This is a genomic window from Pseudomonas sp. LBUM1658, assembly GCF_059716055.1.
Genome location: NZ_CP166798.1, coordinates 6,299,217 through 6,758,135, shown reverse-complemented (window position 1 = coordinate 6,758,135; position 458,919 = coordinate 6,299,217). Strand labels below are relative to the sequence as shown.

Genomic DNA, 458,919 nt, shown 5'->3' with positions numbered 1-458,919 from the left:
CCTGGATCAATTCCCCGAGGTCAGCATCAATGCTTTGCTCGTCGACCGTGTGGTAAGCATGGTCGAGGAGGGGATCGACGTCGCGGTGCGCATCGGTGAACTGCCGGACAGCAATCAGCATGCGATCCTGGTGGGGGAAGTGCGGCGGGTGATCTGCGGCTCGCCCGGTTACTTGGCGAGCCATGGCCGGCCTCTGCATCCGGATGACCTGTGTCAGGCACGGATCGTCGCCCCATCGTCCATCGGACAGACCAGGAACTGGCAATTTCAGCAGGCGGGTACAGTGCTGAGCGTTCGTCCCGAGCCACGCCTGGTTGTCACCGCGAATCAGGCGGCGATTGCTGCGACCTGTCTGGGTTTGGGATTGACTCGGGTTCTGTCTTATCAGATCGCCAGCAAGGTCGCCGCCGGCGAGCTGGAAATCGTGCTGCAAAACTTCGAACTGCCGCCACTGCCCATTCATGTGGTGTATCAGGGCGGGCGCAAGGCGCCGGCGCGGGTACGCAGCTTTGTCGATTTCGCGGTGCAGTCGCTACGTGATCATCCTGCGCTGCAGGCCTGAAGCTTTATTGCACCTAATGAAATAATTGATTGTGTTTTCTGGTTATTCTGTTGTTTTCGTTGTGGGTGGAAGATAGCTTCCATCGACGCGGCTCTGTCCTGGAGTTCGCTATTGCCTGCGGAGTCCTTCATGTCCCAGCCAGCTATCAAACTCTATAATTTCCCGCGCTCCGGTCATGCCCACCGAGTCGAGCTGATGCTCTCGCTGCTCGGCCTGCCGACCGAACTGGTATTCGTCGACCTGACCAAGGGCGCGCATAAACAACCTGAGTTCCTCGCGTTGAACGCTTTTGGCCAGGTTCCGGTCATCGATGACCAAGGCGTGGTACTGGCCGACTCCAATGCGATTCTGGTGTACCTGGCGCAGAAATACGGCAAAGGCCGCTGGCTGCCGACGGATCCGGTTGGCGCTGCCAGGGTCCAGCGCTGGTTGTCGGTCGCGGCGGGGCAGATTGCCTCAGGCCCGGCCGCGGCTCGAATGATTACCGTGTTTGGCGCGCCGTATAACGCTGAAGAAGTGATCGCCCGTTCCCATAGCCTGCTCAAGGTTATCGATCAAGAATTGTCCAATACCCCCTACCTGGCGGGCGAAGAACCGACCATCGCCGATGTCGCCGCCTACAGCTACGTCGCCCATGCGCCAGAAGGCAATGTGTCACTGGCCGACTATGCCAATGTGCGTGCGTGGCTTGCCCGCATTGAAGCCTTGCCCGGGTTTGTCGCTATGCCGCGCACGGTAGCCGGCTTGCAAAAAACCGCCTGAGAACACCGAGCCCGGCCCAACCAGACTGCGCCGTCGGCGCAGGGGGAAACCGCGATGAATCTTAAATCTCCCTGGCATGCCGGCGAGAAGCAGCTGCAGGCGCACGTTGGTGTCGCTGAGCGCATGGAAGCATTCGGCCCCAAGGTCATCCGCAATTACCTGCCTGATCAGCATCGTCAGTTCTATGAGCAGCTGCCCTTCATGCTGTTCGGTGCGGTGGATGCCGACGGCAACCCGTGGGCCAGTATTCTCGAGGGGCAACCGGGTTTCGCCCGCTCTCCCGAGCCTGTGCTGTTGCAACTGGACAGTCTGCCGCGCCAGGACGATCCGGCTCAATTACAGGCCGGTGCGGCTATCGGCTTGCTGGGGATCGAGCTGCATACCCGGCGGCGCAACCGGATCAATGGGCGAGTCAGCGAGATGACCGCTAACGGCTTTACCGTGGTGGTGGAGCAGGCTTTCGGCAATTGCCCGCAGTACATTCAGTTGCGCCAGTTCGAATCGGTGCCTGTAGTAACTCCCTCGGCGCCTGTGGTGCAGCGTCTAAGCATGCTGGATGATAGGGCGAGCGCAATGATTCGTGAGGCCGACACCTTCTTTGTCGCCAGCTATCTCGACGTTGAGCACCAGCGTTCGGTGGATGTTTCGCATAGGGGCGGGCAGAGTGGGTTTGTTCAGGTTGATGGAAATTGCCTGACTATTCCCGATTTCGCCGGCAACCTGCATTTCAATACCTTGGGCAACCTGCTGCTCAATCCGCGGGCCGGTTTGTTGTTCATCGATTTCACCACGGGGGATCTGCTGCAGGTCAGTGGGCGTACCGAAATTATTCTTGAAGGGCCGCAGGTTGACGCCTTTCAAGGCGCCGAGCGGCTCTGGAAGCTGCAGGTGGAACAGGTTATCCGCCGGCCCGCGGCGCTGGGTTTGCGCTGGCGGTTCGAGGACTTCTCTCCCAACAGTCGGCTGACCGGCACTTGGGAGCAGGCTGGCGCACGTCTGCAAGCCGAGGCGCTGGGTAACAACTGGCGGCCGATGCGGGTCACCCGAATCGAAATGGAAAGCCGCAACATCCGTTCGATTTACCTGGAGTCAGCAGACGGTGCAGGCTTGCCGCTGTTTCAGGCCGGGCAGCATTTGCCAGTACGGTTCACCATTGATGGCCAGGTGCATATCCGCACCTACAGCCTGTCGAGCGCGCCGTCCGATGGGTTTTTCCGAATCAGCGTGAAGCGTGAGGGCATTGTGTCCTCTCATTTGCACCAACAGATTCATGTGGGTGATCTGCTTGAGGCACGTGCACCACAGGGGCATTTCACGGTGGCTGCTGCAGAGCGTCGGCCACTGGTGCTATTGGCGGCCGGCGTAGGTATCACGCCATTGTTATCGATGTTGCGCGAGGTGGTTTACCAGGGCCAGCGAACTCGTCACACCCGGCCCAGCTGGTTGATTCAGAGTTCGCGGAGCCTGGCCGACCAACCGTTTCGCGCTGAGCTGGACCAGTTACTGGAACAGGCCGGCGACGCGGTAAGGGTGGTGCGTCTGCTCAGTCAGCCAGAAAGTCAGACCCGTGAAGGCGAGGATTTCGATCTGACCGGACACCTTGATATCGCATTGCTCAAGGCTGTGCTCCAGATCGAAGACTATGACCAGGTGGATTTTGTCTTGTGTGGGCCCAGCAGCTTTACCCAGGGGCTTTACGACGGTTTGCGTGAACTGGATGTCCGTGATGAGCGGATTCATGCCGAGACGTTCGGTCCCTCGACCTTGCGCCGGCTGCCAGACCCCGAAGCGAGGCCTTTCGATCAACTGTCGGCGGCTACCACCTCGGTACCGGTGGTGTTTCATCGTTCGGCCAAGGAGGCCCGCTGGGAGCCTGCCGGTGGCAGCCTGCTGGAGTTGGCGGAGAGCCGCGGCTTGAGACCCGAGTTCAGCTGTCGGGGTGGCTCCTGCGGGACCTGCAGCACGCGCTTGATCAGTGGCCAGGTGCATTATCCACAGCCGCCAGCCGAGTTGCCCGGTGTCGGCGAGGTTCTGATCTGCTGCGCGGTCCCGGCCAGCGGACCCGAAGGTCAGCAGCCGCTGGTGCTTGATTTGTAGACGTAAGAGCAGTCTTTGGCGCTTTTTGCCAGGCTACAGAATTTACGCTTGCTGCACGAACGTCAGCCTCAGGGCGAAGCCGATCAACAGGCTGCCAAACAGCCATTGCTGCACCCGCTGTGCCGAGGGGCTGCGCTCAAGCCAGCGTCCGAGCCAGGCCCCGACCAGCGCGTAACAGCTGTCGAACAACAACCCGACGATCACCAGCACCATGCCCAACTCGATAAACTGCGTCGCCACCGGGCCGGCGTAGGGGTCGATGAATTGCGGCAGCAACACCGAGCAAAACAGCAATGCCTTGGGGTTGAGCAGGTTAGTTAGCAGCCCGCGCTGAATGGCTTCACGCCACAATAAGGTCTTTGTGGGCGCTTCGGCCGGGTTCAGGCTGGGCAGCATGTTGCAGCGCAGACACTGAACCCCTAGCCACAACAGGTACGCGGCACCGGCCAGGCGTACCACTTCAAAGGTCCAGGGCGCGGCCTTGAACAGGGTCGCCAGGCCCAACGCCGCTAATGCCACATGACAACCGCGAGCGATGGCCAACCCCACGGCGGTGGCCAACGCCGCGGCCTTGCCCTGACGCGCACCGGTTTGCAGCAACAGGATCATGTCCGGACCCGGCAGCAAGTACACCACCGCCAGGGCCAAAAAAAACATCCACAGCTCTGCCACTTTGCCACCCCATTCGTTAATCGATTCGGTGAGCAAAGTCTATGCCCGAAGGGCAGGGCAGGTGCTTGCGTAGTCAGCCACTCAAGCAGCTAGACTTGGCACAATCTGCCAATCCATCAATAAAAACAGTCTGGAACTGCCAAGAATGAAACTGGATGCCTACGACCGCCGAATACTCGCCGCCCTGCAACGGGACGGTCGCCTGAGCAACGTGCAACTCGCTGACGAGATCGGTCTGTCAGCCTCGCCCTGTTTGCGTCGGGTTCGCCTGCTGGAAGAGGCCGGAGTGATTCGCGGCTATCAGGCCAACCTCGATCGCGACGAAGTCGGCCTGGGTTTGACTGTATTTGTCGGGGTCAAGGTCGAACGGCACAACGACGCCGAAGCTGAAGCCTTCCGCCAGGCAGTGACGGCGTTGCCCGAGGTGATTTCAGCGTTTCTGGTGTCGGGCGAATCGGACTTTTTGCTGCAAGTGGTCGTGCCGGATCTGCGGGCGTATGAACGCTTCCTCACCGGCAGCCTGCTCAAATTGCCGGGAGTCAGCGATATCCGCAGCAACTTCGCCATCCAATCCGTAAAAACCCCAGGGCCGTTGCCGCTGGGGCATTTGCCGGATTGACTCGGGCATGCCCACTCTCACAATTGGATCTTCGGTGTGCACACCATCTGTGCCCCAAGCCGATCTAATGTGGAAGCGAGCTTGCTCGCGATAGCGGTGTAATTACCCACACCATTCTTGACCCGACACTCCCTACATCTGCGTCGCCATCCCCTCCACATTCATCGCCGCCTGACGCAGCGCTTCGGAGCGAGTCGGGTGGGGGTGGCAGGTCAGGGCGATGTCTTCGGCCGAGGCGGAAAACTCCATGGCCACGCAATACTCGCCAATCATTTCACTAACGCTTGGGCCCACCAGATGGACGCCCAGAATCTCGTCGGTACGTTCGTCCGCCAGCACTTTGGCGAAGCCTTCGGTTTCGTGATTGATTTTTGCCCGGCTGTTGGCGGTGAAGGGGAATTTGCCGACCTTATAAGCCCGACCTTCGACCGTGAGCTGCTCTTCGGTCTTGCCGACGCTGGCCAACTCGGGTTTGGTGTAAATCACGTTGGGGATCAGCTCGTAATTGACTTCACTGGCCTTGCCGACGATTTGCTCGATGCAGGCCATGGCTTCGTCTTCGGCCTTGTGGGCGAGCATCGGTCCGGAGGTGACATCCCCGATCACCCAAACCCCGGCGGCCTCGGTGCGGTGGCCGATGTTGGGCAGCATGCCGCGCTGGTCCGTCGCCAGGCCGACGTTTTCCAGGCCCAGCCCTTGGGTGTAAGGCCGGCGCCCAATGGCGACCAGCACATAGTCCGCTTCCAGCAGCTCGGCCACGCCACCCGCCGCCGGTTCGACCCTCAGCTGCACGCCGGTGGCCGAAGTGGTGGCGCTGGTGACTTTGGAACTCAATTTAAAGGTAATGCCCTGTTTTCCAAGTGACCGTTGCAAAGTTTTACCGGCCTCGCCATCCACCCCCGGGCAGATGCGATCAAGGTATTCGACCACCGTCACCCGGCTGCCCAAGCGCCGCCACACAGAGCCCAGCTCAAGTCCAATCACCCCCGCGCCGATGACCACCAGATGGTTGGGCACTTCACTGAGCGACAGCGCGCCGGTGGAGTCGAGAATGCGCTGATTGTCGATCTCCACACCCGGCAGTGGGGTAGGTTCGGAGCCGGTGGCGATGATGATGTTCTTGCCGTGCAGTTCGGTTTTGCCGCCTTGGCTATCGGTTACAGTGACTTTGCCCGGGCCGTCGATATGGCCCCAGCCGATGATCCAGTCGACCCCGTTTTTGCGAAACAAAAACTCGATGCCCTTGGTCAGCCCGGCAACGCTCTGGTCTTTCTGTTTCATCATCTGTGCGAGGTTGAGGGTCGGTTTGACCTCGATGCCAAGGTTGGCGAATTCGGCGCCCATCGCCGCGTCATAGAGTTCCGAGGCGTGCAGCAGCGCTTTGGAGGGCATGCAACCGACATTCAGGCAGGTCCCGCCCAGGGTCGCCCGGCCTTCGACGCACGCCGCCTTCAAACCCAGCTGACCTGCGCGGATGGCAGCATTATAGCCACCAGGGCCACCGCCCAGAATCACGACGTCGTAGGTACTCATGGCTGCTCTCCTGCAAGGGGAAGGAAACGTCTAACGGTAGACTGGGTAAAACATTATGATCGTAATATGAGTCGGTCGAGTGAGACGCGTCAAGGGGTCGCGGTCCGAGAAGAAACTGGAGTACTGCGCACTCTCAGGTCCACCAATAGCGCACCAGATGGAAGAAAATCGGCGCGGCAAAACATACCGAGTCCAGCCGATCAAGCATGCCGCCATGGCCTTCGATCATATGGCCCCAATCCTTCACGCCGCGGTCGCGCTTGATCGCCGACATGACGATGCCGCCGGCAAATCCCAGCAGGTTGATCAACAAGGCGATGAGGAATGACTGCCAAGGGTTGAACGGAGTGATCCACCACAGCGCAGCGCCGATCAGCGAGGCCAGCACAATGCCGCCGACAAAACCTTCGACAGTTTTCGATGGCGAGAGATTCGGCGCGATCTTGTGTTTGCCCAGCAGCTTGCCGCAGACGTACTGCAACACGTCCGACAGCTGCACCACCATCACCAGATAGGCAATCAGCAGCAGGTTGCGACCTTCGTAGCCGGGGATGTCGAGGGTCAGCAGCGCCGGCACGAACGACACGCAGAACACCGCGATCATCAGGCCCCATTGGACTTTCGAGGCGCGCTCGAGGAAGTGCGTGGTGTCGCCTCCCAGCGAAGCAAGAATCGGCAGCAGCAGGAACACGTAGACTGGGATAAAGATCGAAAACAGCCCGTACCAGTCGAAGTAGATCAGCAAGTACTGCAGAGGTAGTGCCAGGTAGAACGCCGCCACCAACGCCGGGTAATCGCTGCGGCGGGTCGGTGTCAGGGTGAGGAATTCCCGCAGGGCATAGAAGGACACCGCGTAGAACAGCAGGATGACTGCACTAGTACCGAGCCAGAAGGCGATACCGATAACCACCACCATCACCCACCAGGCGTTGATCCGCGCGTTGAGGTTATCGATCACCGGGTTTGGCGTGCCGCGGGTCCGCTGCTTGAGGATGAAACCGATCAGCGAGGCCAGCAGCAGGATCGCGCCGATCGCGCTGAACAACATCAGGGTTTGCCTATCCATCTCAGGAGTGCTCCGGGGCCAGGGCCAGCAGTGCATCGCGGCTGCGTTCAAGAAATTGCACTTTGCTCTCGCTCTCTTCGAGCACGAGCGGTACCCCGAAGCTGGTTGTGCATAACAAGGGTAGAGGCAGGACTCGACCTTTGGGCATAACCCGGTTGAGATTGGCGATCCACACCGGGATCAGCTCGACCTGTGGGTAACTTTTCGCCAGGTGATAAATCCCGCTTTTGAAGGGCAGCAGACCCTCTTCAAGATTGCGCGTGCCTTCCGGGAAAATGATCAGTGAGTCACCATTCTTCAGCGCTTCAAGCATGGGCTGCAAAGGGTTATCCACAGGGTCTTTGCGTTCGCGGTCGATCAGTACGCCGTTGAACACCCGATTGATGATGTAGCGACGCAACGGGCTTTTTTGCCAGTAATCCGCACCGGCCACCGGCCGCGTGACCTTGCGCAACACTGGCGGCAATGAAGCCCAGAGCAGCACGAAATCGCCGTGGCTGCTGTGGTTGGCAAAGTAGATGCGCTGCACCGGCTGCGGCGCGCAACCGAGCCACAGGCTGCGAGCGCCGGTGACTGTACGGGCTGCGGAGGTAATGAGCGTGGCGACCACGGGTTCGAACATGAGGATTCCTTATCCAGTGAAGGGCAGCCAAGGGCTGGCGAGGATAACCACGAGCGGTGGCAGCACTTGCCCGGCCAACAGCTGCACTTGCCGACGCAACAGTTTCAGTGCGCCGCGGCTGCGTTCAGCCCAGCTTCTAGCGGGGGGATCGTTTTTTTGCAGGTTAAAGCTCTGCAACGCCTGGTCCATGGCTTGAGTGCTTTGCATCAGTTGCTCGGTTTCGCAGGCCATCCGCTGAAACAGCTCGGCATCAAAAGCTACTCGCAGCGCCCAGTACTTCTGCAATAGCCCGAGCAGCACCATCCACGCACTGAGGATCAGGTAGACCGGGCTGTGGGTGGTCAATAATAGTTGCACCAGGCCGAACAACAAGCCCAGCAGGGTTATGCCTGTGGATAGCTGATCCAGCGCACGACCCCGGCGCAACAGGCTGGCGACGACTTCCAGGGAAAGGTCAGTGGCCATGGGCGATTCTCATTTGTTCCAGTGCCTGGCGATGGGCCAAGTGCAGTACGATCTCTGGCCGACTCTGTCGAATCTGTCTCACCGCAGCCTCGACGCTGGTGGCGCGACCGCTGTACAGCAACCACGCGGCGACGGCCGTGGCACTGCGTGAATAACCCAGCGCGCAGCAAACCAGCAGCGGCCCGTGCGGACGCAGTCGCTCAATGGCCTGCGCGGCTTCCAGGCATTGCCCGGCAGTAGGGGCGACCAGGTCGAGCACGGGCAGAGAGTGATAGTCCAGGCCGGTTGCGTGCAACGACAATTCAGCGCAGAGATCGAGTACCGCTCGGAACTGGCTGTCTTTCAATTCCGATGAACTCGGGATCCGCCCTAACCAAACGTTATCCACAACCCGGTCTGCCTGTGGATACTTTTGGAGCTGGCTGTCTTTCAATTCCGATGAACCTGGGATCTGTTCTAAACAAACGTTATCCACTTGTGGATATTTTTTTGTCCACAGCCTCGAATTGATCCAGGCTGCCCCCAGATAGGGTGCCAGCAACCAACGCACGGCCGGGCTCAGCCGGCCATCGGCGCCCTTCTGGAAGCCCGCCGAATCGAACAGCGCGTAGTTCAACGCCACCATCAACAAGGCCACGGCCGGCCAGAGCAACCACAGCCACCAGCCGCCAAACGCAAAGGTTGGAACGCCCAGAACTACGGCACCAAACGTATAACCCAGAGCCAATTTCCAGCGCTTGCGATCAGCTGCCAAGCGTGCAGCCTGTAGCGGGCTGGGCCGTTCCAGCGGCCACAACCAGACACACAACCAACCGGCCAGAACACCTGTGGGTAAGTCTATAAAGTGGTGTTGATAAGTACTGAGGACAGAAATCCCGATCAGCCCGAACCAGCCATGCATCAACCAACGCCAGGCGCCCTGTGTATATGTATAACGTTGGTAGCAAACCCAGAGCACCACCAGCAGGGCAATGTGCAGAGAAGGTGCTTGATTGAAGGGTTTGTCGAAGCCCGCCAGCACGTCGAACAACCAACCGAACACTCCCTCCATTTCCGGTCGCTGGAAAGTGAAGCGCAACGGCCAGAGCAGGAAGCAGCTGACGGCGATCGCCTGGGCCGTGAGCAGGCGCAAGGCATGGCGCCTCAGCTCGTGGTGGCTGGTCGGCAACAACAGCGACAGACCGTACAACAGGTCGATCGACCAGTAGGGCACGATGGTCCAGGCCAGGAACGGAATGTGCGACTCCCAGCCAAAGACCAGGCTGCCGACGTCATCTCGCTGAGCGGAAACCCAGGTGGCGAAACCGTAGGTGCTGAAAAACAACGGCGCCAGCAACAGCAACCAGAGCAGCGCCGATTTCAGTAGGCCTGGTTCGCGCAGGGGTGTCGCGACGCTGGTCATCATTGCACCCGTTGTGCCAGGGACACGCTGAAGATGCCCCACTCATCAATGCGCTGGGTGATCTTGCGAAACCCCGCCGCTTCGACCAACTGATCCATTTCTGCCTGACTGCGGCGGCGCATGATCCAGGCCTGACCCTGGCGGTGGCTGGTCAGGGCGCGAGCGATAAGTTCCAGTTGCGGGTGCCATGGCTGGCCGGTGTAGATCAGGTAACCGCCAGGCTCGACGGCGGCAGCCAACCCGGCCAGCGAACCACTGACCAGTTGATTGTCGGCGAATAACTCGTAAAGCCCAGAGACCACGGCCAATGTCGGTTTCGGTTGCAGCGCCGCGAGATCGGCCTGGTCGAAGGCGTCGCCTTTAATGAAGCTGGCAATCTCGCTCAAGCCTTTATCTGCAATCAGCGCGCTGCCTTCGCGCACATTGAGGTCGCTATAGTCGCGCAGCAGGATCGATTCGGGCAGCGGGCTGACGCCCTGCAAGGCTTCGAGAATGTAGCGCCCGTGGCCGGCGGCGATGTCGACGATGCGAACTTCGCGGTGCTGCTCGCGCAGCTGTTCCATCGCCAGGCGCAACAATTCCTCCAGATGCACTTTGCGTTGGCGAATGCCCCTCCAGCCGATGGAGTTCAGGTAGTTCTGATCGATCATCCGGCCCACGGCGGTGAGCCCGGTCGGCTGGTTGCGGTAGACGTAATCCAGGGTGCTGCCGGAGTCGAAACCGCTGTCGAAGCCGAGTTTGACCCCGGCCGACAATCGGCTACCCAGACGCATGCTGGCGCGGGTCAGGCGCCAGTACAGGTCACGTAGCGAGTTGCGTGGCAAGGGTGCCGCCAGCGCTTCGGATTCGGCGCAGCTCAGGCCGAGGCGGTCGGCGTCGAGCAGGGCAGGGCGGCTCGCCGGGCGTTCAAAGTTATGCAGGATAAAACGCCGGGCGCTACTCAGCGCGGTGGCGCGGTCTCGTTCGCCGAGGGTGTCGTGAAAGAACCCCGGAAGAATATGCTTTTCCTTCTGCAAACTGCCGAGGCGCTCAAAGAATTGCTCCTGGGGTTGGCGATGTACCACGAAGTCCGAACCGGAGATCAGCAGCTGAGTGGGCACCTGAATCGCCTGCGCATCGGCGACCACGCGATCCGCCGCTTCACACAGCCCGAGCAATACGTTCACCGAAATCGCTTTGGTGATCAGCGGGTCGCTGTCGTAGGAGGCCACCCGTTGCCGGTCATGGCTGAGCAGGCGCGCCTTGACGTAACTGTTGATGAAGAAGTTGCCGCGAAACTTGCGCATCAGCGCCAGGCCCGTCCTGGCGAAGGGCACGTAGAGTTTCACCTTGAACGCCGGCGAGGCCAGCACCAGCGCTCGGATACCCGGCGCATAGTCGTGGACCCAGGTGGCCGCGATCACCGCGCCGACGCTCTGGGCGATCACCGCCATGTTCTGCTGGTCAATCTGGTAGCTCGCACTCAGGTGGTCGCAGAAGCTCTGCACGTCGCGCACGCTGCTGGCAAAACTCGGGCTGTCGCCACGGGCTCCGGGGGATTGGCCGTGACCGCGAGCGTCCCAGGCGAAGAAATCGAATTGCGGCAGGTCCAGCTCATCCACCAGATGGGCGATGCGCCCGGAGTGCTCATGGCCGCGATGAAACAGCACTACCGCCTGGCGTAGCTCACCGGCAGGCAGCGCGCTGGCAGGCCAGCGGCGGTAAAACAACTGTACCCCGTCGTGGGTGCTGAAGGTCTGATCCTGGGCTTCGCGCATGCTGGTCTCCTTATGCCGTCGGGGCGTTGTTGCGGGCTTCTTTCAAGCCCTGACGGACCCGATTGACCAGGGTGTAGAGCAGCAGAGCCGCGACCACCAGCAGCAGGCCGTTGATCCAGCTTGCCGATAGCCAGCCCAGGGCGATACCGGTCGCCAGCACTCCGAGTACCAATGCCCGATCGCTTTTTCCCATCGGGCCGTCGTAACGTCGCGAGGCGCCGATCATTGGCCCGAGCACTCCCGTGTATTCACTGAACAGCGCCAGTAAGGTCACCAGCAATACGATCAGCAGATCCACTCCTGGGATCATTGCAAATGGCAGGATCAGCGCGCTGTCGGCGACGATGTCACAGAGCTCATTGAGGTAGGCCCCCAAGGGCGATTGCTGGCCGAATTCGCGCGCCAGCATGCCGTCGATGGCGTTCAGCGCCATGCGCAGAATCATCCACACTGGAATCAGTGCGAACACCCAGAGATGCTCGGCGAAACTGGCTACCGCGACCCCCACCAGCACTGATATCAGCCCTGCCAGCAAGGTGATTTGATTGGCGGTGGTGCCGTTATCGAACAGGCGTTGAACCAGTGGCCGCAGCAGATTCTGAAAGGCCGGTTTGAGCTGGTAGATGGAAGGCATGGAGGGGACAGTTCCTTGTCGAGGATGTTGTGTCTGGCCCTGAGCGTAGCTGCTGGCGAGGGAGCTTGCCCTGATGCCGGCCAGTCGAGTGCGCAACACCGTTAACCAAGAGTGTGCGGCATACGAAAATTTCACTACTATCGTTATATCGTAACGAAATAAAAATTCGCAACGGCCGGGGACTAATCCCCAGGCCCGGTTTTGGCAACGGCAAGCGCTGGGGTGGTATGCAAATCGATCTGGATGCGGATGGGGCGGATGTGGAAGGGCTGCCACGGTTTCAACAGGCGGCATTCCACGCGCGACGGTTGAAGCGCGTCGGCATAGGCCTGGCAGGACTGGCGGCGGTTGGGCTGGTGCTGGGGTTTTTTGTCGGCGTGTTTGCGCCGCAGTCGGTCTGGTCTGCGTTGCTGGCCAACCAGGGTGCGACGTTACTGGTTGTGCTTGCAGGTTTGCAATCGGCCTGGTGCGTGAGTCATTGGCGGCAGCAAGCATTGGGGACTCGCAAGCCGGCGACTGTTGCAACCGCCGCCCCCACTCCCGCCGAAACCCTTGGCTGGTACGAGCGATTGCTGGAACGCATCAGTCAGCGATGGTTCAAGCTGCTGGCACAGATTGGCGCACCGACCCTCTGGTTGGCCGGTTGGTCGCTGCTGACGCTGTTGAGTATCGAGCAGGTCTGGAACCTGTCGTTGCCCAGCGCAGTGTTGGGGCTGTCGGCCAGTGTCGGGGCGGCGCTTTCGTTGTTACTGGCCTTCGGCTTGTTGGTGTTCGAACGTCAGCTGGCCCAGGAAAACCCTGTCGAGTGGCCCGAAGCCGGGCAGCTTGGGCAATTGGTGCGCGTAGCGATCATTTGCCTGGTGTTGAGCGCGCTTTGTCTGTTGTTCAGCAGTGAGGCGTCAGTCTGGCCGGTGCGGCTGGCGGTATTGATCGGCCTGTTGCCGGGTTTGGTGGCGGCCGAGTTTCTGCTGCGCGCCTTGTTGTCGCTGTTCAGCCCGCGCCGTGAACAGCTTGAACCACGGTTGCTGGCGCAGAGTTTTGTTGCCGATATGCTGCGCTGGCCACCCCAGCCCTTGCTGGCATTGCAGCACGAATTGCACAACCGCTTCGGTATTGACCTCAGGCAGATCTGGGCCTTCAGCTACATGCGACGGGCATTTTTGCCGGTGCTGTTAGTGGTACTGGCGCTCGGCTGGTTGCTGACCGGGATTCACGAAGTTCCACTGCAAGGTCGGGGCATTTACGAGCGATTCGGCAAACCGGTGGAGGTTTTCGGGCCAGGACTGCACGCCGGCTTGCCTTGGCCGTTGGGTCGAGTGTTGAGCGTCGAGAATGGCGTGGTACATGAGTTGGCTACAAGTGGTGATGCGCCTGTCGCAACGCCGTCGGAACCTGCGGAAGGCCCTGCGCCGTTGATTGCCAATCGGCTGTGGGATGCCAGCCATGTGAATGACAAATCCCAGGTGATCGCCAGCAGTCGCGCCGACAAACAGAGCTTTCAGATCGTCAACATGGATGTGCGTTTTGTCTATCGCATAGGCCTGACCGATCAGGCGGCAATGGCGGCGACCTATAACAGCGCCGATGTGCCGAGCCTGATTCGCAGCACCGCCAGCCGGATTCTGGTTCACGATTTCGCTTCGCGGACCCTCGACGGATTGCTGGGGGAGGACCGTCAGGGGCTTGCCGAGGAGATCGGCCGCGCCGTGCAGGCTGACTTGCAGAAGCTCGACAGTGGCGTGGAAATTCTTGCCACTGTAATCGAAGCGATCCATCCACCGGCAGGTGCCGCAAACGCTTATCACGGTGTTCAGGCAGCGCAGATTGGCGCTCAGGCATTGATTTCCCGTGAGCGCGGATCGGCCAGTGAACAGACCAACCAGGCGCAATTGCAGGCCAGTATCGCCCACGATCAAGCCTTGGCCATCGCCCATGAAATCAGCGCCAGCGCCAAAGCGGCCGACCGGCGTTTCGCCGCCGAGCAAAAGGCTTATGCGGCTGCCGGCCAGGCTTTTGTGCTGGAACAATATTTGAGTCAGCTGACCTTCGGCCTGGCTAACGCCAGGCTGCTGGTTCTCGATCATCGACTCGGCGCCAACGGTGCGCCGACCATTGATCTACGCACTTTCACGCTACCGGCTGACCCTGCGGCGCCGCGTAATCCCGTTCAGCCAGGAGCCGCCCAATGAGCCAGCCGCATTCCCACGATGAGCATCAAGACCATTCCGGCCACGAGCACGGGCACCATCACGGCCACCATCATCACCATGGTGAGCCACAGGAGGCCGGGCCTTTTCCCTTGAGGCGCATGGCCTGGGCGGCGCTGCTGGTGTTGTTTGCCATTGCCGCGGCAAGCCTGGTGCAAGTGCGTTCCGGCGAAGCGACGGTGATTACCCGCTTCGGTAACCCGTCGCGGGTGCTGCTCGATCCTGGTCTCGGCTGGCGTTGGCCGGCACCGTTCGAAGCGGCGATCCCGGTTGATCTGCGATTGCGCACCACCTCCAGCGGTTTGCAGGACGTCGGTACCCGCGATGGTTTGCGGATCATTGTGCAGGCTTATGTGGCGTGGCAGGTGCAGGGCGACCCGGATAACGTGCAGCGCTTTATGCGCGCGGTGCAAAATCAGCCGGACGAAGCGGCGCGACAAATCCGCACCTTTGTAGGCTCGGCACTGGAAACCACGGCCAGTAGTTTCGACCTGGCCAATCTGGTGAATACCGATGCCAATCAGGTCCGCATCGCTGACTTCGAAGCACAGTTGCGCAAGCAGATTGATCAGCAACTACTCACTACCTACGGCGTACGTGTGCTGCAAGTTGGCATCGAACGGCTGACCCTGCCATCGGTGACCTTGACCGCTACCGTCGATCGAATGCGTGCCGAGCGTGAAACCATCGCCACTGAGCGCACGGCGATCGGCAAACGGGAAGCGGCGCAGATTCGTTCGGCTGCCGAGCGTGATGCGCGAATCATGCAAGCCGACGCCACGGTGAAAGCGGCCGATATCGAAGCGCAATCCCGAGTCGAAGCCGCACAGATTTACGGCCGCGCTTACGCGGGTTCGCCGCAGCTGTATAACTTGCTGCGCTCATTGGACACCTTGGGCACTGTGGTCACTCCGGGTACCAAACTGATTTTGCGTACCGATGCGGCGCCATTCCGGGTGTTGGTTGATGGGCCGCCGAGTCTCGGCAACAAGGCCGGGTCGCAACCATGAATAAGGTTCCACGTGGAACAAATGCAGTCGAAAGTCCGTGGATTCAGGCCGGTCGTTTGACCTTCCTTGCGTTGTACGCGGTAACGGTATTGGCGGCGCTGGCTTGGACGTTCTCCAACATACGACAAATCGATCCACAGAATCGTGCGGTGGTATTGCAGTTCGGCGCCCTGGATCGGATTCAGAATGCCGGATTGTTGTTGGCTTGGCCGCGCCCGTTTGAACAGGTGGTGTTGTTGCCGGCGGCAGATCGGGTGATCGAGCGTCGGGTGGAAAACCTGCTGCGCTCCGATGCTGCACTACAGAGCGATAGAGTGGCGAGCTTCGCCACGCCGTTAAGTGATGCCTTGGCCGGCTCCGGTTACTTGCTGACCGGTGATGCCGGCGTGGTGCAACTGGATGTGCGGGTCTTCTATAAGGTCACCGAGCCCTATGCCTTTGTACTGCAGGGCAAACATGTGCTGCCGGCACTGGATCGGCTGGTCACCCGCAGTGCCGTGGCGCTGACCGCCGCGCGAGATCTGGACACTATTCTGGTGGCGCGCCCCGAGCTGATCGGCGCCGACAATCAGGCTGCCGAGCGTCGCGAGCGACTGCGTGGCGACCTGATGCGCGGTATCAACCAACGCTTGGCCGAGTTGACCGCAACCGGACAGGGTTTGGGGATAGAGGTGGCGCGGGTCGACGTGCAATCAAGTTTGCCCGGCCCCGCGGTGAATGCCTTCAACGCCGTGCTGACCGCCAGCCAACAGGCTGATAAAAACGTGGCGAATGCGCGAACCGAAGCCGAAAAACTCACCCAGACTGCCAGCCAGCAAGCCGACCGTGCCCTGCAAGTTGCCCACGCCCAAGCCAGTGAACGCCTGGCCAAAGCCTCGGCCGACACCGCGACAGTACTGCGCCTGAGCCAAGCGCAGCAGGAGGGCGCCGACCCGGAAATGCTCCTGCGCATCTACCGCGAGCGCCTGCCGAAAATCCTCGGCCAGGCCGGGTCGGTAACCACGGTCGATCCTAAAGACGATTCTCGCCTGATCATCCAGGGAGCTGAACAATGACTGCCCAATCCGCTGCCGCAACACCTGCGGCGAGCATGCTGACTTCTGTCGAACAACGCAGTGCCGCTCGCCAATTGACTCTGGCCATGCTCGCCCTCGGCTTGCTTGGTCTGGGTCTGGTCTGGCGCTGGTGGGCGCCGGAGCAAAACGGCGTCAGCCAGTTGCTGCTGGGTTTCGCCTCGCTGCTGGTGGCCGTACCGGTGATGCGTTCGGCCTGGTACAGCCTGCGTTACCCAAGCCTGCACGGCATCACTGATCAATTGATCGCTTTGGCGATGATGGGCGCCTGGGCCACTGGAGATTTGCTGACCGCAGCCTTGCTGCCGATCATCATGATCTTCGGTCACGTGCTGGAAGAGCGCAGCGTGATCGGCTCCCAGGAAGCCATTAATGCCTTGGGCAAATTGACTCGCAGTCACGCCCGGCAAGTGCAAGCGGACGGCACGATTGTCGAAGTGGACAACAGCACACTCAAGACCGGAGACCAGGTGGAAGTGCGCGCCGGTGATCGGGTTCCGGCCGATGGCCAGGTGCTTTCCGGGCAAGCCAGCCTTGATACGGCGCCGATTACCGGAGAGTCGGTGCCGCTGGAGGCGAGTGTCGGCATGCAGGTGTTCGGCGGGGCGATCAACCTCGATGGCTTGCTGCGGATTGAAGTCACCCGCACCGGCACTGAATCGACATTGGGAAAAGTCATCGCGCTGATGCAAAGCGCCGAACGTTCGAAGCCACCGATTACTCGTTTGCTCGAACGTTATGCCGGCAGCTACATGGTGCTGGTCTTGCTGCTGGCGGCGGTCACCTGGTTTATCAGCAACGATCCCCAAGCGATGTTGGCGGTGTTGGTGGCGGCCTGTCCTTGCGCCCTGGTGTTGTCGGCGCCGGCCACGGCGATTGCCGGGATCGCCGTGGCGGCGCGTCACGGGATTCTGATTCGCAGCTCAGCGTTTCTCGAAGAGTTGGCGGACCTGACTTCGCTGGTGGTCGACAAGACGGGAACCCTGACCTTCGGCACCCTGCGTTTGCAGTCAATCGACAGCCCGATCGAAGATCGCAGCCCACTGCTGAGGCTGGCCGCCAGCCTTGGTTCTGCCAGCAGCCATCCGGTCAGCCGGGCGTTGGCCGGTTTAGTGACGCAGGAGCATTTTCTGTTGTTGTCGGATATTCGTGAGCGCCAGGGTTTGGGTGTGGTCGCGCAGACCGAGCAGGGTGAGGCGGCACTCGGTCGTCCGGAGTTGTTTGCTCAACTGCAGATTGCCACGTCGGTTGTGCCCGAACATGACGGACCTATCGCCGGCTTGGCGCTGGACGGGAAATTTCTCGGCTGGCTGTTACTGGCGGACAGCATCAAACCCGAGGCGCGCAATGCCCTGAGCGAGCTGCGTGAACTGGGCCTGGGGCGGCAGTTGCTGCTCACCGGTGATCGGCGAAGCGTGGCCCACAGCCTGGCTCGTGAAGTCGGGATAAGCGACGTCGAAGCCCAGGCCTTGCCCGAAGACAAGCTCAACCGGGTCCTGCAAGAAATCCGCAGTGGCTTCCGGCCGATGGTCGTGGGCGATGGGATCAACGACTCGCTGGCCCTCAAGGCAGGGGTAGTCGGTGTGGCCATGGGCGCGGGCGGCGCGGACATCGCGTTGGCCTCGGCCGATATCGTGCTGATCGGCAGCGACCTGCGACGCCTGGGCACCTGCGTACGCCTGAGTCGCCAGTGTCGGCAGACGCTGCAGGTCAACGTGATCATCGGTCTGGGCTGGACCCTGGCGATTGTCGCGTTTGCCGCATTCGGCTGGTTGGGGGCTGCGGGGGCAATGATTGCGGCAGTGCTGCACAACCTAAGCACTTTGTTGGTGTTGGGCAACGCGGGCCGGTTGCTGCGTTTTCAGGAGCCGTTGCTCAAGCTTAAGGAGGAGGTTTGATACTGTCGCATCAACACCATTTCACAGCCTGAAACCATTGAAGCGCAGGGCGGTTGTCAGGGGCCTGGAGCTTTTTCGAACTGTATAGCGAGTTGGTAGTCTCTTGTGAAGAGGGTGTGCCAAGACCGACTGTAACCCGGCTGAAACAGTTGAGTTAGGGCAGTCTGAGCAGACTCTCGGACCATAGAGAAAGGCTATGAGTTCGATAACCTGCTAATTTTTCTGGATGGTCTACCCTCACATCAGACGTTCTGAAACAAGGGGACTAGCCATGCTCGCGCATCTGCCAGCGGCCTTACAGAATCTGCAGTTACCGTTACGGCTCAGACTCTGGGATGGTCATGAGTTCAATCTGGGCCCAACACCCAGCGTCACCATTGTGGTCAAGGATCCACAGATGGTTGCCCAATTCACTCATCCCAACCTGAATCTGCTGGGCAGCGCTTTTGTTGAGGGCAAACTGGAACTCGAAGGCTCGATCAATGAAGTCATTCGGGTGTGCGATGCTCTGAGCCAGGCCCTTCTGGATGAGAGCGACGATCTTCAGCCGGTGCGCTCCGAGCACGACAAAGCCACCGATGCGGCGGCCATCTCCTACCACTACGACCTGTCCAATGCCTTCTATCAGCTCTGGCTTGATAGCGACATGGTCTATTCCTGTGCCTATTTCGAGACCGGCAGCGAGACGCTCGAGCAAGCCCAGCAAGCCAAGTTTCGCCATCTGTGCCGCAAACTGCGCCTGCAACCCGGCGAGTACCTGCTGGATGTCGGTTGCGGTTGGGGCGGGCTGGCGCGCTTCGCGGCCCGGGAGTTCAGCGCGAAGGTATTCGGCATCACCTTGAGCAAGGAACAATTGGACCTGGCTCGCGAGCGGGTGGCGGCCGAGGGCCTTGAAGATCAGGTCGAACTGCAGTTGCTCGATTACCGTGAGTTGCCCCAAGACGGCCGTTTCGACAAGGTGGTGAGTGTCGGCATGTTCGAGCATGTGGGCCACGCGAACCTGGCGCAGTACTGTAAGACCCTGTTCGGCGCGGTGCGCGAGGGCGGGCTGGTGATGAACCACGGGATCACCGCCAGGCACACCGACGGTCGGCCAGTCGGGCGGGGCTTCGGTGAATTCATTGGACGTTATGTATTCCCCAACGGCGAGCTGCCGCATCTGTCGATGATTTCGGCAGAGATCAGCGAAGCCGGGCTGGAAATTGTCGACGTCGAAAGCCTGCGTCTGCATTACGCGCGCACCCTGGACCATTGGAGTGAACGCCTGGAGGACAATCTGGACGCCGCCGCGAAACTGGTACCGGAACAAGCGCTACGCATCTGGCGGCTGTATCTGGCGGGGTGCGCTTACGCGTTCGCCAGGGGCTGGATCAATCTGCACCAGATCCTCGCGGTAAAGACCCACGCCGACGGCAGCCATGAACTGCCGTGGACTCGCGACGATATCTACAACCCTTAAAGGATCGGCGATATCAGCCGGGCGATCCGCATGCCCAGTTGTTGCAGGCGGTGGGTCTCCCGGCTTTCGCCTTTGGCAATCTCGTGTGCCAGGGCAAAGTCAGCGTTGAGCATGTGCTCAACCTCGGCGGCGAACTGGCTGTCGACGGTCAGCAGCATCACTTCGAAGTTGAGCCGGAATGAACGGTTGTCCAGATTCGCGCTGCCGATGGCGCTGATTTCGCTGTCGATCAGCACCACCTTTTGATGCACGAAACCGGGCTCATAACGGAACACCCGCACCCCGGCCCGCACCGCTTCGAAAGCAAAGAGACTGGAGGCCGCGTAGACGATGCGGTGATCTGGTCGCGAAGGCAGCAGAATCCGCACATCCACACCGCGCAATACCGCTAGCCGCAGCGCGGCGAACACTGCTTCGTCGGGAATGAAATACGGGCTGGTGATCCAGATCCGCTCGTTCGCCGAATGAATGGCTTCGACAAAAAACAGCGAACAGGTTTCATAAGAGTCGGCAGGACCGCTGGCCAGCAGTTGGCAGAGCACGCCGGCGTCTGGAAAGGTGTCCGGCAGGATCAACGGTGGCAACTGGCGTGCCGCCCAGAACCAGTCTTCGGCGAACGACTCCTGCATGCAGGCTACCACCGGTCCAGTGACTGCTATATGGGTGTCGCGCCAAGGTGCCAGGGGCGGTTTCTCTCCCATGTATTCGTCGCCGACGTTGTGCCCGCCAACAAATCCGAACAGGCCATCGACCACGACAATTTTACGGTGATTGCGAAAGTTGACCTGGAAGCGATTAAGCCACCCACTGCGGGTGGCAAAGGCTTTGACTTGCACGCCGGCATCACGCAGTGGCTGAACATAGCTGTGGGGCAGGGTGTGACTGCCAATGCGGTCGTAGAGCACGTAGATCGCCACGCCTTCGGCGGCTTTCTCCTTCAGCAAGGCCTGCAGGCGTCGACCGAGCTGGTCGTCGTGGATGATAAAGAACTGGATCAATACCGCTTGCCGAGCGTTACGGATGGCCTCGAAAATCGCCGTGAACGTGGCTTCGCCGTTGATCAGCAGGCGAACCTGATTATTCGCCAGGCACGGCATGCGCCCCAGTTTGGGCATGGCTCGTAGCGAGGCATAGGCCTTCGAGGCGCGGGCGGCCAGCGCTTCTTCGACCCAAGGGCGCCAGTTCAGATCGGCAATGGCTTTGCGCATCTCTTCGTTGGCCTGGCGCCTGGCCTTGATATAGGCATCGAAAGTACTGCGCCCGAAGACCAGATAGGGGATAAGTGTCAGATAAGGAATGAACAGCAGGGACATGGCCCAGGCAATCGCGCCTTGGGCGGTGCGGACGGTGAATACCGCATGGATGGCGGCGATCATGCCCAGCGAGTGAGTAATGGCGATCAGATAACCGAAAACATGCGGGCCAAAATAATCCATGGTGGCAGCCTGACTCCTGAAGATTCAATGCTTAACAGACCATGTTCCACGGCGAATGTCGCTATTTAATTCGCCATGCAACCCAAGTCAATTTTTGACGTCTAACGGCCACTATTCTCTAGGAGTTACTCGATGAACGTTCGTCTGCTGGGTTTGGCCATGGCTGTTGGTTTGTCGCTTCCTGTGGCCGCTCAGGCCCAGATGCTGCAGCCTGGCTTGTGGGAATTGACTTCGAGCAATATGAAAGTCGACGATCAGAATCTGCCGGATCTCCAGATGATCCTTGGCCAGGTGCAGAGCCAGATGACTCCGCAACAACGGGCCATGCTGGAGAAGCAGGGCATTACCATGGGCGGCAAAGGCATTCGGGTCTGCCTGACTCCTGAGCAGGTCAAGTCCGACACTATTCCGTTGCAGGACCCGCAATCGGGCTGCAAGCAGGAAGTCACCGAGCGTCTGGGTAACCAGTGGAAATTCCGCTTCAGCTGCCCGAAAGCCCAGGGTACGGGCGTGGCCAACTTCCTTAGCGATAGAGAGTTCACGACCAAGGTCAACGGCACCTTCAATGCCACCGGCATCCAACAAAAGGGCAGCCTGGATACCCGCGCGGTGTGGATGGGGCAGGATTGCGGGACAGTTAAACCAAGAGCCTAAGAGCTTCGCGGGCAAGCGAATGGCGCCCGGCCCTTCCCACAGCTCCTACGCGAACTCTGTGGGAGCGGGTTTGCCCGCGAAGATGTTAGAACACGCACCGCAGAAAACACCGAATAAAGTTGGCATCCAGCCGCAACCGCTCACACACCTATTCAACACCCATCTGTTCCAAATCCACCCATTGCGACCGCGACCTCACATACCCCCTCAGCCATTTCTAACGCATAAACCTCAGTGGCAAACCCCGGCAGCCGTCATAGAGACGATTGGCGTGCCAGGCAATTTGCCCCGAAACCAGCGTGGTGCTGACGCTGTGGCGAAAGCGCCGCTCGGCAAAGGGCGTCCAGCCGCACTGGGCGAGGATCGGTTGCCGGTCGACGGCCTTCCCATAGGGCTCCGCTTTGATCAGCACCAAATCGGCCCAATAACCTTCGCGCAGGTAACCGCGGTCGGGAATGGCGAACAGGTCGGCGACCCGATGGCTGGTTTTTGCCACCAGGGTGGTCAGCGGCAGAAGTTGATCGGCCACTAGTTCCAGCAGCGCGGGGAGGGCGTGTTGCACCAGAGGCAAGCCGGAAGGAGCCTGACAGTAGGGCTGTTGTTTTTCGGCCCAGGTGTGAGGAGCGTGGTCGCTGCCGATCACGTCCAGGCGGTTGCCCAGCAAAGCCTGGCGCAAGGCATCGCGATCGGCCTGGGCCTTGATCGCCGGGTTGCACTTGATCAGGTTGCCAAGGCTGTTGTAGTCGCGGTCATCGAACAGCAAGTGGTGCAGGCAGACTTCGGCGGTGATGTGTTTCTCGGCCAGCGGTTTGTCTTCGAACAGGGCCAGCTCGCGAGCGGTGGTCAGGTGCAAAACATGCAGTCGCGTGCCGTGACGCTTGGCCAAATCCACGGCCATCGAGGAAGAGCGAAAGCAGGCTTCGGCGTCGCGAATCAGTGGATGGGCTCCCGCTGGAATGGCCCCTCCGAACAGTTCCTGCAGATTGCGTTCGTTGGCTTGAATACTCGGAGTGTGCTCGCAATGGGCGAGCAGAATGGTTGGCACTTCGGCAAACAACCGCTCGAGAATCCGTGGATCATCCACCAGCATGTTGCCGGTGGAGGCGCCCATGAAGACTTTTACCCCGGCCACTGAACAGGGATCGAGGGCGGCGATGGTGTCGAGGTTGTCGTTGCTGACGCCGAAGTGAAAACCGTAGTTGGCCACCGAACTGATCGCCGCACGGCGCTTCTTGTCGGCCAGTGCGGCGAGGCTCAGAGTCGCTGGACGGGTGTTGGGCATGTCCATGAAGCTGGTAATGCCACCGGCCACGGCGGCCCGCGATTCGGTGTAAAAACTGCCCTTGTCCGGCGCTCCCGGATCGCGGAAATGCACCTGATCATCGATCATGCCTGGCAGCAGCCACTGGCCTTGGGCGTCGATTTCCGTGGCCGCGTTTTCGCCTTCGATGCTGGCGGCAATCTTCACGATGCGCCCGTGATCCACCAGTAGATCGCCTTCGAATTCCCGGCCTTCGTTAACCAACAGGGCGTTGCGGATCAGCACACTGTTCATGGTCAAAACTCGTTCTGCAGGGCTTTATAGCCGCGCACCAGATCGACGTTGGTCCGCGCCACATCCTCGGAAAATTCCGAAGCACTGATGCTGACGGGAGGGAACTGCGAGAGGTCGGTCTTGGGCCCGATGCGGGTGGTCGAGGGCACGTAGAAGTCTTCGGGCAAGTCCCTACCATCGACCACCGAGTTGTGCCGCACCACGCAACCGTCACCCACCGCGCAGTTGAACAGCACGCTGTTGAAACCGATGAACACCCGGTTGCCGACCTGACAGGGACCATGAACGATGGAGCGGTGGGCGATCGAGCTGAACTCGCCGATGGTCACTGCCGCCCCGGATTTGGAGTGGATCACCACCCCGTCCTGGATGTTTGAATTGGCACCGATGGTGATCGGTTCCATCTCGCCGCAGGCGTCGACTTCATCGGCGCGAATCACGGCGTAAGGGCCGACGAAGACGTTCTCGCCGATTACCACCTTACCGCAGATGATCGCGGTTTTATCCACATAGGCGGACTCGGCGATCACTGGCAGATCACCCGACGGGTTTTTACGAATCATGAGTTGGGCTCCTCTTCGGCAGCGCTGATGACCTGCACCGCGCCGTCACGAATGGCGTTGTAGAAACAGTTCGGCCGACCGGTGTGACAGGCCGGACCATGTTGGTCGACCAGCAGCAACACGGCGTCGCCGTCGCAGTCGAGGCGCGCTTCGATCAGCCGTTGGCGGTGGCCGGAGGTCTCGCCTTTGCGCCATAGTTGCTGGCGCGAGCGTGACCAGTAACAAACCTGATGGCTGGCCAGGGTTTCAGCCAGCGCCTTACGATTCATCCAGGCGAGCATCAGCACCTCACCGCTGTCGTGTTGCTGGGCGATGGCGGCGATCAATCCATCGTTGTTCCACGGCAACGCATCGAACACGCCAGTGAGGGGCCAGCGACTGCCAAGAGCGGCGCTTTCCAGGTCCTGCATCGACAGCCGCGGGCGCTCGATCATGGTTTGCTCAAGGCTCCGTAAAGGGTGTTGAGGTTATATTCGAACAACCCGATAAAGGTGCTGGCCGGACCTTCGGCGGCGAGGGCGTCGGAGTACAAGGTGCCGCCGATATGCGCGCCGCTCTCTTCGGCAATTTGCTTGAGCAGGCGCGCGTCCTTGATGTTTTCCATGAACAGCGCGTTGACGTTGGCCTGACGGATCTGGGTGATCAACGCAGCGACTTCGGCGGCCGAGGGTTCACGCTCGGTGGACAGACCTTGAGGCGCCATGAAGTCGATGCCGTAGGCCTGGCCGAGATAACCGAAAGCGTCGTGGGAGGTGACGATCTTGCGATTGCCCGGGGGCAGGGAACCGAGCTTGGCCTTGGCTTCGGCCAGCAGACGGTAGATCTGTTTCAGGTAGGCTTGGCTGTTACGTTCGTAGTCGGCCTTGTGCGCTGGATCAGCCGCGATCAACGCCTTGCTGATGTTGCTCACATAGAGCTCGCTGTTCGCCAGGTTGTGCCAGGCGTGCGGGTCGGGAATGCTGTCGCCGTCCTCATCCAGGGTTCGCGGGATTACTCCACGGCTGGCGCTGATTACTGGGGTTTTGGTCTCAGTGCTGGTGACCAGGCGATCCAGCCAAGGCTCGAAACCCAGACCATTTTTAATGATCAGCCTGGCCTTGAGCAACGCCTTGGCGTCGTCCGGGGTGGGCTCATAGGTGTGGGCGTCGGCGTCTGGCCCGACCAGGTTGGTGATCTGGATATGCTCGCCGCCGACCTGTCGGGTCATGTCGGCGAGGATGCTGAAACTGGTGACCACCTGCAGCTTCTCTGTGGCCGACAGCGACAACGGCAGCAGCAGACTGAACAGCACGAGTAGCGCGCGCATCGGGTAACACCTCATTGGGATGTGAGCAAAGGCGGGCGATGCAGCAAGCCGTGCACCGGACCGAACACCACGGACAACAAATACAACGCGCCAGCCACCAGCACGATGGCCGGCCCGCTGGGCAGCGAGTAGTAGAACGACAGCAACAGACCGAGCCATACCGAGAGGCAACCGAGCATCGCGGCGATGGCCATCAGCACCGGCAGGCGTCTGCTCCAGAAACGCGAAGCCGCTGCCGGCAACATCATCAAACCGACCACCATCAGCGCGCCGATGGCCTGGAAGCCGATCACCAGATTCAGCACTACCAGGGTTAGAAACAGCCCATGTGCCAGTGGTCCGAGGCGGCTGACTGTTTGCAGGAATAGCGGGTCGAGGGTGTCCAGTAGCAGTGGTTTGTATATCGCAGCCATGGCAATCAGACTGAAGGTCGAGACCCAGAGCATGCCGGTCAGAGTCGGTCCATCGACGGCGAGCGCTGAGCCGAATAGCAGATGCAACAAGTCCAGGCGCTTGCCGGCCATTCCGAGAATCAGCACACCGCAGGCCAGGGAAATCGGGTAGATCGCCGCGAGGCTGGCGTCTTCCCGCAGGCCAGTGCGACGGGTGATCCACGCTGCAAGTCCGGCCATGCTCAGGCCGGCACCGAGGCCGCCGAGGGTCAGCGCAGGCAGACTCAAACCAGCGAACCAGAAGCCCAGGGCGGCGCCGGGCAAGATCCCGTGAGCCACCGCATCGCCGATCAGGCTCATGCGCCGCAGAATCAAGAACACTCCGAGCGGTGCGGTGCTGCAGGCTAATACCAGACCGCCGAGCAAGGCCCGACGCATGAACAGGAACTCGTGGAACGGTTGCCAAAGTTGGGCGGCGGCGACCATCACGCCACCTGCATCAAAGGCTGTTGTGAGATCAGTTCGACACTGGGCGCGAGCACGCAGCCGCTGCATTTGATCAGCAGTGTTTGAGGGATGTGTCGGCGGACAGCCGCCAGGTCATGGCAAACGACGACTAGTGTCCGGCCTTCAGCATGCCAGGCGTGGATGTGTTTCCAGAGCAGTGCCTGGCCAAGTTCGTCGAGTGCAGCATGAGGTTCGTCGAGCAATAGCAGTGGCGCTCCGGTCAGGCTCAAACGGGCGAGCAGGGCGCGTTGCAATTCACCACCGGACAAAGCCATCAATGGACGATGTTCCAGGCCCCTCAAGCACCAGTCTTCCAGTACGGTTTGCAGGCGTTGGCTGCGGATCGGTGGTGCTGAATGGCTACCCCAGAGACCAGCGGCCACCAACTCTCGAAGATTGATGGGGAACTGTCGATCCAGATGCTGCTGTTGCGGTAGAAAAGACAGACTGCCGCGTCGTGGAACCTCCAGTTCGACTTTACCGGCCAAGGGCTTCTGCAAACCGGCAATGACTTTCAGCAGGCTGCTTTTGCCTGAACCATTGGCGCCAATTACTGCAGTCAGACTGCCGCTGGCCAGTTCGAAGGAAACCGGGGGAGTGAGCGGTTGGCCGGGCGCACCCCAACGCAAGCCTTCGCAACGGATCATAGTGCCTCCCAGTTCCAGCGGCTTTCGGCCACGGCGTCGTGGGCGTGCAGACTTTCGGCGTGGACGACTCGCAGGTAGAAGGCGCTGATGCCTGGCGATCTTTTCAGGGCCAGGTTCAGTCGTCGGGCGGCGTCTTCGCAGAACATCAGATTCTGACCATTGGCCAAGGCAAAGGCTTGTTCGTCGGCGCGTTTCACTGCGGTTTGAACGGCGGTGCCGAGGGCGGCTTCCGCGTCGTTGATCACGGCAATCAGTGGCAATCCTTCCAGAAAATCGTCCAAACGCAGCTGCAACTGCGCGCTGCTTCGCTGGCTATGGGGCGTCGCAACGATACCTTCCGAAGAGCCGAGCCAAGCCAGAACATCGGCGTGCTGCAACGCTTTGTTGGCAAAGTCCTCGACAAATTGCTGCTGAATCAGCTGTCTCGAAAGGGCAGCTGAGCAGGGGCAAGTTGAGGAATAACCCACCTCAATTTTTAGTTCCACGTGGAACATTTCGTTTTTTAGCCGCGCTTCAATGCTCACCGGATAGGTTTTCCACCCGGCCAAAGGGCTGACCAAGGCGGGTCGTTTGAGCAGCAGATCGGTGTGGATTCGCAGAGAGGCGCTGCTGGCCAACCCGTCATGACTGTCGAGAAAACGTTGCAGCACCTGACGCAAAAGCAGCGGTGTGAGGTTTTCCAGTTCGAGCATTTCCAGCGCCAGATACAGCCGTGACATATGAATCCCGCGAGCCTCGCCATCGTCGAGGCTGACGCCCGCATCCGCCTTGGCGCTGATTCGCTGGCCATCGATCAACGCCGGTAAAGCAATGCCGCACATGCCCACCCATTCGAGTGGCAAGGCTTGGCGTGAGGCCTGCGCGGCGATATCCGGCAGAGTCAGCGCGTTCATGGGCAGGTCCATCGTTGTAGGTGATTTATAATGTTATACTATAACATCAGCGAAAGCATTAAGAGCTGCGCGAACGCCATCAACGGACGTTTTGACCAGCCACATCTGATGAGGAATACCTGATGCCCAATCGCCTTCCCGTTACCGTGTTGTCCGGATTTCTCGGCGCCGGTAAAAGCACACTACTGAACTACGTTCTGCGCAATCGCGAGAACCTTCGAGTGGCGGTGATCGTCAACGATATGAGCGAAATCAACATCGACGGCAGTGAGGTTCAGCGCGATGTCACGCTCAATCGCGCCGAAGAAAAACTCGTTGAAATGAGCAACGGCTGCATTTGCTGCACCCTGCGCGAAGACTTGCTGGAGGAAGTCAGCAAGCTCGCCAGGGACGGTCGTTTCGATTACCTGTTGATCGAGTCCACCGGCATTTCCGAGCCGTTGCCGGTGGCGGAAACCTTCACCTTTCGTGATGAAGAAGGCCAGAGCCTGGCCGACATTGCCCGGCTCGACACTATGGTCACGGTGGTCGACGGCATGAACTTCCTGCTCGACTACCAGGCCGCCGAGAGCCTCGCTTCCCGCGGTGAAACCCTGGGCGAAGAGGACGAGCGTTCGATCACCGATCTGCTGATCGAGCAGATCGAATTCGCCGACGTGATCCTGATCAGCAAGATCGATTTGATCAGTAGCAGCGAACGCCAGGAGTTGATCGCTATCCTCGAACGGCTCAATTCCCAGGCTGAAATCATTCCCATGGTGATGGGTGAAGTGCCGTTGAAGAAGATCCTGAATACCGGGCGTTTCGACTTCGAGCGTGCCGCTCAGGCACCGGGCTGGCTGCAGGAACTACGCGGTGAGCATGTGCCGGAAACCGAGGAATACGGCATTGCCTCGACGGCCTATCGAGCGCGGCGACCCTTTCATCCCCAGCGTTTTTACCGCTTCATCGACCGCCCTTGGGTGAATGGCAAACTGTTGCGCTCCAAGGGCTTTTTCTGGCTGGCCAGCAAGCATCAGGAGGCAGGAAGCTGGTCCCAGGCCGGGGGGATGATGCGCCATGGTTTTGCCGGACGCTGGTGGCGATTCGTGCCGAAACCACAGTGGCCACAGGACCAGGAAAGCACCTCGGCGATCATGGAAAGCTGGACCGCGGCCACCGGTGATTGTCGTCAGGAACTGGTGTTCATTGGTCAGAACATCGACTTCGCCGGGCTTACCGAAGAGCTCGACAATTGTCTGCTGACCGATGACGAAATGGCCTTGGGCGTGGAAGGCTGGCGACTGATGATCGACCCTTTCGGCCCTTGGCATGACGAGGAGGCGGCTTGATGTTACGTCCGCTACAGAACCCTGTGGGAGCGGCGGTGCGGCGATCCGACTTGCCCGCGAAGACAATCCTGCTTCCGGTACAGCTCCAGCGGCAGATACCCCGTCAAATTCACGGTGAAACCCCCGAGGTCTTCACGCATATCCTTGAAGACGGCATAAACCTGGCGATCTGGAAGCGCCAGTTACCGCTTCACATCGCCGAATTCGGCGCCTTGCTGCTGTCTCTCGGCGAGCCCTTGGCAGAATCACTGTCACTGGAACTGGATACTGATGATGCGCAGCCCAATCTGCGCGGCCTGGCTTCGGGTTTCAGTGATCTTGAGGGCTACGAAGGCTTCATCGCCGACGTTTCCTGGCTGGTCAGCGCCTTCGCCTGCCTGCTGGGTGCCAGGTGCGTCGGTTTGCGTCTGCGGGTGCTGGACAAGGCCATGTGCCCGCGTTTCCATGTCGATCATGTGCCGGTGCGCCTGATCACCACCTACGCCGGCATCGGCAGCCAATGGCTGCGGGAAGGGGCGATGGATCGCCGGCAACTGGGCAAGGCCAGTGCCGAGCCCCAGGACAACTCACAGATTCAGCAAATCGCCTGCGGTGAAGTGGCCCTGCTCAAGGGTGAGAAATGGCACGGTAACGAAGGCTTCGGCCTGATCCACCGCTCGCCGCAACCGGCCCCGGGAGAGCGTCGGTTGATCCTGACCCTCGACTGGCTGAGCTAGGTGCGCTCAAGGTTTCAGCCATTTGCCCTGGCTCTGGCTTTCACAGAACGGCTGCAAGTACGCCGCATCGGAAGCCACGCCGTAATAGTGAATATCCTGCCGGTAAGGCATATTGGCCACTTGGGCGTTGCTGCAAACACCGAAGGCGCCGACAGGACATTGCTCGGTAAACGCAACTTCGACTTTCTGACCGGCCAGTTTTGGCTGGCAGAAGCCGTCGTTGAACAGTTTTTCCGGGATGTTGCGGTTCTGCTGGCAGACTTTGACGTCGAGCCGATCGGCCTGACTATGGACCACACAGGCCTGGGCCAGTACCTCGCCTGAGCCGAGTGCCAATAGCAGTGGCAAGTAAATCACCCGCATCCTTCACCTCCTTAGAAACCGTAGAACATGCTGCAGAACATTCCTACCCACGTCATTGCCGGGCCGCTCGGCGCCGGCAAGACCAGTCTGATCAAGCACCTGCTGGCGCAGCGGCCGGCCCATGAGCGTTGGGCGGTGCTGATCAATGAATTTGGTCAGATCGGCCTGGATGCCGCGTTGCTGACTCAGGATGCCGATGGTATCGCGCTGGGGGAAGTCGCTGGCGGTTGTTTGTGTTGTGTGAATGGCGCGCCGTTCCAGGTCGGGCTTGGGCGCTTGTTGCGTAAGGGGCGTCCGGACCGACTGTTTATCGAGCCTTCCGGGTTGGGGCATCCGGCACAGTTGCTCAAGCAATTGCGCGATGCGCCGTGGCACGGCGTGTTGGCGGTTCAGCCGTGTGTGCTGGTGCTCGATGCCCAGGCACTGGCGGCCGGAAAACCTCTGCCTGCGGCGCAGCAGGGGGCGTTGGCTAGCGCTGGTCTGTTATTGCTGAACAAGGACGAGCGGCTCAGTGATGTTGATCGCCAGCGGATCATCGAAAAGTTGCCGGATTGTCCTGTGTACTGGACGCAGCAGGCAGCTTTGCCGCTGGCAGAGTTGCCCGGCGTACAGTCTCAAGCAAATGCAGGTGTGGATAACTTTACCGCGCCCAAAGGCCTGGCGCAGATGCCAGCTGTATGGACTGATCCGACACTACCGATTTGCCTGAGCAAGCAACAGGAAGGTGGCTGGAGCATTGGTTGGCGTTGGCACCCCAGTCAGCAATTCCAGGCAAGGCAGCTACAGCAATGGCTTGAACGCCTCGACTGGCAAAGGGCCAAGCTGGTTATCCACAGCACGGACGGCTGGGTTTCTGCCAATGCAGTGGATAACTCTGATTTGCACTGGCAACCCAGCGAATGGCGACGTGATTCCCGAATCGAGCTGATATTCAACGAGCCGCAGGGCGCGGAGGGGCTACAAAAGGCCTTGGCAGCGTGCCGTGTAGCCCAGGCTTGATCTTGCCTTTGCTTCAACTACGCCACTTGTTATGTTCCTGGCGCCACTGGTTCAATTCGATCACTTCGGCACTCGGCGTCGGGGCTTTGGCCTCGAACGGGTAGGGCGCCAGCTCGATCTGCGCGCTGTGGGCACCGAACTGGGTGATGGTTCCACTGTGGCGCGTTTCGCCGGTCACGGTGAATTCGAAATTATAGATGCGGGCCAGGCGCCGACGACCGTTGGCATCCTTGACGAAGCCAATCCGCTTCAACGCCACATTACCGTCCAGCAGTTCGATATCGAGCTTGGCGCAATGCTGCTTGACCCGCTCCAGTGCCCGTTCTCGCAAGCCGTGGTTGTGCCACAGCCAGGCGCAGCCGGTGGCCAGCAACATCAGCACGAAGATATTTCCAAGGGTCAGCATGTACGAGCACTCCAACAAAGTAGTGTCAGCTTAACTGCGTCTTTGGTCTGTCGTACAGGCTGTGTTTAGTCGCATACTGCGCGGCTCGAATTTCAATCGGTTTACGGAAATCTCGCATGAAACGTACACCCCATCTGCTCGCCATCCAGTCCCATGTGGTCTTCGGCCATGCCGGCAACAGCGCCGCGGTGTTTCCAATGCAGCGCGTCGGGGTAAATGTCTGGCCGCTCAATACCGTTCAGTTCTCCAACCATACTCAATATGGTCAGTGGACGGGAGAGGTATTGGCACCGCAGCAGATTCCGGCGCTGGTGGAAGGTATCGCGGCGATTGGCGAACTGGGTAACTGCGATGCAGTACTGTCCGGCTATCTGGGCAGCGCGGCTCAGGGACGGGCGATCCTCACGGGGGTAGCACGGATCAAGGCGATCAATCCCAAGGCCTTGTACCTGTGTGATCCGGTGATGGGGCATTCGGAAAAAGGCTGTAGCGTGCCGGCCGAGGTCAGTGACTTCCTGCTGGAAGAAGCCGCGGCGATGGCTGACTTCATGTGCCCGAATCAACTGGAACTGGACAGCTTCTCCGGGCGCAAACCGAAGTCGTTGTTCGATTGCCTGGCCATGGCGCGAGCGTTGTTGGCCCGTGGCCCGAAGGCGGTGCTGGTCAAGCATCTGGATTATCCCGGCAAGCTGGCGGACTGCTTCGAGATGTTGCTGGTGACCGCCGAGGGTAGTTGGCATCTGCGTCGGCCGCTGCTGGCCTTTCCGCGCCAACCGGTGGGCGTCGGCGACCTGACGTCCGGCCTGTTCCTGGCTCGGGTGCTGTTGGGCGACAGCCTGCTGGCAGCCTTCGAGTTTGCCGCCGCGGCGGTGCACGAAGTGCTGCTGGAAACCCAGGCGTGTGCCAGCTACGAGCTGGAACTGGTACGCGCCCAGGACCGGATTGCCCATCCGCGAGTGCGGTTCGAGGCGATGGCGATTAGCCTGTAGGAGCTGCCGCAGGCTGCGATCTTGGCGATATCAGCAACGCCGCATTTCTTAAGGCGCATCCGCCTTGATGTCCTGATAGCGCTTTTCCAGCTCCTGGCGGATCTGCCGACGCTGCTTTGCCTGGATGAACCGGCGATGGTCTTCGCTGGTTACCGGTTGCAGTTGCGGCACGACCGCAGGTTTGCGCTGGTCATCGACCGCGACCATGGTGAAAAAGCAGCTATTGGTGTGGCGCACCGAGCGCTCGCGAATATTTTCCGTCACTACTTTGATCCCCACCTCCATCGAGGTGTTGCCGGTGTAGTTGACCGACGCGAGGAAGGTCACCAGTTCGCCGACATGGATCGGCTCACGGAAGATCACCTGATCCACCGACAGGGTGACCACATAGCGCCCCGCAAAGCGGCTGGCGCAGGCATAGGCGACTTCGTCGAGGTATTTGAGCAGGGTACCGCCGTGGACATTGCCAGAGAAGTTGGCCATGTCGGGGGTCATCAGTACCGTCATAGACAGCTGGGCGTTTCCGGGTTCCATAGCACACTCACGATTCTAGGCAGGATTGCGGGAGGCACCTCTGCGGGCGCTTGATGACTTTTTCGAAACCATCCTTAACGGGACGCTGCGCTTGTGGCGACCGTCACGTTCGGATCGATCTGTTTCCATATATTGCACCGCCTTACTGCTGGAAGTCGCGGTGTTACCCTTCAAAAGCCCGGATCAAAGGCATTTCCTACCGGGATAAGAGAATTGTATTTCGCTCACTCAGCCCTTTGCAGTCGCTCGGGTGATTGAGCGACAGCTTCAGCTCGCACCCCAAGGAGCCCCACCATGCATGCCATCAGTTTTATTCAGGATCTGGCAGTGATCATGCTGGTCGCGGGTGTGGTGACCATTCTTTTTCATCGGCTCAAACAACCGGTAGTGCTCGGTTACATTGTCGCCGGTTTCATCATCGGCCCGCACACTCCACCGTTCGGGTTTATCCACGATGAGCAGACCATCAAGACTCTGGCGGAGCTGGGGGTGATCTTCCTGATGTTCTCCCTGGGCCTGGAGTTCAGTCTGCGCAAGTTGTTCAAGGTCGGCGCCACGGCCTTTATCGCGGCCTTTCTCGAAATCGTGCTGATGATCTGGATCGGCTATGAAATCGGTCGCTGGTTCGACTGGAACACCATGGACTCGCTGTTCCTCGGCGCGATTCTGGCCATCTCCTCGACCACCATCATCGTCAAGGCGCTCAACGATCTGAAGATGAAGAACCAGCGCTTTGCGCAGCTGATCTTCGGCGTGTTGATCGTCGAAGACATTCTCGGTATCGGCATCATAGCGCTGCTGTCGAGCATCGCGGTCAGCGGTACGGTCAGTTCCGGTGAAGTGTTTTCCACGGTCGGCAAGCTCTCGTTGTTCATGATTGTCGCCCTGGTAATCGGCATTCTGCTGGTACCGCGGCTGCTGGCCTATGTGGCGAAATTCGAAAGCGACGAGATGCTGCTGATCACTGTGCTGGGCCTGTGTTTCGGCTTCTGCCTGCTGGTCGTCAAACTGGAATACAGCATGGTGCTGGGGGCATTCCTGATCGGCGCGATCATGGCCGAATCCCGGCAGCTGCTGAAAATAGAGCGGCTGATCGAGCCGGTTCGCGATTTGTTCAGCGCGATTTTCTTCGTCGCCATCGGCTTGATGCTCGACCCGCAGATCCTGCTGCAATACGCCTGGCCGATCGCGGTGATCACGGTCGCGGTGGTGCTGGGCAAAATATTGTCCTGCGGGCTGGGTGCCTTTATCGCCGGCAATGATGGACGTACCTCATTGCGGGTCGGCATGGGCCTTTCACAAATTGGGGAGTTTTCTTTCATTATCGCGGCTCTGGGCATGACCTTGCAGGTCACCAGTAACTTCCTCTATCCAGTGGCCGTGGCCGTGTCGGTGTTAACGACTTTGCTGACCCCCTACCTGATTCGCGCGGCCGACCCGTTGTCGCTGAAGCTTGCGGCGGTGATGCCACACAGTCTGGCTCGTGTATTGGGGATGTATGGAGAATGGCTGCGCAGCATCCAGCCCCATGGGCAGGGTGCGCTGCTGGCGAAAATGATTCGGCGGATCCTGCTACAGGTGGGGGTCAATCTCGCGCTGGTGATGGCGATCTTTTTGTCCTGCGGTTTTTTCGCCGTGCACCTTGGCGGTTATCTGCAAGGCTGGGTAAGTGACCCTGGTTGGCAGAAAGCATTGATCTGGGGTGGCGCGCTGCTGCTGTCGTTGCCGTTCTTAATCGCCGCGTATCGCAAGCTCAAGGCTTTGTCGATGCTGTTGGCAGAGATGGGGGTGAAAGCGGAAATGGCCGGGCGTCATACCCAACGCGTGCGGCGAGTGATTGCCGAGGTGATACCGATTCTATCGTTGCTGGTGATTTTCTTGCTGCTGGCGGCATTGTCGTCGAGCATTCTGCCGACCAACGAGCTGTTGATAGTGATTGTCGTTGTTGCGGCGGCGGTCGCGGCGCTGCTATGGCGCTGGTTTATTCGAGTGCATACGCGGATGCAGGTCGCTCTGCTGGAAACCCTGGATAACCACAAGGACTCAGGCGAGCATTGAAGCCCGCTCCAGCTCGACGCTGGAAGCGGGCTCGCGATATCAGCTTTCCAGCCAGACGTCTCGCGCCCAGTGCCACACCGATTCCCAGGTTTCTTCGGTGACCAGCTCTTCTTCGGCCGACCACAACACTACGGTGCCGTCTTCTTCGACGCAGTAGTAATCGTCACCGTCCTGGCAGATCGGGATCAACTCCCGGGGAACCCCAGCGTCCCAGGCGTTAGCGGCCACCTCGGGCAGGTAGGTATGGGACTGGGGGTCCGTAACGGTGACCGGCTCCAGGCTGCCGTAGACGACATCGCTGACGGTCAGCAGGAATTCCTTGAAGACAAAGGGAATGTCGATGAACAGCTGTTCTTCGATCTCCACCAGTAAATCGTCATCTGGCAGTTCCAACGGGACCGGCACAGGTTCATTTTTTTCACGCAGTTCTTCAATGACTTCTTCCACGACCTCAATCCTCTTGCTCTATGGCGCGGTTTGTATGGGGCGGTTTATACAGTAGCTCGGTATAAGTGCAACCGTGAAATAGAAAACCCCAGCCGAGGCTGGGGTTTTTGTTTCAACATACTCAACGCAGAGCTTGGGATCAGCCGTTCTGGCGGATACCTGCAACCAGCCATGGCTGGTTTTCGCCTTGTGGGCGTTCCATGTTCCAGCTTTCGTTGAAGACTTCGCCCTGGTCGAAGCGCGAGGTTTTCGACATACCACTGAACGTCAGGGTGGCGACAGTCTTGTCGGAGCGATCATCCACGCCGTCCAGCTGTACATTGAGATTATCAATGTAAGTGGACTGGAAGCCTTCGCCCAGTTCGGCACGTTCCTTTTTCAGGAACTCCAGCAGTTGTGGCGTGACGAATTCGGCAATCTTGTCCATTTCGTTGGCGTCCCAGTGCTGCTGCAGGGACTGGAAGTGGCTGCGTGCCGCTTCAATGAAGCGCTCTTCGTTGAACCAGGCCGGTGCGTTGATCACCGGACGAGCGGCTGCGGCAGGTGCTGCCGAACCACCGAAGATCGACCCTGGAGCCGGTTTCTGCTCGAACACTTCACGCTGCATTGGTGCGTGGCCAGCTGGAGCCATGTGCGCTTGCTGCTTGCGGCGACGAGCGGCGATGAAACGGAAGATCAGGAAGGCGATGACCGCCATGATCAGGATGTCGAAGATCTGCATGCCCTGGAACCCGCCGCCCATGAACATGGAGGCCAGCAGGCCACCGGCAGCGATGCCGGCCAGAGGGCCGAGCCAGCGCGAAGCACCGCCAGCCTTGGCGGCAGCGCCTGCGGCACCGGCCGCACCCGCAGTGGCGGCAGCACCGCCCGCGGCAGAAGAAGGAGCCATTTGGCTAGTCTGGTGCGTCGGCGCAGCGCCGGCGCTTTTGCCGCCACCAAAGCGCTTGGCGTTGGCGTCGAGGCTCATCGTCAGGCCGATGCACAACGCCATGGCGATGCTAAGAAAACGTTTCATAAAGGGAATTCCCATTTGTGGATGGCACGCGCGCCATGTTGCACAGCTGAAGTGTTACTGGCTAGCGGCAGAGTGTTTCGGGCTTTTGCTTGGCCATCTGTGAAGAAGCGCAGTTGGTGGCGTAAGGCCGGTAATGTTTGGGCCGTAGGCCGGTTGGATAAGTTCTGTAGGAATGTGATTGATATTGGTCCGTGGCGTACAAAATCAAGGCCAGGCTGACCAATATCAGCACGGGAGTCCATGTGCCGCACCTTTTTTATCAGGTCAACCTATGGGCGCGGGCTTGCTCGCGGATGGCAGCCGCGCGGTTTATCAGAAACACCGCGTCATCGTTCAACGCCGCCCGGAGCAAGCCCGCACACATAAGTCTTCAGGCAGTCTTTAGACGGCTTCCAGCTTGGCATAACCCATCATCAGCCACTTGCTGCCTTCACTGAAGTTCACCTGGACCCGTGCCTGAGCGCCAGCGCCTTCGAAGTTGAGGATCACCCCGTCGCCGAATACCGAGTGCCGCACCTGCTGGCCAAGGCTGAACGCGGTTTCCGGGATCTCGGTGCCGCTGAACATGCTGCTCGAACTTTGCTTCTGGCCGCCGCCGAACGGTCGGCTGACGCTATTGGACAGTCGCACTTCCTGAATCAGCCCTTTCGGTACCTCACGTACGAAGCGGGAAACCTTGTTGTAGGTTTCGCTGCCGTACAGGCGTCGGGTCTCGGCATAGGTCATCACCAGGTTTTGCATGGCCCGGGTGATGCCAACGTAGGCCAGGCGGCGTTCCTCTTCCAGGCGACCGGGTTCTTCCAGGCTCATCTTGTGCGGGAACAGACCTTCTTCCATGCCTACCAGGAACACGTAAGGGAATTCCAGGCCTTTGGCGCTGTGCAGCGTCATCAGCTGAATACTGTCTTCGTGTTCGTCGGCTTGGGTATCGCCGGCTTCCAGCGACGCATGGCCGAGGAAAGCCGCCAGCGGCGACAGGTCGGCGTCTTCTTCGGCGTTTTCGAAGTTGCGCGCGGCGCTGACCAACTCCTCAAGGTTTTCTACCCGAGCCTGGCCTTTCTCGCCTTTTTCCGCCTCGTGATAGGCAATCAGCCCGGACTGCTCGATGACCGTCTGGGTCATCAGGTGCAATGGCATGTCCACGGTTTTCGCCGCGAGGTTCTCGATCAGCTCGACAAACGCCCCCAGGGCACCGGCTGCGCGACCGGTCAGGCCTTTATTGGCCACCAGCAGGCGCATCGCTTCCCACATTGATACATCGCTGTGGCGCGCGTGCTCACGGATCGCTTCGACGGTTTTCTCGCCAATGCCCCGGGCAGGGACGTTGATCACCCGCTCCAGCGCTGCATCGTTGCCGCGACCTTCGAGTAAACGCAGGTAGGCCATGGCGTTCTTGATTTCGGCCCGTTCGAAGAAGCGCTGCCCGCCGTAGATCCGATATGGGATGCGTTCGCGCAGCAAGGCTTCTTCCAGCACCCGGGATTGGGCGTTGGAGCGATACAAAATGGCGATATCGCTGCGAGCCATACCGGTTTTCAGGGCGCTTTCGATGGTTTCCACCACGTAGCGCGCTTCATCGTGTTCGTTGAAGGCGGCGTACAGGTTGATCGCTTCGCCTTCACCGCCATCGGTCCACAGCTCTTTGCCCAGGCGCCCGGTATTGTTGGCGATCAAGGCGTTGGCGGCCTTGAGGATACCGGCGGTGGAGCGGTAGTTCTGTTCCAGACGAATGGTTTCGGCGTCCGGGAAGTCTTCGGAATATTGATGGATGTTTTCGATTTTCGCGCCACGCCAGCCGTAGATCGACTGGTCGTCATCGCCGACCACCATCAGGCTGTCGCCGCCCTTGGCCAGCAGCCGCAACCAGGCGTACTGCACGGCGTTGGTGTCCTGGAACTCGTCCACCAGCACATGACGGAAGCGTTTTTGATAGTGCGCCAGCAAGCCCGGGTGATCGCGCCACAGATCGAGGGCGCGCAACAGCAACTCGGAGAAGTCGATCACCCCGGCGCGCTGGCAAGCGGCCTCGTAGGCCTCATAGATGCTGCGCATGGTGGCCAGGAACAGATCGCCGCTGGCTTGAATGTGTTGCGGTCGCAGACCTTCGTCTTTCTGCCCATTGATAAACCACTGCGCCTGACGGGCCGGCCAGCGTTGCTCGTCCAGACCCAGCTCGCGGATCACTCGCTTGACCAGCCGTTGCTGGTCGTCGCTGTCGAGGATCTGGAAGGTCTGGCTGAGCCCCGCTTCCTGCCAGTGCGCCCGCAACAAGCGGTGCGCCAGGCCGTGGAAGGTGCCAACCCACATGCCGGCCGGGCTGATGCCCAGCAACTGCTCGATGCGATGACGCATCTCGGCAGCGGCCTTGTTGGTGAAGGTCACCGACAGAATCGAGTGTGACGAGGCTTGCTCGACCTGGATCAACCAGGCGATGCGGTGCACCAGCACACGGGTTTTACCGGAACCAGCACCGGCCAGGACCAACTGACGACCCACGGAGGCAGCTACGGCCTGGCGTTGGGCATCGTTGAGGGAGTTCAGCAGAAAGGAGAGATCATCGCGCATCGGAACATTCTAGGGTGCCGGACCGCACCGGGCAAACCGAGCTTTGGTTTAACCGATAAAAAGAAGCGCCGGGGACGACCGGTCAGTCATTCGCTGCAGGCATTGACGGGGCTCGCTCGAGCAGTCTGGCGCAGGTTCGAGGGGCTATTTCTTTTGTCGGTTTAATGATCTGGAACAGTTTGGTCCGGGCAGTTGCTTGTGTATGCTCGGTCGACGTTTCGGGCTCACCATTATAAGAATACTGCCTATGACATTCAGCACTAGCCTGACGGGCCCCTCTGTGGAGCCACGGGTTATACGCAAACATTACGCAATGGAAATGGCGGTCGAACGCACGCGACTGCTTTACCAGGGCTCGCTACTGCCCACGTTATTCATGTTACTCAATGGTCTGGTCTGCGCCTGGTTGCTCTGGAGCCCGCAGCGCTCTTTCCTGGTCAGTATTTGGCTGGTCTGGCTGCTGACACTGGTCGCAATGCGCGTGATCCAAGTCGCTGCGTTCGATTCGGCGATACCGGATCGCCAGGCGCAGCCGATCTGGCAGCGAATGTTCTTGCTTGGCTCGGCGGTGAGTGGCTTGACCCTGGCCGGCGCCGGCATTGCCCTGGTACCGACCGACAGTTTCCTGCAACAGGCCTGGGTCTTCGGCCTGATCGGTGCGGCGACGCTGTCGGCCAGTGTCGCCTATGCCGTCAGTCTGCCGGCATTCCTGTCCTTTACGTTGCCCTGTCTGTTACCGGCGATCGGCTATTTGTTCTGGGGCGGCGACGAACAGCAGCAAGGCTGGGGCTGGCTGGGACTGATTCTGCTGGGTTCCTTGAGCGTTGTTGCCTGGCAGGTCAATCGATTGATTCAACGCGGTTTGCTCAGGCGCTTCCAGAACCAGGCGTTGATCGAGCATTTGCAGCAGGCCCAAAGACGCAGCGAACAGCTCAACCAGGAACTCGCCCGGGAAATCGAGCAACGGCGCAGTGCCGAAGAGCAATTGCGTGAAGCTCAGGTTGGGCTGGAAAGCCGCGTGGCGCAGCGCAGCCGGGAGCTGGACGTGGCGAACCAGGCCTTGAGCAAAAGCGAAGCGCGTCTGGGCATGGCGTTAAAGGCCAGTGAGCTGGGGTTGTGGGACTGGAATCTGCAAACCGACGAGGTCCATCACACGCAACTCAAGGAGCTGTTCGGCCTGGAGCCTGAAGACGTAACGGCGATGCTCAGCCATCTCAAGCCGCGGTTGCATCCGCAGGACCTGCTGGCGCTCAAGCGCGCCCTGGTCGAGCACCTGAAAGGTCGTACCGAGGATTACCAGATCGAGTACCGAGTGCGCCATTGCGATGGCCACTGGGTGTGGATCGAGGACCGTGGGCGGGCCGTGGAGCGTAGCGAGAGCGGTCGGGTGATCCGTATGGTCGGCACTCGGCGTGACATCAGCAGCAGCAAGGAGTTGGAAGAGCAGCGTCGGCTGGCGGCCACGGTGTTCGAGGCAGCCAGTGAAGGCATTGTTATTTTCAATCCGAATTACGAATTGATCGCAGTCAATCAGGCATTCAGTCGGGTGACCGGTTACCAGATCGACGACATGCTCGGGCGCAACGTCGTCGACTTACCGTGCAGCCGGGATGCACGTCGACATTATTCGGTGATCCACCAGGCACTGGAGCAGCACGGCAGTTGGCAGGGTGAGCTGGTCGAGGCGCGCAAGAACGGCGAGCTTTATCCGCAATGGCTACAACTCAACGCGGTGCGCGATGTGCGGGGGCATGTGAGCCATATTGTCGGTTTCTTCGCCGATCTATCGGCCAGACGCGAATCCGAAGAGCGCATGCGTTACCTGACCCATTACGATGAACTCACCGGGCTGGCCAATCGCTCACTGTTCCGCGAACGGCTGCACGAGGCCCATCAACGGGTGCGCCAGGGCAGCCGTAGCCTGGCGTTGCTGCACATCAATCTGGACCGCTTCAAGTTGCTCAATGACAGCCTCGGGCATGAAGTCGCTGACCAACTGTTGCAGAAAATGTCGCGCCGGCTGGTCAATGCGCTACCGGAGGCCGACACCATCGCGCGTTTATCCGGCGATGAGTTTGCGGTGCTGTTCGACACCTACGGCAACCTGTCCAGCCTGGCGCGGGTAGCAACCCGACTGGCAACCAAGCTGCGTTTGCCATTGACGGTGGATGGGTATGAGTTGGTAGTCAGTGCATCGATGGGCATCAGCATGTTGCCGGACAACGCGCGGGAAATTTCGGCATTGCTCAGCCAGGCGAATATCGCCATGCAACATGCCAAACACCTGGGCGGCAACAACTTCCAGTTCTATACCGAGAGCCTGCAAGCCAGCACCCTGGAGCGCCTGCAGCTGGAAAACCAGCTGCGCAAGGCCATCGAAGAGCGGCAGTTGAAAGTGTTCTACCAACCCAAACTCTGTCTGGCCACCGGCCGTTTGAATGCCGCCGAGGCCCTGGTGCGCTGGGATCATCCGACCATGGGCCGGGTGCCGCCAGGCGACTTTATCGGCCTGGCCGAGGAAACCGGTCTGATCGGACCGATCGGCGAGTTCGTGCTGCGCCAGGCCTGCTGGCAAGCCTGCGAATGGCAACGCCAGGGGCTGGAACCGATCCGGGTATCGGTCAATCTGTCGGTGCATCAATTGCGTCAGGGCAAACTGGTCAGTCTGGTCCGCCAGGTGCTGGAGGAAACCGGGCTCGAGCCGCACTACCTCGAACTGGAGCTGACCGAGAGCCAGCTGCTGGACAGCGTCGAGCACATCATCGCGACCTTCCAGCAACTGCGTAATCTGGGAGTAAAACTGGCCATCGACGACTTCGGCACCGGGTATTCGTCGTTGAGTTACCTCAAGCGCATTCCGGTGGACTACGTAAAAATTGATCAAACCTTTATCCGTGGCCTGGCCGAAGGTAGCGCGGATGCGGCGATCACTCGGGCGGTCATCGCCATGGCTCATGGGTTGTCGCTCAAGGTGGTGGCTGAAGGGGTCGAGCGTCAGGAGCAGCTGGAATTTCTCAAGGCTGAGGGCTGTGATGAAGTGCAGGGGTATCTGATCAGCCGTCCGGTGGAGGCGGTCAAGCTTGCAAGCTTGTTAAGGGGCGAGTGCCCAGAGTAAGTTGTCGACACCCAGGAAAATTCCTGCCAGGTAATATGATGGCTGGCAGGAAAGCATTACGGGTGTTTTTTGTCTTAGTGGGTAATCAATACTTCTTGAATGTGATGCAATAATTTTCCTTCGAGGAAAATACTGACGCCGCTGACATTTGAGTTGCCTGGGTTCTTATAGGTGACAGCTTTTTCCGTCAAAACTTGTATTGTAATATCGCCAGAATCTTTAAGTTCCAGGTCAAGTCTCAGGTCGAAAGACTTGTCCTGCATTCGGCTCACCACCAATGTCGGTATAATCCCGGGGTGCGCCACTGTCACGGTTCCGTAGACCCGGAAGAAGAGGTCCCCTGGCATACGGTTGATTTGCGCGACCCAATCACTGTTTTTAATGCTCATAGTTGATAATTCCTTATTTAAAATTGAATGCTTCCTGCACGATCATTATTAGCGTGAAATATTTTTTTGTGGGGCGGTATATCTATTCAGTTTGTAAGTTTGTTCGCCATGTCGGGAGTAAGTTGAATGTTTTATTATTTGTTTATAGGGTGTTGGCGTTTTTTAAGGCTGATGTGCTGATGATTGCTGTTTCTGGCAGCGATAAAGGACTAACGAGCTTCAAAGGTCTTGAAAGTGAGGCCGGGGCTTTGCTGGGGTCAACGTGCGAAAATGGCTACATTGCGTGTGCACGGCCCAATCCTTGGGCCAAACGCTGGCATTGAGTTACGTATTTGGCGGGCAAAAAGCCGATTCATGTAGTATAACTACAAGCGCGCTACATCCCTGGCATCTGCCAATAACAACGAGTCCAGCCCTTTGAATCTGTTGCAGCACATCGCCCAGTCACGCCATTTGTTACGCAAGTCGGAGCTCAAGGTTGCCGATCATGTGCTGCTTGATCCTGCGGCTGTGATGCATAGTTCCATGGCCGATCTTGCCCACAATGTGGGTATCAGCGAACCGACCATCGTGCGCTTCTGCCGCGCCATCGGTTGTTCGGGTTTTCAGGACTTGAAGCTCAAGCTGGCGCAAAGCCTGGCGGCCGGCGCGAGCTTTGGACAGTTTGCGATCCATGAAGACGATTCGGTGGCCGACTACAGCCTGAAAATCTTCGACACCACCCTGCACACGTTGATGGAAGTGCGCGAGAATCTCGATCCGGTGGCCTTGCAGCGCGCAGTCACCGCCATGTCCCAGGCCCAGCGCGTCGAGTTCTACGGCTTTGGTGCGTCTGGCGCGGTGGCGGCGGATGCCCAGCACAAATTCTTTCGCTTGCTGCTGACTGCGGCGGCCTATTCCGACCCGCACATGCAGGCGATGTCGGCGGTCACGCTCAAGCCTACCGACGTGGCGATTTGTATTTCCCAGTCCGGGCGCTCCAAGGACCTGCTGATCACCGCCAATCTGGTCCGCGAAAGTGGCGCGACGCTGATCACTCTGTGCCCGAGCCAGACACCATTGGCTGAGTTGTCGACCGTCAACCTGGCGATTGACGTGCATGAAGACACCGAAATCTACACGCCGCTGACCTCGCGAATCGCCCACCTGGTGGTGATCGACGTGTTGGCCATGGGCGTGGCCATGGCCCGTGGTCCGAGCCTGGTCAATCACCTCAAGAGCGTCAAACGCAGCCTGCGTAGCTTGCGTTTGTCACCCAAGTCGGTCAAAGCGCTGGACGATTGATAAGAGCAAAAGATCGCAGCCTTCGGCAGCTCCTACGCCAACCTCTTACATACATACCATTGCGCGTGTATGCAAATCCCGTAGGAGCTGCCGCAGGCTGCGATCTTTTAGCCATCCCGCAGACCCCTCAAAACTCTCGCCACACGGCAACATTCACATCCCTGTAACCCCTGCGCCGCCAAACCGTCATCCCCGACGTCCATCGTGTAACTCCCGTAATCGTCTTGGGAGACTCGAAATGGCCCAGTCCTACGATCCACGCAATAGCGCCGTCAGAACCCGTCGTCAGCAAGAAGACCAGCGCCGTATGGAATTTCGCCGCGCGATCGAGCACCGTTGCGAGCAGCGTCAGTTGCTCGCCGAGATTGGCGACTTGTCCGACTCGGTGGAACTCAATTACTGGCAGGCGACACCGGCAGCTTCCCGTCGAAACGCTCAGCCAGCCCGCTGATCTGTACCCGTTCGCTGCGGATAAATCCCAGGAACGCATGCGCCACCGGTGACAGGCGCTTGGCTTTGGCCTGCACCAAGCACCAGCTGCGGTACAGCGGCAGCTCTTCCACGGGCAACTCCTTGAGCGTGCCGGTGGCCAACTCCAGGTTCAGAGCGTGGCGCGTCAGTAGCGCCACGCCCAGACCCGCCACCACGCATTCGCGCTGGGCCTCCGCCGAAGCGACCTCCAGGGTTTGCGAGAAATGCACGCGCTTTTCCTTGAAATACTCCTCACACGCGAGTCGCGTGCCTGAGCCTTGCTCACGCAACAGCAGGGTATAAGGCTCCAGATCCTGCAGGCGCAGCGGCCCCATATGGCACAGCGGATGGTCAGGCGGCGCCACGGCGATGATCGGGTTGTTGAGGAATGGCAGAAACTCCAGGCCCATGTCCTGCGGGACCATGGACATGATCACCAGGTCGTCACGATTGTCCGACAGGCGTCGAATGGCCTGGGCCCGGTTGATCACCATCAGGTGTAGATTGACCTCCGGATGCAGACGCTTGAAGGCGGCGAACAGGTGCGGTACGAAGTATTTGGCGCTGGATTCCACTGCCAGCTTCAGTTGCCCCTGCAACGAGCCCTGCATGTCCGACAACTGCATGTCGAGGTTTGCCAGGCGCCCGAAAATGTCCCGGCTGGCCCGTTGCAAGGCTTCGGCGGCTTCGGTCATGTAGAGTTTTTTGCCGACATAATCGAACAAAGGCTGACCAATAAGCTCTTCCAGCTGGCGAATTTGTAGGCTGACGGCCGGCTGCGTGAGAGACATTTCCTCGGCTGCACGGCTGTAGGAGCGTAAATCGCAGACCTCGTTGAAAATCTGCAGCTGGCGCAATGTCATACGCATCAAGGACTTACGCATTTTTTAAGACTCTCGCCGCGGGCTGATCAATCAACTATAAGTCTTTACTTATGGCCAACCCAATTATTATTGATTTTTGTTAATCCCTTCAGAGGACTAGTGTGGGTGTTGCGACTGACTTGAAACATTTGGTCACTCGTCGACCCGGTCTAGCGGGTCGTTGGTGCAATCGGCTCAAGGGAACCTCCAAGTGATAAAAAAGATCCTGATCGCCAACCGTGGGGAAATTGCCGTACGAATCGTACGTGCCTGCGCCGAGATGGGTATTCGCTCGGTCGCGGTCTATTCTGACGCCGATCGCCATGCCTTGCATGTGAAGCGCGCAGATGAGGCTCACAGTCTCGGTGCCGACCCTCTGGCCGGCTACCTGAACCCGCGCAAGCTGGTGAACCTGGCAGTGGAAACCGGTTGTGATGCACTGCATCCCGGTTATGGTTTCCTGTCGGAGAACGCCGAGCTGGCAGATATCTGCGCCGAACGCGGGATCAAGTTCATTGGGCCCTCGGCAGAAGTCATTCGCCGCATGGGTGACAAGACCGAAGCCCGTCGCAGCATGATCAAGGCCGGTGTGCCGGTGACCCCGGGCACCGAAGGCAACGTCGCGGACATCGCCGAAGCCCTGGTTGAAGGCGACCGCATCGGTTACCCGGTGATGCTCAAGGCCACTTCCGGTGGTGGCGGCCGCGGTATTCGCCGCTGCAACAGCCGTGAAGAACTGGAACAAGCCTTCCCTCGGGTGATTTCCGAAGCGACCAAAGCCTTTGGTTCGGCGGAAGTATTCCTGGAAAAATGCATCGTCAATCCCAAGCATATCGAAGCGCAGATCCTCGGCGACAGTTTTGGCAACGTGGTGCACCTGTTCGAGCGTGACTGCTCGATCCAGCGCCGCAACCAGAAGCTCATCGAAATCGCCCCGAGCCCGCAACTGACCCCGGAACAGCGCGCCTATATCGGCGACCTGTCGGTGCGTGCAGCCAAGGCCGTGGGTTACGAGAACGCCGGTACCGTGGAGTTCCTGCTCGCCGAGGGCGAGGTGTACTTCATGGAGATGAACACCCGGGTGCAGGTGGAACACACCATCACCGAAGAAATCACCGGCATCGACATCGTTCGCGAGCAGATCCGCATCGCCTCCGGTCTGCCGCTTTCGGTCAAGCAGGAAGACATTCAGCACCGCGGTTTCGCGCTGCAATTCCGGATCAACGCCGAAGACCCGAAAAACAACTTCCTGCCGAGCTTCGGCAAGATCACTCGTTACTACGCGCCCGGCGGCCCCGGCGTTCGTACCGACACGGCGATCTACACCGGCTACACCATTCCGCCGTACTACGATTCGATGTGCCTGAAACTGGTGGTGTGGGCGCTGACCTGGGAAGAAGCGATGGACCGTGGCTTGCGCGCCCTGGACGACATGCGTCTGCAAGGGGTCAAGACCACCGCCGCCTATTACCAGGAAATCCTGCGTAACCCGGAATTCCGTAGTGGTCAGTTCAACACCAGTTTCGTTGAAAGCCATCCGGAACTGACCAACTACTCGATCAAGCGCAAACCCGAAGAGCTGGCCCTGGCCATCGCCGCCGCCATTGCCGCCCACGCAGGCCTGTGAGGAATACAACAATGTCCAAGATCCATGTAACTGACACCATCCTGCGTGACGCCCACCAATCGCTGCTGGCGACCCGCATGCGCACCGACGACATGCTGCCGATCTGCGACAAGCTCGACAAAGTCGGCTACTGGTCGCTGGAAGTCTGGGGCGGCGCGACTTTCGATGCCTGCGTACGCTTCCTCAAGGAAGACCCGTGGGAGCGTCTGCGCAAACTGCGCGCCGCTTTGCCTAACACCCGTCTGCAAATGCTCTTGCGCGGGCAGAATTTGCTGGGCTACCGCCATTACAGCGACGACGTGGTCCGGGCTTTTGTTGCCAAGGCCGCGGTCAACGGTATCGACGTGTTCCGCATCTTCGATGCGATGAACGACGTGCGTAACCTGCGGGTGGCCATCGAAGCGGTGAAAGCCGCCGGCAAACACGCCCAGGGCACCATCGCTTACACCACCAGCCCGGTGCATACCATCGAGGCGTTCGTGGCCCAGGCCAAGCAAATGGAAGCCATGGGTTGCGACTCGGTGGCGATCAAGGACATGGCCGGTCTGCTGACCCCGTACGCCACTGGCGAGCTGGTCAAGGCACTGAAAAGCGAACAATCGCTGCCAGTGTTCATCCACTCCCATGACACCGCTGGACTGGCCTCGATGTGCCAGCTCAAGGCGATCGAGAACGGTGCCGACCATATCGACACGACGATCTCCAGCTTCGCCTGGGGCACTAGCCACCCGGGCACCGAGTCGATGGTCGCCGCGCTTAAAGGCAGCGAATACGACACCGGTCTGAGTCTGGAGCTGTTGCAGGAAATCGGCCTGTATTTCTACGCCGTGCGTAAGAAATATCACCAGTTCGAAAGCGAGTTCACCGCGGTCGATACCCGTGTGCAAGTCAACCAGGTACCGGGCGGGATGATTTCCAACTTGGCCAACCAGTTGAAAGAGCAGGGTGCACTGAACCGCATGGCCGAAGTGCTGGCGGAGATCCCGCGGGTCCGTAAAGACCTTGGCTACCCGCCGCTGGTCACCCCGACCTCGCAGATCGTCGGCACTCAGGCGTTCTTCAACGTGCTGGCCGGCGAGCGCTACAAGACCATCACCAACGAAGTGAAGCTCTACCTGCAAGGCGGTTATGGCAAGGCGCCGGGCCAGGTCGACGAGAAACTGCGTCGCCAGGCCATCGGCAGCGAAGACGTGATCGACGTGCGTCCGGCCGATCTGCTCAAGCCGGAAATGACCAAACTGCGTAACGACATCGGCGCGCTGGCCAAGTCCGAAGAGGACGTGCTGACTTATGCCATGTTCCCGGACATCGGCCGCAAGTTCCTCGAAGAGCGCGAAGCCGGCACCCTGACTCCGGAAGTGCTGTTGCCGATTCCAGAAGCCGGCGGCGCGACCGCGGCTGGTGGCGAAGGCGTACCGACCGAGTTCGTTATCGACGTCCACGGCGAAACCTACCGCGTCGACATCACCGGCGTTGGCGTCAAGGCTGAAGGCAAGCGTCACTTCTACCTGTCCATCGACGGCATGCCGGAAGAAGTGGTGTTCGAGCCGCTCAACGAATTCGTCAGCGGCGGTAGCAGCAAGCGCAAGCAAGCCACGGCACCGGGCCACGTCAGCACCAACATGCCGGGCAACATCGTCGATGTGCTGGTCAAGGAAGGCGACACCGTGAAAGCCGGCCAGTCCGTGCTGATCACCGAAGCGATGAAGATGGAAACAGAAGTTCAATCGGCCATCGCCGGCAAAGTCACCGCCATCCATGTGGCCAAGGGCGACCGGGTCAACCCGGGCGAAGTCCTGATCGAGATCGAAGGCTGATTTACAGCCTTTGACTGAAACGCTTTAAACCTCGGGGGAGCATGTGCTCCCCTTTTTTTCGCCTGGCTGAAACACCTGCCGGGCTGCCCAAATACCCTGTGGGAGCCGGACTTGCCCGCGAAGAACGATGACGCGGTCTGTCAGACAGGGGAAGGGAATCAGACGCTGAAATCACTGAATGCCGTGTTCCGGCCGTTCGGTTTGCAGATGGGGGTGGTGAGAATTCGCAGGAACATCAGCTGAGCGTGAGAACACTCAAATCCCGGGTCTTGCGCTCAATTGTGGCGAGGGAGCTTGCTCCCGCTCGGCTGCGCAGCAGTCGTAAATCCAGCCGATGCGTTCTCCCTGTCGCAATGCGGTGCCCGGCTTTTAGGGCCGCTGCGCGCCCCAGCGGGGGCAAGCTCCCTAGCCACAGGTGCGATGCTCGTCTCAAAATCCTTGACTTGACCGGCATTGGAGCTTGCCCGCGTTGGCGGCTTGTCAGGCGACGATAAACCGATGGTTTATCCGCGGCATTCCACCAGCGTTTTGACTTGGCCAGATCCGGCCTGATTCTCCTCGCTCAACCACTTTTCAAACCCCGCACCAATTGCCGGCCACTCCGAATCCAGAATCGAGTACCACGCCGTGTCACGGTTCTGACCCTTGACCACCATGTGCTGGCGGAACACCCCTTCAAAACTGAAGCCCAGGCGCTCAGCCGCGTATTTGGAACGGGCGTTGTCGTTGTTGCACTTCCATTCCAGGCGACGATAACCCAGGGCAAAAGACTCTTTGGCCAGCAGGTAAACCGCCTCGGTGCTTTTCGGCGAGCGTTGCATCGGCGCGCCGAAGGTGACGTGGCCGATTTCGATCCGGCCCTGGGCTGGCACGATCGACATCAGGCTGAGAATCCCCTGGACCTCGCCGCTGGCAGGGTCGATCACGCTGAAGAAATACGGGTCGCTATTGGCCGCGTGGTTGTTCAGCCAGTCATCGAACACAGCGCGCTCGGCGAACGGGCCATAAGGCAGATAGTCCCAGAGTTTCGGGTCGGCATTGGGCCCTTCAAGGGCTTGCCACAGGCTCTCGCCGTGACGTGCCGGGTCGAGTTTTTCCAGGCGGATGAATCGCCCTTCGATGAGTTTGACCGAGGGCGCCGGGACGCCTTTCCAATTGGCGAGTGAAGTCGACATGCTGTTCTCCTTGAACCTTAAAGAAGGCCTTTGCGAAACTGGATGAAGCCGGGGCGTTCGGCGATGCGCTCGTAGAGCTGGATGGCCGTGGCGTTGCTCTCATGGGTCAACCAATGGACCTTGGCGCAGCCGTCGTTGCGGGCGGTGTCGTAGACGAATTCGATCAGCTGCCGACCAACGCCGGTGCCGCGCATTTGCGGGACTACCAGCAGGTCTTGCAGGTAGCAGGAGTTCTCGATGCTCCAGTTGGAGCGGTGGTAGATGAAATGCACCATGCCCACGGCTTTTTCACCGTCCCAGGCCAGGGCCGCGTGGGTCGGTTCACTCGGGTCGAGAAAACGCTGCCAGGTGCTTTGGGTGATAGCGTCGGCCAGTTCGGTGTTGTAAAACCGCAGGTAGGCTTGCCACAACGGTAGCCAGGCGGCGTGGTCTTCGGCGGTGACTCGGCGGATTTCAATCTGGCTCATGGTCATTCCTTAACGCATCAAGTGGGCGAGGGCCTGGTCGTGCAGGTCGGGGCTGGCGGCCAACCCTTCGCGCACGCCGGTGATATCTGCGGTACTGCGGTTCTGGCTGAGCTTGCGTTTGCCTTCCAGGCGCTGGATTGGCAAGGCGAAGCCGACGATAGCCTTGAGCATACCGTCGATGTAGTGGGCGGGCGCGTCGTCGATCTTCCACGGCTGTGCGCGGCCGGCTTCATGGCGATCCGTCAGGGCGCTGACCAGGTCGCGCAAGCGCTGCGCATCGCTGAACACTTCGGCGCTGCCATAGGCATGCACGGCAAGGAAATTCCAGGTCGGCACGACTTTGCCGTGCTCGGCTTTGCTCGGATAGAACGACGGGCTGACGTAGGCGTCGGCACCGGCAAAAATCACCAGCGCTTCGGCGCCCGTCTCCAGTTCCCGCCACTGCGGATTGGCCCTGGCCAGGTGCCCGTAGAGGGTGCCATTGGGGCCTTGCTCGGGGCTTAGCAGCAACGGCAGGTGGCTGGCTTGCAGGCCTTGCTCGCTGTAGGTGACCAGCGTCGCCAAGCGAGTGTTGAGGATCTGCTGGTGCAGATGTGGCAGGTCTTGTTCGGCAAATGCGCTGGGTATGTACATGAGAATTTTCCTTGGCGAATGCCTGTATCCTAGGCAGGCTATTGGTCTGTTGTAAGAGCCATTAATGACCAATTTCACAGGTCCATTGCTAAAGGTCCATTGCGATGAGCAACCCGTTGCTGTCCTTGTCGTTCAACCCTGCGGGGATCGAGCTGGATCGTCGCCAGGGCTTGAGCCGTCAGCTGTATCAGGCGCTGCGGATGCGGGTGCTCGACGGGCGTCTGGCCAGCGGCACGCGTTTGCCGGCCAGCCGGGATCTGGCAGTGGCTTTGTCTATCTCTCGTAACAGCGTAGTTCGTGCCTACGATCAGCTGTACGCCGAAGGGTTTATTGAAGGCCGCGTGGGAGATGGCACTTATGTGGCGCAACTGCCTGAAACTGCGCTACCCGCGAAAAAACTATCCACAAAAGTATCCACAGGGTTTTCAACAGGTTTACCCACAGGGTTATCCACAAATTCGATCGATTTACCTGTCATTACATCCAGTAAAGTTATCCACGGCGGTGCACTCGATCGGGTGGAAAGGCATCATTTGCCCAAGCCACCCAGTGGTCCACCAAGGGCTTTTCGGGTCGGTGTACCGGCTTTTGATCTGTTCCCGTTCGAGGTCTGGGCCAAGCTGAATGCGGCTTTCTGGCGCAAGCCCGACCTGCAGCAACTGTGCTACGGCGCACCTGAGGGTGACGAGCGTTTGCGTGGGTTGATAGCGGCCTATTTGCGCAGCTCGCGAGGCATGCAGTGCAGTGCTGAACAAATAGTGATCACCAGTGGCGCGCAACAGGGAATTAGCCTTTGTGCACAGCTGCTGGTGGAGCCTGGCGATGGGGTGGCTGTGGAAAACCCTGGCTACCGTGCTGCCGGCCATGCCTTTGCCGTGGCGGGGGCAAAGTTGCGCGGCGTGACGGTGGACAGCGAGGGCATGGACTGCGCTGAACTGGAGACCTTCAGTGATTGCCGACTGGCCTATGTCACGCCGTCTCACCAGTACCCGACCGGGGTGATCATGAGTCTGGCCCGGCGCTTGGAATTGCTGGCCTGGGCCGAGCGCACCCAAGGCTGGATCGTCGAGGATGACTACGACGGCGAATACCGTTACAGCGGTGCACCGCTGGCACCCTTGGCCGCGCTGGATCGGCAGGGGCGAGTGTTGTATGTCGGGACCTTCGGCAAGGTTGCATTCCCGGCGCTGAGGCTCGGCTATCTGGTCTTGCCCATGGCGCTGGTGGAAGCCTTCTCCCAGCGGCGGGCAGTGGATGTTCGGCACTCGGAAGTCAGCACCCAAGTGGTCATGGCCGACTTCATTGCGGCCGGGCATTTTCAGCGGCATATCCGCCGCATGCGGCGGGCGGCGCTGAGTCGGCGGAACACCCTTATGGCCGGCTGGCCTGTGGATATCCCCGGAGTTGGCAGTTTGCCCAGTGTGGCGGCCGGGCTGCACCTGACGGTGCGGGTGGACAGCCTGGCTCGCGAACGCGAACTGCTCGAACAAGCTGCGAGTGTCGATGTGGAAATCAATGGATTGAGCAGTTACTGGCTGCCGGACTCTAGCGTTGCCGAAAATGAGCGTGCGGGCCTGGTCCTGGGATTCGCAGCGGTGCCGGAGGCGGCAATCGAGGCCGCCTTGGAACGGTTGCGCAAGGTTTGGTCCGGATGATGGATAAAAGGCGGGCGGCGTAACCAGGCGGCGAGGTTTCTCGTCACGGCGGAGCGAGGGCTTTGGTTGTGTTCATTACTCGCGGACTATTCTTTTATCACGAGGTTACAATCAAACCATTCTTCAGAATTGACGGTGTATGTCGAAGGGCATAAATATTTAGGTGGCCACTGATGAAGTGCTCATATCAACTAAAAGTGTCGGCCAGGTTGTCGGCTCTACATTGCCCATCAAGGAATATATAGATGAAACATTCACACGCAAAGTGCCTGAAAGCAGCGATCGAGGCGACCAAGTGTCAAGGCGCACAGCAGGCAGCGGGAGACTACTTTACTGCACTGATTGATGGCGTTTCCTTCACCGCGCAGGACATTCGCGGTTTTATAAGTTTTGGTGTAAGGATGGTGGTGGGGGTCATTTATGAGGGGAATAACCGTCGATATATATCAGTGGCCGCTGATGATGATCTTGGTGCTGGCGAATATGATGTCAGTCTCGATGGGAAAGTTACCATTGGTTATATAATTGAGAACGCAGGAGAGCCGTCTCAGGAATATCCCGCGGAACACGGCAAGGCGGGCATTGGTTGTGCCACCCATCGCGAGTTCTCTGGTTCGTTCAATGTGAAGCTGGTTGAAGGGTTACCTTACAAAAAAATAACTGAAGCCACTTTCAAGGTAAGCACCTTGCATCGATTGTCCTGACCTTAGACAACAAACCTCCTGTCAGTAACGACAGGAGGCTCTTAGGGTTTTACGTCCCCGATTTGATCTTGGTCCACGCCCGTGTCCGTGCCCGTTCTGCATCCCGTGGCAAGGGTTGCAAGGTGTAGAGCGTGCTCATCGCCGCTTCGGTCGGGTACAGGTTGGGGTTGTTGCGGATTGCCGGGTCGACCATCTCGGTGGCGTCCTTGTTCGGGTTCGGGTAGCCGACGAAGTCGCTGACCGGCGCGATCACCTGAGGTTGCAGCAGGTAGTTCATGAAGGTGTAGGCATCCTCCGGGTTCTTGGCACCTTTGGGGATTGCCAGCATGTCGAACCAGATCGGCGCGCCTTCCTTGGGCAGGCGCATGTCGACGATCACCCCGTTCTTGGCTTCCTTGGCGCGGTTGGCAGCCTGGGAGAAGCTGCCGGAGTAACCGACCGCGACGCAAATATCTCCGTTGGCGATATCGGCCATGTACTTGGAAGAGTGGAAGTAGGTGATGTACGGACGGATCTTCATCAGCAACGCTTCCGCCTTGGCGTAGTCCGCAGGCTTTTTGCTGTTGGGGTCCAGGCCGAGATATTGCAGAGCCAGTGGCAGAATTTCCGACGGCGAGTCGAGCAGGGCGACGCCGCACTGCTTGAGTTTGCTGATGTTCTCTTCCTTGAAGATCAAGTCCCAGCTGTCCACCGGCGCGTTGTCGCCCAGCGCGGCCTTGACCTTGTCCGGGTTGAAGCCGATCAGGATGGTTCCATACATGTACGGCACGGCGAATTTGTTGCCTGGATCGTTGGTTTCGAGCAGTTTCATCAGCTTGGGGTCGAGGTGGTTCCAGTTTGGCAGTTTGCTGCGGTCCAAAGGCTGGAACACGCCGGCTTCGATCTGCTTGGCCAGGAACACGTTGGACGGCACAACGACGTCATAGCCGGAGTTGCCGGTCAGCAGCTTGGCCTCAAGGGCTTCGTTGGTATCGAAGATGTCGTAGACCAGTTTCACCTGGGTGCTCTGAGCCTTGAAATCTTCCAGAGCCTTGGGGGTGATGTAGTCGAACCAGTTGTAGACCCGCAACGTGCGCTCTTCAGCCTGTACCGCGCCGGTGAGCAGGGGGGCGCACAGCGCTGTAGCGATAAAACTCTTGAGACTGTTCATTGTGCCGATTCCTCATTGGCGCTCTGGAAACCTTCGAGAACGTTCACCGCGTTGATGCCGATTTCCTCTACCGCGTAACCGCCTTCCATGACGAACAGTGTTGGCTTGCCCAGGCGCGCAATGCGCTCGCCCATGCTCAGGTAATCCGGGCTGTCGAGTTTGAACTGGGAGATTGGATCGTCCTTGAAGGTGTCGACGCCGAGGGAAACCACCACGACATCGGCGCCGTAGCCTTCAATCTCCTTGCAGGCCAGTTCCAGTGCGGCGCTCCAGGTGTCCCAGCCTGAGCCTGCGGCCAGAGGGTAGTTGAAGTTGAAACCCTCGCCAGCGCCTTCGCCGCGCTCGTCTTCGTAACCAAGGAAGAACGGAAATTCAGCTTCCGGGTGGCCGTGAATCGAGGCGAACAGCACGTCGCTACGCGCGTAGAAAATCGATTGGGTGCCGTTGCCGTGGTGATAGTCGACGTCGAGAATCGCGACCTTTTTATGGCCTTGATCGAGGAATGCCTGGGCGGCGATGGCGGCGTTGTTCAGGTAGCAATAACCGCCCATCAAATCACTGGCGGCGTGATGTCCCGGTGGTCGACACAGAAGCAAAGGCACTGCGAGCGCCTCGTTGGATGACAGCCTGGGCGGTGAGTGCAACTTGCGCTGCGCTATAGGCCGCTTGCCAGGTACCGGCGGTGATCGGTGCGCCGCCGTCGAAGCTGTAGTAGCCGAGCTGGCCATGGAGACTTTTCGGCATGACCGAGCGCAGGGTGCGGGCCGGCCAGGTGTAGGGCAGTAAGTCGCCCTCGCGACCGAACTCGGTCCAACGCTGCCAGGCGCCCTTGAAGAATTCCAGATACTCGCGGCTGTGTATCCGCGCGATCGGGTCGAGTCCAAAATCCTGTGGTGCCTCTACCGGACCTAGGTCGCGGAATTGAACCCGTTGTAGAACGTGATCGGCACGTGAAGGCATTTCGAAGCAGGGCATCAGTTGCCCATCCATCAATTCGCAGCGGCCGTGGTGCAGATGGTGGTCGTCCGAGTAAATCGTCAGCATTTCTTATTCTCCGCAGGCTGATTCGGTTGCTCACAGTCTTGCGGCGGGCGGCGTTTCGGGGAACGGCTGGAAAGGCCAAAAGGGGATCGATATGGCCAAAAAGTTTGACCGAAATTCGCCCCTTATTGGCGCGATTGATGCCCCCACACGGGGCGCGGTTTTGTTAGCGATTCCTTTGGTGTTCTTGAGGGCGCTATCGCGAGCAAGCTCGCTCCCACATTCGATCTTCAGCAGTTTGCGTATTTGTGTACGACGCAAAACCACTGTGGGAGCGAGCTTGCTCGCGATAACGGTATTCCAGACAAAGCATCACTCAAGGCCTGAACTGGCTAGGCGCCACACCGCTCCAGCGCACGAAGGCATGGCGGAAACTCGCGGTTTCGCTGAAGCCCAGGGCTTCGGCGATCTGGTAAATCGGTAGCTGATCCTCGCAAAGCATTTGCTTGGCCCGTTCGAAACGCAGTTCGTCGAGCAATTCCTGATAGCTGCAGCCGAGGTCCTTGAGGTGCCGCCGCAGGGTGCGCGACGAACAATTCATTTGCTCGGCCAGACCCTCAAGCCCGGGTGCGGCGTTGAGTTGCGCGGTGAGCAGCTGGCGTATTCGCCCGAGCCAGGCCTGACGCCCGGTGAACTCGGTATTCTGTTTGCGGCAGCGCTCAGCCATGGCCTGGTGGGTAATGGTGTCGGCCAGCGGCAACGGTCGATCGAGCCAGCGTTTGTCGAAGGCGAAGGCATTGGCCGCGGCGCCGAACTGCAAGGGGCAGTCAAAGTGCTCGGTGTAGCGGGGCTGGTAGTCCGGCGCGGAATATTCGAAGCGGGCGCCGAGTAATGGCAGTGGGTGACCCAGCAGGTCGTCACAGATGACTTTCATCGAGACCAGGCAGAATTCGATGTTGAACACCGCCAGCGCCGGGTTTTCCCGATAGTCGCCGGCCATGAGCCAGATGCACTCGCCATCCTCCTCCAGGCTCAGCTCGAAAAGTGTTCCCAACAGCGCCGGATAGCGCAGCGCCAGACGCAAAGCGTCACCTAAGGTGGCACTGGTGAGCAGGGCATAACCGAGTATGCCGTAGGAGGAAACATGCATGCGCCTGCCCAATTCCAGGCCGATGTCACGCTTGAGGGCGACTGCATTGGCGCAGACCTGCATTTCCTGGTTGGTGGTGATGCGCGTGTCCGCCCGGCTCAGATCCGCCGCGCTGATACCGCTTCCGGCCAACAGTGCTTCGTTGGAAAGGCCTTCGGCCTTGAAGGTGCTGAGGATTAGGGAGACTGCGTTGAGAGTGGTGAGGTGCGAGTGGAGCATGCTCGGTTCCAGCGTTGGGGTTGCTGGAAAGGAGCAAGTTGTGTGCCGCAGAAGCTGTTGGGTGGACCGCAATCTCTGTGGGAGCGGGCTTGCCCGCGAAGCAAACACCGCGTTTTTTCAAATTCACTGCGTTATCGTTCTTCGCGGGCAAGCCACGCTCCCACAGGTATTGCACCGCCCTTGTAGCAGCGTTGAGTCAGCTCAACTCACCACACAAATCCAGCTCAACCAACCGCCGAATCTCAGCCGTTTCCAGCCCGGCACCGATCAACGCATGCAACTTGCCGAATGCCGCCTCGCGAGTCATGCCGCCACCGGACAACACACCAGTGTCGCGCAAACGGCTGCCGGCTTCGTAGATGTCCAGCACCACCCCGCCTTCATGGCACTGAGTGATTGCTACGACCACTATGCCGTTGTCCCGCGCCCGTTGCAGGCTGGCAAGGAACTCGGGGTTGTTGCTTGGCCCTGTGCCGCTGCCGAAGCACTCGAGCACCAATCCCTGAATACCACTATTGAACAGAGCATCCAGTTGTTCGGCACCAACGCCAGGAAACAACGGCAATACACCAACCTGGGCCAGTTGCTTGCTCTGATGGTATTCCAGCTGAACGGGAACTGACGGCGCCTTGGCCACGCCACCGTTACGCTTCAATCTGGCAAACGGATGACGACCAGAGCTGCGAATTTTCGCACAGCGGGTCGGCACTAATAGTTCGCCGTGGAAGTACAAATGCACGCCTGGTGCCAGGCCTTGACCCAGCGCGACCAACGCGCCGCTGAGGTTTTCCCAGGCATCGCTATCGAGTACGCCGGCCGGCAGCATCGAGCCGGTAAACACCACTCGCGCATGCAGACCAAGCAGCTGGAAGCTCATGGCCGCGGCGCTGTAAGCGAGGGTGTCGGTGCCGTGGAGGATCAGCACACTATCGCAGCCCTGGACGTCGACGGCGTCGATGACTGCTTCACGCAAGCGCTGCCAATAGGCGGGGGTCATGTTGGCGCTGTCGATCAGCGGGGCCATTTCGCAGAAACGCCAGTCCGGTACCACCAGCTCTGGCTGGCTGTGCAGGTAGTCGCGCATCCGCGCTTCGAAACCGGACGCCGGGGCCAAGCCGTGGGCACTGGCTTGCATGCCGATGGTGCCGCCGGTGTAGAGCACCATGACGTGTTGCGCTGCGGGATAGTTTTCGGGGTTCATGTGGGAATCTCCTGGACGAGTACACCGTACGGTCGAGCATGACGCTGACCGCGCGGTGTGTCACGTCGGGCGCAACGGATTGCGCCCGGTTTTGGCGATCAGCGTTGCGCTGCGCTCACGACTGCAGGTGTGGCCTCGGTTTGAGTGATTGCTGCTGGCGGATTGGCGGGCCAGGCTTTCAGGTCGAGATCCAGGTCCGGGAACTTGCTGGAATCGAACACCGGTGTCTTGATGCCCGCCGCGCGCTGGTCGTCGTAGTCACGCAGAATGCGCATGCCGACCTTGAACAGCAGGAACAGCGCGATCAGGTTGACGAAGGCCAGCAGGGTCATGGTGATGTCGGCGAAGGCGAACACCGTGCCGAGGTTTTCGATGGCGCCCCAGAAGATCAATACCAGCACCAGCGCACGGTAACCGATCAGCGCCTTACGGTTGTCGCCGATCAAAAAGCGCAGATTGCTCTCGCCCAGGTAGTAGTTGTAGAGGATCGAGGTGAATACGAACAACGCCAGCGCGACGCTGATGAACATCCGGCCCCAGTCACCGACTACCGCCGCCAGGGAGTTCTGGGTCAGGGCAATGCCGTCGCCTTCGAAACCCGGGGTGTAGAAGCCCGAGAGGAGGATCAGCAACGCGGTGCAGGTGCAGATCACGAAGGTGTCGAGGAACACGCTGAATGCCTGAACCACGCCTTGTGCCACCGGGTGCTCGACCGAGGCCACGGCGGCAACGTTGGGCGCACTGCCCAGGCCGGCTTCGTTGGCGAACACGCCGCGTTTCACGCCCATGACGATGGCGCTGCCGATCAGCCCGCCGAAAGCCTGGTCCAGACCGAACGCGCTTTTGACGATGGTCATCAGCATCAAAGGTACATGGTCGAACTGAAGCACGATCACATAGATGGTCACGCCGATGTACACCAGGGTTTTCACCGGCACCAGCAGGTCAGCAACCTTGGCGATCCGCTTGATGCCACCGATGAACACCAGGCCCAGCAGTACCGCCAGGGCCAGGCCGGTGTAGGTGGTGTCGAGGCCGAAAGCGTTGTTCAGCGAGTGGGTCACAGCGTGGGATTGCAGACCGTTGAAGGCGAAGCCGAAGGTCACCAGCAGCAACACCGCCATGACCATGCCCAGCCAGCGTTTACCCAGGCCATGCTGGATGTAATAGGACGGGCCGCCACGGTACTGACCTTCGGAGTCGCAGCGCTTGTAGAGCTGGCCCAGGGAGCATTCGAAGAAGCTGCTGGACATGCCGACCAGCGCGGTCACCCACATCCAGAACACCGCACCGGGGCCACCCAGGGTCACGGCAATGCCGACACCCGCAATGTTGCCCGCACCCACCCGGCCGGCGAGGCTGAGCATCAGTGCCTGGAATGAGCTGAGCTGGCCGGCGCTGCTGCGCAGGCTATCGCCGAATACCGAAAACATGTGGAAAAAATGACGCAATTGTACGAAACGCGAGCGGATCGTGAAGTAGCTACCGAGCCCGACAATGAGCACGATCAGTACTTTTCCTGAGAGGAAGTCGTTGATGACTTCGAGCATGGAGTATTCCTCGCTGTTTTTTATGTAGGCAAATGCTGGCTGGTTCGAAACATCGTCTTACACCGGTCTGCGCACGGCAAAACAGGTGGGGCGAAGGTTCGTCCCGATTCCATATCGCGGGTTGTTGTTAGTTCGGGTTTCGCATGGGTTTGGGCCTCGTTACCGACGACCGCTCACGCGAAGAGGGGCGGCACTATACCTATGAGAGTGCCGTCCGTCTGCACGGGTTTGGTGCGAGCGATGTAACGAAGATCAAAAGATCGCAGCCTTCGGCAGCTCCTACGGGTGTACGTCAATCCCTGTAGGAGCTGCCGAAGGCTGCGATCTTGGAGGCATTGGACACACACAACATGTTGGGGAAATCCGTAAGAGGGTTAAAAAAAAAGGGCCTGGGGAGTAAATCCCCAAGCCCTCAAAAGGTGAGAGGTGTCTAGTCCCTCGACCTGGTGAGCGTGGCTCTTCGTTGAAAGAGCCGGCGTTCGGTTAAGCCTTCAAAGGCACCAGACGCGGAGCAATCATGTTTTCCGGGCGCAGGATGTCGGCGAGCATGGCATCGTCGAGCAAGCCTTCTTCGCGCACCAGTTCCAGCACGCCGCGACCGCTTTCAAGGGCGATACGAGCGATGCGGGTGGCGTTTTCATAGCCGATGTACGGGTTCAGCGCGGTGACCAGGCCGATCGAATGCTCGACCAGTTCGCGGCAACGTTCCTCGTTGGCGGTGATGCCGACGATGCAATGCTCGCGCAGCATGTCCATGGCCCGTTGCAGCAGGCGGATCGAGTCGAAGATCTTGAAGGCGATCAAAGGCTCCATCACGTTCAGTTGCAGCTGGCCGCCTTCGGCCGCGATGGTCAGCGCCAGGTCGTTGCCGATGATCTGGAATGCCACCTGGTTCACCGCTTCGGGGATAACCGGGTTGACCTTGCCGGGCATGATCGAGCTGCCTGGCTGACGCGCCGGCAGGTTGATTTCGTTGATGCCGGTGCGCGGACCGCTGGACAGCAGGCGCAGGTCGTTGCAGATCTTCGACAGCTTGACCGCGGTACGCTTGAGCATGCCGGAGAACAGTACGAAGGCGCCCATGTCGGACGTGGCTTCGATCAGGTCGGCGGCCGGTACCAGCGGTTGACCGCTGATGATTGCCAGACGCGATACGGCCAGGTGTTGGTAGCGCGGGTCGGCGTTGATGCCGGTGCCGATCGCGGTGCCGCCCAGGTTCACTTCGGTCAGCAACTCGGGAGCGAGGGTTTTCAGACGCGCGAGGTCTTCGCTCAAGGTCGTGGCGAAGGCGCGGAATTCTTGGCCCAGGGTCATCGGCACGGCGTCTTGCAGTTGGGTACGGCCCATCTTCAGGACGTGGCTGAACTCGGTGCCCTTGGCAGCGAAGGCCTGGATCAGGCTGTCGAGACTGGCGAGCAGGGCGTCGTGACCGAGCAGCAAGCCCAGGCGGATAGCCGTCGGGTAAGCGTCGTTGGTCGACTGCGCCATGTTCACGTCGTTGTTCGGGTGCAGGTACTGGTACTCGCCCTTGCTGTGGCCCATGGCCTCCAGCGCGATGTTGGCGATGACTTCATTGGCATTCATGTTGGTTGAAGTGCCAGCGCCGCCCTGAATCATGTCCACCACGAACTCTTCGTGGAAATCGCCGCGGATCAGACGGGCACAGGCTTCGCTGATGGCAGCGTGCTTGGCTTCGCTCAGATGACCCAGCTCGCGGTTGGCGTCAGCGGCGGCCTGTTTGACCATTGCCAGGCCGACAACCAACTTCGGGTAATGCGAAATCGGAACGCCGGAGAGACGGAAGTTGTTCACCGCTCGCAGGGTCTGGATGCCGTAATACGCTTGAGCAGGTACTTCGAGTACGCCAAGCAGGTCTTTTTCTGTGCGGAAAGATGCAGCGGAGGACATGATAGAAATCATCTCGATATGGACCCGGGCTATGCCGGAACACTGTCAATGCTAGGCTTGCGGGCAATTTAGGGCCAATGCTGTTAAACACTGGCCTATGCATAAACGGCATAATGTCGATGTGACGCCGCTTGGGCGTCGAGCGTATGACCTAAAATGGTGCGTGTTCGGGAGGACGTGATGAATCTGGAAAGCAAATGGCTCGAGGACTTTAGTGCTCTGGCCGCCACCCGCAGCTTCTCCCAGGCTGCCGAGCGACGTTTCGTCACCCAGCCGGCGTTCAGTCGGCGGATTCGCAGCCTTGAGGCCGCGCTGGGCCTGACTCTGGTCAACCGTTCGCGCACGCCGATCGAGCTGACGGCGGCGGGACAACTGTTTCTGGTGACCGCACGCACCGTGGTCGAGCAACTCGGCGAGGTGCTGCGGCATTTGCATCACCTGGAAGGCGGGCAGGGCGAAGTGATGCAGGTCGCCGCCGCGCACTCCCTGGCGCTGGGATTCTTCCCGCGCTGGATCGCGCAACTGCGCAATGAAGGCCTGAACATCGCCACGCGGCTGGTCGCGACCAACGTCGGCGATGCCGTGCACGCGCTGCGTGAAGGCGGCTGCGATCTGATGCTGGCCTTCTACGACCCCGATGCGGCCATGCAGATGGACCCGGAAATCTTTCCTTCGCTGCACCTTGGGCATACCGAAATGCTCCCGGTTTGTGCCGCCGACGCGGACGGCAAGCCGTTGTTCGATCTGGAAGGCGAAGCCAGTGTGCCGCTGCTGGCTTACAGCGCCGGCGCCTTTCTTGGGCGTTCGGTGAACTTGCTGCTGCGTCAGCGCGCCCTGCGGTTTACCACTGTTTATGAAACCGCCATGGCCGATAGCCTGAAAAGCATGGCGTTGGAGGGGCTGGGCATCGCTTGGGTCCCGCAACTGAGCGTGCGCGCCGAACTTGCCCGCGGCGAGCTGGTGGTCTGTGGCGGCCCGCAGTGGCATGTGCCGTTGGAGATTCGTCTGTATCGTTGCGCTCTGGTGCGCAAGGCGAACGTGCGGTTGCTCTGGCGCAAGCTGGAGGGTGGGGCGGCGCAGGGTACGTGAATTGCGGTGCAACCAAGATCAAAAGATCGCAGCCTGCGGCAGCTCCTACAAAATTTGCGTTCACATGCAATCGTGCGGCTGCTCTGGCTCGGCGTAGGAGCTGCCGCAGGCTGCGATCTTTTGATCTTGGCTGCTGACCTGAAAGTCAATAAACCCACTACTTTGCGTCGTATGACAGATGGTCGTAGAAGGGGCTGTTTATCTGCGTCATTACGGTATACTGCGCGGCCTTTGGCCGGTTCGACCGGCCTGAATTCGTACAACAAGCCACGCCGGTTCTCCCGCGTGGCTTGTTGTTTTTTGACGCGCCTGCGGGCGCCCAGAGAGAAGAGGCACGACGATGAGTGCACTGGTTGGCGTGATCATGGGCTCAAAGTCCGATTGGTCCACCCTTAGCCACACCGCCGATATGCTGGAAAAGCTCGGCATCCCTTACGAGGTGAAGGTGGTTTCCGCCCACCGCACTCCGGACCTGCTGTTCCAGTACGCCGAAGAGGCCGAGGAACGCGGCATCGAAGTGATCATCGCTGGCGCCGGCGGCGCGGCCCACTTGCCAGGCATGTGTGCGGCCAAGACCCACCTGCCGGTACTCGGCGTACCGGTGCAATCGTCGATGCTTTCCGGCGTCGATTCGCTGCTGTCCATCGTGCAGATGCCAGCGGGCATTCCGGTGGCGACCCTGGCGATTGGCAAGGCCGGCGCAATCAATGCTGCGTTGTTGTCCGCGAGCATCCTTGGCGCCAAGCACCCGCAATTCCATACGGTGCTGAAAAAATTCCGCGCTGAGCAGACAGACAGCGTCCTGGAAAATCCAGACCCACGCATCGCCTGAGGTTGTTGACGATGAAGATCGGTGTAATCGGTGGCGGCCAGTTGGGTCGCATGTTGGCTCTGGCGGGCACACCGCTGGGGATGAACTTCGCTTTTCTCGACCCTGCGCCGGATGCTTGCGCAGCGGCGTTGGGCGAACACCTGCGGGCCGATTACGGCGATCAGGATCACTTGCGTCAGTTGGCCGACGAAGTCGATCTGGTGACCTTCGAGTTCGAAAGCGTCCCGGCTGAAACCGTGGCGTTCCTGTCGCAGTTCGTGCCGGTCTACCCGAGCGCCGAGGCCCTGCGCATCGCCCGCGATCGCTGGTTCGAGAAGAGCATGTTCAAGGACCTGGGGATTCCTACTCCTGCGTTCGCCGACATTCAATCGCAAGCCGATCTGGATGCCGCCGTTGCTTCCATCGGCCTTCCTGCCGTGCTGAAAACCCGCACCCTGGGTTACGACGGCAAGGGTCAGAAAGTTCTGCGCACTCCGGCCGATGTGGTTGGCACCTTCGCCGAACTGGGCAGCGTTGCCTGTCTGCTGGAAGGCTTCGTGCCATTCACCGGGGAAGTTTCGCTGATCGCCGTACGGGCTCGCGATGGCGAAACCAGGTTCTATCCGCTGGTTCACAACACTCACGACAGCGGCATCCTCAAGCTGTCCGTGGCCAGCACCGAGCATCCGCTGCAAGCCCTGGCCGAAGACTATTCGAGCCGTGTGCTCAAGCAGCTGGAATACGTCGGCGTGATGGCGTTCGAATTCTTCGAAGTCGACGGTGGCCTCAAGGCCAACGAAATCGCCCCGCGGGTTCACAACTCCGGTCACTGGACCACCGAAGGCGCCGAATGCAGCCAGTTCGAAAACCACTTGCGGGCGGTTGCTGGTCTGCCGCTGGGCTCGACGGCCAAGGTCGGCGAGAGCGCGATGATCAACTTTATCGGCAAGGTGCCGGAGACCGAGAAGGTCCTGGCCATCGCCGACTGCCATCTGCACCACTATGGCAAAGCGTTCAAGGTCGGTCGCAAGGTCGGTCACGCCAACCTGCGCTGCGCCGACAAAACCACCCTTGAGCAACAGATTCTCAAGGTCGAAGCGCTGATCGCCGAGTAACAATCTCCATGGCAGGCGGGAACCTTCGTTCCTCGCCGTTCTCTGATGGCAGGATGCCAAAGTCTGTCTAGGCTTTGGCATAGCCAATTCATACAGAGGGAAATGTCATGGGCATTATCGGAACCATCTTTATCGGCTTGATCGTTGGTCTGCTGGCACGTTTCCTGAAACCCGGCGATGACAGCATGGGTTGGATCATGACCATTCTGCTCGGAATCGGCGGTTCGCTGGCGGCGACCTATGGCGGCCAGGCATTGGGCATCTATCAGGCGGGCCAGGGTGCGGGCTTCATCGGTGCATTGGTGGGCGCCGTGGTCTTGCTGGTGGTCTACGGCCTGCTCAGAAAGAACTGATCAGCGACAAAGCCCTCTCTGCGCCGCACGCTGAGAAGGGTGCCCTGTCTCGAAAATGGCTGTTCCGCATTTCCGAGACAGGGCACTAGAATACTCGGCGTTCCACCGTCTCCTCCTTGCCGAGTACCATCATGCGCCGTCTTCTATTGACTCTCCTCTTGCTGGGCAGTGGCCTGGCCCATGCTGCTGAACTGCCGGAAACCGACTGGCTCGACCTGATGCCCAAGTCGGACCAGAAAGCCCTCGAGAAAATGCCGGAAATCGATCATGACTCGCCTGAGGCCAACGGGACATTTACCGAAAAGGGTGGCTTGAAGCAGAGCAAAGGTCTGCCCGCGGTGATGTATTCGAGCAAAACCGTGCCGGCGATGAACGACAAGCACATTCGTATTGGTGGCTACCCGGTGCCGCTGGAGACCGATACCAAGGGCCGCAGCACCCTGTTCTTCCTGGTGCCTTACCCGGGCGCCTGCATCCACGTACCGCCGCCACCGCCCAATCAACTGGTGTTGGTGCGTTATCCGCAGGGGTTGAAGCTGGACGATATCTATACGCCGCTGTGGGTGACCGGCACGCTGAAGGTGGAGACGGTCAACAACGATCTGGCTGATGCGGCTTATGCGCTGGATGCGGCGAAGGTGAGGGTGGTGCAGGAGGCGGATTTGTAAGACGTAAGTTCGCCTGGCGCAGAACCTGTGGCGAGGGGGCTTGCCCCCGCTCGGGCGCGGAGCGGCCGTAAAGCCGATAGCTGAGGTGTGTCAGACAGAATACCGTTGCAGGCTTTGGGACTGCTGCGCAGTCCAGCGGGGGCAAGCCCCCTCGCCACAGCAAGCTCCCTCGCCACAAATTACCCGCGGTGCTTTATAGCGGCTTGCTGGCAACACTCACACCCAGGGTATGACTCGCCCCCGGCGCCAGTGTCACCACGTCATCCATCACATTCGCCGTTTCGATGCACAGCATGTGCTGCCAGCCGTCGTCGGCCATATCGCCGAAGCGTGCGGCGCGCTCGATCCAGGGGTTCCAGATCACCGCCGAGCGTGAACCGCGGCTGGTCAGCTGAATGCGCCGCTCCCATGCCGGGTCGACAATGCTCAGTTGTTCGGGCGTATCCAGATAGATGCGGTCGGTTTCTCCGGCAAAGCGCAGATCACCGGCTTGAGTGCAGGTCTTCCAGTCGTCCAGGGTCTCGATATAGCTCAACCCGTCCAGCCCTTCGACGTGCACGTTGCGCACATCGCTGACGGCGAAGTAACTGTGCAGAGCCTGGCTGATGCTTACGCTTTCAGTACCCAGGTTGTGGCTGGTGAGGCTGATGTGCAATTGCTCATGCAGGCGAATGTTCAGCTTCAACTCGACCTTGTGCGGCCAACCCGGCAAGCCCTCTTCAGGCTGTGGCAGAACGAACTCGACATTCAGGTTTTCGCCCTCGGCTTCTATTCCGGCCAGTTCCCAGTCTATCGCCCGTACCAAACCGTGGGCGGTGGCGGGTTCAGTGCTCTGGCGCATGTCCTGAACGCTTTGCGGATTGCGCGCCAGATTGCCGAACCACGGCCAGCACACTGGAACCCCGGCCCGAATGCTTTTGCCGGTGTTGAACACGGCCTCATCGTTGAGCCAGATCAGCGGCGGTTGCCCAGCCAGCTGATAGCTGAGGATGTGCGCACCTTGCTGGGCCACCAGCAATTCGGCCTGACCGTGGCGGATGCGCCAGCAGTTCAGCTCATCCAGTTTCACGGCTTCAACGTTGGGCATAGGCATGCTGCAATCTCACTCGGGAACATTCACTGCAATGGACCCGCAAAGGGCCCAGGAGTTTAACGCCGTGGCGGCACTGAGCGGGTGCGTCCGCTGCCATCGATGGCGACGAAGACAAATACGGCTTCAGTCACTTTACGCCATTCGCTGGACAGCGGATCGTCGCTCCAGACCTCGACCATCATTTGAATCGAGCTACGGCCGATTTCCAGCGCCTGGGTGTAAAACGACAGTTGCGCGCCGACCGCGACTGGCACCAGAAAGGCCATGCGGTCGATGGCAACGGTAGCTACGCGCCCACCGGCCACTTTGCTGGCCATTGCCGTACCGGCGAGGTCCATCTGCGCCACCAGCCAGCCACCGAAAATATCGCCAAAGCCGTTGGTTTCGCGAGGAAGCGCGGTGATTTGCAGGGCTAGATCGCCTTGCGGAATTGGATCTTCTTGTTCGAGCTCTATCATGCCGGGGGTGCCTCTGACCCGTGACTCTCTCTGGTACTTCAGGTGAATAGCCATCTTGGGAAAAACGATTCAGCCCGAACATACTACGTTCGTCGCGTTTTTCGTAAGGCGTACTAAAGGGAAACTCTGCGAAACCGGCTGGATGGTTCCAACTGCGTTTTCGCACAGCAACCCCTTACAAGTCGTTGCAGATTGCGAGTATATCGGTCGATAGACCCCGCGACGACCGTCCGGTTCTCATTTTGACCACCAATTACGCACATCTATGTGCTTTTTCGAACAATTTGCTATGGTGCCGATCCTGTAAGGCCTCAACCAGCGCTGTTGCGGCTTGCAGATCCGACTAATAAGAGAAGCCCTTGCCATGACCAGTGTGCCCTCGAGCATTGCGCAGCCAGCGCAACCCGCACGTCCGTTGACCCGTAACGACTACAAGACTTTGTCGCTGTCTGCCTTGGGTGGAGCGCTGGAGTTTTACGATTTCATTATCTTCGTGTTCTTCGCCACGGTGGTCGGCAAGTTGTTCTTCCCGGCGGACATGCCGGAATGGCTGCGCCTGATGCAGACCTTTGGGATTTTCGCTGCCGGTTATCTGGCTCGGCCGCTGGGCGGCATTGTCATGGCGCACTTTGGCGACCTGCTGGGGCGCAAGAAGATGTTCACCTTGAGCATCTTCATGATGGCCGTGCCAACGTTGATTATGGGGTTGTTGCCGACCTATGCGCAGATCGGCATGTGGGCGCCCATCCTCCTGCTGCTGATGCGGGTGATCCAGGGCGCGGCCATCGGCGGTGAAGTGCCTGGCGCCTGGGTATTCGTATCCGAGCATGTGCCGCAACGTCATATCGGTTATGCCTGCGGCACGCTGACCTGCGGCCTGACTGTCGGGATCTTGCTTGGCTCGCTGGTCGCCACCGCGATCAACAGCATTTACACCCCCGAGCAGGTCGCCGATTACGCCTGGCGTATCCCGTTCCTGCTGGGTGGAGTATTTGGCCTGTTTTCGGTCTACCTGCGTCGCTGGTTGCACGAAACCCCGGTGTTCGCCGAGCTGCAACTGCGCAAGGCCCTGGCCGAAGAAGTGCCGTTGCGTGCGGTGCTGCGCGACCATCGTGGGGCGATCTTGATCTCGATGCTGCTGACCTGGTTGCTCTCGGCAGGGATCATTGTGGTCATTCTGATGACTCCGACGGTGCTGCAGACCATTTATCACTTCTCGCCGACCATTGCGTTGCAGGCCAACAGCCTGGCGATTGTCTTCCTGAGCGTGGGCTGTGTGGCTTCGGGCGCGCTGGCTGACCGTTTCGGTGCCGGCCGGGTGTTCGTATTCGGTAGCGGGGCGCTGTTGCTGACCTCCTGGACCTTCTACCACAGCCTGTTCAACCACCCCGACTGGCTGTTCCCGCTGTATGCGCTGACGGGCCTGTTCGTCGGCACCATCGGCGCGGTGCCGTACGTGATGGTCAAGGCCTTCCCGGCAGTCGTGCGCTTCAGCGGCTTGTCGTTTTCCTACAACCTGGCTTACGCAATCTTCGGCGGCCTGACCCCGATGGTCGTCACCTGGATGCTCAAGGAAAGCCCGTTGGCCCCGGCCTACTATGTGGCGGTTATTTGCAGCATGGGGTTGTTGGTGGGTCTGTATCTGTGGAAAAAGGGGCGTTGATTTAGATATCGGTTGGCGCTAAAGACCTCAGCCACCCATCATCACCGCAATCGCGGAATCACCACCTGAAAGGCCAGCCTTCTAATCGAATGCTGGCCTTTCATCTAATTGTCACATTCCAGTCATAGAGTGTTCACACGGCCCAAAGATACTTGGCCCGACTTAACACACCTATCTGCTAGGAGTAAGGCATGAAACTGAAGCGTTTGATGGCGGCAATGACGTTTGTCGCTGCTGGCGTTGCAACTGCCAATGCGGTTGCCGCTGTTGACCCTGCTATCCCGAGCTACACCAAGACCACCGGTGTGTCGGGCAACTTGTCCAGCGTCGGTTCCGATACCCTGGCGAACCTGATGACCCTGTGGGCCGAGAACTACAAAAAAGAATACCCGAACGTCAACATCCAGATTCAGGCTGCCGGTTCCTCCACTGCGCCACCTGCGCTGACTGAAGGCACCGCTAACCTGGGCCCGATGAGCCGTAAGATGAAGGACAACGAGCTGCAAGCCTTCGAAACCAAATATGGTTACAAGCCGACCGCTATCCCGGTCGCTGTGGATGCCCTGGCCGTGTTTGTGCACAAGGACAACCCGATCAAGCACCTGACCATGGAACAAGTCGACGCGATCTTCTCCTCGACTCGTCTGTGCGGCGCCAAAGCTGACGTGAAAACCTGGGGTGACCTGGGTGTGACCGGCGACCTGGCCAACAAGCCAGTGCAACTGTTCGGTCGTAACTCGGTTTCCGGCACCTACGGCTACTTCAAAGAAGAAGCCCTGTGCAAAGGCGACTACAAGCCAAACGTCAACGAGCAACCAGGCTCGGCGTCGGTTGTGCAATCGATCAGCAGCTCGCTGAACGGCGTCGGTTACTCGGGCATCGGCTACAAGACCGCCAGTGTGAAAACTGTGGCCCTGGCCAAGAAAGGCAGCACTGAGTTCGTTGAAGACACCGAAGAAAACGCCCTCAACGGCAAGTACCCGCTGTCGCGTTTCCTCTACGTCTACGTCAACAAAGCCCCGAACAAGCCTCTGGCCCCGCTGGAAGCCGAGTTCGTGAAACTGATTCTGTCCAAGCAGGGTCAGGAAGTGGTAGTGAAAGACGGCTACATCCCGCTGCCAGCCAAGGTTGCTGCAAAAGCACTGGCTGACCTGGGTCTGCAGGAAGGCGCTGCAGTCGTAAAAAAGTAGCACCCTGAGTCCGGTTTAAATCCGGACTCCTGTGGGAGCGGCTTGCCCGCGAAGCTTTTAGCAGCTGAGATAGCCTGCTCCCACAGACCCCAATTTTCGGTCCGCCGCCAGCGTTGTTGAGCGGCGGATTTGTTGCGTCACTGCATTGTCATCTTTCTGTCATACAGAATCGCTAGGGTGTGCGCATGAATGATCTGGCCAATTCCACCATGACTAACAATCCCCCCAAGCGAATTGACTTCAATACGCCTGAGCTGCAACGCAAGCGCCGCATTCGCGCGCTTAAAGACCGCCTGACCCGCTGGTACGTGCTGATCGGCGGTCTTGCCGTCCTCGGCGCAATCACCCTGATTTTCTTCTTCCTTGGCTACGTGGTGATGCCGCTGTTCCAGGGCGCCGACCTGACCGCGAAAGACGCCATCACCCCGGCCTGGATGCAGGATGCCGGCAAGCCGCTGATGATTTCCCTGGAAGAACAGAACCAGGTCGCCATGCGGGTTTCCGACAAGGGCCAGGCGCTGTTCTTTGACATCGACAGTGGCGCCGAACTGCGCCGCGTCGACCTGCCGATCCCGGCCGGTGTCAGTGTTTCCTCCATCGGTGAAGATCAACCTGGCAGCCCGCTGGTGATTGTCGGCCTGTCTAATGGCCAGGCTCTGACGTTCCGTCATACCTATAAAGTCAGTTATCCAGACGGCAAGAAAACCATCTCCCCGGCCATTGAATACCCGTACGGTGAAACGCCGATCGCGCTCGATGAACAAAGCCGGCCTCTGGAACACGTCAGCCTCAATGCCACCGATTCGGCACTGGTGATTGCCGGGTCTACCGGTTCGCAACTGCACGTGCTGTCGCTGACCCAAGAAGAAAACATGATGACCGGTGAAGTCACCAGTGATCGGGTACGCATCGATTTGCCGCAAATGACCGAGCCGGTCAAAGCCATCTTCATCGACCCGCGCCAGCAATGGCTGTATGTGGTCAATGGGCGGGCTCAGGCCGACGTCTTCAGTCTGCGCGACAAGAGCCTCAACGGTCGCTACAAGCTGCTCGAAAACGGCGAAGCCGAAGTGACCGCCAGTACCCAGCTGGTGGGCGGTATCTCACTGATCATCGGTGATTCCAAGGGTGGCCTGGCCCAATGGTTCATGGCCCGCGACCCGGATGGCGAGCAGCGTCTGAAACAGATCCGCACCTTCCAGATGGGCACCACGCCGATCATCGAGATCACCGCCGAAGAGCGCCGCAAAGGCTTCGTTGCCCTGGACGCCTCGGGCAAGCTCGGCGTATTCCATAGCACCGCGCACCGTACCTTGCTGGTCGATCAAGTGGTCGAGGGCGCCGGGATCTTCGGTCTGTCGCCACGGGCCAACCGGGTGATCGTCGAAGAGGGCGGCAAACTGCAGCCGCTGCTGCTGGAAAACCCGCACCCGGAAGTGTCCTGGAGCGCCTTGTGGAACAAGGTCTGGTACGAGAACTACGACGAGCCTAAATACGTCTGGCAATCGACCGCCGCCAACACCGACTTCGAACCCAAGCTGAGCCTCTCGCCGCTGACGTTCGGTACGCTCAAGGCCGCGTTTTACGCCATGTTGCTGGCCGCCCCGCTGGCCGTTGCCGCCGCGATCTACACCGCTTACTTCATGGCCCCGGGCATGCGCCGCAAGGTCAAGCCGGTGATCGAGTTGATGGAAGCGATGCCGACGGTGATCCTCGGCTTCTTCGCCGGTCTATTCCTGGCGCCGTACGTGGAAGGGCATTTGCCGGGGATTTTCAGTCTGCTGCTGTTGATGCCAATTGGCATCCTGGTTGCCGGCTTCACCTTCAGTCGCCTGCCTGAGTCGCTGCGCCTGCGGGTACCGGACGGCTGGGAAAGCGCGATCCTGATCCCGGTGATCCTGTTCGTCGGCTGGCTCTCGCTGTACATGAGCCCGTACATGGAGACCTGGTTCTTCGGCGGTGACATGCGCATGTGGATCTCCCACGACCTGGGCATCACCTACGATCAGCGCAACGCTCTGGTGGTCGGTCTGGCCATGGGTTTCGCGGTGATTCCGAACATCTACTCGATTGCCGAAGACGCCGTGTTCAGCGTGCCGCGCGGCCTGACCCTGGGTTCGCTGGCACTCGGCGCCACACCATGGCAGACCATGACTCGCGTGGTAATCCTTACCGCCAGCCCGGGCATCTTCTCGGCCTTGATGATCGGCATGGGCCGCGCGGTGGGTGAAACAATGATCGTGCTGATGGCCACGGGTAACACCCCGGTCATGGAAATGAACCTGTTCGAAGGCCTGCGCACCTTGGCCGCCAACGTCGCGGTGGAAATGCCCGAATCGGAAGTCGGCGGCAGCCACTACCGCGTGCTGTTCCTCTCGGCGCTGGTGCTGCTGTTGTTCACCTTCGTCATGAACACCCTCGCCGAGCTGATCCGTCAGCGTCTGCGCAAGAAATACTCGTCGCTTTAAGAAAGGTAGAAGTCTGTGAAACAGAACTCCCTGAAAGGATGGTTCAAGAGCGGCGCCCCAGGCGTCTGGATCAGCGGTGGCGCGGTGTCCATCGCGGTCATCATGACCATCGGCCTGCTGGCCGTGATTGCCGTGCGCGGCTTGGGTCACTTCTGGCCGGCGGACCTGGTGCACGCCCACTACGACGTCCCTGGCCAGGCCAATCAGTTGGTCGTCGGCGAAGTGGTGCAGAAAGAACAAGTACCCCGTGAGCGCTTGAAAAGTGCTGGCCTGCCAGTACCCGATCAAGGCCCGGAGTTCATGACCCGCGAACTGATCAAGGTCGGCAACCGCGACCTGAACGGCACCGATTTTACCTGGATCGTCGGCGAGTGGCTGACCAACCAGACCACGCCACCGGAACTGATGGCCATCGAACGTCGTGAGTGGGGCAACTTCTACGGCTACCTGGTCAACGTCAAACAGGACGGTAAGGTCATCGCTGAAGGCGAAGCGGCCTGGCCGGAGCTGCAAGCCCGGGTCGAGCGAGTCAACCAGCTTGCCGCACAACTCAAAACTCTGGAGAAATCCGACATCGGCGCTATTAACGCCGGTCTCGAACGTGTGCGTCTGCATGCCCGCAAGCTGGAGTTGGCCGGCACGCTCGATGCTGCCGCTCAGGCTGACATGGATGGCGAACGTGCCGAGCTGAACAGCCGTTATCAGGCGATCGAAGCACAACTCAGCGACCTGCACGCCCAGTTCAATCGCGACAGCCTCACGGCCCGTGATGCCAATGGCAAAGAAGTGGAAATCAGCATCGGCAAAGTGGTGCACGCCTATCAGCCGAACGCCATGAGCACCCTGACCAAGGTCGGCTTCTACTTCAGCAAGGTCTGGGAGTTCCTCAGCGACGACCCGCGTGAAGCCAACACCGAAGGCGGGATCTTCCCGGCGATTTTCGGCACCGTGATGATGACCCTGATCATGGCGATGGTCGTCACCCCGTTCGGCGTACTGGCGGCGGTCTACTTGCGTGAATATGCCCGTCAGGGGCCGATGACCCGGCTGATCCGTATCGCCGTGAACAACCTCGCAGGCGTTCCGGCGATCGTTTACGGGGTGTTCGGTCTGGGATTCTTCGTCTACGTACTGGGCGGCTCGGTCGACCGGTTGTTCTTCCCTGAGGCGTTGCCGGCGCCGACCTTCGGTACTCCGGGCCTGCTTTGGGCATCTCTGACGTTGGCATTGCTGGCGGTGCCGGTGGTGATCGTCGCCACTGAAGAAGGCCTGGCGCGGATTCCTCGCACCGTGCGTGAAGGTTCGTTGGCGCTTGGCGCGACCAAGGCGGAAACGCTGTGGAAGATTGTCCTGCCTATGGCCAGCCCGGCGATGATGACTGGCATGATCCTGGCTGTGGCTCGCGCCGCCGGTGAAGTGGCGCCGTTGATGCTGGTAGGTGTGGTGAAACTGGCACCATCGCTGCCGCTGGATGGCAACTACCCGTACCTGCACCTGGACCAGAAAATCATGCACCTGGGCTTCCACATCTACGATGTCGGCTTCCAGAGCCCGAACGTCGAAGCCGCGCGGCCGCTGGTATACGCCACGGCACTGTTGCTGGTAATGGTGATCGCCACGCTCAACCTGTCGGCAGTGTGGATACGTAACCACCTGCGCGAGAAGTACAAAGCTTTGGATAGTTAACCCCTGTAGGAGCGAGCTTGCTCGCGATGGGATGTTCCAGGCGCAGACGATGCGTCGGTTGTCCGATCTTTTCGCGAGCAAGCTCGCTCCTACAGAAGAGCAGAACAATGATGTAGCCGCAGGCCCCGCGAGGGCGGCGGCCAACCGAAACGAATTTGTTAGCACAGGGAGCCTCCCATGCAGCACGAAGCACATAGCCACGGCATCAACATGTCCGCCCTGGGCCGCGACAAGCAAAGCCTGAGCCTGGCGCAAGAAACCGTCGCCATTGAAGTTCCGGGCCTGAGCCTGTACTACGGCGATAAACAAGCGCTGTTCGACGTCAGCCTGAACATTCCCAAGCAGCGCGTGACCGCCTTTATCGGCCCGTCCGGCTGTGGCAAGTCGACCCTGCTGCGCACGTTCAACCGGATGAACGATCTGGTCGATGGTTGCCGGGTAGAAGGCGAAATCAACCTCTACGGCCACAACATCTACCGCAAGGGCGAAGACGTCGCCGAGCTGCGTCGCCGGGTCGGGATGGTGTTCCAGAAGCCCAACCCGTTCCCGAAAACCATCTATGAAAACGTGGTCTATGGCCTGCGCATTCAAGGCATCAACAAGAAGCGTGTGCTCGACGAAGCGGTAGAGTGGGCGTTGAAGGGTGCGGCCCTGTGGGACGAAGTCAAAGACCGTCTGCACGAGTCGGCACTGGGTCTGTCCGGTGGTCAGCAACAACGTCTGGTGATTGCCCGCACCATCGCCGTGGAGCCGGAAGTCCTGCTGCTCGATGAACCCTGTTCGGCGCTGGACCCGATCTCGACGCTGAAAGTCGAAGAGCTGATCTACGAGCTGAAATCCAAGTTCACTATCGTCATCGTTACCCACAACATGCAACAGGCTGCACGGGTCTCCGACTACACAGCGTTCATGTACATGGGCAAACTGGTGGAATTCGGCGACACCGATACCCTGTTCACCAATCCGGCCAAAAAGCAGACCGAAGATTACATCACTGGCCGGTATGGCTAGGAAGCAGCGCCAAGCCGCAAGCTTCAAGCGGCAAGTAAAAGCGGTTCAGCGTAACGACACAGATAGCTTGCAGCTTGTAGCTTGCAGCTCACAGCTTTTGCGGAGCAAATCATGATTTCGAAGGAAGGCCTCACCCACCACATCTCCCAGCAGTTCAATGCCGAGCTCGAGGAGGTGCGCAGTCATCTTCTGGCCATGGGCGGTCTGGTAGAGAAACAGGTCAACGACTCGGTGACCGCGCTGATCGAAGCCGACTCGGGTCTGGCCCAACAAGTGCGGGAGATCGATGACCAGATCAACCAGATGGAGCGCAATATCGACGAAGAGTGCCTGCGCATTCTGGCCCGTCGTCAGCCTGCCGCGTCCGATTTGCGCTTGATCATCAGCATCTCCAAGTCGGTGATCGACCTGGAGCGCATCGGCGACGAAGCCACCAAGATTGCCCGGCGCGCCATCCAGCTGTGCGAAGAGGGTGAAGCCCCGCGCGGCTACGTCGAGGTCCGGCACATCGGTGACCAGGTGCGCAACATGGTCCGCGACGCCTTGGATGCGTTCGCCCGCTTCGACGCCGACCTGGCGTTGTCCGTGGCGCAGTACGACAAGATCATCGACCGCGAGTACAAGACCGCGTTGCGTGAGCTGGCCACCTACATGATGGAAGATCCGCGCTCTATCTCGCGGGTCTTGAGCATCATCTGGGTCCTGCGTTCGCTGGAGCGGATCGGCGATCACGCCCGCAATATCTCGGAAATGGTGATTTACCTGGTGCGCGGCACCGACGTCCGGCACCTGGGTCTCAAGCGCATGAAAGAAGAAGTTGAAGGCACAAGCGCCGAAAGCGCTAATGTTCCGGGCAAAGCTGACGATAAGTAGGATTGCCCGAGAAAAAAACGCCCGGCCTTGAGGTCGGGCGTTTTTGTTTGTGGTTTTCGAATTCATGGCACCCGCGAACAAAAAAAGTCCCGGAGTGATTGAAGAGTTTTGGCAAATTGCCATCAGCCAAGCATTATGCTTACCGGGATTTTTGAAGGGGTGGTCGATGAGTAAGGTTAGTGTGTTGGTGGTAGATGACGCTTCGTTCATTCGCGACCTGGTGAAGAAGTGCCTGCGCAACTACTTTCCGGGCATCAAGATCGAAGAGGCGGTCAACGGCAAAAAGGCTCAGACCTTGCTGGCGCGCGAAGCCTTCGACCTGGTCCTGTGCGACTGGGAAATGCCGGAATTGTCTGGCCTCGAACTGCTGACCTGGTGCCGCGAGCAGGACCACCTCAAAGCCATGCCGTTTGTCATGGTTACCAGCCGCGGCGATAAAGAGAACGTGGTCCAGGCGATTCAGGCCGGGGTTTCCGGTTATGTCAGCAAGCCCTTCACCAACGAGCAGTTGCTGAGCAAAGTCAGGCAGGCTCTGCACAAGGTTGGCAAACTCGAGGCGTTGCTCGCCAACACCACGACCAAAATGAACTCGGCGTTCGGCAACGATTCCCTCAGCGCCCTGACCGGCGGCAAGGCCGAAGTGGTCAAGCCCGTCGCGGCGCCTGCCGCACCTTCTCAGGGCCTGCTTAACAACCCGCCGGTCAAAAAAGCTGCGACGAGCGCGGCATCGTCTGTGGGTGGCCGGGGCCAAGGGCAACTGCGTCTGCCCAATGGCATTCAGCAGTGCGCGATCAAAGCCCTGAGCCTCAAGGAGGCGCTGTTGGTGGTCCGTCGAACTGAAAGCCTGCCGCAGGTACTCGACAGCGCCGTACTCGACCTGGAGCAGGGCGACAACGCCGAAGTGGCCCGCCTCAACGGTTACCTGCACGCGGTCGTGGCCTACGAACAGAAACCGGACAGCGACTGGCTGCAACTGACCTTTCGCTTCGTCGATCAGGATGCGCAGAAACTCGACTACATCTCCCGGTTGATTGCTCGTGGGACGGCGCAGAAGCATTTTGTGCCGGGGGCATAAGCGCCGCCTATAAAAGATCGCAGCCTGCGGCAGCTCCTACAGGGTGCACGACGTGCTTTTGTAGGAGTTGCCATAGGCTGCGATCTTTTGATCTTGCCCTCTTCGAATCTGGCCTATCACTTTCCGCTTTTGAAACATCTTGCGAGTACGTGGGTCCATTGCACCTGCTAGTCTGCCTTCCACGCTTCACTCGACAGATTCTTGCCCATGCTCGCGCGATCACTGCTTTTCTGTGGCCTTTTCATGGTCGCCACTTCGGCTGTGGCCATGACGATCTACAAATCCACCGATGCCAATGGCGTGGTCTCCTACAGTGACCGCCCCACAAGCGGTTCCCAAGTGTTCGTGTTTCGCGATCGGATGGTCGAGCAGTTGGATCACCAGGTTCGTCTCGATATCAAGAAACAGAAGGGCATGGACAGCGTCTTCGTGCGCAACGATTTGTATGCCCCGGTGGAGATCGAGCTGAGTTTCGCCGGGCTGGAGAATGTCAGCGGCGCGCCGAGCCGGCCGATCCGCCGGGTTTTGCCGGCGCGCAGCAACTTGCGCCTGGCGCTGCTCACGGCGACGCGGGCCGGCAAGCCGCTGGCCTATACCCCAAGCTTCCGTTATTCGCTGGGTGACCCTTCAGGGGCCGCAGAGGCCTATCGTTATCCGCTGCCCTGGCAAGGTGGGCCGTTTCGCCTGACGCAAGGTGCCAATGGTCAGTACAGCCACTTCGGGGTCAAGAGTCGTTACGCCATGGACATCGCCATGCCGGAAGGCACACCGATCATCGCGGCCCGTGGCGGGGTGGTGGTGAAGACCGAGAACGCGCAGACCGGGAGGGGGACCGACCCGTCTGGCAATTTCGTTCGGGTACTGCACGACGACGGCACCATGGGCGTCTATCTGCACCTCAAGCGAGGTTCAGTGAATGTCCGGGAAGGGCAGCGGGTGGCAGTGGGCAGCGCGCTGGCGCTGTCGGGCAATACCGGCAACAGCAGCGGCCCGCATCTGCACTTCGTGGTGCAGCGCAATACCGGGCTGGGGCTAGTGTCGATTCCGTACCAGTTCAATCAGCCGGTGGGCAACCTGCCGAATTTTGCATTGGGTAAGCAGTGATGTTGAAACGCAAAAGATCGCAGCCTGCGGCAGCTCCTACAGAGGCCGCGCTACACCCGTGATAAAGGTGAACGCGATCCCCCCCGTAGGAGCTGTCGAGCGAAGCGAGGCTGCGATCTTTTTCAATGCACATGCGGTCGCCCGCGTTGCGATCAATCCAGCATCAACACCTTGGCCAGCACGATTTTCGGGCCTTTCATCTTTTTGATGATGATTCGCAGGCCTTCGACTTCCAGCACTTCTTCTTCTTCCGGCACCCGTTTCAGGGTTTCGTAGATCAGTCCGGCGAGGGTTTCGGCTTCGATATGGTCCAGGTCGATGCCCAGCAGGCGTTCGACTTTGAATAGCGGCGTGTCGCCGCGCACCAGCAGCTTGCCTGGCTGGTAGGCGAGGATGCCGCGTTCGGCCTTGCGGTGTTCGTCCTGAATGTCGCCGACCAATACTTCCAGCACGTCTTCCATGGTCAGGTAGCCGATGATGTTGCCGTCGGCTTCTTCCACCAAGGCAAAGTGCGAACCGCCCTTGCGAAACTGCTCGAGCAATTGCGACAGCGGCATGTGCCGGGACACACGCTCCAGCGGCCGGGTCAGTTCGGCGAGGTTGAACGATTCGGGGATATGGTCCAGCGCCGCCAGTTCCAGCAGCAGGTCCTTGATGTGCAGCAGACCGACGAACTCATTGCGCTCGGTGTCGTAGACCGGGTAGCGGCTGAATTTGTGGCGGCGGAACTGCGCAAGAATTTCCTTGAGTGGAGCGTTGAACTCGATCGACACCAGGTCCTCACGGGAGTTGGCCCAGTCGACCACTTCCAGTTCGCCCATTTCCACGGCCGAGGCCAGTACCCGCATGCCCTGGTCGCTCGGGTCCTGGCCACGGCTGGAGTGCAGGATCAGTTTCAGCTCTTCACGGCTGTAGTGATGATCGTGATGCGGGCCGGGTTCGCCCTGTCCGGCGATCCGCAGGATGGTGTTGGCGCTGGCGTTGAGCAGGTAAATGGCCGGGTACATTGCCCAATAGAACAGGTACAGCGGCACTGCGGTCCACAGCGACAGCAGTTCGGGTTTGCGAATCGCCCAGGATTTGGGGGCCAGTTCACCGACCACAATGTGTAGGTAGGAAATGATGAAGAAGGCGGTAAAGAACGACACGCCTTTGACCACTTCAGCAGACTCTACGCCCACCGCACTGAGCAGCGGCGCCAGCAAGTGCGCGAACGCGGGTTCACCGACCCAGCCCAGGCCCAGGGAGGCGAGAGTGATGCCCAATTGGCAGGCGGACAGGTAGGCGTCGAGCTTGCTGTGTACGGTGCGCAGGATCTGCCCGCGCCAGCCATTTTTATGGGCAATGGCCTCGACCTTGGTCGAGCGCAGTTTGACCATGGCGAATTCGGCCGCAACGAAGAAGCCGTTGAGCAAAACCAGGATAAATGCAAAAAGGATCATGCCGAAGTCGGCGAAGATTGTCGCGAGGGTGAAACTAGGGGAAGGGTCCATGGTGGAGTTTTGCGGGTTCCGTATATTCGAAAAGAAAGTGGCCAGCTGTGCCTGAAAGGCAGGCCCAAGTCAGCCAATGTAGCGGCTGGCAGGGCGATTGCCTAGTGGCGAGTCACTGCCGGCGCTAGTCGGTCAGGCTGCCGGCCCTGGATTTCGTGACCTGGGTGGGCGCGAAATGGCAGGTGAAGGTGCTGCCATGGCCCAGCACGCTGCTGATCTCCATCCGTGCGCGGTGACGCAGCAGCACGTGTTTGACGATGGCCAGGCCCAGGCCGGTGCCGCCAGTGTTGGAGTTGCGGCTGGAGTCGACGCGATAAAAACGCTCGGTCAGACGCGGCAGGTGTTTGCTGTCGATGCCGATGCCGGAGTCCTGCACGCTGAGGTGTGCGCCTTGTTCGTCGCCCCACCAGCGAATGTGGATATTGCCTTCGGCCGGGGTGTACTTCACCGCGTTGAACACCAGATTGGAAAACGCACTGCGCAGTTCGGCCTCGCTACCCTTGAGCAAAATCGACGGGTCGGCTTCCAGTGTGATGCATTGATTGCGTTGCCCGGACAATGCCTGGGCATCGTTCTTGATCGATTGCAGCAGGCTGTCGATCGCCACTGGCTGGTTGTCTGACGGGTAGTCGGTGGCTTCCAGCTTGGCCAGCAGCAACAAGTCATTGAGCAGGGTCTGCATGCGTCCGCCTTGCTGCTGCATTTGCTGCAAGGCGCGGGTCCAGCGCGGGTTCACCTCTTCAACATTATCGAGCAAGGTTTCCAGGTAACCGCAAATCACTGTCAGCGGAGTACGCAGCTCATGGGAGACGTTGGCGATGAAGTCTTTGCGCATCTGTTCAAGCTGATGAATACGGGTGACATCGCGCACCAGCATCAAATGTTCGTTATTGCCGTAGCGGGTGATGTATAGCTGGATGCGCAGCCGATCGTTGATCGGCGAAGGGATTTCCAGTGGTTCGGCGTAGCTGTCCTGCTCGAAATATTCCTTGAAGCGCGGGTGACGAACCAGGTTAGTCACCGGCTGGCCGCTGTCTTGCGGGGTTTTCAGGCCGAGCAGGGTCTCTGCGGCGCGGTTCCACCATTCCAGGTTGCCGTCGCTGTCGAGCATGATCACGGCGTCTTTCAACGCAGCAGTGGACTCCTGAACCCGGTCGATAACCGCTTGCAGGCGCCCGCGCACTCGCTGGTCGCGGCGTTGCAGGTGGTAGATGCTGTCGAACACTTCGCCCCACAGGCCATAGCCATCGGGTGGTGCTTCGTCGGGTTTTTGCAGGCGTAGCCATTGATGCAGGCGCAGCAGCTGCTTGAGAGTCCAGGCCAGATAAATCGCCAGGCCAATGGCCAGGCTCAAGCCGTAGTAGCCGCTGATCAAGCCGACCAGCAAACAGCCGGTGATCAGGAGCAGCATGTGGCGGATCAGGGTGCCATGCCAGTTTTGATTCACTTAAACACGCGTCCTTGTCAGCTTGTCTGGCGGGTGAAAATCAGCTCAGCCTTTGGTGGAAAAGCGATAGCCGGTGCCGCGCACGGTTTGTACCAGATTCTCATATGCCTCGCCGAGGGCTTTGCGCAGACGACGGATATGCACGTCGACGGTGCGTTCCTCGACATACACATTGCCGCCCCAGACCTGATCGAGCAGTTGCCCGCGGGTGTAGGCGCGTTCCTGGTGAGTCATGAAAAATTGCAGCAAGCGGTATTCGGTCGGGCCCATCTCCGCGGGTGTGCCGTCGATGGTCACGCGGTGGCTGATCGGGTCGAGGAGCAGGCCGCCGACTTCGATCGGCGATTCGCCTTCGGTCGGGCCTGCGCGGCGCAGCACGGCCTTGAGACGGGCGACCAGTTCGCGCGGGGAAAAGGGTTTGGTGATGTAGTCATCGGCGCCGACTTCCAGGCCCTGGATCTTGTTGTCCTCTTCGCCCTTGGCGGTGAGCATGATGATCGGGATATCCCCGGTCAGCTCATCGCGCTTGAGGCGTCGGGCCAATTCGATGCCCGAGGTGCCGGGGAGCATCCAGTCGAGCAGAATCAGGTCGGGCTTGCGGTCGACGATGATGGCATGGGCCTGCTGGGAGTTTTCCGCCTCCATACAGTCGTAGCCGGCCATTTCCAACGCAACGGCGATCATCTCGCGGATGGGCGCTTCGTCGTCGACTATCAGAATGCTCCTGCCTACCATGCTCAGTCCTCTTGTCATTTAACTGTCTTGCGCCGCATTAGATAACGGAATTATTGCAGTCGTGTGACAGTATTTTAGTCCCACGGCGATCTGCGCGTTCCTGAACTAAGCTCTAAGTCCGAATCCTGACAACCACAAGAGGAAGGTTTCCATGACTTACAGCACTGTTTCCTGGAAAGCGCTATTGGTGACTGCTGCACTGGCCCTGCCGGGGCTGGCGTTTGCCGCAGAGCCGGCGATGATGAAAGGCGGCATGATGGTCGACCACAAAGGCATGACGGTGTACACGTTCGATAAGGACAGTGGTGGCAAGTCGATGTGTAACGATGATTGTGCCAAGAACTGGCCGCCGATGATGGCCCCGGCGGGCGCCAAAGCCGAAGGCAAGTGGTCGACCATCAAGCGTGATGACGGCAAGATGCAATGGGCTTATGACGGCAAGCCGTTGTACACCTTCATGAAGGACGAAAAACCGGGAGAAATGAAAGGCGACGGCATGAAGGACGTCTGGCACGTAATGCACGAGTCGCAGAAGTAGCCGACTCTAGCCATCTGTGGGAGCGGGCTGGCTCGCGAAGCGATTTTTCAGGTATTGCGCGTTATCGTTCTTCGCGAGCAAGTCGGATCGCCGCACCGCCGCTTCCACAGGTTTTTTATCCACCCGTCAGTGCACGGCGTAATCCAGCACGATCCCGACAAAAATCGCCAACCCTGCCCAATGGTTGTGCAAAAACGCCTTGAAGCAGCGCTGTGGATCTTTCCCGCGGGTGTACCAGAACTCCCAGACAAAACACGCCGCGGCCGCCACAAGCCCAAGGTGGAACCAGCCGCCCAACTCGAAGCGCGACCCTGCCAGCAACAGGCAGCCCAGTGCCAGCCCCTGCAAGGTGAGAATGATCGCCCGATCCGCATCGCCAAACAGAATCGCCGTGGATTTCACGCCGATCTTCAGGTCATCGTCGCGATCGGTCATGGCGTAATAAGTGTCGTAACCCACGGTCCACAGCAGGTTGGCGATATACAGCAGCCACGCGGCGGCCGGCAGGTCACCGGTCTCGGCGGTGAACGCCATCGGCATGCCCCAAGAGAATGCCGCGCCCAGCACAACTTGTGGGTAGTAGGTGTAACGCTTCATGAAGGGGTAGCAGGACGCCAGCGCCAGCCCGCCGAACGACAGCCAGATAGTCGTCGAATTGGTGCACAGCACCAGCAAAAAGCTCAGACTCATCAGCACGGCAAAGAACACCAGCGCCTCTTTGGAGCCGATCCTGCCGCTGACCAGCGGACGCTGCGCAGTGCGTTTGACGTGGCCGTCGACCTTGCGATCGGCCCAATCGTTGATCACGCAACCACCGGCACGGGTCAGCACTACGCCAAGGACGAAGATCACCACGTTGCTCAGCGATGGCGAACCCTTGCCGGCAATCCATAGCGCCCAGAGGGTCGGCCACAGCAGCAGGTAAATGCCGATTGGCTTGTCCATCCGGGTCAGTTGAATGAAGTCCCAGGCCCGTGGGTTAAGGCGATTCAGCGATTTGAGCAGGCTCAGGTACATCAACAGTTCTCCGGATGGGCGCTCGCGGCGAGCCAAAGGGTCGGGAGGAATATCTCGGCTACCAGTATGCTCAAGGCACCCCGGTCAAAACGCGAGCGCCGTCCCCAAAGCCCGGGAACCTGGGTCTCTGCAGGCAACCATTGTGGTGGATAGTGGCAGACCTCGATGGCGCGGCGCTGAAACGCCTGATCGCAGAACAACAATTCGCCCAGCGAACGGCTGCCGAGTTCATCCATATGCAACCCGCCATCCTGCAAGGCACTGCGCGCCGCCACGCTGCGGGCAAACACCCAGGCCTGGCCATGACCGCGCAAAAACACCTCGCGGACCCAACCCTCGCTCTTTTCGGGCAGGCCCAGCGCGGCGCATTCGTCCTCACGCAAAATTTGCCAGCCTTCAAGCAGCGGAGTAACACTGAAACTGTCATTCGACAGCCGAGTCAGGCGGCGGGTCAGTGAGCCTTCATCGAATAACCAGTCGAGAGTTCGCGCCTCGGGGAGGGGCGACAGCCGGCTTTGCGGCAACCAGGCAGGGGCAGAGGGGAGGGGTATTGAGTGCGGCACAGTGAGTCATTATTGGCAGCAAATGAGGCGGCGAGCTTACCATGTCGACGGGCGATTTAGCCTGATCGGCTGCGGCCCATGCATCGAACGAGCTTGCATCTGTCGATCCCGATCAGTACAAAACGCCCTGAGCCGGACGGCAACCCAAGTGTCATCGGTAATGACCCCATCGATCGTCCGCGCCAGCGATAGCCTGAGAATCTGAGGATACACCTAATGAAGAAGTGGCAATGTGTGGTCTGTGGCCTGATTTACAATGAGGCTGACGGTTGGCCAGACGACGGCATCGCGCCCGGTACCCTGTGGCAAGACGTCCCGGCAGACTGGCTGTGCCCGGACTGCGGCGTGGGTAAAATGGATTTCGAAATGATCGAAATCGGTTAATCGCAGCTTTCGAATCAATATAAAAAGGACAAAGGCATGAACGCACCTGTGGTGATCGTCGGCACTGGGCTGGCTGGCTACAACCTGGCCCGGGAGTTTCGCAAACTCGATGGCGAAACCCCGCTGCTGCTGATTACTGCAGATGATGGTCGTTCCTACTCCAAGCCGATGCTGTCCACCGGCTTTGGCAAAAACAAGGACGCCGACGGCCTGAGCATGGCCGAGCCCGGGGCCATGGCCGAGCAACTCAAGGCCGAGATCCGCACCCATACCCGCATCAGCGGCATTGACCCGGGCCACAAGCGCCTGTGGATCGGCGAAGAAGCGGTGATGTATCGCGACCTAATCTTCGCCTGGGGCGCGGAAACTGTGCGAGTGCCGGTGCAAGGCGATGCACCTGAGGCGATCTTCCCGATCAACGACCTCGAAGACTATGCCCGCTTTCGCGCCGCGACTATCGGCAAGCACCGGGTGCTGCTGCTCGGCGCCGGGTTGATCGGCTGTGAGTTCGCCAACGACCTGATTCTCGGCGGCTATGAAGTGCAACTGGTGGCACCCTGCGAGCAGGTGATGCCAACCTTGCTGCATCCGGCTGCCGCTGCGGCGGTCCAGGCCGGTCTGGAAAGTATCGGTGCGCGCTTCCATCTCGGCCCGGTGCTCAATAGCTTGCAGCGCACCGCAGACGGGCTTGAGGCCCACCTCTCCAACGGTCAGGTCATCTCCTGCGATGTGGTGGTGTCAGCCATCGGCCTGCGTCCGCGCATCGACCTGGCAGCCGCAGCTGGCCTGGTGGTCAATCGCGGTGTAGTGGTCGATCGTCATCTGCAGACCTCCCACGCCAATATCTACGCCCTGGGCGACTGCGCCGAAGTCGACGGGTTGAACCTGCTGTATGTCATGCCACTTATGAGCTGCGCCCGTGCGCTGGCCCAGACCTTGGCGGGCAACCCGACGATCGTCAACTATGGCCCCATGCCGATTACCGTGAAAACACCGGTCTGCCCACTGGTGGTTTCGCCACCGCCACGGGGTTCTGAGGGTATCTGGACGGTCGAAGGCGAGGGCGTCAATATCAAGGCGTTGTGCCGTGATGCCAGCGGTAAACTGCTGGGTTATGCCCTGACCGGCAGTGCCGTTATGGAAAAACTCGCTCTAAACAGGGAGCTTCCAGCACTGCTGGCATAAATGCCGGTCGTTCTGTCGGATACACCACGCTTTTGCCCCTACAAAGGTCGCGGGGAGACTGGCGCCACTGCTGTCGGCGTGCCATCCTCACTCCCGTCTGCCGCAGAGTAGAGCCTGCGGCGCTTTGGGCGCTGTTCCGGAAGAACAGCACGGACATAACAACAAAAAACCGTCAAAGAGGCTTCACTATGCGTAAACCAGATCTCGCAGCCGCCATTGCTGAAAAAGCTGATCTCACCAAAGAACAGGCCAATCGCGTTCTTAACGCCGTTCTCGAAGAAATCACCGGCGCTCTGCACCGTAAAGACAGCGTCACCCTGGTGGGCTTCGGCACCTTCCTGCAACGCCACCGCGGCGCCCGTACCGGCAAAAACCCGCAAACCGGCGAGCCTGTGAAAATCAAGGCAAGCAACACCGTTGCCTTCAAACCGGGCAAATCGCTGAAAGATAGCGTCAATCCGTAACGGATACGGACTCCCCGGATAGTGGGGAAGCAATATTTAAGATGGGCACGCCAACCAGATTGGGTGCCCATTTTTTGTGGGGGCGGGTTTGCTGGGCGGCGGTCTGTGCCCGAAAAACCTGTGGGAATGATGCCTTTGTGGCGAGGGACCTTGCTCCCGCGCCACAGGGGAACAGCGCACCCGTCTAGTGTCTGGTTGCACACACCAAAGCCCGCCGCTTATAGTTCGCCCGTCTGCTGACTCCGGTTAGCGACAGGGTTTCGCAGCCCGTACAGAAATGTTTTACCAGCACCGTCAAAAGACAACATGGGCAAATATTGCCTGCGTTTCGTTTTATGGCGGCTGTGCGTGGGAGACCTTCGGGTCTGCCGGGTTTATTCATTTCCTCGGTCTGCGAACCCGCGCACAGCTGCCACCCATTTTTGTTTCGCAGCGAAAGGTGGCATTTCATTAATTCGAAATGAGTTTTCACCTATGACCACCCAAAATCCGCCCGACCGCTTCATCCCCTTCACCAATATCGTCACCGACGAACCCGTCCTGATGATCGACAGCCAAGCCCCGCTAAGCGATCTGCACGCCTGCGTCAGCGAACGCCTGCACACCGTCCTCAATTACCTGACCCTGATGGCCTGCACCAATATCCCTGACTACGCGGAACGCGACATCAGCACCGTCGTCAATGTCGCCCGCCTGATGATTCAGGACATCACTGATGTGTTTGGGGTGATTGAGAGGCGAGGGATGGGGGAAGCCTGAGACTGGTGTTAGCGATCTGGAATAATACGCCCGCAGAGATGCGGGTTTTCAGAAAGAGGGCAGATTTGTTTTCTAGATCCCACTCGAGAGAAAGGCCGGTTTGATTAAGTTCTGAAACAAAAAACCCGCCAATTGAGGCGGGTTGATTGGTACTTTCATCTGTCCTCGGGGGGAGGCTTTCGCCCACGAATCCCGTGGCTAGTGAGCTAACTGTAAGGAAAACTGATGGTGTCGTCAATCACGGCTATAGGCGGGGTCGTCCGGAACGCTCTCTCCACTGCAAGAATGGGAACCTATGAAACCCTTGCAACTGCTGCCGGTCGAGATCTGGAGGGAGCGTTGGCTCTTTATGCATGGAACGCCCAGGTGTCTGGGCGCTCTTGCCGCCGCTCCATATCTGTGAGGTGGTGATCCGAAACGCTGTCGCGGATGCTCTTGAGGCGTTGTACGGTGCTCGGTGGCCATGGAGTGCGACCTTTGAGGGGAGTCTTCCAAAAACCAAAGGGCCTGTTTATAGCACCCTGGACGATCTGGTAAAGACTCGACAACGCTTCCGGACTACGGGACAAGTGATCGCCGAATTGAAGTTCGCGTTTTGGGGAACGCTTTTCACTGGTCGACATGACACTCGGATCTGGGATCCTCACCTGAGGCGTGTGCTGCCGAATTTAGACGCTAGTAAAACGGTCGCCCAACTGCGCCGCGAAATTAACAATGACTTGAACACCATCCGGCTTCTGAGGAATCGAATTGCGCATCATGAGCCGATTGTTTCTCGAAACCTGGTCGCTGAGTTCGGTTTGGCGCACCGACTGGTCGAGGCCCGTTGCACAGTGTCAGCGGGCTGGTTAATGGCTGAACAGCAGGCGCTTGCGGTCATTGCGGGACGGCCTTTCTAAGACTCGAGACAAGAAGTAAAAGGCTTATTTCGCCGACTTCTTTTTTCGCTATTGCGCGGCGCAGTTTCAACGCGTCAGGATGAACCTGCACCGCCCAACAAAGCCCTGAAACAGGGCTTCACCTCACTCAATACCCCAGCGACAACCCCGACCCACGCCGCGGATCGTTCGCGCCGTAGTAACGGTTTTTACCAACCGGTTTGCCGCCGAGCGACGGTGCTCCGACCAGAATCGCCGCGAGGTGGTTGGCGTCCTGCGGGCCGGTGAATTTCTGGCCCCAGCTTTCGAGGATTTTCTGGGTGTCGGGGCTGACGGCGAAGGTTTCGAGGTTGGTTTCTTCCGGCATCCACTGTTGATGGAATCGCGGGGCATCGACCGCTTCCTGGATGTTCATGCCATAGTCGATGACGTTGAGGATCGTCAGCAAGGTGGCGGTGATGATCCGGCTGCCGCCTGGGGTGCCGACGACCATCACGGTTTTGCCGTCCTTGGTGACGATGGTCGGGCTCATTGAGGACAGCGGCGCTTTGCCTGGGGCGATGGCGTTTGCTTCCCCTTGCACCAACCCGTACATGTTGGGCACGCCGACCTTGGCGGTGAAGTCGTCCATTTCGTCGTTGAGGATGACGCCGGTCTTGCTGGCCATGACCCCGGCGCCGAACCAATCGTTGAGGGTGTAGGTCACCGAAACCGCATTGCCCCATTTGTCGACGATCGAGTAGTGCGTGGTGTTACTGCCTTCGTGGGGCGCGACCCCGGGTTTGATCTCTTGGGATACGCCAGCTTTTTGCGGGTCGATGGCCGCGCGCAGCTTGGCCGCATAGTCCTTGTCCAGCAGGTGTGCTACCGGGTTTTTGACGAAGTCGGGGTCACCCAGGTAGCTGTTGCGGTCGACATAGGCATGGCGCATGGCCTCGATCTGATAGTGCAACCCCTGAGCCGAGTGATAGCCCAGGCTTGGCATTGGATAGCCTTCGAGGATGTTCATGATCTCGCAAATAATCACCCCGCCCGAGCTCGGCGGCGGAGCAGAAATGACGTGGTAGCCGCGGTAGTCGCATTCGATCGGCGCGAGTTCGCGGGTTTTATAGTTATCGAGGTCGGCTTGAGTGATGAGGCCTTTGCCGGCCTGGCTCGAGGCGACGATGGCCTCGGCCACCCAGCCCTTGTAGAAACCGTCAGCACCTTTGCTGGCAATTTCCCGCAGTGTCTTGGCCAGGTCTTTTTGCACCAGCTTCTGGCCGACTTGCAGCGGCTCACCGTTGCTCAGGAAGATCGAGCCCGAATCGTTCATGTCTTTCTTGAATACTTCAGTCGCGGTTCCGAGCAGGTCGACATCGCCCCGATCCAGCACGAAGCCGTCCTCGGCGTACTTGATGGCCGGCATGATGACGTGGCCCCGTTTCATCGTGCCGTATTTCTCCAGCGCCAGTTCCATGCCTGACACGGTCCCCGGAACGCCGACAGCCAAGTGCCCTTTGGTGCTCAAGTCCGGGACGACATTGCCATCCTTGTCGAGGTACATGTTCGCGGTGGCCGCCAGGGGAGCTTTCTCGCGGAAGTCGAGGAAAGTCTTGCGGCCATCGGCCAACTGGATCGTCATGAAACCGCCGCCGCCAAGGTTGCCTGCAGCGGGGTAGACCACCGCCAGCGCATAGCCGACCGCCACGGCGGCATCGATAGCGTTGCCGCCGTCCTTGAGGATGTCTACGCCGATGCGGGTGGCAATATGTTGCGCGGTGACTACCATGCCGTTTTCGGCAGCCACCGGAGCTTGCGAAGCCGCCTGCGCACAGGTGAAACCAAGGACGAATGCCGTCGCAATAAGCGATTTGGCAAGGGGTTCGAAGGTCATGGGTCGAGTCTCTTGTTTTAAGGTCGGGGGAGAGTCGTGTCAGATAGCCGACTGCCACTAGACTGTAGGACAGTTTTCGCTCGCCTGATCCGTTAAAACACAGCCAGCAGGCTTCTCACTGATCATTCGGCCACTGAGGGATCTGTGCTGCCATCACCCATGTCGGGTTGTTCCGCCGCGTTCCCATCGTCGGCAGGAACTTGCTCGTCAGTTCTTTCGTCCTGCACAGACTCCTGGCCAGGCAGAGGAACTTCTCGCGGTACCGGTCCGAATCGAACTGGCATTTCAATGGCTTTGCCGAGACTCCCTTCGATTTGCCCGGCCAGGTAAAGAACCGATGCCATGACCCCGGTGGTGGGACTCTTGACCAGCTTGAGCCACGCCTGGTCAAAGGCGGTGCCGAGGTTCTGCCGAACCTGCGCTTCCATTTCCGGCCGATCGCTCTCGTGGGCCATGGCGCGAATACCTGCGGCGCCCATGGAAATCATCATGCCCGCTACCCGGCCGGCCGCCGCTGCAGCGGCGCTGGCGATACCTCGGCTGGCGAATTGGGCCTCGAATTTTTCGCTGGTGCGTTTCGCCACTGTCGATATGGCCGCATCCGATGTATTGGCGCCGGTTTTGGCCGCGACAGCATGGATCTGATCGGTCAGGGCCACATAGGCCGGCAGCGTGGCGATCGGCGCGGTGTGGATTACTTGGTAGAGCGAAGCGTTGTTAGCGGGCGGAGGCGCCAAGGTGATCGCTGGAATGTCCTGGAGCCGGCGATTGAGTTGTTCCGCGGGGACACCATAGCGCCGGGCTATAGCCTGAAGTTGTGTGCTCATGAGTTGAACGTAGAATTCCGTCGCCTGCCCCATAATCGCATCGGGATCGATCTCTACGGCGACGGGGGCGAGCACTCGATCGTGGTATTGCTCCTGCAGATAGGCCGCCAATCGTTTTGTCGAACGGTCTTTCTCATCTTTTCCAGCGCTTATGGTGTACCAGGTCACCTTCATGGACAGCCATTCCTGGGTCCAGTAGTTGCTGAACCACGGAATGAAGTCTTCCTCGGTGCGCTGGTAGACGCGCAGTCTCCAGTGATCCATGGAGCCGCGGGTGTAGATCTTGGCCTGGCCTGTGGCGTCTTTGGAGGCGGCGACTATGTCCTGATCGACCCGCCGCCAGGTGTCTTCCGAGATCCGCACCTGCGGCCTCAGCTCGGGGGGACGCTCTTTCGTGGCGCACCCGACCAACGCCACCATCAAGGCGACGAGCAGGGCAACGATCAGGGAGCGCAGATTCAAGATCGCAGTCCCCCAAAAAATACCGAATGGAACGTCTGGCGCGTCCGACGACGCTGTCTTGAGTATAGGAGGGGAAAACGTGATCAGCGGTCATACGCAGACGCTGGGAGGCTGCTATTCCTTCCCATGGGTGAAGTCGTTTGTGGCCGGCCATGGGGCCAGCTGCAAGCAGACGCGTGGCCGTGGCCGCGGCGCCAGCCAGGTGCGCGAAAAGAACAACAGGTGCCCATTCCTCTGCGGAGGTGGCAGATGTTATTCATTGTCAGTTGGTCAATCAGTCCTGAGCGGCGTAATAGCGCGATCGAACGTTTTCTCAAAACCAGTGGAGCTCCACCAGCAGGTGTGAAGATGCTGGGACGCTGGCATGCGGTAGGACGCATGAGCGGCTTTGGTATCGCCGAGGCCAGTGATGTGGCTCTGATCCAGAAATGGGTGCTCGACTGGAGTGACCTCATGAGCATGGAGATTCACCCGGCGATGACCGATGAGCAGATAGGGCCGCTATTGGCAGCTGCGGTCGGCAAGTAATAGTCGGGAGCCCGAGTAGCGCTGAGGAAAAAGGGGCAGACTTATTCTCGCCGAATAATTCTGCTTCTTTTTCAAGACTCCAGACCTGGAAGGCGCCGACTGACTCCGCACCGTCAAGCAACTTCGGGAAAGGAGAGTGAGATGCAACTTTTCACTGTGAAAATCGATAAGCCGCTAGAGACGAATTTCATATTCGGTCAGACGCACTTCATCAAATCCGTCGAGGACATCCACGAAGCCTTGGTCGGTGCCGTGCCCGGTATCAAGTTTGGCGTGGCTTTCTGCGAAGCCTCGGGCAAATGCCTGGTGCGATGGTCTGGCACCGATAGCGCCATGATCGAACTGGCCCAGAAAAATGCCAAAGCCATTGGCGCCGGCCATAGCTTCATCATTTTTCTCGGGGACGGTTTTTATCCGTTGAACCTGCTGAACACCGTCAAAATGGTTCCAGAGGTCTGCCGGATCTTTTGTGCAACAGCCAACCCCACTGAAGTGATTCTGGCTGAGACCGCGCAGGGGCGGGCTGTGCTTGGCGTGGTGGATGGCTTGTGTGCCACTGATATTGAAGGCGACGAAGATATTTTGTGGCGTAAGAATTTCTTGCGACAGATCGGCTACAAGTTATGAATGAAGAGCAGGCGCTTGGGCGATGTTCGGAGTGAGTCTTACAGTTGGTTCAAAACGCCAACTTGGAACCAATGAAAATCAGCATTACAGCCAGGCAAGGACGCAATATTTCGTCAGAAACGCGGCCAGATAAATGACTGCCCATGTAAATCCCTGGCAGCGATCCTATAAGTAAGTAGCCTAATAAATGCCAATCCATATTGCCCATGCTCGCATGGCCCAAACCGGCGACCAGCGTCAGGGGCACTGCGTGGGCGATTTCTGTCCCCACCAAACGTTTGGTGGCAAGAAAAGGGTACAAGATAAAAAGCGCCACAGTACCCAATGCGCCGGCACCGATGGATGTCAACGCCACCATTGTGCCGAGTATCACGCCAGTGACTACAGTCAGCATGTTCAGGTTCGAGTCACTGAGGTGGTAATGGTCGCCTGCATGCTTCTGGGCGAATGCCAGCAGCTTTTTCTTGAAGAAAATGGCCAGCGCGGTCAGCAACAGAACGAAGCCCAGGCCCTGTTTGATAACTGCATTCATCGCTTGGGGGTCAGTATCCAGATTTTTCAAAAACCACAGTGTAAGCGCTACTGCCGGCACGCTGCCAAGCGTCAGCCAGCCAGTAATTTTCCAGTCAATGTTGTTGTTCTTTTTATGAACGAATACGCCACCAGACTTGGTGATAGCAGCATAGAGCAGGTCTGTCCCAATCGCAGTTGCTGGATTAATGCCAAACCATAAAAGAATGGGCGTCATTAAAGAACCACCCCCTACGCCGGTCATGCCGACAATGAACCCGACAATCAAGCCTGCAACGACAAAACCCAAATTACCGAAATCCATTATCAAGACCTGAAAATCACGCGTGACGACACAAATATCCGGCCGGCAGCATAGCGATATTTTTTATAACCACTTATATCGATATGGTCTGACTTTATAACCTTTTCGTGCGTAATGCTCTGGCAAGGTCCATACCAGAGATCCGCTGCCCTTGGCTTTTTTGGGGGCCGGCGCCTTGCCCGAACGTGTAAAGTCAGGTGGGTTTGTAGCAATTTGTAGCTATAACCGCTAAAAGCCGGCCGATCTCCTTCTAACGAAGGAGATCGGTGGCGTTCTACCGTTGAATCGTTAAACTCCCACGGCCATCCAATAACTCCACTGAGGCTGTGTGCATGAAATTTCGTTTTCTTCTCTGGATGCTGGGCCTGTTAATGGGCAAAGCCAGTCGTAACAACCCGGCGTTTCAGCAGCAGCTGGCTGATAAAGAACTGGTGTTCCAGTTGCAGACCCTCGACGGCAAGGTTGCCCGTCATTTCTTCGTCAAAGACCAGCGTATTACCAGCAGTTCGGGCGTTTACCCAACGCCGGCGTTTGCCATTGCCTTTAAAGATGCCGCATACGGCTTTGCCACGATGCAGGCGAAGAACAAGCAACTGGCGTTCATGACCGGGATTCAGGACAAATCGATCCAGATCAAGGGCAACCCGGCGCTGGTTATCTGGTTCCAGGGGTTGACCAAGTATTTGAAGCCGAAGAAAAAGCCGAAGGTTTGAGGCGAGTCAGTTCAACCGGGGTGATCCCATCGCGAGCAAGCCCGCTCCCACATCGCAGTCGTACACAAATGTAGTGTTCACTGAAAATCTAATGTGGGAGCGAGCTTGCTCGCGATAGCGGTATTACCGGCGGCGGATCAGTGCTGGCTGAACTGCGAAGCCAGTTCGCGCAGCATAACTTCGGCTTCGAGCACTTTGCTGACCACGTCTTCAGCCTTGTCGCGGGTTATGCCCAGGCGTTCGAGCAGGGCGTCGGGGATTTCTTCGTCGGGGCCGGAACCGATGCCGCGGCTGCGTAGCAGACGTACGGCCAGACACACCAGGTTCGGGTACGCGGCGTAGTCACCGTCGAAGCCAGGGTCGTGCTGGAAGCGCAAGGCGGTGGACAGTTCTTCCGGCATGTCCCAGTAGCGCATCAGCCAGGCACCGATCTGTTCACGGCTGATGCCCAGCAAGTGTTGCTCGACATAGCTGTGGCACAGGTGCGGATTGACCTCCAGGTGGCGGCAGATCAGCGAGAAGTGCGGCGGGAAGACGTGGGCCAGCAACAGATAGCCAAAGTTGTGCAGCAGGCCTGCCAGGTAGGTCAGGCCGGCTTCCGGGCGCTGGGCGCGGGGCATGGCGCGGGTCAGGCCTTCGATGACTGCGGCAGTGTAGATCGACTGCTGCCAGTAGGGCGTGGTGTGTTGCGGATGGTCCTTGGGCAGGCTCAGGGTTTTGCCCAGGGCCAGGCCCAGCGCCAGGTTGATCACCAGATCGAAACCCAGTACGCGAACGATCGCGTCTTCCACTGAACGAATCTTGCCCGGTGAGGCGTAGTACGGCGACGCCGCCCAGCTCACCACTTGGGCGGCGAGCGCCGGATCGGTCTCCACCACGCCGGTGATGTCGTCGATGGTGGCGTTGGGATCGACTCGCAGCTTGATGATTTTTTGCGCAGTTTCGGCCAGCGGCGGGATCTCGATGGTTTCTTCGAGGCGTTGCTGAATCCGTCTGGCAGTGAATGCCTGCACCGCCTGGGTGATTTCCTCGCGGTCATCGTGGGGGCGGTCGAGGTTCGGCCGGATTGCCTGCAGAGCCTCGCCGAAGGTCGCGGCGCTGGCTTTGTTCAGCATGCTTTTGAAGTCTTCCCTGGAAACTTCAAGCAGCCACTCCGGCTCGCCGGAGTTGATCAGCAGGCTCGGTTCGCACAGCAGGCTTTCTTCATAAAGACAGGGTGAGCTGGTGAGGCTCGGCAGACCGGGCAACAGGCTCAGATTGTTTTTGCCAAGCATGCGCTCCAGGCGCTCCACCGGCACAGCTGTCAGGCGTCGGCCGGTCAGCTCGGCGAGACGATTGAGATCGAGCAATTGGCTTTGTGGAAACAGCACCATCAGGGTGCCGACAGCGTCGTCCAGCAGGACTGCCTGAACCTTGCGCACGGCGGGAAGGCCGGGATGGTCGAGCACTTCGGTGTAGCTGATGGCGAGCTTGCCCAGCAGCAACCGGATAACAGACGGAGTGTGCGGGGTTGCTGGAGCGAGGGCAACTTCAGTCATGGCCTGTATCCGTTTTCGAACAAGTTCAAGAGTATAACCAGCTTGGTTACGCCATTGTTTCAAAAACTGAGACGTTGCTCACACTTGGCCGTATTGCTGCCCATGGCGTAGCCAGCGTTCCAGCAGTGGGCTCACGTGTTGCGGCCAGCGCTCGAGCAAGGCCTGCGCCGCGTCGCGCACTGCCGGCAGCAGGTCTGCGTCACGCATCAGGTCGGCGACCTTGAACTGCAGCAGGCCGGTTTGCCGGGTGCCGAGCATCTCACCGGGGCCACGCAGTTCGAGGTCTTTCTCGGCGATGATGAAGCCGTCGTTGGTCTCGCGCATGATGCCCAGGCGTTGGCGACCGATCTGCGACAGTGGCGGATGGTAGAGCAGCACGCAGTGGCTGGCGGCGCTGCCGCGACCGACTCGCCCGCGCAACTGATGCAGTTGGGCGAGCCCAAGGCGCTCGGGGTTTTCGATGATCATCAGGCTGGCGTTGGGCACGTCGACGCCGACTTCGATCACGGTGGTCGCCACCAGCAGTTGCAGGGCGCCGGCCTTGAACTCGGCCATGACCGCGGCCTTCTCGGCGGGTTTCATCCGCCCATGAATCAGTCCGACCCGCAATTCGCCAAGGGCGCTGGTCAGGTCTTCATAGGTAGTTTCGGCGGCCTGGCAGGTCAGCTCTTCGGATTCTTCGATCAGGGTGCACACCCAATACGCCTGACGACCCTCGGCGCAGGCAGCGCGCACGCGTTCGATGACTTCGATCCGCCGGGTATCGGTAATCAGCACGGTGTTCACCGGCGTTCGGCCGGGCGGCAGTTCGTCAAGGATCGAGGTGTCGAGGTCGGCGTAGGCGCTCATGGCCAGGGTGCGCGGAATCGGCGTGGCGGTCATGATCAGCTGATGCGGACACATCCGTCCGCCGACGCCTTTCTGGCGCAGGGCCAGACGTTGCTGCACGCCGAAGCGGTGCTGCTCGTCGATGATTGCCAGCGCCAGGTTCTTGAACTGCACTTCGTCCTGGAACAGCGCATGGGTGCCGACCACCATGGGTGTGCCGTTGGCTATCTGCTCCAAGGCCGCCACGCGGTTTTTACCTTTGAGCTTGCCAGCCAGCCAGGCAGTTTCGATACCCAGCGGCTCGAGCCAGCGCGTGAAGTTGATGAAGTGCTGTTCGGCGAGAATCTCGGTCGGCGCCATCAGTGCGACCTGATAGCCAGCCTCCAGCGCCTGTAGGGCGGCGAGGGCGGCGACCACGGTCTTGCCAGCGCCGACATCGCCCTGGATCAGTCGCAGCATTGGCTCGGGCTGACTGAGATCGTAGGCGATTTCGTTGCCTACCCGTTGCTGCGCGCCGGTCGGCGGGAAGCCCAGGTTGGCCAGGTATTTCGCGGGCAGTACTTTGGCTTTCGGCAAGGCCGGCGCGCGCTGGGAGCGCAGGCTCTCGCGCAGGCGCTGCTGAGACAGCTGATGGGTCAATAGCTCTTCGAACGCCAGGCGGTGCTGCGCCCAGTGATGACCCAGGGCGAGCTCGTCGACGTCGGCGTCGGCCGGTGGGTGGTGCAGGTAGCGAATGGCGTCATCCAACGGAGCCAACTGATAATCCCGCGCCAGTTCTTCCGGCAGCCAGTCGGGCAGACTGCGGGGGCCAAGCAGGGCCAGGGTTTGCTGGCACAGTTGGCGCAGGCGCTGCTGGGTCAGGCCTTCGGTAAGCGGGTAGATCGGCGTCAGGGTTTGATCCACCGGTGGTGGCTCGTCGCCGCTGATGGCGCGGTATTCCGGGTGATAGATTTCCAACCCTGACGCGCCGGGCCGGGCCTCGCCATAACAGCGCACGCGGGTGCCGCGTTTGAGGCCTTCCTTTTGCGCGTTGCTGAAGTGGTAGAAGCGCAGGCTGAGCCCGCCGGTACCGTCCTGCAGGCGCACCAGCAAGCTGCGACGTTTGCCCATGACCACGTCGGCGCCGCTGACGGTACCTTCGATCACTGCATCCTGACCCGGCCGCAGTTGGCCGATCGGCACCACGCGGGTGCGGTCCTGATAGCGCAGCGGCAGGTGAAACAGGACGTCCTGAAGATTCTCCAGGCCGACCTTGGCCAGTTTCTCGGCCATGGCTTCACCGACGCCCTTGAGCGCCGTGACCGGCACCTTCGACAGCTCAGTCATCGTGCTTGCTTAGGCCGCTGCTGGCGGCTTGGCCACCGAGCACAGGCGGATCGAGTCGGCGAGGATTTCAATGGCTTTTGGCCGTGGGAAGCTGGCGCGCCAGGCGATCGCCACGGTGCGGAATGGCACAGGTGGCGTCAGCGGGCGGACTTCGATCACCCCAGGGGCGTAGTGATGGCTGTCTACCGCCGAGAGCGGCAGGATCGAGATGCCGAGGCCGGAAGCGACCATGTGCCGGATGGTTTCCAGGGAGCTGGATTCGACCGTGGTGTGCTTGGCGCCGTCGCTGCCCTTCAGGGTCGGGCAGGCCTCGAGTACCTGATCGCGGAAGCAGTGACCTTCGCCGAGCAGCAGCAGGCTCTTGTCGTTGAGCAGGCTGGCGTCGATGGACTTCTTCTGGGTCCAGGGGTGCGAGCTGGGCATAAGCACGTAGAACGGTTCGTCGTAGAGCTGTAGGGTCAGCACGTCCGCTTCGTTGAAGGGCAGCGCGATGATGATCGCGTCCAGCTCGCCGTTGCGCAGTTTGTCGCGCAATACGTGGGTAAAGTTTTCTTCGATGTACAACGGCATTTGCGGGGCGACCCGGTGCAGTTGCGGAATCAGGTGCGGGAATAGGTATGGACCGACCGTGTAGATCGCGCCGACTTTCAGTGGCGCGGTGAGCTGGTTTTTGCCGGCCTGGGCCAGTTCGCGGATGCCTTGGGCCTGTTCAAGAACCTTCTGGGCCTGGGCGACGATGCCTTCGCCGACCGGCGTCAGGCGTACCGCGCTTTTGCTGCGCTCGAAAATCAGCACACCGAGTTCGTCTTCAAGCTTCTTCACGCCGACCGACAGGGTCGGCTGGCTGACGTGGCAACGCTCGGCCGCGTGGCCGAAGTGCTGCTCTTGGGCGAGGGTAACGATGTAGCGTAATTCTGTGAGAGTCATAGTGGCGTCCATGAGGTTGCGAGCCAAGCATACCGGCTGCAATCGATAGGCGCACGTTATCAGAGTGAGGGCGCAGAGCGACACTCTGCAATGCATGTTTGGCGGGGATAAAGGCACCTTTCGGTGCCTTTTATTGTGAACGCTGTCCCGGTGGCGAGGGAGCTTGCTCCCGCTGGGTCGCGCAGCGGCCCCAAACCCGGCAACCGCGGCCCATCAGAAATACTGCATTCACCGGTTTACGACTGCTGCGCCCGAGCGCGGACCGGCCGGCGGGAGCAAGCTCCCTCGCCACAGGGGGTTTATGTCCGGTTTTAGCGCCGGCGTTTTTCCAGGGAATAAACGAACGGCGCAACGATTTCGATCGAGCCATTGTTCAGCATGTCGGCCGGTGGCTTGGGCAGTGGCTGGGCGCGGCGAATCATTTCCAGGGTGGCCCGGTCCAGATCGGCATTGCCCGAACGTCCTACCAGCTCAAACGACAGTACATTGCCTTCAGCGTCGACCACGAAGCGCAGACGGTTCAAGCCTTCCTTGCCACGTGCTTGAGCTCCAGCCGGGTACTTCTTGTACTTTTGCAGATGCGCCAACAACGTGCCTTGCCAGCTTTCCTTGGCGGCCTTTTGCGCGGCTGTAGGGCCGGGTGCAGGCGCGGCGGATTTCTCCGGCGGTGCAGGGGTCGGCGGAGCGTCGCTAGGTTTTTCCTCGGAAGGTTTTTCCTTTGGCAGCTCCGGCTTTTTCTCCACCGGCTTGGGCGGTTGTGGCTTTGGCTTGGGTTTGACCGGCTTGGGCACGGAGATGGTCGGTTTCGGCGCTTCCGCGAGTTTTGGCAACGGCAGTTCTTCCACCGGTGCCGGTGGTTGCGGTGGCGTCACGACTTTTGGCGGTGCCGGTGGCGGTGGTGCCGGAAGCGGCGCCAGTTCGACCACCATCGCCAGCGGTGGCAGTTCGACCGGCTGTGGCGTGGACCAGTTGAGCGCGAGGAGAATCGCGACCGCGTGGACGCCCAGCACCACGGCCAGGCTACCGCTGTAACGCGTCAGCTTTTGGCGCGTCGTGATCATTTCTTGGCTGCCGTCTCAAGTCCGACCAGGCCGACTTTGAGGTAGCCGGCTGCCCGCAGGGCATCCATCACGCTCATCAAGTCACCGTAGTCCACGCCTTTATCGGCCTGGAAGAAGATCGTCGTGTCTTTCTTGCCCTGGGTTTTGGCGTCGAGGGTCGCGCCAAGGGTTTCGGCTTTGACTTCGTCTTCACCGAGGAACAGGCGCTGGTCCGCCTTGACACTGAGGAACACCGGTTTCTCTGGCCGCGGCGCCGGTTTGGCGGTCGAGGCAGGCAGGTCGACTTTAATGTCCACAGTTGCCAGCGGTGCGGCGACCATAAAGATGATCAGCAGCACCAGCATCACGTCGATAAACGGCGTGACGTTGATTTCGTGGTTCTCGGCGAGATCGTCGTCAGCGCCTTCTCTCAAATGCAGGCCCATGGCCGATTACCCCATTTTCACCATGTGCGGTTGCGAGCTGCGCTCGGTAGGCATGTGGTCGAGGTCGCGGCTGACCAGCAGCAGAACTTCGGCCGAAGCATCGGAAACCTGAGCCTTGTAACCGGCGATGGAGCGGGCGAAGACGTTGTAGATCACCACCGCCGGGATCGCCGCAACCAGGCCCAGTGCCGTTGCCAGCAAGGCCTCGGCAATGCCGGGAGCAACCACGGCGAGGTTGGTGGTCTGGGTTTTTGCGATACCGATGAAGCTGTTCATGATGCCCCACACGGTACCGAACAGGCCGACGAAGGGCGCGGTGGAACCGATGGTTGCCAGTACGCCGGTGCCGCTGCTCATGTTACGGCCGCAGGCCGCAACCAGACGCTCGAGGCGGAAGGCGACGCGTTCCTTGATGCCTTCTTTTTCACGGCTGTTGACCGACAGGCGCATTTCTTCCATTGCGTCGTGGACCAGCAGGTTGGCGAGGGTGCCTGCCTTGGTGGCGGTGGCGCTGGCTTCTTTAAGAGTGGTGGCTTTTTTCAAGTGGGCGATTTCACCGCGCAGACGACGCTTGGCGCCCAGCAGCTCAAAGCCCTTGGCGATCCAGATGGTCCAGGTGATGATCGAAGCGATGGCCAGGCCGATCATCACGACTTTCACGATGATGTCGGCATTTTGGTACATGCCCCAAGGCGACAGATCGTGGGCCATGCCCAGCGAGTTGTCCGCCTCGAGTACTTCAGGCTGGTCTTCGAGTGTTGCGTCTTCAGCGGCGAGGGTCGGGTCGGCGGCGATCGGGGTCACGACCGGAGCGGCAGGCTCGGCGCTGCCTTGAACGGCGGCCGCAGGCGGCGTGGCTGGCACGGGCTCGTCGGCGAAAGCGGCGGCGGGTGCCAGCAGCAGGCTGAACAGCAGCGCTGTTACCATGCGCCATGGGCCCGACGGGCTCGGAAGTTTGGTTGGCGAAGCGGGGAGTTGATTGCTTGTCATGCTGGCCGGACCTGAGAGAAAAAGAGGGTGGATGTCCTTCCAGGCCTCGCAGGGCCGAGAACAAAATGGGCAGGCATTATTGCAAGTAATTCTTGTTAACAAAAGTAATAGAGTATCTTTTTTTCTTTGATTGCCAGCCGCTCGTCCATTGTCGACGCCAGGCTGAGTGCTTCTGAAAGGAGTTTTGTGATGTCCACCCCAACTGTTTTGATCGCCGGCTGCGGTGATGTCGGCAGCCGTTTGGCCACGCAACTGTTGGTCGACAATTGGCGGGTTTACGGGCTGCGGCGCAACATTTCACGCCTGCCGAGTGGTGTCGAAGGGGTCGCGGGCGATCTGTTCAGTGAGCAGTGCCCGGCCGAGTGGCCGACTGAACAGGTGGATTACCTGGTGTATTGCGCGGCGGCCACCGAGCACGACGAAGCGGGCTATCGCGCGGCCTATGTCGAAGGCCTCCAGCATGTGCTGGGCTGGTTGAAACAGCATGGTCAGCAGCCTATGCGCCTGTTGTTTGTTTCCAGTAGTAGCGTCTATGGCCAGCAGACGGGCGAATGGGTCGACGAAAATTCGCCAACCGAGGCCGCGGGGTATTCCGGACGCTTGATGCTCGAGGCCGAGCAAGTGGCTTTACAGAGCGGCATACCGGCAAGTCTGGTGCGCTTGACCGGTATTTACGGGCCGGGCCGAGAGTGGCTGTTGACCCAAGTGCGCCGGGGCTATCGCGTGGCGATCGAGCCGCCGCTGTATGGCAACCGGATTCACGTCGATGACGCTGCAGGTCTGCTGGCGTTCCTGCTCCAGGCGGAGCATCGGGGCGCGGCGCTGCAGGACTGCTACATCGGAGTCGACGATGCGCCTGTGCCGCTGGCGGAAGTGCTCGACTGGTTGCGCGAATATCTGGGAGTCACCGAATGGGCGGCCGATGCCAGTGTCCGCCGCAACGGCAGCAAGCGTTGCAGTAATGCCCGGGCCCGGACGTTGGGCTGGGTGCCGCGTTATCCGAGTTTTCGTGAAGGTTATGCGGCGATTCTTGAAGGGCGCTGCTGACGGTCAATCACCGCGATACAAATGTGGGAGCGAGCTCCCACATTAATTTGGTGTTGGCATCACTGCTTTTCCAGCAGCCACTGACGATTACCCGGCGTGAACGAAGGCATCTCGTCCGCCTGAGCGGTATTGATCGTCTGGAATATCTCCAGCTGTTTGCCCTTGCGTGCAAAAATCCAGGTATTGCCCTGGCCGTTCTGTTGCAGCCAGATGTTGTCGTTGCCGCCGCTCATGGACGCGCAATCGCCGGCGAGGCACAGCGCGTAGCGATCAGCGCCAGGAAGTCCCTCTATCCGGCCATCGGCCTGGAACTGAACGGTGCTGCCTTCGCCTGGGCCGCTAAGCACTTTCCAGCCGCCGCCCATATAGGCGGAGTACAAGGCTCGTTCGAAGCTGGCGCCGATCGGTGCGCCTTCGGGAGTCGCCCCTGGTGCGCGAGCGAAAACCTGTTCCGGTTCGGAGTCGGTTGCCACTTGTTGCAGTTGTTTGCCGTCGCGGCTGAGCTCGCTGGCGGAACTGCCATAGAAGTCGACCTTCCAGGCGCCGGATTCTTCACCCAGCAGCTTGCCATCGACATTCTCGAAACCATTGGTGTATCGCGCCTGACCGGCTCTGGTGTTGATGTCCCATTCCAGGTTTGGACCATAGGCCTGGAGGGCTTCACGCAAGGGACCGCCTTTGGCAGCAGCATCGATTGCTGCCTGGTTGATCCAGGTGCCGCTGATGTCACGGTCGGCGGGGTCGCTGGCACAGCCACCGAGAAAAACGGCGAGCAACGAGAGAGCAAGCGCTTTGCGCATGACGGAATCCTTTCAGAACGAAAATGGCGCAGCACGATGGCTGCGCCAGAACCTGTGAGCAGAGTTATTCGATGACGAGAATGGCGTCCATTTCGACCTGCGAGCCTTTTGGCAGTGCTGCAACACCGATGGCGGCGCGGGCAGGGTAAGGCTGGTCGAAATACTTCCCCATGATCTCGTTGACCTTGGCGAAGTGGCTCAGGTCGGTGAGGAAGATGTTCAGTTTGACGATGTCCTTGAACGAACCACCGGCGGCTTCAGCCACGGCCTTGAGGTTCTCGAACACCTGGACGGTCTGGGCTTCGAAGCCTTCGACCAGTTCCATGGTTTTCGGGTCCAGCGGGATCTGGCCAGACATGTAAACGGTGTTGCCAGCCTTGATTGCCTGGGAATAAGTGCCGATGGCAGCAGGTGCCTTATCGCTGGTGATAACGGTTTTGGTCATGAATGACTCCTTGTAATGGGACGGCTACGCACGCATGCGAGTGATGCGGGTGACCCCGGTCAGGGCTCGCAGTTTCTTGATCACGCGGGCCAGGTGCACGCGGTCGTGCACGCTGACCACCAGTTGGACCACGCTAATGCGACCATCGCGTTCGTCCATGCTGATTTTTTCGATATTGCCGTCGGCGGCATTGACGCTGCTGGCCAGCAGGGCGATCAGGCCGCGCTGGTGTTCCAGCTCGACGCGCAGTTCGACGTTGAATTCGCCGGTGACATCCTTGGCCCAGGAAAGCTGGATGCATTTTTCCGGGTTATGGCGGATTTCGCTGATGTTGCGGCAGTTGTCCAGGTGCACCACCATCCCTTTGCCTGCGGACAGGTGGCCGACGATCGGGTCGCCAGGGATCGGTGTGCAACATTTGGCGTAGCTCAGAACCAGGCCTTCGGTGCCACGAATCGCCAGCGGACCTTCGGCGTTCGGCAGCTGTTCGCCTTCGCCGATCAGGCGGCGGGCGACGACATAGGCCATGCGATTGCCCAGGCCGATGTCTTCGAGCAGGTCTTCGATCAGCTCCAGTCGATATTCGTGGAGCATCAACTGGATGCGCTCGGCCGGAACTTTTTCCAGCGTACTGTTGAAACCATTGAGCACCTTGTTCAGCAGGCGTTCGCCGAGGCTGATGGACTCGGAGCGGCGTTGCAATTTCAGGGCATGACGAATATGCGTGCGGGCCTTGCCAGTGACCACGAAGTTGAGCCAGGCAGGGTTTGGTCGCGCGCCCGGAGCGCTGACGATTTCCACGGTCGAGCCGCTTTGCAGGGGTTCGGACAGCGGCGCCAGGCGACGGTTGATCCGGCAGGCGATGCAGCTGTTGCCAACGTCGGTGTGGACCGCGTAGGCGAAGTCGACCGCCGTGGAGCCTTTGGGCAGCTCCATGATCCGGCCTTTGGGCGTGAAGACGTAGACCTCGTCCGGGAACAGGTCGATCTTCACGCTTTCAATGAATTCGAGGGAGTTGCCGGCGCGTTGCTGCATTTCCAGCACGCCTTTGACCCACTGGCGGGCGCGGGCATGGGTGCCTTTGGGCTGCTCGTCGCCGGTGGATTTGTACAGCCAATGGGCAGCGATGCCGTTGTTGGCCATCTCCTCCATTTCGCGGGTGCGGATCTGAATCTCTATCGGTACGCCGTGCATGCCGAACAGCGTGGTATGCAGCGATTGATAGCCGTTGGCTTTAGGAATCGCGATGTAATCCTTGAAGCGTCCCGGTAGCGGCTTGTACAAATTATGTACAGCGCCGAGTACCCGGTAGCAGGTATCGACCTTGTCGACGATGATGCGGAACGCGTAGACGTCCATGATCTCGTTGAACGCCCGTCGCTTGCCGCGCATCTTCTGGTAGATGCCATAGATGTGTTTCTGCCGACCGCTGACCTCGCCCTGAATGCCGTCGATGGCCAGGCAGTGGCTGAGGGATTCTTCGATCTTGTTGACGATTTCCTTGCGGTTGCCCCGGGCGCGTTTGACCGCCTGGTAGATTCGCGCGGAACGCATCGGGTGCATGGCCTTGAAGCCGAGGTCTTCGAACTCTACGCGGATACTGTGCATGCCCAGGCGGTTGGCGATGGGTGCATAGATCTCCAGGGTTTCCTTGGCAATCCGTCGGCGTTTCTCGCCGGACAGCACTTCCAGGGTCCGCATGTTGTGCAGGCGGTCGGCCAGCTTGACCAGGATCACGCGAATATCGCGGGCCATGGCCATGGCCATTTTCTGGAAGTTTTCGGCTTGGGCTTCGGCCTTGGTCTCGAAGTTCATCTGGGTCAGTTTGCTGACCCCATCGACCAATTCGGCCACGGTTTCACCGAACTGCGCCGAGAGCGCTTCCTTGGCAATACCGGTGTCTTCGATCACGTCATGCAGCATGGCTGCCATCAGGCTCTGATGGTCCATATGCATGTCGGCAAGAATATTCGCCACCGCCAGCGGGTGCGTGACGTAGGCTTCACCGCTGCGCCGACGTTGCCCGTCGTGGGCTTGTTCGGCGTAGAAGTACGCTCGGCGAACCAGGTTGACCTGGTCCGTGCCGAGATAGGTCGATAAGCGATCGGCGAGGGCGTCTATGCTCGGCATGATGACTCCTGCCGATGGCTGTGACCCTGCGCCGTGCTACGTCGACCAGGCATAGGCTTAGACGGCCTCGTTGGACTCGTCCTCGAACGCCGCGAACAGCGGTTCGTCTTCAACGATTTCAGCTTCAGCGATAACTTCATAGCTCATCAGGCCAGCCGCGATTTCGCGCAACGCCATGACAGTAGGCTTATCGTTTTCCCAAGCCAGCTTTGGCTCTTTGCCGCCGGTCGCCAATTGACGAGCACGTTTGGTAGAGAGCATGACCAGCTCAAAGCGGTTAGCCACGTGATCTAGGCAGTCTTCAACGGTTACGCGGGCCATGGTATTCCTCGTAGCAAATGCAATATGCGCGCTGCCCGGATGGGCGAGCGGACTGAACAGTTTAAAAAATCACCAGCGTTTAGGGAAGCGCTGATTTTTCAACCGACTCTCCAACGCGCTACAAGTGCCAATGTAAAGCCCTTGCAGCGGTTTTGGGAAGTGCTCTTTAGCCCAACAGTTCAGCCAATAATTTGCCGAAACGCTGCTGCTGACGCTTTTGATGGAGCTGGTTGGTACGGAAAATCGCTTTCAGATCGTCCAGGGCAGTGGCGAAGTCATCGTTGATGATCAGGTAGTCGTAGTCGACGTAATGACTCATCTCGCTGACCGCTTCACGCATCCGCCCTTCGATGATTTCATCGCTGTCCTGGCCGCGATTGGTCAGGCGCTGGCGCAAGGCCTGCTGGGACGGCGGCAGAATAAAGATCGAGCGGGCCTGGGGCATCAACTTGCGTACTTGCTCGGCGCCTTGCCAGTCGATTTCCAGAATCAGGTCGTGGCCTTCATCCAGGGTCTGCTGCAAATGGCTTTGCGACGTGCCATAGAGGTTGCCGAAGACTTCGGCGCGCTCGAGGAAATCACCGTGCTCGATCATCCGCACGAACTCGGCGCGGTCGACAAAGTTGTAGTTCACGCCATTGACTTCACCCGGGCGCATGGCGCGGGTGGTGTGGGAAACCGATACGCGGATTTGCGGCTGCGCGTCGATCAGGGCCTTGACCAGGCTGGTCTTGCCCGCGCCCGAAGGGGCGGAAATGATGTAGAGGGTGCCGGTGCTGTGGGTCATGTCGGGGTAGCCTTACTCAATATTCTGCACTTGTTCGCGCATCTGCTCGATCAACACTTTGAGGTTGACCGCAGCCTGGGTGCTGCGCGGGTCGAAGGCTTTGGAGCCCAGTGTATTGGCTTCGCGGTTGAGCTCCTGCATCAGGAAGTCCAGACGCCGACCGGCAGCGCCGCCGGACTTGAGCACGCGGCGAACTTCAATGATGTGGGTGCTCAACCGGTCCAGCTCTTCGGCCACGTCGCTTTTTTGCGCGAGCATGACCATTTCCTGTTCCAGGCGCTGCGGGTCCATCTCGGCCTTCATGTCGGCGAAGCGGTCGAGGACTTTCTGGCGCTGGGTCGCGAGCATCTGCGGGACCAGTTCCCGCAGGATTACCACGTCTTCTTCGATGGAGCTCAGACGGTCGCTGATCAGCCGGGCCAGCTCCGCGCCTTCGCGCTCGCGGCCACTCTTGAGCTCCTTCAAACCCTGGTTGAACAGGTTCAAGGCTTCAGCGTTCAGCGCTTGCGGGTCGGTCGCATCGGCCACCAGTACGCCCGGCCAGGCCAGAACTTCCAGCGGGTTCAAGGCTGCCGGGTGCTTGATCAGGCTGGCCACGGTCTCCGCCGCAGCTACAAGCTGCGCGGCGCGCTCACGATCAACCTGCAACGGCTTGCCGGTGGTTTCTTCGGTAAAACGCAAGGTGCATTCGAGTTTTCCGCGGGACAAACCCTGGCGCAGCGCTTCGCGAACAGCACCTTCAAGGTCACGAAAAGACTCCGGCAGACGCAGGTGCGGTTCCAGGTAGCGGCTATTGACCGAGCGCAACTCCCAGCTCAGGGTGCCCTGGGCGCCGGCTTTTTCGACGCGGGCGAAGGCGGTCATGCTATGCACCATGGAGGTACCTCGCGATTCGGTCCCGCTATCAACCTCGAAAGGTTTGAGCGGACCTGATGGATAAATTAAAGCCGACAGGCTGCAAAGGCGCAGGATTGTAACGCAGTGCAGCGAATGCCCCCAGACCCAGCGTGTGACAAAGCGCTGCAGGCGCCCGGCGGTCAGTCCCAGGCCCTTGTTCAGAGCCTTCAGTCGGGACGCAGGATTTTTAGAAGTGCCCAGTCGGTGCTGCGGGCTCTATAATGCTCGGCAGATTTCCGTCCCCCGTACAGGTATTCCCTATGAAACGTCCAAGTGGTCGCGCTGCCGATCAGCTCCGCTCGATCCGCATCACCCGCAACTACACCAAACACGCCGAGGGTTCTGTACTGGTCGAGTTCGGTGACACCAAGGTGATTTGCACGGTCAGCGTCGAAAATGGCGTGCCGCGCTTCCTCAAGGGTCAGGGCCAGGGTTGGTTGACTGCTGAATACGGCATGCTGCCGCGCGCCACTGGCGAGCGTAACCAGCGTGAAGCGAGCCGTGGCAAACAAGGTGGTCGCACCCTGGAGATCCAGCGTTTGATCGGCCGTTCCCTGCGTGCCGCACTGGATATGTCCAAGCTGGGTGATATCACCCTGTACGTCGACTGCGATGTGATCCAGGCCGATGGCGGCACTCGCACTGCGTCGATCACCGGCGCCATGGTTGCCCTGATCGATGCCTTGAAAGTCATCAAGAAGCGTGGCGGCCTGAAAGGCGGTGACCCGCTCAAGCAAATGATTGCGGCTGTTTCGGTGGGTATGTACCAGGGCGAGCCTGTGCTTGATCTGGACTACCTGGAAGACTCGGCTGCCGAGACTGACCTCAACGTCGTGATGACCAGCACCGGTGGCTTCATTGAAGTTCAGGGTACTGCCGAAGGCGCTCCGTTCCAGCCTGAAGAGCTGAACGCAATGCTGGCATTGGCGAAGAAAGGCATGAACGAAATTTTCGAGCTGCAGAACGCTGCTCTGGCTGACTGATTGCCCGACTTCCAGCAAGGAGAGCGTTACCATGAGTGAGGACCAGCTTCCACTGCCTGCGCCGAGCCGTGAGGTTCGTCAGTGGGCGATGTTTTGTCACCTCTCCGCGCTGCTGGGGATCTGGATTCCATTCGGTACGCTGATCGGGCCGCTGATTCTCTGGCAGTGGAAGCGCGAAACGGACCCGTTCATCGATGCCCAGGGCAAGGAAGCGCTGAACTTTCAGCTCACCGTCGCCATTGCATCGGCGATCTGCTTCTTGCTGATGGTGATAGTGATCGGGTTCTTCCTGTTCGGGCTGGTGGCGATCGGTGCTTTGGTGCTGACGATCATTGCCGGGGTCAAGGCCAATGAAGGGCAGCCGTATCGCTATCCTTTCACCTGGCGCTTGATCAAATAGATCCCAGTAGCACTGAAGATCCCCTGTGGGAGATTGCTCGCGATGAGGCCATTACATCCAGCATCGATGTGACTGCCAGACCGCTATCGCGAGCAAGCTCGCTCCCACATTAGATTTCAGCGCCCACAAAAAAGCCGACATCGCTGTCGGCTTTTTTGTGGCCGCGAAAAGACGCTTAGATAGTCAGCGTCCAGTCGTAATCCACGATCAGCGGTGCATGCTGCGAGAAGCGCGGCTGACGAGGCAGGCGTGCGCTACGGACGAAACGACGCAGGCCCGGAGTCAGCAGCTGGTAGTCGAAACGCCAGCCCAGGTTGAGCATCTCGGCCTGTTCGTTGTCCGGCCACCAGCTGTACTGGTCGCCTTCACGGCTGACTTCACGCAGGGCGTCGACATAACCCATGTTGCCGACAATCTCGTCCATCCAGGCCCGTTCAGGCGCCAGGAAACCCGGAGATTGTTGGCTGTCACGCCAGTTCTTGATATCCAGCTTCTGTTGCGCCACGTAGAGCGAGCCACAATAAATGTACTCGCGCCGTTTGCGCCGCTGTTTATCCAGATAGCGAGCGAAGTCGTCCATAAGCTTGAATTTCTGGTTCAAGTCTTCATCACCATTCTGCCCTGATGGAAGCAGCAAGGTCGCGATGCTGACCTTGTCGAAATCGGCTTGCAGGTAGCGCCCGTAGCGGTCCGCCGTCTCAAAACCGAGACCGCTGATGACAGCCTTCGGTTGCAGCCGCGAATACAAAGCCACACCACCTTGGGCGGGGACTTCGGCTTCGCAGGCATAAAGGAAGTAGCCATCCAGTTGGAAGGCTGGGTCATCCAGTTCAAAGGCGGAGGCACGGGTGTCCTGCAAGCAGATGACGTCGGCATTCTGTGCTTGCAACCAACTGAGCAAACCACGCTCGACTGCAGCCTGAATACCATTGACGTTCACACTGATGATCCGCATAAGTGGCCCCAAAAATCGCGTGCGGGTATGATACCCGAGGTCTACCTAATTAGCTAAATCCGTGATATTGGGGCTTTTTTCATGCAGGCGTATCAGCGCGATTTCATTCGTTTTGCCATCGATCGCGGCGTTTTGCGCTTCGGTGAGTTCACCCTGAAGTCCGGACGTACCAGTCCTTACTTCTTCAATGCCGGTCTGTTCAACAGCGGTTCGGCCCTGGCGCAACTCGGTCGTTTCTACGCGGCAGCCATTGTTGAAAGCGGAATTTCTTTCGACGTGCTGTTCGGCCCGGCCTACAAAGGTATCCCGTTGGCGGCGACGACTGCTGTGGCATTGGCTGAGCATCATCAACTCGATCTGCCATGGTGCTTCAATCGCAAGGAAGCCAAGGCTCACGGTGAGGGTGGCAGCCTGGTCGGCGCGCCATTGACCGGCGACGTGCTGATCATTGACGACGTGATCACCGCGGGCACCGCCATCCGTGAAGTGATGCAGATCATTGCTTCCCAGGAAGGCGCCAAGGCGGCCGGTGTACTGATCGCCCTGAACCGTCAGGAGCGTGGCACCGGTGAATTGTCGGCAATCCAGGAAGTCGAACGTGACTTCGGCATTCCAGTGATCAGCATTGTTTCGCTGAACCAGGTGCTCGAATTCCTGGCTGACGATCCGCAGCTCAAGCAGCATTTGCCTGCGGTTGAAGCCTACCGCGCACAGTTCGGCGTCTGACATCACCGCAAATAAAAAAGCCCTCTGTAGGAGCGAGCTTGCTCGCGATGGACTCAAGGGCATCGCGTTTATCCAGGATAAACGCGTCACCGTTAACGTCCATCGCGAGCAAGCTCGCTCCTACAAGGGGTCTCTTTCAGCGATTAGTGACGCTTGCGATTGCTGATTAGTGTGCCCACGCCGGTGTCGGTGAAGATTTCCAGCAACACCGCGTTCGGTACACGGCCATCGATAATGTGCGAAGTGGTCACGCCGCCTTGCACTGCTTCCAGTGCGCAACGGATCTTCGGCAGCATGCCACCGTAGATGGTCCCGTCAGCGATCAGCTCGTTGACCTGCTCGGTAGTCAGGCCGGTCAGGACTTTGCCCTGCTTGTCCATCAGGCCGGCAATGTTGGTCAGCAGCATCAGCTTCTCGGCCTTGAGGGCTTCAGCGACCTTGCCGGCCACCAGGTCGGCATTGATGTTGTACGACTCGCCATTGGCGCCGACACCGATCGGTGCGATGACCGGGATGAAATCACCTTTGACCAGCAGGTTCAGCAGGTCGGTGTTGATCCCGACTACTTCACCAACGTGGCCGATGTCGATGATTTCCGGGGTGGTCATTTCCGGCGTCTGCCGGGTGACGGTGAGCTTTTTCGCGCGAATCAGCTCGGCGTCCTTGCCGGTCAGGCCGATGGCGCTGCCGCCGTGACGGTTGATCAGGTTGACGATGTCTTTGTTCACCTGGCCGCCGAGGACCATTTCCACCACGTCCATGGTCTGCGCATCGGTAACGCGCATGCCGTCGACGAAATGGCTCTCGATCGACAGCCGCTTGAGCAGATCACCGATTTGCGGACCGCCACCGTGAACGACCACCGGGTTGATGCCCACGGCCTTCATCAGCACGATATCGCGAGCAAAGCCGGTTTTCAGCTCGTCACTTTCCATAGCGTTGCCGCCATATTTGATCACCAGCGTCTTGCCGACGTAGCGGCGAATATAAGGCAGCGCTTCGGATAGAACCTTGGCGGTGTTGGCGGCGGCATCGCGTTCGAGGGTCATTCAGGGCTCCGGTGAAGCTATCTAGTCAATCAGAACGGTAGTTGTAGATCAGGGGCAACACGTTTCAGCTGGGCGTGGAACACGTCCTTGATACGCTGCAACTCGGCCTCGGAATCGGCTTCGAAACGCAGTACCAGCACCGGCGTGGTGTTGGAGGCGCGAACCAGGCCCCAGCCTTCTGCGTAGTCGACCCGCACACCATCAATGGTGGTCAGGTCGGCGCCTTCGCCCCACTGCGCGTCGTGCAGTGCATCAATGATGCTGAATTTGCTCTCTTCGGTCACATGGATATTGATTTCCGGCGTAGAAATATCGTTCGGGAAGGTCGCAAACAACTCCTCCGCAGTGGATTTTTCCTTGCTGAGGATCTCCAGCAGCCGCGCGGCGCTGTAGATGCCGTCGTCGAAACCGAACCAGCGCTCCTTGAAGAAGATATGCCCGCTCATTTCGCCGGCCAACAGAGCGCCAGTTTGCTTCATTTTCTTTTTGATCAACGAATGACCGGTCTTCCACATTAGCGGACGACCACCGTACTCCTTGATCAGCGGCGTCAAGCGACGGGTACATTTGACGTCGAAAATGATTTCTGCGTCCGGATTGCGCGCTACAACATCGCGAGCGAACAGCATCAGCAGGCGGTCCGGGAAGACAATGCTGCCGGTGTTGGTCACCACACCAACGCGGTCGCCGTCGCCGTCGAAGGCCAGGCCCAGGTCAGCGTTGGTTTCCTTGACCTTGGCGATCAGGTCCACCAGGTTTTCAGGCTTGCCCGGATCCGGGTGGTGGTTCGGGAAGTTGCCGTCGACTTCGCAGAACAGCGGAATGACTTCGCAGTTCAGGGCTTCGATCAATTGCGGGGCGATCACGCCGGCGGCGCCGTTGCCGCAATCGACTACCACTTTCAGGCGGCGAGCCAGTTTGATGTCCTGGACGATTTCGGTGTTGTAGCGCTCGAGTATCTCGACCTTGGTGATGCTGCCCTTGCCGCTGCTCAGGTTGTTGGTCTTGAGGCGTTCGTGCAGGGCCTGGATCTGTTCGTTCGCCAGAGTGTCACCGGCAATGACGATCTTGAAGCCGTTGTAGTTCGATGGGTTGTGGCTACCGGTAAGCATCACACCGGATTTGCCGGCCAATACGTTGGCGGCGTAATACAGCGCAGGCGTTGGCACCAGGCCGACATCGCTGACGTGGCAACCGCTGTCGGCCAGGCCCTGGATCAGTCGTTCCACCAGCTCTGGACCGGACAGACGGCCGTCGCGGCCAACGGAAACGTTTGGTTCGTCCTGAGCCAGGCTCTGGGAACCGATAGCGCGGCCGAGCCAGTAAGCGGTTTCGGCGTTCAAGAATTCCGGGACGGTGCCGCGGATGTCGTAGGCGCGGAAAATGCTGTCGGGGAACTTCGGTGCGACTTGACCTGGGGTGCTCATTTCTGGAAATGCTCCATCTCGAAAGTGGCTGGACCTGCCTGCGAAAAACTCGTCGGCAGTCTCAAACTGAAGGATATGACGGCGTATTCGGCAGAGAGTTCGTGGTGTGCAAAGGCCATGTCACCAGAATCCGCGACCGAATGGCCCGTCAATGCCTTGATTTTCGGCGGTAAAGGTTCCAATGAGGGCTGCGCAATTTTTTCGTCCCTGAAATACAAAGTGCGGGTTTCAGGCCGGGCAGGGCGCCTGGCCTTTCTATGATCAGTGGCTACCGGAGTGTCCGAAACCGCCGGTACCGCGCTGGGTTTCATCGAACTCTTCGACCAGCTCGAAGTGCGCTTGAACCACGGGCACCAGCACCAGCTGGGCCAGGCGTTCGCCAATCACGATGTTGAAATCGGTCTGGCCACGGTTCCAGCACGACACCATCAACGGGCCCTGGTAATCAGAGTCGATCAGGCCGACCAGATTGCCCAGCACGATGCCGTGCTTATGGCCCAGGCCTGAGCGCGGCAGAATCAGCGCCGCCAAACCCGGATCGCCGATGTAAACCGACAGGCCGGTAGGGATCAGCAGGGTTTCGCCTGGCTTGATGACAGTGTCTTTTTCCAGCATCGCGCGCAGGTCGAGGCCGGCGGAGCCTGGCGTGGCGTATTGCGGCAGCGGGAATTCGGTGCCAATGCGTGGGTCGAGGATCTTGGCTTGCAAAGCGTGCATGTAAATTAAACCTGGTTCAGACGTTCGGCGATAAAAGTGATCAGCTGGCGGGCAATCTTGCCCTTGCTGGTCTGGGCAAAGAGAGTTGCGTGCAACTCCCGGTCAATCACGCTGCAGGCGTTTTCCTCGCTGTTGAAGCCAATGCTCGGGTTGGCGACATCATTGGCAACGATCAGATCGAGGTTTTTGTCTTTCAATTTGCGTGCAGCGTAGTCGAGCAGATGTTCGGTTTCAGCCGCGAAGCCGACACTGAACGGACGGTCGGGACGGGTGGCGATGGAGGCCAGAATGTCTGGGTTGCGCACCATTTGCAGCAACAAGCCGTCACCGTTTGTAGGGTCTTTCTTGAGTTTCTGTGGGGCGACGACTTCGGGGCGGTAGTCAGCGACCGCCGCGGAGGCGATGAACAGGTCGCAGGGGATCGCGGCTTCGCAGGCGGCTAGCATATCCCGGGCGCTGACCACATCGATTCGGGTCACTCGATCCGGGGTCGGCAAATGCACCGGGCCGGTGATCAAGGTCACGCGGGCACCGGCCTCGACCGCCGCTTCCGCCAGGGCAAAGCCCATTTTTCCGGAGCTGTGGTTGGTGATGTAGCGTACCGGGTCGATGTTTTCCTGGGTCGGGCCGGCGGTGATCAGCACGTGCTTGCCGGTCAACGACTGGCGCTTGAAACACTCGGCGGCACAGAGCGCGAGGTCGTCGGCTTCGAGCATGCGGCCCATGCCGACGTCGCCGCAGGCCTGGCTCCCTGAAGCCGGGCCGAACACCCGCAGGCCACGGCTTTCGAGCAATTGGGTGTTGGCCTGGGTGGCCGGATCGCGCCACATGGCCTGGTTCATGGCCGGGGCAATAGCGACGGTGGCATCGGTGGCCAGGACCAGGGTGGTCAGCAGGTCATCGGCAATGCCCTGGGCCAGGCGGGCGATCAGATCCGCGGTGGCGGGGGCGATCAGCACCAGATCGGCCCATTTCGCCAGCTCGATATGGCCCATCGCGGCTTCGGCCGCCGGGTCGAGCAGGTCCATATGGACCGGGTTTCCCGATAGGGCCTGCATGGTCAGCGGGGTGATGAACTCGCTGCCGCCACGGGTCATGACCACGCGCACTTCGGCGCCCTGGTCGAGGAGTCGGCGAACCAGTTCGGCGCTCTTATAAGCGGCAATGCCGCCGCCGACGCCGAGAACAATGCGTTTCCGATACAGACGCTGCATAGGCTTGCCTTTCGTTCAGTGATGACTACGTGCGACGCCTCCTCCCCAGGTGAAATCGCACGCTAAAAAGATGGGCTAAGATAGCACAGCGACCGCCACGGAACAGCGGCGCCCACACACATGGAGGTGCTATGAGCATTCGCGATTGGCCTGCGGCGGAGCGTCCGCGGGAGAAACTTCTGGAGCAGGGTTCGGCCAGTCTTTCCGACGCCGAGTTGCTGGCGATCTTTCTACGAACCGGGGTCAGCGGCAAAAGTGCAGTCGATCTTGCGCGACACTTGCTGCTGCAATTTGGCAGCCTGCGGGCGTTACTGGAGGCGGATCAGCTGGCATTCAGCCGCCAGTTGGGGCTGGGTCCGGCGAAGTTCGCTCAATTGCAGGCGGTGCTGGAGATGGCCCGGCGACATCTGGCTGAAAGGCTGCGGCGGGATTCGGTGCTGGAAAGTCCGTTAGCCGTACGCGACTACCTCAAGGCCTTGCTTCGGCATGAGCCCCACGAAGTGTTTGGTTGTCTGTTTTTGGATACCAAGCATCGAGTGCTGGGGTTCGAGGCACTGTTCAGAGGCTCGATCGACACCACCAGCGTCTATCCCCGGCAGGTGGTCAAGCGTGCGTTGGCATACAACGCGGCGGCCTTGATCCTGTGTCACAACCACCCTTCGGGCATCGCCGAGCCGAGTCAGGCCGACCGCGTACTGACCAAGCGCCTGCAGAAGGCGCTGGCCTTGATCGATGTGCGGGTGCTCGACCATTTCATCATCGGTGAAGGCGACCCGCTGTCGATGTCCGAGTATGGGTGGATGTAGAGAGGCAGCGGCAAGCCTCAAGCTGCAAGCTGCAAGCGGCAAGACAGAGCGGTACGCGCTCTGAACTTGCGGCTGGCTACTTGATGCTGACCTTCGAGTAATCCTGGCGACCGAACGGGCTGACCTGGTAGCCCTGCACCTCCTTGCGCGTCAGGGCGAAGGCGGTCGGGTGCGCCAGTGGCAGCCAGAGCGCCTGTTGCTGGATCTGCGCCTGGGCCTGTTGGTAGAGCTTGCTGCGTACACCCTGCTCGCTGGTGGTTTTACCGGCGCTGATCAGTTTGTCCAGGCCCTGGTCGCAGTAACGGGCGAAGTTGGTCCCGGATTTCACCGCGGCGCAGGAAAACTGCGGGGTCAGGAAGTTATCCGGGTCGCCGTTATCGCCAGCCCAGCCCATGAATAGCAGGTCGTGTTCACCGGCTTTGGCCCGGCGAATCAGCTCGCCCCACTCGATGACCCGAATCTCGGCCTGAATACCGACCTCGGCCAGATCCGCCTGCAACAGCTGGGCGCCCAGGCTTGGGTTGGGGTTGAGCAGGCTGCCCGAGGGGCGGGTCCAGAGGGTGGTTTTGAAACCGTCCTTGAGCCCGGTCCTGGCCAGCAGCTCCCGCGCCTTGGCGACGTTATGGGAGTAGCCCGGCAGTTCCTTGGCGTAGCTCCAGGTGTTGGGTGGGTAAGGGCCATTGGCGGGTTCGGCGGTGTCTTCGAAGACGGCCTTGAGGTAGCTGGACTTATCGAAAGCGAGGTTGATTGCCTGGCGTACTTCAGGCTTGTCCAGCGGCGGGTGCTGGCTGTTGATGGCGACAAACGCGGTCATGAAGGCCGCGGTGCTCTCGACTTTAAGCGTCGATTCCTTGCTGGCGACTTGCACGTCCAGGGGTTTGGGCGACAGGGCGATCTGGCACTCGTTGCGCCGCAGTTTTTGCAGGCGCACGTTGGCGTCCGGGGTGATGGCGAACACCAGGGTGTCCACCGCAGGCTTGCCGCCGAAGTAATCGCGGTTGGCCTTGTAGCGAACCGCTGCGTCCTTCTGGAAACGCCCGAAGATGAATGGGCCGCTGCCGATCGGCTGGCTGTTGAGTTTCTCCGGGGTGCCGGCCTTGAGTAACTGGTCGGCATATTCTGCCGAATAGATCGAGGCGAAGCCCATGCTCAGGGTCGCAAGGAAAGTCGAATCCGGATGGTCGAGGGTGAACCGCACGGTCAGCGGGTCGAGTGCGTCGATCTTTTTGATCAGCGCCGGCAATTGCATCGATTGTGCATGGGGGAAACCGCTCTGGGCGACCTTATGCCATGGGTTGGCCGGGTCAAGCATCCGCTCGAAGCTGAACTTCACGTCTTCTGCGGTCAGCTCGCGGCTGGGGCTGAAGTATTCGGTGCGATGGAATTTCACCTGCGGATGCAGCTTGAAGACATACGTCAGGCCGTCAGTGGAAACTTCCCAGCTGTCAGCGAGGCTGGGTACCACTTTGCCGCTGGCGGTATCAAAGTCCACCAGGCGATTCATCAGCACGTCGGCGGACGCATTGGTGGTGGTCAGCGAGTTGTATTGCACCACGTCAAAACCTTCCGGGCTGGCCTCGGTGCAGACGCTCAGGGCGGCGGCATGGGCCAGCGGGCTCAGAAAGGGAGCGAGCAGTAGCGGTAGGGCTGCGAGGCGCATATTCGGTTTCCTTTGCAGATCGGAGGCCCATCTGCGAGTGCAGTCTGGAAAAGGCTTACCCTAGTGGTCTCTTTTGAAAATGACTATGCAATTTTTCAGTTTGGCGTTTCCTGCTTGTGGTCTTTTGAGGGGTAAATGGCCAGATGAGTGGTCTTTCTGACAAAATCAGAGCCATTTTTTCTGAAAAACAGCTCCATTGCCTCGTTTGATCAAGGTGATTTACAGGTAATCTGTATGGCTGAGTCGTGGGTAAAGGCAGCCAGGTGCAAATTCAGCGACGAGCGGTAACCTGCGCCGGCAGCCTTTGACTGAGGCGCCCGGAGCAAGAAACTCGGGCCTTTACGAAAGGCAGATCACATCGGCTGTTGTTGCAATGGGGTCTTTCTGGTATAAAGCAGCGCTCTTTTCTAGGGGCCCGGTTCCTTCGCTTGTAGGTGTAGCCGGTAAGACCCTTAAAGAAACGCGGCGCCTGGCGCCAAATGACTGAGAGATTAAGCGGCCAACCCATGCCGGGTTGGGCATGTGGTTTTAGAGGGCTGAGGCATGTCGAGAGTCTGTCAAGTTACCGGTAAGGGTCCGGTGACTGGGAATAACATTTCCCACGCAAACAACAAAACCCGTCGTCGTTTCCTGCCGAACCTGCAGCATCACCGCTTCTGGGTCGAGTCCGAGAAGCGTTTTGTGCGTCTGCGCGTATCTGCCAAAGGCATGCGTATCATCGACAAGCGTGGCATTGATGTCGTGCTGGTCGAAATTCGCCGCAATGGCGCTAAGGTCTAAGGGAGATAATCATGCGTGAATTGATCCGTTTGGTGTCGAGTGCCGGTACTGGCCACTTCTACACCACTGATAAGAACAAGCGCACCACTCCGGATAAAATCGAAATCAAAAAATTCGATCCGCGGGTTCGCAAGCACGTGATCTACAAAGAAGCCAAAATCAAGTAATTGGTTTTGTCTCTTAAGAAAAAGGCCCGTATCGCGAGATACGGGCCTTTTTCTTTGTGCCGAATTTTTACGACCTAAGCATCAGCCGCAGGTAATGCGCCTGATGATGTTGTCCGAGTCGGCTTCCAGGTTGATGCGATTTGGACGCAGGTCCATGGTTGATGCGTGCAGTGGGCCGGTGACGCGGACGGGCGCGCCATCTGCTTTGGCACGGACCTCCTCGAGTAATTCCGGGGTAAAACGCTTGCCAATGGTGTACTGGGCGACGCTTGTATTGCATTGATCAGAATTAGACATCATTTACTTCCTTGTTTGATGAATGTGCGGGCGGGCAATCAGCCCCAGCGCACGCTTGTATTGAATTTCTGGGTTAAAGACGCGTTCCATTTACGTGGTTTCGGCACTGTCCCAAGTGGTATACCTTCAGCTCTGCGAGGTCTGCGCCTCACTGGAGCTTGGTACGCATCCATGGATATTGCCTCTGTCGATATGTATCGCGGTATTAGCCAGGCAGGAGGGCCGCCAGCGAACGAAAAAAAGCCCCGCCAAAAAGGCAGGGCTTCGTGGAACCCTCTAATCAAAGGGTTTCAAGCTTTCTGTTCAAACACTACGTAAACTTTCCGACAGTGTTCGAGTACTTCCCAGGTACCTTTGAAACCTGCGGGGATGACAAAACGATCGCCCACGCGGAGTGTCTTTGCGTTGCCTTCTCCGTCCCGCAGAACGGAAACGCCCTGCACGATCTCGCAGTATTCGTGCTCGGTATAGTTGACTGTCCATTGGCCCACGGCGCCTTCCCACACGCCCGCGTTCATCTGGCCACAAGGGCTGTTGTAGTGGTTGTAGATGACTTGCTCGGGGTCGCCCTTGAGGACTTTTTCCTGGACCGGGCGAAAGCGCTCCGCCTGGGTATTGGCCTGGTTGAAGTCGACGATGTCCTGGATACTCATTGTTTTATCCCCCGTGATTGCGACGCGAGTGGCTGGTAAGCCCAAAGTCTATGTTTATTAAAATGAACATCGCAAGGCCGTTTTAGCGCCCTGTGTCAAATATATTGAAACTAGAGGTGCCGCTGGTTTAGGGTGATGGTTGCCTTGGGCCGAAGTGAAGGCTGGCCGGGCAGAATTCCTGAGGGTGCCTGCGTAGAACGCGTAGCACCTGTATTCAATAAGAGGAGGACATTCGTATGACCACCCTGACTCGTGCCGACTGGGAGCAACGCGCCCGTGATCTGAAGATCGAAGGCCGTGCTTACATCAATGGCGAATACACCGCTGCAGTCTCCAATGAGACGTTCGAGTGCATTAGCCCGGTCGATGGTCGCCTGCTGGGCAAGATCGCCAGCTGTGACGTCGCCGACGCCCAGCGTGCAGTTGAAAATGCCCGTACTACCTTCAATTCCGGTGTCTGGTCGCGGCTGGCGCCGAGCAAGCGCAAATCCACCATGATTCGTTTCGCCGGCTTGTTGAAAAAGCACGCCGAAGAACTGGCCCTGCTTGAAACCCTCGACATGGGCAAGCCGATCAGCGATTCCCTGGGCATCGATGTTCCGGGCGCAGCGCAAGCGCTGAGCTGGAGCGGCGAAGCTATCGACAAGATCTACGATGAAGTCGCTGCCACGCCGCATGATCAGTTGGGTCTGGTGACCCGCGAGCCCGTCGGTGTAGTGGCCGCCATCGTGCCGTGGAACTTTCCGTTGACGATGGCCTGCTGGAAACTCGGCCCGGCGTTGTCCACCGGTAACTCGGTGATCCTCAAACCGTCCGAAAAATCGCCGCTGACCGCCATCCGCATCGCCGCTCTGGCCGTTGAAGCTGGTATTCCGGCGGGTGTGTTGAACGTGCTGCCCGGTTACGGCCATACCGTCGGCAAGGCGCTGGCTTTGCACATTGACGTCGACACGCTGGTATTCACCGGCTCGTCGAAGATCGCCAAGCAGTTGCTGATCTACTCCGGCGAATCGAACATGAAGCGCGTCTGGCTCGAAGCCGGTGGCAAGAGCCCGAACATCGTGTTCGCCGATGCGCCGGACCTGCAAGCCGCCGCCGAAGCTGCGGCCGGTGCCATCGCATTCAACCAGGGCCAAGTCTGCACCGCCGGTTCGCGTCTGCTGGTCGAGCGTTCGATCAAGGACCGTTTCCTGCCGCTGGTGATCGAAGCCCTCAAAGGCTGGAAGCCTGGCAACCCACTGAACCCGGAGACCAACGTCGGTGCGATGGTGGATACCCAGCAGATGAACACCGTGCTGTCGTACATCGAATCCGGTCATAGCGATGGCGCCAAACTGGTGGCGGGTGGCAAGCGCATCCTCGAGGAAACCGGCGGTACCTACGTTGAGCCGACGATCTTCGATGGCGTGAGCAATGCGATGAAGATCGCCCAGGAAGAAATCTTTGGTCCGGTGCTTTCAGTCATTACCTTCGACACCGTGGAAGACGCCATTCAGATCGCCAACGACACGCCCTATGGCCTGGCCGCGGCGGTGTGGACGTCCAACATTTCCAAGGCGCACCTGACCGCCAAGGCATTGCGTGCCGGTAGTGTCTGGATCAACCAGTACAATGGCGGCGATATGACCGCGCCGTTTGGTGGCTTCAAGCAATCGGGCAATGGTCGCGACAAATCGCTGCACGCGTTCGACAAATACACTGAGCTGAAGGCGACCTGGATCAAGTTGTAACTCCCTGTGGGAGCGAGCTTGCTCCGGGCGGCGTTCCGACGATAGCGGTCTGACAGTCACAGTCCATCGCGAGTAATCCATCTCGCAGCCGGGCTTTCCTCCAGGAAGGTCCGGCTGTGTTGTTTCAGCCATCGAATAAAAGCCATCCACAGGAGCGTGGAAATGCGTTGGGCGACTTATTTCGCCGTATTGGCGTCTGTCCTGAGTGTCGGTCTGGCGCTGGGCGTCAGCATGCCGTTGGTGTCGTTGCGTCTGGAAGGCTGGGGTTATGGTTCGTTCGCTATTGGGGTAATGGCGGCGATGCCAGCAATGGGCGTACTCCTCGGCGCCAAGATCTCGAACCGTCTGGCGGCGCATTTCGGTACCGCGGGCTTGATGCGCTTGTGCCTGTGGTGCGGGGCGGTATCGATCGGCCTGCTGGCGCTGTTGCCGAGCTACCCGATCTGGCTGGTGTTGCGCCTGATGATCGGGGTCATCCTGACTATCGTCTTTATTCTCGGTGAAAGCTGGATCAACCAGTTAGTGGTGGAACAATGGCGCGGTCGTTTGGTGGCGCTGTACGGCAGCAGCTATGCCTTGAGCCAGCTGTCCGGGCCGCTGCTGCTGGGTGCTCTGGGAACCGAGGGTGATTACGGTTTCTGGGTCGGGGTCGGGCTGCTGGTGATCTCGCCGTTCCTGCTACTGGGGCGTAGCGGGGCGCCGACCAGCGAGGGACTTGGCGTGACCTTGGGCGATTTGCTGGGATTTTGCCGCGGGTTGCCGGCGATTGCCTGGGCGGTAGCGCTGTTCGCGGCGTTCGAAGCGATGATCCTGACCTTGCTGCCGGTCTATTGCTTGCGCCAGGGCTTCACCACCGAAATTGCCCTGGCGATGGTCAGCACCGTGGTGGTCGGCGATGCTTTGTTGCAACTACCGATTGGTGCGCTGGCCGATCGGCTGTCACGGCGCACACTGTTTACCGGTTGTGCAGTGATCCTGATGCTGTCGAGTCTGGCAATTCCGCTGCTGATCGATACCTTGCTGATCTGGCCGCTGTGGGTGCTGTTCGGGGCCAGTGCCGGCGGCTTGTTTACCCTGTCGTTGATTCTGATCGGCGAACGTTATCGCGACGATGCACTGGTCCGCGCCAATGCCCACGTCGCGCAGTTGTGGGGTATCGGCTGCCTGATCGGGCCGTTGGTGGCAGGGGCGGGCAGTCAGTGGATCAGCGGGCATGCCCTGCCATTGTTGATGGCGGCCGGGGCGTTCGGTCTGGTGATTCTGGTGTCGCGTCAGGGGGCTTTCGGGGTAGTTGCCGAAGCGGCCTAAAGTATCCGCTCCAGGCCAACGGTGGTGCTGAACCAGGCATTGAAGCGCCGCCACCAGCTTCCCGGCTCCCGGCGCAGGGTATGCAGTTGCTGATTGTCTTCGGTGACCCAGACTACCCGACCATTCTCCAGCTTGGCCTGATAACTCAGGGCCGGTGCCATGCCTTGCAGGGCCATGTCACGGACGTGTTCGGCCAGTTCAGGGCTGTCCACGATTACGCCGACTTCGGTGTTCCATAGCACCGAACGCGGGTCGAAATTGAACGAGCCGATAAAGGATTTTTTTCGGTCGAAGATGATCGCTTTGCTGTGCAGGCTGGAGTCGGATTCGCCATAAGATCCAGCCCGGAACATGTAGGGTCCGCTGCCGCCACGCTCCCCGGGTTGGCGCCGCAGTTCGAACAGCTGCACGCCATGTTCCAGCAAGGCTTTGCGGTAGGGCGCGTAACCGCCATGTACCGCTGGCACATCGGTGGCTTCGAGAGAGTTGGTCAGCAAGCTCACCGAGACCCCGGCGTCGGCGCGTCCGGTCAGGTACAGCAAGCCAGGCTGACCGGGAACGAAGTAGGCTGAGATCAAGATCAGTTCTTTGCTGACGCCCTCGAGTTCCGGCGCCAGTTGGGTGGTGAGCAGCAACTGCGGATCTGGCTCGCCATCGGCCAGCACCTTGCTCGGGGCATCCCACAATGCCTGGCTCCAGGCCCCGATCAACTCTTTGCGCCAGATGTCCATGCGCGGTTCGGTTCGAAAGGTCATCAGTTGTTGATACAACGCATGGTTCTGTTGCCGGGTTTCTGCCAGGGATTGCTCCAGCCTTGCCCGGGTGTTGGCCAGATCCTTGGCCGTCGGCTTGGTGGACATAAACTCGTCGATCGGCTTGCTCAGGGACTATTCCAGTATTGATCGAAGCTGTGCCCGAGTTGCTCGGCCACCGGACCCATACCGAGCAGGTCGATGTCAGTGAAATTCAGGTCGGGCTCGGCATCGAAATACTCATCCCCTAGATTGCGCCCGCCGACAATGGCCGCGCTGTTGTCCGCCAGCCACAGTTTGTTGTGCATGCGCCGATGTTGCAGCGACAGGTTGAGCAGTCGGCCCGCGGTCCGGGTCACGCCGGTACTGCGGCCCAGGTGCAGCGGGTTGAACACGCGAATCTGGATGTGCGGGTGGGCGGCGAGCGTGGCAATCACCTGATCCTGGCCGTCACTGGTCAAGTCATCGAGCAGTATGCGCACGCGCACGCCGCGATCGGCAGCCTTGAGCAACTCTTCCACCAACATCCGCGTGCTGATGCCGTCATGAACGATGTAGTACTGCAAGTCGAGGCTGCTTTGTGCGTTGCGGATCAGCTCGGCGCGGGCGGTGAAGGCTTCGCCACTGTCGGACAACAGACGAAAACCGGACTGCCCCTTGTAAGGCGCCGCCTGGGCCTTGATCGAGCGGCCAAACGCCGAGTCCGCCGCAGGTAAGGCTTGGCTCGGCTCGCGCGGAGCGTTGAACGTGGCGCAGCTGTTCAGGGTCAGGATGACCAGCAGAAGCAAGGGCAGAGCCCGTCTGGATCTCAAGTCGGATCGTCCCGATTGGCGGCGGTTGTCTGCATACGGACGCTGGTTTCCGAATAAAGGTCAGTCAATGGCAGCCTCGGTTTCGGCCAGCAGTTTGATCGCCGCCGCTCCCACCTTGCGCACGGCCTCTTCAATCTGTGCCGTTGGTTTGGCAGCGTAGTTCATCCGTAGACAATTGCGGTATTTGCCGGAAGCCGAAAAGATACTGCCGACGGCGATCTGTACGCCTTGATCGAGCAGGGCACGATTCAGTTTCAAGGTATCAAAGCCGTCCGGCAGTTCGACCCACAGCATGAAACTGCCTTGCGGACGGCTGGCACGTGTACCTGCGGGGAAATATCGGCTGACCCAGTCGATCATCAAGTCGCGGTTACGCTGGTACAGGCTGCGCATGCGGCGCAAGTGCGGCTCGAAATGCCCGGCCTTGAGGAATTCGGCGATGGCGATCTGTGGCTGCGGCGCGGTGGAGCCGGTGCTGATGTACTTCATGTGCAGCACCCGCTCCAGATAACGTCCCGGTGCTACCCAGCCGATACGCAGGCCTGGCGCCAGGGTTTTCGAGAACGAACTGCAGAGCAGGACTCGACCGTCTTCGTCGAAGGACTTGATGGTTCGTGGGCGCGGGTAGGTGTAGGCCAATTCGCCATACACATCATCCTCGATGATCGCCACGTCGAAGCGCTGTGCCAGGGTCAACAACGCCCGCTTGCGAGACTCCGGCATGATGTAACCCAGCGGGTTGTTGCAGTTGGGGGTCAACTGTATGGCCTTGATCGGCCACTGTTCCAAGGCCAGTTCGAGGGCATCGAGACTGATCCCGGTAAGCGGATCAGTGGGGATTTCCAGAGCCTTCATGCCCAGCCCCTTGAGGGTTTGCATGGCGCCGTGAAAGCTCGGCGAGTCCACGGCAACGATATCGCCTTGTTCGCAAGTGGCTCGAATGCTGGTGGACAGCGCCTCATGGCAGCCGGTGGTGACCACCAGGTCGTTGGCGTTCAACTGACAGCCGGAATCGAGCAGCAGGCGGGCAATCTGCTCGCGCAGTTCGAGGGTGCCGTAGATATTGTCGTAATACAGGCCGGGCATGTCTTGCCGACGGCTGATCCGGGCCAGGCCGCGCAGCAGGGGTTTGAGGGTGGGTGTGGTGATGTCCGGCATACCGCGACCCAGTTGGACCACGTCTTTGCGCGGTACCGCCCGGATTAATTCGAGAACCTGATCCCACTGGGAGATTTCCACCGGTCGTTGGGCGGGGCGCCCGACGGCGGGCAGCGCCGGCAGCTCGCGACCGACCGGGACGAAATAGCCGGATTTCGGTTTTGGCGTCGCGAGGCCGCTGTCTTCCAGCATCCGATAGGCCTGTTGCACGGTGCTCAGGCTGACCCCGTGTTCGACGCTCAAGGCCCGCACCGAAGGCAACCGGTCGCCGGGGCGATAGAAACCCTGTTCTATACGCGTGCCGAGCAGTTCGGCGAGATTGACGTAAAGGGTCATGGCGGGGCCTCGGCGGGAATTGATTCAGATAACCAGTACAGATGAAGCAAAAATACAGGATTCAGTGCTGCGATTGGAAACTCTGTATGGAGATAATACATCCGTTTTGAATCTGTAATGGTTTTGGGTGCCCGCGCATGATGTCTGCTCATGGCAACCCAAGTAAACAGGAGCTACAGACATGAACGGCTTGAGCGATGTGCGGCTTGCGTTACACAGTCAGGAACTGGCGGCAGGGCAGGAAAACGGGTCACGTGCGGCGACGGCCCGTAATGCCCCGTCCGGTCTGAGCCGTTGGGGCCTGCTGTGGCATCGCCTGCACACCCGCAAGGCCTTGCTTGATCTGACGGCCGAGCAACTGCGCGATATCGGCTTGAGCCGTGAGCAGGCGCGGGAGGAGGGGCTCAAACCGTTCTGGCGGCTCTAAGAGGCTTACCAGATGCCAGTTAAGGATCTTGAGATGAACATCGGCCCTGTGGTTGCGCCGCTGCACCTCACGCCAGCTCTTTAAGTCGATGCCACAACATCCCCAACGCCAGCAACGGCGAACGCAAATGTTTGCCACCCGGAAACGTGATGTGCGGCACCTTGGCGAACAGATCGAAACCGTCGCTTTGTTGGCCACTAATGGCTTCGGCCAACAGTTTGCCGGCCAGATGCGTGACGTTCAGACCATGACCTGAGTAGGCCTGGGCGTAATACACGTTGGGATGGTCCTTGAGACGACCAATCTGCGGCAAGCGATTGGCGCCGATGCCGATCATGCCGCCCCATTGATAGTCGATCTTCACCTCGCCCAGTTGCGGGAATACTTCCAGCATTTTTGGTCGCATATAAGCGCCGATGTCCTGCGGATCGCGCCCGGAATAGTGACAGGCACCACCAAACAGCAAGCGCCGGTCCGCCGAGAGGCGGTAGTAATCCAGTGCTACCCGTTGATCGCAGACCGCCATGTTCTGTGGCAACAAGGAATGGGCCAGGGCTTCGCTCAAGGGTTCGGTGGCGATGATGTAGCTGCCGGCGGGCAGCACCTTGCCACTGAGTTCCGGGTTGAGTTCGTTGAGATAGGCGTTGCAGCCCAGCACCAGGGTCTTGGCGCGAACTGAACCTTGAGCAGTGTGAACACGAACTTCAGGGCCGTAATCGATGCGGGTCACCGCCGATTGCTCGAACAGCTTCACGCCGAGTTGCTGCGCGGCGCCGGCTTCGCCCAGCGCGAGGTTCAACGGATGCAGATGCCCCGAGCCCATGTCGATCAAACCGCCAACGTAGCGATCAGAACCCACCACGCTGTGCATCTCATTGGCTTGCAGCAGACGGGTTGTGTGGCGATAACCGAGGCTGCGCAGCGCTTCGGCCTCTGCGGCGAACCCTTCAAGATCGCGGGGTTTGTTGGCCAGGTCACAGTAACCCCAGGTCAGGTCGCAGGGGATCTGGAAGCGTTCGACCCGCTGGCGGACCAGTTCCACGGCTTCCAGGCCCATCAGCTTCATCTGGCGCACGCCATCCGTGCCCAGCACATTGGCGAACTGATCGAGGCCATGCCCGACCCCACGGATCAACTGCCCGCCGTTGCGCCCGCTGGCACCCCAGCCGATCCTGCGAGCTTCCAACAGCACGACGCTGAGGCCGCGTTCAGCCAGTTCGATCGCCGTGTTCAACCCGGAGAAACCGCCGCCGACCACGCATACATCGGCCACTGACTCGCCTGTGAGCACCGGATGGTCGGGCTGCGGCAGGCTGCTGGCGGCATAGTAAGAGGCGGTGTGCTGGTTGCTCGGGACAGGTTGCTGAGCACGGGCGTTCATGTGCGTAATCCTGATTATTGTGTTTGAAAAACTTTACGGAGCATAAGCCGGACCTTTCAGTTTCGGCAACACCGGTCGGCCGGCGCTGTCTGGAATGTGGCTTTTAAGGCAAAATCCCAATCCATCTACTTTCCGGTAATCGCCTCGATGAGCTGCAACAGCCAGAAAATCCGTTTGCTTCGGCAGCAGATTCCCTCATTCGAGTGCGTACCTGGCTGCCATGACTGCTGTGGTCCGGTGACCACTTCGCCTGAAGAAATGTCCCGCTTGCCGCGCAAGACCGCCGCCGAGCAAGAGGCGGCGATGGATGAGCTGGACTGCGTCCACCTGGGCCCGAACGGCTGTACGGTGTACGACGAGCGGCCGCTGATCTGTCGCCTGTTCGGTACCACGCCGACCTTGCCATGCCCCAATGGCCGCCGCCCGGTGGAGATGATTCATCCGCGGGTCGAAAAGCAGATTCATGAGTACATGGCCAGTACGCGGCAGGTGTTGGTTTAAACGTTTGCCCCGAAAATCTTCAATCCGGAATCGGCAGATTCAGGCTCTCCTTCACCTCTTCCATCACGATATAGCTCTTGGATTCGCGCACATGGGGCAGTTTGAGCAGGATGTCGCCCAATAGCTTGCGGTACGAGGCCATCTCGGAAATCCGTGCCTTGACCAGGTAATCGAAATCCCCTGACACCAAATGGCACTCCAGCACATGGGGCAGTTTCAGCACGGCACGGCGGAACTCTTCGAAGGTATCGCCGGACTTGTAGTCGAGGCTAATCTCGACGAACACCAGCAGGTTGGCCTTCAAGTGCTGGGGGTTGAGCCGGGCGTTGTAGCCCATGATGATTCCTTCGCGCTCCAGGCGCCGCACTCGCTCGGTACAGGGCGTAGTCGACAGGCCGACCTTTTCCCCCAGTTCGGTGAAGGAAATACGCCCGTCCGCCTGCAGGATCCGCAGGATGTTACGGTCGATCTTGTCCAGCTCACGCTTGGTCTGGGTGTTGGTACGCATAGGGGATGCGCCTCCGTGAAAAGGGTTTTTGCCGAGAATTCTCGCCAAATATAGGCACTTATATAGTGAAAAGCACTGGCTAATGTTTTTTACACTGCGCATATCAATGCTCTGAACAACAAACGTCAGCGGTAATCCGCGATGAGGGATATGAAAATGCGCGTTCTGGTCTTGGGTAGCGGCGTCATCGGTACCGCCAGTGCCTACTATCTGGCTCGGGCCGGGTTCGAAGTAGTGGTGGTCGATCGTCAACCCGCCGCTGCCATGGAAACCAGTTTTGCCAATGCCGGGCAGGTCTCCCCAGGCTATGCCTCGCCGTGGGCCGCGCCAGGTGTGCCGCTCAAGGCCATCAAGTGGCTGTTGCAGCGCCACGCGCCGCTGGCGATCAAGGCGACCGCCGATATCGACCAATACCTGTGGATGGCGCAGATGCTGCGCAACTGCACCGCCAGCCGTTATGCGGTGAACAAGGAGCGCATGGTCCGTCTGTCCGAGTACAGCCGCGACTGCCTCGACGAACTGCGCGCCGAAACCGGCATTGCCTACGAAGGCCGCAGCCTGGGGACTACCCAGCTGTTCCGCACTCAAGCGCAACTTGACGGTGCGGCGAAAGACATCGCGGTCCTCAAAGAGTCCGGCGTACCTTTCGAGCTGCTTGACCGCGCCGGCATTGCCCGCGTCGAGCCAGCGCTGGCCAGCGTCACCGATATTCTTGCCGGTGCCTTGCGCCTGCCGAACGACCAGACCGGCGACTGCCAGATGTTCACCACCCGCCTGGCCGAAATGGCGGTGAAACTGGGCGTGGAGTTCCGCTTCGGTCAGGATATTCAACGCCTCGACTACGCTGGCGAGCGCATCAATGGCGTGTGGATCGATGGCAAGCTGGAAACCGCCGACCGCTACGTGATGGCGCTCGGCAGCTACTCGCCGCAGTTGCTCAAGCCGCTGGGGATCAAGGCACCGGTGTACCCGCTCAAGGGTTACTCGCTGACCGTGCCGATCACCAACCCGGCAATGGCCCCGACTTCGACTATCCTCGATGAGACTTTCAAGGTTGCGATCACCCGTTTCGACAACCGCATTCGGGTCGGTGGCATGGCCGAGATCGCCGGTTTTGACCTGTCGCTCAATCCACGTCGTCGCGAAACCCTGGAGATGATCGTCAACGACCTCTATCCTCAGGGCGGTGATCTGTCCCAGGCCGCTTTCTGGACCGGCCTGCGTCCGACCACTCCGGACGGCACACCGATTGTCGGTGCCACGCTGTTCCGCAATCTGTTCTTGAACACCGGTCACGGCACGCTCGGCTGGACCATGGCCTGCGGCTCTGGTCGCTTGCTGGCTGACCTGATGGCGAAGAAATCGCCACAGATCAGCGCCGAAGGCCTCGATATTTCTCGTTACGGTAATAGCCCCAAGGAGTCAGCTAAACATGTCAATCCAGCGCCAGCTCACCAATGAGCGCATGAGCCAGATCGTTGTTCATAACGGTACCGTGTATCTGGCAGGGCAAGTCGGCGACGATATGAACGCCGGGATTGAACAGCAGACCCGTGAAACCCTGGCCAATATCGAGCGTTTGCTGGATCTGGCGGGTACCGACAAGACCCGTTTGTTGTCGGTGACTATCTACATGAAAGACATCGACGCTGATTTCGTCGGCATGAACAGCGTGTGGGACAAGTGGCTGCCAAAAGGTGTGGCACCTGCCCGCGCTACAGTGGAGTCGAAACTCTGCGAACCGGAAATTCTGGTCGAGCTGTCGGTTGTGGCCGCTCTGCCTTAAGCATTAAAGGTCCCTCTCCCGGCGCTGTTAGCGGTTCACGCCGTCAGCCAGCGCCGGTTTTTCTTCCTCATGACCGCCTAGAAGTCTGCCGCCATGCGTCCTGCCCGTGCCCTGATCGATCTTCAAGCCCTGCGTCACAACTATCAATTGGCCCGCGAAGTGTCGGGAGGAGCCAAGGCTCTCGCCGTGATCAAGGCCGATGCCTATGGCCATGGCGCGGTGCGTTGCGCCCAGGCTCTGGAAGCCGAGGCGGACGGTTTTGCCGTCGCCTGCATTGAAGAGGCGCTGGAACTGCGCGCCGCTGGCATTCGTGCGCCGGTGCTGCTGCTCGAAGGCTTTTTCGAAGCCGATGAGCTGCCATTGATTGTCGAGCATGATTTCTGGTGTGTGGTGCACTCGTTATGGCAACTCGAGGCGATCGAGAAAGCCGCACTGGCCAAACCGCTGACCATCTGGCTCAAGCTCGATTCGGGCATGCACCGCGTCGGTTTGCATCCGGCGGATTACCAGGCGGCTTATCAACGCCTGCTGGCCAGCGGCAAAGTGGCGAAGATCGTCTTGATGAGCCACTTCGCCCGCGCCGACGAACTGCATTGCAGCCGCAGTGAGGAGCAGGTCGCGGTGTTCGAGGCGGCCCGCCAGGGTTTGTCGGCCCAGATCAGCCTGCGCAACTCGCCAGCCGTTCTCGGTTGGCCGAACATTCCCAGTGACTGGGTGCGTCCCGGCATCATGCTTTACGGCGCAACCCCGTTCGAGGAAGCCAATGCGCTGGCCGCGCGTCTGCAACCGGTGATGACCCTGGAATCGAAAGTGATCTGCGTACGTGAACTGCCGGCCGGCGAGCCGGTGGGCTACGGCGCGAAATTCATCACCGAGAAACCGATGCGCATCGGTGTGGTTGCCATGGGCTATGCCGACGGTTATCCGCGCCAGGCCCCTACAGGCACTCCCGTGTTGGTCGCGGGTCAACGCAGCCAGCTTCTCGGGCGGGTATCGATGGACATGTTGTGCGTCGATCTGACCGATGTGCCCCAGGCGGGCCTCGGTTCGACGGTCGAGTTGTGGGGAAAAAACATCCTCGCCAGTGACGTAGCGATGGCCGCCGAGACCATTCCCTATCAGATTTTCTGCAACCTGCGCCGAGTGCCACTGCTCTATTCCGGGAGCTGACAGGCAAAGGGCCGTACCGAAAGTCGCCTGGCCGAACAGGATTCAACCCGAAGTGTTGTAAATACTGAACGCTGTCGCCATGATAACGCTCAATATCCATACAACCTGAATCCTGGGAGGCTAATGCATTGGACGTCGGTGAACGACTGCAATCCATCCGTAAACTGAAAGGTCTTTCCCAGCGTGAACTCGCCAAGCGTGCGGGCGTCACCAATAGCACCATTTCGATGATCGAGAAAAACAGCGTCAGCCCCTCGATCAGTTCGCTGAGGAAGGTTCTTGGCGGTATCCCCATGTCCATGGTGGAATTCTTTTCCGAAGAAATCCTCCAGGAAAAACCGACTCAGATCGTCTATAAAGCCCACGAACTGATCGATATTTCCGATGGTGCAGTGACCATGAAGCTGGTCGGCAGGGCACACCCGAGCCGGGCGATTGCGTTTCTCAACGAGATTTACCCGCCAGGCGCCGATACCGGTGGCGAAATGCTCACCCATGAGGGCGAGGAAACCGGCATTCTCCTGGAAGGGCGACTGGAATTGGTGGTCGGGCTCGAGACATTCGTACTCGAAGCCGGTGACAGTTACTACTTTGAAAGCACCAAGCCGCACCGTTTCCGTAATCCGTTCGATGCGCCGGCGCGACTAATCAGCGCAGCCACACCCGCGAATTTCTGACAGAAGAGGCGTCCAGCAAGGTTTGCGGAGGCGCCCTGGTTACTTTCCTGCCACTACTAATACCCCTTCGACTTTAGGGTTGTTTCAGTGTGGCCGGCTAACCGTTATACTTGCGCCCGCCTGCGAACCGTGGCCGTGGGCGTGACTAGCCACCATTGAGGGTGTACGCGTGAACCTAATTATGAAAATGCTGGCTGCACCAGCAACCGTATTGGCCCTTTGGGCAGTCAGCGCTCAAGCTGCGACTACTGACGACATTGCCAAGCGACTTGAACCAGTCGGCCAGGTCTGTGTACAAGGTAAAGAGTGCAAGGGGATGGAAGTCGCGGCTTCGGCTGGCGGCGCTGGCGGCGCGAAAACGCCGAAAGACGTGATTGCCAAGCATTGCAATGCTTGCCATGGCACCGGCCTGTTGGGCGCGCCGAAAATCGGTGATAAAGCCGCCTGGAAAGAACGTGCCGACCACCAGGGTGGTCTCGACGGTATCCTCGCCAAAGCCATTACCGGTGTGAACGCGATGCCGCCAAAAGGCACCTGCGCAGATTGCTCGGATGACGACTTGAAAGGCGCAATCAAGGAGATGTCTGGCTTGTAACAAGCTCGATCTTCTAGAAAAAGCCGCTTACGAGCGGCTTTTTTGTGCCCGGTGATTCGTCCTGAGACTGTTCTTTGCGAGCCAGACCCGGCAAGCTCGGGCTAACCTTAATTCAAGGAAGGTCAGGGAGAGTCAGATGGTGCAGTCCTGTTCAATCGAGCATGCCGTCGATGACGTGCTCGCGCGTTTGCCGGCGCATATTCATATGGGCTTGCCACTCGGGCTGGGTAAACCCAATGCTTTTGTTAACGCGCTATACCAACGCATTGCGCAGTTGCCCGAGCGGCACTTGACGATCTACACCGCCTTGAGTCTCGGCCGCCCAGCGCTGGGCGATGGCTTGCAGCGGCGCTTTCTCGAACCTTTTATCGAGCGGGTATTCGGCGATTATCCTGAGTTGGACTTCCTCGCCGATCTGCACGGCAATAGCCTGCCAGCCAATATCCGGGTCGAACAGTTTTTCCTGCTGCCGGGCAGTCTGCTCAACAGTGCAGCCGCTCAGCAGGACTACGTCAGCAGCAACTACAGCCATGCCGCCCGGGACATCAACGCCGCTGGCTTGAACCTGGTCGCGCAACTGGTCGCGCGTGATTCATTACAGGCCGATCGCCTGAGTTTGAGCTGCAACCCGGACATTACACTCGACTTGCTGCCGATGATCGCCAAGCGCCGCGCCGCGGGAGAAACTATTCTGCTGCTCGGCCAGGTGCACCGCGACCTGCCCTACATGCCAGGCCATGCAGAAATCGGCAGTGACGCCTTCGATTTACTGATCGACGAGGAGGACCGCACCACGCTGTTTTCCACGCCGAATATGCCGGTGGGCCTGCAGGACCATTTCATCGGTCTGCATGCCAGCACGCTGGTGCGCGATGGCGGCACTTTGCAGATCGGCATCGGCTCCATGGGCGATGCACTGACGGCTGCGTTGTTGGCGCGGCAGGCGGACAACGATGGTTATCGTGCGCTGCTGGCGGATATCGATCTGACTCAATGGCAGCCCCTTATCGAACGTGAAGGCGGCATAGAGCCCTTCGCTGAAGGGCTCTACGGTTGCAGCGAAATGTTCGTCAACGGGTTGCTGGTTCTGGCCGACGCTGGGATCGTGCGCCGCAAGGTCTACCCGGATGTTGCGCAGCAAGAGCAGGCGAACGCCGGAACGCTTGATGAGGCGACGCAGCCTGGGGGCATTTCGGTGCATGGCGGGTTCTTCCTCGGGCCGCGCAGTTTCTATCAGCGCTTGCGCGAGTTGCCGCTGAGCAAACTGGCCGAGTTCAACATGACCGCCATCAGCTACATCAATGAGCTGTACGGCAACGAACAGCTCAAGCGTTTGCAGCGGCGCGATGCGCGCTTCATCAACAGCGCCTTCACCATGACCCTGCTGGGTGCCGGGGTGGCGGATCAACTGGAAGACGGGCGGGTAGTCAGCGGTGTCGGCGGGCAATACAACTTTGTCGTTCAGGGCCATGCGCTGGAGGGCGCGCGTTCGATTCTGATTTTGCGCAGTTGGCGAGAGGCGGGTGGCGAGGTCAGTTCAAATATTGTTTGGGAGTACGGGCACTGCACGATCCCGCGGCACCTGCGCGATATCGTGGTGACGGAATACGGCATCGCCGACCTGCGTGGCAAAACCGATGCGGCGGTGATTGAAGCATTGCTCAATATCAGTGACTCCCGCTTCCAGCAGGGCCTGATCGAGCAGGCGCAGAACATCGGCAAGTTACCCAAGGACTTCCGCCTCGATCCGCGCTTCGCCGACAACAACCCACAGCGTTTGCAGGAGATTCAGGCACGGCATCCGCAGCTGTTTCCGGAGTATCCGTTGGGGAGTGATTTCAGCCCTGAAGAGCGGGACTTACTGCGGGCGCTGAACTGGCTGAAGAGCAAGTTCAAGCTCACCGAAATTCTTGAGCTGGGCAAGGCGGCACTCGATGCGCCGGAGCCGTCGGAGTTTCCCGTGCATCTGGAGCGGATGCAGCTGACGAAACCTGAAGGCCTGCGCGAGGACCTGTATCAGCGGTTGCTGCTGACGGGGCTGAAGGCTACTGCGCCCTGACGATCGTCAAGATCGCAGCCTGCGGCAGCTCCTACAGAGGAATGCGGTCGGCGGAGCTGCCGAAGGCTGCGATCTTTTTGCGGCTACAGCCATCACTCGATAAAGGTCACGACACCACCGGCCAGGGATTTCACCCGGGCCAGGGATTCGACGCGATAGCCTTGGGAGTCCAGCTCCGCGCGGCCGCCCTGGAAAGACTTCTCGATCACGATACCCAGGCCCGCCACGGTGGCGCCGGCTTGCTTGATGATCGAGATCAGCGCCTGCGAAGCCTTACCGTTGGCCAGGAAGTCATCGATAATCAGCACCCGGTCGCTGCTGGTCAGGTGCCGTGGGGAAATCGCCACAGTGCTTTCGGTCTGCTTGGTGAACGAGTACACGGTTGCCGACAGCAGGTTTTCAGTCAGGGTCAGGGACTGATGCTTGCGGGCGAAAATCACCGGCACGCCGAGCTTCAGACCGGTCATGATCGCGGGTGCAATGCCCGAGGCTTCGATGGTGACGATCTTGGTGATGCCCGAATCGGCGAACAGCGTGGCGAACTCGTCACCGATCTGCTTCATCAGCTGTGGGTCGATCTGGTGGTTCAAAAAAGCGTCGACTTTCAGGACTTGATCAGAAAGTACGATGCCTTCTTCGCGAATTTTCTTGTGCAAAGCTTCCACGGAACGTCCTCTTTTAGCGCTTTGTGCGCCTAAGCTCTGATAAAAAGTGTTCGGTTAAAAAGTAGTCAATTCTAGCGCTTTAACATCGCGCGTATATCCGCCAATGCAGTGTTGCCACGAACGGCTTTGACTTCGGTCGGGATATCGTCGGTGCCTTCCCAGGCCAGGTCGTCCGGCGGCAGCTCATCGAGGAAGCGGCTGGGCGCGCAGTCGATGATCTCGCCGTATTGCTTACGCTTGGCAGCGAAGGTGAAGGCCAGGGTCTGACGGGCTCGGGTAATTCCGACGTAGGCCAGGCGGCGTTCTTCTTCGATGGTGTCGGCTTCGATACTGGAGCGGTGGGGGAGGATTTCCTCCTCCATGCCCATGATGAATACATAGGGGAATTCCAGGCCCTTGGAGGCGTGTAAGGTCATCATCTGCACGCCTTCGGCGCCGTCTTCCTCTTCCTGCTGGCGTTCCAGCATGTCGCGCAGGACGAGTTTGCCGATGGCGTCTTCGATGGTCATCTCGCCATCTTCGTCTTTTTCCAGGGTGTTCTTCAGCGCCTCGATCAGGAACCAGACGTTGCCCATGCGGTAGTCCGCGGCTTTGTCGCTGGAACTGTTGGTGCGCAGCCAGTTCTCATAATCGATGTCCATGACCATGCTGCGCAGGGCGGAAATCGGGTCTTCGCCCGCGCACTGTTCACGTACGCGGTCCATAAAGCGCTTGAAGCGCGCCAGACGATCCGTGAAGCGGCTGTCCAGATGCTCGCCGAGGCCGATTTCTTCGGTGGCGGCGTACATCGAGATTTTGCGTTCGGTGGCGTAGTTGCCAAGCTTTTCCAGGGTAGTCGAACCGATTTCCCGGCGTGGGACATTGATCACCCGCAAGAAGGCGTTGTCGTCGTCCGGATTGACCAACAGGCGGAAGTAGGCCATCAGGTCTTTGACTTCCTGACGTCCGAAAAAGCTGTTGCCGCCGGACAGGCGATAGGGAATCTGGTGATGCTGTAGCTTCAGCTCGATCAGCTTGGCCTGGTAGTTACCGCGATAAAGAATCGCGAAATCACTGTAGGGCCGATCGGTGCGCAGGTGCAGTGTGAGCAGTTCGACGGCCACGCGCTCGGCTTCAGCGTCTTCGTTGCGGCAGCGGATCACACGAATTTCGTCGCCGTGCCCCATCTCGCTCCATAGCTGTTTTTCGAACTCGTGGGGATTGTTCGAGATCAGCACGTTGGCGCAGCGCAGGATGCGGCTGGTGGAGCGGTAGTTCTGCTCCAGCATCACCACTTTCAGGGACGGATAGTCGTCCTTGAGCAGCATCAGGTTTTCCGGGCGGGCACCGCGCCAGGCGTAGATCGACTGGTCATCGTCGCCCACCACGGTGAACTGGTTACGCTTGCCGATCAGCAGCTTCACCAGCAGATACTGGCTGGCGTTAGTGTCCTGGTATTCGTCCACCAGCAGGTAGCGGACCTTGTTCTGCCACTTGTCGAGGATGTCGTCGTGTTCCTGGAACAGCTTTACCGGCAGCAGGATCAGGTCGTCGAAGTCCACCGCATTGAAGGCCTTGAGCGTGCGCTGGTAGTGGGTGTAGACGATGGCGGCGGTCTGTTCCTTCGGGTTGCGCGCGGTTTCCAGGGCTTCGGGCGGCAGGATCAGGTCGTTTTTCCACGAGCCGATCATATTCTTGATCTCGTCGACGCCGTCGTCGCCCGCGTATTCCTTCTGCATGATGTCGGTCATCAGGGCTTTGACGTCGGTCTCGTCGAAAATCGAGAAACCTGGCTTGTAGCCCAGCCGCGTATGCTCTTTGCGGATGATGTTCAGCCCCAGATTGTGGAACGTACACACGGTCAAACCACGGCCTTCGCCACCCTTGAGCAGCGTGCCGACTCGCTCCTTCATCTCCCGCGCGGCCTTGTTGGTAAAGGTCATGGCGACGATGTACTGGGCACGGATGCCGCAGCTCTGGATCAGATGGGCGATTTTGCGGGTGATTACGCTGGTCTTGCCGGAGCCAGCGCCGGCGAGCACCAAAAGAGGGCCGCCGACGTAGTTCACGGCTTCTTGCTGCCGGGGATTGAGTCGGGACATGACGGAATTGGGAGTCGCTTGCGAAATGGGCGGGCATTTTAACAGGCTGGAAAGATTCTGCTGCCTCTGTGCGACTTGTGACGTAGCACTCGATCTAAATTTGCCGGTTTTGATACTTTCCCGCAGGATGCGCGCTGATATTGCGTCTAATGTTCGTGCTTGAGTGGTACCACATCGTGTTTGATTATCAATAGCGTTGGTCATAGTTTATCTGCGCGGCATAATGCCCGCCGCCAACATCTATTGCAGAGTCTAGGGAGCTAGCTTGTCTACGCCTGTCGAACCCTTGCGTTTGCTGCTGCTGGCCGAAGAGCCGGCGTGGGCAGCGTTGTTGCGCGAGTGTCTGGCTCCTATGGGGAGCTCGGCTGTGCTGATCAGTGCGCCGACCTGGGAGTCGGTCAGTAGTGTGTTCGATGACGACCGCAGCGCGGTGTTATTGACCATTCCAGCCCTGCAACCCGCTCCGGGTCGCTGCAGTTTGCCAACGGTATTGCTGCTCGAACATGAACCGGTTGTTGCGCCCGACGGTGTCAGCGACTGGTTGGTCCGCGATACCCTGGATATCGCCACCTTGCGCCGCTGTCTGCGCCATGTTCGTGAACGGGGTGTGCTGGAAAACACCTTGCAACGCCTGGCCGAACAGGACCCGTTGACCGGCATCGCCAATCGCCAGGGGTTCCAGACCTTGCTGGCGACCCGTCTTGCCGAGAATGAAGGGCGTGGCCTCGCATTGGGCCATCTGGACCTCGATAATTTTCGCCATGCCAACGATGCTCTTGGGCACCAGGCCGGTGACCGGTTGATCCTGCAAGTGGTCTCGCGGCTTAAAAGCCAGCTGGAGGCCGGCGATCAACTGGCGCGCCTGGGCAGCGATGAGTTTGCCTTGCTGATCGACACCCGTCGGGCACCGCAGCGTGCCGAGTGGATGGCTGAGCGGATTATCGAGGCAATGTCCGAACCTTACTGGGTCGATGGCGAGAGCTTGCTGATCGGCTGTAGCCTGGGCATTGCCCACGCACGCGCCCAGGCCGGTGCCGATCCGTTGATGTGGCATGCGCATATCGCTATGCAACAGGCCAAAAGCACTCAGGGCTGCACCTTCCACATCTTCAACGAGCGCATCAATCGTAACGCCCGCAGCCTCGCCGATCTTGAAAGCGAGCTGCGCCGGGCCTTGCGTCGCGACGAGCTGGAATTGCATTACCAGCCGCGGCTGAACCTGGAAGACGGGCAGATTGTCGGCCTCGAGGCTCTGGTGCGCTGGCGACATAACGAGCGTGGGCTGTTACCGCCGAGTGAGTTCGTGCCGCTGGCCGAGCAGAGCGGCTTGATCGTGCCGCTCGGTTACTGGGTGATTTCCCGCGCCTTGCGCGATATGCAGGCCTTGCGTGAACGCGGCCTGCCGCCGTTGCACATGGCGGTCAACCTGTCGTTCCGACAGTTTCAGGACAGCCAGTTGCTCTCGACTTTGAGCCGACTGATTGCCGAGCGTGGCGTCGAGGCGCAATGGCTGGAGTTCGAACTGACGGAAACCGCGGTGATGCGCCGCAGTGATCTGGTCAAGCAGACCATGGACGCGCTGGGTCGTTTGGGCGTGCGTTTCTCGCTGGATGATTTCGGCACCGGTTTCTCCTCGTTCGTCCACCTCAATAGCCTGCCGATCGCGTTGCTGAAGATCGACAAAAGCTTCGTCGGTGGTATGGAACAGCGCGAAGAGAACCGCAAACTGGTGCACGCGATGATCAACCTGGCCCACAACCTCAATCTCGAAGTGGTGGCTGAAGGCGTCGAAACCCCGGAGCAGCTGGCGTTGCTGCGCGGGTTTGGCTGCGATCAGGTGCAGGGTTACCTGATCAGCAAGCCGTTGCCGTTGGCGGAACTGGTGGAATACCTGACCTTTGGCACCAGTCAGCACGCGGTGACCCAAGCATAAAGATCGCAGCCTGCGGCAGCTCCTACAGGATTGGGTTCGCATGCGGTCGGCGTAGGAGCTGCCGCAGCCTGCGATCTTTTATGGATTCACCACCGATCTAATCCGGCTGAGCCGCCGGAAATTGCAGCTGCTGTCCTGACGGCTCGCTTTTAATCATCCGCTTCATCCTCCATTCAAACGCCAGCGTCAGGCTCACCGCCGCGCAGGCCAGGCCCAGCGCCAGCCCCCACCAGACACCCGTCGGCCCCCAATCGAGGGTAAAGGCCATCAGCCACGCGGCCGGCGCGCCGATCAGCCAATAGCAGCCCAGCCCCACCAGAAAAGTGGTCTTGGCATCCTTGAGCCCGCGAATCGCGCCCATGGCGATGGTTTGCGTGCCGTCGAACAACTCGAACCAGGCCGCTACCGCCAGCAGGCTCACAGCCAGATTGATCACCTCGCGAAAGGCCGGGTCGTTGTGGTCGAGGAACAGCCCCACCAGCTGGTTTGGCAGCAGCCAGAACACCATGGCGAAACCGAGCATCGCCGCTCCACCAAAGGCAATCCCGACCCGACCGGCCAGGCGCGCATCGAGCAACTGCCCGGCGCCGTAATGCTGACCGATACGCATGGTGATCGCGTAGGAAATACCCGCTGGAACCATGAACGCCACCGAGACAATCTGCAGGGCGATCTGGTGTGCCCCCAGTTGCGTGCTGCCCATGGTGCCCATGCACAGCGCAGCGAAGGCAAACAGGCCGACTTCTACCGCATAGGTGCCACCGATCGGCAGGCCCAGACGCCACAGCTCGCGCAGGTACTGGCGGTTGAGCCGCGACAGACCCTGACGCAGCGGATAAGCGTCGTAAGCCGGATGCCGGCGAATATGCCAGGCCAGCGCCAGGGCCATGCAGTTGGCGACGATTGCCGTGACCAACCCAATCCCGATCAGCCCCAGCTTCGGCAAGCCGAACATACCGGTGATCAACGCATAGTTGAGCAGAAAGTTGGCGACGGTGCCGCCGAGGCTGATGACCATCACCGGAGTCGCGCGGCCAATGGCGCTGGTGAACCCGCGCAAGGCCATGAAACTCAGATAGCCGGGCAGGGCGAACGGCAGGATCAGCAAGAACTGGCCGGCCGCGTGAACGTTGCTTTCAGTCTGGCCGAACAGCAGCAGCACCGGCTTGAGATTCCACAGCAGCAAACCGGCCACCAGCGCCATCAGCCAGGCCAGCCAGAGCCCGGCCTGGGTCAGGCGGGCGGCACCTTCGATGTCGCCGGCGCCCTGGCGAATGGCAACCAGGGTGCCTACCGCGGCAATCACGCCAATGCAGAAAATCGACACGAACGAATAACTGGCCGCGCCCAAACCACCACCGGCGAGGGCTTCGGGGCTGAGCTTGGCCATCATCAGAGTGTCGGTGAGCACCATCAGCATGTGCGCCAACTGCGAGGCGATCAGCGGCCCGGCCAGCCGCAGGATGGCCCAGAGTTCGATACGTGCTGGATGCTGCATGATCATCAGACTCGATTATTCAAAGTGAACTGGAAGGGTTGATTCTCGGCGCTTGCAGCGATTCGCACAAAGGGATAAAAACGATCGGTGACATGATTAAAACTCATGCTTGAGAGTTTCTGCTGAGGTTTCCACATTGCGCTATAGGAGCTTTCCTGATGTCCCGTCGTCTTCCTCCTCTTTACGCCTTGCGCGCTTTTGAAGCGGCGTCGCGACACAGTTCGTTTACTCGAGCGGCCGAGGAGCTGTCGATCACCCAGAGCGCGGTCAGCCGACACATTCGCACCCTGGAAGATCACTTCGCCTGCCGCCTGTTTCAACGCAGTGGCCGTAATCTGCAATTGACCGAAGCCGCGCGCCTGTTGCTGCCCGGGATCCGTGAAGGCTTCTCGGCACTGGAGCGGGCCTGCAATACTTTGCGCGCCGAGGATGACATCCTGCGCATGAAGGCTCCATCGACCTTGACCATGCGCTGGCTGCTGGCGCGCCTCAGCCGTTTCCGGCATTTGCAGCCGGGAAACGAAGTGCAACTGACCAGCGCCTGGATGGATGTCGACTCGGTCGATTTCAACCAGGAGCCTTTCGACTGCGCGGTGCTGCTCAGCAATGGACACTTTCCGCCGGATTGGGAGGCCAGCTATCTGTTTCCCGAACTGTTGATCCCAGTAGGCGCGCCGAACCTGTTGAGCGATCAGCCATGGGACGCCGCACGGCTAGCCAGCGCCGAACTGCTGCACCCGACACCGGATCGTCGTGACTGGCGCAACTGGCTGGAGCGCATGGGCCTGTCCGGGCAGGTGTCGCTCAAGGGTGGGCAGGTCTTCGACACCCTGGAGCTGGGCATGATCGCCGCCGCCCGAGGTTATGGGGTGTCCATGGGCGACCTGCTGATGGTCGCCGAAGACGTCGCCCAAGGGCGCTTGAGCCTGCCGTGGCCGACGGCGGTGGCCAGTGGCGAGAACTATTACCTGGTCTGGCCGAAAACCCGCCCCGGCGGCGAACGACTGCGCCGGCTCAGCGATTTTCTCCAGAGCGAAGTCCAGGCAATGGTGTTGCCGGAGGTCGAGTGCTTGAGCTGAAACGATCACGCCTCGTGATTGCGAGCGTATAAACCCTGTGGGAGCGGGCTTGCCCGCGAAGACGTCAGCACAAGCACCTCAAATTCCCGAAATCCGCGCCGTGGCGAATCCGCTGCCAAAGCTCGATTGGCGTTCAACTGTGGGTTTTTATACTTGCTGAATCGTTTCATCAGCGCTATAAAAATTGCACAACTCCAAGAAAGGCTTTCCCATGACCCCGTTCAAATTGATGCTTGCCCTCAGCACACTGACTGTTGCCTCTCACGCCATGGCTTGGGACTACGTACTGCTCGATACCGACAAAGCCGCGCAAAATTTCCAGATCACCAGCGAACAATTGGGAGTAAAAACCGCCCAGCCATTCTCCGTGACCCTGCGCACACTGCATGGCGGTCGCCAGGAGGGCGTCAGCATCGTCGACATCGACAACGGCGTGATGAAATTGTCGGTAGTGCCGACCCGCGGCATGAACGTGCTGCAGGCGTCGGTGGGCGATGTGCGCATGGGCTGGGATTCGCCGGTCAAGGAAGTGGTCAATCCAGCGTTCATTGAACTCAACGGTCGGGGCGGACTGGGCTGGCTGGAAGGCTTCAACGAACTGGTCGCCCGCTGCGGCTACGAATGGGTCGGTCACCCCGGCATGGACAACGGCGAACTGCTGACCCTGCATGGCCGCGCCGCAAACATCCCGGCGAACAAGGTGACCCTGCATATCGACGAAAAACCACCCTATGCCATCAGCCTGCGCGGTGAGCTCAAAGAGCAAGCCTTCAAGAAAGTCGACTTTTCAATTGTCACGGAGTTGCTGACCGAACCCGGCAGCGCGCGCTTCGCACTCAACGACACACTGACCAACAACGGCGACTATCCGAAGGAATACCAGGCGCTCTACCACAGCAACTTCAGCACGCCATTTCTTGAACAGGGCGCACGATTCGCCGCGCCAGTGAAACAAGTCTCACCGTTCAACGACAAGGCGAAAGCGGATTTGTCTGACTGGCAAACCTACCGAGGACCGACCAAGGACTACGACGAGACCGTCTACAACGTGGTGCCCTACGCGGACGCCAAGGGCGACACACTCACCGTTCTGCATAACAAGGCGGGCAGCCTGGGCGTAGCGGTCGGTTTCAACACCGAGCAATTACCAGTGTTCTCCCTGTGGAAAAACACCGACACCCAAGGCCAGGGCTACGTTACCGGCCTGGAGCCGGGTACCAGCTTCTCCTACAACCGACGGTATCAGCGGCCGCTGAACCTGGTGCCGAGCATCGGGGCCAAACAGCAGAAGCAGTTCCAGATCAGCTATAGCTTGTTGGCGGATAAGCCGGCTGTGGATAAAGCGTTGAAGCGGGTTAGTGAGATTCAAAACGGGCGTGAGACCGAAGTGCGGCAGACGCCGTTGGTGGATCTGAGCAAGGAGTAAAAGTGAGGAAAACCTGAAAAATCGATTATTCGTTGAGAAAAACGATTAGAAATGAAGGTTTTCTTCAAAAAATGATTACAAGCGCGGCTTACTGACTCGTGGGCCGATACTGCAACGCCTCAGCCAGATGCTCCCGACTGATCATGTCGACCTGCTCAAGGTCCGCCAACGTTCGCGCCACCTTGAGCAGTCGATGGGCTGCCCGCAACGACAGGGTCAAACGTTCGCAAGCTGACTCAAGCCAGTTCTCGTCGGCTGTGGATAACTTGCAGTGTTGGCGCAGGCCCGGCAGGTCAAGGAAGGCATTGGCACAACCCTGCCGCCGTTGCTGCCGCTCGCGAGCGTTGGCGACCAGTAAGGCAGCGCTGGCGGTGTCATCCCCGGGTTGGGGCGTGGGGTTGAGCGCAGTGGTTTCGCGGGCGACGGTCAGGTGCAGGTCGATGCGGTCGAGCAGCGGGCCGGAGAGTTTGTTGCGATAGCGCTGAATTTGTTCCGGCGTGCAACGACAACGGCCGCCGGGGTCGCCGAGGTAGCCGCAAGGGCAGGGGTTCATCGCAGCGACCAATTGGAACCGCGCCGGGAAACGTACTCGATCGCGGGCCCGGGAGATCACGATATGGCCGGACTCCAGCGGCTCTCTTAAAACCTCCAGCACCTTGCGTTCAAACTCCGTCAATTCATCGAGAAACAGCACGCCATGGTGGGCGAGGGTGATCTCCCCCGGCTGTGGTTTCGAGCCACCGCCCACCAGCGCCGGGCCGGATGCCGAATGATGGGGTTGGCGAAACGGTCTATGGGGCCAGTGGCTCAAGGGCACATGGCTGGCGACCGATTGAATCGCTGCGACCTCCAGCGCTTCATTTTCGTCCAGCGGTGGCAGCAAACCGGGCAAGCGGCTGGCCAGAAGTGTTTTACCGGTACCCGGAGGGCCGCTGAACAGCAGGTTGTGAGCGCCCGCTGCAGCAATCAGCAAGGCTCGTTTGGCGGCCAACTGGCCCTGGACCTCACTCAAGTCGGGATAAGGCTTGTTCGCCAGCAGCAAGCCGTTGGAAACAAAAGGCTCGATAGGCGTGTGGCCATTGAAGTGCGCGACTGCCTGCAGCAAGTGATCTACCGCGATCACCTTCAATCCCGAAGCGAGGCAAGCCTCTTCGGCATTGGCGCGCGGTACCACAAGTGTTCGTCCGGCCTTGCGTGCGGCCAAGGCCGCCGGCAGCACGCCACGTACCGCCCGCACGGCGCCAGACAGCGCCAGTTCCCCAAGGCACTCCACATCGTCCAGGGTCAAGGTCGGGACCTGCACGCTGGCCGCGAGAATCCCCAGGGCAATCGCCAGATCAAAGCGCCCGCCGTCCTTTGGCAGATCGGCCGGAGCAAGATTCAGGGTGATGCGACGTGCCGGATATTGGAGGCCTGAATTGAGAATCGCACTGCGCACCCGGTCTTTGCTTTCCTTGACGGCGGCTTCCGGTAAGCCGACCAGCGTCAGGGATGGCAAGCCGTTGGCCATATGGACCTCGACGGTAACGGCAGGCGCTTCCACGCCGATTTGGGCGCGGCTGTGGACGATGGCCAGAGACATAGATCATTCCTTGAGGGTGCGAGAACCGCTTCCTGCGGTTTTGGAAGGGTAGTTGAGTTGCAATGAGATTGCGGTGTAAAGCCACAGCAGACGTTTACAAGACGTATCAATGATCGGTTTGCAGATGAGGGGACAAGTTATTAACCTGCTTGAAACCAGCTATCACGGTTTCTTTAGAATGAACGCATCCGCCGGTTTTACGACTGCTTCGCAGCCGAGCGGGAGCAAGCTCCCTCGCCACATTTGATCGTCCAGCCATAGACTTCTGTTAGCTGACAGGCGCTGGTTTAATCCCTTCAATTCGCTGCGGTACCTGTGGCAGCGGGCTTGCCGGCGAATGACCGCGCAGCGGTCGCAACTGGAAGCGAGGCCATGAATGAGCCGAACCGAGATGCGCCCGGTTCACCCCGGCGAAATCCTTAAAGAGGAATACCTGGAGCCTTTGGGTCTTACGGCAGCGGCTTTGGCCAGGGCGCTGAATGTATCCACCCCAACGGTGAATGACATTGTGCTTCAGCGCCGCGGCGTCAGCGCCGATGTGGCGCTCAGGCTTTCCATTTGCCTGAACACCACTCCCGAGTTCTGGCTGAACCTGCAATCGACATACGATCTGCGCAAAACTGAAATCGAGCGAGGGGCCGCAATCCGGGATCAGGTTGAACGCCTTCCACACTGCGCCTGACATGCCTGTCGAACCCCATGCCCAAGGCGTGGGGTTCGTTCTTTTAGAGCTTAAAACGATTGAAGCAACCTTGAGGCGCGTTTCTACCAAGGTGCAGGGGTTGCACTTCGGGGGCGCTCCCCCTCGGGCAACATATGACCAGCAACGCATAAACCCCGGACTCGCTGATGTAGCAGTGTTCGAGATTGCTGGAAGGTCGTTCCGACCTTATCGCGAGCAAGCTCGCTCCCACAGGGGGTTTGTTGCGGGACTACTCCGCTGGCGGACTCAGCTTCGCCTCAAGCTCGGTAACCTTGGCTTCCAGGCTTTCCAGCCGGGCTCGGGTGCGCGCCAGGACCACCATCTGGCTGTCGAATTCTTCTCTGCTTACCAGATCAAGCTTGCTGAAACCGCTTTGCAGCAGGGCTTTGAACTGGCTTTCGATTTCGTTGCGGGGCAGCGCGGTGTCGCCGCTGAACAGGCGCGAAGCGTGGCCGCTCAGGGCGTCGAGGAGGTCTTTTGGCGCGAGCATGGGAGTCAGGTGTCCTGAGTATCAGATGCGGGCAGTGTATCACGCAGTGTCTATAGTCATTGACGCAGGCAGGCTGCACGCTTTTCGCGCATGGAGCCGGGCAGTCACGCACCGTTGTTGTGCGTATCTGTTGCGCCAGTGTTGAGCAGACGCTTGCAGTTGCGACCAAGGGATTGAATTCAGAGGGTTTTCAGGAGATGGCAAGCTTTCTGCTTAGTCCTTGATGACCCATGCACTGATGCAGTCGCTGTGACGAATGCAGTGCGGCAGGCGGAGCGGGGAAGTGTTTCGTCAGCAGTGGTTAGCGGGCATCGGTGTGGCCGAGCAAGGCCGACGATGCGTTACAAAGCCAGGCACTGCGCTTAGACTTGAGTCGGGTTTGTTTTCCTGGGGCAAGTCCACCAATTCGGGAGAGAGTTTTCATGAAGCTAGTCACTGCCATCATCAAGCCGTTCAAACTGGACGACGTACGCGAGTCGTTGTCCGAGATCGGCGTGCAGGGCATTACCGTTACTGAGGTCAAAGGCTTCGGGCGGCAGAAGGGTCACACCGAGCTGTATCGCGGCGCGGAGTATGTGGTCGATTTTCTGCCCAAGGTGAAGATTGATGTCGCCATTGACGACAAGGATCTTGATCGGGTTATCGAGGCGATAACCAAGGCGGCCAACACCGGCAAGATTGGTGACGGCAAGATCTTCGTGGTCAATCTGGAACAGGCTATTCGCATCCGTACCGGCGAAACCGATACCGACGCAATCTAAGCCGCCAAACCCAACGCCCCAGGAGAAAAACAATATGACTCTGCGTAAATTCGCAGGGCTAGGAGCCCTGTTGTCCCTCGTAATGCCCGGCCTGGCTATGGCGGCAGACGAAGTGGCAGCCCCAGTCCTCAACTCCGGCGATACTGCCTGGATGATGACCTCGACAGCGCTTGTGCTGTTCATGACGATTCCCGGCCTTGCGCTGTTCTACGGCGGCATGGTTCGTTCGAAAAACATTCTATCCGTGATGATGCAGTGCTTCGCCATTACCGGTCTGATCAGCATTCTGTGGGTCATTTATGGCTACAGCATCGCGTTCGACACGACCGGCATGGAGCAGGGCGTCGTCAACTTCAACTCCTTCTTCGGCGGCATGGGCAAGGCGTTCCTCGCCGGTGTCACCCCTTCGAGCCTGACCGGGCCTGCGGCGTTGTTCCCTGAAGCGGTGTTCATCACCTTCCAGATGACCTTTGCCATCATTACTCCAGCGCTGATCGTCGGTGCCTTCGCCGAGCGGATGAAGTTCTCCGCCATGCTGATCTTCATGGGTATCTGGTTCACCCTGGTCTACGCACCGATCGCGCACATGGTCTGGTCCGGTAACGGCGGCCTGATGTGGGACTGGGGCGTGCTGGACTTTGCTGGCGGCACCGTGGTGCACATCAACGCCGGTGTAGCCGGTCTGATCGCCTGCCTGGTGCTGGGCAAGCGTAAAGGCTTCCCGACCACTCCAATGGCCCCGCACAACCTCGGTTACACCTTGATGGGTGCCGCGATGCTGTGGGTCGGCTGGTTCGGTTTCAACGCAGGTTCCGCCGCGGCGGCCAACGGCACGGCCGGTATGGCCATGCTGGTGACTCAGATCGCGACCGCTGCTGCCGCCCTGGGCTGGATGTTCGCCGAGTGGGTCACACACGGCAAGCCAAGCGCTCTGGGTATCGCTTCCGGCGTAGTAGCCGGTCTGGTTGCTATCACTCCGGCAGCAGGCACCGTCGGCCCGATGGGTGCTCTGGTAATCGGTCTGTCCGCCGGTGTGGTCTGCTTCTTCTGCGCCACCACCCTCAAGCGCAAGCTGGGCTACGATGACTCCCTGGATGCCTTCGGCGTGCACGGTATCGGCGGTATCCTCGGCGCGATCCTCACCGGTGTGTTCGCCGCTCCTTCGCTGGGCGGTTTCGGCACCGTGACGGATATCGCGGCGCAAGTCTGGATTCAATGCAAAGGCGTCGGTTTCACGGTGATCTACACCGCGATCGTGACCTTCATCATTCTCAAGGTGCTGGATGCCGTCATGGGCCTGCGGATCACCGAAGAGGAAGAGGCGGTCGGCATCGATCTGGCGCTACACAACGAACGTGGCTACAACTTGTAAGCGCTCGAGAAATACGAGAAAAAAATTGCCCGGCTTGCCGGGCATTTTTTTGTCTGGCTTTTGTCAGTAAGGGAACAGCTGAAAGGTTTTTTCTTGCGCTTGCGAGGGTGTTCGCGGCAGCTATTTTTGTCGGGCCAATGGCTTACAGCATTGGAGGAATATTAGGCCCTTTGTTTTTTCCCAGAGCGCGCTAGAATGCGCGCCGAACGTGCGGAGAACTGTATGTGGCAACAGACTCTGATTACCCTGCGGGCGAGGCCTCGGGGCTTTCATCTGGTAACGGACGAGTTACTCGCCGGCCTGCCTGAATTGAAGGCATGTCGGGTCGGTCTGTTGCATTTGTGGCTGCAGCATACCTCGGCGTCGTTGACCATCAACGAGAACGCCGATCCGGCGGTACGTCGCGACTTCGAACGGTTTTTCAATCGGCTGGTCCCACAAGGACTGGCCGGATATGAACACGAGGACGAAGGCGCGGACGATCTCCCGGCGCACTTCAAGGCCAGTTTGCTGGGCTGTCAGTTGAGTTTGCCGGTCACGGCAGGTCGACTGGCGCTGGGTAGCTGGCAAGGTGTTTATCTAGGCGAGCATCGTGATCATGGCGGTGCCCGTAAAGTCCTCGCCACCTTGCACGGTGATGGGGCATAAACCGCTGGTTACCAGCGGATGATGATTTTTTCTCCGGCGGCCTTCGACAGTCGGCGAAGCTGGGCTATAACTAATCTGCTTTTCGCAAGTCATGAGGTAGAACATGAGCGACGATGATCTGGAAAACGACGACCTCGAAGTAGGTGACGAAGACGAGACCGAAGAAGGTCTTGAAGTAGCGGCCGAAGACGTCGCTGACGACGACAGCGGCGATGCGCCTGCTCCGACCGCCAAAGGCAAGGCCAAGGCTGCTGTTTCGGTCGATGAACTACCGAGTGTCGAGGCCAAGAACAAGGAGCGTGATGCTCTGGCTCGCGCTATGGAAGAGTTCCTTGCCAAAGGCGGCAAGGTGCAGGAAGTCGAGGCCAACGTGGTGGCTGATCCACCAAAGAAGCCTGACAACAAGTACGGCAGCCGGCCTATCTGAGCGCCTGCTACTTGCTTGCTGAAAAAGCCCGCCGTCGCTGCGGGCTTTTTCATGGGCTGTGTAGGAGCGAGCTTGCTCGCGATGGACTCAAGGTCGGCGCGTTTATTCAGAAAACACGCGTTATCGTTAACGTCCATCACGCCCTGAGCCTTTCCGTCAACTCGGTTTGGCGTTGTCCGGCTCGCTGTTCAAAGGCGAGCCGTGCCGGAGCAAGGCCTGTAGATAAACGTTTTCGTCGTACACGGTGCTGGTCTTCCAGCACCGATAAACGATCCGTATCCACTTGAACGCCAGTGCCCTGAGAGCTGCTTGGTATGAGCAGCCTTTGGCTCTTTGCTGGCGATAATACGCCTCGGCCCATACCGACTGGTTGATGCTATGTGCAGCCCATTCAACAAACGTCTGGCGCAAAAACGTTGCGCATTGATAGCGCCAGTGGACGACTTTTTTCTTGCCACTGCGTTCGGTGACCGGGGCGATCCCGGCATATCGCTGCACAGCACTGGCATCCTTGAAGCGATCCCGCTGCTCCCCAAAGGCCACCATCAGCCGTGGCGCAAGATGCTGTCCCGCGCCGGGCAAGGCCTTGAAGAGACGGTAGTCGGCCAGGGTGTTGGCGGTTTTTTCGATCTCCCGATCAAAGTCTTTGATCGCCGTGATGATCCCTTTCAGTTGCGGCACCAGGGCCCGCACATACAGTGCTGAAGGGCTGACCACTCCCGGATCGTCAGTCAATGGCATGGCGTTGGCGATCAACGCCAAACGCTGCTGATTGAGCTGGAAATGGCGAACATTATGCGCGTGGAGGAACTTCAAAACGGTAGTTGGCCGAGCGCGCTTAAGCATTTCAAACGTCGACCAGCGCGTCAGGAACTCACAGAAAACCAGCGTGTCATGGTCGTGGAACAGCTCCAGGGCCAACGGATAGTACTGTTTGAGCATGCAGACCAGGCGATTGCTGATCTTGACCCGGTCATCGACCAAGCCGCGGCGATGCTCGGTCAGGCTGGCCAGCGAACGCATGGCCGGGCTTTGCCGGACCAGCTGAGGAAACCGTTCGGGGTGATTGAGCAACAGCTCGAGCGCCCATTGAGCATCCGTCGGATCATCCTTGGCGCCACTCGGCACAAAGGTTTTACGGTGCCGGGCCAGGGTGCTCGGATTGATCGGAAACAGGCAAAAGAACTCATATTTTTGCAGAGCCGCTATCAGCGGTCCTTTGTCTAACTCCACGGCGATCGCGGTCGGGCCACCGTACCGCTGATGCAACGACTTTGCCCACCGGTCAATTGATTCAGGCTTGTGATCGATGACCTCAAAACTCCGCTGAGTCTCTCCAGCTATCTGCAAACAGGTGTCGTGCTTGGCATCCGCCCAATCAATTCCGACATAAGCAGTGAAATTCTGAGCCAGGAGCGGCTGCATGGAAAACCTCCACAAGAGCGCTAAAGTACATGCAGGGACATGCATGCTTGCGTCCAGCGAAGGCGATATAGAGAGCCGTGTGTGGCTTTCCCTGAGAATTCGTTATCGGGCGCAAGCGCACCTGTGGGCTCGAAGGTGATGGACTAATCATCGAGTGCTTCGCGAGCATATTCGTAGCCCACAGGTGCATGTTCCTTCCTCGCCGACAACCGACTTCCAGCGAATGTCAGTATGGAAGAGTAAGGAACGGACTACCTATATCGCGAGCAAGCTCGCTCCTACAGAGGGGGATTACGCCGAGCCTGTGTTCCACCGCGCCAACAACTCAGGCAGCTCGCTCAAACTGCGAATCTCCGCATCCGGCTGTTTCTCGGCTTCCCAGGCTTTGCTGCCAGGGTTGAACCAGATTGCCCGCAGGCCCGCCTGCTGGGCCCCGGCGATGTCGTCGCCTGGGTGATCGCCGATATGCACGGCGGCTTCAGCCGTGACGCCCCCTCGCTGCAAGGCTTCCTGGAACAGCCGCGCATCCGGCTTGCCAATCCCGATATCTTCCGCGCAGAGAGCAAACTTGAAGTAGTCCGCCAACCCCAGCCGACGCACATCGGCATTACCATTGGTGACTACTCCCAGGGTGTAGTGTCGGGCCAGCACTTCCAGCGTCGGTTGCACCTCGGGAAAGATCTCGAGTTGATGCCGCGCATGCAGAAACACTTCAAAGGCCTGCTCGGCCAGCTCTGACGCCTGCGGGGGGGCGTAGCCGGCTTCCTCCAGGGCTTGGCACAACACTTTGCGTCGCAGGGCGCTGATCCGGTGCTTGAGGTCGGGTTCGTTGCTCAGAATGCGCTCACGGATCGTCCAGAGGTGCTCGACAGGCACGCCGCCGAGGTCCGACGCATGCTCTGCCAACCATTGGCGCAGTACTGCTTCGGCGCTGACGATGACCGGGGCGGTGTCCCACAGGGTGTCGTCGAGGTCGAAAGTGATCAGTTTGATCGTCATTGCTCACCGCCTTTGTTGCGTTTAGCCCGTGGATGGGCGCTGTCGTAGACCGACGCCAGATGCTGGAAATCCAGATGAGTGTAAATCTGCGTGGTCTTGATGTCTGAGTGGCCGAGCAACTCCTGGACGGCGCGCAGGTCCTGGGAAGATTCCAGCAAGTGGCTGGCGAAGGAGTGCCGCAGCATGTGTGGATGCAGGTTCTGCCCCAGCTCACGCTCGCCAGCGGCCTTGACCCGCAACTGAATCGCCCGTGGACCCAGGCGCCGGCCTTGCTGGCTGACAAATACCGCGTCGTCTGCAGGGTTGGTCAGGGCGCGCAGGGGTAGCCACAGTTGCAGTGCTTCACGGGCCTTCTGGCCGACCGGCAGAACCCGGGTTTTGCTGCCTTTACCGAGAACCTGGACCAGGCCGTCGGCCAAATCAAGCTGGTCGAGATTGAGTCCGGTCAGTTCCGAAAGGCGCAGACCGGAGGAGTAGAACAGCTCCAGAATCGCCTGATCACGATGGGCCAGGAAATCATCCTCGACCGCGCCATCGAGCAGTTGCAACGCGCGGTCGGTATCCAGGGTCTTGGGGAGCCGGCGTTCGCCCTTGGGCGGTGCCAGGCCATTGGCCGGGTCGTGGTCGCAGAGGCCTTCGCGGTTCAAGTAATGATAAAGCCCGCGAACCGCCGAGAGCAGGCGCGCCAGGCTGCGCGAGGACTGGCCCTGGGAGTGCAGGCGGGCGATCAGGCTGCGCAAGCGCTGGATGTCCAGGGCGGACCAGCTGGAAATCTGCTGTTTCTCGCAGTGCGCCAGCACTTTGTTCAGGTCGCGGCGGTAGGCTTCCAGGGTATGGGGTGACACCTGGCGCTCACTGCGCAGGTGAGCGCAGTAGGCGTCCAGTTGTCGTTCCATGGTTAGCGCACCGAGCGTAGGGAGTTGTTGATGCGCGGCAGTACGCGGCCCATGACTTCGGCGATGTAGCTGAGGAACAGCGTGCCCACCGAGCTTTTGTAGTGCTGCGGATCGCGGCTGGCGATGGCCAGGACGCCATGCAGGCCTTGATGGCTGAGGGCGACAACTGCCGTGGAGCCAATTTGCTTGCGCTGTTCTTCGCCGAACAGGAAGTCCAGTTCGTGTTCGCGCAAACTTCCGCTCACGGTTTTGCCTTCCGACAGCAAGCCGCCGATGGCTTGCTGGGCTTCGGCAACGGTGACCCAGCGACCTACTGGCAAGGCACTGTCGCTGAACAGAATCAGGCTGACAAAAGGCACCTGGAAGTCCTGGCGCAGACTGTCTTCGACGCTGATCACCAGGTCTTCCAGGCTGCTGGCATCCATCAGCGCGAGGACCAGCCGGCGGGTCTTGTCGAACAGCCGGTCGTTGTCGCGAGCGACGTCCATCAGTTGCGAAAGGCGATGGCGCAGCTCGATATTGCGTTCGCGCAGCAGTTTTAGCTGCCGCTCGACCAGGGAAATGGTGTCGCCACGCTGGTGGGGGATGCGCAGTGCCGGGAGCAATTCTTCGTGCTCGGCGAAGAAATCCGGATGAGCCTCCAGGTACGCGGCAATGGCCGCCGCCTCAAGGCTTTCGGAAGGGGATTCGTCGGGCTGCAGGGCTGGAACCTGGGGCTGATCGGTCATGGATTTAGCTCACTCATAGACGCACCTGTCCTTCGTATACGCGCGCTGCCGGGCCGGTCATCATCACCGGTTCGCCAGGGCCGGCCCATTCAATGGACAGGCGCCCGCCGGGCAGGTCGATCAATAGTGGCGAGTCCATCCACCCCTGACTGATCGCGGCCACTGCGGCGGCGCAGGCACCGGTCCCGCAGGCCTGGGTTTCCCCGGCCCCGCGTTCCCAGACGCGCAACTGCGCGCGCTGCCGGTCGATGACCTGGAGAAAACCGACGTTGACCCGGGCCGGGAAGCGCGGGTGGTTTTCGATTTTCGGTCCCAGCTCATGCACCGGCGCGTTGTTGATATCGTCCACGCGCAGCACCGCGTGCGGGTTACCCATGGACACCGCGGCCAGTTCGACGGCCTGACCGTCAACCTCAAGCGTATAGCTTTTGGCCTGAGCCTCGGCCTCGAATGGGACATCGGCCGGCACCAGGCGCGGCGGTCCCATATTGACACTGATCTGGCCGTCGCTGCGGATATCCAGTTCAATGATGCCGCTTTTGGTCTCGACGCGGATCTGCCGTTTTGCGGTCAGGCGTTTATCGAGTACGAAGCGCGCAAAGCAGCGCGCGCCGTTGCCGCACTGTTCCACTTCGGAACCGTCGGCATTGAAGATCCGATAACGGAAGTCCACGTCCGGATTGCTCGGCGCTTCGACGATCAGCAATTGATCGAAGCCGACGCCGGTGTGCCGATCGCCCCATTGCTTGGCATGCTTGGGCAGAATGTGCGCGTGCTGGCTGACCAGGTCGAGGACCATGAAGTCGTTGCCCAGGCCGTGCATCTTGGTAAAACGCAGCAGCATGGTTTTACTCCGGCAGCAGGCTTTCGCCAGCAAACAACTCGGCTACCGTCTCGCGGCGACGCACTTCAACAGCCTGATCACCGTCTACCAGCACTTCGGCGGCACGGCCGCGAGTGTTGTAGTTGGAGCTCATGACAAAGCCATAGGCCCCGGCCGAATGCACGGCAAGCAAGTCGCCTTCTTCCAGCGCCAGCTGACGATCCTTGGCGAGGAAATCGCCGGTTTCGCAGATAGGGCCGACGATGTCGTAAGCTCGAGCCTGAGTAGCGCGAGGGCGCACAGCGGTGACGTCCATCCAGGCCTGGTACAGCGCCGGGCGGATCAGGTCGTTCATGGCGGCGTCGACAATGGCGAAGTCTTTGTGTTCGGTGTGCTTGAGGTATTCGACCTGGGTCAGCAGCACCCCGGCGTTGGCCACAATGAAGCGGCCCGGTTCAAATACCAGCCCCAGATCGCGACCATCCAGACGTTCGCGCACGGCCTTGATGTAGTCCGCGGCCAGCGGTGGCTCTTCATCGCGATAACGCACGCCGAGGCCGCCACCGAGATCGATGTGGCGCAGGTAAATCCCGCACTCGCCGAGACGATCGACCAGGGCCAGCAGGCGGTCGAGGGCATCGATGAAGGGCGCCAGGGTGGTCAGTTGCGAACCGATGTGGCAGTCGACGCCGACCACTTCCAGGTTCGGCAATTGCGCGGCACGGATGTACACGTCTTCGGCGTCGGCGATGGCGATACCGAACTTGTTTTCTTTCAAACCGGTGGAAATGTACGGGTGCGTGCCAGCATCGACGTCCGGGTTGACCCGCAGCGAGATCGGCGCACGAACGCCGAGCTCGGCGGCCACCACTTGCAGGCGCTCCAGCTCGTCGGAGGACTCGACGTTGAAGCAGTGCACGCCGACTTCCAGCGCGCGACGCATGTCGTCACGAGTCTTGCCGACGCCGGAGAAGACAATCTTGTCAGCCTGGCCACCAGCAGCCAGAACACGTTCCAGCTCGCCACGGGAGACGATGTCGAAACCAGCGCCCAAACGCGCCAGGACATTCAGTACACCCAGGTTGGAGTTGGCCTTGACTGCGAAGCAAACCAGGTGTGGCATGCCGGCCAGCGCATCGGCGTAAGCCAGGTACTGGGCTTCGATATGCGCGCGGGAGTAGACGTAGGTCGGTGTGCCAAAGCGTTCGGCGATGGCGGACAGGGCAACACCTTCCGCGAACAGCTCACCGTCACGGTAGTTAAAAGCGTCCATGGAGTTCCCTTAGTAAACGTCGTGCTTGTGCGATTTGGACGGCGACTTCTGCGACGACTTGGCCTGTTCTGCAGGATCTTGTTTGTCATCGGGCAGGTACAGCGGGCCTTTTTGACCGCAGGCCGACACAAGACAGGCAACCGCGACGAGCGCAGCAAGGGAAGAGATCAGGCGCTTCATGGCGAAATCCTTGAAAATGCGTTAATTGCGCCGGAGTATACCGGCCACCCGACAGCTTGCCTATGCGGGCGGCTGGCCGTCCGGCGGGGGTTTGACGTGCCTCGGCGGATAATTTATGCCAGTGCCGGGCGCTTGATCGGTATCCTTTGCATTCGTTCGGATGCGCCCGTATCTTGCGGCGCTTGAGCGTGAGTAGACACTTTTTGAGGTTCCCGCAATGAGTTTGACTGAAGCCCGCTTCCACGATCTGGTCGATGCCACCCAACAGACGCTGGAGGATATTTTCGATGAGAGTGAGCTGGACGTAGATCTGGAGAACTCGGCCGGTGTGCTCACCGTCAAGTTCGAAAACGGCAGCCAGGTGATCTTCAGCCGCCAAGAGCCTTTGCGTCAGCTGTGGCTGGCCGCCCGTTCCGGTGGTTTCCACTTCGACTATGACGAAGAGAGCGAGCGCTGGATGTGCGACAAGAGCGAAGAGCAGCTGGGTGAAATGCTGCAGCGCATCGTGCTTGAGCAGGCGGATGTGGAACTCGATTTCGAAGGTCTCTGAGGTCGTGACGCAGCCCGTTCCCGTGCGTGCGGCCAAGCCGCTGTACAGCAACGTCAGCCCGGCCGTGCCTTCGCCGTGCACCAGCGTTTGCCGCCTGGATGAGCAGAAAGTCTGCCTCGGCTGCTTTCGCCATGTGGAAGACATCCGCGAGTGGCGTTCGGCCGACGACGAGCGGCGGCGGGTGATTTGTGCCGAGGCCCAGCGGCGCAAATCTTCAACCTGACGAACTATTGTGGTGAGGGGGCTTGCCCCCGATCGGCTGCGCAGCAGTCGTAAAACCTGAGAATGCTGTGTGCCTGACACAACGGGTTTGCAGGTTTTAGGGCCGCTGCGCGCCCCAGCGGGAGCAAGCTCCCTCGCCACAGGGTTTACCCGACAGGCCTGCGTCGCCACTTCTGGTGCCCCCCGCTTGTATATTTATTGAGCTGTGATAGTGTCCGGGTACGCCTCAACTCATCGAGGCCCGTGAAAACCCCGCCTTTTTCTGGCGGGGTTTTGCTTTTTTGTGCAGAAAAAAGGAGTCTGCCTGAATCATGAGCACCGCACCTTCCATCATCCTTACCCGTCTGGACGTGCAACGTCTCGAGCGCCTGATCGACAGCCTGGATGACACGCTGCCGGGCGTCGTTGCGCTGCAAGCCGAGCTGGATCGCGCTGAAACCCTGGTTGGCCACGATGAAGTCCCAGCGGATGTCGTGACCATGAACTCGCGAGTGCACTGCCGTGAAGAAAGCAGTGGCAAGGACTACCACCTGACGCTGGTTTATCCGGACGACGCGAATGCCGACGAGGGCAAGATCTCGATTCTCGCACCGGTCGGCAGCGCGCTGCTCGGCTTGCAGGCGGGCCAACACATTGACTGGCCGGCGCCGGGCGGTAAAACCCTGAAGCTGGAGTTGATCGAGGTCGAGTTCCAGCCCAAGGATGGCGGTAAGTGCAAGTTCTGATTCGACTCAGACCTTATCGAGCGCCTCGTTGAGCGCGCGTTCCAGGTCCGCTTTGTATCTCAGGTAAAGATTGCTCGGGCTTTGCACATCACCGAGCAGGCCGGACAGGTCCAGATCGGTGATGTAGCAGCGGTAGCGTTCAGCCTCGCGGCGCTGCCCGAGAATTTCTCTGGCGACCACGCTAAACAGCTGGTCGCCGTACTCCAGTTCGCAAAACTCTCGCTGATTGCAATACAGGGTGACCTGCACCTGCCCGGGTGTGGCCTTGCCGATAATCACCTGGACGTCATAAAAGGGTTTGTTCGCCAGCGTCTGTGGCGCAGGCCGCGGCTCGACCCGTCGAGCGCGGCCGGTCCCGGATGGCAGCAGCTGGTAATACAGGGTATCGAGTGTTGCCATGGGCCGGGCCGGATCCAGCGGCAACAACGCATCGCGACGATACACAATCGATTGCAGGAAGCGCTGCAGTGGCACCAGCAGGCTTTGCTCATCGTAATAGGGCACGCGTTGCTGCCACAGGGCGTTGTACTCATCCAGCACATACAGCTCGGCCTGGGACTCGTTGATCCGGAAGAACACCTGGATGCACTGCGCCAGCCCCATGGGCAGGATCAGCGCCAGATCGTGCTCTTCCAGGGCCATCGGGTCGAGATGCAGCGGGCTGTAGCGAGGCTGCTCTTTGCCGAGGTAGTCGAGCAGCGCTGGCAGGTTGTCCAGGGCCACATGATTGACCTCGCCCGGGACCAGTTCCAATACGTGATAGTGCTGTTGGACCTGAATCAGGTAGCGGTGATTGAGCTTGCCGAGCAGCAGGCTCCGCGCGGTAACGAAGATCTTCTCCACTCGCCGGGCGATGAATTGGGCGCGGTTATGGCTAAAGCAACGGACCCGCAAGTGTGGCTGCGGTGGTCCGTCTGGCAGGTTGTTGAGGTAATCGCGCAGACAATCGAGCAGTGCGTGTGCGCCGTCGTAGCGGCTGACCAAGACCTCGTTCCAGCTGTTGAGTGTGACCTGGTCGAGGGTCAGCACCAGATTTTCCCGGACCCCGGCATAACTCAGTGAGTCGGTGCGCTCGGTGGTCATCAAAATATTCAGCTCGCGATGATGTTTGAGCGGGTCAATCCCGACATTCACCAGAAGCAGCACTTCGCTCGGCACGCTGGCCTGTAGCAACTGTACTTCGCCGACACTGGTCAGCGGCAAGGCAATGGTCTGTTGCAGGCTGCCCAGCAAGTTGAACAGCTCGAACTCACGCAAGTCGCTGCTGCCAGGGTGCAGGGCGAGGCGGGTGCTGCTGTCGATCACGCCGTTGCGATGGCACCAGGTCAATAATTCCAATAACCCACGGTTGCGCTTGATCGGCGCGAAATGCTCCCACTCCAACGCGTTCAGGCTGCCGTTGTACAGGCTCCAGTGGACTTGCCCTGGCTCCTTGCGATTGGGCGATTGCACCAGTGTCAGGGTGTCTTCGGCCAGGTCCGGAGCGATGCCCGGATTGATGAACTCGATCTTGTCGGCCTTGCGCTCGAATGCCGCATAGAGGCGGCGGCCGAGCACATTGAGATCGCGCTTGGTGATCAGGCTGGCGGTTTGCTCGGTACGGGCGAACTGAGTCAGGAAGCGATAGCTGTAGTTCAGTTCGTTGACCAGTGCGCGGCGCTCGGCGCTGACCTGGCGGACTTTCCATTGACTGCGACTGTCGAGCATCGCCAGCTGCCGTTGATCCCAGCCCCACTCGTCGGCCAGGCGCTCAAGCAATCGGCGCTGCCAGCTGTTATTACTCTGGGCGGGGTTGCCGGTGAGTTTGCGGTTGACCTTCAGGTACAGGCTGCGGCGTACCAGTTCCAGGCGTTGCGGCTCGCCGCGAGCCTTGAGGTATTCCTCGATACGCCGATAAACCACGATATAGGGGTCCAGCTCATCCAGGTCGAGGTGATTGGCGAACACCGCCTGCTTGAAACGCAGGCTCAGGCATTTGACCTGCGGGTGTTCGCTGGCATAGACCTCGGTCAGCAACAGCTTGAGGATCGACTTGTAAGGCGATTCGATGCCCTTGTACAACTGCCAGAGCCCCGCACCAATGAATTCGCCGGGCGGAATGTGCGCCAGGTGACCAAGATCAAGGGTTTCATCGGCGCGGATAAAGCGTTTCGACAGCAGCGTATGGGTGTACTGGTCGTAGCGCGCCTCTTCGTACACCGGCACCAGCCACCACAGCGGGGTGCGCCCGGCCAGCCAGATGGCGGTGCGGTAGAACTCATCCAGAAGCAAGTAGTGTTGGGTCGTGCCGCAGTCCTCCGAGCTCAACTGGGTATCGCGTTCGCCACGCACGAAGCGGCTCGGGTCGATCAGAAAGAAGTGCGCCTCGGCCCCCTGGCCCGCGGCCCAGGCTTCCAACAGCTGGCATTTCTTGCGCAGCTCGGCGAGTTCGCTCTCGCTCAGGTCTGGCGCGTGGCAGACCCACACATCCATGTCGCTTTGGTCGGCCTGGGCCAGAGTGCCCAGGCTGCCCATCAGAAACAGCCCATGGATCGGCCGCGGCGCATTGCCGTGGCGAGCTTTGTAGGAAAAGGAGCGGGTCAGGCGCTGGGCTTCGGCGAGGGCCTGGCCGTCGGGCTCGAAATTCGACAACCCGGCCGGTGTGCTGCCAGAAACATAGCCCGGCAACAGCGGATGGTTGACGTGAAAGAACAGCGGCAACAAGGTCAAAACCACTTGCTGGCGTGGCGACAACCCTTCCAGCGCACGGGCGATGCGCCCCTCGTTGACTTTCAGAAAACGTGCGCGTAGCTGAACCAGAACCTTGCGATCGATTCCTTCGTCCAGATCGGGGCGGATTTCATGGGTGCGGGTCATTGCAAACTCAAACCGGCTCGCGGAGCTCGAGCGTGGGAGGTCTCAGGATGGGGAGCAGTTTACAGCCTCAAGGTCTGGACCTTATACGTTGAATCTTGTTTTTTGACGTCAAATTTTTATCGGCGGGGCGAAGTGTGCCCGCGGAATCCATCAAAAGGGGATCCCGTGGGCGACGCGCTGGTGCTTATGCGGTTTCTTGAACGGTCAGGATAGTCAGCAAGGTTTGCACTTGCTGCGCGGCGTCCCGGCCCAGGCTGGTTAGATAACCACCATCGACTTGGGTGATCAGTTCTTTGTCGAACAGCCGTTGTGCGGCAGCGATGGCTTTCGGGGCAGCTGTCTGATGAATTTTCAGGCCTTCCTGGGAACTGTCCAGGTTGAAGAGTGCGAGGATTTCCAGTTCGGCAACCAACTCAGGGGTAAGCGACATAAGGACTCCAGACTTTCTAGGAATTAGACGGTAGCGCTCCTAAGGTGACCGCACTTGTGCAAGCTGTCCAGTGTTCGCTGAGCGCTTTTTTTGCCTGAGGCGGCAGGCTGTTGTGGTAACCCCGTGGTTCTTGTGGCGGCGGGGTGTTACCAGTGTAGTCAGGGTCTGGAGAAATGCTGGTTGATTGACGACATAAAACCCTGTGGCGAGGGAGCAAGCTCCCGCTCGGGGGTGCAGCAGCCGTAAACCTGCCAATGCGGTCATTCAGGCAAAATGCGTTCTCAGGTTTCAGGGCCGCTGCGCGACCCAGCGGGAGCAAGCTCCCTCGCCACAAAAAGCCCGTCCGAGAAAGGGGAGAGTCATTTCTTCTCTGGCGGCAGCTCTGGCAGTGCCCGCAAGGCAGCCTCATACCACTCGGTATTGAACGCCCGATCTTCTTCGAGGATTGCATCGATTTCGACGGCCAGCACGTGGGCCATCAACTGCAGGATTTCTTCACGCTCGTAACCGACCAGGGTCAGTTTATTGAGGGTCGCTTTGGCTGCTGGCGGGTTGTCGCTTTCAATCTGGTTTTCGATCGCTTCGATCAGCGTGGCTTCGGTGAAATCTTCTTCGTCGTTGTCGTCGTTTTTGTTGGTGCCGGGGGTTGGCTCGCTCATGGCAGGCTCCTCAAGGAAAGGCGGCCAGTTTAACTGCATTCAGCATTTTGATGCTGCTGGTCAGACTGCATCTGAAGTTCTATAACTTGCGCTGCCAACCCCTACACGGCCTGGAGGCTTTGTGATGCTCAAGCTTTATGGATTTTCCGTCAGCAACTACTACAACATGATCAAGCTGGCGTTGCTGGAGAAGGGACTGCCGTTTGAAGAAGTGCCGTTTTATGCCGGTCAAAGCCCGCAAGCCCTTGCCATCAGTCCGCGGGGAAAAGTCCCGGTGCTGGGTGTCGAGCAAGGGTTCATCAATGAAACCAGTGTGATCCTCGAATACATCGAGCAAACCCAACCAGGCCCGACGCTGTTGCCGAACGATCCATTCCAGCGCAGCCAGGTGCTGGCACTGGCCAGGGAAATCGAGTTGTACATCGAGTTGCCGGCTCGCGCCTGTTACGCCGAGGCGTTTTTCGGCATAACGGTGCCGGACGCGATCAAGGACAAGACCAAGGCCGAGTTGCTGCAGGGTTTTGCCTCCCTGGGCAGACACGGCAAGTTCGCCCCTTACGTGGCGGGTGAAACGCTGAGTATTGCGGATCTGTATTTTCTGTACAGCGTGCCGCTGGCCTGTGCAGTGGGCAAGAAGCTGTTCGATGTGGATTTTCTGAATGAGTTGCCCGCCGCCAAAGCGCTGCTTGAGCGTCTGGAGCAGATGCCAAATGCACAACGGATCGCCGCGGACAGAGACGCCGCGATGCCGGCGTTCCTGGCGATGATCAGCGCCCAAAAGTAAAAGATCGTAGCCTGCGAGGTTTGCGTACACCCCAAATTTCGAGGGTGTACGCCGTTGTAGGAGCTGCCGGAGGCTGCGATCTTTTCGGGATCACTAAGATCTAGCGACTAGCCAATAACGCCTGGCCGCGACAAACTGCAGCCTTGACCTGCACAGGCGCCGTACCACCGATGTGGTCACGGGCATTCACCGACCCTTCCAGGGTCAGCACGGCAAACACGTCCTGCTCGATCTGGTCGCTGAACTTGCGCAGTTCTTCCAGGCTCATTTCCGCCAGGTCCTTGCCGCTGTCCACACCGTACTTCACGGCGTGGCCGACGATTTCGTGGCAGTCACGGAATGGCAGGCCACGGCGCACCAGGTAGTCGGCCAGGTCGGTGGCCGTGGAGAAACCGCGCAGCGCCGCTTCGCGCATGATGGCGTGCTTGGGTTTGATCGCCGGGATCATGTCGGCAAAGGCCCGCAGCGAATCGCGCAGGGTGTCGGCGGCGTCGAACAGCGGTTCCTTGTCTTCCTGATTGTCCTTGTTGTAAGCCAGCGGTTGGCCTTTCATCAAGGTCAACAGGCCCATCAGTGCGCCGAACACCCGGCCGCTCTTGCCGCGCACCAGTTCTGGCACGTCGGGGTTCTTCTTTTGCGGCATGATCGAGCTGCCAGTGCAGAAGCGATCAGGCAAATCGATGAACTGGAACTGCGCGCTGGTCCACAGCACCAGCTCTTCGGAGAAGCGCGACAGGTGCATCATCGCGATGCTCGCCGCGGAGCAGAATTCGATAGCGAAATCACGATCGGAAACGCTGTCCAGGGAGTTGCCGCCGACGGTGTCGAAGCCCAGCAGCTTGCAAGTCAGGTCGCGATCGATCGGGTAGGTGGTGCCCGCCAATGCCGCGCTACCCAGTGGCATGCGGTTGGTGCGCTTGCGGCAATCCACCAGACGCTCGTAATCGCGGCTGAGCATTTCGAACCAGGCCAGCAAGTGGTGGCCGAAGGTTACTGGCTGGGCGGTTTGCAGGTGAGTGAAGCCGGGCATGATGGTGCCGGCTTCGCGCTCGGCCTGTTCCAGCAGACCTTTTTGCAGGCGGGTGATTTCCGCCAGGATCAGGTCGATCTCATCGCGCAGCCACAGACGAATATCGGTCGCTACCTGATCGTTACGGCTACGACCGGTGTGCAGCTTTTTGCCGGTGACGCCGATGCGGTCAGTCAGACGGGCTTCGATGTTCATGTGCACATCTTCCAGGTCGATGCGCCAGTCGAACGAACCGGCTTCGATTTCGCTCTGGATGGTCTTCAGACCGTCGATGATGCTGTCGCGCTCGACATCGGTCAGAACGCCGACCTTGGCCAGCATCGTGGCGTGGGCTATCGAACCCATGATGTCGTGGCGATACAGGCGCTGGTCGAAAGTGACGGAGGCGGTAAAGCGGGCGACAAAGGCGTCGACGGGTTCACTGAAGCGGCCGCCCCAGGACTGATTGGTCTTGTCAGTGCTCATGAATTCGCTCGTGATCTGCTGAAGGAAGATGGCGTGAAAAGTTGTTGCGGATAATAACAGGGTTGCCCTGGCTGGCGTTGACACTGGTCGGCAGGTTTTTATTTCTCCATGCGTTGCCTGGTGCCTTGCCGTTGAACCCCTGCGGGCAGAGACTGGGGCCTATGAGGCCGGACGTTGAACAAGGGCCGCGAACCTGTTGCGCTGGCGTCATCAGTGGGTGCTGGCGAGACGATATTTTTCGATTGAGCAATATCGTCTTGGCGAGCGTCTACAGTTGCACTAGAGGTCAGAAAAAATTCAGACGATTTGCCTGTCCGGCAACTGACCATGCAACCGTAGTGACACACGCTCTGATCCATGAAATCGCGCCGCGAATCGACAGCGATGTGCTCAGAGTAGAAGCCAGCTATAAAGAGGGGGGTATGCGTATTGTGTATCAGCAATCCCTACGATGATGCCGCGCCAAAACGGGCATGGAACGGTAATCGGCAGGCACTGGTAAATATAGGTTCCCGACTCGGGGCACTTTTTGGCCCTCGCGCTACTCTTAGCGTGGATCGTCGTGACGGATGTCACGTCACCTGTCTACGCTATCCTTGTGCGAGACTCACGCAGGAATCCAGCGCAATATGAATGTCCTGATCGTTGATGACGAACCCCTGGCCCGCGAGAGACTGAGCCGTATGGTCAGCGACCTCGAGGGATACAATGTCCTGGAGCCGAGCGCCACCAATGGCGAAGAGGCGTTGGCCTTGATCGACAGCCTCAAGCCGGATGTCGTGCTGCTCGACATCCGCATGCCTGGCCTCGACGGCTTGCAGGTTGCTGCTCGACTGTGCGAACGCGAGGCACCGCCGGCGGTGGTGTTTTGCACCGCCCATGATGAATTTGCCCTGGATGCTTTCCAGATCAGCGAGGTAGGCTTCCTGGTCAAGCCGGTACGCTCCGAGCAATTGCTTGAAGCGCTGAAAAAGGCCGAGCGACCCAACCGCGTCCAGCTCGCAGCCCTGACCCGTCCGGCAGCAGAAAGTGGCAACGGTCCACGCAGTCATATCAGCGCACGAACCCGTAAAGGCATCGAACTGATTCCCCTGGATCAGGTGGTCTATTTCATCGCCGATCACAAATACGTGACCTTGCGCCATGAAGGTGGCGAAGTCCTGCTGGACGAGCCGCTCAAGGCGCTCGAGGATGAATTCGGCGACCGTTTCGTGCGTATCCATCGCAATGCCCTGGTGGCTCGCGAGCGAATCGAACGCCTGCAGCGTACTCCGCTGGGGCATTTTCAGCTGTTTCTAAAGGGCCTCAACGGCGATGCGCTGATTGTCAGCCGACGCCATGTAGCCGGTGTACGAAAGATGATGCAACAGCTTTAGTCCAGCGCCTGCGCGCGGTTTTCACCATCGGTTGCGGGTATGCGAGGCCAGGGAGGCCACGCACTTTCTGATTCAAGTCAAAGCTGATTTGCCTGAGCTGTTATTATCTGCCGTATCTATTCAGTACGGATTGATCCATGTCCCCTCGCGAAATTCGCATCGCTACCCGCAAAAGTGCCCTGGCCTTGTGGCAGGCCGAATTCGTCAAAGCCCGCCTGGAAGAAGCCCATCCCGGCCTGGTCGTGACGCTGGTGCCCATGGTCAGCCGTGGCGATAAGCTGCTTGACTCCCCGCTGTCGAAAATCGGCGGCAAGGGCCTGTTCGTCAAAGAGCTGGAAACCGCTCTGATTGAAGACCAGGCCGACATTGCCGTGCACTCGATGAAAGACGTGCCAATGGACTTCCCCGAAGGGCTCGGTCTGTTCTGCATCTGTGAGCGCGAAGACCCGCGCGATGCTTTCGTCTCCAATACCTACGCCAGTCTCGATGACCTGCCCAAGGGCAGCGTGGTCGGCACCTCCAGCCTGCGTCGTCAGGCGCAGTTGCTGACCCGCCGGCCGGATCTGCAGATCCGCTTCCTGCGCGGCAACGTCAATACCCGTCTGGCCAAGCTGGATGCCGGCGAGTACGACGCAATCATTCTGGCGGCCGCCGGCTTGATTCGCCTGGGCTTCGAAGATCGCATCAGCTCCTCGATCAGTGTCGACGACAGTTTGCCGGCAGGTGGCCAGGGCGCAGTCGGTATCGAATGCCGCAGCGTCGATACCGAGATTCATGCCTTGCTCGCTCCCCTGCACCATCAGGACACCGCCACTCGGGTCACTGCCGAACGTGCGCTGAACAAGCACCTGAATGGCGGCTGCCAAGTGCCGATCGCCTGCTATGCCGTGCTTGAAGGCGAGCAGATCTGGTTGCGTGGCCTGGTCGGGGATCCGAACGGTGGTCTGTTGCTGTGCGCCGAGGCCCGAGGTCCGCAAAGCGCGGCGGCGACACTGGGTGTGCAAGTGGCTGAAGACCTGCTGGCCCAAGGGGCCGATGAGATTCTGCAAGCGGTCTACGGTGAGGCCGACAAAGAGTGAAAGGCTGGCGCCTGCTGCTGACTCGACCCACGGAGGAGTCTGCGGCGCTGGCCGCGGTCCTGGCTGAGGTCGGCGTTTTCAGCAGCAGTCTGCCATTGTTGGAAATCGAGGCGCTACCGGTTTCCGGGGTTCAGCGCGCGATGATTCTCGAGCTGGATCGCTACTGTGCGGTGATTGTGGTCAGCAAACCTGCGGCCCGGCTGGGTGTGGAACTGCTCGAGCAACACTGGCCGCAGCCACCGATTCAGCGCTGGTTCAGTGTGGGCGCTGCCACCGCACAAATTCTCGCCGATTTCGGTCTTGATGTGAGCAACCCCCAGGCGGGTGATGACAGCGAGGCCTTGCTTGAGCTACCGCAATTGCGCGAGGCTATCGCGCGGCCCGACGCACGGGTTTTGATCATGCGCGGCGAAGGCGGGCGCGAGCTGCTGGCTGAGCGTTTGCGCGAGCAAGGTGCTAGTGTCGATTATCTGGAGCTCTACCGTCGCTGCCTGCCGCAGTATGCGTCGGCGCAGCTGCCTGCGCGGATTACCGCGGAACGCCTGAACGGCCTGGTGGTCAGCAGTGGACAGGGTTTTGAGCACCTGCATCAATTGGCAGGCACGGCCTGGCCCGATTTGGCGCGGCTGCCGTTGTTTGTTCCAAGCCCTCGGGTCGCCGAGATGGCGCGTGCTGCCGGCGCCCGAACAGTTGTGGATTGTCGCGGCGCCAGCGCCGCGGCTTTGCTGACGGCGTTACGGGAGCAACCCGTGCCCGTTCCCTAATGCAAAGGATGGATACGTGAGCGAAACAACCTTGCCTAAAGATGAAGTCCAGCCAGCCGTCGACGCGCCGGCTGAACCTGCGACCACCACCGCGCAACGCCGGGGCAATGGGCTGGTGATTCTGGCCTTGTTGCTGGGGGCGGCGGGTATCGCTGCTGGCGGTTGGGGGATTTTGCAGGTTCGCAGCCTGCAAGCCCATAACCAGCAACAGTTGGGGCAGTTGCAAGTGCTTGGCGATCAAGCTCAGACCCTCAAACTCAACGAACAACGTCTGACGGCGCGGCTGGAGCAATTGCCGGCCGCCGATGAGCTGGAAGATCGGCGGCGTCTGGTGACGCAGTTGCAAGGTGATCAGCAACGCTTGAACCAGCGACTCGAAACCGTGCTGGGAGCCAGCCGCAAGGACTGGCGCCTGGCCGAAGCCGAGCACTTGTTGCGCCTGGCCAGCCTGCGACTGTCGGCGCTGCAGGACATCAGCAGCGCCCATGCCCTGGTGCAAGGTGCCGACGAGATCCTCCGCGAACAGAATGACCCTGCATCCTTCGCCGCCCGCGAGCAGTTGGCAAAAAGCCTGGCGGCGCTGCGCAGTACCGACCAGCCGGACCGTACCGGGCTGTTCCTGCAACTGGGCGCCTTGCGCGATCAGGTGGTTGAACTCAGCGCACTGGCGCCTGAATATCAGAAAAGCGGCGATTCGCTGCTGGGCCTGACGGCCGATGGCGACGGCGCCAGTCGCTGGGCGCAGTGGTGGGATGAAATCTCGCGTTATATCCGCATCGACTTCAATGCCGACAAAAATGTCCGACCCTTATTGGCGGGACAGAGCCTGACCCAGGTCCGGCTGGCGCTCAGCCTCGCGCTCGAACAGGCGCAGTGGGCTGCGCTCAATGGGCAGGCGGCGGTTTATACCCAGGCCTTGGCCGAGGCCCGGGATGTTCTCAAAGGCAACTTCAATCAGGACAACCCACAAAGCAAATTGATGCTTGAGCGGGTCGGCGAGCTGAGCAAGCAACCGGTTACCGTGGTTACCCCTGATCTGGCGACGACCTTGAGCGCGGTCCAGGCCTATCTGGAACGTCGCCAACCGAGTGTCGAGGAGTCGGTGAATACCCCCGCCAAACCTGCCGCGAACGCTGCGCAGGAGACCAGCCCATGAAGCGCATCTATGTGATCCTGTTCGTGGTCATTGCTGCTGCAGCATTGCTGGGGTTGGCCATCGCCGAGCACGCAGGCTATGTCCTGATCGCCTACAAGAGCTTTCGTTATGAGTCGAGCCTGTGGGCGAGCCTGATGCTGCTGGCGGTCATCTGGCTGTTGGTCTGGGGGGTGAAGTTGCTGATCGAGTTGCTGACCACGTCCGGTGGCGTGGTCAATCCATGGTCGCGACGCAACCGCAGTCGTCGCGTGCAAGTGGCGATCGAGCACGGCCAGATAGACCTCGCCGAAGGTCGCTGGGCCAGCGCTCAGCGGCACTTGCACCGGGCTGCCGAAGCCGAGCGCCAACCGTTGCTGTATTACCTCGGCGCTGCGCGGGCGGCGAACGAGCAGGGGCTGTATGAAGAATGCGACAATCTGCTTGAGCGAGCCCTTGAGCGCCAGCCTCAGGCCGAGTTGGCGATCGCCTTGAGTCACGCACAGTTGCAGATCGACCGCGGTGATACCGACGGCGCACTCGTCACGCTGGAAACCATGCATGAGCGTCATCCGCACAGTGTTCAGGTCCTGCGTCAGTTGCAGCGCCTGCATCAGCAGCGGGGCGATTGGTCGGCGCTGATCCGTCTGCTGCCGGAACTGCGCAAAGACAAGGTTCTGCCGCCTGCCGAGCTGATCGAGCTGGAGCGCAGAGCCTGGGGTGAAAACCTCACACTGGCGGCTCGACGGGAAGAGGACGACACGGCAGGTTTGCAGTCGCTCGATCGTGCCTGGCAGCAACTCAGTTCCGCGCAGCGCCAGGAACCGCAATTGGTGCTGGCCTATGCCGAACAACTGCGGCAACTGGGTGCCGAGGTCAAGGCCGAAGAGGTCCTGCGTGGCGCCCTCAAACGCCAATACGACAGTCATCTGGTCCGGCTTTACGGGCTACTTCGTGGCAGTGATCCCGGGCGGCAATTGCACATCGCCGAGGGCTGGTTGAAAGATCACCCGGCGGATCCCAGCCTGCTGCTGACCCTCGGACGTCTGTGTCTGCAGAGCAGTTTGTGGGGCAAGGCACGAGATTATCTGGAGAGCAGCTTGCGGCTGCAGCGTAATCCGGAAGCTTGCGCCGAGCTCGCGCGGCTGCTGGCGCAATTGGGTGATACCGAGCGCAGCAATCAGCTGTTTCAGGAAGGCCTGGGGCTGTTGGACGAGCGCTTGCTGGCCTCGCCTCTACCCGTACCGGCTCGCGTGTAAGGCGCGCTGTGGATGGCTGGTTCTTCCTCCAGGGTGGGCCGGCCATTTCAGAGGTGTCAGAGTTTTCCGCGTATTGTCTGACACCAGGCTGCATCCTACGTCGGACTACATCTGATCTCCCATTTTCTGTCGGGATTTCCCTACAGTCTGGAGGAAGTGTCCGCTAAGGCCCGTCTTGAAAGGGTTGCGGGCTTTCCTCTACCGTAACTGCCTGTCTCTTTTGTTACGGATTAGCCATGTTTTTGGCCCGCTCACGCTCCTTGTTCCTCATGGCGTTCACCGCAGGTGCCCTAGCCCTGGGCGCCTCGTTATACCTGGAATATGCGGTCGGGCTCGAACCTTGCTCGCTGTGTACGGTGCAGCGGTTCTTTCTGGTTCTGTTCACGGCGATTTGCCTGATTGCAGCCGTGCATGGGCCAAGCCGCACGGGTTGTTACCTGTATTGGCTATTGAGCGTACTCAGCTGTCTTGGCGGAATGCTCACCGCGTGGCGGCATGTGCTGTTGCAAAATTCCCCTCAGGAGCGCTGGCAGGGATGTTCGCCCGGTCTCGAGTACCTGCTGGGCAACATGTCCTGGTCCTGTGCGTTGAAACGGGTCTTCCAGGGGACTGCCGAATGCACTCGAATCTCCTGGACGCTGTTCGATATGAGCATCCCCGAGTGGAGCCTGTTGTTCTTTGTAGGGATGATCTGCCTGGGCATTTTTCAGCTGCTGCAATTCCTGCGTTTCACCCGCAGTAGAGCGGTCGGGAGGTGATTATGCTTCTGCCCTACCGTTCGAGATTAAACGCTTGTATGAACTTTATCTCCTGCGTACCTTGAAGCAGTTGTCGCGCGGGCATAATCTGGCCCGCACGTGTTATTGGAATTATGTTGCTCAGTGGCGCCCTGCTTGGCCGAATCTTGATCGTTCAAGTCTTGCGGCGGGTGTAGGACGGCACTACCCATAAGGGAAGAAAGACCATGCTCGAAAGTTGTCAGAATGCTCAGGAACGCTGGGGTGGAGTGCATCTGCTGATCGATCGCTGGTTGCAGGAGCGTCACGAACTGGTTCGGGCCTATGATGCTCTCGGCGCCAAGCCAGAAGCGCTGGGCGAGAACCGAAAGCCATTGCAGGAATTCTGCGGAGTCCTGGTAGATTATGTTTCGGCCGGGCATTTCGAGATCTACGAACAGCTGACCGGAGAAGCCAAGGCGTTTGGTGACACCCGCGGGCTGGAATTGGCCGAGACGATCTATCCGCGCATCGATGTGATCACCGAAAAGCTGCTGGCCTTCAACGATCTCTGTGACGCTGGAAAGTGCGTCGCGGAAAAATTCAAAGAGTTGGGTGGTCTGTTGCACGAACGCTTCGAACTGGAAGATTGCCTGATCGAAGTGCTGCACACGGCTCACAAGGAAGAGGCTCCGGCTCAGGTCTGAGTTTTTCGCTTTGGCGAAAAGATCATCAAAAAACGGTGCGCTATGCGCGCCGTTTTTCGTTTGAGCTTTTACTCAGCCAGCGACACCAAGTAATTCAATTTCGAACACCAGTGGGGTGTAGGGCGCAATCAAGTCACCCGCGCCGTCGGCGCCGTACGCCTGGGCCGAAGGAATGACCAGTCGCCACTTCGCACCGGTGGGCATTTGCGGCAATGCACTGCGCCATCCATTGATCACGCTGTCGAGACGAAACCACTGCGCCTGATTGTTCTGATCAAACACCGTGCCGTCGGGCAGGCGACCGATATAGCGAACCTGGACGTTGCCATTGGGACCCACCTTTGGACCGTTGCCGGGAGTCAGTTCGGTCAGCAGAATTCCATCCGCCAATTCACGAACCCCTGGTCTGGCTTTTTCAGCTGAAAGAAAACGACTCTCTGTTTCGAGGGCGATCTCACTTTGCGGTCGGGCGGATTTCTCTGCGGTCCGCTTCTCATGCTCGGCAAGAATCTGTTCGATCCGTTGCTCTTTGAGTGCCAGCGGCTTGCCCTGATAGGCCTGTTGCAAGCCATCCAGTAACGCTTGAATCTGAAGGCCGGGAATCTCCTCGCGCAAGCGTTCGCCGAGGCTGGCACCGAGGCTGTAAGAGAGATCGCGGGAGTCATTTTCCGTGGATTTTTCAGCGGCCTGAACGAACGAAAAAACCAGCCACAACGATAAAAAAAGATAACGCGACATGGGCACGCTCCGGCCTGAGATGCGAAGGATTATGCCAGTGCGAACGTCTTCGCGGCTGAGCAACTTTCAAGGCAGTGAAGAACATTTTCAATTCACTGCAACATAGCGCTTTCGATGCTGTCAAGATGCCCTAGCGGCGGTAGCAGCAGAGGTCTAGTATGAGCCGCAATAACGTAAGCTAGGAGGTAAACCATGTCGGCCAATAAGAAGCCTGTAAATACCCCGTTGCATTTACTCCAACAGCTCTCGGGCAGCCTGCTCGATCATTTGGAAAACGCCTGCTCCCAAGCTTTGGCTGATGCTGAAAAACTGCTCGCCAAGCTGGAAAAACAACGCGGAAAAGCGCAAGAAAAACTGCACAAGTCACGAACCAAACTGCAAGACGCTGCGTCGGTCGGAAAGGCCAAGGCACAAGCCAAAGCCAAGGGCGCAGTGAAGGAGCTTGAAGAGCTGCTTGATGCGCTCAAGGATCGTCAATCCGAAACCCGCACCTACATTCTTCAACTCAAGCGCGATGCCCAGGAAAGCCTGAAGCTGGCGCAAGGTGTTGGTCGAGTGAAAGAGGCTGTAGGCAAGGCGCTGTCCCTGCGTTCCGCCAAGCCTGCCGCTGCCCCTGCGAAGAAGCCCGCGGCCAAGCCGGTTGCTGCCAAAGCGCCGGCCAAGGCTCCTGCGAAAACTGCGGCCAAACCAGCTGCGAAGGCTCCGGTTAAAGCGGCAAGCAAACCCGCTGCGAAACCAGCAGTGAAAAAAGCAGTCGCTGCCAGCGCTGCCAAACCCGCCGCTAGATCGACTGCTGCCAAACCTGCCGCGGCAAAACCGGCGGTCAAGCCTGCTGCTAAAACTGCTGCGGCCAAACCAGCGGCCAAGCCCGCTGCCGCGAAAGCGACAGCTGCCAAACCCGCAGCTAAACCTGCAGCTAAACCAGCAGCCAGGACTGCTGCCGCGAAACCCGCGACGGCCAAGCCAGCAGCCAAACCTGCCGCGGCGAAACCAGTCGCAGCTAAAGCGCCTGCCAAAGCTGCAGCAAAACCGGCAGCAAAACCAGCCGTGAAAAAGCCGGCCGCCGCTAAACCGGTAATGGTTCCTGTTGCGGCCAGGCCTGTGACTCCAGCGCCAGGAGCATCGCCGGCAACGTCTGCGAGCACTCCTGCAGCGTCGCCTGTAGCAACGCCAGCAGCCTCTGCGAGCAGCATCACCCCAACCAGCGCTTCCTAAGCCCCGGTTACCGCGACGCGTAGTTTATTCAGCGCGTCGCGGTTCAGGGTGGCGGCTTGCGCCGCCAGCCCTTCCAGCCAGGCAGGTAAATCTTTCGCGGCCTCTTCCGGCCAGTCCTGCGCCGTCGTCTCCAGCCGCAACAACAACTGCCGCTCCGCTTCGAGCTCCAGCGCCTTGACCTGTTCGCGCAGAACCGTCAGTTGCGCATCCTCAAGGGCCGCCGAGCGCCATTGCTTGCGCAGTTGCCGCAGGGGTTGCACGACATCGTCATGCCAGGGGTCAGCCAGCTGATGCAGTTGCTGCAGGCGCTGGGCATTGCAAGCCACGCCACGCTGGCCAAGCCAGACCGCACACAACAGCAGGCAGACATTGGCGCCGGCAGTCTGCAGTTCCAGGCAGGCCCTTTCGACGCCGGGTCGGGCGTAGGTGTTCAGGGTAGAGCTCCACAGGTCAGAGGACATATTCCTACTCGCGCCAGTTGCGAGCGAAGCTGGTAGACTCCGCCGCCATTATGATCCGACTTCAAAGCCTAACATTACAGCGTGGCCCGCAACGTCTGCTAGAAGACGCCGAGCTGACCCTGCACGCCGGTCACAAAGCCGGCCTGATCGGTGCCAACGGCGCCGGTAAATCCAGCCTGTTCGCCTTGCTCCAGGGAGAACTGACCCCTGACTCGGGTGATTGTTTCCTGCCGGCGGACTGGCGAATCGCCCATATGCGCCAGGAGGTCGATACCCTTGATCGGGTAGCGGTCGACTATGTGCTCGATGGCGACCTGCGCCTGCGCGAGGTGCAGCGTGAGCTGGCCGACGCCGAAGCGGCCCATGACGGTGCCGCTCAGGCGCGCCTGCACGCCGAACTCGATAGTGCCGACGGTTACACCGCCGATGCCCGGGCGCGCAAGCTGCTGGCAGGTCTGGGTTTCACCAACGAGCAAATGGATCGCCAGGTCGGCGATTTCTCCGGTGGCTGGCGGATGCGTCTGAACCTGGCGCAGGCACTGATGTGCCCGTCGGACCTGCTGCTGCTCGATGAGCCGACCAACCACTTGGACCTCGACGCCATTCTGTGGCTCGAAGACTGGCTCAAGAATTATCCCGGCACGTTGCTGCTGATCTCCCACGACCGGGACTTCCTCGACGCCGTGGTCGACCATGTGGCCCACGTCGATCAGCGCAAGATCACCCTCTATCGTGGTGGTTACAGCGCTTTCGAACGTGCTCGCGCCGAACGTCTGGCCCAGCAACAGCAAGCCTACGAGAAGCAGCAGGCGCAGCGTGCGCACATGGAAAGCTACATCGCGCGTTTCAAGGCCCAGGCCACCAAGGCCCGTCAGGCCCAGAGCCGGATCAAGGCCCTGGAGCGCATGGAAGAGTTGTCTGCCGCTCACGTTGATTCGCCCTTCGATTTCGTGTTTCGCGAGTCGGTGAAAATCTCCAGCCCGTTGCTCGACCTCTCCGACGCCCGTTTGGGATACGGCGAGAAGACCGTGCTGGAGAAGGTCAAGCTGCAACTGGCGCCGGGTGCCCGGATCGGCCTGCTCGGTCCGAACGGCGCAGGCAAGTCGACACTGATCAAGAATCTTTCCGGTGAGCTGGAGCCCTTGGCCGGTCGCCTGGTGCGCGGCGAGAACCTGGTGGTCGGCTACTTTGCCCAGCATCAGCTGGACTCTCTCGATTCCAAGGCCAGCCCGCTCCTGCATATGCAGCGTCTGGCGCCGACCGAACGTGAGCAGACTCTGCGCGACTTCCTCGGTGGTTTCGACTTCCGCGGCGCGCGCATCGATGAGCCGGTGTTGAATTTCTCTGGTGGCGAGAAGGCCCGCCTGGCACTGGCGTTGATCGCCTGGGGCCGGCCGAACCTGCTGCTGCTCGACGAACCGACCAACCACCTCGACCTGGAAATGCGCCTGGCGCTGACCATGGCCTTGCAGGAATTTACCGGTGCGGTGCTGGTGGTCTCCCACGATCGGCACTTGCTCAAGAGCACCACCGATGAATTCCTGCTGGTTGCCGATGGCAAGGTTCAGGAGTTCGACGGCGATCTGGAAGATTACGCCCGCTGGCTGGTTGACTATCGACTGCGCAACGCGCCGGTCAACAACACGCCGGTCAACCCCGACAAAACCGACAAGAAAGCCCAACGCCAGGCCGCCGCTGCATTGCGTCAGCAGCTGGCGCCGCATAAGCGTGAAGCCGACAAGCTCGAAGTCGAGCTGGGCAAGCTCCACGAAAAACTCGCGAAGATCGAAACCAGCCTCGGCGACAGTGCGGTGTACGAAGCGGCCCGCAAGGATGAGCTGCGCGATCTGCTGGCCGAACAGGCCCGGCTGAAAGTTCGTGAGGCCGAGCTGGAAGAGACCTGGATGGAAGCCCTGGAGCAGCTCGAGAGCCTGCAGTCGGAGCTGGAGGCGCTCTCTTGATGGAGGCGCTGAAGCTGCATTGGTCTGCCGTATGGGTCGAGCCGCTGCTGTTTGTCGGGCAAATTCTGCTGATCCTGCTGGCCGGTTATCTGGCCCAGCGTTTCGTGGCCAGAGGGCTGACCCGCCTGGGCCAGCGTTACCCGTTTCCGCCGCAATTGCTGATGCCGCTGCGCGGAGGCTTGCGCTGGCTGATCATGGGCAGCGCGCTGATCTTTGTATTGGAGCGCCTGGGCGTTTCAGCGACGGTGCTGTGGACGGCGTTGTCCGGCTTTGTCGCGGTGGCGGCGGTGGCGTTCTTTGCCATGTGGAGTGTGCTGTCCAACCTGCTCTGCGCGATTCTGATCTTCACCGTCGGGCCGTTTCGCCTGGGTGATGTGGTCGAGTTGGTGGACACCACCGACAAGCCGGGCGTCAAAGGCCGGGTGGTGGCGATCAATCTGCTCTACACCACGTTGGTCGAATCCGCTGAGGCCGGCAACGGGAGCGCCATGGTGCAAGTACCCAACAGTCTGTTCTTCCAGCGCTCGGTCCGCCGCTGGCGCGGCAGTGATGTATTCCCGCTGAGCACCAGCGAAAAACTGCCGGGCAGCTGATAACGCTGGTCGGCAGGGCGCAGGTCCGACAAAAAAACGGTAGTCATTCGCCAAAAGGCGCATTAGCTTAGACGTCTGTAACGAGTCTGAGTGGGGTGTGCGATGGTGCTTGAAACATGGCTGGCGTTTTTTGCCGCCTGCTGGGTGATCAGCCTTTCTCCTGGCGCCGGCGCTATTGCGTCGATGTCCTGTGGCTTGCAGTACGGTTTCTTGCGTGGCTATTGGAACGCCCTGGGCCTGCAACTGGGTCTGGCGATGCAGATTGCGATTGTCGCCGCAGGTGTCGGGGCCATTCTCGCCGCTTCGTCCACAGCCTTCTATGCGATCAAGTGGTTCGGCGTGGCCTACCTGGTCTATCTGGCGGTCAAGCAATGGCGCGCGCTGCCCAGCAACCTGAATGACGACGCGGCAATCCGGCAGATCGGCAAGCCCCTGGCGCTAGTGTTTCGCGGGTTCCTGGTGAACGTCAGCAACCCCAAGGCGCTGGTGTTCATGCTCGCGGTATTACCGCAATTCATCGACCCCCACGCGCCACTGGTGGCTCAATACCTGATCCTCGGCGTGACCATGATCATTGTCGATCTGATCGTGATGGCGGGCTACACCGGGTTGGCTTCAAAGGTCTTGCGCTTGTTGCGCACACCGAAACAGCAGCGCCGCATGAACCGTACCTTTGCCGGTTTGTTCATTGGGGCGGCCGGGTTGCTGGCGACCATTCGCCGGTCAGCGGTGTAAACCCTTCACCCACAAAAAAGGCGACCGCTGAGGTCGCCTTTTTCGTTCGAGGGCTTAGCGCAAAATGACGGGCGCCTCGTCCGGGGGCAGGTTGTTGCTCCGCGGGGCTTGCCCCGGCTGCTGATAATCGCCGCCACCGAGCTGTTCGCTCAATTGGCGCGCCACGTCCTCACCCAGCGATTTGGACACATCGCGAACTACCCGCGGGCGGTTCAGCGAGACCTTCACGTCTTGGCTATTGACCAGTTTGGTGTCCTGACCTTCGCCCATGGCAGTAAACGCCGAGGTGATTTCGAAGGTGTTGGTGTTGATCAGGCTGAAGTCGGCTACCAGACTCAGACCGAGAATCGCCGAATAACTGTCGGTATTGGCCAGTGACGTTACATCACGGGTGAAGTCGATATCCGACAAGGTGCCGAACAATACGTAGTCGGCGCCCTGGTAGTGACCAGCCCTGATCCGCTCGATCACATCAAACACGTCTTCGCTGGATTTGGCGGTGTGCGGTGTGCCTTGCACCAGCTGGAACATCCCGGACTTGAGGATCTCGCCCTTGATGTCGCCGGTGAATTTGCGCAACTCGCCTTGCTCGATATAGCTGCTGGTAGCCTCGATCTCGTTGTAGCTCGACGAACCGCTGGCGTTATAAGCGCTTGCCTGGAAGTTGCTCTGGGCCGAAACGATGTGGATGTATTGTTCCACCCGTTCTTGGTAGGCGAGGTCGGTGACCGCGATTTTCGGGGCCGCCTGCACGCCAAACGCGCAGGCCAGGCCAATGATGCCAATCCATGCACGCATTGCTTAACGCTCCGTGGTTTTGCGGATCTCTTTCTCGTCCATCCACTCGGCCAGACCGCTTTCGACATCGATCAATTGCAGGCTGAACTTGTAGAAGACGTCTTTGTAATCGCTGCTGCGCTTGACGATCGAACTGATCGAGCCTTCAAGACGGTATTGGGCGGCGATCATATTGCCGGTCTTGGCCACGGTGCTTTTTTTGTACAGGCCGCTCTGGTTTTGCAGCTTGAGCTGGTCAACCTGGCTCTGCATGGCCGTGTTGTCACTGGCGAAGCGGGCGGTGCCGGATTTCATCAGCTGAGTCTTGATGCTGGTGGTGATCTCGCGGGTATCGATGTACTCGCTGGTTTTGTTCTTCACGTCGTAAACCTGCACCACCGGGCGGCCCTGCAGGATCCCGGACTGGGCCAGGGAGCGGGTCATGGTTTCGGCGATCATCTGCAGGTCGGTGGAACCGAACTCGTTGGTCACCAGCTCTACAGCCTTGCTGTCGCCGTAGCTGATGTTTTTCCCGCCCAGGACCGGTGAGTTGTTGGCGCAACCGCTGGCCAGAAGGGCGACAACGGTGAGGAACGAAAAGCGTGCAAACATGGGAATACTCTCTAAAACTGAACAAAACGGGTGAGTGCCTTAAGGCGTTTTGATTTCCAGACGAAAATCCACGGCTTTGGCCAAAGGCGCGATGGCTGGCAGGAAGCTGGTTTGCGTGCCGTACAGGGTCAGGCTCTTCCAGGATTCTTCTTCACCGACCGGGAAACCTTCAGGGCCGAGCCAGGCAAAGCGGTAGTACATAGTCTTGTTATTGACGCTGGTATTGCTCAGCTGAACGTTGACCGTCAGAAAACCATTTTCACGAGCGACACGCATGGCGCCGACCACGATGTTTTTCTGCTTGCCCATGCTCACGACTTTGCTCGCCGCACTGCCGGGTTCTGGAGGTGGGGTGGCGCAACCGGCCAACAAGGCCAGCGCGATGACAGCAATGATGTTGAAACGCATGAGGAGTCTCTGCTTAAGGTTGTTTGAGGCTGGCCACAGCCTGCGGGTTGGCGCTTGGCGTCAGATGCGCGGCAATGCCGCTGGTGAACACCTGGCTGCCTACCATGCGCAAAGTGATGACTTGATAGCGTTGATCGATCTTGACCTTCATCAGCGCGCCGCCATGGGCGTTGGGCAGGCTGACCTGGTGCTCGCCTTGCTTGAGGCGCAGGCGCACCACCTGGGTGGTGTCAGGCAGGGTGCGCCAGGTGCGGGTGTCGGCCCCTTCCATCACCATTGAAGTAATGCCTACCGCCAGGCCGGCCAACGGGTTGACGTCGTTCAACTGCTTTTGCGCAACGCCGCGGGTCACGGCACGCACGGTGGTGCGCAGAATGATCCCTGGCATGTCGTCACGCAGGGCACGCTGGGACATGGCAGTAGTGCTGTTGAGTTGTGTCAGGTTCAATTGCTGACCGTCCACGCCGATCTGGGCAAAGGTTGCTGTCGAGGTGTCCGGCTTGATTACCGGGAAGGACAGCGGCGTGATCACCAGATTGCCGCTGATGGGCAGCGGCAGCGGAATGCGGATGGAGTCGCGGGCTGGTGCCAGGCCGCTTTGCACGACGATCAGGATGTCGCTTTCTTCACTCTTGCCGGCCGGCTTGTCGAGGTTCAGCAGCGCCTGCTCGAGCAGTGGGGTATTGGGGCGCAATTCCGCGGCTTTGCGGTAGCCCGGTGCGGCGAGGTTTCTTTCGCCCAGGGCTTCGTAGACGAAACCGGCCAGGTAGTGGCTGAAAGCACTCTGATAGCTGTTCTTCAGGCCGACCACTTCCGGTGCGTCGAGGCTGGCCACCGGGTAACCCTGAAGGTCTTTGTATTCGGTCTTCAGCCCTTGCTTCTCGGCTTCGGCTTCGCGCTTGAGGTATTCCTTGTCGCGCAGCTCGGCGATCACTGCTTCGCGTTCGTGGGTCCTTTTGATCTCGGTACGGGCGCCGTCGAAGTCGTTGACGGCCAGCAGATTCAGGGCCATCTGGGTGGTCAGCATGACTTTTTCGTAGTCATAACCTTCGTAACGACGAACCTTGTCGTTGACCAGGAAGCTGCCGAACTGTGACAGGTATTTCTCAGAGTCGAACTTGACCGAGTCTTCCCATGCCCCCACCACTTGGTCGGCGCTTCTCCATGCGGTCTGGCTACCCGTCAAATCGCCTTTGGCGCGCAGCAGTTCACCTTTCTCGAAGTAATAGAGCAGGTCTTTGTCCTGGCTGCGGTTGTTCTTTTCCAGCAGGGTCAGCGCGGCATCGACGTTGCCGGTGCTCAACTGCTGGTTGGTTTCCTGGAGCTCGGAGTCGTAGCTGCGAAATGCCGAACAACCGGCGAGCAAAGTGACTGCGCTGAGCGTGAGTGAGGTAAGGGCGCGGGATTTCATATGGAGAACTTCTTCCCTGAACGTAAACAGCCGAGCGTTGCTGGTCGGGCTGGATGGACCAATCGGCAGCCCAGGTGGCTTTCCTGCCAATTCCTCATTCAAAGAGGAGCTTAAATACCCATCAGGAATACCTGGGGCGCAGCATTATAAGCTGTGAAGGTGGCGATGTAATGGCCTTTTGATTTCATCTGTCAGGATGTGTGCCACTAGTCTGCTAATTGATATGAGAGCCTGAGTCCGCATTTCTCGGACCTGGATTATTTATTGGCCCTGTGAATCGCTGCAAAACCCGCTAAATAAGGGCGCAGGAGGGGATTCCCGCGGTCGGTTCTTTGGCCTGAATGGATGAGAAGGCTTGAGTGAAAGTCATTCGAAGTGAACAATGTGTTACTTCGTATTTCCAATTGAGATTCGTTCATGACTGCCTCGTCCCGTTTCCTGGCCTGGTTAATGCTGCCTGTGTTTGCGTTATGCAGTTTCAATCTGCTGGCCGACACCGTGGAAGGCGCACCCCAGGCGCTGCATTTGCTCGACTACATTGGCGCGGATTACCCGGCCACGGTCGAGGCGGGCAAGGTCATCGATTCCTCCCAATACCGCGAGCAGCTGGAGTTTCTCGGTGTTCTGCAGGGTTTGATCGGGGGTTTGCCGGCCAAGCCTGAACGGGCCGAGCTGGAGCAGGGTGTCAGCAGCCTGCGCGCCGCCATCACGGCTCGCCAGGACGGTGCGACGGTCTTCCGCCAGGCGCGGCAATTGGGTGCGAAGCTGGCGGTGGCCTATGAGGTCAGCCAGGCGCCGATCATCACCCCGGACCCGACTCGCGGTGCGCCGCTCTACGCTCAGCATTGCTCGGTCTGCCACGGTGACAGCGGCGTTGGGGACGGCCCTGCAGGCGTCGGTCTGACGCCGCCACCGTCCAACCTGCGCGATGCCACACGCCTGGACCGCTTGAGCCTCTACGCGATCTACAACACTCTTGGGCTGGGCGTTGAAGGTACGGACATGCCGTCTTTCGCCGATCAACTGGACGACCGTCAGCGCTGGGATCTGGCAACCTACATTGCCGGTTTCAGCGCCGATCCAACTGCGACGAAAAGCGACAAGAGCTTTAACCTCGCCGACCTGGCTCGTCAGACGCCGGGTGAAGTGCTGGCTGCCGAAGGCCCACAGGTTGCGGCCACTTTCCGTGCTCAACGGGCCCAGCCGCCACAGGTCAAGCGCGGCCCGGCACAGTTGCTCGACTACACCGCGTCGACCCTGGACAAGAGCCTGGCAGCCTATCGCGCCGGCGATCACGAGCAGGCGTATGACCTGTCGGTAGCGGCCTATCTGGAGGGTTTCGAGCTGGTCGAGAGCTCCCTGGACAACGTCGATGCCAATGTGCGCAAGGACACCGAAAAATCCCTGATGGCTTACCGTCAGTCGTTGCAGGACGGTTTGCCGGTGGCCCAGGTCGAGCAGCGTCTGGACTCAGCGAAATCCAAGCTGAAGCAATCTGCCGGTCTGTTGGGCAGCGATGGTTTGAGCTGGTCCCTGAGCTATATCTCCGGCCTGCTGATTCTGCTGCGCGAGGGCCTGGAAGCAATCCTGGTATTGGCGGCAATCCTGGCGTTCTTGCGTAATACCGGTCAGCAGTCGGCAGTGCGCAGCGTCAACGTCGGCTGGGGGCTGGCACTGGTGGCCGGCCTGGCGACCTGGGCCCTGGCGGCCTACGTGATCGATGTCAGCGGCGCCCAGCGTGAACTGCTGGAAGGTTGCACGGCATTGTTCGCCAGCGTCATGGTGCTCTGGCTCGGCGTGTGGATGCACGATCGTCGTCACGCGGCGGCCTGGCAGAATTACATCAAGAGCAGCCTGGTCGGTGGCGGCGGGCGTTTCGGCTTTGCGATCCTGGCGTTCTTCTCGGTTTACCGCGAGTTGTTCGAAGTGATCCTGTTCTACGAAACCCTTTGGCTGCAGTCGGGACCGGCGGGACATAACGCCGTATTGGCGGGTGGTGCAACGGCGCTGGTGCTGCTGATCGGCCTGGCCTGGGTGATTCTGCGTGGCTCGGCGAAATTGCCGCTGGCGCTGTTTTTCGGGATCAACGCTGCGCTGTTGTGCGCGTTGTCGGTGGTATTTGCCGGGCACGGGGTCAAAGCCTTGCAGGAAGCCGGGATCTTCGGCACCCGGCCGGTGGCGTTCTTTGACTTCGACTGGCTGGGGATCCACGCTGATGCTTATTCGCTGAGTGCGCAGGCCGTGGCGATTCTGGCGATCATTGTGCTTTACAGCCGTAGTCGCATGGCGGAGAAGCGGCGGGTGCGGGCTTCTTGATCTGATTGAAGCCGAATGATTTTTGAGGGCAACAAAACATGCGTGTATGGATCGATGCCGATGCCTGCCCGAAGGCGGCGAAGGATCAGGTGATCAAGTTTGCCTTGAAACGCCAATTCGAAGTGCTGCTGGTGGCGGGGCAGAGCCAGATCAAACCGAGCTATGCCTGCGTAAAGCTGATCGTGGTGCCCAGTGGCCCGGATGCGGCCGATGATTATCTGGTCGAACACGCGCTGCCCGGCGAACTGGTGATTTGCAGTGATGTGCCATTGGCCGATCGTTTGATCAAGAAGGGCGTTGCCGCCCTCGATCCGCGCGGCAAGGAATTCGACCCGCAGAACATGGGTGATCGGTTGGCGGTGCGCAATCTGTTCACCGACCTGCGCGATCAGGGCCAGATGGGCGGCGGCCCGCCGCCCCATGGCGAACGCGAGAAGCAGGCGTTCGCCAATTCGCTGGACCGGATCCTTACCCGGTTGATGCGTAACGCCTGAAAAGATCGCAGCCTGCGGCAGCTCCTACAAAAGCTCCGCGCTCATCCTGAATGAACGCAAATCCTGTAGGAGCTGGCGAAGGCTGCGATCTTTTGATTTTGCTTACACATCATTCTCGTGAGTTAACTCCAGCACTCGATCAACCAGCTTGTTAATCCCTGAAGCCACTTCGCTAATGGATTGCGCGAGCATGTAGGCCGGGGTGCTGACCAGTTTGCGTGCCTTGTCTTCGATGATGTCGCTCACGGCACACTCTTCGTGGGTGGCGCCCATTTTGGTCATGGCTGCGGCGGTCTCGGCATCGTTGCCGATGGTGCAAGTCACGCCAGGGCCATAGATCTTCGCGGCCAGGGCTGGCGAGATGCAGATCAGCCCGACCGGTTTGCCGGCTTCGGCAAAGGCTTCAGTCAGGGCCAGGACTTCTGGCTGGACGCTGCAGCCCGCGCCTTCGATGGCAAAGTTGGAGAGGTTTTTCGCCGAGCCGAAACCGCCGGGCACGATCAGTGCGTCGAAGTCTTCGACATCGGCTTCGCGAATATCCTTTACCTCACCACGGGCAATGCGCGCCGATTCGATCAGCACGTTGCGCGATTCGGGCATTTCCTCGCCGGTCAGGTGATTGATGACATGCAATTGGGCGATATTGGGTGCGAAGCACTGCACTTGCGCACCACGCTGGTCCAGGCGCAGCAGGGTGATCACGCTTTCGTGAATCTCGGCGCCGTCATAGACGCCACAGCCGGACAGTATCACTGCAACTTTTTTGCTCATGGTTTTTTCTCCAGGTTCATGGCGTTAAATGTCCACTAATTTGTCACTCGTTGCCATAGGGTTATCTCGCGACTACACCTAATCTTCGGGTAACGATTCTGATCAGGTCGCGTCATGAACTTCATCCTTTATGCAGTGCCGTTTTTCTTTGTGCTGATAGCCGTCGAGCTGTTGGCCGATCGCTGGCGTGGGGTGAGTAATTATCGCGTAGCGGACGCGATCAACAGCCTCAGCACTGGTGTGTTGTCGACCACCACCGGCCTGTTGACCAAAGGCGTCGGGCTGATCACCTACGCCTTTGCCTTGCAGCATCTGGCGCTGTTCGAGATGCCGGCCGAGCGCGTCTGGGTCTGGGTGTTTGCCTTTGTCTTCTATGACTTCTGCTACTACTGGCTGCATCGCCTGGGCCATGAGCGCAACATTCTCTGGGCGGCGCACTCGGTGCATCACCAGAGCGAGGACTACAACCTGTCCACGGCATTGCGTCAGACTAGTACCGGATTTCTGCTGAGCTGGATCTTCTATCTGCCCATGGCGGTAGTCGGCGTGCCGTTGCTGGTGTTCGTCAGCGTCGCGGCACTGAATTTGCTCTATCAGTTCTGGGTGCATACCCGGCACATACCCAAGCTCGGCTGGTTCGAATGGTTCTTCGTTACGCCGTCCAATCATCGGGCCCACCATGCACAGAACGCTCTCTACATGGATCGCAACTACGGCGGTGTGTTCATTATTTGGGATCGATTGTTCGGCTCGTTCCAGGAAGAGGACGACAACGAACCGGTGATTTTCGGTGTGACCACGCCGCTGGCGAGCTGGAACCCGCTGTGGGCCAACGTGCAGTTCTACGCGCAGTTGCTGAGCGATGCGCGGCGTACCGAACGTTGGTGGGACAAGCTGCGGATCTGGTTCATGCGTACCGGCTGGCGACCGGCGGACGTGGCGGCCAGGTACCCGCTGAGCAAGCCGCAGCTGAGTCAGTTCCGCAAGTTCGAGGTGCCGCTGGACAAGCGCCAGCAGTGGTATGTCGCACTGCAGTTCACGGTTTATATCGCGTTAGGCAGTTACCTGATGAACCTGGCTGATAGTTTGCCAACGGTCGCACTGGTGTTGGGCTGGAGCGCTGTGGCGTTCGGTCTGTTTGTGCTGGGCGTGGCCCTGGAGAATCGCCCGTGGGCGTTGAAACTTGAGTTGTTGCGCCTGGCACTGAACGTGCCGCTGTTATGGCTGGCGCCGCTCCTGGGGCTATGGCCGGCCAGCGCGGTTGGCTGGATCGGCCTGCTCAGTTACAGCCTGCTCAGTGGTATCGGTCTCTACTGTTGCAGAAGCCGACTCACTCGACTGGTGTCGTAGGTTTTCTGGATTTGATGAATTCGGCCTGTTCGGCCTGCTCCGCTTCGTAGATCTTTTTCGCCAGGCGGGCATTCTTCAAGCGCCGGCGCAGCCACAGGCAGAAGCCCACCACCAGCAGCGCGCCCAGCACCCATAGCTCGTACTTCTTGACGCTGCCGAGCATCCCTTCGAGTACCGCGCCAAAATGGTACGCGGCGGCGGCCAGGGCGGTGGCCCAGATGGCGGCGCCAATCCCGTTGAGCAGCAGATAACGCCCCGGTGGATAACCGGACAGGCCGATCGCCACCGGCATTACCGTGCGCAAGCCATAGACGAAGCGAAAGCTCAGCACCCAGATATCCGGGTGCCTGCGGATGTGCTCCAGCGCCCGATCGCCCATAAGTTGCCAGCGCGGTTTACGCGCCAGCAATTTGCGGCCGTGCTTGCGCCCCAGGAAGTACCACAGCTGATCGCCGGCATAGCTGCCGAGAAAGGCCACGACCACCACCAGGTTGATATCCATGTATCCGCGGAACGCGAGGAAGCCTGCGAGCACCAGAATGGTTTCGCCTTCGAAAAACGTGCCGAGAAAAAGGGCGAAGTAGCCGAAATCCTGAAGAAGTTGTTGGAGCATTGTCTGGATGCTGGCGAAATGAACGCGCAGCCTACCCCTTCAGGCACATTCAGGAAAGTATCCAAATGTGTCTCGACGTGAACAATTCCTACAAGGACAATGACTGCGACTACCGGTCACAGGGTAAGCAGGACTGTCATGACTTAGTCATAATGGGCGCTTATAACTGTCACACTCGCCCGCCAGTGCGGGCTCAGGAGTCTGCCGTGAGCTTTACCCCCGCCAACCGTTTGTTCCCTGCAACCCGCCTGCGTCGCAACCGTCGTGATGATTTCTCGCGTCGTCTGGTTCGTGAAAACGTCCTGACTGTCGACGACCTGATTCTCCCGGTTTTTGTGCTGGACGGTGAAAACCGTCGCGAGGCAGTGGCTTCGATGCCGGGCGTCGAACGCCTGACTATCGACCTGTTGCTCGAAGAAGCGGCGAAGTGGGTCGAGCTGGGGATCCCTGCGCTGGCGCTGTTCCCGGTGACCCCGTCTGAACTCAAATCCCTCGACGCCGCCGAAGCCTGGAACCCGGACGGCATCGCCCAGCGTGCGACCCGTGCACTGCGCGAGCGCTTCCCTGAACTGGGAGTGATCACCGACGTGGCGCTGGACCCGTTCACCACCCACGGCCAGGACGGTATTCTCGACGAAGAAGGCTATGTGCAGAACGACATCACTGTCGATGCGCTGGTCAAGCAAGCGCTGTCTCACGCCGCTGCCGGCGCTCAGGTGGTGGCGCCCTCGGACATGATGGATGGCCGGATCCAGGCGATCCGCGAAGCCCTCGAACTGGCCGATCACGTCAACGTGCGGATCATGGCCTATTCGGCAAAGTACGCCAGCGCTTATTACGGCCCGTTCCGCGACGCCGTGGGTTCTGCGCTGAACCTGGGCAAGGCCAACAAGGCTTCCTATCAAATGGACCCGGCCAACAGCAACGAAGCCTTGCATGAAGTGGCCGCCGACTTGTCAGAAGGCGCGGATATGGTCATGGTCAAGCCTGGCATGCCGTACCTGGATATCCTTTATCGGGTCAAAGAAGAATTTAAAGTGCCGACCTTTGTCTATCAGGTCAGCGGTGAATACGCCATGCATATGGCGGCGATCCAGAATGGCTGGCTGAGCGAAGGGGTTATTATTGAATCCCTGACCGCTTTCAAACGTGCAGGTGCTGATGGCATCCTGACCTACTTTGCCGTTCGTGCTGCTCAATTGTTACGAGAGCAAAAATAGCCCTCCCAGGAACACGTGATGAAAACCGAAGGACTCCTTGAAGTCGCAGTAACAGACGCTCAGCCGGTGGTCGAGCTACTCGTCGAAACCCCGCCGGAGCCGGAAATTCCGCCACTGGCCGTGGCCGAGCCGCAGCCCGCGGCCCCGACGATTGTGCTTCCAAGCCTGGATGACAGTAGCCTGTACATCCATCGCGAGCTGTCGCAGCTGCAGTTCAACATCCGCGTACTGGAACAGGCGCTGGATGAGTCCTACCCGTTGCTGGAGCGGCTGAAGTTTCTGCTGATTTTTTCTAGCAACCTGGACGAGTTTTTCGAAATTCGCGTGGCCGGTCTGAAGAAGCAGATCACTTTCGCCCGTGAACAGGCGGGTGCCGATGGCCTGCAACCGCACCAGGCGCTGGCGCGCATCAGCGAACTGGTACACGGTCACGTCGACCGCCAGTACGCGATCCTCAACGACATTCTGTTGCCGGAGCTGGAGAAGCATCAGGTCCGCTTCATTCGTCGGCGCCACTGGACCGCCAAACTCAAGACTTGGGTGCGCCGCTACTTCCGCGACGAGATCGCGCCGATCATCACGCCGATCGGCCTGGACCCGACGCACCCGTTCCCGCTGCTGGTGAACAAGAGCCTGAACTTCATTGTCGAGCTCGAAGGCATCGACGCCTTCGGTCGCGATTCCGGTCTGGCAATCATCCCGGCGCCGCGTCTGCTGCCGCGGGTGATCAAGGTTCCGGAAGAAGTCTGCGGTGCCGGCGACAACTACGTGTTCCTCTCGTCGATGATCCACGCCCACGCCGATGACTTGTTCCAGGGCATGAAGGTCAAGGGTTGCTACCAGTTCCGCCTGACCCGAAACGCCGATCTGTCGGTCGATACCGAAGATGTGGAAGACCTGGCGCGCGCCTTGCGTGGCGAGCTGTTCTCCCGTCGCTATGGTGACGCGGTGCGGCTGGAAGTGGCCGACACCTGTCCGAAGCACCTGTCCGACTACCTGCTCAAGCAGTTCAACCTGCATGAGACCGAGTTGTATCAGGTCAACGGCCCGGTCAACCTGACGCGCCTGTTCAGCATCACCAGCCTGGACAGCCATCCAGAGCTGCAATACACACCGTTCACCCCGCAGATTCCCAAGCTGTTGCAGAACAGCGAGAACATTTTCAGCGTGATCAGCAAGCAGGACATCCTGCTGCTGCACCCGTTCGAGTCCTTCACGCCGGTGGTCGATCTGCTGCGTCAGGCGGCCAAGGATCCCCATGTGTTGGCGGTCCGTCAGACCCTGTACCGCAGCGGCGCGAACTCGGAAATCGTCGATGCGTTGGTCGATGCGGCGCGTAACGGCAAAGAGGTCACCGCGGTGATCGAATTGCGTGCGCGTTTCGACGAAGAGTCCAACCTGCAGCTGGCCAGTCGTCTGCAGGCGGCCGGTGCAGTGGTGATCTATGGTGTGGTCGGCTTCAAGACCCACGCCAAGATGATGCTGATTCTGCGCCGCGAAGCCGGGGAGATCGTCCGTTACGCCCACTTGGGTACCGGCAACTATCACGCTGCCAACGCCCGCCTGTATACCGACTACAGCCTGCTGACTTCCGATGACGCGTTGTGTGAAGACGTCGGCAAGTTGTTCAGCCAGTTGATCGGCATGGGCAAGATCTTGCGCATGAAGAAGCTGCTGCACGCGCCGTTCACCCTGAAGAAGGGCATGCTCGACATGATTGCCCGGGAAACCCAGTTCGCCCTCGACGGCAAGCCGGCGCATATCATCGCCAAGTTCAACTCGCTGACCGATCCGAAGATCATCCGCGCGCTGTACAAGGCCAGTCAGTCCGGGGTGCGTATCGATTTGGTGATACGTGGCATGTGCTGCCTGCGACCGGGTATCGCCGGGGTCTCGCACAACATCCATGTGCGCTCGATCATCGGGCGCTTCCTGGAACACACGCGGGTGTTCTACTTCCTCAACGGTGGCGAAGAGCAGATGTTCCTGTCTAGCGCCGACTGGATGGAGCGCAACCTCGACAAGCGCGTCGAGACTTGCTTCCCGGTGGAAGGCAAGAAGCTGATTATGCGGGTCAAGAAAGAGCTGGAGCTTTATCTCACCGATAACACTCACAGCTGGAGCCTGCAGTCGGACGGTCGCTACATTCGTAACACGCCGACCGGCAACCAGAACCCGCGTAGTGCCCAGGCAACGCTGCTGGAGCGTTTGGGCAGTCCGATTCTGAGCGTTCGCTGAGGCGGGACGCCGTCTCCCCGGCAACCCTTCTCAAGGGTTGCCGGGGAAACACATCTTTCAAATGCTAACCGGTCCCGTGTAGGAGCTGCCGCAGGCTGCGATCTTTTGAACTTTTCAACAGACAACTCGGTGTCTGAATGGACGCCAGGATCAAAAGATCGCAGCCTCGTTTCACTCGGCAGCTCCTACGCAGCTCCTACGCAGTTCCTACGGGGTATTTTGCAGCGCTTTTGGTTAGCGAACGTTCAGCACGAAACCGACTCGGGTCAGCCACTCCGCTTCCAGCGCGAAGTCGGCCTGAGTCAGCTGGTTCTCATCCAGCCAGTTTTCCGGGAACAGCACATCCAGGCTGCCGCCAGCGGCTTGTAGCTTCACCTGCGGCATTTCCTGGGTGCCGCGGATGTGATGGAACAGAATCGCAAAGCGCAGCAATACGCACAGGCGAATCAGCTTGATGCCTTCATCGCCGAACTCGGCGAACTTGTCCTTGGGAATATTGCGCCGGTGGCCACGCACCAGCAGCGCCAGCATCAGCTGGTCTTCGCGGGAGAAGCCGGCCAGATCGGAGTGCTCGATCAGGTAGGCGCCGTGCTTGTGGTAGTGATAGTGGGCGATGTCCAGTCCGACTTCATGGACCTTGGCCGCCCAGCCCAATAGTTCGCGCCAGACGCCATCATCCAGATCCCAATCGGTTGCCACCTGATCGAAGGCATGCAGCGCCTTGCGCTCGACCCGTGCCGCTTGTTCCCGGTCAACGTGATAACGCTCCATCAGCGAGCCGAGGGTGCGCTCACGGACGTCTTCGTGATGATGACGGCCCAGCAGATCATAGAGAACGCCTTCGCGCAGGGCGCCTTCACAGTGGTCCATGCGTTGCAGTTCGAGGGCGTCGAAGATGGCTTCGAGAATCGCCAGGCCGGCCGGGAAGATTGCCCGGCGGTCAGGCTTGATGCCTTCGAAGTCGATCTTCTCGACATCGCCGAGCTTGATCAGCTTGCGCTTGAGCCAGGCAAGGCCCTGGGCGTTGACCTCGCCAGTGCCATGGCCGCCGGCTTTCAACGCCAGGCCGATGGCGCGGATGGTCCCCGAGGAGCCGATGGCTTCATCCCAGGTCAGGCGGTGCAGGGCGTGTTCGATGCTCATGATCTCCAGCCGCGCCGCGGTGTACGCCTGGGCGTAACGGGCCGGGGTGATCTTGCCATCCTTGAAATAGCGCTGGGTATAGCTGACGCAGCCCATTTGCAGGCTTTCTCGCAGCAGCGGCTCAAAGCGCTGGCCGATGATGAATTCGGTACTGCCGCCGCCGATGTCGGCCACCAGGCGCTTGCCCGGGGTGTCGGCGAGGGTGTGGGAGACGCCGAGGTAGATCAGGCGTGCTTCTTCCCGGCCGGAGATGACTTCTACCGGGTGGCCGAGGATTTCTTCGGCGCGGCGGATGAATTCGCCACGGTTGCGCGCCTCGCGCAGGGCGTTGGTACCGACGATACGGACCGCGCCCGGAGGCATACCGTTGATCAGTTGGGCGAAACGTTTCAGGCAATCGAGCCCGCGCTGCATGGATTCTTCGGTGAGCTGGCGCTCTTCGTCGATCCCTGCGGCTAGCTGGACCTTCTCGCCGAGCCGCTCCAGAATACGGATTTCACCGTTCTGGGCCTTGGCCACGACCATGTGGAAGCTGTTGGAGCCCAGGTCGATGGCGGCGATCAGGGACAGATTCTTGGCTTGGGATTGCGGCATGGTTAAGGGGTCTCGGTCGATAACCTTGTCATCCTGCCACGATCAAACGTCGCCGCCAACGCGCAGATATCAAAGCATTGATCCAACTCAGTAATGTCGGTGACCGCTGCGCGGTCAATCGCGAGCAATCGAGCGTCGACCGGCTGCTCCCACATTGGTTCTGCGTCGTATGCGGGATTAGAGGCCACATAGAACCCCTGTGGGAGCGAGCTTGCTCGCGATAGCGGCCTTGAAAGCGCTGGCGATCCTTCAGCCCGCCGCTTCCACCGTCCCGATAAAACTCGCCAGTTCCGCCGTTTGCGGCTTGGCGAACAACAGTTTCGGGTCACCGACCTCATGCACCTTGCCCTGATGCATGAACACCAGCTTGTCTCCCACCTCGCGGGCAAAGCGCATTTCGTGGGTGACCATGATCAAGGTCATGCCGTCCTTGGCCAATTGCCGGACCACACTGAGCACTTCGTTGACCAGTTCCGGGTCCAGGGCCGAGGTGATTTCGTCGCAGAGCAAGACTTTCGGTGACATGGCCAGCGCCCGGGCAATGGCCACGCGCTGCTGCTGGCCGCCAGACAAACGATCAGGGAAGGCATCGAACTTTTCCCCGAGGCCGACCCGCTCAAGCATCTCCCGCGCCAGCTCGGCAGCCTTGGCCTTTGGCACTTTTTGCACCACCTGTGGTGCGAGCATGACGTTCTCGCCGACGGTCAGGTGCGGGAACAGGTTGAACTGTTGAAACACCATCCCGACCTTCTGCCGCAAGCTGCGCAAGTCGGCGCGAGCGGCGTCCAGGTATTCGCCATCGACTTCGATCACCCCGTCGTTGATCGATTCCAGTCCGTTCAAGGTCCGTAGCAGAGTGCTTTTGCCCGAGCCGCTGCGGCCGATAATCGCCACCACCTGGCCTTCCTCGACGCTCAGGTCGATCCCTTTGAGCACATGGTGTTCGCCGTAATATTTATGCAGGGCGGAAATTCTAAGCAGAGGCATACAGTTTCCTTTCCAGGTAGCGCGCACTGAGGGACAGGGGGTAGCAGAGCAGGAAGTAACCGAGCGCTACCAGGCCGTAGACCATGAAGGGCTCGAAGGTCGCGTTGGCGAGCATGCCGCCGGTCTTGGTCAATTCGGTGAAACCGATGATCGACGTCACCGCAGTGCCTTTGACCACTTGTACCGAGAAACCCACGGTCGGTGCCACGGCAATACGCAAGGCTTGCGGCAGGATCACGTAGCGCAGTTGTTCCAGGGGATTGAGCGCCAGGCTCGACGAGGCTTCCCACTGGCCCTGGGGAATCGATTCGACGCAGCCGCGCCAGATCTCCGCCAGATAGGCGCTGGTGAACAGCCGTCAGGGCAAGCGCCGCCGCCAGCCATGGCGAGATATCCACTCCCAGCAGCGCCACGCCGAAGAACACCAGAAACAGCTGCATCAACAGCGGAGTGCCCTGGAACAGTTCGATGTAGGTGCGGGCGAAGGCCCGAAGGAAAGTCTTGTCGGAAATTCGCAGAGTCATGACCAGTAAACCGATCAGACCGCCGCCGATGAACGCCACCAACGACAGCGCCAGGGTCCACTGCAGACCGGTGAGCAGGTTGCGCACGACGTCCAGGAAGGTGAAATCGCTCATTGGCTGCTCCTCGCAATGTAGCGCCGACCAATCCAGTTCAGCAGCTGGCGGATCATCAGCGCCATGCACAGGTAAACCAGCGTGGTCAGGGCGTAGGTTTCGAAGGCGCGGAAGTTGCGCGATTGAATGAAGTTGGCGGCGAAGCTCAGTTCCTCGGTGGCGATCTGCGAACACACCGCCGAGCCGAGCATGACGATGATGATCTGGCTGCTCAACGCCGGCCAGACCTTGCCCAGCGCCGGTAGAAGCACCACATGGCGGAAGGCTTCGAAGCGGCTCATCGCCAGAGCGGCAGCCGCTTCCAGCTGTCCGCGCGGTATCGCCTGGATGCCCGCTCGAATGATTTCCGTGGAATAGGCGCCAAGGTTGATCACCATCGCCAGCACGGCGGCCTGCCATTCGGAAATCTGTACGCCGAGTGACGGCAGACCGAAGAAGATAAAAAACAGCTGCACCAGAAACGGTGTATTGCGGATCAACTCGACATACACCCCGAAAATGGCGGCGAATGGCTTGATCTGCCAGGCCCGAACCACCGCCCCGATGATCCCCAGGCTGATCCCGAGCACTGCGCCGACGGCTGTCAGCTCAAGGGTGAACAGGGCTCCGCGCAGCAGCAGCCCGGTGTTTTCCAGCACCGGTAAAAAATCGAACTGATATGCCATGGCTAACCTCCGAGGCCGCGATCAGAGATCAGCCGGCAGCGGCTGCTTGAGCCACCGTTGCGAATTTTTTTCCAGGCTGCCGTCGGTCTTGGCCGTGGCCAGAATCTGATTCACTTTTTCCAGGAGTGCCGGCTCGTTCTTGTTCACGCCGACGTAGACCGGCGAGTCCTTGAGTTTCACCTTCAAGGCGGGAATGCGCTTGGGGTTACGTTCGCTGATGGTGACCATCACCACGTTGCCGCTGGCAATCAGGTCCACCTGCCCCGCGAGGTAGGCGGCGATGGTCGAGTTGTTGTCTTCGAAGCGCTTGATCGTCACGCCTTGCGGGGCCACGGCGGTCAGATCGATGTCTTCGATGGCGCCACGGGTGACACTGATGGTTTTGCCTTTGAGGTCGTCCAGGCTGTTGATGGCTGCATCGGGCGGGCCGAACACCGCGAGATAGAAGGGTGCATAGGCGTGGGAGAAGTCGATGACTTTTTGCCGTTCAGGGTTTTTGCCGAGGCTGGAGATCACCAGATCGACCTTGCCGGTGGTCAGGAACGGAATGCGGTTGGTGCTGTTGACCGGGGTCAGCTCGAGTTTGACCTTGAGCTGTTCGGCCAGCAGCGCAGCAGTGTCGATGTCCAGGCCGCGGGGCTTCATGTCCGGCCCGACCGAGCCAAAGGGTGGGAAGTCCTGTGGCACTGCGACCTTGAGGATCCCGCGCTTGACCACCTCTTCCAGGCCGTCGGCGTGAGCGGGGGACTGGCTCAGCATCAGGCTGGCCAACAAGGCAGTGAGCAGGGCGCTGCAACGCTTGGTCATGGGAACTCTCCGAATCCAGGGAAGTGATTTCTGAGTTCGGACTTTGCACAGCCCATGCCAGTTGCCTCGACATGCGCTGGCGAGCAGGGTTTGTCTGGGGTTTGGCGGTATTACTGGTCTGAACAGTTGAAGGGCTTTTTGCTCCGTTAAAGCGCATCGTCCGGCAGGCTTGACTCCGCTTGGGGCGTGACTTGCAGTCAAGCGCCAATAGCTTTACAACTAGCCGGTCACTGGCCTGATTCTCAAAAAAACCATGAATTTGATCTCCCGCGCCGTACCCGAAGTGGCTCTGCAAGCCATTCGAAAATTGATCACCGAACAAGGCTTCTGCCCGGGAGATGTGCTGCCTTCGCAGCGGGACCTGGCGTTGCAACTGGGGGTCAGTCGGGCGTCGTTGCGTGAGGCCTTGTCGTCCTTGAGCGCGCTGGGGGTAATCAGTGTGCAGCCGGGCAAGGGCGTGTTCGTGCAGTCGCCGATCGACCTTCCCCGCAGCGAATCGGCTGGGTCCTGGCCTTTCGCAGCCCAGGCCTCACCGGTGGATATTTTCCAGTTGCGTTATGCCCTGGAAGGTTTTGCCGCAGGTCTGGCGGCGGTGACGCTGACGGCGGATGAACTGGATGCCCTGGAGGACAATGTCGAGGCGATGCGTAAAAAACTGCAAGCCGAAGATTTTGACGCCGCGGCGCGGCTGGACTTCGAGTTTCATCGCACAATCCTGCTGGCCAGCGGCAATCAAGCGATGTTGAGCATCCTCAGTTCCAGCGCCGAGCTGTTTCTGGAGAGTCAGAAGCTACCGTTCATCCGGCCCGAGCGGGCCATGGAAACCTGGCAGGAACACCGCAAAATCCTCCGGGCCCTGGCGCGCCGGGCATCCGGCGCTGCGCAGAAGGCCATGCAGGCGCATGTGCGCAATGCCGCCCTGCGCACCGGGATTGTCATCGCAATTCCCGCAACGTCCTGAGTTGAGCTATACCCAAACTCATGCGCGACCATAGTGAGAGTCGATCACCTGCGGCTTCCTGAACGGGGGAAGGGCGGCTATGATGGGCAACGTTTTTATTTTGCTTACAACCCGGAGACATCCATGAGCAGCGATCTTATCAAGCACGTCACCGACGCTAACTTCGAAGAAGAAGTACTTAAGGCCGCTGGCCCTGTGCTCGTTGACTACTGGGCTGAATGGTGCGGCCCTTGCAAAATGATCGCCCCGGTTCTGGACGAAATCGCTGGCACTTACGCCGGCAAACTGACCGTTGCCAAACTGAACATCGACGAAAACCAGGAAACCCCGGCTAAACACGGCGTGCGTGGCATCCCGACGCTGATGCTGTTCAAGAACGGCAACGTCGAAGCCACCAAGGTCGGTGCGCTGTCGAAGTCGCAACTGGCTGCCTTCCTCGACGCCAACATCTAAGCGCGTTGTCGAGAGTCATGAAAAAAGCCCCGCATATTGCGGGGCTTTTTCATGAGAGAGGGCTAGACGCTCTGAAACTCAGGTGGTACATTCGGCCCCGCACTGGTTTCTCCTTTGCCCCCTGCAAGCCGTCGCCGACGCTCTCCTTTTCGATTAGTACGCGATCCTGTCGCCTTCTCTGCGGCGCGGCCTCATTAAGCCAAAAGCTTAATTTCCCCCCCTCCATAAATGATTACGTCATTCCTATATGAATCTGACTGAACTCAAGCAAAAGCCGATTACCGAACTGCTCGAATTGGCCGAACAGATGGGCATAGAAAATATGGCCCGTTCGCGCAAGCAGGACGTGATTTTCTCCCTGCTCAAAAAGCACGCTAAAAGCGGTGAGGAAATCTCCGGTGATGGCGTGCTGGAGATTCTCCAGGACGGCTTCGGCTTCCTCCGCTCTGCTGACGCTTCCTATCTTGCCGGCCCAGACGATATCTATGTCTCGCCAAGCCAGATCCGTCGCTTCAACTTGCGCACCGGTGACACCATCGTTGGCAAGATCCGCCCTCCGAAGGAAGGCGAGCGTTATTTCGCCCTGCTGAAGGTCGACACGATCAACTACGATCGTCCCGAGAACGCGAAAAACAAGATTCTCTTCGAGAACCTGACCCCGCTGTTCCCGACCGTGCGGATGAAGATGGAAGCCGGCAACGGTTCCACTGAAGACCTCACCGGCCGTGTGATCGACCTGTGTGCGCCGATCGGTAAAGGCCAGCGCGGCCTGATCGTCGCTCCGCCGAAAGCCGGTAAAACGATCATGCTGCAAAACATCGCAGCGAACATCGCCCGTAACAACCCGGAAGTTCATCTGATCGTGCTGCTGATCGACGAACGTCCGGAAGAAGTGACCGAAATGCAGCGTACCGTACGCGGCGAAGTGGTTGCCTCGACGTTCGACGAGCCGCCAACCCGCCACGTGCAGGTTGCCGAAATGGTGATCGAGAAGGCCAAGCGCCTGGTTGAACACAAGAAAGACGTGGTGATCCTGCTTGACTCCATTACCCGTCTGGCTCGTGCCTACAACACCGTGATCCCGAGCTCCGGCAAGGTCCTCACCGGTGGTGTCGATGCTCACGCCCTGGAGAAACCGAAACGTTTCTTCGGTGCTGCGCGAAACATCGAAGAAGGCGGCTCGCTGACCATCATCGCTACCGCGCTGGTTGAAACCGGCTCGAAGATGGACGAAGTGATCTACGAAGAATTCAAAGGCACCGGCAACATGGAACTGCCTCTGGATCGCAAGATTGCTGAAAAACGCGTGTTCCCGGCGATCAACATCAACCGTTCCGGCACCCGCCGTGAAGAGTTGCTGACCGCTGACGACGAGTTGCAGCGCATGTGGATCCTGCGCAAGCTGCTGCACCCGATGGACGAAGTCGCGGCCATCGAGTTCCTGGTCGACAAGCTGAAACAGACCAAGACCAACGATGAGTTCTTCCTGTCGATGAAACGCAAGTAAATCGCAGAAAGTCAGCAAAAGCCGGGGAAACCCGGCTTTTTGCTATCTGATTTTTGATGAACTGGCAGTTCAGTGTTCTGAACAGAGGGGTTCGGCGCTAAACTGCCTGCCCCGAACGCCACGGCCAAACGAGGCTCACGCATGCAGTATCGCGACTTGCGCGACTTTATCAGCGGCCTGGAACAGCGCGGCGAACTCAAGCGCATCCAGGTTCCGGTGTCCCCTGTACTGGAAATGACCGAGGTCTGCGATCGCACCTTGCGCGCCAAAGGCCCGGCCCTGCTCTTCGAAAAACCGACGGGTTACGACATTCCGGTGCTAGGCAACCTGTTCGGTACACCCCATCGCGTTGCCTTGGGCATGGGTGCCGAAGCAGTCAGCGAACTGCGGGAAATCGGCAAACTGCTGGCCTTTCTGAAAGAGCCGGAGCCGCCGAAGGGGTTGAAGGATGCCTGGTCGAAGTTGCCGATCTTCCGCAAGATCATCGCCATGGCGCCGAAGGTCGTCAAAGACGCGATCTGCCAGGAAGTGGTCATCGAAGGCGACGACGTCGATCTGGCCATGTTGCCGGTGCAGACCTGCTGGCCTGGCGATGTCGGCCCTCTGATCACTTGGGGCCTGACGGTCACCAAAGGTCCGAACAAGGACCGACAGAACCTCGGCATCTATCGCCAGCAGGTCATCGGTCGCAACAAAGTCATCATGCGCTGGTTGAGCCATCGTGGCGGCGCGCTGGACTATCGTGAGTGGTGCGAGAAGCATCCGGGCCAGCCGTTCCCGGTTTCCGTGGCGCTGGGTGCGGATCCGGCGACCATCCTCGGAGCGGTTACGCCAGTGCCGGACAGCCTTTCCGAGTACGCCTTCGCCGGCTTGCTGCGGGGGAACCGTACCGAGCTGGTGAAATGCCGTGGCAACGACCTGCAAGTCCCAGCGACTGCCGAGATCATCCTTGAAGGCGTGATCCACCCGGGCGAGATGGCTGACGAAGGTCCGTATGGCGACCACACTGGCTACTACAACGAAGTCGACAGCTTCCCGGTGTTCACCGTCGAGCGCATCACCCATCGAATCAAGCCGATCTACCACAGCACCTACACCGGTCGTCCGCCGGATGAGCCGGCGATTCTCGGCGTGGCGCTGAACGAAGTATTCGTGCCGATCCTGCAGAAGCAGTTTCCCGAGATCACCGACTTCTACCTGCCGCCGGAAGGTTGCTCGTACCGCATGGCCATCGTCACCATGAAGAAGCAGTATCCCGGCCATGCGAAGCGGGTAATGCTCGGTGTCTGGTCGTTTTTGCGACAGTTCATGTACACCAAGTTCGTTATCGTCACTGATGACGATATCAACGCCCGCGACTGGAACGACGTGATCTGGGCCATCACCACGCGCATGGACCCCAAGCGCGATACGGTGATGATCGACAACACGCCGATCGACTACCTCGACTTCGCCTCGCCGGTTTCCGGCCTGGGGTCGAAGATGGGGCTCGATGCCACGCATAAATGGCCTGGTGAAACCACTCGTGAGTGGGGCCGGGTTATCGTCAAGGATGAGGCGGTCACCCGCCGGGTCGATGCCATCTGGAATCAGTTAGGAATAGATTGATGCGTGTAACCTTGCAGCCGTCCGGAGCAGTGCTTGAGATATTGCCCGGTGAGCGGATCCTCGATGCGGCACGACGCCTGGGCTATGAATGCCCGCAGAGCTGCCGCAATGGCAACTGCCATGTGTGTGGCGCGCTGCTGGTAGAAGGGCGGGTCGAACAGGCTGGTGGTGTTCGTGATCACGGCGAGTTCTACACTTGCATAGCAGAGCCGCTGGAAGACTGCATCGTGCTGTGGGATGGCGTGCTTGCGCTGGGAGAATTGCCGGTGCGCAGTTTGTCGTGTCAGGTCACTCAATGCATTGAAGTCGGCGGTGATACCTGGCGGGTCCGGCTACGGGCGCCAGCCGGCAAGCTGCCGCGCTATCACGCCGGCCAGTACCTGATGATCGAGCGTGAGAATGGTGACAAATCCGCCTTCTCATTGGCCTCCGCCCCGCATTCCGGACGTGATCTGGAAATCCATGTGCTGGCGCGCGAAATCAGTGCGTTGAGCCTGATCGAGCAACTGCAGCGCAATTCCATGGTGCGGATCGAAATGCCGTTCGGCGATACACACCTGGCCGAACTGCCGGATGGCCCATTGGTGCTGATCGCCGCTGGCACCGGTATGGGACAGATCCACAGCCTGATCGAACATTGCCGGTCCGAGGGCTTCAAGCATCCGGTGCACCTGTACTGGGGCGTGCGGCGGCCAGAAGATTTCTATGAAATCGAGCACTGGGATGAGTGGTTGAAGTTACCCAATCTGTTCCTGCACAAAGTCGTCAGTGATCTGTGCGGCTGGGAGGGGCGCTGCGGCATGTTGCATGAGGCGGTCTGTGAAGACATCGCTGACCTGAAGTCGGTGCATGTGTATGCCAGCGGCTCGCCGGCGATGGTCTACGGCACCCTGGACGCCTTGGTCAACGCTGGAATGGATGCTCATCAGATGCGGGCTGATGTATTTGCTTACGCGCCGCGATCTTGATCCGCCCAATTCTATATAACCCCCCATATAGCCTTTCGGTATTTATCCAATCGAATAAATATCGTTAGGGTATATACATAAGTCCGCGAAAGTTATTGGCACTCAACTTGCCTTGAAACTTATGTGCCTCGGGGTTTCAGCGGCGCGTTCTATTAAGTAACTCTTTTAATACGCGAGGAGCTGAACGCAATTCGCCATGACAGCCATCGAACCTGCTTTTTTGCATCCGCCATACCCGCCGCGGCTCGATCTGGGACCGCAGCTCACTCACGAGCAGTTAATGAGCTCGATGCAGGCGACCATGGGCCGGCACAAGGGTGGTCCGGTCTGGTTGTTCGCTTACGGCTCACTGATCTGGCGTCCTGAATGCTCGGCGGTCGAGCGGGTACGTGGGCGAGTGCACGGTTATCATCGCGGTTTGTACCTGTGGTCTCACGAGCACCGTGGTACCCCGGAAATGCCAGGACTGGTATTCGGTCTGGATCGTGGCGGTTCTTGCAGCGGCTTCGCCTATCGCTTGCCGGAAGATCAGCTGGAAGCGTCGCTCTACGCCCTTTGGCAGCGCGAGATGCCGTTCCCGTCCTATCGCCCGCATTGGCTCAACTGCCGTCTCGAAGACGGAAGTCAGGTTCAGGCCTTGGGATTTGTGTTGGAACGGCACCTGCCCAGCTATGCCGGCAATTTGCCGGATCATGTGCTGAGCCAGGTGTTCGAAAGCGCTAGCGGGCGTTACGGCACCACCCGCGATTACGTCGAGCAGACCGTCAGCGCCCTGCGTAGCCACGCCATGCCAGACCGGAATCTGGAGGCGCGGCTCAAGCGCTGCAAATCAAACGCGGATCAAGCGATCGCTTCGCGGCTCTGACTGGCGACCTGCTTGTGCCCCAGAGTTGGCGCCAGGAAGGCCATGGCCAGCAGGCAGGCACTGACCAGCAGCACAAAGCCGCCATCCCAGCCAAAGTGGTCCACGGTGTAGCCCATTGCTGCACTGGCCGCGACCGAACCTCCCAGATAACCGAACAGGCCCGTGAAGCCGGCAGCGGTGCCTGCGGCTTTCTTCGGTGCCAGCTCCAGCGCCTGCAGACCGATCAGCATCACCGGACCGTAGATCAGAAAGCCGATGGAGAGCAGTGCGATCATGTCGACTGTTGGATTGCCCGCCGGGTTGAGCCAGTAAACCAGGGTCGCCACGGTCACCAGCGCCATGAACACCATACCGGTCAGGCCGCGGTTGCCACGAAAGATCTTGTCCGACATCCAGCCGCACAGCAACGTGCCGGGGATTCCTGCCCACTCGTAGAAGAAGTAGGCCCAGGAAGTTTTATCCACAGTGAAGCCTTTGGCTTCCTTGAGGTAGGTCGGCGCCCAGTCCAGCACGCCATAACGCAGCAGGTAGACAAAGACGTTGGCCATGGCGATGTACCAGAGCATTTTGTTGCGCAGCACGTATTTGACGAAGATTTCCTTGGCGCTGAATTCGTCTTCGTGGCTGGAATCGTACCCTTCCGGATAATCGTTCTTGTACTTCTCGATTGGTGGCAGGCCCACCGATTGGGGGGTGTCGCGCATGGCAACAAAAGCGAACACCGCCACCAGCAACGCGACGGCCGCCGGCACATAGAACGCCGCATGCCAGTCGTTGAACAAGCCCATACCGAGCAGGAACAGCGGGCCGATCAGGCCACCGCCGACGTTGTGCGCAACGTTCCATACCGATACCACGCCGCCGCGTTCCTTCTGCGACCACCAGTGCACCATGGTCCGGCCACTCGGTGGCCAGCCCATGCCCTGAGCCCAGCCGTTGATGAACAACAGAATGAACATCATGGTTACGCTGGACGTCGCCCAAGGCGCGAAACCAAAAACAAACATTACCCCGGCCGACACCAGCAAACCGAACGGCAGGAAGTAGCGCGGGTTGGATCGGTCCGACACCAGACCCATTAGGAATTTGGACAAACCATAGGCGATGGCAATCGCCGACATCGCCAGCCCCAGCTGACCACGGCTGTAGCCTTCGTCGATCAGGTACGGCATGGCCAGGGAGAAGTTTTTGCGCAGCAGGTAATAACCCGCATAGCCGAAGAAAATCCCGGCGAAGATCTGCCAGCGCAAGCGGCGGTAGGTGCTGTCTATTTTTTCTTCAGGCAATGGAGCCTGATGTGCGGCAGGACGAAAGAAAGCAAACATTCAAAGGCTCCAGATTTCTTGTTTTGACTGCGGATGCGAATATTACAGTTTCGTTACCGAAAATAGCATCGCTTCTCATTGTCGAAACAGCGGAAATCAGAGGGAATGCATGTTCCTTTACGAACATGTCGCTCAGGCGTAAGCAGAGGGCGGTGTGGGAATTGTTACCCACCCATATTTTCTGGAGGTGTTTAGTGCAGCGTGGGACTTGGCGTTAGGAAATCTCCTTCATTCAAAGGAGAAGCCATGGCATTTGCCGTGTCCCCGCACTGTTTTAACCTTTAGCACTCTTGCCAGGTTTGGCATCTGAGTCGCGAAGGGTGGCGGTTATGCAGTTTTGGCTTGGGGTTGTTTTAGGATTTTTTATCTTTATCGATAGCGCGACGGCGGAGGCCTTTTTGATTCCAGAGCACACTCCCAAGCCGGATTATCCCAGAGAGTTGTTCCGCAAAGGCGTCACGGGTGACGTCCGGGTTGCATTTACCACCCATGCCGATGGCTCAGTCAGCAAAGTGAAGGCGCTGGAGAACGCTCATCCGCAACTGGCCGAGGCCGCCCTGGCCGCCGTTGGGCAGTGGCGCTTCAGGCCGTGGACGGTCGATAGCGATAACCCCGCCGAAGTGGAGGTTGTCGCGCCGATGGCTTTTCGAGTCGACCTGGATTTACCCATTCACTTCAATAAATGGATCAAGAAATGGAGATGCCGAGACTTTAATGAGGAGGCGCTTCATTACCCGGAGTCATCGTGGGTCGATATGCCTGCGTTCCATTACACCCGAGGTTATCTGTCGAACGTGTTTTACACCAAGCAATTGCCGGAAGCCGAGCGTCTGGCATTGATCGCCCGGCTCAATCGAAGTGTGCCGTACATTGTGAGGAATTGCAGCGGCAGTCCTACCTCCAGATATGTGCGTTTCCTGCCGGAGGAAATCCGCAAATTACTGTAGGGGTGGTCGAAAAAGCGTCACTGCGGTCTGAACGACGTCATCGGACGTTCAGGCCGCTTGTGCGAACTCAGCGGCGATTCAGCGAACCTGCACCACCACCTTCCCAACCGCCTTGCGCTGGCCGAGGTCATTAATGGCTTGAGCTGCGTTGTCCAGTGGATATAGCTGCGACACCAACGGCTTCAATTTGCCCTCTGTAAACCAGCCAAACAACTGCTGGAAGTTCGCTGCGTTGTCTTGGGGCTGGCGCTGGGCGAATGACCCCCAAAACACGCCAACTACAGCTGCACCTTTGAGCAGCGCAAGGTTTACCGGCAGTTCCGGAATGCGCCCGCTGGCGAAGCCGACCACCAGCAGCCGGCCATTCCAGGCGATGGCGCGGATGGCCTGGTCGAACAGGTCGCCGCCGACCGGGTCGTAGATCACGTCGGCGCCTTGGCCGTCGGTGAGGCGTTTGATCTCGTCTTTCAGACTGGTTTCGCTGTAGTTGATCAGCTCATCGGCACCGGCGGCCTTGGCGACGGCGAGTTTCTCGGCGCTGCTGGCGGCGGCGATGACCCGGGCGCCCATGGCTTTGCCGATTTCCACGGCGGCCAGACCGACTCCGCCGGAAGCGCCGAGCACCAACAGGGTTTCGCCGGGTTGCAGGTTGGCGCGTTGTTTCAGCGCGTGCATCGAGGTGCCATAGGTCATGCTGAATGCGGCGGCGGTGTTGAAGTCCATGGCCGCGGGAATCGGTAGAACGTTGTAGCCGGGCACCGCGACCTGTTCGGCGAAGCTACCCCAGCCGGTGAGGGCCATGACCCGGTCGCCGACCTTGAGGTGGCTGACCTTTTCGCCCACCGCGCTGACTACGCCGGCCGCCTCACCGCCGGGGGAAAACGGGAAGGGCGGTTTGAACTGGTACTTGCCCTCGATGATTAGCGTGTCCGGGAAATTCACCCCGGCAGCGTGCACGTCCAGCAGGATCTCGTTCTTCTTCGCTTGAGGACTGGCGACTTCTTCCAGCACCAGCGTTTCGGCAGGGCCGAAGGCTTTGCACAGCACGGCTTTCATCGGGGCTATTCCTTTGGGAGTGATGGCCGATAAGTGTAGGTGTGTGAATCAAGCGGTCAACGAGCATGCCCGGCCCTGATAGTCAGCCATAAGCTTTGTGCTTTGGCTCAGACAGACGGGTCGTTATTCTAGCCCGCAAAACCGGATAAGGAGCGAACTGTGAAAGCGTGGATCATGTTGATGCTGGCCCTGTCTCTGCCAATGGCAGCGATGGCCGAAGAAGCCAAAGAGGGTGCGGCACCGAAGGTAAGCTACATCAGCCTGAGCCCGCCCTTCGTGGGTAATTACGGTCTGGATGGCGGCCCGAAACTCAGGGTGTTCAAAGCCGATGTGGCGTTGCGGGTGACAGGCGATGAAGCGGCGCAGGCGGTAAAGGCCAATCAGCCCTTGATCCGCAATCAGTTGGTGGCGTTGTTTTCCCAGCAAACCACCGAGGCCATGAGTAACGTTGAAGCCAAGGAAAAGCTCCGTCAGGAGGCCCTGAAGCAAACCCAGCAAGTGATGAATGACGAAACCGGCAAGCCGATGGTGGACGACCTGTTGTTCAACAATTTGATCATTCAATAGGAGCTTCGGTGTCTGGGCGGGCCCTATCGCGAGCTTGCTCGCGATGAGGCCAGTACAAGCAACGAGTACTCTCTAGCGCAACGCCAAAACCGCCGCCCATTGCTCGGCGGTTACCGGCATCACCGACAGACGACTGCCTTTCTGCACCAACGGCAACTCGGTCAGCGCGGTCTGTTGTTTCAGATAACCCAGGCTCAGGATTTTGGGGAAGGTTTCGACATGAGCGACGTTGATCGCGCTCCACGGATTCTTCTCGGCATTGGCTTTCGGGTCGAAATACACGCTTTCCGGATCCAGTGCGGTCGGATCCGGATAGGCCGCCTGGACAATGCGCCCGATACCGGCAATACCCGGCTCAGGGCAACTGGAGTGATAGAAGAAAAACTCATCGCCTACTGCCATGGCCCGTAGAAAGTTGCGCGCCTGGTAGTTGCGGACTCCGTCCCAGCGCGCTTCGCCGAGGGTCTCCAGGCCCTTGATCGAGAGTTCTTCGGGCTCGGATTTCATCAGCCAATAGGCCATTGTTGTTGCTCCTGGAGGGGGAGTGGACAGGTTGTCCGGCAATTTTATGACAAACCGACGGTCGGTTGACGCCAGCATTTGCGTGTCGGTTCACGTTACCGCAAAATGCCGGCCTTCTTAGCTTGACGCTGCTGCACGGCCTATAACAAACCGTTGCTGTCATCGTGTGTGATTTGCCTGAAGGGGGGCAATCGATGAAACGCAAACCGGATTTACTATGGATTTTGGTTATTTTGTTCGGTTTGGGCGTCGTGACCACGGGTTATGCGCAGAGTCTGTGGTCGCCCCAGACCGAGGCCCCGATTGCCGTCGCTACGCAGCAGCAACCCGTCAAGCATTGACAGTGTTTTATCCGACGCCGCTGACTCCAGTGGCGTCTACCCGGCGAAATACCACTTCTTGTCCGTAACCGTTCCTTGCAGCGGTACATCCCAGCTCGCCTGATCGAGTCGATCGACTTTCTGACATTCATGAGCCAGTCCCAGCAGCGTCGGCTTGCACCAGGTTTTGCGACGCGCCAGATACGCCAGGCTACGGTCGTAGAAACCGCCGCCCATACCCAAGCGTCCGCCGAACTCATCAAAACCCACCAGCGGTAACAACACCAGATCCAGGGCCCAGACCTTGCGTTGTCGGGCCGTGTTGAATCGTGGTTCGGGAATGCCGAAGCGATTGGGGCGAAACTTTTCCCCGGGGCGAATGTGTTGGAACACCATCTTGGTCCGCGGCCAGGCGCTGAGCACCGGCAGGTAGGTGATCTTGCCCCGACGCTGCGCAGCGCGCAGCACCAGGCGCGGATCAATTTCACCGTCGGCGGGTAGATACAGCGAGATGTGTCTGGCCCGGCGAAACAGCGGGTGCTGTGCCAGTTGTCGATAAAGTCCGCGGGCCGCCTCGCGTTGTTCACAGGGCGTGAGTTCGCGGCGGGCTGCGCGCAGCATGCGTCGAAGTTGCGGGCGGGAAAGCGGCGCAGGTTCGTTCATGGATTCTGGCTGATCAGGATCGAGCGCGGCAGGATGGCGTACTCGTTAAAAACCACTGCCAGTTTGTAAAAACTGGCAGTGGGCAGGAATTCAGGCTCCCCGGATGAACCGCTGTCGACTTAGCCCTTGAACCCGAAAGTTCAAGGTGGAAGATGCAGTAGGCCTTAAGGCTTTCCGTCTAGCGGACATGCACACCGGCCCAACGTGCAACCTCCAGGGTAGTGCGAATCGGCTCAGGGACATCGCCAACTGGCAAGCACCCCAGGGAGTGGCGCGAGTATACCGCAACCACCCTCAGGAATCAGCCCTTGGTGACATCCGAATCGGTGGCGAGCACCAAATCGACACGTTCCAGCAGGTCGCGGACCTGCTCGCGGGTCGAGCCGCCGCTGGCCTGCACCTCAGAGCGCTCCTGGTTATGCAGCAGGTCATGGGTGATGTTCAGCGCAGCCATCACCGCAATGCGATCGGCACCGATAACTTTGCCGCTGCTGCGGATTTCACGCATCTTGCCGTCCAGATAGCGGGCGGCGCTCACCAGATTGCTGCGCTCTTCCTGGGGGCAGATGATCGAATATTCTTTGTCGAGGATCTGCACGGTAACGCTATTGTTTGAACTCATGAGTCTTGCTCCAAGGCCTTGAGGCGCGAAATCATGGATTCGACCTTACGCCGGGCGATTTCGTTCTTTTCAATGAGGTGAGCGCGTTCCTCGCGCCAGGTCTTTTCTTGAGCTAATAAGAGTCCGTTCTGACTCTTTAGTTGCTCGACCCTGTTAATTAGCAGTTCGAGTCTAGCCATCAGCGCTTGCAGGTCGGTGTCTTCCATTGGGTTCCACTGGATTTGTCTGATGAATGGCACTGGCTAGGGTCATTTGACATCTCTGACGAAGACCCTAGGCAAACGAGTTGGCGCCCTCGATAGTCTTGGCGCGTCTGCCGATGCTAGGATACAAGGCCTTCATTCTAGACATTGCGCCGCTTGGCGCCTAGCAGCCCATGCCCATTCAGAATTCCCCGTATCACGCGTTCGCCACACTGCTCACCACCAGCGGCCATCCTGTCTCGCCTGCCGAACTGCATGGCCTGTTGCTGGGGCGCAGTTGCGCCGGCGCCGGTTTTGAAGCCGACAGCTGGTTGGCCGATGCCGCCGAGCTGCTCGAAGGCGAGCCACAAGACAACGTCCGCAACGCCTTGATCGGCCTGCAGGAAATGGTCAAAGGCGAACTGACCAGCGACGACATGACTGTTGTGCTGCTATTGCCGTCCGATGACGCCCCGCTGACCGAGCGTGCCGAAGCCTTGGGCCAGTGGTGCCAGGGTTTCCTCGCCGGTTTCGGTCTGACCTATCGTGACAACGCCTTGAGCGCCGAAGCCACGGAAGTATTGCAGGATCTCGCGGCCATTGCCCAGGTGCAAGACGCCCTGGAAGAATCCGACGACGGCGAAAGTGACTACATGGAAGTTATGGAGTACCTGCGGGTTGCGCCATTGCTGCTGTTCACCGAGACCACCAAACCAGCTACAGCGCCTGCAAAGCCTTCGCTGCACTAATCGTTTGTCAGGGAAATCCATCTGCCCATGATTCATATCCCGAAATCGGAATACAGCCGTCGCCGCAAGGCGCTGATGGCGCAGATGGAACCCAACAGCATCGCAATTCTGCCGGCCGCCGCCGTGGCGATCCGCAACCGTGACGTCGAGCATGTCTATCGTCAGGACAGCGATTTCCAGTACCTCAGCGGTTTCCCCGAGCCTCAGGCAGTGCTGGTCCTGATGCCCGGGCGTCTACATGGCGAATACCTGCTGTTCTGCCGTGAACGCAACGCCGAACGCGAGTTGTGGGACGGTTTTCGCGCCGGGCAGGAAGGCGCGATTCGCGACTTCGGTGCCGATGATGCCTTCCCGATCACCGACATCGACGACATCCTGCCGGGGCTGATCGAAGGCCGCGACCGGGTCTATTCGGCCATGGGCAGCAATCCCGAATTCGACCGCCATCTGATGGACTGGATCAACGTGATCCGCTCTAAAGCTCACCTCGGCGCCCAACCTCCGAACGAATACGTTGCTCTGGATCATCTGTTGCACGACATGCGCCTGTATAAATCGTCGGCAGAAGTGAAGGTGATGCGCGAAGCTGCGCGGATTTCCGCTCAGGCACATATTCGGGCGATGCAGGCCAGCCGTGCCGGTTTGCATGAGTTCAGCCTGGAGGCGGAACTGGATTACGAATTTCGTAAGGGTGGGGCAAAAATGCCGGCCTATGGCTCGATTGTCGCCTCGGGGCGTAACAGTTGCATCCTGCATTACCAGCAGAACGATGCGCTGCTCAAGGACGGTGACCTGGTGTTGATCGATGCCGGTTGCGAGATCGACTGCTATGCCAGCGACATCACCCGGACCTGGCCGGTCAGCGGCAAGTTTTCCCCTGAGCAGAAAGCGATCTACGAGCTGGTGCTGGCTGCCCAGGAAGCGGCATTTGCCCAAATCGCCCCGAACAAGCACTGGAACCAGGCTCATGAAGCCACGGTTCGGGTAATTACCACGGGCTTGGTGGACCTTGGTTTGTTGCAGGGTGACGTCGACGAGCTGATCGCCAGCGAAGCCTATAAGGCTTTTTACATGCATCGCGCCGGTCACTGGCTGGGGATGGATGTGCATGACGTCGGCGAGTACAAGGTCGGCGGCGAGTGGCGGGTGCTGGAAGTCGGCATGGCGCTGACGGTCGAACCGGGCATCTACATTGCACCGGACAATCAGAACGTAGCGAAGAAATGGCGCGGCATTGGCGTGCGCATCGAGGATGACGTGGTAGTGACCAGGCAGGGCTGTGAAATTCTGAGCAGAGGCGTGCCAAAAGCGGTGGCCGAGATCGAAGCGCTGATGGCGGCTGCGCGGGCTCAGGCGGCATGAGTCGAGTCAATCTGGCAATCATTGGTGGTGGCCTGGTCGGTGCCAGTCTGGCGTTGGCCTTGCAGGCGGGAGCCAAGGTCCGCGGCTGGAAGATCGTGCTGATCGAACCTTTTGCCCCCGGCGACAGCTTTCAACCGAGTTATGATGCCCGCTCCTCGGCGCTGTCCTACGGTGCCCGGCAAATTTATCAGCGGCTGGGCCTGTGGCAGGAAATTTCCCGCCGTGCCGAGCCGATTAAACAGATCCACGTCTCCGATCGCGGGCGGTTTTCCACCGCACGGTTGTCGGCCATGGAGGAGGGCGTTCCGGCGCTCGGTTATGTGGTGGAGAACGCCTGGCTCGGCCAATGCCTCTGGCAAGGCCTGGACAAGGACGTGATCAGTTGGCGCTGCCCGGCCGAAGTCACGTGCATGGAGCCTCTTGAAGATGGCTACCGCCTGACCCTCAACGATGAAACCACCCTCGACTGCGATCTGGCCGTGTTGGCCGATGGCGGCCGTTCGGGGCTGCGCGAGCAACTGGGGATCGGCATTAAACAACGCCCGTACAACCAGAGTGCGCTGATCGCCAACATCACCCCGAGCGAGTCCCATAACGGCGTGGCCTTCGAACGCTTTACCGATGATGGTCCGATGGCCTTGTTGCCGCTGCCGGATAACCGCTGTGCGCTGGTCTGGACCCGTATCGGCATGGACGCCAAGCGTCTGGCGAGCCTTGATGAGCGCAGCTTTCTCAGCGAGTTGCAGGGCGTCTTCGGTTATCGCCTGGGCACTCTCAAGCAGGTCGGCGCGCGGCATCTTTATCCGTTGACGCTGGTGGAGGCCGAAGAACAGGTTCGTCCGCACCTGACGATTCTGGGCAACGCCGCCCACAGCCTGCATCCGATTGCCGGTCAGGGTTTCAACCTGTCGCTGCGTGATGCCCAGGCATTGGCCGATGCCGTGCTGGGCAGCGAGAGCGCACCGGGCGACTTCGCAACCTTGCAGGCCTATCGGGAGCGGCAATGGCTGGATCAGCAACTGACTATCGGTTTCTCCGATCAGGTCACCCGTTTGTTTGGCAGCGCGCAACCGTTGGTTGCTCTGGGGCGCAATATCGGCTTGCTCGGCCTCGATCTGCTGCCACCGGCCAAACGCTGGTTCGCCCGACAGGCCATGGGCCTGGGCACCCGTCCCGGTGCTTGAGTGGCTGACCCAAGGTTTCGAGATTGATGACGGCGGCGACACGCAGGTGGCGCGGCTCGATAAACCCCTTTACGTGCGGCTCAAGCCGCAAGCGAGACAGGCTTAAAGCATGGAAATGCGCGCAGATCTGCTGATTGTCGGGGCCGGAATGGTTGGGAGCGCCTTGGCGCTGGCGTTGCAGGACAGCGGGCTGGAGGTGCTGCTGCTCGATGGTGGCCCGTTGAGCGTCAAACCCTTTGATGCGCAGGCACCGTTTGAACCGCGGGTGAGCGCCTTGTCGGCAGCCAGCCAGCGGATCCTCGAGCGTCTGGGCGTCTGGGATGGCATCGCTGAGCGGCGCACCAGCCCCTACACCGAAATGCAGGTCTGGGACGGCAGCGGCACCGGGCAGATCCATTTCTCGGCGGCCAGCGTGCATGCCGAAGTGCTCGGGCATATCGTCGAGAACCGCGTGGTGCAGGATGCCTTGCTCGAGCGTTTGCACGACTGCGATTTGGGCTTGCTGGCCAATGCGCGGCTGGAACAGATGCGCCGCTCCGGCGACGACTGGCTGCTGACCCTGACCGATGGCCGGGTGCTGCGTGCACCTTTGGTGATCGCGGCGGACGGCGCCAACTCGGCGGTGCGTCGCCTGACGGGTTGCGCGACCCGTGAATGGGATTATCTGCATCACGCCATCGTCACTAGCGTGCGCAGTGCCGAGCCCCACCAGATGACCGCTTGGCAGCGGTTTACCGACAATGGGCCGCTGGCCTTTTTGCCGCTGGAACGCGACGGCCGGCACGACTGGTGCTCGATCGTCTGGTCGACCACCCCGGCTGAAGCCGAACGTCTGATGGCGCTGGACGATGAAACCTTCTGCCGCGAGCTGGAAAGAGCTTTCGAAGGCCGGCTGGGCACGGTGTTGAGCGCCGACCCGCGACTTTGCGTGCCGCTGCGTCAGCGTCACGCCAAGCGCTATGTGGCCGAAGGCCTGGCGCTGATCGGCGATGCGGCCCATACCATTCACCCGTTGGCCGGGCAGGGGGTTAACCTCGGCTTCCTCGACGCCGCGGTACTGGCCGAAGTGCTGCTGCAAGCGGCCAACCGCGGCGAGCGCCTGGCGGATGTCAAAGTGCTCAGCCGTTACGAGCGTCGACGCATGCCCCACAACCTGGCGCTGATGGCGGCGATGGAAGGGCTGGAGCGGTTGTTCCAGGCCGATCCTTTGCCGCTGCGCTGGCTGCGTAATACAGGCTTGAAGATGGTCGACCAGATGCCTGAGACCAAAGCGTTGTTCGTGCGTCAGGCGCTGGGACTGACCGGAGATTTGCCGGAGTTGGCCAAGGCCTGAGATCTTCACAATTGCTGATGGCCTCTTCGCGAGCAAGCTCGCTCACGATAGCGGTGGATCGGTCACCACCGATGTCAGCTTTCCCCCTTCGGCAACATCTGGTAACTCCTCGGCGGACTGTTCGGTTGAGAAGCTAAATGTGAGTCACTATCATTTCATTTTCCCTTATTTCGAGAGACCGCCCCCATGCTGGCACCGAAGCGTCTACTGACTGCCCTGGCACTCACACTCATCGGTAGCACGGCCCAGGCGGCTGATGAAGTGGTGGTCTACTCCTCGCGGATCGATGAACTGATCAAACCGGTGTTCGATGCCTACACCCAGAAGACCGGCGTCCAGGTGAAGTTCATCACCGACAAGGAAGCGCCGTTGATGCAGCGGATCAAGGCCGAGGGCGAAAACGCCACTGCTGACCTGCTGCTCACCGTCGATGCCGGCAACCTTTGGCAAGCCGAGCAAATGGGCATCCTGCAACCCTTCACCTCCAAGGTGATCGACGCCAATATTCCGCTTCAATACCGTTCGTCCGCCCATCAGTGGACCGGTTTAAGCCTGCGGGCGCGGACCATTGCCTATTCCACTGCCCGGGTAAAGCCGGCTGACCTGACCACTTACGAGGCGTTGGCCGACAAGCAGTGGGAAGGTCGGTTGTGCCTGCGCACCGCGAAAAAAGTCTACAACCAGTCGCTGACCGCCACGATGATCGAAGTCCATGGCGCGGAAAAAACCGAAAAAATCCTCAAGGGCTGGGTCAACAACCTGTCTACCGACGTATTCTCCGATGACGTCGCGGTGCTCGAAGCGATCAACGCCGGACAATGCGATGTCGGCATCGTCAACACCTACTACTACGGCCGCCTGCACAAACAGAAGCCTGATCTGGCGGTAAAACTGTTCTGGCCGAACCAGGCCGACCGTGGTGTGCACGTCAACCTGTCCGGCATCGGCCTGACCAAACACGCACCGCATCCGGAAGCGGCCAAGGCGCTGGTGGAGTGGATGACCACACCAGAAGCACAAAGAATTTTCGCCGACATCAACCAGGAGTTCCCGGCCAACCCGAGTGTGCAACCGTCTGCTGAAGTGGCGGGTTGGGGCAAGTTCGTTGCCGATACCTTACCAGTGGAAGTGGCTGGCAAGCGTCAGGCCGAGGCCATTCGTTTGATGGACCGTGCTGGCTGGAACTGAGGCTAAAGATCAAAAGATCGCAGCCTGCGGCAGCTCCTACGCGCCTGTGGGCGCTGCCGCAGGCTGCGATCTTTTTGCGGTTTGCATACACTTTTGCTGATTCCCCCAGAGAGCTTTTCGTGGCCCATCCCGCCCAACGTCGTTGGTATCCGCTGGTCTTTGCCGTTGCTGCACTGGTTCTGCTGCCGCTGAGCGTGCTGCTGTTGGCTTGGCAGTCGATCGACCTGCAGATCTGGTCGCACCTGTGGCAGACCCAGATGCCGCGCTTGCTCGGCAACACGCTGACGCTGGTGCTGGGTGTCGGGGTCGGCGTGACGCTGCTGGGTGTCAGCCTGGCCTGGTTGACCAGCCTCTGCGACTTCCCCGGGCGGCGCTGGCTGGATTGGGCGCTGATGCTTCCGTTTGCGATTCCGGCTTATGTGCTGGCGTTTGTCTACGTCGGTCTGCTGGATTTTTCCGGCCCGGTACAAACCCTGTTGCGCGAATGGTTCGGCATGGGTCTGCGCCTGCCACGGGTGCGCTCCACCGGCGGGGTGATCCTGGTGTTGGTGCTGGTGTTTTACCCCTATGTCTATTTACTCGCGCGCACCGCCTTTATTGCCCAGGGCAAGGGCCTGATGGAGGCGGCACGGGTCCTCGGCCAATCACCCTGGCAGGCGTTCTGGCGCGTGGCGCTGCCGATGGCTCGGCCGGCCATCGGTGCGGGCGTAGCCTTGGCGCTGATGGAGACTCTGGCGGATTTCGGTGCGGTGGCGGTGTTCAATTTCGACACTTTCACCACAGCCATCTACAAGACCTGGTACGGCTTCTTCAGTCTCTCCAGTGCAGCGCAACTGGCCAGTCTGTTGCTGCTGGCGGTCATGCTGGTGTTGTATGGCGAGCGCCGGGCGCGCGGCGCCAGCCGGCCAAGTAACGAGCGGCCTCGAGGTAAGGCGTTGTATCACCTGCGCGGGTTCAAGGCGTTGGCCGCCAGCAGCTGGTGCGGCCTGGTGTTTGCCTGTGCCTTTGTGATTCCGATGCTGCAGCTAGTGGTGTGGTTCTGGCAGCGCGGGCGTTTCGACCTCGATGAGCGGTATGCCGGGCTGATCGTGCACACGCTGTACCTGGGCGGCATGGCAGCCTTGATCACGGTGAGCGTGGCCTTGTTGCTGGCATTTGCCCGACGACTGGCACCGACCCGGGCCATTCGCTCCGGTATCAGTGTGGCCAATGTGGGTTACGCCTTGCCGGGCTCGGTGCTCGCCGTGTCAATCATGCTCGCCTTCAGCTATCTGGACCGCGAGCTGGTGATCCCGCTGTCTTCCTGGCTGGGTGGCGCAGGCAAACCTTTGCTGCTGGGCAGCTTGTCGGCGTTGTTGCTCGCGTATCTGGTGCGATTCATTGCGGTGGCCTACGGGCCGTTGGAAAACAGCCTGGGGCGGATTCGGCCTTCGTTGCCCGAAGCAGCACGCAGTTTGGGCGTCAGTGGGCCACAACTGTTTTTCAAAGTGTATCTGCCGCTGTTGCTGCCAGGTACCTTCAGCGCCGCGTTGCTGGTGTTCGTCGATGTGCTCAAGGAAATGCCCGCCACTCTGCTGATGCGCCCGTTCGGCTGGGACACGTTGGCCGTTCGAATCTTCGAAATGACCAGTGAAGGCGAGTGGTCGCGGGCCTCGCTGCCAGCCTTGACGCTGGTTTTGGTCGGACTGTTACCGGTCATCGGATTGATCCGACGTTCCGCGCATCGAACAGGCTAGGTGCCAGTCCTACATCATGCGGCTACAATGCGCGGCATTCGGTGCGGTCCGTCCTCGGACCGGGTGACTGAAATCGGCTGAAAGCCATATATTTAAAGGCTTTCGCTCGGTACAGCACCTGTCCGCACCTTCGCCACGCCCGGAAGGAGAAACCCATGGGACAGCGTACGCCTCTGTATGACCTTCACCTCGCCCTCGGCGCGAAGATGGTCGATTTTGGCGGTTGGGATATGCCTTTGCATTATGGCTCGCAAGTCGAAGAGCACCATCAAGTGCGCCGCGATTGCGGGGTTTTCGATGTATCCCACATGACCGTCATCGACGTCAGCGGTCCCCAGGCCAAGGCCTGGCTCCAGCATTTGCTGGCCAATGATGTCGAACGTCTGCACAGCATTGGCCGAGCCCTGTACAGCGCCATGCTTAATGAGCGCGGCGGGGTGGTCGATGACATGATCGTCTATCGCACCGAGGCTGGTTACCGCCTGGTGGTGAATGCCGCCACCCGTGATCAGGACATGGCCTGGATGCAGGCTCAGCTCGGCGATTACCAAGTGCAGTTGCAGGAGCGCTCCGAGTTGGCGATGCTGGCGATTCAAGGCCCGCTGGCCCGGCACAAGATTGCCGAGCTGGTTAACCAGGCTCGTGGCAAGTTGATCCAGCAGCTGAGTCTTTTTGAAGGTCAGGCCGACGGTGAATGGTTTATCGCGCGTACCGGGTACACCGGTGAAGATGGTCTGGAAATCATCCTGCCGGCCGATCAGGCTCCGGCGTTCTTCAACGATCTGGTCGGTGCCGGCATTTCCCCTATCGGCCTCGGCGCCCGCGATACTCTGCGACTTGAAGCCGGAATGAACCTGTATGGCCAGGACATTCACCAGGATGTCTCACCGCTGGCGGCCAATATGGCCTGGAGCATTGCCTGGGAACCTGCCGCTCGTCAGTTTATCGGCCGCACCGCGCTGGAAGCCGAACGGGCAGGCGGAGTGCAGCAGAAGCTGGTTGGCCTGGTGCTGGAGGAGCGCGGAGTATTGCGCGCTCACCAGGTGGTTCGCATTGCTGATGTTGGCGAAGGGGAGATCACCAGTGGTAGTTTCTCTCCTACGCTTAGCAAGTCGATCGCACTGGCGCGGGTGCCCATGGCTACCGCGGACCGTGCAGAAGTTGAAATCCGTGGCAAGTGGTACCCGGTTCGGGTGGTAAAACCGACCTTTGTGCGTCATGGCAAAGCCTTGATCTAACTTTTTCTGGCGGGCAATCAACCGCTGACATTTTTCTTGAGGACACAGAATATGAGCGAGATCCCAGTCGATCTGCGTTTTGCCGAAAGTCACGAATGGGCCCGTCTGGAAGAGGACGGTGGCGTGAAAGTGGGTATTTCCGATCATGCTCAGGAAGCCTTGGGTGATGTAGTGTTCGTCGAATTGCCGGAAATCGGCAAAGTGTTTGCCGCCGGTGACGCCGCGGGTGTGGTGGAGTCAGTCAAGGCCGCGTCCGATATCTACTCCCCAGTCTCCGGTAAAGTCGTCGCTATCAACGAAGATTTGGCCAACAATCCGGAGCTGGTCAACAGCGCGCCATACGACAGCTGGTTTTTCAAGCTTGAGCCAACGGATACCACTGAGCTGGAGAAGTTGCTCGACGCAGAAAAGTACAAGAGCGCTATCGGCGAGTAATGCTCGCCCCGTAGGAGCTGCCGCAGGCTGCGATCTTTTGATCTTGGTGTCAGCCGCGACACTTCCACTGACCGCTGAAAAGATCGCAGCCTTCGCCAGCTCCTACACGGGATTTGTTAACACCCCTTCCACCGTAGGAGCTGCCGCAGGCTGCGATCTTTTGATCTTTGTTCGGAAAACGCGTGGTCCGTTAGAAAGCTCAAAAGATCGCAGCCTGCGGCAGCTCCTACAGATGCAGGCAGCGATTACGGCTGCAGGACAGCCTTGACCGCCGCCACCGAACGCTCGACATCACTCTTGCTCATGGCCGAGAACATCGGCAGCGAGACGATCAAACGACCCACATGCTCCGCAACCGGGAACATGCCCTCCGTGAAACCGTGCGCACGGCCCTTTCAGCTCGAGACCAAGGCTTGTGCGGCGTCTTCCAGCACCCGCAGGGCTTTCTCAGACGCTGAGCATAATGGTACCGATTGGCCAAAGACCCCATGCCGTCGACCCTCGGGATCGACTGCTATGCTGCTTTGACCGAATTGCATCGACGCCGAGCGCCATTCAAGAAGAGAGCCCGTCATGTCCCAGCTGCCGTCCTTGAGCCAGTTACGCGACCCCAACGCCTTCCTGCGGCGCCATTTGGGACCCGATTGCGCCGAGCAACAGGCCATGCTCGACAGTCTCGGGCTCGCCAGCCGGGTCGAGTTGATCGAGCAGACGGTGCCGCCGGGCATTCGATTCAACCGCGTGCTGGATCTGCCACCCGCTCTTGATGAAGAGGCCGCACTGGCCAAACTCAGAGGTTATTCCGAGCAGAACCAGGTCTGGACCAATCTGATCGGCATGGGCTATCACGGCACCCTGACGCCGGCGGTGATCCTGCGAAACGTGCTGGAAAATCCCGGTTGGTACACCGCCTACACGCCCTATCAGCCTGAGATTGCTCAGGGGCGGCTCGAAGCGTTGCTGAATTTTCAGCAACTGACCATCGACCTCACCGGCCTGGAACTGGCCAACGCCTCACTGTTGGATGAAGCCACGGCGGCAGCGGAGGCCATGGCACTGGCCAAGCGGGTGGCCAAGTCCAGAAGCAATCTGTTTTTCGTCGACGAAAATTGCCATCCACAGACCATTTCCGTGGTCCAGACCCGGGCCGAAGGGTTCGGCTTCGAGTTGGTGATCGATGCTGTGGAGAATCTTGCCAGCCACCAGGTGTTCGGCGCGCTGCTGCAATACCCGGACACCCACGGTGAAATCCGCAATTTGCGGCCGCTGATCGATCAGTTGCATGCGCAGCAGGCGCTGGCTTGTGTCTCGGCTGATCTGCTCAGCCTGTTGCTGTTGACCCCGCCAGGGGAATTAGGGGCCGATGTGGTGTTTGGTTCGTCCCAGCGATTTGGTGTGCCCATGGGTTACGGCGGTCCTCATGCGGCGTTTTTTGCCAGTCGTGATGAGTTCAAACGGGCGATTCCCGGGCGGATCATCGGCGTTTCAAAGGATGCACGGGGCAATGTCGCACTGCGTATGGCGTTGCAGACTCGCGAGCAGCATATCCGCCGGGAGAAGGCCAACTCGAACATCTGCACCGCGCAGGTGCTGCTGGCCAACATCGCCAGCTTCTATGCGGTCTATCACGGCCCGGAGGGACTCAAACGCATTGCCCAGCGGGTTCACCGGCTGACCTGCATTCTGGCCGCCGGTCTAGAACGCAACGGCATTACACGGCTTAACACGCAGTTCTTCGACACCCTGACCCTGGAAGTCGGCGGCAGCCAGACGGCGATTATCGAAAGCGCCAAGGCTGCGCAGATCAATCTGCGGATACTCGGCCGTGGTCAGTTAGGCCTGAGTCTCGATGAAACCTGTGATGAAACCACGGTGGCGCGGTTGTTCGATATCTTCCTTGGTGCCGACCACGGGCTGGATGTCGCCGAGCTGGATGCCGAGCCATTGGCCTCGGGCATCCCGGCTGAACTGCTGCGCCGCTCGCCTTGTTTGAGCCATCCGGTATTCAATGCCCATCACAGCGAAACCGAGATGCTGCGCTACCTCAAGCAGCTGGAGAACAAGGACCTGTCGCTCAACCAGTCAATGATCCCGCTGGGCTCCTGCACCATGAAACTCAATGCCAGCAGCGAAATGATCCCGATCACCTGGCCGGGCTTTGCCAATCTGCACCCGTTCGCACCGACCGAACAGGCGTTGGGCTATTCACTGATGATCAGCGAGCTGGAGCGTTGGCTATGTGCGATCACCGGCTTCGATGCCATCTGCATGCAGCCCAACTCCGGCGCTCAGGGCGAATACGCCGGCTTGCTGGCGATTCGCAAATACCACGAGAGCCGCCAGCAGGGCACGCGCAATATTTGCCTGATCCCGGCGTCTGCCCACGGAACCAACCCGGCGTCGGCTCAGATGGCGGGAATGCAGGTGGTGATTGTCGAGTGCGACGATGCCGGCAACGTTGATCTGGACGACCTGAAATCCAAGGCCCTGAACGCCGGCGACAAGCTGTCTTGCCTGATGGTGACCTACCCATCGACCCATGGCGTGTATGAAGAAGGCATCAGCGAGATCTGCGAAGTTGTCCACAGTCACGGTGGCCAGGTGTATATGGACGGCGCCAACCTCAACGCCCAGGTCGGGCTGGCCCGGCCAGCGGATATCGGCGCTGACGTATCCCATATGAATTTGCACAAGACCTTCTGCATCCCCCATGGCGGCGGTGGTCCCGGCATGGGGCCGATTGGCGTGCGGGCGCATCTGGCGCCGTTTGTCGCCAATCACCCGGTGGTGCCGATCGAAGGCCCGCTGCCGCAGAACGGCGCGGTCAGTGCGGCGCCTTGGGGCAGCGCGAGCATTCTGCCGATCAGCTGGATGTACATCGCGATGATGGGACCGCAATTGGCGGATGCCAGCGAGGTGGCGATTCTCGCCGCGAACTACCTGGCCGAACATTTGAGCGGAGCTTTCCCGGTGCTCTATACCGGACGCAATGGTCGGGTGGCCCACGAATGCATTCTTGATCTGCGGCCGCTCAAGGCGCAAACCGGGATCAGCGAAGAGGACGTGGCCAAGCGTTTGATGGACTATGGCTTTCACGCGCCGACCATGTCGTTCCCGGTGCCGGGCACGCTGATGGTCGAGCCGACCGAGAGCGAGTCCAAGGCTGAACTGGACCGTTTCATTGAAGCCATGCTGAGTATTCGCGCAGAAATATCCCAGGTGCAGAACGGTACCTGGCCCGGCGAAGACAACCCGTTGAAACGTTCGCCGCACACCCTGGCGGATATCATCGGAGTCTGGGAACGGCCCTACAGCATTGAACAGGCAGTCACTCCTAGCGCTCATACCAAGGCCCATAAATACTGGCCGGCGGTGAATCGCGTCGACAATGTCTATGGCGACCGCAATCTGTTCTGCGCTTGCGTACCGGTGGATGCGTATCGTTGAAGCGAGCGCTCCTACAACGAAGGTCCAAAAAAATGCCGCTCCCGGGAGCGGCATTTTTTATTCAGCAGATCAGTAGATCACTGCTGGGCAACCGCATTCTTCGCCAGAATCGCGTTGGCCAGTTCCATGTCGGTAGCCTGCAAGCCTGGGTTATCGGCGCGGACTTTCTGCATTGCGGCTTCCAGATACGGGCCACGAATACCGCCATCGCTGGCGACGAAGCTGCCGGCATCGTCCTGGGCGGCGACCATCAGTTTGTGATCCTTGAAGGTCAGGTAGGTAGAACCTGTGGTCGCACCTGAGGAAATGACGTTACGCCAGAAGCCGTCGGCCATTGCCGAACCGACAGGAAGGGAAAGTAAGGCCAAGGTAGCGACAGCAAGTTTAAGACGCATAATGGGTGACTCCGACGTGGGTTATCTGAACTGTTTGATGCCCGATAGCCCAATGGAGTTCCGTTACCCTCAATCGACGGGTTCTACCTGAATGATTACCCCCTCCTGTCTGATAATTCGCACACGTGAGCCGACAGGCGTGTCCGGCCTTCCAGACCCTGTCGGCGGCCGGGGCTTCGGCTTCCAGGAAGGCGGCCTGACGACCATCCTCGGCCACGCCGTTATTTCAGCTCACTTTGGGGTGTCACCCGCAGCACTTCCTCAATGGTCGTCAAGCCAGCCGCGACTTTTTGCGCTCCGGATAACCGCAAGCTGCGCATACCTTCCTTGAATGCCTGGTGACGCACAGCCAGCAGGTCGGTGTCCCGGTGGATCAGCGCTTTGACGCTGTCGCTCATCAGCATGATTTCGTAAACCCCGGCGCGCCCGCGATAACCGGTGTCGCGGCACTCCAGACAACCGATTGCCCGCTGGGCATTGGTTGGCAGCGGTGCTTGCCAGGGTCGGGTCAGGGTCTGCCAGTCCTCGTCGCCCAGGCTCACAGGCGCTTTGCAGTGGGGGCAAAGGGTGCGCACCAGCCGCTGGGCCATGACCCCGAGTACGGTGGCCTTGATCAGATAATGCGGCACACCGAGTTCCAACAGGCGGCTGATAGCGCTCGGCGCGTCATTAGTGTGCAGGGTGGAAAGCACCAGGTGCCCGGTGAGCGCGGCTTGGATCGCCATTTCCGCGGTTTCCAGGTCGCGGATCTCGCCGATCATGATGATGTCCGGGTCTTGGCGCATCAGTGCCCGTATGCCGCTGGCAAAGGTTAAGTCGATGTTGTGCTGGACCTGCATCTGGTTGAACGCCGGTTCGACCATTTCGATCGGGTCTTCGATGGTGCAGAGATTGACTTCGGGCGTCGCCAGTTTCTTCAGGGTGGTGTAGAGCGTGGTGGTCTTGCCCGAGCCGGTCGGGCCGGTGACCAGAATGATGCCGTTGGGCTGGCGGGTCATGTCCTGCCAGCGCCGCAGGTCTTCGCCGGAAAAACCCAGCTGGTCGAAGTCCTTGAGCAGCACTTCCGGGTCGAAAATCCGCATGACCATTTTTTCGCCAAAGGCCGTTGGCAGTGTCGACAGGCGTAATTCGACTTCGCCGCCGTCCGGGGTTTTGGTCTTGACCCGACCGTCCTGGGGTTTGCGCTTTTCCGCTACGTTCATCCGCCCCAGGCTTTTCAGGCGACTGACGATGGCCATGGTCACTTGTGGGGGAAATTGATAGACATTGTGCAGCACGCCGTCGATACGAAAGCGCACGGTGCCTTGCTCGCGGCGGGGTTCGATATGGATATCGCTGGCGCGCTGCTGGAAGGCGTACTGGAACAGCCAGTCGACGATGTTGACGATGTGCGCGTCGTTGGCGTCCGGCTCCTGGTCGCTGGCGCCGAGGTTGAGCAACTGTTCGAAGTTGCCCAGGGTGTTCATTTTCTGATCAGAATTGTTGGCGCCGCTGACCGACTTGGCCAGGCGGAAAAACTCCACGGTAAAGCGCTGGATGTCCGCCGGGTTGGCCACCACGCGCTTGATCGGCAGCTTCAGGACGTGGGTCAGATCGGCTTCCCAGGCGGTGACGTAGGGCTGCGCGCTGGCCACGGTCACCGCGTCGCGATCGATCGACACCGCGAGAATTTTGTGGCGCTGGGCAAAGGCATAAGACATCAGCGGGGTAATGCCGGCGACGTTGATCTTCAACGGGTCGATGCGCAAGTAAGGCTGACCGGCCTGCTGCGCGAGCCACAGGGTCAGGCTTTCCAGGTCGAGTTGCTTGCCGGGTCGACTGAGGTCGTCGAACTGCTGGCCGGCGAGAAATTCCAGCGGGTGGAGCTGGCTGTTGACGGTGTTACGTCGGGAGGCCAATGCGTGTTCGGCACAATCCTGGCTGATAAAGCCTTGGGCGACCAGTTCACGCAGCAGATCATTGAGATCGAGCCAGCGATCCTGAGTGAGGAGGGGGACGGACATGCGGGTTCCTTTTGAACGATCCTGCAACTAGCGGTTGAGACGTGTGCGTCTCTGACCACCGATTGCCAAGAATAGTCCCCGTATGAGCCGACCGTTCGGCCATTACCGAACCAAGCGTTGCGAGTTTTTGCCGATAGGCTTCAGCCGGCCGCCTGTGCGGGCTGAGCCCAAGCAGATTCAGCAGGTTGCAAATCCACCGAGCAGACGCTGATCAAGTTACGGAGTTTTTCAGCGATCACCTGGGCGCGGTGCCAGCTCAGTCCGTCGAGCACTACATCGATTAACAGCAAATCGTCCTGTTGCAGCACGTTGACCTGCTGCGGAACCAGAAACTGCAGGGCGAAATGGTTAAGCACCCGGCACAGCAGATCCGGTTCGGCTTCCGCCAGAAGTTGATAGTGCACGCGGCAATGGGCATTGCTGACATTCCAGACATCGGCGCGGGTCGGGGTGGTGCTGACAGCTTCGAGAGGGGGCATGTTGGTTCTCCAAATCACTGGCGAAATTTTTACATGCTGACCGGGGTATTTCTTATCTATGATTGGCCGAATTAGCCATATATTGAATTAAACAATTCGCAAATATATATTTTGAGGGTTTTTATATGCATAGCGAGCTTGATGCGTACGACCGGCGAATTCTGGCGCTGCTCCAGGAGGACGCCTCGCTCTCCAGTGCGCAGATCGCCGAACAGGTCGGGCTATCGCAATCGCCGTGCTGGCGACGGATTCAACGGCTCAAGGAGGAAGGGGTGATTCGCGGGCAAGTGACCCTGCTGGATCGCAAGAAAATCGGTCTTAACACGCAGATCTTCGCCGAGATCAAACTCAACGCCCACGGCCGCTCCAACTTCACCGAATTCACCGAGGCGATTCGCGGCTTTCCGGAAGTTCTGGAGTGCTATGTGTTGATGGGGTCAGTGGATTTCTTACTGCGCATCGTCACCGCTGATATCGAGGCGTACGAGCGGTTTTTCTTCGAGAAGCTGTCGATGGTGCCGGGGATACAGGAGGTCAACTCGATCGTGGCGCTGTCCGAAATCAAGTCCACGACGAGTTTGCCGGTGTAGTAGTGAACCAAGGATTCAGTGCTTTTGTGGCGAGGGGGCTTGCCCCCGCTGGGGCGCGCAGCGGCCCTAAAACCTGCAAACGCTTTGTATCAGGTACACCGCGTTCACCGACTTTACGACTGCTGCGCAGCCGAACGGGGGCAAGCCCCCTCGCCACAGCGATATCACATACGAAGAAGCATTTTCCAGGCACGATTCTGGAACACCACAATCGCCTGCTGCTTGCGGGCGTCGAGCGCTTCATCGGTGATTGGCTCGTTGGCCAGTTGCTGCAGCTGCTTCAGCTCGCCGTACAAGCGATCGAGTTCCGGGATCTCCAGCACGTTACGGGCATGGTGCAGCCAGGCCTGGATGCGTTCGATGCGCGGCAGTTGTTCGGCCAGGTCTTCCGGCTGTTGCTGATAGCGCGACAGTTGCAGAGCGACGGCTTCATCGGCCAGCAGACGCGGCAACCAGTTGCCCAATTGCGCGGCGCCCTGTCGATTGCCCCGAGTGTTGCGGTCGGCTGCCCAGGTGCGGGCCAGCAACCAGCGCGAAGTGTTCAGCGAGAACAGGCCCCAGCGCACGTCTTCGAGTTCTTCGGCGAACTGTTCGGGCGCGGCTTTGCGCACGTCTTCGTCGTCCTGGCCGGCTTGCACCAGTGGGCGCCAGTCTTCCAGCAAGGCATCCAGCGCTACCCGCAGGTCGTGGGTCGATTGACGTGGTGCGGCCTGGCCGAGGCTGCCCAGCAACGCGCGCAATTCAGCGAGGTTGTCGACCCAGTCCTGCAGCAGACGCCAGTGGCCATTGAAGCGGTATTGCTCGGCCAGACGCTGGCTGCTGCTCAGCAAGTGCCAGCCCAACGCAGCGAAAGCCTCGTCCAGTGGCAGTTCAGTGGTCAGCTTTGGCGCGGGCAGGCTCAGCGAATAGCTGTTGGCATCAAACAGGCGATAGCCACGCTCGGCCTTGCTGATATCGCACGGCATCAGCGCCAGGGTGGCGGCCAGTTCGGCGGCCAGTTCCAGCAGTGCCGCCGGTTCGCCTTCGCGCAGTTCCAGCTCCAGTTCGCAGATTTCTTCTTTCTGCTTGCCGACGATTACGTGGCCCAGGTCCAGTGCGGCTTCGATAACCACCTTGGCTTTGCCGCGGCCCCAGGCGATTTCCGCGCGTTCGCGGACGAAGTCGGTGGTGAAGATCGGCTTGAGGGTCTTTTTGTCCAGTTCGGCGAGTTGCTCCGGCCAGCATTCGCCGTCGAGTTTTTTCACGTCGAGCTTGGCTTTGGGTAGCTTCCAGTCGTACTCGTTGCGCTCGGACAGCCCGGCGATGCTTTGACCGCGGGTCTTGAGGGTCTGGATCACTTCTTCGCCATCGCGGCGCAGGCGCAGGGCAACCTTGGCCTGAGCCAGATCGCGCTCTGGCGTATCGAAGTACTGGTTCATCAGTTCACGGCGTTCCCAGCCACTTTTGTTGCGTTTTTTCAGTAGCGGATGTTCGCGCAGCGCGGCGAGGGTTTCGCGGCTGACGCGGAGTTTGATTTCGGTTTCTTTCTGCATGGCCGGAAAATCCAGGATCGGGAGCGCAGCCGGGGGGAATGTGTGGCTGCCAAGGGCGTGCAGTGTACAGGACAAGCCGGCTCGACGCGCCGCGACGGTTTATTCCGCCTGCCGGATGGCTCTATGATGGAGGTCACAACAGCGAACTGGGAGACCGCGCATGCCTTTGCCATCCATGAAAGATCAGTTCGCTGCGCTGATCGCTGCACCGTCGGTCAGTTGCACCCAGCCGCATCTGGATCAATCCAATCGTGCGGTGATCGACCTGTTGGCGACCTGGCTCGGCGATCTGGGATTTGCCTGCGAGATCCAGCAGGTCAACCCTGGCAAGTTCAACCTGCTCGCCAGTTTTGGCACAGGCCCCGGCGGCTTGGTGTTGGCCGGGCACAGTGACACGGTGCCGTTCGACGGCGCGCTGTGGCAGACCGACCCGCTGAAACTGACCGAAGTCGACGGGCGCTGGGTCGGCCTGGGCAGTTGCGATATGAAGGGCTTTTTTGCCCTGGCCATCGAAGCCGTCCTGCCGTTGCTGGACAAACCCTTCAAGCAGCCCTTGATGATCCTCGCCACCTGCGATGAAGAAAGCTCCATGGCCGGTGCCCGGGCACTGGCCGCGGCCGGCCGGCCACTGGGGCGTGCGGCAGTGATTGGCGAGCCGACCGGGCTCAAGCCGATCCGGATGCACAAAGGGATAATGATGGAGCGCATCGATATTCTCGGGCAAAGCGGCCATTCATCGGATCCCCGCCTGGGCCATAGCGCGCTGGAAGCCATGCACGATGCCATGGGTGAATTGCGCGGCTTGCGTCTGGCGTGGCAACGCGAGTATCGCAATCCACAGTTCAGCGTGCCGCAACCAACCCTGAATTTTGGCTGTATCCATGGTGGTGACAACCCGAACCGTATTTGCGGGCAGTGCTCGCTGGAGTTCGATTTGCGACCCCTGCCAGGCATGGACCCGAACGTCTTGCGCGCAGCGATCCGCCAGAAGCTCGAGCCGATTGCCGAGTGGCATAAGGTGAAGATTGATTACGCGCCGTTGTTCCCGGAAGTGCCGCCTTTCGAGCAAGCCGAGGAGTGCGAATTGGTCCGCGTCGCCGAAAGACTCACCGGCCACCTCGCCGAAGCAGTAGCGTTTGGCACCGAAGCGCCTTATCTTCAGCGCCTTGGCTGCGAGACCCTGGTGCTTGGCCCAGGCGACATCGCCTGCGCTCACCAACCGGGGGAATACCTCGAAATGTCACGCTTGCAGCCTACGGTGCATCTACTACGTCAACTGATCGAACATTATTGCCTGACACCGGCCTGACCTCGGTTAAATCACTGATGATCAGGCCCGTATCTACAAGGAGAGCTCGCGTGTCGCCAAGCCTGCTTCGACGATAACCAACAGCCCGCTGTGCGTTTTCTGTTTCGTCCCTTTTTCGGCTGCTTCTTATTACAGGCTCAGGTTATGCCCGAATACGTCACTTGGCTTCGTCATGCATCTCCCTACATCAATGCCCACCGCGATTGCACCTTTGTCGTCATGCTGCCTGGCGATGGGGTCGAGCATCCGAACTTCGGCAATATCGTCCACGACCTGGTGCTGTTGCACAGCCTGGGCGTGCGGTTGGTTCTGGTGCACGGTTCGCGCCCGCAAATTGAAACCCGCCTGGCGGCCCGTGGCCTGACCCCGCATTACCACCATGGCCTGCGCATCACCGATGCGGCGACCCTGGAGTGCGTCATTGATGCGGTCGGCCAACTGCGGATCGCCATTGAAGCGCGTCTGTCGATGGACATGGCCGCGTCGCCGATGCAGGGCTCGCGCCTGCGGGTGGCCGGCGGCAATCTGGTAACCGCACGGCCGATCGGCGTGCTGGAAGGCGTCGACTATCACCACACCGGCGAAGTCCGCCGGGTCGACCGCAAGGGCATCAACCGTCTGCTGGACGAGCGTTCGATCGTGTTGCTGTCGCCGTTGGGTTACTCGCCGACCGGGGAGATTTTCAACCTGGCCTGCGAAGACGTCGCGACCCGCGCCGCTATCGACCTGGGTGCCGACAAGCTGCTGCTGTTTGGGGCTGATCTGGGCCTGATCGACGAAAACGGCAAGCTGGTGCGCGAGTTGCGACCGCAACAGGTTCCCGCGCATTTGCAGCGCCTGGGTAGCAACTATCAGGCGGAACTGCTCGATGCAGCTGCCGAAGCTTGTCGTGGCGGTGTCGGCCGCAGCCATATCGTCAGCTATGTGGAAGACGGTGCTTTGCTGACCGAACTTTTCACTCGCGACGGTGGCGGTACCCTGGTCGCCCAGGAACAGTTCGAACTGGTCCGTGAAGCGGCCATTGAGGACGTCGGCGGATTGCTGGATTTGATCAGCCCGCTGGAAGAGCAGGGCATTTTGGTTCGGCGTTCCCGGGAAGTGCTGGAGCGCGAAATCGAGCAGTTCAGCGTGGTCGAACGCGAAGGGATGATCATTGCCTGTGCGGCGCTGTATCAGATTGCCGATTCGGATGCCGGAGAACTGGCCTGCTTGGCGGTCAACCCGGAATACCGGCATGGCGGTCGCGGTGATGAACTGCTGGAACGGATCGAAACTCGCGCCCGGGCACAGGGCTTGAAAACCTTGTTCGTACTCACCACGCGAACCGCGCACTGGTTCCGCGAGCGCGGTTTCGTACCCAGCAGCGTTGAACGCCTGCCATCGGCCCGAGCCTCGCTGTACAACTATCAGCGTAATTCGAAGATCTTCGAAAAAACGCTATGACCGCTGATAATTGATCAACGACAAACTTCTTATTCACCTACGGCGATAACCTGAAGCACGGTCGCAATGTTCTCAGCTGCTTGAGTCATTGGACGGTTTGTCCAGGGTTGTCGCCGTTTGCATTTGGTCTTGCAACGTCTTATTCCCGAATGGCATGAAAATTCTCAAAATAATTCTTTTTAGATTTATTAAAAATTCATTACCCTGCACGAATCCATCACGCGGTTAGACCTTGGTCGTAGACACAGTTAGTTACGATTGACTTCCCAGTCACGGTCTGGCGCTAATCGCGCACCTACGGATCCAGGGCGTTCGACTCAGGACCTAGTACATAAGAATTAGAAAACGAGAGGAGCGAAACAATGAACAAGTCCACGTTGGCCCTGGCTGTGGCCGTGGGGGTTTTGGCGCAGCAAGCGGGTGCCGCCGGTTTTATTGAAGACAGCAAGGCTACATTGGGGTTGCGCAACTTCTACATCAATAACGATAACCGTGATTCTGGCACCCCTAAAAACGCGAATTATCAAGAAGAGTGGGGCCAAGGCTTCCAGCTCAACTTCACGTCGGGCTACACCCAAGGCACTGTTGGCTTTGGTGTCGATGCGATCGGCCTGTTGGGTGTTAAGCTGGATTCGGGCAAGGGTCGCCATGGCAACCCTACCAGCACCAATTACGGTGGTACGGTATTCCCGACTGACAGCGATGGCCGCGCAGTCGATGAGTACTCCAGCCTGGGCCTGACAGCCAAAGCCAAGGTTTCCCAGACTGAACTGAAACTCGGCACCCTGCAGCCGAAACTGCCGGTTATCGTGACCAACGATGGTCGTCTGCTACCGCAAACCTTCCAGGGTGGCCAGATCACCTCCAACGAGATCAAGGACCTGACCCTGGTCGGTGGCCAGATCGAGCACGCCAAAGGTCGTAACTCCAGCAACAACGAAGAGTTGTCGATTGCCGGTGCCAACAGCCCTACCTCTACCGGCCGTGACAGCAACAAGTTCCTGTATGCCGGTGGCGACTACAAGATCACCAAGGATCTGACCGCCCAGTATTACTACGGCAACCTGGAAGATTTCTACAAGCAACACTTCCTCGGCCTGGTCCACAACTGGTCCATCGGTCCAGGCGTATTGAAGAGCGACCTGCGCTACTTCAACAGCTCCGATGATGGCGCCAACGGCCACGACCCTGCTTACTTCAGCAACGGTAACTATCAGGGCTTCCGCGCCGGGCGTGGCAAAGTCGACAACAACCTCTACAGCGGTCTGTTCCTGTATTCCGTTGCCGGTCACACCTTCGGTGGCGGCTATCAGGTCAGCAACGGCAGCAGCGACTTCCCTTTTTTGAACCAGGGTGACGGTGCGTCGGCTTATCTCACCACTGACATGCAGATTTCCAAGTTCGCTCGCGCTGGCGAACGTACCTGGCAAGCGCGCTACTCCTATGACTTCGCCAAGCTCGGCCTGCCAGGCGCAACCGCCGGTGTGGTTTACCTGCGCGGCGATGACATCGACACCGTTGCCAACACGGCGACTCACCCGGCTTCCGGTACCGGCCGCTCCGAGTGGGAACGCGACATTACTGTGGCCTACGTAGTGCCAGCAGGACCGCTGAAAAACGTCGGTGTCATGTGGAAAAACGCCATGTGGCGCAACGACGTTCCGGGCCAGCGCGACCAGGACGAAAACCGTCTGATCGTCAGCTACTCGATTCCGCTGTTGTAATACCTGCGTAGCCCTTGCCCGGCGCAATGCCGGGCGGGGGTTGTCTTTCAAGTCAGGCTCCCACCCGCAGCTCTCTTCGGATCCCCTCTTCGCATCACTTTCTCGACCCCTGTGAGAAGGGTGGTCTTCGCACGTCTGTGGGTGCAGTGAAGAGGCTTTTGTTATTCTATAAAGATATAAATAGATCGATATTTATTCTTTTTAAATAGCTCTCGGTGCAGGCAGAGTAGGCTGCATAAGCACTCACCAGGAGCAGTATCATGAGCCTCAGACTTGGCGACATCGCACCCGATTTTGAACAGGATTCCAGCGCCGGCAAGATCCATTTTCATGAGTGGCTCGGCGATAGCTGGGGCGTGCTGTTTTCCCATCCGGCGGACTTCACTCCAGTGTGCACCACGGAGCTCGGTTTTACCGCCAGGCTCAAGGACGAATTCACCAAGCGTGGGGTCAAGGCCATCGCCCTGTCAGTCGATCCGGTGGACTCGCACCATAAATGGATTGAAGACATCAACGAAACCCAGAATACCATCGTCAATTTTCCGATCCTCGCCGACGCTGATCGCAAGGTCTCCGACCTCTACGATCTGATCCACCCGAATGCCAACGACACCCTGACCGTGCGCTCACTGTTCGTCATCGACCCGAACAAGAAGGTGCGCCTGACCATTACCTATCCGGCCAGCACCGGGCGCAACTTCCATGAAATCCTGCGGGTGATCGATTCGCTGCAGCTCACCGACAACTACAAAGTGGCCACGCCGGCCAACTGGCAGGACGGTGATGAGGTGGTGATCGTGCCATCGCTCCAGGATCCGGAAGAGCTCAAGCAACGCTTCCCCCAAGGCTATCGCGCGGTGAAGCCGTATCTGCGGTTGACGCCGCAGCCGAATCGTTAAAGTCTTCAAGGTATCCCCAATGCAAGGGTTTTCAGGCCGTTTCGACGGCCTTTTTTTATGTGTGGAGAAATATTTTTTGTATATGCATTTAAAGAATAAACAAGTGAATAAATAAGATTTATAGATATATAAATCACCTGTTAAGGTCTGTTCATCCCAGCGAGATCGCAAACAGCGAATCGCCTACAACCCAAGGAATTATCTGCATGCTGGTCGTCTCACTCGGTGGAAGTCCCAGCCAGCGCTCTCGTTCCGGAGTGCTGCTGGAGTTCTCCAAACGTTGGTTGCAGCAACAGGGCGTAGAGGTGGTGAGTTATCAGGTACGGGACTTCCCGGCCGAAGATTTGCTCCACGCCCGCTTTGACAGCCCGATGGTGATTGACCTGCTGCAACAGATTGAAAACGCCGATGGCCTGCTGATCGCCACCCCGGTTTACAAAGCGTCGTTCTCTGGCGCACTGAAGACTGTGCTCGATCTGCTGCCGGAACGTGCGCTGAGCCATAAGGTGGTGCTGCCCATGGCCACTGGCGGTAGCATCGCCCACATGCTGGCGGTGGATTACGCGCTCAAGCCGGTGCTTTCGGCGCTCAAGGCCCAGGAAATGCTCCAGGGAATTTTTGCCGAAGACAGCCAGATCGCCTACGGCGAAGGCAGTGCCCAGGCGCAGCTGGTGCCGATCCTCGAACGACGCTTGAACGAGGCGCTGGAGCAGTTCTACAGCGCCATGGCGCGGCGGCCAAAGCCGATTGATCCGAATCTGTTGAACGAACGTTTATTGAGTGCTCGCTGGAGCATTTAAGCCCTACCCGAATCTGGAAGTACTCACCTTACTCAGCCGCTAACGGCCAAGCAGGTGCAGCCAAAAACCCAACAGCAAAAGGAGAGCGCTATGCGCACTGTCATTTTGCGTCGTGGTCTGGTCGCTCTGTTTGCTGCGGCTGTGTCCTTCGGCGTTATTACTCAAGTCCAGGCCGAGAGCTTGCGCATCGGCTATCAGAAGTACGGCACCCTGGTGCTGCTCAAGGCCAAGGGCTCGCTGGAAAAGCGTCTGGCAGAGCAGGGCATTCAGGTGCAATGGACTGAATTTCCCGGCGGCCCGCAACTGCTCGAAGGGCTGAACGTCGGTTCCATCGATTTCGGCGTGACCGGTGAGACCCCGCCGGTGTTCGCTCAGGCGGCCGGTGCCGATCTGCTCTACGTGGCCTACGAGCCGCCAGCGCCGACCAGCGAAGCGATCCTGGTGCCAAAAGATTCGCCGATCAAATCGATGCAGGATCTCAAGGGCAAGAAGGTTGTCCTCAACAAAGGCTCCAACGTCCACTACCTGTTGGTTCGCGCCCTCGAAGACGCCGGCCTCAAATACACCGACATCCAGACGGTATTCCTGCCACCGGCCGATGCCCGCGCTGCATTCGAACGCGGCAGTGTCGATGCCTGGGTGATCTGGGACCCGTACCAGGCGGCCGCCGAACAGCAACTGCAGGCACGCACCCTGCGTGACGGCAGCGGCATCGTCGACAACCATCAGTTCTACCTGGCAACCAAGCCTTACGCTGAAAAACACCCGCAAGTAATCAAGACGCTGGTGGAAGAAGTGCGTGCTGTCGGCGAGTGGTCCAAGGCCAATCCTGAAGAAGTGACCAAACAGGTTTCGCCACTGCTCGGCCTGCCTGCGGATATCACCCTGACTTCAGTGAAGCGCCAGGGTTATGGCGCGCTGTTCCTCACTCCGGAAGTGGTCGCCGCTCAGCAGAAGATCGCTGACAGCTTCTACCAGCTCAAGCTGATCCCCAAACCGCTGAGCATCAAAGACGTGATCTGGACGCCACCAGCGACCGTTGCCAAAGCGCCGTAATTCGAATTCCCCCAGGAGACAACTCCATGCGCCTGAGTATTTTCCGGTCCCTGCCCATCCTCCCCGACACTGCGTCCCGGAACTGAGGCACGGCCATGAAAAGTAATAAAATTATCCAAAGCCTCGCGCCTTGGGCCTTGCCGGTGTTGTTGCTGGCGGTGTGGCAGTTGTCAGTGTCGGCGGGCTGGTTGTCGACGCGGATTCTGCCGGCACCCATCGCGGTGATCGAGGCCGGTATCAGCCTGGTTCGCAGCGGTGAAATCTGGACTCACCTGGCAATCAGCGGCTGGCGCGCGGCGACCGGTTTCTTGATCGGCGGCAGCATCGGACTGGCCCTGGGCTTTATCACCGGGCTGTCGAAATGGGGCGAACGCCTGCTCGACAGTTCGGTGCAGATGATCCGTAACGTGCCCCATCTGGCGCTGATTCCGCTGGTGATTCTGTGGTTCGGCATCGATGAGTCGGCGAAGATTTTTCTGGTGGCCCTGGGCACCTTATTCCCGATCTACCTCAATACCTATCACGGCATCCGCAACGTCGACCCGGCGTTGGTGGAAATGGCCCGCAGTTACGGTCTGTCCGGTTTCAGTTTGTTTCGTCAGGTGATTCTGCCGGGAGCACTGCCTTCGATCCTGGTGGGAGTGCGCTTCGCGCTGGGCTTTATGTGGCTGACCTTGATCGTCGCCGAAACCATTTCCGCCAGTTCGGGTATTGGTTACCTGGCGATGAATGCCCGAGAGTTCTTGCAGACTGACGTGGTGGTGCTGGCGATCCTGTTGTACGCGGTGCTCGGCAAGTTGGCCGACCTCGCCGCCCGCGGTCTGGAGCGAGTCTGGTTGCGTTGGCATCCGGCTTACCAGGTTGCCAAGGGAGGTGCCGCATGACTGTTCAACAACAACCGTCTCGGCTGCTGCGCGGGATTCCACTGGCGGTACGCAAGCTGCAAAAGACCTTCGGCTCGCGGCAAGTGCTGCGCGAGATCGATCTGCATATTCCGGCCGGTCAGTTCGTCGCTGTGGTCGGCCGTAGTGGCTGCGGCAAAAGCACGCTGCTGCGCTTGCTCGCCGGTCTCGACAAGCCTACGGGTGGTGAGTTGCTCGCAGGTTCGGCAGCGCTCAGTGACGCGATCGAAGACACCCGCCTGATGTTTCAGGAAGCGCGTTTGCTGCCATGGAAAAAAGTCATCGACAACGTGGGGCTCGGGCTCAAGGGCGACTGGCGACCAAAAGCCCTGGAGGCACTGGAAGCGGTCGGGCTGGCGGATCGCGCCAATGAATGGCCGGCAGCCCTGTCCGGCGGGCAGAAGCAGCGTGTTGCGCTGGCCCGTGCGTTGATTCACCAACCTCGGTTGTTGTTGCTCGATGAACCGCTGGGTGCCCTGGATGCCCTGACCCGAATCGAGATGCAGCAATTGATCGAACGCCTTTGGCAGAAACACGGATTCACTGTGCTGCTGGTGACCCATGACGTGAGTGAAGCCGTGGCGATTGCCGACCGGGTGATCCTGATCGAGGACGGTGAAATCGGCCTCGATCTGCTGGTGGAGCTGCCGCGCCCGCGGGTTCGTGGTTCTCATCGGCTGGCAGCGCTGGAAACCGAAGTCCTTAACCGCGTGTTGTCGCTGCCCGGTTCGCCACCCGAGCCGGAGCCTGTTTCACCCTTGCCCACGCAACTGCGTTGGGCCCAATAACTGCGCTGCAGAAAATCTCTTAGCCAAACAGGAATAATGATCATGACTATTAAAGCCATTAACGTACGCAACCAGTTCAAAGGCACCATCAAGGAAATCGTACTAGGTGATGTTCTGTCGGAAATCGACGTGCAGACGGCTTCCGGAGTCGTCACTTCGGTGATTACCACGCGCTCGGTCAAGGAGTTGGAACTGGTAGTCGGCAGCGAGGTGATTGCCTTCGTGAAATCCACCGAGGTATCGATCGCCAAGTTGTAAGCCGTGCGCTACAGACGACCCCGAACGGCTTGAGCCCTTCGGGGTTTTTTTTATGGGTGATTGTCTGGGGATTGGTGGTGCGGCCATCGCGAGCAAGTCGGATCGCCGCACCGCCGCTCCTACACTGGATCGGTGTCGGACACATGTTTTATGTTCACTGGAGATCAAATGTGGAAGCGGGCTTGCTCGCGATGAGGCCCGTACAGCCAACAAAGAAATCAGACTGGAGTAGTGCGTTTGGGCAGATAGGGCGGCAAATACAGCCCCAGATAGGCATCGAATACCCGCATGCCTTCCTCGGCCATGCGCGGAGTAATTTGCCCATGCTGTTGCACTGAACGGGCGTAGACACGATCGCCCAGTTCCATGGCCAGGGCGAAAACATCGACATCCTTGGGCAGCGCCGGCAGCTGGAAATGTTGATCGAACAGTTTATGCATCAAGTCGCCCAGTTCGATGTCGTGCTGACGGTCGGCCTGGGTGACCTCGGTCAGACCGTGCTGGGCCAGGATCAACTGGCGGGCGGCGGCGTCTTCGCTGTAGATGCTCAGCATGCGTTGCTCCACCAGCCGCGACAGGTCGCGCCAACCGCTGAGCGAGGCCGGTTCGATGGGGACTTGCAGGCAGGCGCGAAAGGCCGCGTGGACATCGGCGGTCAGGGCTTCGAGCAGGGCCGGGACGCTGGCAAAGAAGTGATAGACCGACGACGGTGGGATCTGCGCTCGTTCCGCCACGCTATAGATCGACAGGCTGGCCACGCCCTCGGCGGCAAGCAGCGTGCGGGCGGCGTCGAGTATCGAGTCGATCCGGGCCTGGCTGCGTGCACGGGGTTTGCGGATAGTGGCGAGGCGTGTCATTGAAGTCTCCTGCGGGGCAGCGGGCATTGTACGAGCAGGGTTCAATGTTGTCTGTATAGCGCCGCCGCCGGGAGTCTATCCGCGAAGGGCTAGCCACCCACTTGAATAGTCCGACCGTTCAAGGGTTGAACGGGGCGCGCATTCATTGGGTACAGCGCCTGGAACGCATTCAACTGGTTTCGGGACAAAGCAACGGGAGTCGTCAGGACATGCCAACGCACATTTTCGCTGCACGGCGGAGTCGTCAAGGAGCCCATGTAGGCATAGTAATCACGTTTTGTGGGTAGCAAGTCTGCGATGCTCTGATTGTCCAGGACCTTCGTTGCGCCCACTGCGTCAGGCATTGCTGCAAGGATGGGCGCCAGAGCCGGGTTATGCTCACCCTCCTCGAAAAGGATGGCAACGACGGCTAGATCGCCTGAATGATTACGGTGAACCAGGTGCGCGACCATAGGGTAGGCACGGCCCTGTATTTTTTCTTCACTGGGACTGTGGAAGTGGAACTGTATGAGTGAGTAGTTTCCAGAGGTCAGTGTGATCCCGCCCGCGTTCGATGGCGTGACCTGAACGGTGTGTCCATTGTTCAAGACCTCTATCGGACTGGACCGATAATCAAAAGCCAGCGGGGCCAGATCTGCTTTGGCAGCATTGCGAATATCAATGGGCGATTGTACTTTTCCGAGCTTGCAGAGTTTGTAATCGGGCTTCAGCTCGCCCCAGTTTTCCGGGTTGGCGTAGCTCCAATGGGGCTTCTGTTGGGTTTGAGCCCACGCGGCAGAACATAAACTGACCCCAACCAGAGAAAAGGCCGCGCTAAGGATGATGTGGGTTTTCATGATTGATATTCTCGAAAAAACGTCAAGGCAGGCTGCCGGATGATTACTTCCGGGCATCATCCCGGCGGCCTGTATTTTGAGTTTGGATCGAGTGTTTTTATGTAGGGTTAATCCTGATGCCTTGAAGGAATACCCCTACGATTCAGTCGTAAAAAAACGCCGCAAGCTTTTCGGCCGGCGGCGTTGTTTTTACTGCATCCGCTTACACGGTATGCAGGTACCAGTTGTACTCGAGGTCGGAGATGGAGTGTTCGAACTCCTCCAGCTCGCTTTCCTTACAGGCGACGAAGATATCGATGTATTTCGGATCGATGTACTTGGCCATGACTTCGCTGTCGTCCAACTCGCGCAAGGCATCACGCAGGTTGTTCGGCAGGCTCTGCTCGTTCTGCTCGTAGGAGTTGCCTTCGACGGGTGCGCCAGGCTCGATCTTGTTGGTCAGGCCGTGGTGCACACCGGCCAGAACCGAAGCCATCAGCAGGTACGGGTTGGCGTCAGCGCCGGCAACGCGGTGTTCCAGACGGACCGCGTCGGTAGAACCGGTCGGCACGCGCACCGCAACGGTACGGTTGTCCAGACCCCAGCACGGTGCGTTCGGCACGTAGAACTGTGCGCCGAAACGACGGTAGGAGTTGACGTTCGGGCAGAGGAAAGCCATCTGCGCCGGTAGGGTCTCGAGCACACCGCCGATCGCGTGACGCAGTGCGGCGTTCTGCTCGGGATCCTCACTGGCAAAAATGTTTTTGCCGTCTTTATCAAGAATCGAGATGTGGACGTGCAGACCATTACCCGCCTGGCCCGGATAAGGCTTGGCCATGAAGGTGGTGTCCATCTCATGGTCGTAGGCGATGTTTTTGATCAGACGTTTGAGCAGTACCGCGTAATCGCACGCTTTGATCGGGTCGGCAACGTGGTGCAGGTTCACTTCGAACTGCGCCGGGGCACTTTCCTTGACGATCGCGTCGGCCGGGATGCCTTGCTCTTTCGCACCTTCCAGAATGTCCTGGAGGCAGTCGACGTATTCGTCGAGGTCGTCGATCAGGTAGACCTGAGTCGAATGCGGGCGTTTGCCGGAGATCGGCGAGCGCGGAGGTTGTGGCCGGCCATTCACGTTCTCCTGGTCGATCAGGTAGAACTCCAGTTCGAATGCGGCGCAGATGGTCAGGCCCATCTCGTCGAACTTGGTAACAACTTGGCGCAGGACTTCGCGCGGATCGGCGAAGAAAGGTTCACCTTCGATTTCGTGCATGGTCATTAACAGTTGCGCGGTAGGGCGCTTCTGCCAAGGTTCATTGCACAGGGTGTCGGGGATTGGATAGCAGATTCGGTCAGCATCACCGATGTCCAGGCCCAGGCCGGTGCTTTCCACCGTTGAGCCATTGATATCCAGAGCAAATAGAGAGGCCGGCAGGTTGATGCCTTTCTCGTAAACCTTGTGGAGACTGGTGCGTTCAATGCGCTTGCCGCGCACCACACCATTCATATCCGCAATCAGAAGGTCAACGTACAGAACCTCAGGATGTTCCTTAAGGAACGCGTTCGCTTCGTTAAGCTGAACGGCACGCGGGGGTACCGACATGATGCAACACCTTTGTTGTTAAAAATATCAATCATTGAATTCTAGAGATTCCAGTCAACCCGAACGGCATGCCGAAGTCAAGTAAGGCCTTTTTTGCCCTGAAAAAGCGCTACAAGGGCATTTTTGGGGCAATTTAAACGTGGTTTTATGCATTCCGGGCCTTTGGTGTCCACAGGCTTGAGCGGGCCGTGTTGTATTTTTTACGGGGGTGTTGTGTAAAAAAATGAACAAGGCTAAGCTCGATTCAAAACCCATAACAGCAATAATACCGGGGTGCTTCATGTCTCGCCTGCCGTTAATCGGCGTCACCGCCTGCTCCAGGCAGATCGGTTTGCATGCTTATCACTTCAGTGGCGATAAGTACGTCCGCGCAGTCGCTGTTGCTGCAAAGGGCCTGCCATTGATTCTTCCGTCTCTGGCGGAACTGCTCGATCCGACCGATATTCTTGACGGTCTGGACGGCATCCTGTTTACCGGCTCTCCTTCAAACGTCGAACCCTTCCACTATAGCGGACCTGCCAGCACTCCGGGGACTGCTCATGATCCTGCACGCGATCGCACCACGCTCCCGTTGATTCGCTCCGCTGTTGCGGCGGGCGTTCCGGTGCTCGGGATCAGCTCCAACCCCCATTACCTTGCCATCTTCCAGGCATTTGGCGATGCCTGTCGAATGCGTGCAATCCAACGCGACGCGGATGCGTCAACCAGCGCCTGACTCCAACGAGTCAGGAAACTCAGCCCAGAGGCATTTATGAGTAACAACCTCGACCAGCTCACCGATTGGTTGAAAGACCATAAGATCACAGAAGTCGAATGCATGATTGGCGACCTTACCGGGATTACCCGCGGCAAGATCTCGCCGACCAACAAGTTCATCGCCGAGAAAGGCATGCGCTTGCCCGAGAGTGTGCTGTTGCAAACAGTGACGGGCGACTATGTCGAAGACGACATCTATTACGAACTCCTCGATCCGGCAGACATCGACATGATCTGCCGTCCCGATCAGAACGCGGTATTTCTCGTGCCCTGGGCCATCGAGCCGACGGCCCAGGTGATTCACGACACCTACGACAAACAGGGCAACCCGATCGAGCTGTCGCCGCGCAACGTGCTCAAGAAGGTTCTGAAACTCTATGCCGACAGAGGCTGGCAGCCGATCGTGGCGCCAGAAATGGAGTTCTACCTGACCAAGCGTTGCGAAGACCCGGACTTCCCGTTGCAGCCGCCGATTGGCCGCTCCGGTCGCCCGGAAACCGGTCGGCAGTCCTTCTCTATAGAAGCAGCCAACGAATTCGACCCGTTGTTCGAAGACGTCTACGACTGGTGCGAATTGCAGGAGCTGGACCTCGACACGCTGATCCACGAAGACGGCACGGCGCAGATGGAAATCAACTTCCGTCACGGCGATGCCTTGTCTCTGGCCGACCAGATTCTGGTGTTCAAGCGGACCATGCGCGAAGCGGCGCTCAAGCACAACGTTGCCGCGACGTTCATGGCCAAGCCGATGACCGGAGAGCCTGGCAGTGCCATGCATTTGCACCAGAGCATCCTCGACATCGAGACCGGTAAAAACGTCTTCTCCAATGAAGACGGAACCATGAGTCAGTTGTTCTTGCATCACATCGGCGGTCTGCAGCGATTCATTCCCGAGTTGTTGCCGCTGTTCGCTCCGAACGTCAACTCGTTCCGCCGCTTCCTGCCGGACACCTCGGCGCCGGTGAACGTCGAGTGGGGCGAAGAGAACCGCACCGTTGGCCTGCGTGTGCCGGATGCCGGTCCGCACAACCGCCGGGTGGAAAACCGCCTGCCGGGTGCCGATGCCAACCCTTACCTGGCCATCGCCGCGAGCCTGCTTTGCGGTTACATCGGCATGGTCGAGGGGATCGAAGCTAGCGCACCGGTGGTCGGGCGTGGTTACGAACGACGCAATCTGCGTCTGCCATTGACCATTGAAGATGCACTGGAGCGCATGGAACGCAGCACCACCATCGAGAAGTATCTGGGCAAGAAATTCATTACTGGCTACGTCGCGGTCAAGCGGGCCGAGCATGAAAACTTCAAGCGCGTCATCAGTTCGTGGGAGCGGGAGTTCCTGCTGTTCGCCGTCTGATGCGCCGGGCGCTGCTGTTCCTGGCGGCGCCCCCTACTGGAATCTTAGGAGAATTCGTATGACCAGCAACAACCCGCAAACCCGTGAATGGCAAACCCTGAGCAATGATCACCACCTGGCCCCTTTCAGCGACTTCAAGCAGCTGAAAGAGAAAGGCCCGCGGATCATCACCAACGCCAAAGGCGTGTACCTCTGGGACAGCGAAGGCAACAAGATCCTCGACGGCATGGCGGGCCTCTGGTGCGTGGCCATCGGCTACGGTCGCGATGAGCTGGCTGATGCCGCCAGCAAACAGATGCGTGAGCTGCCTTATTACAACCTGTTCTTCCAGACCGCTCACCCGCCGGTGCTGGAATTGGCCAAGGCCATCGCCGACATCGCGCCTGAAGGTATGAGCCACGTGTTCTTCACCGGTTCCGGCTCCGAAGGCAACGACACCATGCTGCGTATGGTTCGTCACTATTGGGCGATCAAGGGCCAGCCGAACAAGAAAGTTATCATCAGCCGCATCAACGGCTATCACGGTTCGACTGTGGCTGGTGCAAGCCTGGGCGGCATGACTTATATGCACGAACAGGGCGACTTGCCGATCCCGGGTATCGTGCACATCCCGCAGCCGTACTGGTTCGGTGAAGGCGGCGACATGAGCCCGGAAGAATTCGGTATCTGGGCGGCCGACCAACTGGAGAAAAAGATTCTCGAAGTCGGCGTCGACAATGTCGGTGCCTTTATTGCCGAGCCGATCCAGGGTGCGGGCGGGGTGATCGTGCCGCCAGAAAGCTACTGGCCGCGCATCAAGGAAATCCTCGCCAAGTACGACATCCTGTTTGTCGCCGATGAGGTGATCTGTGGTTTCGGCCGTACCGGTGAGTGGTTCGGTTCCGATTTCTACGACCTCAAGCCGGACATGATGACCATCGCCAAGGGCCTGACCTCCGGTTACATCCCTATGGGCGGCCTGATCGTGCGTGACGAAGTGGTCGAGGTGCTCAATGAGGGTGGCGATTTCAACCACGGTTTCACCTACTCCGGGCACCCGGTAGCGGCTGCGGTCGCACTGGAAAACATCCGCATCCTGCGCGACGAGAAAATTGTCCAGCGCGTTCATGCAGAAACGGCACCTTATTTGCAAAAGCGTCTGCGGGAACTGAACGATCACCCCTTGGTGGGTGAAGTTCGTGGAGTCGGTCTGCTGGGTGCCATCGAGTTGGTTCAGGACAAGGCCACCCGTGCGCGGTACGTCGGGAAGGGCGTTGGCATGATCTGCCGGCAATTCTGCTTCGACAACGGCCTGATCATGCGCGCCGTGGGCGACACCATGATCATTGCTCCGCCACTGGTGATCAGTCATGCCGAGATCGACGAGCTGGTGACCAAGGCTCGCAAGTGTCTGGACCTGACCTTGAGTGCATTGCAAGGCTAAGTGCTAGGCTCTGAGCGGGGGTGTGAGATTGCACTTTCGCTCGGAGCAAACAAAGGATGGGTCTTTCCTTGAAAGCCTGCCTTGGATCTTGCCAGACTACCCATTGTTCCAGTTGCCCGGGAATCGGCCGCTGAGCACGTGGTTAAAAAGAATAATTGGAGCATTACGCATGAAGGCATTAGGTTTAAAGATCGCTGGCAAGACCCTCCTTGCCTTGTCGCTGCTGGGGGTGATGGCTGGGGCTGCCCAGGCGGATGACAAGGTACTGCGCGTATACAACTGGTCCGATTACATCGCGCCGGACACCGTCAAGAAGTTCGAGACCGAGTCGGGGATCAAGGTGGTCTACGACGTTTTCGACAGTAACGAGACCCTTGAAGCCAAGTTGCTGGCAGGCAAGTCCGGTTACGACATCGTCGTACCGTCGAACAACTTCCTCGCCAAACAGATTAAAGCCGGGGTTTACCAGAAGCTGGACAAGTCCAAGCTGCCTAACTGGAAAAATCTCAACCAGGACTTGCTCAAAGCGGTATCGGTGAGCGATCCGGGCAACGAACACGCTTTCCCTTACATGTGGGGGTCGATCGGTATCGGCTTTAACGCAGAGAAAGTCAAAGCCGCGCTGGGTGCCGACGCACCGACCGATTCCTGGGATTTGATCTTCAAGCCCGAGAACGCCGCGAAGTTGAAGTCCTGCGGTATCAGCGTCCTCGATTCGCCGACCGAGATGATTCCGGTCGCGCTGCACTACCTCGGTTACCCGACCGACAGCCAGGACAAGAAACAGCTGGCCGAAGCTGAAGCGCTGTTCATGAAAGTCCGTCCATCGATTGGCTATTTCCACTCATCCAAGTACATCTCGGACCTGGCCAACGGCAACATCTGCGTGGCTATCGGTTACTCGGGTGATATCTACCAGGCGAAGTCCCGCGCGGCTGAAGCCGGTGACAAGGTCAAAGTCAGCTACAACATTCCGAAAGAAGGTGCCGGCAGCTTCTTCGACATGGTCGCTATCCCCAAGGATGCGGAAAACGTCGAGGGCGCCTACAAGTTCATGACCTTCCTGATGAAGCCGGAAATCATGGCTGAAATCACCAACGCCGTGCGTTTCCCGAACGGTAACGCGGCAGCCACCGCATTGGTTGAAAAAGACATCACCAGCGACCCGGGCATTTATCCGCCAGCGCAAGTCATGGCCAAGCTGTATGCCATCGCCGATTTGCCGGCCGCTACCCAGCGGATCCTGACCCGCAGTTGGACCAAGATCAAATCGGGTAAATAAGCCGGTTTGAAGCAATGCCTGTAGCCGCCGACCCTCGAGCGGCGGCTACGGGAATAATTAAATGACAGAAAGTTTTGCTGGAACGGTTTATCGAGGGTAAGTTGCGCGCCGGTTTTGTTGCCAGGCAGCTATGGCTGTCACGTAACGCGGGCACAACTGCGGCCCAACTATTTAGAGGACCTCAACGTGCCTATTTCTTTGTTTCGCAACGCTATGCTGATCGGTGCTGGCCTGACTCTGGCGCTCGGTGTTCACGCGGCACCTACCGTGCATATTTATAACTGGTCGGATTACATCGGTGAGACCACCCTGGTCGACTTCGAAAAAGCCACCGGTATCAAGCCGGTGTATGACGTGTTCGATTCCAACGAAACCCTGGAAGGCAAGTTGCTGGCCGGGCGCACCGGTTATGACGTGGTCGTGCCGTCCAACCACTTCCTCGGCAAGCAGATCAAGGCCGGGGCGTTCCAGAAGCTCGACAAGTCGAAGTTGCCGAACTATTCGAACCTCGACCCGGCGTTGCTCAAGCGCCTGGAGAAGAACGATCCGGGCAACCAGTACGCGGTGCCTTACCTGTGGGGCACCAACGGCATCGGCTACAACGTCGAGAAGGTCAAGGCGGTACTGGGTGTCGACAAGATCGATTCCTGGGCAATGCTCTTCGAGCCTGAGAACATCAAGAAGCTTTCCGCCTGCGGCGTCTCGTTCCTCGACTCCGCCGATGAAATGCTGCCAGCGGTGCTGAACTACATGGGGCTGAACCCTAACAGCGAGAACCCGGAAGACTACAAAAAGGCCGAAGCCAAGCTGATGGCGGTGCGGCCTTACGTGACCTACTTCCATTCATCCAAGTACATCTCGGACCTGGCCAACGGTGACATCTGCGTCGCCGCCGGTTTCTCCGGCGATATCTTCCAGGCCAAGGCGCGTGCGGCCGAGGCTGGCAAGGGCGTAGACATTGCCTACGTGATTCCCAAGGAAGGCGGCAATCTGTGGTTCGACCTGCTGGCGATTCCCAAGGACGCCAGTAACGTCAAGGAGGCCCACGCCTTTATCAACTATTTGCTGAAACCCGAGGTGATCGCTCAGGTCAGTGATTATGTCGGCTACGCCAATCCCAACCCCGGATCGGACAAGCTGATGGAGCAGTCGATACGCAATGACGAAACGGTTTATCCACCGCAATCTGTCCTCGACAAGACCTACGTGTCTACCGAGTTACCGCCGAAGGTGATGCGTGTAATGACCCGCAGCTGGACCAAGGTCAAGTCGGGTAAATAGCTTCAACGGCTTAAACTATCCAAGGTTCGCCTGCATTGGGCGAACTGCAAATTTTGTTGGGAGTTTCGTAAATGGCAGTTGCCTCCGGCGCCTATAAGAAAGCCCTCGAGGGCGACCAGACACCTAAACAGGTGCTGGTTAAAATCGACCGGGTCACCAAGAAGTTCGACGAGACGATTGCCGTGGACGATGTGTCCCTGGAAATCAAGAAAGGCGAGATTTTCGCTTTGCTCGGCGGCTCGGGATCGGGCAAATCCACCTTGCTGCGGATGCTCGCAGGCTTTGAACGGCCCACGGAGGGGCGCATTTTTCTCGATGGCGTAGACATCACCGACATGCCGCCCTACGAGCGGCCGATCAACATGATGTTCCAGTCCTACGCCTTGTTCCCGCACATGACCGTGGCGCAGAACATTGCCTTCGGTCTCAAGCAGGACAAGATTCCGTCGTCTGAAGTCGATGCTCGCGTAGCCGAGATGCTCAGGCTGGTACAGATGAGCCAGTACGCCAAACGCAAACCGCATCAGTTGTCCGGTGGTCAGCGTCAACGGGTGGCACTGGCACGTTCGCTGGCCAAGCGGCCGAAGCTGTTGCTGCTCGACGAACCGATGGGTGCTCTGGACAAGAAGCTGCGCTCGCAGATGCAGCTTGAGCTTGTCGAGATCATCGAGCGGGTCGGCGTAACCTGCGTCATGGTGACTCACGATCAGGAAGAGGCCATGACCATGGCCGAGCGCATCGCGATCATGCACCTGGGCTGGATCGCCCAGATCGGCAGCCCGATCGACATCTACGAAACCCCGACCAGTCGTCTGGTCTGCGAATTCATCGGTAACGTCAACATCTTCGAAGGTGAAGTGATCGAAGATGCCGAAGGCCACGCGACCATCACCTGTAAGGACCTGGACCGCCAGATTTACGTGGGCCACGGCATCAGCACCTCGGTGCAGGACAAATCCGTGACCTACGCTATCCGTCCGGAAAAACTGCTGGTCACTCCAGACATGCCGACCTGCGAATACAACTGGTCGAGCGGCAAGGTACATGACATCGCCTACCTGGGCGGGCACTCGGTGTTCTACGTCGAATTGCCGAGCGGGAAACTGGTTCAGTCCTTCGTGGCCAACGCCGAGCGCCGCGGCACACGACCGACCTGGGGCGATCAGGTCTATGTGTATTGGGAAGATGACAGTGGCGTGGTACTTCGCTCATGAACATGAAAAAATTCAAGCGCCGGCTACAACGAATAACACCCGGTGGCCGTCAATTGGTCATCGGGGTTCCGTTCCTCTGGCTGTTTCTGTTTTTCATGCTGCCGTTCTTCATTGTGCTGAAGATCAGCTTCGCTGAAGCCGACGTGGCCATTCCGCCGTACACCGAGATCTACAGCTACGTCGAGCAGAAGGTCCAGCTGCTGCTCAACCTCAGCAACTACGTGATGCTGAGCGAGGACGAGTTGTACATCGCCGCTTACCTCGGCTCGCTGAAGATGGCATTGGTCAGCACTGTCCTTTGCCTGCTGATCGGTTATCCAATGGCCTATGCCATTGCCTCTGCGCGCAAGGAAATGCAGACCGTACTGATACTGCTGATCATGATGCCGACCTGGACCGCGATCCTGATCAGGGTTTATGCGTGGATGGGCATCCTCAGCAACAACGGCCTGCTCAACGGCTTCCTGATGACGATGGGCTGGATCGACGAACCACTGCAGATCCTTAACACCAACCTGGCGGTCTATATCGGCGTGGTGTATTCCTACTTGCCATTCATGATCCTGCCGCTCTACGCCAACCTGGTGAAGCACGACAACAGTCTGCTGGAAGCCGCTTCCGACCTGGGTTCGAGCACCTTCAACAGTTTCTGGAAAATCACCATCCCGCTGTCCAAGAACGGCATCATCGCCGGCTGCATGCTGGTGTTCATTCCGGTAGTGGGTGAGTTCGTGATCCCGGAACTGCTCGGCGGTCCGGAAACCCTGATGATCGGTAAAGTGCTCTGGCAGGAATTCTTCAACAACCGTGACTGGCCGGTGGCGTCCGCCTTGGCCGTGGTGATGCTGGCGATCCTGATTGTGCCGATCATCCTGTTCAACCGCAGCCAGGCTAAAGAAATGGAGGGCAAAGAATGAAGCGCTTCAGTTTTTCAAGCCTGATGCTGGTACTCGGCCTGCTGTTCATCTATCTGCCGATGCTGATCCTGGTGATCTACTCGTTCAACGCCTCGAAGCTGGTGACGGTCTGGGGCGGCTGGTCGATCAAGTGGTACGTCGGCCTGCTGGACAACACGCAACTGATGGGCTCGGTGGTGCGCTCCCTGGAGATCGCCTGCTACACGGCGGTCGCCGCGGTGATATTGGGTACGCTGGCGGCCTTCGTGCTGACCCGCATCACCCATTTCAAGGGCCGCACGCTGTTCGGCGGCCTGGTCACCGCGCCGTTGGTGATGCCCGAAGTGATCACCGGCCTGTCGCTGTTGCTGCTGTTCGTGGCCATGGCGCAGATGATCGGCTGGCCGCAGGAGCGCGGCATCATCACCATCTGGATCGCCCACACCACCTTCTGCGCGGCCTATGTGGCGGTGGTGGTCTCGGCGCGCTTGCGTGAACTGGACCTGTCCATCGAAGAAGCGGCCATGGACCTCGGTGCCCGGCCGTGGAAGGTGTTCTTCCTGATCACCATCCCAATGATCGCGCCTTCGCTGGGGGCGGGTGGCATGATGTCCTTCGCCCTGTCGCTGGACGATCTGGTACTGGCGAGCTTCGTGTCGGGTCCGGGTTCGACGACCTTGCCGATGGAAGTGTTCTCGGCGGTGCGCCTGGGGGTGAAACCGGAAATCAACGCGGTGGCCAGCCTGATTCTGTTGGCGGTTTCGCTGATGACCTTCCTGGTCTGGTACTTCAGCCGCCGTGCCGAAGAACATCGCAAACGCGCGATCCAGCTGGCCATCGACGAAAGCGCTGCCGACTCCTGGAAACAACCGGACATCCGCCGCGCCCCGGCACCGGCTTCGGTTTAACGACCCGGTACCAAAAAACCTCGCTCCCTGGACGCAGAGCGAGGTTTTTTTATGCGCTCGCAAACCATTGTGGCGAGGGGGCTTGCCCCCGCTGGAGTGCGCAGCACTCCCAAACCCTGCGAATGCGGTATGTCTGAAGTGATGCGGTTACAGGTTTTGGGGCTGCTGCGCAGCCCAACGGGGGCAAGCCCCCTCGCCACAGTACCGTGGTCAGCTCAGCAGCATTGTTTAGCTCAAGCCGCCCAAGGGGATTGGCGGATGACTTCGACGAAGTTCATCGGCTTGAACCCCGGTTCCTGATCCACCAGAACATCGGTCTTCACATTGCCGAAGGTGGTCTGCGGACGATGACGCAAGCCATTGGCGAAGGCGCAAATGATGCATTCCTTGAACTCCGCTCCCCGCGGATGCGCATGCACCACCGCTTCACGTTGCACGCTGGAAAACGCCGCGTAATCCAACCCCAGCACATCCATCTCCACGCCCGCAGTCACCAGCGCTACGGTCGGACGCAGGTGTTTGGGCACTCCTGGCGTCGTATGCAGGGCGATGGACAACCAGACCTGCTCGATATCGTCATCGCTCAGCCCGTAAGGTTTCAGAAACGCCTTGGCCGCATTCGCCCCATCGACTTCGAAACGCTCGTCATCGCTGCGATGACCCTCCACCAGTCCCAGGTCATGGAACATCGCGCCGACGTACAGCAGCTCCGGATCGTAAGCCAGTTGCTGGCGTTCACCACTCAATGCGCCAAACAGAAACACCCGGCGCGAGTGGTGATACAGCAGGTCGGATTCAATGTCGCGTATGTATTCAGTGGTCGCCCTGGCCAGGGCGCTGTCGGGGATTGTAATACCGGCAATGGTACTGCTCATGATGGTTGCCTCGCGGGGAACGCCGTGGCGGCGCTGATGAATCCAGTCTGTCCGTGAGTCCCCGGGTGAACAATCGACACGAGGCTGCGATCCCGGCCAATCAACGTGCATATCGCGCCAACTCGCTTGTTGGCCGGTGTTTCGCTAGGGTTGGCGTGCAGCCTAAAAAGATCGCAGCCTTCGGCAGCTCCTACGCCGACCGCATTCCCCTGTAGGAGCTGCCGAAGGCTGCGATCTTGGCGATATATCTCGCACTGAAGGTCCTGACCTTGCTATCCCTCTCATAGCCATAGAAGGCAATCCATCCCATGAGCAAAACCGTTGCCATCGTGGTTTTTTCCGGGGTTCAGTCGCTGGATGTCACTGGGCCAATGGATGTGTTTTCCGAAGCCAACCGCTTTCTTGCGCCTGATGACCACTACCGGTTGGAGGTGATTGGCGTGGAGCGCGGCGTAATGCCCTGCTCGAACGGTTTGGTACTGCAGGCTCATCGGCATTTCAGCGAAGCACTCGAGGCCTATGACTTGTTGTTGGTCGCCGGTGGGCCACAGTTGCCATATCAGGATTTCGGTGCCGGCTTTGATCTCTGGTTGCGCGAAGCCAGTGCTCGCTCGAAACGCTTTGGTTCGATCTGCAACGGTGCATTCATGCTGGCCCGCGCGGGACTGCTCGAAGGGCGGACCGTCACCACCCACTGGGGCGATGCGGTTGCGCTGGCGGCGCTGTGGCCATCGACTCAGGTCGAGGCCGATCGCCTCTATGTGCGGGATGGCGAGCTCTACACCTCGGCGGGGGTGACAGCAGGGATCGACTTGTCGTTATACCTGCTGGCCAGGGATCACGGGCCGGAAGTCGCGCTGAGCGTGGCCAAAAGACTGGTGGTGTTCACCCAGCGCTCGGGCGGGCAATCGCAGTTCAGTCCGTTCCTCACGCCCTATGCCGAAGCCACCTCGCCAGTGGCGAGGGTCCAGCACTACGTGTTGGCCAATCTGACTGGCGACCTGACCATTGCTGACCTGGCCCAGGCCGCCAATATGAGTGCGCGCAATTTTTCCCGGGTGTTCGCCCGGGAAGCCAAAGTCACCCCGGCCGAATTCGTCGAGCAGGCGAGGGTGGATGCCGCCAGGGTGATGCTGGAAAGCGGTAGTGCTCCGCTCAAGACCGTGGCCTATCAATGCGGGTTTCGCGATGCCCAGCACATGCGCAGCGTGTTCAATCGCAGGTTTGGGGTGACGCCGCAGCAGTTCCGGATGAATTTTTCGGCGATGGTTTGATGCCTGACAGACCGCCAAAGATCGCAGCCTTTGGCAGCTCCTACAGAATTTGTGTACATCCGATAATTTTCGGCTGTATTCGGGCGGCGTAGGAGCTGGCGAAGCCTGCGATCTTTTGATGTTTGCTTATTGAACCACCTTCGCCGGCACCAGTTTCAAGGTGCTGCGGGTGTTGGCCGCTACTTCCTCTTCGCTGAAATGCGCCTGCTGGTAAATCCCCTCGATGTACGCCTCGGCCTGGTCATCATAATGCTTGTCGAACAACACGCCGCTTTGCCCGACCGGGTTGATGGTCAGGCTGTGGGCCGGGTCGGCAAAGTCGATGATGCGTCGGGTCGACGGACCGTAGGTCACCGGCCACGGCGCCGGCCCGATCCTGGCCGAGAGGTTGTTTGGCACTTCGTGGCTGCCAGGGGCTTCGAACGGGCCGACGTTGAAGACTCGGTCCAGTGGTTTTTGCAGCCCCAATGGATGGCCATGGGTCAGGGTGTGCGCCTTGCCCCACAACCATTGGTTCGAGTCATCGCCGAGAGTGGCCTTGAGGTGGGCGATGCTGGCCTGCCAGGCAGCCGTGACGGTGTCGGCGCGGCTTTCCTTGCCGAGGGTGTTGCGGTTGTCCCACCACGGCGAATCGGCGGAAGCGGCAAGACGTGGCAACGCGGCATCGATCACCCGAGTGGAGAGCAGGGTCGCGAAGAAACCATCGCCCAATTCGTCATGGAACGCGGCATCGGTCAGGTTGAATAGCAGCTGGTTGAACAGCGTGGCACTGGTGGAATCCTGCGGGTAGTCGCCTTTCCACTGCGCCAATTGCGCCAGCAGTTTGAGTTCCGTGGGGTCTTTCACCACCTCTCGCAGCACCGGCAAGAGCGGCGCCAGCAGGCGTGGGCCGTAAGCTGTGGTGGTACCCAGTTGCAGCTTCTGGCTTCTCTCCAGGTCCCATTTTACATTCGCCTCGCTCAGCTGTTTGTTCAACTGCTGACCGCGATCCGCCAGGTTGTAATAGCCAGGGATCTCCATGGTTGGCGACAGCGGCTGGAAGTTGGCCGAGACGATGTAGCCGCGCGCCGGATTCTCTTCCTGGGGGTTGGCGCTGAATGGGTAAAAACCGTCCTTGTCTGCCTGACCGGTACTGCCGTCGAGGATAAAGCCCGGCTTGACCCCGGCCGGACGCTTGGGCAGTTGCGCCGCCGCCCACCAACCGATGTCACCCTTGGCGTTGGCCCACAGCAGATTCAAGCCCGGCGCCTGCACCTTGGCCGCAGCACCACGGGCCTTGGCCAGGGTGTCGGCGCGGTTGAGTTGGTAGAAGCCGTCGATAATCGGATTCTGGGTTTCGAGGAACGCCCACCACATGGCAATCGGCGTCTTGCTGACGTTGGTGCCGAGCAGGTCATTGATGATCGGGCCGTGGGGCGATTGGCGCAGGACCAGCTTGACCGGTGCCTGGCCTTTGACGGCGATCTGCTGTTCGCTGCTGGTCAGCTCGACCCACTTGTCCCGATACCAGATCTGATTGGGGTTATCCGGGTTGACCTTTTCGGCGATCAGATCGAGGTCATCGTTCTGGAACATGGTCATGCTCCAGCCGAAGTCGCGGTTGTGACCCAGGGACGCGAAGGGCATCAGCGCCTGGTAGTGGCCGTACAGCTCGAAGTCGGGCGCCGACAGATGAGCTTCGTACCACACCGAAGGCACGGAGAAGCGAATGTGCGGATCGCCGGCCAGCAGCGGTTTGCCGCTGGTGGTCCGGTTGCCGGAAATCGCCCAGGCATTGCTGCCTTCGAACTGCGGCAAGCCGTGGTCGGCCAACGCCTGTTCGCTCAGCCGGGCAATGGCGTTCAGGTCTTTCCAGTCACTGGCCGCCAGGGCAGGTGTCGCGGCCAGCACGCCCTTGGGTTGCCAGTCGAGGTCAAACACACCGAGATAGCCATTGCCCAGTTGGTCGCGGACAAAGGTCAGCAAGGGTTCGGTGCGAAACGCCGCGGCAAAGCTGTAGGCCATGTAACCGACGATGCTGATGGTGTCCTGGGCGGTGAACACGCGCTTGGGGATGCCCAGTACATCGAACTCCATGGGCCTGGCGTGAGTCGCCTGATATTGGTTGATACCGTCCAGATAGGCTTGCAGGGCCTTCCAGCTGGCAGATTGCTGGTCCATTGCGGCCAGGTAAGTCTCGGCGCGCTCGCGGATGCGCAGGCTGCGCATCAGTTTATCGGTGTCGAGCAATTTCGGACCCAGCACGTCGGCCAGCTCGCCACGGGCCAGCCGACGCATGACTTCCATCTGGAACAGCCGGTCTTGAGCCTGTACATAACCGAAGGCGCGGTACATATCAGCCTGGTTCCCGGCGCTAATATGCGGCACTCCGCGTTCGTCATAACGCACCGTAACCGGACCTTGCAGCCCCTGCAGTTCCACCAACCCTTTGCGCGATGGCTGCTTGCTGTACACGTACCAGCCCCCACCGATGGCGAGTGCGACGACCAGGGTGGCCAGTACGGTCAGGCTGCGTTTCATTGAAGCTCCTTGTTCTTATTCTTGGTTGCCGCCACTCGGGACCGCGAACATTTAGCACAGGCCTCCTGTGCTGCGCAGCGTTGTCCTTGAAAAGTCAGGAATGCCTTAGTTCGTCTGGCTGATCGGCCACGGGCAATAACAGCCCACCGCCAGCGTATGGGTGGCGCTCACCGCACGGCCCTCGTTCAACGCCTGCAGCATCGGTTCAATAAAGCTGTTGTTGGAGTTACAGGTCAGGCCTTCGCTATAAGGCCCGAAATACGCCAGTTTGCCGTTGCGATCCCATATCGCCACGGCGGGGCTGGCGGGGATGTGTTCGGCGCCGGGCAGGGTCGACAGGGGCTTCAGGCTGCTCAGGGTGCTGGGCAATTGCCCGTGGCTGCCGGGCTTTTGCACCGAATAGAACTCCACGCCCTGGGGTCCGAAATGTTCGATCAGTTCGCTCAGGTGCTGCTGGTTGCCGACATTGCACGGGCAGGCCGGGTCCCAGAAATGCACCAGGCGGATAGCCCCGGGGCCGGCCAGCTCGGCGGGCAGGCTCAGGGGGTCGCCGGAAAACACTGCGGTCTGGTCGCTGAAGGCGCGCAGGTAGCGCCCCTGAAACCAGTCGTAAGCCATCCACAGCGCACCGGCGCACACAAGGGCGAGCAGGCTGGCAAGCAGTGTCGTGCGGTAGGGCAGACGCATACGGATCAATCCTCGAAGGTCGGGTAGCTTGCCATGCTTGCCGCGACAGATGAATATCGCAGACCTATAAAGTCTGTTTCGCGTTTTTGTCTGGAATTCTTCATGCCTGCCACCTTCGACCCCGATCACTTGCGTGCCAGCCTGCGACCTTTGGCCGCTGCGCAACCGCTGTCGGTTGAAGCTCAGGCCTATCAGCGTTTCTATGGACTGGATTTTGCCCGGCACAGTGTCCCGGTCAAGCGGGCGCTGGGACGCTTCGAGGTCGGCAACTATGAGCTGGTCAGCCAGGTCTGGTGGCCATCGCAGGCCGTGGCCACGCTGTTTTTGTTTCACGGCTTCTACGATCACATGGGACTCTACCGGCATGTGATCGAGTGGGCGCTGCAGCAGAAATTCGTGGTGATTTCCTGTGACCTGCCGGGGCATGGCTTGTCCAGCGGCGAGCGCGCCAGCATCGAGGATTTCGCCGAGTACCAGGCCGTACTGCAAGGGTTGTTCGCCGAGGCGCAGTCCCTCGATCTGCCGCAGCCATGGCATCTGTGCGGACAAAGCACCGGCGGGGCGATAGTGCTTGATCATCTGCTCAATCACGGCGCCAGCAGCCCGGCGCAGGGACAGACCATTCTGCTCTCGCCGCTGGTGCGACCACGGTCCTGGGGTTGGTCGCAGTTGAGCTACTACCTGGTCAAACCCTTCGTCAAAGGCATCGCCCGGCGTTTCAGCGAGAACTCCAGCGACCCGGCGTTTTTGCCCTTCCTGCAGGCCGATCCATTGCAGCCGTTACGGCTGCCGACTGCCTGGGTCGGCGCGCTGGCGCGCTGGATCAAGCGTATCGAGGCCGCACCGCGCAGCAGCCGCCGGCCACTGATCGTTCAGGGGCAAGCGGATATGACGGTGGATTGGGCGCATAACCTGGAGGTGTTGCGCAGCAAGTTCGATCAGCCGCAGGTGTTGATGCTGCCTGAGGCGCGGCATCACCTGGCGAATGAAACAGCGGTGTTGCGCGAGCGTTTTTTCGGGTTTTTGAATGAGCGGATGACGACTCGGGATTTGTAGTGCCTTTGAGGGCGTCATCGCGAGCAGGCTCGCTCCCACACTCAATTTCGGCCATACACAAAATCCGTGTTCGCTGAAGATCTAGATGTGGGAGCGAGCCTGCTCGCGATTGGATTCTGCAGGCGCCTCAGGTCACTGGGTCAGGCTCGAGGTACTTTGTCCCACCGCCAATCCCGCGCGGATCGCTGCCAGCGCGGCCTGATAGTAAGCCTTGCCTTCCTGCGACTCGGCGAAGGTGGCGAATTCTTCCAGTTCCGTATCAGACAGGTCACGGTAGACGTAGAGCAAAGTGTTGTTCAGGTCGGTGCCAATCTGATCCATCAGCCGCTGACGCTGACCATTTAGCATCCCCTGGGCCTGACCACTGCCCAGCAGGCCAGGGATCATCTGGCTCAGGCTGTCGGCGGCAACCCCGGCGATGGCCAGGCTGACTTCGGCACCGGCCTCGCGGGCAGGCAACGCCTGCGCCAAGTGACCAATGATCAGCAGGCGGGCATCGCTGGCCTCGATTTTCGGCAAGCCCTGGGCGTTTTTCGCCAATTGGTCGCGGCGGGTTGCCAGCAGTTCGGCGGCGACGATCTTGCGGCCCAAGGGTGACTGAAAAAACGCCAGTGCCGGTTTCGGATCGGCGAGTTTCTGCCGTAACTGCGCCTGGGCTCGCTGGTCCATCGCCTGGGGGGCAAAGCGCTGATTGCTGTTGTTCACCAGTGCCTGAAACACCGCGGGCGGCAGGCTGTTTTTGTAGCGTTGCTGGGCGGCGGTGAGGGCATCATTAAAATGCGCGCGTTGTTCTGGCCAACCGGCGACCTTGTATAACTGGTCGAGGCCGTCTGCCCAAACGGGCAAAGTGCAGAACATCAGCAGTGAAAAAAGCAAACGGCGCATAAGGACTCCTGTCAGCAGGCCACTATTCTCCGTGTGAGCCCAACACTTGTCGAGAATTCGTATCAGCCCGCTCTGCGGCTCTGTCGGATTTACAGGCGTATGGATACTATGCGCGACATGCAAATACCCTCTGACCACCCGCTGCTATTACGTATCGTCGACGACCTGGCTGCACGCGGCTGGTCGCAGCAGAATATTTTCCTGCCAGAGGCTCTGACCCTGGAACTGGCGGCTGAGTGCCGTAAACGTGCGGCGGAGGGTGAGCTGGCTCCGGCCGCGGTGGGTCGAGGGTCTTCCCAGGAAATTCGCGAGGGGATTCGGGGCGACCACATCCAGTGGCTCGAGCCCGGTCAGGTCGAGTGGTGCGACAGCTACCTGGGGTTGATGGACAGTCTGCGGCTTGCCATGAATCGCGGGTTGTTTCTGGGGCTGGAAGATTTCGAAAGCCATTTCGCGCTGTACCCGCCAGGCGCGTTTTACCTCAAGCATGTCGATCGCTTTCGTGATGATGACCGGCGCATGGTCTCTGCAGTGCTTTATCTCAATCAGGCCTGGTTGCCTGAGCATGGTGGCCAGTTGCGGATGTATCTGGATGAAGGCGTTGAATATGATGTGGTGCCCACCGGCGGTTGCCTGGTGGTGTTCCTTTCCGGCGAAGTGCCCCATGAAGTCCTGCCGGCCACTCGGGATCGTCTGTCGCTGACGGGGTGGTTCCGCCGCCGCGGTAATGAGCCGTTCTGAAGATGCAAAAGATTCTGGTGAGTCGCTGTTTGCTCGGGCACCGCGTGCGTTACGACGGCGGGGCCGGCGGGCCGTTCGATCAGCTTGAACAGTGGGTCGTCGAAGGTCGAGTGGTGGCGCTGTGCCCGGAGGTGGCCGGCGGATTGCCGACGCCACGAGCTGCGGCCGAGATTCCCGGCGGGCAGGGCGCTGACGTGCTGGATGGCAGCGCCCGGGTACTGACTGCCGAGGGGCACGACGTCAGCGCTGAGTTCTTGTCCGGCGCGCGACAGGCTCTGGCGCTGGTTGAACAGCACGGCATACGGATTGCCGTGCTCAAGGCCAACAGCCCATCCTGCGGCAATCTGCTGACGTATGACGGCAGCTTCAACGGGGTCAAAGTCAGCGGGGAGGGCGTTACCGCTGCGTTGTTGAAGCGCAACGGGGTGCAGGTGTTCAGTGAGCTGGAGTTGGCTGAGGCCGCGGCCGCGTTGGCGGCTTTGAACTGAGGCGAACACAATCCTTGTGGCGGGGAGCTTACTGTGGCGAGGGGGCTTGCCCCGTTGGACGGCGCAGCCGTCCCAAAACAGGCGACCGCGTTTTGACAGGCAGAGCGCATCAACCGACTTTACGACTGCTGCGCAGCCGAACGGGGGCAAGCCCCCTCGCCACAAATTGAACGCAAGACTCCGGATTTCTGACAAACCTCAAGGCGTGGGCGGTTTGCTCGCATCCATCCCGAACCATTTTTCCGAAAGTGCCATCAACCGACCGTCAGCCTTGATGCGCTGCAGGGCCTTGTCGATGCTGGCCTGGAACGCCGGGTTACCCTTCTGGAATGGAATCGCCAGGCTCAGCGTCGGGCCGACTTTGGCACCTTCCTTCACCGGCAAGTGGCTGTCACGAATGGCGTAAGGCACCAGCAGACGATCGCTGATGGCCGCGTCGATCTGCTTTTCCGCCACATCCTTGAGTGGCTGTTGCGCGTCGGGGTAGCTGCGCAGGTCAATGCCCTCGACGGTGCGTGCCTGCTCGACGAACTGGCTGCTTTGCGCCACGCCCAGCGCCTGCCCCTTGAGCGCCTGCAGCGAACCCAGCGGGCGTTGCTCTTCCTGGCGCACGATCAACTGCGCACTGGAGTAGCTATAAGGTTCGCTGAAGTCGAAACGTTCCTTGAGTTCGGGGGTCGTTGCTATGTGGTTGATGGCAACGTCGTATCGGCCGCTTTCGACGCCTTGCAGCAGATCACCCGAGTCGGTGACGACGAAATCCGCACGCACGTCCAGCTCGCTGGCAAGCATGTGGCCCAGTTCGACCTCGAAACCACTGAGCTTGCCGTCATCCTTGAAGTTGAATGGCGGCGTATTGGCTTCCACAGCGATGCGCAACTCGCCACGGTCATGCACATCATCGATCAGTTCGGCTTGAGCGCAAGTGCTCACCAGGGGTAGCAAAAGTAACAGGCCAGGCAAAAACCGCATGGTCACTCCTTTGAATTCAAATGTGCTGTGCGCGGTATCTGGTGCGCTTTGCTATGGTGTTGATTGGCTTCGACAACTATTTGTCACTAAGTTGTCGCAACCCTACAGATTTTGCTGAAAAACTGGAGAAGAGAATGAAAACCTTAATGTCTCATGCTGCTTTTGCCAGCCTGTTGCTGGGAGCTTCGATGCTGGCGAACGCCGCGGACGGCATCCCGCGTTCCCCGACCCCCAAAGGCGCGGAAGTGTTCATCGTCTCTCCCGAAGACGGTGCCACGGTAGGTCAAACCTTCAAGGTCAAATTCGGCGTCAAGGATATCGCCCTGGCTCCGGCCGGCGATCAGACCAAAAACACCGGCCACCATCACCTGCTGATCGACGTCGACAAATTGCCGGCCGAGACCGCGCCGATCCCTATGGACGCCAACCACATGCACTTCGGCAAGGCGCAGACCGAAGCCGAGGTCAAGCTGGCCCCAGGCAAGCATACCCTGCAGCTGGAACTGGGCGACAAGAACCACGTGCCGTTCGACCCGCCGATTGTCTCGAAGAAAATTACCGTGACCGTGAAGTAAAAAAAAGGAGCCCACGAGGGGCTCCCTTTTTTTATAGCTGCAAGCTGCAAGCTGCAAGCTGCAAGCTGCAAACTCAAACCAAACTCCAGCTTGCCGCTTGAAGCTTAAAGCTTGCCACTGCTCCTAGAACAACACGCGGCAACGGATGGTGCCGTTGATGTGCTGCAGCTTCTCTTGCGCCAGGTCCGAGTATTCGGCGTCGACATCGATCACGACGTAGCCGACTTTCTCGTTGGTCTGCAGGAACTGACCGGAGATGTTGATACCGTTTTCGGCGAAGACCTTGTTGATCTCGCTCATCACACCCGGAATGTTCTGGTGGATGTGCAGCAAACGGTGCTTGCCAGGGTGAGCTGGCAGAGCCACTTCCGGGAAGTTGACCGAGGACACCGACGTACCGTTGTCGCTGTACTTGACCAGCTTCTCTGCCACTTCCAGACCGATGTTGGCCTGGGCTTCGGCAGTAGAGCCGCCGATGTGCGGAGTCAGGATCACATTGTCCAGGCCACGCAGCGGGCTTTCGAACTCTTCGTCATTGGAGCGTGGCTCCACCGGGAATACGTCGATGGCCGCGCCGATCAGGTGCTTGTCCTTGATCGCGTCCGCCAAGGCTTGCAGCTCGACCACGGTGCCGCGAGCAGCGTTGATCAGAATGCCGCCCTTCTTGATGGCGCGAATTTCTTTCTCGCCGATCATCCACTGGGTCGCAGCGGTTTCCGGAACGTGCAGGGTGACGATATCGGACATGCCCAGCAGCTCGGTCAGGCTGGCGACCTGAGTCGCGTTACCCAATGGCAGCTTGGTGATGGTGTCGTAGAAGTACACCTGCATGCCCAGGCCTTCAGCCAATACCGACAGCTGAGTGCCGATCGAGCCGTAACCGACGATACCCAGCTTCTTGCCGCGGATTTCGAATGAGTTGGCCGCGCTTTTGATCCAGCCGCCACGGTGGCAGGAAGCGTTTTTCTCGGGAATGCCGCGCAGCAGCAGGATCGCTTCAGCCAGGACCAGCTCGGCCACCGAACGGGTGTTGGAGTAAGGTGCGTTGAAGACCGCGATGCCGCGTTCGCGAGCAGCGTTGAGATCTACCTGGTTGGTGCCGATGCAGAAACAGCCGACAGCGACCAGTTTCTTCGCCTGATCGAAGATCTCTTCGGTCAGTTGAGTACGGGAGCGAATGCCGATGAAGTGAGCATCAGCGATCTTTTCCTTCAGCTGGGCTTCCGGCAGAGAACCGGTGAGGTACTCAATGCTGGTGTAACCGGCGGCCTTGAGGACGTCGACAGCGGATTGGTGGACGCCTTCGAGAAGAAGGAACTTGATCTTGCTCTTGTCGAGGGAAGTCTTGCTCATCTGCGTAAACCTGTGTCCCGGAGAAAAATGGCAGGGAAGGACAGCCGGAGCTGACCTGCGCGGCATATTAGCCGTCACCGCAGAACGCCTTTGGGCACTATCCTGCGGGGGCGGTATGCTAGCATATGCACCCCGCAAACACTCATTCCTGCGACGTGAAGCGTTCTCAGGATGACCATGAATTGTTCGAGAGTTCTGTCGATGACCAATCCTGCCCTGATTGATGAGCTGAAGACCCTGGTTGAGCCTGGCAAGGTGCTGACCGATGCCGACTCCCTGAATGCTTACGGCAAGGATTGGACCAAGCATTTCGCCCCGGCCCCCACTGCCATCGTGTTCCCGAAGACCACCGAGCAAGTCCAGGCCATCGTGCGCTGGGCCAATCAGCACAACGTTGCGCTGGTGCCATCCGGCGGGCGTACCGGGCTTTCCGCCGCGGCGGTGGCCGCCAATGGCGAAGTCGTGGTGTCGTTCGATTATATGAACCAGATCCTCGACGTGAACCTGACGGACCGCACCGCGATCTGTCAGCCGGGCGTGGTTACCGAGCATTTGCAGAACGTTGCTGAAGAAAAAGGCCTGTATTATCCGGTGGACTTCGCTTCGGCCGGTTCCAGCCAGATTGGTGGCAATATCGGCACCAATGCCGGCGGGATCAAGGTCATTCGCTACGGAATGACCCGTAATTGGGTGGCTGGCATGAAAGTCGTGACCGGCAAGGGCGACCTGCTGGAATTGAACAAAGACCTGATCAAGAACGCCACTGGCTACGACTTGCGTCAGCTGTTCATCGGCGCCGAGGGCACCCTGGGTTTCGTCGTCGAAGCCACCATGCGCCTGGACCGGGCGCCGAAAAATCTCACCGCGATGGTCCTCGGCACCGCCGATTTCGACTCGATCATGCCGGTGCTGCACGCATTCCAGAACAAGCTGGACCTGACTGCCTTCGAGTTTTTCTCCGACAAAGCGTTGGCTAAAGTCCTGGCTCGCGGTGATGTTCCTGCGCCGTTTGAGTCCGATTGCCCGTTCTATGCGCTGCTGGAATTCGAAGCAACTACCGAAGAAGTGGCTAACGATGCCCTGGAAACCTTCGAGCATTGCGTCGAGCAGGGTTGGGTGGTCGATGGCGTGATGAGCCAGAGCGAACAACAACTGCAGAATCTCTGGAAGTTGCGCGAATACATCTCCGAAACCATTTCCCACTGGACGCCGTACAAGAACGACATTTCGGTCACTGTGTCGAAAGTCCCGGCATTTCTCAAGGAAATCGACGCGATCGTCGGCGAACACTACCCGGACTTCGAAATCGTCTGGTTCGGCCACATCGGCGACGGCAACCTGCACTTGAATATCCTCAAGCCGGATAACCTGAGCAAGGACGAGTTCTTTGCCAAGTGCGCAACGGTGAACAAGTGGGTGTTCGAAACCGTCGAGAAGTACAACGGTTCGATTTCCGCTGAACATGGCGTCGGCATGACCAAGCGCGATTACCTGACCTACAGTCGCTCGCCGGTTGAGATCGAATACATGAAGGCCGTCAAGGCGGTATTCGATCCGAACGGCATCATGAACCCGGGCAAGATTTTCGCCGTTTGATTCTCTATCTTTGAAGCAGGAGTGGTAAATGAGCTATCAGCACCAGTATGTCGACGGTACTCGTATTCACTTCCCGCTCGGGAAGGTGGTGTGCATTGGCCGCAACTATGCCGAACACGCCAAGGAACTGGACAACCCGGTACCCACTGAACCCCTGCTGTTCATCAAGCCGGGAAGTTGTGTGGTGCCGCTGGAAGATGGCTTCACGATTCCGACCGAGCGCGGCTCGGTGCATTACGAGGCGGAAATTGCCGTGTTGATCGGTAAGCCGCTGTCGACCAAGCCGAGTCGCGAAGAGGTGCTCGACGCGATTTCCGGTTTCGCTCCGGCACTGGACCTGACCTTGCGTGACAAGCAGGCAGAGCTGAAATCCAAAGGCTTGCCGTGGGAAATCGCCAAGTCGTTCGACGGCGCTGCCGTTCTGGCACCGTTCGTGGTCAGCAGCAGCTTTGACGATCTGACCGACATCGGCATCCGGCTGACCATCAATGGCGAAGTCCGTCAGGATGGCAACAGCCGCGACATGCTCAACCCGATCATACCGATGATCCAGTACATGGCCGGCTGCTTCTCGCTGCAGGCCGGTGATGTGATCCTCACGGGTACTCCGGTGGGCGTCGGCCCGCTGAATGTCGGTGACGAACTGGTACTGGAGTTGCCGGGTGTGAGCAGCTTCAACAGCAGCGTTCGCTGATTCAGCACGCGCACAACCCCTGTGGGAGCGAGCTTGCTCGCGATAGCGGTGTTTCAGTCAATATCAATATTGAATGTGCCGGCCTCATCGCGAGCAAGCCCGCTCCCACATTGGGTGCAGGGCTTTCCTGCCATTTCCCGTTTTTTTCACATTTTGTCTGGATAATTCCTGGGGACTGGGCACGCTAGCCTGTCCACGTTGTGCTATTAACCACAGCTGATTTTTCCGGAACGCTCTCTCAATGCACACGCAACCCGCTTCCATCCAGGATACTGCTCGTCGCTCGCGCTTCGCCATGCGCTGGTATTCCTGGCTCTTGCTGGTCGGGGCGATTGGGTATGGCCTCGCGTTCGTGATGCATTGGGATGATCGGGCTGTGCTTTGGTTGCAAGAGCATCTTGAAAGCCCGGTCGGTCGCCAGGAAAGCGTCTGGTTACCGGACTATCGGGTAGTGATCGATGCCAAGCCGCTGTCGGGCATGGAGAAGGACGAAGCCTCGGATATCGCCTACAACCCGCTCAGCAAAACGTTGTTCGCGGTAATGGGGAAAAACCCCTTCCTCGCCGAATTGACCCTGCAAGGCGAGGTCTTGCGCAAAATACCGTTGCAGGGCTGGAGCAATCCGGAAGGTGTGGCGGTGATGGAAAATGGCTTGATCGCCATTGTCGATGAGCGCAAGCACAGCTTGAGCATCGTCAAGGTTGACGCCCAGACTCGTGAACTGAATTTCGACAGCTTCCCGAAATATGACCTCGGGCCCTCGAAAGACCAGAACAAGGCCTTCGAAGCGATTGCCTGGGACAGTCGCAACCAGCAGTTGGTATTGGGCGAGGAGCGGCCGCCGGTGTTGTTAACCTGGAAAAGCGATGGCAGTCAGATTCTCAAGGGCGACAAGTACAAGCTTGAGAGCAATGAGCTGGACCTGCGTAACCTCTCGGCCTTGGCCATCGATCCGCGCACCGGCCATACTCTGGCGTTGTCTGCCGATTCGCATCTGTTGCTCGAGCTGGATGAAAAGGGCGACAAGGTCAGCTTCATGACCTTGCTCGGCGGTTTCAATGACCTGAAAAAGACCATTCCGCGCGCCGAAGGGGTGACGATCGACGAGGCGGGCACGCTGTATATCGTCAGCGAACCGAACCTGTTCTATCGATTGGAAAAAAGGTAGGTCTGTCGGAGCTGGTTGTAGGAATCGTCCTAAGCTAAGCCTGCATCATCCGATTACATTCACTATTAAGCTTGAATTCATTAATTCGTGGTATTTCATCGGCCCGTTTTGTATTTGAGCTTGCCTGCATGCGCCAACTTGCCCGTCTCAAACCTCTTCTGCTGATCCTGTTGCTGGCGGCATTGATCGCGCTGGCGGTTGTTGGCCAGCATCTGCGGCTGTTCGAACGAACCTGGTTCAACGTGCAGACCTGGTGGCAACCGGCTGACGCTCGGTCCATGGGCCTGGCGGATTATCGGGTAACGCTGGAAGCCAGGGTCATCGACGGGCTGGATGACGACGTATCGGCCCTGACCTATGACCCCGTGCGCAAAAGCCTGTTTACGGTCACCAACAAGAATGCCGAACTGGTCGAGCTGTCCCTCGATGGCCGGATCCTGCGGCGTGTGGCATTGATCGGGTTCGGCGATGCAGAGGCCATCGAGTTCATCAGCGCCGACACCTATGTGATTACCGATGAGCGCCAGCAACGCCTGATCAAAGTTCACCTGGAAGACGGCACGCAGTTCCTCGACGCGGCGGACGCCGAGCAGATTTCGCTCGGGGTACACATGAGCAGTAACAAGGGCTTCGAAGGGCTGGCGTACGATTCGGTGGGCAAGCGGCTGTTCGTCGCCAAGGAACGCGACCCGATGCTGATCTATGAAGTGCAGGGTTTCCCGCATTACAACCCGGAGAAGTCCTACGCGGTTCATGTGGTCAACAATCCCAAGCGTGATGCCGGGCTGTTTGTCCGTGATCTGTCGAGCTTGCAATACGATGAGCGCAGCGGGCATTTGCTGGCGCTGTCCGATGAGTCGCGATTGGTGCTGGAACTGGATGTCGATGGCCGGCCGCTGAGTACCCTGTCACTGCGCAAGGGGCGTCAGGGGCTGCAAAAGACCGTGCCGCAAGCGGAAGGGATCGCCATGGATGACGATGGCACGATTTACCTCGTCAGCGAACCGAACCTGTTCTACGTCTTCAAGAAACCGTCACCACCCTAATAGGCACCACAAAACCAATGTGGGAGTGAGCAAGCTCGCTCCCACAAGGGATTAGTGTCGATCGCAAAAAGTGTGGGCAGCTGCTCCCGCAATTTTTGAGTTCGGGTTTATTTGGCGCGCAGGGTTTTCACGCCTTCGCTTGTACCCAGCAACAGCAGATCCGCCGGACGCGCGGCGAACAGGCCGTTGGTGACCACGCCGACGATGGCATTGATCTGGCTTTCCAGCTCGACCGGGTTGGTGATCTGCAGGTTGAACACGTCGAGGATGATGTTGCCATTGTCAGTCAGCACGCCTTCACGGTAGACCGGGTCGCCGCCCAGCTTCACCAGCTGACGAGCCACATGGCTGCGGGCCATCGGGATTACTTCGACCGGCAGCGGGAAGGCGCCCAGCACCGGCACCAGTTTGCTGGCGTCGGCGATGCAGATGAAAGTCTTGGCCACGGCCGCGACGATCTTCTCGCGGGTCAGGGCTGCGCCGCCACCCTTGATCAGGTTCAGGTGTTCGTCGCTTTCATCGGCGCCGTCGACGTAGAACTCCAGGTCGCCAACGGTATTGAGTTCATACACCGGAATGCCGTGGCCCTTGAGGCGGGCGGCGGTGGCTTCGGAGCTGGCGACCGCGCCGTCGAACGCGCCCTTGTGCAGGGCCAGTGCGTCGATGAAGCAGTTGGCGGTGGAACCGGTGCCGACCCCGACGATGCTCTTGTCGTCGAGTTTTGGAAGGATGAAATCGACGGCGGCCTGAGCCACTGCCTGTTTGAGTTGATCCTGGGTCATGCGGGCTCCGAGGGTGCCGAAGGGGAACGAAAGGCCGGCATTATAGCCGTATGCCCGGTTAAAACCTCTTGATTCGTGTGGTCGCACGGCCAAACGCTGAGTTAGACTCCTTGACCCTGCCCAACTCGCTCAGTGATGCTTTCCGATGCTCGAACAGTACGTCAAGAAGATCCTCACCTCGCGCGTTTATGACGTTGCCGTAGAAACCCCATTGCAGACTGCCCGTCAGCTCTCCGAGCGGCTGGGCAATCAGATCCTGCTCAAGCGTGAAGACTTGCAGCCGGTGTTCTCGTTCAAGATTCGTGGCGCTTACAACAAGCTTACCCAGTTGACCGATGAAGAGCGCTCGCGTGGCGTGGTCACCGCCTCGGCCGGCAACCATGCGCAGGGCCTGGCCCTGGCGGCCAAGGTGCTGGGGGTCAAGGCGATCATTGTGATGCCCAAGACCACTCCGGAGATCAAGGTCGAAGGCGTGCGTTCCCGTGGCGGCAAAGTAGTGCTGCACGGTGATAGCTTTCCGGAAGCATTGGCTTACTCGCTGAAGCTGGTCGACGAAAAAGGCTACGTCTACATCCACCCCTACGATGATCCGCACACCATTGCCGGGCAGGGCACCGTGGCGATGGAGATTCTGCGTCAACATCCGGGGCGCCTGGACGCCATTTTCGTTCCAGTGGGCGGCGGCGGCCTGATCGCCGGGATCGCCGCTTATGTGAAATACCTGCGTCCCGAGGTCAAAATCATCGGTGTCGAGCCGGATGATTCCAATTGCCTGCAAGCCGCCATGGCGGCCGGCGAACGTGTGGTATTGCCGACCGTGGGGCTGTTCGCCGATGGCGTGGCCGTGGCGCAGATCGGTCAGCACACCTTCGATATCTGCAAAGACTATGTCGACGAAGTGATCACCGTCAGCACTGACGAGATCTGCGCGGCGATCAAGGATATCTACGACGATACTCGCTCGATCACCGAACCTGCCGGCGCCTTGGGCGTGGCCGGGATCAAGAAGTATGTCGAACTGCGTGGCGTCACCGGCCAGACCCTGGTGGCCATCGACTCCGGGGCCAACGTCAACTTCGACCGCTTGCGCCATGTCGCCGAGCGCGCCGAGTTGGGTGAGGGCCGCGAAGCCATCATCGCCGTGACCATTCCGGAGCAGCCTGGCAGCTTCAAGGCGTTCTGCGAAGCCATTGGCAAGCGCCAGATCACCGAATTCAATTATCGCTACAACACCGGCAGCGAGGCGCACATTTTCGTCGGCGTGCAGACCCATCCGGAAAACGACCCACGCAGCGCGCTGATCAGCAGCCTCACCGAGCAGGGTTTCCCGGTAGTCGACCTGACCGACAATGAACTGGCCAAGTTGCACATCCGGCATATGGTCGGCGGTCACGCGGCGCGGGTCAGCGATGAAGTGGTATTTCGCTTCGAGTTCCCGGAGCGTCCGGGCGCGTTGTTCAACTTCCTCAATAAACTCGGCGGGCGCTGGAATATTTCGATGTTCCATTACCGCAACCATGGTGCCGCAGACGGGCGAGTGGTCGCGGGTCTGCAGGTGCCTGCCGATGAACGTCATCTGGTGCCGGCGGCGCTGGCGGAAATCGGTTACCCGTACTGGGATGAAAGCGATAACCCCGCGTATCAGCTGTTCCTCGGCTGAGGGACTACGCTGATGGGCACGGCTAAGGAGTCGAAGAAATGGAAATGCTGACCACCCTGAAAACGCTCCACATCCTGGCGACCGTGCTGCTTCTGGCCAGTGCGCTGGGGTTGGCGATCTGGGTCTGGCGCGCTCGGCGCAAGGGTGACGCGACGATTCACACTCGCACCTTGCAGCGGCCGTGGCTGTTCGTCTGGCTGCTGATGGGTATTTGCCTGATCAGCATGCCGTTCAGCGGCTGGTGGCTGGCGCATCTGGTGGGCTGGCCGCTGGGGCAGACCTGGATTCTTGCCTCCAGCGTGCTTTACACCGTTGCGGCGTTGGCCTGGTTCTGGCTGCTGGTGCGGCTCAACCGGTTGCGCAAGGCACCGGCGGGGAGCAATGGGAAGTTTACGTTTGCCTTAGCGCTGTTCAGTTTTGTGTGTTTTATCGCCATTGCCGGGTTGATGGGCGCCAAGCCGGTTTAAGGCTTGGGACCGAGGTGACCCCTTTTGTTTTTCAATCGCGCAACGAAATCACCGGCCAACCGCGCTTCTCGGCTTCAGCCCGCAAATTCGGATCGGGATCCACCGCTACCGGATGGGTCACCAACTCCAGCAACGACAAATCATTCATCGAGTCGCTGTAAAAATAGCTGTCTTCCAGGCTGAACCCGGTCTCTTCCAGCCAGCGTTGCAGGCGTGTCACCTTGCCTTCGCGAAAACACGGGACGTCGGTGCTGCGCCCGCTGTAGCGGCCATCGATCATTTCGCATTCGGTGGCGATCAGGGTCTCGACGCCCAAGCGTGCGGCAATCGGCCCGGTAACGAAACGGTTGGTGGCGGTGATGATGACTACTTTGTCGCCGGCCGCCTGATGTTTGGCCAGCAGTTCAATGCCCTTGGGCAGCACGATCGGCTCAATGCAGTCGCGCATGTAGTCGCGATGCCATTCGTCCAGCTGGGCCATCTCGGTGCGTCCGAGAATTTCCAGGCAGAAGTTCAGGTATTCGGCATTGTCCAGCTTGCCGGCCAGGTAATCCTGATAGAACTCATCGTTACGCGCTTTGTAGGCGACGGCGTCGAGGATGCCCCGTTCGCACAGGTAGTCGCCCCAGGCGTGGTCACTGTCGCCGCCCAAAAGTGTGTTGTCCAAGTCGAATAAAGCCAGGCGCATTGCGGTTACTCGCTGAAAAGTCTGTAAAAAGGCGTCCAGAATACGGACTTTTCACAAGAGTGCACATAAGGTAGGTCGCCTCGTTGCTGCTTTAACAACCTTTGTGGAACAATGCGGCGACATGCGTTTGCGAGGTTGTTGCCGTGATCGACCCCGATGGTTTCCGCCCCAATGTCGGGATCATTCTGACGAATGATGCCGGCCAGGTGCTATGGGCTCGCCGTATCAATCAAGATGCCTGGCAGTTTCCTCAGGGAGGTATCAATCCTCAGGAGACGCCGGAAGACGCCTTGTATCGCGAGTTGAACGAAGAAGTGGGACTGGAGCGCGAAGATGTGCAAATTCTCGCCTGCACCCGGGGCTGGTTGCGCTATCGTTTGCCGCAACGTCTGGTGAGGACGCACAGCCAACCGCTGTGCATCGGCCAGAAACAGAAATGGTTTCTCCTGCGCCTGGTCTCCAACGAGCAGCGGGTGCGGATGGATTTGACCGGTAAACCGGAATTCGATGGCTGGCGCTGGGTCAGCTATTGGTATCCGTTGGGCCAGGTGGTGACATTCAAGCGCGAGGTGTATCGACGCGCTCTCAAAGAGCTTGCCCCGCGCCTTTTAGCGCGCGACTGACGACGGAGTTCGACCCCGAGCCATGCTCAATACGCTGCGCAAAATCGTCCAGGAAGTTAACTCCGCCAAGGATCTCAAGTCGGCGTTGGGGATTATTGTGTTGCGCGTCAAAGAGGCCATGGGCAGCCAGGTTTGCTCGGTCTACCTGCTGGACCCCGAGACCAACCGTTTCGTGCTGATGGCCACCGAGGGCTTGAACAAGCGCTCGATCGGCAAGGTCAGCATGGCACCCAACGAAGGTCTGGTCGGTCTGGTCGGTACGCGTGAAGAACCCCTGAACCTCGAAAACGCTGCCGATCACCCGCGTTATCGCTACTTCGCCGAAACCGGTGAAGAGCGCTACGCTTCCTTCCTTGGCGCACCGATCATTCACCACCGCCGCGTCGTCGGCGTGTTGGTCATCCAGCAAAAAGAGCGGCGCCAGTTCGACGAAGGCGAAGAAGCCTTCCTGGTGACCATGAGTGCCCAGCTTGCCGGGGTTATCGCTCACGCCGAGGCCACTGGCTCGATCCGCGGTCTGGGTCGTCAGGGTAAAGGCATCCAGGAGGCCAAGTTCGTCGGCGTACCCGGCTCGCCCGGTGCCGCGGTCGGTACCGCGGTGGTCATGCTGCCGCCAGCGGATCTGGACGTGGTGCCGGACAAGACCATCACCGATATCGAAGCCGAACTAGGGCTGTTCAAAACCGCGATCGAAGGCGTTCGCGCCGACATGCGCACGCTGTCCGCCAAGCTGGCGACTCAGCTGCGTCCGGAAGAGCGGGCGTTGTTCGATGTCTACCTGATGATGCTCGATGACGCATCGCTGGGTAGCGAAGTGACCACCGTGATCAAGACCGGTCAGTGGGCCCAGGGGGCCTTGCGCCAGGTGGTCACCGATCACGTCAACCGTTTCGAATTGATGGACGACGCCTACCTGCGTGAGCGGGCATCGGACGTCAAGGACCTCGGCCGGCGCCTCCTGGCTTATCTGCAGGAGGAGCGTCAGCAGACCTTGGTGTATCCCGACAACTCCATTCTGATCAGCGAAGAACTGACGCCGGCCATGCTCGGCGAGGTGCCGGAAGGCAAGCTGGTGGGTCTGGTCTCGGTATTGGGTTCGGGCAACTCCCACGTGGCGATCCTGGCCCGGGCCATGGGCATCCCGACGGTGATGGGTCTGGTTGACCTGCCGTATTCCAAGGTCGACGGCATCCAGATGATCGTCGATGGCTATCACGGCGAGGTCTACACCAACCCCAGCGAAGTACTGCGCAAGCAGTTCGCCGAAGTGGTCGAAGAAGAGCGGCAGTTGGCCCTGGGGCTGGATGCGCTGCGCGACTTGCCGTGTGTGACCCTCGATGGTCACCGCATGCCATTGTGGGTCAACACCGGCCTGCTGGCGGATGTGGCGCGGGCACAGAAGCGCGGCGCCGAAGGCGTAGGTCTGTACCGCACCGAAGTGCCGTTCATGATCAATCAGCGTTTCCCGAGCGAAAAGGAGCAGCTGGCGATTTATCGCGAGCAACTTGCCGCCTTCCATCCGCAACCGGTGACCATGCGTAGCCTGGACATCGGTGGCGACAAGTCGCTGTCGTATTTCCCGATCAAGGAAGACAACCCGTTCCTCGGCTGGCGCGGGATCCGCGTCACCCTCGACCACCCGGAAATCTTCCTGGTACAGACCCGGGCCATGCTCAAGGCCAGTGAAGGCTTGAACAACCTGCGTATTCTGCTGCCGATGATTTCCGGTACCCACGAACTTGAAGAAGCTTTGCACCTGATCCACCGCGCCTGGGGTGAAGTGCGCGACGAGGGCACGGATGTGCCGATGCCACCGGTTGGGGTGATGATCGAAATCCCTGCCGCGGTGTATCAGACCAGGGAACTGGCGCGGCAAGTGGACTTCCTTTCGGTTGGTTCCAATGACCTGACCCAGTACCTGCTGGCTGTGGACCGCAACAACCCACGGGTGGCCGATCTCTACGACTACCTGCACCCGGCGGTGCTGCAAGCGCTGCAGAATGTAGTGCGTGACGCCCATGCCGAAGGCAAACCGGTGAGCATCTGCGGTGAGATGGCCGGTGATCCGGCGGCGGCGGTACTGTTGATGGCGATGGGCTTTGACAGCCTGTCGATGAACGCCACCAACCTGCCGAAAGTGAAGTGGATGCTGCGCCAGATCAACCTGAGCAAGGCCAAGGAACTGCTGGCGGAGTTGATGACCATCGACAACCCGCATGTTATCCACAGCTCGCTGCAACTGGCGCTGAAGAACCTCGGGTTGGCGCGGATGATTAATCCGGCTTCGGCCAAGACCCTCTAAACCTGCATCGCACCTGTGGCGAGGGGGCTTGCCCCCGCTCGGCTGCGAAGCAGTCGTAACCCGGCTGATGCATTTTTCCTGAAAGTCCGCGGTTGCTGGTTTTAGGACCGCTACGCGGCCCAGCGGGGGCAAGCCCCCTCGCCACAGTGCCGACAACGCCTAAACCCTGACTTCAACCTCCCCCAAATGCCCGCCATAAGGCCCAAAGCTGCGCTCGACCATATGCCGTGAACCATCGGCATTAACGATCAGCGCGGTACTGGCTCGAGTGCCGTAACTGGGACTGGCAATAAACACACTCGACAACAGGCTTTCGGTCGCCAGGCCAACCCCGGTGTCGGGAAGCTCGGCGAAGGGCGCGGTCTGTGGGTCATTCAACAGTGCGAGCAGCGCCTGCGGCTGCGGATCGTCGAGGACTTCGCTTAATGCCGCCTTGGCCTTGAGCACTTTCGGCCATGGGGTATCGAGCCCTGCGTTGGACAGTCCGTAGATACCTGCTGCCAACAGGGTAGGCTCAGAGTGCAGCGCGTTGTAGTGCCATAACTCATTTGAAGTGCCAAGCAGCAGGTTGAATCCGGCATATTCGACCGATCTACCGACAACCTCGGCTAAATAGTGATCAATTGGCATTTCCCCACTCAGAAAGCGTGCCACCAGCTCACCCCGTGAGCGACGGGCCGGAGGCTGATTAGGATTGCGGATATTGGTCAGCGCCGCAAAACGTCCAGCGGCACCGACTCCCAGCCAGGTGCCCCCGGCCTCCAGATCGCGACCGGCATAAACCTGCGGTACCTCAGGCCATTGCGCCAACGGCAGGCTCGGGCGGGCATAGAACTCGTCGCGGTTGGCGGCCACGATCAGCGGTTGGGCGTGGCCAGGCCGCCAGGCGAAAACAATCAGGCACATAAGGTGATCCTTGTGTGTTTTTTGCTCACTCTACGCAGTCATCGCCTGTCGATCCATCGCCATCCACAGTGGAGCCCGAGGCCATGCATCCGTTACCATGCCGCTCCTATTTTTGGGATGCATGGGGAACGGCCATGGAATTTCTGCTCTATCTGGCGCTGGGCGCCTGTGCGGGCGTGCTGGCCGGGCTGTTCGGGGTCGGTGGCGGGATCATCATCGTCCCGGTGCTGGTGTTCAGTTTCAAACTGCAGGGCTTCGATCCGTCGATTCTGACTCACCTGGCGGTCGGCACGTCCCTGGCGACGATCATTTTTACTTCGGTGAATGCGATCCGGGAGCATCATCGTCGTGGCGCCGTGCGTTGGCCGATTTTTGCCTGGATGACCCTCGGCATTCTCATCGGTGCCGGTTTCGGTGCGCTGACCGCTGAGGCGATCTCCGGCCCACATTTGCAGAAGATCATTGGCGTATTCGCGCTGATCGTCGCTGTTCAGCTCGCATTGGACTTCAAACCCAAGGCCAGCCGAACGGTGCCAGGCAAAGTCGGTCTGACCGTGGCGGGCAGTGTGATTGGCTGGGCTTCGGCAATTTTCGGGATTGGCGGTGGTTCGCTGACCGTACCGTTCCTGACCTGGCGCAGCGTACCGATGCAACAAGCCGTGGCGACTTCGTCTGCCTGTGGCCTGCCGATTGCCTTGTCCAGTGCATTGTTTTTCATGATTCTGGGCTGGCACGATCCATTGTTGCCGGCCCATAGTCTCGGTTTTGTTTATTTGCCGGCGTTGCTGGGGATCGCCCTGACCAGCATGTTCTTCGCCCGATTTGGCGCACGACTGGCCCACAGTTTGTCGCCGCGCTTGCTCAAAAAACTGTTCGCCGCTTTGCTGTTCTGCGTGGGGCTCAATTTCCTGCTCTGATGCCCGGCACAATCCTGGCTTAATCCTGAGGTGGCATCGTCCCCCGGGAATTTTGAAGGTTTCAACTCTAACGAGGAGTCGCAATGCTGCCTTACCCGCAGATTGACCCGGTGGCCCTGGCCATCGGCCCGCTGAAAATCCACTGGTACGGCCTGATGTACCTGATTGGTATTGGCGGCGCCTGGTGGCTGGCATCGCGCCGGATGAACCGTTTCGACCCGACCTGGACCAAGGAGAAGCTCTCCGACATGGTCTTCTGGATGTCGATGGGGGTCATTCTCGGCGGTCGACTGGGTTATGTGCTGTTCTACGACCTGAGTGCCTATCTGGCCAATCCGACGCTGATCTTCGAAGTGTGGAAAGGTGGCATGTCGTTCCACGGCGGTTTTATCGGGGTCATGCTGGCGGCCTGGTGGTTTGGCAAGCGTAATGGCAAGTCGTTCTTCGAACTGATGGACTTCGTCGCGCCGATGGTGCCGATTGGTCTGGGTGCCGGGCGAATCGGCAACTTCATCAACGCCGAGCTGTGGGGCAAGCCGACTGACGTGCCTTGGGCGATGGTGTTTCCACCGTTCAGCGACCCTTCGCAGCTGGCACGCCATCCTTCGCAGCTCTACCAGTTCGCACTGGAAGGTGTCGCGCTATTCGCGATCCTCTGGCTGTTTTCGCGAAAACCGCGGCCGACCATGGCAGTGTCCGGGATGTTCGCGTTGTTCTACGGAATCTTCCGCTTCATCGTCGAATTCGTTCGGGTACCCGACGCCCAGCTCGGCTATCTGGCGTGGAACTGGCTGACCATGGGTCAGGTGCTGTGCCTGCCGATGGTCATCGGCGGCCTGGCCTTGATCTGGCTGGCGTATCACCGCGCTCCGGCAAGCAAAAGCGCCGCGCTATAAATTCGAATCGCAGGGCCCGGGCCCTGCATTCAAGGACACAGGTAACTCATGAAGCAATATCTCGAACTGGTCGCCCACGTCATCAAGAACGGCACCAAACAGGCCAACCGCACTGGCGTGAACACCATCAGCTTCCCTGGCGCGATGCTGCGCTATGACCTGAAGGAAGGTTTCCCGGCTATCACCACCCGCAAAATGGCCTTCAAATCGGCGATCGGCGAGATGGTCGGATTTCTCCGTGGCGTGAACAACGCCGCCGAATTCCGTGCCCTGGGCTGCAAGGTCTGGGACCAGAACGCCAACGAAAACGCCCAGTGGCTGGCCAACCCGTTTCGCCAGGGCGATGACGATCTGGGTGAGATCTACGGGGTGCAATGGCGTAAATGGCCGGCGTACAAGCAGATCAACACCGGCAATCAGGCAGCGATCGAACTGGCATTGAGCCAAGGCTATCGGCAGATCGCCGAAGGTGAAGAAGAAGGCCAGGCCTACGTGGTGCTTTACAAGGCCATCGACCAGATTCGCCAGTGCCTCGACACCATCATCAAGGACCCGGGCAGCCGCCGGATTCTGTTCCACGGCTGGAACGTCGCTCAGCTCGATGAAATGGCCTTGCCGCCGTGCCACCTGCTGTACCAGTTCCACCCGAATGTCGAAACCAAGGAAATCTCTTTGACGCTCTACATCCGGTCCAACGACCTGGGGTTGGGCACGCCATTCAACCTGACCGAAGGCGCAGCGCTGCTGAGCCTGATCGGCCGCCTGACCGGCTACACGCCGCGCTGGTTCACCTATTTCATCGGTGATGCCCACGTCTACGAAAACCACCTGGACATGCTCAACGAACAGCTCACTCGCGAGCCGTTCCCGATGCCGAAACTGGTGATTTCCGAGCGAGTGCCGGAGTTTGCCAAGACTGGTATCTACCAGCCGGAATGGCTGGAGCAGATCGAGCCGAGCGACTTCTCGCTGGAGGGTTACCAGCACCATGCGCCGATGACCGCGCCGATGGCGGTCTAAGCGTTTGGCATCCCGCCGGCCGCATACACCCGTGATATCGCGGATGTACACAAATCCTGTAGGAGCTGCCGAAGGCTGCGATCTTTTGATCTTCGGCGCTTCTGCAGGCGCCAAAAGATCGCAGCCTACGGCAGCTCCTACAAAAGCGGTCCGCGTACGAGCCTTTTAATGGCCGTGGCTTCTGCCGACATGTGAATGCTCGGCCTCGCTCGCCACAACCCCGCCACTCACCTCCAACCGCTGCAAAATCCCGCACTGATCGATATCCGGCCCTTCGCTGCAGCGTTGACGCAGGTCGAGCAGTTGCTCCTGCAAGGCCATTAAGCCGTCGATCCGCGCCTTGACGTGGTGGATGTGTTCGTCGATCAAGGCGTTGACGTTTTGGCATTGGCCTTGTGGACTGTCGCGCAGGCCCAGCAGGCTGCGGATTTCCTCGAGGGTCATATCCAGGGTGCGGCAGTTGCGGATAAAGGTTAGCCGCTCGCTGTGGGCCTGGGTGTACAAACGGTAATTGCCCTCACTGCGCGCAGGCTCCGGCAGCAGGCCTTCGCGTTCGTAGTAACGGATGGTTTCGACTGGGCAGTCGGTGAGTTTCGCCAGTTCGCCGATCTTCATAACGGCAATCTCCGAATGGGGGCTTGACCCTATAGTGGCTACAGGGTCTTTACTTGGCAACAGGCACCTTTCCGGATGGACCCTCATGAGCGATTCCCTTCACACCCACAAACCCGAGGCGGGGCACGATCACGATCACAGCCAAAAGCTGCAGCCCGTGCAGAAGCACGAGCATGGCAGCCACGGGGATTCCTGCTGTTCATCCAAAGCTGCGCCATCGCGGGTTCTGCTGAGCGAAACCCTGACCGCCGGTGCACGGCTGAGCAGTTTCCGCATCGAAGCCATGGATTGCCCGACCGAGCAGACGCTGATCCAGAACAAGCTCGGCAAGCTTTCGGGTGTGCAGCAACTGCAATTCAACCTGATCAATCGGGTGCTGGAGGTTACTCACGACCTGCCATCCACGGCGCCGATCATCGAGGCGATCAAATCCCTCGGCATGCAGGCCGAGCCGATCGAGCAGGGTACCGATGCCGAGATAACCGTCCCTGCTCCCGTGAAAAAGCCCTGGTGGCCGCTGGCCCTGTCCGGCGTCAGCGCCTTGGCAGCCGAAGTGATCCACTTCACCCACTTGGCGCCGACTTGGGTGGTGGCGTTGGTCGCGCTGGTGTCGATCCTCAGCGGCGGTCTTGGCACTTATAAGAAGGGCTGGATCGCCCTGAAAAACTTCAACCTGAACATCAATGCACTGATGAGCATCGCCGTGACCGGCGCGGTATTGATCGGCCAGTGGCCGGAAGCGGCGATGGTGATGTTCCTGTTCACCGTGGCCGAGTTGATCGAAGCCAAATCCCTTGATCGTGCGCGCAACGCCATCAGCGGTTTGATGCAAATGACCCCGGAACGGGCCACCGTGCGGCAGACTGACGGCAGTTGGCTCGATCAGGAAGTGAAAGGCATCGAGCTGGGGGCATTGGTGCGGGTTCGTCCCGGCGAGCGCATCGCCCTGGACGGCGAAGTGGTGTCCGGCAACTCGACCATCGATCAGGCACCGATTACCGGCGAAAGCCTGCCCATCGAGAAAACCGCGGGCGATAAAATCTTCGCCGGGACCATCAACCAATCCGGCTCCCTGGAATACAAGGTGACCGCCGCAGCCAATAACTCGACCCTGGCGCGGATCATTCACGCCGTCGAACTGGCACAGGGCGCACGGGCACCGACTCAACGTTTCGTCGACACCTTCGCCAAGGTCTACACGCCGGTAGTGTTCATTTTCGCCTTGGGCGTGGCGGTGATTGCGCCGCTGTTCATGGGCGGTGTCTGGTTGGACTGGATCTACCGCGCGCTGGTGCTGCTGGTGGTCGCTTGCCCATGTGCCCTGGTGATTTCCACTCCGGTGACCATTGTCAGTGGTCTCGCGGCGGCGGCGCACAAAGGCATCCTGATCAAGGGTGGGATCTATCTGGAGGGGGGTTATAAGCTCGACTACCTGGCCCTGGACAAGACCGGCACCATTACCCACGGCAAACCGGTGCAGACCGATTATCTATCCCTTGATCCGATCGCCGAGCAGATCGCTCCGGGGATTGCCGCCAGCCTGGCCGGTCGCTCCGATCACCCGGTGTCGCTGGCCATCGCCAATGCGACTGTGGATAAACAGCAGATGCTGCACGCTGTGGATAACTTCGAAGCCTTGGCCGGTCGCGGGGTACGCGGGGAAATCGGCGGTCAGCTCTATCATTTGGGCAACCATCGTCTGGTGGAGGAGCTGGGACTGTGCTCGCCAGCGCTGGAAGAGAAGCTGTTCGCCCTGGAGAAACAGGGCAAGTCGGTGGTGTTGCTACTCGACGCCTCTGGCCCCTTGGCGCTGTTCGCGGTGGCCGACACGGTGAAGGAGTCCAGTCGCGAGGCGATCCGCCAGTTGCACGAACTGGGGATCAAGACCCTGATGTTGACCGGCGACAACGCCCACACCGCTCAGGCGATTGCCGCGCAAGTCGGCATTGATCAGGCCAGAGGTGACCTGCTGCCGACCGACAAACTGCAAGCCATCGAGGCCTTGTATTCCCAGGGCCATCGAGTCGGGATGGTCGGCGATGGCATCAATGACGCCCCGGCTCTGGCCCGCGCCGAGATTGGTTTTGCCATGGCAGCCGCCGGCACCGATACCGCCATCGAGACCGCCGATGTCGCCCTGATGGACGACGATCTGCGCAAGATTCCGGCATTCATCCGGCTGTCGCGGCGGACCTCGAGTATCCTCAAGCAAAATATCGCCCTGGCGCTGGTCATCAAGGCGATCTTTCTTGGGGTAACCTTCGCCGGTCTCGCCACCATGTGGATGGCGGTGTTTGCCGACATGGGCGTGAGCTTGTTGGTGGTGTTCAATGGTTTGCGCCTGTTGCGCAAATAGATGATGAGAGGGTGCAGTGCTGAGTGCCGAGCTGAAGGCTTTTTACATGGTCGCCCGCTTGGGCAGCATTACCCAGGCGGCGAAAAAGCTCGGGCTGAGCCAACCGACGGTGACCACACAGATTCGTCAGCTGGAAAGCCAGTATTCGGTTGAGCTGTTTTATCGCGGCGGTCGCCGTTTGAGTGTCAGCGACGAAGGCGCCCGATTGCTGCCGATGGTCAAGACGCTGTTGCAGCAGGAAGCCGATATCGAGTTTTTCCTGCGCAACAGCGGTCAGGTCCAGGGCACGCTACGCATCGCCGCCACGGCACCGTATTACATCCTCGATCTGGTGAAGACCTTCCGCGAGCGCTTGCCCCAGGTTGAGGTGTCGGTGGAGATCGGCAATTCGCAACAGGTGCTGGAGTCGCTGGAGGAGTACCGGGTCGATATTGCCGCTTCGTCGCAGTTGCTCGAAGACTCGCGGCTGGTTCGCCGGGTGCTGGGCACTGACCCGCTGGTACTGGCGGTGCATCGCAATCATCCGCTGGCGGTGCATGATCACGTACCACTGAGTGCGTTGGCCGGGCATACCTTGTTGATGCGCGAGCAGGGCTCTATCACCCGCCAGTTGACCGAGGACCTGCTCAAACACGCCAACGTCAGCTTTGGCCCATTGCTGGAAATCGGCAGTCGCGAGTCCATTCGTGAAGGTGTGCTGCGTAATATCGGCATCAGCATCATCGCCCGTCACGAAGTGCCCCATGATCCACAACTGCGGGTGCTGACCTTTGAGGGGGCGCCGCAGATCGCCGAGTATCTGTATTGCCTCAAGGAAAGAAAAGGCGCGCGCCTGCCGGCGGCGTTTCTCGGGTTGGCGCAGGAGGTGGCGGGCTGCTGAATAGGTATATGCGCAGCCCCCCAAAAGATCGCAGCCTTCGGCAGCTCCTACGGGATTGATGTACATCCACAATGACGAGAGCGCCCAGGTCAGGGTAGGAGCTGCCGAAGGTTCGGGCCGCGTTCGGACGATCTTTAACGATCTGAGTTGCGCTGAAGAACTCCAGCCAACCCAAATCCACCAATACCACTATCGGTAACTTTTGCCTCGTTGCCACATGACCTACGCAATTGATCCCTAGGATGAGCCTCATCTGCTTGATGAGGTCTGTCCATGAACCACTCGATCGCAACTGCCCTGACCAACCCCGGTGCGCCCATGAGGGTGCGCGGTGTGCAGAAACGCTTCGGCGCTTTCACTGCGCTGGATAACGTTTCCCTGGACGTCGCTGCTGGCGAGCTAGTGTGCCTGCTCGGGCCGTCCGGCTGTGGCAAGACCACCTTGCTGCGCTGCATCGCCGGCCTGGAGCGTCAGGACAGCGGCGAGTTGTACCTGGGTGATCGGGATGTCTCGCACCTGGCGCCACAGGCGCGGGACTACGGCATTCTGTTCCAGTCCTACGCGCTGTTCCCCAATCTCACCGTCGAAGCCAACATTGCCTACGGCCTCGCCGGCAGTGGCCGCGACGAAGTGCGTAAGCGCGTCGCACAAATGCTTGAGTTGGTAGGGCTGATCGGCAGCGAGAAAAAATACCCCGGCCAATTGTCCGGCGGCCAACAGCAGCGCGTAGCCCTGGCTCGGGCCTTGGCCCCGGCGCCGTCGTTGCTGTTGCTCGACGAACCGATGTCAGCCCTCGACGCCCGGGTTCGCGAGCATTTGTGCACCGAGTTGCGTCAGCTGCAGCGCAACCTGGGCATCACCACCCTGATGGTCACCCACAACCAGGACGAGGCGATGCTGATGGCCGACCGGATTGCCGTGATGAACAACGGCAAGGTCGAGCAATACGCCACGCCCCGGGAAATCTACGACAGACCGGCAACGCCGTTCGTGGCCGAGTTCGTCGGCCAGGGCAACTGGCTGCCGTTCCAGCGCAACAGCGACAGTCACGCTCAGGTCGGTGGGATGAATGTGCGTTTGGCTGATGACTCTGGCCGGGCAGCCTCCGGGCGTTTGTTCTGCCGTCCGGAAGCCATCAACGTCAACCCGCCGATGCATGAAGAAAACCTGTTCCCGGCGCGGGTTCGCGAGATCACCTTCCTCGGCAACCGCTGCCGCATGAGCTTCGAACTCAACCAGCTGCCAGGTCATTCGCTGCTCGCCGAACTGGCACCAGAAGCCATGCCGCGGCTCGGCGCCCAGGACATCATGGTCGCCTTGCCGCCGCGCAGCCTGCAGGTGTTTGCCTGATGAGCGCGCAGATCGCCCTGCCGATTCCACGCAAGCAGGTTCGGCAGACCTCCCGCGCCGAAATCGGTGACCGGGTGTTCGTGGTCGGCGGCAAGGTCTTGCTACTGTGTCTGCTCAGCGTCGCGGTGTTGATGCCGCTGCTGGCGATCTTCTGGCGCGGCTTCAGTGCCGAAGCCGGGCAGGGCGGCGGTCTGGTGGCCGCTCGCGATCTGCTGAACAGCGCCAATTTCCACTGGTTGCTGGGCAACAGTCTGAAAGTTTCTCTTAGCGTCGCCGCCATCGTCGTACCGCTGGCTTACCTGTTTGCCTACGCTTTGCAGCGCACGCTGATTCCCGGCAAAGGCATCTGGCGCGGTATGTCGCTGCTGCCATTGATGGCGCCGTCGATGTTGCCGGGGATCGCCCTGGTTTATCTGTTCGGCAACCAGGGCATGCTTCGCGGTCTGCTGTCGGAAAATATCTATGGCTTCTGGGGCATAGTCCTTGGCGAGGCGATTTACACCTTTCCCCATGCCTTGATGATCCTGCTTTCGGCTTTGTCCCTGGCCGATGCGCGTTTGTTCGACGCCGCGTCGAGCATGGGCGCAAGCCCGGCCAAGGCCTTTCGCAGCATCACCTGGCCGGCGACCCGCCAGGCCGTTTTCGCCGCGTTCTGTCTGGTGTTCACCCTGACCATCACCGACTTCGGCGTACCCGTGGTGGTTGGCGGCGACTATCAGGTCCTGGCGCTGGAAGCCTACAAGGCGGTGGTCGGGCAGCAGCAATTCGGTCGCGGTGCGCTGATCGGCATGGTGTTGCTGCTGCCGGCACTGTTCAGCTTCGGCGTCGACGCCTGGTTGCGGCGTCGTCATGGCGACTCCATGAGCGGTCGGGCCCAGGTTTTTCAACCAGCACCGTCGCGGCTGCGTGATGGCTGCTACCTGGTCATCGTGTTGCTGATCTGTGCGGTGCTGTTGCTGGTGTTCGGCATGGCGGTGTACTCGTCGCTGGTCAAATTCTGGCCGTACAACCTGTCGCTGTCGCTCAATCACTATCAGTTCAACGACACCGCGGGCGGCGGTTGGCTGGCCTATGGCAACAGCGTGAAGATGGCCTTGTGCACGGCATTGATCGGCAGCGTAGTGATCTTTACCGGCGCCTATCTGATGGAGAAAACCAACGGCCAGCGCGGCTTGAACCTGGCCTTGCGCATGCTCAGCTTTGTGCCGATGGCGGTCCCGGGTTTGGTGCTCGGTCTGGGCTACGTGTTTTTCTTCAACCTCAACGACAACCCGCTGCATGTGTTCTACGGGACCATGACCCTGCTGGTGGTCTGCACCATTGCGCACTATTTGACCACTGCGCAAATGACCGCCACCACCGCGCTGCGCCAGCTCGATGCCGAGTTCGAAGCCGCCGCGCTATCGCTGAAGGCGCCGCTGTACCGCCACTACCTGCGGGTCACCGTGCCGATCTGCCTGCCGGCGCTGCTGGATATCGTCCGCTACCTGTTCGTCTCGGCGATGACCACGGTTTCGGCCGCGATCTTTCTCTACAGCCCCGACACCATCCTCGCAGCGGTGGCGGTGCTGAATATGGATGACGCTGGCAACGTCGGCGGCGCGGCGGCCATGTCGACCCTGATTCTGTTCACCTCGGCCGGCGTCTCGCTGCTGCTGGCCTGGGCTTCGCGCGGGTTGCTGCGTCGTTCCCAGGCCTGGCGGCAGACCGCGCCCGGCAACTGATCTGCTGCACCCCTCACTCTGATCCGCACTCACAAAGGAACCGCATCATGTTCAAGCCCCTGGCTCTTGCCGCTGCTGTCCTCTCCGCTTTCAGCCTGAATGCCTTTGCGGCGAAAACCGAGCTGACGGTCTATACCGCCCTCGAAGCGGAGCAACTGAAGACCTATAAACAGGCCTTCGAAGCGGCCAATCCGGACGTCGAGATCAAGTGGGTGCGCGATTCCACCGGGATCATCACCGCCAAATTGCTGGCTGAAAAAGCCCGTCCGCAGGCCGACGCGGTCTGGGGCCTGGCGGCGTCGAGCCTGGCGATCCTCGATCAGCAAGGCATGCTGCAAAGCTACGCGCCGAAGGACCTGGGCAAGATTGGTAGCAACTACCGTGATGCTGCCAACCCTCCAGCCTGGGTCGGCATGGACGTCTGGGCCGCGACCATTTGCTTTAACACTGTTGAGGCCGAGAAGCAGGGTCTGAGCAAACCGATGAGCTGGCAGGACCTGACCAAGCCCGAGTACAAAGGCAAGATCGTCATGCCCAACCCGGCGTCGTCCGGTACCGGTTTCCTCGACGTCAGCGCCTGGCTGCAGACCTTCGGCGAGAAGCAGGGCTGGCAGTACATGGACGATCTGCATCAGAACATCGGCCAGTACGTTCACTCCGGTTCCAAGCCGTGCAAGCTGGCGGCAGCGGGTGAATTCCCGATCGGTATCTCCTTCGAATACCCGGCGGTACAGCTCAAGCGCCAGGGCGCGCCGCTGGATATCGTCCTGCCGAAAGAAGGCCTGGGCTGGGAAATCGAAGCCACTGCGGTGATCAAGGGCACGCCACACGAAGACGCAGCGAAGAAACTCGCCGACTTCTCCGCCAGCCCTGCGGCGATGGAGCTGTACAAGGAGAACTTCGCGGTACTCGCGCAGCCCGGCATCGCCAAACCACAGACCGAACTGCCGGCCGACTACGAGCAGCGCCTGATCAAGAACGACTTCGCCTGGGCCTCGAAGAACCGCGACGAGATTCTCAGCGAATGGCGCAAGCGGTATGACGGCAAGTCGGAAAAAGTGGTTGCCAAGTAAGATCTTCGTAGGCTGACAGGGCCTCATCGCGAGCGGGCTCGCTCCCACAAGGGATTTGCGTCGATCACAAATCCAATGTGGGAGCGAGCTTGCTCGCGATAGCGGTCCCGAATTCAGGACTGATATAGATGACACAACACAGCGACATGCTGATCGTCGGCGCGGGCATTCTCGGCCTGTCCCACGCTTACGCCGCGGCCAAACGCGGTCTCAAGGTCAAAGTTTTCGAACGCAGCGAAACGCCCTTGGGCGCTTCGGTACGCAACTTCGGTCAGGCACTGGTCACCGGTCAACCGCCGGGACCGATGCTTGATCTGGCGCGGGCCAGCCGCGATATCTGGGGCCAATGGGCACAACTGGCGGGTCTGCAGCTCAAGCGCAACGGCTCTTACCTGTTTGCCCGCAACGAAGCCGAAGAACACTTGCTCGAAGCGTTCTACGCCGGTCGCGCAGTGGAGCATGGTTATCGCGTCGAACTGCTGCGCGGTGCTGCGTTGCGCGACTTGTACGCTGGCCAGTTCAGTCATCATCGCGCGGCATTGCACGGTCTGGATGATCAGCAACTGTATTCCCGCGAAGCGATACCCAAGCTGATCGAATACTTGCACCGTGAGCTGGACGTGGAGTTTCACTTTTCCACGCTGGTGCGCGACATCGAACCCGGCCAGTTACACAGCACGGCCGGAACCTTTCGGGGGGAGCAGATCATCGTCTGCTCCGGTCACGATTATCAGACCCTGCTGGCCGAGCAGATCGCCGAACTCAACCCGCAGATCTGTCGACTGCAAATGCTCCGCGCCCGACCGCAGCTCAAGCTGAATCTGCAGCACGCATTACTCACCGGTTTGAGCTGCGTGCATTACGGCGCCTTTGCCGATCTGCCGCAAGCCGCAGCGGTGCAAGCGCAAATACTTCGTGAGTCGCCCCATCTGCACGAGCACGGGATTCATTTGTTGATCAGCCCTACGCCTTACGGCGAGCTGATCATCGGTGACTCCCACGATTACGGCGGTGATCCGTCACCGTTCAACGGCGAGCAGGTGGATAACTGGTTAATCGAGCTGGCCGAGCAGACCCTGGGTTGCAAGGTGCAAGTGGTCGAACGCTGGCAGGGCGTTTATGGTTCTCGCGGGCCTGGTCCATTTTCGTTCCTGCGCACGGCGTGGGGGGTGAGCGTGGCACTGATGCACACGGGCGTGGGCATGAGTGTCGGGCCGGCAATGGCTGAGCGAAATATCGCTACTTTGTTGGGGGAGACTGGATGAGTCCTAGTGAACAGATCATTGCCGAGGTTTTCGGCTTGTACGAGCAATTCGGTGACAGCGACTACATCGGTGAACCGGTGTCGCAGCTCGAGCATATGTCCCAGGCTGCGCAGCGGGCACTGGCCGAAGGCTTCGACGATGAAGTGGTGCTGGCGGCGTTCTTTCACGACATCGGGCATCTCTGCGGGCAGGGCGCCGAGAACATGGGCGGGTATGGTGTGGTCAGCCATGAGCGGCTCGGTGCGGACTATTTGCGTCGCGCCGGCTTTAGCGAACGCATGGCGCGGCTGGTGGAGTACCACGTCCAGGCCAAGCGTTATCTGACACTGAAAGAGCCGGGGTACTACGACCGACTCAGCGAAGCCAGCCGCCGGACCCTGGAGTATCAGGGCGGGGTGATGACGGTTGAAGAGGCTGAGGCTTTCGAGCAGGACCCGCTGTGCGCTGTCAGTCTGCGGATGAGGCATTGGGATGAGCAGGCCAAGGACATGTGGGTGCCGCTACTGGACCTTGAAGACTTGAAGAAAAAGGCCCGGCGCTTACTGGTGGCGTGATCCGCTTATTGCCTCTCGTTGATTAGAGAAAGCTCTTACTGCAAAGCAGGAGTTGTCTCGTGGGGCATTCTCGCGGCTGACGATAGTCTTGAAGCACCTTTTGCCTTCAAGAGACACCTACATGCGCTATTTGAAAGTCACCGCCCAGGATCGCAGCGCCAATCATCGGGCGGATACTGTTCTTCTACATTTTTTCGAAGCAATGGAAAATGCCGAAGACAAACTGATCCATAAGGCTTATGCGCTTGATATCACGGCAGACGGCAAGGTTGATTTCCAGGTCGGTGATGTGGATAACGATGGTCTGGAAAACACCAGGGACGAGCGCCTGCTCAAGAAGTTCGCGGACGCCTACTTGCAACTGAACTGGTTCAACAAAGGCGATACCTGGGAGCGCTACCTGAAGATTTTCGTCGAAGACTTTGCCCAGGATGGCTCTCCCGATACCGTACGCCTGCACTTCCACCAGGGTACGGGCAAACCGACGGATGAAACCATCATCTATACCGCCTCTGCGTACGACACCAACAATGACGGGAAACTGGATTCGCTTATCCATTTCGACATGGACAATGATGGTGATATCGATGCCGTGGATCAGCGTCATGTGACATTGTTGAGCAAAGAGTATCTGAAGTTCAAATGGAAATGATCGCTCGGTAACACGCAGAGCGCAGGAGCGATCAACTTCTTCGGGCCGGTGCAGACGCCCGAGATCAAGCTTCAACCAGCTTCTGCGCCAACACCTCGATCTGCTCTTGCCTCTCTGCCTGACTCAACCGCGCATGCGGATTAAGCGACGACCATTGTGGGTGTGCCCTGGCCTTGTTCAGGGCTTCCGGCAGCTTGCCCTCGCGCCAGGTTTTGTCTTGCGGGGTGGCGACCTGGATGCTGTCCATCGCCGCATGTCCGCGCAGGTCCAGCGCTTGCAGTAATTGCCGTTGGCGCAGGGCCAACAGGCGCAGCACGCTGTCGTCGACGGTCAACTCGCGCTGGCCCTTGATCTTGCCGAGCAAGCGGCTGCCATAGCTGCGGGCGGCTTGCAGTGCGCCGCCGGCAATCGCGCCAGCTAATGCTGCCGCACCGAGGGTCAAGCCGCCCACCAGTAGATCGACTCCGGCACCGGCCGCCGCACCCGCGGCAATCCCGCCACCGACCCGAACGCCAAGCTGCTTGAGGGTTTCCGGGTTGAACAAGTCGTCACCCCAGCGTCCATCCAGCAAGGGTAAATCACTGGCGGCAGCGTCCTGCGGGCGGAAGGCATAGAGCTTGAGCAGTGCTTCGACGCAGCGCTGTTCCCGTTGGCGAACGGCTTTGCGCAGTTCGCTGATGGCTTGCTGTTCCTGCTCGGCTTCGCTTACCACGCTGCGCCGACAGGCCGCGCAGTCAATCAACAGTTCGGCGATCAAGCGCGCGGCACTTTGCTGGCGAGCCAGACGTTGCTTGTGCTGGTCGGCAATCAATCGCTCCAGTTGACCGCGAGAACTCTCCAGTAGCAGAGAAAGGCTCTCGTAGAGTCGTCGCTCGCCGTCCTGCGGAGGTGCCACGCTGTCGAAACGCACTAGCGCATGCAATCCCAGGCGGGCCAACGCCTCGCGCCAATCGGGTTCTCGGTGGTTGGCACTGCTGACGAAATTCAGCACCGGCAACAGCGGCTTGCCGCAGCTGGAGAGCACCGCCAGTTCATCGCGGTACTTGGCCAACACCGGTTCGCGGGCGTCTATTACATAGAGCCCGGCATCCGAGGCCAGCAACTGGTGCAGGACTTTGGCTTCCTGTTCGAAACGCTGGCGCGCCTCGCTGCCATCGAGAAACCGCGTCAGTCGTGCGGGGCCGTCGAGGCGTTCGCCGGGACGTTCCAGGCGCTCCAGATAGTCGAGCAGGGCGATTGCATCTTCCAGCCCCGGGGTGTCGTAGAGTTCGAGCAAGGCTTCGCCGTCCACCGACAACCGCGCGCCTTCGACGTGGCGGGTAGTGCTTGGGCGATGGGAGACTTCGCCGAAGCCGACGTCCCGGGTCAGGGTGCGCAGCAGCGAGGTTTTACCAACGTTGGTATGACCGACCACGGCCAGCTTCAGTGGCTTAGTCATGTCCATTCTCCAGCCAGTTCAGCGGGGCGCAATCGGCGAACGGTAACTCCAACTGTTGCAGAGCGACGTGCCAGTCGCCCAGACGTTCGGCGTCCAGCGCCTGGCCGGGTGGCGCTTGCAGCAGCCAGATGCGGGTCGCCGTGGCGTTGCGGGCCAGTTCGGCGATCAGTGCCAGGCTGCCGCGATCCGGCGAACGACGCGGGTCGCAGGCAATCGCCAGGCGCGTCGGAGGGAAACGGCTCATTTGCTCGAGGAGTTTTTGCCGGGATTCACGGCTGTCGAGGATGCCGGCGTCTTTGACGGTTTTTGGCAACTGCGGCGGCCATGGGCGTTGATCGTCCAGCTCGATGGCGACCAGCAAAGCACCGTCACTTTCCAATGTGCTGACGCCACTCTGGATCACCGGCAATTGCTCGGGTGCCGCATCGTTGATGCCAAGCCGTTCACTGCTGGGCATCAAGCGTTCGCGCAATTGGCTGTAGCCGGGCAGATTCAGGTCGAGGCGCAAGGCATTGCGGCCGTGTTTCCAGCGCCACAAGCAGAACAGCGCCAATAGCAGACGCGGCAATATCCCGTAAACCAGCAACACCCCCACCAGCCACGCAGCCCAGGCTTGCCGGGCGCTTTCGATATTCAACGCGGCATCGCCGCTGGCGCGGATCATCTCCTCGGTTGGCACGCTGAAGCCCAAGAGGGCGGGCAGCGCGCCAAGGGCCTGGGTCATCGCGACAAAGGTCTCGCCACCGAGAATGGTGGTCTCCCAGACGAAACCGTAGCGCCGGGTCGCCAGCAGCATCAGCACAATCACCAGGGCGCTGAGCAGTGCCAGCAGCCACAAGCCGTTGACCAGTACGCCGACGGCCCAGCGATTGAGCTTCTTGCGTTGCAGTAACAGCAACAGGGCGGGCGCCAGCTGTGCGGCTTTGGCATCCCGGGCGAGTTTTTCGCTGAGCCACAACCATAAGCGCCCCAGGCTCGCGCCGTGTTCACCAGCGAACAACAGACCCAGGGCCCAGCCGAGCAGCAGAATCAGGTTCAAGCCGAGCAGGCTGCCCAGCGCCCAGAACACATTGACCGGAACCTGGCCGTTGCCCAGCGCGGCAAACGCCAGACCGGCACCGCTGACCACCGCCAGCAGCGCCAGCACGATCAATGCCAGCCGTGCGCCCTGCAGCCAATGGCGTAGCGCATCGGTGAGCCCATCGCGATCGGCCAGCCATCTGGCGCGGTACTGGATTCGGCTCGGCAGGTCGCCCCCGACGCTGCGAGCCAGGCGGTTGGCTTCGAGGTCTTCCAAAGGGCCTGCGTGTTCTTCACGCAGGCGTACGGTTTCAGTCAGCCAGAGATTTTCCAGCGGAGTCAGTGCAGTCACGCGCCATCCCATTGCTCAATTGAGGCCAAGAGCATAACCGCTGTGCGCCGATCGGGCACGTTGCGAGCATGCAAGCCTCTGGTATCCTCACCGACATGAAAAATACTCTCCCCCTCAGCCTGATCGCAGCCCTTGGTGAAAACCGCGTGATCGGCGTCGACAACAGCATGCCCTGGCACTTGCCGGGGGACTTCAAATACTTCAAGGCCACCACCTTGGGCAAGCCGATCATCATGGGTCGCAAGACCTGGGATTCCCTTGGTCGTCCGCTGCCTGGTCGATTGAACATTGTAGTCAGTCGTCAGGTGGATCTGCGCTTGGAAGGCGCGGAGGTTTATCCATCGCTGGAGGCCGCCGTGGCCCGCGCTGAAGAATGGGCCCGCGAGCAGGCCGTCGATGAGGTGATGCTGATTGGCGGCGCGCAGCTGTATGCGCAAGGGCTGGCGCAGGCCGATCGGTTGTACCTGACTCGCGTGGCGTTGAGCCCGCAAGGCGATGCGTGGTTTCCGGAGTTTGACCTGGCGCAGTGGAAACTGGTGTCCAATACCTTGAACCCGGCGGTGGATGACAAGCCGGCGTACAGCTTCGAGGTTTGGGAAAAAGCCTGAAAGCATCGCGAGCAAGCCCGCTCCCACACATGACCGCGTTCAGACACAAGTCATGTGTACGACGCAGTCTTAATGTGGGAGCGGGCTTGCTCGCGATAACGATCTATCAGGCGACGTTTAAGCCTGCACCAACTCCCCATGCTCATCCGCATCCAGCAGCTCTTTATCCGTCTGCTGCATGATCTGGCTGGTGATCGCGCCGGCGGTCATCGAGCCGCTGACGTTCAACGCGGTACGGCCCATGTCGATCAACGGTTCAACCGAGATCAGCAGCGCCACCAGTGACACCGGCAAGCCCATGGCCGGCAGCACGATCAGCGCGGCAAAGGTCGCACCGCCGCCGACACCGGCCACCCCGGCCGAACTCAAGGTCACAATCGCTACCAGCGTCGCAATCCACAGCGGATCCAGCGGGTTGATGCCTACGGTCGGCGCGACCATCACCGCCAGCATTGCCGGATAGAGCCCGGCACAACCATTCTGGCCGATGGTCGCGCCAAACGAGGCGGCAAAGCTGGCGATTGATTGCGGAATGCCCAAACGACGAGTTTGCGCTTCGATGCTCAGCGGAATGCTCGCGGCGCTGGAGCGGCTGGTAAAAGCAAAGGTCAGCACTGGCCAGATTTTACGGAAAAAGCGCAGCGGGTTGATCCCGGCCAGCGACACCAGCAGGCCGTGAACCACGAACATCAGGCCAAGACCGAGATACGACACCACCACGAAACTGCCGAGCTTGATGATGTCTTGCAGATTGGAGCCGGCGACCACTTTGGTCATCAGCGCCAGCACGCCGTAGGGCGTCAGCTTCATCACCAGCCGCACCAGGCGCATGACCCAGGCTTGCAAGGTGTCGATGGCGTTCAGCGCTTTCTGGCCTTTTTCGACATCATCCTTGAGCAGTTGCAGCGCGGCGACCCCGAGGAACGCGGCGAAGATCACCACGCTGATGATCGACGTCGGCTTGGCCCGGGACAGGTCGGCGAAAGGGTTCTGCGGAATGAACGACAGTAGCAATTGCGGGATATTCAGGTCTGCGACCTTGCCGGCGTAGTCGGTCTGAATGGTTTGCAGGCGTGCCAGTTCCTGAGTGCCGGCTACCAGACCTTCAGCGGTCAGGCCAAAAAGGTTGGTCAGACCGATGCCGATCAGCGCGGCAATGGCGGTGGTGAACAGCAGGGTGCCGATAGTCAGGAAGCTGATCTTGCCCAACGACGAAGCGTTGTGCAGACGGGCCACGGCGCTGAGGATCGAGGCGAACACTAGCGGGATCACGATCATTTGCAGCAGCTGCACATAGCCGTTGCCCACCAGATCGAACCAGCTGATGGAGGCTTTCAGGACCGGGTTACCGGCACCATAAATGCTATGCAGCGCGACGCCGAAGACCACGCCCAGTACCAGAGCCAACAAGACCTTCTTGGCCAGACTCCATGAGGTGTGGCGGGTTTGTGCCAAGCCCAGCAGCAAGGCGAGGAATACCAGCAGATTGAGGGTCAGCGGCAAATTCATTGAAGCTCCATAAGACTTGTTCCAATCGCCTTTGGCTGCGATTGCGAATCGCGAATCCTAACAGTTTGATATCTAACGAATTAATATCTGTATGGAATCAATACTGTCGTTTTTGGAATAAGCCGCTGACGCTCAGGCGAATGCCGATGACGTAATCAGGACGCAAGCAGTCGCGCGCAGGAGAGGGCTGTCATAGGGATTTGTTAGCGTCGATAGCTTCAATTCAGGGAGAAAACGCATATGAAGCTCGCTCCGAGATTGTTTGCCGTCGCGCTGTGCCTGGGCCTTGCCGGTCAGGCGTTCGCCACCGACTTGAAGCATTGGCCGCAGGACCAGGCCAAACAACTGGACACGATGATCGCGGCTAACGCCAACAAGGGTAACTACGCGGTGTTCGACATGGACAACACCAGTTACCGCTATGATCTGGAAGAGTCTTTGTTGCCGTTCATGGAAAACAAGGGCCTGATCACTCGCGAGAAACTCGACCCCTCCCTGAAGCTGATCCCGTTCAAGGACAGTGCCGACCACAAGGAAAGCCTGTTCAGCTACTACTACCGCCTTTGCGAACTCGACGATATGGTCTGCTACCCATGGGTCGCGCAGGTCTTCTCCGGTTTCACCCTCAAGGAGCTCAAAGGCTACGTCGACGAGCTGATGGCCTCCGGCAAGCCGGTGCCGAGCACCTACTACGAAGGCGATGTGGTCAAGACCATCGAAGTGAATCCGCCGAAGATCTTCACCGGCCAGAAAGAGCTCTACAACAAGCTGATGGAGAACGGCATCGAGGTCTACGTGATGACCGCCGCCTCCGAAGAACTGGTGCGGATGGTTGCTTCCGATCCGAAGTACGGCTACAACGTCAAACCGCAGAACGTGATCGGCGTGACCCTGCTGCTCAAGGACCCCAAGACTGGTGAACTGACCACCGCACGCAAGCAGATCACGGCCGGCAAATATGACGAGAAGGCCAACCTCGGCCTTGAGCTGACGCCGTACCTATGGACTCCTGCGACCTGGATGGCCGGCAAGCAGGCCGCGATCCTGACTTACATCGATGAATGGAAAAAACCGATTCTGGTGGGTGGCGATACCCCGACCAGCGATGGCTACATGCTGTTTCACAGCGTCGACGTGTCCAAGGGCGGCATCCACCTGTGGATCAACCGCAAGGACAAATACATGACCCAGATTAACGGCATGATGGCCAAGCACGCCGCGGCACAGGCCAAAGAAGGCCTGACGGTGACGGCGGACAAGAACTGGGTGATCGTCAAGCCGGAAGATATCCTGTAGGAGCTGGCGAAGCCTGCGATCTTTTGATCTTGATCTTCTGGGATCGGGGGCACCCGGAAAAGATCGCAGCCTGCGGCAGCTCCTACGGGATCGCGCATAGGCAGAATTTCACGGGAGTACCCGGTCGGTGTAGGAGCTGGCGAAGCCTGCGATCTTTTGATCTTTGGTCTTACTGAAAACAAAAAAATGCCCCGCACTTGGCGGGGCATTTTTAGGTGTGATCGACGCTTACAGCCCGTCGAGCATCGCCTTGTTACGCACAGCGCCTTTATCGGCACTGGTCGCCAGCAAAGCGTAAGCCTTCAGTGCAGTGGTCACTTTACGTGGACGCACTTCCACCGGTTTCCAGCCTTTCTGGTCTTGCTCGGCACGGCGCCCAGCCATCTCTTCGTCGCTGATCAACAGGTTGATCGAGCGGTTCGGAATGTCGATCAGCACTTTATCGCCATCCTGTACCAGGCCAATCGCGCCGCCAGCAGCCGCTTCAGGCGAAGCGTGACCGATGGACAGGCCCGAGGTGCCGCCGGAGAAGCGGCCGTCGGTAAGCAATGCGCAGGCTTTGCCCAGGCCTTTGGACTTCAGATAGGAAGTCGGATAGAGCATTTCCTGCATGCCCGGACCGCCTTTCGGGCCTTCGTAACGGATGATCACGATGTCGCCGGCCTTCACTTCGTCGGCGAGGATGCCGCGTACGGCACTGTCCTGACTTTCGAAGATTTTAGCGTTGCCTTCGAACACATGAACCGACTCGTCGACACCGGCGGTTTTCACCACGCAGCCGTCCAGGGCGATGTTGCCGTAGAGCACGGCCAGACCGCCTTCTTGCGAGTAAGCGTGCTCGACACTGCGAATGCAGCCGTTTTCACGGTCGTCATCCAGGGTTTCCCAACGGGTCGACTGGCTGAATGCCGTCTGGGTCGGGATACCGGCCGGGCCTGCCTTGAAGAAGGTGTGAACGGCTTCATCGTCAGTCTGGGTGATATCCCATTTGGCGATGCCGTCGGCCAGGGTCTTGCTGTGCACGGTTGGCAGGTCGGTGTGCAGCAAGCCGCCACGGGCCAGTTCGCCGAGGATGCTGAAGATCCCGCCGGCGCGATGCACGTCTTCCATGTGGTACTTCTGGATGTTCGGCGCGACTTTGCACAGCTGCGGCACTTTGCGCGACAGGCGATCAATGTCCTGCAGGTTGAAGTCGATCTCGGCTTCTTGAGCCGAGGCCAGCAAGTGCAGGATGGTGTTGGTCGAGCCACCCATGGCGATGTCCAGCGTCATGGCGTTCTCGAACGCCTTGAAGTTGGCGATGTTGCGCGGCAATACCGAGTCATCGTTGTCGTTGTAGTACTGACGGCACAGGTCCACGATGGTGCGGCCTGCTTGCAGGAACAACTGCTCGCGATCGCTGTGAGTGGCGAGAGCCGTACCGTTGCCCGGCAACGCCAGGCCCAGGGCCTCGGTCAGGCAGTTCATCGAGTTGGCAGTGAACATGCCGGAGCACGAACCACAGGTTGGGCAAGCGCTACGCTCGTATTCAGCGACTTTCTCGTCAGAAGCGCTGGAATCGGCGGCGATCACCATGGCGTCGACCAGGTCCAGGCCATGGCTGGCAAGCTTGGTTTTACCCGCTTCCATTGGCCCGCCGGAAACAAAGATTACCGGGATGTTCAGGCGCAAGGCAGCCATCAACATGCCGGGGGTGATCTTGTCGCAGTTGGAGATGCAGACGATCGCATCGGCGCAGTGGGCGTTGACCATGTACTCGACGGAGTCGGCGATGATCTCGCGGCTCGGCAGCGAATAAAGCATGCCGTCGTGGCCCATGGCGATGCCGTCATCGACCGCGATGGTGTTGAATTCCTTGGCGACGCCACCGGCACGCTCGATCTCGCGAGCGACCAGTTGGCCCATGTCCTTGAGGTGGACGTGGCCCGGTACGAATTGAGTAAACGAGTTGGCAATGGCGATTATCGGCTTTTTGAAGTCGGCATCTTTCATCCCCGTGGCGCGCCATAGTGCGCGAGCACCGGCCATATTGCGGCCGTGGGTGGATGTTTTCGAGCGGTAATCAGGCATGTAGCACTCCGGGCGGCTAATCAGGTATCAAAAGGGAAGTGAGCTTCTATTGACGTCTGGAACACACAGAAATGGCCGTGTGCCCGGAAGATGCCGTTGACACTGCGGGATCGCCGCGTGTCTGGGCTTGAGCTCATAAACCCGCCGGGGGATGTCTGGCGATGAGTCGTGCGATTCTACACCGCTGGCGCCAGGAAGGAATGGTGCGATGACGGGACGTACTTACGCCACGTCACATCACGCCACTGTAGGAGCGAGCTTGCTCGCGATCAGCCGTCAGGCTGAAATTATACGGTGTTCGTTGGATCGCTATCGCGAGCAAGCTCTTGTAGGCGCGAGCTTGCTCGCGATGGACGTTAACGATAACGCGTGTTTTCTGAATAAACGCATTGCCCTTGAGTCCATCGCGAGCAAGCTCGCTCCTACAGTGAGACGTACGTTTTTTCGATGACAATGCTCAGGGCCAGACGGCATCCCACAGCGGATAATCGCCTATACGTGTGACCAGCCCGGCTCTTAACGGGTTGGCAATGATGTACCGCGCCATGTCTTTCAGGTCTTCCTCACGGCGCAATGCCCGATCGAAATAGCCTTTCTGCCACAGCGGTTCATGGCAGCCTAGTGCCTTGTTGACGGCCCTCGCGCAGCGAGACTTTGTACTCTGCATCAGCTTGGGCAGGTCGCCGTTATGCAACTCAACCATCCAGTGAATGTGATCGGGCATGATCACCCAGGCCAGGGAGTCAGCAGCGCCGTTTTCTTGTGCTTTTCTAAATTCGTTCACTACCAGGCGCCCGAGGCGGCAGTCGTTGAAGACGGGTGAGCGATTGAAGGTGACAGCGGTGAGCAGATAAACGCGTCCGGATTCCGAAAAACGGCCGGTGCGTAGGGGATGGGCGTGGGGTGATTTGGACATTCCGTTGTCCTCTTCTGTGATCGGAAGATCCACGTTAAGTCGGGCGGGCAGAATTGTCTTTTCGACAGTGGATCTGGATGTGTCTGTTGCGCCGGCTGATCAGCGCATTCAAGCCAAGTCCTGCGGCGCTCAACGTCAAAAAACACAGCGCCAGGGCGGTGGTCAGGTCCTCGGACACCAGGTTGATCACCACGCTGATCAAGCCGCCGCACATGAAAATCAGCACGCCGCCGGCCGAGGTAGAGGTTCCGGCGTTTTGCGGGTAGAGGCTCATGGCCTTGGAGTTCGCGATGGGTCTGGCAATGGTGGTGCCTGCCGTGCAAATCAACATGGGGATCAACACCGTGGCGGCGCTGGTGCCGAACTGGCTGGCGAGCCACAACATCACCAGCCCTGACAAGGCGATCAGCAGCAGGCCAATAATAATCTGGGTGTCGGCTTGCAGCCGGCGGGTGCATGGCACTGGCGACAATCCCGCCGAACACATAGGCCACGCCATACAGCAACAAAGCCCATGCAAATTCGTAGGCCGAGAACTTTAGCCGCTCCATGAAAATGATCGGCGAAATGACGATAAATGAGAAATGGCAGGCAAAGGCCAAGGCGGAAATCAGCCAATAGCCGATGAAACGGATATCCGAGCAAACCAGCCAGTAAGCACTGAAAAAGCTGTGAGCCGATGCTGCGCTTCTGTGCTGGGTTTCTTCCAGCAGGAGCCAGGCTTTCAGCCAGACGATGACCGCCAGTGTGATAAAGACAAAAAAGCTGCCCTGCCAGCCCAGATGTAATTGCAGCCAGGTCCCGAGCAGGGGTGAAATCGAAATGAAAACCCCGCCGCCGGTCACCATCCAGATCCTGATTCGCTCCTGTTCCCTGCCGGCGAACAGGTCCTGGACCAGTGCCTGAGACAACACAAAAGACCCGCAGCCCACGGCCTGAATCACGCGAAAGCCCAAAAACCAGTGGTACTCGCTGGAAAGCAGGCAGCCCGTTGCGCCGACCACCGCGAGGGCAATGCCGCACAGAAGCAGCTTCTTGCGACCCAGCAAATCGGACAGCGGTCCAATCAGCGCCACGGACAATGCCAGGCCGATGGCAAACACGCTGACGGACAGGGCAATGTCGGAGGACGAGGTCTGGAAGTAATCAGACAGGGCGGGAAAGGACGGGAGCACCACATCCAGGGGGAAAACGCCAAGCAGCGTCATGGTCATCAATAGCAGGATGACCGAGGATTTTTTCGTTGAGTGTCTGGAGTGAGTCATCAGTCAGCGCTCTCAGTCCATGAGGGGGTGCTGAGGATTGAATTGATGGCGGGGGAAGTCAATGTGGAGGTGCGAAGGAAGATTCCGAGAGTAATGTAGGAGCGAGCGTGCTCGCGAAAAAACGCCCGACGATACGATCTTTCAGAAAGACCGCGTCGCGTGGGGAATCTTCGCGAGCAAGCTCGCTCCTTGGGAGCGCCCGCGGTTAGCTGTTAGGCAGGAGTCGGCAGGTAATGCTCTTGATGTAGCGCGTTTCGGCGATTGCCGGGTGTACCGGATGATCTGGACCCTGGCCGCCGCGTTCGAGCAGCTGGATATTGCGGTCCAGGTGACGGGCGCTGGTCAGCAGGATGTTTTGCAGGTCGTCTTCGGGCAGGTGCATGGAGCACGAAGCGCTGACCAGAATGCCGTCTTTGCTGAGCAGGCGCATGGCTTGCTCGTTCAGGCGGCGGTAGGCGCCTTCGCCGTTCTTCAGGTCTTTCTTGCGTTTGATGAAGGCGGGTGGATCGGCGACGATCACGTCGAAGCGTTCTTCACTGGCCTTCAGTTCTTTCAGGGCTTCGAAGACGTCGCCTTCGATGCAGGTGATTTTTTCGGCAAAACCGTTCAGCGCAGCGTTGCGCTCGACGCCATCGAGGGCGAAGGCCGAAGCGTCGACGCAGAACACTTCACTGGCGCCGAAGGCTGCAGCTTGCACGCCCCAGCCGCCGATGTAGCTGAACAGGTCGAGCACGCGTTTACCCTTGGCGTACGGGGCAAGGCGGGCGCGGTTCATGCGGTGGTCGTAGAACCAGCCGGTTTTCTGGCCGGCCATGACTGGCGCTTCGAATTTCACGCCATTCTCTTCCAGGGCAACCCACTCCGGCACCAGGCCGAAGACGGTTTCGACGTAGCGATTGAGGCCTTCGGCATCACGGGCGGCGGAGTCATTCTTGAACAGAATGCCGCTGGGTTTGATCACCTGGGTCAGCGCTGCGATCACGTCGTCTTTATGGGCTTCCATAGTCGCCGAAGCGATCTGGACCACCAGAATGTCGCCGAAACGATCGACTACCAGGCCCGGCAGCAGATCGGAGTCACCGAAGACCAGGCGATAGAAAGGTTTATCAAACAGCCGTTCGCGCAGGGACAGGGCCACGTTGAGGCGATGCACCAGCAGCGACTTGTCCAGCGGCAACTTGATGTCGCGTGACAGCAGGCGGGCGCAGATCAGGTTGTTCGGGCTCATGGCGACGATGCCCAGCGGCTTGCCGCCGGCAGCTTCCAGAATCGCTTGATCGCCCGCCTTGAAGCCGTGCAGTGGGGTGGCGGCTACATCGATTTCGTTGCTGTAGACCCACAGGTGACCGTTGCGCAGACGACGGTCGGCGTTGGCTTTGAGGCGCAGGCTTGGCAGGGACATGACGTCGCTCCGGAAAAAAGAGCGGGAGTATAGCCTGTTGTGTAGTAAATGGCCGCGCGGCCGGATGGACTGTAGGGGCGAGCTTGCTCGCGATGGTCTCAAGGGCGGCGCGTTTATTCAGAAAACACGCGTTATCGTTCACGTCCATCGCGAGCAAGCTCGCTCCTACAGAAAGCCCAGCGTTGCATCGGGTTTTGGTGGTGTCGGATCGGAGTTTATAAGGGTTAGAATCGCCGCCTAGTCCAGAGTGTGTACCTATGTCCCAAGAGCTTTCCGCCGAACAGATCCAACAGGTTTTGCAAGGCATCAGCGTGCCGCCTCAACCGCAAATCATGGTGGATTTGCAGATGGAGCAGTACATGCCGGACCCGGACCTGGAAGTCATCGCTCGGTTGATTGCTCAGGATCCAGGTCTCTCCGGGGCACTGCTGAAGGTCGTCAACTCGCCGTATTACGGGCTGAGCAACAAGATCGCGTCGATCCAGCGCGCAGTGAACCTGTTGGGCAGCCGCTCGGTTATCAATTTGATCAACGCCCAGTCGATCAAGGGCGAAATGAACGACGACACCATCGTCACCCTGAACCGTTTCTGGGACACCGCTCAGGATGTGGCAATGACCTCCCTGACCCTGGCCAAGCGCGTGGGCTCGCAAGCGGTGGATGAAGCCTATGCCCTGGGGTTGTTTCATGATTGCGGGGTGCCGCTGATGCTCAAGCGCTTCCCCAATTACATGGCCGTGCTTGAAGAGTCTTATGCCAGTGCCAGCGCGCAATGGCGTGTGGTGGACACCGAGAACCGGGCGTTCAACACCAACCATGCCGTGGTCGGTTATTACACCGCGAAGTCCTGGCGTCTGCCGGAGCATGTGAGCAACGCGATCGCCAATCACCACAATGCGCTGGCGATCTTCAGCGAAGAATCGTCGCGCAACAGCCAGTTGAAAAACCTGTTGGCGATACTGAAGATGGCTGAACACATTTGCGCCTCCTACCGGGTCCTCGGCAATCAGATCGATGACCACGAGTGGAACAGCATCGGCCACCTGGTGCTCGACTATGTCGGCCTTTCGGACTACGACTTCGAGAACCTCAAAGAGTCGATTCGCGAGTTGGGCGCTCACCGTTGAGCGTCGGTTATTTTCTGACCTGAGAGTGCCATGCCTGAATTACCTGAAGTCGAAACCACCCGGCGCGGTATCGCCCCGCACCTGGAAGGCCAGCGCGTCAGCCGGGTGATCGTCCGTGACCGGCGCTTGCGCTGGCCGATTCCGGAAGACCTTGATGTGCGTCTGTCCGGCCAGCGCATCGTGACGGTCGAACGACGGGCCAAGTACCTGCTGATCAATGCCGAGGTCGGGACGCTGATCAGCCATTTGGGCATGTCGGGAAATTTACGCCTGGTGGAAGTCGGCATGCCGGTGGCCAAGCACGAACATGTGGATATCGAACTGGAATCGGGTCTGGCCTTGCGCTACACCGACCCGCGGCGTTTCGGGGCGATGCTCTGGAGCCTCGATCCACTCAATCACGAGCTGTTGATTCGCCTGGGGCCGGAACCGCTGACCGATCTGTTTGACGGCGAACGACTGTTCCAGCTTTCCCGCGGGCGCTCGATGGCGGTGAAACCCTTCATCATGGATAACGCCGTGGTGGTCGGCGTGGGCAATATCTACGCGACTGAAGCGCTATTCGCTGCCGGTATCGATCCGCGCCGGGAGGCCAAGGGCATTTCCCGGACGCGTTACCTGAAGCTGGCCATCGAAATCAAACGCATCCTCGCTCATGCTATCGAGCGCGGTGGTACGACCCTGCGCGACTTTATCGGTGGCGACGGTCAGCCCGGCTACTTCCAGCAGGAATTGTTCGTCTACGGGCGCGGCAATGAACACTGCAAAGTCTGCGGTACAGGCCTGCGAGAGGTTCGTCTGGGGCAGCGCGCCAGCGTTTTTTGCCCACGTTGCCAGAGCTGAGTAGGCCTCAGGGTCTATAGTGAGCCCTCGTTTGCTTGCTGAAGGACCGTGCCATGAATCTGTTTCCTACCCTCGCTGTTGCGCTGGCCTTGAGCCTGGGCCTGCAAACTTCGCCAGCCTGGGCGTCTGCCGGGGAGGGCAGCGGTGACCCGAGTTATGCCATTGAGAACCCGCCGGCCTTCGCCATGATCGGTGACCTGTTGATCGCCCGGCCATTGCTGGTGGCGGCGACTGTCATAGGCGCGGGGGTGTTTGTGCTGTCGTTGCCCTTTACTGCGTTTGGCGGCGGGATTGGCGAGGCCGGTCAGGCGCTGGTGCTCGATCCGGGTAAAGCGGCGTTCGTTCGTTGTCTGGGGTGTACCGGGGAAGGGTATGACCAGCGGGAGTGATTGAGGGGGTGGCTGCTTGCCCCAATACTGTAGGAGCGAGCTTGCTCGCGATGGACTCAAGGGCGGCGCGTGTATTCAGAAAACACGCGTTATCGTTAACGTCCATCGCGAGCAAACGGAACGCCGCCCGGCTGCTCCTACAAGAGCCCTTATTTTGAAAGGCACCCCAATATCTGAAACCTACACCTTGCCAGTAATGATCTTGTACTTGGCCATCAGCTGTTCTTCGGTTTCCGGATGGGCTTCATCCAGCGGGATGCAGTCGACCGGGCAGACCTGCTGGCACTGCGGTTCGTCGTAATGGCCGACGCATTGGGTGCACAGGTTCGGGTCGATCACGTAGATCTCTTCGCCTTGAGAGATGGCGGCGTTCGGACACTCGGGTTCGCAGACGTCGCAATTGATGCAATCGTCGGTGATGATCAGGGACATGGGGCACTCCTGCCGGGGCGGCTGGCCCAGGCATATGAAAACTCTAATGCGCACAATTGTGCCGCATTGGCGCCCGGAGTGCACGCGGGCGCGATGAGCTACCTTGCTACTTCTTGAAGCGTTCGTTCAGGGCGTCAGCGACGCACGGGTGGACGAACTTCGTGATATCGCCGCCCAGAGTTGCGATTTCACGAACCAGCGTCGAGGAAATGTATGAATAGCGCTCCGACGGGGTGAGGAAAAGACTTTCCACATCCGGCGCCAACTGGCGGTTCATGTTGGCCAACTGGAATTCATATTCGAAGTCCGATACCGCTCGCAGGCCTCGCAGAAACACATTGGCATTCTTCTCCTTGGCGAAGTGCGCAAGCAGCGAGGAGAAGCCGACGACTTCGACGTTCGGCAAATGTTTTGTGACCTCGCGGGCCAGCGCCACTCGCTGTTCCAGGGGAAACAGCGGGTTTTTCTTCGGGCTGGCGGCGACAGCAATGATTACATGGTCGAACAGGCGCGCGGCGCGCTCGACCAGATCGCCATGGCCCCTGGTAATAGGGTCGAAGGTACCTGGGTACAACACTCGGTTCATCGCGTCGTCCTGGCGGGAGTCCGTTGGGGAGTCGGATGGTATCGCAGCCGTCCCGGTCGGCCAAGCAGCCTTTAGAAGAAGAAAGGACTATAGACAGTACGAATAATGTGCTTTTTCACAAGCTTTTTAAACGCTCGGCGAGTGAAGTCGCCAATTGCGCCGTCAGCCCGTAGACCGACAACTGTGGGTTGGCGCCAATGCTGGTGGGGAACAGCGAACCATCGTGGATCGACAGATTGCTCAAGTGATGATGCCGTCCGAGGCTGTCGCAGACGGCATTTTTCGGCTCTTCACCCATGGCACAGCCGCCCATCACGTGAGCACTGCCCAGGCGCGTGCGATACAGCTCAAGGCTCAGACCGTCGATCAGCGTGCGGGCTTCGGCCAGGGTTTTTACATAACGGGCATCGCTGTGCAGGGGCATGACTTGTCTGGCGCCGCCGGCGAACTGAATTTCCGCCATGCTGTGGAAGGCCCGGCGCAGGCCATCCCAGACATAGGGTGAAACCTGGTAGTCGAGTACCGGCGTGCCATCACCGCGCAATTCGACGCTGCCGCCGGGGCTGTCCGGGTGGAAACCGTCCCGCAGCAGCGCGAGCATGGCATGGGTATGGGGCAGCTGTTCCATGCGCAGGGCGTTGTCTGCGCCGAATCCGCCGAACAAGGTGCTGGCCAGCGCCGGATGCAGTGGCGGCACTTCCAGTTTGTAGGACATCCTGCCGGTGGTGCCGTCCTGCCATTGAAAATGATCGGAATAAATCGATTGAGGCGCGCCGTAGAACGGGTTGATCACTTCGTCGAAATGTCCGGCGGACATGTTCACCAGATGCAGGAAAGTCCGTTTTCCAAGCCGCTGATGGGGGTCGGGAGCCTCGGAGCGCAACAGCAAGGCCGGACTGTTGATGCCGCCACCGGCCAGCACATAGTGCCGCGCCTTGACGGTAATGCTGCGCCCGGTCGGCGCGACGCAACGGGCATCCATGGCCACACAGTGCAGGCCGCTGATCTTGTCGTGCTTGATCAGCAGGCGCTCGGCGCGGGCCAGATACAGCAGTTCGCCGCCGTTTTCCAGGGTGGCTGGAATGGTGGTCACCAGCATCGATTGTTTGGCATTGGTCGGGCAGCCCATGCCGCAGTAGCCGAGATTCCAGCAGCCGCGAACGTTGCGCGGGATCACATGCCAGCCATAGCCAAGGCTTTCGCAACCCTTCTTGATCACATCGTTGTTGGCATTGGGCGGCATGATCCAGGGCGCGATGCCGAGGCGTTGCTCCATTTTTTCGAACCAGGGCGCCATCTCGGCGGGGCTGTGGCCTTTGACCTGGTGTTCCTTGGCCCAGTGTTCGAGCGTCGGCTCTGGAGTTCGAAAACTGGAGGTCCAGTTGATCAGCGTTGTGCCGCCGACCGCGCGGCCTTGCAGGATGGTGATGGCGCCGTCCTTGCTCATGCGGCCGATGCCTTCCTGATAGAGGCTGGCGTAGGCCTGGTCTTCGAGCATCTTGAAATCGCTGCTGGTCTTGAGCGGGCCTTCTTCGATCAGCAGCACCTTGTAACCGGCGGCACTGAGAATTTCCGCGGTGGTCCCGCCACCGGCACCGCTGCCGATGATCGCCACGTCCGCTTCCAGTGTCAGGTCCTGCTCGAGTTGCGAGCCATCGCGGGTTTTCCAGCCACGGGCCAAGCCCTCGCGAAACAGATCAGGTACGGGCATGTCGGGTTCTCTTATTTTTGTTTTGTGGGAGCGGGCTTGTGTGGGAGCGGGCTTGCCCGCGAATGGAGCACCGCAATCTCAAATCTTGGGCGGCCCCGGATACCCGCAATGCGCCCACGACTCAGCGCAGCCATACCAGGCCATCATCACCAGTTGCACAAGCGAGCAGTGGCCCATGCGCAGCAGGCTCAGCGAGCTGTTTTCCCAGCGCTTGAGAAAGTGCCGGATATCATCGGCGCTGGCGTTCTCCCAACTGCCCCAGACCCCGGTCAATGGCCCGCGGGTGACAGGCATGCCGAGCACGTCGAACAGCTGCCGGGTCAGCTTGAGCATTTCCGGTGATAGGTGATCGAGGCCGCGATCCAGGCTTTGCAGGGTGCCGTCGATGGCGGCGGGCATTTTTTCGGTGGCAGTGGCTCCCTCGAGCATCACCGGAATCAGCGTCCGCAGCAATGCCAGGTCACTGCTGCGCAGAATCGCAAAGCCGCTGGCCGGAGTATTGGCCGAGCAACCGCTGAGGCTGGCGCCGAGCCCGGCGGTGGCCAGGAAGGCGCTGGCGCACAGGCTGAATTTCAACAGACTGCGGCGTGACAACTCGGGTGATTCAGACAGGCTTGGGTTCATTATTGTTATTACCCGACGACAGTAGGGTTAGCGGATAAACAGCTTCTGAATCAGCTTCTGGATGGATTTGCCGTAAGGCGGATAAATCAACTTCGCGACATTCAACCGCTGTTTGATCAGTACGCCCTTGGCCTTGCTGAACGTCAGGAAGCCTTCACGGCCGTGGTAATGGCCCATTCCCGAGGCACCGATGCCGCCGAACGGCAAGTCATCCTGAGCGACATGCAGCAGGGTGTCGTTGATGCAAACGCCACCGGAGTGGGTCTCATCGAGCACGCGGCGTTGCTCGGTCTTGTCGTAGCCGAAGTAGTAGAGCGCCAGCGGCCGCGGCCGTTGGTTGATGTAGGCAAAAGCCTGATCCAGACCCTTGTAGGGCACGATGGGCAGCAGCGGGCCGAAGATTTCGTCCTGCATCACGGTCATCTCGTCGTTGACGTTCAGCAACAGGCTGTGGCCCATGCGCCGGCCCTGGTTCTGCTCGAACAGCGGGATCAGCAGCGCGCCCTTGCTGGTGGCGTCACTGATATAGCCGTTGAGCCGCGCCAGTTGCCGGTCATTGATGATGGCGGTGTAGTCCGGGTTATCGGCAAGTTCCGGATAAAACCCACGCACGGCCTTGCGATAGGCTTCGACGAAGGCGTCTACGCGATCCTCGGGTATCAGCACGTAATCCGGTGCGACACAGGTTTGTCCGGCGTTCAGGGTTTTGCCAAAGGCGATGCGTTCGGCGGCATCCTTGAGCGGTACGTCGGCGGAGACGATGGCCGGGGACTTGCCGCCCAGTTCCAGAGTCACCGGAGTCAGATGTTCCGCCGCCGCGCGCATCACCTGTTTGCCGATACTGGTGGCGCCGGTGAACAGCAGGTGATCGAAGCGCAGTCGGGAAAAGGCCATGCCGACCTCGGCTTCCCCCAGTACCACGCAGACCAGATCTTCTGGAAAGACCCGCGCCAGCAATTGCTTGAGCAGTTGCCCGGTGGCTGGCGTCGATTCGCTGAGCTTGAGCATCACCCGGTTACCGGCGGACAACGCACCGACCAACGGGCCAATGGCAAGGTAAAGCGGATAGTTCCACGGCACGATCACTCCGACCACGCCCAGCGGCTGATAGATGACCTTGGCCGAGGCCGGCTGGAAGGCCACACCCACCGAGCGCCGGGACGCTTTCATCCAGCCTTTGAGGTGTTTGCTGGCGTAGTGAATGCCGTGCAGGCTGGGCATCAGCTCGGCGAGCAAGGTTTCATCGGCGCTGCGATGACTGAAGTCCTGGCTGATGGCGTCGATCAATGCCTGGCGTTCGTCGCTCAATACCTCCCGCAGGGCCTTGAGCCACTGCTGGCGTTGCGCGGCTGGCGGCATCGGGTTGGCTGCGTAGGCCTGGCGCTGGGCGGTAAACAGGCGGTGGAGCTCGTCCAGTTGCGGTTGGGTGTCTTGCAGGTAGGCAATATCGGCAGACATGGAGGGCTCCTTTTTATTTTAGTGACTGGATTTTTAGAGTCTATACTCTAAAAAGTCAAATAACATCCCTCGACAGCTTTGATTTATCCGATCCGGGATAGGTCGTAAGATGGTCGGCAACGCACTATGAATTAAAGCCCAAGCCCATGGCCCCACGGATAAAAACCAGCGAGCGCATCGTCCAGAACAGCCTGGAGTTGTTCAATCAGCAGGGTGAACGCAGCGTCAGCACTAACCATATCGCCGCCCACATGGAGATTTCTCCGGGCAACCTGTACTACCACTTCCCCAACAAGCAGGCGATCATCGCCGTACTGTTCAGTGAATACGAAAGCCTGGTCGACAGCTTTTTGCGTCCACCCCAAGGCCGCGCTGCCACGGTCGAAGACAAACGGTATTACCTGCAAGCGCTGCTCGCCGCCATGTGGCGCTATCGCTTCCTGCACCGGGATCTCGAGCACCTGCTCGACAGCGATGCGGAACTGGCTGACCGTTATCGACGTTTTTCCCAGCGTTGTTTGATTCAGGGTGGAGCCATTTATGAGGGCTTCGTCGAGGCCGGCATTCTGCGAATGGACAAGGTCCAGATCGAGTCTCTTACCCTCAACGCCTGGATCATCCTGACCTCCTGGGTACGCTTTCTCTGCACCACGCGGGAAAATTCCACGCATCTGAGTGAAGAAGCGATCAAGCGCGGGGTCTATCAGGTGCTGGTGCTGGAAGCCGGATTTGTCACGGACCAGGCGCGGGACGCGGTGAATGCGTTATTCGAGGAGTTTTATGTGCCATTGGCGCAGGCGCTGGAAGAAGTGCAGTAGGATTGACCTATGACCTCATCACAGGAGCCCGCTATGCCCATTGCGCAATTGATCAGCCCTGAAGCTCTGGACCAAAAAAAGGAACAGGAAGGGCTGGTGATTCTGGATTGCCGTTTTGCCCTCGAAGACCCGGACTACGGCCAGCGCAGTTATGCCGAAGGGCATATCGCCGGTTCTTCTTTCGCGGATCTGGAGCGTGATCTCAGTGGTCGGGTGGTCAAGGGCGTGACCGGGCGTCATCCACTGCCCGATCCTGCAAAGCTGATTGAGCGCTTGCAGGCCTGGGGTATCAATGCCGACAGCGATGTCGTGCTGTATGACGACGGCCCTGGCGCCTTTGCCGCGCGCGCCTGGTGGCTGCTGGCCTGGCTGGGCAAGCGCGACGGAGTATTTATCCTCGACGGCGGTTTGAAGGCCTGGCATGCGGCCGGTTTGCCATTAAGTCTGGACGCGCCTGGTACTGAGCCGGGCAGCTTTACCGGTAAACCCGACAACTCGCTGCTAATGAGCGCCGAACAGCTGCAAAAGCGCCTCGGCCGGCCGACCCTGACCTTGCTCGATGCTCGCGCCCAGCCACGATTCCGTGGCGAAGTGGAGCCGATCGACCCCGTGGCCGGGCATATCCCCGGCGCACAATGCGCGGCATTCAGCGAAAACCTGGGCAGCGACGGGCGGTTCTTGCCGGCGGACCAGCTCAAACAACGTTTCGCCGCGAAGCTGGGTGACCGTTCACCGAGTGAGCTGGTGGTGTATTGCGGTTCCGGTGTGACGGCGTGCCATAACCTGTTTGCGTTGTGTCTGGCGGGCTATCCGTTGGCCAGTTTGTACGCGGGATCCTGGAGTGAGTGGATTACCGATCCCCAGCGTGGGGTTGCGAAGGGCGATTGAAGCCAGGTCCGCTTCCATATCGAGTGTGCAGTGAAAAGATCGCAGCCTGTCGGCAGCTCCTACAGAATCGCGTCGTGTACAAATCCCGTAGGAGCTGCCGCAGGCTGCGATCTTTTCGGGCATACCCGGATCAAATCGGCAACTGCCCCATCATCCATCGCAACAAAAAGAACACCAGCATCCCGCCGCCAATGGTCGCCAGCAAATGCCGGGTCAACGCGGCAATGGCGATCGCCGCCAGCCCCGCGAGCAAATACGCATTACTCAAGTTCAGCGCCCAATGCTCACCATCGGGCAGCAGCATGCCTGGCACCACAATGGCGGTGAGCACCGCTGTCGGCACATAGTGCAAGCCCTGGCGCACCAGCGGCGGGAAGCTCAGGTTTGGCCAGGCGAACAAACTGTAGCGCAGCACAAAGGTAATCGCCGTCATGCCGAAAATCAGCCACCAGTAGCTCATGAGTGCAACTCCTTGCCCGACCGGGTCGCCAACTGTCGACGTTCCAGCACAACGCCCATGGCAATCCCGCTGAACGCAGCCGCCATCAGCCCGAGTTTGTAGGGCCAGTTGTAAGTCATCAACGCCACGGCACCCGCCGCCAAGGCAGCAGCCACTTGCGGTTTATTGCGCAGCAACGGCACAACGATGCCGATAAAGGTCGCCAGCATGGCGAACTCAAGCCCCCAACTGGCCAAATCCGGTACCGCCTGGCCGAACAGCACGCCGACCAGCGAGCTGAGGACCCAGCAGAGGTACAGCGAACTGGCCACACCGAGCCAATACCAATGCGCCAGCGGCCGATCCCCGTGCAGTAGATAGAAGCGCTGGACAACGGCAAAGGTTTCATCAGTCAGCCAGAACGCCAATAACACCCGCCAGCGTTGCGGCAACTGGCTGGCGTGGGGCTGCAACGTGGCGCTGTAGAGCACATGGCGCAGGTTGACGATAAAAGTCGTCAACAGAATCACCACGGCGCTGGCGCCCGCGCCGAACAGGCTGATAACGATGAATTGCGCGGAACCGGCGTAGACGAACAGCGACATGCCGACCGCCTGCCATAACGTCAGGCCGGCGGCGCCAGCCAGAGTGCCGAAGATCAGCCCGAACGGCAAAATGCCAACGGCCATGGCAAAGCTGTCGCGGATACCTCGGGAAAAAAGCTGCTTACGGGTCATCAAGACTCTCCTTATTGCCCGCATCTTAGGCAGTCGGATTGAGTCCGTCTTGAACGATCTTGCGCTGTGGCCAAAAAGATCGCAGCCCTCGTGCCGAGCGCAAACCTGTGGCCAGGGAGCTTGCTGTGGCGAGGGGGCTTGCCCCCGCTCGGCTGCGAAGCAGTCGTAAAATCGGTGAATACGTTTTATCTGATCAACCGCGCTGACTGATTTCGGGACCTATATCGCGCTCCAGCGGGGGCAAGTCCCCTCGCCACAATGGATCATCATGCCCGACGTCATAGGCCCAATAAACGCTACCTGTGACCTGCACCGGTCAGCCATTGCGGGATCCTGCGCTCCAGGTAGTAGCCAGGATTACGCAAGGTTCCATCGACAAAACCGACGTGCCCGCCCCTGGCCTGCAATTCGAATTCTGTGGTCGACGATAGCTCGCCGGCCTGCGGCAGGCTGTGGGGGAAGACGAAAGGATCGTCAGCGGCCTGGATGATCAGGGTCGGTGTGCGGATGGCGCCGAGAAAGTAGCGACTGGACGCGCGCCGGTAATAGTCCTCTGCATCGACAAACCCGTTAAGCGGCGCGGTGACCCGCCCGTCGAAATCCCAGAAGGTCCGCATGTTGTCCAGCGAGCCCAGCTGCGCCAGAGTCGCCAGGCCTTCGTGGCGGCCGTCATGCTGGAATTGCCGCTGCTTGTTTTTGATATAGGCGAGCATCTGACGCATGAAGTGCGCCTGATAGACCCGGGAAAAACCCTGGCCGATACGGTCGGCGCACTGGTCGAGACGAAAGGGCACCGAAACCGCCACCGCGCCCAGCAGTTCGCTGTTGTCGCCGGTTTCCCCCAAATGCTTGAGCAGCACATTGCCGCCCAGCGAATAGCCCACCGCATACAAGGGAGCCAATGGTCGCTGTGCCCGCAAATGGCTGATTACTGCCGCCAGGTCTTCACTGGCACCGGAGTGATAACTGCGCGCCAGCAGGTTGGGTTCGCCGGAGCAGCCGCGCCAGTTCAGCGCCACACTGCCCCAGCCCTGAGCCGCCAGGGCCTTTTGCAGGCCGGCTACATAGGGCGAGTTCGAGGAGCCGGTCAGCCCGTGCAATACCAGCACCAAAGGCGCATCAAGGCTATGAGGGCCATGCCAGTCGAGGTCGAGGAAGTCGCCGTCCTCAAGCCACAGCCGTTCGCGTTGTCGATCGAGATGGGTGGTTTTGCGCCACAGCGGGCCCCACAAGGTTTGCAGGTGCGGATTGCCCAAGCCCTGGGCAGGGGTGAAACGATCTGAAGCTGTTGGCACGGCGGTTCTCGATGCAGCGGTGCGTACCTGGGCACGCACCTTTTTCAGGCCGGTCGATTAACCGGCTGTCTCTGCCATACGTTGCCACAATGCATAGTAGACCCGCCCGGATTTCTGCTCCCGATGCAGGCGCCAGCTGGCCGGAAGGCCGAGGGTCGAGGGTGCGGTTTCGCTTTCGGTATAGATCCAGGCGTTGTCGGCCAGCCACTGGCGCTCTTCGAGCAAAGCACAGACGACGGGCAGCAGGTTCTGGTTGAAGGGCGGATCGAGAAACACCAGATCGAACGCCATCGCCGGCTGGCTTTCCAGATAACGCAAGGCGTCGGCGGTCTGCACCTGGCCCGTGGTGCAGCGCAGGGTGCCCAGGTGTTCGCGCAGGCTGGACACGGCGATGTTGCTGCTGTCCAGCGCCTGGCCCATGGCGGCGCCACGGGACAGCGCTTCAAGGAACAACGCGCCACTGCCGGCGAACGGGTCGAGCACTTTGGCCCCGGCCACGTACGGTGCGAGCCAGTTGAACAGGGTTTCACGAACCCGGTCCGGCGTCGGGCGCAGGCCCGGAGCGTCGGGGAAGCTCAGGCGACGGCTACGCCATTCGCCGCCGATGATGCGCAATTGGTTAACGCCGTTATGGACGTTATGAAGCGGTTTCTTGCTGGGACGCGATGGGCTGGCCATTAATGCTCCGGAACCCCGAGCGGCTGCTCGGCGGGTTTATCAGTAGGGGCCGGTAACGGCTTTTGTGGCACGGTCGGACCAGCGCTGACGATGACCATCTTGTCGGTACTCAGGTGGTTATTCAGTGCGGTCTTGACCTGCTCGACGGTCAGGCTCTGGGACTGCTGCATGAAGTCTTCAAGGTAGCTGAGCGGCAGGTTATAGAACCCCATGGCACCCAGTTGCCCGACGATATCGGCATTGCTGGCGGTCGACAGCGGAAAGCTGCCGGCCAGTTCACGCTTGGCATCGTCCAGTTCTTTCTGGCTCGGACCGGTTTTCAGGTAATCGGCGAGAACGTCCTGGACCAGTTTCAGCGTGCCTTCGCTCATTTCGGCGCGGGTTTGCAGGTTGATCATGAACGGCCCGCGAGCCTGCATCGGGGTGAAGCCGGAGTATACGCCGTAAGTCAGGCCACGCTTCTCGCGGACTTCGCTCATCAGGCGCGTACCGAATCCGCCACCACCGAGGATCTGATTGCCCAGGGACAGCGCCGCGTAGTCCGGATCGTCACGGTCGATGCCCAATTGCGCAAGCATCAGATTGGTCTGATTGGACGGGAACTCGATATGGCCGATACTGGCCTTGGGCTCAATCGGGGGTTCGATCTTGGCCAGCGCCGGGCCTTTGGGCAGTGCGCTGGAGACTTGTGCGGCAATGGCCTCGGCTTCGCTGCGCGACAGGTCGCCGACCAGCGCGATCACTACATTGCCGGCGGCATAGGCCTTGGCGTGGAATGCCTTCAGCTGAGTGAGGGTGATGGGCGGAACGCTTTTCGCTGTGCCGTCGCTGGAGTGGGCGTAAGGGTGATCGCCGTACAAACGATTCATCAGTTCAAGGCTCGCCAGTTTGCCGGGACTCTGTTTCTGGTATTCGAAACCGGCGAGCATCTGGTTCTTGATTCGCGCCAGGGAATCGGCTGGGAAGGTCGGTTTACCCACCACTTCGGCAAACAGCTTCAAGGCCGGTTCGCGTTTATCCACCGCGCTGAGGCTGCGCAGCGTAGCAACGGCCATGTCTTTGAAAGCGCCATTGCCGAAATCGGCACCGAGGCCTTCGAAACCTTCGGCGATCCCGCCGACGTCTTTGCCGGCGATGCCCTCGTTGAGCATGGCGTTGGTCAGCAATGCCAGACCGGGCGCAGTGCCATCCTGGCTGCTGCCGGCAGCAAAGGTCAGGCGCATGTCGAACATTGGCAGTTCGCGGGCTTCAACGAACAGCACCTTGGCGCCTTCGGCGGTTTTCCAGGTCTGTACGTCCAGCGCCCGGCGGCCAGGCGCCTTGCCATCAAGTTCGGCCAACGATTGCAGCGTCTTGCTGGCCTTGGCCTTATCCAGCGCCTGGCTGGCATCGGATTCGCTCGGGCGACTGAGATAGAAACCCAGCGAGCCTAGCAGTGCGACGAGCACCAGGCCGATCAGGGCCAGGCGTGATTTTTTGCGCTCACTCATGGGCGGTCTCCTCGGGCAGTACATGCGCAACGCTGAGACGTTCGCGGGTGAAATAAGTGCGGGCGGCGTTCTGGATGTCTTGCGGGGTCACGCTTTTCAGCTCGTCGAGCTCGGTGTCCATCAGTTTCCAGGACAGGCCGACGGTTTCCAGTTGGCCGATGGCGGTGGCCTGACTGGTGATCGAGTCCCGTTCGTAGACCAGGCCGGCGATCACCTGGGCGCGGACACGTTCCAGCTCTTCAGCCGTTGGCGCGGTGGTTTTCAGCTGATCGAGCAGGCGCCACAGACCGGTTTCGACCTGGGCCATGGTCTTGTTTTTCTGGGTGTTGGGCGTTGCGGAGAGCGTGAACAGACTGTCGCCGCGGGTGTAGGCGTCGTAATTCGACGAACCGCCGGAGACCAGTTCTTCGCCGCGCTCCAGCTGGGTCGGGATGCGTGCACTGTAACCGCCGTCCAGCAGGGCGGAGATCAGCCGCAAGGCATTCACCGAGCGCTTGTCCACCGCAGTGGCAATGCTTGGCACATTGAAGCCGAGCATCAGGCTTGGCAGTTGGGTCTTCACGTGCAGGGTTATCTGGCGTTCGCCGGGCTCGGCCAGTTCCAGAGGGATCTTCGCCGGGGGGACGTCACGCTTGGCGATCGGACCGAAGTAGCGCTGCGCCAGGGCCTTGACCTCATCCGGGGTCACGTCGCCGACCACCACCAGCGTGGCGTTGTTCGGGACATACCAGGACGTGTACCAGTTGCGCAGCTCCTCGACTTTCATCCGGTCCAGGTCAGCCATCCAGCCGATGGTCGGCGTGTGGTAGCCGCTTGCCGGGTAGGCCATGGCCTTGAAACGCTCGTAGGCCTTGGACATGGGTTTGTCGTCGGTGCGCAGGCGGCGCTCTTCTTTGATCACTTCGATTTCGCGGCTGAACTCGTCGGCCGGCAGGCGCAGGCTGGCCATGCGGTCGGCTTCCAGCTCGAAGGCCACGGCCAGGCGGTCGCGGGCCAGTACCTGGTAATAAGCGGTGAAATCGTCGCTGGTGAAGGCGTTCTCTTCGGCGCCGAGATCGCGCAGGATCAACGAGGCTTCGCCTGGGCCGACTTTCTCGCTGCCCTTGAACATCATGTGCTCCAGAGCATGGGACAAACCGGTCTGGCCCGGGGTTTCATAGCTGGAGCCGACCTTGTACCAGACCTGCGAAACCACCACGGGTGCGCGATGGTCTTCGCGCACGACCACTTTAAGGCCGTTGTCGAGGGTGAACTCATGGGTGGGTTGAGGATCGGCAGCCAAAGCTGAAAGGGGCAGACAAACTGTGCTGAGCAGCAGGCCTGCGGCGCGGCGGGCTAGAGCATTCATTCGTTTTTAAACCTGTTGAGCTGCCCGCGTGATCTTAGCGTCGGCGGGCGAGAGGGTGCTAGGATACTGATCGATTTTACTGGCGGCCACGCCTATCAGGCCTTTGATCGGTCAGCAGGTTGTATGAGTTTCCGGCAGAAGCTTTGAATTTGTCAGCTAAACTCTGGGTTTTCGCCGACGATGCCGTTCCAGTCCTTCGTATTAGTCGACCTTTGAGGTGCCATTTAGCACCTCGACAAAATGTTGCGCGTGAACAAGCTGGGTAAATAACAGTCTGTTCTGCATCGAATATTTATTTGCCGAGGCGCCACATTGGCGCGTCGCTACCTTGAGATAGCCGTCATCCATGTTTGGTTCCAACGACGACAAGAAGACCCCAGCTGCGGCTGGCGAGAAAAAAGGCCTGTTCGGATGGCTGCGCAAAAAGCCGCAGGAAACCGTCGTCGAACAGCCGCAAGCCAATTCTGAGCCAGTTCCTGAGCCGGCTGACGCCACGCCGGTTGTAGAAGTACTCGCTCCAGTAGTTTTGCCCGTTGCCGAGCCGGTGCTTCAGCCGGTAGTCGAGCCTGCACCGGTTGCACCCGCGCTGCCGATTACGCCTGCCGAGCATAAGCCGTGGCTGGTTCTGCCCGTGCCGGAAGAACCGGTCGGGTTGGTCGAAGATGAGTTGGCGCCGCATATCACCCCGCCGATTCCTGCGCCGACAGCCATTCAACAAGCGGTACAGCTGCTGGTCGCTGAGCCAGTTGTGGTCGTTGAGCCTGTTGCTGCTGAACCTGTGGTTGACGAGCCTGATATTCCACAGCCGGTGATTGCTGCATTTGTGGCTCCGGAACCTGTCGCGGCACCAGCTCCTGTTGCACCTGTTATTGCACCCGTAGCTGTTGCACCTGTTGCACCTGTTGCACCTGTTGCGCCAGTACCCAGCGCGCCCGTCGAATCGCCGGTAGCCGCGGAACCCGCCCGCACCAGCAGCGAAGAAAACAAAGTCGGTTTCTTTGCCCGCCTCAAGCAAGGCCTGTCCAAGACCAGTGCCAGCATCGGTGAGGGCATGGCCAGCCTGTTCCTTGGCAAGAAGCTGATTGATGACGAACTGCTCGAAGACATCGAAACCCGTCTGCTGACGGCCGACGTCGGCGTCGAAGCGACTTCGGTGATCATCCAGAGCCTGACCCAGAAGGTCGCGCGCAAACAGCTGGCCGACGCCGATGCGCTGTACAAATCCCTGCAGGCCGAGCTCGCGGCCATGCTCAAACCAGTCGAGAAGCCGCTGAACATCATCTCGCAGAACAAGCCGTTCGTGATTCTGGTGGTCGGCGTCAACGGTGCCGGTAAAACCACCACCATTGGCAAACTGGCGAAGAAGCTGCAGCTCGAAGGCAAGAAAGTCATGCTCGCGGCCGGTGATACCTTCCGCGCGGCGGCAGTCGAGCAGTTGCAGGTATGGGGCGAGCGCAACAAGATTCCGGTGATCGCCCAGCACACAGGGGCTGATTCCGCCTCGGTGATTTTCGACGCGGTACAGGCCGCCAAAGCCCGTGGCATCGACGTATTGATTGCCGACACCGCCGGTCGCCTGCACACCAAAGACAACCTGATGGAAGAACTGAAGAAGGTTCGCCGGGTTATCAGCAAACTCGATGCCGATGCGCCGCACGAAGTGCTGCTGGTGCTCGACGCCGGTACGGGTCAGAACGCGATCAGCCAGGCCAAACAATTCCATCAGACGGTCGAGCTGACCGGTCTTGCCTTGACTAAGCTCGACGGTACGGCCAAAGGCGGGGTGATCTTTGCCCTGGCCAAGCAATTTGGCCTGCCCATTCGCTACATCGGTGTCGGTGAAAGCATCGATGATTTGCGTACTTTTGAAGCCGAACCCTTTGTCCAGGCACTGTTTGCCGAGCGGGAGCGTTCATGATTCGTTTCGAACAGGTCGGTAAGCGCTATCCGAATGGTCACGTCGGCTTGCATGAGCTGAGCTTTCGAGTCCGTCGGGGCGAGTTCTTGTTTGTCACCGGCCATTCCGGCGCCGGTAAAAGCACCTTGCTGCGACTGTTGTTGGCCATGGAGCGTCCGACCACCGGCAAACTGCTGTTGGCCGGTCAGGATCTGGGGCAGATCAGCAACGCACAGATTCCTTACCTGCGGCGGCAGATCGGCGTGGTGTTCCAGAACCACCAGTTGCTGTTCGACCGCACGATTTTCAACAATATTGCCTTGCCGTTGCAGATTCTCGGGCTGTCCAAGGCCGAGATCACCAAGCGCGTGGATTCGGCCCTGGAGCGCGTGGCGCTTTCGGACAAGACCGATCTGTACCCTGGCGATCTGTCCACCGGTCAGCAACAGCGCGTTGGCATCGCCCGCGCCATCGTTCACCGTCCGGCGTTGCTGCTGGCGGACGAACCGACCGGTAACCTCGACCCGCGTCTGGCGGCAGAAATCATGGGTGTATTCGAAGACATCAACCGGCTGGGCACCAGCGTGCTGATTGCCAGTCACGACTTGGCGCTGATTGCCCGCATGCGCCATCGCATGCTGACGCTGCAGCGCGGCCGGTTGATCGGCGACGGGGAGGCTGGGGTATGAGTGCGACACGCAGTCCGAAAGTTTCCGAACGTGTGGCGCCCAAAGCCGCCGACCCGCAACCGTCGAAGAAAAAACGCGATGAGGACGACGGTCCGGATTTCAGCACCTTGCTGCATGCCTGGATCGAAAGTCATCGGGCCAGCATGATGGACAGCCTGCGTCGCCTGGCCAGGCAGCCGGTCGGCAGCTTTTTCACCTGTCTGGTGATGGCGGTTGCCCTGAGCTTGCCAATGGGGCTGTCACTTTTGCTGAATAACGTTGAGCGTCTCGGTGGTTCCTGGCAGCGTGCGGCGCAAATTTCCCTGTACCTGCAACTCGATGCCAGCACCAGCGAAGGCGAGCAGTTGCGCGAGCAGATCAAAGGCCTGCCGGGTGTTGCGGAGGCCGAATACATTAGCCGTGAGCAGGCCCTGGAGGAGTTTCAGCAACAGTCCGGCCTGGGCGAGGCGCTCAAGGAGTTGCCGCAGAATCCGTTGCCGGGCGTGGTCCTGGTGACCCCGAACGAAATCGACAAGCCCGCCCTTGAAGCATTAAGACAAAAACTTTCCGAACTGCCGAAGGTACAACAGGCACAACTTGATCTAGTCTGGGTCGAACGTCTGGCAGCGATCCTCAAGCTCGGCGACCGATTTGTCTTCGGTCTGACGGTGCTTCTGGTTTCTGCATTACTTTTGGTGATAGGCAATACCATTCGTCTTCATATTGAAAACCGCCGCACAGAGATAGAAGTGATTAAACTGGTCGGCGGCACTGACAGCTATGTGCGTAGGCCCTTTCTGTATATGGGTGCGCTTTATGGCTTCGGTGCGGGAATTCTCTCCTGGGGCGTACTGGCGTTCGGCCTCGATTGGCTGAACGATGCGGTGGTCGGGCTGGCTGGACTGTATGGCAGTGATTTTGCGCTGGGCGGTGTGCCGGTCGCCGATGGTCTGTCACTCTTGCTTGGCGCGGTGCTGTTGGGGTATATCGGTGCATGGATTGCGGTAGCCCGCCACTTGCGGGAGCTTGCACCGAAATAATGTCTTTTTGCTTGTATTGACTTTTCAGCTTTCTAGGGAACTTGTCTTTCGGTTTCCGGTCAATTTTCGCAGTGCTGAACTGCACGAGTTATGTGAGTCGGAGGTTTTTTCGTATGACCACTTCTTTGCAACCTGCATATGCTTTAGTCCCGGGTGCGAACCTGGAGGCTTATGTGCACACGGTGAACAGCATTCCATTGCTGACGCCGGAGCAGGAGCGTGAACTGGCCGAGAGTCTCTACTATGAGCAGGATTTGGGGGCGGCTCGGCAGATGGTGCTCGCCCACCTGCGTTTTGTTGTACATATTGCCCGCAGCTATTCCGGCTACGGCCTGGCCCAGGCTGACCTGATCCAGGAAGGCAACGTCGGCCTGATGAAAGCGGTAAAACGCTTCAACCCGGAAATGGGCGTGCGTCTGGTGTCGTTCGCCGTGCACTGGATCAAGGCTGAAATCCACGAGTTCATCCTGCGCAACTGGCGCATCGTCAAGGTCGCGACCACCAAGGCCCAGCGCAAGCTGTTCTTCAACCTGCGCGGTCAGAAAAAACGTCTGGCCTGGCTGAACAACGAGGAAGTCCATCGCGTGGCGGAGAGCCTCGGCGTAGAGCCGCGGGAAGTGCGCGAGATGGAAAGTCGTCTGACCGGCCATGACATGGCGTTCGATCCGGCTGCGGAAGCGGACGACGACAGCGCCTTCCAGTCACCGGCCAACTATCTGGAAGACCACCGGTACGACCCGGCTCGTCAACTGGAAGATGCCGACTGGAGCGACAACTCGAATCACAACCTGCACGAAGCGCTTGAAGTGCTGGACGACCGCAGCCGCGACATTCTCTACCAGCGTTGGTTGGCGGAAGAGAAATCCACGCTGCATGACCTGGCGCAGAAGTACAACGTGTCGGCCGAGCGTATTCGTCAGCTTGAAAAGAGCGCGATGAACAAGCTCAAGTTGTCGATCGCCGCTTAACTGCAGCGATAAGCAATAAAAAAACGCCCTGATCATTGATTGGGGCGTTTTTGTTTGTGCTCGGAAATCCTGGTCGACGCAAACTAAATGTGGGAGGGAGCTTGCTCGCGATGAGGGCATAACAGTCGCCAGTGATGTGACTGTCAGACCGCTATCGTCGGAACGCCGCCCGGAGCAAGCTCGCTCCCACATTTTGATCTTCTGTGCTTACAAGCTAGTGCTCGGCTATTGAGACCAGGGCGCCCTGCGCGAATCGTTCAGCCCGGCCAGATAACCCTCGCCACCCAACTGCCCCATCTGTCGACGAATCCAGCCGGCGCGGCGTGCCACATAGCTGCTTGGATGACCGGCACTCCACGCTCGCGGGCTGGGCAGTACGGCCGCCAGCAGGCTGGCTTGCTGGCGCGACAGTGAGGCTGCGCCAACACCGAAGTGATGCCGGGCCGCCGCTTCGGCGCCAAAGACCCCGGAATCCCATTCCACGCTGTTGAGGTAGACCTCAAGAATCCGCTGCTTGGGCCAGAGTATTTCGATCAGTCCGGTAAACCATGCCTCCAGCCCTTTGCGCAACCAGCTGCGCCCGGACCACAGAAACAGGTTCTTCGAGACTTGCTGGCTCAGGGTGCTGGCACCACGGATCGAGCCGCCGCGTTCGTTATGGGCAAACGCCGCCTGAATCGCACCGAAATCAAAGCCCCAGTGTTCGGAGAATTTCTGGTCCTCGCCGGCAATCACCGCGATTTTCAGGTGGTCAGAGATCTTCTCCCATGGCTGCCAGTCGCGTTGCAGGTCGATCGGCTCGCCGTCGAACCAGGATTCGACCTTGCGCTCGACCATCAGCGCCGATCCCGGTGGCGGCACGAAGCGAAACACCAGCACTAGCAACACGCTGCCAGCTGCGAACCAGAGCAGGGCTTTGGTGAATCGACGAAAAAATAAACGCAGCATAGAGATGGCTTGGCCGAACCCGTTGAGCGGGCCATTATACAGACCCTGCTGAATGATTCTGACTGGAGTTCTACATGCTGCGTGGCTTTCTGATGCTGGTTGCCTTCTTCGGATTTACCGGAGTCGCCCTCGGCGCGTTTGCCGCCCACAGCCTGAAAAATCGCCTGAGTGCGGAATATCTGGCGATTTTTCACACAGGGGTCACCTATCAGTTGGTGCATACCTTGGCGTTGCTGGGCGTTGCACTGCTGGCCACTCAAATACCCGGGCGGCTGATGACATGGGCCGGCGCCTCGTTTGTCATCGGCATTCTGTTGTTCTCCGGCAGCTTGTATCTGCTGACGATGACAGGCATCAGCAAGCTTGGCATCGTCACACCCTTCGGTGGCTTGGCATTCCTGGTCGGTTGGTTGTGCCTGGGCCTTGCCGCCTGGCGGTTGTAGGAGCGAGCTTGCTCGCGAAAAACGTCGGGGCAACGCGTATAACGTATAAGCAGGAAACACGCGTTATCGTTGACGTCCATCGCGAGCAAGCTCGCTCCTACAGGGGTCATGACACGCCTGTCCATTTCATGACGAATGGCTTGGGTCGGCCTGACTGATCGGGCTAGAATGCTGACCCCTAAAAATGATGACGGCATCCGGTATGCGCATTCAGTTGAACGGTGAATCCTTTGAACTGCCCGACGGCGAAACCGTCGCGGCCCTGCTGACCCGTCTGGATCTGACCGGACGCCGGGTGGCGGTCGAACTCAATCTGGACATCGTCCCGCGCAGCCAGCATGCCGAGACCGCGCTCAATGAGGGCGATCAGGTCGAAGTGGTCCACGCCATAGGCGGCGGCTAGGCCTCCCGGCAATTCAGCACTAAAGCATTCTGCAGAACCTCACCCCATCAGAGGATTTCCCATGAGCAACGTTCGTAGCGATAAGCCCTTCGTCCTGGCCGGTCGTACTTACCAGTCGCGTTTGCTGGTAGGCACCGGCAAGTACCGCGACATGGAAGAGACCCGCCTGGCTATCGAAGCCTCGGGCGCGGAAATCGTCACCGTTGCCGTGCGCCGGACCAACATCGGCCAGAACCCGGGTGAACCGAACCTGCTCGACATCCTGCCGCCGGATCGTTACACCATCCTGCCGAACACCGCCGGTTGCTATGACGCGATCGAAGCCGTGCGCACCTGCCGTCTGGCCCGTGAACTGCTGGATGGCCACAACCTGGTCAAGCTGGAAGTCCTGGCTGATCAGAAGACCCTGTTTCCCAACGTGATCGAAACCCTCAAGGCCGCGGAAATACTGGTCAAGGATGGTTTCGACGTGATGGTCTACACCAGCGATGACCCGATTATTGCCCGGCAACTGGAGCAAATCGGCTGCATCGCCGTGATGCCACTGGCTGGTCTCATCGGTACCGGGCTGGGAATCTGCAACCCGTACAACCTGCGGATCATCCTCGAAGAAGCCAATATCCCGGTGCTGGTGGATGCCGGTGTGGGTACCGCTTCCGACGCCACCATTGCCATGGAGCTGGGTTGCGAAGCGGTGCTGATGAACTCGGCCATCGCCAATGCGCAACAGCCGATCATGATGGCTGAAGCCATGAAGCACGCCATTGTTGCAGGTCGTCTGGCTTACCTCGCCGGGCGCATGCCGAAAAAACTCTATGCCAGCGCCTCCTCGCCGCTGGATGGTCTGATCAAGTAAGAGCCATTGATGACTGAATCAAACGACACGCCTATCGCGCCTGCAGAAGGCGAAGAACGCCAGCACCGCCGCATCAAGAGTTTCGTAATGCGCGCCGGGCGTATGACCGAAGGCCAGCAGAAAGGTCTGGAGCAAGGTACGCCGCTGTTCGTTCTGCCACTGGCCGATGCGCCGGTGGACTTCGGCCAGGTGTTCGGTCGCTCGGCGCCGCGCACCCTGGAAATCGGTTTCGGCATGGGTCATTCGTTGCTGGAAATGGCTGCAGCTTCACCTGAGCAGGATTTCATCGGCGTTGAAGTCCACCGTCCGGGTGTCGGTGCGCTGCTCAATGGCGTGCTGACTCAGGGCCTGACCAACCTGCGGGTCTACGATTGCGACGCGATCGAAGTGCTCAACCGTTGTATTGCCGATAACAGTCTCGATCGCCTGCTGCTGTTCTTCCCGGACCCGTGGCACAAGAGTCGTCACCACAAACGTCGCATCGTTCAGGCGTCCTTCGCCGAACTGGTGCGAAGCAAGTTGAAAGTCGGCGGTGTGCTGCATATGGCGACCGATTGGGAACCCTATGCCGAGTACATGCTGGAAGTCATGGACGTCGCGCCGGGCTACCGCAACCTCGCTGAAGACGGCAAATGCGTACCGCGCCCGACCGAACGGCCGATCACCAAGTTTGAACGCCGTGGCGAGCGTTTAGGGCATGGGGTTTGGGATTTGAAGTTCGAAAAACAGTCTTAAGTCGTAACGCAACCTAATGTGGGAGCGGGCTTGCTGTGGCGAGGGGGCTTGCCCCCGTTCGGCTGCGAAGCAGTCGTAAAACCATTCCGCGCGGTGTACCTGATCTAGCGCGGTGGCTGGTTTTGGGGCCGCTTCGCGACCCAGCGCGGGCAAGCCCGCTCGCCACAGCAGGCTCGCTCCCACATTTGTTTTGGGTTGTGTTCGGGCTTAGCGGCGGTCTGCTACGACCCCGATCAACACCAGCACCACCAGCAACACCGGCGCCAGGCTGTAGTTGTTGAACTGACTCAGGCCTTTGATGATCCAGGGTGTTGCGTAGATCAGTGCAACGCCGCTGCCGACCATGCACAGCAGGGCCATCAGTGGTACGCGCAGGGCGCCGGCAATGCCGCCCAGGCGTTGTTCGACCCAGCCTTTGATGTCCGCGCCGAACAGCACCAGCAGGCAGCCGACCAGCGCCAGAGAGATTTCCGAAAGGTTGCTGCGGCTCCAGCGGGATACAGTGGCGAGCAGGTCAAGTATCAAATCCATTCGATTTCCTTAGATCAGAAAATATTGCAGCAAGTCATTGAGGAACAGCTGCCCGCGGGCGGTGGCTGCCAGGCGTGTGGGTTCGACCTGCAATAAGCCACTTTGTTCTGCTTGCCGGCGCGCGTCGGCCAGGCTTTCCAGGCTGAGCCCGGTACGCTGGGCGTACAACGCGGCATCGACGCCATCGGTCAGGCGCAAGGCGTTCATCAGGAATTCGAACGGCAACTCTTCGTTACTCAGGGATTTCTCGCCAGCCTGAAAGCTCTTTGCCGGATTGAGGTAATCCTTGGGCAGTCGGGTTTTCCAGGTGCGCACGATACGCCCGTCGGGATGGCTGAGTTTGCCGTGGGCGCCTGCACCGATGCCGATGAAGTCGCCAAAACTCCAGTAATTAAGGTTATGCCGCGCCGGGCGTCCGGGCTGGGCATAGGCGGAGACTTCGTATTGGGCGTAACCGTGCTCGGCCAACAGTGCCTGGCCGGCCTCCTGAATGTCCCACAAGGTGTCGTCTTCGGGCAGGGTCGGCGGCTGGTTCCAGAACACCGTGTTCGGTTCCAGGGTCAGCTGATACCAGGACAAGTGGGTCGGCTTCAGCGCGATAGCCTGGCGCAAATCGCTCAGGGCATCGTCCAGGGACTGATCGGGCAAGCCGTGCATCAGGTCCAGGTTGAAGTTGTCGAAGCCCGCCTGGCGAGCCATACCGGCGGCACGTACGGCTTCATCGCCATTGTGGATCCGGCCCAGCGCCTTGAGTTTTTCTTCCTGGAAACTCTGAATGCCGATCGACAAGCGATTGATGCCCAGGGCGCGATAAGCGACGAACTTTTCCTGCTCGAAGGTCCCGGGGTTGGCTTCCAGGGTGATCTCGATGTCGCTGGCAAACGGGATGCGTTGTTCTACGCCTTTGAGCAGGCGGCCCAAGGCGTCGGCGCTGAACAGGCTGGGCGTGCCGCCGCCGAAAAAGATCGAACTCAGTTCGCGGCCGTAGACGGCGTGCAGGTCCTGATCAAGGTCGGCCAACAGTGCGTCGACGTATTCCTGTTCCGGCAGCACGGGGCTTGCGGTATGGGAGTTGAAGTCGCAATACGGGCATTTGCGTACACACCAGGGAATGTGAATGTACAGCGCCAGGGGCGGCAGCTGGGGCAGGGCCGCGCGAGGCGTTTGCGCGCCGCCGAAAATCAGCGGCTGCGCGGATGAATCCTTAGTCATGCCAGCCCCAGACGCTGACGCAGCAGGGCCATGGCACGGGCGCGATGGCTCAGTTGGTTTTTCTCGCTCGGGCTCAGCTCGGCGCTGGAGCAATTGCGCTCCGGGACCCAGAACAGCGGGTCATAGCCGAAACCGTGTGCCCCGCTGGCGGCAGGCAGGATACGGCCATGCCACAGCCCTTCGCAGAGAATCGGTAGCGGATCATCGGCGTGACGAACCAGGGCCAGCACGCAAACGAACTGCGCGCCGCGCTCGTCTTGCGGCACATCCTTCAACACCTCCAGCAGCTTGGCGTTGTTCGCCGCGTCGCCCTGGCCATCGGCGTAGCGTGCGGAGTAGATACCGGGCGCGCCACCGAGAAAATCCACCGCCAGCCCCGAATCGTCGGCCAACGCCGGCATACCGGAAATGCGCGCGGCATTGCGCGCCTTGAGGATGGCGTTTTCGACGAACGACAGGCCGGTTTCTTCCGGTTCGACGCTGCTGAACTCGCCAATCGAGCGCAAATGCACGGACTCACCGAGCATGGCCTGGAGTTCTTTGAGTTTGCCGGCGTTATGGCTGGCCAATACGAGTTGCGTGAAGTTCATTATTCGCCCGGGAATAGCTCTTGGTTGAAACTGAAGCTGTTGGTTTTGCCGCCAGTTTTAACGTTGATCGTGAAAGTGCGGGTTTCCTGTTGGTCCACAGGGAACTGCGCAATGTAATAGATCGCGCCTTGCTCGGTGATCTGCTTGAACTTCAGCGGGATGGGTGCGCTGATGAGGTCCTTGACCGTGCCGCTGACGTCAGAGACCAGCGGTTTGCCGTCCTTGAGCACGGAGACATTGATTACGCCCTGATTCTTGCTGCGCACCAGTTCGGCGGCTTTGGCGATGTCCGGCTGGATGAACGTCGAGTTGAAGGTGTTGTAGTGCACGGTGACGTCACCGAACACTTCCTTGCGTTCGCCTTTGATGACATCGGCCGCCACAGCGGTCAGGCTTAGACAGGTACTGAGTAGAAAAATAGCCAAGCGACCCATGTTCGTTCTCCTCGAAGTAGCGTGGTTTATACCGCGACCCTGTGATCCTGGAGGCCGGGGCTGCTGACGCGGTAAATGCCGATTTCACCTAATAGATTAGGCCATAGCTTACTGGCCCACCCATGTCGATGTTGTTGATCGACGGCAAGCCGATCGATGACCCGCGCTTTGCGCTCACGGCACAGCTCTTCGAAGTCGCCAAAAGTGCAGAAGTGGATGTTCGGCGTGTTGTACCAGGTATACGGCAGGAAGTCCGAAACGGGCATCCGGCCTTTGCTGGCCAGGTACCAACGGCAGCGCCAGTGACCGAAATTGGGGAAGGTGATGATGCATTGGCGACCGACCCGCAGCATTTCATCGAGGATTCGGTCCGGGTAGTGCACGGCTTGCAGCGCCTGCGTCATGACCACGACATCGAAGCTGTTGCTGGCAAAGTTGCCCAGCCCCTTGTCCAGATCCTGTTCGATGACGTTGATGCCTTTGGCGACGCACTCGGCAATGTTGTCCGGGTCGTTTTCCAGGCCATAGCCGGTGACTTGCTTGTTGTCCCGCAGCCAAGTGAGCAGTTCGCCATCGCCGCAACCGAGGTCGAGCACGCGGCTGCCGGCGGGGATCCAGTCTTGGATGATTTCCAGGTCGGCTCTCATGGCGTCCTCAAAGCGAAATTCGGTTCATGTAGTTGCTGAAAGCGTGCAAATAGCGCGGGATCGGAATCAGGAAGGCGTCGTGGCCTTGCGGAGCATCGATCTCCAGGTAGCAGACGTCTTTCTTGGCCGCCATCAGCGCGTCCACCAGTTCCCGCGAACGGGCCGGGGAGAAGCGCCAGTCGGTGGTGAAGGACATCACGCAGAACTTGGCTTTGGCCCCGGCGAAGGTTTTTGCCAGGTCGTTATCGAAGTTCGCCGCCGGATCGAAGTAGTCCAGGGCTTTGGTCATCAGCAAGTAGGTATTGGCGTCGAAACGTCCGGAGAACTCCTCACCCTGATAACGCAGGTAGCTTTCAACCTGGAACTCGACACTGTGGAAGTCGTAGTTGAGCTTTTCGCTCTTCAGGCCACGACCGAATTTCTCGCCCATGGAGTCATCCGACAGGTAGGTGATGTGTCCGACCATTCGCGCCAGCATCAGCCCGCGCTTGGGGATCACGCCCTGTTCCTGGAAAGATCCGCCATGGAACTCGGGGTCGGTCAGGATGGCCTGACGCGCCACTTCGTTGAAGGCGATGTTCTGCGCCGACAGCTTGGGGGCCGAGGCGATTGCCAGGCAATGACGGATGCGCTCGGGGTAGCTGATGCTCCACTGCAAGGCCTGCATGCCGCCCAGACTCCCGCCGATTACCGCGGCCCATTGGCTGATGCCGAGCATGTCGGCCAGGCGTGCCTGGCTGTGGACCCAGTCTTCGACGGTCAATACCGGGAAGTCGGCGCCAAAGGGTTTGCCGTTTTCCGGGTTGATGCTGCTCGGACCGGTGGAACCGTTGCAGCCGCCGAGGTTATTCAGGCTGACGACGAAAAACTTGTTGGTATCGATCGGTTTGCCGGGGCCGATGCAGCTGTCCCACCAACCGGGTTTGCGGTCGTCGGGGCTGTGAAAGCCCGCCGCGTGATGGTGGCCGGACAGCGCATGACAGATCAGCACGGCGTTGCTGGCCGTGGCGTTCAGCTCGCCATAGGTTTCGTAGATCAGATCATAGGCTGGCAGTGAGCGGCCGCAGGCAAGGGCCAGGGGCTCGCTGAAGTGCGCCATTTGCGGCGTCACCAAACCAACGGAATCGTGGGGAAAGACAGTGGACATCGACCCTGCTCTCGCTTAAATGAGGCGTAAGTCTAATGAGCGCTGTCCCCAGCAGCAAGCAAAGGCCGGGGCATCTGGAAATTAGTCTGTTTCCAGAAACTCCGGCATCCGCGTCTCGGTGGTCTCAGGCGATCAAAACCACTCATCGCGCATGGTCAGGCATGTATCGTCGCGGGCTTCGAGAATCGCCAGCTCATGATGGCAACCTGGGACTTCCCAGGTCAGAAAGTAGCGGGCAGCTTGCAGTTTGCCTTTATAGAAGCTGATATCCGCGCCATTGCCCTTGAGCAGTCCTTCTTCAGCGCGGATCGCCTGTTCCAGCCAGCGCCAGCCGATCACTGTGTGGCCGAAGGCTTTGAGGTACAGCGCCGAATTGGCCAGGCTGCTGTTGACCTTGCCCTGACCCAGGTCGGTCAGCAGCCCGAGGGTCACACTTTGCAGGCGCGCGACCAGTTGCTCCAGCGGTTGACGCAGGGGCGTCAGGGATTCATGGGTCTGTGCCCGCTCGGCGGTGTTGGCGATCAGGCGAATCAGCTGCTTGAGCCCGGCACCGCCGTTCTGCGCGAGTTTGCGTCCCAGCAGGTCCAGTGACTGAATGCCGTGGGTGCCTTCGTGGATCGGGTTCAGGCGATTGTCGCGGTAGTACTGTTCCACCGGGTATTCGCGGGTATAGCCATGGCCACCGAGAATCTGGATCGCCAACTCGTTGGCTTTCAGGCAAAACTCCGACGGCCAGGACTTGACGATCGGGGTCAGCAGGTCCAGCAGCTCGTGGGCCTGTTTGCGTTCGGCTTCGGTCTCGAGGGTAGTGGTGTCGTCGAACAGTCTCGCCGCATACAGACCCAGGTCGAAAGCGCCCTCGACGTAAGCCTTTTGGGTCAGCAGCATGCGTTTGACGTCGGCGTGCTGGATGATCGAAACCGGTGCGGTATTCGGGTCCTTGCTGTCCGGCAGGCGACCTTGCGGACGTTCACGAGCGTACTCCAGGGAATACAGATAACCGGCATAACCGAGCATCACCGCACCCATGCCGACGCCGATCCGTGCCTCGTTCATCATCTGGAACATGTAGCTCAGGCCTTGGTGCGGCTTGCCCACCAGGTAACCGACACATTCCCCGTTATCGCCGAAGTTCAGTGCGGTGGAGGTGGTGCCGCGCCAGCCCATCTTGTGGAACAACCCAGCCAGCAGCACATCGTTGCGCGGGCCAAGGCTGCCGTCGTCGTTGACCAGGAACTTGGGCACGATAAACAGCGAAATGCCTTTCACCCCTGCAGGTGCCTCTGGCAGCTTGGCCAGGACCATATGCACAATGTTTTCCGATAGCGGATGGTCGCCACCGGAGATGAAGATCTTGTTGCCCTTGAGTCGATAGGTACCATCGGCGGCAGGTTCGGCGCGGGTGCGGATGTCCGATAAGGATGAGCCAGCGTGGGGTTCGGTCAAGGCCATGGTGCCGAAGAAACGACCGTCGATCATGGGCTGCAGGAAGCGCTGTTTCTGCTCCTCGGTGCCGAAGCTTTCGATCAGGTTCGCAGCACCCATGGTCAGGAACGGGTACGAGGTCGATGCCGCGTTGGCCGATTGGAAATGCGCGAAGCAGGCTTGCGAGAGCAGGGTCGGCAACTGCATGCCACCGGCCTCGAAACTGCGTGCGGCATTCAGGAAGCCGGCTTCAAGGAAGGCATCGACCGCCGGTTTCACTTCCGGAATCAGAATCGCCTGACCATCTTCGTACCGCGGTTCGTTCTCGTCGCCCTTGCGGTTGTGCGGGGCGAAAAACTTCTCGGCAATGCTCCGGGCGGTGCCGATGGCGGCATCGAAGGTCTCGCGATTGTGTTCGGCGAACCGCTCACGCTGAGTCAGGCCTTCGGCATCAAGGACTTCATACAGCTCGAAAGCCAGATTGCGGGAACTGAGCAACGTCTCGGACATGGCGGCCTACCTTTTTTTGGGATGGACCGAGTCTAGGTGTGGGGAGGGCGTGCTGAACAGGATGATTGATCTGGGTGATGGAGGGGCAGAACGTTGCGACAGTCGGATGTTTCAATAGAGTCTGTGAAATTGCCAAGATCGCAGCCTTCGGCAGCTCCTACATGAGATCGCGTACCTCTGTAGGAGCTGCCGAAGACTGCGATCTTTTGACTTTGCTCTTCAAAACAACCAAGCACCCATTGCGGGTGCCCGGTCTTGTTGCGGTTTAGCCGATAGTCATCAGACTGGCATTACCACCCGCCGCAGCAGTGTTAACGCTTAGCGCACGCTCGATCACCAGACGTTCCAGCGCAATGCCGGTTTCGCCTTGCGACAGGCCGTGAACCCCAACGATAGCGCCGACACGCTTGGCCACTTGCTGACAGACCGCCCGCAGCTGATCGGAGTGGCCATGATGCAGAACCGCATCAAATACCACTTCGTCCTTGCTCCAGTCGTTGACCAGCTTGATGCGTGCTTGCACTTCTTTCGGCAGGCGAGCGTAGAGCCCCTTGTTCAGCTCGGCATCCGGCCAGACTGCCGAGCCACCGACAGCCAATACCGCAGCCAGTTGGGTCAGCAGATCCGCTTCGACTTCCGCCAGGCACAGTACATGCTCGCGCGGCAGGATGGCGTAGCTGTTGCGTTCGCCGGTCGGGCCGCTCAGCAGGCGGGTGATACCGCTTTGCGATTGCGCTGCGAACTGCAGGCACAGCGCGCTTAGGTCAGCCTGTTTATTGCTGTCAGCCCAGGTTTTCAGGGCAGTCAGCGGCTTGCTCATGGCATCGCGCAGACGAACATCCGGGGCGCTCAGTGCATCGCCACGAACGAAGGACTGTTCGATTGCATCAGTAGGACGAGTCGACAGCAAGCGGTACAGGTACAGCGGACCACCGGCTTTCGGACCGGTACCCGACAGGCCTTCGCCGCCGAACGGTTGCACGCCGACCACGGCGCCGACGATGTTGCGGTTGACGTAGACGTTACCGGCGTTGACGTTGTCGATCACCTTGGCGATGGTTTCGTCGATGCGGGTGTGAACGCCCAGGGTCAGACCATAGCCGGAAGCGTTGATCTGGCCGATCAGCTGATCGATCTCTTTACGCTTGTAGCGCACTACGTGCAGCACCGGACCGAAGATCTCCCGTTGCAGCTCGTCGAAGCTTTCCAGTTCGATCAGGGTCGGCATGACGAAGGTGCCGCGTTTGACTTCTTCGGTATTGGCGATTGCCACCTGATACACGCTGCGACCTTTGTCGCGCATGGCCTGGATGTGCTTCTCGATGCCCGCCTTGGCTTCGGCGTCGATCACCGGGCCAATGTCCACGGACAGGCGTTCCGGGTTGCCGAGACGACATTCAGCCATGGCACCCTTGAGCATTTCGATGACGCGGTCGGCGGAATCTTCCTGCAGGCACAGTACGCGCAGGGCCGAGCAGCGCTGGCCGGCGCTGTCGAAGGCCGAGGATACGACGTCGATCACCACTTGTTCGGTCAGTGCCGAGGAGTCGACGATCATCGCGTTCTGGCCGCCGGTTTCAGCGATCAGCGGGATCGGACGGCCCTGGGTATCCAGGCGGCCGGCGACGCTGCGTTGCAGCAAGCGAGCGACTTCGGTGGAACCGGTGAACATCACCCCTTTGACCCGATCGTCGCCGACCAGGCGGGCACCGACGGTCTCGCCACGGCCCGGCAGCAGTTGCAGCACGCCTTCCGGGATACCAGCTTCGAGCATCAGGCGCACGGCTTGAGCGGCGACCAGTGGCGTTTGTTCGGCAGGCTTCGCCAGCACCGGGTTACCGGCGGCCAACGCAGCAGCAACCTGGCCACTGAAGATCGCCAGCGGGAAGTTCCACGGGCTGATGCAAACCACTGGACCCAGCGGGCGGTGGGCATCGTTGGTGAAATCGTTGCGAGCCTGCACCGCGTAGTAACGCAGGAAGTCCACGGCTTCACGCACTTCGGCGATAGCGTTGGCGAAGGTCTTGCCGGCTTCGCGAGCCAACAGGCCCATCAGCGGCTGGATCTCGCCTTCCATCAAATCGGCGGCACGTTCCAGAATCGCGGCGCGCTCGGCTGGCGGGGTGGCCTGCCAGATCGGCGCGGCGTTCAGGGCGCACTGAATGGCGTTGTCGACATCTTCGACGGTCGCTTCCTGTACATGGCCAACCACGTCACGCAGATCGGACGGGTTCAGCACTGGCGCAGGGGTTTCAGTGCTGGAAACGCAGCCGAGCATCGGCGCGGCTTTCCAGCTGTTATGAGCAGTGGCCAGCAAGGCGCAGGACAACGACGCCAGACGGTGTTCGTTGGCCAGGTCGATGCCGCTCGAGTTGGCGCGTTCGGAACCGTACAGATCACGCGGCAGCGGGATACGCGGGTGTGGCAGGCCGAAGCCGCCTTCCAGCGTCGCCATCTGCTCGATGCTGGCCACTGGATCGGCCACCAACTCCTGAATCGAGATGGATTGGTCGGCGATGCGGTTGACGAACGAGGTGTTTGCGCCGTTTTCCAGCAGACGACGGACCAGGTAGGCCAGCAGTGTTTCGTGAGTGCCGACCGGCGCGTAGACGCGGCATGGACGGTTCAACTTGCCTTCGGAAACCTTGCCTACAACCTGCTCGTACAGCGGTTCACCCATGCCGTGCAGGCATTGGAACTCGTACTGCCCCGGGTAGTAGTTCTGGCCGGCGATATGGTAAATGGCCGACAGGGTGTGGGCGTTGTGGGTGGCGAACTGCGGGTAGATGACTTCTGGCACCGACAGCAGTTTGCGCGCGCAAGCGATGTAGGAAACGTCGGTGTACACCTTGCGGGTGTAGACCGGATAGCCTTCCAGGCCTTCGACCTGGGCGCGCTTGATTTCGCTGTCCCAGTACGCGCCTTTCACCAGGCGGATCATCAGCCGGTGACGGCTGCGACGCGCCAGGTCGATCACGTAGTCGATCACATACGGGCAACGCTTCTGATAAGCCTGGATCACGAAACCGATGCCGTTCCAGCCGGTCAGTTGCGGCTCGAAGCACAGACGCTCCAGCAGATCCAGCGACAGCTCGAGGCGGTCGGCTTCTTCGGCGTCGATGTTCAGGCCGATGTCGTAGTGCTTGGCCAGCAGGGTCAGCGACAGCAGGCGCGGGTACAGCTCGTCCATCACCCGATCGTACTGGGCGCGGCTGTAGCGAGGGTGCAGGGCCGAGAGCTTGATCGAGATGCCCGGGCCTTCATAGATGCCGCGGCCGTGGGAAGCCTTGCCGATCGAATGGATGGCTTGCTCGTAGGACGCGAGGTATTTCTGTGCGTCATGTTCAGTCAGTGCGGCTTCACCGAGCATGTCGTAGGAATAGCGGAAGCCCTTGGCTTCGAACTTGCTGGCGTTGGCCAGGGCTTCGGCGATGGTTTCGCCGGTGACGAACTGCTCGCCCATCAGGCGCATGGCCATGTCGACGCCCTTGCGGATCATCGGCTCGCCGCTCTTGCCGATGATGCGGCTGAGCGAAGAGGTCAGGCCGGATTCGTTATGGGTGGACACCAGCTTGCCGGTCAGCAGCAGGCCCCAGGTGGCGGCGTTGACAAACAACGACGGGCTGTTGCCCAGGTGCGGCTGCCAATTGCCGGTACTGATCTTGTCGCGGATCAGTGCGTCGCGGGTGCCTTTGTCCGGGATGCGCAGCAGCGCCTCGGCCAGGCACATCAGCGCCACGCCTTCCTGGGACGACAAAGAGAATTCCTGCAACAGGCCCTGAACGATACCGGCACGGCCGCCAGCACTCTTCTGATTGCGCAGTTTTTCGGCAATCGAGGCGGCCAGCTTGTTGGTGGCTTCGGCCATGGTCGCAGGCAAGCGAGCCTGTTCGATCAGCATTGGCACCACTTCCGGCTCCGGGCGACGGTAGGCGGCAGTGATCGAAGCGCGCAGGACCGATTGCGGCAGGATGCTCTCGGCGAACTCGAGGAAGCACTGGTGTGCGTGCTCAGCCTGCACGTCACCGGCGTCATCAGCGTCTTTACTGATCATCCCGCTCAGCTCGGTCAGGGTTGCACCACCCTCGAGTTTTTCCAGGTAATTGAAAATTGCCTGCTTGATCAGCCAATGCGGCGTGCGATCAATCGAGGTCGCGGCGGCTTTGAGGCGCTCGCGGGTAGGGTCATCGAGTTTGACCCCAAGGGTGGTGGTAGCCATATTTTTATCCTCATGTTTGCCACGACTGCGTGGCATCAGCTGGCGGCAAGATTAGCCGCGAGCCGACCGAGGTGCAACCGGGTGCAACCTTTTTTTGTCGGAAAAATAGACAGCTCGTCAGGAAATAATTTCCGGCAGGGAAAAGCCGCGCCTGCTTGGCGCTGTTTGCTTCTGGATAGTTGGGTTTTTGCGCCGAAAAGGAGCAAAAACGGCGATTTCAACTAAAAATCCGACTAGGTGCAACTTATTCGACCGAAACAGGTTGCACCTTATTTGCATTGTTGAATAGCATTCGCGCCCAAGGTGCAACCAGTCCAAAAGAACGGTTCATCGGCTGATGGCTTTCCTGGGGAAACTTCAGTCATAAATGCGCGGCAAGCGGAATCGTCTATCCATTCAGGTGCATAAGACGGTCCGACAGATCGCTGCTACATAAAAACAATGCCAGGGCGCAACTCAATGAGCGTAAGTAATCCAACCCTGATCACGTTCGTGATCTACATCGCGGCAATGGTATTGATCGGCTTCATGGCCTATCGCTCCACCAACAACCTTTCTGACTATATTCTGGGCGGCCGTAGCCTGGGCAGCGTGGTAACCGCGCTTTCCGCCGGTGCTTCCGACATGAGCGGCTGGTTGCTGATGGGCCTGCCGGGCGCTATCTATATGTCCGGACTTTCGGAAAGCTGGATCGCCATCGGCCTGATCATCGGCGCCTATCTGAACTGGCTGTTCGTGGCCGGTCGCCTGCGGGTGCAGACCGAGCACAATGGCGATGCGCTGACCCTGCCGGATTACTTCTCCAGCCGTTTTGAAGACAATAGCGGTCTGCTGCGAATCATCTCGGCTATCGTGATTCTGGTGTTCTTCACCATCTATTGCGCTTCCGGCATCGTTGCCGGTGCCCGTCTGTTCGAAAGCACCTTCGGCATGTCCTACGAGACTGCCCTGTGGGCCGGTGCTGCGGCGACAATTGCCTACACCTTCGTCGGTGGTTTCCTGGCAGTGAGCTGGACTGACACCGTACAAGCCACCCTGATGATCTTCGCCCTGCTGCTGACGCCGATCATCGTCCTGCTGGCGACCGGTGGCATCGACACCACCTTCCTGGCCATCGAAGCGCAAGATCCAAGCAACTTCGACATGCTGAAAAACACCACCTTCATCGGCATCATCTCGCTGATGGGCTGGGGCCTGGGCTACTTCGGTCAGCCGCACATCCTCGCGCGTTTCATGGCGGCGGATTCGGTCAAATCGATCGCCAACGCACGTCGCATCTCCATGACCTGGATGATCCTGTGCCTGGGTGGCACTGTGGCCGTCGGTTTCTTCGGTATTGCCTACTTCTCGGCGAACCCGGCCGTGGCGATGCCAGTGAGTGAGAACCACGAGCGGGTGTTCATCGAGCTGGCGAAGATCCTCTTCAACCCATGGATTGCCGGGATCTTGTTGTCGGCCATTCTGGCTGCCGTTATGAGCACCTTGAGCTGCCAGTTGCTGGTGTGCTCCAGTGCCCTGACCGAAGACTTCTACAAGACCTTCCTGCGTAAAAATGCTTCCCAGGTCGAACTGGTATGGGTCGGCCGCGCCATGGTGCTGTTGGTTGCCCTGATCGCCATCGCCATGGCTGCCAACCCGGAAAACCGCGTACTGGGTCTGGTCAGCTACGCCTGGGCCGGTTTCGGTGCCGCTTTCGGTCCGGTGGTACTGATCTCGGTCATCTGGAAAGACATGACTCGTAACGGCGCACTGGCCGGTATCCTGGTCGGCGCAATCACCGTGATCGTCTGGAAGCACTTCGAACTGCTGGGTCTTTACGAAATCATCCCGGGCTTCATCTTCGCCAGCCTTGCGATCTACATCGTCAGCAAGATGGGCGCTCCGACTGCCGGCATGCTCAAGCGTTTCGCCGCTGCCGAGAAAGACTTCCAGCTGAATAGCTGAGTGAAATGAGCTGATGCCCTAGGCATTCAGCGACATAAAAACGGCCCGCTTCCTTCTGGAGGCGGGCCGTTTTTTTGTGCCTGCCGATTAATTGGCTGGTGCTCGCTGGTCTCTTCGAGGGTAGGAGCGAGCTTGCTCGCGATGGACGTTAACGATGACGCGTGCTTTCTGAATAAACGCGCCGCCCTTGAGTCCATCGCGAGCAAGCTCGCTCCTACAACGGAGACCTCATTTCCGGGTGAAGTCATCGGACATTTCCCGCAGGTTGTGGCGGTTTGTGTGAACTGGCGGGGGATTGGCTGCACCGATAATCTTTGTGAGTCGCTGCAAAATCAGTGACAGGGTGTGGAAGCCCTTATATCGTTAGGCGCACAAAGCGCCACCTGCATGGCGTTTTTTATCGTCTGTGTTTTTATGGTGGCTGTGCGCGGGACACTCTTGAGTGTGCCGGGAACCTAACGTCTCGGTCTTCCACACCTGCGTACAGCCGCCACCAATTATGTGGAAGTAATTTCTGGCGGCTCCAACCAAGCGTTAGGAGCCAGGCTCGTGAGAACCATCACCCCCGATCCACCCCATTCAACCTCCACCAATCGCTACATGCCCCTCACCAGCAACGATTGCGATATCCCGACCCTGTTCGTCGACACCCAGGCGCCACTCGATGTGCTGCAAGACGCTGCCGATTACCGCATCCGCGCCGTCACTCAGTTGATGGAGAACCTGGCCATGCGCGAGGAGATTCATACCGATGCGGTGATCCTTCACGACTTTGCCCGGCTGTGCGCCATTGCGTTGCGTGATGGATGCGATTTGCTGGATGTGCTCGGCCGGCGGTTGCAGGCGCAGATCTCGAAGTAGGCACAAGCCCTGTGGCGAGGGGGCTTGCCCCCGTTCGGCTGCGCAGCAGTCGTAAACCGGTAAATGCGGTTTATCTGAAACACCGCGGTGGCTGGTTTTGGGGCCGCTTCGCAGCCCAGCGGGGCCAAGCTCCCTCGCCACAGGGGATGTGGTGTTTGCCCGCCCGGCTGTGAAGCCCTGACGTTCTGCCTCGTACAAGGTAAACTTCGCCTCCTGCGCAGGAGCAACCATGAACTATCGCCACGCCTTCCACGCCGGCAACCACGCCGACGTCTTCAAACACCTGACCTTGACCCGTCTCATCGCCTTGATGTCGCGCAAGGAGCAGCCGTTCGCCTATATCGATACCCACGCCGGCATTGGCCTGTATGACCTCAAGGGTGATGAGGCCAGTCGCACCGGCGAGTATCTGGAGGGCATCGCCCGGTTGTGGGCTGAGCCGGATCTGCCGTTGCTGACGGCTGATTACATGCAGGTGCTGCATGAGATGAATCCGGATGGCGAGTTGCGCTATTACCCGGGCTCGCCGGAGCTGGCGCGGCGGTTGACCCGTCCTCAGGATCGGCTGTTGCTCAACGAAAAGCACCCGGAAGACGGGCGCTTGCTCAAGGACAATATGAAGGGTGATCGTCGGGTTGCAGTGCACCTGGGTGAAGGTTGGTACGTGCCACGGGCCTTGCTACCGGTGGCCGAGAAGCGGGTGTTGATGCTGATCGATCCGCCGTTCGAGCAGCTCGATGAGATGCAGCGCTGCGCAGCGTCGTTGAAAGAGGCGATTGGCCGGATGCGCCAGACGGTAGCGGCGATCTGGTACCCGGTGAAGGATCAGCGGATGTTGCGCCGGTTCTACCAGGACCTGGCCGGCACCGGTGCGCCAAAGTTGCTGCGAGTGGAGTTGCTGGTGCATCCGCTGGATACGCCCAATAGCCTGAACGGTTCAGGGCTGGCGATTGCCAATCCGCCGTGGGGGCTGGAGGAGGAGTTGCGCGAGTTGTTGCCGTGGTTGTCGAAGAAGCTGGGGCAGACCCAGGGTGGCTGGCAGATGGATTGGTTAATCGCCGAATAAAATCAACAGCAAGATCAAAAGATCGCAGCCTGCGGCAGCTCCTACGGGATCGCGGTAAACCGTTTGTTCCCGGTCTACGTAGGAGCTGCCGCAGGCTGCTATCTTTTTGCTTCACCCGATCAAATCGGGCAAGTCACGCCTGTGCCGCCGATACCGCAGTAACCCTCAGGATTCTTTGCCAGGTACTGCTGGTGGTAGACCTCGGCGTAGTAGAACGTCGGGGCTTCTTCGATTTCGGTGGTGATGGTGCCCAGTCCGGCTTTGGTCAGTTCAGCCTGGAACACTTTCTCGCTGGCCTTCGCCGCTTCCAGTTGGCTGGGGTTGGTGGCGTAGATCACTGAGCGATATTGAGTGCCAATGTCGTTGCCCTGACGCATGCCCTGGGTCGGGTTGTGCAGTTCCCAGAACATCGCCAGCAGTTCCTGGTAGCTGACTTTTTCCGGCTCGTAGACCACGAGCACGACTTCGCTGTGGCCGGTCAGGCCCGAGCAGACTTCTTCGTAGGTCGGATTCGGCGTAAAACCGCCGGCGTAGCCCACCGACGTGCTGAACACGCCTTCGCGTTGCCAGAAACGGCGTTCCGCGCCCCAGAAGCAACCCAGACCGAAGATTGCGAAGTCCACACTGCCCGGGAATGGGCCGAGCAACGGGTTGCCATTGACGAAATGTTCGGCCGGCACGGTCATCGGGGTTTCGCGACCAGGCGGAGCTTGTTCTTTGGTTGGAAGCACGTTTTTGTTCACCAGAATTTCCGAGCGCAAGACCATGATCAGTCCTCTCAGTCAGATTGAGTTAACAGTAAAGAGTCAGGCCGTCAGTGTGCCCGAGTGTTACAGCGCTGTCAGGCGTTTGGGCCGCGCGGGTAGCGTTTGAGCCTTTCGATCAGCTCCGAGCCCGGGATTGGCCGGTCGAACAGGTAGCCCTGGCCGACGTCGCAACGGTGGCGGCGCAGGAACGCCAGCTGCGCGGCGGTCTCGATGCCTTCGGCGACCACTTTGAGTTTGAGATTGTGGGCCATGGCGATCACCGCGGAGGTGATTTCCATGTCGTCCTGGTTGTCCGGGATTTCATGGATAAAGCTGCGATCGATCTTAATGATGTCGATCGGGAATTTTTTCAAGTAGCTGAGTGATGAGTAACCGGTGCCGAAGTCGTCCATGGCCAGGGTCAAGCCCAGGCGTTTCAGCTGGTCGAGTTGCAAGTGAGTGTCTTCGGTGGCTTCCAGCAGCAAGCCTTCGGTCAGCTCCAGCTCCAACAAGGAGGAGTGCAGCTGTTCTTCCTTGAGAATGCCGGCGATGGACGCCACCAGGTCCGGGTCGGAAAACTGCTTGGGCGACAGGTTGATCGCCACTTGCAGATTGCCCAGGCCGGCAGCGGTCAGCTGCTTGCTCATGCGGCAGGCCTGGCGGGCGACCCATTTGCCGATGGGAATGATCAGTCCGGTCTCTTCGGCGACGCTGATGAACTGGTCCGGGCGGATCATGCCTTTTTCCGGATGGTTCCAGCGCAACAAGGCTTCCATCCCCAGCAGGCGACCGCTGCGCAGGCAGAGCTTGGGTTGATAGAACACGTCCAGTTCGTTCTGGGTCAGGGCGCGCCGCAGGTTGTTCTCGACGAACAGCTTGTAGCTGGCCTCGGCGTTCAGCGCTTCGGTGAACACCTGAACCTGATGTTTGCCGTTGGCTTTGGCCTTGTGCAGCGCAAGTCCGGCGTTGCGCATAAGGGTTTGCGGGTCTTGGCCATGCAGCGGCGCGCAGGCCAGGCCCACGGAGCCGGTGACGCTGATCAACTGGTTGTCGACGAACATCGGCTTGTCCAGTGTCATCAGCAACTGGTAGGCGACCTGCTGGCCGGCCACAAGGTCGGTGTCGTCGAGCAGCACGGCGAATTCGTTACTGGCGAAACGCGCCAGGCTGCCGCTCGGGCTGAGGCTGTTGCGCAAGCGCCGGGCCAGGCTGATCAGTAGTTTGTCGCCGGTCTGGTGGCCGAGGCTGTCGTTGATCCGCTTGAAGTTGTCAATGTCCACCAGCAGCAGACTGATCGGGGTGTCGCTGTCGCGGGCAAAGCGTTCGTCGAGGTTGCGGATGAACGCCGGACGGTTGCTCAGATTGGTCAGGTTGTCGGTGTAGGCCAGGCGCTCGATGCGCTGCTGGGCAAGCTTGGTCTGGGTGATGTCTTCGTAGATGCCGATGTAGTGGGTCAGTTCGCGGTTGTCACCGTAGACCTTGGAAATCGACAGCTGACCCCAGTAGGGTTCGAGATTTTTCCGTCGGCTCTTGAATTCACCCTGCCAGCTGTTGCTCTTGGCCAGACTTGATGGTGCGTCGAACAGCAATTCGCTGAGGTTTTCCAGCGCCGGCAGTTCCGACAGCTTGTGGCCGTGGACTTCTTCGGTGGTGTATTGGGTGATCGCGGTAAAGCTCGGGTTGACGTACTCCACCACGCCGTCGCAATTGACCAGCAGAAAGGCGTTGGCGCTTTGCTCGACGGCGCGCTGGAACAGGTGCAGCGCGCTGGTGGCGGTGCGTCGGTTGTGGTTGTTGATGACCTGGGCGAATTGATCGGCCAGTTCGCCAGCGAACGCGATCTCATCCGCCAGCCAGGCGCGGGTGATGCCGGTCTGCTCCAGGCACAACACGCCGACCACCTGGCCGTCGACGCGGATGCTGGCGTCGAGCATGGCGTTGACGTCGCGCGATCTCAGGCTTTCGGCCATTTCCCGGGTGCGCGGATCGCACATCGCATTGTGGGCGTCGATTGCGCGGCTGCTGTGCAGGGCTTCCAGATAGCTGGGGAAGCCACTCGCATCGATGACGTCCGGCTTCCAGTATTCCCGGGAGGCGCGGTGGTACGCGGAAATCGGCACCAGTTGCCGGTCTTCGAGGTTCCAGATGCTGGCGCAGTCGATCTGATAAATGTCGCAGGCGCTGTGGGTGATCAGTTCGGCGGCTTCTTGCAGGGAGTTATTGCTGCTGTAGCGCTGGCGAGCCAGGAGCAGAATCAGGTCCTGCTGGGCGCGTACCCGTTCAAGGTGCTGGAGCTGGTCCTGCTGCGCCCGCTGGTTGAGTTCCAGGGCGATCTGCAGGCGAGTGTTCTGGGTCTCCAGATCCAGCGTCGGCAGTTGCGCAGCGTCGCTGAACAGGTTGTCGACCACCAGCAGGTAACCGCGCAACAGGTGCCGATTGTGTTGTTTGTAGGCTTCACCCAGTTCAAGCAGGCTCAAGGGCCCTTGGGCGGTATGCAGTGTGTAGCGGATCAGGTAATGCGGACTCAGGGTCAACTGCTGCTGGATCGCGTCATGCAGTTGATAGCGTGCTTCAGGCTCCATCAGGCTGGCATAGGGTGAACCTACCAGTGAGCAGAGCTCGACGGCGGCCATGCCGAACTGCCGTTCGCAATTGGGATCAAGAAACAACAGGGCCCAGCTAACCTCATTCAGCCGTTCGAAACGCAGCATGCCGAGCCGCGAGGGCACAGGCAACTGCGTCACTACCTCGGCCGCCATACGGCTCGCGGCATCGGGTTGGCTTTTCATGGGAGAGACTCGCTTCGAAAATACTGATCGCGCCGGGCTCACGCCCTCTTAGCTGTTGCCCGCGGCAAGGTTGCATCATGCGACACAGACTGACAAGAGAGGATGAAGGCTAAGTGCTATAAGAGTTTGTCGGCCGGGCAGGAGTTTTCTGCAGAAAGCAGGGAAATTGATTTCCACAGGACAGATGCAGGTGCTCATCTGCCCCGTGGGCGCGGGACTTTGGGCATCAGCGTAGCGCTATGTTCACTGATTGCAGGAGCTCGCCGAGTTTGTTGTAGTAATCGACGCGGATGTGCTCGGCATCGATGAAGATACGCGCAAAATTGTCCTCGCTGACCACTCTGCTGGTGAGCTTCTGGTGATAATCGCCGCGGCCAAGGCTGGCGAGCGGCTGGTCGAGGATGAAACTCTCGGCCTTGGCATAGGGCAGCAGCTTGCTGTTGCACAGTGGTGAAGAAACGATGGTGTGAACCATGAAGTCCGGGTCTTCACTGTGGGTCAGCCGGCTGGTCATCGAGCCGTGCACATCGCCGGCAATAAAGATCACATTGTTGATCTTGTTGCTGCGGATGGTTTCAAGGATCCGCTCGCGCTGTGCCGGAAAAGATTTCCAGGCATCGCCGCCATCATCCTTGCGGTCCGGGTAGAACATAACGCTGCTGACCACCAACTTGACCCTTGCGTTGCTGGTGACAAGCCAGTCGAGCAACGCGTGTTCCTGTTCACTGTCGAGAATGCGCCGGTCTGCTTCGGAAAGCGTGCGGCGGGTCCGGGTATCCAGCACGAACCATTCAATGTCGCCATCAGCGAATTGATACCAGTAGTGAGAAATGCTCCGCTCCAGCCGCCCTGACGGCAACAGTGCGCGGGCCGGGCCGTGGCTGCACTGGTAGACCTCATAGGCGCGCATGGCATTGTTGAACAGCAATTGGTCATTGCTGCTGGCCCTGGCCGGCCAGTTATCCTCGATTTCATGATCGTCGAGAATCATGTACGTCGGCACATGGGCCATCAGCTGGCGGATATGCGGTTGAGAGAACGCGGTCTGGTACTTGTGCAAAATGTCTTGGTATTCGCGGTCTGGCGCGACAATGTTCATGTCGTCGACGTACACCTGGTCCCCTAACATTAGTATCCCGTCAATCGGTGTTTCGGAGTGTTGGATCAGGGTATTAATGGCTGCAAATATACGGTCGCCCCGTTCGGGTGCAGAGGGAATACCTAACGTCATGCGCAAGTAACGACACGAACCAAGGATGTAAGAGCGGGGCAGGGCTTTATTGTTGGAGCGGGTTTTAAATGTATAAATATATTCGGGCCATCGCAGCGCAAGTTCATTGACGCTGTCTATTGTTTCACCCTTGTCAGTCGTGCTGAACCAACCCGCCTGATATTCATATCGGGTATCGGCCTGCAGCCCGTTTAGTACAGCAATACCTGACATATCCTGTTGCTTGTCCAGCAAGACGAAAGTGCCTGGCGACCAGGTCTGTTCTCCCGACCTGCGATGGCGAATGCCGCCGAAAGTCAAAGGGGCTTTGCTGTAAATGGCGCGTAGAAATATGCGCGAATGATGAGCTGTAGTATGGCCGATGATCGGGCCAACGCTGGGTTTGATCATTTTTCGAATCCTTTCGAAGTAAAGCTATTTATTAAATAGTTATTGCCGATGCGGTAGAAGGAGGTGGATGTGTATAGGTAAGGTTAACAACCCAATCAGAATGGGTTGTTCATGCAGAGCGTTTTATCGTGCGGTATTTGTTGATATATGGAGTGCGTAATTCGCTAAAAAGCAGTAGGCGAGAAGTTGTCAGGGTCGTCAGAACTTTCGACTTTGATTGGGGGGAGTTCGAGTATTTATTTCAGGCAAAAAAAGCCCCGCCAAACTGGCGGGGTTGAGGTACGAGCGTGGCGCTCGGAAAGCGTGGAACGCGCCGGCCCTCCGTGGCAGGAGGGCCGGTCGGTCTTACAACAGGATGGTGCGGATGTCCGCCAGCAGATCACTCAGACGCTTGGTGAAGCGTGCAGCAGCGGCGCCGTTGATCACTCGGTGATCGTAGGACAGCGACAGTGGCAGCATTAGCTTCGGCTGGAAGGCTTTGCCGTCCCAGACTGGCTGGATGGTTGCCTTGGATACACCGAGAATCGCCACTTCCGGGGCGTTGACGATCGGCGTGAAGCCGGTGCCGCCAATGTGCCCGAGGCTGGAAATGGTGAAGCAGGCGCCTTGCATGTCGTCAGCGGTAAGCTTCTTGGTCCGGGCTTTCTCAGCCAGGACCGCTGCTTCAGCTGCCAGTTGCAACAGGCTCTTCTGGTCGACGTTCTTGATGACCGGTACCAGCAGGCCGTCCGGAGTGTCGACCGCGAAGCCAATGTTTACGTACTTCTTGCGGATGATCGCCTTGCCGCTTGGTGCCAGCGAACTGTTGAAGTCCGGCAGTTCCTTGAGCAGGTGCGCGCAGGATTTGAGCAGCAGCGGCAGGATGGTCAGCTTGACGCCAGCCTTCTCTGCAACAGCTTTCTGAGCGGTACGGAAGGCTTCCAGCTCGGTGATATCCGCCGAGTCGAATTGCGTTACGTGCGGAATGTTCAGCCAGCTGCGATGCAGGCTCGACGCGCCGATTTGCATCAGGCGTGTCATCGGCACTTCTTCGATCTCGCCAAAGCGGCTGAAGTCTACGACCGGAATCGGTGGAATACCCGCGCCGCCGGTTGCGCCGCCAGCAGCGGCCGGTGCTTCCTTGGCCTTCTGCATCATGGCTTTGACGTAAGCCTGCACGTCTTCTTTCAGCAGGCGGCCGTGCGGGCCGCTTGGGCTGACCGCGCTCAGCTCGACGCCGAATTCACGGGCCAGTTGGCGCACCGCAGGACCTGCGTGAACCTTGGCGCCTGGTTGGGCCGGTGCTGCAGTTGGAGCGGCGGGTGCCGGAGCTGCGGCCGCAGGGGCTGCTTCAGCCTTGGCAGCAGCAGGCGCTGCGGCAGGGGCAGGGGCAGGGGCCTGCGCTACGCCTTTGACTTTCAGCTTCAGGATCAGGTCGCCGGTACCGACTTCGTCATCCAGTTTGATGGAAACGCTTTCCACCACGCCAGCGGCTGGCGATGGGATTTCCATGCTGGCCTTGTCGGATTCCAGGGTGATCAGCGACTGATCGGCTTCAACAGTGTCGCCAGCCTTGACCAGGACTTCGATAATCTTGGCCTTGCCCGACGAGCCGATGTCCGGCACGTGAATGTCCTGAACGCTGTCAGCTACCGGTGCAGCCGGGGCCGTGGCGACTGGCGCTGCAGCTGCGGCGGCGGTCGCAGCTGCCTGGGCTGGCGCGGCAGCAGCCGGTGCCGCAGCACCCGCCACTTTCAGAGCCAGAATCAGGTCGCCAGTGCCGACTTCGTCGTTGAGCTTGACGCTGATGCTTTCCACCACGCCAGCGGCGGGCGAAGGGATTTCCATGCTGGCCTTGTCGGATTCCAGGGTGATCAGCGACTGATCAGCCTCGACGGTATCGCCGACCTTGACCTGGATCTCGATGATCTGGGCCTTGCCCGACGAGCCGATGTCCGGCACGTGCACTTGCTGAGTGGTTGCAGCGGCTGGAGCAGCGGCCGGTGCAGCCGCTGCAGGAGCAGGGGCGGCAGCTGGTTTTTCTTCGGCCTTGGCAGCAGGCGCGGCAGCCGCTGGCGCCGCAGCAGCACCCTCGACTTCCAGTTCCAGCAACTCGTCGCCTTCTTTCAGGCGATCGCCCAGCTTCACTTTCAGGCTTTTGACGATCCCGGCCTTTGGCGCAGGGATCTCCATGCTGGCCTTGTCCGACTCAAGCGTCAGGATGCTCTGGTCGGCTTCGATGCGATCGCCAACCTTGACCATCAGTTCAATTACTTCACCTTCACCGCTGCCGATGTCAGGTACGCGAATGAGTTCGCTCACAGAAAATCTCCTCAGCAGTCCAGTGGGTTGCGTTTTTCCGGGTTGATACCGAACTTGGCGATGGCTTCAGACACCACTTTAGGTTCGATATCACCACGGTCAGCCAAGGCTTCCAGGGCTGCCAACACCACGAAATGACGGTCGACTTCGAAGAAGTGACGCAGCTTCTTGCGGCTGTCACTGCGACCGAAACCGTCGGTGCCCAGGACTTTGAATTCCTTGGACGGGACCCACTGACGAATTTGTTCAGCAAACAACTTCATGTAGTCGGTAGAAGCAATGACCGGACCTTTGCGGCCGTTCAGGCACTCTTCGACGTAGCTCAGCTTAGGCTTCTGACCCGGGTGCAGACGGTTGGTGCGTTCCACGGCCAGGCCATCGCGACGCAGTTCGTTGAAGCTGGTAACGCTCCAGACATCAGCGCCGACGTTGAACTGTTCACGCAGAATCTTCGCCGCTTCACGGACTTCACGCAGGATGGTGCCGGAGCCCATCAGCTGTACGTGGTGCGCCGCTTCGCGGGTGTCTTCTTCGAGCAGGTACATGCCCTTGATGATGCCTTCCGGGGCGCCGGCCGGCATGGCTGGCTGCTGGTAAGACTCGTTCATCACGGTGATGTAGTAGAAGACGTCCTGCTGCTGTTCGGTCATCTTCTTCATGCCGTCCTGAATGATCACCGCCAGCTCGTAGCCGTAGGTTGGATCAAAGGTACGGCAGTTCGGGATGGTCGCTGCCAGCAAGTGGCTGTGACCGTCTTCGTGCTGCAGGCCTTCGCCGTTAAGCGTGGTACGGCCGGCGGTGCCGCCAATCAGGAAGCCACGGGTGCGGCTGTCGCCAGCGGCCCAGGCCAGGTCGCCGATACGCTGGAAGCCGAACATCGAGTAGAAGATGTAGAAAGGCAGCATCGGCTGGTTGTGACTGGAGTACGAAGTACCGGCGGCAATGAAGGAGCTCATGGCGCCCGCTTCGTTGATGCCTTCTTCGAGGATCTGACCTTTCTTGTCTTCGCGGTAGAACATCACCTGGTCTTTATCGACTGGCTCGTAGAGCTGGCCGACGGAGGAGTAGATGCCCAACTGACGGAACATGCCTTCCATACCGAAGGTACGGGCTTCGTCCGGGATGATCGGCACGATGCGCTGGCCGATTTCCTTGTCCTTGACCAGTTGCGAAAGAATCCGCACGAAGGCCATGGTGGTGGAGATTTCGCGGTCGCCGGAACCGTCGAGGATAGCCTTGAGGGTTTCCAGTGGTGGAGTCGGAAGGCTGAAGCTCTTGGCGCGACGCTGAGGCACGAAACCGCCCAGTGCGGTGCGACGTTCGCTCAGGTAACGGGCTTCGGCGCTGCCTTCTTCAGGTTTGAAGAACGGCAGGTTTTCGATCTCGCTGTCTTTGACCGGAATGTCGAAACGATCACGGAACAACTTCAGGCTCTCGACATCGACCTTCTTGGTGTTGTGCGCGGTGTTCTTCGCTTCGCCGGCGCCGGTGCCATAACCCTTGATGGTCTTGGCCAGGATGACGGTCGGTTGTTCTTTATGGTTGACCGCTTCGTGGTATGCCGCGTAGACCTTGTACGGGTCGTGGCCGCCACGGTTGAGTTTCCAGATCTCGTCGTCGGACAGGTCTTCAACCATTGCCTTGAGTTCTGGCGAGTTGAAGAAGTGTTCACGCACGAACGCGCCGTCTTTGGCTTTGTAGTTCTGGTACTCGCCGTCGATGACTTCGTCCATGCGACGTTGCAGGATACCGTCGGTGTCCTTGGCCAGCAGTGGGTCCCAGAAACGGCCCCAGATGACTTTGTTCACGTTCCACTGGGCACCACGGAACACGCCTTCGAGTTCCTGGATGATCTTGCCGTTGCCGCGAACCGGGCCATCGAGGCGCTGCAGGTTGCAGTTGATGACGAAGATCAGGTTGTCCAGCTTCTCGCGGCCGGCCAGGGAGATCGCGCCCAGGGATTCCGGCTCGTCACACTCGCCGTCGCCCATGAAGCACCAGACTTTCTGTTTGCCGGCCGGGATGAAGCCGCGGGCTTCCAGGTACTTCATGAAACGTGCCTGGTAGATCGCCTGGATCGGACCCAGACCCATGGAAACAGTCGGGAACTGCCAGAAGTCGGGCATCAGCCAAGGGTGAGGGTAGGACGACAGGCCCTTGCCATCGACTTCCTGGCGGAAGTTGTTCATCTGGTCTTCGCTGATGCGGCCTTCCATGAAGGCGCGGGCGTAGACCCCAGGGGAAGCGTGGCCCTGGAAGTAGATCAGGTCGCCGCCGTGCTCGTCGGTCGGAGCCTGGAAGAAGTAGTTGAAGCCGATGTCATATAGGGTCGCACTGGAAGCGAAGCTGGAGATGTGACCACCCAGGTCAGAATCTTTCAGGTTCGTACGCATGACCATGGCCAACGCGTTCCAGCGTACCAGCGAGCGAATGCGGCGTTCCATGAACAGGTCGCCAGGCATGCGTGCTTCGTGGGTAACGGGGATCGTGTTGCGGTACGGCGTGGTGATGGCGTAGGGCAGTTGCGAACCGCTGCGGGTCGCGAGTTCGCCCATACGGGTCATCAGATAGTGAGCACGGTCTTCGCCTTCTTTGTCGAGAACCGATTCCAGGGCGTCCAGCCATTCCTGGGTTTCGACGGGATCGAGGTCTTGCATGGCTTGCTCCAGGGCGGAAAGGCTTCCAGAATCGGTTGCCTGAGTTAGCGGCTGGCCTTGTGGGCAGACGATATAAATTCTTGGATTGCCGAGAGGTTGTTCCGGCGGCGTGTAGTTTTACTACAAATCGTCGGCCATTTCAGCTCTTCGGATGTATATACGAGTAGTAAAACTACAGATGAACGGCTCGTGGCCTCCTGCTGTGTTGTGAGAATAATCGTTAATGTTGGTATGGGGTCAACTGAAATAGGGTGAAGCTTGATGTTGCCTGCCAAGAAATTAGAGTTTTCAGCTATTTATAACTTTTGTTCGACAGTCGTTTACGTAGCGCATTTTGCACATTCACTACAAACGGCCCCTTACACGCCGATCAAGGATAGACCATGAGCCTGCCCACGCTTGCCGAACTGCCGGCGATTCTTCTGTTATCGGTCAGCCGCGCCGAGCAATCGTTGCGTACTGCTGTTGCCGCGCTGGAACACGATCATGGCTTGTCGGCCTGGCCCCCCGAGCGCTGGGCACAATTGGCTCGCGTTAGCGCAGCCAGCGACTTCGTCATTGAGCAGAGTGTCCGCGACCCGGTGATGTTGCTTGAACTGGTGCAGTCCGGCGAACTGGACCGCAGCTATGCCCCCGGCGAGTTGTGCGGCCAGATCGCCGCGGCCGTGCAACTGGCGCAGAGCGACGATGAACTCGGTCGGGCCCTGCGTCGTCAGCGCGCCCGGCATCAGGTACGGATCATCTGGCGCGACCTGAACCGCCAGGCGGATCTGGTACAGACCTGCCGCGATCTGTCGGACATGGCGGATGCCAGCATCGATCAGGCTTATCAATGGTTGTATCAGCGCCATTGCCAGCAGTTCGGTACACCCACCGGCCGGCGCAGTGGCGAACCACAGGAAATGGTCATCCTCGGCATGGGCAAGCTCGGCGCGGTGGAGCTGAACCTGTCTTCCGATATCGATCTGATCTTCGCCTACCCCGAAGGCGGCGAGACCGTCGGCGTGAAGCGGCCGCTGGATAACCAGGAGTTTTTCATTCGCCTTGGCCAGCGCTTGATCAAGGCGCTGGACCCGATGACCGTCGACGGCTTCGTGTTCCGCGTCGACATGCGTCTGCGACCTTATGGATCGTCCGGCGCTCTGGTACTGAGCTTTAACGCACTGGAGCAGTACTACCAGGACCAGGGCCGCGACTGGGAACGCTACGCGATGATCAAGGCGCGGGTGGTGGCCGGTGATCAGGTCGCTGGTGCGCAGTTGCTGGATATGCTGCGCCCGTTCGTTTACCGGCGTTATCTGGATTTTTCCGCGATCGAAGCGCTGCGCACTATGAAGCAGCTGATCCAGCAGGAGGTCCGGCGCAAAGGCATGGCCGAGAACATCAAGCTCGGTTCCGGCGGCATTCGCGAAGTCGAGTTTATCGCCCAGGCGTTCCAGTTGATTCACGGCGGCCGCGACCTGAGCTTGCAGCAGCGTCCGTTGTTAAAAGTGCTGAGCACCCTGGAAGGGCAGGGTTATCTGCCGCCAGCGGTGGTCAGTGAATTGCGTGAAGGTTACGAGTTCCTGCGCTACACCGAACACGCCATCCAGGCGATCGCCGATCGGCAGACGCAAATGCTCCCTGATGGTGAGCGGGATCAGGCGCGAATCGCCTTTATGCTCGGCTTTGCCGACTGGAAGGCCTTCCATGACCAGCTGATGTTCTGGCGTGGACGGGTGGACTGGCATTTCCGTCAGGTGATCGCTGACCCTGACGAAGATGAGGGTGACGAAAGCGAAGTGGTGGTCGGCGGTGAATGGCTGCCACTGTGGGAAGAAGCCCAGGACGAAGAGGTCGCCTGCCGACAATTGGAGGAGGGTGGTTTCGTCGATGGGCCCAAAGCCATGAAAGCCTTGGCTGGCCTGCGCGCCAGCCCACAATTGCGCGCCATGCAGCGCCTCGGTCGTGAACGGCTCGATGCATTTATTCCGCGTTTGCTGGCTCAGGCCGTGGAGCATGCCAATCCGGATCTGGTGCTGGAGCGGGTGTTGCCGCTGGTGGAAGCGGTGGCGCGGCGTTCCGCTTATCTGGTGCTGCTCACGGAAAACCCGGGCGCCCTGCGTCGACTGCTGACCTTGTGCGCGGCCAGTCCGTGGATTGCTGAACAGATCACCCGCTTCCCGCTATTGCTCGATGAGTTGCTCAACGAAGGTCGCTTGTTCAAGCCGCCGCTGGCGCCGGAGCTGGCGGCCGAGTTGCGCGAACGGCTGACGCGGATCCCGGAGGATGACCTGGAACAGCAGATGGAAGCCTTGCGTCACTTCAAACTGGCCCACCGGTTGCGAGTGGCCGCTTCGGAAATCGCCGGCAGCCTGCCGCTGATGAAGGTCAGCGACTACCTGACCTGGCTGGCCGAAGCGATTCTCGAACAAGTGCTGGCGCTGGCTTGGCGCCAGACAGTGGCCAAATACGGGGTGCCGCAACGGGCGGATGGCACTTTGTGTGACCCGGGCTTCATCATTGTCGGTTACGGGAAGGTCGGAGGCCTGGAGCTCGGGCATGGTTCCGACCTGGATCTGGTGTTTATCCACGACGGCGATCCGCAGGCGGAAACCGATGGTGCCAAATCTATCGATGGTGCGCAGTTCTTTACCCGGTTGGGTCAACGGATCATCCATTTGCTGACCACCCAGACCAACTCCGGTCAGTTGTATGAGGTGGATATGCGCCTGCGACCGTCCGGGGCTTCGGGGCTGTTGGTCAGCTCCCTCGGCGCTTTCGAACGTTATCAACAGAATGAAGCCTGGACCTGGGAGCATCAGGCGCTGGTGCGGGCGCGGGTGCTGGTCGGTTGCAAGCAGGTTGGAGCGGCATTTGAGAAAGTCCGCGCCGCCGTGTTGGGGCGCCAGCGTGACTTGCCCACGCTGCGTCAGGAAGTCAGCGAGATGCGTGCAAAGATGCGCGACAATCTGGGCACGAAGGCCACCGCCGCCGGAACCGCGGCAAATGCCTTCGAGGCCACGGCGCGGTTCGATATCAAGCAGGACGCCGGTGGTATCGTCGACATTGAATTTATGGTGCAATACGCGGCTCTGGCGTGGTCTGAAGAGCACCCGTCGTTGCTGCGCTATACCGACAATATCCGCATTCTTGAAGGGTTGGAGGAGGTCGGGTTAATGCCCGCCGAAGATGCCAGCCTATTGCGCGAGGTCTATAAGGCTTACCGTTCGGCTGCTCACCGTCAGGCCTTGCAGAATGAGGCCGGGGTAATCGCCGGCGACCAGTTCGCGGACGAACGGCGGCAAGTGTCGCGGATCTGGCGTGAGCTGGGGCTAAGCTGAGACTGATTAATGAGTGGCGAGGCTTTATGTGGCGAGGGAGCTTGCTGTGGCGAGGGGGCTTGCCCCCGCTGGACCGCGGAGCGGTCCCAAACTCAGGCGCCGCTATCTGTCAGACTAATCGCGTCAGCCGGCTTTGCGACTGCTTCGCAGCCGAACGGGGGCAAGCCCCCTCGCCACAGCAAGCCCCCTCATCACAAGGGGTTATGCTGACTGGCATGATGTGCAAGAAATTTGATCCGGCGAGCCCTAAACGGCTCGTCCAAATGACCTTGCAGCTTTGGCTGCAGGTGCTGGATTCTCGAGGCGGGGAGGCGTATGCCTCCCCGGTTCGTTTTTGGAAATCACATGAAAATTCTGATCGTTGGGCCCAGTTGGGTCGGTGACATGGTGATGGCGCAGACACTCTTTCAGTGTCTGAAACAACGCCATCCACAGTGCGAGATCGACGTACTGGCCCCCGAGTGGAGCCGGCCGATCCTTGAACGCATGCCCGAAGTGCGGCAGGCCTTGAGCTTTCCGCTCGGCCACGGCGTGCTCGAACTGGCGACCCGCCGGCGTATCGGCAAATCCCTGGCCGGTCAGTACGATCAGGCGATTTTGCTGCCTAATTCACTGAAATCGGCGCTGGTGCCGTTTTTTGCCGGTATCCCGAAACGCACCGGTTGGCGTGGCGAGTTCCGCTACGGTTTGCTCAATGATGTGCGCACCCTCGATAAAGAACGTTACCCGCTGATGATCGAGCGCTTCATGGCCCTGGCCTATGAGCCCGGCGTCGAAGTGCCCCAGCCCTATCCGCGTCCATCCCTGCAAATCGACCACAACACTCGCGATGCCGCCCTGGCCAAGTTCGGTCTGGAGCTGGATCGTCCGGTGCTGGCTTTGTGTCCGGGCGCCGAGTTTGGCGAGTCCAAGCGCTGGCCTTCCGAGCATTACGCCAAAGTTGCCGAGACGAAGATTCGCGAGGGCTGGCAGGTCTGGCTGTTTGGTTCGAAAAACGATCACGGGGTGGGTGAGGACATTCGGGCACGGCTGATTCCCGGCCTGCGTGAAGAGTCGGTGAACCTCAGTGGCGGCACCTCGCTGGCCGAGGCCATCGACCTTATGTCCTGCGCGGATGCGGTGGTGTCCAATGACTCCGGCCTGATGCACGTGGCGGCGGCGTTGAATCGGCCGCTGGTGGCGGTCTACGGTTCGACCTCGCCAGGCTTCACCCCGCCGTTGGCCGAGAAGGTCGAAATTGTCCGGCTGGGGATCGAGTGCAGTCCATGCTTTGATCGCACCTGCCGTTTCGGCCATTACAACTGCTTGCGCCAGCTCCTGCCGCAACCGGTGGTCGATGCCTTGCAGCGGTTGCAGGGCTCTGTGGTCGAGGTCAAGTAAGTTGCGGGTATTGTTGATCAAGACCTCCTCCCTGGGTGACGTCATTCATGCCTTGCCGGCATTGACGGACGCGGCGCGGGCGATCCCCGGGATCACTTTCGACTGGGTGGTGGAAGAAGGCTTTGCCGAAATTCCGACCTGGCACCCGGCCGTTGGCAAAGTGATTCCGGTGGCCATCCGGCGCTGGCGCCAGAACATCTGGCAGACCATCAAAAGTGGCGAATGGCGGCGATTCAAGCAAAGCATTCAAGCGACCGAATACGATCTGGTGATCGACGCTCAGGGCTTGCTCAAAAGCGCCTGGCTGACTCGTTATGTCAGGGCTCCGGTGGCCGGCTTCGATCGTGACTCGGCCCGTGAACCCTTGGCCGCACGTTTTTATTCGCGACGGCTGGCGGTGGCCCGTGGGCAGCATGCAGTGGAGCGCTTGCGTCAGTTGTTCGCGGTAGCGCTGGGTTATGACCTGCCCAAAGGTCTGGGTGACTACGGCCTGAGCGTCGAAAAACTGGTCGAGCTGCCGCGCAAGAATCCCTTCGTGCTGTTCCTGCACGGCACCACCTGGGACACCAAACACTGGCCCGAAGCCTATTGGCGTGAACTCACCGAGCGCATGGGCCAACTGGGCGTCGAGGTGAAGCTGCCCTGGGGCAACCCGGCGGAGAAGGCTCGGGCCGAGCGTATTGCCAGCGGTCTGAAGAACGCCCAGGTACTGCCCAAACTGAATCTGGCCGGAATGGCCAAGGTTCTGGCCGGCGCGCAGGCGTGCGTCGCGGTGGATACGGGGCTGGGCCACTTGGCGGCGGCGCTGGACGTGCCGACCCTGTCGCTGTTCGGCCCGACTAACCCGGGCCTGACCGGCGCCTACGGCAAGAGTCAGATCCATCTGGCGAGCGACTTTCCAAGCTGCGCGCCCTGCTTGCAAAAGAAATGCACCTATCAACCGACTGCTGAAGACCAGCAGCGGTTTGACCTGAAACGTGAGTGGCCACTGTGCTTCACTCGCCTGAATCCCGAGCGTGTCGCGAGCCGATTAAGCACGTTGTTACTGGCTGAGGAGCTGCGCTGATGCAATTGGCTTTTGTCCTGTATAAATATTTCCCGTTTGGTGGCTTGCAGCGCGATTTCATGCGCATTGCCCTGGAGTGCCAGCAGCGCGGCCATCAGATTCGCGTCTACACGCTGATCTGGGAAGGCGATATCCCATCGGGTTTCGAAGTGTTGGTGGCACCGGTCAAGGCGATCTTCAACCATCGACGCAACGAGAAACTCAGCGCCTGGATGGAAGCTGACCTGGCCAAGCGTCCGGTGGACCGCTTGATCGGGTTCAACAAGATGCCGGGCCTGGACGTGTATTACGCCGCCGACGGCTGCTTCGAGGACAAGGCGCAGAACCTGCGCAACGCGCTGTATCGCCGCTGGGGCCGCTACCGGCACTTCGCCGAGTACGAGCGTGCGGTGTTCGCCCGGGACGCTAAAACCGAAATCCTGATGATTTCCGAAGTCCAGCAACCGCTGTTCATCAAGCATTACGACACCCCGTTGCAGCGTTTTCACCTGCTGCCGCCGGGCATCGCTCAGGACCGTCGCGCACCGCCCAATGCCGCTGAAATTCGCGCCGAGTTCCGCCGCGAATTCAAGTTGGCGGACGATGACCTGCTGCTGGTGCAGATCGGCTCCGGGTTCAAGACCAAAGGCGTCGATCGCAGCCTCAAGACACTGGCAGCATTGCCGGCCGAACTGAAGAAGCGCACCAGGCTATTTGTAATTGGCCAGGACGACCCCAAAGTATTCCAATTGCAGAGTGCGGCGCTGGGCCTGGGCGATCAGGTGCAATTTCTCAAGGGTCGCAGCGATATTCCGCGGTTCCTGTTGGGCGCCGATCTGTTGATCCACCCGGCGTACAACGAAAATACCGGTACCGTCCTGCTCGAAGCGCTGGTCGCCGGTTTGCCGGTACTGGTCAGCGCGGTCTGCGGTTACGCCCATTACATCGCCGAGGCCGACAGCGGCCTGGTGCTGGACGAACCGTTTGACCAGACACAGCTCACGAGCTACCTGAGCAGCATGTTGGCCGACGATGCAGCACGTAAGGCCTGGAGCCGTAATGGCCTGGCCTTCGCCGAAACGGCTGACCTCTATAGCATGCCGCAGCACGCTGCGGATGTGATTCTGGCGGAGCAACACTGATGAAGTTGATTCTTGCCGAACCGTTCAAGACCCTTTGGGCCGGCCGTGATGCGTTCGCCGACGTCGAGGGGCTTAGCGGTCAGGTTTACCGCGAACTGGAAGCGCGGCGTACCTTGCGTACGGAAGTCGCGGGTCGCGGTTACTTTGTGAAAATCCACCGTGGGATCGGTTGGGGCGAAATCTTCAAGAATTTGCTCACCGCCAAACTCCCGGTGCTCGGTGCCGGCCAGGAATGGCAGGCGCTGGAACGCCTGCACGAAGCTGGCGTGCCGACCATGACCGCGGTTGCTTACGGTGAACGCGGCAGCAACCCGGCGGATCAGCATTCGTTCATTGTCACCGAAGAACTGGCGCCCACCGTCAGCCTCGAAGATTTCAGCATCGACTGGATCAAGCAGCCGCCGGAGCCCAGACTCAAACGTGCGCTGATCGCTGAAGTGGCACGCATGACCGGCATGATGCACCGCGCCGGGGTCAACCATCGCGACTGCTATATCTGTCATTTCCTGCTGCACACCGATAAGCCGGTGACTGCCGACGACTTGAAACTTTCAGTGATCGACCTGCACCGTGCCCAGACTCGTCCGGCCATCACCCGGCGCTGGCGCAACAAGGACCTGGCGGCATTGTATTTTTCGGCGTTGGACATCGGCCTGACCCGGCGCGACAAGCTGCGTTTCCTCAAGGGCTACTTTCAACAGCCATTGCGCCAGATACTGCGCGATGAGGCGCCGTTGCTTGCGCGTCTGGAGGGTAAGGCCAACAAGCTCTACGAGCGCAAACAGCGCTACGGAGATGCGCTCTGATGGCGGGCTGGAACCTTGAGCCCGCCTACAGCGATCTGGCGAAAGACTTTGGTAGCCTGGACGCAGTGTTTGCCCTGCAGGGTGAGCGGCTGACCCGTGACCCACTGTCCGAGGTGATCCGCGTCGAGCGCAATGGCGTCAACTATTATGTCAAACGCTACAGCGGCGCCGGCAAGGGTTTGCGCCGCTACCTGGGCAAGCCGCGAGTCAAGTCCGAATGGCAGAACCTCAAACGCTTCGCCAAGTGGGGCATTCCCACCGCCGAGATCGTTGCCTGGGGCCTGGAGCGCCGGGGCGCAGCCTATGATCGCGGGGCGATGATCACCCGCGAACTGCCGCGAACCGAAGATCTGGCAGCCCTGGCCGCTCGCAACGATCCCTTGTTGGCTGACCGGGCGTGGGTCGATGGGGTCAGCCGGCAGTTGGCTCATTACACGCGGATCATGCACGATCAACGCTTCACGCATAATGATTTGAAGTGGCGCAATCTGCTGATCGACGACAAGGCGAAACTGTTTCTGATCGACTGCCCGAATGGCGACTTCTGGCGCGGGTTCTGGCTCAACTATCGAATCACCAAGGACCTGGCATGCCTCGACAAGGTGGCCAAGTATCACTTGTCAGCCACCCAGCGCTTGCGCTTCTATCTGCAGTATCGGCAGCGGACCCGGCTCAGTGCGGCCGACAAACGTCGGATCCGGCATATCGTGAGATTTTTCGAGGGGCGCGAATGACTGATTTCCTCGCCGCTGAGGATCGTGCGCTGCTCGAGCGCCACGGCCTCGATAACTTTGATGCGCTGTGGGCCAAGCAGCTCGACGCGGTCGATGAACCCAATACCCTTCACGGTGGCTGGAGCAGCGTCTATCGACTGGAGCTGGAAGGTCAGGGTTATTACCTCAAACGCCAGAGCAACTACCCGACGCGCTCTTTACAGCGACCATTTGGCGAGCCCAGTTTTGCTCGGGAATTTCGCACTATCCAGCACTATCGACAGTTGGGTATTCCGGTCTTGCAGGCGGTATTTTTCGGCGAGCGTAAAGTGGCTGGTGAGGCCCGGGCGATTCTGCTGACTCGCGCACTGGATGGCTGGGATGATCTGGATTCACTGTTGCCGCAATGGGCGCAGCTCAGCGCTGCACAGCGGACAGCAATCGTGCGGGCCTGTGGTGTGCTGGCGCGACGGCTGCATGCAGTGCGCCAGGTGCATGGTTGCTTCTACCCTAAACATATCTTTGTACAGGCCTGCGACGATGGTTATCAGGCACAGCTGATCGACCTGGAAAAAACCCGGCCTTTGTTGTTCGGTCGACGTGATCGGATCAAGGATCTCGAGCCCCTGCTGCGTCGGGCGCGAATCTGGAGCGAAGACGAAGTACGGGAGCTGCTCGTGGCTTATCTGGAGCAACCTGCTCGCAGTCCGATGGTTGATACCTGGATTCAGCGTCTGACCGCGCGACGCAGTCACAAGGAGTCCCGCTAATGCGTTTGTCCGAATTGAAGAATGCCGGTCGCACCCCGCGCCTGCCGCTGAGTCTTGAACTGGCAGATGCTGCCGGCCCGGCCCAATTGCAACTGCTGAGCTTGCTGCGAGTGTTGCCGGGCCAGCGTTATGTAGGCGCCGGGGTCTGGCGCGGGCGACCGGTCCTCGCCAAATTGCTGGTGGGTGGCAAGGCTGCCCGGCATTTCCAGCGTGAGCTAATGGGCGCGCGTCTACTTGCCGAGCAGGGCATCACCACGCCGCTGCTGTTGGCCGATGGCCTGAAGGATGGCGAGGGTGGCTGGCTGTTTTTTGATTTCCTGGAAGGCGCTGAAAGCCTCGGCGATGCCTGGAAAAAGGTCGAAGGGCTGCCGGCGTTGGCCGATGAGCAACAAGCGGTTCTGGCTGAAGCCTTGGCAGCCATTGGGCAGCTGCACAGCAAAGGTCTGTGGCAGGAAGACCTGCATCTGGACAACCTGCTGCGTCATCAGGGTCGGCTGCATTTGATCGATGGCGCAGGGATTTGTGTCGAGCAGGCGGGAAAACCCCTGTCCCGGCAAAAAGTCCTGGAGAACCTCGGGGTGTTTTTCGCCCAGTTACCCAAGGCGCTCGAGCCGTTCACCGAAGAGCTGCTGGTGCATTACCTGTTGAGCAACGGCGAACACGCCTTGCCACTCGAAGCCCTGCAAAAGCAGGTCAACAAAGTGCGCAGCTGGCGCTTGAAAGACTACCTGAACAAAATTGGCCGCGAGTGCACCTTATTCAGTGTGCAGCGGGGGGCGTTCGCCTTGCGCGCGATTCGTCGCGAGGAAGAGGCCGCCATGTTGCCGGTGCTGGAGCAGGCCGATGCCTTGCTCGATCAGGGGCACCTGTACAAAACCGGCGGTGCGGCGAGTGTCGGGCGGGTCGAGGTGGCGGGTCGCACGTTGTTGGTCAAACGCTACAACATCAAGGGCTTCGCCCATTGGCTCAAACGCTTCTGGCGCCCGAGCCGGGCCTGGCATTCCTGGCGCGAAGGCAATCGCCTGGCATTCCTCGGGATTGCCACGCCCAAGCCGCTGGCCTTGCTGGAGAAGCGCTTTCTCTGGTTGCGCAGTCGTGCTTACCTGATCACCGAATACCTGTCGGGGCCGGATATCATCGAGCGCTTCGCACCCTTCGTCGAGAGCGGTGATGCCCCGGAACCTGAGTTGCAGGCGCTGGAGCAGTTGTTCGCCGAGTTGATCAGCGAACGCATCAGCCACGGGGATTTCAAGGGGCATAACCTGTTCTGGGATCGCCACCGTTGGGTGTTGATCGATCTGGACTCGATGTGTCAGCACCACTCGGCCATCAGCTTCGCCCCGGCCTATGCCCGGGACCGCGCCCGGTTCATGCGCAACTGGCCCGAGAGCAGTGCGTTGTATCAAGTGATTGATCAGCGTTTGCCCAAGACCATCGATAGCGACCAATAGATCAGGTCTTTCGCGAGCAAGCCCCTGTAGGAGCGAGCTTGCTCGCGATGGGCGTTAACGATAACGCGTGTTTTCTGAATGAACGCACCCGCCCTTGAGTCCATCGCGAGCAAGCTCGCTCCTACAGGGGGCACATGGGCGACAAGTTGTTGTGAATTGTCCTACGTAATTCAGGGATGTCGTGATCTGTAGCGTAAACAACCGTGGTGCTAGTTTGCCTGACGTTCTCGGAGGGCAGGTTGTGACTATTAAAATGGCTGTTTCGCTCGGCGTTTTCTCACTGGCTTTGGCTGGCTGTGGCTCGTTCAGTACGGTGCTGCAAGATGAGGCTGAGGCGGCCCGTGATCTAAGGAAGCAAAAGACTTATTGTCAGTCCATTTCTCGTGTCTACAGCGGTCTGGCTTATGATTTTTGTATATTGAACGCGCCGCCGGATCCCTCAGGCATGCTTGTGCCATTTGTATTATTGGATTTGGCCCTGTCAGGTGTCTTCGACACGGTTTTCCTGCCGTATACGATTTACCGGCAGAGTACCGATGGCAATATCATCATTTACTGGAGGGCAGGTCGCAAATGAGCAAAAGTTGAAAGCTTTCGCCCATCTTCCTCTTCAGAGGGCTGATAACCTCTGGGTAATTCCCGCCATCTTTACGCTATAATCCCGCGCTTTAGCTGTTTCTCGCCCCTTGCGAGGACACACTTTTCTCAGGCACTCACCGCCTGCATGCAGACAAAAGAGGCTAGACCCCTGTGGCATTGACGATTCTTGGCCTGTCCGGCGCCCTTAGCCATGATCCTTCCGCAGCCCTGTACATCGACGGCAAGTTGGTTGCAGCGGCTGAAGAAGAGCGCTTCGTACGCGATAAACATGCAAAGAACCGCATGCCCTACGAATCGGCGAAGTTCTGCCTGGAGCAGGCCGGTATCAAACCTTCCGACGTTGATGTGGTGGCGATTCCATTCGCTCCGATCAGCTTGTTCGGCGAGGCTCGCTGGCACTATGCCAAGCGTTACTGGTACGCCCCGGACCGCGCCCTCGACGCGATTCTGATGGGCAACCGTCGTTACAAGCGTTATCGCAACAAGATCGTCTGGTGCCTCCAGCAACTGGGCTTCGATCCGAAGAAAATCAAGATCGAGCCGGTCGAGCACCACTTGGCTCACGCCTCCAGTGCTTACCACTGCTCCGGTTTCAAAGAGAAAACCGCGATACTCGGGATCGACGGCAAGGGTGAGTACGCCACGACTTTCTTCGGTTATGGCGAGAACGGCAAAATTCACAAGATCAAGGAATTCTTCGACCCGGATTCCCTTGGTGGCCTGTACGGCGCGATCACCGAGTTTCTCGGCTTTGAAATGCTCGACGGCGAATTCAAGGTCATGGGCATGGCGCCGTACGGCGATGCCAACAAGTACGACTTCTCGCGTCTGGCCAGTTTTGAAAACGGCGAACTGGTGATCAATACCGAGTACGCCAACGTCATCGGCCTGCGCCGCTATAAAGAGAAAGGCAAAGGCTTCTATTTCACGCCGAAACTGATCGAATGGCTGGGCCCGAAACGCGAAGGCGATATCGCCGATGAACCGTACATCCACTACGCCGCGAGCATGCAAGCGCTGTTCGAAAAACTGGCGTTGCAGATGATCGACCATTACCTGGGCGATGTTCTCAAGGAAACCGGCAAGCTGGCTTTCGCTGGCGGCTGCGCGCTGAACGTCAAGTTGAACCAGAAGATCATTGCCCGTGACGACATCAAGGAGCTGTTCGTGCAGCCGGCGTCCGGCGATGCCGGTACCGCGGTCGGTGCAGCAGCCTACGTTTCCCACGCCCGTGGTGTACCGGTAGAGAAGATGGAACACGTCTATCTCGGCCCGTCCTACAGCAACGAAGACGTGATCGCCGCGTGTGCCCGTCACCCAAGCAAGCCGACCTGGCGCCAGATCGACGACACCCCCGAACGCATCGCCAGGATCATGGTCGATGGCAATCCAGTGGCCTGGTTCCAGGGCCGCATGGAGTTCGGTCCGCGTGCTTTGGGCGGGCGTTCGATCATCGGCTGTCCGAGCGCCATTGGCGTGGCTGACCGGATCAACCATCAGATCAAGTTCCGCGAACGCTGGAGGCCTTTCTGCCCGTCGATGCTCGACACCGTGGCCCCGCAGATGATCAAGATCGATCACCCGGCGCCGTTCATGACCTTCACCTTCGAAGTGTCTGATGAGTGGAAAGCCCGTGTGCCGGAAGTCGTCCACGAAGACGGCACGTCCCGCGCCCAGGTGCTCAAGCGTGAATATAACCCGCGCTACTACGACATGATGAAAGCGCTGGAGGTGCTGACCGGTAACGGTGTGGCGCTGAACACCTCGCTCAACCGCCGTGGCGAACCGATGATCTGCTCACCCACCGACGCGCTGAACATGTTCTTCGGTTCCGATCTGCAGTACCTGATCATGGAAGACATTCTTGTGGTCAAGGACGGAGTGGAAGGGCAAGGTCTTGTCTGAGACGTTGATCAGCGTCGTTATTCCGGCCTATAACTATGCCCGGACTCTGCCGCGTGCGGTGGAGTCGGTGCTGGCGCAGCTGGATGAGCCCCGAGCGGAGCTGTTGGTCATTGATGACGGCTCAACCGATGAGACCCCTCAGGTGCTGGAAAAACTTCAGGCGGAGCACGTTGGACGTTTTCGCGCGTTGCGCAAACCCAATGGAGGGCTGTCTTCGGTTCGCAATCGCGGGATTGAGGAGGCCAAAGGACAGTACCTGATCTTCCTCGACGCGGATGACGAGATGGCCCCGGGTGCGCTGGCCGCGTTGACGCAACACATCGCCAGCAACCCTGAAAGCCGCCTGATCATTGGCGGTCACTGGTCGGTGTTTGCCGATGGCAAGCGCAGTCTGCATGCCGTAAAACCGTTGCCCGCCACTGCGCGACAGCGTGTGCGCGGCTACTTGCTGGACAAGACTGTATCGCTTTCCAACGGTGCCTGCGCGATGCATCGCGATGTCTTCGCGCCAGGCAACTATCCTGTGCATTTGCGCAATGTCGAAGATATCCCGGTGTTCGCTCAAGTGCTGGCGCGTTTTCCCTGCAGCGTTCTCGATCAGCCTCTGGCGCTGATCTACAAACATGCCGACAGCATGCGACATGACTTGACCCAAAGCCTCGCGGCGGGCGCGGAGATGGTCAATGAGGTTTTTTCCCGCGAGCGTATGCCCGAAGCGTTGCACGACTTGCGTCAGGCGTTTCTGGCGCAACGCTGCCTGTCGTTGTTTCGCGACTGCTACAGCGCGGGCGAGTACGAACTGGCCAGGAAATTCTATCTCCAGGCTTTGCGCACTGATTGGCGCACGCTCACACGCTGGTCCTACACCCGCAAGGCGATTCGGCTGATATTCAAATGAGCGGACCGGAACCCGTGACCACGCCATCGTCCGGTGAGGGCGAGTTCCAGGCCAGGGATAGCTGGGCGCAGAAGGCGCGCGAGCTGGACCGCTATCGCTGGAAGATACTGCGCGAGCGTCACGGCCGGTTCGCCAGCCTGTTGCGCTTCGCCCGTGATGTTTTGGTTGATGTCGGGTCAGGCGTGCGCGCGAAATTCAGTCTGAGTGACTCCGTGATCGTTGAGCCCTGCGATGTGCTTTTGTTGCATTCGGCGCCAAAATCCATGGCCCTGCAACGCAAGAACATTTTGATCGATGCCTTGCGGCGACGCGGACACCATTTGGTCGAGGCTGCCTTGCAGTCGCCGCAGCACTCCTGCGCCAGGCGCATGCTGCTTGCGCCACCGCAACCCGTGCCACTGCGGTACCTGGTCTATGCGGCGCATGCTCAGTGGTTGGTGACAACTTATGCTCCCAAGGTCCTGATCAATGAGCGCAATGGCAGTCTCCATGCGCCTTTCCTGCGTCTGGCGCTGGCTGCGCGGGGAGCCCGGCTGCTGCATCTGGCCCATGCCACGACGCTGGAGTCGTCGCGGCGGTTGGCGATGAACGACTACGACTATTATGGAGTGTTCGGTCATAGTTCGTTGGATGCCTTGCGTGCGCGACCGCTGCGGTTCGGCGAGTCGACGGTGGTGTTGCTGGGTTCCTATCTGGCTGATGAAACCTATGATCTGCCGGTCGCGGATCCGGCCATCAAGACCTTGCTGATCCTGGGAGTGGGACCTGACAAGGAAAAGGAAGTCGGCTACCAGCATACCTATCAGTTGCTACGCGACTGGGCGGCGCAAAATCCAGGCTATCGGGTACTGTTCAAGCGCCACCCGCGCAGTCGCGCGGCATTCTGGACAACGGCTTCGGCGCAGTTGCAGAACGTCGAGCTTCTCGATACGCAATACTCCCTGGCGCAGGCATTGGCGCAGGCCAGCGTGGTGGTCAATATCATGTCCAATGCGGGTATCGAGGCAGGGCTTGCGGGGCGTCCCGTGGTGTATGTGAATGCGGGCAACGATCAGGACATCTTTTCCCACGCTCTGTTTTTCGGCCCCCAGGTCAGCAATGCCGACGAGTTCTCTCGGCAATTGCAGGCTGTCGAGCAGGATTACCTCGGACACGTCGCCCAGGCACGACGCTTTGCCGAGTACCACTTGGTGTATGGCGCTCAGGGTCTCGCCAAAACCGTGCAGTTGCTGGAAGGTCTGCTGCATGGCGACGACGTGACGCGCGATTTCGAGACCTTCAAGCTGCCAGCGGTTGGCTGAGTCTGTGAGCTGCCGGGCTCAGGCATGCAGTGCCAGGATCAGTTCCTGGGCGTTGCAGGTGCGCTGGCTGGCCAGGTAATGCTCGAGGAATTGTTCGTTCGCGAGCAACCAGGCGCGATCTTCCCGATAACGCAACATGTGCTTGAAGTTGCGCAGGCGCAGAGACTTGCGCAACGGGCGGCGGTAGGTCCGCAGATCGGCGATATCGATCAGGCCCAGGGTTTTTTCCGGAGTCAGCACCACGTTGCCCAAATGTGCGGAGCGAAAGTAGATGCCTGCTTCGTGTAGATGCGCAATGAACTCGCCCAGTTGCGCGCGAAGGTCATCACCGGAGTTCGCCCCCAGCAACTGGCGCAAGGTGTGTCCCGGTAGCGGATCGTAGTGCACCGCGTCTCGCGCAATGCTGGGGATACGATAGAGCTGGCGGACCTGTGGGCATTCGATTTTTCGTTCGCGCAGTGCCGTGCAATTGTCAGCAAAGCGCCGGGCGTAGGGGGCCCAGAGGGCGGACGTCAGCAACCGCTTACGCCGAAACAGCTTGAGCATCGAGCCATCGGCCAGGCGTAGCACTTTATCTCCCTTGGCATCAGCTTCGAGAACCTCGGCGCCCTCACGCATGTGGAGATAACGGGCATGGTCTAGCGTTTGCATCAAGGCTCCAGAGGCTGTGCCTGAGGGGATGGGCAGCCGGCTATGTTACCGCAGCGGGGTACGGCGAAAAACCGCTATGCTACAATCCGGTCGGTTTTTCATGACGGATTCACCTGTATTACGCGGTTCTCGGAGTGGTTTTGTCCGTTTGGCGAGTCCTTCAGATGACTGCCATTGAGCGTTGAATATCCTCTTCAAGGCTTCATTCCTGGTGCCCCGCCCGCGTCATTACCGAACGTTGAAATCCACCGGGTTCGTCGGTCTGGTCAAACAGCGCCTTGTCGGGCGGATGCAGCATATTTTTTTGGACACGCTATGACGAAAATGCTGTTTATTTCCATGGCCAAGCACCAAGGCCTTTATTTCAATCGTCTGATCAATGAGACCGAGTTGCAGGGTCAGGTTGTCACCCCGCAGCAAATGCCGTGGCCCCGACCTTGGCGGATCGGCAGCGTACTCGGTCGTATCGACTGGGCTGGACTGATTGAGGAGAAGTGCGAGGAACGGCAGGTCAAGAACAAATCCCGCGGTGGTTTCTATCGTCTGTTGTTGCGCCTGGAATTAATCTGGGTAGCGCTTAGGGCACAGGCCTTGCTTGATCGGGAGCGACCTGATGCGCTGGTGGTCTGGAATGGAGCGCATCGCTACAGCCAGTTGTTATTGGCGCTGCTGCCGCCCGGTTGCAAAACCTTCTTTTTCGAAAACGGTCTGTTGCCTGATACCACGACTGTAGATAGCAAGGGCGTCAACTATCGCAACTCCGTCCCGCGTGATGCCGATTTTTATCGCAATTATCCCGCACCGGTAGGCGAGGATCAGACTCCGCCCACGTTGATTCCGCGAAAGCCCCGTACCAGTGGTCCTGCACCGATTATTTTGCCCGAACAGTTCATATTCATCCCGTTTCAGGATGATCGCGATACCCAGGTTCGGCTTTTCTCGCCGTGGGTGAGAAATATGCGCGAAATGTTTGCGCAGGGTGAGCGGCTGGCTCGAGAAACCGGCATGACTGTGGTGTTCAAGGAGCATCCGTCGAGTCGCGAAACCTACCCTGAATTGCATGCCCGGACCCACGAGCGGTTGCTATTTGCCAACGGCAATGCCACTCAGCAGCTTATCGAGTCCAGTCAGTTTGTGATTACCTTGAACTCGACCGTGGGGCTGGAAAGTTTATTGCTGGGCAAGCCGGTTTTAACCTTGGGCCAGGCCTTCTTCAATATTGATGGGTTGGTGGTGCATGCGGACTCCTTCGATGAGTTGATTAGCCTGACAAAGGCTTTCCCTGACTGGAAACTTGACGAGCGTATTCGCCGCAGCTTTTTGCATTACATGACCCATGAATACTGTGTTCAAGGCGGCTGGAAAAAAGCTGATGCCGATCAACTCAAGAGAGTCGCGAATCGAATGCTGAGTGTAGTTTGTGACAAGTCCTGAAAGCGCGTTACCTCGTAAAGTGCTTTCTTCCTGGGCTGTTATCGGCATGGTGGTGTTCCTGTGTGGGGCATGGCTGCTGCCGACCCCCAAGTTGTACCACCAGCTAATCATTGCCTTTCTCTGGTTGCCGGCCTTGTTGGCGTTGTTTGAGCGCAATGTTCGCTTGCTATTGAAGCAGCCTGAGTTTTTCTTGTTCGGGCTATTTGCCGCGTGGACATTGTTCGTGCTTTTGATGCAGGGCGGGGTTGACCCAATCAGCAAAAGCAAAGTTCCTTTCTACGTGGGGCTCACGTTGGTGGGGATCGTTCTGGTCGCACAACATGCAGCGATCAGTCTTGAGAAGCTGCTGCTATACGCCTCCGTATTTGGCGGCATACTGGCTGGTGCATCCTGGGTCGATTGTTATTACCTGAGAGGCCAGCCCCTTGAGATTCGAGTCACCGCGATCGGTGTCTGGAACTCGATCATCATGGCTGCGCATGCCGTTGGCGCCCTGGCCTTGCTCGGCGTGTTCATGCTCAAGACCGTGCGAGTAAAACCCTGGATTGCATTACTGCTGTTGCTGCCTGCGCTGGGCTATGTGTTGTTTCTCGGGTCCAGTCAGACACGAGGGGTCTGGATGGCTCTGGCAGTGACACTGGTGGTTATGGCAATAGCTCTGAAGTCCCGTAAATGTGGGTATTTCATTCTCCTGTTGCTGGCGGGTGTCGCCTGTATTGCGATGTTGAAGCCTGAGTTGCTGCTTCAACGGGGCGTTTCATACCGACCTGAACTCTGGAGAGGCGGCGTGCAGCTGATTCTGGAACACTGGACACTGGGTGTCGGGTTCAACCAATACCTGATTCAGCTTGCGGATGTCGCTGTGCCGTACAAACATCCCCACAATCTGTTTCTGGATGTAGGCGTGCGTCTGGGCATACCCGGCTTATTGCTGTTCGTGTTGCTGTGGGGCATGGTTGGCTGGCGTGGCTGGTCTTGCCGGGATGTACCGTTGGGCCAGGCATTATTGGCCTTGTGGGTATTCGCCAGCATCTCGTTGTTGACGGACGGGGTCGGTCTTTGGCTCAAGCCTAATGCCGACTGGCTGATCACCTGGCTGCCGATCGGTTTGAGTATTGTTCTGGCTAGCCGCGAAGGCAAGAGACGCTTGCAAGTGCGCGATACCCAGGCTGTCGTTTCAAATCAGCCTATATAAATGAATGAGGCGGGATATCAGTGAGCGTTCCGGATATCCAGCCTCCAGTATTGTTGGTCATTATGTTTCGCTTCACTCGTTCGTTACGAGTAACCGCCGGACCTTGGCTGCCCTTTTCCAGAACCTCTCCCTGACTTAGCCCATGTTGTAATTCGTTCGCTGCTACAATCCGCGTCCTGTCTCTTTTTTCAATCGTACGAGGCTCGCCATATGGCTACTCCCTCCCAGCAGTCCAGCATGAAAATCTACATGCGACTGCTGAAATATGTCATCCCGTACTGGGGAGCGTTTGCCATCAGTATTGTTGGCTTCGTGCTGTTCGCTTCCAGTCAGCCAATGCTGGCGGATATGCTCAAGCATTTTCTCGATGCCCTGCAGAAACCATCGGATGCCCGTTTTCTCGGGGTTTCCCTGGTGCTCGGCGTCCCATTGTTGATTGTGCTCATCGCGGTCTACCAAGGCATAGGCTCATTTCTGGGCAACTATTACTTGGCCAAGGTCGCCCGCGGCGTGGTTCACGACTTGCGTTGCGCCTTGTTCGACAACTTGCTGACCCTGCCTAACCGCTATTTCGACAATCACAATTCCGGTCACCTGATTTCCCGGATCACCTATAACGTGACCATGGTTACGGGGGCCGCGACCGATGCGATCAAGGTGGTCATCCGCGAAGGGCTGACGGTGGTCTTTCTGTTCGGCTACCTGTTGTACAGCAACTGGAAGATGACCCTGGTGCTGCTGGCGATCCTGCCGGTGATTGCGATACTGGTGAGCAGTGCCAGCAAGAAATTTCGCAAGCAGAGCAAAAAAATCCAGGTGGCAATGGGCGACGTGACCCATGTGGCCTCGGAGACCATTCAGGGTTACCGCGTGGTCCGCAGCTTCGGCGGCGAACCTTACGAGACGCAACGTTTTCATTCGGCCAGCGCCGACAACATGAACCGCAGTCTCGGCATGACCCGCACCCAGGCGATCTATACACCGGTCCTGCAGTTGGTGATCTACGTCGGCATGGCCGTGTTGATGTATCTGGTCCTGTATCTTCGCGGCGATGCCTCGGCCGGTGAGTTGATCGCCTACATCACTGCGGCCGGCCTGCTGCCGAAACCGATCCGCCAGTTGTCCGAGGTCAGTGCCACGATTCAGAAGGGTCTGGCAGGCGCCGAGAGCATTTTCGAGCAGCTGGATGAGGAACCGGAAGTCGACAAGGGCACCAAGGAACTCGAGCAAGTCAGCGGGCGCCTGGAAGTGCGCAATCTGAGCTTCCAGTACCCGGGTACGGAAAAGATCGTGCTCAACGATATTTCGTTTACCGCCGAGGCCGGGCAGATGGTCGCGCTGGTTGGCCGCTCGGGCAGCGGCAAGTCGACCCTGGCCAACCTGATCCCGCGCTTCTATCACCACGACCAGGGGCAGATCCTTCTCGATGGGCTCGATGTCGAGGAATACAAACTGACCAACCTGCGTCGGCATATCGCTCTGGTGACCCAGCAAGTGACGCTGTTCAACGACAGCGTCAGCAACAATATCGCCTATGGCGATCTGGCCGGTGCGCCGATGGAAGATGTCCGCAAGGCTGCTGAAGATGCCTACGCCGCGGAGTTCATCGAACAAATGCCGCAGGGTTACGACACCTTGGTGGGTGAGAACGGCGTGTTGCTGTCCGGCGGCCAGCGTCAACGCTTGGCGATTGCACGGGCACTGCTCAAAAACGCACCGCTACTGATCCTCGATGAAGCCACTTCGGCACTGGACACCGAGTCCGAGCGGCACATTCAGTCTGCCTTGGACCAGGTGATGAAAGGCCGTACGACGCTGGTCATCGCCCACCGGTTGACGACCATCGAGAAGGCCGATCTGATCCTGCTGATGGATCAGGGGCAGATCGTCGAGCGCGGTACTCATGCCGAACTGCTGGCACTCAATGGTCACTACGCACGCCTGCACGAAAAGGATTTCATCGAAAGTACCGATGAGGCTATGACGGAGTCTCACGTTTGATTCTGAGTTATCTGCGAACCTGGCGAGAGAACGGTTGGACGCCTATTGAGGCCCCTGCCTATGCCAAGGCCTGGCATGAGTTTGGTGGCAGTGTTGCGAGCCATCCCGACGTGGTCGAACGCCTCGCCGGGCTGGCGGGTATTCCGGTGCGCTATCTGGGCTGGTTCGTCGCCGGTGAACTGCGTGCCGCCATCCCGACCTGGGGCCGTTATCTGGCCTTGTCCAAGGACGTACTCAAGCGTGAAGGCAAGCGCGGCCTGTTCGACCTCGGTAATGCCGAAATCATTCTGCCCGTTGCGGAGGATGCGCGGATTCGCGTGCGTCACCGCATGCGCTATGTTTCCGAGCTCAACGCCCAGACCGTCACAAACCTTGCCGAGCAGCCGGAAGGCCTGGCGCTGGCGCGTCTGCCTGAGGACTACAGCAAGAAGTTTCGCTACAACCAGCGTCGCGAGCAGCGTTTGCTGGAAGAGGCGGGCGGGGTTATCAGGCCGATGCTGGAGTTGACCGCCAGTGAGCAGGCGACCATCTATGCTGACCTGTTCCAGCGGCGCTGGAATTTCGAGGCCCCGGGCAAGACGCTTCTGACCGAGGTATTCACGCAGTTGCGTGAATTCATGACCGGCTCGCTGATCTACCTGAACGATGCACCGGTAGCCATCCAGATTCTGTACCGGGTGGAGTCACCGAAATGGATCAGCCTGGAGTACATCAACGGCGGTGTGGACCCACAAAACCGTGAGTTCAGCCCCGGTAGTGTGCTGAGTTTCGTCAATACCCAGGCAGCGTGGGAACAGGCCCGTGCAGTCGGCAAGCCGTTGCGTTACTCATTCGGTCGTGCCGATCGCGAATACAAGGATCGCTGGTGTAACCGGGTCCCGGTCTACCAGGTTTGAACGAGGTCATGCAGCCATGAGCGCACGCAAGCAGCAGTTGCTCAAGCGCCACCGAAAGCACAAGCGCCTGGTGTTGCTCGGGGCGTTGGTGATTCTGGTGTTGTTTGGCATTTTCGTCGCATGGTGGCCGCTGCCGCTGTTCCTGCTGCTCGGCTGGGTTGCCCATGAAGCGTGGTTTGCCGATCACTTGTTCTATGCCCCTGGCGACGATTATCGTTATGACTTTGCGCCGGGCACCCCGCAGTTTCCGGTGACGCTTTCAAAGGGTCGCCTGCAGGTGACGGGTGACTTTGGCGAAGCCGAGACGCTGGTCCTGCAGCTACGTATCAAGTCCAACTGGTTGGGCCGGCTGTTCGATCCGCATGTATGGATTGGCGAGGATCGCCAGGATCTCGAGCGCGGTGTCGATGGCGAGCGCTTCCTCAATTTGTCCGGGCAGGGGGTCGCTTTAGCGGCGGGGCAGCTGTCGCTGCGCGGGCGCTTCTGTAGTGTCGCGCAGCAGGCCACTTTGCATGCCCTGAGCAACCCTGACTATGGCCAGCAGCGACTGATGATCGTAGCCCCCCATGCCGACGACGCCGAACTGGCCGCGTTCGGCCTGTATAGCCGAGCCGCCGAAGTCTCGATTATCACCCTGACCCAAGGTGAGATCGAAGCCGAGAATTATCGAACCCTGGGCCTGGATGCCACACAGGCTGCTCGACTCAAAGGGCGCCTGCGCAGTTGGGACAGCCTGGCGGTGCCGCTCTGGGGCGGCGTGCCACAACACCATTGCGTGCAATTGGGCTACTACTGCCTGCAACTGAGCGCAATGGCACAACAGCCAGAACAAAGTTTTGCTTCGCGGGAGTCGGGAGAAAGCGATATTCGCGAGCGGCGTTGCAACAATTCGCTGAAGCTGCCCGGCGATCTCGATGGCCAGCCGCATTGGCGTAATCTGGTGGCCGATCTGGCTCGCTCGCTTGAACATTTCCGTCCTGAGGTGGTGGTGACTCCACACCCGGAACTGGACCCCCACAGCGATCATGTTGCCAGCACCCGCGCCTTGCTCGAGGCGATCGAAATCAGCGCCTGGCGGCCGCGCACGTTGCTGCTCTACGCCAATCACCTGCACGATAACGATCGCTGGCCGATGGGGCCGGCGGACTATGGGATTGCCCTGCCGCCGACCATCGAGCCGTTGCCGGCCGATGCGTTGTGGAGTCCGTCGCTGGGCGCCGAGTCCCGGTTGGACAAGGCCATGGCGCTGGGCATGCAGCATGATCTGCAAGGTCGCCCACCCTTGAAGAAACGCTTGCGCCGGCTGATTCAGCGCATATTGGCTGGCCGTCGTTGGCCGGCCACTGGGGAAGACGAGTTTTTCCGCAAGGCAGTGCGCCGCCATGAGCTGTTCTGGGTGCGCCCGCTGGATCGTCCTATTAATGATGACCGTCGCTGAGCCGTTTGCTCGCGTTCGGTCGCCTTCTTTCGCTATGTTATTATCCGCGACGTTTTTATCGCCTCTGGAGTTTCCATGAAGTTGTCCATGCCACGATTCGATCAGGCCCCTGTCCTGGTGGTCGGCGATGTCATGCTCGACCGTTACTGGCATGGTGGTACCTCACGGATTTCTCCTGAGGCACCGGTGCCGGTGGTCAAGGTCGAACAGATCGAGGACCGCCCGGGTGGTGCTGCCAACGTTGCCTTGAACATCGCCGCTCTCGGCGCGCCCGCGTCGCTGGTCGGGGTGACCGGTGACGACGAGGCCGCCAACAGCCTGGCCAACAGCTTGCGTGGCGCAGGTGTGCGGGCGTTGTTCCAGCGCATTGCCCACCAGCCGACCATCGTCAAGCTGCGGGTCATGAGTCGTCACCAGCAACTGCTGCGGATCGACTTCGAAGAGCCCTTTGCTACCGATGCGCTGGCGTTGGCCGGTGAGGTCGAAAACCTGCTCGAAGGTATCAAGGTGCTGGTGCTGTCCGACTACGGCAAAGGTGCGCTGAAAAATCATCAGGTGCTGATCCAGGCTGCGCGTGCGCGTGGCATTCCGGTGCTGGCGGATCCGAAAGGCAAGGACTTTTCGATCTACCGCGGTGCGAGTGTGATCACGCCCAATCTCAGTGAATTCGAGACCATTGTCGGCGGTTGCGCCGATGAGCATGAGCTGGTGACCAAGGGCGCCCAGCTGATGCACGACCTCGAACTGGGTGCCTTGCTGGTAACCCGTGGCGAACACGGCATGACCCTGTTGCGCCCCGATCACCCGGCGCTGCACTTGCCGGCTCGGGCTCGTGAAGTGTTCGACGTGACCGGTGCCGGTGACACGGTTATTTCCACCCTGGCGGCGGCGATTGCCGCTGGCGAGGAATTACCTCATGCCGTGGCCCTGGCCAATCTGGCCGCAGGTATTGTGGTTGGCAAGCTGGGTACGGCGGCGATCAGTGCGCCAGAACTGCGTCGCGCGATCCAGCGCGAGGAAGGTTCGGAACGTGGAGTGCTGAGTCTCGATCAGTTGTTGCTGGCGATCGACGATGCTCGTGCGCATAAAGAGAAAATAGTCTTCACCAATGGTTGCTTCGACATTCTGCATGCCGGGCACGTGACCTATCTGGAGCAGGCTCGGGCACAAGGTGATCGCTTGATCGTTGCGGTCAATGACGATGTCTCGGTCAGTCGCCTGAAAGGCCCGGGTCGACCGATCAACAGCGTCGACCGACGCATGGCGGTACTGGCCGGTCTGGGCGCGGTGGACTGGGTGATCAGCTTCCCTGAAGGCACGCCGGAAAACCTGCTGGCCCAGGTCAAGCCGGATGTGCTGGTCAAGGGTGGTGATTACGCTATCGACCAGGTGGTCGGTGCCGATATCGTCAGCGCCTATGGCGGCAAGGTGAAAGTGCTGGGGCTGGTAGAGAACAGCTCGACCACGGCGATTGTCGAGAAGATCCGCAAGGCCGAGTAAACGCGGTCACTGTGGCGAGGGGGCTTGCCCCCGCTGGGCTGCGAAGCAGCCCTAAAACCTGTCACCGTGTTTATTCAGCTAGATTGAATTGTCCGGTTTTGCGACTGCTGCGCAGTCGAACGGGGGCAAGCCCCCTCGCCACAGGTGGTATCACTTTGCGTTTAGCGCGCCACGCTTCTGGGCACGATCTTCTTCAGCAACTGCCGCGCCCTACCGGTCAGGCGTTTGAAGCTTGAGTCCTTGCCCGGTTGGTTCAAGCCCTGCTGCTTGAGCCAGTCCTTCCAGCGAATCCGCTCATCGCGTACCAGCCAGCCTTCCTGTCGGGCAAAGCTTTCTGCCAGATACAGTCCTCGGGTACTGGCCGGGTGGAGTTGATCCTTTTTCAAGATATAAAGCTCGGCCAGGGGTTGACCGTCCTCCAGTGGCATCAAGTACAGGTCTGGCCGTTTGCGGTCCAGCCGAGCCACCAGTTGATCCCCTTCCAGACGCTCATCGACGTGAAACAGGCTCAGGGACTTGGCCTCTTTTGGCACATCCAGGCGCAAATCGTAAATCAACTGCAGCGAAGCCGTGGGCAGATGTACGTAGGCTCTGGGTCGTTCGATCAGTTGCATCTTGGCGCAGCGCACTGGCCGCGCCGCGCCGGACAATGGGGTCAGGCGAAAGGGCAGGGCTTCGCGGTAATGCAGCGCAGACGAATAGGGTGCTGGCAGCCAGGTGTCGTTGAAGCGGCCGCCGAGCCAGCCCTCCGGGGTTTCCAGCAAGCACTCTTCGGCAATCTCCTGAATCGCGGTATGCAGCGGCAGGTTCAGTTCGTGGGCCGGCACATAACCGGAGATCAACTTGAGCACCACATCGCCACGATCCTGACGGCGTTGGCGAACCAGCACCCAGTAATCGCGATTCTGCCAATGCAGGGTCAGGCGAACCGAAACCCCAAGGTTGGCCAGTTCGAGAGAAAAACGTTCAGCGTCGACAACCGTCACCGGACGGCGACGCTGCAAGGTTTGCGAAAAATTCAGCGGCATCCCGACGCTGTGATAGTTCAGACCTTCGGGGGTCGCTTCGACGATCAACGGCAGAGTTTTGAAGTTGCTGGGATTCTTTCTAATGAGCGTGCGCGACATCTCAGCTCCTTCTTGCGTCGGGGGGCGGCGACCGCGTCGGCGGCGTCAGTTTTTGCGCAAAACCTGCGCAACAGTCATCACATTGTGGGCGAGGTGCAGCGGATTAATGGTCCCGACAATAGCACTGGCGACACCGGGATGCTCAAACAACAACTCGAAGCTGGCGCGGACCGGGTCGACTCCCGGGCTCAAGCAGACATGGCCGCTGGCCAGGGCCTTTTTCACCAGAATGCCTTTGCCGTGGGCGGCAGCATAGTCGATGACTGGCCGCTCGGCCTGTTCGTTGAGATTGTAGGTGACCATGGCGCAATCGCCTTGCTCCAGAGCCTTCAAGCCGCCGTCGACGGTCTTGCCGGAAAAGCCGAAGCCGCGGATTTTTCCTTCGCGTTTCAGCTCGGCAAGGGTCTGGTAGACCTCGCAGTCTTGAAGAATAGCCAAGTCGTTGCCATCCGAGTGCACCAGCACCAAATCGATAAAATCAGTTTCCAGGCGTTGCAGGCTGCGCTCCACCGAGAAGCGCGTGTGCTCGGCGCTGAAGTCGTGGTGCGACAGGCCATCGACGAATTCTTCGCCGACCTTGCTGACGATTACCCAGTCCTGGCGCTGGCCACGCAACAGTGGCCCGAGACGTTCTTCACTGCGACCATAGGCCGGGGCAGTGTCGATCAGGTTAATGCCCAGGTCGCGAGTCAACTTGAGCAGCATGCGGGCTTCGTCATCGTCGGGAATCTGGAAGCCGCTGGGGTACTTCACCCCCTGGTCGCGACCGAGTTTGACAGTGCCCAGGCCCAGCGGCGAGACCAGAAGGCCGGTGCCGCCCAGAGGTCGATGCAAGTCGTGCAAGGTGACTTGGCTCATGGCAACAATTGCTCCCAGGCCGGTTGGGCCATCGGCGGCTTTGGCAGTTCGGGCAAGGCTGGCGGGTGGCTGGGTTGAATGCCGTCACGGTCGAGGGCGGCCAGCACCCGATCGGCGAAGTCCGGCGCCAGGGCCAGCTTGGTTGGCCAGCCCACCAGCAGGCGATCCTGTTCGGCGAGGAACGCGTTATCCGGCCGGGTCAGCCCCGATTGCGCTGGCTCTGCCCGATCCACCCGCAAGGTCGCCCATTGCGCCTGGCTCAGGTCGACCCAAGGCAGCAGGTTGCCGAGTTCTTTCTGCGCTGCAGCGATTTGTGCTGCCGGTTCCCGAGCGACGCCTTCGGCTTCGGCGATATCGCCGCCCAGATACCAGACCCATTGACCATCGGTCGCCGGGTGGGTGGTGACGGTGATCCGCGGTTTCGGCCCGCCGCCCAGGCAGTGGGCGTACAAGGGTTTGAGGGTCGGGCCTTTAACGATGATCATGTGCAATGGCCGCCGTTGCATCGCCGGTTGGCTCAGGCCCAGGGCCTTGAGCAAATCCGCGTTGCCGGCGCCGGCACTGAGGACGATGCGTTGCGCGCGGATTTCCCGCCCATCGACCCGCAGGCCGACCAGTTCAGCGTTTTCCAGCAGAGGTTCGATGGTCTGGCCTGCCAGCAGGCCGTCACCGGCCAGTTCGGCCAGGCGCTGGATCAGGCTTGGTACGTCGACCACCAGTTCGGCCAGGCGATAGACCTTGCCCTTGAAGCGTTTGTCTTGCAGGGCCGGCGGCAGTTGCTCGCCCTTGACCTGATCGACCCGGCCCCGCACGGCTTTGCTGGCGAAGAAACTGGTGAGGTTGCCGGCAATCGTGCCAGGGGACCAGAGGTAGTGGGCTTCGGAGAGCAGGCGCACTCCGGACAGGTCCAGCTCGCCGTTACCGGCCAAGGCGTCACGCCAGCGCCGTGGCATGTCGGCGATGGCCTCGGAGGCGCCGGTCAGTGCACCGTGCAGCGCGTATTTGGCGCCGCCATGGATAATCCCCTGGGACTTCACGCTTTGCCCGCCGCCGAGGCTGGCGCTTTCCACCAGCACAGTCGAAAAGCCCTGGCGACGCAGGCGTGCGTTCAGCCAGAGGCCGGCAACCCCGGCGCCGACAATCAGAACGTCGGTGGAAATAACGGATGGCATGCAGCGACCTCAGGGTTCGGAACGAAGCTGCAAGTTTCAAGCTTCAAGCCTCAAGCTGCAAGCTTCAAGCAACAGTCATAGTCTGCTTGCAGCTTATGGCTTGAAGCTTGTAGCTGCTTCTAGTGCCCCGCCGTATTCGAGAACAGCTGAATCACTACCACCCCCAGAACGATCATGCCCATGCCGATGATGGCCGGGATATCGAGTTTCTGCCCGTAGATAAACAGCGCGGCAATGCTCACCATCACGATGCCCATGCCGGCCCATACCGCGTAGGTCACGCCGACTGGAATGGTGCGCACCACCAGGGTCAGCATCCAGAAAGCGATACCATAACCTACGATGACCAGCAACAGAGGGATTGGCGTGCTGAAGCCCTTGACCGCTTTCATCGAAACGGTGGCGATCACTTCGGCGCAGATGGCAATGGCCAGATAGTAATAAGCGTTCATGGGCGAATCCTCGTATTTATTGCTGCTTTCTGAGGTCGGCATTCTAGAGGTTGCACAGATGGGGTAAAGTCATTACCTATCTGTTCTGAAGATGGGTTGAGCGATGAATGTGCAGTGGAATCTGGAACAACTGCGCTTGTTCGTCAGCGTAGCCGAACAGCGTTCGTTTTCTGCCGTGGCCCGGGACCAGCGCAAGGCGCAGTCGGCGATCAGCAGTGCTATAGCGATGCTGGAGGAAGACCTTGGGGTCAGCCTGTTCGACCGCAGCAGCGGTCGTCAGCCGAAATTGACCGAAGCGGGCCAGGCCTTGCTCGAAGAGGCCCGGGAAGTCTTGCGTCAGTGCGAGCGCCTCAACGGGCGAGCCTTGGCGTTGATGCGCGGGCAGGAAGCACGCCTGCGCCTGGCTCAGGATGAGGCGATGCCTTATCAGCCGGTGATCGACAGCCTCGAAGCCTTGGCCGAACAATTTCCCAGCCTTGAAGTGCAATTGACCAGCGCGGCCCAGGGCGATGTGGCGCGCAAGCTGGTGGAGCGTCGGGCCGATCTGGGTTTGCTGTTTTACCATGACCAGATCCCCGAAGCCCTCGAACGGCGGGTGCTGGGCAGTGTCGAGATGGTGACAGTGTGCGGCGTGGGGCATCCACTGGCGGCCGAAGGAAAGGTGGACTGCCAGCAAATGGCGCAGCATCGACAGCTGCTGATGGCTACCCAGTCCAGTGTCTATCCCGGCAGCGAGCAAGCCAGCCCGCAGGTCTGGCGCGCCGACAGCTTCTATGTGATGGCCGAGTGGCTGATGCGTGGCCTCGGCTGGGCCTGGTTGCCAAGGCACGTGGTGCAGTACCCGGCGTATCAGGGGCAGATGGTCGAACTGCTCAGCGAGTGGACCCCGCCGGCGCTGGTGGTGGAGCTGGTCTGGCGCCGCGACGAACCCCTTGGCCCGGCCGCGCGCTGGCTGGCGGAACGTTTTGCCGTGCACTTGCAGGCGATCGGCTGAAAACCCGATAAACTCCGCCGCCATGAATAGAACTCTCTACACCTTACTGTTTTATCTCGGGCTGCCGTTGGTGGCAGTGCGTCTGTGGCTGCGGGCGCGCAAGGCGCCGGCCTACGCCAAGCGAATCGGCGAGCGCTTTTCCATTGGCTTGCCAGCGATGCGCCCAGGCGGGATCTGGGTGCACGCAGTCTCGGTCGGTGAAAGCATCGCCGCGGCGCCGATGATCCGCGGTCTACTCGAGCGTTATCCACAGCAGCCCATCACCGTGACCTGCATGACCCCGACCGGCTCGGAGCGGATCAAGGCGCTGTTCGCCAATGAACCGCGGATTCAACACTGCTATCTGCCGTATGACTTGCCTGGCGCGGCGGCGCGGTTTCTCGAGCGGGTCCAGCCGAAGTTGGCGGTGATCATGGAAACCGAACTCTGGCCCAATCATATTCACCAGTGCGCCAAGCGCGGGATTCCGGTGGCGCTGGCCAATGCGCGACTTTCGCAACGTTCGGCCAAGGGCTACGGACGTTTTGCCAGGCTGACCCAGCCGATGCTCAGTGAAATGAGCTGGTTCGCGGTGCAGACCGAGGCAGAGGCCCAGCGCTTCCGTGATCTCGGTGCGCGGCCGGAAACGGTCGAGGTGACCGGTTCGATCAAGTTCGATCTGAGTATCGATCCGCAATTGCTGGAGCGTGCCGCTCAATTGCGTGGTCAATGGCAGGCGGCGCAGCGCCCGGTGTGGATCGCCGCCAGTACCCATGAAGGTGAAGACGAAATAGTGCTGGCAGCCCATCGGCAGTTGCTGGTCAATCATCCGGACGCCTTGCTGATTCTGGTGCCGCGCCATCCGGAGCGCTTCAACGCGGTCTTCGAGTTGTGCCGGCAGCAGGGCTTCGCCACCGTGCGCCGCTCAACGGCGGAACCGGTCAGCGCCAACACCTCGGTGCTGCTCGGCGACACCATGGGCGAATTGCTGTTTCTCTATGCCCTGGCAGACAGCGCATTTGTCGGCGGCAGCCTGGTGCCCAACGGTGGGCATAACCTGCTGGAACCGGCAGCCCTGGCCAAGCCGGTGCTGAGCGGCCCGCACTTGTTCAACTTCCTCGAAATCGCCGCGCTGTTGCGTGAAGCCGGGGCGTTGCAGGAAGTTGAAGATGCCCAAGGGTTGGCGCTGGCGGTGCAGCGGCTGTTCGAACTGCCGAGTGATGCGCAGAAGATGGCCGAGGCGGGGCTCAAGGTGATGCGCGCCAATCAGGGGGCGCTGAAGCGTTTGCTGGATGGGTTGGGGCGATTGATCGACCGTTAGATCGGGTTGCCCTGACGAAAAAGATCGCAGCCTGCGGCAGCTCCTACATAGGATAGATGTCCACCCGTAGGAGCTGCCGCAGGCTGCGATCTTTTGATTTTTTGATTTTTTGATTTTTTGATTTTTTGATTTTTTGATCTTTTGATCTTTTGATCTTTTGATCTTTTGCGGGGGGATGAAACTCAATACCCCGGATTAGCCTTGAGCTGTTCCTGTGCGGCCTTGGCCAGGTCCGGCGGCAAGAAGTCCTTGTCCGGGTTGTAGTCAGCTTTCAGGTAGCGCGATAGCTCCTGCAAATCCCCCGGGTTCAAGGTGCCGGCTGCTTGCTTGAGGCGCAGGTTGTCGAGGATGTAGTCGTAGCGGGTGTTGTTGTAGTTGCGCACCGAGGTATAGAGCTCACGCTGAGCGTCCAGCACGTCGACGATATTGCGCGTCCCCACCTGATAACCGATCTCCGTGGCTTCCACCGCGCTCTGGTTGGAGATGATCGACTGGCGGCGCGCCTGCACCTGCTCGACGTCGGTATTCACCGCGCGGTGCAGGTTGCGGGTGTTTTCCACCACTTGCCGGCGCAAGGCTTCGCGTTGCTGTTCAGTCTGGTTTAGCCGGGAGTAGGACTCGCGAACCTGAGAACTGGTCAGGCCGCCGCTGAAGATCGGTATATTCAATTGCAGGCCGATGGTGCGTTGCTCGACGTCACTGCCATAACGTTGGCCCAGCGGGTTCGGGTTGCTGAAACCGAGGGCGTCGTTGTCGCCTTTCTTGTATTGCGCGACCGCATCGAGGGTCGGCGCGTGGCCGGCCTTGCGTTGTTTGAGGGTTTCTTCGGCGGCGCTGACTGCATAGTTGCTGGCCAACAGATTGAGGTTCTGTTTGGCGGCGGTGTCGACCCAGGCCTTGGCATCGTTCGGTGTTGGTGCCAGCACCGGCAACGTGTGGACGATGCCTTGAATTGAGTTGTACTGGCGGTTGGTCAGGGTGATCAGCGCTTCGAACGCATCATCTACCTGGCGTTGCGCGAGGATCCGGTTGGCTCGTGCGGTATCGTAGCTGGCCTGGGATTGCAGTACGTCGGTCTTGTCCGAGAGGCCGACATCGAAGCGTTCGTTGGATTGATCCAGCTGGCGCTTGAATGCGGCTTCTTCGGCCTTGGTCGAAGCCAGGTTGTCCTGGGCACGCAGCACCGTGAAGTAGCTGTCGGCACTTTGCAGGATCAGGTTCTGCTCGGTCGCGGAGAGCTCCAGGGCGGCTTGTTCATTCACCGCCTCGGCGGCTTGCAACTGGAACCAGCGATCGGCGCGGAAGATCGGTTGTGCCAGGGTCGCCTGATAGGACGTACCACTGCGGGTGGCGCTCATCGACGGCTGGTCGAAGTCGGTCCGGGTGTTGTTCAGGTCGGCACCGGCCGAGAGGTTCGGCAACAGGCCGGCACGGGCCTGGGGCACGACTTCCTTGCGCGCATCGTAATTGGCGCGGGCGGCAGCGAGATCGGCGTTATTGTCCACCGCTTCCTGGTAGACGCTGACCAGGTCGGTTTTAGTCGATAAGGGCGCTTCTGCTGCCCAGGCCATTCCATTGGACGCACAAGACACGGCGAGGGCCAGTGAGAGTTTGCGCAGCATGAGGCGATCCCTAGAGTGAATATTACAGCGATAATTTAAACGCCAAGGCTACGGCGCGCGGTGCAGAGCGTCAAGGTCGGCACAACCTAGCGAGTGTAGTTGTGCAGGCTTGCGGCAACAATCCGATAATTGCGCCATTCATCACGCTGTTTGCACCGGTGTTGGCGTTCTTTGTGAGTTCTGTCTAGACTGGCCACGTTCTTGTCGGGGTGCCTTGCTATGAGGCTGAGATCGGATAATTCCGGATCCCGTTGAACCTGATCAGGTTAGCGCCTGCGTAGGGAACAAGATTTCTCGTCACCCGGCGAGTCCTCTTGTGCTTCGTCCGGGATGTTGTTCGACAATCGAACAACCCTTTCGAGACCAAGCACAGCACCAGTCCCGGTGCGTCCGTGCATATCAAGTTCGCTCCGACAAATCCACTGCCTTGGATGCTGTCTGGAGAGCCCGTGATGAGTACAAAATTAAAAAATACCGCTAACTTGAGTGACTCGGCCAAAGTCGATCTGCAATCGGTTCAGCCCTTTACCCGCTCGCAAAAAATCTACGTCCAGGGTTCACGCCCGGACATCCTCGTGCCAATGCGCGAAGTCAGCCTCGACGTCACCCCGACCGAGTTCGGCGGCGAGATCAACGCGCCAGTCGTGGTCTACGACACCTCGGGTCCCTACACCGATCCGAACGTGATCATCGACGTGCGCAAAGGCCTGGGCGACGTGCGTTCGCCGTGGATCGACGCCCGTGGCGACACCGAGCGCCTGGCCGGCCTGAGCTCGAACTTCGGCCAGGAACGCCTTGCCGATGCAGAATTGACCGCGCTGCGTTTCGCTCATGTAAACAACCCGCGCCGGGCCAAGGCCGGTGCCAACGTCAGCCAGATGCACTATGCGCGTCAGGGCATCATCACCGCCGAGATGGAATATGTTGCCATCCGCGAGAACATGAAGCTTGAAGAAGCCCGTTCTGCCGGACTGTTGAAGCAGCAGCATGCGGGCCACAGTTTCGGTGCCAGCGTACCGAAAATCATCACCCCGGAATTCGTCCGCGAAGAAATCGCCCGCGGTCGCGCGATCATCCCGGCGAACATCAACCACGTCGAACTGGAACCGATGATCATCGGCCGTAACTTCCTGGTGAAGATCAACGGCAATATCGGCAATAGTGCGCTGGGTTCTTCCATCGAAGAAGAAGTGGCAAAACTGACCTGGGGCATCCGCTGGGGTTCGGACACGGTCATGGATCTGTCCACCGGCAAACACATTCACGAAACCCGCGAGTGGATCATCCGCAACTCGCCGGTGCCGATCGGTACTGTACCGATTTATCAGGCCCTGGAAAAAGTCGGCGGCGCTGCCGAAGACCTGACCTGGGAGCTGTTCCGCGACACGCTGATCGAACAGGCCGAGCAGGGCGTCGACTACTTCACTATTCACGCCGGCGTGTTGCTGCGTTACGTGCCGATGACCGCCAAACGCGTCACCGGGATCGTCAGCCGTGGCGGTTCGATCATGGCCAAGTGGTGCCTGGCGCACCACAAAGAGAACTTCCTCTACACTCATTTCGAAGACATCTGCGAAATCATGAAGGCCTACGACGTCAGCTTCTCGCTGGGTGATGGCCTGCGTCCGGGGTCGATTGCCGACGCCAACGACGAAGCACAATTCGGCGAGCTGGAAACCCTCGGCGAGCTGACCAAGATCGCCTGGAAGCACGACGTGCAAACCATGATCGAAGGCCCGGGTCACGTGCCGATGCAGTTGATCAAGGAGAACATGGACAAGCAGCTCGAGTGCTGCGACGAGGCGCCGTTCTACACCCTTGGCCCATTGACCACTGACATCGCACCCGGTTACGACCACATCACCTCCGGGATCGGTGCGGCAATGATCGGCTGGTTCGGTTGCGCCATGCTCTGCTACGTCACGCCGAAGGAACACTTGGGCCTGCCGAACAAGGATGATGTGAAGACCGGGATCATCACCTACAAGATCGCCGCCCACGCGGCGGACTTGGCCAAAGGGCATCCGGGGGCCCAGATTCGCGACAATGCCTTGAGCAAGGCACGCTTCGAATTCCGTTGGGAAGACCAGTTCAACCTCGGCCTCGATCCGGATACCGCGCGTTCGTACCACGACGAAACCCTGCCGAAGGATTCGGCCAAGGTCGCGCATTTCTGCTCCATGTGCGGGCCGAAATTCTGCTCGATGAAAATCACCCAGGAAGTCCGTGAATACGCGGCCAACCAGCTGATTGAAGCGGTCGATGTAGACGTGGCGCAAGGCATGGCGGAACAGTCCGAGCGATTCAAGAAAGAAGGCAGTCAGCTGTACCAAAAGGTGTGATCTGACCTGCGGGGCCTGAAAGGGCCTCATCGCGAGCAAGCTCGCTCCCACATTTGATTTGTGTCGTACACACATCCCCTGTGGGAGCGAGCTTGCTCGCGATGGCGATCACCACAACAACAAATGTCCCTCTGAGATAACACTCTTGAGCATTCAACCCAGTACTTACTCCCCCGACCACGCCGTGCCTCTGGCCAAGCGCGTATTCGGTGCGCGCGATCTGTTTTCCCTGTGGTTTTCCCTAGGCATCGGCCTGATGGTCTTGCAGACTGGCGCTTTGCTTGCGCCGGGCCTGGGCCTTTCGGGTTCGTTGCTGGCGATTTTTCTTGGCACTGCAGTGGGCGTTCTACTGCTAGCTGCTGTTGGCGTGATCGGAAGTGACACCGGCCTGTCGTCGATGGCCGCCCTAAAACTCAGCCTCGGCAACCGTGGCGCGAGCCTGCCGGCGGTGTTGAACCTGCTGCAACTGATCGGTTGGGGCTCGTTCGAAATCATCGTCATGCGCGATGCCGCCAGCCTGTTGGGCACCCGAGCCTTCAGCGAAGGCAGCCTGCTGTCAAATCCGCTGCTCTGGACCTTGTTCTTCGGTGGTTTGGCGACCTTGCTGGCCGTCAGCGGCCCGCTGACCTTCGTGCGACAGATCCTGCGCAAATGGGGCATCTGGCTGCTGCTGGCAGCCTGTATCTGGTTGACCTGGAACTTGTTTGCCAAGGCTGACCTGGCCACGTTGTGGGCTCAGGCCGGTGACGGTTCGCTGCCGTTTGCGGTGGGTTTTGACATCGCGATCGCCATGCCGCTGTCCTGGCTGCCGCTGATTGCCGACTACTCGCGTTTCGGCAAGCGCGCCAAAAACGTATTCGGTGGCACCGCAGTAGGGTTCTTTATCGGTAATTTCTGGCTGATGAGCCTGGGCGTCGCCTACACTCTGGCATTCGCGCCCAGCGGTGAAGTGAATGCCTTGCTGCTGGCGCTGGCCGGTGCAGGCCTGGGGATTCCATTGCTGTTGATTTTGCTGGATGAGTCGGAAAACGCTTTCGCCGACATTCACTCGGCAGCAGTGTCCAGCGGGATTCTGTTGCGCTTGAAAGTCGAGCATCTGGCGTTGACCATCGGTGTGGTCTGCACACTGATCGCGTGCTTCGCGCCATTGGCGCAATACCAGAACTTCCTGTTGTTGATCGGCTCGGTGTTCGCGCCGTTGTTTGGTGTAGTACTGGTGGAGCACTTCATTCTGCGCAAGCGCAGTGCGCAAGTGGCATCGTCGATGTTGCGCTGGCCGGCATTATTGGCCTGGTTGGGCGGGGTAAGCACCTATCACCTGCTGGCCAATTTCTACCCGGAAATCGGTGCAACCCTGCCGTCACTGGTTCTGGCAGGGCTGTTGCAGTGGGTGCTGGGCCGGGCTTTCAGCTACGGCCGGGAAACAGCTCGGGCTTGAGAATGCCATTGAGGCGCGGGTAGGGGATCTTCAGTTCGATGTGGCCCAGGGCGTAAGGCGCGATGGTGCTCACTTCGTACTTGAGGATCACCCCACCGTAGGTCAATGCCACATTCGCGGTTTTCTGGAACGGCCAGCTTTTCACGAACTCGGCTTCCTGAGCCAGCTTGGTGCTGATCAGCCAGCTGTTGTGCGCCACTTGAGCGGCCTTCCAGAACGCCTCTTCCTGCCCCGGCAGCAGCATGTCCGACAGATTCAGCACCTTGTGCTGCTGGCGCGAATAGTTGATGAAGCCACGGCCTGGCTGGCCATGGGCGCCGCCGGTATCCAGATAGCTGGACAGTTCGACGATCACCAAGCCGTCATGCTGCTCACGTACCTTGGCTTGCAAGTAGCTGCTGTGGCGGCTGCCGGCCTCACGCAGGAACTGCTCCCGGTAGGCGTTAAGCGACGTCGGCAGCGGTGCGTCCGGCGAGGTGCGGGTCATTTGCAGCAGACGCTTTTCAATGATGGCGTCCAGTTGCGGCTCGGCAGGAAAACGCAGCGTGTCGATATTTACCAGCGGGCAATCAGCTGCGCTGCAGCCCGGTTTGATTTGCTCCGAGGCGTCACGAGTGGTTTCCAGTGGTGCCCGGTAATTGGGCTGGAACAGACTTTGACAGGCGCCCAGGGTCAGGGCGATACAGGCCATGGAGGCGATTTTGACAAGCGACATGGGCGTCCTTCATGAATCAGGGAAAGGCGAAAAGTTATTCGCTTCGACTATCAGCGGGGCAGTCAGTTCGCCGCGAGGTCGTGTTGGCGTTAAATGACGACAGTTAACGCCAACACGACCTACGCTAATTAGAATTGGTTTTGCCCTCCGCCGTCTATCCTGCTGTCTGGAAAGGGGCTGCATCAACAGGCGAGAGCGCGTTAGGATGGCGCGAAGTCGAGGGGAGCCTCGGATCGGACCGCAAGTACGAGGATTGATATGACTGACGTTGCCAATGCCATTCCAACAGCCGTTGAGATCGTTCGGCGCGAGAAATGCTTTAAAGGCTTCTACCAGCTTGATCGCGTACATCTGCGCCATGAATTGTTTGCCGGCGGAATGGGTCGTGAGATCAGTCGTGAACTCTTTGTTCGCCATGATGCGGTCTGTGTGCTGCCCTATGATCCGCAGCGCGACGAAGTGGTGTTGATCGAGCAGTTTCGGGTGGGGGCCATGGGCAAAGTCGCCAATCCGTGGCTGGTGGAACTGGTAGCCGGTCTGATCGATAAGGATGAGCAACCGGAAGAAGTTGCTCACCGCGAAGCGCAGGAGGAAGCTGGACTTGTGTTCTCCGCACTCTGGCCGATGACCAGGTATTTTCCATCACCGGGTGGCAGCACCGAATACGTACACCTGTTTCTGGGGCGTTGTGACAGTACTGGGGCCGGCGGCTTACATGGGCTGGAGGAAGAGGCAGAAGATATCCGGGTGACGGTCTGGGCGTTCGAAGATGCCCTGCAGGCCGTACGCGACGGACGAATTTCCAACGCGGCAAGCATCATTGCCCTGCAATGGCTGGCTTTGAATCGCGTTGAAGTGAGGGGGTTATGGTCGTAAACAAGCAGCGCGATCGCTACCGGGTCGATCTGGTGGGGCTGCAAGCCTCTTGCGAGGCGAACTACGCTCGTTTGATGCGCCTGTTGCCAGACATGCGCGAGCAACCGCTCGCGCGGCGCATTGCCGTCACCCAGGGTGACCAGATGCTTGGCGTGCTGGCGCTGGAGGTGCTGCTGGCCTGTCCTTACACCACCACGCTGCGAGTGCGGCAGGAACACAGCCTGCCCTGGCTGCCGGTGCCGCAACTGGAGGTTCAGGTCTATCACGACGCACGGATGGCGGAAGTCGTCAGTGCCGAACATGCCCGGCGTTTTCGCGGGATCTACCCCTATCCGAATGCCTTCATGCACCAGCCGGACGAAAAAGCCCAGCTCAATGTGTTCCTCGGCGAATGGTTGAGCCACTGCCTGGCCTGCGGGCATGAGGTCGAGGTGGTGCGGTAGATGTGAACTGCGTCCACTTCGCAGGTTTCCCCTTTTAAGTTTCCCCCAGCATAATTGGGTCATTCATCATTTCAGTGATCATGCCTTGGGAGAACGCCTTGCCGAGCGTATCCACTCTAACTTCTGACGATTCAGCGCTGCTGGTGCAACTCTCTGACAGCCATCTGTTTGCCGAGGCAGAGGGAACGCTGCTGGGCATGAATACCCGTGACAGCCTGCAGAAGGTTATCGAGCTGGTCCGCACGCAACAGTCTCAGATAGATCTGATGATCGCCAGCGGCGACCTGTCCCAGGACGGCACGCTTGAGTCCTACCAGCAGTTTCGTGACATGACCCGGCAGATCGATGCACCGGCGCGCTGGATTCCGGGCAATCACGATGAACCGCGGATCATGGCCGAGGCAGCCACCCAGAGCCAGCTGCTTGAATCGGTGGTGGATCTCGGTAACTGGCGGGTCACCCTGTTGGACTCCGCCGTGCCGGGCTCCGTGCCGGGGTACTTGCAGGATGAGCAGTTGCAGTTGCTCGCCCGCTCCCTGAGCGAAGCTCCGGACCGTCATCATCTGGTGTGTTTTCACCATCATCCGGTTTCCATCGGTTGCGCCTGGATGGAACCGATCGGTCTGCGCAATCCTGAGGCGCTGTTCGCCGTGCTCGACCGCTTTCCACAGGTTCGTGCAGTGCTGTGGGGGCATGTGCATCAGGAAATCGACCGGTTGCGTAATGGCGTTCGTCTGCTGGCTTCGCCGTCGACCTGCATCCAGTTCGAACCCGGCAGCGAGGAGTTCAAGGTCGATGACCTGGCTCCGGGCTATCGCTGGCTGCGATTGCTGCCGGACGGACGGCTGGAAACCGGGGTTGAACGGGTGACCGGCTTCGATTTCCAGGTCGATTATGGCGGCCCGGGATACTGAGGTGCCAGAGCCGATTGTGTGGCGAGGGAGCTTGCTCCCGCTGGGCTGCGCAGCAGCCCCAAAAGCATTCAATCGAGTTCAGTCAGGTACATCGTGCCAGCAGGATTTACGACCGCTCCGCGGCCGAGCGGGAGCAAGCTCCCTCGCCACAGGTTTTGCATCGACAACCCAGATACATCTCAGTACAAGTCAATCCACTCCAGTCCCTGTAAACTGCCCCATCTTTGGTTAATGCACAGAGGGAACTCGCATGTCCGGTTCGATCCTGTATATCCATGGTTTCAACAGCGCGCCCGCGTCGAAAAAGGCCTGTCAGTTGATCAGCGTGATGGATCGCCTGGGCTTGACTGAGCAACTGCAGGTGCCGGCCTTGCATCACCACCCGCGAGAAGCGATCGGCCAGCTGGAACAGGCAATCGCCGAGCTTGGTCGGCCACTGCTGGTCGGCAGCTCCCTCGGCGGCTACTATGCCACTCACCTTGCCGAGCGCCATGGCCTCAAAGCCTTGTTGATCAACCCCGCCGTCAGTCCCCATCGGATGTTCGACGGGTTCCTGGGCAGCCAGAAGAACCTCTATACCGATGAGATCTGGGAGTTGACCCACGACCACGTGACGGCCCTGACCGAACTGGAAGTGCCGGCTCCCCTGGATCCACAGCGGTTCCAGGTCTGGTTGCAGACAGGTGACGAGACCCTGGACTATCGTCTTGCCCAGCAGTATTACCGAGCTTGTGCCTTGCGCATCCAGGCCGGCGGCGACCATGGGTTTCAGGGTTTTGCCGAGCAGCTACCGGCGCTGTTGAGTTTTGCCGGCATCGGCGCAGATCAGTACCAGGCGATCGATTTCACCGCACTGTGAAATCCCTGGCCTCTATTTTCATTGAATGACTAACGACGAGACCCCATGGCCACTCCCAGCGCTAGCTCTTATAACGCAGACGCCATCGAAGTCCTCTCGGGCCTCGACCCGGTGCGCAAACGCCCGGGCATGTACACCGACACCAGTCGGCCGAACCACCTCGCCCAGGAAGTCATCGACAACAGCGTCGACGAAGCCTTGGCCGGGCACGCGAAATCGGTGCAGGTCATTCTCCATGCCGACCACTCCCTGGAAGTCAGCGATGACGGCCGTGGCATGCCGGTGGACATTCACCCGGAAGAGGGTGTGTCGGGTGTCGAACTGATCCTCACCAAGCTTCACGCTGGCGGCAAGTTTTCCAACAAGAACTACCAGTTTTCCGGCGGTCTGCACGGGGTAGGTATTTCCGTGGTCAACGCCTTGTCGACTCAGGTGCGGGTGCGCGTCAAGCGCGACGGCAACGAGTACCAGATGACCTTCGCTGATGGTTACAAAGCCAGCGATCTGGAAGTGGTCGGCACTGTTGGCAAGCGCAATACCGGTACCAGTGTCTACTTTGTGCCGGACCCCAAGTACTTCGATTCACCAAAATTCTCCGTCAGCCGCCTCAAGCATGTGCTCAAGGCCAAGGCTGTACTGTGCCCGGGCCTGTTGGTCAGTTTTGAAGACAAGGCCACCGGCGAGAAAGTCGAGTGGCATTACGAAGACGGGCTGCGTTCCTACCTGGTGGATGCGGTCGCCGAGTTCGAGCGGCTGCCGGACGAGCCGTTCTGCGGCAGCCTGGCCGGTAACAAGGAAGCGGTGGACTGGGCCTTGCTGTGGTTGCCTGAAGGCGGCGACAGCGTCCAGGAAAGCTACGTCAACCTGATTCCGACTGCCCAGGGCGGTACCCACGTCAACGGCCTGCGTCAGGGTTTGCTCGACGCCATGCGCGAGTTCTGCGAATTCCGCAGCCTGCTGCCGCGGGGCGTCAAATTGGCGCCGGAAGATGTTTGGGAGCGGATCGCATTCGTCCTGTCGATGAAAATGCAGGAGCCGCAGTTCTCCGGCCAGACCAAAGAGCGGCTGTCTTCTCGCGAGGCAGCGGCGTTTGTCTCCGGTGTGGTCAAGGATGCCTTCAGCCTGTGGCTCAACGCGCACCCTGAGCTGGGCATGCAACTGGCCGAACTGGCGATCAACAACGCCGGCCGTCGTCTGAAGGCCAGCAAGAAGGTCGAGCGCAAGCGCATTACGGCAGGTCCGGCGTTGCCGGGCAAACTCGCCGACTGCGCCGGGCAGGACCCGATGCGTTCCGAGCTGTTCCTGGTGGAAGGTGATTCCGCCGGCGGTTCGGCCAAGCAGGCGCGGGACAAAGAGTTTCAAGCGATCCTGCCGCTGCGCGGCAAGATTCTGAACACCTGGGAAGTCGACGGCAGCGAAGTGCTGGCCAGCCAGGAAGTGCACAACATCGCCGTGGCCATCGGTGTCGATCCGGGCTCGGCGGACATCGCCCAGCTGCGTTACGGCAAGATCTGCATCCTCGCCGACGCCGACTCCGACGGTCTGCACATCGCGACCTTGCTTTGCGCGTTGTTCGTCCAGCATTTCCGCCCATTGGTGGACGCCGGTCACGTCTACGTGGCTATGCCGCCGCTGTACCGGATCGATCTGGGCAAAGAAATTTTCTACGCCCTGGACGAAGCCGAGCGCGATGGCATTCTCGATCGCCTGGTGGCCGAGAAGAAACGCGGCAAACCACAGGTCACCCGATTCAAGGGCCTGGGTGAAATGAACCCGCCGCAGTTGCGCGAAACCACCATGGACCCGAACACCCGGCGTCTGGTGCAGCTGACCCTGGATGATTACGACGCTACCGCGGAAATGATGGACATGCTGCTGGCGAAAAAACGCGCCGGTGATCGCAAATCCTGGCTGGAGTCCAAAGGCAACCTGGCCGAGGTTCTGGCCTGATGCGGAGCGGTTTCGCCCTGGCATTGGTGTTGTGGGTGACTTCGGTAGCGGCAGCGCCGTTGCCCGAGCTGGCGTTGCTTGCCGAGCATCCGGTGCAAGGCATGCGCGGCGGCAACCTTTCGGGGTTGGCGCTGTGCGCAAGCGAACTGTGGACGGTGTCCGATCGAGATGACGATCAGATCTATCGGCTCGACACCCGCGAGACGGTCTGGCAGGCACAGACCGTGCATGTCGACGTACCGCCCGTGCCGGACAGTGGCCTGCCGTGGAGGCTGGATATGCTCACCTGGGCGATCGGCCCTTTGCGTGGCGGCGATCTGGATTTCGAAGGCATTACCTGCGACTCGGCAGGCAATCGGTACGTAGTCAGCGAAGCCCATGCGGCGGTTCTGCAAGTGCCGTCGACGGGCGCTCCCGAGTGGTTGAACATCTCGCCGTTGCTGGTCAGTCAGGCGCGGGCCAGTGGCATGTTGCTGCACTTCAACGCGGTGTTCGAAGGACTTGCCATCAACCCTGCTGGCGACCAGCTATGGCTGGCAGCAGAACGCAGGCATCGCGGTTTGCTCACCGTACACAAGCAGCAGACCGAGTGGGATTGCGCCAACAATTGTGTGCTGATGGGCGAAGGCGGACTTGAACGGCCACCGGCCCAGGTCCGGACGACTCGCGGCCAACAGAAGGATTTCAGCGACCTGGTGTTCTATCAGGGCAAACTGTTCACCCTGGAGCGCATGGCTTACCGTGTTTGCCGCCGCACCCCGGAAACCGGGGAGGTTGAGCGCTGTTGGTCGTTTGCCGATGCGGCCTTGACCGACAACCGGCGTTACAACACCCGATACGGTACAACGGAAGCCTTGGCCATCGATGATGGCGGCGCATGGATCGGTGTCGATAACGGCAGTCATACCCGTGCCGATGGCGAGAAACGGCCGATTGTCTGGCGCTTCGCTGTACCGCAAGGTGGCTGGAGTGCCAAGTCATGAGTCAGCAACCGCCGGGCAAGCGTGCCGGCCGGGTACTGCTGGTGCTGGCCTGGGGCGCCGGACTGTTTCTGGCGACACGGTTTTTCGGCCAGTGGGAACAGCGTCAGGAAAACCCCAACGCTGTCGTCAGCTCGCAACAGCGCGAGGGTTATATCGAAGTGAAACTGGTCGGCAACGGCCAGGGGCATTTCGTCGCCAGCGGCCAGATCAACGGCCAGCCGGTGGATTTCATGCTGGATACCGGGGCGACCGATGTGTCGATTCCGGCCAGGCTGGCCGAGCGTCTTGGCCTGGAAAAAGGTGCCCCGGTGATCCTGAGCACCGCCAATGGCCGCAGCGAGGGTTATCGAACCCGGCTCGACCGCCTGCAGTTGGGCGATATCGTCTTGCGCAATGTCCGTGCGCTGGTGGCGCCAGGGCTGGGCGGCGAACAAGTGCTGCTGGGCATGAGCGCCTTGAAAAAACTTGAATTTACCCAGCGTGGTGGCACCTTGCTGCTGCGCCAGACAACGAATAAATGAGGCCCGCATGAGTGACATCCTTGCAGACAGCTTAGATGGCGTTGAGCGCCGATCGCTGGCTGACTTCACCGAAAATGCCTACCTCAACTACTCCATGTACGTGATCATGGACCGTGCCTTGCCGCATATCGGCGACGGCCTGAAACCGGTCCAGCGGCGCATCATCTACGCCATGAGTGAGCTGGGGCTGGACGCTGACTCCAAGCACAAGAAATCCGCGCGGACCGTCGGTGACGTGCTCGGTAAATTCCACCCCCACGGCGACTCGGCCTGTTACGAAGCCATGGTGCTGATGGCCCAGCCGTTCAGCTATCGCTACACGCTGGTGGACGGTCAGGGTAACTGGGGTGCGCCGGATGATCCCAAATCCTTCGCCGCCATGCGTTACACCGAGGCGCGGCTGTCGCGTTACTCCGAAGTACTGCTCAGTGAACTGGGGCAGGGCACCGCGGACTGGGGCCCGAACTTCGACGGTACTCTCGACGAACCGCTGGTGTTGCCCGCGCGTTTGCCGAATATCCTGCTCAACGGCACTACCGGTATTGCCGTGGGCATGGCTACCGACGTGCCGCCGCACAACCTGCGTGAAGTCGCCACGGCCTGCGTTCGCTTGCTGGATGAGCCAAAAGCCACGGTCGAGCAGCTCTGCGAACACATTCAGGGCCCGGATTATCCGACCGAAGCGGAAATCATTACGCCACGCGCCGACCTGCTGAAAATCTACGAAACCGGACGTGGTTCGGTACGTATGCGTGCGGTGTATCGCATCGAAGATGGCGATATCGTCGTCACCGCGTTGCCCCATCAGGTATCCGGCGCCAAGGTGCTGGAGCAGATCGCCGCGCAGATGCAGGCCAAGAAACTGCCGATGGTTGCCGATTTGCGTGATGAATCGGACCACGAACACCCATGCCGTATTGTGATCATCCCGCGCTCCAACCGGATCGATCTCGATGAGCTGATGCAACATCTGTTCGCGACCACCGAGCTGGAATCGAGCTATCGGGTCAACGTCAATATCATCGGCCTGGACGGCAAGCCGCAGCTGAAAAATCTGCGCACGCTGTTGGTGGAGTGGCTGGAGTTCCGCGTCAACACGGTACGCCGCCGCTTGCAGTTCCGCCTGGACAAGGTCGAGCGTCGCTTGCACCTGTTGGACGGTTTGCTGATTGCTTACCTCAATCTGGATGAAGTGATCCACATCATCCGTACCGAGGAACATCCAAAGGCCAAGTTGATCGAGCGCTTTGCCCTGAGCGAAATCCAGGCCGACTACATTCTCGACACCCGCTTGCGGCAGTTGGCGCGTCTGGAAGAAATGAAGTTGCGTGCCGAGCAGGATGAACTGCTCAAGGAACAGGCCAAGCTGCTGTCATTGCTCGGCAGCGAAACCAAGTTGAAAAAGCTGGTGCGCACTGAGTTGCTCAAAGATGCCGAAACCTATGGTGACGACCGTCGGTCGCCAATTGTTTCCCGTGCCGAAGCCAAGGCATTGTCGGAAAACGAGTTGATGCCGACCGAGCCTGTGACCATCGTCCTGTCGGAAAAAGGTTGGGTCCGCTGCGCCAAAGGTCATGATATCGATGCTACCGGACTCTCCTATAAAGCCGGAGACGGCTTCAAGACCTCGGCTGCCGGGCGTTCCAACCAATTCGCGGTATTTATTGACTCTACCGGGCGCAGCTATTCAGTCCCGGCGCACACCTTGCCATCGGCGCGGGGCCAGGGCGAACCGCTGACCGGTCGCTTGACGCCGCCGCCGGGGGCCAGCTTCGAATGTGTGCTGCTGCCGGAGGACGATGCGCTGTACGTTATCGCATCCGACGCCGGCTACGGTTTTGTAGTCAAGGGTGAAGACCTGCAAGCCAAGAACAAGGCAGGCAAGGCGCTGCTGAGCTTGCCGAACAACGCCAAAGTGATCCTGCCGCGTCCGGTCAGCGATCGCGAACAGAACTGGTTGGCCTCGGTGACGACGGAAGGTCGCCTGTTGATCTTCAAGATCAGCGATCTGCCGCAACTGGGCAAAGGCAAGGGCAACAAGATCATCGGAATCTCCGGCGAGCGGGTGGCCAGTCGTGAGGAGTACGTCACCGACATCGCGGTGCTGCCGGAGGGTGCAACGCTGGTGTTACAGGCCGGAAAGCGTACCTTGTCATTGAAGGCCGACGACCTTGAACACTACAAAGGTGAGCGTGGACGCCGTGGCAATAAGCTGCCAAGGGGCTTTCAACGGGTAGATGCACTATTGGTAGAAACTCCGAATTAAGCGGTCTAGAGCGCCCGATCTACGATTTAACCCGTAGATCGACGCATTCGGGCTGGAGTCGCGGCGCATATTCACGGATGATATAGCCTTTCAAGCGCCGGCGTGGCTGAGCGTTTTTTATAATTATTAAATATTTACACTGTGGATTCGCCTTGTGGCAGCCACCTGGACGGGATGATGATTGCGCTACGCCTTCCTTTTATTTTGATGCTCGCTGGCGTATTTGGCCTGGCGGGTTGCAGTACACACCAACCGGTGTCGCTCTATCAGTTGGACAGCGGAAATCCGATTCAACCCGCACAAAGCGCGGGTATGGCGGTGTTGATCGGGCCGGTGCAGATAGCCGATTACCTGCAACGCGAAACCCTGCTGCAGCGCCAGCCTGACGGCAGTCTGCAAGCGGCGACCGACGGTCGTTGGGCAGGCAGCCTTACTTCGGACATCAATCAGCTGTTGGTGCGCCAGGTTGCCGGGCATCTGGATAGCCAGCGAGTGGTACTGGCACCCGCAACCCTCGGCTTCGCGCCTGATGTGCAGGTCCTGTTGTCGATCACACGTCTGGATTCGGGTGCCTCGCAACCGGCGGTTCTCGATGCTCAATGGCGCTTGATCGATCGCCGCGGCCAGGTCCGCGACAACCGCATCATTCATTTGCAGGAGCAGCATGCCGGCAGCACGGCCGCTCAGGTCCAGGCTCAGGGCGTATTGCTGCAACGCCTGGCGGAGCAACTGTCGGTGGCCCTCAAGCCACTGGCTAACCAGCCGCCTGTAGCTGAAACACCGCGCAAATCGGCACCGGTGGCGGCAAAACCCGCCGAAAAAGACAAACCGAAGATTCCGATGGCCTCGCCGATTCGTACGGATATGGAAGTGTTTCGGTTCTAAGTGATTTGCTAACCAGCAAAGCCCGCATTGATGCGGGCTTTGTTGTTTCTGAAGGTCGGAAATGTAGAGAGCCATGTGCCGCGGCCTCTCCTCAACAACAAAAAGCCCGCAGCGATTACTCGTCTACGGGCTTTGTTGTTTCGGCCTTTTGAGCAGGGGGGCAGAGCATAACTGAGCCCCAAAAGATCGCAGCCTGCGGCAGCTCCTACGCCCGGGTCTCGTGCATTCGTGCCAGTTGTCGTTCGAGCATTGATGGATAAGGCTCCATCAGGCGCTCGACGCAGCAGGCGCCTTCAGGGCTGGCAATCGGCCGGATACGCGCGCGCTGGCGGATCAGTGCATCATCGCTGATCTTGCGTTCCACCAGCAGCAGGTTACGGCTGTGCTGAGACAGGGCGAGGGCGTCCTGGGCGGTTTCGGTCAGCAGCAGATCAATCTGGCTCAGGCCGAAGAGTTCGTTGCCCAGCGTCAATCCAAGCTGCAGTTGCAAGGTAATGCCACTGTCCGCGACTTCGATTTGCAGGGCATGGCCCAGGGCCCTGAGCAGTTCGCCGCAGCAAATGGCGTTGGTCAGGTAATCATCGCCGCTGTCTTCGCTGTGGAACAGCATCAGCGTGCTGCCGTCATTCAGGGTGTGCAGTTCGCTCTGGTAGAGAGAAGCGGCCTGATCAAGGCAGTCGCGATAGCGTTCCAGCAATTCCGTCAGACGTGCGCGGGGCAGGCGCCGCAGTTGGTCCTGAGCTCCAAGTTGTACGGCCAGGACCGCACTGTGCTGTGGTTGCGACGAGGAAACCGGTTTTGCCAGCTTTTTAGGCGCTGTCGCGACTGTTTGATCGCGCAGTTCGGCGAACGGGTCTTCTTCGTCCAGTTCGTCCTCTTGCGCGCTGACAGTATGGCGCAGCACCGGCTTGAGCCCGGCGATCGGTGCGGTTTCGTCGAAACTCGGATCGCGCAGGTTGCGTACCTCAAAAACCGGTTCCGCGTCCTCGATGTCGTCGTCATCATAGTCGGCTTCAGGATCGGGTTCGGGCTCAACCTTCTCAGGTGCGAAACTGGTGTGCAGCTGACGGGCCAGATCACCGATCTCATCCTGACGCTCAGTGGCCGGGGTATGTTCGTCGATATTGCGCAACCAGACGCGCAATTGCATCAGTGGCGTGGAGATATGCCGACCCAGGCGTAGACTCAAGGCCAGCGAGAGTGCCAGCAGAATCGCGCTGAGGATGCCCATGCTTTGCAGGCTGATGGTCATCGGCTGCTGGAACTGCTCCATGTCGAGGCTGATCCGCAGGTGCCCGGCGGTCACATCCTGAAAAGTGATCCTGGACTGATACAGGCCTTCGGCTTCTCCCAGCAGGCCGTGTTTCGGGCGCTGGCCGGCTTCGGCGAGAATCCGGTTGTCGACGCTGTAAATCGCAGCGTGGGCCACTAGCGGGTTCTTGGTCAGGTTGTTGAGCAGCACGTTGAGGCTGAGGATGTCGTTGGACACCAGCAGCTCGGTCGCTGAAGTAGCGGTCTGGATGGTCAGGCTCTGGCCGAGGGCATCTGCCTGCTCGTGCATCGCCTGTTTGAACTGCAGACCCATCACGCAGGCATAGATCACCAGGGCCAGGGCGACCAGGATCACGTTATGGCTGGCAATGCGCAATGCGATCGGTACACGGCGATGACGCAGTGCCCGGAAGATCAGCAGAAAGAAGTTATCGGTTTTAACTGGCGTAGGCCGGTTCACTGAGCTCGGCTCTTTTGTCCGTGAAGTTGACGCGCAGTATAGCGACAGGCCCTAGACCGGCAAAGCGCTGGCTGTGCCCGATGGTCACTGAATGTGGGTAGAATGCGGTTTTTTTCCACTTGCGGGGGTGCGCCTTGCGCGAAATCGTCTTGATAAACATCACGGGTGTCGACCGTCCGGGTCTGACTGCCGCCATTACCGGCGTTTTGGCCCAGGGTGGCGTGAACATTCTCGACATCGGTCAGGCGGTGATCCACGACACCCTGTCGTTTGGCATCCTGGTTGAGATTCCGAGTACCGGGCAAGCCTCGTCGGTGCTCAAGGATATTCTGTTCACTGCTTATAAGCTGGATCAACAGGTACGCTTCACTCCGGTGTCGGAAGAGGATTATCAGCTGTGGGTCGGCGGCCAGGGCAAGAAACGCCACATCGTTACCCTGTTGACGCGCAAAGTGACCGCTGAGCAATTGCAGCGAGTCAGTTCGATTACCGCCAAGTACGGTTTGAACATCGATCATATCGATCGACTGTCCGGACGTATGCCACTGGACACCCCGGCGGACCAGGGCAAAGGCTGCATCGAGTTTTCCGTGCGCGGCGAAGCGGCCGACCCGCAAGCCTTGCGTGCCGAGTTCCTCAGCGTGGCCCAGGAATTGAACGTCGATATCGCCTTCCAGGAAGACTCGCTGTTCCGGCGCAACCGTCGCCTGGCGGTGTTCGACATGGACTCGACACTGATCGAAGCGGAAGTTATCGACGAATTGGCCAAGGCGGCCGGGGTCGGTGAGCGGGTAGCCGAGATTACTGAGCGTGCAATGGCCGGTGAGCTGGATTTCCGCGCCAGCTTCAAGGAACGCCTGGCTTTGCTCAAGGGCTTGGACGTCAGCGTACTGGACTCGATCGGCGCCTCCCTGCGGCTGACCGAAGGTGCCGAGACGCTATTTGCCGAGCTCAAGCGCCTGGGGTACAAAACCGCGATTCTGTCCGGTGGTTTCAGCTACTTCGCCAAACAGCTGCAGGCCAAGCTCGGCATAGACTACGTGTTTGCCAATGAGCTGGAAGTAGTGGATGGCAAGGTCACGGGAGTGGCGGTCGAGCCGATCGTCGATGCACAGCGCAAGGCCGATCTGCTGCGCGAACTGGCCCATAAGGAAGGCTTGCGCCTGGAGCAGACCATTGCAGTGGGCGACGGTGCCAACGATTTGCCGATGCTGGCGATTGCCGGTCTTGGTGTCGCGTTCCGCGCCAAGCCGCTGGTCAAACAGTCGGCCAAGCAGGCCATATCGACCCTGGGGCTGGATGGCGTGCTGTATCTGCTGGGATTCAGGGATCGCGACGGGCAGCTCTGAAAGGGGTGAATGACCTTGTGTGGCCCCTGTAGGAGCGAGCAAGCTCGCTCCTACAGAGTTGCATTGGGGTTTGCCCCTCACCCACAGTTACAACGACTTCCACAACGAAGCAAATTCCTCTTCGGCGCTGTGCACGCCGCCGCTCGCGGCGCTGTCAGTTTTGGGCTGTTCCAGCGATTGGTACTCGAACCGGTTGAAACTGCCGGTGCTGTTCATTCGTTTGTTCAGGCCGGCGCGGTGTTCTTCGCCATTGGTATTGATCATCACCTTGTTGCCTTCCTGGAATGGCAGGCCTGGGGCGAGCAAGGTCGCGGGCAAGTCGATGGCGCTGATTTCCGGCAGCAACAGTGCCCTCAGGTACTGGCTGTTACCTTCGCTGGTGCGGATCAATTGCAAGCCGCAGGGTTGAGCGTAGGGCGCGACCAGTTCAATGCCCATCTGTGTGCCCCCGTTGCGCACCTGGCGAACCCAGCGTACCACCGCGACGCTCCAGCCTTGCGCACTCAAGTCCTGAATGCCGACCATCTCTCCTGCCTGTAATTCTCCGGGCACCTCTTTTGGCCATGCCAGGCAATAACCGCCAGGGCTATGGTTGATGATCGACAGCGCGTAGGTCGGGAAATGGTGATTGCTATCGGACTGCGGGGCACCGCCGTCGGCCTCTGTCCGCTGGTACTGGATCTCTTCATAGGGCAGCAGATTTTCTGCGTTGCCTTGGGGGTCGGCATCGAACGCATTGGCCCAGGGGTCCTGTTCGCGTTTTGCGCCCACGGATGCGCTGAACTGCGCGGTTTTGCTGACGGCTGGATGTTTGAGGATTTCACTGAACGAACGTTGCCCGCCCAGATAGAAGTGCAGCGCGCTCATGCCAATGCACAGGGTCAGGGAGCCTTGACCAGCACTGCGCTGGAACACACGTTCGGCGGCTTCGCCCCAGGCGGCGGAAAGGTGGCGCAATGTCTCAAGGCTGAGCCCGGCGGGTACGGGCAAAGGTGATTCGCGGCGTCGCTCAGCGGGAAGCTCCAGATAGTGCTTGATGGTATCGACCAGTGGCAGCGGGTTGATTCCCAGCAACAATCCTTGCTGCTCGGGGGCGAACGATGCTTTGTAGCGCGGGGGGGCGTCAAGGTTCGGGTCGATGGCAAACAGGCTGGAAGCTTGTGTCGTCGGCTGCAGCTTGACCCATTGACTCCAGGGCTCCAGCACTTCGGCCAGCCGGGCGATGTGATTCTGGCGCAGTTGATTGCAGCGTGAACAACCCATCAGCAAGGCGACCACATACGTCTGTTCGACGCTCAGATTCCGCGCCTGGCTGGCCAGCTCATCAGGGATGGCGCTGTGCTGCAAGTCATGCTGGCTGGCGATCTGGTAGAGCTGGTGCAGTTCCAGCCATAAACCTTCGGGCACTGGGCAATAGAGCTGGCTGGCGCGAATCAGCGAGCCATTGAGGCCATGCATCGCCCGTTGCACTGCAGTGCTCAGCAGCGGCCCGCGCTCCTTGCTGAAGCGCGGGGCGATGCGTATGACGATTTGTTTGTAGCCAATGGCAAGGTGGTTTTGCAGGGCCTGGCAGAGGTTGGCGATTTTGCGCTGACGTTCGTCGAGAACAATTGCCTGGCTGAGAAAATGCCGCTCCAGGTGTTTGCAGACGTAATGCACTTCGGGCCGCAGCAGTTCGAGCAGTTGCAGACGGTTATCGCTGGGTGTGAGCAGCTGGTTGAGTTCGGCGAGCCCCTTATAGAGCTGGCGCGCCGTTTCGCCGATGTTGGCCTTTGGCAGGCTGGCAATCCAGCGTTTCAGGTCGCGTGGGGTGGCTTCGCAGAACGACAGCCGTGATTGCGTGGGAATCGGGGCGCGTAACAGCAGCGAAGAGCTGGACTCATTCATGTCACTGACATACTCCGGCCGGTAAAACGGGCAGGGCCAATTATCGGTTCAGAAGTCGGGGCGACTTCCGACGCCCCGACTCTAACAGTAATGCCTGGCGGGTGCTTACGCCGAAGGCAAACCCATGCCTTGGCCCATTTGCACCGGCGAGCCGGCGGCCAACTCCTCAGCCCATTTAAGCTGATTCGGTCCGAACAGCACGACCGCGGTAGAACCGAGTTTGAAGCGTCCCAGTTCGGCCCCTTTCTCCAGATGGATCGGCGCACGTGCGGCTTCGTCGTAGCGCACGGTTTTCAGCTCGCGTTTGGGCGGAGTGACCAGCCCGGCCCAGACCGTTTCGATCGAGGCGACAATCATCGCGCCCACCAGCACCACGGCCATCGGCCCGCGCTCAGTGTCGAAAATGCAGGCTACACGCTCGTTGCGGGCGAACAGCTCCGGAACGTTTTCGGCGGTGGTCTGATTGACCGAGAAGATCCGCCCCGGGATGTAGACCATCTCGCGCAGGGTCCCGGCCAGCGGCATGTGTACGCGGTGGTAGTCCTTCGGCGACAGGTAAATGGTGGCGAAATCGCCGCCCATGAACGGCGCCGCGGCCGCGGCATCACCGCCGAGCAGCTCGAGTACGCTGAAACTGTGGCCCTTGGCCTGGAACACGCGGCCGTGTTCGATCGGGCCGAGCTGGCTGACCGCGCCATCGGCCGGGCTGAGGATCGCGCCCGGAGTCGGGTCCAGCGGCCGCGCACCGTCTTTCAAGGCGCGGGTGAAGAAGGCGTTGAAGTGCTCGTAAGCGGTCAGGTCTTCGACCAGGGCTTGCGACATGTCCACCTGATAACGCTTGGCGAACCAGGCGGTGAGGGCATTCTTGAACCAGCGCACGCGGCATTCGGCAATACAGCCGGCCAGGCGCGACAGCAGGTGATGGGGCAGCAGGTACTGGCTGAGGATAAACAAACGCTTTTTCATTAACTGTCCTTAAAAAACCTTAAATCTCTACAGGCGTGTCAGGGTGGTTGCCCCATTCGCCCCAGGAGCCGGCGTAGCCTTTGACTCGCGGATAACCGAGCGCCTTGGCCACCAGATAGGTGAAGCCAGAGCGATGGTGAGTCTGGCAGTGGGTGATGACTTCTTTGTCTTTAGTGATGCCGAGTTTATCGAGGATTTGCGGCATGTCGGTGCGGATGCGCAGGTTGCGCGCCCGATCCATGCCCGCCGTCCACTCGAAATTGACCGCGCCGGGGATATGCCCGCCCCTGGCTGCGAGGAGTTTCTCGCCGGAGTACTCCAGCGGCCCGCGCGCATCCCAGATCGCCAGGTCGGCGGCGCCCAGACGGCTTTGCAGGTATTCGCGGGTGGCGGTGGGTTCATCATGGAGAGTCAAGGCAACCGGGTCGCCGACCGCTGCCGGGATTTTGGTCGACACTGGCAAGGCGTCCGCCAGCCAGGCGTGCAGACCGCCGTCCAGATAGTGGTATCGGGAATGACCGATGACATCCAGCAACCAGATGAAACGCCCGGCCCAACCACCACCTTCGTCGTCATAGACCACATAGACAGCATCAGGGTTGTGCCCCAGTTCGCCGAACAGGGCTTCAAGTGCCGTATGGGTTGGCAGCAGGCCTGGCGCAGGTGGCAGACCAAGCTGAGTGCGCTTGGGGTCGACGAAACGTGCGCCGGGGATGTGTCCCTCGGCGTAGCGGGCATTGCTGGTCAGGTCGACCAGGATCAGTTCGCGGGCGTCGAGGCGGGCGAGCAGGTCGCCGGGCTCGATCACCAGCGCCAAGCCAGAGAAGTCAGACATGTGAGGTCTCCAGAGCACAAAGGGAAGGATTGTAGCGCAAGCGTCAGTGACTTCGGTTAGTAAAGCTATGCAGAGCTTTTTCGATGCTCTGCGCGGTTTTGCCGAAGGCCTGTACGGTAATTTCCGAGAACGGCCCACCGCCCTGATCGGCCAGCACCAGCATCACCACTCGGCCGTTGCTGCTCAGTGAGCGCACCAATAGATGCTCTCCGCCGAACTGGCTTCGCAGGCTCTCGGGCAACAGCGCCGAAAATCGGGCGTTGTTGGTCGGTGTCAGGCGAATTTGTGCCGGTTGTGCCAGCAAGCGCTGCAGCACGCTGCTCTGGCTGACTTGCAGGCTCAGCATGGCCGCGTCCCGGGGCAGGCCGGCGATCTGATGGGCGCGCAGACTGCTCTGGCTACGGTCGGCCATCAACAGCATCACCCGCCGCATCCCGCAGGCCAGCAACGCGTCGCGGGCAGCGCTGGTCAGGTGCATTGCATTGGTGAAACGGCTCGGCTCGGCCAGCAACTCTGCGCAGTGTTTGCGCCAGGTCAGCAGATCTTCAGCCGAAGGCGGTGCCGCCGGCAGCTTGGCGCTATTGATACGGTATGCGGTCCACGGCCAGAGCAATGCCTGAGCCGGGTGCCAGAGGTCGGGCATCGTATGCTGGCGTGCACTTTGAACCGCCTGCTGGTGCAATTGCTGTTGCAATTCATCCATCGGCATTTGCAGGTACAGGCTGGTCAGCAATTGCCAGCGAAGGCTGTGGGGATTATCCCAGGCATGCTGCGCCGACAGCGCGAGGCTGTTGGCCAGCAGTACGCTATTGGCTGGCTGGTTCAACCAGCGGCGCAATAGCGGATCGGCGTCCAGCCGCTGCTGCTGGCGCAGTGGATGATCGCTGTCACGGGCAATACGCAAGACCTTGACCAGTAACTGATGCTCGCGCAGCAGCAGGCGATATCCTTGCAGTACCCAGATCGGCAAGTGCCAGTGTTCAGCCAGTGCCTGGCAGAGGTCCAGCAGGCGCACACCGAACAGTTCCTGTTCGACCTTGCTTGCCGGCTCGCCCTTGCGAACTACCCGCAACTCCCAGTGTTCGAGCAACTGCGGATGGCTCAGCGCCATCGGCCAGAGCGGCGAAAGAAACAGCAAGCTGCCCCAGTGGATGTCCTGCCAGAGTCGCGCCAGGCGGCCGGCGAACAGACCGTTGGCCTGCTGCGTAGCGTGCTGGCCAATCAATTGTAACTGCCGCAATGCGACCGGGATTGCGTCCTCGGCCAACGCCGGCAGGCGCGCGAGCAATTCTTCAGTGCGCTTCAGGCCGAGGCGATTGATCGCGATCTCAAGGTTCTCCGCCGGCTCGGACATGCTGCCGTGGGTGTGTAGATTGGCTTCGCGAATAACACTGAGGGCCAGCGCGGGGCTGTCTTGCATCAACTCGGCAATATCGCGCATCGAGCTGCGGCTATTGGCGATGGCTTTGCACACCCGGTCATGACTGGCTTGCGGCACTGGCAGAACCACGCCGTCAAGGAGCGTTATCCAGCCTTCAAGGGTGTCGGGTCTGACAATTGGGACTGTCGTTTCATTAGCCATAGTTGGGCGCGATCATCATTCACAATTAACACGCCCAGTAGGGGGCAAGCTGGCTTTTCGCCTTATCGGCCTATAGTCTGGCGCAGTTTTGCCGATAAGTAGAAGAAGAGTTTGATTAGCTTCCGAATATGACCTTGAACCCGACTCAATAAGTACTCTCCTACTATGGCTAAAATCATCGGCATCATCGTCGTATTTGCGAGCGTGCTCGGCGGATACGTGCTTTCCCACGGCAAAATTGCCGCCCTGATTCAGCCTTTCGAGGTGTTGATCATCGGTGGTGCGGCCTTTGGTGCATTCCTCCAGGCCAACCCCGGCCATATGACGAAACACGTCATCAAGAAATCCCTGGGGATGTTCAGCTCGCGCTTCACTCACACCTTCTATCTCGAAGTATTGGGCCTGATCTACGAGATTCTTAACAAAAGTCGTCGTGAAGGCATGATGGCAATTGAAGGCGATATCGAAGACGCCGCCGCCAGTCCGATTTTCGCCAAGTATCCGGCTGTGCTCAAAGATGAACGCATGACCGCCTACATCTGTGACTACCTGCGCATTATGTCCTCCGGCAACATGGCTCCCCACGAGCTGGAAGGTCTGTTCGACATGGAACTGTTCAGCATGAAGGAAGATCTGGAGCATCCTTCCCACGCCGTCAACGGCATCGCCGACGCCATGCCGGGCTTCGGTATCGTCGCTGCGGTATTGGGGATCGTGGTGACCATGGCCTCCCTCGGTGATGGCGACCAGAAAGCCATCGGCATGCACGTAGGTGCGGCACTGGTCGGGACCTTCTTCGGTATTCTCGCGGCCTACGGCTTCTTTGGTCCGCTGGCCCACGCCCTGGCTCACGATGCCAAGGAAGAACTGAACGTCTATGAGGCCATCAAGGCCTCGTTGGTGGCATCGGCCTCCGGCATGCCGCCGTCGCTGGCGGTGGAGTTCGGGCGCAAGGTTCTGTACCCGTCGCACCGTCCTAGCTTCGCTGAGCTGGAACAAGCGGTTCGCGGTCGCTGAGTCATGGAGAATAATCAGCCGATTATCATCAAGCGCGTCAAGCGCTTCGCCGGCGGGCATCACGGGGGTTCCTGGAAAATTGCCTTCGCCGACTTCGCGACGGCGATGATGGCGTTCTTCCTGGTGATGTGGCTAATGTCCACGGCGACTCCGGAACAGAAGATCGCCATCGCCGGTTATTTCAAGGACCCGATCGGTTTCTCTGAAAGTGGCACGCCGTTCGTCATCGATCTGGGTGGCTCGCCGGAGCTGGCGCCGGATAAGACTATCAATCCCGAGGTCAAGACTCAGCCGCAGCCGGACAAGGTCACCATCGATACCCAGCAGGTCGAGAGCATGGCCGAACAGGTCGAGCAAGAACGTCTCGAGTTGCTGCTCCAGGAATTGCAGAACAAGGTTGAAGAGAACCCGCAGCTGCAGAAGTTCAAGGACCAGATCCTGTTCGAAATCACTCAGGATGGTTTGCGGATCCAGATCATGGATGCCGAAAACCGGCCGATGTTCGACTCTGGCAGTGCGCGCCTCAAGCCTTATTTCGAAGACATCCTGCTGGCCATGGCGGACACCATCAAAGCGGTGCCGAACAAGATCAGCGTCAGCGGTCACACCGATGCCAAACCCTACTCCGGCACCGGCGGCGGCTTCGGTAACTGGGAGCTTTCGGCCAGCCGTGCCAACGCCGCGCGCCGGGCGCTGGTTGCCGGTGGATATCCGGATACGCAGGTGGCACGGGTGGTCGGTTACGCCTCGTCGGCGTTGTTCGACCGCGTGAACCCGTTCAACCCGGTCAACCGCCGGATCGACATCGTGGTCTTGACCAAGAAAGCCCAGCGGGCCATAGAAGGCGAGCAGATTGCTCCGCAACCTCCGGCGCCGACCTCTGGCGAGGGTGAAGTGCCGGGTGCGGCAATCGACCCGAATGCCTTGCCGGCGGACCAGGAGCCATTGCCGGCCCATGAGGTGCGGCAGCGGCTGAACATCTTCGAGGACGGTGTGTTGAAGATGGATGAACCCGGGAAAAGTCCGGACAGCCCGAAACAGTGACAAACAACAAGGCCGCGATTATCGCGGCCTTGTTGTTTCGGGGTGCAGCTATTTAATAGCTGTTTTCAGGCAGGCTGGCGATGATCGAGCGATAGCTGTTCATTCGCTGTTGCTGCACGCGGCCATCTTCCAGGGCCTTGAGCAGTGCGCAACCGGGCTCGCGGTCATGCTTGCAGTCGCGGAAGCGGCAGGTGCCGATCAGATCATTGAACTCGATGAAGCCGGCTTCGACGTCGGCGCGGCTGACATGGCCGAGACCGAATTCGCGAATCCCCGGGGAGTCGATCAGTTCACCGCCACCCGGGAAGTGGAACAGCCGCGCCGTGGTGGTGGTGTGGGTGCCCTGGCCGGACAGTTCGGACAGCGGACCGACGCGGGCATCGACTTCCGGCAGCAGGGTGTTCACCAGCGAGGACTTGCCGACGCCGGACTGGCCGACGAACACGCTGATGCGCCCGTCCAGCTGCTCCTGCAATTTCTCCATGCCATCGCCGTGATGGGCCGAGACTTCCAGCACCGGGTAACCCAGCGTGCGGTAAACCGCCAGCAAGGCATTCAACGCCGGAGCGTTCTGCTCGTCGATCAGGTCGAACTTGTTCAGCAACAGCAGTGGCTTGATACCCGCATGCTCGGCGGCGACCAGATAGCGATCGATCAGGTTGGCATGGGGCTCAGGCAGCGGGGCGAAGACGATGACGATCATGTCGACGTTGGCCGCGACCGGCTTGAGCTGGCCGCGACTGTCCGGGCGACAGAGTTCGGTGTTGCGCGGCAGCTGCGCGACGATCACCCCGATACCCTGGTTGCCGGCACGCCAGACCACTTGGTCGCCGGTCACCAGCGCGGGCAGGTTGGCACGCAAGTGGCAGCGGAAAACCTGACCGGCCAGTTCGCCGTCACGGGCTTCGACCTCGACCTGCACACCGAAGTGAGCGATCACCAGCCCGGTTTGCTCGGGGCCAAGATCGCCACCCTCGAGTGCTTCCACGGCAGAGGATTCGCGTTTGGCGGCGCGGGCTGCGCGTTCACCTTGAATCTTTTCGATGCGCCAGTTTTGGCGACGATTGAGCTGGCGTTTGGCCATGGGTGTTCCGTGTCGATAATGCAGCGGTTAGGTAAAACGGCCGCGAGTTTAGCACGCCGGACAAGCTCTCTAGGCTAAACTGCGCAACTACGCCGAGGAGCCGACACATGCAAAACCCGCAGAATCTGATTTGGATCGATCTGGAAATGACCGGTCTGAACCCTGATACCGACGTCATCATCGAGATGGCGACCATTGTCACTGACAGCAATCTCAATACCTTGGCTGAAGGTCCGGTCATCGCCATCCATCACAGCGACGAAATTCTCGCTGGCATGGATGAGTGGAATACCCGCCAGCACGGCGGTTCCGGCCTGACCCAGCGGGTGCGCGACAGCCGTATCAGCATGGCTGAAGCGGAAGCTGAAACCATCGCTTTCCTGGAAAAGTGGGTACCCAAGGGCAAGTCACCAATCTGCGGTAACAGCATCTGCCAGGATCGCCGCTTCCTCTATACCCATATGAAGGCGCTGGAAAGCTACTTCCATTACCGCAATCTCGACGTATCGACCTTGAAAGAACTGGCCGCACGCTGGGCGCCGGAAGTGCGCGACAGCTTCCAGAAGGGCAGCACCCACCTGGCGCTGGACGACATTCGCGAGTCTATCGCCGAATTGCAGCACTACCGTCAGCACTTCATCAAATTTTAATGAAGGAACCTGGTCACCGTAGGAGCTGCCGCAGGCTGCGATCTTTTCGGAATCGTGAAAGATCAAAAGATCGCAGCCTGCGGCAGCTCCTACACGCGCCTTCTCGCAAGGACTGCCCGTCATGTTGCTGATGCTCTACCTGATTGCCATTACCACCGAAGCCATGACCGGTGCTTTGTCTGCCGGTCGCCGCGGCATGGACTGGTTTGGCGTGGTGTTGATCGCCTGCGTGACGGCGCTCGGTGGTGGTTCCGTACGCGACGTGCTGCTGGGGCACTACCCGCTGACCTGGGTCAAGCATCCCGAATATCTGGTGCTGACCTCGATCGCGGCGCTGATGACGATCATTATCGCGCGGTGGATGCGTCATCTACGTTCACTGTTTCTGGTACTCGACGCCGCAGGTTTGGTGGCCTTCACCCTGATCGGCTGCATGACCGCCCTGGAAATGGGCCACGGCATGCTGGTGGCGTCGGTCAGTGGGGTGATCACCGGAGTATTTGGCGGCATTCTGCGGGACATCTTCTGCAACGATATTCCCCTGGTCTTCCGCCGCGAACTCTATGCCAGCGTCTCGTTCGCCGCCGCCTGGTTTTATCTGCTCTGCGTCTATCTGCAATTGCCGAGCGAACAGGCGATTCTGCTGACTTTGTTCAGCGGCTTCCTGCTGCGCTTGCTGGCGATCCGCTTTCATTGGGACATGCCCAAGTTTGTTTATAACGACGAAGCCTGACGGCTGGCGTGTTGCCTTAGCGCCCACTCCACATGTTCCCTCACCAACTCCGACGGATAGTCCCGTCGCGCCTTCAAGGCTTCCAGCACTGGAATCGTTGACGGCGCATTCCCCAGCCCGACCGCCAGATTGCGCAGCCAGCGCTCGTAGCCGGCGCGGCGCAGTGGCGAGCCCTCGGTGCTGCTGAGGAATTTGTCTTCATCCCACATAAACAGCTCGGCCAGTTCGGCATTGTCCAGATTGTGTCGAGGTTTGAAGTCGCCTTCTCCGGAAGGGCGGGCGAAGCGGTTCCACGGGCAGACGATCTGGCAGTCATCGCAACCGAACACCCGATTGCCGATCAGTGGCCGCAAATCCTCGGGGATGGCGGTTTTCAGTTCGATAGTCAGGTAGGAAATGCAGCGCCGGGCGTCCAGCACATAGGGGCCGACGAAGGCGTTGGTCGGGCAGATGTCCAGGCACGCGGTGCAGCGGCCGCAGTGTTCGCTGGCGTGGGGCGGGTCCACGGGCAGCGGCAGGTCGACAAACAGCTCGCTGAGGAAGAAATAGCTGCCAGCCTTGCGGTTCAATACCAGGGTGTTTTTGCCGATCCAGCCGAGCCCGGCTTGTTCGGCGATGGCTTTTTCCAGCACCGGGGCGCTGTCGACAAAGGCGCGATAGCCAAAGGGGCCGATAACCGCCTGAATGCGCTCGGCCAGCTGTTGCACGCGCTTGCGGATCAGCTTGTGATAATCGCGGCCCAAGGCATAACGCGAGACATAGGCTTTTTCCGGCTGAGCCAGACGTTGCGCCATCTGGGTATCGCCGGGCAGGTAATCCATGCGCAGAGAAACTACTCTCAAGGTGCCAGGGACCAGTTCCTCGGGGTGCGAGCGTTTGCTGCCATGGGCGCCCATGTAGTCCATCTCGCCGTGATAGCCGGCGTCGAGCCAGCGTTGCAGGTGCTGCTCATGCTCGGCCAGGTCCAGGCCGCTGATGCCGACTTGCTGGAAGCCGAGCTCGCGTCCCCAATCCTTGATCGATTGGGCGAGGGCGGCAAGGTCAGTGGTAATTGCAGGCATGAGACGAGAGAAACCGGGGCTGAGGTGCGTATAATTCTGCCAGACATCGGAGCCCGAAGACGCATGCCGCAAATTAAAGACGATTTACCCGACGCGCTGTATAGCGCTGCTCAAGTTCGCGACCTTGATGCCAGCCTGATTGCGGCGGGCACGCAGGGTTTCGAATTGATGCAGCGTGCCGCGCGGGCGGTGTGGCGAGCCATGGTTCGCCACTGGCCGGATGCGCGGGAACTCAGCGTTGTCGCCGGGCATGGCAATAACGCGGGCGACGGCTATCTGGTCGCCGCGTTGGCCTTGCGCGCCGGTTGGCAGGTGCAGGTTCTGGCGGCCGGGGATCCGCAGCGGTTGCAGGGCGATGCGGCATTGGCCTATGCCGAGGCCTTGGCGGTCGGAGTCACGGTCCAGCCCTGGATCGGACCCGCTGCGTTGCGCGGCATTGTGCTGGACGCGCTGTTGGGTACGGGACTGGCCGGCGAAGTGCGTGAGCCTTACGCCAGTATCATTACCGCGATCAATGCCAGTGGTCTGCCAGTCGCCGCGGTGGATATTCCTTCGGGCCTGTGTGCCGATACCGGGCGAGTTCTGGGCGTGGCCGTACGGGCGGACCTGACGGTAACTTTTATCGGTTTGAAGCTTGGATTGTTCACCGCCCAGGCTCCGGATTGCGTTGGCGAGTTGCTGTTCAATGACCTGCAAGCCTCACCTGAACTGCTGGCCAAGGCTTGTGTAAGCGCCAGGCGCCTGATGCCGGGCAACTTGCCGCGCCTGGCAGCTCGTCAGCCCACTGCCCATAAAGGTCAATCCGGTCATCTGTTGCTGATCGGCGGCGATCGCGGTTTGGGTGGGGCAATTCTATTAAGTGCCGAAAGTGCCCTGCGCAGCGGCGCGGGCATGGTCTCGCTGGCGACCCGCAGCGAGCATGTAGTAGCGGCCTTGGCGCGTTTGCCGGAAGTCATGACGGTGGGTGCGCATTCGGCGAACCAGCTGATGGGGCTGCTTGAGCAGGCGTCGGTATTGGTGGTTGGCCCGGGGTTGGGGCAGGCCGCGTGGGGGCGCAGTCTGCTGTCGGCGGCGGTCAACGCGGCTGTGCCGCAAGTCTGGGATGCCGACGCGCTGAACCTGTTGTCCAAAGGCGGACTGGAGCTGCCTGAGGGCTGCGTGATGACTCCGCATCCGGGCGAAGCGGGGCGTCTGCTAGGGATGTCGACGGCGGACGTTCAGGCCGATCGCTTTACGGTTGCGCGCCAATTGAGCAAGAAATATTCAGCCGTCGTGGTTCTCAAAGGTGCCGGCAGCCTGATCGCCAGCCCGGATGGCCGGGTGGCGCTGTGTGATCGCGGCCATCCGGCGATGGCGACTGCAGGTCTGGGGGATGTGCTGGCGGGCCTGGTCGGCGCGCTGCTGGCGCAAGGCATGGACGCTTTCGACGCGGCCTGTCTGGCGGTCTGGTTGCATGCCAGCGCCGGCGAGCGTCTAGGCAAGTTGGGCCGGGGGCTGGCGGCCAGTGATTTGATTCCAGCCATTCGTCAGTTGCTGGAGGAGCAATCACCGTGTCTGAAGTAACTCTGTATCTGCCCGACGAAGACGCCATGATCAAGTTGGGGACGCGTATCGCTCAAGTCACCGGAGGCTGTGGGTTGATCTTTCTGGACGGTGACCTGGGGGCGGGGAAAACCACTTTGTCACGGGGCATTATCCGTGGTTTGGGGCATGTGGGGGCGGTCAAGAGCCCGACCTTTACCCTGGTCGAACCCTATGAGATCGGCGAGGTTCGGGCCTTCCATTTCGACCTCTATCGGCTGGTCGATCCAGAAGAGCTGGAGTATCTCGGCATCCGTGATTACTTCGAAGGAGATGCGTTATGTCTGATCGAATGGCCCGAGCGGGGTGCAGGCTTTTTGCCAAAGCCCGACCTGACCATTACCATTAGCCCGCATGACAGCGGACGTTCGCTGAGTTTGTTGCCCCAAGGCTCGCGTGGCGAGTCGTGGTGTGCCGCTTTGGCATTGGAATTCAAATAAATGATGGGGTTAGGTATGCGCTTTCGCGCGTTGGTTGCTGTCGTAGGACTATTGCTTACGGCACTGGCCGTCGACGCTGTGGCTGCGACACAGGTCCGCAGCGTACGCCTGTGGCGCGCACCGGATAACACGCGACTGGTGTTCGACCTCACCGGTCCCGTCCAGCACAGCGTTTTTACCCTTACGGCACCGGACCGTCTGGTCATCGACATCAATGGCGCGACCCTTGGCGGCCCGCTGAATGTCTCCTCAGCCAACACCCCGATTACCTCCATGCGCTCGGCCCAGCGCACGCCGACCGACCTGCGGGTGGTCATCGACCTGAAACAGGCCGTCACTCCGAAGAGCTTCACCCTGGCGCCGAATGCACAGTACGGCAACCGGTTGGTGGTCGATCTGTTCGACAATCCCGCCGATGCTGCGCCGATCCCACCGCCGACCAATGTCGCCACGGTGCCTGTGGTACCCGTGACTCCGGTGGAACCAACGGTCAAGTTGCCGCCAGCACCGGCCGGCAAGCGTGACATTGTCGTGGTGATCGATGCCGGTCACGGCGGCGAAGATCCGGGGGCTTCCGGCTCCCGTGGTCAGAAGGAAAAAGACGTGGTCCTGGCGATCTCCAGGGAGTTGCAGCGCCAGGTCAACGGCATGAAAGGCTTTCGCGCCGAGCTGACCCGCACTGGCGACTATTTCATTCCATTGCGCGGTCGTACCGAGATTGCCCGCAAAAAGGGTGCTGACTTGTTCGTGTCGATCCACGCCGATGCGGCACCGTCCGCCGCGGCTTTTGGCGCTTCGGTGTTCGCCCTGTCCGACCGCGGAGCCACTTCGGAGACTGCTCGTTGGCTGGCCGACAGTGAAAACCGCTCCGACCTGATCGGCGGCGCCGGCAATGTCAGCCTCGATGACAAGGACCGGATGCTTGCTGGTGTGTTGCTGGATTTGTCGATGACTGCTTCGCTGACTTCAAGCTTGAACGTCGGCCAGAAAGTGCTGAGCAACATTGGCCGGGTCACGCCGTTGCACAAGCAGCGCGTCGAGCAGGCCGGGTTCATGGTGCTGAAATCTCCGGATATTCCGTCGATCCTCGTGGAAACCGGGTTTATCTCCAACGCCAACGAAGCTTCGAAACTGGCGGCGGCCAACCACCAACAAGCGTTGGCTCGGTCCATCAGCAGTGGTGTGCGGCAGTTCTTCCAGCAAAATCCGCCGCCGGGCACCTACATTGCCTGGCTGCGCGATTCCGGCAAGATTGCCCAGGGCCCGCGTGATCACCGGGTGAACCCGGGTGAGACGCTGGCGATGATCGCAGTGCGCTATCAAGTCTCTCCGGCAGCGCTACGCAGCGCCAATAACCTGAAGAACGATGAGTTGAAAATCGGGCAGACCCTGAATATTCCGAGCACGGAACTGGCGGTCAAGGAATGAGCGAAGCAATGATCAGCGGCGCTCGTATCGAGCTGCTCAGCCCACGGCTGGCGAACCAGATTGCCGCCGGTGAGGTGGTCGAGCGCCCGGCTTCGGTGATCAAGGAACTGTTGGAAAACAGCCTGGATTCCGGTGCCAAGCGTATCGATGTTGATGTCGAGCAGGCCGGGGTCAAGCTGCTGCGAGTGCGTGACGATGGTAGCGGCATCTCTTCCGATGACCTGCCGCTGGCACTGGCGCGACATGCCACCAGCAAGATCCGCGACCTGGAAGACCTCGAGCGGGTGATGAGCCTGGGGTTCCGCGGAGAAGCACTGGCCTCCATCAGTTCCGTTGCGCGCCTGACCCTGACCTCCCGCACTCGCGATGCCGACCAAGCCTGGCAAGTCGAGACCGAAGGCCGTGACATGGCGCCCCGGGTCCAGCCGGCGGCCCATCCAGTGGGCACTTCGGTGGAAGTACGCGATCTTTTTTTCAACACCCCGGCACGGCGCAAATTCCTCAAGGCCGAAAAAACCGAGTTCGATCACCTGCAAGAAGTGATCAAGCGCCTGGCGTTGGCGCGTTTCGATGTGGCGTTCCACTTGCGCCACAACGGCAAGACCATCCTCAGCCTGCACGAAGCCCACGACGACGCAGCTCGCGCCCGGCGCGTGGCGGCGGTTTGCGGTGCCGGGTTCCTCGAGCAGGCACTGCCGATCGAGGTCGAGCGCAACGGCCTGCATCTGTGGGGTTGGGTGGGCCTGCCGACGTTCTCTCGCAGCCAGGCGGATTTGCAGTATTTCTACGTCAACGGTCGGGCAGTACGCGACAAGCTGGTCGCCCACGCGGTGCGCCAGGCTTACCGCGACGTGTTGTTCAACGGGCGGCATCCAACCTTCGTCCTGTTTTTCGAAGTTGATCCGGCGGTAGTCGACGTCAACGTGCACCCGACCAAGCACGAAGTACGCTTCCGTGACGGGCGCATGGTTCACGATTTCCTTTATGGCACCTTGCACCGCGCCTTGGGCGACGTGCGTCCGGAAGACCATCTGGCTGCACCCGTTGCGGTTGCCGGTATGGCCCGCCCTACAGGTATTGAGGCCGGCGAGTTCGGCCCGCAGGGCGAAATGCGTCTGGCGGCCAACCTGCTGCTGGAGCAGCCGCAGCCGCAACCGACGTTCAGCGCGCCGGGTTCCGGTGCCGGCGCGGGTTATCAGTACCAGTACACGCCACGGCCACAATCGACCGTGCCGGTGGCCGAAGCCCAGAGCGCTTATCGCGAGTTTTACGCACCTTTGCCAGAAAACGCGGCGGCAGCGCTTCCGGACGGCCAGGGCGATATTCCGCCCCTGGGCTATGCGCTGGCACAGCTTAAAGGCATCTATATCCTCTCGGAGAACGCTCAGGGGCTGGTGCTGGTGGATATGCACGCAGCCCACGAGCGGATCATGTATGAGCGGCTGAAAGTTGCGATGGCCAGCGAAGGCTTGAGTGGCCAGCCGTTGCTGGTGCCGGAGTCGATTGCGGTCAGCCAGCGTGAAGCGGACTGCGCCGAAGAACATATGAGCTGGTTCCAGCGGCTCGGTTTCGAGTTGCAGCGGCTGGGTCCGGAAACCCTCGCGATCCGGCAGATACCGGCGCTGTTGAAGCAGGCCGAGGCCAATCGCCTGGTGCATGACGTCCTCGCGGACCTGATGGAGTACGGCACCAGTGACCGGATTCAGGCGCATCTGAACGAGTTGCTCGGAACCATGGCCTGCCATGGCGCGATTCGCGCCAACCGGCGGCTGGCCCTGCCGGAAATGAACGGTTTGCTGCGCGATATGGAAAACACCGAGCGTAGCGGTCAATGCAACCATGGCCGACCGACCTGGACCCAAATGGGCCTGGACGATCTGGACAAACTGTTCTTGCGCGGTCGTTGATGAGCCAGCTCCCTCCCGCGATATTCCTGATGGGGCCGACGGCCGCCGGCAAGACCGATCTGGCCATCGAACTGAGCAAAGTGCTGCCCTGTGAGCTGATCAGCGTCGATTCGGCGCTGGTCTACCGCGGCATGGACATTGGCACCGCCAAGCCTTCGAAAGCGCTGTTGGCCGAGTTCCCCCATCGATTGATCGATATTCTCGATCCGGCGCAGAGCTATTCAGCGGCTGATTTCCGCCGCGATGCCCTGGCAGCCATGGCGGACATCACCGCACGCGGCAATATTCCGCTGCTGGTGGGCGGCACGATGCTTTATTACAAGGCTTTGCTCGAAGGTCTGGCGGATATGCCTGCGGCCGATCCGCAGGTGCGCGCAGAGATCGAGGAAGAGGCTGCACGCCTTGGTTGGCAGGCTCTGCACGATCAGTTGGCGGTGATCGACCCGGAATCGGCGGCGAGAATTCACCCCAATGATCCACAGCGATTGAGCCGGGCGCTGGAAGTTTATCGAGTCAGCGGCCTGAGCATGACGGCCCTTCGGCAGCGACAATCTGCGCAAAGTACTGAAGCAGCCGCTTCGGGACGTGGACAATTGCCCTATACTGTCGCGAACTTGGCCATCGCTCCAGCGAACCGTCAGGTACTGCACGAGCGAATTGCACAAAGATTCACACAAATGTTGGAACAGGGATTCATTGATGAGGTCGTAGCTCTGCGTACTAGAAGTGACCTGCATATCGGGTTGCCGTCTATACGTGCTGTAGGCTACCGACAAGTCTGGGATCATCTGGATGGCAAGCTGACGTCAGCCGAGATGCAGGAGCGTGGAATTATTGCCACGCGCCAATTGGCGAAGCGACAGTTCACCTGGCTACGCAGCTGGGCTGACCTGCATTGGCTGGACAGCCTGGACTGCGACAATCTGCCGCGCGCCTTGAAATACCTGGGAACGGTCTCCATATTGAGCTGAGTCCTTGCAATTGCCGTCTATCCTTTTGGGGGTGTGACGGCCTAAGCCATTTGTTTTTCTAATATTTTTATTTATTGATCCTTAAAGGAGTGCGGCACATGTCAAAAGGGCATTCGCTACAAGACCCTTACCTGAATACTTTACGTAAAGAGAAAGTTGGGGTTTCTATCTATCTGGTCAACGGGATCAAGCTGCAAGGTCAGATCGAGTCTTTCGACCAGTTCGTGATCCTGCTGAAGAACACCGTTAGCCAGATGGTCTACAAACATGCTATCTCGACAGTAGTGCCGGTTCGTCCAATTCGTCTGCCTAGCGCAACCGAAACCGAACAAGCGGACGCTGAGCCAGGTAACGCCTGATAGGAGTCTCCTTTGTTCTTTGAGCGCCACGGTGGTGGTGAGCGGACAATTCTCGTTCACTTGGATGGTCAGGACCCTGAGGCGCGCGAAGATCCGCAGGAGTTTCAGGAGTTGGCCATATCGGCTGGCGCCGAGACCGTCGCGTTTTTTAACGTGCCGCGTCATCGGCCAACCGCCAAATACCTGATTGGCAGTGGCAAGGTCGAAGAATTACGCGACCTGGTCAAAGCCGAGCAGGTAGATCTGGTGATTTTCAATCACGTCCTCACGCCCAGTCAGGAACGTAACCTCGAGCGTGTTTTCGAGTGTCGCGTGATTGACCGTACGGGCTTGATCCTCGATATCTTCGCCCAGCGCGCCCGCACCCATGAAGGCAAGCTCCAGGTCGAACTGGCCCAGCTTGACTACATGAGTACGCGACTGGTTCGCGGCTGGACTCACCTTGAGCGGCAGAAAGGCGGTATCGGTCTGCGCGGCCCGGGTGAAACCCAGCTCGAAACCGACCGGCGTCTTTTGCGGGTCCGCCTGCGGCAGATCAAGGGGCGACTGGAAAAGGTCCGCAGTCAGCGTGAGCAGTCGCGTCGCGGCCGCAAACGTGCCGACATCCCGACGGTTTCACTGGTAGGTTATACCAACGCCGGCAAATCGACGCTGTTCAACTCGGTGACCGACTCCGACGTCTTCGCGGCCAATCAGCTGTTCGCCACGCTCGACCCGACCCTGCGCCGTCTCGAACTCGACGACCTGGGTCCGATCGTACTGGCCGATACCGTGGGTTTCATCCGTCACTTGCCGCACAAACTGGTCGAGGCTTTCCGGGCTACGCTCGAGGAGTCGAGCAACTCCGACCTGTTGCTGCATGTGATTGATGCCCATGAGCCGGAACGTATGGCGCAGATTGAACAGGTCATGGTGGTGCTGGGCGAGATCGGTGCTCAAGACTTGCCGATTCTGGAGGTCTATAACAAACTCGATTTGCTCGAGGGCGTGGAGCCGCAAATCCAGCGTGATGCCGACGGCAAACCGCAGCGGGTCTGGTTATCGGCGCGGGACGGTACGGGACTGGACTTGCTTAAACAGGCTGTCGCAGAGTTGCTTGGCGATGATTTATTCGTTGGCACCTTGCGCTTGCCGCAGCGTTTTGCTCGACTGCGCGCTCAGTTCTTCGCCTTGGGCGCAGTTCAGAAGGAAGAACACGACGAAGACGGCATCAGTTTGCTGGCTGTTCGCTTGCCACGGGTCGAGTTGAATCGACTGGTGAGCCGCGAAGGTCTGCAGCCGCTGGAATTCATCGAACAACACACTTTGCAATAAAAGCCTGAAAAAGCGGTTGTGCCGCTGTGGCAGGCATTCTGTAGCATTGGTCGGCGCGCCGTGGGTGCGTCTTTGCTTTATCAGATGGAGAGCGCTATGGCTTGGAATGAGCCGGGTGGCAACTCGAATAATCAGGATCCTTGGGGTGGTAAGCGCCGTAATAACGGCGACCGCAAGGGGCCACCAGATCTCGACGAGGCCTTCCGAAAGCTACAGGAAAGCCTGAATGGGTTGTTCGGTGGTGGTAAAAAACGTGGTGACGACGGTGGTGGTTCGGGCAAGGGCGGTGGTTACGGCTTGCTCGGCATCGGCCTTGTCGTGCTCGCGGCTGTCTGGCTGTACAGCGCGGTTTACGTAGTCGACGAGCAGGAGCAGGCCGTGGTGCTGCGCTTCGGCAAATACTACGAAACCGTCGGTCCGGGCCTGAACATCTACTTCCCGCCGATCGATCGCAAGTACATGGAAAACGTCACGCGTGAGCGTGCGTATACCAAGCAGGGTCAAATGCTGACTGAAGACGAAAACATCGTCGAAGTGCCGCTGACCGTGCAGTACAAGATCAGCAACCTGCAGGACTTCGTGCTGAACGTCGATCAACCGGAAATCAGCCTGCAGCACGCGACCGAGAGTGCCTTGCGCCACGTGGTGGGTTCCACCGCGATGGATCAGGTGCTGACCGAAGGTCGTGAACTGATGGCCAGCGAGATCAAGGAGCGTCTGCAACGCTTCCTCGATACCTATCGCACCGGTATCACCGTCACTCAGGTCAACGTTCAGAGCGCAGCTGCACCGCGTGAAGTCCAGGAAGCCTTCGATGACGTGATCCGCGCTCGTGAAGATGAGCAGCGTTCGCGTAACCAGGCTGAAACCTACGCCAACGGCGTCGTGCCGGAAGCCCGTGGTCAGGCCCAGCGTATCCTTGAGGATGCCAACGGTTATCGCGACGAAGTCGTCTCCCGTGCCAAGGGTGAGGCCGATCGCTTCACCAAGCTGGTGGCCGAGTATCGCAAAGCCCCTGAAGTCACCCGTGAGCGTCTGTACCTGGACACCATGCAGGAAGTCTTCAGCAACACCAGCAAGGTGCTTGTGAGCGGCAACAAGAATGGCCAGAGCAATCTGCTTTACCTGCCGCTGGACAAGATGATCGATAGTGGCCGTAGCGGCACTGCGCCGGTAACCGGCGCGGCAGCAGTGGGCGGCACCGATGTGAGCACGCGCAGCGCAGCGGATTCGCAGCAACAGCCAACGCGTTCCAGGGAGAGTCGCTGATGAGCAATAAATCGCTGATCGCCCTTATTGTCGGCGTCGTCGTGGCCATCGCTGCCTGGAACTGCTTCTATATCGTGGCTCAGACCGAGCGTGCGGTGTTGCTGCAGTTCGGTCGAGTGGTCCAGGCTGACGTTCAACCGGGCCTGCATGTGAAAGTGCCTTACGTCAACAAGGTGCGTAAGTTCGACGCGCGCCTGATGACGCTGGATGCACCGACACAGCGCTTCCTGACGCTGGAAAAGAAAGCCGTCATGGTCGATGCCTACGCCAAGTGGCGGGTGAAAGATGCCGAGCGCTTCTACACCGCGACTTCCGGTCTCAAGCAGATTGCTGACGAACGCCTTTCGCGTCGTCTGGAATCGGGCCTGCGTGACCAGTTTGGTAAACGCACCCTGCATGAAGTGGTTTCCGGTGAACGTGACGCGCTGATGTCGGATATCACGGCTTCGCTGAACAAAATGGCCAACAAGGAACTGGGCATCGAAGTGATCGATGTTCGGGTCAAGGCCATCGATCTGCCGAAGGAAGTGAACCGCAGTGTGTTCGAACGTATGAGCACCGAGCGTGAGCGTGAGGCTCGCGAGCATCGCGCCAAAGGTAACGAGCTGGCAGAAGGCATTCGTGCCGACGCCGATCGTCAGCGTCGCGTGCTGCTGGCTGAGGCTTATCGCGAGTCGGAAGAGGCTCGCGGTGATGGCGACGCCCAAGCCGCTTCGATCTATTCCAAGGCCTACGGTCAGGATCAGGAGTTCTACGCGTTCTACCGTAGCCTGCGCGCCTACCGTGAAAGCTTCGCGAACAAAACCGACGTCATGGTTCTGGACCCAAGCAGCGACTTCTTCCGTTATCTGGAAAAGCCCAAGCCTTGATTCAGTACTCATCCGGCAACACCCCGTCGAGCGGCTAAAGCGCTTGGCGGGGTGATCCTTTGGGAAAACGGGTGTATGATGCGGCAGCCGGGAAATTCCCGGCTTTTTTGCGTCTGCATGTTTGATTGCTGTTTTTTATTGCACGGCGTCGAGTTGAATGACTCGACAGTTTTTTCGAGGAAAGTGGTTGGCGAAGCCGATTTCAGGCTGTTCGTCCCGTTGTTCATGCGCGGGAGGTAACCATTTTCTGCTTCACTCAAGGCTTGCCCGAGGGCTTGCCGCCCGGATCATAGGGGAATGGTGTAATGGCAACGGTAGACCGCTGGCTGCTGCCAGATGGCATCGAAGAAGTACTGCCACCAGAAGCAGCGCGCATTGAAGTAGCGCGTCGTCAGGTGTTGGATCTGTTCCAGAGCTGGGGTTACGAGTTCGTCGTGACTCCTCATATCGAGTACCTGGAATCCCTGCTGACCGGCGCGGGCCAGGACCTCGATCTGCGTACCTTCAAGGTGATCGACCCGCAATCGGGCCGGCAGATGGGGTTTCGTGCCGACATCACGCCGCAAGTGGCTCGCATCGATGCGCACACCCTGCGTCGCGAAGGGCCGAGCCGTCTGTGCTATGCCGGCAGCGTTCTGCATGCACAGCCGCGCGCCTTGTCGTCCTCGCGCAGCCCGATCCAGCTGGGTGCCGAGTTGTATGGCGATGCCAGTCCGAGCAGCGACGTTGAAGTCATCAGCCTGATGCTGGCTATGCTGCAACTGGCCGACGTTCCGGATGTGCACATGGACCTCGGTCATGTCGGCATCTATCGCGGCCTGGCCCGTGCCGCCGGTTTGTCCGGTGAAGTAGAACAACAATTGTTCGACGCCCTGCAACGCAAGGCGATCGATGAGGTCATTACCTTGACCGAAGGCCTGCCCGCCGATTTGTCGGGCATGCTGCGAGCTTTGGTCGATCTGTGCGGCGGTCGTGAAGTACTGCCCGCTGCCCGCGAGCGTTTGGCCAATGCGCCGGCTCCAGTATTGGCGGCGCTGGACGATTTGCTGGCAATTGCCGAGCGATTGTCCGCACGTTTCCCCGAGTTGCCGCTGTACTTCGACCTGGGTGAGTTGCGCGGTTACCACTACCACACCGGTGTGGTGTTCGCGGTATTCGTACCGGGGGTTGGCCAGTCCATCGCTCAGGGCGGTCGTTATGACGACATCGGCGCCGACTTCGGTCGTGCCCGTCCGGCGACTGGTTTCTCTACCGATTTGAAAACCCTGGTGACCCTGGGGCGTGCTGAAGTCGAGCTACCGTCTGGCGGTATCTGGATGCCTGACAGTACGGACGCAGCACTCTGGCAGCAGGTTTGTCAGTTGCGCAGTGAGGGTCAGCGTGTCGTTCAGGCGTTGCCTGGGCAACCTTTGGCCGCCGCCCGTGAAGCGGACTGCGACCGGCAATTGATTCAGCAGAACGGGCTTTGGCAAATATTGCCGCTGGCTTCTTGAGTTTTCCTGCCGGCCGTTGCCGGCACCAAGTTTGCGCGAATGAGGACAAGTGTTATGGGTAAGAATGTCGTAGTCCTGGGCACCCAATGGGGTGATGAGGGCAAAGGCAAGATCGTTGATCTGCTGACCGAACATGCTGCCGCGGTAGTGCGCTATCAAGGTGGCCACAACGCCGGTCACACGCTGGTGATCGATGGCGAGAAAACTGTCTTGCACCTGATCCCGTCGGGCGTGCTGCGCGATGGCGTGCAGTGCCTGATCGGTAACGGTGTAGTGGTTGCACCAGACGCCTTGCTGCGTGAAATCATCAAGCTGGAAGAGAAGGGTGTACCGGTGCGCGAGCGTCTGCGTATCAGCCCGTCCTGCCCGTTGATCCTCTCCTACCACGTGGCGCTGGACCAGGCCCGTGAGAAAGCCCGCGGCGAACTGAAGATCGGCACCACCGGTCGCGGCATCGGCCCGGCGTACGAAGACAAGGTTGCACGTCGCGGTCTGCGTATTGGCGACCTGTTTCACCGCGAGCGTTTCGCCGCCAAGCTGGGCGAGTTGCTGGATTACCACAACTTCGTACTGGTCAATTACTACAAAGAACCGGCGATCGATTTCCAGAAAACGCTCGACGAGTGCATGGAATACGCCGAGCTGCTCAAGCCGATGATGCTCGACGTCACCGCCGAACTGCATGATCTGCGTCGCGCTGGCAAAGACATTATGTTCGAAGGCGCCCAAGGCTCCTTGCTGGACATCGACCACGGTACCTACCCGTACGTCACCAGCTCCAACACCACTGCTGGCGGCATCGCTACCGGTTCGGGTTTTGGTCCGATGTACCTGGATTACATCCTCGGTATCACCAAGGCATACACCACTCGCGTGGGCTCGGGTCCGTTCCCTACCGAGCTGTTCGATGACATCGGTGCATTCCTGGCCAAGCGTGGCCACGAGTTTGGCGCTACCACCGGCCGTGCCCGTCGTTGTGGCTGGTTCGATGCTGTGATCCTGCGTCGCGCTATCGATGTGAACAGCATCTCCGGCCTGTGCCTGACCAAGCTCGACGTGCTCGACGGTCTTGAGACCATCAATATCTGCGTGGGCTACAAGAACCAGGATGGTGCGGTGATCGACGCACCGACCGACGCCGACAGCTACATCGGCCTGGAACCGGTATACGAAGAAATGCCGGGCTGGACCGAGTCGACCCTCGGCGCCAAGACCCTGGAAGAGCTGCCTCAGGCTGCTCGCAACTACATCAAGCGCGTCGAAGAATTGGTCGGCGCGCCGATCGACATTATTTCGACGGGCCCGGACCGCAACGAGACCATCGTTCTGCGCCATCCGTTCGCTTAATAAGTCGTTGATGTAAAAGACAAAGGGCCCTTCTCGGGGCCCTTTTTCGTTTCTGTCGGTCAAACGGCACGACCCTTGCTGTGATTCCCTTTTCCTGGCTGCCATCAATTTAATGGCGTCCTAGCAGAGGGATTTCCCGTGTCGGCCGTTCTCTCACTGTTACAAAGCCGTTTATTGCGGCCTGTGTTCGTTACCCTTGGTATCGCCCTTTTAGTGCAGGTACTGGTGGCCGTCGCTCTGACCCGGAGCACGGTGACCGCACTGGAAGCCGATCTCGGCAATAGCCTGGGGGTCGATAGTCAAAAACTCGCCGGCGAACTCGAGCAAGCGGGACGTGAAGTTACGTCGAGTCTCGACAGCCTGTCTGCCAGTACCCGTCAACGGCTTACCGCAGGGTTGTCCTCGCGGCTGCAAGACGAGCAAGCACAATTGCGCGCGACGCTGGAAAAGGGTCTGAAGGACTCGGCCAATGACATGGCCCAGCTGCTGGCTTCCGTGGCCCCGCGGGCTATGTGGGACAGTGATGTGCCGACCCTTTCCGAGTTCGCGCGACGTGCCCAACGCAATCCCAACGTGCTGTTCGTGGTGTATGACGACGCCACTGGGCAGCACCTGACTCGCTATATGAATCGGGAGAACCCGGTTAACAAGGCGTTGCTGGAAAAAGGCCAGGGCGATCGCGCAATGGATAAAATCCTCGATGCGGCGAAAAACGATCCTTCGGTCTACTACCTCGAAGCCTCGATCAACCCTAATGGCGTGGAAATCGGCAAGGTCTTGATGGGTGTCTCCACCGCGTCGGTGGAAACCGATCTGGCGGCGCTGGACAAGCGCTTCTCGGCCTTGATCGCCAGCGGTGATCAACTGGTGGGCGACAGCCTCAAAGGTGCAGCGGCTGACAGCGCCACGACCATGCAGGCGCGCTTGCAGTCGGCGCAAGCCACCGCCTCCGACATGAAAGACAACACCACCAGCACTGTGCAGGAGGCTGCGGCAACCTTGCGCTGGCGGATTGGCATGGGCCTGGCGCTGGTCGGCTTTGGTGTCCTGCTGTTGCTGGCGGTGGTGCTGGGGCGTCGGGTGGTCAACAGGTTGCATCTACTGATCGCGGCGCTGAATGATCTGGCCGCTGGTGAAGGCGATTTGACCAAGCGCGTCCAGCTCAACAGCAAGGACGAGATTGGTGAGATGGCCTCGGCGGTCAATCGGTTTGTCGACAAGTTGCAGCCGATCATTCGCGAGGCGGGCGATGTGGCGCAGCGTACGGGCGTGGAAATCGGCGCCATGACCTTGCGCAATGCCGGTGCCGATGCGGCGGCAGCGGCGCAGCGTGACGAGGTGGCCGAGAGCCTTCGCGCGCTGTCGCAGATGGCCGATGAAGCGCAGGCCGAAAGCCATGCCATGCAGGCAGCCCTGCAGCAGGTGGTGGATATCCGTCAGGCGACCGACGAGAGCACCCGTACCTCGGCTCAGGTCGGAAGTCTGATCGAAGCCTTGGCCGGGCAGGTGGATAGCGGCGCCAAAGTGATCGAGCGGCTGGCGCAACAAAGTGAGCAGATCGAAGTGGTGCTTACGGTGATTCACGGAATTGCCGAGCAGACTAACCTGTTGGCGCTGAACGCAGCCATCGAAGCGGCCCGTGCCGGTGAAACCGGGCGTGGCTTTGCCGTGGTGGCCGATGAAGTGCGGGCACTGGCGAGCAAGACCCAAAGCTCTACCGGCGACATCCAGGCGCATATCGGCGCCTTGCAGCAAGGCGCCCGTGAAGCGGTAGCGGCGATTGGCCAGGCAGGTCGGCAGGCCAGCGAAGGTTTGTTGGTGTTGCGCGACAGTGCACGGCTGCAGCAGTCGGTGCAGGCCTCGGTCGAGCAGGTGCATGCGGCGATTGGTCTGGCGACCCAGGCGGCCGCCCATCAGGCACAAGGCGCGCATGCGGTGCGTGGGCGGGTAGAAACCATCCATGCCCAGGCTGAGCGGGCGGCTCAGGCGGTGGTGGAAACCACAGCCAGCGGCAAGGTGCTGGATGGGCTGGCGGCGCAGTTGAAAGCCAGTCTGGGGCAGTTCAGGGCCTAAGAGGCTCAAAAAGATCGCAGCCTATCGGCAGCTCCTACAATTTGAGTGCATCCACAATGCTGCGGGTGTACTCGGTCGGCGTAGGAGCTGCCGCAGGCTGCGATCTTGGCGTATTCAGCGACTCAAATACATCCGAGTCGTCAGCAGATAAACCGGCAACCCCGACACCAGAATCAACAACGCCGCATAGGGCGCCGCCGCCGCAAACTCCACATTTGCGGTATGCGCCCAGACTTCCGTCGCCAGGGTGTTGAGCCCGGTCGGGCTCAGCAGCAGGGTCGCCGTCAGCTCCTTCATCGCATCCAGAAACACCAAGGCAAAGGCGGCCCCTAGCGCCGGGAAGATGATCGGCAGGGTTACCCGGACAAAGGCGCTGAAGGACGATGCGCCGAGGGTTCGCGCAGCCCTTCCAATTGCGGTGCAGCCTTATTCAGGGCAGTGCAGATCGGCGCCTGAGCCAGCGGCAGAAACAGTGGTCAGGCCGCGACGCAGGGTGTTTCGAAACATTCGCAGGGTTCCTCACTGGCGCATTGAAATATATTGTTACATTGATAAGCGATATCGTTTCTCATGTGCGCCCGGCGGGGTGGGGCTTGGAATATTTGCTAGGTGGGATGAGCGCAGAGTCTGTGGCGAGGGGGCTTGCCCCCGCTGGGCCGCGTAGCGGCCCTAAAGCCTGTAAACGCTTTGTATCAGGCACTCCACGCTCACCGACTTTACGACTGCTGCGCAGCCGAGCGGGGCGATGCGGCGTTCCGACAAGCCCCCTCGCCACAAATGCGGTTCTGCTCTTTGGTGGGAAAATGTTGGGAGTCGGAAACGCAAAAACCCGCTTTCGCGGGTTTTTGTGAAGCTTCAAAGCAACGCTCTGAAGTTTGAATTGGTGCCCAGAAGAAGACTCGAACTTCCACGACCTTGCGGTCACCAGCACCTGAAGCTGGCGTGTCTACCAATTTCACCATCTGGGCAGTATCAGCAGCGTTGTCCGCTGTTGATGAGGCGCACTATACGGAGAGCGTTTTGATCTGTAAACCCCTGTTTTGGTTTTAATAAATCAAATACCTGGAATGCAAAAACCCGCTTTCGCGGGTTTTTGTGAGAGTCTGGAGATTGATGTAATCTCCAGCTCTTGAATTGGTGCCCAGAAGAAGACTCGAACTTCCACGACCTTGCGGTCACCAGCACCTGAAGCTGGCGTGTCTACCAATTTCACCATCTGGGCAATATCGACATGCGTCTGCGTCGTCGATGGCGCGCACTATACGGACCACCTTTTTAACTGTAAACCCCTGTAATCAAAAATACCTGGAAAATTTCGCGAGCGGCATTCAGTTAGGTTTTCTATGCTTGGCAAAGGGCTTTTAAGGTGCTGTCCGAGCCTGAAATTTCCCGTTTCAATACGCGTATGCCAAACTAACCCGCATATAGACAAGGTGAAAACTCTCTAATGGCCGATTGGCAGTCCCTCGACCCCGAGGCCGCTCGTGAAGCGGAAAAATACGAAAACCCTATTCCTAGCCGCGAACTGATCCTCAAGCATCTTGCTGATCGGGGTTCGCCGGCTAACCGCGAGCAGTTGGTGGAGGAGTTCGGTCTAACCACAGAAGACCAGCTCGAAGCCCTGCGTCGCCGTCTGCGCGCCATGGAGCGCGATGCTCAACTCATCTATACCCGTCGCGGCACCTATGCGCCGGTGGACAAGCTCGATCTGATCCTCGGTCGCATCAGCGGTCACCGCGATGGCTTTGGTTTCCTGATCCCGGACGACGGCAGTGACGACCTGTTCATGAGCCCGGGGCAAATGCGCCTGGTGTTCGACGGTGACCGTGCGCTGGCCCGGGTTTCCGGCCTGGACCGTCGTGGTCGCCGTGAAGGCATGATCGTCGAAGTGGTTACCCGTGCTCACGAAAGCATCGTTGGCCGGTACTACGAAGAAGGCGGCATCGGTTTCGTCGTTGCCGACAATCCGAAGATCCAGCAAGAAGTGCTGGTCACGCCGGGTCGCAATGCCAGCGCCAAAGTCGGTCAGTTCGTCGAAGTGAAGATTACTCACTGGCCAACGCCGCGCTTCCAGCCGCAAGGCGACGTAGTGGAAGTGGTGGGCAACTACATGGCGCCGGGCATGGAAATCGATGTCGCGCTGCGTACATACGATATTCCTCACGTCTGGCCTGAAGCGGTCTTGAAAGAAGCCGCCAAGCTCAAGCCGGAAGTCGAAGAGAAAGACAAAGAGAAACGCGTCGATCTGCGCCATCTGCCATTCGTCACCATCGACGGTGAAGATGCTCGCGACTTCGATGACGCGGTTTACTGCGAAGCCAAGCCAGGCAAGCTGCGCCTGTTCTCCGGTGGCTGGAAGTTGTACGTGGCGATTGCCGACGTTTCCAGTTATGTGAAGATCGGTTCGGCGCTTGACACCGAATCCCAGGTCCGTGGCAACTCGGTGTATTTCCCCGAGCGCGTGATACCGATGCTGCCTGAGCAGCTGTCCAACGGCCTGTGTTCGCTGAACCCGCACGTCGATCGGTTGGCCATGGTGTGCGAGATGACTATCTCGAAAACCGGCGAGATGACCGATTACCAGTTCTACGAAGCGGTGATCCACTCCCAGGCGCGCCTGACCTATAACAAGGTCAGCACCATCCTCGAGCAGCCGAAAACCAGCGAAGCCAAGCAACTGCGCGGCGAATACGCAGGTGTCGTGCCGCACCTCAAGCAGCTGTATGCGCTGTACAAGGTGTTGCTCGGTGCGCGGCATATCCGTGGTGCGATCGATTTTGAAACCATGGAGACCCGAATCATCTTCGGTTCCGGGCGCAAAATCGCTGAAATCACCCCGACCGTTCGTAACGACGCGCACAAGCTGATCGAGGAATGCATGCTGGCGGCCAACGTGGCCACCGCTGAATTCCTGAAAAAGCACGAAATCCCTGCGTTGTATCGGGTTCACGCCGGTCCGCCGCCGGAACGTCTGGAAAAGCTTCGCGCGTTTCTGGGTGAGCTCGGTCTATCGCTGCACAAGGGCAAAGACGGTCCGTCGCCGAAGGATTACCAGGCACTGCTCGCCACCATCAAGGATCGTCCGGATTTCCATCTGATCCAGACCGTCATGCTGCGCTCGTTGAGCCAGGCGGTTTATAGCGCCGATAACCAAGGCCACTTCGGCCTGAACTACGACGCTTATACCCACTTCACTTCGCCGATTCGTCGTTATCCGGATTTGCTCACGCACCGGGCGATCCGCAGCGTCATCCACTCCAAGCAGAACACTCCGCACGTCAAGCGTGCCGGTGCCATGACCATTCCGAAAGCGCGTATCTATCCGTACGACGAAGCGGCGCTGGAGCAGCTCGGCGAGCAATGCTCGATGAGCGAGCGGCGTGCCGATGAAGCGACCCGCGACGTAGTGAACTGGCTGAAGTGCGAGTTCATGAAAGATCGCGTCGGCGAGTCGTTCCCGGGTGTGATCACCGCGGTGACCGGTTTTGGTTTGTTCGTCGAGTTGACCGATATCTATGTCGAGGGTCTGGTGCACGTTACCGCCTTGCCAGGTGACTACTACCACTTCGATCCAGTGCATCACCGCCTGGCCGGTGAACGTACCGGTCGCAGCTTCCGTTTGGGCGACACCGTGGAAGTGCGGGTCATGCGGGTTGACCTGGACGAACGCAAGATCGACTTCGAGATGGCCGAAAAAACCATCAGCGCGCCGATCGGTCGCAAAAAACGTACGGCGGGTGTCGATGTGCCTGCGGCCAAACCTGTTCCTGAGCCGGCAACGGCAAAAACCGGGCGGCGTACCGCGGCAGACAAAAAATCCGGCGAAGCTTACCGTCCTAGCGACGCCGCGGCGAAAAACGCCGAGCTGCGTAAAAGTCGTGAAATGAAGCAGGCGTTGCTGTCTGAAGCGAAAAGCGGCGGTAAAGCGCCGTCTGCGGGAAAGTCCGGCAAGTCGACGCCAGACAAGGCGACGGGCAAGCCAGCCAAACCGAGTAAACACCGTAAAGGCCCGCCGAAAGCGGGCTCGGCTCCAGCCGCGAAAAGCGGCGGAGTGCGTAAACCTAAGGCCAAGTCATGAGTCAGTTGGAAAAGATCTACGGCGTACATGCGGTAGAAGCGTTGTTGCGCCATCACCCGAAACGGGTCAAACAGATCTGGTTGGCTGAGGGTCGTAATGATCCGCGGGTCCAGGTGTTGATTGAGCTGGCCAACGAAAACCGGGTGTCCGTCGGCCAAGCCGAAAAGCGTGAGCTGGATGCCTGGGTCGAAGGCGTGCACCAGGGCGTGGTCGCGGACGTCAGTCCGAGCCAGGTCTGGGGCGAAGCGATGCTCGATGAACTGCTCGATCGCACTGAAGGCGCGCCACTGATCCTGGTGCTCGATGGCGTGACCGATCCGCACAACCTCGGCGCTTGCCTGCGTTCGGCGGATGCGGCGGGCGCTTTGGCGGTAATTGTGCCGAAAGACAAATCGGCAACCCTGACGCCGACTGTACGAAAAGTAGCCTGCGGTGCGGCGGAAGTGATTCCATTGGTGGCCGTGACCAACCTGGCGCGCACCCTGGAAAAACTCAAGCAGCGGGGCTTGTGGGTCGTCGGTACGGCGGGCGAGGCTGAGCAGGATCTGTATCAGCAGGACCTGACTGGCCCGACCATCCTGATCATGGGCGCGGAGGGTAGCGGGATGCGTCGCCTGACTCGCGATCTTTGCGACTATCTGGTGCGCCTGCCAATGGCTGGCAGTGTCAGCAGTCTCAACGTTTCCGTGGCGACCGGTGTCTGCCTGTTCGAAGCCCTGCGTCAGCGCGGTGTTAAAGCGGCTGCCAAAAAGTCCTGACACACCTCTCTGTAGGAGCTGCCGCAGGCTGCGATCTTTTGATTTTTCTTTTTAGAAGATCAAAAGATCGCAGCCTGCGGCAGCTCCTACGGTCGTTCGGCTCGCGATCGATGCGATTGTTCAAATAATCACCAATCACCTTGCGTCGCTCTCGCCCCTTCTCTACAATTGCGCCCCTTGCTATGACGGCAGGCACGCATGTGTCTATCGCAAGCAAGTCCACAGTGTCATTCACTCCTTGTCTGACCGCTTTTGAGCGGCAGGCTACAACCCGTAAGGAGCATTCATGCGTCATTACGAAATCATCTTTTTGGTCCACCCGGATCAAAGCGAGCAAGTCGGCGGCATGGTAGAGCGTTACACCAAGCTGATCGAAGAAGACGGCGGCAAAATCCACCGTCTGGAAGATTGGGGCCGTCGTCAACTGGCCTACGCAATCAACAATGTTCACAAGGCTCACTACGTGATGCTGAACGTTGAGTGCACTGGCAAAGCCCTGGCTGAGCTGGAAGACAACTTCCGTTACAACGATGCAGTGATCCGTAACCTGGTCATCCGTCGCGAAGAAGCCGTTACCGGCCAATCCGAGATGCTCAAGGCTGAAGAAAACCGCAGTGAGCGCCGTGAGCGTCGTGACCGTCCTGAGCATTCTGACAGCGCCGATGGCGATGACAGCGATAACAGCGACGCCAGCGATAACGCTGACGAGTAATCCACGGACCTTTTGAGGAGCCAATTACATGGCACGTTTCTTCCGTCGTCGTAAATTCTGCCGCTTCACCGCTGAAGACGTGAAAGAGATCGATTACAAAGATCTCAACACCCTGAAAGCATATGTATCCGAGACCGGCAAAATCGTTCCAAGCCGCATCACCGGTACCAAAGCTCGTTATCAGCGTCAGCTGGCCACCGCTATCAAGCGCGCCCGCTTCCTGGCCCTGCTGGCCTACACCGACAGCCACGGCCGCTGAGACCGGGCAGTCGACACGTAGTAAGGGATTGAATGCATGCGCGCCTTAGCTGAGTTCATCATGCGCGGTCGTATGCAGGCCACTCTGGTAGTGGCTGGATGTGCCGCATTGCCGATGTTGTATTGGTTGGGTGCTGCTGCGGGAAGCTTCGTGCTCCTGCGGCGCGGATTGAAGGATGCTCTTGGCGTCCTTGCTCTGGGAATGCTGCCGGCGTTGATCTGGTGGCTTTATTCCGACGACCCGCGCGCACTTATGGTGTTGCTCGGATCATCGGGCCTTGCGTTGGTTTTGCGCGCAAGTGAATCCTGGAACCGCGTGCTGCTGGTCAGCATAGCGATGGGGTTGGTGTTTTCAGTGGTGCTGGGTGCGGTTTACCGCCCTCAGATCGAAAGCCTGGCGCAGGAGTTGGTAAAAATCCTGCCGCTGGCGCTCGGTGATCTCTACCAGCAGTTTTCGGTAGAAGAACGAGCGCGTCTGGCTGCACTGATTGCACCGATTCTGACCGGCCTGATAGCGGCTTTGTTGCAGATCGTCAGTGTGCTGAGCCTGATTGTTGGGCGCTACTGGCAGGCGTTGTTGTACAACCCGGGTGGTTTTGGTCGCGAGTTTCGCACCATCCGAATCCCGCTGGGGCCGGCGATGTTGCTGCTGGCGTGCATGCTTCTGGGGCCGAATTTCGGTTCGCAGATGGCCATGTTGACGCCGTTGTGCAGCGTACCGCTGGTGTTCGCCGGGCTAGCCCTGATTCACGGGCTGGTGGCTGAAAAGCGACTGGCCAGATTCTGGCTGGTGGGGTTGTACGTCACGCTGTTGCTATTTATGCAGCTGCTCTATCCGTTACTCGTGGTGTTGGCCATTGTCGACAGCCTGATTGATTTTCGCGGTCGTTCTGCGCCGAAAGACGCCGATAACGCGAACGGTGAAGGTTAAAAGTTAAGAGGATTTTCACATGCAACTGATCCTTCTGGAAAAAGTCACCAACCTGGGCAACCTGGGTGACAAAGTGAACGTTAAGGCTGGTTACGGTCGTAACTACCTGCTGCCTTACGGCAAAGCTACCGCTGCGACCGCTGCCAACCTGGCTGCGTTCGAAGAGCGTCGCGCTGAGCTGGAAAAAGCTGCAGCAGACCGTAAAACTTCGGCTGAAAACCGCGCTGCCCAACTGGCTGAGCTGGAAGTGACTATCACTGCCACCGCCGGTGACGAAGGCAAGCTGTTTGGTTCGATCGGCACCCACGACATCGCTGATGCACTGACCGCCTCTGGCGTTGAAGTTGCAAAAAGCGAAGTTCGTCTGCCGAACGGCACTATCCGCAACGTAGGCGAATTCGACGTAGCCGTGCACCTGCACGCCGAAGTTGAAGCCACCGTACGCGTTGTCGTGGTAGCAGCTTAAGCAGCACTTGTCGGCTGGCACCCTTGGGTGCTTGCCGGTAACATCGGGCACGATCCTGTTTACAGGTCGTGCCCTTTGTCTTTCTGCAACCCCCGCTTTTCATAACCAGAATCCAAGTGGCCATGAACGATATCTCCGCTCCTGAGCAATATGATCTGCAAACCGCTGCCCTGAAGGTGCCGCCGCATTCCATCGAGGCCGAACAGGCCGTGCTCGGTGGTCTGATGCTGGACAACAACGCCTGGGAACGCGTGCTCGATCAAGTCTCCGATGGCGATTTCTATCGACATGACCACCGCCTGATCTTCCGTGCGATCGCCAAACTGGCCGATCAGAACTCGCCGATCGACGTCGTGACCCTTGCCGAGCAATTGGACAAGGAAGGTCAGACCTCGCAAGTCGGCGGCCTCGGTTACCTCGGCGAACTGGCGAAAAACACCCCGTCGGTCGCCAACATCAAGGCTTATGCGCAGATCGTTCGCGAGCGAGCGACCTTGCGGCAACTGATCGGCATCAGCACCGAAATCGCCGACAGCGCCTTCAACCCGGAAGGTCGCTCCGCCGCCGAGATCCTGGACGAAGCCGAACGGCAGATCTTCCAGATCGCCGAAGCACGGCCGAAAACCGGCGGCCCGGTGAGCGTCAACGACCTGTTGACCAAGGCCATCGACCGTATCGACACGCTGTTCAACACAGATAACGCCATTACTGGGTTGTCCACCGGTTACACCGACCTCGACGGGATGACCAGCGGCCTGCAGCCGTCGGACTTGATCATCGTCGCCGGCCGTCCGTCCATGGGTAAGACCACCTTTGCCATGAACCTGGTGGAGAACGCCGTACTGCGCAGCGAGAAGGCGGTATTGGTCTACTCCCTGGAGATGCCAGGCGAATCGCTGATCATGCGTATGCTTTCGTCCCTGGGGCGGATCGACCAGACCAAGGTCCGTGCCGGTCGCCTGGAAGATGATGACTGGCCACGCCTGACCTCGGCAGTCAACTTGCTCAACGATCGCAAGCTGTTCATCGATGACACCGCCGGCATCAGCCCGTCGGAGATGCGTGCACGTACGCGTCGACTGGTGCGTGAGCATGGCGAGGTTGGCCTGATCATGATCGACTACCTGCAATTGATGCAGATTCCAGGTTCCGGCGGCGATAACCGGACCAACGAGATTTCCGAGATCTCCCGCTCGTTGAAAGCCCTGGCCAAGGAATTCAACTGCCCGGTGGTTGCTCTGTCGCAGCTCAACCGATCCCTGGAGCAACGTCCGAACAAGCGCCCGATCAACTCCGACTTGCGGGAATCCGGAGCGATCGAGCAGGATGCCGACGTCATCATGTTCGTGTATCGGGACGAGGTGTATCACCCGGAAACCGAGCACAAAGGCATCGCCGAGATCATCATCGGCAAACAGCGTAACGGTCCGATCGGCACCACTCGCCTGGCGTTCATCGGTAAATACACCCGTTTCGAAAACCTTGCGCCGGGTAGTTATAATTTCGACGACGAATAACCTTGTGGCGAGGGGGCTTGTCGGAACGCCGCATCGCCCCGCTCGGCTGCGAAGCAGTCGTAAAGTCAGCGAATGCTATCTGCCTGTAAAAAATTCGGTTGCAGGTTTTGGGGCCGCTTCGCTGCCCAACGGGGGCAAGCCCCCTCGCCACAGATGTCGCCAATAATTTCCGACCATAGCCGTCGGAATTGGTTATTTTTTGTGCTATATTCCGCGCCCGCGATTTTTCATCTCAACACCGGTCATCGTCATGCAAACAGCCAAGCCGTTATTTGACTATCCCAAGTACTGGGCCGAATGTTTCGGGCCTGCGCCATTCCTGCCGATGAGCAGGGAGGAGATGGATCAGCTTGGCTGGGATTCCTGCGACATCATCATCGTTACTGGTGATGCCTATGTCGACCATCCGTCGTTCGGCATGGCAATCATCGGCCGTCTGCTGGAGGCTCAGGGCTTCCGTGTCGGCATCATTGCGCAGCCGAACTGGCAGTCCAAAGACGATTTCATGAAGCTCGGCGAGCCGAACCTGTTCTTCGGCGTCGCGGCCGGGAACATGGATTCGATGATCAACCGCTACACCGCCGACAAGAAAATCCGTTCCGATGACGCCTACACCCCCGGTGGCATGGCTGGCAAACGTCCGGATCGCGCAAGCCTGGTCTACAGCCAGCGCTGTAAGGAAGCCTACAAGAATGTGCCGATCGTGCTCGGCGGCATCGAGGCTTCGCTACGCCGCATCGCCCACTACGATTACTGGCAGGACCGGGTGCGCAACTCGATTCTGATCGATGCCTGCGCCGACATCCTGCTCTACGGCAACGCCGAGCGCGCGATCGTGGAAGTCGCCCAGCGTCTGTCCTACGGTCACAAGATCGAAGACATCACTGATGTTCGCGGTACCGCGTTCATTCGTCGTGACACGCCGAAAGACTGGTTCGAGATCGACTCCACGCGCATCGACCGTCCGGGCAAAATCGACAAGATCATCAACCCGTACGTCAACACGCAAGACACCCAGGCCTGCGCCATCGAGCAGGAGAAGGGCCCGGTCGAAGATCCGGAAGAAGCCAAGGTCGTGCAGATCCTGGCAAGCCCGCGGATGACTCGCGACAAAACCGTGATCCGGTTGCCATCGGTAGAAAAGGTTCGCGCTGACTCGGTGCTCTATGCCCACGCCAACCGCGTGCTGCACTTGGAAACCAACCCGGGCAACGCCCGCGCATTGGTTCAAAAGCATGGGGACGTCGACGTCTGGTTCACTCCGCCTCCGATTCCGATGACCACCGAAGAAATGGACTACGTGTTCGGCATGCCTTACGCACGGGTTCCGCACCCGGCGTACGGCAAGGAAAAAATTCCTGCCTACGACATGATCCGTTTCTCGGTGAACATCATGCGCGGCTGCTTCGGTGGCTGTACTTTCTGCTCGATCACCGAGCACGAAGGCCGGATCATTCAGAACCGTTCCGAAGAGTCGATCATTCGCGAAATCGAAGAGATCCGCGACAAGGTTCCAGGCTTTACCGGCGTCATTTCCGACCTCGGCGGCCCGACCGCGAACATGTACCGTATCGCCTGCAAGACCCCGGAAATCGAATCCGCGTGCCGCAAGCCTTCGTGCGTATTCCCCGGCATCTGTCCGAACCTGAACACCGACCACTCGTCGCTGATCCAGCTCTATCGCAGTGCCCGCGCGCTTCCGGGTGTGAAGAAGATCCTGATTGCCTCCGGCCTGCGCTATGACCTCGCGGTCGAGTCGCCGGAATACGTCAAGGAACTGGTGACCCACCACGTCGGTGGTTACCTGAAGATCGCCCCGGAACACACCGAGGAAGGCCCGCTCAATCAGATGATGAAGCCGGGCATCGGCAGCTATGACAAGTTTAAGCGGATGTTCGAGAAGTACACCAAGGAAGCTGGCAAAGAGCAGTACCTGATTCCGTACTTCATCGCCGCGCACCCGGGTACCACCGACGAAGACATGATGAACCTGGCCCTGTGGCTCAAGGGCAACGGCTTCCGTGCCGACCAGGTGCAAGCGTTCTACCCGTCGCCGATGGCCACCGCCACCGCCATGTACCACTCGGGCAAGAACCCGCTGCGCAAGGTCACCTATAAGAGCGATGCGGTGACCATCGTCAAGAGCGAAGAGCAGCGTCGTCTGCACAAAGCGTTCTTGCGTTACCACGACCCGAAAGGCTGGCCGATGCTGCGCGAAGCATTGACCCGCATGGGCCGTGCCGACCTGATCGGGCCGGGCAAGAACCAGTTGATCCCGCTGCATCAGCCGGCGACCGACAGCTACCAGAGCGCCCGTCGCAAAAACTCGACGCCGGCCGGCAGCCATAAAGTGGCCCAGGAAAAGACCACCAAAATCCTGACCCAGCACACCGGCCTGCCACCGCGTGCCAGTGATGGCGGCAACCCGTGGGACAAGCGTGAGCAAGCCAAGGCTGCGGCATTCGCCCGCAACAAGCAGGCAGCCAAGGAGCGTATGGACGCAGCCAAAGGCAAAGGCAAGAAGCCTGAGCGCAAGCCGGTTGTGCCGCGTTAAGCGTTACATGCTTTGAACAGAACGCCAACCTTCGGGTTGGCGTTTTGCGTTGCGCCTAAAGATCAAAAGATCGCAGCCTGCGGCAGCTCCTACAGGTGTACGTCATATCAATGAGCTGCCGAAGGCTGCGATCTTTTCAGGGGCGCTCGCCACATTTGCGTGCAAATCTCCCCGAGCAAAATCCCGCATCGCCCGAATTTGGTGCTGTACTGCCTCAAGCAACCGAAGAAAGCCCCTGACTTGCCTGAATGGCATAAGTCTTGCGCCGCTTTCGAAACGCCCAGGCTCGCAGGAGGCACGCCGTGTCGATTCATGTCGCATTGCACCATGTCACGCATTACCGCTACGACCGTGCGGTCGAACTCGGTCCGCAGATCGTCCGCCTGCGTCCGGCGGCCCACAGTCGCACCCGGATTCTGTCCTATGCGCTGAAGGTTTTACCCGAGCAGCATTTCATCAACTGGCAGCAAGACCCCCAGGGCAATTACCTGGCGCGGCTGGTGTTCCCGGAAAAAACCGATGAGCTACGGATCGAGGTCGATCTACTGGCCGAGATGGCGGTGTTCAACCCGTTCGACTTCTTCCTTGAGCCCTACGCGCAAAAGATTCCTTTTACCTACGCTGCTGACGAACAGCGCGAACTGGCGCCGTATCTGGAAACGCTGCCGCTGACGCCGAAGTTCAAGGCCTACCTCAATGGTATCGATCGTACGCCGCTGCCCAGCGTCGACTTTCTGGTGGCGCTGAATCAGCGCCTGAGCGACGACATCGGCTATCTGATCCGCCTGGAACCAGGCGTGCAGACCCCCGAGCACACCCTGGAAAACGCCTCGGGTTCCTGCCGGGACTCGGCCTGGTTGCTGGTGCAACTGCTGCGCAACCTCGGTCTGGCAGCGCGTTTTGTTTCCGGCTACCTGATTCAACTGACCGCCGACGTCAAAGCCCTCGACGGGCCGTCCGGCACCGAGGTGGATTTCACCGACCTGCATGCCTGGTGCGAGGTGTACTTGCCCGGCGCGGGCTGGATCGGCCTGGACGCCACCTCCGGGCTGTTTGCCGGTGAAGGGCATATTCCGTTGGCCTGTAGCCCTGATCCGTCCTCTGCGGCGCCGATCAGTGGTTTGGTCGAGCCCTGTGAGTGTGAATTTACCCACGAAATGTCCGTGGAAAGGATTTGGGAAGCCCCACGGGTAACCAAACCCTACACCGAAGAGCAGTGGCTGGCGATTCAGGCCCTGGGGCGGCAGATCGATGCTGACCTGCTGGAGGGCGATGTGCGCCTGACCATGGGCGGCGAGCCGACCTTCGTCTCTATCGACGACCCGGATGGCGCCGAGTGGAACACCGCCGCTTTGGGGCCGGCCAAGCGCACGTTGTCCGCCGAGCTGTTCCAGCGCATGCGCAAACACTACGCACCCAAGGGTCTGGTGCATTTCGGCCAGGGCAAGTGGTACCCCGGCGAGCAACTGCCACGCTGGTCGCTCAACCTCTACTGGCGCCGCGACGGTGTGCCGATCTGGCACAACAGCGCGTTGATTGCCGATGAGCAGGAAGACTATGGCGCCGACGGTGAGCTGGCCGGACGTTTTCTGGCAAGTGTGGCCGAGCGCTTGAAACTGCCGACACGCTTTGTGTTTCCGGCCTACGAAGACAACTTCTATTACCTCTGGCATGAAGGGGCCTTGCCGCTGAACGTCAGTGCCGAAGACTCACGGCTGGGCGATGAGCTCGAACGTGCGCGCCTGCGTAAAGTCTTCAGCCAGGGTCTGGACAAGGTTATCGGCCAGGTCCTGCCGCTGGCACGCACCGCCAAGGGCGATCAATGGCAGAGCGGGCGCTGGTATCTGCGTGAAAACCATTGCCGACTGGTGCCGGGCGATTCGCCGCTGGGTTATCGCCTGCCTCTGGCCTCGCAGCCTTGGGTGACAGCAGCGGAATATCCGTTTGTGCATGCCACCGATCCGAATCAAGACTTGCCAGAGCTGCCCGGTACCGCGCAGCTGCAGGCTCACGGCGAGCCGGCAGCGGCCGTCGAGCGCACACCGGCACTCGATGAGTCCGCGGATTGGCTGACCCGCACCGCCTTCTGTGCCGAAGCGCGGGAAGGGCGGCTGTATCTGTTCATGCCACCGCTGGAACGGGTTGAAGACTATCTGGAGCTGGTCAGCGCCATCGAAGCCACCGCCGAGGAGCTGCATTGCCCGGTATTGCTGGAAGGCTATGAGCCGCCGAGCGATCCGCGCCTGAGCAACTTCCGTATCACCCCGGATCCGGGCGTGATCGAGGTCAACGTGCAGCCGTCCGCCAGCTGGGACGAGCTGGTGGAGCGCACCGAGTTTCTCTATGAGGAGGCGCGGCAGACGCGGCTGACCACCGAGAAATTCATGATCGACGGCCGACACACCGGCACCGGTGGCGGTAACCATTTCGTACTGGGTGGCGCGACACCGGCCGACTCGCCATTTCTGCGCCGCCCGGACTTGCTGCGCAGCCTGATCAGTTACTGGCATAACCACCCGTCGCTGTCCTACCTGTTCTCCGGATTATTCATCGGCCCGACCTCCCAGGCGCCGCGGGTGGACGAAGCGCGGAACGATGCGTTGTATGAGCTGGAGATCGCCTTCGCGCAGATGCCCGCGCCCGGAGAAAAATGTCCGCCATGGCTGGTGGACCGCTTGCTGCGCAATCTGCTGATCGACGTCACCGGCAATACCCACCGCGCCGAGTTCTGCATCGACAAACTGTATTCGCCCGATGGCGCGACCGGTCGCCTTGGGCTGCTGGAGCTGCGCGCCTTCGAAATGCCGCCCCATGCGCGGATGAGTCTGGCCCAGCAACTGCTGTTGCGGGCGCTGGTGGCGCGGTTCTGGCGTGAACCCTATGCGCCGGCCAAGCTGGCCCGTTGGGGCACCGAACTGCATGACCGCTTCCTGCTGCCGCACTTCATCGAGCAGGACTTTGCCGACGTTATCGTCGATCTCAATGCCGCAGGTTATGCGGTACGCGCCGAATGGTTTGCTGCACACCTGGAGTTCCGCTTTCCGAAGGTCGGCGATTACGCAGTCAGTGGTATCGAACTGGAACTGCGTCAGGCCCTTGAACCCTGGCATGTATTGGGTGAGGAGGGCGCGGCCGGAGGCACGGTGCGTTATGTCGACTCGTCCCTGGAACGTTTGCAAGTCAAACTAACCGGCATGCCAACCCAGCGCTATGTGCTGACCTGCAACGGCATTCCGGTGCCGCTGCAGCCGACCGGGCGGGTCGGCGAATTTGTCGCTGGAGTGCGGTATCGCGCCTGGCAGCCGGCCAATTGCCTGCAACCGACCATCCCGGTGCATGCGCCATTGGTGTTCGACCTGCTCGATACCTGGATGCAGCGCTCGCTGGGTGGCTGTCAGTACCACGTCGCCCATCCGGGAGGGCGCAATTACGACAGCTTGCCGGTGAACGCCAACGAAGCCGAGAGTCGGCGTATGGCGCGCTTCTTCCGCCTTGGCCACAGCCCGGGGACCTTGGAGGTGCCGACCCTGACGATCAACGACGAGCTGCCGATGACACTCGATTTGCGACGTTTCTAAATCAGACACGACGCTCGGATTTTTCGCATATCCGGGCGTCATCTGTCTGCGCTAATCTGCCTTTTCCTTGCAGTCTGCCGAGCTCTCCATGCCTGATCTGCTTGACCGCTACCCGCTGACGGCGGGCACTTATCACGAATTGCTCGACGACAGCGGCGTGGTACGCCCGCACTGGCGTCGGCTGTTCGAGCAATTGCAACGCAGCACCCCGGCGCAGCTGGTTCAGCGTCAGGCGCTGCTGGCCCGGCAGATCCAGGAAAACGGCGTGACCTACAACGTCTACGCCGACCCCAAGGGAGCTGATCGCCCGTGGGAGCTGGATTTGCTGCCCAACGTGATTGCCGCCGATGAGTGGCAGCAGCTGGCCGCCGGCATTGCCCAGCGCGCACGCTTGCTCAATGCGGTATTGGCGGATCTGTACGGCCCGCAGCGATTGATCGCTGAAGGGTTGTTACCGGCCGAACTGGTGTTCGGTCACAACAACTTCCTCTGGCCTTGTCAGGGTATTGCGCCGCCTGACGGGACCTTCCTCCATCTGTACGCTGTGGACCTGGCGCGCACCCCCGACGGGTGCTGGTGGGTAACCGCCGACCGGACTCAAGCGCCATCCGGCGCCGGTTATGCGCTGGAGAACCGCACCATTGTCTCGCGAGCTTTTCCCGAACTGTACCGCGATCTGAAAGTGCAGCATCTGGCCGGGTTCTTCCGGACCCTGCAGGAAACCCTGGCCCGTCAGGCACCGAATGATGACGAAGCGCCGTTGGTGGTGCTGCTGACGCCGGGGCGTTTCAACGAGAGTTACTTCGAGCACCTGTATCTGGCGCGACAGCTCGGCTATCCACTGGTCGAGGGCGGTGATCTGACCGTGCGCGATGCCACGGTCTACCTGAAGACCCTGAGCGGTCTGCGTCGGGTGCACGCCATCATGCGCCGGCTCGACGACGATTTCTGCGACCCGCTGGAGCTGCGCACCGACTCGGCCCTGGGTGTGCCGGGTCTGCTCGAAGCAGTCCGTCAGGGCCGGGTGCTGGTGGCCAATGCCCTGGGCAGTGGTGTGTTGGAGTCGCCGGGATTACTGGGATTTCTGCCACGGATCAATCAATTTCTGTTCGGCGAAGAACTGCTGCTGCCGTCCATTGCCACCTGGTGGTGCGGTGAAGCGCCAGTGCTGGCTCAGGCGCTGGAAAAGCTGCCGGAGTTGCTGATCAAGCCGGCCTTTCCCTCACAAAGTTTTGCCCCGGTATTTGGTCGTGACCTGAATGACGAACAGCGCCGGGCCCTGGCCGAGCGCATGCAGGCCCGACCCTATGCCTACGTCGCGCAGGAGCTGGCGCAGCTGTCCCAGGCACCGATCTGGCAGGTCGAAGACAGTCAATTGCAATCGCGAGCGATCGGCATGCGGGTTTATGCCGCGGCCAGTGCCGAAGGCTATCGGGTGCTGCCCGGTGGCTTGACCCGGGTCGCGGCCGAGGCTCACGCCGAGGTGGTATCGATGCAGCGCGGCGGCGCGAGCAAAGACACCTGGGTGCTGGGCGAGCGTGCGCCGAGTGGCGAGCAATGGAAGGCCCAGCGGGCCATCGGCGTACAGGACCTGGTAAGACGCGATCCGTACCTGCCTTCGCGGGTGGTGGAAAACCTGTTCTGGTTCGGCCGTTATTGCGAGCGATGTGACGACAGCGCCCGGCTGCTGCGGATCATGTTGGCGCGGTATGTCGACGGGGATGATCCGCAGGCGTTGCAGGCGGCTGTCGATCTCGGCGAGAGCCTGATGTTGCTGCCAGAAGAGGGCGACTTGCCTGAGCGATTGCTGGCGGCGTTGCTCGGTGACGACTGGACCTTCAGCCTGCGTTCCAATCTGCAGCGTTTGCAGTGGGCGGCCTCCCAGGTGCGCGGCAAACTCTCGCGAGAAAACTGGCAGGCGTTGGTGGAACTGCAACGCGAAGCCCTGGAGCTGGAAACCGCAGAGCCGGACTTTGGCGAGTTGCTGGATTTTCTCAACCGCTTGGTGATGTCACTGGCGGCGTTGTCCGGGTTTGCCCTGGACGATATGACCCGCGACGAAGGCTGGCGGTTCTTGATGATTGGTCGGCGGTTGGAGCGGCTGCAGTTTCTTAGCAGCAGCCTGGCGGCGTTCTTGCGCGGTGCTGCAGCGTTTGATCAGGCCGGATTGGAGTGGTTGCTGGAGCTGGGCAACAGCAGCATCACCTATCGTTCACGCTACCTGGCGGTGGCGCAGTTGATTCCGGTGCTCGACTTGCTGCTGCTCGATGAGCAGAACCCCCATGCGGTGCTGTTTCAATTGAAACTGGTGACCCGCACCCTCCAGCGCTTGAACGATGATTTTGGTGTGCCGCGCGAAGTCGGGCTGCCCAGGTTGGTAGAACGCCTGGCCTGCTTCGATCTTCGATGCCTGGAGAATCCGCTGTTCGGCGAGGCCAGTGTGCGCGCGGCCCTTGATGGCCTGGCGGACCTGTTGCAGGAAGTCGCTGAGGCCAGCGGGCAAGTATCCGACCGCCTGGCACTGCGGCATTTCGCTCACGTCGATGATGTCAGCCAGCAAACGGTGTCGGTTTGATGAGCGCCCATTACCAGATTCTCCACGACACCCACTATCACTACGACAGCCCGGTGTCGCTGGCCCAGCAGCTTGCGCACCTATGGCCGCGACCTTGTGCCTGGCAGCACTGCACTGAACAACAACTGCTGATCAGTCCGGAACCGACTTCGCGCCGCGATGAGCTGGATGTGTTCGGCAACCCGCTGACCCGCCTGGCCTTCGAGCGGCCCCACGAAGAGCTGCGGGTCAATGCCCGCCTCAGCGTCGAAGTGCTGGCCAGGCCTGCGCTGGATTTCAAGCAGTCGCATGCCTGGAACCTGACCCGAGGTGCGTTGACTTACAGCAGCCAGCCGGTTGCCTCGGCGTTGCTGGAGGCCTGCCGCTATCGCTTTGAATCGCCTTACGTGCATTTGAAGAGCAGCTTCGTCGAGTATTCCGAGAGCTGCTTTCCCCTCGGTCGGCCTTTGTTACTGGGGGTTGAGGCCTTGATGGAGAAGATCTTCAGCGAGTTCACTTTCGATGCCGAGGCGACCCAGGTTGCCACACCGCTGGTGGAAGTGCTGGAGCGTCGACGCGGGGTGTGCCAGGACTTTGCCCACCTGATGCTCGCCTGCCTGCGCTCTCGTGGGCTGGCGGCGCGTTATGTCAGCGGCTACCTGCTGACCCAGCCACCGCCGGGCCAGCCGCGCCTGATCGGTGCTGACGCGTCTCATGCCTGGGTTTCAGTATTTTGTCCGGTGCTGGGCTGGGTCGACTTCGACCCGACCAACAACGTGCAGCCAGCGCTGGAGCACATCACCCTGGCTTGGGGCCGGGACTTTTCCGATGTTTCGCCGTTACGCGGAGTGATTCTGGGGGGAGGGAGTCATGATCCGGAAGTGCGAGTAACGGTGATGCCGTTGGATGAACACGATTCTTGAGCTGACGCAGTCATTGTGGCGAGGGGGCTTGCCCCCGTTCGGCTGCGCAGCAGCCGCAAAACCGGTGAATGCGCTGTGCCTGACAAAATGCGATTGCAGGTTTTAGGGCCGCTGCGCGCCCCAACGGGGGCAAGCCCCCTCGCCACAGGTTCGCGACCAACCAATGCCAGGGTGTCTACGGGGATTTATGCAATTCGAGTGTGGCGCTGTGAGGGTCAGCAGCATAACTGCTGACCCTGGACACAGATCCGATGGGCCTGATCAGATCATCCGGCCCGGAGGGTCTCAGGCGTCAGGCGCCTGATCTTTCGGTGCTTCAACATCATCGGCAACCACTTCACCTTCTGCATCCGGGTTCAGTGCGGCGGCTTCTTCTTCAGCGGTAGCTTTCTTGCGTTGAAGCTTTTCCTCTTTCTTCTGCTCTTTAGCCAAGTCTCTCTGACGTTTGGCGAACGAGTAATTAGGTTTAGCCATGGGCGATCCTCTGGGGTCGAAGGTGAGGTTGAGCGGCGCGTATTCTGCCTTAAACAGGGCTCAAGGGTTAGCTGGGTTTTTGCCCGGCCCATTTTGGCGGTACCGAGGGTTTCCAGGCATCCAGCGCATCGAGCAATAGTTGCGGCGATTCGCTCACTTGCAGCATGGCACGGTGGTGGTCGCGAACGAAGCCTTCACCGACGACATGATCAAGAAAACCGGTGAGTTTCTGGTAAAAGCCATTCACTTCCAACAGTCCCAGCGGTTTTCCGTGGTAGCCGAGCTGGCCCCAGGTCCAGACTTCGAACAATTCTTCCAGAGTGCCCAAGCCGCCGGGCAGCGCGATAAAGGCGTCGCTCAGCTCAGCCATGCGGGCCTTGCGCGCATGCATGCCGTCGACCACTTCCAGGCGGGTCAGGCCTTCATGGCCGATTTCCGAGTTCCTCAGGCTTTGGGGAATGATCCCGATCACTTCACCGCCCGCCGCCAGCGCGGCATCGGCGACGATTCCCATCAAGCCGACCGCGCCGCCGCCATAGACCAGGGTCAGCTTGCGCCTGGCCAGTTCCTGTCCCAAGGCAATCGCCGCTTCACGGTACGCCGGATTGGTGCCAGTACTGGCACCACAAAAAACACAAACAGAGGTTAAAGACATGCCTTACTCCGTGGTCAATGACGACTCAGAGTAATGGCTGGCCACCAGCTCTCCAAGGATTAAACCTCGCGCTGCGGCTTTTCATAGGTGCCGCTGGCGCCGCAGGCGTAAGCGGCCAGCAAACTGCGAAACAAGCTACTAAGGTGCATGGCAGACACTCCAGATGAGGATGATGAACTGAGCATAGGGCGTCATGGAGCATCTGGGCGGTTGATTGTTTCGATCGGCGTCATAGCCTGAAAGTTGTATACAACTTGTTGCTACAGGTCATAGGAACTTGTGTCAATTTCAGGCAGTCTTCCCTTTTGTTAACCCTGCCTTGGAGATTCACCATGTTTGCCAAACTCGTTGCGGTTTCTCTGCTGACATTGGCCAGCAGCCAATTGATGGCTGCCGAGTGCAAGATCGATGTCGACTCCACTGATCAGATGTCCTTCAGTACCAAGGAAATCACCATCGACAAGAGCTGCAAGACCTTCACCGTCAACCTGGGGCATACCGGCAAGCTGCCGAAAAACGTCATGGGCCATAACTGGGTACTGAGCAAAACCGCAGACATGGCCGGCATCGCCACCGATGGCATGGCAGCTGGTATCGACAAGAACTACCTGAAAGAAGGTGACGCCCGCATCATCGCCCATACCAAGATCATCGGCGGTGGCGAGAAAGACTCGGTGACCTTTGACGTCTCGAAACTGACCGCTGGCGAAAGCTACGAGTTCTTCTGCTCGTTCCCTGGCCACAACTCGATGATGAAAGGCGCTGTTGTTCTGAAGTGATCGGCGGCTTCATTTAGACCGAGTTATCTTCATCGCGAGCTTGCTCGCGATGGCGGCCTCAGCATCGACAAATGCTTGAGCCAAAGAAAAGCCCACCGAGGATCAACCCTCAGTGGGCTTTTTGCTGTTCCGCCGCCGCTTACGGCGCGAACGGCATCACGCGCTTGTGATGAGTTTTCTTGTAGGTGTCGCAGATAATCCTGAACGCTTCTTCACGCACCGGTTGGCCGTGCAGGAACGCATCGATCTCGGCATAGGTCACGCCATGGGAGGCCTCATCCGGTTTGCCCGGAGACAGGTCTTCAAGGTCGGCGGTGGGGATTTTCTCCACCAGCGACTCCGGCGCCCCGAAGTGCCGTCCGATGGCCCGAACCTGATTCTTCACCAGCCCGCTCAACGGCGCCAGATCGCAGGCGCCGTCGCCAAACTTGGTGAAGAAGCCCATCACCGCTTCCGCCGCGTGGTCGGTGCCGATCACCAGGCCCTGAGCCGCGCCGGCGATGGTGTATTGCGCGACCATACGCATCCGCGCCTTGGTGTTGCCCAGGACAAAATCCACCGAGACCGCGTGTTTGCCTTCAAAGGCTGCCACTTCATTGGCCAGGGACTTGACCGCCGGGCCAATGTTCACCGTATGGCGCTCGTCCGGGGCGATGAAGTCCACCGCCGCCTGGGCGTCGGGTTCATCGAACTGGATCTCATAGGGCAGGCGCACCGCAATGAAACGGTACTGCGGGTCCCCGGTTTGCTCGCGCAGTTGTTCCATTGCCCGTTGAGCCAGCAGGCCGGCGGTCAGGGAGTCGACGCCACCGCTGATGCCCAGCACCAGGGTTTTGAGCCCCGAGTTCAGCAGGCAATCCTGGATAAAGGTGATCCGCCGGGCGATTTCCGCCTCAAGGGCGGCCTGGTCGGTAAAGGGCGGTTGGACCTTGAGCTGTTCAGCAATCTCACGCTGTACGGCTTGCATGATTCACTCCTTGCTTGATTTGCCGGATAGGGCGGCAGGTACTTTGAAAACGTGGCGCAAATAGGCGACAAAATTCGGATCCGTGCAATGGGTCTTGCCCGGCTCATCGGAGATCTTGGCGACGGGTTCACCATCGCAGGCAGTCATTTTAAGCACGATGCTCATCGGCTCGACACCGGGAATATCGCACGTCAGGTTGGTACCGATACCGAAGCTGACATTGATCCGACCCCGCAATACGCGAAAAATCTCCAGGGATTTAGGCAGCGTCAGGCTGTCGGAGAACACCAGAGTCTTGCTCATCGGCTCGATGCCCAGCTTGCGGTAGTGAGCGATGGCCTTCTCGGCCCAGAGGATCGGGTCGCCGGAGTCGTGGCGCAGGCCGTCGAACAGCTTGGCGAAGTACAGATCGAAGTCGCTGAGAAAGGCATCGGTGGTGATGCAGTCGGTCAGGGCGATCCCCAACAGGCCGCGGTACTCGCGGACCCAGCAATCGAGCGCGGCAATCTGGCTGTCGATCAGCCGTGGGCCGAGTTGCTGATGAGCCATGATCCATTCATGGGCCATGGTGCCCAGCGGCTTCATGTTCTGTTCGCGAGACAGGTGTACGTTGCTGGTGCCGACGAAGCGCCCGGGAAAGTCGTGCTTGAGTACGTTGACCACTTCTTCCTGAACCCGATACGAGAAGCGTCGGCGGGTGCCGAAGTCGGCGACCTGCAATTCGGCCAGTTCATCGGCGCCGGCGTTGGCCGTCAGCCAGTCGAACTTGCGGTACAGCTGCTCTCGGGCCTGCTCCAGGACGATTTCGCGGTAGCGATAACGGTTGCGCACTTCGCTGACGATCGCCAGCAGCGGCACTTCGAAGAGAATGATGTGCAGCCATGGACCGCGCAGACGGATGAACAGCTCGCCGTTTTCGATACCGGTGTGGACGTAGCGCAGATTGAAGCGGAACAAGCCGAGAAAACGCAGGAAATCCGGCTTCAGGAAGCTGATGTGTTCCAGAAAACTCAATTGATCAGCGCTCAGGCTCAACTCGGCCAGACGTTCGATCTGAAAGCGGATCTCCGCCAGATACGGACGCAAGTCTTCACTATTACGGCAGCGGAACTCCCATTCGACTTCAACGTTGGGATAGTTGTGCAGCACCGCCTGCATCATGGTCAGCTTGTAGAAGTCGGTGTCGAGCAGGTTCTGCACGATGCGATCGGCAAACACACTCTCGCTCATAACGGAATCTCCAGGCTGGTCGCCGCTTGGGCCGCGACATCTCAGCTGTTTCAATGAATGGGCTAGTGGCGCATATCAGCGGCCTGCTTTGCCAGTGTTTTTTGCATTCCAGACGATACATGTCCCCCGTAGGAGCTGCCGAAGGCTGCGATCTTTTCGAGAGCGCCGCGGTGGTAAGACTTGCACTAAGAACCAAGATCAAAAGATCGCAGCCTCCGGCAGCTCCTACACCTGCTCCAGCATCCACTTCACAAAATCCCGCACCTTGGGCACTTCCGCGGAATGCTCGGGGTAGGCCAGGTAATAGGCGTCGCTACTGGGCATCGCGTGTTGCCACGGGATCACCAGTTTGCCGTCGGCCAGTTCTTCTTCCACCAGGAATCGTGGCAGCAACGCTACGCCGCAACCGACCTGGGCGGCGCGGATGCACATATAAAAGGTTTCGAAGCGCGGGCCGTGATAGCTGTGCTCGGTCTGGTAGCCCTGGCTGTCGAACCAATCGTGCCAGGCTTGCGGGCGGGAGGCATTTTGCAGCAGTACCAGTTCGCTGAGTTGCGTCGGATCGGTGAAAGGCGTCTGCGGCAGGCTGCCCGGGGCACACACAGGCACCAGCTCTTCGCCGAACAACTTCAGGCTCTCGGTGCCGGGTCGCGAGCCCTGGCCAAAGTAGAACGCCAGATCGCTGCGCCCCTGCAGCAGGTCGTCGGCTTCCTGTTCGTTGCACAGGTCCAGATGGATATGCGGATGGCGCAGACGCCAGCCCTTGAGCCGCGGCACCAGCCAGCGTGCGCCGAAAGTCGACGGCGTCGAGACTCTCAGCACTTCGGTTTCACCGCCGTAAGAACGCAGGTAATGGGTCGACATCTCGACCTGGGTGAGGATTTTGCGCACCTCGACCAGGTACAGGTCACCGGCCGGGGTCATTTGCAGGCGTCGGCGAACACGCCGGAACAGCAAGTGCTGCAACAATTCCTCAAGCTGCGCGACCTGTTTGCTGACGGCGCTTTGGGTCAGGTTCAGCTCTTCGGCGGCGCGGGTAAAGCTTAAGTGACGGGTGACCGCCTCGAAGCACTGCAATGCGGTGATCGATGGCAGGTGGCGTTTATTCAGCATGGGTGGTCCCTTGTTCTTGTCTCAGCGCTGCGATGCCGACGCAGCATGAATAAACGGAATGATATCTCGCCTAAAGGTCGTTTGTTGACATGTCTCAGTCCGGCTACAACTAGAGGCCTGAATAGTCGCGATTGCGGGCTACGAAATTTCTGTTTTTCATGTTTGAGGAGTGACCCATGGTTGCCGCATTGCTTGATCGTCTTGGTGTGAACCCGGCGCTGTACCAGAACGGTAAACAGCCTGTGCACTCGCCGATTGACGGCAGTCGTATTGCCGCCGTGAACTGGGAAGGCGCGGCCGAAGTCGAGCAGCAGGTCAGTCGCGCTGAGCATGCGTTCGAACTCTGGCGCAAGGTTCCGGCGCCGCGTCGTGGCGAACTGGTGCGTCAGTTGGGCGATATTCTGCGCGAATACAAGGCCGACCTCGGTGAGCTGGTGTCCTGGGAAGCCGGCAAGATCACTCAGGAAGGTCTGGGTGAAGTGCAAGAGATGATCGACATTTGCGACTTCGCCGTCGGCCTGTCTCGTCAGCTGTACGGACTGACCATTGCTTCCGAGCGTCCTGGCCACCATATGCGTGAAACCTGGCATCCGCTGGGGGTGGTCGGGGTGATCAGTGCGTTCAACTTCCCGGTCGCGGTCTGGGCCTGGAACACCACGCTGGCGCTGGTCTGCGGCAACGCAGTGATCTGGAAACCGTCGGAGAAAACCCCGCTGACCGCACTGGCCTGCCAGGCGCTGTTCGAGCGAGTGCTGAAGAACTTCAGCGATGCGCCGCCGTACCTCAGTCAAGTGATCATCGGCGGTCGTGATGCCGGTGAAGCCTTGGTCGACGATCCGCGAGTGGCTTTGATCAGTGCCACCGGCAGCACCCGCATGGGTCGTGAAGTGGCGCCGAAAATCGCCGCACGTTTCGCCCGCAGCATTCTTGAGTTGGGCGGCAACAACGCGATGATCCTCGGCCCAAGCGCCGACCTTGATATGGCGGTGCGGGCGATTCTGTTCAGTGCGGTCGGTACCGCCGGTCAACGTTGCACCAGCTTGCGTCGCTTGATCGCCCATGAATCGGTCAAGGAAGAAATCGTCAGCCGCCTCAAAGCTGCTTATTCCAAGGTGCGCATCGGCAACCCGCTGGAAGGCAATCTGGTTGGCCCGCTGATCGACAAGCACAGCTTCGAGAACATGCAGGACGCGCTGGAGCAGGCCCTGAGCGAAGGCGGTCGGGTGTTCGGTGGCAAGCGTCAACTGGAAGAGCAATTCCCCAACGCCTATTACGTGTCGCCGGCCATCGTCGAGATGCCGGAGCAGAGTGATGTGGTCTGCACGGAAACCTTCGCGCCGATTCTGTACGTGGTGGGCTACACGGATTTCGCCGACGCGCTGCGTCTGAACAACGCTGTGCCACAAGGCCTGTCGTCGTGCATCTTCACCACGGACGTGCGTGAGGCCGAGCAGTTCATGTCGGCGGTGGGCAGTGACTGCGGCATCGCCAACGTCAACATCGGCCCGAGCGGTGCGGAAATCGGCGGCGCCTTTGGCGGCGAGAAAGAAACCGGCGGCGGTCGCGAGTCCGGCTCCGATGCATGGCGCGGTTACATGCGTCGCCAGACCAATACCGTCAACTACTCGCTGGAGTTGCCGTTGGCGCAGGGCATAACGTTCGATTAATGGAATGTTGGTGCGCCTTTTGGCGGCTCTTGCACAACGAGGGTTGGTTAGGTTTCATTTTCGGAGTCTGGCAATGCCGTTACGCGAAGAATGTCTGTGGGAAAAACTGACGCCGCAAAGGCCTGACAATGCGGTACTTCAGGGGGAACTGACGGTGGATGTCTGCGTGATCGGCGCCGGCATCACCGGTCTGTCGGCGGCGATTCATTTGCTTGAACAGGGCAAGCGGGTCTGTGTGCTCGAAGCCCATCGCACCGGCCACGGCGGCTCCGGGCGCAATGTCGGGTTGGTGAATGCCGGGATGTGGATTCCCCCTGACGAGATCGAAGCCGGTTTCGGCGAAACGGTCGGCAGCCAGCTCAATCGGATGCTCGGGGCCGCGCCATCCTTGGTGTTCAGCCTGATCGACAAATACAAAATCGATTGCCAGCTGCGCCGCGAGGGCACTTTGCACATGGCCCACAACGGCCGTGGCGAAGCCGACCTGCGCAGTCGGGAAGAACAATGGAAGCGTCGCGGTGCCCCGGTGGAATTGTTGACCGGTGCCACCTGCGAAGCCGCCACCGGTACCAAAAAGATCGCCGCCGCGTTGCTCGACCGGCGTGCCGGCACCTTGAACCCGATGGCCTATACCAGCGGTCTGGCCAAGGCGGCTAGCGGCTTGGGCGGTCAGCTATTTGACCATTCGCCGGTCACCCGACTGGAGCGTCAGGGTCAGCGCTGGTCGGTGCAGACTGCACAGGGGTCGGTGCTGGCCGAGCAAGTGGTGATTGCTTCCAATGCCTACACCGAAGGCGAGTGGACCGAACTGCGCCGCAACTTCTTTCCCGGTTATTACTATCAGGTGGCTTCAAAGCCGCTGACTGAAGAGGCGGCGCAACAGATTCTCCCTGGTGGCCAGGGCTCCTGGGATACCCGCCAGGTCCTGAGTAGCATTCGTCGGGATGCCGATGGGCGCTTGCTGCTCGGCAGCCTGGGTAATGGCACTCAGAAGCCGGCCTGGTTCTTGAAGTCCTGGGCCGACCGGGTCCAGCAACATTACTTCCCGTACCTCAAACCGGTGGAATGGGAGTACACCTGGACCGGTTGTATTGCCTTTACCCCTGATCATTTGATGCGCCTGTTCGAACCGGCGCCCGGCTTGGTGGCAGTCACCGGCTATAACGGCCGCGGCGTGACCACTGGCAGCGTAGTCGGCAAAGCTTTCGCCGATTACCTGTGTAACGGAAATCCTCAGGCCTTGCCGATTCCCTTCGCACCGATGCAACCATTGGCCGGGGTGGGGCTGCGCAGCTGTTTATACGAGGCAGGCTTCTCTCTGTATCACGCGGGCCAGTGCCTGCGGATCGTTATCTAATTGTCGAAAAGTGTTGCTGAATGCTGCGGTTTTCAGCGAAGCGACTAGCCTGTAGTGGTGCGGGTTGTAGCAGTCTCGCACCGGCAGTGTGCACTTCGGTGACGCATGCTGTTACAGGCGGGTTGCACGTGTTTCAGTGTCGCGGTTGCAATGATGGCACTTTATGGTTGCGCCTTTTTAGAAATACGGTTTTACCTTCCGCGGTTTAGACGGTTGCACGCCCAATGAAAATGGGCCCAAAACAGTCGATATAACAAAAACAGAGCGACTTTTTTCAGAATAAAAAACCAATGGCACGGCCCTTGCTCTGAGCATTCAGTGAAGTCGCAGTGCCAACTAAAAAAGAACCATGGAGCACCACCTCATGTCCCAGACGTTTTACAAAAAAGGCTTTTTGGCCCTCGCAGTGTCAGCTGCGTTGGGTATTTCTGCGTTTGCTCAGGCTGACATCAAGTTCGGGGTAGCGGGTCCAATGACCGGTGCTAACGCATCGTTCGGCGAGCAGTACATGAGAGGAGCACAGGCAGCGGCTGACGAAATCAACGCCAAGGGCGGCGTCAACGGCGAGAAGATCGTGTTGGTGAAAGGCGATGACGCCTGCGAGCCGAAGCAGGCCGTGGCTGTGGCCAACCGCATGGTTGACCAGGACAAAGTGGCGGGCGTGGTCGGGCACTTCTGCTCCTCCTCGACCATTCCGGCTTCCGAGGTGTACAGCGATGCCGGCGTGATTGCGATCACCCCAGGCTCCACTAACCCGGCAGTGACCGAGCGTGGCCTGAGCGCCATGTTCCGTATGTGCGGGCGTGACGATCAGCAGGGTATCGTTGCCGGCGACTACATCGTCGACGTGCTCAAGGGCAAGAAAGTCGCGGTACTGCACGACAAGGACACCTACGGCCAAGGCCTGGCGGATGCCACCAAGGCACAGCTGACCAAACGTGGCGTGACGCCGGTGCTGTACGAAGGCCTGACCCGTGGTGAAAAAGACTTCAGCGCCGTGGTTACCAAGATCCGCGCCGCGGGTGCCGACATCGTCTACTTCGGTGGCCTGCACCCGGAAGCCGGTCCACTGGTTCGCCAATTGCGCGAACAGGGTCTGAAAGACGTCAAGTTCATGTCCGATGACGGCATTGTTACCGACGAGCTGGTGACCACCGCTGGCGGTCCTCAGTACGTCGACGGTGTTTACATGACCTTCGGCGCCGACCCGCGGATGCTGCCAGAGAGCAAGGCCGTTGTAGAGCAATTCCGCAAGTCGGGTTACGAGCCTGAGGGCTACACCCTATATGCCTACGCTTCAGTCCAGACGCTGGCCGCCGGCTTCGCCGGTGCCAAATCCACCAAGGGCGAAGACGCGGCCAAATGGCTGAAAGCCAATGCGGTCAAAACCGTGATGGGCGAGAAGACCTGGGACGCCAAAGGCGACTTGAAGGTTTCCGACTACGTGGTTTACCAGTGGGACAAGGACGGCAAATACCACCAGCTGGAAAAACAGAAGTGACATGAACCTCTGATCTGGCCGACGCCTCGGTGTCGGCCAGACGCAAAGCGTGTCCGTGCAGTACCTGTCTTTTCTCGTAGAGCTGCACAAGTGTGTGTTGCCGGGTGGTTGAACCCCAAGCCGTCGCAGCAAGTGTTTGTGCAGTCTCTCAAGTGTGTGAGATTGCGTTATGGATGGTATTTTCCTGCAGCAACTGATCAATGGACTGACCCTTGGGTCCGTCTATGGTCTGATCGCCATCGGCTACACAATGGTCTATGGCATCATTGGCATGATCAACTTCGCCCACGGCGAGGTTTACATGATTTCCGCTTACCTCGCGGCAATCAGTCTGGCTCTGCTGGCCTACTTCGGTATCGAATCCTTCCCGCTACTCATTCTCGGAACCCTGGTATTCACCGTCGTTGTGACGGGGATCTACGGCTGGGTCATCGAGCGTGTCGCTTATAAACCGCTACGCAACTCCACCCGACTGGCGCCGCTGATCAGCGCTATCGGCATCTCGCTGATCCTGCAGAACTACGCGCAGATCAGTCAGGGTGCAAAACAACAGGGTGTGCCGACGTTGCTTGCCGGTGCGCTGAAAGTCGATATCGGCACTGGTTTCGTCCAGCTCACCTACACCAAGATCTTCATTCTGATCGCAGCATTTGCCGGGATGGCGGTGCTGACCTACATCATCCAGTACACCAAGCTCGGCCGTATGTGCCGCGCCACCCAGCAAGACCGCAAGATGGCCTCGATCCTGGGGATCAACACCGACCGAGTGATTTCCTACGTGTTTATCATCGGTGCAGCCATGGCGGCCTTGGCCGGCGTGCTGATTACCATGAACTACGGCACGTTCGACTTTTATGCCGGCTTCGTCATCGGCATCAAGGCGTTCACCGCGGCGGTACTGGGCGGAATCGGTTCGCTGCCCGGGGCCATGCTCGGCGGGATCATTCTCGGGATCTCCGAGTCGCTGTTCTCCGGTCTGATCAACTCTGACTACAAAGACGTGTTCAGTTTCTCGCTGCTGGTGCTGATCCTGATCTTCCGTCCTCAAGGCCTGCTGGGTCGCCCACTCGTGGCGAAGGTGTAAGTATGTCTGCTGCTCATAACAAACCAATCGATATCAAAAAGAGCGTCATTGATTCCATCCTTGCCGGACTGATCTCGCTGATCGTTTTCGGGCCGATTGTCGGCGTGGTGCTCGATGGCTACAGCTTCAACCTCCAGCCGGCGCGCGTTGGCTGGCTGGTGGCGATCGTCATGATCGGACGCTTCGCGATGAGCTTGTTCATGCAAACTCCCAAAGGCTTGAAAGTCCTCCATGGCTTCGAAAGCACGGGCTCAGGCGTGCATGTGCTGGCGCCGGACTACAAGTCACGGCTGCGCTGGATCATTCCGGCGCTGATCGTGATCGCCATCGTGTTTCCGTTCTTTGCCAACAAGTACATTCTGACCGTGGTCATTCTCGGGCTGATCTACGTATTGCTCGGCCTTGGACTGAACATCGTGGTCGGCCTGGCTGGCCTGCTCGATCTTGGCTACGTGGCGTTCTATGCCATTGGCGCCTATGGGTTGGCGCTGGGCTACCAGTACCTCGGGTTGGGGTTCTGGACGGTGTTGCCATTGTCGGCCCTCGCGGCGGGGCTCGCGGGATGCCTGCTCGGCTTCCCGGTCTTGCGAATGCACGGGGACTACCTGGCCATCGTAACCCTGGGTTTCGGCGAGATCATTCGTCTGATCCTCAACAACTGGTTGTCCTTCACTGGCGGACCGAACGGCATGCCGGTGCCATCGCCAACCTTTTTCGGCCTGGAGTTCGGACGCCGAGCCAAGGAAGGAGGGGTGCCGTTCCATGAGTTCTTCGGCCTCGAATACAACCCCAACATCAAGTTCCTGTTCATCTACATCGTGTTGTTCCTGGTGGTGTTACTGGTGCTCTATATCAAGCATCGCCTGACCCGCATGCCGGTCGGCCGGGCCTGGGAAGCCTTGCGTGAAGACGAAATCGCCTGTCGCTCGATGGGCCTGAACCATGTGCTGGTCAAGCTCTCGGCCTTCACCATCGGTGCTTCCACGGCCGGTCTGGCCGGGGTGTTTTTCGCCAGCTACCAGGGTTTCGTCAACCCTTCATCGTTCACCTTCTTCGAATCGGCACTGATTCTCGCCATCGTGGTACTGGGCGGCATGGGTTCGACGGTCGGTGTGGTGATCGCCGCGTTCGTGCTCACGGTCGCACCGGAGTTGCTACGCACCTTCTCCGAATATCGGGTGCTGCTGTTCGGCGTATTGATGGTGGTGATGATGATCTGGCGACCACGCGGTCTGATTCGCATCAGCCGTACCGGTGTGACCCCGCGTAAAGGAGTGGCGCCATGAACGATGAAGTCATTCTCTCGGTCGAGAACCTGATGATGCACTTCGGCGGCATCAAAGCCCTGAGCGACGTCAGCCTGCAGGTCAAACGCAACTCGATCTTCGCCCTGATCGGCCCCAACGGTGCAGGCAAGACCACGGTGTTCAACTGCCTGACCGGCTTCTACAAAGCCTCCGGTGGCAAGATCGAACTCAACACCCGTGGCGAGCCCATCAACGTCATCAAGATGCTTGGCGAGCCATTTCGCGCGACCGATTTCGTCTCGCCGAGAAGCTTCGCCAGCCGGCTGTTCTACAAGATGTTTGGCGGCACTCACCTGATCAACCGCGCCGGGCTGGCGCGGACGTTCCAGAACATTCGCCTGTTCAGGGAAATGTCGGTCATCGAGAACCTGCTGGTGGCCCAGCACATGTGGGTCAACCGCAACTTGCTGTCCGGCATTCTCAACACCAAGAGCTATCGCAAGGCTGAAAGCGATGCGCTGGATCATGCGTTCTACTGGCTGGAAGTGGTAGATCTGGTGGACTGCGCCAACCGTCTGGCCGGTGAGTTGTCCTACGGCCAGCAACGGCGCCTGGAAATCGCCCGGGCCATGTGCACCCGGCCCAAGCTTATCTGCCTCGACGAACCGGCTGCCGGCCTCAACCCTCAAGAAACCGAAGCGCTGAGCGCGATGATCCGGCTGCTGCGCGATGAGCATGATCTGACCGTGGTGCTGATCGAACACGACATGGGCATGGTAATGAGCATTTCCGACCACATCGTGGTGCTGGACCACGGCAACGTGATTGCCGAAGGCGGTCCTGAAGCGATCCGCCACGATCCGAAAGTGATCGCTGCCTACCTGGGCGCTGACGAAGAGGAACTGGTATGAGTCAACCGATCCTCGAACTGAAAGAGGTCGATGTGTTCTACGGGCCGATCCAGGCCCTGAAGAAGGTCTCGCTGCACATCAATGAAGGTGAAACCGTCGCCCTGATCGGCTCCAACGGGGCCGGCAAGTCAACCCTGCTGATGTCGATCTTCGGCCAGCCACGGGCCGAGGATGGGCAGATCATCTACCGGGGAGTCGACATTACCCACAAGTCGTCCCATTACATCGCCTCCAACGGTATCGCTCAATCGCCGGAAGGACGGCGGGTATTCCCCGACATGACGGTCGAGGAGAATCTGCTGATGGGCACCATTCCGATCGGTGACAAGTACGCCACCGAGGACATGCAACGCATGTTCGAGCTGTTCCCACGGCTCAAGGAACGGCGTACTCAGCGAGCCATGACCATGTCCGGCGGCGAGCAGCAGATGCTCGCCATCGCTCGGGCGCTGATGAGTCGACCCAAGCTGCTGTTGCTCGACGAGCCGAGCCTGGGGCTGGCGCCTATCGTGGTGAAACAGATCTTCGCCACCCTGCGCGAGCTGGCAGCAACCGGTATGACGATCTTTCTGGTGGAGCAGAACGCCAACCATGCGCTCAAGTTGTCGGATCGGGCGTACGTGATGGTGAACGGCGAAATCCGCTTGAGCGGTACCGGCAAGGAGCTGCTGGTCAATGAAGAGGTGCGCAACGCCTATCTCGGCGGTCACTGAGTTCCCTCTTGCAGGACCCAGCCCCGGCGAGTAATCGCCGGGGCTTTTTTCGGTCTGCAAAACGACACTGTGTTGCTCTATCGAGAAATTGTGGAAAACAAATTTAACAACCTGTTAAAGCGCGACATAAAGCCGCTGCAAATAGCTGTTTTGTCACAGTTTTGACTTGTCCCCGTTTGCTGTGGAACTGGCTGTGTGTAACGTGGTGGTAACTGGCTGAAAGCCTTGTACTACGTGACGTTCAGGCTTGTGGTTGTTTTTTGATCAATGATTTTTACCGGGCTTGCAGCGGCCGTTGTCAACCTTTTTATTGTCGCAGTAGCGAGGCCGAAAAGACGTTGCGCAGCCTGTGGATAAGTCTGTGGTTAAACTCTGGAAAGACTCGGCAAGACGGCGTAATTACTGGCTTGGCGCCATCGTGTAGATGACGCTAGTGTTACGCTGATCTCGGACTGCTGCATGTGACGCTCCTGCGGGTCAAGCAAAAAACTTCCGGATTCGCGCTGCAGGCCCTGTGGATAGCGGCTCGGAGGAATTCGCACTTGCCCCCAAAGACTGTGGACGGGGCTGTGGATAAGGTGCGTGCAAATGGCTGCAGGTCACAGCGAGCAGGGCTTTGGATCGAGTGATCAATTTTTGTACAGCGCTCCATGCATTTCCTTCGCTCCGGTTGCCGCTACGACGCTGGCCGGGCATGCTGCAAGGCGACTTTCTATTCCAATGGCTGTTTGAAGCCCAGCAAGGAGAACACGATGTCCAACACCCTGTTTATTACCGGCGCGACCTCCGGTTTCGGTGAAGCCTGTGCCCGTCGTTTTGCCGAGGCCGGATGGTCATTGGTGCTCACAGGCCGTCGTGAAGAGCGCCTGAATGCCTTGTGTGCCGAACTCTCGAAACAGACCGAAGTGCATGGCCTGGTGCTCGATGTCCGTGATCGCAAGGCCATGGAGGAGGCGATTGCCAATCTGCCACCGTCTTTCAGCAAGCTGCGCGGGCTGATCAACAACGCCGGCCTGGCGCTGGGCGTCGACCCGGCACCCAAGTGCGATCTGGACGACTGGGATACCATGGTCGATACCAATATCAAAGGCCTGATGTACAGTACTCGTCTGTTGCTGCCACGCTTGATCGCCCACGGTCGCGGTGCCGGGATCATCAACCTGGGCTCCATCGCCGGTAACTATCCGTACCCGGGCAGCCACGTCTATGGCGCGACCAAAGCTTTCGTCAAACAGTTCTCGCTGAACCTGCGCTGCGATTTGCAAGGCACTGGCGTGCGGGTGACCAATATCGAGCCGGGTCTGTGTGAAAGTGAGTTCTCTCTGGTGCGCTTTGCCGGTGACCAGGCCCGCTACGACGCCACCTACGCCGGTGCCGAGCCGATCCAGCCGCAGGACATCGCCGAGACGATCTTCTGGGTCCTCAACACCCCGGCGCACATCAACATCAATAGCCTCGAGCTGATGCCGGTGAGCCAGACCTGGGGTGGTTTCGCCATTGAGCGCGGGGCCAAGGCTTAAGACCTTGTGGCGAGGGGGCTTGCCCCCGTTCGGCCGCGAAGCGGTCGTTGACCCAGCGACAGTGTTCTGCCTGACAAAATGCGATCACAGGTTTTAGGGCCGCTGCGCGCCCCAGCGGGAGCAAGCTCCCTCGCCACAGGGGTCTGACAATCAGCCGAAGTATTCGACCAGGCCGCGATAACAGGTCGCCAGATGATAAGGGGTGGTTGACGGCATATCCCGACGGCTTACGATGCCCGCTGCATCCAGACACTCATACCAGCCACCGGCATGCAGAAACCGCTGTTGCAGCGCGTTCAATTGGCGTTGCAGCAGCGCCTGGCTGGCGGGCCGCAACGTCAGGGCGCGCAGGTATTCGGCTTGAGCCCAGATCCGTTGGGTACCGTCGCGAACGCTGCCGTCGATATCCAACATGCCGCTGACGGTACCGGTTTGCGGATCGACGCCGACCTGTTCGGCGTAGGTGAAGGCGCGCTCCAGCGAGGCGTGCAGCGGTGAGCCTTTGAGCAGAGAGGAAGATTCGAGCAGGAAGAACCACTCGAACTGATGCCCCGGTTCGAACCAGTTATCCACAGCCCCCAGCGGTTTTTCCATCATCACGTCGTGCTGGCGGTCGATGAAGCGCCTTTGCATGGCATCGCACAGGCTGCCGAGAGCAGATTGCACTGCAGCGTCCTGGCGAACCGACAGCGTGGCAAGGAAGGCCTCCGCCAGGTGCATCAAGGGATTTTGCAACGGCCCGGATTGGAGCGATGACCAGTCCCGCTCGAGACTGGCTTCATACAACCCGTCATCGATAGCGAAGCGTTCGGCCACCATTTCCAGAGCGTCATTGAGCACCGACTCCACCCGCGGCTCGCGAACCTTGGCCCAGTAATGGGCGCAGGCGAAGATGATGAATGCGTGGGTATAGAGGTCCTTGCGCTGGTCCAGCGGCGCGCCTTGGGCGTCGATGCTGTAGAACCAGCCGCCATGCTCGGCATCGTGAAAATGTCGCTGCAAGGAGCGGAACAACGCCGCAGCGCGGTCCTGGGCGGTGGGAACCCCGGACTCGCCGATCAGGCTGGAAAACAGGTACAGCTGCCGCGCGCAGGCCATGGCCCGATAGCGTTGTGGCGGCAATGGCCGATGTTCGGCGTCCAGCGCCTCATACGGCAGCGCCAGTTCGACATTCCAGCCAGGACCTTGCCAGAGCGGCACGATCACGTCATGAAAATGCTGCTGCACGGCCGCGAACAGAGCGGTCAATTCAGGCTGGGAGGCGGAGCTGGAAACATCGGGCATCGGCTGGCGTCGTCACGGCAGAGGTGTTTGCGCGACATGGTAGCAGAGAGGTTGGCTTGAGAGAGGTTGTGTCTTTCAGGCCGCTATCGCGAGCCGGCTCGCTCCCGCACTGGATATGCGTCAATCCACAATGCTGTGATCAACGCAGAATCAATGTGGGAGCGAGTCTGCTCGCGATGAGGCCAGAGCAAACACCAAAGATTCAGCCCGCCAACAACCAGACCCCGGTCGCCGCCGACGCCGCCCCGGCCAGCCGCACCAGTGGCGCAGCCGCTCGCGGCAGTACGCGCACTACCGCAAAACCAACAGCATGCAGCACCGCCGTGGCGGCAACGAAACCCGCCGCATACGCCCAAGGGCTGGACATCTCCGGCAACTCCAGACCATGGGCCACGCCATGGAACAGCGCAAACAGTGCCGTTGCGCCAAGCGCCAGGCTCAACGGCGGACGCACCGCCAGCGCCACGGCCAGGCCCAGCGCCAGCACCGACGCGGCGATCCCGCTTTCCAGTGCCGGCAGATTCAGCCCTTCAAAACCGAGCATGCCACCGATCAACAGGATGCCGACAAAGGTGCACGGTAGCGCCCAGCGCGCCGCGCCTTGCTGTTGCGCGGCCCACAGGCCGACCGCGAGCATCGCCAACAGGTGATCGAGGCCGCCTATCGGGTGGCTGATGCCGGCGATCAAGCCGTTATCGCCATGACCGGGGTGGGCGAAGGCGAGAGCGGGAGTGAGCAGCAGGGCGAAGGCGCCGAGGATTTGTTTGAGTGTCATGAATCAGCTTCCTTGTTGTTCTTTGTAAAAGAGGGCATCAAGCCGCGGTCAGCAGCCCCTGGCGTTCGATAAAAGCAATGATCGCGTCCAGCCCGAAGCCGGTTTTCTGGTTACTGAAAACGAACGGCTTATCACCGCGCATACGCTTGGTATCGCTGTCCATCAGCTCCAGTGAAGCGCCTACCAGCGGCGCCAGGTCGATCTTGTTGATGACCAGCAGGTCGGATTTGCAGATCCCCGGGCCGCCCTTGCGTGGCAGCTTGTCGCCGGCCGAGACGTCGATTACATAGATGGTCAGGTCCGACAATTCGGGGCTGAAGGTCGCGGATAGATTGTCGCCGCCGGATTCCACCAGAATCAGATCGAGACCGGGAAAGCGCCGATTCAACTGATCGACCGCTTCGAGATTGATCGACGCATCCTCACGGATCGCCGTATGCGGGCAGCCACCGGTTTCCACTCCGATGATCCGTTCCGGCGCCAACGCCGCATTGCGCACCAGGAAATCGGCGTCTTCGCGGGTGTAGATGTCGTTAGTGACCACCGCCAGGTTGTAGCGCTCGCGCAGGGCCAGGCATAGGGCCAGGGTCAGGGCGGTCTTGCCGGAACCGACCGGTCCACCGATACCAACGCGCAACGGTTGTGCGTTCATGTGTTTCTCCTAGGAGCGGAATAGACGGCTGTACTGGCGCTCATGGGCCATACATGCCAGGGACAGGCCGAAAGTGGCGCTGCCGTATTGATCGAAAGAGATGTTCGACGCCTTGTGCTGGGCCTGCTGCAGCAACGGCAGCAGTTCGCTGGTAAGGCGCTGGGCAGCTTGTTGGCCGAGCGGCAGGGTCTTCATCAGCACCGCCAGTTGATTTTCCAGCCAGCTCCAGAGCCAGGCGGCCAGCGCGTCCTGTGGGCTGATCTGCCAGGCGCGAGCGGCCAGCGCCCAGCCGAGGGCCAAGTGCGGTTCTGGATGTTGCGCAAGAAAGGCCCGGGCGCGGGCGTCGAGCTCCGGCAAGCCATTGAGCAGTTGTTGCAGGGAATAGCCCATTTGCCGGCTTTCCTGGTGCAGTTCGCGGGTCTCGCGGCTGGCACGGTGTTCTTCGCAGCGTTGCAACAGTTCGGCCCAATCCTCGGCCGCCGCGGCGCGGCAGTGGGCGAGCAATAGCGGTGCTTCAAAACGCGCGAGGTTGAGCAACAGCTGATCGCTGATCCAGCGTCGGGCCGTTTGCGGGTCGCTTACTCGCGCTTGTTCCACGGCCATTTCCAGCCCTTGGGAGTAGCTGTAGCCGCCAATCGGCAGTTGTGGACTGGCCAGGCGCAGCAAAGCCCAGGCCGGGTTCATAGGCGTACGCCGAACTGGTGCAAACGTGGTGGGTAGTTGAAGTCCTCGTCGCCATGCCGTGAATGGTGGTGGCCGCCGCCATAGGCACCGTGTACCGGCTGGAATGGCGCTTCGAGGGGCTCGGTGTGGGCGCCAAGCTGTTCAAGCATGGCCTTGAGTACGTAGTCATCGAGTAGCCGCAACCAGCCATCACCGACCTGCAGCGCGACATGCCGATTGCCCAGATGATAGGCGGCGCGGGTCAGTTCATAGGCATTGGCGCAGGTGACGTGCAGCAGTAGCTCGGGGCGAGCGCAGACTCGCACAATGCGACCGTCTTCGGCTTGCAGGAATTCGCCGTCATGCAAGGGTGGTTGGCCACGTTCCAGAAACAGCCCGACGTCCTCACCTTCAGCACTGAAACAGCGCAGCCGGCTTTTGCTGCGGGCCTCGAAATTCAGGTGCAGTTCGGCGGCCCAGAGGGGTTGAGGGTCGATTCTGTGATGAATCACCAGCATTGGAAGGCTTCCAGCAAAGGGCGTTGCAGAGGTTAGAGCAAGGCCCTTGCCAACAGAGCTGGATGTAGGAAAAAACCGAAAACACTGTAGGGGCTTTGCCCATGCCAAGCGCTTGCGCACAGGATTTTGCATGGGATTGGTGCGACCAAGAGGTTGGCGCACCATTTTGCGGCGAAAGTATTGCCTCTCGGCGGGCATCCGGCGTTCACCGGCTGATCAGGACCGTCAGTCCGGTGCCATCACCCCTCGATAAAACAACCATTCCTGCTCCAGCGCATGGGCCTGATTGTCGGCCTTGCGAAAACCGTGGCGTTCGTCGGGGTAGTAATGCGCATGGGCCGGGATGCCCTTGTCCTGCAAGGCCTTGAGCATGTCGCGGGTTTGTTGCGGAACGACTACGGCATCGAGTTCGCCTTGGAAAAATATCACCGGCACGTGGATATTCCCGGCGTGCAGCAGTGGCGTGCGGGCCTTGTAGCGTTCGGCATCCTGTTCGGGGTCGCCGATCAACCAGTCGAGGTAATCGCCCTCGAATTTGTGGGTGGTGCGGCTCAGGGCGATCGGGTCGCTGACACCGTACAGGCTGGCGCCAGCGCGAAAAACCTGGTGAAACGCCAATGCGCAAAGGGTGGTGTAGCCGCCGGCGCTGCCGCCGCGAATGAAGGCGTTTTCGCCATTGATCAGTCCTTGCCCCGCAAGGTAGGCAACGACCGCGCACGCGTCTTCGACATCCACCTCGCCCCAGCTTAAATGCAGCGCTTGTCGATAGGCGCGACCGTAGCCGCTGCTGCCGCGATAGTTGAGGTCGGCGATGGCAAAGCCGCGCTGTGTCCAGTACTGGATACGCGGATCGAGCATCGGATAGCAGGCGGAGGTCGGGCCGCCGTGGATAAATACCACCAGGGGCGGTTTGGCGACGCCGTTCATGGCAGGGTAGAAAAAGCCATGGGCTTCACCCTTGCCGCTCGGGTAGCGCAAGGTTTGCGGACGGCTGATCTGCTCGGCAGGCAAGGGTGCAACACCACCGGCCAGCACCTCGAATCGGTGAGTTTGGCGATCGATGGCGACCACCGCCGCCGGGCTCACGGGCGACGCAACTATGCAGTAAACAAACTGTTCATCCAGCGCCAGACTGCGGAATCGGCTGTAGTCATCGGTGAACTCTTCCAGCGCCCCATTACCCTGGCGCAGTCCCAGTCGGCCAAAGCCATCTTCGGTCCAGCTCGCCAGGTAGGCACCTTCACCCAGTGGCAGCCACGTGCTGCCACCCAGCTGCCAGGGCGCGGGTGCGTGATCGGCTGCAGCGCTTGGCAGCGGGCTCAAACCTGAGGCGGATTCGATCCAGGGTTGCCAGAACCCGGCGCGATCCGTCAGGCAATAAAGACTGCCAGTCTGATCAAAGCGCGGTTGTTGCAGGGACTCTTCGGCACCATCGCCGGCCACGCAACGGGGTTGGCTCCAACCGTTGTCGGCCTGACGCTCAGCCACCATCAGGCGGGTAGAGGTCCAGGGTTGATGGGGACGACTCCATTCGATCCAGGCCAGGCGCTGGCCGTCCGGGCTCAGGGTCGGCGCGGCATAGAAGTCCGCGCCTTCGGCCAGTAACTGACGTTGTCCACTGGCGCTGTCGATGGCTACCAGTCGGTGTTGATTGAGGTTTTCCTCGACCGCCAGAACCTGCCCGGCAGCGAACTGCAGGTCGCCATAACGACACTCGCCCTGGGTCAACGCCTGGGGCGTCTCACCTTGCAGGGATTGCCGATACAACTGCTGATCCGCTTCGTTGACGAACACCAGCCCGTCATCGCTCAGGCAGAACGAACCGCCGCCATATTCGTAGACCCGGCTGCGCACGCTGAACCCCGAGGGCGTCAGGCAGCGGGCCTGACCCTCATGCCAGTGCCAGATCCGACAGGCCGCGTCTTCGGGGCGGTACTCATTCCAGAACAGGCCGTGCCGACCGACTTGCAGTTCAGCGAAGTCGATAGCGGCGGCGACGGCCTGGACGGCGCTGAAGGGTTCAGCCTTTAATGATGAGGCGTGAGTTTCGTTCATTGCGAAAGGCCAGTTGTTCGATGGTCTGGGTCGCGTGCTCGGCTTCTTCGCGGGCCTGGAGAATCACGCCGTGATGTTCCGACTTGCTGCACACCGGATCGGCGTTGCTCGCGTCACCGGTGAGCATGAAGGCCTGGCAGCGGCAGCCGCCGAAGTCCTTTTCCTTCTCATCGCAGGAGCGGCAGGGTTCGGCCATCCAGTCATAGCCGCGAAATTTGTTGAAGCCGAACGAGTCGTACCATATGTGCTGCATGCTGTGATCGCGCACGTTGGGGAACTGCACCGGCATCTGTCGCGCGCCGTGGCACGGCAGAGCAGTGCCGTCCGGAGTGACGGTGAGGAAGATGCTGCCCCAGCCGTTCATGCAGCCTTTGGGGCGTTCTTCGTAGTAATCCGGGGTGACGAAAATCAGCTTGCACGGATTCCCTTCGGCTTCCAGTTTGACGCGGTATTCATTGGTGACGCGTTCGGCGCGAACCAGCTGATCTTTGGTCGGTAACAGGCCGACTCGGTTGAGCTGAGCCCAGCCGTAAAACTGGCAGGTGGCGAGTTCGACGAAGTCGGCTTCCAGGGCAATGCACAGCTCGATGATGCGGTCGATCTTGTCGATGTTGTGCCGGTGGGTGACGAAATTCAGCACCATCGGATAGCCATGGGCTTTGACTGCGCGAGCCATTTCCAGCTTTTGCGCGAAGGCTTTTTTCGAGCCGGCCAGCAAGTTGTTCACTTGCTCGTCGCTGGCCTGGAAACTGATCTGGATATGGTCCAGCCCGGCTTTTTTGAAGTCGCTGATTTTCTGCTCGGTGAGGCCGATGCCCGAGGTGATCAGGTTGGTGTAGAAACCCAGCTTGCGGGCTTCAGCAATCAGCTCGGCCAGGTCCTGACGCACCAGCGGTTCGCCGCCGGAAAAGCCCAACTGCGCCGCGCCCATCTCCCGTGCTTCACGGAACACCTTGATCCACTGCTCGGTGGTCAGCTCCTTGCCCTGCTCGGCGAAATCCAGCGGATTGGAGCAATAAGGGCATTGCAGCGGGCAGCGGTAAGTCAGCTCGGCCAGCAGCCACAAGGGCAGGCCGATCTCAGGCTTGGGCGGTAGCCGCAGAGCCTGCTTAGACAAGTTCGATCCAGTGCTGTGCACGGGCGACCTCCATGAATTGCTCGATGTCGTCATCGAGCTCGGGTACGCCGGGGAATTTGGCGCCCAGTTCGGCAATGATCGCCGCGACGTCACGCTCTCCGTCGATCAAGCCGCCAATCAGCGCGGCGCTTTCGTTGAGTTTGATCATGCCTTCGGGGTACAGCAGCACATGGCCTTTTTGCGCCGGTTCGTACTGGTAACGGTAGCCGGTCCGCCAGGTCGGGGTCTTGCTGCGATCGAAACTCATAGGGTGATCCCTTTGTGCCAGACCCGCTGTTCGGTCACGCTGTGATAAGGCGGGCGGTTCAGTTCGTAGGCCATGCTCATGGCATCGAGCATGCTCCAAAGGATGTCCAGTTTGAACTGGAGAATTTCCAGCATGCGCTCCTGGCCGACCCGCGTGGTGTAGTGCTGCAGGGTGATCGCCATGCCGTGTTCCACATCCCGTCGAGCCTGGCTCAGGCGCGTGCGGAAATACTCATAACCGGCCGGGTCGATCCAGGGGTAATGCTGTGGCCAGCTGTCGAGTCGCGATTGGTGGATTTGCGGGGCGAACAGTTCAGTCAGCGAGCTGCTGGCGGCTTCCTGCCAACAGGCCCGGCGGGCGAAGTTGACGTAGGCGTCGACGGCAAAACGCACACCGGGCAAGACCAGCTCCTGGGAGCGCAGTTGATCCGGGTCGAGGCCGACCGCCTGGCCCAGGCGCAGCCAGGCTTCGATACCGCCGTCTTCACCAGGCGCGCCGTCGTGGTCCAGCAGGCGCTGAATCCACTCGCGGCGGACCTCGCGATCCGGGCAGTTGGCCAGGATCGCGGCGTCCTTGAGCGGGATGTTCACCTGGTAATAGAAGCGGTTGGCAACCCAGCCCTGGATCTGCTCGCGGGTCGCCCGACCTTCATACATCGCCACGTGATAGGGGTGATGGATGTGGTAGTAGGCACCCTTGGCGCGCAACGCCTGTTCGAATTCGGCGGGGGACATTGGTTGGTCAGTCATCTGGGCTCTCCGATACCAGTTCTATAGTCTGGCGAGTAATTGTGGCGAGGGAGCTTGCTCCCGCTGGGCCGTGAAGCGGCCCCAAAACCTGCTATCCCGGTTCTTCAGCTAGAACACATCCGCCGGTTTTTACGGCTGCTTCGCACCCGAGCGGGAGCAAGCTCCCTCGCCACAGGGACTGTGCCCGCGAGTGATCTTGAGTCGATTGCCTGTTACAGCTCAATACTCATTCCGTCGTAAGCGACCTCGACCTTTCGTCGTAGAAGTTCGGCACGTTCGGCGGAGTCTTCGTCGAGGATCGGGTTGGTGTTGTTGATGTGGATAAGTACTTTGCGCTGCTTGGGCAACTGTTCCAGCACTTCCAGCATGCCGCCGGGGCCGTTCTGTGCCAGGTGGCCCATTTCCCGACCGGTACGGGTGCCCACGCCACGGCGCTGCATTTCGTCGTCGTCCCACATCGTGCCATCCACCAGCAGGCAGTCGCTGCCGGCCATGATTTCCAGCAGCGGCGCATCGACCTTGCCCAGGCCCGGCGCGTAGAACAGCTTGCCGCCAGTGCGCAGGTCTTCGACGATCAGCCCGATGTTGTCGCCAGGGTGTGGGTCGAAGCGATGGGGCGAGTAGGGCGGTGCGGCGCTACGCAGTGGCAGCGGGGTGAAGCGCAGGTTCGGGCAGGCGGGGATGGTGAAGGTGCCTTCGAGCTCGATGCGGTTCCAGATCAGCCCGCCATTCCAGTGAGTGAGCATGGTGAACAGCGGGAAGCCGGTACTCAGGTCTTCATGGACCATGTCGGTGCACCAGACTTGGTGCGGGCAGCCTTCGCGCAGGCTGAGCAGGCCAGTGGTGTGATCGATCTGGCTGTCCATCAGGATGATCGCGCTGATCCCGGTATCGCGCAGGGCACGGCCGGGTTGCATTGGGGCAAAGTTCTGCAACTGCGCGCGGATGTCCGGCGAGGCATTGCACAGCACCCAGTTCACGCCATCATCGGAAATTGCGATGGATGATTGGGTTCGCGCCTCGGCCCTCAGGCTGCCGTCGCGAAAACCCGCGCAGTTCACGCAGTTGCAGTTCCACTGCGGAAAACCACCGCCGGCGGCGGAACCTAGAATCTGGACAAACATGGCCGCTCCCGTCATACAAAAGCTGAAAATAAAAACGCCCCGGGCTGGCCGAGGCGTTGCACTGCATGCTCTACCCAAAGGCAGAATTAACGGCTTGCGAAATACATGGTGACTTCAAAGCCGATACGCAGGTCGGTGTAAGCAGGCTTGGACCAGGCCATAGAGTTGCTCCTTCAGGTGGGTGTGACAGTTGAGATCTATACATATAGTCCACCTCCAGCGGAGATGTTCAGATGCTTAGGTGCCTATCTTACTAAATTCCCACTAGCGTTTGACCGCAATTCTCGAAGAAAGCTAATTGCAGCCTGGGTAATGATCATTTTGCCATTTGCCATGGCTTGTCAGGGCAAGAACCGCTAGCCAGACACCTCCAGCCACCTTCGGCCTGGTTCAATCGTTGAGCCGCGTCCAGCAGGCTTTGCCGGCTTGACGTGATGATCGCCCTTTGCAGCTGTTGCAGATAATCCGACGAATGGTCGGCCAGCTTGCCCTGCCAGAGTAGTTCAGCGGCTTGGGCAAGGGGCAGGGTGCTGCAATCGAATTG

General features: G+C 59.7%; 415 protein-coding genes, 2 tRNA genes, 1 other RNA gene, 9 pseudogenes and 1 riboswitch (2 of these 428 running past the window's edge). Of the genes and pseudogenes, 239 read left to right on the top strand and 188 right to left on the bottom strand.

The window, feature by feature from the left end; translation table 11 throughout:
- The 3 genes from ACA064_RS31255 to ACA064_RS31245 all read left to right on the top strand — a co-directional run.
- On the top strand, positions 1-562 hold the 3' portion of the coding sequence (locus tag ACA064_RS31255; protein WP_497671535.1) for a LysR family transcriptional regulator. Its footprint begins 341 nt before the window's first position; only the last 562 of its 903 coding nucleotides appear in the window; its start codon lies off the left edge, out of view; it ends in the stop codon at positions 560-562.
- Positions 563-691: 129 nt separating this feature from the next.
- Positions 692-1,324 carry a glutathione S-transferase family protein gene (locus tag ACA064_RS31250; protein ID WP_497671534.1) on the top strand — a complete coding sequence of 211 codons (633 nt, stop codon included), beginning with the start codon at positions 692-694 and terminating at the stop codon, positions 1,322-1,324.
- A gap of 54 nt (positions 1,325-1,378) precedes the next feature.
- On the top strand, positions 1,379-3,421 hold the full coding sequence (locus ACA064_RS31245) for an FAD-binding oxidoreductase (RefSeq protein WP_497671533.1): 2,043 nt from the start codon (positions 1,379-1,381) through the stop codon (positions 3,419-3,421).
- A gap of 42 nt (positions 3,422-3,463) precedes the next feature.
- On the opposite strand, the gene ACA064_RS31240 is transcribed toward ACA064_RS31245, so the two are convergent.
- Positions 3,464-4,093 carry a LysE family translocator gene (locus tag ACA064_RS31240; RefSeq protein WP_497671532.1) on the bottom strand — a complete coding sequence of 210 codons (630 nt, stop codon included), beginning with the start codon at positions 4,091-4,093 and terminating at the stop codon, positions 3,464-3,466.
- A 145-nt stretch (positions 4,094-4,238) separates the two neighbouring features.
- On the opposite strand from ACA064_RS31240, the gene ACA064_RS31235 reads away from it, so the two are divergent.
- Positions 4,239-4,712 (top strand): Lrp/AsnC family transcriptional regulator, encoded by a 474-nt coding sequence (locus tag ACA064_RS31235; protein ID WP_497671531.1) that lies wholly within the window; start codon positions 4,239-4,241, stop codon positions 4,710-4,712.
- A gap of 132 nt (positions 4,713-4,844) precedes the next feature.
- Here ACA064_RS31235 and lpdA read toward each other — a convergent pair whose 3' ends face one another.
- From lpdA to ACA064_RS31200, 7 genes are all read right to left on the bottom strand, one after another.
- Positions 4,845-6,245 (bottom strand): dihydrolipoyl dehydrogenase, encoded by a 1,401-nt coding sequence (gene lpdA / locus ACA064_RS31230; RefSeq protein WP_497671530.1) that lies wholly within the window; start codon positions 6,243-6,245, stop codon positions 4,845-4,847.
- A gap of 133 nt (positions 6,246-6,378) precedes the next feature.
- Positions 6,379-7,311, bottom strand: a complete 933-nt coding sequence (locus tag ACA064_RS31225) for a phosphatidate cytidylyltransferase (protein ID WP_497671529.1) — start codon at positions 7,309-7,311, stop codon at positions 6,379-6,381.
- Between the two features lies 1 nt (position 7,312).
- Complete coding sequence (locus ACA064_RS31220) at positions 7,313-7,933, bottom strand: lysophospholipid acyltransferase family protein (protein WP_497671528.1); 621 nt, start codon at positions 7,931-7,933, stop codon at positions 7,313-7,315.
- 9 nt (positions 7,934-7,942) lie between these two features.
- Entirely contained in the window at positions 7,943-8,398 is a 456-nt protein-coding gene (locus tag ACA064_RS31215) for a hypothetical protein (RefSeq protein WP_497671527.1), read from the bottom strand.
- Positions 8,388-9,803: a phosphatase PAP2/dual specificity phosphatase family protein gene (locus tag ACA064_RS31210; protein WP_497671526.1), complete on the bottom strand. Its 1,416-nt coding sequence runs from the start codon at positions 9,801-9,803 to the stop codon at positions 8,388-8,390. Before ACA064_RS31210 ends, ACA064_RS31215 begins: the two co-directional genes overlap by 11 nt.
- A complete protein-coding gene (locus ACA064_RS31205; protein WP_497671525.1) occupies positions 9,800-11,557 on the bottom strand; it encodes a bifunctional alpha/beta hydrolase/class I SAM-dependent methyltransferase in 1,758 nt (585 codons plus the stop codon). The genes ACA064_RS31210 and ACA064_RS31205 overlap by 4 nt, the downstream gene beginning before the upstream one ends.
- Before the next feature lie 10 nt (positions 11,558-11,567).
- Positions 11,568-12,191, bottom strand: a complete 624-nt coding sequence (locus ACA064_RS31200) for a CDP-alcohol phosphatidyltransferase family protein (RefSeq protein WP_497671524.1) — start codon at positions 12,189-12,191, stop codon at positions 11,568-11,570.
- A 227-nt stretch (positions 12,192-12,418) separates the two neighbouring features.
- On the opposite strand from ACA064_RS31200, the gene hflK (ACA064_RS31195) reads away from it, so the two are divergent.
- From hflK (ACA064_RS31195) to cfaB, 5 genes are all read left to right on the top strand, one after another.
- Positions 12,419-14,380 (top strand): protease modulator HflK, encoded by a 1,962-nt coding sequence (gene hflK, locus ACA064_RS31195; RefSeq protein ID WP_497671523.1) that lies wholly within the window; start codon positions 12,419-12,421, stop codon positions 14,378-14,380.
- Positions 14,377-15,408 (top strand): protease modulator HflC, encoded by a 1,032-nt coding sequence (hflC, locus tag ACA064_RS31190; protein ID WP_497671522.1) that lies wholly within the window; start codon positions 14,377-14,379, stop codon positions 15,406-15,408. The genes hflK (ACA064_RS31195) and hflC (ACA064_RS31190) overlap by 4 nt, the downstream gene beginning before the upstream one ends.
- Entirely contained in the window at positions 15,405-16,463 is a 1,059-nt protein-coding gene (hflK, locus tag ACA064_RS31185) for a protease modulator HflK (protein WP_497671521.1), read from the top strand. Before hflC (ACA064_RS31190) ends, hflK (ACA064_RS31185) begins: the two co-directional genes overlap by 4 nt.
- Entirely contained in the window at positions 16,460-18,379 is a 1,920-nt protein-coding gene (locus ACA064_RS31180) for a cation-translocating P-type ATPase (protein ID WP_497671520.1), read from the top strand. Before hflK (ACA064_RS31185) ends, ACA064_RS31180 begins: the two co-directional genes overlap by 4 nt.
- A gap of 271 nt (positions 18,380-18,650) precedes the next feature.
- Positions 18,651-19,838 (top strand): C17 cyclopropane fatty acid synthase CfaB, encoded by a 1,188-nt coding sequence (cfaB, locus tag ACA064_RS31175; RefSeq protein WP_497671519.1) that lies wholly within the window; start codon positions 18,651-18,653, stop codon positions 19,836-19,838.
- Here cfaB and cls read toward each other — a convergent pair.
- Positions 19,835-21,274, bottom strand: a complete 1,440-nt coding sequence (gene cls / locus ACA064_RS31170) for a cardiolipin synthase (RefSeq protein WP_497671518.1) — start codon at positions 21,272-21,274, stop codon at positions 19,835-19,837. The two genes, cfaB and cls, sit on opposite strands and share 4 nt — an antisense overlap.
- 132 nt (positions 21,275-21,406) lie before the next feature.
- On the opposite strand from cls, the gene ACA064_RS31165 reads away from it, so the two are divergent.
- Entirely contained in the window at positions 21,407-21,928 is a 522-nt protein-coding gene (locus tag ACA064_RS31165) for a DUF3617 domain-containing protein (RefSeq protein WP_497671517.1), read from the top strand.
- Between the two features lie 217 nt (positions 21,929-22,145).
- Here ACA064_RS31165 and ACA064_RS31160 read toward each other — a convergent pair whose 3' ends face one another.
- From ACA064_RS31160 to folE2, 7 genes are read right to left on the bottom strand one after another with little or no spacing between them, the layout of a single operon-like run.
- Complete coding sequence (locus ACA064_RS31160; RefSeq protein ID WP_497671516.1) at positions 22,146-23,483, bottom strand: dihydroorotase; 1,338 nt, start codon at positions 23,481-23,483, stop codon at positions 22,146-22,148.
- Between the two features lie 2 nt (positions 23,484-23,485).
- Positions 23,486-24,046, bottom strand: coding sequence for a gamma carbonic anhydrase family protein (locus tag ACA064_RS31155; RefSeq protein WP_497671515.1), 561 nt, complete (start codon positions 24,044-24,046; stop codon positions 23,486-23,488).
- On the bottom strand, positions 24,043-24,480 hold the full coding sequence (hisI, locus tag ACA064_RS31150) for a phosphoribosyl-AMP cyclohydrolase (RefSeq protein WP_497671514.1): 438 nt from the start codon (positions 24,478-24,480) through the stop codon (positions 24,043-24,045). The genes ACA064_RS31155 and hisI overlap by 4 nt, the downstream gene beginning before the upstream one ends.
- The gene (locus ACA064_RS31145; RefSeq protein WP_497671513.1) at positions 24,477-25,352 is read right to left on the bottom strand and encodes a metal ABC transporter substrate-binding protein; all 876 of its coding nucleotides are present in this window, start codon (positions 25,350-25,352) and stop codon (positions 24,477-24,479) included. Before ACA064_RS31145 ends, hisI begins: the two co-directional genes overlap by 4 nt.
- Positions 25,353-25,363: 11 nt before the next feature.
- Complete coding sequence (locus ACA064_RS31140) at positions 25,364-26,230, bottom strand: metal ABC transporter permease (protein WP_497671512.1); 867 nt, start codon at positions 26,228-26,230, stop codon at positions 25,364-25,366.
- Positions 26,230-26,898, bottom strand: coding sequence for a metal ABC transporter ATP-binding protein (locus ACA064_RS31135; RefSeq protein ID WP_497671511.1), 669 nt, complete (start codon positions 26,896-26,898; stop codon positions 26,230-26,232). The genes ACA064_RS31140 and ACA064_RS31135 overlap by 1 nt, the downstream gene beginning before the upstream one ends.
- Positions 26,895-27,791 carry a GTP cyclohydrolase FolE2 gene (folE2, locus tag ACA064_RS31130; protein ID WP_497671510.1) on the bottom strand — a complete coding sequence of 299 codons (897 nt, stop codon included), beginning with the start codon at positions 27,789-27,791 and terminating at the stop codon, positions 26,895-26,897. Before folE2 ends, ACA064_RS31135 begins: the two co-directional genes overlap by 4 nt.
- A gap of 122 nt (positions 27,792-27,913) precedes the next feature.
- Between folE2 and zigA the strand changes: the two genes are divergently transcribed.
- Positions 27,914-29,122 (top strand): zinc metallochaperone GTPase ZigA, encoded by a 1,209-nt coding sequence (gene zigA, locus ACA064_RS31125; protein WP_497671509.1) that lies wholly within the window; start codon positions 27,914-27,916, stop codon positions 29,120-29,122.
- Positions 29,122-29,838 (top strand): DUF1826 domain-containing protein, encoded by a 717-nt coding sequence (locus ACA064_RS31120; RefSeq protein ID WP_497671508.1) that lies wholly within the window; start codon positions 29,122-29,124, stop codon positions 29,836-29,838. The genes zigA and ACA064_RS31120 overlap by 1 nt, the downstream gene beginning before the upstream one ends.
- A gap of 6 nt (positions 29,839-29,844) precedes the next feature.
- Here the strand turns inward: ACA064_RS31120 and ACA064_RS31115 are convergent, their stop codons facing one another.
- The gene (locus tag ACA064_RS31115; protein ID WP_497671507.1) at positions 29,845-30,201 is read right to left on the bottom strand and encodes an NADH:ubiquinone oxidoreductase; all 357 of its coding nucleotides are present in this window, start codon (positions 30,199-30,201) and stop codon (positions 29,845-29,847) included.
- Positions 30,202-30,228: 27 nt separating this feature from the next.
- Between ACA064_RS31115 and ACA064_RS31110 the strand changes: the two genes are divergently transcribed.
- Positions 30,229-31,200, top strand: a complete 972-nt coding sequence (locus ACA064_RS31110; RefSeq protein WP_497671506.1) for a GTP-binding protein — start codon at positions 30,229-30,231, stop codon at positions 31,198-31,200.
- Positions 31,201-31,213: 13 nt separating this feature from the next.
- Here the strand turns inward: ACA064_RS31110 and ACA064_RS31105 are convergent, their stop codons facing one another.
- Positions 31,214-31,606: a DUF3301 domain-containing protein gene (locus ACA064_RS31105; protein ID WP_497671505.1), complete on the bottom strand. Its 393-nt coding sequence runs from the start codon at positions 31,604-31,606 to the stop codon at positions 31,214-31,216.
- Positions 31,607-31,722: 116 nt separating this feature from the next.
- Here ACA064_RS31105 and pdxY point away from each other — a divergent pair, with 116 nt between their 5' ends.
- Positions 31,723-32,595 carry a pyridoxal kinase PdxY gene (pdxY, locus tag ACA064_RS31100; RefSeq protein ID WP_150642141.1) on the top strand — a complete coding sequence of 291 codons (873 nt, stop codon included), beginning with the start codon at positions 31,723-31,725 and terminating at the stop codon, positions 32,593-32,595.
- Between the two features lie 48 nt (positions 32,596-32,643).
- Here the strand turns inward: pdxY and ACA064_RS31095 are convergent, their stop codons facing one another.
- Positions 32,644-33,129 carry an acyl-CoA thioesterase gene (locus tag ACA064_RS31095; protein ID WP_497671504.1) on the bottom strand — a complete coding sequence of 162 codons (486 nt, stop codon included), beginning with the start codon at positions 33,127-33,129 and terminating at the stop codon, positions 32,644-32,646.
- Between the two features lie 294 nt (positions 33,130-33,423).
- On the opposite strand from ACA064_RS31095, the gene ACA064_RS31090 reads away from it, so the two are divergent.
- Positions 33,424-35,187: a cation:proton antiporter gene (locus tag ACA064_RS31090; RefSeq protein ID WP_497671503.1), complete on the top strand. Its 1,764-nt coding sequence runs from the start codon at positions 33,424-33,426 to the stop codon at positions 35,185-35,187.
- Positions 35,188-35,226: 39 nt separating this feature from the next.
- Here ACA064_RS31090 and ACA064_RS31085 read toward each other — a convergent pair whose 3' ends face one another.
- The 3 genes from ACA064_RS31085 to uvrD form a co-directional block, all read right to left on the bottom strand.
- Complete coding sequence (locus ACA064_RS31085; RefSeq protein WP_497671502.1) at positions 35,227-35,634, bottom strand: SMI1/KNR4 family protein; 408 nt, start codon at positions 35,632-35,634, stop codon at positions 35,227-35,229.
- 139 nt (positions 35,635-35,773) lie between these two features.
- Positions 35,774-36,649: a Tim44 domain-containing protein gene (locus ACA064_RS31080; RefSeq protein ID WP_497671501.1), complete on the bottom strand. Its 876-nt coding sequence runs from the start codon at positions 36,647-36,649 to the stop codon at positions 35,774-35,776.
- A 381-nt stretch (positions 36,650-37,030) separates the two neighbouring features.
- Positions 37,031-39,214 (bottom strand): DNA helicase II, encoded by a 2,184-nt coding sequence (gene uvrD, locus ACA064_RS31075; RefSeq protein ID WP_497671500.1) that lies wholly within the window; start codon positions 39,212-39,214, stop codon positions 37,031-37,033.
- 247 nt (positions 39,215-39,461) lie between these two features.
- On the opposite strand from uvrD, the gene ACA064_RS31070 reads away from it, so the two are divergent.
- Positions 39,462-42,329, top strand: a complete 2,868-nt coding sequence (locus ACA064_RS31070; RefSeq protein WP_497671499.1) for a putative bifunctional diguanylate cyclase/phosphodiesterase — start codon at positions 39,462-39,464, stop codon at positions 42,327-42,329.
- A gap of 74 nt (positions 42,330-42,403) precedes the next feature.
- Here the strand turns inward: ACA064_RS31070 and ACA064_RS31065 are convergent, their stop codons facing one another.
- Positions 42,404-42,718 carry a hypothetical protein gene (locus ACA064_RS31065; RefSeq protein ID WP_497671498.1) on the bottom strand — a complete coding sequence of 105 codons (315 nt, stop codon included), beginning with the start codon at positions 42,716-42,718 and terminating at the stop codon, positions 42,404-42,406.
- A 53-nt stretch (positions 42,719-42,771) separates the two neighbouring features.
- Here ACA064_RS31065 and ACA064_RS31060 point away from each other — a divergent pair, with 53 nt between their 5' ends.
- From ACA064_RS31060 to ACA064_RS31050, 3 genes are all read left to right on the top strand, one after another.
- Positions 42,772-43,041, top strand: a complete 270-nt coding sequence (locus ACA064_RS31060) for a hypothetical protein (protein WP_497671497.1) — start codon at positions 42,772-42,774, stop codon at positions 43,039-43,041.
- A 94-nt stretch (positions 43,042-43,135) separates the two neighbouring features.
- On the top strand, positions 43,136-44,002 hold the full coding sequence (gene hexR / locus ACA064_RS31055; RefSeq protein WP_497671496.1) for a transcriptional regulator HexR: 867 nt from the start codon (positions 43,136-43,138) through the stop codon (positions 44,000-44,002).
- 238 nt (positions 44,003-44,240) lie between these two features.
- Positions 44,241-44,453 (top strand): PA3496 family putative envelope integrity protein, encoded by a 213-nt coding sequence (locus tag ACA064_RS31050; RefSeq protein ID WP_497671495.1) that lies wholly within the window; start codon positions 44,241-44,243, stop codon positions 44,451-44,453.
- Here the strand turns inward: ACA064_RS31050 and ACA064_RS31045 are convergent.
- Positions 44,395-45,357, bottom strand: coding sequence for a LysR family transcriptional regulator (locus tag ACA064_RS31045; RefSeq protein WP_497671494.1), 963 nt, complete (start codon positions 45,355-45,357; stop codon positions 44,395-44,397). The genes ACA064_RS31050 and ACA064_RS31045 overlap by 59 nt on opposite strands.
- A gap of 190 nt (positions 45,358-45,547) precedes the next feature.
- On the opposite strand from ACA064_RS31045, the gene ACA064_RS31040 reads away from it, so the two are divergent.
- The 3 genes and pseudogenes from ACA064_RS31040 to ACA064_RS31030 form a co-directional block, all read left to right on the top strand.
- Entirely contained in the window at positions 45,548-46,963 is a 1,416-nt protein-coding gene (locus tag ACA064_RS31040; RefSeq protein WP_497671493.1) for an acetyl-CoA carboxylase biotin carboxylase subunit, read from the top strand.
- A gap of 11 nt (positions 46,964-46,974) precedes the next feature.
- On the top strand, positions 46,975-48,780 hold the full coding sequence (gene oadA, locus ACA064_RS31035) for a sodium-extruding oxaloacetate decarboxylase subunit alpha (protein WP_497671492.1): 1,806 nt from the start codon (positions 46,975-46,977) through the stop codon (positions 48,778-48,780).
- A 147-nt stretch (positions 48,781-48,927) separates the two neighbouring features.
- Positions 48,928-49,023, top strand: a pseudogene (locus tag ACA064_RS31030) (DNA-binding protein); the annotation flags it as partial.
- A 260-nt stretch (positions 49,024-49,283) separates the two neighbouring features.
- Here the strand turns inward: ACA064_RS31030 and ACA064_RS31025 are convergent.
- Genes ACA064_RS31025 through ACA064_RS31015 form a run of 3 tightly spaced genes read right to left on the bottom strand, consistent with a single transcriptional unit; the run spans position 49,284 to position 51,055 of the window.
- Positions 49,284-49,955, bottom strand: a complete 672-nt coding sequence (locus ACA064_RS31025) for a GNAT family N-acetyltransferase (protein ID WP_497671491.1) — start codon at positions 49,953-49,955, stop codon at positions 49,284-49,286.
- Between the two features lie 17 nt (positions 49,956-49,972).
- Positions 49,973-50,422 carry a GNAT family N-acetyltransferase gene (locus tag ACA064_RS31020; RefSeq protein WP_497671490.1) on the bottom strand — a complete coding sequence of 150 codons (450 nt, stop codon included), beginning with the start codon at positions 50,420-50,422 and terminating at the stop codon, positions 49,973-49,975.
- A 9-nt stretch (positions 50,423-50,431) separates the two neighbouring features.
- A complete protein-coding gene (locus tag ACA064_RS31015; RefSeq protein ID WP_497671489.1) occupies positions 50,432-51,055 on the bottom strand; it encodes an FMN-binding negative transcriptional regulator in 624 nt (207 codons plus the stop codon).
- Between the two features lie 104 nt (positions 51,056-51,159).
- Here ACA064_RS31015 and pdxR point away from each other — a divergent pair, with 104 nt between their 5' ends.
- Both pdxR and ACA064_RS31005 read left to right on the top strand, forming a co-directional pair.
- A complete protein-coding gene (gene pdxR, locus ACA064_RS31010; protein WP_497671488.1) occupies positions 51,160-52,710 on the top strand; it encodes a MocR-like pyridoxine biosynthesis transcription factor PdxR in 1,551 nt (516 codons plus the stop codon).
- Between the two features lie 245 nt (positions 52,711-52,955).
- Positions 52,956-53,414: a hypothetical protein gene (locus ACA064_RS31005; protein ID WP_497671487.1), complete on the top strand. Its 459-nt coding sequence runs from the start codon at positions 52,956-52,958 to the stop codon at positions 53,412-53,414.
- A gap of 49 nt (positions 53,415-53,463) precedes the next feature.
- Here ACA064_RS31005 and ACA064_RS31000 read toward each other — a convergent pair whose 3' ends face one another.
- The 6 genes and pseudogenes from ACA064_RS31000 to ACA064_RS30975 form a co-directional block, all read right to left on the bottom strand.
- Complete coding sequence (locus tag ACA064_RS31000) at positions 53,464-54,564, bottom strand: polyamine ABC transporter substrate-binding protein (RefSeq protein WP_497671486.1); 1,101 nt, start codon at positions 54,562-54,564, stop codon at positions 53,464-53,466.
- A pseudogene (locus ACA064_RS30995) lies at positions 54,561-55,608 on the bottom strand (histone deacetylase family protein). The gene ACA064_RS31000 and the pseudogene ACA064_RS30995 overlap by 4 nt, the downstream one beginning before the upstream one ends.
- Before the next feature lie 313 nt (positions 55,609-55,921).
- Positions 55,922-56,914, bottom strand: coding sequence for an AraC family transcriptional regulator (locus ACA064_RS30990; RefSeq protein ID WP_497671485.1), 993 nt, complete (start codon positions 56,912-56,914; stop codon positions 55,922-55,924).
- A 196-nt stretch (positions 56,915-57,110) separates the two neighbouring features.
- Positions 57,111-58,115, bottom strand: a complete 1,005-nt coding sequence (locus tag ACA064_RS30985) for an asparaginase (protein WP_497671484.1) — start codon at positions 58,113-58,115, stop codon at positions 57,111-57,113.
- A gap of 98 nt (positions 58,116-58,213) precedes the next feature.
- Positions 58,214-59,665, bottom strand: coding sequence for an alanine/glycine:cation symporter family protein (locus ACA064_RS30980; RefSeq protein ID WP_497671483.1), 1,452 nt, complete (start codon positions 59,663-59,665; stop codon positions 58,214-58,216).
- A gap of 483 nt (positions 59,666-60,148) precedes the next feature.
- Entirely contained in the window at positions 60,149-61,573 is a 1,425-nt protein-coding gene (locus ACA064_RS30975) for an aspartate ammonia-lyase (protein ID WP_489358409.1), read from the bottom strand.
- A gap of 180 nt (positions 61,574-61,753) precedes the next feature.
- Here ACA064_RS30975 and ACA064_RS30970 point away from each other — a divergent pair, with 180 nt between their 5' ends.
- The 5 genes from ACA064_RS30970 (at position 61,754) to ACA064_RS30950 (ending at position 65,609) form a co-directional block, all read left to right on the top strand.
- Complete coding sequence (locus ACA064_RS30970; RefSeq protein WP_497671482.1) at positions 61,754-62,662, top strand: LysR substrate-binding domain-containing protein; 909 nt, start codon at positions 61,754-61,756, stop codon at positions 62,660-62,662.
- Positions 62,663-63,002: 340 nt separating this feature from the next.
- Positions 63,003-63,494, top strand: a complete 492-nt coding sequence (gene purE / locus ACA064_RS30965) for a 5-(carboxyamino)imidazole ribonucleotide mutase (RefSeq protein ID WP_150640799.1) — start codon at positions 63,003-63,005, stop codon at positions 63,492-63,494.
- An 11-nt stretch (positions 63,495-63,505) separates the two neighbouring features.
- Positions 63,506-64,588: a 5-(carboxyamino)imidazole ribonucleotide synthase gene (locus ACA064_RS30960; RefSeq protein ID WP_497671481.1), complete on the top strand. Its 1,083-nt coding sequence runs from the start codon at positions 63,506-63,508 to the stop codon at positions 64,586-64,588.
- A 107-nt stretch (positions 64,589-64,695) separates the two neighbouring features.
- A complete protein-coding gene (locus ACA064_RS30955) occupies positions 64,696-64,941 on the top strand; it encodes a GlsB/YeaQ/YmgE family stress response membrane protein (RefSeq protein WP_497671480.1) in 246 nt (81 codons plus the stop codon).
- Between the two features lie 131 nt (positions 64,942-65,072).
- The gene (locus tag ACA064_RS30950; RefSeq protein WP_497671479.1) at positions 65,073-65,609 is read left to right on the top strand and encodes a DUF3299 domain-containing protein; all 537 of its coding nucleotides are present in this window, start codon (positions 65,073-65,075) and stop codon (positions 65,607-65,609) included.
- 193 nt (positions 65,610-65,802) lie between these two features.
- On the opposite strand, the gene ACA064_RS30945 is transcribed toward ACA064_RS30950, so the two are convergent.
- A complete protein-coding gene (locus tag ACA064_RS30945) occupies positions 65,803-66,702 on the bottom strand; it encodes a D-hexose-6-phosphate mutarotase (protein WP_497671478.1) in 900 nt (299 codons plus the stop codon).
- 56 nt (positions 66,703-66,758) lie between these two features.
- Positions 66,759-67,160, bottom strand: coding sequence for an acyl-CoA thioesterase (locus ACA064_RS30940; protein ID WP_150640794.1), 402 nt, complete (start codon positions 67,158-67,160; stop codon positions 66,759-66,761).
- 364 nt (positions 67,161-67,524) lie between these two features.
- Between ACA064_RS30940 and ACA064_RS30935 the strand changes: the two genes are divergently transcribed.
- The 8 genes from ACA064_RS30935 (at position 67,525) to ACA064_RS30900 (ending at position 78,230) form a co-directional block, all read left to right on the top strand.
- The gene (locus ACA064_RS30935) at positions 67,525-68,823 is read left to right on the top strand and encodes an MFS transporter (protein WP_497671477.1); all 1,299 of its coding nucleotides are present in this window, start codon (positions 67,525-67,527) and stop codon (positions 68,821-68,823) included.
- A 191-nt stretch (positions 68,824-69,014) separates the two neighbouring features.
- The gene (locus tag ACA064_RS30930) at positions 69,015-70,013 is read left to right on the top strand and encodes a phosphate ABC transporter substrate-binding protein PstS (protein WP_150640792.1); all 999 of its coding nucleotides are present in this window, start codon (positions 69,015-69,017) and stop codon (positions 70,011-70,013) included.
- Between the two features lie 434 nt (positions 70,014-70,447).
- On the top strand, positions 70,448-72,481 hold the full coding sequence (locus ACA064_RS30925; RefSeq protein ID WP_497674360.1) for an ABC transporter permease subunit: 2,034 nt from the start codon (positions 70,448-70,450) through the stop codon (positions 72,479-72,481).
- Positions 72,482-72,496: 15 nt separating this feature from the next.
- Entirely contained in the window at positions 72,497-74,167 is a 1,671-nt protein-coding gene (gene pstA, locus ACA064_RS30920) for a phosphate ABC transporter permease PstA (RefSeq protein ID WP_497671476.1), read from the top strand.
- 177 nt (positions 74,168-74,344) lie between these two features.
- Positions 74,345-75,178, top strand: coding sequence for a phosphate ABC transporter ATP-binding protein PstB (gene pstB / locus ACA064_RS30915; RefSeq protein ID WP_150803816.1), 834 nt, complete (start codon positions 74,345-74,347; stop codon positions 75,176-75,178).
- Positions 75,179-75,289: 111 nt separating this feature from the next.
- Positions 75,290-76,051, top strand: coding sequence for a phosphate signaling complex protein PhoU (gene phoU / locus ACA064_RS30910; protein ID WP_497671475.1), 762 nt, complete (start codon positions 75,290-75,292; stop codon positions 76,049-76,051).
- A gap of 166 nt (positions 76,052-76,217) precedes the next feature.
- Positions 76,218-77,126, top strand: a complete 909-nt coding sequence (locus tag ACA064_RS30905; RefSeq protein ID WP_497671474.1) for a response regulator — start codon at positions 76,218-76,220, stop codon at positions 77,124-77,126.
- 207 nt (positions 77,127-77,333) lie between these two features.
- Entirely contained in the window at positions 77,334-78,230 is an 897-nt protein-coding gene (locus tag ACA064_RS30900; RefSeq protein WP_497671473.1) for a peptidoglycan DD-metalloendopeptidase family protein, read from the top strand.
- A 152-nt stretch (positions 78,231-78,382) separates the two neighbouring features.
- Here the strand turns inward: ACA064_RS30900 and ACA064_RS30895 are convergent, their stop codons facing one another.
- The 3 genes from ACA064_RS30895 to phoB form a co-directional block, all read right to left on the bottom strand.
- On the bottom strand, positions 78,383-79,723 hold the full coding sequence (locus ACA064_RS30895; protein ID WP_497671472.1) for a hemolysin family protein: 1,341 nt from the start codon (positions 79,721-79,723) through the stop codon (positions 78,383-78,385).
- Positions 79,724-79,847: 124 nt separating this feature from the next.
- Entirely contained in the window at positions 79,848-81,134 is a 1,287-nt protein-coding gene (phoR, locus tag ACA064_RS30890; protein ID WP_497674359.1) for a phosphate regulon sensor histidine kinase PhoR, read from the bottom strand.
- Between the two features lie 81 nt (positions 81,135-81,215).
- Positions 81,216-81,905 carry a phosphate regulon transcriptional regulator PhoB gene (gene phoB, locus ACA064_RS30885; RefSeq protein WP_497671471.1) on the bottom strand — a complete coding sequence of 230 codons (690 nt, stop codon included), beginning with the start codon at positions 81,903-81,905 and terminating at the stop codon, positions 81,216-81,218.
- Positions 81,906-82,056: 151 nt separating this feature from the next.
- Between phoB and ACA064_RS30880 the strand changes: the two genes are divergently transcribed.
- The gene (locus ACA064_RS30880) at positions 82,057-82,443 is read left to right on the top strand and encodes a COG4315 family predicted lipoprotein (RefSeq protein ID WP_497671470.1); all 387 of its coding nucleotides are present in this window, start codon (positions 82,057-82,059) and stop codon (positions 82,441-82,443) included.
- 126 nt (positions 82,444-82,569) lie between these two features.
- On the opposite strand, the gene ubiA is transcribed toward ACA064_RS30880, so the two are convergent.
- Both ubiA and ACA064_RS30870 read right to left on the bottom strand, forming a co-directional pair.
- The gene (gene ubiA / locus ACA064_RS30875; RefSeq protein WP_497671469.1) at positions 82,570-83,460 is read right to left on the bottom strand and encodes a 4-hydroxybenzoate octaprenyltransferase; all 891 of its coding nucleotides are present in this window, start codon (positions 83,458-83,460) and stop codon (positions 82,570-82,572) included.
- Complete coding sequence (locus ACA064_RS30870; protein WP_497671468.1) at positions 83,460-84,023, bottom strand: chorismate--pyruvate lyase family protein; 564 nt, start codon at positions 84,021-84,023, stop codon at positions 83,460-83,462. The genes ubiA and ACA064_RS30870 overlap by 1 nt, the downstream gene beginning before the upstream one ends.
- A gap of 216 nt (positions 84,024-84,239) precedes the next feature.
- Here ACA064_RS30870 and ACA064_RS30865 point away from each other — a divergent pair, with 216 nt between their 5' ends.
- The 5 genes from ACA064_RS30865 (at position 84,240) to ACA064_RS30845 (ending at position 87,714) form a co-directional block, all read left to right on the top strand.
- On the top strand, positions 84,240-84,407 hold the full coding sequence (locus tag ACA064_RS30865; protein ID WP_150640779.1) for a rubredoxin: 168 nt from the start codon (positions 84,240-84,242) through the stop codon (positions 84,405-84,407).
- A 36-nt stretch (positions 84,408-84,443) separates the two neighbouring features.
- Entirely contained in the window at positions 84,444-85,592 is a 1,149-nt protein-coding gene (locus ACA064_RS30860) for an NAD(P)/FAD-dependent oxidoreductase (RefSeq protein WP_497671467.1), read from the top strand.
- A gap of 188 nt (positions 85,593-85,780) precedes the next feature.
- Complete coding sequence (locus ACA064_RS30855; protein ID WP_003195589.1) at positions 85,781-86,056, top strand: HU family DNA-binding protein; 276 nt, start codon at positions 85,781-85,783, stop codon at positions 86,054-86,056.
- A 474-nt stretch (positions 86,057-86,530) separates the two neighbouring features.
- Positions 86,531-86,815, top strand: a complete 285-nt coding sequence (locus tag ACA064_RS30850) for a fructose-bisphosphate aldolase (RefSeq protein WP_497671466.1) — start codon at positions 86,531-86,533, stop codon at positions 86,813-86,815.
- A 353-nt stretch (positions 86,816-87,168) separates the two neighbouring features.
- The gene (locus tag ACA064_RS30845; protein WP_497671465.1) at positions 87,169-87,714 is read left to right on the top strand and encodes a hypothetical protein; all 546 of its coding nucleotides are present in this window, start codon (positions 87,169-87,171) and stop codon (positions 87,712-87,714) included.
- 127 nt (positions 87,715-87,841) lie between these two features.
- Here the strand turns inward: ACA064_RS30845 and ggt are convergent, their stop codons facing one another.
- Both ggt and ACA064_RS30835 read right to left on the bottom strand, forming a co-directional pair.
- Positions 87,842-89,569, bottom strand: a complete 1,728-nt coding sequence (gene ggt / locus ACA064_RS30840; RefSeq protein WP_497671464.1) for a gamma-glutamyltransferase — start codon at positions 89,567-89,569, stop codon at positions 87,842-87,844.
- A gap of 122 nt (positions 89,570-89,691) precedes the next feature.
- Positions 89,692-90,858 (bottom strand): hypothetical protein, encoded by a 1,167-nt coding sequence (locus ACA064_RS30835; protein ID WP_497671463.1) that lies wholly within the window; start codon positions 90,856-90,858, stop codon positions 89,692-89,694.
- A gap of 249 nt (positions 90,859-91,107) precedes the next feature.
- Here ACA064_RS30835 and ACA064_RS30830 point away from each other — a divergent pair, with 249 nt between their 5' ends.
- Entirely contained in the window at positions 91,108-91,386 is a 279-nt protein-coding gene (locus ACA064_RS30830; RefSeq protein WP_497671462.1) for a DUF3303 domain-containing protein, read from the top strand.
- Between the two features lie 141 nt (positions 91,387-91,527).
- A complete protein-coding gene (locus ACA064_RS30825) occupies positions 91,528-92,013 on the top strand; it encodes an adenosine-specific kinase (RefSeq protein ID WP_497671461.1) in 486 nt (161 codons plus the stop codon).
- A 49-nt stretch (positions 92,014-92,062) separates the two neighbouring features.
- Here the strand turns inward: ACA064_RS30825 and ACA064_RS30820 are convergent, their stop codons facing one another.
- On the bottom strand, positions 92,063-92,848 hold the full coding sequence (locus tag ACA064_RS30820) for a sulfite exporter TauE/SafE family protein (protein WP_497671460.1): 786 nt from the start codon (positions 92,846-92,848) through the stop codon (positions 92,063-92,065).
- A gap of 332 nt (positions 92,849-93,180) precedes the next feature.
- Here ACA064_RS30820 and ACA064_RS30815 point away from each other — a divergent pair, with 332 nt between their 5' ends.
- Positions 93,181-93,561 carry a helicase gene (locus ACA064_RS30815; RefSeq protein WP_497671459.1) on the top strand — a complete coding sequence of 127 codons (381 nt, stop codon included), beginning with the start codon at positions 93,181-93,183 and terminating at the stop codon, positions 93,559-93,561.
- Positions 93,562-93,698: 137 nt separating this feature from the next.
- Here ACA064_RS30815 and ACA064_RS30810 read toward each other — a convergent pair whose 3' ends face one another.
- The 6 genes from ACA064_RS30810 to exbB form a co-directional block, all read right to left on the bottom strand.
- Positions 93,699-95,099 carry an aminoacyl-tRNA deacylase and HDOD domain-containing protein gene (locus ACA064_RS30810; protein ID WP_497671458.1) on the bottom strand — a complete coding sequence of 467 codons (1,401 nt, stop codon included), beginning with the start codon at positions 95,097-95,099 and terminating at the stop codon, positions 93,699-93,701.
- A 78-nt stretch (positions 95,100-95,177) separates the two neighbouring features.
- The gene (gene recG, locus ACA064_RS30805; RefSeq protein WP_497671457.1) at positions 95,178-97,253 is read right to left on the bottom strand and encodes an ATP-dependent DNA helicase RecG; all 2,076 of its coding nucleotides are present in this window, start codon (positions 97,251-97,253) and stop codon (positions 95,178-95,180) included.
- Between the two features lie 9 nt (positions 97,254-97,262).
- A complete protein-coding gene (locus ACA064_RS30800; protein WP_497671456.1) occupies positions 97,263-98,180 on the bottom strand; it encodes a hydrogen peroxide-inducible genes activator in 918 nt (305 codons plus the stop codon).
- 311 nt (positions 98,181-98,491) lie between these two features.
- Positions 98,492-99,241 carry a TonB family protein gene (locus ACA064_RS30795; protein ID WP_497671455.1) on the bottom strand — a complete coding sequence of 250 codons (750 nt, stop codon included), beginning with the start codon at positions 99,239-99,241 and terminating at the stop codon, positions 98,492-98,494.
- The gene (exbD, locus tag ACA064_RS30790) at positions 99,238-99,666 is read right to left on the bottom strand and encodes a TonB system transport protein ExbD (RefSeq protein ID WP_150803796.1); all 429 of its coding nucleotides are present in this window, start codon (positions 99,664-99,666) and stop codon (positions 99,238-99,240) included. Before exbD ends, ACA064_RS30795 begins: the two co-directional genes overlap by 4 nt.
- A 6-nt stretch (positions 99,667-99,672) precedes the next feature.
- Positions 99,673-100,656 carry a tonB-system energizer ExbB gene (exbB, locus tag ACA064_RS30785; protein WP_497671454.1) on the bottom strand — a complete coding sequence of 328 codons (984 nt, stop codon included), beginning with the start codon at positions 100,654-100,656 and terminating at the stop codon, positions 99,673-99,675.
- Between the two features lie 189 nt (positions 100,657-100,845).
- On the opposite strand from exbB, the gene ACA064_RS30780 reads away from it, so the two are divergent.
- Positions 100,846-101,703 carry an SDR family oxidoreductase gene (locus tag ACA064_RS30780; RefSeq protein WP_497671453.1) on the top strand — a complete coding sequence of 286 codons (858 nt, stop codon included), beginning with the start codon at positions 100,846-100,848 and terminating at the stop codon, positions 101,701-101,703.
- Between the two features lie 59 nt (positions 101,704-101,762).
- Here ACA064_RS30780 and ACA064_RS30775 read toward each other — a convergent pair whose 3' ends face one another.
- From ACA064_RS30775 to ACA064_RS30750, 6 genes are all read right to left on the bottom strand, one after another.
- Complete coding sequence (locus tag ACA064_RS30775) at positions 101,763-102,503, bottom strand: hypothetical protein (protein WP_497671452.1); 741 nt, start codon at positions 102,501-102,503, stop codon at positions 101,763-101,765.
- A gap of 64 nt (positions 102,504-102,567) precedes the next feature.
- Positions 102,568-102,948: a RidA family protein gene (locus ACA064_RS30770; RefSeq protein ID WP_003229509.1), complete on the bottom strand. Its 381-nt coding sequence runs from the start codon at positions 102,946-102,948 to the stop codon at positions 102,568-102,570.
- Positions 102,949-102,972: 24 nt separating this feature from the next.
- Complete coding sequence (gene spoT / locus ACA064_RS30765; protein ID WP_497671451.1) at positions 102,973-105,078, bottom strand: bifunctional GTP diphosphokinase/guanosine-3',5'-bis pyrophosphate 3'-pyrophosphohydrolase; 2,106 nt, start codon at positions 105,076-105,078, stop codon at positions 102,973-102,975.
- 57 nt (positions 105,079-105,135) lie between these two features.
- Positions 105,136-105,399: a DNA-directed RNA polymerase subunit omega gene (gene rpoZ, locus ACA064_RS30760; RefSeq protein WP_150640823.1), complete on the bottom strand. Its 264-nt coding sequence runs from the start codon at positions 105,397-105,399 to the stop codon at positions 105,136-105,138.
- Between the two features lie 166 nt (positions 105,400-105,565).
- Positions 105,566-106,186, bottom strand: coding sequence for a guanylate kinase (gene gmk / locus ACA064_RS30755; protein WP_497671450.1), 621 nt, complete (start codon positions 106,184-106,186; stop codon positions 105,566-105,568).
- A 12-nt stretch (positions 106,187-106,198) separates the two neighbouring features.
- On the bottom strand, positions 106,199-107,062 hold the full coding sequence (locus ACA064_RS30750) for a YicC/YloC family endoribonuclease (protein ID WP_497671449.1): 864 nt from the start codon (positions 107,060-107,062) through the stop codon (positions 106,199-106,201).
- A gap of 281 nt (positions 107,063-107,343) precedes the next feature.
- Here ACA064_RS30750 and rph point away from each other — a divergent pair, with 281 nt between their 5' ends.
- Both rph and ACA064_RS30740 read left to right on the top strand, forming a co-directional pair.
- A complete protein-coding gene (gene rph, locus ACA064_RS30745) occupies positions 107,344-108,066 on the top strand; it encodes a ribonuclease PH (RefSeq protein WP_497671448.1) in 723 nt (240 codons plus the stop codon).
- A gap of 31 nt (positions 108,067-108,097) precedes the next feature.
- Positions 108,098-108,466, top strand: coding sequence for a DUF4870 domain-containing protein (locus tag ACA064_RS30740; protein WP_497671447.1), 369 nt, complete (start codon positions 108,098-108,100; stop codon positions 108,464-108,466).
- Between the two features lie 175 nt (positions 108,467-108,641).
- Here ACA064_RS30740 and crc read toward each other — a convergent pair whose 3' ends face one another.
- Positions 108,642-109,421, bottom strand: a complete 780-nt coding sequence (gene crc, locus ACA064_RS30735) for a catabolite repression control protein Crc (RefSeq protein WP_007934608.1) — start codon at positions 109,419-109,421, stop codon at positions 108,642-108,644.
- Between the two features lie 81 nt (positions 109,422-109,502).
- Here crc and pyrE point away from each other — a divergent pair, with 81 nt between their 5' ends.
- On the top strand, positions 109,503-110,147 hold the full coding sequence (pyrE, locus tag ACA064_RS30730; protein ID WP_497671446.1) for an orotate phosphoribosyltransferase: 645 nt from the start codon (positions 109,503-109,505) through the stop codon (positions 110,145-110,147).
- A 143-nt stretch (positions 110,148-110,290) separates the two neighbouring features.
- On the opposite strand, the gene argB is transcribed toward pyrE, so the two are convergent.
- From argB to coaBC, 4 genes and pseudogenes are all read right to left on the bottom strand, one after another.
- Entirely contained in the window at positions 110,291-111,196 is a 906-nt protein-coding gene (gene argB / locus ACA064_RS30725) for an acetylglutamate kinase (RefSeq protein ID WP_497671445.1), read from the bottom strand.
- Positions 111,197-111,225: 29 nt separating this feature from the next.
- Positions 111,226-112,629: pseudogene (locus ACA064_RS30720) on the bottom strand (phosphomannomutase/phosphoglucomutase); the annotation flags it as partial.
- Between the two features lie 255 nt (positions 112,630-112,884).
- On the bottom strand, positions 112,885-113,340 hold the full coding sequence (gene dut, locus ACA064_RS30715) for a dUTP diphosphatase (RefSeq protein ID WP_497671444.1): 456 nt from the start codon (positions 113,338-113,340) through the stop codon (positions 112,885-112,887).
- A gap of 5 nt (positions 113,341-113,345) precedes the next feature.
- Positions 113,346-114,554: a bifunctional phosphopantothenoylcysteine decarboxylase/phosphopantothenate--cysteine ligase CoaBC gene (gene coaBC, locus ACA064_RS30710; protein ID WP_497671443.1), complete on the bottom strand. Its 1,209-nt coding sequence runs from the start codon at positions 114,552-114,554 to the stop codon at positions 113,346-113,348.
- A gap of 131 nt (positions 114,555-114,685) precedes the next feature.
- Here coaBC and radC point away from each other — a divergent pair, with 131 nt between their 5' ends.
- Positions 114,686-115,360, top strand: coding sequence for a RadC family protein (gene radC / locus ACA064_RS30705; protein WP_497671442.1), 675 nt, complete (start codon positions 114,686-114,688; stop codon positions 115,358-115,360).
- Between the two features lie 76 nt (positions 115,361-115,436).
- On the opposite strand, the gene ACA064_RS30700 is transcribed toward radC, so the two are convergent.
- On the bottom strand, positions 115,437-117,020 hold the full coding sequence (locus tag ACA064_RS30700) for an ABC transporter substrate-binding protein (protein WP_497671441.1): 1,584 nt from the start codon (positions 117,018-117,020) through the stop codon (positions 115,437-115,439).
- Between the two features lie 543 nt (positions 117,021-117,563).
- Here ACA064_RS30700 and rpmB point away from each other — a divergent pair.
- Positions 117,564-117,800 carry a 50S ribosomal protein L28 gene (gene rpmB, locus ACA064_RS30695; RefSeq protein ID WP_150803776.1) on the top strand — a complete coding sequence of 79 codons (237 nt, stop codon included), beginning with the start codon at positions 117,564-117,566 and terminating at the stop codon, positions 117,798-117,800.
- Between the two features lie 11 nt (positions 117,801-117,811).
- Complete coding sequence (rpmG, locus tag ACA064_RS30690; RefSeq protein ID WP_003437824.1) at positions 117,812-117,967, top strand: 50S ribosomal protein L33; 156 nt, start codon at positions 117,812-117,814, stop codon at positions 117,965-117,967.
- Positions 117,968-118,048: 81 nt separating this feature from the next.
- On the opposite strand, the gene ACA064_RS30685 is transcribed toward rpmG, so the two are convergent.
- Together ACA064_RS30685 and ACA064_RS30680 are read right to left on the bottom strand one after the other, a co-directional pair.
- The gene (locus ACA064_RS30685; RefSeq protein ID WP_497671440.1) at positions 118,049-118,267 is read right to left on the bottom strand and encodes an I78 family peptidase inhibitor; all 219 of its coding nucleotides are present in this window, start codon (positions 118,265-118,267) and stop codon (positions 118,049-118,051) included.
- 287 nt (positions 118,268-118,554) lie between these two features.
- A complete protein-coding gene (locus ACA064_RS30680; protein ID WP_497671439.1) occupies positions 118,555-118,917 on the bottom strand; it encodes a cupin domain-containing protein in 363 nt (120 codons plus the stop codon).
- A 236-nt stretch (positions 118,918-119,153) separates the two neighbouring features.
- Here ACA064_RS30680 and ACA064_RS30675 point away from each other — a divergent pair, with 236 nt between their 5' ends.
- A complete protein-coding gene (locus tag ACA064_RS30675; protein ID WP_497671438.1) occupies positions 119,154-120,647 on the top strand; it encodes an aldehyde dehydrogenase in 1,494 nt (497 codons plus the stop codon).
- A gap of 162 nt (positions 120,648-120,809) precedes the next feature.
- Positions 120,810-121,955, top strand: a complete 1,146-nt coding sequence (locus ACA064_RS30670; RefSeq protein WP_497671437.1) for an MFS transporter — start codon at positions 120,810-120,812, stop codon at positions 121,953-121,955.
- Here the strand turns inward: ACA064_RS30670 and ACA064_RS30665 are convergent.
- Together ACA064_RS30665 and ACA064_RS30660 are read right to left on the bottom strand one after the other, a co-directional pair.
- Positions 121,952-123,519: pseudogene (locus ACA064_RS30665) on the bottom strand (phospholipase D family protein). The gene ACA064_RS30670 and the pseudogene ACA064_RS30665 sit on opposite strands and share 4 nt — an antisense overlap.
- A 60-nt stretch (positions 123,520-123,579) precedes the next feature.
- A complete protein-coding gene (locus ACA064_RS30660) occupies positions 123,580-125,013 on the bottom strand; it encodes an aminotransferase-like domain-containing protein (protein WP_497671436.1) in 1,434 nt (477 codons plus the stop codon).
- 181 nt (positions 125,014-125,194) lie between these two features.
- On the opposite strand from ACA064_RS30660, the gene ACA064_RS30655 reads away from it, so the two are divergent.
- On the top strand, positions 125,195-125,440 hold the full coding sequence (locus tag ACA064_RS30655) for a DUF1127 domain-containing protein (RefSeq protein WP_497671435.1): 246 nt from the start codon (positions 125,195-125,197) through the stop codon (positions 125,438-125,440).
- A gap of 67 nt (positions 125,441-125,507) precedes the next feature.
- On the opposite strand, the gene ACA064_RS30650 is transcribed toward ACA064_RS30655, so the two are convergent.
- Positions 125,508-126,821: an NAD(P)/FAD-dependent oxidoreductase gene (locus tag ACA064_RS30650; RefSeq protein WP_497671434.1), complete on the bottom strand. Its 1,314-nt coding sequence runs from the start codon at positions 126,819-126,821 to the stop codon at positions 125,508-125,510.
- A gap of 147 nt (positions 126,822-126,968) precedes the next feature.
- Here ACA064_RS30650 and ACA064_RS30645 point away from each other — a divergent pair, with 147 nt between their 5' ends.
- Positions 126,969-127,322 (top strand): YkgJ family cysteine cluster protein, encoded by a 354-nt coding sequence (locus tag ACA064_RS30645; RefSeq protein WP_489358353.1) that lies wholly within the window; start codon positions 126,969-126,971, stop codon positions 127,320-127,322.
- 19 nt (positions 127,323-127,341) lie between these two features.
- On the opposite strand, the gene ACA064_RS30640 is transcribed toward ACA064_RS30645, so the two are convergent.
- Entirely contained in the window at positions 127,342-127,830 is a 489-nt protein-coding gene (locus ACA064_RS30640; RefSeq protein ID WP_150640743.1) for an Lrp/AsnC ligand binding domain-containing protein, read from the bottom strand.
- 156 nt (positions 127,831-127,986) lie between these two features.
- Between ACA064_RS30640 and dadA the strand changes: the two genes are divergently transcribed.
- The 6 genes from dadA (at position 127,987) to ACA064_RS30610 (ending at position 134,117) form a co-directional block, all read left to right on the top strand.
- Entirely contained in the window at positions 127,987-129,291 is a 1,305-nt protein-coding gene (gene dadA, locus ACA064_RS30635) for a D-amino acid dehydrogenase (protein ID WP_497671433.1), read from the top strand.
- Positions 129,263-129,616: a RidA family protein gene (locus ACA064_RS30630; protein WP_497671432.1), complete on the top strand. Its 354-nt coding sequence runs from the start codon at positions 129,263-129,265 to the stop codon at positions 129,614-129,616. Before dadA ends, ACA064_RS30630 begins: the two co-directional genes overlap by 29 nt.
- A 93-nt stretch (positions 129,617-129,709) precedes the next feature.
- The gene (gene alr, locus ACA064_RS30625) at positions 129,710-130,786 is read left to right on the top strand and encodes an alanine racemase (RefSeq protein WP_497671431.1); all 1,077 of its coding nucleotides are present in this window, start codon (positions 129,710-129,712) and stop codon (positions 130,784-130,786) included.
- Positions 130,787-130,914: 128 nt separating this feature from the next.
- A complete protein-coding gene (locus ACA064_RS30620) occupies positions 130,915-131,463 on the top strand; it encodes a cupin domain-containing protein (RefSeq protein ID WP_150640739.1) in 549 nt (182 codons plus the stop codon).
- 181 nt (positions 131,464-131,644) lie between these two features.
- Complete coding sequence (locus ACA064_RS30615; protein ID WP_497674358.1) at positions 131,645-132,058, top strand: c-type cytochrome; 414 nt, start codon at positions 131,645-131,647, stop codon at positions 132,056-132,058.
- Positions 132,059-132,194: 136 nt separating this feature from the next.
- On the top strand, positions 132,195-134,117 hold the full coding sequence (locus tag ACA064_RS30610; protein WP_497671430.1) for an acetyl-CoA hydrolase/transferase C-terminal domain-containing protein: 1,923 nt from the start codon (positions 132,195-132,197) through the stop codon (positions 134,115-134,117).
- A gap of 92 nt (positions 134,118-134,209) precedes the next feature.
- Here ACA064_RS30610 and ACA064_RS30605 read toward each other — a convergent pair whose 3' ends face one another.
- Together ACA064_RS30605 and rep are read right to left on the bottom strand one after the other, a co-directional pair.
- On the bottom strand, positions 134,210-134,782 hold the full coding sequence (locus ACA064_RS30605; RefSeq protein WP_497671429.1) for a xanthine phosphoribosyltransferase: 573 nt from the start codon (positions 134,780-134,782) through the stop codon (positions 134,210-134,212).
- A 71-nt stretch (positions 134,783-134,853) separates the two neighbouring features.
- Positions 134,854-136,863 (bottom strand): DNA helicase Rep, encoded by a 2,010-nt coding sequence (gene rep / locus ACA064_RS30600; protein ID WP_497671428.1) that lies wholly within the window; start codon positions 136,861-136,863, stop codon positions 134,854-134,856.
- A gap of 265 nt (positions 136,864-137,128) precedes the next feature.
- Between rep and ACA064_RS30595 the strand changes: the two genes are divergently transcribed.
- Positions 137,129-138,796 carry a putative bifunctional diguanylate cyclase/phosphodiesterase gene (locus tag ACA064_RS30595; RefSeq protein ID WP_497671427.1) on the top strand — a complete coding sequence of 556 codons (1,668 nt, stop codon included), beginning with the start codon at positions 137,129-137,131 and terminating at the stop codon, positions 138,794-138,796.
- A gap of 97 nt (positions 138,797-138,893) precedes the next feature.
- On the opposite strand, the gene ACA064_RS30590 is transcribed toward ACA064_RS30595, so the two are convergent.
- Positions 138,894-140,294, bottom strand: coding sequence for a NorM family multidrug efflux MATE transporter (locus ACA064_RS30590; protein WP_497671426.1), 1,401 nt, complete (start codon positions 140,292-140,294; stop codon positions 138,894-138,896).
- Positions 140,295-140,452: 158 nt separating this feature from the next.
- Between ACA064_RS30590 and ACA064_RS30585 the strand changes: the two genes are divergently transcribed.
- Together ACA064_RS30585 and ACA064_RS30580 are read left to right on the top strand one after the other, a co-directional pair.
- Entirely contained in the window at positions 140,453-141,373 is a 921-nt protein-coding gene (locus ACA064_RS30585; RefSeq protein WP_497671425.1) for a LysR substrate-binding domain-containing protein, read from the top strand.
- A gap of 211 nt (positions 141,374-141,584) precedes the next feature.
- A complete protein-coding gene (locus ACA064_RS30580; RefSeq protein WP_497671424.1) occupies positions 141,585-142,799 on the top strand; it encodes an aldose 1-epimerase family protein in 1,215 nt (404 codons plus the stop codon).
- Positions 142,800-142,887: 88 nt separating this feature from the next.
- On the opposite strand, the gene ACA064_RS30575 is transcribed toward ACA064_RS30580, so the two are convergent.
- Positions 142,888-144,381, bottom strand: coding sequence for a YifB family Mg chelatase-like AAA ATPase (locus tag ACA064_RS30575; protein WP_497671423.1), 1,494 nt, complete (start codon positions 144,379-144,381; stop codon positions 142,888-142,890).
- 376 nt (positions 144,382-144,757) lie between these two features.
- Between ACA064_RS30575 and ACA064_RS30570 the strand changes: the two genes are divergently transcribed.
- On the top strand, positions 144,758-145,063 hold the full coding sequence (locus ACA064_RS30570; protein ID WP_497671422.1) for a HigA family addiction module antitoxin: 306 nt from the start codon (positions 144,758-144,760) through the stop codon (positions 145,061-145,063).
- Between the two features lie 250 nt (positions 145,064-145,313).
- On the opposite strand, the gene ACA064_RS30565 is transcribed toward ACA064_RS30570, so the two are convergent.
- On the bottom strand, positions 145,314-145,574 hold the full coding sequence (locus ACA064_RS30565) for an accessory factor UbiK family protein (RefSeq protein ID WP_497671421.1): 261 nt from the start codon (positions 145,572-145,574) through the stop codon (positions 145,314-145,316).
- 422 nt (positions 145,575-145,996) lie between these two features.
- Here ACA064_RS30565 and glnK point away from each other — a divergent pair, with 422 nt between their 5' ends.
- The 4 genes from glnK to sutA all read left to right on the top strand — a co-directional run bounded on the left by glnK (position 145,997) and on the right by sutA (position 148,782).
- A complete protein-coding gene (gene glnK, locus ACA064_RS30560; protein WP_002555808.1) occupies positions 145,997-146,335 on the top strand; it encodes a P-II family nitrogen regulator in 339 nt (112 codons plus the stop codon).
- A 34-nt stretch (positions 146,336-146,369) separates the two neighbouring features.
- Positions 146,370-147,707: an ammonium transporter gene (locus ACA064_RS30555; protein WP_497671420.1), complete on the top strand. Its 1,338-nt coding sequence runs from the start codon at positions 146,370-146,372 to the stop codon at positions 147,705-147,707.
- A 222-nt stretch (positions 147,708-147,929) separates the two neighbouring features.
- Positions 147,930-148,355, top strand: a complete 426-nt coding sequence (locus ACA064_RS30550) for a secondary thiamine-phosphate synthase enzyme YjbQ (protein WP_497671419.1) — start codon at positions 147,930-147,932, stop codon at positions 148,353-148,355.
- Between the two features lie 103 nt (positions 148,356-148,458).
- Positions 148,459-148,782: a dormancy-specific transcriptional regulator SutA gene (gene sutA, locus ACA064_RS30545; protein ID WP_497671418.1), complete on the top strand. Its 324-nt coding sequence runs from the start codon at positions 148,459-148,461 to the stop codon at positions 148,780-148,782.
- A 156-nt stretch (positions 148,783-148,938) separates the two neighbouring features.
- On the opposite strand, the gene ACA064_RS30540 is transcribed toward sutA, so the two are convergent.
- From ACA064_RS30540 to lptM, 7 genes are all read right to left on the bottom strand, one after another.
- The gene (locus ACA064_RS30540) at positions 148,939-150,207 is read right to left on the bottom strand and encodes an IS110 family RNA-guided transposase (RefSeq protein WP_497671417.1); all 1,269 of its coding nucleotides are present in this window, start codon (positions 150,205-150,207) and stop codon (positions 148,939-148,941) included.
- 291 nt (positions 150,208-150,498) lie between these two features.
- Positions 150,499-151,206: an HAD family hydrolase gene (locus ACA064_RS30535; protein ID WP_497671416.1), complete on the bottom strand. Its 708-nt coding sequence runs from the start codon at positions 151,204-151,206 to the stop codon at positions 150,499-150,501.
- Positions 151,203-152,102: a tyrosine recombinase XerC gene (gene xerC, locus ACA064_RS30530; RefSeq protein WP_497671415.1), complete on the bottom strand. Its 900-nt coding sequence runs from the start codon at positions 152,100-152,102 to the stop codon at positions 151,203-151,205. Before xerC ends, ACA064_RS30535 begins: the two co-directional genes overlap by 4 nt.
- A gap of 2 nt (positions 152,103-152,104) precedes the next feature.
- Complete coding sequence (locus ACA064_RS30525; protein WP_497671414.1) at positions 152,105-152,830, bottom strand: DUF484 family protein; 726 nt, start codon at positions 152,828-152,830, stop codon at positions 152,105-152,107.
- Positions 152,831-152,843: 13 nt separating this feature from the next.
- Positions 152,844-153,674, bottom strand: a complete 831-nt coding sequence (gene dapF, locus ACA064_RS30520; RefSeq protein WP_497671413.1) for a diaminopimelate epimerase — start codon at positions 153,672-153,674, stop codon at positions 152,844-152,846.
- 4 nt (positions 153,675-153,678) lie between these two features.
- Positions 153,679-154,926, bottom strand: a complete 1,248-nt coding sequence (lysA, locus tag ACA064_RS30515; protein WP_497671412.1) for a diaminopimelate decarboxylase — start codon at positions 154,924-154,926, stop codon at positions 153,679-153,681.
- Positions 154,927-154,935: 9 nt separating this feature from the next.
- Positions 154,936-155,106 (bottom strand): LPS translocon maturation chaperone LptM, encoded by a 171-nt coding sequence (gene lptM, locus ACA064_RS30510; RefSeq protein ID WP_497671411.1) that lies wholly within the window; start codon positions 155,104-155,106, stop codon positions 154,936-154,938.
- A gap of 217 nt (positions 155,107-155,323) precedes the next feature.
- On the opposite strand from lptM, the gene cyaY reads away from it, so the two are divergent.
- The 3 genes from cyaY (at position 155,324) to rnk (ending at position 156,603) form a co-directional block, all read left to right on the top strand.
- Positions 155,324-155,656 carry an iron donor protein CyaY gene (gene cyaY, locus ACA064_RS30505; protein ID WP_497671410.1) on the top strand — a complete coding sequence of 111 codons (333 nt, stop codon included), beginning with the start codon at positions 155,324-155,326 and terminating at the stop codon, positions 155,654-155,656.
- 4 nt (positions 155,657-155,660) lie between these two features.
- On the top strand, positions 155,661-155,879 hold the full coding sequence (locus ACA064_RS30500) for a DUF1289 domain-containing protein (protein ID WP_497671409.1): 219 nt from the start codon (positions 155,661-155,663) through the stop codon (positions 155,877-155,879).
- A 310-nt stretch (positions 155,880-156,189) separates the two neighbouring features.
- Positions 156,190-156,603, top strand: coding sequence for a nucleoside diphosphate kinase regulator (rnk, locus tag ACA064_RS30495; RefSeq protein WP_497671408.1), 414 nt, complete (start codon positions 156,190-156,192; stop codon positions 156,601-156,603).
- Positions 156,604-156,609: 6 nt separating this feature from the next.
- Here rnk and ACA064_RS30490 read toward each other — a convergent pair whose 3' ends face one another.
- The 3 genes from ACA064_RS30490 to ACA064_RS30480 all read right to left on the bottom strand — a co-directional run bounded on the left by ACA064_RS30490 (position 156,610) and on the right by ACA064_RS30480 (position 160,548).
- Positions 156,610-159,459, bottom strand: coding sequence for a class I adenylate cyclase (locus ACA064_RS30490; RefSeq protein WP_497671407.1), 2,850 nt, complete (start codon positions 159,457-159,459; stop codon positions 156,610-156,612).
- A gap of 184 nt (positions 159,460-159,643) precedes the next feature.
- Positions 159,644-159,889, bottom strand: coding sequence for a TIGR02647 family protein (locus tag ACA064_RS30485; RefSeq protein ID WP_489358325.1), 246 nt, complete (start codon positions 159,887-159,889; stop codon positions 159,644-159,646).
- A gap of 359 nt (positions 159,890-160,248) precedes the next feature.
- The gene (locus tag ACA064_RS30480; RefSeq protein ID WP_150640713.1) at positions 160,249-160,548 is read right to left on the bottom strand and encodes a hypothetical protein; all 300 of its coding nucleotides are present in this window, start codon (positions 160,546-160,548) and stop codon (positions 160,249-160,251) included.
- Between the two features lie 124 nt (positions 160,549-160,672).
- Between ACA064_RS30480 and ACA064_RS30475 the strand changes: the two genes are divergently transcribed.
- A complete protein-coding gene (locus ACA064_RS30475; RefSeq protein WP_497671406.1) occupies positions 160,673-161,332 on the top strand; it encodes a glutathione S-transferase family protein in 660 nt (219 codons plus the stop codon).
- Positions 161,333-161,432: 100 nt separating this feature from the next.
- Here ACA064_RS30475 and argH read toward each other — a convergent pair whose 3' ends face one another.
- Positions 161,433-162,827: an argininosuccinate lyase gene (gene argH / locus ACA064_RS30470; protein WP_497671405.1), complete on the bottom strand. Its 1,395-nt coding sequence runs from the start codon at positions 162,825-162,827 to the stop codon at positions 161,433-161,435.
- 629 nt (positions 162,828-163,456) lie between these two features.
- Here argH and ACA064_RS30465 point away from each other — a divergent pair.
- The 7 genes from ACA064_RS30465 (at position 163,457) to rsd (ending at position 169,860) form a co-directional block, all read left to right on the top strand.
- Positions 163,457-164,203, top strand: coding sequence for a LytR/AlgR family response regulator transcription factor (locus ACA064_RS30465; protein ID WP_150640710.1), 747 nt, complete (start codon positions 163,457-163,459; stop codon positions 164,201-164,203).
- Positions 164,204-164,340: 137 nt separating this feature from the next.
- A complete protein-coding gene (gene hemC, locus ACA064_RS30460) occupies positions 164,341-165,282 on the top strand; it encodes a hydroxymethylbilane synthase (RefSeq protein ID WP_497671404.1) in 942 nt (313 codons plus the stop codon).
- A complete protein-coding gene (locus ACA064_RS30455) occupies positions 165,279-166,046 on the top strand; it encodes a uroporphyrinogen-III synthase (protein ID WP_497671403.1) in 768 nt (255 codons plus the stop codon). The genes hemC and ACA064_RS30455 overlap by 4 nt, the downstream gene beginning before the upstream one ends.
- 16 nt (positions 166,047-166,062) lie before the next feature.
- Positions 166,063-167,202, top strand: a complete 1,140-nt coding sequence (locus ACA064_RS30450) for a uroporphyrinogen-III C-methyltransferase (RefSeq protein ID WP_497671402.1) — start codon at positions 166,063-166,065, stop codon at positions 167,200-167,202.
- On the top strand, positions 167,199-168,437 hold the full coding sequence (locus ACA064_RS30445; RefSeq protein ID WP_497671401.1) for a heme biosynthesis protein HemY: 1,239 nt from the start codon (positions 167,199-167,201) through the stop codon (positions 168,435-168,437). Before ACA064_RS30450 ends, ACA064_RS30445 begins: the two co-directional genes overlap by 4 nt.
- Positions 168,438-168,673: 236 nt before the next feature.
- Entirely contained in the window at positions 168,674-169,195 is a 522-nt protein-coding gene (locus tag ACA064_RS30440) for a disulfide bond formation protein B (RefSeq protein WP_497671400.1), read from the top strand.
- Between the two features lie 206 nt (positions 169,196-169,401).
- Positions 169,402-169,860, top strand: a complete 459-nt coding sequence (gene rsd / locus ACA064_RS30435; protein ID WP_497671399.1) for a sigma D regulator — start codon at positions 169,402-169,404, stop codon at positions 169,858-169,860.
- 72 nt (positions 169,861-169,932) lie between these two features.
- Here rsd and ACA064_RS30430 read toward each other — a convergent pair whose 3' ends face one another.
- Complete coding sequence (locus tag ACA064_RS30430) at positions 169,933-170,598, bottom strand: FKBP-type peptidyl-prolyl cis-trans isomerase (RefSeq protein ID WP_497671398.1); 666 nt, start codon at positions 170,596-170,598, stop codon at positions 169,933-169,935.
- Between the two features lie 192 nt (positions 170,599-170,790).
- On the opposite strand from ACA064_RS30430, the gene ACA064_RS30425 reads away from it, so the two are divergent.
- A complete protein-coding gene (locus ACA064_RS30425) occupies positions 170,791-171,813 on the top strand; it encodes an AlgP family protein (protein WP_497671397.1) in 1,023 nt (340 codons plus the stop codon).
- On the opposite strand, the gene ACA064_RS30420 is transcribed toward ACA064_RS30425, so the two are convergent.
- Complete coding sequence (locus ACA064_RS30420) at positions 171,810-172,274, bottom strand: TIGR02444 family protein (RefSeq protein ID WP_497671396.1); 465 nt, start codon at positions 172,272-172,274, stop codon at positions 171,810-171,812. The genes ACA064_RS30425 and ACA064_RS30420 overlap by 4 nt on opposite strands.
- 50 nt (positions 172,275-172,324) lie before the next feature.
- Here ACA064_RS30420 and abc-f point away from each other — a divergent pair, with 50 nt between their 5' ends.
- The 3 genes from abc-f (at position 172,325) to ACA064_RS30405 (ending at position 175,563) form a co-directional block, all read left to right on the top strand.
- Complete coding sequence (gene abc-f / locus ACA064_RS30415; RefSeq protein WP_497671395.1) at positions 172,325-174,235, top strand: ribosomal protection-like ABC-F family protein; 1,911 nt, start codon at positions 172,325-172,327, stop codon at positions 174,233-174,235.
- A complete protein-coding gene (locus ACA064_RS30410; RefSeq protein ID WP_150806109.1) occupies positions 174,235-174,828 on the top strand; it encodes a mechanosensitive ion channel family protein in 594 nt (197 codons plus the stop codon). Before abc-f ends, ACA064_RS30410 begins: the two co-directional genes overlap by 1 nt.
- A gap of 102 nt (positions 174,829-174,930) precedes the next feature.
- Positions 174,931-175,563 carry a LysE family transporter gene (locus tag ACA064_RS30405; RefSeq protein ID WP_497671394.1) on the top strand — a complete coding sequence of 211 codons (633 nt, stop codon included), beginning with the start codon at positions 174,931-174,933 and terminating at the stop codon, positions 175,561-175,563.
- Between the two features lie 54 nt (positions 175,564-175,617).
- Here the strand turns inward: ACA064_RS30405 and ACA064_RS30400 are convergent, their stop codons facing one another.
- Genes ACA064_RS30400 through ACA064_RS30385 form a run of 4 tightly spaced genes read right to left on the bottom strand, consistent with a single transcriptional unit; the run spans position 175,618 to position 178,771 of the window.
- A complete protein-coding gene (locus ACA064_RS30400; RefSeq protein ID WP_497671393.1) occupies positions 175,618-176,361 on the bottom strand; it encodes a penicillin-binding protein activator LpoB in 744 nt (247 codons plus the stop codon).
- Positions 176,362-176,364: 3 nt separating this feature from the next.
- The gene (gene lpoB / locus ACA064_RS30395) at positions 176,365-176,952 is read right to left on the bottom strand and encodes a penicillin-binding protein activator LpoB (RefSeq protein WP_497671392.1); all 588 of its coding nucleotides are present in this window, start codon (positions 176,950-176,952) and stop codon (positions 176,365-176,367) included.
- Positions 176,953-176,991: 39 nt separating this feature from the next.
- Entirely contained in the window at positions 176,992-177,360 is a 369-nt protein-coding gene (locus ACA064_RS30390) for a YcfL family putative periplasmic lipoprotein (protein WP_497671391.1), read from the bottom strand.
- Between the two features lie 13 nt (positions 177,361-177,373).
- Positions 177,374-178,771: a COG3014 family protein gene (locus ACA064_RS30385; protein WP_497671390.1), complete on the bottom strand. Its 1,398-nt coding sequence runs from the start codon at positions 178,769-178,771 to the stop codon at positions 177,374-177,376.
- A gap of 417 nt (positions 178,772-179,188) precedes the next feature.
- On the opposite strand from ACA064_RS30385, the gene ACA064_RS30380 reads away from it, so the two are divergent.
- Together ACA064_RS30380 and ACA064_RS30375 are read left to right on the top strand one after the other, a co-directional pair.
- Positions 179,189-181,087, top strand: coding sequence for an FTR1 family protein (locus ACA064_RS30380; protein WP_497671389.1), 1,899 nt, complete (start codon positions 179,189-179,191; stop codon positions 181,085-181,087).
- Between the two features lie 38 nt (positions 181,088-181,125).
- Positions 181,126-181,581 carry a YaiI/YqxD family protein gene (locus ACA064_RS30375; protein ID WP_497671388.1) on the top strand — a complete coding sequence of 152 codons (456 nt, stop codon included), beginning with the start codon at positions 181,126-181,128 and terminating at the stop codon, positions 181,579-181,581.
- Positions 181,582-181,683: 102 nt separating this feature from the next.
- Here the strand turns inward: ACA064_RS30375 and elbB are convergent, their stop codons facing one another.
- The gene (gene elbB / locus ACA064_RS30370; protein ID WP_497671387.1) at positions 181,684-182,352 is read right to left on the bottom strand and encodes an isoprenoid biosynthesis glyoxalase ElbB; all 669 of its coding nucleotides are present in this window, start codon (positions 182,350-182,352) and stop codon (positions 181,684-181,686) included.
- 114 nt (positions 182,353-182,466) lie between these two features.
- On the opposite strand from elbB, the gene ACA064_RS30365 reads away from it, so the two are divergent.
- Positions 182,467-183,702 (top strand): sterol desaturase family protein, encoded by a 1,236-nt coding sequence (locus tag ACA064_RS30365; protein ID WP_497671386.1) that lies wholly within the window; start codon positions 182,467-182,469, stop codon positions 183,700-183,702.
- Here the strand turns inward: ACA064_RS30365 and ACA064_RS30360 are convergent.
- Positions 183,683-184,315: a DedA family protein gene (locus ACA064_RS30360; protein WP_497671385.1), complete on the bottom strand. Its 633-nt coding sequence runs from the start codon at positions 184,313-184,315 to the stop codon at positions 183,683-183,685. The genes ACA064_RS30365 and ACA064_RS30360 overlap by 20 nt on opposite strands.
- A gap of 206 nt (positions 184,316-184,521) precedes the next feature.
- On the opposite strand from ACA064_RS30360, the gene hemB reads away from it, so the two are divergent.
- Entirely contained in the window at positions 184,522-185,535 is a 1,014-nt protein-coding gene (gene hemB, locus ACA064_RS30355) for a porphobilinogen synthase (RefSeq protein ID WP_497671384.1), read from the top strand.
- A gap of 18 nt (positions 185,536-185,553) precedes the next feature.
- Positions 185,554-187,773: a polyphosphate kinase 1 gene (ppk1, locus tag ACA064_RS30350; RefSeq protein ID WP_497671383.1), complete on the top strand. Its 2,220-nt coding sequence runs from the start codon at positions 185,554-185,556 to the stop codon at positions 187,771-187,773.
- Between the two features lie 234 nt (positions 187,774-188,007).
- Here ppk1 and ppx read toward each other — a convergent pair whose 3' ends face one another.
- From ppx to ACA064_RS30325, 5 genes and pseudogenes are all read right to left on the bottom strand, one after another.
- Positions 188,008-189,510 carry an exopolyphosphatase gene (gene ppx / locus ACA064_RS30345; protein ID WP_497671382.1) on the bottom strand — a complete coding sequence of 501 codons (1,503 nt, stop codon included), beginning with the start codon at positions 189,508-189,510 and terminating at the stop codon, positions 188,008-188,010.
- A gap of 249 nt (positions 189,511-189,759) precedes the next feature.
- Positions 189,760-190,497: an amino acid ABC transporter ATP-binding protein gene (locus ACA064_RS30340; RefSeq protein WP_497671381.1), complete on the bottom strand. Its 738-nt coding sequence runs from the start codon at positions 190,495-190,497 to the stop codon at positions 189,760-189,762.
- A pseudogene (locus tag ACA064_RS30335) lies at positions 190,484-191,135 on the bottom strand (amino acid ABC transporter permease). The gene ACA064_RS30340 and the pseudogene ACA064_RS30335 overlap by 14 nt, the downstream one beginning before the upstream one ends.
- Positions 191,132-191,800: an amino acid ABC transporter permease gene (locus ACA064_RS30330; RefSeq protein ID WP_497671380.1), complete on the bottom strand. Its 669-nt coding sequence runs from the start codon at positions 191,798-191,800 to the stop codon at positions 191,132-191,134. The pseudogene ACA064_RS30335 and the gene ACA064_RS30330 overlap by 4 nt, the downstream one beginning before the upstream one ends.
- Before the next feature lie 21 nt (positions 191,801-191,821).
- Positions 191,822-192,607, bottom strand: coding sequence for a transporter substrate-binding domain-containing protein (locus tag ACA064_RS30325; RefSeq protein ID WP_497671379.1), 786 nt, complete (start codon positions 192,605-192,607; stop codon positions 191,822-191,824).
- 253 nt (positions 192,608-192,860) lie between these two features.
- On the opposite strand from ACA064_RS30325, the gene ACA064_RS30320 reads away from it, so the two are divergent.
- The 6 genes from ACA064_RS30320 to ACA064_RS30295 all read left to right on the top strand — a co-directional run bounded on the left by ACA064_RS30320 (position 192,861) and on the right by ACA064_RS30295 (position 198,969).
- The gene (locus tag ACA064_RS30320; RefSeq protein ID WP_497671378.1) at positions 192,861-193,568 is read left to right on the top strand and encodes a FadR/GntR family transcriptional regulator; all 708 of its coding nucleotides are present in this window, start codon (positions 192,861-192,863) and stop codon (positions 193,566-193,568) included.
- A 123-nt stretch (positions 193,569-193,691) separates the two neighbouring features.
- Complete coding sequence (gene trxA / locus ACA064_RS30315; RefSeq protein ID WP_007899382.1) at positions 193,692-194,021, top strand: thioredoxin TrxA; 330 nt, start codon at positions 193,692-193,694, stop codon at positions 194,019-194,021.
- Between the two features lie 247 nt (positions 194,022-194,268).
- The gene (rho, locus tag ACA064_RS30310) at positions 194,269-195,528 is read left to right on the top strand and encodes a transcription termination factor Rho (RefSeq protein ID WP_019694195.1); all 1,260 of its coding nucleotides are present in this window, start codon (positions 194,269-194,271) and stop codon (positions 195,526-195,528) included.
- 141 nt (positions 195,529-195,669) lie between these two features.
- The gene (gene ubiD / locus ACA064_RS30305; protein ID WP_150640683.1) at positions 195,670-197,136 is read left to right on the top strand and encodes a 4-hydroxy-3-polyprenylbenzoate decarboxylase; all 1,467 of its coding nucleotides are present in this window, start codon (positions 195,670-195,672) and stop codon (positions 197,134-197,136) included.
- A complete protein-coding gene (locus ACA064_RS30300) occupies positions 197,136-198,104 on the top strand; it encodes a CDP-6-deoxy-delta-3,4-glucoseen reductase (RefSeq protein WP_497671377.1) in 969 nt (322 codons plus the stop codon). The genes ubiD and ACA064_RS30300 overlap by 1 nt, the downstream gene beginning before the upstream one ends.
- Positions 198,105-198,300: 196 nt before the next feature.
- Complete coding sequence (locus tag ACA064_RS30295) at positions 198,301-198,969, top strand: gamma-glutamylcyclotransferase (protein WP_497671376.1); 669 nt, start codon at positions 198,301-198,303, stop codon at positions 198,967-198,969.
- Here the strand turns inward: ACA064_RS30295 and glpT are convergent.
- Positions 198,945-200,294: a glycerol-3-phosphate transporter gene (gene glpT / locus ACA064_RS30290; RefSeq protein WP_497671375.1), complete on the bottom strand. Its 1,350-nt coding sequence runs from the start codon at positions 200,292-200,294 to the stop codon at positions 198,945-198,947. The two genes, ACA064_RS30295 and glpT, sit on opposite strands and share 25 nt — an antisense overlap.
- 329 nt (positions 200,295-200,623) lie before the next feature.
- Between glpT and ACA064_RS30285 the strand changes: the two genes are divergently transcribed.
- On the top strand, positions 200,624-201,241 hold the full coding sequence (locus tag ACA064_RS30285) for an energy transducer TonB (protein ID WP_497671374.1): 618 nt from the start codon (positions 200,624-200,626) through the stop codon (positions 201,239-201,241).
- 78 nt (positions 201,242-201,319) lie between these two features.
- Here the strand turns inward: ACA064_RS30285 and ACA064_RS30280 are convergent, their stop codons facing one another.
- Complete coding sequence (locus ACA064_RS30280) at positions 201,320-202,297, bottom strand: NADPH:quinone oxidoreductase family protein (RefSeq protein ID WP_497671373.1); 978 nt, start codon at positions 202,295-202,297, stop codon at positions 201,320-201,322.
- Between the two features lie 159 nt (positions 202,298-202,456).
- On the opposite strand from ACA064_RS30280, the gene ACA064_RS30275 reads away from it, so the two are divergent.
- On the top strand, positions 202,457-202,864 hold the full coding sequence (locus tag ACA064_RS30275) for a flagellar basal body-associated protein FliL (protein WP_497671372.1): 408 nt from the start codon (positions 202,457-202,459) through the stop codon (positions 202,862-202,864).
- Positions 202,865-202,936: 72 nt separating this feature from the next.
- Here the strand turns inward: ACA064_RS30275 and ACA064_RS30270 are convergent, their stop codons facing one another.
- The gene (locus ACA064_RS30270; protein ID WP_497671371.1) at positions 202,937-203,386 is read right to left on the bottom strand and encodes an EVE domain-containing protein; all 450 of its coding nucleotides are present in this window, start codon (positions 203,384-203,386) and stop codon (positions 202,937-202,939) included.
- Between the two features lie 194 nt (positions 203,387-203,580).
- On the opposite strand from ACA064_RS30270, the gene ACA064_RS30265 reads away from it, so the two are divergent.
- Positions 203,581-203,727: a hypothetical protein gene (locus tag ACA064_RS30265; protein ID WP_497671370.1), complete on the top strand. Its 147-nt coding sequence runs from the start codon at positions 203,581-203,583 to the stop codon at positions 203,725-203,727.
- Positions 203,728-203,763: 36 nt separating this feature from the next.
- Here ACA064_RS30265 and ACA064_RS30260 read toward each other — a convergent pair whose 3' ends face one another.
- From ACA064_RS30260 to ACA064_RS30245, 4 genes are all read right to left on the bottom strand, one after another.
- A complete protein-coding gene (locus ACA064_RS30260; RefSeq protein WP_497671369.1) occupies positions 203,764-204,369 on the bottom strand; it encodes a 5-formyltetrahydrofolate cyclo-ligase in 606 nt (201 codons plus the stop codon).
- A gap of 92 nt (positions 204,370-204,461) precedes the next feature.
- Positions 204,462-204,640: non-coding RNA, 6S RNA (gene ssrS / locus ACA064_RS30255), on the bottom strand.
- A 30-nt stretch (positions 204,641-204,670) separates the two neighbouring features.
- On the bottom strand, positions 204,671-204,991 hold the full coding sequence (locus tag ACA064_RS30250; protein ID WP_150640674.1) for a cell division protein ZapA: 321 nt from the start codon (positions 204,989-204,991) through the stop codon (positions 204,671-204,673).
- Positions 204,988-205,197, bottom strand: coding sequence for a TIGR02449 family protein (locus ACA064_RS30245; RefSeq protein WP_003213954.1), 210 nt, complete (start codon positions 205,195-205,197; stop codon positions 204,988-204,990). The genes ACA064_RS30250 and ACA064_RS30245 overlap by 4 nt, the downstream gene beginning before the upstream one ends.
- Positions 205,198-205,367: 170 nt before the next feature.
- Here ACA064_RS30245 and ACA064_RS30240 point away from each other — a divergent pair, with 170 nt between their 5' ends.
- From ACA064_RS30240 to gcvH, 9 genes and pseudogenes are all read left to right on the top strand, one after another.
- A complete protein-coding gene (locus ACA064_RS30240; protein WP_497671368.1) occupies positions 205,368-205,922 on the top strand; it encodes a YecA/YgfB family protein in 555 nt (184 codons plus the stop codon).
- Between the two features lie 27 nt (positions 205,923-205,949).
- A complete protein-coding gene (gene pepP, locus ACA064_RS30235) occupies positions 205,950-207,284 on the top strand; it encodes a Xaa-Pro aminopeptidase (protein ID WP_497671367.1) in 1,335 nt (444 codons plus the stop codon).
- Positions 207,281-208,468, top strand: a complete 1,188-nt coding sequence (gene ubiH, locus ACA064_RS30230; protein ID WP_497671366.1) for a 2-octaprenyl-6-methoxyphenyl hydroxylase — start codon at positions 207,281-207,283, stop codon at positions 208,466-208,468. The genes pepP and ubiH overlap by 4 nt, the downstream gene beginning before the upstream one ends.
- A gap of 19 nt (positions 208,469-208,487) precedes the next feature.
- Positions 208,488-208,574, top strand: a pseudogene (locus ACA064_RS30225) (tetrameric acyl-CoA thioesterase); the annotation flags it as partial.
- Positions 208,575-208,583: 9 nt separating this feature from the next.
- Positions 208,584-209,801, top strand: a complete 1,218-nt coding sequence (locus ACA064_RS30220) for a 2-octaprenyl-3-methyl-6-methoxy-1,4-benzoquinol hydroxylase (protein WP_497674357.1) — start codon at positions 208,584-208,586, stop codon at positions 209,799-209,801.
- Between the two features lie 186 nt (positions 209,802-209,987).
- A complete protein-coding gene (locus tag ACA064_RS30215; protein ID WP_497671365.1) occupies positions 209,988-210,989 on the top strand; it encodes an extracellular solute-binding protein in 1,002 nt (333 codons plus the stop codon).
- A 119-nt stretch (positions 210,990-211,108) separates the two neighbouring features.
- Entirely contained in the window at positions 211,109-212,725 is a 1,617-nt protein-coding gene (locus ACA064_RS30210) for an ABC transporter permease (protein ID WP_497671364.1), read from the top strand.
- A 155-nt stretch (positions 212,726-212,880) separates the two neighbouring features.
- Entirely contained in the window at positions 212,881-213,963 is a 1,083-nt protein-coding gene (gene gcvT / locus ACA064_RS30205; protein WP_497671363.1) for a glycine cleavage system aminomethyltransferase GcvT, read from the top strand.
- Between the two features lie 51 nt (positions 213,964-214,014).
- On the top strand, positions 214,015-214,398 hold the full coding sequence (gene gcvH / locus ACA064_RS30200) for a glycine cleavage system protein GcvH (RefSeq protein ID WP_497671362.1): 384 nt from the start codon (positions 214,015-214,017) through the stop codon (positions 214,396-214,398).
- A 245-nt stretch (positions 214,399-214,643) separates the two neighbouring features.
- Here gcvH and ACA064_RS30195 read toward each other — a convergent pair.
- Positions 214,644-214,787, bottom strand: a pseudogene (locus ACA064_RS30195) (DegT/DnrJ/EryC1/StrS aminotransferase family protein); the annotation flags it as partial.
- Between the two features lie 184 nt (positions 214,788-214,971).
- On the opposite strand from ACA064_RS30195, the gene gcvP reads away from it, so the two are divergent.
- A complete protein-coding gene (gene gcvP / locus ACA064_RS30190; RefSeq protein ID WP_497671361.1) occupies positions 214,972-217,845 on the top strand; it encodes an aminomethyl-transferring glycine dehydrogenase in 2,874 nt (957 codons plus the stop codon).
- Between the two features lie 77 nt (positions 217,846-217,922).
- Here the strand turns inward: gcvP and ACA064_RS30185 are convergent, their stop codons facing one another.
- The 3 genes from ACA064_RS30185 to ACA064_RS30175 all read right to left on the bottom strand — a co-directional run bounded on the left by ACA064_RS30185 (position 217,923) and on the right by ACA064_RS30175 (position 220,722).
- Complete coding sequence (locus tag ACA064_RS30185; RefSeq protein WP_497671360.1) at positions 217,923-218,240, bottom strand: DUF2388 domain-containing protein; 318 nt, start codon at positions 218,238-218,240, stop codon at positions 217,923-217,925.
- 221 nt (positions 218,241-218,461) lie between these two features.
- Positions 218,462-220,243, bottom strand: coding sequence for a type IV pilus assembly ATPase TfpB (tfpB, locus tag ACA064_RS30180; protein ID WP_497671359.1), 1,782 nt, complete (start codon positions 220,241-220,243; stop codon positions 218,462-218,464).
- Between the two features lie 140 nt (positions 220,244-220,383).
- Entirely contained in the window at positions 220,384-220,722 is a 339-nt protein-coding gene (locus ACA064_RS30175; RefSeq protein ID WP_497671358.1) for an ACT-like domain-containing protein, read from the bottom strand.
- A gap of 125 nt (positions 220,723-220,847) precedes the next feature.
- Here ACA064_RS30175 and ACA064_RS30170 point away from each other — a divergent pair, with 125 nt between their 5' ends.
- Positions 220,848-221,312: an Lrp/AsnC family transcriptional regulator gene (locus ACA064_RS30170; protein ID WP_150640660.1), complete on the top strand. Its 465-nt coding sequence runs from the start codon at positions 220,848-220,850 to the stop codon at positions 221,310-221,312.
- Positions 221,313-221,476: 164 nt separating this feature from the next.
- Here ACA064_RS30170 and ACA064_RS30165 read toward each other — a convergent pair whose 3' ends face one another.
- Positions 221,477-222,844, bottom strand: a complete 1,368-nt coding sequence (locus tag ACA064_RS30165) for a CYTH domain-containing protein (protein ID WP_497671357.1) — start codon at positions 222,842-222,844, stop codon at positions 221,477-221,479.
- Between the two features lie 160 nt (positions 222,845-223,004).
- Between ACA064_RS30165 and argE the strand changes: the two genes are divergently transcribed.
- From argE to ACA064_RS30120, 9 genes are all read left to right on the top strand, one after another.
- A complete protein-coding gene (argE, locus tag ACA064_RS30160) occupies positions 223,005-224,153 on the top strand; it encodes an acetylornithine deacetylase (protein ID WP_497671356.1) in 1,149 nt (382 codons plus the stop codon).
- Positions 224,154-224,297: 144 nt separating this feature from the next.
- Positions 224,298-225,596 carry an amino-acid N-acetyltransferase gene (gene argA / locus ACA064_RS30155; protein ID WP_497671355.1) on the top strand — a complete coding sequence of 433 codons (1,299 nt, stop codon included), beginning with the start codon at positions 224,298-224,300 and terminating at the stop codon, positions 225,594-225,596.
- A 362-nt stretch (positions 225,597-225,958) separates the two neighbouring features.
- The gene (locus ACA064_RS30150) at positions 225,959-227,320 is read left to right on the top strand and encodes an OprD family porin (protein ID WP_497671354.1); all 1,362 of its coding nucleotides are present in this window, start codon (positions 225,959-225,961) and stop codon (positions 227,318-227,320) included.
- 260 nt (positions 227,321-227,580) lie between these two features.
- On the top strand, positions 227,581-228,219 hold the full coding sequence (locus tag ACA064_RS30145; RefSeq protein WP_497671353.1) for a peroxiredoxin: 639 nt from the start codon (positions 227,581-227,583) through the stop codon (positions 228,217-228,219).
- Between the two features lie 206 nt (positions 228,220-228,425).
- Positions 228,426-229,019 (top strand): NADPH-dependent FMN reductase, encoded by a 594-nt coding sequence (gene ssuE / locus ACA064_RS30140; RefSeq protein WP_497671352.1) that lies wholly within the window; start codon positions 228,426-228,428, stop codon positions 229,017-229,019.
- 90 nt (positions 229,020-229,109) lie between these two features.
- On the top strand, positions 229,110-230,075 hold the full coding sequence (locus tag ACA064_RS30135; RefSeq protein WP_497671351.1) for a sulfonate ABC transporter substrate-binding protein: 966 nt from the start codon (positions 229,110-229,112) through the stop codon (positions 230,073-230,075).
- Between the two features lie 95 nt (positions 230,076-230,170).
- Positions 230,171-230,959 carry an aliphatic sulfonate ABC transporter permease SsuC gene (gene ssuC / locus ACA064_RS30130; protein WP_497671350.1) on the top strand — a complete coding sequence of 263 codons (789 nt, stop codon included), beginning with the start codon at positions 230,171-230,173 and terminating at the stop codon, positions 230,957-230,959.
- Entirely contained in the window at positions 230,956-231,765 is an 810-nt protein-coding gene (gene ssuB, locus ACA064_RS30125; protein ID WP_497671349.1) for an aliphatic sulfonates ABC transporter ATP-binding protein, read from the top strand. The genes ssuC and ssuB overlap by 4 nt, the downstream gene beginning before the upstream one ends.
- 42 nt (positions 231,766-231,807) lie before the next feature.
- Positions 231,808-232,023 carry a TOBE domain-containing protein gene (locus ACA064_RS30120; RefSeq protein ID WP_150642240.1) on the top strand — a complete coding sequence of 72 codons (216 nt, stop codon included), beginning with the start codon at positions 231,808-231,810 and terminating at the stop codon, positions 232,021-232,023.
- A gap of 218 nt (positions 232,024-232,241) precedes the next feature.
- Here the strand turns inward: ACA064_RS30120 and ACA064_RS30115 are convergent, their stop codons facing one another.
- The 3 genes from ACA064_RS30115 to ACA064_RS30105 form a co-directional block, all read right to left on the bottom strand.
- Positions 232,242-232,880 (bottom strand): TetR/AcrR family transcriptional regulator, encoded by a 639-nt coding sequence (locus tag ACA064_RS30115; protein WP_497671348.1) that lies wholly within the window; start codon positions 232,878-232,880, stop codon positions 232,242-232,244.
- 89 nt (positions 232,881-232,969) lie between these two features.
- A complete protein-coding gene (locus tag ACA064_RS30110) occupies positions 232,970-233,716 on the bottom strand; it encodes a carbonic anhydrase (RefSeq protein WP_497671347.1) in 747 nt (248 codons plus the stop codon).
- A 202-nt stretch (positions 233,717-233,918) separates the two neighbouring features.
- Positions 233,919-235,295 carry a glutamine synthetase family protein gene (locus ACA064_RS30105; protein ID WP_150642242.1) on the bottom strand — a complete coding sequence of 459 codons (1,377 nt, stop codon included), beginning with the start codon at positions 235,293-235,295 and terminating at the stop codon, positions 233,919-233,921.
- Positions 235,296-235,575: 280 nt separating this feature from the next.
- On the opposite strand from ACA064_RS30105, the gene ACA064_RS30100 reads away from it, so the two are divergent.
- The 8 genes from ACA064_RS30100 (at position 235,576) to ACA064_RS30065 (ending at position 244,409) form a co-directional block, all read left to right on the top strand.
- The gene (locus tag ACA064_RS30100; RefSeq protein WP_497671346.1) at positions 235,576-236,010 is read left to right on the top strand and encodes a gamma-glutamyl-gamma-aminobutyrate hydrolase family protein; all 435 of its coding nucleotides are present in this window, start codon (positions 235,576-235,578) and stop codon (positions 236,008-236,010) included.
- Between the two features lie 36 nt (positions 236,011-236,046).
- The gene (locus tag ACA064_RS30095; protein WP_497671345.1) at positions 236,047-237,405 is read left to right on the top strand and encodes a glutamine synthetase family protein; all 1,359 of its coding nucleotides are present in this window, start codon (positions 236,047-236,049) and stop codon (positions 237,403-237,405) included.
- Between the two features lie 58 nt (positions 237,406-237,463).
- Positions 237,464-238,828, top strand: a complete 1,365-nt coding sequence (locus ACA064_RS30090) for an aspartate aminotransferase family protein (RefSeq protein ID WP_497671344.1) — start codon at positions 237,464-237,466, stop codon at positions 238,826-238,828.
- A 169-nt stretch (positions 238,829-238,997) separates the two neighbouring features.
- Positions 238,998-240,110 carry a polyamine ABC transporter substrate-binding protein gene (locus tag ACA064_RS30085; protein WP_497671343.1) on the top strand — a complete coding sequence of 371 codons (1,113 nt, stop codon included), beginning with the start codon at positions 238,998-239,000 and terminating at the stop codon, positions 240,108-240,110.
- A 186-nt stretch (positions 240,111-240,296) separates the two neighbouring features.
- Complete coding sequence (locus ACA064_RS30080; RefSeq protein ID WP_497671342.1) at positions 240,297-241,391, top strand: polyamine ABC transporter substrate-binding protein; 1,095 nt, start codon at positions 240,297-240,299, stop codon at positions 241,389-241,391.
- A 71-nt stretch (positions 241,392-241,462) separates the two neighbouring features.
- A complete protein-coding gene (locus ACA064_RS30075) occupies positions 241,463-242,605 on the top strand; it encodes an ABC transporter ATP-binding protein (RefSeq protein WP_497671341.1) in 1,143 nt (380 codons plus the stop codon).
- Positions 242,602-243,522 carry an ABC transporter permease subunit gene (locus tag ACA064_RS30070; RefSeq protein ID WP_497671340.1) on the top strand — a complete coding sequence of 307 codons (921 nt, stop codon included), beginning with the start codon at positions 242,602-242,604 and terminating at the stop codon, positions 243,520-243,522. The genes ACA064_RS30075 and ACA064_RS30070 overlap by 4 nt, the downstream gene beginning before the upstream one ends.
- The gene (locus tag ACA064_RS30065) at positions 243,519-244,409 is read left to right on the top strand and encodes an ABC transporter permease subunit (protein ID WP_497671339.1); all 891 of its coding nucleotides are present in this window, start codon (positions 243,519-243,521) and stop codon (positions 244,407-244,409) included. The genes ACA064_RS30070 and ACA064_RS30065 overlap by 4 nt, the downstream gene beginning before the upstream one ends.
- Before the next feature lie 233 nt (positions 244,410-244,642).
- On the opposite strand, the gene ACA064_RS30060 is transcribed toward ACA064_RS30065, so the two are convergent.
- A complete protein-coding gene (locus ACA064_RS30060; RefSeq protein ID WP_497671338.1) occupies positions 244,643-245,284 on the bottom strand; it encodes an HD domain-containing protein in 642 nt (213 codons plus the stop codon).
- Positions 245,285-245,592: 308 nt separating this feature from the next.
- Between ACA064_RS30060 and ACA064_RS30055 the strand changes: the two genes are divergently transcribed.
- A complete protein-coding gene (locus ACA064_RS30055; protein ID WP_497671337.1) occupies positions 245,593-246,558 on the top strand; it encodes a GlxA family transcriptional regulator in 966 nt (321 codons plus the stop codon).
- A gap of 126 nt (positions 246,559-246,684) precedes the next feature.
- Here ACA064_RS30055 and ACA064_RS30050 read toward each other — a convergent pair whose 3' ends face one another.
- Both ACA064_RS30050 and ACA064_RS30045 read right to left on the bottom strand, forming a co-directional pair.
- Positions 246,685-249,078: a penicillin acylase family protein gene (locus tag ACA064_RS30050; protein ID WP_497671336.1), complete on the bottom strand. Its 2,394-nt coding sequence runs from the start codon at positions 249,076-249,078 to the stop codon at positions 246,685-246,687.
- Positions 249,079-249,183: 105 nt separating this feature from the next.
- The gene (locus ACA064_RS30045) at positions 249,184-249,765 is read right to left on the bottom strand and encodes a DUF6436 domain-containing protein (protein WP_497671335.1); all 582 of its coding nucleotides are present in this window, start codon (positions 249,763-249,765) and stop codon (positions 249,184-249,186) included.
- A gap of 102 nt (positions 249,766-249,867) precedes the next feature.
- On the opposite strand from ACA064_RS30045, the gene bipL reads away from it, so the two are divergent.
- On the top strand, positions 249,868-250,821 hold the full coding sequence (gene bipL / locus ACA064_RS30040; RefSeq protein ID WP_497671334.1) for a phospholipase BipL: 954 nt from the start codon (positions 249,868-249,870) through the stop codon (positions 250,819-250,821).
- A gap of 132 nt (positions 250,822-250,953) precedes the next feature.
- Here the strand turns inward: bipL and ACA064_RS30035 are convergent, their stop codons facing one another.
- Positions 250,954-251,706 (bottom strand): DUF2059 domain-containing protein, encoded by a 753-nt coding sequence (locus tag ACA064_RS30035; RefSeq protein WP_497671333.1) that lies wholly within the window; start codon positions 251,704-251,706, stop codon positions 250,954-250,956.
- 108 nt (positions 251,707-251,814) lie between these two features.
- Between ACA064_RS30035 and ACA064_RS30030 the strand changes: the two genes are divergently transcribed.
- Positions 251,815-252,447: a 2OG-Fe(II) oxygenase gene (locus tag ACA064_RS30030; RefSeq protein ID WP_497674356.1), complete on the top strand. Its 633-nt coding sequence runs from the start codon at positions 251,815-251,817 to the stop codon at positions 252,445-252,447.
- A gap of 2 nt (positions 252,448-252,449) precedes the next feature.
- Positions 252,450-252,935, top strand: coding sequence for a 2-thiouracil desulfurase family protein (locus ACA064_RS30025; RefSeq protein WP_497671332.1), 486 nt, complete (start codon positions 252,450-252,452; stop codon positions 252,933-252,935).
- A 198-nt stretch (positions 252,936-253,133) separates the two neighbouring features.
- Here the strand turns inward: ACA064_RS30025 and ACA064_RS30020 are convergent, their stop codons facing one another.
- Positions 253,134-253,907 carry a transporter substrate-binding domain-containing protein gene (locus ACA064_RS30020; protein WP_497671331.1) on the bottom strand — a complete coding sequence of 258 codons (774 nt, stop codon included), beginning with the start codon at positions 253,905-253,907 and terminating at the stop codon, positions 253,134-253,136.
- Between the two features lie 134 nt (positions 253,908-254,041).
- On the opposite strand from ACA064_RS30020, the gene ACA064_RS30015 reads away from it, so the two are divergent.
- Positions 254,042-254,482, top strand: a complete 441-nt coding sequence (locus tag ACA064_RS30015; RefSeq protein ID WP_497671330.1) for a DUF4399 domain-containing protein — start codon at positions 254,042-254,044, stop codon at positions 254,480-254,482.
- Between the two features lie 123 nt (positions 254,483-254,605).
- Here ACA064_RS30015 and serA read toward each other — a convergent pair whose 3' ends face one another.
- Positions 254,606-255,835 carry a phosphoglycerate dehydrogenase gene (gene serA / locus ACA064_RS30010; protein ID WP_150642257.1) on the bottom strand — a complete coding sequence of 410 codons (1,230 nt, stop codon included), beginning with the start codon at positions 255,833-255,835 and terminating at the stop codon, positions 254,606-254,608.
- A gap of 201 nt (positions 255,836-256,036) precedes the next feature.
- Here serA and ACA064_RS30005 point away from each other — a divergent pair, with 201 nt between their 5' ends.
- The 4 genes from ACA064_RS30005 (at position 256,037) to ACA064_RS29990 (ending at position 260,339) form a co-directional block, all read left to right on the top strand.
- On the top strand, positions 256,037-257,431 hold the full coding sequence (locus ACA064_RS30005; protein ID WP_497671329.1) for a D-2-hydroxyglutarate dehydrogenase: 1,395 nt from the start codon (positions 256,037-256,039) through the stop codon (positions 257,429-257,431).
- Positions 257,432-257,459: 28 nt separating this feature from the next.
- Positions 257,460-258,125, top strand: coding sequence for a fumarylacetoacetate hydrolase family protein (locus tag ACA064_RS30000; protein ID WP_497671328.1), 666 nt, complete (start codon positions 257,460-257,462; stop codon positions 258,123-258,125).
- A gap of 241 nt (positions 258,126-258,366) precedes the next feature.
- Positions 258,367-259,293: an SdiA-regulated domain-containing protein gene (locus ACA064_RS29995; protein ID WP_497671327.1), complete on the top strand. Its 927-nt coding sequence runs from the start codon at positions 258,367-258,369 to the stop codon at positions 259,291-259,293.
- Between the two features lie 128 nt (positions 259,294-259,421).
- A complete protein-coding gene (locus ACA064_RS29990) occupies positions 259,422-260,339 on the top strand; it encodes an SdiA-regulated domain-containing protein (RefSeq protein WP_497671326.1) in 918 nt (305 codons plus the stop codon).
- Positions 260,340-260,446: 107 nt separating this feature from the next.
- Here ACA064_RS29990 and rpiA read toward each other — a convergent pair whose 3' ends face one another.
- Positions 260,447-261,121: a ribose-5-phosphate isomerase RpiA gene (rpiA, locus tag ACA064_RS29985; protein WP_150642262.1), complete on the bottom strand. Its 675-nt coding sequence runs from the start codon at positions 261,119-261,121 to the stop codon at positions 260,447-260,449.
- A 145-nt stretch (positions 261,122-261,266) separates the two neighbouring features.
- On the opposite strand from rpiA, the gene ilvA reads away from it, so the two are divergent.
- Together ilvA and ACA064_RS29975 are read left to right on the top strand one after the other, a co-directional pair.
- The gene (gene ilvA, locus ACA064_RS29980; RefSeq protein ID WP_497671325.1) at positions 261,267-262,781 is read left to right on the top strand and encodes a threonine ammonia-lyase, biosynthetic; all 1,515 of its coding nucleotides are present in this window, start codon (positions 261,267-261,269) and stop codon (positions 262,779-262,781) included.
- A gap of 38 nt (positions 262,782-262,819) precedes the next feature.
- Positions 262,820-263,248 (top strand): DUF2269 domain-containing protein, encoded by a 429-nt coding sequence (locus tag ACA064_RS29975; RefSeq protein WP_497671324.1) that lies wholly within the window; start codon positions 262,820-262,822, stop codon positions 263,246-263,248.
- A 31-nt stretch (positions 263,249-263,279) separates the two neighbouring features.
- Here ACA064_RS29975 and ACA064_RS29970 read toward each other — a convergent pair whose 3' ends face one another.
- Complete coding sequence (locus tag ACA064_RS29970) at positions 263,280-263,936, bottom strand: histidinol-phosphatase (RefSeq protein WP_497671323.1); 657 nt, start codon at positions 263,934-263,936, stop codon at positions 263,280-263,282.
- Positions 263,937-264,079: 143 nt separating this feature from the next.
- Between ACA064_RS29970 and ACA064_RS29965 the strand changes: the two genes are divergently transcribed.
- Positions 264,080-264,559 (top strand): RNA pyrophosphohydrolase, encoded by a 480-nt coding sequence (locus tag ACA064_RS29965; protein WP_150806187.1) that lies wholly within the window; start codon positions 264,080-264,082, stop codon positions 264,557-264,559.
- A gap of 22 nt (positions 264,560-264,581) precedes the next feature.
- A complete protein-coding gene (gene ptsP, locus ACA064_RS29960) occupies positions 264,582-266,861 on the top strand; it encodes a phosphoenolpyruvate--protein phosphotransferase (RefSeq protein WP_497671322.1) in 2,280 nt (759 codons plus the stop codon).
- A 159-nt stretch (positions 266,862-267,020) separates the two neighbouring features.
- On the opposite strand, the gene ACA064_RS29955 is transcribed toward ptsP, so the two are convergent.
- The gene (locus ACA064_RS29955) at positions 267,021-267,767 is read right to left on the bottom strand and encodes an NRDE family protein (protein ID WP_497671321.1); all 747 of its coding nucleotides are present in this window, start codon (positions 267,765-267,767) and stop codon (positions 267,021-267,023) included.
- Positions 267,768-267,901: 134 nt separating this feature from the next.
- Here ACA064_RS29955 and ACA064_RS29950 point away from each other — a divergent pair, with 134 nt between their 5' ends.
- The 3 genes from ACA064_RS29950 (at position 267,902) to ACA064_RS29940 (ending at position 270,600) form a co-directional block, all read left to right on the top strand.
- Complete coding sequence (locus ACA064_RS29950; RefSeq protein ID WP_150806190.1) at positions 267,902-268,684, top strand: sulfite exporter TauE/SafE family protein; 783 nt, start codon at positions 267,902-267,904, stop codon at positions 268,682-268,684.
- A gap of 83 nt (positions 268,685-268,767) precedes the next feature.
- A complete protein-coding gene (gene lgt / locus ACA064_RS29945; protein ID WP_497671320.1) occupies positions 268,768-269,580 on the top strand; it encodes a prolipoprotein diacylglyceryl transferase in 813 nt (270 codons plus the stop codon).
- 48 nt (positions 269,581-269,628) lie between these two features.
- Entirely contained in the window at positions 269,629-270,600 is a 972-nt protein-coding gene (locus ACA064_RS29940) for a thymidylate synthase (RefSeq protein ID WP_497671319.1), read from the top strand.
- Between the two features lie 165 nt (positions 270,601-270,765).
- Here ACA064_RS29940 and cadR read toward each other — a convergent pair whose 3' ends face one another.
- The gene (gene cadR / locus ACA064_RS29935) at positions 270,766-271,215 is read right to left on the bottom strand and encodes a Cd(II)/Pb(II)-responsive transcriptional regulator (protein ID WP_497671318.1); all 450 of its coding nucleotides are present in this window, start codon (positions 271,213-271,215) and stop codon (positions 270,766-270,768) included.
- An 85-nt stretch (positions 271,216-271,300) separates the two neighbouring features.
- On the opposite strand from cadR, the gene ACA064_RS29930 reads away from it, so the two are divergent.
- The 8 genes from ACA064_RS29930 to ACA064_RS29895 all read left to right on the top strand — a co-directional run bounded on the left by ACA064_RS29930 (position 271,301) and on the right by ACA064_RS29895 (position 281,069).
- Entirely contained in the window at positions 271,301-273,571 is a 2,271-nt protein-coding gene (locus tag ACA064_RS29930; RefSeq protein ID WP_497671317.1) for a heavy metal translocating P-type ATPase, read from the top strand.
- Between the two features lie 16 nt (positions 273,572-273,587).
- The gene (locus ACA064_RS29925; protein WP_497671316.1) at positions 273,588-274,451 is read left to right on the top strand and encodes a LysR family transcriptional regulator; all 864 of its coding nucleotides are present in this window, start codon (positions 273,588-273,590) and stop codon (positions 274,449-274,451) included.
- A 273-nt stretch (positions 274,452-274,724) separates the two neighbouring features.
- Complete coding sequence (locus tag ACA064_RS29920; protein WP_497671315.1) at positions 274,725-275,801, top strand: putative 2-aminoethylphosphonate ABC transporter ATP-binding protein; 1,077 nt, start codon at positions 274,725-274,727, stop codon at positions 275,799-275,801.
- Complete coding sequence (locus ACA064_RS29915) at positions 275,801-277,525, top strand: putative 2-aminoethylphosphonate ABC transporter permease subunit (RefSeq protein WP_497671314.1); 1,725 nt, start codon at positions 275,801-275,803, stop codon at positions 277,523-277,525. Before ACA064_RS29920 ends, ACA064_RS29915 begins: the two co-directional genes overlap by 1 nt.
- A 47-nt stretch (positions 277,526-277,572) precedes the next feature.
- Entirely contained in the window at positions 277,573-278,598 is a 1,026-nt protein-coding gene (locus ACA064_RS29910) for a putative 2-aminoethylphosphonate ABC transporter substrate-binding protein (RefSeq protein WP_497671313.1), read from the top strand.
- A gap of 128 nt (positions 278,599-278,726) precedes the next feature.
- Positions 278,727-279,863, top strand: coding sequence for a TIGR03364 family FAD-dependent oxidoreductase (locus ACA064_RS29905; protein WP_497671312.1), 1,137 nt, complete (start codon positions 278,727-278,729; stop codon positions 279,861-279,863).
- Entirely contained in the window at positions 279,860-280,417 is a 558-nt protein-coding gene (locus ACA064_RS29900; RefSeq protein ID WP_497671311.1) for a phosphonate degradation HD-domain oxygenase, read from the top strand. Before ACA064_RS29905 ends, ACA064_RS29900 begins: the two co-directional genes overlap by 4 nt.
- 121 nt (positions 280,418-280,538) lie before the next feature.
- Positions 280,539-281,069, top strand: coding sequence for a hypothetical protein (locus ACA064_RS29895; protein ID WP_497671310.1), 531 nt, complete (start codon positions 280,539-280,541; stop codon positions 281,067-281,069).
- 64 nt (positions 281,070-281,133) lie between these two features.
- Here ACA064_RS29895 and ACA064_RS29890 read toward each other — a convergent pair whose 3' ends face one another.
- Both ACA064_RS29890 and ACA064_RS29885 read right to left on the bottom strand, forming a co-directional pair.
- On the bottom strand, positions 281,134-282,507 hold the full coding sequence (locus tag ACA064_RS29890) for a GTPase/DUF3482 domain-containing protein (protein WP_497671309.1): 1,374 nt from the start codon (positions 282,505-282,507) through the stop codon (positions 281,134-281,136).
- Positions 282,500-283,879 (bottom strand): DUF2868 domain-containing protein, encoded by a 1,380-nt coding sequence (locus tag ACA064_RS29885; protein WP_497671308.1) that lies wholly within the window; start codon positions 283,877-283,879, stop codon positions 282,500-282,502. The genes ACA064_RS29890 and ACA064_RS29885 overlap by 8 nt, the downstream gene beginning before the upstream one ends.
- Positions 283,880-283,974: 95 nt before the next feature.
- On the opposite strand from ACA064_RS29885, the gene ACA064_RS29880 reads away from it, so the two are divergent.
- On the top strand, positions 283,975-284,487 hold the full coding sequence (locus tag ACA064_RS29880; protein WP_497671307.1) for a dihydrofolate reductase: 513 nt from the start codon (positions 283,975-283,977) through the stop codon (positions 284,485-284,487).
- A gap of 117 nt (positions 284,488-284,604) precedes the next feature.
- On the opposite strand, the gene ACA064_RS29875 is transcribed toward ACA064_RS29880, so the two are convergent.
- The gene (locus ACA064_RS29875; protein ID WP_497671306.1) at positions 284,605-285,996 is read right to left on the bottom strand and encodes an L-cystine transporter; all 1,392 of its coding nucleotides are present in this window, start codon (positions 285,994-285,996) and stop codon (positions 284,605-284,607) included.
- 240 nt (positions 285,997-286,236) lie between these two features.
- Between ACA064_RS29875 and ACA064_RS29870 the strand changes: the two genes are divergently transcribed.
- Positions 286,237-287,292, top strand: a complete 1,056-nt coding sequence (locus ACA064_RS29870) for an HAD family hydrolase (RefSeq protein WP_497671305.1) — start codon at positions 286,237-286,239, stop codon at positions 287,290-287,292.
- A 228-nt stretch (positions 287,293-287,520) separates the two neighbouring features.
- Here ACA064_RS29870 and ilvD read toward each other — a convergent pair whose 3' ends face one another.
- From ilvD to ACA064_RS29850, 4 genes and pseudogenes are all read right to left on the bottom strand, one after another.
- On the bottom strand, positions 287,521-289,362 hold the full coding sequence (gene ilvD, locus ACA064_RS29865) for a dihydroxy-acid dehydratase (protein ID WP_497671304.1): 1,842 nt from the start codon (positions 289,360-289,362) through the stop codon (positions 287,521-287,523).
- A 457-nt stretch (positions 289,363-289,819) separates the two neighbouring features.
- Positions 289,820-290,278: an REP-associated tyrosine transposase gene (locus tag ACA064_RS29860; RefSeq protein ID WP_497671303.1), complete on the bottom strand. Its 459-nt coding sequence runs from the start codon at positions 290,276-290,278 to the stop codon at positions 289,820-289,822.
- A 34-nt stretch (positions 290,279-290,312) separates the two neighbouring features.
- Positions 290,313-291,543, bottom strand: a pseudogene (locus ACA064_RS29855) (MFS transporter).
- Between the two features lie 205 nt (positions 291,544-291,748).
- Positions 291,749-292,945, bottom strand: a complete 1,197-nt coding sequence (locus tag ACA064_RS29850; RefSeq protein WP_497671302.1) for a class I SAM-dependent rRNA methyltransferase — start codon at positions 292,943-292,945, stop codon at positions 291,749-291,751.
- Between the two features lie 311 nt (positions 292,946-293,256).
- Here ACA064_RS29850 and ACA064_RS29845 point away from each other — a divergent pair, with 311 nt between their 5' ends.
- The 3 genes from ACA064_RS29845 to ACA064_RS29835 are packed head-to-tail and all read left to right on the top strand — an operon-like array spanning position 293,257 to position 295,304.
- Positions 293,257-294,072 (top strand): HDOD domain-containing protein, encoded by an 816-nt coding sequence (locus ACA064_RS29845; RefSeq protein WP_497674355.1) that lies wholly within the window; start codon positions 293,257-293,259, stop codon positions 294,070-294,072.
- A 30-nt stretch (positions 294,073-294,102) separates the two neighbouring features.
- Positions 294,103-294,915, top strand: coding sequence for a bifunctional DNA-formamidopyrimidine glycosylase/DNA-(apurinic or apyrimidinic site) lyase (mutM, locus tag ACA064_RS29840; RefSeq protein WP_497671301.1), 813 nt, complete (start codon positions 294,103-294,105; stop codon positions 294,913-294,915).
- Positions 294,916-294,968: 53 nt separating this feature from the next.
- Positions 294,969-295,304, top strand: coding sequence for a multidrug transporter (locus ACA064_RS29835; protein ID WP_497671300.1), 336 nt, complete (start codon positions 294,969-294,971; stop codon positions 295,302-295,304).
- 180 nt (positions 295,305-295,484) lie between these two features.
- On the opposite strand, the gene ACA064_RS29830 is transcribed toward ACA064_RS29835, so the two are convergent.
- The 5 genes from ACA064_RS29830 to ACA064_RS29810 form a co-directional block, all read right to left on the bottom strand.
- Positions 295,485-295,736 carry a YfhL family 4Fe-4S dicluster ferredoxin gene (locus ACA064_RS29830; protein ID WP_150642285.1) on the bottom strand — a complete coding sequence of 84 codons (252 nt, stop codon included), beginning with the start codon at positions 295,734-295,736 and terminating at the stop codon, positions 295,485-295,487.
- Between the two features lie 106 nt (positions 295,737-295,842).
- Positions 295,843-296,322 (bottom strand): pantetheine-phosphate adenylyltransferase, encoded by a 480-nt coding sequence (coaD, locus tag ACA064_RS29825; protein WP_497671299.1) that lies wholly within the window; start codon positions 296,320-296,322, stop codon positions 295,843-295,845.
- A 115-nt stretch (positions 296,323-296,437) separates the two neighbouring features.
- Complete coding sequence (locus ACA064_RS29820) at positions 296,438-298,033, bottom strand: GMC family oxidoreductase (protein WP_497671298.1); 1,596 nt, start codon at positions 298,031-298,033, stop codon at positions 296,438-296,440.
- 78 nt (positions 298,034-298,111) lie between these two features.
- Positions 298,112-298,657, bottom strand: coding sequence for a twin-arginine translocation pathway signal protein (locus ACA064_RS29815; protein WP_497671297.1), 546 nt, complete (start codon positions 298,655-298,657; stop codon positions 298,112-298,114).
- 27 nt (positions 298,658-298,684) lie between these two features.
- A complete protein-coding gene (locus ACA064_RS29810; protein ID WP_497671296.1) occupies positions 298,685-300,115 on the bottom strand; it encodes a coniferyl aldehyde dehydrogenase in 1,431 nt (476 codons plus the stop codon).
- Positions 300,116-300,261: 146 nt separating this feature from the next.
- On the opposite strand from ACA064_RS29810, the gene ACA064_RS29805 reads away from it, so the two are divergent.
- Together ACA064_RS29805 and ACA064_RS29800 are read left to right on the top strand one after the other, a co-directional pair.
- Positions 300,262-300,933, top strand: a complete 672-nt coding sequence (locus ACA064_RS29805; protein WP_150802966.1) for a TetR/AcrR family transcriptional regulator — start codon at positions 300,262-300,264, stop codon at positions 300,931-300,933.
- Positions 300,934-300,966: 33 nt separating this feature from the next.
- Complete coding sequence (locus ACA064_RS29800; RefSeq protein ID WP_497671295.1) at positions 300,967-301,821, top strand: sulfurtransferase; 855 nt, start codon at positions 300,967-300,969, stop codon at positions 301,819-301,821.
- 130 nt (positions 301,822-301,951) lie between these two features.
- Here ACA064_RS29800 and ACA064_RS29795 read toward each other — a convergent pair whose 3' ends face one another.
- From ACA064_RS29795 to ACA064_RS29765, 7 genes are all read right to left on the bottom strand, one after another.
- Positions 301,952-302,281 carry an AzlD domain-containing protein gene (locus tag ACA064_RS29795; protein WP_497671294.1) on the bottom strand — a complete coding sequence of 110 codons (330 nt, stop codon included), beginning with the start codon at positions 302,279-302,281 and terminating at the stop codon, positions 301,952-301,954.
- Complete coding sequence (locus ACA064_RS29790; RefSeq protein ID WP_497671293.1) at positions 302,278-302,997, bottom strand: AzlC family ABC transporter permease; 720 nt, start codon at positions 302,995-302,997, stop codon at positions 302,278-302,280. The genes ACA064_RS29795 and ACA064_RS29790 overlap by 4 nt, the downstream gene beginning before the upstream one ends.
- 296 nt (positions 302,998-303,293) lie before the next feature.
- Positions 303,294-304,292 (bottom strand): hydrolase, encoded by a 999-nt coding sequence (locus tag ACA064_RS29785; RefSeq protein ID WP_497671292.1) that lies wholly within the window; start codon positions 304,290-304,292, stop codon positions 303,294-303,296.
- Positions 304,293-304,349: 57 nt separating this feature from the next.
- The gene (rsmD, locus tag ACA064_RS29780; RefSeq protein ID WP_497671291.1) at positions 304,350-304,970 is read right to left on the bottom strand and encodes a 16S rRNA (guanine(966)-N(2))-methyltransferase RsmD; all 621 of its coding nucleotides are present in this window, start codon (positions 304,968-304,970) and stop codon (positions 304,350-304,352) included.
- Positions 304,970-306,460: a M16 family metallopeptidase gene (locus ACA064_RS29775; protein ID WP_497671290.1), complete on the bottom strand. Its 1,491-nt coding sequence runs from the start codon at positions 306,458-306,460 to the stop codon at positions 304,970-304,972. The genes rsmD and ACA064_RS29775 overlap by 1 nt, the downstream gene beginning before the upstream one ends.
- Positions 306,453-307,808: a M16 family metallopeptidase gene (locus ACA064_RS29770; protein ID WP_497671289.1), complete on the bottom strand. Its 1,356-nt coding sequence runs from the start codon at positions 307,806-307,808 to the stop codon at positions 306,453-306,455. Before ACA064_RS29770 ends, ACA064_RS29775 begins: the two co-directional genes overlap by 8 nt.
- A 201-nt stretch (positions 307,809-308,009) precedes the next feature.
- Positions 308,010-308,156 carry a hypothetical protein gene (locus ACA064_RS29765; RefSeq protein ID WP_497671288.1) on the bottom strand — a complete coding sequence of 49 codons (147 nt, stop codon included), beginning with the start codon at positions 308,154-308,156 and terminating at the stop codon, positions 308,010-308,012.
- Between ACA064_RS29765 and ftsY the strand changes: the two genes are divergently transcribed.
- From ftsY to rpoH, 4 genes are all read left to right on the top strand, one after another.
- The gene (gene ftsY / locus ACA064_RS29760; protein ID WP_497671287.1) at positions 308,155-309,726 is read left to right on the top strand and encodes a signal recognition particle-docking protein FtsY; all 1,572 of its coding nucleotides are present in this window, start codon (positions 308,155-308,157) and stop codon (positions 309,724-309,726) included. The two genes, ACA064_RS29765 and ftsY, sit on opposite strands and share 2 nt — an antisense overlap.
- Entirely contained in the window at positions 309,723-310,394 is a 672-nt protein-coding gene (gene ftsE, locus ACA064_RS29755; RefSeq protein WP_497671286.1) for a cell division ATP-binding protein FtsE, read from the top strand. Before ftsY ends, ftsE begins: the two co-directional genes overlap by 4 nt.
- Entirely contained in the window at positions 310,391-311,413 is a 1,023-nt protein-coding gene (gene ftsX / locus ACA064_RS29750; protein ID WP_497671285.1) for a permease-like cell division protein FtsX, read from the top strand. The genes ftsE and ftsX overlap by 4 nt, the downstream gene beginning before the upstream one ends.
- Before the next feature lie 113 nt (positions 311,414-311,526).
- Positions 311,527-312,381: an RNA polymerase sigma factor RpoH gene (rpoH, locus tag ACA064_RS29745; RefSeq protein WP_497671284.1), complete on the top strand. Its 855-nt coding sequence runs from the start codon at positions 311,527-311,529 to the stop codon at positions 312,379-312,381.
- 225 nt (positions 312,382-312,606) lie between these two features.
- Here rpoH and mtgA read toward each other — a convergent pair whose 3' ends face one another.
- Positions 312,607-313,329, bottom strand: a complete 723-nt coding sequence (gene mtgA, locus ACA064_RS29740) for a monofunctional biosynthetic peptidoglycan transglycosylase (RefSeq protein WP_497671283.1) — start codon at positions 313,327-313,329, stop codon at positions 312,607-312,609.
- Positions 313,330-313,403: 74 nt separating this feature from the next.
- Here mtgA and ACA064_RS29735 point away from each other — a divergent pair, with 74 nt between their 5' ends.
- The 4 genes from ACA064_RS29735 (at position 313,404) to trmB (ending at position 315,766) form a co-directional block, all read left to right on the top strand.
- Positions 313,404-313,772 carry a DUF423 domain-containing protein gene (locus ACA064_RS29735; RefSeq protein WP_497671282.1) on the top strand — a complete coding sequence of 123 codons (369 nt, stop codon included), beginning with the start codon at positions 313,404-313,406 and terminating at the stop codon, positions 313,770-313,772.
- 202 nt (positions 313,773-313,974) lie between these two features.
- A complete protein-coding gene (gene thiS, locus ACA064_RS29730) occupies positions 313,975-314,175 on the top strand; it encodes a sulfur carrier protein ThiS (RefSeq protein ID WP_150642303.1) in 201 nt (66 codons plus the stop codon).
- 61 nt (positions 314,176-314,236) lie between these two features.
- Positions 314,237-315,031, top strand: coding sequence for a thiazole synthase (locus tag ACA064_RS29725; RefSeq protein ID WP_489358176.1), 795 nt, complete (start codon positions 314,237-314,239; stop codon positions 315,029-315,031).
- Between the two features lie 9 nt (positions 315,032-315,040).
- Positions 315,041-315,766: a tRNA (guanosine(46)-N7)-methyltransferase TrmB gene (gene trmB / locus ACA064_RS29720; RefSeq protein WP_497671281.1), complete on the top strand. Its 726-nt coding sequence runs from the start codon at positions 315,041-315,043 to the stop codon at positions 315,764-315,766.
- 207 nt (positions 315,767-315,973) lie between these two features.
- On the opposite strand, the gene ACA064_RS29715 is transcribed toward trmB, so the two are convergent.
- The 8 genes from ACA064_RS29715 to putA form a co-directional block, all read right to left on the bottom strand.
- Positions 315,974-316,297 (bottom strand): DUF3392 domain-containing protein, encoded by a 324-nt coding sequence (locus ACA064_RS29715; RefSeq protein ID WP_150642306.1) that lies wholly within the window; start codon positions 316,295-316,297, stop codon positions 315,974-315,976.
- Positions 316,298-316,306: 9 nt separating this feature from the next.
- Positions 316,307-317,509 carry a radical SAM family heme chaperone HemW gene (gene hemW, locus ACA064_RS29710; protein WP_497671280.1) on the bottom strand — a complete coding sequence of 401 codons (1,203 nt, stop codon included), beginning with the start codon at positions 317,507-317,509 and terminating at the stop codon, positions 316,307-316,309.
- Positions 317,506-318,099 (bottom strand): RdgB/HAM1 family non-canonical purine NTP pyrophosphatase, encoded by a 594-nt coding sequence (gene rdgB, locus ACA064_RS29705; RefSeq protein WP_497671279.1) that lies wholly within the window; start codon positions 318,097-318,099, stop codon positions 317,506-317,508. Before rdgB ends, hemW begins: the two co-directional genes overlap by 4 nt.
- A complete protein-coding gene (locus tag ACA064_RS29700; RefSeq protein WP_497671278.1) occupies positions 318,099-318,533 on the bottom strand; it encodes a DUF4426 domain-containing protein in 435 nt (144 codons plus the stop codon). Before ACA064_RS29700 ends, rdgB begins: the two co-directional genes overlap by 1 nt.
- 26 nt (positions 318,534-318,559) lie before the next feature.
- Complete coding sequence (gene metW, locus ACA064_RS29695; RefSeq protein WP_497671277.1) at positions 318,560-319,180, bottom strand: methionine biosynthesis protein MetW; 621 nt, start codon at positions 319,178-319,180, stop codon at positions 318,560-318,562.
- Between the two features lie 7 nt (positions 319,181-319,187).
- Complete coding sequence (gene metX, locus ACA064_RS29690) at positions 319,188-320,327, bottom strand: homoserine O-succinyltransferase MetX (RefSeq protein WP_497671276.1); 1,140 nt, start codon at positions 320,325-320,327, stop codon at positions 319,188-319,190.
- 132 nt (positions 320,328-320,459) lie between these two features.
- Complete coding sequence (locus ACA064_RS29685; RefSeq protein WP_497671275.1) at positions 320,460-322,262, bottom strand: acyl-CoA dehydrogenase; 1,803 nt, start codon at positions 322,260-322,262, stop codon at positions 320,460-320,462.
- A 265-nt stretch (positions 322,263-322,527) separates the two neighbouring features.
- Entirely contained in the window at positions 322,528-326,481 is a 3,954-nt protein-coding gene (gene putA, locus ACA064_RS29680) for a trifunctional transcriptional regulator/proline dehydrogenase/L-glutamate gamma-semialdehyde dehydrogenase (protein WP_497671274.1), read from the bottom strand.
- Between the two features lie 459 nt (positions 326,482-326,940).
- On the opposite strand from putA, the gene putP reads away from it, so the two are divergent.
- The 4 genes from putP (at position 326,941) to ACA064_RS29660 (ending at position 330,352) form a co-directional block, all read left to right on the top strand.
- Positions 326,941-328,425 carry a sodium/proline symporter PutP gene (gene putP, locus ACA064_RS29675; protein WP_497671273.1) on the top strand — a complete coding sequence of 495 codons (1,485 nt, stop codon included), beginning with the start codon at positions 326,941-326,943 and terminating at the stop codon, positions 328,423-328,425.
- A 132-nt stretch (positions 328,426-328,557) separates the two neighbouring features.
- Entirely contained in the window at positions 328,558-328,764 is a 207-nt protein-coding gene (locus tag ACA064_RS29670; RefSeq protein WP_497671272.1) for a hypothetical protein, read from the top strand.
- A gap of 210 nt (positions 328,765-328,974) precedes the next feature.
- Positions 328,975-329,286, top strand: coding sequence for a hypothetical protein (locus ACA064_RS29665; RefSeq protein ID WP_497671271.1), 312 nt, complete (start codon positions 328,975-328,977; stop codon positions 329,284-329,286).
- Positions 329,287-329,515: 229 nt separating this feature from the next.
- Positions 329,516-330,352 (top strand): 23S rRNA (adenine(2030)-N(6))-methyltransferase RlmJ, encoded by an 837-nt coding sequence (locus ACA064_RS29660; protein ID WP_497671270.1) that lies wholly within the window; start codon positions 329,516-329,518, stop codon positions 330,350-330,352.
- A 119-nt stretch (positions 330,353-330,471) separates the two neighbouring features.
- Here the strand turns inward: ACA064_RS29660 and msrA are convergent, their stop codons facing one another.
- The 5 genes from msrA to aceE all read right to left on the bottom strand — a co-directional run bounded on the left by msrA (position 330,472) and on the right by aceE (position 340,466).
- Positions 330,472-331,119, bottom strand: a complete 648-nt coding sequence (gene msrA / locus ACA064_RS29655; protein ID WP_150645437.1) for a peptide-methionine (S)-S-oxide reductase MsrA — start codon at positions 331,117-331,119, stop codon at positions 330,472-330,474.
- 74 nt (positions 331,120-331,193) lie between these two features.
- The gene (locus ACA064_RS29650; RefSeq protein ID WP_497671269.1) at positions 331,194-333,887 is read right to left on the bottom strand and encodes a sensor domain-containing phosphodiesterase; all 2,694 of its coding nucleotides are present in this window, start codon (positions 333,885-333,887) and stop codon (positions 331,194-331,196) included.
- 226 nt (positions 333,888-334,113) lie between these two features.
- Positions 334,114-335,508, bottom strand: coding sequence for an alkaline phosphatase D family protein (locus ACA064_RS29645; RefSeq protein ID WP_497671268.1), 1,395 nt, complete (start codon positions 335,506-335,508; stop codon positions 334,114-334,116).
- A gap of 345 nt (positions 335,509-335,853) precedes the next feature.
- Positions 335,854-337,809: a dihydrolipoyllysine-residue acetyltransferase gene (gene aceF, locus ACA064_RS29640; protein ID WP_497671267.1), complete on the bottom strand. Its 1,956-nt coding sequence runs from the start codon at positions 337,807-337,809 to the stop codon at positions 335,854-335,856.
- A gap of 11 nt (positions 337,810-337,820) precedes the next feature.
- The gene (gene aceE, locus ACA064_RS29635; RefSeq protein ID WP_497671266.1) at positions 337,821-340,466 is read right to left on the bottom strand and encodes a pyruvate dehydrogenase (acetyl-transferring), homodimeric type; all 2,646 of its coding nucleotides are present in this window, start codon (positions 340,464-340,466) and stop codon (positions 337,821-337,823) included.
- Positions 340,467-340,849: 383 nt separating this feature from the next.
- On the opposite strand from aceE, the gene glnE reads away from it, so the two are divergent.
- From glnE to ACA064_RS29575, 12 genes are all read left to right on the top strand, one after another.
- Positions 340,850-343,789, top strand: a complete 2,940-nt coding sequence (glnE, locus tag ACA064_RS29630; RefSeq protein ID WP_497671265.1) for a bifunctional [glutamate--ammonia ligase]-adenylyl-L-tyrosine phosphorylase/[glutamate--ammonia-ligase] adenylyltransferase — start codon at positions 340,850-340,852, stop codon at positions 343,787-343,789.
- A 345-nt stretch (positions 343,790-344,134) separates the two neighbouring features.
- Positions 344,135-345,169, top strand: coding sequence for a lipopolysaccharide heptosyltransferase II (gene waaF, locus ACA064_RS29625; protein ID WP_497671264.1), 1,035 nt, complete (start codon positions 344,135-344,137; stop codon positions 345,167-345,169).
- Between the two features lies 1 nt (position 345,170).
- Positions 345,171-346,235 (top strand): lipopolysaccharide heptosyltransferase I, encoded by a 1,065-nt coding sequence (waaC, locus tag ACA064_RS29620; RefSeq protein ID WP_497671263.1) that lies wholly within the window; start codon positions 345,171-345,173, stop codon positions 346,233-346,235.
- A complete protein-coding gene (locus ACA064_RS29615) occupies positions 346,235-347,356 on the top strand; it encodes a glycosyltransferase family 4 protein (protein ID WP_497671262.1) in 1,122 nt (373 codons plus the stop codon). The genes waaC and ACA064_RS29615 overlap by 1 nt, the downstream gene beginning before the upstream one ends.
- Positions 347,356-348,162 carry a lipopolysaccharide core heptose(I) kinase RfaP gene (rfaP, locus tag ACA064_RS29610; RefSeq protein WP_497671261.1) on the top strand — a complete coding sequence of 269 codons (807 nt, stop codon included), beginning with the start codon at positions 347,356-347,358 and terminating at the stop codon, positions 348,160-348,162. Before ACA064_RS29615 ends, rfaP begins: the two co-directional genes overlap by 1 nt.
- Positions 348,162-348,896: a lipopolysaccharide kinase InaA family protein gene (locus ACA064_RS29605; RefSeq protein ID WP_497671260.1), complete on the top strand. Its 735-nt coding sequence runs from the start codon at positions 348,162-348,164 to the stop codon at positions 348,894-348,896. The genes rfaP and ACA064_RS29605 overlap by 1 nt, the downstream gene beginning before the upstream one ends.
- The gene (locus ACA064_RS29600; protein WP_497671259.1) at positions 348,893-349,645 is read left to right on the top strand and encodes a lipopolysaccharide kinase InaA family protein; all 753 of its coding nucleotides are present in this window, start codon (positions 348,893-348,895) and stop codon (positions 349,643-349,645) included. Before ACA064_RS29605 ends, ACA064_RS29600 begins: the two co-directional genes overlap by 4 nt.
- Positions 349,645-351,096, top strand: coding sequence for a lipopolysaccharide kinase InaA family protein (locus ACA064_RS29595; protein ID WP_497671258.1), 1,452 nt, complete (start codon positions 349,645-349,647; stop codon positions 351,094-351,096). The genes ACA064_RS29600 and ACA064_RS29595 overlap by 1 nt, the downstream gene beginning before the upstream one ends.
- A 241-nt stretch (positions 351,097-351,337) precedes the next feature.
- Positions 351,338-351,673 (top strand): YceK/YidQ family lipoprotein, encoded by a 336-nt coding sequence (locus tag ACA064_RS29590; RefSeq protein ID WP_497671257.1) that lies wholly within the window; start codon positions 351,338-351,340, stop codon positions 351,671-351,673.
- A 173-nt stretch (positions 351,674-351,846) separates the two neighbouring features.
- The gene (locus tag ACA064_RS29585) at positions 351,847-353,601 is read left to right on the top strand and encodes a carbamoyltransferase family protein (protein ID WP_497671256.1); all 1,755 of its coding nucleotides are present in this window, start codon (positions 351,847-351,849) and stop codon (positions 353,599-353,601) included.
- A complete protein-coding gene (locus tag ACA064_RS29580) occupies positions 353,594-354,499 on the top strand; it encodes a glycosyltransferase family 2 protein (protein ID WP_497671255.1) in 906 nt (301 codons plus the stop codon). The genes ACA064_RS29585 and ACA064_RS29580 overlap by 8 nt, the downstream gene beginning before the upstream one ends.
- Complete coding sequence (locus ACA064_RS29575) at positions 354,496-355,800, top strand: CDP-glycerol glycerophosphotransferase family protein (RefSeq protein WP_497671254.1); 1,305 nt, start codon at positions 354,496-354,498, stop codon at positions 355,798-355,800. The genes ACA064_RS29580 and ACA064_RS29575 overlap by 4 nt, the downstream gene beginning before the upstream one ends.
- Before the next feature lie 18 nt (positions 355,801-355,818).
- Here ACA064_RS29575 and ACA064_RS29570 read toward each other — a convergent pair whose 3' ends face one another.
- On the bottom strand, positions 355,819-356,451 hold the full coding sequence (locus ACA064_RS29570) for a BUD32 family EKC/KEOPS complex subunit (protein WP_497671253.1): 633 nt from the start codon (positions 356,449-356,451) through the stop codon (positions 355,819-355,821).
- A 315-nt stretch (positions 356,452-356,766) separates the two neighbouring features.
- On the opposite strand from ACA064_RS29570, the gene ACA064_RS29565 reads away from it, so the two are divergent.
- From ACA064_RS29565 to hldE, 6 genes are all read left to right on the top strand, one after another.
- Positions 356,767-357,885 carry a capsular polysaccharide export protein, LipB/KpsS family gene (locus tag ACA064_RS29565; RefSeq protein WP_497671252.1) on the top strand — a complete coding sequence of 373 codons (1,119 nt, stop codon included), beginning with the start codon at positions 356,767-356,769 and terminating at the stop codon, positions 357,883-357,885.
- Complete coding sequence (locus tag ACA064_RS29560; protein ID WP_497671251.1) at positions 357,872-359,080, top strand: O-antigen ligase family protein; 1,209 nt, start codon at positions 357,872-357,874, stop codon at positions 359,078-359,080. The genes ACA064_RS29565 and ACA064_RS29560 overlap by 14 nt, the downstream gene beginning before the upstream one ends.
- Before the next feature lie 210 nt (positions 359,081-359,290).
- Positions 359,291-361,081, top strand: a complete 1,791-nt coding sequence (msbA, locus tag ACA064_RS29555; RefSeq protein WP_497671250.1) for a lipid A export permease/ATP-binding protein MsbA — start codon at positions 359,291-359,293, stop codon at positions 361,079-361,081.
- Positions 361,081-361,977 carry a GNAT family N-acetyltransferase gene (locus ACA064_RS29550; RefSeq protein WP_497674354.1) on the top strand — a complete coding sequence of 299 codons (897 nt, stop codon included), beginning with the start codon at positions 361,081-361,083 and terminating at the stop codon, positions 361,975-361,977. Before msbA ends, ACA064_RS29550 begins: the two co-directional genes overlap by 1 nt.
- A gap of 16 nt (positions 361,978-361,993) precedes the next feature.
- Positions 361,994-363,415: a PIG-L deacetylase family protein gene (locus ACA064_RS29545; RefSeq protein WP_497671249.1), complete on the top strand. Its 1,422-nt coding sequence runs from the start codon at positions 361,994-361,996 to the stop codon at positions 363,413-363,415.
- Between the two features lie 75 nt (positions 363,416-363,490).
- The gene (gene hldE / locus ACA064_RS29540) at positions 363,491-364,915 is read left to right on the top strand and encodes a bifunctional D-glycero-beta-D-manno-heptose-7-phosphate kinase/D-glycero-beta-D-manno-heptose 1-phosphate adenylyltransferase HldE (protein ID WP_497671248.1); all 1,425 of its coding nucleotides are present in this window, start codon (positions 363,491-363,493) and stop codon (positions 364,913-364,915) included.
- 161 nt (positions 364,916-365,076) lie between these two features.
- Here hldE and ACA064_RS29535 read toward each other — a convergent pair whose 3' ends face one another.
- From ACA064_RS29535 to ACA064_RS29520, 4 genes are all read right to left on the bottom strand, one after another.
- Positions 365,077-366,042, bottom strand: coding sequence for a metal ABC transporter ATPase (locus tag ACA064_RS29535; RefSeq protein ID WP_497671247.1), 966 nt, complete (start codon positions 366,040-366,042; stop codon positions 365,077-365,079).
- Between the two features lie 45 nt (positions 366,043-366,087).
- A complete protein-coding gene (locus tag ACA064_RS29530; RefSeq protein ID WP_497671246.1) occupies positions 366,088-366,900 on the bottom strand; it encodes an aldo/keto reductase in 813 nt (270 codons plus the stop codon).
- Entirely contained in the window at positions 366,897-368,072 is a 1,176-nt protein-coding gene (locus ACA064_RS29525) for an NAD(P)/FAD-dependent oxidoreductase (RefSeq protein WP_497671245.1), read from the bottom strand. The genes ACA064_RS29530 and ACA064_RS29525 overlap by 4 nt, the downstream gene beginning before the upstream one ends.
- 119 nt (positions 368,073-368,191) lie before the next feature.
- Positions 368,192-368,524 carry a DMT family transporter gene (locus ACA064_RS29520; protein ID WP_150640474.1) on the bottom strand — a complete coding sequence of 111 codons (333 nt, stop codon included), beginning with the start codon at positions 368,522-368,524 and terminating at the stop codon, positions 368,192-368,194.
- Positions 368,525-368,627: 103 nt separating this feature from the next.
- On the opposite strand from ACA064_RS29520, the gene ACA064_RS29515 reads away from it, so the two are divergent.
- Positions 368,628-369,518, top strand: coding sequence for a LysR family transcriptional regulator (locus ACA064_RS29515; RefSeq protein ID WP_497671244.1), 891 nt, complete (start codon positions 368,628-368,630; stop codon positions 369,516-369,518).
- A 22-nt stretch (positions 369,519-369,540) separates the two neighbouring features.
- Positions 369,541-370,818, top strand: coding sequence for a lipid IV(A) 3-deoxy-D-manno-octulosonic acid transferase (waaA, locus tag ACA064_RS29510; protein WP_497671243.1), 1,278 nt, complete (start codon positions 369,541-369,543; stop codon positions 370,816-370,818).
- A 182-nt stretch (positions 370,819-371,000) separates the two neighbouring features.
- Here waaA and ACA064_RS29505 read toward each other — a convergent pair whose 3' ends face one another.
- Positions 371,001-372,440 (bottom strand): TolC family outer membrane protein, encoded by a 1,440-nt coding sequence (locus ACA064_RS29505; RefSeq protein ID WP_497671242.1) that lies wholly within the window; start codon positions 372,438-372,440, stop codon positions 371,001-371,003.
- 195 nt (positions 372,441-372,635) lie between these two features.
- Positions 372,636-372,741: riboswitch (TPP riboswitch) on the top strand.
- Between the two features lie 151 nt (positions 372,742-372,892).
- On the opposite strand from ACA064_RS29505, the gene thiC reads away from it, so the two are divergent.
- Together thiC and cytX are read left to right on the top strand one after the other, a co-directional pair.
- Positions 372,893-374,782 carry a phosphomethylpyrimidine synthase ThiC gene (gene thiC, locus ACA064_RS29500; RefSeq protein WP_497671241.1) on the top strand — a complete coding sequence of 630 codons (1,890 nt, stop codon included), beginning with the start codon at positions 372,893-372,895 and terminating at the stop codon, positions 374,780-374,782.
- A 28-nt stretch (positions 374,783-374,810) separates the two neighbouring features.
- The gene (gene cytX / locus ACA064_RS29495; RefSeq protein WP_497674353.1) at positions 374,811-376,220 is read left to right on the top strand and encodes a putative hydroxymethylpyrimidine transporter CytX; all 1,410 of its coding nucleotides are present in this window, start codon (positions 374,811-374,813) and stop codon (positions 376,218-376,220) included.
- Here the strand turns inward: cytX and ACA064_RS29490 are convergent.
- Positions 376,189-376,935, bottom strand: coding sequence for an RsiV family protein (locus ACA064_RS29490; RefSeq protein WP_497671240.1), 747 nt, complete (start codon positions 376,933-376,935; stop codon positions 376,189-376,191). The genes cytX and ACA064_RS29490 overlap by 32 nt on opposite strands.
- 258 nt (positions 376,936-377,193) lie before the next feature.
- Between ACA064_RS29490 and ACA064_RS29485 the strand changes: the two genes are divergently transcribed.
- From ACA064_RS29485 to ACA064_RS29445, 9 genes are all read left to right on the top strand, one after another.
- On the top strand, positions 377,194-377,811 hold the full coding sequence (locus ACA064_RS29485; protein WP_497671239.1) for an NUDIX domain-containing protein: 618 nt from the start codon (positions 377,194-377,196) through the stop codon (positions 377,809-377,811).
- On the top strand, positions 377,802-378,254 hold the full coding sequence (locus ACA064_RS29480) for a DUF1249 domain-containing protein (protein ID WP_150803027.1): 453 nt from the start codon (positions 377,802-377,804) through the stop codon (positions 378,252-378,254). Before ACA064_RS29485 ends, ACA064_RS29480 begins: the two co-directional genes overlap by 10 nt.
- Before the next feature lie 98 nt (positions 378,255-378,352).
- Positions 378,353-379,168, top strand: a complete 816-nt coding sequence (gene cpdA, locus ACA064_RS29475; protein WP_497671238.1) for a 3',5'-cyclic-AMP phosphodiesterase — start codon at positions 378,353-378,355, stop codon at positions 379,166-379,168.
- Between the two features lie 250 nt (positions 379,169-379,418).
- Positions 379,419-380,027: a YqiA/YcfP family alpha/beta fold hydrolase gene (locus ACA064_RS29470; RefSeq protein WP_497671237.1), complete on the top strand. Its 609-nt coding sequence runs from the start codon at positions 379,419-379,421 to the stop codon at positions 380,025-380,027.
- Positions 380,028-380,072: 45 nt separating this feature from the next.
- The gene (gene parE, locus ACA064_RS29465; RefSeq protein ID WP_497671236.1) at positions 380,073-381,977 is read left to right on the top strand and encodes a DNA topoisomerase IV subunit B; all 1,905 of its coding nucleotides are present in this window, start codon (positions 380,073-380,075) and stop codon (positions 381,975-381,977) included.
- Complete coding sequence (locus ACA064_RS29460; protein WP_497671235.1) at positions 381,977-382,960, top strand: esterase-like activity of phytase family protein; 984 nt, start codon at positions 381,977-381,979, stop codon at positions 382,958-382,960. The genes parE and ACA064_RS29460 overlap by 1 nt, the downstream gene beginning before the upstream one ends.
- The gene (locus ACA064_RS29455; protein WP_497671234.1) at positions 382,957-383,481 is read left to right on the top strand and encodes a retropepsin-like aspartic protease family protein; all 525 of its coding nucleotides are present in this window, start codon (positions 382,957-382,959) and stop codon (positions 383,479-383,481) included. The genes ACA064_RS29460 and ACA064_RS29455 overlap by 4 nt, the downstream gene beginning before the upstream one ends.
- 7 nt (positions 383,482-383,488) lie before the next feature.
- Positions 383,489-385,747 carry a DNA topoisomerase IV subunit A gene (gene parC, locus ACA064_RS29450; RefSeq protein ID WP_150640460.1) on the top strand — a complete coding sequence of 753 codons (2,259 nt, stop codon included), beginning with the start codon at positions 383,489-383,491 and terminating at the stop codon, positions 385,745-385,747.
- Positions 385,748-385,924: 177 nt separating this feature from the next.
- On the top strand, positions 385,925-386,632 hold the full coding sequence (locus ACA064_RS29445) for a PqiC family protein (RefSeq protein ID WP_497674352.1): 708 nt from the start codon (positions 385,925-385,927) through the stop codon (positions 386,630-386,632).
- A gap of 205 nt (positions 386,633-386,837) precedes the next feature.
- Here ACA064_RS29445 and ACA064_RS29440 read toward each other — a convergent pair whose 3' ends face one another.
- Entirely contained in the window at positions 386,838-388,364 is a 1,527-nt protein-coding gene (locus ACA064_RS29440; protein WP_497671233.1) for an AhpA/YtjB family protein, read from the bottom strand.
- A gap of 134 nt (positions 388,365-388,498) precedes the next feature.
- On the opposite strand from ACA064_RS29440, the gene serB reads away from it, so the two are divergent.
- Positions 388,499-389,713, top strand: coding sequence for a phosphoserine phosphatase SerB (gene serB, locus ACA064_RS29435; protein WP_497671232.1), 1,215 nt, complete (start codon positions 388,499-388,501; stop codon positions 389,711-389,713).
- An 87-nt stretch (positions 389,714-389,800) separates the two neighbouring features.
- Here the strand turns inward: serB and ACA064_RS29430 are convergent, their stop codons facing one another.
- The 4 genes from ACA064_RS29430 to ACA064_RS29415 form a co-directional block, all read right to left on the bottom strand.
- Complete coding sequence (locus ACA064_RS29430) at positions 389,801-391,600, bottom strand: cyclic-di-GMP receptor FimW-related protein (RefSeq protein ID WP_497671231.1); 1,800 nt, start codon at positions 391,598-391,600, stop codon at positions 389,801-389,803.
- Positions 391,601-391,705: 105 nt separating this feature from the next.
- The gene (gene asd / locus ACA064_RS29425) at positions 391,706-392,566 is read right to left on the bottom strand and encodes an archaetidylserine decarboxylase (protein ID WP_497671230.1); all 861 of its coding nucleotides are present in this window, start codon (positions 392,564-392,566) and stop codon (positions 391,706-391,708) included.
- Positions 392,567-392,585: 19 nt separating this feature from the next.
- Entirely contained in the window at positions 392,586-393,401 is an 816-nt protein-coding gene (locus ACA064_RS29420) for a rhodanese-like domain-containing protein (RefSeq protein WP_497671229.1), read from the bottom strand.
- Positions 393,402-393,444: 43 nt separating this feature from the next.
- Positions 393,445-394,983: an HDOD domain-containing protein gene (locus ACA064_RS29415; protein WP_497671228.1), complete on the bottom strand. Its 1,539-nt coding sequence runs from the start codon at positions 394,981-394,983 to the stop codon at positions 393,445-393,447.
- A gap of 165 nt (positions 394,984-395,148) precedes the next feature.
- Between ACA064_RS29415 and motA the strand changes: the two genes are divergently transcribed.
- Both motA and motB read left to right on the top strand, forming a co-directional pair.
- A complete protein-coding gene (gene motA / locus ACA064_RS29410) occupies positions 395,149-396,000 on the top strand; it encodes a flagellar motor stator protein MotA (protein WP_497671227.1) in 852 nt (283 codons plus the stop codon).
- Positions 396,001-396,003: 3 nt separating this feature from the next.
- The gene (motB, locus tag ACA064_RS29405) at positions 396,004-397,044 is read left to right on the top strand and encodes a flagellar motor protein MotB (RefSeq protein WP_497671226.1); all 1,041 of its coding nucleotides are present in this window, start codon (positions 396,004-396,006) and stop codon (positions 397,042-397,044) included.
- A gap of 52 nt (positions 397,045-397,096) precedes the next feature.
- On the opposite strand, the gene rsgA is transcribed toward motB, so the two are convergent.
- Positions 397,097-398,128, bottom strand: coding sequence for a small ribosomal subunit biogenesis GTPase RsgA (gene rsgA / locus ACA064_RS29400; protein WP_497671225.1), 1,032 nt, complete (start codon positions 398,126-398,128; stop codon positions 397,097-397,099).
- A 107-nt stretch (positions 398,129-398,235) separates the two neighbouring features.
- Between rsgA and orn the strand changes: the two genes are divergently transcribed.
- Entirely contained in the window at positions 398,236-398,778 is a 543-nt protein-coding gene (orn, locus tag ACA064_RS29395) for an oligoribonuclease (protein WP_497671224.1), read from the top strand.
- Between the two features lie 121 nt (positions 398,779-398,899).
- Positions 398,900-399,511, top strand: a complete 612-nt coding sequence (locus ACA064_RS29390; RefSeq protein WP_497671223.1) for a trimeric intracellular cation channel family protein — start codon at positions 398,900-398,902, stop codon at positions 399,509-399,511.
- Here ACA064_RS29390 and queG read toward each other — a convergent pair.
- Entirely contained in the window at positions 399,493-400,572 is a 1,080-nt protein-coding gene (gene queG, locus ACA064_RS29385) for a tRNA epoxyqueuosine(34) reductase QueG (RefSeq protein ID WP_497671222.1), read from the bottom strand. The two genes, ACA064_RS29390 and queG, sit on opposite strands and share 19 nt — an antisense overlap.
- Positions 400,573-400,635: 63 nt before the next feature.
- On the opposite strand from queG, the gene ACA064_RS29380 reads away from it, so the two are divergent.
- The 12 genes from ACA064_RS29380 (at position 400,636) to ACA064_RS29325 (ending at position 415,623) form a co-directional block, all read left to right on the top strand.
- Positions 400,636-402,135 (top strand): NAD(P)H-hydrate dehydratase, encoded by a 1,500-nt coding sequence (locus ACA064_RS29380; RefSeq protein ID WP_497671221.1) that lies wholly within the window; start codon positions 400,636-400,638, stop codon positions 402,133-402,135.
- Complete coding sequence (gene tsaE, locus ACA064_RS29375; protein WP_497671220.1) at positions 402,123-402,593, top strand: tRNA (adenosine(37)-N6)-threonylcarbamoyltransferase complex ATPase subunit type 1 TsaE; 471 nt, start codon at positions 402,123-402,125, stop codon at positions 402,591-402,593. The genes ACA064_RS29380 and tsaE overlap by 13 nt, the downstream gene beginning before the upstream one ends.
- 15 nt (positions 402,594-402,608) lie before the next feature.
- A complete protein-coding gene (locus tag ACA064_RS29370) occupies positions 402,609-404,021 on the top strand; it encodes an N-acetylmuramoyl-L-alanine amidase (protein WP_497671219.1) in 1,413 nt (470 codons plus the stop codon).
- Between the two features lie 8 nt (positions 404,022-404,029).
- Positions 404,030-405,928 carry a DNA mismatch repair endonuclease MutL gene (gene mutL / locus ACA064_RS29365; protein ID WP_497674351.1) on the top strand — a complete coding sequence of 633 codons (1,899 nt, stop codon included), beginning with the start codon at positions 404,030-404,032 and terminating at the stop codon, positions 405,926-405,928.
- Complete coding sequence (miaA, locus tag ACA064_RS29360) at positions 405,928-406,899, top strand: tRNA (adenosine(37)-N6)-dimethylallyltransferase MiaA (protein ID WP_497671218.1); 972 nt, start codon at positions 405,928-405,930, stop codon at positions 406,897-406,899. The genes mutL and miaA overlap by 1 nt, the downstream gene beginning before the upstream one ends.
- A 98-nt stretch (positions 406,900-406,997) precedes the next feature.
- Positions 406,998-407,258 (top strand): RNA chaperone Hfq, encoded by a 261-nt coding sequence (gene hfq / locus ACA064_RS29355; RefSeq protein WP_150640442.1) that lies wholly within the window; start codon positions 406,998-407,000, stop codon positions 407,256-407,258.
- 12 nt (positions 407,259-407,270) lie between these two features.
- A complete protein-coding gene (gene hflX / locus ACA064_RS29350; RefSeq protein ID WP_497671217.1) occupies positions 407,271-408,572 on the top strand; it encodes a ribosome rescue GTPase HflX in 1,302 nt (433 codons plus the stop codon).
- Positions 408,573-408,668: 96 nt separating this feature from the next.
- A complete protein-coding gene (gene hflK, locus ACA064_RS29345) occupies positions 408,669-409,841 on the top strand; it encodes an FtsH protease activity modulator HflK (protein WP_497671216.1) in 1,173 nt (390 codons plus the stop codon).
- Positions 409,841-410,710, top strand: a complete 870-nt coding sequence (gene hflC, locus ACA064_RS29340; RefSeq protein WP_150640439.1) for a protease modulator HflC — start codon at positions 409,841-409,843, stop codon at positions 410,708-410,710. Before hflK (ACA064_RS29345) ends, hflC (ACA064_RS29340) begins: the two co-directional genes overlap by 1 nt.
- Positions 410,711-411,015: 305 nt before the next feature.
- Complete coding sequence (locus ACA064_RS29335; RefSeq protein WP_497671215.1) at positions 411,016-412,203, top strand: ATP phosphoribosyltransferase regulatory subunit; 1,188 nt, start codon at positions 411,016-411,018, stop codon at positions 412,201-412,203.
- Between the two features lie 54 nt (positions 412,204-412,257).
- Positions 412,258-413,550 (top strand): adenylosuccinate synthase, encoded by a 1,293-nt coding sequence (locus tag ACA064_RS29330; RefSeq protein WP_497671214.1) that lies wholly within the window; start codon positions 412,258-412,260, stop codon positions 413,548-413,550.
- Positions 413,551-413,688: 138 nt separating this feature from the next.
- On the top strand, positions 413,689-415,623 hold the full coding sequence (locus tag ACA064_RS29325) for a methyl-accepting chemotaxis protein (protein ID WP_497671213.1): 1,935 nt from the start codon (positions 413,689-413,691) through the stop codon (positions 415,621-415,623).
- Between the two features lie 114 nt (positions 415,624-415,737).
- Here the strand turns inward: ACA064_RS29325 and ACA064_RS29320 are convergent.
- The 3 genes and pseudogenes from ACA064_RS29320 to ACA064_RS29310 all read right to left on the bottom strand — a co-directional run.
- A pseudogene (locus tag ACA064_RS29320) lies at positions 415,738-416,096 on the bottom strand (ABC transporter permease subunit); the annotation flags it as partial.
- Positions 416,097-416,504: 408 nt separating this feature from the next.
- Positions 416,505-416,591, bottom strand: a tRNA-Leu gene (locus ACA064_RS29315).
- A gap of 167 nt (positions 416,592-416,758) precedes the next feature.
- Positions 416,759-416,845: transfer RNA gene (locus ACA064_RS29310), tRNA-Leu, on the bottom strand.
- 225 nt (positions 416,846-417,070) lie between these two features.
- On the opposite strand from ACA064_RS29310, the gene rnr reads away from it, so the two are divergent.
- The 11 genes from rnr (at position 417,071) to ACA064_RS29255 (ending at position 433,952) form a co-directional block, all read left to right on the top strand.
- Positions 417,071-419,701: a ribonuclease R gene (rnr, locus tag ACA064_RS29305; RefSeq protein WP_497671212.1), complete on the top strand. Its 2,631-nt coding sequence runs from the start codon at positions 417,071-417,073 to the stop codon at positions 419,699-419,701.
- Positions 419,698-420,459 (top strand): 23S rRNA (guanosine(2251)-2'-O)-methyltransferase RlmB, encoded by a 762-nt coding sequence (gene rlmB, locus ACA064_RS29300; RefSeq protein ID WP_497671211.1) that lies wholly within the window; start codon positions 419,698-419,700, stop codon positions 420,457-420,459. The genes rnr and rlmB overlap by 4 nt, the downstream gene beginning before the upstream one ends.
- A 286-nt stretch (positions 420,460-420,745) precedes the next feature.
- Complete coding sequence (gene rpsF, locus ACA064_RS29295) at positions 420,746-421,171, top strand: 30S ribosomal protein S6 (protein ID WP_020299424.1); 426 nt, start codon at positions 420,746-420,748, stop codon at positions 421,169-421,171.
- Between the two features lie 28 nt (positions 421,172-421,199).
- Complete coding sequence (gene rpsR, locus ACA064_RS29290) at positions 421,200-421,430, top strand: 30S ribosomal protein S18 (RefSeq protein WP_002551829.1); 231 nt, start codon at positions 421,200-421,202, stop codon at positions 421,428-421,430.
- Positions 421,431-421,466: 36 nt separating this feature from the next.
- Positions 421,467-422,360, top strand: a complete 894-nt coding sequence (locus ACA064_RS29285) for a hypothetical protein (RefSeq protein WP_497671210.1) — start codon at positions 421,467-421,469, stop codon at positions 422,358-422,360.
- A 19-nt stretch (positions 422,361-422,379) separates the two neighbouring features.
- On the top strand, positions 422,380-422,826 hold the full coding sequence (gene rplI / locus ACA064_RS29280; RefSeq protein WP_008157007.1) for a 50S ribosomal protein L9: 447 nt from the start codon (positions 422,380-422,382) through the stop codon (positions 422,824-422,826).
- 122 nt (positions 422,827-422,948) lie between these two features.
- Positions 422,949-424,343, top strand: a complete 1,395-nt coding sequence (dnaB, locus tag ACA064_RS29275; protein WP_150640431.1) for a replicative DNA helicase — start codon at positions 422,949-422,951, stop codon at positions 424,341-424,343.
- 250 nt (positions 424,344-424,593) lie between these two features.
- A complete protein-coding gene (locus ACA064_RS29270) occupies positions 424,594-426,897 on the top strand; it encodes a YgiQ family radical SAM protein (RefSeq protein ID WP_497671209.1) in 2,304 nt (767 codons plus the stop codon).
- A 302-nt stretch (positions 426,898-427,199) separates the two neighbouring features.
- The gene (locus tag ACA064_RS29265) at positions 427,200-430,475 is read left to right on the top strand and encodes a transglutaminase family protein (protein ID WP_497671208.1); all 3,276 of its coding nucleotides are present in this window, start codon (positions 427,200-427,202) and stop codon (positions 430,473-430,475) included.
- A gap of 88 nt (positions 430,476-430,563) precedes the next feature.
- Positions 430,564-433,050 carry a circularly permuted type 2 ATP-grasp protein gene (locus ACA064_RS29260; RefSeq protein ID WP_497671207.1) on the top strand — a complete coding sequence of 829 codons (2,487 nt, stop codon included), beginning with the start codon at positions 430,564-430,566 and terminating at the stop codon, positions 433,048-433,050.
- Entirely contained in the window at positions 433,050-433,952 is a 903-nt protein-coding gene (locus tag ACA064_RS29255) for a transglutaminase family protein (RefSeq protein WP_497671206.1), read from the top strand. Before ACA064_RS29260 ends, ACA064_RS29255 begins: the two co-directional genes overlap by 1 nt.
- 285 nt (positions 433,953-434,237) lie before the next feature.
- On the opposite strand, the gene ACA064_RS29250 is transcribed toward ACA064_RS29255, so the two are convergent.
- Both ACA064_RS29250 and ACA064_RS29245 read right to left on the bottom strand, forming a co-directional pair.
- Positions 434,238-434,426: a hypothetical protein gene (locus ACA064_RS29250; RefSeq protein WP_150640425.1), complete on the bottom strand. Its 189-nt coding sequence runs from the start codon at positions 434,424-434,426 to the stop codon at positions 434,238-434,240.
- A 67-nt stretch (positions 434,427-434,493) separates the two neighbouring features.
- On the bottom strand, positions 434,494-435,081 hold the full coding sequence (locus tag ACA064_RS29245) for a cytokinin riboside 5'-monophosphate phosphoribohydrolase (RefSeq protein WP_497671205.1): 588 nt from the start codon (positions 435,079-435,081) through the stop codon (positions 434,494-434,496).
- Positions 435,082-435,413: 332 nt separating this feature from the next.
- Here ACA064_RS29245 and azu point away from each other — a divergent pair, with 332 nt between their 5' ends.
- Complete coding sequence (gene azu, locus ACA064_RS29240) at positions 435,414-435,860, top strand: azurin (RefSeq protein ID WP_497671204.1); 447 nt, start codon at positions 435,414-435,416, stop codon at positions 435,858-435,860.
- Positions 435,861-435,999: 139 nt separating this feature from the next.
- On the opposite strand, the gene nadE is transcribed toward azu, so the two are convergent.
- From nadE to ACA064_RS29225, 3 genes are all read right to left on the bottom strand, one after another.
- Positions 436,000-436,827 carry an NAD(+) synthase gene (gene nadE, locus ACA064_RS29235; protein ID WP_497671203.1) on the bottom strand — a complete coding sequence of 276 codons (828 nt, stop codon included), beginning with the start codon at positions 436,825-436,827 and terminating at the stop codon, positions 436,000-436,002.
- A 3-nt stretch (positions 436,828-436,830) separates the two neighbouring features.
- Positions 436,831-438,057, bottom strand: coding sequence for a nicotinate phosphoribosyltransferase (pncB, locus tag ACA064_RS29230; protein ID WP_497671202.1), 1,227 nt, complete (start codon positions 438,055-438,057; stop codon positions 436,831-436,833).
- Positions 438,058-438,282: 225 nt separating this feature from the next.
- Complete coding sequence (locus ACA064_RS29225) at positions 438,283-439,170, bottom strand: LysR family transcriptional regulator (RefSeq protein WP_497671201.1); 888 nt, start codon at positions 439,168-439,170, stop codon at positions 438,283-438,285.
- Between the two features lie 176 nt (positions 439,171-439,346).
- Here ACA064_RS29225 and amaB point away from each other — a divergent pair, with 176 nt between their 5' ends.
- The 8 genes from amaB to ACA064_RS29185 all read left to right on the top strand — a co-directional run bounded on the left by amaB (position 439,347) and on the right by ACA064_RS29185 (position 449,170).
- Positions 439,347-440,837 (top strand): L-piperidine-6-carboxylate dehydrogenase, encoded by a 1,491-nt coding sequence (amaB, locus tag ACA064_RS29220; protein WP_497671200.1) that lies wholly within the window; start codon positions 439,347-439,349, stop codon positions 440,835-440,837.
- 73 nt (positions 440,838-440,910) lie between these two features.
- Positions 440,911-442,194, top strand: coding sequence for an L-pipecolate oxidase (amaA, locus tag ACA064_RS29215; protein ID WP_497671199.1), 1,284 nt, complete (start codon positions 440,911-440,913; stop codon positions 442,192-442,194).
- A gap of 364 nt (positions 442,195-442,558) precedes the next feature.
- Positions 442,559-443,695 (top strand): ABC transporter substrate-binding protein, encoded by a 1,137-nt coding sequence (locus ACA064_RS29210; protein WP_497671198.1) that lies wholly within the window; start codon positions 442,559-442,561, stop codon positions 443,693-443,695.
- Positions 443,696-443,864: 169 nt separating this feature from the next.
- Positions 443,865-444,779, top strand: coding sequence for an ABC transporter permease subunit (locus tag ACA064_RS29205; RefSeq protein ID WP_497671197.1), 915 nt, complete (start codon positions 443,865-443,867; stop codon positions 444,777-444,779).
- Positions 444,780-444,781: 2 nt separating this feature from the next.
- On the top strand, positions 444,782-446,065 hold the full coding sequence (gene livM / locus ACA064_RS29200) for a high-affinity branched-chain amino acid ABC transporter permease LivM (protein ID WP_497671196.1): 1,284 nt from the start codon (positions 444,782-444,784) through the stop codon (positions 446,063-446,065).
- Positions 446,062-446,937 (top strand): ABC transporter ATP-binding protein, encoded by an 876-nt coding sequence (locus tag ACA064_RS29195; RefSeq protein ID WP_497671195.1) that lies wholly within the window; start codon positions 446,062-446,064, stop codon positions 446,935-446,937. The genes livM and ACA064_RS29195 overlap by 4 nt, the downstream gene beginning before the upstream one ends.
- Positions 446,934-447,650, top strand: a complete 717-nt coding sequence (locus ACA064_RS29190; protein WP_497671194.1) for an ABC transporter ATP-binding protein — start codon at positions 446,934-446,936, stop codon at positions 447,648-447,650. The genes ACA064_RS29195 and ACA064_RS29190 overlap by 4 nt, the downstream gene beginning before the upstream one ends.
- A 752-nt stretch (positions 447,651-448,402) precedes the next feature.
- Entirely contained in the window at positions 448,403-449,170 is a 768-nt protein-coding gene (locus ACA064_RS29185) for an SDR family oxidoreductase (protein ID WP_497671193.1), read from the top strand.
- A gap of 150 nt (positions 449,171-449,320) precedes the next feature.
- On the opposite strand, the gene ACA064_RS29180 is transcribed toward ACA064_RS29185, so the two are convergent.
- From ACA064_RS29180 to pqqF, 12 genes are all read right to left on the bottom strand, one after another.
- The gene (locus ACA064_RS29180) at positions 449,321-450,454 is read right to left on the bottom strand and encodes an AGE family epimerase/isomerase (RefSeq protein WP_497671192.1); all 1,134 of its coding nucleotides are present in this window, start codon (positions 450,452-450,454) and stop codon (positions 449,321-449,323) included.
- 202 nt (positions 450,455-450,656) lie between these two features.
- Positions 450,657-451,229: a HupE/UreJ family protein gene (locus tag ACA064_RS29175; RefSeq protein WP_497671191.1), complete on the bottom strand. Its 573-nt coding sequence runs from the start codon at positions 451,227-451,229 to the stop codon at positions 450,657-450,659.
- 37 nt (positions 451,230-451,266) lie between these two features.
- Complete coding sequence (ureG, locus tag ACA064_RS29170) at positions 451,267-451,881, bottom strand: urease accessory protein UreG (protein ID WP_150803084.1); 615 nt, start codon at positions 451,879-451,881, stop codon at positions 451,267-451,269.
- A gap of 9 nt (positions 451,882-451,890) precedes the next feature.
- Positions 451,891-452,565: an urease accessory protein UreF gene (locus tag ACA064_RS29165; RefSeq protein ID WP_497671190.1), complete on the bottom strand. Its 675-nt coding sequence runs from the start codon at positions 452,563-452,565 to the stop codon at positions 451,891-451,893.
- Entirely contained in the window at positions 452,562-453,062 is a 501-nt protein-coding gene (ureE, locus tag ACA064_RS29160) for an urease accessory protein UreE (protein WP_497671189.1), read from the bottom strand. The genes ACA064_RS29165 and ureE overlap by 4 nt, the downstream gene beginning before the upstream one ends.
- Positions 453,063-453,287: 225 nt before the next feature.
- Entirely contained in the window at positions 453,288-455,117 is a 1,830-nt protein-coding gene (locus ACA064_RS29155) for a S9 family peptidase (protein WP_497671188.1), read from the bottom strand.
- Positions 455,083-456,255 carry a pyrroloquinoline quinone biosynthesis protein PqqE gene (gene pqqE / locus ACA064_RS29150; RefSeq protein WP_497671187.1) on the bottom strand — a complete coding sequence of 391 codons (1,173 nt, stop codon included), beginning with the start codon at positions 456,253-456,255 and terminating at the stop codon, positions 455,083-455,085. Before pqqE ends, ACA064_RS29155 begins: the two co-directional genes overlap by 35 nt.
- Positions 456,227-456,502: a pyrroloquinoline quinone biosynthesis peptide chaperone PqqD gene (gene pqqD, locus ACA064_RS29145; protein ID WP_497671186.1), complete on the bottom strand. Its 276-nt coding sequence runs from the start codon at positions 456,500-456,502 to the stop codon at positions 456,227-456,229. Before pqqD ends, pqqE begins: the two co-directional genes overlap by 29 nt.
- Positions 456,499-457,251 (bottom strand): pyrroloquinoline-quinone synthase PqqC, encoded by a 753-nt coding sequence (pqqC, locus tag ACA064_RS29140; RefSeq protein WP_497671185.1) that lies wholly within the window; start codon positions 457,249-457,251, stop codon positions 456,499-456,501. Before pqqC ends, pqqD begins: the two co-directional genes overlap by 4 nt.
- A 212-nt stretch (positions 457,252-457,463) precedes the next feature.
- Positions 457,464-458,375 (bottom strand): pyrroloquinoline quinone biosynthesis protein PqqB, encoded by a 912-nt coding sequence (pqqB, locus tag ACA064_RS29135; protein ID WP_497671184.1) that lies wholly within the window; start codon positions 458,373-458,375, stop codon positions 457,464-457,466.
- 86 nt (positions 458,376-458,461) lie between these two features.
- The gene (gene pqqA, locus ACA064_RS29130) at positions 458,462-458,536 is read right to left on the bottom strand and encodes a pyrroloquinoline quinone precursor peptide PqqA (protein WP_080591079.1); all 75 of its coding nucleotides are present in this window, start codon (positions 458,534-458,536) and stop codon (positions 458,462-458,464) included.
- Between the two features lie 155 nt (positions 458,537-458,691).
- Positions 458,692-458,919, bottom strand: the 3' end of a protein-coding gene (pqqF, locus tag ACA064_RS29125; protein WP_497671183.1) for a pyrroloquinoline quinone biosynthesis protein PqqF. The gene runs 2,238 nt beyond the window's last position; the window shows 228 of its 2,466 coding nt (coding positions 2,239-2,466); its start codon lies off the right edge, out of view — the gene reads right to left on this strand; the stop codon is at positions 458,692-458,694.

Coding starts and splice junctions, on each gene's coding strand:
- ACA064_RS31250 (WP_497671534.1), top strand. CDS start 692: ATGTCCCAGCCAGCTATCAAACTCTATAATTTCCCGCGCTCCGGTCAT.
- ACA064_RS31245 (WP_497671533.1), top strand. CDS start 1,379: ATGAATCTTAAATCTCCCTGGCATGCCGGCGAGAAGCAGCTGCAGGCG.
- ACA064_RS31235 (WP_497671531.1), top strand. CDS start 4,239: ATGAAACTGGATGCCTACGACCGCCGAATACTCGCCGCCCTGCAACGG.
- lpdA (WP_497671530.1), bottom strand. CDS start 6,245: ATGAGTACCTACGACGTCGTGATTCTGGGCGGTGGCCCTGGTGGCTAT.
- ACA064_RS31225 (WP_497671529.1), bottom strand. CDS start 7,311: ATGGATAGGCAAACCCTGATGTTGTTCAGCGCGATCGGCGCGATCCTG.
- ACA064_RS31220 (WP_497671528.1), bottom strand. CDS start 7,933: ATGTTCGAACCCGTGGTCGCCACGCTCATTACCTCCGCAGCCCGTACA.
- ACA064_RS31215 (WP_497671527.1), bottom strand. CDS start 8,398: ATGGCCACTGACCTTTCCCTGGAAGTCGTCGCCAGCCTGTTGCGCCGG.
- ACA064_RS31210 (WP_497671526.1), bottom strand. CDS start 9,803: ATGATGACCAGCGTCGCGACACCCCTGCGCGAACCAGGCCTACTGAAA.
- ACA064_RS31205 (WP_497671525.1), bottom strand. CDS start 11,557: ATGCGCGAAGCCCAGGATCAGACCTTCAGCACCCACGACGGGGTACAG.
- ACA064_RS31200 (WP_497671524.1), bottom strand. CDS start 12,191: ATGCCTTCCATCTACCAGCTCAAACCGGCCTTTCAGAATCTGCTGCGG.
- hflK (WP_497671523.1), top strand. CDS start 12,419: ATGCAAATCGATCTGGATGCGGATGGGGCGGATGTGGAAGGGCTGCCA.
- hflC (WP_497671522.1), top strand. CDS start 14,377: ATGAGCCAGCCGCATTCCCACGATGAGCATCAAGACCATTCCGGCCAC.
- hflK (WP_497671521.1), top strand. CDS start 15,405: ATGAATAAGGTTCCACGTGGAACAAATGCAGTCGAAAGTCCGTGGATT.
- ACA064_RS31180 (WP_497671520.1), top strand. CDS start 16,460: ATGACTGCCCAATCCGCTGCCGCAACACCTGCGGCGAGCATGCTGACT.
- cfaB (WP_497671519.1), top strand. CDS start 18,651: ATGCTCGCGCATCTGCCAGCGGCCTTACAGAATCTGCAGTTACCGTTA.
- cls (WP_497671518.1), bottom strand. CDS start 21,274: ATGGATTATTTTGGCCCGCATGTTTTCGGTTATCTGATCGCCATTACT.
- ACA064_RS31165 (WP_497671517.1), top strand. CDS start 21,407: ATGAACGTTCGTCTGCTGGGTTTGGCCATGGCTGTTGGTTTGTCGCTT.
- ACA064_RS31160 (WP_497671516.1), bottom strand. CDS start 23,483: ATGAACAGTGTGCTGATCCGCAACGCCCTGTTGGTTAACGAAGGCCGG.
- ACA064_RS31155 (WP_497671515.1), bottom strand. CDS start 24,046: ATGATTCGTAAAAACCCGTCGGGTGATCTGCCAGTGATCGCCGAGTCC.
- hisI (WP_497671514.1), bottom strand. CDS start 24,480: ATGATCGAGCGCCCGCGGCTGTCGATGCAGGACCTGGAAAGCGCCGCT.
- ACA064_RS31145 (WP_497671513.1), bottom strand. CDS start 25,352: ATGCGCGCGCTACTCGTGCTGTTCAGTCTGCTGCTGCCGTTGTCGCTG.
- ACA064_RS31140 (WP_497671512.1), bottom strand. CDS start 26,230: ATGGTCGCCGCCGCCCAACTTTGGCAACCGTTCCACGAGTTCCTGTTC.
- ACA064_RS31135 (WP_497671511.1), bottom strand. CDS start 26,898: ATGATCCGTTGCGAAGGCTTGCGTTGGGGTGCGCCCGGCCAACCGCTC.
- folE2 (WP_497671510.1), bottom strand. CDS start 27,791: ATGAACGCGCTGACTCTGCCGGATATCGCCGCGCAGGCCTCACGCCAA.
- zigA (WP_497671509.1), top strand. CDS start 27,914: ATGCCCAATCGCCTTCCCGTTACCGTGTTGTCCGGATTTCTCGGCGCC.
- ACA064_RS31120 (WP_497671508.1), top strand. CDS start 29,122: ATGTTACGTCCGCTACAGAACCCTGTGGGAGCGGCGGTGCGGCGATCC.
- ACA064_RS31115 (WP_497671507.1), bottom strand. CDS start 30,201: ATGCGGGTGATTTACTTGCCACTGCTATTGGCACTCGGCTCAGGCGAG.
- ACA064_RS31110 (WP_497671506.1), top strand. CDS start 30,229: ATGCTGCAGAACATTCCTACCCACGTCATTGCCGGGCCGCTCGGCGCC.
- ACA064_RS31105 (WP_497671505.1), bottom strand. CDS start 31,606: ATGCTGACCCTTGGAAATATCTTCGTGCTGATGTTGCTGGCCACCGGC.
- pdxY (WP_150642141.1), top strand. CDS start 31,723: ATGAAACGTACACCCCATCTGCTCGCCATCCAGTCCCATGTGGTCTTC.
- ACA064_RS31095 (WP_497671504.1), bottom strand. CDS start 33,129: ATGGAACCCGGAAACGCCCAGCTGTCTATGACGGTACTGATGACCCCC.
- ACA064_RS31090 (WP_497671503.1), top strand. CDS start 33,424: ATGCATGCCATCAGTTTTATTCAGGATCTGGCAGTGATCATGCTGGTC.
- ACA064_RS31080 (WP_497671501.1), bottom strand. CDS start 36,649: ATGAAACGTTTTCTTAGCATCGCCATGGCGTTGTGCATCGGCCTGACG.
- uvrD (WP_497671500.1), bottom strand. CDS start 39,214: ATGCGCGATGATCTCTCCTTTCTGCTGAACTCCCTCAACGATGCCCAA.
- ACA064_RS31070 (WP_497671499.1), top strand. CDS start 39,462: ATGACATTCAGCACTAGCCTGACGGGCCCCTCTGTGGAGCCACGGGTT.
- ACA064_RS31065 (WP_497671498.1), bottom strand. CDS start 42,718: ATGAGCATTAAAAACAGTGATTGGGTCGCGCAAATCAACCGTATGCCA.
- ACA064_RS31050 (WP_497671495.1), top strand. CDS start 44,241: ATGGCCCAGTCCTACGATCCACGCAATAGCGCCGTCAGAACCCGTCGT.
- ACA064_RS31045 (WP_497671494.1), bottom strand. CDS start 45,357: ATGCGTAAGTCCTTGATGCGTATGACATTGCGCCAGCTGCAGATTTTC.
- oadA (WP_497671492.1), top strand. CDS start 46,975: ATGTCCAAGATCCATGTAACTGACACCATCCTGCGTGACGCCCACCAA.
- ACA064_RS31025 (WP_497671491.1), bottom strand. CDS start 49,955: ATGTCGACTTCACTCGCCAATTGGAAAGGCGTCCCGGCGCCCTCGGTC.
- ACA064_RS31020 (WP_497671490.1), bottom strand. CDS start 50,422: ATGAGCCAGATTGAAATCCGCCGAGTCACCGCCGAAGACCACGCCGCC.
- ACA064_RS31015 (WP_497671489.1), bottom strand. CDS start 51,055: ATGTACATACCCAGCGCATTTGCCGAACAAGACCTGCCACATCTGCAC.
- pdxR (WP_497671488.1), top strand. CDS start 51,160: ATGAGCAACCCGTTGCTGTCCTTGTCGTTCAACCCTGCGGGGATCGAG.
- ACA064_RS31005 (WP_497671487.1), top strand. CDS start 52,956: ATGAAACATTCACACGCAAAGTGCCTGAAAGCAGCGATCGAGGCGACC.
- ACA064_RS31000 (WP_497671486.1), bottom strand. CDS start 54,564: ATGAACAGTCTCAAGAGTTTTATCGCTACAGCGCTGTGCGCCCCCCTG.
- ACA064_RS30990 (WP_497671485.1), bottom strand. CDS start 56,914: ATGCTCCACTCGCACCTCACCACTCTCAACGCAGTCTCCCTAATCCTC.
- ACA064_RS30985 (WP_497671484.1), bottom strand. CDS start 58,115: ATGAACCCCGAAAACTATCCCGCAGCGCAACACGTCATGGTGCTCTAC.
- ACA064_RS30980 (WP_497671483.1), bottom strand. CDS start 59,665: ATGCTCGAAGTCATCAACGACTTCCTCTCAGGAAAAGTACTGATCGTG.
- ACA064_RS30975 (WP_489358409.1), bottom strand. CDS start 61,573: ATGTCCTCCGCTGCATCTTTCCGCACAGAAAAAGACCTGCTTGGCGTA.
- ACA064_RS30970 (WP_497671482.1), top strand. CDS start 61,754: ATGAATCTGGAAAGCAAATGGCTCGAGGACTTTAGTGCTCTGGCCGCC.
- purE (WP_150640799.1), top strand. CDS start 63,003: ATGAGTGCACTGGTTGGCGTGATCATGGGCTCAAAGTCCGATTGGTCC.
- ACA064_RS30960 (WP_497671481.1), top strand. CDS start 63,506: ATGAAGATCGGTGTAATCGGTGGCGGCCAGTTGGGTCGCATGTTGGCT.
- ACA064_RS30955 (WP_497671480.1), top strand. CDS start 64,696: ATGGGCATTATCGGAACCATCTTTATCGGCTTGATCGTTGGTCTGCTG.
- ACA064_RS30950 (WP_497671479.1), top strand. CDS start 65,073: ATGCGCCGTCTTCTATTGACTCTCCTCTTGCTGGGCAGTGGCCTGGCC.
- ACA064_RS30945 (WP_497671478.1), bottom strand. CDS start 66,702: ATGCCTATGCCCAACGTTGAAGCCGTGAAACTGGATGAGCTGAACTGC.
- ACA064_RS30940 (WP_150640794.1), bottom strand. CDS start 67,160: ATGATAGAGCTCGAACAAGAAGATCCAATTCCGCAAGGCGATCTAGCC.
- ACA064_RS30935 (WP_497671477.1), top strand. CDS start 67,525: ATGACCAGTGTGCCCTCGAGCATTGCGCAGCCAGCGCAACCCGCACGT.
- ACA064_RS30930 (WP_150640792.1), top strand. CDS start 69,015: ATGAAACTGAAGCGTTTGATGGCGGCAATGACGTTTGTCGCTGCTGGC.
- ACA064_RS30925 (WP_497674360.1), top strand. CDS start 70,448: ATGCAGGATGCCGGCAAGCCGCTGATGATTTCCCTGGAAGAACAGAAC.
- pstB (WP_150803816.1), top strand. CDS start 74,345: ATGCAGCACGAAGCACATAGCCACGGCATCAACATGTCCGCCCTGGGC.
- phoU (WP_497671475.1), top strand. CDS start 75,290: ATGATTTCGAAGGAAGGCCTCACCCACCACATCTCCCAGCAGTTCAAT.
- ACA064_RS30905 (WP_497671474.1), top strand. CDS start 76,218: ATGAGTAAGGTTAGTGTGTTGGTGGTAGATGACGCTTCGTTCATTCGC.
- ACA064_RS30900 (WP_497671473.1), top strand. CDS start 77,334: ATGCTCGCGCGATCACTGCTTTTCTGTGGCCTTTTCATGGTCGCCACT.
- ACA064_RS30895 (WP_497671472.1), bottom strand. CDS start 79,723: ATGGACCCTTCCCCTAGTTTCACCCTCGCGACAATCTTCGCCGACTTC.
- phoR (WP_497674359.1), bottom strand. CDS start 81,134: ATGCTGCTCCTGATCACCGGCTGTTTGCTGGTCGGCTTGATCAGCGGC.
- phoB (WP_497671471.1), bottom strand. CDS start 81,905: ATGGTAGGCAGGAGCATTCTGATAGTCGACGACGAAGCGCCCATCCGC.
- ACA064_RS30880 (WP_497671470.1), top strand. CDS start 82,057: ATGACTTACAGCACTGTTTCCTGGAAAGCGCTATTGGTGACTGCTGCA.
- ubiA (WP_497671469.1), bottom strand. CDS start 83,460: ATGTACCTGAGCCTGCTCAAATCGCTGAATCGCCTTAACCCACGGGCC.
- ACA064_RS30865 (WP_150640779.1), top strand. CDS start 84,240: ATGAAGAAGTGGCAATGTGTGGTCTGTGGCCTGATTTACAATGAGGCT.
- ACA064_RS30860 (WP_497671467.1), top strand. CDS start 84,444: ATGAACGCACCTGTGGTGATCGTCGGCACTGGGCTGGCTGGCTACAAC.
- ACA064_RS30855 (WP_003195589.1), top strand. CDS start 85,781: ATGCGTAAACCAGATCTCGCAGCCGCCATTGCTGAAAAAGCTGATCTC.
- ACA064_RS30850 (WP_497671466.1), top strand. CDS start 86,531: ATGACCACCCAAAATCCGCCCGACCGCTTCATCCCCTTCACCAATATC.
- ACA064_RS30845 (WP_497671465.1), top strand. CDS start 87,169: ATGGAACGCCCAGGTGTCTGGGCGCTCTTGCCGCCGCTCCATATCTGT.
- ggt (WP_497671464.1), bottom strand. CDS start 89,569: ATGACCTTCGAACCCCTTGCCAAATCGCTTATTGCGACGGCATTCGTC.
- ACA064_RS30830 (WP_497671462.1), top strand. CDS start 91,108: ATGTTATTCATTGTCAGTTGGTCAATCAGTCCTGAGCGGCGTAATAGC.
- ACA064_RS30825 (WP_497671461.1), top strand. CDS start 91,528: ATGCAACTTTTCACTGTGAAAATCGATAAGCCGCTAGAGACGAATTTC.
- ACA064_RS30820 (WP_497671460.1), bottom strand. CDS start 92,848: ATGGATTTCGGTAATTTGGGTTTTGTCGTTGCAGGCTTGATTGTCGGG.
- ACA064_RS30815 (WP_497671459.1), top strand. CDS start 93,181: ATGAAATTTCGTTTTCTTCTCTGGATGCTGGGCCTGTTAATGGGCAAA.
- ACA064_RS30810 (WP_497671458.1), bottom strand. CDS start 95,099: ATGACTGAAGTTGCCCTCGCTCCAGCAACCCCGCACACTCCGTCTGTT.
- recG (WP_497671457.1), bottom strand. CDS start 97,253: ATGACTGAGCTGTCGAAGGTGCCGGTCACGGCGCTCAAGGGCGTCGGT.
- ACA064_RS30800 (WP_497671456.1), bottom strand. CDS start 98,180: ATGACTCTCACAGAATTACGCTACATCGTTACCCTCGCCCAAGAGCAG.
- ACA064_RS30795 (WP_497671455.1), bottom strand. CDS start 99,241: ATGATCACGACGCGCCAAAAGCTGACGCGTTACAGCGGTAGCCTGGCC.
- exbD (WP_150803796.1), bottom strand. CDS start 99,666: ATGGGCCTGCATTTGAGAGAAGGCGCTGACGACGATCTCGCCGAGAAC.
- exbB (WP_497671454.1), bottom strand. CDS start 100,656: ATGACAAGCAATCAACTCCCCGCTTCGCCAACCAAACTTCCGAGCCCG.
- ACA064_RS30780 (WP_497671453.1), top strand. CDS start 100,846: ATGTCCACCCCAACTGTTTTGATCGCCGGCTGCGGTGATGTCGGCAGC.
- ACA064_RS30775 (WP_497671452.1), bottom strand. CDS start 102,503: ATGCGCAAAGCGCTTGCTCTCTCGTTGCTCGCCGTTTTTCTCGGTGGC.
- ACA064_RS30770 (WP_003229509.1), bottom strand. CDS start 102,948: ATGACCAAAACCGTTATCACCAGCGATAAGGCACCTGCTGCCATCGGC.
- spoT (WP_497671451.1), bottom strand. CDS start 105,078: ATGCCGAGCATAGACGCCCTCGCCGATCGCTTATCGACCTATCTCGGC.
- rpoZ (WP_150640823.1), bottom strand. CDS start 105,399: ATGGCCCGCGTAACCGTTGAAGACTGCCTAGATCACGTGGCTAACCGC.
- gmk (WP_497671450.1), bottom strand. CDS start 106,186: ATGACCCACAGCACCGGCACCCTCTACATCATTTCCGCCCCTTCGGGC.
- ACA064_RS30750 (WP_497671449.1), bottom strand. CDS start 107,062: ATGGTGCATAGCATGACCGCCTTCGCCCGCGTCGAAAAAGCCGGCGCC.
- rph (WP_497671448.1), top strand. CDS start 107,344: ATGAAACGTCCAAGTGGTCGCGCTGCCGATCAGCTCCGCTCGATCCGC.
- ACA064_RS30740 (WP_497671447.1), top strand. CDS start 108,098: ATGAGTGAGGACCAGCTTCCACTGCCTGCGCCGAGCCGTGAGGTTCGT.
- crc (WP_007934608.1), bottom strand. CDS start 109,421: ATGCGGATCATCAGTGTGAACGTCAATGGTATTCAGGCTGCAGTCGAG.
- pyrE (WP_497671446.1), top strand. CDS start 109,503: ATGCAGGCGTATCAGCGCGATTTCATTCGTTTTGCCATCGATCGCGGC.
- argB (WP_497671445.1), bottom strand. CDS start 111,196: ATGACCCTCGAACGCGATGCCGCCGCCAACACCGCCAAGGTTCTATCC.
- dut (WP_497671444.1), bottom strand. CDS start 113,340: ATGCACGCTTTGCAAGCCAAGATCCTCGACCCACGCATTGGCACCGAA.
- coaBC (WP_497671443.1), bottom strand. CDS start 114,554: ATGCAGCGTCTGTATCGGAAACGCATTGTTCTCGGCGTCGGCGGCGGC.
- radC (WP_497671442.1), top strand. CDS start 114,686: ATGAGCATTCGCGATTGGCCTGCGGCGGAGCGTCCGCGGGAGAAACTT.
- ACA064_RS30700 (WP_497671441.1), bottom strand. CDS start 117,020: ATGCGCCTCGCAGCCCTACCGCTACTGCTCGCTCCCTTTCTGAGCCCG.
- rpmB (WP_150803776.1), top strand. CDS start 117,564: ATGTCGAGAGTCTGTCAAGTTACCGGTAAGGGTCCGGTGACTGGGAAT.
- rpmG (WP_003437824.1), top strand. CDS start 117,812: ATGCGTGAATTGATCCGTTTGGTGTCGAGTGCCGGTACTGGCCACTTC.
- ACA064_RS30685 (WP_497671440.1), bottom strand. CDS start 118,267: ATGATGTCTAATTCTGATCAATGCAATACAAGCGTCGCCCAGTACACC.
- ACA064_RS30680 (WP_497671439.1), bottom strand. CDS start 118,917: ATGAGTATCCAGGACATCGTCGACTTCAACCAGGCCAATACCCAGGCG.
- ACA064_RS30675 (WP_497671438.1), top strand. CDS start 119,154: ATGACCACCCTGACTCGTGCCGACTGGGAGCAACGCGCCCGTGATCTG.
- ACA064_RS30670 (WP_497671437.1), top strand. CDS start 120,810: ATGCGTTGGGCGACTTATTTCGCCGTATTGGCGTCTGTCCTGAGTGTC.
- ACA064_RS30660 (WP_497671436.1), bottom strand. CDS start 125,013: ATGACCCTTTACGTCAATCTCGCCGAACTGCTCGGCACGCGTATAGAA.
- ACA064_RS30655 (WP_497671435.1), top strand. CDS start 125,195: ATGAACGGCTTGAGCGATGTGCGGCTTGCGTTACACAGTCAGGAACTG.
- ACA064_RS30650 (WP_497671434.1), bottom strand. CDS start 126,821: ATGAACGCCCGTGCTCAGCAACCTGTCCCGAGCAACCAGCACACCGCC.
- ACA064_RS30645 (WP_489358353.1), top strand. CDS start 126,969: ATGAGCTGCAACAGCCAGAAAATCCGTTTGCTTCGGCAGCAGATTCCC.
- ACA064_RS30640 (WP_150640743.1), bottom strand. CDS start 127,830: ATGCGTACCAACACCCAGACCAAGCGTGAGCTGGACAAGATCGACCGT.
- dadA (WP_497671433.1), top strand. CDS start 127,987: ATGCGCGTTCTGGTCTTGGGTAGCGGCGTCATCGGTACCGCCAGTGCC.
- ACA064_RS30630 (WP_497671432.1), top strand. CDS start 129,263: ATGTCAATCCAGCGCCAGCTCACCAATGAGCGCATGAGCCAGATCGTT.
- alr (WP_497671431.1), top strand. CDS start 129,710: ATGCGTCCTGCCCGTGCCCTGATCGATCTTCAAGCCCTGCGTCACAAC.
- ACA064_RS30615 (WP_497674358.1), top strand. CDS start 131,645: ATGAAAATGCTGGCTGCACCAGCAACCGTATTGGCCCTTTGGGCAGTC.
- ACA064_RS30610 (WP_497671430.1), top strand. CDS start 132,195: ATGGTGCAGTCCTGTTCAATCGAGCATGCCGTCGATGACGTGCTCGCG.
- rep (WP_497671428.1), bottom strand. CDS start 136,863: ATGTCCCGACTCAATCCCCGGCAGCAAGAAGCCGTGAACTACGTCGGC.
- ACA064_RS30590 (WP_497671426.1), bottom strand. CDS start 140,294: ATGCAGCATCCAGCACGTATCGAACTCTGGGCCATCCTGCGGCTGGCC.
- ACA064_RS30585 (WP_497671425.1), top strand. CDS start 140,453: ATGTCCCGTCGTCTTCCTCCTCTTTACGCCTTGCGCGCTTTTGAAGCG.
- ACA064_RS30580 (WP_497671424.1), top strand. CDS start 141,585: ATGACCCCGTTCAAATTGATGCTTGCCCTCAGCACACTGACTGTTGCC.
- ACA064_RS30575 (WP_497671423.1), bottom strand. CDS start 144,381: ATGTCTCTGGCCATCGTCCACAGCCGCGCCCAAATCGGCGTGGAAGCG.
- ACA064_RS30570 (WP_497671422.1), top strand. CDS start 144,758: ATGAGCCGAACCGAGATGCGCCCGGTTCACCCCGGCGAAATCCTTAAA.
- ACA064_RS30565 (WP_497671421.1), bottom strand. CDS start 145,574: ATGCTCGCGCCAAAAGACCTCCTCGACGCCCTGAGCGGCCACGCTTCG.
- glnK (WP_002555808.1), top strand. CDS start 145,997: ATGAAGCTAGTCACTGCCATCATCAAGCCGTTCAAACTGGACGACGTA.
- ACA064_RS30555 (WP_497671420.1), top strand. CDS start 146,370: ATGACTCTGCGTAAATTCGCAGGGCTAGGAGCCCTGTTGTCCCTCGTA.
- ACA064_RS30550 (WP_497671419.1), top strand. CDS start 147,930: ATGTGGCAACAGACTCTGATTACCCTGCGGGCGAGGCCTCGGGGCTTT.
- sutA (WP_497671418.1), top strand. CDS start 148,459: ATGAGCGACGATGATCTGGAAAACGACGACCTCGAAGTAGGTGACGAA.
- ACA064_RS30540 (WP_497671417.1), bottom strand. CDS start 150,207: ATGCAGCCGCTCCTGGCTCAGAATTTCACTGCTTATGTCGGAATTGAT.
- ACA064_RS30535 (WP_497671416.1), bottom strand. CDS start 151,206: ATGACGATCAAACTGATCACTTTCGACCTCGACGACACCCTGTGGGAC.
- xerC (WP_497671415.1), bottom strand. CDS start 152,102: ATGGAACGACAACTGGACGCCTACTGCGCTCACCTGCGCAGTGAGCGC.
- ACA064_RS30525 (WP_497671414.1), bottom strand. CDS start 152,830: ATGACCGATCAGCCCCAGGTTCCAGCCCTGCAGCCCGACGAATCCCCT.
- dapF (WP_497671413.1), bottom strand. CDS start 153,674: ATGCTGCTGCGTTTTACCAAGATGCACGGCCTGGGCAACGACTTCATG.
- lysA (WP_497671412.1), bottom strand. CDS start 154,926: ATGGACGCTTTTAACTACCGTGACGGTGAGCTGTTCGCGGAAGGTGTT.
- lptM (WP_497671411.1), bottom strand. CDS start 155,106: ATGAAGCGCCTGATCTCTTCCCTTGCTGCGCTCGTCGCGGTTGCCTGT.
- cyaY (WP_497671410.1), top strand. CDS start 155,324: ATGAGTTTGACTGAAGCCCGCTTCCACGATCTGGTCGATGCCACCCAA.
- rnk (WP_497671408.1), top strand. CDS start 156,190: ATGAGCACCGCACCTTCCATCATCCTTACCCGTCTGGACGTGCAACGT.
- ACA064_RS30490 (WP_497671407.1), bottom strand. CDS start 159,459: ATGACCCGCACCCATGAAATCCGCCCCGATCTGGACGAAGGAATCGAT.
- ACA064_RS30485 (WP_489358325.1), bottom strand. CDS start 159,889: ATGTCGCTTACCCCTGAGTTGGTTGCCGAACTGGAAATCCTCGCACTC.
- ACA064_RS30480 (WP_150640713.1), bottom strand. CDS start 160,548: ATGAGCGAGCCAACCCCCGGCACCAACAAAAACGACGACAACGACGAA.
- ACA064_RS30475 (WP_497671406.1), top strand. CDS start 160,673: ATGCTCAAGCTTTATGGATTTTCCGTCAGCAACTACTACAACATGATC.
- argH (WP_497671405.1), bottom strand. CDS start 162,827: ATGAGCACTGACAAGACCAATCAGTCCTGGGGCGGCCGCTTCAGTGAA.
- ACA064_RS30465 (WP_150640710.1), top strand. CDS start 163,457: ATGAATGTCCTGATCGTTGATGACGAACCCCTGGCCCGCGAGAGACTG.
- hemC (WP_497671404.1), top strand. CDS start 164,341: ATGTCCCCTCGCGAAATTCGCATCGCTACCCGCAAAAGTGCCCTGGCC.
- ACA064_RS30445 (WP_497671401.1), top strand. CDS start 167,199: ATGAAGCGCATCTATGTGATCCTGTTCGTGGTCATTGCTGCTGCAGCA.
- ACA064_RS30440 (WP_497671400.1), top strand. CDS start 168,674: ATGTTTTTGGCCCGCTCACGCTCCTTGTTCCTCATGGCGTTCACCGCA.
- rsd (WP_497671399.1), top strand. CDS start 169,402: ATGCTCGAAAGTTGTCAGAATGCTCAGGAACGCTGGGGTGGAGTGCAT.
- ACA064_RS30430 (WP_497671398.1), bottom strand. CDS start 170,598: ATGTCGCGTTATCTTTTTTTATCGTTGTGGCTGGTTTTTTCGTTCGTT.
- ACA064_RS30425 (WP_497671397.1), top strand. CDS start 170,791: ATGTCGGCCAATAAGAAGCCTGTAAATACCCCGTTGCATTTACTCCAA.
- ACA064_RS30420 (WP_497671396.1), bottom strand. CDS start 172,274: ATGTCCTCTGACCTGTGGAGCTCTACCCTGAACACCTACGCCCGACCC.
- abc-f (WP_497671395.1), top strand. CDS start 172,325: ATGATCCGACTTCAAAGCCTAACATTACAGCGTGGCCCGCAACGTCTG.
- ACA064_RS30410 (WP_150806109.1), top strand. CDS start 174,235: ATGGAGGCGCTGAAGCTGCATTGGTCTGCCGTATGGGTCGAGCCGCTG.
- ACA064_RS30405 (WP_497671394.1), top strand. CDS start 174,931: ATGGTGCTTGAAACATGGCTGGCGTTTTTTGCCGCCTGCTGGGTGATC.
- ACA064_RS30400 (WP_497671393.1), bottom strand. CDS start 176,361: ATGCGTGCATGGATTGGCATCATTGGCCTGGCCTGCGCGTTTGGCGTG.
- lpoB (WP_497671392.1), bottom strand. CDS start 176,952: ATGTTTGCACGCTTTTCGTTCCTCACCGTTGTCGCCCTTCTGGCCAGC.
- ACA064_RS30390 (WP_497671391.1), bottom strand. CDS start 177,360: ATGCGTTTCAACATCATTGCTGTCATCGCGCTGGCCTTGTTGGCCGGT.
- ACA064_RS30385 (WP_497671390.1), bottom strand. CDS start 178,771: ATGAAATCCCGCGCCCTTACCTCACTCACGCTCAGCGCAGTCACTTTG.
- ACA064_RS30380 (WP_497671389.1), top strand. CDS start 179,189: ATGACTGCCTCGTCCCGTTTCCTGGCCTGGTTAATGCTGCCTGTGTTT.
- ACA064_RS30375 (WP_497671388.1), top strand. CDS start 181,126: ATGCGTGTATGGATCGATGCCGATGCCTGCCCGAAGGCGGCGAAGGAT.
- elbB (WP_497671387.1), bottom strand. CDS start 182,352: ATGAGCAAAAAAGTTGCAGTGATACTGTCCGGCTGTGGCGTCTATGAC.
- ACA064_RS30365 (WP_497671386.1), top strand. CDS start 182,467: ATGAACTTCATCCTTTATGCAGTGCCGTTTTTCTTTGTGCTGATAGCC.
- ACA064_RS30360 (WP_497671385.1), bottom strand. CDS start 184,315: ATGCTCCAACAACTTCTTCAGGATTTCGGCTACTTCGCCCTTTTTCTC.
- ppk1 (WP_497671383.1), top strand. CDS start 185,554: ATGAAAACCGAAGGACTCCTTGAAGTCGCAGTAACAGACGCTCAGCCG.
- ppx (WP_497671382.1), bottom strand. CDS start 189,510: ATGCCGCAATCCCAAGCCAAGAATCTGTCCCTGATCGCCGCCATCGAC.
- ACA064_RS30340 (WP_497671381.1), bottom strand. CDS start 190,497: ATGCCTCTGCTTAGAATTTCCGCCCTGCATAAATATTACGGCGAACAC.
- ACA064_RS30330 (WP_497671380.1), bottom strand. CDS start 191,800: ATGGCATATCAGTTCGATTTTTTACCGGTGCTGGAAAACACCGGGCTG.
- ACA064_RS30325 (WP_497671379.1), bottom strand. CDS start 192,607: ATGACCAAGCGTTGCAGCGCCCTGCTCACTGCCTTGTTGGCCAGCCTG.
- ACA064_RS30320 (WP_497671378.1), top strand. CDS start 192,861: ATGAATTTGATCTCCCGCGCCGTACCCGAAGTGGCTCTGCAAGCCATT.
- trxA (WP_007899382.1), top strand. CDS start 193,692: ATGAGCAGCGATCTTATCAAGCACGTCACCGACGCTAACTTCGAAGAA.
- rho (WP_019694195.1), top strand. CDS start 194,269: ATGAATCTGACTGAACTCAAGCAAAAGCCGATTACCGAACTGCTCGAA.
- ubiD (WP_150640683.1), top strand. CDS start 195,670: ATGCAGTATCGCGACTTGCGCGACTTTATCAGCGGCCTGGAACAGCGC.
- ACA064_RS30300 (WP_497671377.1), top strand. CDS start 197,136: ATGCGTGTAACCTTGCAGCCGTCCGGAGCAGTGCTTGAGATATTGCCC.
- ACA064_RS30295 (WP_497671376.1), top strand. CDS start 198,301: ATGACAGCCATCGAACCTGCTTTTTTGCATCCGCCATACCCGCCGCGG.
- glpT (WP_497671375.1), bottom strand. CDS start 200,294: ATGTTTGCTTTCTTTCGTCCTGCCGCACATCAGGCTCCATTGCCTGAA.
- ACA064_RS30285 (WP_497671374.1), top strand. CDS start 200,624: ATGCAGTTTTGGCTTGGGGTTGTTTTAGGATTTTTTATCTTTATCGAT.
- ACA064_RS30280 (WP_497671373.1), bottom strand. CDS start 202,297: ATGAAAGCCGTGCTGTGCAAAGCCTTCGGCCCTGCCGAAACGCTGGTG.
- ACA064_RS30270 (WP_497671371.1), bottom strand. CDS start 203,386: ATGGCCTATTGGCTGATGAAATCCGAGCCCGAAGAACTCTCGATCAAG.
- ACA064_RS30265 (WP_497671370.1), top strand. CDS start 203,581: ATGAAACGCAAACCGGATTTACTATGGATTTTGGTTATTTTGTTCGGT.
- ACA064_RS30260 (WP_497671369.1), bottom strand. CDS start 204,369: ATGAACGAACCTGCGCCGCTTTCCCGCCCGCAACTTCGACGCATGCTG.
- ACA064_RS30250 (WP_150640674.1), bottom strand. CDS start 204,991: ATGAGTTCAAACAATAGCGTTACCGTGCAGATCCTCGACAAAGAATAT.
- ACA064_RS30245 (WP_003213954.1), bottom strand. CDS start 205,197: ATGGAAGACACCGACCTGCAAGCGCTGATGGCTAGACTCGAACTGCTA.
- ACA064_RS30240 (WP_497671368.1), top strand. CDS start 205,368: ATGCCCATTCAGAATTCCCCGTATCACGCGTTCGCCACACTGCTCACC.
- pepP (WP_497671367.1), top strand. CDS start 205,950: ATGATTCATATCCCGAAATCGGAATACAGCCGTCGCCGCAAGGCGCTG.
- ubiH (WP_497671366.1), top strand. CDS start 207,281: ATGAGTCGAGTCAATCTGGCAATCATTGGTGGTGGCCTGGTCGGTGCC.
- ACA064_RS30220 (WP_497674357.1), top strand. CDS start 208,584: ATGCGCGCAGATCTGCTGATTGTCGGGGCCGGAATGGTTGGGAGCGCC.
- ACA064_RS30215 (WP_497671365.1), top strand. CDS start 209,988: ATGCTGGCACCGAAGCGTCTACTGACTGCCCTGGCACTCACACTCATC.
- gcvT (WP_497671363.1), top strand. CDS start 212,881: ATGGGACAGCGTACGCCTCTGTATGACCTTCACCTCGCCCTCGGCGCG.
- gcvH (WP_497671362.1), top strand. CDS start 214,015: ATGAGCGAGATCCCAGTCGATCTGCGTTTTGCCGAAAGTCACGAATGG.
- gcvP (WP_497671361.1), top strand. CDS start 214,972: ATGTCCCAGCTGCCGTCCTTGAGCCAGTTACGCGACCCCAACGCCTTC.
- ACA064_RS30185 (WP_497671360.1), bottom strand. CDS start 218,240: ATGCGTCTTAAACTTGCTGTCGCTACCTTGGCCTTACTTTCCCTTCCT.
- tfpB (WP_497671359.1), bottom strand. CDS start 220,243: ATGTCCGTCCCCCTCCTCACTCAGGATCGCTGGCTCGATCTCAATGAT.
- ACA064_RS30175 (WP_497671358.1), bottom strand. CDS start 220,722: ATGCCCCCTCTCGAAGCTGTCAGCACCACCCCGACCCGCGCCGATGTC.
- ACA064_RS30170 (WP_150640660.1), top strand. CDS start 220,848: ATGCATAGCGAGCTTGATGCGTACGACCGGCGAATTCTGGCGCTGCTC.
- ACA064_RS30165 (WP_497671357.1), bottom strand. CDS start 222,844: ATGCAGAAAGAAACCGAAATCAAACTCCGCGTCAGCCGCGAAACCCTC.
- argE (WP_497671356.1), top strand. CDS start 223,005: ATGCCTTTGCCATCCATGAAAGATCAGTTCGCTGCGCTGATCGCTGCA.
- argA (WP_497671355.1), top strand. CDS start 224,298: ATGCCCGAATACGTCACTTGGCTTCGTCATGCATCTCCCTACATCAAT.
- ACA064_RS30150 (WP_497671354.1), top strand. CDS start 225,959: ATGAACAAGTCCACGTTGGCCCTGGCTGTGGCCGTGGGGGTTTTGGCG.
- ACA064_RS30145 (WP_497671353.1), top strand. CDS start 227,581: ATGAGCCTCAGACTTGGCGACATCGCACCCGATTTTGAACAGGATTCC.
- ssuE (WP_497671352.1), top strand. CDS start 228,426: ATGCTGGTCGTCTCACTCGGTGGAAGTCCCAGCCAGCGCTCTCGTTCC.
- ACA064_RS30135 (WP_497671351.1), top strand. CDS start 229,110: ATGCGCACTGTCATTTTGCGTCGTGGTCTGGTCGCTCTGTTTGCTGCG.
- ssuC (WP_497671350.1), top strand. CDS start 230,171: ATGAAAAGTAATAAAATTATCCAAAGCCTCGCGCCTTGGGCCTTGCCG.
- ssuB (WP_497671349.1), top strand. CDS start 230,956: ATGACTGTTCAACAACAACCGTCTCGGCTGCTGCGCGGGATTCCACTG.
- ACA064_RS30120 (WP_150642240.1), top strand. CDS start 231,808: ATGACTATTAAAGCCATTAACGTACGCAACCAGTTCAAAGGCACCATC.
- ACA064_RS30115 (WP_497671348.1), bottom strand. CDS start 232,880: ATGACACGCCTCGCCACTATCCGCAAACCCCGTGCACGCAGCCAGGCC.
- ACA064_RS30110 (WP_497671347.1), bottom strand. CDS start 233,716: ATGAAAACCCACATCATCCTTAGCGCGGCCTTTTCTCTGGTTGGGGTC.
- ACA064_RS30105 (WP_150642242.1), bottom strand. CDS start 235,295: ATGTCGGTACCCCCGCGTGCCGTTCAGCTTAACGAAGCGAACGCGTTC.
- ACA064_RS30100 (WP_497671346.1), top strand. CDS start 235,576: ATGTCTCGCCTGCCGTTAATCGGCGTCACCGCCTGCTCCAGGCAGATC.
- ACA064_RS30095 (WP_497671345.1), top strand. CDS start 236,047: ATGAGTAACAACCTCGACCAGCTCACCGATTGGTTGAAAGACCATAAG.
- ACA064_RS30090 (WP_497671344.1), top strand. CDS start 237,464: ATGACCAGCAACAACCCGCAAACCCGTGAATGGCAAACCCTGAGCAAT.
- ACA064_RS30085 (WP_497671343.1), top strand. CDS start 238,998: ATGAAGGCATTAGGTTTAAAGATCGCTGGCAAGACCCTCCTTGCCTTG.
- ACA064_RS30075 (WP_497671341.1), top strand. CDS start 241,463: ATGGCAGTTGCCTCCGGCGCCTATAAGAAAGCCCTCGAGGGCGACCAG.
- ACA064_RS30070 (WP_497671340.1), top strand. CDS start 242,602: ATGAACATGAAAAAATTCAAGCGCCGGCTACAACGAATAACACCCGGT.
- ACA064_RS30065 (WP_497671339.1), top strand. CDS start 243,519: ATGAAGCGCTTCAGTTTTTCAAGCCTGATGCTGGTACTCGGCCTGCTG.
- ACA064_RS30060 (WP_497671338.1), bottom strand. CDS start 245,284: ATGAGCAGTACCATTGCCGGTATTACAATCCCCGACAGCGCCCTGGCC.
- ACA064_RS30055 (WP_497671337.1), top strand. CDS start 245,593: ATGAGCAAAACCGTTGCCATCGTGGTTTTTTCCGGGGTTCAGTCGCTG.
- ACA064_RS30050 (WP_497671336.1), bottom strand. CDS start 249,078: ATGAAACGCAGCCTGACCGTACTGGCCACCCTGGTCGTCGCACTCGCC.
- ACA064_RS30045 (WP_497671335.1), bottom strand. CDS start 249,765: ATGCGTCTGCCCTACCGCACGACACTGCTTGCCAGCCTGCTCGCCCTT.
- bipL (WP_497671334.1), top strand. CDS start 249,868: ATGCCTGCCACCTTCGACCCCGATCACTTGCGTGCCAGCCTGCGACCT.
- ACA064_RS30035 (WP_497671333.1), bottom strand. CDS start 251,706: ATGCGCCGTTTGCTTTTTTCACTGCTGATGTTCTGCACTTTGCCCGTT.
- ACA064_RS30030 (WP_497674356.1), top strand. CDS start 251,815: ATGCGCGACATGCAAATACCCTCTGACCACCCGCTGCTATTACGTATC.
- ACA064_RS30025 (WP_497671332.1), top strand. CDS start 252,450: ATGCAAAAGATTCTGGTGAGTCGCTGTTTGCTCGGGCACCGCGTGCGT.
- ACA064_RS30020 (WP_497671331.1), bottom strand. CDS start 253,907: ATGCGGTTTTTGCCTGGCCTGTTACTTTTGCTACCCCTGGTGAGCACT.
- ACA064_RS30015 (WP_497671330.1), top strand. CDS start 254,042: ATGAAAACCTTAATGTCTCATGCTGCTTTTGCCAGCCTGTTGCTGGGA.
- serA (WP_150642257.1), bottom strand. CDS start 255,835: ATGAGCAAGACTTCCCTCGACAAGAGCAAGATCAAGTTCCTTCTTCTC.
- ACA064_RS30005 (WP_497671329.1), top strand. CDS start 256,037: ATGACCAATCCTGCCCTGATTGATGAGCTGAAGACCCTGGTTGAGCCT.
- ACA064_RS30000 (WP_497671328.1), top strand. CDS start 257,460: ATGAGCTATCAGCACCAGTATGTCGACGGTACTCGTATTCACTTCCCG.
- ACA064_RS29995 (WP_497671327.1), top strand. CDS start 258,367: ATGCACACGCAACCCGCTTCCATCCAGGATACTGCTCGTCGCTCGCGC.
- ACA064_RS29990 (WP_497671326.1), top strand. CDS start 259,422: ATGCGCCAACTTGCCCGTCTCAAACCTCTTCTGCTGATCCTGTTGCTG.
- rpiA (WP_150642262.1), bottom strand. CDS start 261,121: ATGACCCAGGATCAACTCAAACAGGCAGTGGCTCAGGCCGCCGTCGAT.
- ilvA (WP_497671325.1), top strand. CDS start 261,267: ATGCTCGAACAGTACGTCAAGAAGATCCTCACCTCGCGCGTTTATGAC.
- ACA064_RS29975 (WP_497671324.1), top strand. CDS start 262,820: ATGGAAATGCTGACCACCCTGAAAACGCTCCACATCCTGGCGACCGTG.
- ACA064_RS29970 (WP_497671323.1), bottom strand. CDS start 263,936: ATGCGCCTGGCTTTATTCGACTTGGACAACACACTTTTGGGCGGCGAC.
- ptsP (WP_497671322.1), top strand. CDS start 264,582: ATGCTCAATACGCTGCGCAAAATCGTCCAGGAAGTTAACTCCGCCAAG.
- ACA064_RS29955 (WP_497671321.1), bottom strand. CDS start 267,767: ATGTGCCTGATTGTTTTCGCCTGGCGGCCTGGCCACGCCCAACCGCTG.
- ACA064_RS29950 (WP_150806190.1), top strand. CDS start 267,902: ATGGAATTTCTGCTCTATCTGGCGCTGGGCGCCTGTGCGGGCGTGCTG.
- lgt (WP_497671320.1), top strand. CDS start 268,768: ATGCTGCCTTACCCGCAGATTGACCCGGTGGCCCTGGCCATCGGCCCG.
- ACA064_RS29940 (WP_497671319.1), top strand. CDS start 269,629: ATGAAGCAATATCTCGAACTGGTCGCCCACGTCATCAAGAACGGCACC.
- cadR (WP_497671318.1), bottom strand. CDS start 271,215: ATGAAGATCGGCGAACTGGCGAAACTCACCGACTGCCCAGTCGAAACC.
- ACA064_RS29930 (WP_497671317.1), top strand. CDS start 271,301: ATGAGCGATTCCCTTCACACCCACAAACCCGAGGCGGGGCACGATCAC.
- ACA064_RS29920 (WP_497671315.1), top strand. CDS start 274,725: ATGAACCACTCGATCGCAACTGCCCTGACCAACCCCGGTGCGCCCATG.
- ACA064_RS29915 (WP_497671314.1), top strand. CDS start 275,801: ATGAGCGCGCAGATCGCCCTGCCGATTCCACGCAAGCAGGTTCGGCAG.
- ACA064_RS29910 (WP_497671313.1), top strand. CDS start 277,573: ATGTTCAAGCCCCTGGCTCTTGCCGCTGCTGTCCTCTCCGCTTTCAGC.
- ACA064_RS29905 (WP_497671312.1), top strand. CDS start 278,727: ATGACACAACACAGCGACATGCTGATCGTCGGCGCGGGCATTCTCGGC.
- ACA064_RS29900 (WP_497671311.1), top strand. CDS start 279,860: ATGAGTCCTAGTGAACAGATCATTGCCGAGGTTTTCGGCTTGTACGAG.
- ACA064_RS29895 (WP_497671310.1), top strand. CDS start 280,539: ATGCGCTATTTGAAAGTCACCGCCCAGGATCGCAGCGCCAATCATCGG.
- ACA064_RS29890 (WP_497671309.1), bottom strand. CDS start 282,507: ATGACTAAGCCACTGAAGCTGGCCGTGGTCGGTCATACCAACGTTGGT.
- ACA064_RS29880 (WP_497671307.1), top strand. CDS start 283,975: ATGAAAAATACTCTCCCCCTCAGCCTGATCGCAGCCCTTGGTGAAAAC.
- ACA064_RS29875 (WP_497671306.1), bottom strand. CDS start 285,996: ATGAATTTGCCGCTGACCCTCAATCTGCTGGTATTCCTCGCCTTGCTG.
- ACA064_RS29870 (WP_497671305.1), top strand. CDS start 286,237: ATGAAGCTCGCTCCGAGATTGTTTGCCGTCGCGCTGTGCCTGGGCCTT.
- ilvD (WP_497671304.1), bottom strand. CDS start 289,362: ATGCCTGATTACCGCTCGAAAACATCCACCCACGGCCGCAATATGGCC.
- ACA064_RS29860 (WP_497671303.1), bottom strand. CDS start 290,278: ATGTCCAAATCACCCCACGCCCATCCCCTACGCACCGGCCGTTTTTCG.
- ACA064_RS29850 (WP_497671302.1), bottom strand. CDS start 292,945: ATGTCCCTGCCAAGCCTGCGCCTCAAAGCCAACGCCGACCGTCGTCTG.
- mutM (WP_497671301.1), top strand. CDS start 294,103: ATGCCTGAATTACCTGAAGTCGAAACCACCCGGCGCGGTATCGCCCCG.
- ACA064_RS29835 (WP_497671300.1), top strand. CDS start 294,969: ATGAATCTGTTTCCTACCCTCGCTGTTGCGCTGGCCTTGAGCCTGGGC.
- ACA064_RS29830 (WP_150642285.1), bottom strand. CDS start 295,736: ATGTCCCTGATCATCACCGACGATTGCATCAATTGCGACGTCTGCGAA.
- coaD (WP_497671299.1), bottom strand. CDS start 296,322: ATGAACCGAGTGTTGTACCCAGGTACCTTCGACCCTATTACCAGGGGC.
- ACA064_RS29820 (WP_497671298.1), bottom strand. CDS start 298,033: ATGCCCGTACCTGATCTGTTTCGCGAGGGCTTGGCCCGTGGCTGGAAA.
- ACA064_RS29815 (WP_497671297.1), bottom strand. CDS start 298,657: ATGAACCCAAGCCTGTCTGAATCACCCGAGTTGTCACGCCGCAGTCTG.
- ACA064_RS29810 (WP_497671296.1), bottom strand. CDS start 300,115: ATGTCTGCCGATATTGCCTACCTGCAAGACACCCAACCGCAACTGGAC.
- ACA064_RS29805 (WP_150802966.1), top strand. CDS start 300,262: ATGGCCCCACGGATAAAAACCAGCGAGCGCATCGTCCAGAACAGCCTG.
- ACA064_RS29800 (WP_497671295.1), top strand. CDS start 300,967: ATGCCCATTGCGCAATTGATCAGCCCTGAAGCTCTGGACCAAAAAAAG.
- ACA064_RS29795 (WP_497671294.1), bottom strand. CDS start 302,281: ATGAGCTACTGGTGGCTGATTTTCGGCATGACGGCGATTACCTTTGTG.
- ACA064_RS29790 (WP_497671293.1), bottom strand. CDS start 302,997: ATGACCCGTAAGCAGCTTTTTTCCCGAGGTATCCGCGACAGCTTTGCC.
- rsmD (WP_497671291.1), bottom strand. CDS start 304,970: ATGGCCAGCCCATCGCGTCCCAGCAAGAAACCGCTTCATAACGTCCAT.
- ACA064_RS29775 (WP_497671290.1), bottom strand. CDS start 306,460: ATGAGTGAGCGCAAAAAATCACGCCTGGCCCTGATCGGCCTGGTGCTC.
- ACA064_RS29770 (WP_497671289.1), bottom strand. CDS start 307,808: ATGAATGCTCTAGCCCGCCGCGCCGCAGGCCTGCTGCTCAGCACAGTT.
- ftsY (WP_497671287.1), top strand. CDS start 308,155: ATGTTTGGTTCCAACGACGACAAGAAGACCCCAGCTGCGGCTGGCGAG.
- ACA064_RS29765 (WP_497671288.1), bottom strand. CDS start 308,156: ATGGATGACGGCTATCTCAAGGTAGCGACGCGCCAATGTGGCGCCTCG.
- ftsE (WP_497671286.1), top strand. CDS start 309,723: ATGATTCGTTTCGAACAGGTCGGTAAGCGCTATCCGAATGGTCACGTC.
- ftsX (WP_497671285.1), top strand. CDS start 310,391: ATGAGTGCGACACGCAGTCCGAAAGTTTCCGAACGTGTGGCGCCCAAA.
- rpoH (WP_497671284.1), top strand. CDS start 311,527: ATGACCACTTCTTTGCAACCTGCATATGCTTTAGTCCCGGGTGCGAAC.
- mtgA (WP_497671283.1), bottom strand. CDS start 313,329: ATGCTGCGTTTATTTTTTCGTCGATTCACCAAAGCCCTGCTCTGGTTC.
- ACA064_RS29735 (WP_497671282.1), top strand. CDS start 313,404: ATGCTGCGTGGCTTTCTGATGCTGGTTGCCTTCTTCGGATTTACCGGA.
- thiS (WP_150642303.1), top strand. CDS start 313,975: ATGCGCATTCAGTTGAACGGTGAATCCTTTGAACTGCCCGACGGCGAA.
- ACA064_RS29725 (WP_489358176.1), top strand. CDS start 314,237: ATGAGCAACGTTCGTAGCGATAAGCCCTTCGTCCTGGCCGGTCGTACT.
- trmB (WP_497671281.1), top strand. CDS start 315,041: ATGACTGAATCAAACGACACGCCTATCGCGCCTGCAGAAGGCGAAGAA.
- ACA064_RS29715 (WP_150642306.1), bottom strand. CDS start 316,297: ATGGATTTGATACTTGACCTGCTCGCCACTGTATCCCGCTGGAGCCGC.
- hemW (WP_497671280.1), bottom strand. CDS start 317,509: ATGACTAAGGATTCATCCGCGCAGCCGCTGATTTTCGGCGGCGCGCAA.
- rdgB (WP_497671279.1), bottom strand. CDS start 318,099: ATGAACTTCACGCAACTCGTATTGGCCAGCCATAACGCCGGCAAACTC.
- ACA064_RS29700 (WP_497671278.1), bottom strand. CDS start 318,533: ATGGGTCGCTTGGCTATTTTTCTACTCAGTACCTGTCTAAGCCTGACC.
- metW (WP_497671277.1), bottom strand. CDS start 319,180: ATGAGAGCCGACCTGGAAATCATCCAAGACTGGATCCCCGCCGGCAGC.
- metX (WP_497671276.1), bottom strand. CDS start 320,327: ATGTCCACTGTCTTTCCCCACGATTCCGTTGGTTTGGTGACGCCGCAA.
- ACA064_RS29685 (WP_497671275.1), bottom strand. CDS start 322,262: ATGTCCGAGACGTTGCTCAGTTCCCGCAATCTGGCTTTCGAGCTGTAT.
- putA (WP_497671274.1), bottom strand. CDS start 326,481: ATGGCTACCACCACCCTTGGGGTCAAACTCGATGACCCTACCCGCGAG.
- putP (WP_497671273.1), top strand. CDS start 326,941: ATGAGCGTAAGTAATCCAACCCTGATCACGTTCGTGATCTACATCGCG.
- ACA064_RS29660 (WP_497671270.1), top strand. CDS start 329,516: ATGAACTATCGCCACGCCTTCCACGCCGGCAACCACGCCGACGTCTTC.
- msrA (WP_150645437.1), bottom strand. CDS start 331,119: ATGGTCTTGCGCTCGGAAATTCTGGTGAACAAAAACGTGCTTCCAACC.
- ACA064_RS29650 (WP_497671269.1), bottom strand. CDS start 333,887: ATGAAAAGCCAACCCGATGCCGCGAGCCGTATGGCGGCCGAGGTAGTG.
- ACA064_RS29645 (WP_497671268.1), bottom strand. CDS start 335,508: ATGATCAAACCCAGCGTTGGCCCGATCATCGGCCATACTACAGCTCAT.
- aceE (WP_497671266.1), bottom strand. CDS start 340,466: ATGCAAGACCTCGATCCCGTCGAAACCCAGGAATGGCTGGACGCCCTG.
- glnE (WP_497671265.1), top strand. CDS start 340,850: ATGAGCCTGCCCACGCTTGCCGAACTGCCGGCGATTCTTCTGTTATCG.
- waaF (WP_497671264.1), top strand. CDS start 344,135: ATGAAAATTCTGATCGTTGGGCCCAGTTGGGTCGGTGACATGGTGATG.
- ACA064_RS29615 (WP_497671262.1), top strand. CDS start 346,235: ATGCAATTGGCTTTTGTCCTGTATAAATATTTCCCGTTTGGTGGCTTG.
- rfaP (WP_497671261.1), top strand. CDS start 347,356: ATGAAGTTGATTCTTGCCGAACCGTTCAAGACCCTTTGGGCCGGCCGT.
- ACA064_RS29605 (WP_497671260.1), top strand. CDS start 348,162: ATGGCGGGCTGGAACCTTGAGCCCGCCTACAGCGATCTGGCGAAAGAC.
- ACA064_RS29600 (WP_497671259.1), top strand. CDS start 348,893: ATGACTGATTTCCTCGCCGCTGAGGATCGTGCGCTGCTCGAGCGCCAC.
- ACA064_RS29595 (WP_497671258.1), top strand. CDS start 349,645: ATGCGTTTGTCCGAATTGAAGAATGCCGGTCGCACCCCGCGCCTGCCG.
- ACA064_RS29575 (WP_497671254.1), top strand. CDS start 354,496: ATGAGCGGACCGGAACCCGTGACCACGCCATCGTCCGGTGAGGGCGAG.
- ACA064_RS29570 (WP_497671253.1), bottom strand. CDS start 356,451: ATGCAAACGCTAGACCATGCCCGTTATCTCCACATGCGTGAGGGCGCC.
- ACA064_RS29565 (WP_497671252.1), top strand. CDS start 356,767: ATGACGAAAATGCTGTTTATTTCCATGGCCAAGCACCAAGGCCTTTAT.
- msbA (WP_497671250.1), top strand. CDS start 359,291: ATGGCTACTCCCTCCCAGCAGTCCAGCATGAAAATCTACATGCGACTG.
- ACA064_RS29545 (WP_497671249.1), top strand. CDS start 361,994: ATGAGCGCACGCAAGCAGCAGTTGCTCAAGCGCCACCGAAAGCACAAG.
- hldE (WP_497671248.1), top strand. CDS start 363,491: ATGAAGTTGTCCATGCCACGATTCGATCAGGCCCCTGTCCTGGTGGTC.
- ACA064_RS29535 (WP_497671247.1), bottom strand. CDS start 366,042: ATGTCGCGCACGCTCATTAGAAAGAATCCCAGCAACTTCAAAACTCTG.
- ACA064_RS29530 (WP_497671246.1), bottom strand. CDS start 366,900: ATGAGCCAAGTCACCTTGCACGACTTGCATCGACCTCTGGGCGGCACC.
- ACA064_RS29525 (WP_497671245.1), bottom strand. CDS start 368,072: ATGCCATCCGTTATTTCCACCGACGTTCTGATTGTCGGCGCCGGGGTT.
- ACA064_RS29520 (WP_150640474.1), bottom strand. CDS start 368,524: ATGAACGCTTATTACTATCTGGCCATTGCCATCTGCGCCGAAGTGATC.
- ACA064_RS29515 (WP_497671244.1), top strand. CDS start 368,628: ATGAATGTGCAGTGGAATCTGGAACAACTGCGCTTGTTCGTCAGCGTA.
- waaA (WP_497671243.1), top strand. CDS start 369,541: ATGAATAGAACTCTCTACACCTTACTGTTTTATCTCGGGCTGCCGTTG.
- ACA064_RS29505 (WP_497671242.1), bottom strand. CDS start 372,440: ATGCTGCGCAAACTCTCACTGGCCCTCGCCGTGTCTTGTGCGTCCAAT.
- thiC (WP_497671241.1), top strand. CDS start 372,893: ATGAGTACAAAATTAAAAAATACCGCTAACTTGAGTGACTCGGCCAAA.
- ACA064_RS29490 (WP_497671240.1), bottom strand. CDS start 376,935: ATGTCGCTTGTCAAAATCGCCTCCATGGCCTGTATCGCCCTGACCCTG.
- ACA064_RS29485 (WP_497671239.1), top strand. CDS start 377,194: ATGACTGACGTTGCCAATGCCATTCCAACAGCCGTTGAGATCGTTCGG.
- ACA064_RS29480 (WP_150803027.1), top strand. CDS start 377,802: ATGGTCGTAAACAAGCAGCGCGATCGCTACCGGGTCGATCTGGTGGGG.
- ACA064_RS29470 (WP_497671237.1), top strand. CDS start 379,419: ATGTCCGGTTCGATCCTGTATATCCATGGTTTCAACAGCGCGCCCGCG.
- parE (WP_497671236.1), top strand. CDS start 380,073: ATGGCCACTCCCAGCGCTAGCTCTTATAACGCAGACGCCATCGAAGTC.
- ACA064_RS29460 (WP_497671235.1), top strand. CDS start 381,977: ATGCGGAGCGGTTTCGCCCTGGCATTGGTGTTGTGGGTGACTTCGGTA.
- ACA064_RS29455 (WP_497671234.1), top strand. CDS start 382,957: ATGAGTCAGCAACCGCCGGGCAAGCGTGCCGGCCGGGTACTGCTGGTG.
- parC (WP_150640460.1), top strand. CDS start 383,489: ATGAGTGACATCCTTGCAGACAGCTTAGATGGCGTTGAGCGCCGATCG.
- ACA064_RS29445 (WP_497674352.1), top strand. CDS start 385,925: ATGATTGCGCTACGCCTTCCTTTTATTTTGATGCTCGCTGGCGTATTT.
- ACA064_RS29430 (WP_497671231.1), bottom strand. CDS start 391,600: ATGAATGAGTCCAGCTCTTCGCTGCTGTTACGCGCCCCGATTCCCACG.
- asd (WP_497671230.1), bottom strand. CDS start 392,566: ATGAAAAAGCGTTTGTTTATCCTCAGCCAGTACCTGCTGCCCCATCAC.
- ACA064_RS29420 (WP_497671229.1), bottom strand. CDS start 393,401: ATGTCTGACTTCTCTGGCTTGGCGCTGGTGATCGAGCCCGGCGACCTG.
- ACA064_RS29415 (WP_497671228.1), bottom strand. CDS start 394,983: ATGGCTAATGAAACGACAGTCCCAATTGTCAGACCCGACACCCTTGAA.
- motA (WP_497671227.1), top strand. CDS start 395,149: ATGGCTAAAATCATCGGCATCATCGTCGTATTTGCGAGCGTGCTCGGC.
- motB (WP_497671226.1), top strand. CDS start 396,004: ATGGAGAATAATCAGCCGATTATCATCAAGCGCGTCAAGCGCTTCGCC.
- rsgA (WP_497671225.1), bottom strand. CDS start 398,128: ATGGCCAAACGCCAGCTCAATCGTCGCCAAAACTGGCGCATCGAAAAG.
- orn (WP_497671224.1), top strand. CDS start 398,236: ATGCAAAACCCGCAGAATCTGATTTGGATCGATCTGGAAATGACCGGT.
- ACA064_RS29390 (WP_497671223.1), top strand. CDS start 398,900: ATGTTGCTGATGCTCTACCTGATTGCCATTACCACCGAAGCCATGACC.
- queG (WP_497671222.1), bottom strand. CDS start 400,572: ATGCCTGCAATTACCACTGACCTTGCCGCCCTCGCCCAATCGATCAAG.
- ACA064_RS29380 (WP_497671221.1), top strand. CDS start 400,636: ATGCCGCAAATTAAAGACGATTTACCCGACGCGCTGTATAGCGCTGCT.
- ACA064_RS29370 (WP_497671219.1), top strand. CDS start 402,609: ATGCGCTTTCGCGCGTTGGTTGCTGTCGTAGGACTATTGCTTACGGCA.
- mutL (WP_497674351.1), top strand. CDS start 404,030: ATGATCAGCGGCGCTCGTATCGAGCTGCTCAGCCCACGGCTGGCGAAC.
- miaA (WP_497671218.1), top strand. CDS start 405,928: ATGAGCCAGCTCCCTCCCGCGATATTCCTGATGGGGCCGACGGCCGCC.
- hfq (WP_150640442.1), top strand. CDS start 406,998: ATGTCAAAAGGGCATTCGCTACAAGACCCTTACCTGAATACTTTACGT.
- hflK (WP_497671216.1), top strand. CDS start 408,669: ATGGCTTGGAATGAGCCGGGTGGCAACTCGAATAATCAGGATCCTTGG.
- hflC (WP_150640439.1), top strand. CDS start 409,841: ATGAGCAATAAATCGCTGATCGCCCTTATTGTCGGCGTCGTCGTGGCC.
- ACA064_RS29335 (WP_497671215.1), top strand. CDS start 411,016: ATGGCAACGGTAGACCGCTGGCTGCTGCCAGATGGCATCGAAGAAGTA.
- ACA064_RS29330 (WP_497671214.1), top strand. CDS start 412,258: ATGGGTAAGAATGTCGTAGTCCTGGGCACCCAATGGGGTGATGAGGGC.
- rnr (WP_497671212.1), top strand. CDS start 417,071: ATGGCCGATTGGCAGTCCCTCGACCCCGAGGCCGCTCGTGAAGCGGAA.
- rlmB (WP_497671211.1), top strand. CDS start 419,698: ATGAGTCAGTTGGAAAAGATCTACGGCGTACATGCGGTAGAAGCGTTG.
- rpsF (WP_020299424.1), top strand. CDS start 420,746: ATGCGTCATTACGAAATCATCTTTTTGGTCCACCCGGATCAAAGCGAG.
- rpsR (WP_002551829.1), top strand. CDS start 421,200: ATGGCACGTTTCTTCCGTCGTCGTAAATTCTGCCGCTTCACCGCTGAA.
- ACA064_RS29285 (WP_497671210.1), top strand. CDS start 421,467: ATGCGCGCCTTAGCTGAGTTCATCATGCGCGGTCGTATGCAGGCCACT.
- rplI (WP_008157007.1), top strand. CDS start 422,380: ATGCAACTGATCCTTCTGGAAAAAGTCACCAACCTGGGCAACCTGGGT.
- dnaB (WP_150640431.1), top strand. CDS start 422,949: ATGAACGATATCTCCGCTCCTGAGCAATATGATCTGCAAACCGCTGCC.
- ACA064_RS29270 (WP_497671209.1), top strand. CDS start 424,594: ATGCAAACAGCCAAGCCGTTATTTGACTATCCCAAGTACTGGGCCGAA.
- ACA064_RS29260 (WP_497671207.1), top strand. CDS start 430,564: ATGCCTGATCTGCTTGACCGCTACCCGCTGACGGCGGGCACTTATCAC.
- ACA064_RS29255 (WP_497671206.1), top strand. CDS start 433,050: ATGAGCGCCCATTACCAGATTCTCCACGACACCCACTATCACTACGAC.
- ACA064_RS29250 (WP_150640425.1), bottom strand. CDS start 434,426: ATGGCTAAACCTAATTACTCGTTCGCCAAACGTCAGAGAGACTTGGCT.
- ACA064_RS29245 (WP_497671205.1), bottom strand. CDS start 435,081: ATGTCTTTAACCTCTGTTTGTGTTTTTTGTGGTGCCAGTACTGGCACC.
- azu (WP_497671204.1), top strand. CDS start 435,414: ATGTTTGCCAAACTCGTTGCGGTTTCTCTGCTGACATTGGCCAGCAGC.
- nadE (WP_497671203.1), bottom strand. CDS start 436,827: ATGCAAGCCGTACAGCGTGAGATTGCTGAACAGCTCAAGGTCCAACCG.
- pncB (WP_497671202.1), bottom strand. CDS start 438,057: ATGAGCGAGAGTGTGTTTGCCGATCGCATCGTGCAGAACCTGCTCGAC.
- ACA064_RS29225 (WP_497671201.1), bottom strand. CDS start 439,170: ATGCTGAATAAACGCCACCTGCCATCGATCACCGCATTGCAGTGCTTC.
- amaB (WP_497671200.1), top strand. CDS start 439,347: ATGGTTGCCGCATTGCTTGATCGTCTTGGTGTGAACCCGGCGCTGTAC.
- amaA (WP_497671199.1), top strand. CDS start 440,911: ATGCCGTTACGCGAAGAATGTCTGTGGGAAAAACTGACGCCGCAAAGG.
- ACA064_RS29210 (WP_497671198.1), top strand. CDS start 442,559: ATGTCCCAGACGTTTTACAAAAAAGGCTTTTTGGCCCTCGCAGTGTCA.
- ACA064_RS29205 (WP_497671197.1), top strand. CDS start 443,865: ATGGATGGTATTTTCCTGCAGCAACTGATCAATGGACTGACCCTTGGG.
- livM (WP_497671196.1), top strand. CDS start 444,782: ATGTCTGCTGCTCATAACAAACCAATCGATATCAAAAAGAGCGTCATT.
- ACA064_RS29195 (WP_497671195.1), top strand. CDS start 446,062: ATGAACGATGAAGTCATTCTCTCGGTCGAGAACCTGATGATGCACTTC.
- ACA064_RS29190 (WP_497671194.1), top strand. CDS start 446,934: ATGAGTCAACCGATCCTCGAACTGAAAGAGGTCGATGTGTTCTACGGG.
- ACA064_RS29185 (WP_497671193.1), top strand. CDS start 448,403: ATGTCCAACACCCTGTTTATTACCGGCGCGACCTCCGGTTTCGGTGAA.
- ACA064_RS29180 (WP_497671192.1), bottom strand. CDS start 450,454: ATGCCCGATGTTTCCAGCTCCGCCTCCCAGCCTGAATTGACCGCTCTG.
- ACA064_RS29175 (WP_497671191.1), bottom strand. CDS start 451,229: ATGACACTCAAACAAATCCTCGGCGCCTTCGCCCTGCTGCTCACTCCC.
- ureG (WP_150803084.1), bottom strand. CDS start 451,881: ATGAACGCACAACCGTTGCGCGTTGGTATCGGTGGACCGGTCGGTTCC.
- ACA064_RS29165 (WP_497671190.1), bottom strand. CDS start 452,565: ATGAACCCGGCCTGGGCTTTGCTGCGCCTGGCCAGTCCACAACTGCCG.
- ureE (WP_497671189.1), bottom strand. CDS start 453,062: ATGCTGGTGATTCATCACAGAATCGACCCTCAACCCCTCTGGGCCGCC.
- ACA064_RS29155 (WP_497671188.1), bottom strand. CDS start 455,117: ATGAACGAAACTCACGCCTCATCATTAAAGGCTGAACCCTTCAGCGCC.
- pqqD (WP_497671186.1), bottom strand. CDS start 456,502: ATGAGTTTCGATCGCAGCAAGACCCCGACCTGGCGGACCGGCTACCGT.
- pqqC (WP_497671185.1), bottom strand. CDS start 457,251: ATGACTGACCAACCAATGTCCCCCGCCGAATTCGAACAGGCGTTGCGC.
- pqqB (WP_497671184.1), bottom strand. CDS start 458,375: ATGTTTGTCCAGATTCTAGGTTCCGCCGCCGGCGGTGGTTTTCCGCAG.